General features: G+C 67.8%; 382 protein-coding genes, 7 tRNA genes and 7 pseudogenes (1 of these 396 only partly in view). 196 read left to right on the top strand and 200 right to left on the bottom strand.

The window, feature by feature from the left end; translation table 11 throughout:
• Together AC5Y5E_RS24635 and AC5Y5E_RS24630 are read right to left on the bottom strand one after the other, a co-directional pair.
• Positions 1-786, bottom strand: a 786-nt coding sequence (locus AC5Y5E_RS24635; RefSeq protein WP_499905702.1) for a serine/threonine-protein kinase, incomplete at its 3' end; no start/stop codon positions are given.
• 39 nt (positions 787-825) lie between these two features.
• Entirely contained in the window at positions 826-1,686 is an 861-nt protein-coding gene (locus AC5Y5E_RS24630) for an IclR family transcriptional regulator (RefSeq protein WP_499905701.1), read from the bottom strand.
• A 127-nt stretch (positions 1,687-1,813) separates the two neighbouring features.
• Between AC5Y5E_RS24630 and AC5Y5E_RS24625 the strand changes: the two are divergent.
• The 3 genes and pseudogenes from AC5Y5E_RS24625 to AC5Y5E_RS24615 form a co-directional block, all read left to right on the top strand.
• A pseudogene (locus AC5Y5E_RS24625) lies at positions 1,814-1,966 on the top strand (zinc-binding dehydrogenase); the annotation flags it as partial.
• Positions 1,963-2,376, top strand: coding sequence for a nuclear transport factor 2 family protein (locus AC5Y5E_RS24620; protein ID WP_499905700.1), 414 nt, complete (start codon positions 1,963-1,965; stop codon positions 2,374-2,376). The pseudogene AC5Y5E_RS24625 and the gene AC5Y5E_RS24620, both read left to right, overlap by 4 nt.
• Positions 2,377-3,195, top strand: a complete 819-nt coding sequence (locus AC5Y5E_RS24615; RefSeq protein ID WP_499905698.1) for an SDR family NAD(P)-dependent oxidoreductase — start codon at positions 2,377-2,379, stop codon at positions 3,193-3,195.
• Here the strand turns inward: AC5Y5E_RS24615 and AC5Y5E_RS24610 are convergent.
• On the bottom strand, positions 3,124-3,642 hold the full coding sequence (locus AC5Y5E_RS24610; protein ID WP_499905762.1) for a hypothetical protein: 519 nt from the start codon (positions 3,640-3,642) through the stop codon (positions 3,124-3,126). The genes AC5Y5E_RS24615 and AC5Y5E_RS24610 overlap by 72 nt on opposite strands.
• Here AC5Y5E_RS24610 and AC5Y5E_RS24605 point away from each other — a divergent pair.
• From AC5Y5E_RS24605 to AC5Y5E_RS24595, 3 genes are all read left to right on the top strand, one after another.
• Positions 3,545-4,855, top strand: coding sequence for a calcium:cation antiporter family protein (locus tag AC5Y5E_RS24605; protein ID WP_499905696.1), 1,311 nt, complete (start codon positions 3,545-3,547; stop codon positions 4,853-4,855). The genes AC5Y5E_RS24610 and AC5Y5E_RS24605 overlap by 98 nt on opposite strands.
• Positions 4,856-4,877: 22 nt before the next feature.
• Positions 4,878-5,723 carry an SDR family oxidoreductase gene (locus tag AC5Y5E_RS24600; RefSeq protein ID WP_499905694.1) on the top strand — a complete coding sequence of 282 codons (846 nt, stop codon included), beginning with the start codon at positions 4,878-4,880 and terminating at the stop codon, positions 5,721-5,723.
• 63 nt (positions 5,724-5,786) lie between these two features.
• On the top strand, positions 5,787-7,187 hold the full coding sequence (locus AC5Y5E_RS24595) for a DUF2252 domain-containing protein (RefSeq protein WP_499905692.1): 1,401 nt from the start codon (positions 5,787-5,789) through the stop codon (positions 7,185-7,187).
• A gap of 11 nt (positions 7,188-7,198) precedes the next feature.
• Here the strand turns inward: AC5Y5E_RS24595 and AC5Y5E_RS24590 are convergent, their stop codons facing one another.
• Complete coding sequence (locus AC5Y5E_RS24590; protein ID WP_499905691.1) at positions 7,199-8,479, bottom strand: cytochrome P450; 1,281 nt, start codon at positions 8,477-8,479, stop codon at positions 7,199-7,201.
• A gap of 77 nt (positions 8,480-8,556) precedes the next feature.
• Here AC5Y5E_RS24590 and AC5Y5E_RS24585 point away from each other — a divergent pair.
• Positions 8,557-8,748: pseudogene (locus tag AC5Y5E_RS24585) on the top strand (helix-turn-helix domain-containing protein); the annotation flags it as partial.
• A 405-nt stretch (positions 8,749-9,153) separates the two neighbouring features.
• Here the strand turns inward: AC5Y5E_RS24585 and AC5Y5E_RS24580 are convergent.
• The 3 genes from AC5Y5E_RS24580 to AC5Y5E_RS24570 all read right to left on the bottom strand — a co-directional run bounded on the left by AC5Y5E_RS24580 (position 9,154) and on the right by AC5Y5E_RS24570 (position 13,293).
• Positions 9,154-10,803: a flavin-containing monooxygenase gene (locus AC5Y5E_RS24580; RefSeq protein WP_499905689.1), complete on the bottom strand. Its 1,650-nt coding sequence runs from the start codon at positions 10,801-10,803 to the stop codon at positions 9,154-9,156.
• Positions 10,800-12,587: a flavin-containing monooxygenase gene (locus AC5Y5E_RS24575; protein WP_499905688.1), complete on the bottom strand. Its 1,788-nt coding sequence runs from the start codon at positions 12,585-12,587 to the stop codon at positions 10,800-10,802. Before AC5Y5E_RS24575 ends, AC5Y5E_RS24580 begins: the two co-directional genes overlap by 4 nt.
• A gap of 142 nt (positions 12,588-12,729) precedes the next feature.
• The gene (locus tag AC5Y5E_RS24570) at positions 12,730-13,293 is read right to left on the bottom strand and encodes a TetR/AcrR family transcriptional regulator (RefSeq protein WP_499905686.1); all 564 of its coding nucleotides are present in this window, start codon (positions 13,291-13,293) and stop codon (positions 12,730-12,732) included.
• A gap of 59 nt (positions 13,294-13,352) precedes the next feature.
• On the opposite strand from AC5Y5E_RS24570, the gene AC5Y5E_RS24565 reads away from it, so the two are divergent.
• Positions 13,353-13,991, top strand: a complete 639-nt coding sequence (locus AC5Y5E_RS24565) for a TetR/AcrR family transcriptional regulator (RefSeq protein ID WP_499905685.1) — start codon at positions 13,353-13,355, stop codon at positions 13,989-13,991.
• Here AC5Y5E_RS24565 and AC5Y5E_RS24560 read toward each other — a convergent pair.
• A complete protein-coding gene (locus AC5Y5E_RS24560) occupies positions 13,915-14,406 on the bottom strand; it encodes a DUF417 family protein (RefSeq protein WP_499905684.1) in 492 nt (163 codons plus the stop codon). The two genes, AC5Y5E_RS24565 and AC5Y5E_RS24560, sit on opposite strands and share 77 nt — an antisense overlap.
• 81 nt (positions 14,407-14,487) lie before the next feature.
• The gene (locus tag AC5Y5E_RS24555; protein ID WP_499905758.1) at positions 14,488-15,102 is read right to left on the bottom strand and encodes a TetR/AcrR family transcriptional regulator C-terminal domain-containing protein; all 615 of its coding nucleotides are present in this window, start codon (positions 15,100-15,102) and stop codon (positions 14,488-14,490) included.
• 139 nt (positions 15,103-15,241) lie between these two features.
• Here AC5Y5E_RS24555 and AC5Y5E_RS24550 point away from each other — a divergent pair, with 139 nt between their 5' ends.
• Positions 15,242-15,802: a pyridoxamine 5'-phosphate oxidase family protein gene (locus AC5Y5E_RS24550; RefSeq protein ID WP_499905682.1), complete on the top strand. Its 561-nt coding sequence runs from the start codon at positions 15,242-15,244 to the stop codon at positions 15,800-15,802.
• Positions 15,803-15,805: 3 nt separating this feature from the next.
• Here AC5Y5E_RS24550 and AC5Y5E_RS24545 read toward each other — a convergent pair whose 3' ends face one another.
• Positions 15,806-16,279, bottom strand: a complete 474-nt coding sequence (locus AC5Y5E_RS24545) for an SRPBCC family protein (protein ID WP_499905681.1) — start codon at positions 16,277-16,279, stop codon at positions 15,806-15,808.
• Positions 16,280-16,395: 116 nt separating this feature from the next.
• Here AC5Y5E_RS24545 and AC5Y5E_RS24540 point away from each other — a divergent pair, with 116 nt between their 5' ends.
• The 7 genes from AC5Y5E_RS24540 to AC5Y5E_RS24510 all read left to right on the top strand — a co-directional run bounded on the left by AC5Y5E_RS24540 (position 16,396) and on the right by AC5Y5E_RS24510 (position 24,062).
• Positions 16,396-17,205, top strand: a complete 810-nt coding sequence (locus AC5Y5E_RS24540; RefSeq protein WP_499905679.1) for a mycofactocin-coupled SDR family oxidoreductase — start codon at positions 16,396-16,398, stop codon at positions 17,203-17,205.
• A 41-nt stretch (positions 17,206-17,246) separates the two neighbouring features.
• Positions 17,247-18,323: a hypothetical protein gene (locus AC5Y5E_RS24535; protein ID WP_499905678.1), complete on the top strand. Its 1,077-nt coding sequence runs from the start codon at positions 17,247-17,249 to the stop codon at positions 18,321-18,323.
• 43 nt (positions 18,324-18,366) lie between these two features.
• Complete coding sequence (locus AC5Y5E_RS24530; protein WP_499905677.1) at positions 18,367-18,579, top strand: heavy-metal-associated domain-containing protein; 213 nt, start codon at positions 18,367-18,369, stop codon at positions 18,577-18,579.
• Positions 18,576-20,777 (top strand): heavy metal translocating P-type ATPase, encoded by a 2,202-nt coding sequence (locus AC5Y5E_RS24525; RefSeq protein ID WP_499905675.1) that lies wholly within the window; start codon positions 18,576-18,578, stop codon positions 20,775-20,777. Before AC5Y5E_RS24530 ends, AC5Y5E_RS24525 begins: the two co-directional genes overlap by 4 nt.
• Positions 20,778-20,857: 80 nt before the next feature.
• The gene (locus tag AC5Y5E_RS24520) at positions 20,858-22,246 is read left to right on the top strand and encodes an alpha/beta hydrolase (protein WP_499905674.1); all 1,389 of its coding nucleotides are present in this window, start codon (positions 20,858-20,860) and stop codon (positions 22,244-22,246) included.
• Positions 22,247-22,482: 236 nt separating this feature from the next.
• Positions 22,483-23,292 carry a polysaccharide deacetylase family protein gene (locus AC5Y5E_RS24515; protein ID WP_499905757.1) on the top strand — a complete coding sequence of 270 codons (810 nt, stop codon included), beginning with the start codon at positions 22,483-22,485 and terminating at the stop codon, positions 23,290-23,292.
• Between the two features lie 2 nt (positions 23,293-23,294).
• Complete coding sequence (locus AC5Y5E_RS24510; protein ID WP_499905672.1) at positions 23,295-24,062, top strand: HD domain-containing protein; 768 nt, start codon at positions 23,295-23,297, stop codon at positions 24,060-24,062.
• Here AC5Y5E_RS24510 and AC5Y5E_RS24505 read toward each other — a convergent pair.
• Positions 24,059-25,228 carry an aromatic ring-hydroxylating oxygenase subunit alpha gene (locus AC5Y5E_RS24505; RefSeq protein WP_499905671.1) on the bottom strand — a complete coding sequence of 390 codons (1,170 nt, stop codon included), beginning with the start codon at positions 25,226-25,228 and terminating at the stop codon, positions 24,059-24,061. The two genes, AC5Y5E_RS24510 and AC5Y5E_RS24505, sit on opposite strands and share 4 nt — an antisense overlap.
• Before the next feature lie 61 nt (positions 25,229-25,289).
• On the opposite strand from AC5Y5E_RS24505, the gene AC5Y5E_RS24500 reads away from it, so the two are divergent.
• A complete protein-coding gene (locus AC5Y5E_RS24500) occupies positions 25,290-26,102 on the top strand; it encodes a PaaX family transcriptional regulator C-terminal domain-containing protein (RefSeq protein ID WP_499905669.1) in 813 nt (270 codons plus the stop codon).
• Between the two features lie 5 nt (positions 26,103-26,107).
• On the opposite strand, the gene AC5Y5E_RS24495 is transcribed toward AC5Y5E_RS24500, so the two are convergent.
• The 5 genes from AC5Y5E_RS24495 to AC5Y5E_RS24475 form a co-directional block, all read right to left on the bottom strand.
• Positions 26,108-26,365, bottom strand: coding sequence for a hypothetical protein (locus AC5Y5E_RS24495; protein ID WP_499905668.1), 258 nt, complete (start codon positions 26,363-26,365; stop codon positions 26,108-26,110).
• Between the two features lie 7 nt (positions 26,366-26,372).
• The gene (locus AC5Y5E_RS24490) at positions 26,373-26,879 is read right to left on the bottom strand and encodes a flavodoxin domain-containing protein (protein WP_499905667.1); all 507 of its coding nucleotides are present in this window, start codon (positions 26,877-26,879) and stop codon (positions 26,373-26,375) included.
• Complete coding sequence (locus AC5Y5E_RS24485; RefSeq protein ID WP_499905665.1) at positions 26,879-27,481, bottom strand: hypothetical protein; 603 nt, start codon at positions 27,479-27,481, stop codon at positions 26,879-26,881. The genes AC5Y5E_RS24490 and AC5Y5E_RS24485 overlap by 1 nt, the downstream gene beginning before the upstream one ends.
• Before the next feature lie 138 nt (positions 27,482-27,619).
• Positions 27,620-28,477, bottom strand: a complete 858-nt coding sequence (locus AC5Y5E_RS24480; RefSeq protein WP_499905664.1) for a pyridoxamine 5'-phosphate oxidase family protein — start codon at positions 28,475-28,477, stop codon at positions 27,620-27,622.
• 21 nt (positions 28,478-28,498) lie between these two features.
• Positions 28,499-29,875: an FAD-binding oxidoreductase gene (locus tag AC5Y5E_RS24475; RefSeq protein WP_499905663.1), complete on the bottom strand. Its 1,377-nt coding sequence runs from the start codon at positions 29,873-29,875 to the stop codon at positions 28,499-28,501.
• Between the two features lie 157 nt (positions 29,876-30,032).
• On the opposite strand from AC5Y5E_RS24475, the gene AC5Y5E_RS24470 reads away from it, so the two are divergent.
• Entirely contained in the window at positions 30,033-32,945 is a 2,913-nt protein-coding gene (locus AC5Y5E_RS24470; RefSeq protein WP_499905661.1) for a helix-turn-helix transcriptional regulator, read from the top strand.
• Positions 32,946-32,951: 6 nt separating this feature from the next.
• Here the strand turns inward: AC5Y5E_RS24470 and AC5Y5E_RS24465 are convergent, their stop codons facing one another.
• Positions 32,952-33,221, bottom strand: coding sequence for a DUF4242 domain-containing protein (locus AC5Y5E_RS24465; protein WP_499878375.1), 270 nt, complete (start codon positions 33,219-33,221; stop codon positions 32,952-32,954).
• 76 nt (positions 33,222-33,297) lie between these two features.
• Positions 33,298-33,756 carry a MarR family winged helix-turn-helix transcriptional regulator gene (locus AC5Y5E_RS24460; protein WP_499905660.1) on the bottom strand — a complete coding sequence of 153 codons (459 nt, stop codon included), beginning with the start codon at positions 33,754-33,756 and terminating at the stop codon, positions 33,298-33,300.
• Positions 33,757-33,831: 75 nt separating this feature from the next.
• Between AC5Y5E_RS24460 and AC5Y5E_RS24455 the strand changes: the two genes are divergently transcribed.
• Together AC5Y5E_RS24455 and AC5Y5E_RS24450 are read left to right on the top strand one after the other, a co-directional pair.
• Entirely contained in the window at positions 33,832-34,773 is a 942-nt protein-coding gene (locus AC5Y5E_RS24455; RefSeq protein WP_499905658.1) for an extracellular catalytic domain type 1 short-chain-length polyhydroxyalkanoate depolymerase, read from the top strand.
• A gap of 82 nt (positions 34,774-34,855) precedes the next feature.
• Positions 34,856-35,344, top strand: coding sequence for a nitroreductase family deazaflavin-dependent oxidoreductase (locus AC5Y5E_RS24450; RefSeq protein WP_499905657.1), 489 nt, complete (start codon positions 34,856-34,858; stop codon positions 35,342-35,344).
• 3 nt (positions 35,345-35,347) lie between these two features.
• On the opposite strand, the gene AC5Y5E_RS24445 is transcribed toward AC5Y5E_RS24450, so the two are convergent.
• Positions 35,348-35,956, bottom strand: a complete 609-nt coding sequence (locus AC5Y5E_RS24445) for a TetR/AcrR family transcriptional regulator (protein ID WP_499905656.1) — start codon at positions 35,954-35,956, stop codon at positions 35,348-35,350.
• Between the two features lie 68 nt (positions 35,957-36,024).
• On the opposite strand from AC5Y5E_RS24445, the gene AC5Y5E_RS24440 reads away from it, so the two are divergent.
• From AC5Y5E_RS24440 to fadD1, 3 genes are all read left to right on the top strand, one after another.
• Positions 36,025-36,855 (top strand): alpha/beta fold hydrolase, encoded by an 831-nt coding sequence (locus AC5Y5E_RS24440; protein ID WP_499905655.1) that lies wholly within the window; start codon positions 36,025-36,027, stop codon positions 36,853-36,855.
• A 36-nt stretch (positions 36,856-36,891) separates the two neighbouring features.
• Positions 36,892-37,653 (top strand): SDR family NAD(P)-dependent oxidoreductase, encoded by a 762-nt coding sequence (locus AC5Y5E_RS24435; protein WP_499905653.1) that lies wholly within the window; start codon positions 36,892-36,894, stop codon positions 37,651-37,653.
• A gap of 287 nt (positions 37,654-37,940) precedes the next feature.
• Positions 37,941-39,584, top strand: coding sequence for a fatty-acid--CoA ligase FadD1 (gene fadD1, locus AC5Y5E_RS24430; protein WP_499905652.1), 1,644 nt, complete (start codon positions 37,941-37,943; stop codon positions 39,582-39,584).
• Here the strand turns inward: fadD1 and AC5Y5E_RS24425 are convergent.
• Genes AC5Y5E_RS24425 through AC5Y5E_RS24400 form a run of 6 tightly spaced genes read right to left on the bottom strand, consistent with a single transcriptional unit; the run spans position 39,523 to position 45,752 of the window.
• The gene (locus AC5Y5E_RS24425; RefSeq protein ID WP_499905651.1) at positions 39,523-40,176 is read right to left on the bottom strand and encodes a PadR family transcriptional regulator; all 654 of its coding nucleotides are present in this window, start codon (positions 40,174-40,176) and stop codon (positions 39,523-39,525) included. The genes fadD1 and AC5Y5E_RS24425 overlap by 62 nt on opposite strands.
• Positions 40,173-40,595, bottom strand: coding sequence for a Zn-ribbon domain-containing OB-fold protein (locus tag AC5Y5E_RS24420; RefSeq protein ID WP_499905650.1), 423 nt, complete (start codon positions 40,593-40,595; stop codon positions 40,173-40,175). Before AC5Y5E_RS24420 ends, AC5Y5E_RS24425 begins: the two co-directional genes overlap by 4 nt.
• Entirely contained in the window at positions 40,592-41,758 is a 1,167-nt protein-coding gene (locus AC5Y5E_RS24415; RefSeq protein WP_499905648.1) for a thiolase family protein, read from the bottom strand. Before AC5Y5E_RS24415 ends, AC5Y5E_RS24420 begins: the two co-directional genes overlap by 4 nt.
• Complete coding sequence (locus AC5Y5E_RS24410; protein ID WP_499905647.1) at positions 41,748-42,077, bottom strand: hypothetical protein; 330 nt, start codon at positions 42,075-42,077, stop codon at positions 41,748-41,750. Before AC5Y5E_RS24410 ends, AC5Y5E_RS24415 begins: the two co-directional genes overlap by 11 nt.
• Before the next feature lies 1 nt (position 42,078).
• The gene (locus AC5Y5E_RS24405; RefSeq protein ID WP_499905645.1) at positions 42,079-44,418 is read right to left on the bottom strand and encodes a CaiB/BaiF CoA-transferase family protein; all 2,340 of its coding nucleotides are present in this window, start codon (positions 44,416-44,418) and stop codon (positions 42,079-42,081) included.
• Positions 44,415-45,752: an amidohydrolase family protein gene (locus AC5Y5E_RS24400; protein WP_499905643.1), complete on the bottom strand. Its 1,338-nt coding sequence runs from the start codon at positions 45,750-45,752 to the stop codon at positions 44,415-44,417. Before AC5Y5E_RS24400 ends, AC5Y5E_RS24405 begins: the two co-directional genes overlap by 4 nt.
• 272 nt (positions 45,753-46,024) lie before the next feature.
• On the opposite strand from AC5Y5E_RS24400, the gene AC5Y5E_RS24395 reads away from it, so the two are divergent.
• Positions 46,025-47,104, top strand: a complete 1,080-nt coding sequence (locus tag AC5Y5E_RS24395; RefSeq protein ID WP_499905642.1) for a DUF1214 domain-containing protein — start codon at positions 46,025-46,027, stop codon at positions 47,102-47,104.
• The gene (locus AC5Y5E_RS24390) at positions 47,101-48,273 is read left to right on the top strand and encodes a sulfotransferase family protein (RefSeq protein WP_499905640.1); all 1,173 of its coding nucleotides are present in this window, start codon (positions 47,101-47,103) and stop codon (positions 48,271-48,273) included. Before AC5Y5E_RS24395 ends, AC5Y5E_RS24390 begins: the two co-directional genes overlap by 4 nt.
• Here the strand turns inward: AC5Y5E_RS24390 and AC5Y5E_RS24385 are convergent.
• Positions 48,270-49,283, bottom strand: coding sequence for a hypothetical protein (locus tag AC5Y5E_RS24385; RefSeq protein ID WP_499905638.1), 1,014 nt, complete (start codon positions 49,281-49,283; stop codon positions 48,270-48,272). The genes AC5Y5E_RS24390 and AC5Y5E_RS24385 overlap by 4 nt on opposite strands.
• 233 nt (positions 49,284-49,516) lie before the next feature.
• Between AC5Y5E_RS24385 and AC5Y5E_RS24380 the strand changes: the two genes are divergently transcribed.
• The 3 genes from AC5Y5E_RS24380 (at position 49,517) to AC5Y5E_RS24370 (ending at position 52,912) form a co-directional block, all read left to right on the top strand.
• Complete coding sequence (locus AC5Y5E_RS24380; protein WP_499905637.1) at positions 49,517-50,242, top strand: hypothetical protein; 726 nt, start codon at positions 49,517-49,519, stop codon at positions 50,240-50,242.
• Positions 50,243-50,310: 68 nt separating this feature from the next.
• Positions 50,311-51,876 carry a glycoside hydrolase family 25 domain-containing protein gene (locus tag AC5Y5E_RS24375; protein ID WP_499905635.1) on the top strand — a complete coding sequence of 522 codons (1,566 nt, stop codon included), beginning with the start codon at positions 50,311-50,313 and terminating at the stop codon, positions 51,874-51,876.
• A gap of 40 nt (positions 51,877-51,916) precedes the next feature.
• A complete protein-coding gene (locus AC5Y5E_RS24370) occupies positions 51,917-52,912 on the top strand; it encodes a peptidoglycan-binding domain-containing protein (protein WP_499905634.1) in 996 nt (331 codons plus the stop codon).
• Positions 52,913-52,940: 28 nt separating this feature from the next.
• On the opposite strand, the gene AC5Y5E_RS24365 is transcribed toward AC5Y5E_RS24370, so the two are convergent.
• Genes AC5Y5E_RS24365 through AC5Y5E_RS24355 form a run of 3 tightly spaced genes read right to left on the bottom strand, consistent with a single transcriptional unit; the run spans position 52,941 to position 56,796 of the window.
• Complete coding sequence (locus tag AC5Y5E_RS24365; RefSeq protein WP_499905633.1) at positions 52,941-53,351, bottom strand: Zn-ribbon domain-containing OB-fold protein; 411 nt, start codon at positions 53,349-53,351, stop codon at positions 52,941-52,943.
• A 2-nt stretch (positions 53,352-53,353) separates the two neighbouring features.
• The gene (locus AC5Y5E_RS24360) at positions 53,354-54,562 is read right to left on the bottom strand and encodes a thiolase family protein (protein ID WP_499905632.1); all 1,209 of its coding nucleotides are present in this window, start codon (positions 54,560-54,562) and stop codon (positions 53,354-53,356) included.
• Positions 54,563-54,570: 8 nt separating this feature from the next.
• Positions 54,571-56,796 (bottom strand): acyl-CoA dehydrogenase family protein, encoded by a 2,226-nt coding sequence (locus AC5Y5E_RS24355; RefSeq protein ID WP_499905630.1) that lies wholly within the window; start codon positions 56,794-56,796, stop codon positions 54,571-54,573.
• A 168-nt stretch (positions 56,797-56,964) separates the two neighbouring features.
• Here AC5Y5E_RS24355 and AC5Y5E_RS24350 point away from each other — a divergent pair, with 168 nt between their 5' ends.
• Positions 56,965-57,552 (top strand): TetR/AcrR family transcriptional regulator, encoded by a 588-nt coding sequence (locus AC5Y5E_RS24350; RefSeq protein WP_499905629.1) that lies wholly within the window; start codon positions 56,965-56,967, stop codon positions 57,550-57,552.
• Here the strand turns inward: AC5Y5E_RS24350 and AC5Y5E_RS24345 are convergent.
• Complete coding sequence (locus tag AC5Y5E_RS24345) at positions 57,490-59,361, bottom strand: pyruvate kinase (protein WP_499905755.1); 1,872 nt, start codon at positions 59,359-59,361, stop codon at positions 57,490-57,492. The two genes, AC5Y5E_RS24350 and AC5Y5E_RS24345, sit on opposite strands and share 63 nt — an antisense overlap.
• Positions 59,362-59,557: 196 nt before the next feature.
• On the opposite strand from AC5Y5E_RS24345, the gene AC5Y5E_RS24340 reads away from it, so the two are divergent.
• On the top strand, positions 59,558-60,637 hold the full coding sequence (locus AC5Y5E_RS24340; protein WP_499905627.1) for a DUF190 domain-containing protein: 1,080 nt from the start codon (positions 59,558-59,560) through the stop codon (positions 60,635-60,637).
• 22 nt (positions 60,638-60,659) lie between these two features.
• Here AC5Y5E_RS24340 and AC5Y5E_RS24335 read toward each other — a convergent pair whose 3' ends face one another.
• The 4 genes from AC5Y5E_RS24335 to AC5Y5E_RS24320 form a co-directional block, all read right to left on the bottom strand.
• Entirely contained in the window at positions 60,660-61,553 is an 894-nt protein-coding gene (locus AC5Y5E_RS24335; protein WP_499905626.1) for a fructose bisphosphate aldolase, read from the bottom strand.
• Positions 61,554-61,638: 85 nt separating this feature from the next.
• Complete coding sequence (locus tag AC5Y5E_RS24330) at positions 61,639-62,259, bottom strand: cysteine hydrolase family protein (RefSeq protein ID WP_499905624.1); 621 nt, start codon at positions 62,257-62,259, stop codon at positions 61,639-61,641.
• Between the two features lie 18 nt (positions 62,260-62,277).
• Entirely contained in the window at positions 62,278-62,871 is a 594-nt protein-coding gene (locus AC5Y5E_RS24325) for a cytochrome b (protein ID WP_499905623.1), read from the bottom strand.
• Positions 62,868-63,998 (bottom strand): catalase family peroxidase, encoded by a 1,131-nt coding sequence (locus AC5Y5E_RS24320; protein ID WP_499905621.1) that lies wholly within the window; start codon positions 63,996-63,998, stop codon positions 62,868-62,870. Before AC5Y5E_RS24320 ends, AC5Y5E_RS24325 begins: the two co-directional genes overlap by 4 nt.
• A gap of 389 nt (positions 63,999-64,387) precedes the next feature.
• Between AC5Y5E_RS24320 and AC5Y5E_RS24315 the strand changes: the two genes are divergently transcribed.
• Positions 64,388-64,786, top strand: a complete 399-nt coding sequence (locus AC5Y5E_RS24315; protein ID WP_499905620.1) for an STAS domain-containing protein — start codon at positions 64,388-64,390, stop codon at positions 64,784-64,786.
• Positions 64,787-64,792: 6 nt separating this feature from the next.
• Here AC5Y5E_RS24315 and AC5Y5E_RS24310 read toward each other — a convergent pair whose 3' ends face one another.
• A complete protein-coding gene (locus tag AC5Y5E_RS24310; protein WP_499905618.1) occupies positions 64,793-65,878 on the bottom strand; it encodes a phosphotransferase family protein in 1,086 nt (361 codons plus the stop codon).
• Positions 65,875-67,011 carry an Rv3169 family protein gene (locus tag AC5Y5E_RS24305; RefSeq protein WP_499905617.1) on the bottom strand — a complete coding sequence of 379 codons (1,137 nt, stop codon included), beginning with the start codon at positions 67,009-67,011 and terminating at the stop codon, positions 65,875-65,877. The genes AC5Y5E_RS24310 and AC5Y5E_RS24305 overlap by 4 nt, the downstream gene beginning before the upstream one ends.
• Positions 67,012-67,135: 124 nt before the next feature.
• Between AC5Y5E_RS24305 and AC5Y5E_RS24300 the strand changes: the two genes are divergently transcribed.
• Both AC5Y5E_RS24300 and AC5Y5E_RS24295 read left to right on the top strand, forming a co-directional pair.
• Entirely contained in the window at positions 67,136-67,756 is a 621-nt protein-coding gene (locus AC5Y5E_RS24300) for a TetR/AcrR family transcriptional regulator (protein ID WP_499905615.1), read from the top strand.
• 111 nt (positions 67,757-67,867) lie between these two features.
• Positions 67,868-69,004: a phosphotransferase family protein gene (locus tag AC5Y5E_RS24295; protein WP_499905614.1), complete on the top strand. Its 1,137-nt coding sequence runs from the start codon at positions 67,868-67,870 to the stop codon at positions 69,002-69,004.
• Between the two features lie 7 nt (positions 69,005-69,011).
• On the opposite strand, the gene AC5Y5E_RS24290 is transcribed toward AC5Y5E_RS24295, so the two are convergent.
• Together AC5Y5E_RS24290 and AC5Y5E_RS24285 are read right to left on the bottom strand one after the other, a co-directional pair.
• Positions 69,012-70,004 (bottom strand): ABC transporter ATP-binding protein, encoded by a 993-nt coding sequence (locus tag AC5Y5E_RS24290; protein WP_499905613.1) that lies wholly within the window; start codon positions 70,002-70,004, stop codon positions 69,012-69,014.
• A gap of 2 nt (positions 70,005-70,006) precedes the next feature.
• Positions 70,007-71,056 (bottom strand): ABC transporter permease, encoded by a 1,050-nt coding sequence (locus AC5Y5E_RS24285; protein WP_499905611.1) that lies wholly within the window; start codon positions 71,054-71,056, stop codon positions 70,007-70,009.
• Between the two features lie 185 nt (positions 71,057-71,241).
• Between AC5Y5E_RS24285 and AC5Y5E_RS24280 the strand changes: the two genes are divergently transcribed.
• The 3 genes from AC5Y5E_RS24280 to AC5Y5E_RS24270 all read left to right on the top strand — a co-directional run bounded on the left by AC5Y5E_RS24280 (position 71,242) and on the right by AC5Y5E_RS24270 (position 74,784).
• Positions 71,242-73,002 (top strand): N-acyl-D-amino-acid deacylase family protein, encoded by a 1,761-nt coding sequence (locus tag AC5Y5E_RS24280; protein ID WP_499905609.1) that lies wholly within the window; start codon positions 71,242-71,244, stop codon positions 73,000-73,002.
• Positions 73,003-73,012: 10 nt separating this feature from the next.
• Entirely contained in the window at positions 73,013-74,338 is a 1,326-nt protein-coding gene (locus AC5Y5E_RS24275) for an aromatic ring-hydroxylating oxygenase subunit alpha (protein WP_499905607.1), read from the top strand.
• A 65-nt stretch (positions 74,339-74,403) separates the two neighbouring features.
• Positions 74,404-74,784: a hypothetical protein gene (locus AC5Y5E_RS24270; protein WP_499905605.1), complete on the top strand. Its 381-nt coding sequence runs from the start codon at positions 74,404-74,406 to the stop codon at positions 74,782-74,784.
• A gap of 84 nt (positions 74,785-74,868) precedes the next feature.
• Here the strand turns inward: AC5Y5E_RS24270 and AC5Y5E_RS24265 are convergent, their stop codons facing one another.
• A complete protein-coding gene (locus tag AC5Y5E_RS24265) occupies positions 74,869-75,540 on the bottom strand; it encodes a response regulator transcription factor (protein ID WP_499905754.1) in 672 nt (223 codons plus the stop codon).
• Positions 75,540-76,748, bottom strand: coding sequence for a sensor histidine kinase (locus tag AC5Y5E_RS24260; protein ID WP_499905603.1), 1,209 nt, complete (start codon positions 76,746-76,748; stop codon positions 75,540-75,542). Before AC5Y5E_RS24260 ends, AC5Y5E_RS24265 begins: the two co-directional genes overlap by 1 nt.
• A gap of 133 nt (positions 76,749-76,881) precedes the next feature.
• Here AC5Y5E_RS24260 and AC5Y5E_RS24255 point away from each other — a divergent pair, with 133 nt between their 5' ends.
• Positions 76,882-77,259 (top strand): hypothetical protein, encoded by a 378-nt coding sequence (locus AC5Y5E_RS24255; protein WP_499905602.1) that lies wholly within the window; start codon positions 76,882-76,884, stop codon positions 77,257-77,259.
• The gene (locus tag AC5Y5E_RS24250) at positions 77,252-80,149 is read left to right on the top strand and encodes an MMPL/RND family transporter (protein ID WP_499905752.1); all 2,898 of its coding nucleotides are present in this window, start codon (positions 77,252-77,254) and stop codon (positions 80,147-80,149) included. Before AC5Y5E_RS24255 ends, AC5Y5E_RS24250 begins: the two co-directional genes overlap by 8 nt.
• On the opposite strand, the gene AC5Y5E_RS24245 is transcribed toward AC5Y5E_RS24250, so the two are convergent.
• From AC5Y5E_RS24245 to AC5Y5E_RS24230, 4 genes are all read right to left on the bottom strand, one after another.
• On the bottom strand, positions 80,047-80,493 hold the full coding sequence (locus AC5Y5E_RS24245) for a nitroreductase family deazaflavin-dependent oxidoreductase (RefSeq protein ID WP_499905600.1): 447 nt from the start codon (positions 80,491-80,493) through the stop codon (positions 80,047-80,049). The genes AC5Y5E_RS24250 and AC5Y5E_RS24245 overlap by 103 nt on opposite strands.
• Positions 80,494-80,585: 92 nt before the next feature.
• A complete protein-coding gene (locus tag AC5Y5E_RS24240) occupies positions 80,586-80,984 on the bottom strand; it encodes a VOC family protein (RefSeq protein WP_499905599.1) in 399 nt (132 codons plus the stop codon).
• A gap of 4 nt (positions 80,985-80,988) precedes the next feature.
• Positions 80,989-82,317 (bottom strand): sensor histidine kinase, encoded by a 1,329-nt coding sequence (locus AC5Y5E_RS24235; RefSeq protein WP_499905751.1) that lies wholly within the window; start codon positions 82,315-82,317, stop codon positions 80,989-80,991.
• A 158-nt stretch (positions 82,318-82,475) separates the two neighbouring features.
• A complete protein-coding gene (locus AC5Y5E_RS24230; RefSeq protein ID WP_499905597.1) occupies positions 82,476-84,062 on the bottom strand; it encodes a SulP family inorganic anion transporter in 1,587 nt (528 codons plus the stop codon).
• Between the two features lie 347 nt (positions 84,063-84,409).
• On the opposite strand from AC5Y5E_RS24230, the gene AC5Y5E_RS24225 reads away from it, so the two are divergent.
• Genes AC5Y5E_RS24225 through AC5Y5E_RS24215 form a run of 3 tightly spaced genes read left to right on the top strand, consistent with a single transcriptional unit; the run spans position 84,410 to position 87,504 of the window.
• Positions 84,410-85,021 (top strand): TetR/AcrR family transcriptional regulator, encoded by a 612-nt coding sequence (locus AC5Y5E_RS24225; RefSeq protein ID WP_499905595.1) that lies wholly within the window; start codon positions 84,410-84,412, stop codon positions 85,019-85,021.
• Positions 85,022-85,048: 27 nt separating this feature from the next.
• Complete coding sequence (locus tag AC5Y5E_RS24220; RefSeq protein ID WP_499905594.1) at positions 85,049-86,260, top strand: acyl-CoA dehydrogenase family protein; 1,212 nt, start codon at positions 85,049-85,051, stop codon at positions 86,258-86,260.
• A 26-nt stretch (positions 86,261-86,286) separates the two neighbouring features.
• Positions 86,287-87,504: a GNAT family N-acetyltransferase gene (locus AC5Y5E_RS24215; protein WP_499905592.1), complete on the top strand. Its 1,218-nt coding sequence runs from the start codon at positions 86,287-86,289 to the stop codon at positions 87,502-87,504.
• Positions 87,505-87,589: 85 nt separating this feature from the next.
• Here the strand turns inward: AC5Y5E_RS24215 and AC5Y5E_RS24210 are convergent, their stop codons facing one another.
• A complete protein-coding gene (locus AC5Y5E_RS24210; RefSeq protein WP_499905590.1) occupies positions 87,590-87,871 on the bottom strand; it encodes a hypothetical protein in 282 nt (93 codons plus the stop codon).
• Between the two features lie 196 nt (positions 87,872-88,067).
• Here AC5Y5E_RS24210 and AC5Y5E_RS24205 point away from each other — a divergent pair, with 196 nt between their 5' ends.
• Positions 88,068-89,264: an MFS transporter gene (locus AC5Y5E_RS24205; RefSeq protein WP_499905749.1), complete on the top strand. Its 1,197-nt coding sequence runs from the start codon at positions 88,068-88,070 to the stop codon at positions 89,262-89,264.
• A 5-nt stretch (positions 89,265-89,269) separates the two neighbouring features.
• Here the strand turns inward: AC5Y5E_RS24205 and AC5Y5E_RS24200 are convergent, their stop codons facing one another.
• From AC5Y5E_RS24200 to AC5Y5E_RS24190, 3 genes are all read right to left on the bottom strand, one after another.
• Entirely contained in the window at positions 89,270-89,896 is a 627-nt protein-coding gene (locus tag AC5Y5E_RS24200; RefSeq protein WP_499905588.1) for a hypothetical protein, read from the bottom strand.
• Positions 89,897-90,064: 168 nt separating this feature from the next.
• A complete protein-coding gene (locus tag AC5Y5E_RS24195; protein WP_499905586.1) occupies positions 90,065-91,102 on the bottom strand; it encodes an LLM class F420-dependent oxidoreductase in 1,038 nt (345 codons plus the stop codon).
• 6 nt (positions 91,103-91,108) lie between these two features.
• Entirely contained in the window at positions 91,109-91,546 is a 438-nt protein-coding gene (locus AC5Y5E_RS24190; protein ID WP_499905584.1) for a nuclear transport factor 2 family protein, read from the bottom strand.
• 119 nt (positions 91,547-91,665) lie between these two features.
• Between AC5Y5E_RS24190 and AC5Y5E_RS24185 the strand changes: the two genes are divergently transcribed.
• Entirely contained in the window at positions 91,666-92,235 is a 570-nt protein-coding gene (locus tag AC5Y5E_RS24185) for a PadR family transcriptional regulator (RefSeq protein ID WP_499905583.1), read from the top strand.
• 2 nt (positions 92,236-92,237) lie between these two features.
• Here AC5Y5E_RS24185 and AC5Y5E_RS24180 read toward each other — a convergent pair whose 3' ends face one another.
• Positions 92,238-95,240 (bottom strand): aminotransferase class I/II-fold pyridoxal phosphate-dependent enzyme, encoded by a 3,003-nt coding sequence (locus AC5Y5E_RS24180; protein WP_499905582.1) that lies wholly within the window; start codon positions 95,238-95,240, stop codon positions 92,238-92,240.
• Between the two features lie 244 nt (positions 95,241-95,484).
• Between AC5Y5E_RS24180 and AC5Y5E_RS24175 the strand changes: the two genes are divergently transcribed.
• Together AC5Y5E_RS24175 and AC5Y5E_RS24170 are read left to right on the top strand one after the other, a co-directional pair.
• On the top strand, positions 95,485-95,700 hold the full coding sequence (locus AC5Y5E_RS24175) for an acyl carrier protein (protein WP_066935553.1): 216 nt from the start codon (positions 95,485-95,487) through the stop codon (positions 95,698-95,700).
• A 54-nt stretch (positions 95,701-95,754) separates the two neighbouring features.
• The gene (locus AC5Y5E_RS24170) at positions 95,755-96,006 is read left to right on the top strand and encodes a hypothetical protein (RefSeq protein WP_499905580.1); all 252 of its coding nucleotides are present in this window, start codon (positions 95,755-95,757) and stop codon (positions 96,004-96,006) included.
• A 123-nt stretch (positions 96,007-96,129) separates the two neighbouring features.
• Here AC5Y5E_RS24170 and AC5Y5E_RS24165 read toward each other — a convergent pair whose 3' ends face one another.
• The gene (locus AC5Y5E_RS24165) at positions 96,130-96,849 is read right to left on the bottom strand and encodes an NUDIX hydrolase (RefSeq protein ID WP_499905578.1); all 720 of its coding nucleotides are present in this window, start codon (positions 96,847-96,849) and stop codon (positions 96,130-96,132) included.
• A gap of 90 nt (positions 96,850-96,939) precedes the next feature.
• Here AC5Y5E_RS24165 and AC5Y5E_RS24160 point away from each other — a divergent pair, with 90 nt between their 5' ends.
• Both AC5Y5E_RS24160 and AC5Y5E_RS24155 read left to right on the top strand, forming a co-directional pair.
• Entirely contained in the window at positions 96,940-97,515 is a 576-nt protein-coding gene (locus tag AC5Y5E_RS24160; protein WP_499905577.1) for a hemerythrin domain-containing protein, read from the top strand.
• Positions 97,516-97,517: 2 nt separating this feature from the next.
• A complete protein-coding gene (locus tag AC5Y5E_RS24155) occupies positions 97,518-98,411 on the top strand; it encodes an SCO6745 family protein (protein WP_499905748.1) in 894 nt (297 codons plus the stop codon).
• A 17-nt stretch (positions 98,412-98,428) separates the two neighbouring features.
• On the opposite strand, the gene AC5Y5E_RS24150 is transcribed toward AC5Y5E_RS24155, so the two are convergent.
• Both AC5Y5E_RS24150 and AC5Y5E_RS24145 read right to left on the bottom strand, forming a co-directional pair.
• Positions 98,429-98,947 (bottom strand): hypothetical protein, encoded by a 519-nt coding sequence (locus tag AC5Y5E_RS24150; RefSeq protein ID WP_499905575.1) that lies wholly within the window; start codon positions 98,945-98,947, stop codon positions 98,429-98,431.
• Between the two features lie 143 nt (positions 98,948-99,090).
• Positions 99,091-99,975, bottom strand: a complete 885-nt coding sequence (locus tag AC5Y5E_RS24145) for a cyclopropane mycolic acid synthase family methyltransferase (protein ID WP_499905574.1) — start codon at positions 99,973-99,975, stop codon at positions 99,091-99,093.
• A gap of 221 nt (positions 99,976-100,196) precedes the next feature.
• Between AC5Y5E_RS24145 and AC5Y5E_RS24140 the strand changes: the two genes are divergently transcribed.
• On the top strand, positions 100,197-101,555 hold the full coding sequence (locus AC5Y5E_RS24140) for a WS/DGAT/MGAT family O-acyltransferase (protein WP_499905573.1): 1,359 nt from the start codon (positions 100,197-100,199) through the stop codon (positions 101,553-101,555).
• A gap of 12 nt (positions 101,556-101,567) precedes the next feature.
• On the opposite strand, the gene AC5Y5E_RS24135 is transcribed toward AC5Y5E_RS24140, so the two are convergent.
• From AC5Y5E_RS24135 to AC5Y5E_RS24115, 5 genes are all read right to left on the bottom strand, one after another.
• Entirely contained in the window at positions 101,568-101,990 is a 423-nt protein-coding gene (locus AC5Y5E_RS24135; protein ID WP_499905571.1) for a nitroreductase family deazaflavin-dependent oxidoreductase, read from the bottom strand.
• 55 nt (positions 101,991-102,045) lie between these two features.
• Positions 102,046-103,122, bottom strand: coding sequence for a GGDEF domain-containing protein (locus AC5Y5E_RS24130; protein ID WP_499905570.1), 1,077 nt, complete (start codon positions 103,120-103,122; stop codon positions 102,046-102,048).
• A 124-nt stretch (positions 103,123-103,246) separates the two neighbouring features.
• Positions 103,247-104,455: an NAD(P)/FAD-dependent oxidoreductase gene (locus tag AC5Y5E_RS24125; protein WP_499905568.1), complete on the bottom strand. Its 1,209-nt coding sequence runs from the start codon at positions 104,453-104,455 to the stop codon at positions 103,247-103,249.
• 4 nt (positions 104,456-104,459) lie between these two features.
• Complete coding sequence (locus tag AC5Y5E_RS24120) at positions 104,460-104,648, bottom strand: ferredoxin (RefSeq protein WP_499905567.1); 189 nt, start codon at positions 104,646-104,648, stop codon at positions 104,460-104,462.
• Positions 104,645-105,610, bottom strand: a complete 966-nt coding sequence (locus tag AC5Y5E_RS24115) for a metal-dependent hydrolase (protein WP_499905565.1) — start codon at positions 105,608-105,610, stop codon at positions 104,645-104,647. Before AC5Y5E_RS24115 ends, AC5Y5E_RS24120 begins: the two co-directional genes overlap by 4 nt.
• A 263-nt stretch (positions 105,611-105,873) precedes the next feature.
• Here AC5Y5E_RS24115 and AC5Y5E_RS24110 point away from each other — a divergent pair, with 263 nt between their 5' ends.
• Complete coding sequence (locus tag AC5Y5E_RS24110; RefSeq protein WP_499905564.1) at positions 105,874-106,731, top strand: LLM class F420-dependent oxidoreductase; 858 nt, start codon at positions 105,874-105,876, stop codon at positions 106,729-106,731.
• A 7-nt stretch (positions 106,732-106,738) separates the two neighbouring features.
• On the opposite strand, the gene trhA is transcribed toward AC5Y5E_RS24110, so the two are convergent.
• Positions 106,739-107,398 (bottom strand): PAQR family membrane homeostasis protein TrhA, encoded by a 660-nt coding sequence (gene trhA / locus AC5Y5E_RS24105; protein ID WP_499905746.1) that lies wholly within the window; start codon positions 107,396-107,398, stop codon positions 106,739-106,741.
• 159 nt (positions 107,399-107,557) lie between these two features.
• Complete coding sequence (locus tag AC5Y5E_RS24100; protein WP_499905563.1) at positions 107,558-108,625, bottom strand: GGDEF domain-containing protein; 1,068 nt, start codon at positions 108,623-108,625, stop codon at positions 107,558-107,560.
• A gap of 166 nt (positions 108,626-108,791) precedes the next feature.
• Here AC5Y5E_RS24100 and AC5Y5E_RS24095 point away from each other — a divergent pair, with 166 nt between their 5' ends.
• On the top strand, positions 108,792-108,959 hold the full coding sequence (locus AC5Y5E_RS24095) for a hypothetical protein (RefSeq protein WP_499905561.1): 168 nt from the start codon (positions 108,792-108,794) through the stop codon (positions 108,957-108,959).
• Between the two features lie 276 nt (positions 108,960-109,235).
• A complete protein-coding gene (locus tag AC5Y5E_RS24090; protein ID WP_499905560.1) occupies positions 109,236-110,693 on the top strand; it encodes a phospholipase D-like domain-containing protein in 1,458 nt (485 codons plus the stop codon).
• Here the strand turns inward: AC5Y5E_RS24090 and AC5Y5E_RS24085 are convergent.
• Positions 110,674-111,312, bottom strand: coding sequence for a TetR/AcrR family transcriptional regulator (locus tag AC5Y5E_RS24085; protein WP_499905559.1), 639 nt, complete (start codon positions 111,310-111,312; stop codon positions 110,674-110,676). The genes AC5Y5E_RS24090 and AC5Y5E_RS24085 overlap by 20 nt on opposite strands.
• Positions 111,313-111,365: 53 nt before the next feature.
• On the opposite strand from AC5Y5E_RS24085, the gene AC5Y5E_RS24080 reads away from it, so the two are divergent.
• A complete protein-coding gene (locus AC5Y5E_RS24080) occupies positions 111,366-112,598 on the top strand; it encodes an aromatic ring-hydroxylating oxygenase subunit alpha (protein WP_499905557.1) in 1,233 nt (410 codons plus the stop codon).
• Between the two features lies 1 nt (position 112,599).
• Entirely contained in the window at positions 112,600-113,397 is a 798-nt protein-coding gene (locus AC5Y5E_RS24075) for a hypothetical protein (protein WP_499905556.1), read from the top strand.
• A 6-nt stretch (positions 113,398-113,403) separates the two neighbouring features.
• On the opposite strand, the gene AC5Y5E_RS24070 is transcribed toward AC5Y5E_RS24075, so the two are convergent.
• Positions 113,404-113,832, bottom strand: coding sequence for a hypothetical protein (locus AC5Y5E_RS24070; RefSeq protein ID WP_499905554.1), 429 nt, complete (start codon positions 113,830-113,832; stop codon positions 113,404-113,406).
• A 202-nt stretch (positions 113,833-114,034) separates the two neighbouring features.
• Here AC5Y5E_RS24070 and AC5Y5E_RS24065 point away from each other — a divergent pair, with 202 nt between their 5' ends.
• Positions 114,035-114,934 carry an alpha/beta fold hydrolase gene (locus AC5Y5E_RS24065; protein WP_499905744.1) on the top strand — a complete coding sequence of 300 codons (900 nt, stop codon included), beginning with the start codon at positions 114,035-114,037 and terminating at the stop codon, positions 114,932-114,934.
• On the opposite strand, the gene AC5Y5E_RS24060 is transcribed toward AC5Y5E_RS24065, so the two are convergent.
• From AC5Y5E_RS24060 to dpgD, 4 genes are all read right to left on the bottom strand, one after another.
• Positions 114,931-115,152, bottom strand: a complete 222-nt coding sequence (locus AC5Y5E_RS24060) for a hypothetical protein (RefSeq protein ID WP_499905553.1) — start codon at positions 115,150-115,152, stop codon at positions 114,931-114,933. The two genes, AC5Y5E_RS24065 and AC5Y5E_RS24060, sit on opposite strands and share 4 nt — an antisense overlap.
• A gap of 878 nt (positions 115,153-116,030) precedes the next feature.
• A complete protein-coding gene (locus AC5Y5E_RS24055) occupies positions 116,031-117,071 on the bottom strand; it encodes a WD40 repeat domain-containing protein (RefSeq protein WP_499905552.1) in 1,041 nt (346 codons plus the stop codon).
• A gap of 118 nt (positions 117,072-117,189) precedes the next feature.
• Positions 117,190-119,541: a peptidase domain-containing ABC transporter gene (locus AC5Y5E_RS24050; RefSeq protein ID WP_499905550.1), complete on the bottom strand. Its 2,352-nt coding sequence runs from the start codon at positions 119,539-119,541 to the stop codon at positions 117,190-117,192.
• Positions 119,542-120,177: 636 nt separating this feature from the next.
• Complete coding sequence (gene dpgD, locus AC5Y5E_RS24045) at positions 120,178-120,993, bottom strand: enoyl-CoA-hydratase DpgD (protein WP_499905548.1); 816 nt, start codon at positions 120,991-120,993, stop codon at positions 120,178-120,180.
• A 62-nt stretch (positions 120,994-121,055) separates the two neighbouring features.
• On the opposite strand from dpgD, the gene dpgA reads away from it, so the two are divergent.
• The 5 genes from dpgA to AC5Y5E_RS24020 are packed head-to-tail and all read left to right on the top strand — an operon-like array spanning position 121,056 to position 126,540.
• Positions 121,056-122,111, top strand: a complete 1,056-nt coding sequence (gene dpgA, locus AC5Y5E_RS24040) for a 3,5-dihydroxyphenylacetyl-CoA synthase DpgA (protein WP_499905547.1) — start codon at positions 121,056-121,058, stop codon at positions 122,109-122,111.
• 12 nt (positions 122,112-122,123) lie between these two features.
• Positions 122,124-122,762 (top strand): enoyl-CoA-hydratase DpgB, encoded by a 639-nt coding sequence (gene dpgB / locus AC5Y5E_RS24035; protein WP_499905546.1) that lies wholly within the window; start codon positions 122,124-122,126, stop codon positions 122,760-122,762.
• On the top strand, positions 122,763-123,980 hold the full coding sequence (locus AC5Y5E_RS24030; protein WP_499905544.1) for an enoyl-CoA hydratase/isomerase family protein: 1,218 nt from the start codon (positions 122,763-122,765) through the stop codon (positions 123,978-123,980).
• Complete coding sequence (locus AC5Y5E_RS24025; protein WP_499905542.1) at positions 123,977-125,275, top strand: aminotransferase-like domain-containing protein; 1,299 nt, start codon at positions 123,977-123,979, stop codon at positions 125,273-125,275. The genes AC5Y5E_RS24030 and AC5Y5E_RS24025 overlap by 4 nt, the downstream gene beginning before the upstream one ends.
• Positions 125,272-126,540 carry a glycosyltransferase gene (locus AC5Y5E_RS24020; protein ID WP_499905540.1) on the top strand — a complete coding sequence of 423 codons (1,269 nt, stop codon included), beginning with the start codon at positions 125,272-125,274 and terminating at the stop codon, positions 126,538-126,540. The genes AC5Y5E_RS24025 and AC5Y5E_RS24020 overlap by 4 nt, the downstream gene beginning before the upstream one ends.
• 4 nt (positions 126,541-126,544) lie before the next feature.
• Here AC5Y5E_RS24020 and AC5Y5E_RS24015 read toward each other — a convergent pair whose 3' ends face one another.
• From AC5Y5E_RS24015 to AC5Y5E_RS23990, 6 genes are all read right to left on the bottom strand, one after another.
• Positions 126,545-155,023, bottom strand: coding sequence for a non-ribosomal peptide synthase/polyketide synthase (locus tag AC5Y5E_RS24015; protein ID WP_499905538.1), 28,479 nt, complete (start codon positions 155,021-155,023; stop codon positions 126,545-126,547).
• Positions 155,020-163,926, bottom strand: a complete 8,907-nt coding sequence (locus AC5Y5E_RS24010) for an amino acid adenylation domain-containing protein (protein ID WP_499905536.1) — start codon at positions 163,924-163,926, stop codon at positions 155,020-155,022. Before AC5Y5E_RS24010 ends, AC5Y5E_RS24015 begins: the two co-directional genes overlap by 4 nt.
• Positions 163,927-163,966: 40 nt before the next feature.
• Positions 163,967-164,176, bottom strand: a complete 210-nt coding sequence (locus tag AC5Y5E_RS24005) for an MbtH family protein (protein WP_499905534.1) — start codon at positions 164,174-164,176, stop codon at positions 163,967-163,969.
• A 312-nt stretch (positions 164,177-164,488) separates the two neighbouring features.
• A complete protein-coding gene (locus AC5Y5E_RS24000; protein ID WP_499905532.1) occupies positions 164,489-165,334 on the bottom strand; it encodes a hypothetical protein in 846 nt (281 codons plus the stop codon).
• 660 nt (positions 165,335-165,994) lie between these two features.
• Positions 165,995-166,132 (bottom strand): hypothetical protein, encoded by a 138-nt coding sequence (locus AC5Y5E_RS23995; RefSeq protein WP_499905531.1) that lies wholly within the window; start codon positions 166,130-166,132, stop codon positions 165,995-165,997.
• Positions 166,133-166,239: 107 nt separating this feature from the next.
• The gene (locus AC5Y5E_RS23990; protein ID WP_499905529.1) at positions 166,240-166,563 is read right to left on the bottom strand and encodes a hypothetical protein; all 324 of its coding nucleotides are present in this window, start codon (positions 166,561-166,563) and stop codon (positions 166,240-166,242) included.
• 3 nt (positions 166,564-166,566) lie between these two features.
• Here AC5Y5E_RS23990 and AC5Y5E_RS23985 point away from each other — a divergent pair, with 3 nt between their 5' ends.
• The gene (locus AC5Y5E_RS23985) at positions 166,567-167,562 is read left to right on the top strand and encodes a hypothetical protein (RefSeq protein ID WP_499905528.1); all 996 of its coding nucleotides are present in this window, start codon (positions 166,567-166,569) and stop codon (positions 167,560-167,562) included.
• 365 nt (positions 167,563-167,927) lie between these two features.
• Here AC5Y5E_RS23985 and AC5Y5E_RS23980 read toward each other — a convergent pair whose 3' ends face one another.
• The 9 genes and pseudogenes from AC5Y5E_RS23980 to AC5Y5E_RS23940 form a co-directional block, all read right to left on the bottom strand.
• Positions 167,928-171,011 carry a replicative DNA helicase gene (locus AC5Y5E_RS23980; protein ID WP_499905526.1) on the bottom strand — a complete coding sequence of 1,028 codons (3,084 nt, stop codon included), beginning with the start codon at positions 171,009-171,011 and terminating at the stop codon, positions 167,928-167,930.
• A gap of 531 nt (positions 171,012-171,542) precedes the next feature.
• A complete protein-coding gene (gene rplI / locus AC5Y5E_RS23975; protein ID WP_499905525.1) occupies positions 171,543-172,001 on the bottom strand; it encodes a 50S ribosomal protein L9 in 459 nt (152 codons plus the stop codon).
• 33 nt (positions 172,002-172,034) lie between these two features.
• Complete coding sequence (gene rpsR / locus AC5Y5E_RS23970; RefSeq protein ID WP_066935440.1) at positions 172,035-172,289, bottom strand: 30S ribosomal protein S18; 255 nt, start codon at positions 172,287-172,289, stop codon at positions 172,035-172,037.
• Between the two features lie 42 nt (positions 172,290-172,331).
• Entirely contained in the window at positions 172,332-172,853 is a 522-nt protein-coding gene (locus tag AC5Y5E_RS23965; RefSeq protein WP_499905524.1) for a single-stranded DNA-binding protein, read from the bottom strand.
• Between the two features lie 98 nt (positions 172,854-172,951).
• Positions 172,952-173,242, bottom strand: coding sequence for a 30S ribosomal protein S6 (gene rpsF, locus AC5Y5E_RS23960; protein WP_044509152.1), 291 nt, complete (start codon positions 173,240-173,242; stop codon positions 172,952-172,954).
• A 127-nt stretch (positions 173,243-173,369) separates the two neighbouring features.
• Entirely contained in the window at positions 173,370-174,020 is a 651-nt protein-coding gene (locus tag AC5Y5E_RS23955) for a DJ-1/PfpI family protein (RefSeq protein WP_499905522.1), read from the bottom strand.
• Positions 173,977-175,663: pseudogene (locus AC5Y5E_RS23950) on the bottom strand (glycosyltransferase family 87 protein); the annotation flags it as partial. The pseudogene AC5Y5E_RS23950 and the gene AC5Y5E_RS23955, both read right to left, overlap by 44 nt.
• Positions 175,660-178,254 carry a transglycosylase domain-containing protein gene (locus AC5Y5E_RS23945; RefSeq protein ID WP_499905521.1) on the bottom strand — a complete coding sequence of 865 codons (2,595 nt, stop codon included), beginning with the start codon at positions 178,252-178,254 and terminating at the stop codon, positions 175,660-175,662. The pseudogene AC5Y5E_RS23950 and the gene AC5Y5E_RS23945, both read right to left, overlap by 4 nt.
• A complete protein-coding gene (locus AC5Y5E_RS23940) occupies positions 178,247-178,672 on the bottom strand; it encodes a DUF5318 family protein (protein ID WP_499905520.1) in 426 nt (141 codons plus the stop codon). The genes AC5Y5E_RS23945 and AC5Y5E_RS23940 overlap by 8 nt, the downstream gene beginning before the upstream one ends.
• Positions 178,673-178,797: 125 nt before the next feature.
• Here AC5Y5E_RS23940 and AC5Y5E_RS23935 point away from each other — a divergent pair, with 125 nt between their 5' ends.
• The 10 genes from AC5Y5E_RS23935 to AC5Y5E_RS23890 all read left to right on the top strand — a co-directional run bounded on the left by AC5Y5E_RS23935 (position 178,798) and on the right by AC5Y5E_RS23890 (position 188,275).
• Positions 178,798-179,679: a DUF1707 SHOCT-like domain-containing protein gene (locus AC5Y5E_RS23935; RefSeq protein ID WP_499905518.1), complete on the top strand. Its 882-nt coding sequence runs from the start codon at positions 178,798-178,800 to the stop codon at positions 179,677-179,679.
• Positions 179,680-179,828: 149 nt separating this feature from the next.
• Positions 179,829-180,371 (top strand): PadR family transcriptional regulator, encoded by a 543-nt coding sequence (locus tag AC5Y5E_RS23930; protein ID WP_499905517.1) that lies wholly within the window; start codon positions 179,829-179,831, stop codon positions 180,369-180,371.
• Positions 180,372-180,438: 67 nt separating this feature from the next.
• The gene (locus tag AC5Y5E_RS23925; protein ID WP_499878300.1) at positions 180,439-181,545 is read left to right on the top strand and encodes an inositol-3-phosphate synthase; all 1,107 of its coding nucleotides are present in this window, start codon (positions 180,439-180,441) and stop codon (positions 181,543-181,545) included.
• A 231-nt stretch (positions 181,546-181,776) separates the two neighbouring features.
• Positions 181,777-182,703: an Rv0045c family esterase gene (locus AC5Y5E_RS23920; protein ID WP_499905516.1), complete on the top strand. Its 927-nt coding sequence runs from the start codon at positions 181,777-181,779 to the stop codon at positions 182,701-182,703.
• A gap of 16 nt (positions 182,704-182,719) precedes the next feature.
• Positions 182,720-183,505, top strand: a complete 786-nt coding sequence (locus AC5Y5E_RS23915) for an LLM class F420-dependent oxidoreductase (protein ID WP_499905514.1) — start codon at positions 182,720-182,722, stop codon at positions 183,503-183,505.
• 133 nt (positions 183,506-183,638) lie between these two features.
• Complete coding sequence (locus AC5Y5E_RS23910) at positions 183,639-184,379, top strand: GntR family transcriptional regulator (protein ID WP_499905513.1); 741 nt, start codon at positions 183,639-183,641, stop codon at positions 184,377-184,379.
• A 50-nt stretch (positions 184,380-184,429) separates the two neighbouring features.
• On the top strand, positions 184,430-186,235 hold the full coding sequence (locus AC5Y5E_RS23905) for an ABC transporter substrate-binding protein/permease (protein WP_499905512.1): 1,806 nt from the start codon (positions 184,430-184,432) through the stop codon (positions 186,233-186,235).
• Positions 186,232-186,981 (top strand): amino acid ABC transporter ATP-binding protein, encoded by a 750-nt coding sequence (locus AC5Y5E_RS23900; protein WP_499905511.1) that lies wholly within the window; start codon positions 186,232-186,234, stop codon positions 186,979-186,981. Before AC5Y5E_RS23905 ends, AC5Y5E_RS23900 begins: the two co-directional genes overlap by 4 nt.
• 66 nt (positions 186,982-187,047) lie before the next feature.
• Entirely contained in the window at positions 187,048-187,545 is a 498-nt protein-coding gene (locus AC5Y5E_RS23895) for a MarR family winged helix-turn-helix transcriptional regulator (protein WP_068111922.1), read from the top strand.
• A gap of 58 nt (positions 187,546-187,603) precedes the next feature.
• Positions 187,604-188,275 (top strand): SDR family oxidoreductase, encoded by a 672-nt coding sequence (locus tag AC5Y5E_RS23890; protein ID WP_499905506.1) that lies wholly within the window; start codon positions 187,604-187,606, stop codon positions 188,273-188,275.
• Positions 188,276-188,284: 9 nt separating this feature from the next.
• Here the strand turns inward: AC5Y5E_RS23890 and leuS are convergent, their stop codons facing one another.
• On the bottom strand, positions 188,285-191,197 hold the full coding sequence (gene leuS / locus AC5Y5E_RS23885) for a leucine--tRNA ligase (protein WP_499905504.1): 2,913 nt from the start codon (positions 191,195-191,197) through the stop codon (positions 188,285-188,287).
• Positions 191,198-191,381: 184 nt separating this feature from the next.
• On the opposite strand from leuS, the gene AC5Y5E_RS23880 reads away from it, so the two are divergent.
• The 3 genes from AC5Y5E_RS23880 (at position 191,382) to AC5Y5E_RS23870 (ending at position 193,886) form a co-directional block, all read left to right on the top strand.
• Positions 191,382-192,455: an LpqN/LpqT family lipoprotein gene (locus AC5Y5E_RS23880; protein WP_499905503.1), complete on the top strand. Its 1,074-nt coding sequence runs from the start codon at positions 191,382-191,384 to the stop codon at positions 192,453-192,455.
• A gap of 68 nt (positions 192,456-192,523) precedes the next feature.
• Positions 192,524-192,865 carry a hypothetical protein gene (locus AC5Y5E_RS23875; RefSeq protein WP_499878291.1) on the top strand — a complete coding sequence of 114 codons (342 nt, stop codon included), beginning with the start codon at positions 192,524-192,526 and terminating at the stop codon, positions 192,863-192,865.
• Between the two features lie 25 nt (positions 192,866-192,890).
• Positions 192,891-193,886: a bile acid:sodium symporter family protein gene (locus AC5Y5E_RS23870; protein ID WP_499905742.1), complete on the top strand. Its 996-nt coding sequence runs from the start codon at positions 192,891-192,893 to the stop codon at positions 193,884-193,886.
• Positions 193,887-193,937: 51 nt separating this feature from the next.
• Here AC5Y5E_RS23870 and AC5Y5E_RS23865 read toward each other — a convergent pair whose 3' ends face one another.
• Complete coding sequence (locus AC5Y5E_RS23865; protein ID WP_066941215.1) at positions 193,938-194,540, bottom strand: YqgE/AlgH family protein; 603 nt, start codon at positions 194,538-194,540, stop codon at positions 193,938-193,940.
• 123 nt (positions 194,541-194,663) lie between these two features.
• Between AC5Y5E_RS23865 and AC5Y5E_RS23860 the strand changes: the two genes are divergently transcribed.
• Positions 194,664-195,956 (top strand): MFS transporter, encoded by a 1,293-nt coding sequence (locus AC5Y5E_RS23860; RefSeq protein ID WP_499905502.1) that lies wholly within the window; start codon positions 194,664-194,666, stop codon positions 195,954-195,956.
• Between the two features lie 27 nt (positions 195,957-195,983).
• The gene (locus AC5Y5E_RS23855) at positions 195,984-196,739 is read left to right on the top strand and encodes a TIGR03084 family metal-binding protein (RefSeq protein WP_499905740.1); all 756 of its coding nucleotides are present in this window, start codon (positions 195,984-195,986) and stop codon (positions 196,737-196,739) included.
• 56 nt (positions 196,740-196,795) lie between these two features.
• On the opposite strand, the gene AC5Y5E_RS23850 is transcribed toward AC5Y5E_RS23855, so the two are convergent.
• Positions 196,796-198,031 (bottom strand): DUF5631 domain-containing protein, encoded by a 1,236-nt coding sequence (locus AC5Y5E_RS23850; protein ID WP_499905500.1) that lies wholly within the window; start codon positions 198,029-198,031, stop codon positions 196,796-196,798.
• A gap of 82 nt (positions 198,032-198,113) precedes the next feature.
• On the opposite strand from AC5Y5E_RS23850, the gene AC5Y5E_RS23845 reads away from it, so the two are divergent.
• Complete coding sequence (locus AC5Y5E_RS23845) at positions 198,114-198,257, top strand: hypothetical protein (RefSeq protein WP_169924623.1); 144 nt, start codon at positions 198,114-198,116, stop codon at positions 198,255-198,257.
• Between the two features lie 22 nt (positions 198,258-198,279).
• Here the strand turns inward: AC5Y5E_RS23845 and AC5Y5E_RS23840 are convergent, their stop codons facing one another.
• The 6 genes from AC5Y5E_RS23840 to AC5Y5E_RS23815 form a co-directional block, all read right to left on the bottom strand.
• Positions 198,280-198,591 (bottom strand): DUF2694 family protein, encoded by a 312-nt coding sequence (locus AC5Y5E_RS23840; protein WP_499905498.1) that lies wholly within the window; start codon positions 198,589-198,591, stop codon positions 198,280-198,282.
• A complete protein-coding gene (locus tag AC5Y5E_RS23835; protein WP_499905497.1) occupies positions 198,588-198,905 on the bottom strand; it encodes an ESX-1 secretion-associated protein in 318 nt (105 codons plus the stop codon). The genes AC5Y5E_RS23840 and AC5Y5E_RS23835 overlap by 4 nt, the downstream gene beginning before the upstream one ends.
• 52 nt (positions 198,906-198,957) lie before the next feature.
• On the bottom strand, positions 198,958-200,346 hold the full coding sequence (locus tag AC5Y5E_RS23830) for a DUF4226 domain-containing protein (protein WP_499905495.1): 1,389 nt from the start codon (positions 200,344-200,346) through the stop codon (positions 198,958-198,960).
• 103 nt (positions 200,347-200,449) lie between these two features.
• Positions 200,450-200,812: a DUF4226 domain-containing protein gene (locus AC5Y5E_RS23825; RefSeq protein WP_499905493.1), complete on the bottom strand. Its 363-nt coding sequence runs from the start codon at positions 200,810-200,812 to the stop codon at positions 200,450-200,452.
• An 18-nt stretch (positions 200,813-200,830) separates the two neighbouring features.
• The gene (locus AC5Y5E_RS23820; RefSeq protein ID WP_499905491.1) at positions 200,831-201,646 is read right to left on the bottom strand and encodes a C40 family peptidase; all 816 of its coding nucleotides are present in this window, start codon (positions 201,644-201,646) and stop codon (positions 200,831-200,833) included.
• A complete protein-coding gene (locus AC5Y5E_RS23815) occupies positions 201,643-202,407 on the bottom strand; it encodes a helix-turn-helix domain-containing protein (protein ID WP_499905489.1) in 765 nt (254 codons plus the stop codon). Before AC5Y5E_RS23815 ends, AC5Y5E_RS23820 begins: the two co-directional genes overlap by 4 nt.
• A gap of 146 nt (positions 202,408-202,553) precedes the next feature.
• Here AC5Y5E_RS23815 and AC5Y5E_RS23810 point away from each other — a divergent pair, with 146 nt between their 5' ends.
• The 4 genes from AC5Y5E_RS23810 (at position 202,554) to AC5Y5E_RS23795 (ending at position 205,738) form a co-directional block, all read left to right on the top strand.
• Positions 202,554-202,970 (top strand): WhiB family transcriptional regulator, encoded by a 417-nt coding sequence (locus tag AC5Y5E_RS23810; RefSeq protein ID WP_499905487.1) that lies wholly within the window; start codon positions 202,554-202,556, stop codon positions 202,968-202,970.
• A 71-nt stretch (positions 202,971-203,041) separates the two neighbouring features.
• Entirely contained in the window at positions 203,042-204,424 is a 1,383-nt protein-coding gene (locus tag AC5Y5E_RS23805; RefSeq protein ID WP_499905486.1) for an acyl-CoA dehydrogenase family protein, read from the top strand.
• 28 nt (positions 204,425-204,452) lie between these two features.
• The gene (locus tag AC5Y5E_RS23800) at positions 204,453-205,424 is read left to right on the top strand and encodes a pirin family protein (protein WP_499905484.1); all 972 of its coding nucleotides are present in this window, start codon (positions 204,453-204,455) and stop codon (positions 205,422-205,424) included.
• Positions 205,421-205,738: a GNAT family N-acetyltransferase gene (locus tag AC5Y5E_RS23795; RefSeq protein WP_499905483.1), complete on the top strand. Its 318-nt coding sequence runs from the start codon at positions 205,421-205,423 to the stop codon at positions 205,736-205,738. The genes AC5Y5E_RS23800 and AC5Y5E_RS23795 overlap by 4 nt, the downstream gene beginning before the upstream one ends.
• Here the strand turns inward: AC5Y5E_RS23795 and AC5Y5E_RS23790 are convergent.
• Entirely contained in the window at positions 205,735-206,004 is a 270-nt protein-coding gene (locus AC5Y5E_RS23790; RefSeq protein WP_499905482.1) for a YdeI/OmpD-associated family protein, read from the bottom strand. The genes AC5Y5E_RS23795 and AC5Y5E_RS23790 overlap by 4 nt on opposite strands.
• Positions 206,005-206,042: 38 nt before the next feature.
• On the opposite strand from AC5Y5E_RS23790, the gene AC5Y5E_RS23785 reads away from it, so the two are divergent.
• Positions 206,043-206,396, top strand: a complete 354-nt coding sequence (locus tag AC5Y5E_RS23785) for a VOC family protein (protein ID WP_499905480.1) — start codon at positions 206,043-206,045, stop codon at positions 206,394-206,396.
• Between the two features lie 18 nt (positions 206,397-206,414).
• Positions 206,415-206,903 carry a glutathione peroxidase gene (locus tag AC5Y5E_RS23780; protein WP_499905478.1) on the top strand — a complete coding sequence of 163 codons (489 nt, stop codon included), beginning with the start codon at positions 206,415-206,417 and terminating at the stop codon, positions 206,901-206,903.
• A gap of 66 nt (positions 206,904-206,969) precedes the next feature.
• Here the strand turns inward: AC5Y5E_RS23780 and AC5Y5E_RS23775 are convergent.
• Positions 206,970-207,055 (bottom strand) — tRNA-Leu (locus AC5Y5E_RS23775).
• Between the two features lie 253 nt (positions 207,056-207,308).
• Between AC5Y5E_RS23775 and AC5Y5E_RS23770 the strand changes: the two genes are divergently transcribed.
• The 7 genes from AC5Y5E_RS23770 (at position 207,309) to pknB (ending at position 217,194) form a co-directional block, all read left to right on the top strand.
• Positions 207,309-209,027, top strand: coding sequence for an FHA domain-containing protein (locus tag AC5Y5E_RS23770; protein WP_499905476.1), 1,719 nt, complete (start codon positions 207,309-207,311; stop codon positions 209,025-209,027).
• Between the two features lie 126 nt (positions 209,028-209,153).
• Positions 209,154-209,621 carry an FHA domain-containing protein FhaB/FipA gene (locus AC5Y5E_RS23765; protein ID WP_067007303.1) on the top strand — a complete coding sequence of 156 codons (468 nt, stop codon included), beginning with the start codon at positions 209,154-209,156 and terminating at the stop codon, positions 209,619-209,621.
• The gene (locus tag AC5Y5E_RS23760; RefSeq protein WP_499905474.1) at positions 209,618-211,126 is read left to right on the top strand and encodes a PP2C family protein-serine/threonine phosphatase; all 1,509 of its coding nucleotides are present in this window, start codon (positions 209,618-209,620) and stop codon (positions 211,124-211,126) included. The genes AC5Y5E_RS23765 and AC5Y5E_RS23760 overlap by 4 nt, the downstream gene beginning before the upstream one ends.
• Positions 211,123-212,532, top strand: a complete 1,410-nt coding sequence (locus AC5Y5E_RS23755; RefSeq protein ID WP_499905472.1) for an FtsW/RodA/SpoVE family cell cycle protein — start codon at positions 211,123-211,125, stop codon at positions 212,530-212,532. Before AC5Y5E_RS23760 ends, AC5Y5E_RS23755 begins: the two co-directional genes overlap by 4 nt.
• On the top strand, positions 212,529-214,004 hold the full coding sequence (pbpA, locus tag AC5Y5E_RS23750) for a D,D-transpeptidase PbpA (RefSeq protein ID WP_499905471.1): 1,476 nt from the start codon (positions 212,529-212,531) through the stop codon (positions 214,002-214,004). Before AC5Y5E_RS23755 ends, pbpA begins: the two co-directional genes overlap by 4 nt.
• A complete protein-coding gene (locus tag AC5Y5E_RS23745) occupies positions 214,001-215,323 on the top strand; it encodes a serine/threonine-protein kinase (protein ID WP_499905469.1) in 1,323 nt (440 codons plus the stop codon). Before pbpA ends, AC5Y5E_RS23745 begins: the two co-directional genes overlap by 4 nt.
• Complete coding sequence (gene pknB, locus AC5Y5E_RS23740) at positions 215,320-217,194, top strand: Stk1 family PASTA domain-containing Ser/Thr kinase (protein ID WP_499905468.1); 1,875 nt, start codon at positions 215,320-215,322, stop codon at positions 217,192-217,194. Before AC5Y5E_RS23745 ends, pknB begins: the two co-directional genes overlap by 4 nt.
• Here pknB and AC5Y5E_RS23735 read toward each other — a convergent pair.
• Together AC5Y5E_RS23735 and AC5Y5E_RS23730 are read right to left on the bottom strand one after the other, a co-directional pair.
• Positions 217,172-217,870 carry an aminodeoxychorismate/anthranilate synthase component II gene (locus AC5Y5E_RS23735; RefSeq protein WP_499905467.1) on the bottom strand — a complete coding sequence of 233 codons (699 nt, stop codon included), beginning with the start codon at positions 217,868-217,870 and terminating at the stop codon, positions 217,172-217,174. The two genes, pknB and AC5Y5E_RS23735, sit on opposite strands and share 23 nt — an antisense overlap.
• A gap of 21 nt (positions 217,871-217,891) precedes the next feature.
• Complete coding sequence (locus AC5Y5E_RS23730) at positions 217,892-218,635, bottom strand: DUF881 domain-containing protein (protein ID WP_499905465.1); 744 nt, start codon at positions 218,633-218,635, stop codon at positions 217,892-217,894.
• A 121-nt stretch (positions 218,636-218,756) separates the two neighbouring features.
• Here AC5Y5E_RS23730 and crgA point away from each other — a divergent pair, with 121 nt between their 5' ends.
• Together crgA and AC5Y5E_RS23720 are read left to right on the top strand one after the other, a co-directional pair.
• A complete protein-coding gene (crgA, locus tag AC5Y5E_RS23725) occupies positions 218,757-219,038 on the top strand; it encodes a cell division protein CrgA (RefSeq protein WP_066917062.1) in 282 nt (93 codons plus the stop codon).
• Between the two features lie 155 nt (positions 219,039-219,193).
• On the top strand, positions 219,194-219,619 hold the full coding sequence (locus AC5Y5E_RS23720; RefSeq protein ID WP_499905463.1) for a PH domain-containing protein: 426 nt from the start codon (positions 219,194-219,196) through the stop codon (positions 219,617-219,619).
• 13 nt (positions 219,620-219,632) lie between these two features.
• Here the strand turns inward: AC5Y5E_RS23720 and AC5Y5E_RS23715 are convergent, their stop codons facing one another.
• Entirely contained in the window at positions 219,633-220,181 is a 549-nt protein-coding gene (locus tag AC5Y5E_RS23715; protein ID WP_066941158.1) for a peptidylprolyl isomerase, read from the bottom strand.
• An 84-nt stretch (positions 220,182-220,265) separates the two neighbouring features.
• Here AC5Y5E_RS23715 and cwsA point away from each other — a divergent pair, with 84 nt between their 5' ends.
• A complete protein-coding gene (gene cwsA / locus AC5Y5E_RS23710) occupies positions 220,266-220,697 on the top strand; it encodes a cell wall synthesis protein CwsA (RefSeq protein WP_499905462.1) in 432 nt (143 codons plus the stop codon).
• On the opposite strand, the gene AC5Y5E_RS23705 is transcribed toward cwsA, so the two are convergent.
• On the bottom strand, positions 220,698-221,912 hold the full coding sequence (locus tag AC5Y5E_RS23705) for a cytochrome P450 (protein ID WP_499905460.1): 1,215 nt from the start codon (positions 221,910-221,912) through the stop codon (positions 220,698-220,700).
• 195 nt (positions 221,913-222,107) lie between these two features.
• Between AC5Y5E_RS23705 and AC5Y5E_RS23700 the strand changes: the two genes are divergently transcribed.
• A complete protein-coding gene (locus tag AC5Y5E_RS23700) occupies positions 222,108-222,677 on the top strand; it encodes a TetR/AcrR family transcriptional regulator (protein ID WP_499905458.1) in 570 nt (189 codons plus the stop codon).
• Entirely contained in the window at positions 222,658-222,876 is a 219-nt protein-coding gene (locus tag AC5Y5E_RS23695) for a hypothetical protein (protein ID WP_499905457.1), read from the top strand. The genes AC5Y5E_RS23700 and AC5Y5E_RS23695 overlap by 20 nt, the downstream gene beginning before the upstream one ends.
• A 17-nt stretch (positions 222,877-222,893) precedes the next feature.
• On the opposite strand, the gene AC5Y5E_RS23690 is transcribed toward AC5Y5E_RS23695, so the two are convergent.
• The 11 genes from AC5Y5E_RS23690 to dnaA all read right to left on the bottom strand — a co-directional run bounded on the left by AC5Y5E_RS23690 (position 222,894) and on the right by dnaA (position 238,236).
• The gene (locus tag AC5Y5E_RS23690; protein WP_499905456.1) at positions 222,894-224,165 is read right to left on the bottom strand and encodes a PE family protein; all 1,272 of its coding nucleotides are present in this window, start codon (positions 224,163-224,165) and stop codon (positions 222,894-222,896) included.
• A gap of 250 nt (positions 224,166-224,415) precedes the next feature.
• On the bottom strand, positions 224,416-225,603 hold the full coding sequence (locus tag AC5Y5E_RS23685) for an IS481 family transposase (RefSeq protein ID WP_499905454.1): 1,188 nt from the start codon (positions 225,601-225,603) through the stop codon (positions 224,416-224,418).
• A gap of 113 nt (positions 225,604-225,716) precedes the next feature.
• A tRNA-Ala gene (locus AC5Y5E_RS23680) sits at positions 225,717-225,789 on the bottom strand.
• Between the two features lie 151 nt (positions 225,790-225,940).
• Positions 225,941-226,014, bottom strand: a tRNA-Ile gene (locus tag AC5Y5E_RS23675).
• 92 nt (positions 226,015-226,106) lie between these two features.
• Positions 226,107-226,991: a DUF3566 domain-containing protein gene (locus AC5Y5E_RS23670; protein ID WP_499905453.1), complete on the bottom strand. Its 885-nt coding sequence runs from the start codon at positions 226,989-226,991 to the stop codon at positions 226,107-226,109.
• Between the two features lie 178 nt (positions 226,992-227,169).
• The gene (gene gyrA / locus AC5Y5E_RS23665) at positions 227,170-230,949 is read right to left on the bottom strand and encodes an intein-containing DNA gyrase subunit A (RefSeq protein ID WP_499905452.1); all 3,780 of its coding nucleotides are present in this window, start codon (positions 230,947-230,949) and stop codon (positions 227,170-227,172) included.
• Between the two features lie 32 nt (positions 230,950-230,981).
• Positions 230,982-233,015: a DNA topoisomerase (ATP-hydrolyzing) subunit B gene (gyrB, locus tag AC5Y5E_RS23660; RefSeq protein ID WP_499905450.1), complete on the bottom strand. Its 2,034-nt coding sequence runs from the start codon at positions 233,013-233,015 to the stop codon at positions 230,982-230,984.
• Between the two features lie 254 nt (positions 233,016-233,269).
• Positions 233,270-233,833 (bottom strand): DUF721 family protein, encoded by a 564-nt coding sequence (locus AC5Y5E_RS23655; RefSeq protein WP_499905449.1) that lies wholly within the window; start codon positions 233,831-233,833, stop codon positions 233,270-233,272.
• On the bottom strand, positions 233,830-234,987 hold the full coding sequence (recF, locus tag AC5Y5E_RS23650) for a DNA replication/repair protein RecF (RefSeq protein ID WP_499905447.1): 1,158 nt from the start codon (positions 234,985-234,987) through the stop codon (positions 233,830-233,832). Before recF ends, AC5Y5E_RS23655 begins: the two co-directional genes overlap by 4 nt.
• Positions 234,988-236,187 carry a DNA polymerase III subunit beta gene (gene dnaN, locus AC5Y5E_RS23645; RefSeq protein WP_499905446.1) on the bottom strand — a complete coding sequence of 400 codons (1,200 nt, stop codon included), beginning with the start codon at positions 236,185-236,187 and terminating at the stop codon, positions 234,988-234,990.
• 492 nt (positions 236,188-236,679) lie between these two features.
• Positions 236,680-238,236 carry a chromosomal replication initiator protein DnaA gene (dnaA, locus tag AC5Y5E_RS23640; protein ID WP_499905444.1) on the bottom strand — a complete coding sequence of 519 codons (1,557 nt, stop codon included), beginning with the start codon at positions 238,234-238,236 and terminating at the stop codon, positions 236,680-236,682.
• 589 nt (positions 238,237-238,825) lie between these two features.
• Here dnaA and rpmH point away from each other — a divergent pair.
• The 9 genes from rpmH to AC5Y5E_RS23595 all read left to right on the top strand — a co-directional run bounded on the left by rpmH (position 238,826) and on the right by AC5Y5E_RS23595 (position 245,300).
• Complete coding sequence (gene rpmH, locus AC5Y5E_RS23635) at positions 238,826-238,969, top strand: 50S ribosomal protein L34 (protein ID WP_068111553.1); 144 nt, start codon at positions 238,826-238,828, stop codon at positions 238,967-238,969.
• A gap of 22 nt (positions 238,970-238,991) precedes the next feature.
• Positions 238,992-239,348 (top strand): ribonuclease P protein component, encoded by a 357-nt coding sequence (rnpA, locus tag AC5Y5E_RS23630; RefSeq protein WP_499905443.1) that lies wholly within the window; start codon positions 238,992-238,994, stop codon positions 239,346-239,348.
• Positions 239,345-239,701 (top strand): membrane protein insertion efficiency factor YidD, encoded by a 357-nt coding sequence (gene yidD / locus AC5Y5E_RS23625; protein WP_499905440.1) that lies wholly within the window; start codon positions 239,345-239,347, stop codon positions 239,699-239,701. The genes rnpA and yidD overlap by 4 nt, the downstream gene beginning before the upstream one ends.
• Positions 239,682-240,818, top strand: coding sequence for a membrane protein insertase YidC (gene yidC / locus AC5Y5E_RS23620; protein WP_499905438.1), 1,137 nt, complete (start codon positions 239,682-239,684; stop codon positions 240,816-240,818). The genes yidD and yidC overlap by 20 nt, the downstream gene beginning before the upstream one ends.
• An 80-nt stretch (positions 240,819-240,898) precedes the next feature.
• Positions 240,899-241,471, top strand: a complete 573-nt coding sequence (locus AC5Y5E_RS23615; protein ID WP_499905437.1) for a Jag family protein — start codon at positions 240,899-240,901, stop codon at positions 241,469-241,471.
• Positions 241,472-241,553: 82 nt separating this feature from the next.
• A complete protein-coding gene (gene rsmG / locus AC5Y5E_RS23610) occupies positions 241,554-242,276 on the top strand; it encodes a 16S rRNA (guanine(527)-N(7))-methyltransferase RsmG (RefSeq protein WP_499905738.1) in 723 nt (240 codons plus the stop codon).
• A complete protein-coding gene (locus AC5Y5E_RS23605; RefSeq protein ID WP_499905435.1) occupies positions 242,171-243,253 on the top strand; it encodes a ParA family protein in 1,083 nt (360 codons plus the stop codon). The genes rsmG and AC5Y5E_RS23605 overlap by 106 nt, the downstream gene beginning before the upstream one ends.
• Positions 243,254-243,276: 23 nt before the next feature.
• Positions 243,277-244,260 carry a ParB/RepB/Spo0J family partition protein gene (locus AC5Y5E_RS23600; protein ID WP_499905434.1) on the top strand — a complete coding sequence of 328 codons (984 nt, stop codon included), beginning with the start codon at positions 243,277-243,279 and terminating at the stop codon, positions 244,258-244,260.
• Between the two features lie 275 nt (positions 244,261-244,535).
• Complete coding sequence (locus AC5Y5E_RS23595) at positions 244,536-245,300, top strand: acetyltransferase (protein ID WP_499905432.1); 765 nt, start codon at positions 244,536-244,538, stop codon at positions 245,298-245,300.
• Here AC5Y5E_RS23595 and AC5Y5E_RS23590 read toward each other — a convergent pair.
• The 8 genes from AC5Y5E_RS23590 to AC5Y5E_RS23555 form a co-directional block, all read right to left on the bottom strand.
• Positions 245,297-246,517, bottom strand: a complete 1,221-nt coding sequence (locus AC5Y5E_RS23590) for an N-acetylmuramoyl-L-alanine amidase (RefSeq protein WP_499905431.1) — start codon at positions 246,515-246,517, stop codon at positions 245,297-245,299. The genes AC5Y5E_RS23595 and AC5Y5E_RS23590 overlap by 4 nt on opposite strands.
• A gap of 132 nt (positions 246,518-246,649) precedes the next feature.
• Positions 246,650-247,003 carry a thioredoxin gene (gene trxA / locus AC5Y5E_RS23585; protein WP_499905430.1) on the bottom strand — a complete coding sequence of 118 codons (354 nt, stop codon included), beginning with the start codon at positions 247,001-247,003 and terminating at the stop codon, positions 246,650-246,652.
• Complete coding sequence (gene trxB, locus AC5Y5E_RS23580; RefSeq protein ID WP_499905428.1) at positions 247,000-248,007, bottom strand: thioredoxin-disulfide reductase; 1,008 nt, start codon at positions 248,005-248,007, stop codon at positions 247,000-247,002. The genes trxA and trxB overlap by 4 nt, the downstream gene beginning before the upstream one ends.
• 133 nt (positions 248,008-248,140) lie before the next feature.
• Positions 248,141-248,872: an RsmA family anti-sigma factor gene (locus tag AC5Y5E_RS23575; RefSeq protein WP_499905426.1), complete on the bottom strand. Its 732-nt coding sequence runs from the start codon at positions 248,870-248,872 to the stop codon at positions 248,141-248,143.
• Positions 248,873-248,887: 15 nt separating this feature from the next.
• Entirely contained in the window at positions 248,888-249,478 is a 591-nt protein-coding gene (gene sigM / locus AC5Y5E_RS23570; protein ID WP_499905425.1) for an RNA polymerase sigma factor SigM, read from the bottom strand.
• A 64-nt stretch (positions 249,479-249,542) separates the two neighbouring features.
• Positions 249,543-253,163, bottom strand: coding sequence for a murein biosynthesis integral membrane protein MurJ (locus tag AC5Y5E_RS23565; RefSeq protein ID WP_499905423.1), 3,621 nt, complete (start codon positions 253,161-253,163; stop codon positions 249,543-249,545).
• Positions 253,160-255,547 (bottom strand): hypothetical protein, encoded by a 2,388-nt coding sequence (locus AC5Y5E_RS23560; protein ID WP_499905422.1) that lies wholly within the window; start codon positions 255,545-255,547, stop codon positions 253,160-253,162. Before AC5Y5E_RS23560 ends, AC5Y5E_RS23565 begins: the two co-directional genes overlap by 4 nt.
• Entirely contained in the window at positions 255,544-256,278 is a 735-nt protein-coding gene (locus AC5Y5E_RS23555; RefSeq protein WP_499905421.1) for an NUDIX hydrolase, read from the bottom strand. Before AC5Y5E_RS23555 ends, AC5Y5E_RS23560 begins: the two co-directional genes overlap by 4 nt.
• Before the next feature lie 120 nt (positions 256,279-256,398).
• Here AC5Y5E_RS23555 and AC5Y5E_RS23550 point away from each other — a divergent pair, with 120 nt between their 5' ends.
• From AC5Y5E_RS23550 to AC5Y5E_RS23525, 6 genes are all read left to right on the top strand, one after another.
• Positions 256,399-256,605 (top strand): DUF2191 domain-containing protein, encoded by a 207-nt coding sequence (locus tag AC5Y5E_RS23550; protein ID WP_499905419.1) that lies wholly within the window; start codon positions 256,399-256,401, stop codon positions 256,603-256,605.
• Positions 256,596-257,018, top strand: coding sequence for a PIN domain-containing protein (locus AC5Y5E_RS23545; RefSeq protein ID WP_499905418.1), 423 nt, complete (start codon positions 256,596-256,598; stop codon positions 257,016-257,018). The genes AC5Y5E_RS23550 and AC5Y5E_RS23545 overlap by 10 nt, the downstream gene beginning before the upstream one ends.
• Positions 257,019-257,218: 200 nt before the next feature.
• Entirely contained in the window at positions 257,219-258,655 is a 1,437-nt protein-coding gene (locus AC5Y5E_RS23540) for a CCA tRNA nucleotidyltransferase (protein WP_499905416.1), read from the top strand.
• Between the two features lie 24 nt (positions 258,656-258,679).
• Positions 258,680-259,189 (top strand): pullulanase, encoded by a 510-nt coding sequence (locus tag AC5Y5E_RS23535; RefSeq protein WP_499905415.1) that lies wholly within the window; start codon positions 258,680-258,682, stop codon positions 259,187-259,189.
• A gap of 75 nt (positions 259,190-259,264) precedes the next feature.
• A complete protein-coding gene (locus AC5Y5E_RS23530; RefSeq protein ID WP_499905413.1) occupies positions 259,265-259,594 on the top strand; it encodes a DUF2563 family protein in 330 nt (109 codons plus the stop codon).
• Entirely contained in the window at positions 259,561-261,411 is a 1,851-nt protein-coding gene (locus AC5Y5E_RS23525; RefSeq protein ID WP_499905412.1) for a putative alpha/beta hydrolase, read from the top strand. Before AC5Y5E_RS23530 ends, AC5Y5E_RS23525 begins: the two co-directional genes overlap by 34 nt.
• Before the next feature lie 1,563 nt (positions 261,412-262,974).
• Here AC5Y5E_RS23525 and AC5Y5E_RS23520 read toward each other — a convergent pair.
• Positions 262,975-263,460 (bottom strand): hypothetical protein, encoded by a 486-nt coding sequence (locus tag AC5Y5E_RS23520; RefSeq protein ID WP_499905761.1) that lies wholly within the window; start codon positions 263,458-263,460, stop codon positions 262,975-262,977.
• Here AC5Y5E_RS23520 and AC5Y5E_RS23515 point away from each other — a divergent pair.
• The 16 genes from AC5Y5E_RS23515 to eccA all read left to right on the top strand — a co-directional run bounded on the left by AC5Y5E_RS23515 (position 263,396) and on the right by eccA (position 283,561).
• Positions 263,396-264,139 (top strand): DUF5631 domain-containing protein, encoded by a 744-nt coding sequence (locus AC5Y5E_RS23515; protein ID WP_499905411.1) that lies wholly within the window; start codon positions 263,396-263,398, stop codon positions 264,137-264,139. The two genes, AC5Y5E_RS23520 and AC5Y5E_RS23515, sit on opposite strands and share 65 nt — an antisense overlap.
• Positions 264,140-264,249: 110 nt before the next feature.
• Positions 264,250-265,161 (top strand): hypothetical protein, encoded by a 912-nt coding sequence (locus AC5Y5E_RS23510; RefSeq protein WP_499905410.1) that lies wholly within the window; start codon positions 264,250-264,252, stop codon positions 265,159-265,161.
• 253 nt (positions 265,162-265,414) lie between these two features.
• Positions 265,415-265,750, top strand: a complete 336-nt coding sequence (locus AC5Y5E_RS23505) for a DUF2710 family protein (protein WP_499905408.1) — start codon at positions 265,415-265,417, stop codon at positions 265,748-265,750.
• Between the two features lie 7 nt (positions 265,751-265,757).
• A complete protein-coding gene (locus AC5Y5E_RS23500) occupies positions 265,758-266,582 on the top strand; it encodes a transglycosylase SLT domain-containing protein (protein ID WP_499905407.1) in 825 nt (274 codons plus the stop codon).
• Positions 266,583-266,585: 3 nt separating this feature from the next.
• A complete protein-coding gene (gene eccB / locus AC5Y5E_RS23495) occupies positions 266,586-268,070 on the top strand; it encodes a type VII secretion protein EccB (RefSeq protein ID WP_499905406.1) in 1,485 nt (494 codons plus the stop codon).
• 3 nt (positions 268,071-268,073) lie between these two features.
• The gene (eccCa, locus tag AC5Y5E_RS23490) at positions 268,074-272,282 is read left to right on the top strand and encodes a type VII secretion protein EccCa (protein WP_499905404.1); all 4,209 of its coding nucleotides are present in this window, start codon (positions 268,074-268,076) and stop codon (positions 272,280-272,282) included.
• A gap of 290 nt (positions 272,283-272,572) precedes the next feature.
• A complete protein-coding gene (locus AC5Y5E_RS23485) occupies positions 272,573-272,872 on the top strand; it encodes a PE domain-containing protein (RefSeq protein WP_499905402.1) in 300 nt (99 codons plus the stop codon).
• A gap of 9 nt (positions 272,873-272,881) precedes the next feature.
• The gene (locus AC5Y5E_RS23480) at positions 272,882-274,075 is read left to right on the top strand and encodes a PPE domain-containing protein (protein ID WP_499905400.1); all 1,194 of its coding nucleotides are present in this window, start codon (positions 272,882-272,884) and stop codon (positions 274,073-274,075) included.
• Positions 274,076-274,205: 130 nt separating this feature from the next.
• On the top strand, positions 274,206-274,532 hold the full coding sequence (locus AC5Y5E_RS23475) for a WXG100 family type VII secretion target (RefSeq protein ID WP_499905399.1): 327 nt from the start codon (positions 274,206-274,208) through the stop codon (positions 274,530-274,532).
• A gap of 32 nt (positions 274,533-274,564) precedes the next feature.
• Complete coding sequence (locus AC5Y5E_RS23470; protein WP_499905397.1) at positions 274,565-274,852, top strand: WXG100 family type VII secretion target; 288 nt, start codon at positions 274,565-274,567, stop codon at positions 274,850-274,852.
• A 115-nt stretch (positions 274,853-274,967) separates the two neighbouring features.
• Entirely contained in the window at positions 274,968-275,798 is an 831-nt protein-coding gene (locus tag AC5Y5E_RS23465) for an ESX secretion-associated protein EspG (RefSeq protein ID WP_499905395.1), read from the top strand.
• A 123-nt stretch (positions 275,799-275,921) separates the two neighbouring features.
• Entirely contained in the window at positions 275,922-276,950 is a 1,029-nt protein-coding gene (locus AC5Y5E_RS23460) for a MinD/ParA family ATP-binding protein (protein ID WP_499905394.1), read from the top strand.
• A complete protein-coding gene (gene eccD / locus AC5Y5E_RS23455; RefSeq protein ID WP_499905392.1) occupies positions 276,947-278,476 on the top strand; it encodes a type VII secretion integral membrane protein EccD in 1,530 nt (509 codons plus the stop codon). The genes AC5Y5E_RS23460 and eccD overlap by 4 nt, the downstream gene beginning before the upstream one ends.
• Positions 278,461-280,131 (top strand): type VII secretion-associated serine protease mycosin, encoded by a 1,671-nt coding sequence (mycP, locus tag AC5Y5E_RS23450; RefSeq protein ID WP_499905391.1) that lies wholly within the window; start codon positions 278,461-278,463, stop codon positions 280,129-280,131. The genes eccD and mycP overlap by 16 nt, the downstream gene beginning before the upstream one ends.
• The gene (eccE, locus tag AC5Y5E_RS23445) at positions 280,128-281,708 is read left to right on the top strand and encodes a type VII secretion protein EccE (RefSeq protein ID WP_499905390.1); all 1,581 of its coding nucleotides are present in this window, start codon (positions 280,128-280,130) and stop codon (positions 281,706-281,708) included. Before mycP ends, eccE begins: the two co-directional genes overlap by 4 nt.
• Positions 281,709-281,722: 14 nt before the next feature.
• A complete protein-coding gene (eccA, locus tag AC5Y5E_RS23440; RefSeq protein ID WP_499905388.1) occupies positions 281,723-283,561 on the top strand; it encodes a type VII secretion AAA-ATPase EccA in 1,839 nt (612 codons plus the stop codon).
• A gap of 9 nt (positions 283,562-283,570) precedes the next feature.
• Here eccA and phoU read toward each other — a convergent pair whose 3' ends face one another.
• The 4 genes from phoU to AC5Y5E_RS23420 all read right to left on the bottom strand — a co-directional run bounded on the left by phoU (position 283,571) and on the right by AC5Y5E_RS23420 (position 286,262).
• Positions 283,571-284,233 carry a phosphate signaling complex protein PhoU gene (gene phoU / locus AC5Y5E_RS23435; RefSeq protein ID WP_499905387.1) on the bottom strand — a complete coding sequence of 221 codons (663 nt, stop codon included), beginning with the start codon at positions 284,231-284,233 and terminating at the stop codon, positions 283,571-283,573.
• A gap of 129 nt (positions 284,234-284,362) precedes the next feature.
• Positions 284,363-284,713 carry a WhiB family transcriptional regulator gene (locus tag AC5Y5E_RS23430; RefSeq protein ID WP_499905386.1) on the bottom strand — a complete coding sequence of 117 codons (351 nt, stop codon included), beginning with the start codon at positions 284,711-284,713 and terminating at the stop codon, positions 284,363-284,365.
• Between the two features lie 234 nt (positions 284,714-284,947).
• The gene (locus AC5Y5E_RS23425; protein ID WP_499905384.1) at positions 284,948-285,412 is read right to left on the bottom strand and encodes a nitroreductase family deazaflavin-dependent oxidoreductase; all 465 of its coding nucleotides are present in this window, start codon (positions 285,410-285,412) and stop codon (positions 284,948-284,950) included.
• 1 nt (position 285,413) lies between these two features.
• Complete coding sequence (locus AC5Y5E_RS23420; protein WP_499905382.1) at positions 285,414-286,262, bottom strand: NAD(P)H-binding protein; 849 nt, start codon at positions 286,260-286,262, stop codon at positions 285,414-285,416.
• A gap of 110 nt (positions 286,263-286,372) precedes the next feature.
• On the opposite strand from AC5Y5E_RS23420, the gene sigI reads away from it, so the two are divergent.
• The gene (sigI, locus tag AC5Y5E_RS23415) at positions 286,373-287,248 is read left to right on the top strand and encodes an RNA polymerase sigma factor SigI (protein WP_499905381.1); all 876 of its coding nucleotides are present in this window, start codon (positions 286,373-286,375) and stop codon (positions 287,246-287,248) included.
• On the opposite strand, the gene AC5Y5E_RS23410 is transcribed toward sigI, so the two are convergent.
• Positions 287,245-288,486, bottom strand: a complete 1,242-nt coding sequence (locus AC5Y5E_RS23410; protein ID WP_499905736.1) for a MinD/ParA family ATP-binding protein — start codon at positions 288,484-288,486, stop codon at positions 287,245-287,247. The genes sigI and AC5Y5E_RS23410 overlap by 4 nt on opposite strands.
• Positions 288,487-289,066: 580 nt before the next feature.
• On the opposite strand from AC5Y5E_RS23410, the gene gltB reads away from it, so the two are divergent.
• Both gltB and AC5Y5E_RS23400 read left to right on the top strand, forming a co-directional pair.
• Positions 289,067-293,644: a glutamate synthase large subunit gene (gltB, locus tag AC5Y5E_RS23405; protein ID WP_499905735.1), complete on the top strand. Its 4,578-nt coding sequence runs from the start codon at positions 289,067-289,069 to the stop codon at positions 293,642-293,644.
• Positions 293,637-295,103, top strand: a complete 1,467-nt coding sequence (locus AC5Y5E_RS23400; RefSeq protein ID WP_499905379.1) for a glutamate synthase subunit beta — start codon at positions 293,637-293,639, stop codon at positions 295,101-295,103. Before gltB ends, AC5Y5E_RS23400 begins: the two co-directional genes overlap by 8 nt.
• A gap of 345 nt (positions 295,104-295,448) precedes the next feature.
• On the opposite strand, the gene AC5Y5E_RS23395 is transcribed toward AC5Y5E_RS23400, so the two are convergent.
• Positions 295,449-296,300 (bottom strand): LLM class F420-dependent oxidoreductase, encoded by an 852-nt coding sequence (locus AC5Y5E_RS23395; protein ID WP_499905378.1) that lies wholly within the window; start codon positions 296,298-296,300, stop codon positions 295,449-295,451.
• A gap of 51 nt (positions 296,301-296,351) precedes the next feature.
• Between AC5Y5E_RS23395 and AC5Y5E_RS23390 the strand changes: the two genes are divergently transcribed.
• Together AC5Y5E_RS23390 and AC5Y5E_RS23385 are read left to right on the top strand one after the other, a co-directional pair.
• On the top strand, positions 296,352-296,783 hold the full coding sequence (locus AC5Y5E_RS23390; RefSeq protein ID WP_499905376.1) for a hypothetical protein: 432 nt from the start codon (positions 296,352-296,354) through the stop codon (positions 296,781-296,783).
• A gap of 22 nt (positions 296,784-296,805) precedes the next feature.
• Positions 296,806-297,807 carry a PHP domain-containing protein gene (locus tag AC5Y5E_RS23385; protein ID WP_499905375.1) on the top strand — a complete coding sequence of 334 codons (1,002 nt, stop codon included), beginning with the start codon at positions 296,806-296,808 and terminating at the stop codon, positions 297,805-297,807.
• A gap of 15 nt (positions 297,808-297,822) precedes the next feature.
• Here the strand turns inward: AC5Y5E_RS23385 and AC5Y5E_RS23380 are convergent, their stop codons facing one another.
• The 3 genes from AC5Y5E_RS23380 to AC5Y5E_RS23370 all read right to left on the bottom strand — a co-directional run bounded on the left by AC5Y5E_RS23380 (position 297,823) and on the right by AC5Y5E_RS23370 (position 301,741).
• Entirely contained in the window at positions 297,823-299,745 is a 1,923-nt protein-coding gene (locus AC5Y5E_RS23380) for a PE family protein (RefSeq protein WP_499905373.1), read from the bottom strand.
• A 71-nt stretch (positions 299,746-299,816) separates the two neighbouring features.
• Positions 299,817-301,022 carry a DNA polymerase IV gene (gene dinB, locus AC5Y5E_RS23375; RefSeq protein WP_499905733.1) on the bottom strand — a complete coding sequence of 402 codons (1,206 nt, stop codon included), beginning with the start codon at positions 301,020-301,022 and terminating at the stop codon, positions 299,817-299,819.
• 77 nt (positions 301,023-301,099) lie between these two features.
• Positions 301,100-301,741: a TetR/AcrR family transcriptional regulator gene (locus AC5Y5E_RS23370; RefSeq protein WP_499905372.1), complete on the bottom strand. Its 642-nt coding sequence runs from the start codon at positions 301,739-301,741 to the stop codon at positions 301,100-301,102.
• Between the two features lie 76 nt (positions 301,742-301,817).
• On the opposite strand from AC5Y5E_RS23370, the gene AC5Y5E_RS23365 reads away from it, so the two are divergent.
• Positions 301,818-303,287 (top strand): flavin-containing monooxygenase, encoded by a 1,470-nt coding sequence (locus AC5Y5E_RS23365; protein ID WP_499905370.1) that lies wholly within the window; start codon positions 301,818-301,820, stop codon positions 303,285-303,287.
• Here the strand turns inward: AC5Y5E_RS23365 and rraA are convergent.
• From rraA to AC5Y5E_RS23315, 10 genes are all read right to left on the bottom strand, one after another.
• Positions 303,284-303,769 carry a ribonuclease E activity regulator RraA gene (gene rraA / locus AC5Y5E_RS23360; protein ID WP_499905369.1) on the bottom strand — a complete coding sequence of 162 codons (486 nt, stop codon included), beginning with the start codon at positions 303,767-303,769 and terminating at the stop codon, positions 303,284-303,286. The genes AC5Y5E_RS23365 and rraA overlap by 4 nt on opposite strands.
• A 1-nt stretch (position 303,770) precedes the next feature.
• Positions 303,771-304,211: an Rv3852 family protein gene (locus AC5Y5E_RS23355; protein WP_499905367.1), complete on the bottom strand. Its 441-nt coding sequence runs from the start codon at positions 304,209-304,211 to the stop codon at positions 303,771-303,773.
• Between the two features lie 113 nt (positions 304,212-304,324).
• The gene (locus tag AC5Y5E_RS23350; protein ID WP_499905366.1) at positions 304,325-304,837 is read right to left on the bottom strand and encodes a copper resistance CopC family protein; all 513 of its coding nucleotides are present in this window, start codon (positions 304,835-304,837) and stop codon (positions 304,325-304,327) included.
• Positions 304,834-305,466, bottom strand: coding sequence for a YcnI family copper-binding membrane protein (locus AC5Y5E_RS23345; protein WP_499905365.1), 633 nt, complete (start codon positions 305,464-305,466; stop codon positions 304,834-304,836). Before AC5Y5E_RS23345 ends, AC5Y5E_RS23350 begins: the two co-directional genes overlap by 4 nt.
• Positions 305,463-306,119 (bottom strand): DUF6474 family protein, encoded by a 657-nt coding sequence (locus AC5Y5E_RS23340; protein ID WP_068103440.1) that lies wholly within the window; start codon positions 306,117-306,119, stop codon positions 305,463-305,465. Before AC5Y5E_RS23340 ends, AC5Y5E_RS23345 begins: the two co-directional genes overlap by 4 nt.
• A 131-nt stretch (positions 306,120-306,250) precedes the next feature.
• A complete protein-coding gene (locus AC5Y5E_RS23335; RefSeq protein ID WP_499905731.1) occupies positions 306,251-306,649 on the bottom strand; it encodes a transcriptional regulator in 399 nt (132 codons plus the stop codon).
• 454 nt (positions 306,650-307,103) lie between these two features.
• The gene (locus tag AC5Y5E_RS23330; protein ID WP_499905363.1) at positions 307,104-307,796 is read right to left on the bottom strand and encodes a TMEM165/GDT1 family protein; all 693 of its coding nucleotides are present in this window, start codon (positions 307,794-307,796) and stop codon (positions 307,104-307,106) included.
• Positions 307,797-308,041: 245 nt separating this feature from the next.
• Complete coding sequence (locus AC5Y5E_RS23325; protein ID WP_067150612.1) at positions 308,042-308,575, bottom strand: peptidase; 534 nt, start codon at positions 308,573-308,575, stop codon at positions 308,042-308,044.
• 195 nt (positions 308,576-308,770) lie between these two features.
• Positions 308,771-309,394 carry a superoxide dismutase gene (locus AC5Y5E_RS23320; RefSeq protein WP_067150615.1) on the bottom strand — a complete coding sequence of 208 codons (624 nt, stop codon included), beginning with the start codon at positions 309,392-309,394 and terminating at the stop codon, positions 308,771-308,773.
• Positions 309,395-309,532: 138 nt separating this feature from the next.
• Positions 309,533-309,688 carry a hypothetical protein gene (locus AC5Y5E_RS23315; protein ID WP_499905361.1) on the bottom strand — a complete coding sequence of 52 codons (156 nt, stop codon included), beginning with the start codon at positions 309,686-309,688 and terminating at the stop codon, positions 309,533-309,535.
• 460 nt (positions 309,689-310,148) lie between these two features.
• Here AC5Y5E_RS23315 and AC5Y5E_RS23310 point away from each other — a divergent pair, with 460 nt between their 5' ends.
• The gene (locus AC5Y5E_RS23310; protein ID WP_499905360.1) at positions 310,149-311,180 is read left to right on the top strand and encodes a DUF4328 domain-containing protein; all 1,032 of its coding nucleotides are present in this window, start codon (positions 310,149-310,151) and stop codon (positions 311,178-311,180) included.
• 4 nt (positions 311,181-311,184) lie between these two features.
• On the top strand, positions 311,185-312,006 hold the full coding sequence (locus AC5Y5E_RS23305) for a glycerophosphodiester phosphodiesterase (RefSeq protein ID WP_499905358.1): 822 nt from the start codon (positions 311,185-311,187) through the stop codon (positions 312,004-312,006).
• Here the strand turns inward: AC5Y5E_RS23305 and AC5Y5E_RS23300 are convergent, their stop codons facing one another.
• Both AC5Y5E_RS23300 and AC5Y5E_RS23295 read right to left on the bottom strand, forming a co-directional pair.
• A complete protein-coding gene (locus AC5Y5E_RS23300) occupies positions 312,007-313,173 on the bottom strand; it encodes an LCP family protein (protein WP_499905357.1) in 1,167 nt (388 codons plus the stop codon).
• A gap of 22 nt (positions 313,174-313,195) precedes the next feature.
• On the bottom strand, positions 313,196-314,002 hold the full coding sequence (locus tag AC5Y5E_RS23295) for a DUF2470 domain-containing protein (protein ID WP_499905355.1): 807 nt from the start codon (positions 314,000-314,002) through the stop codon (positions 313,196-313,198).
• 96 nt (positions 314,003-314,098) lie between these two features.
• On the opposite strand from AC5Y5E_RS23295, the gene pheA reads away from it, so the two are divergent.
• Both pheA and AC5Y5E_RS23285 read left to right on the top strand, forming a co-directional pair.
• Complete coding sequence (gene pheA / locus AC5Y5E_RS23290; protein ID WP_499905354.1) at positions 314,099-315,037, top strand: prephenate dehydratase; 939 nt, start codon at positions 314,099-314,101, stop codon at positions 315,035-315,037.
• Positions 315,034-315,720, top strand: coding sequence for a histidine phosphatase family protein (locus tag AC5Y5E_RS23285; RefSeq protein WP_499905352.1), 687 nt, complete (start codon positions 315,034-315,036; stop codon positions 315,718-315,720). The genes pheA and AC5Y5E_RS23285 overlap by 4 nt, the downstream gene beginning before the upstream one ends.
• Here the strand turns inward: AC5Y5E_RS23285 and AC5Y5E_RS23280 are convergent.
• The 3 genes and pseudogenes from AC5Y5E_RS23280 to AC5Y5E_RS23270 all read right to left on the bottom strand — a co-directional run bounded on the left by AC5Y5E_RS23280 (position 315,697) and on the right by AC5Y5E_RS23270 (position 317,663).
• Complete coding sequence (locus AC5Y5E_RS23280) at positions 315,697-315,897, bottom strand: hypothetical protein (RefSeq protein ID WP_499905351.1); 201 nt, start codon at positions 315,895-315,897, stop codon at positions 315,697-315,699. The two genes, AC5Y5E_RS23285 and AC5Y5E_RS23280, sit on opposite strands and share 24 nt — an antisense overlap.
• Positions 315,897-316,291, bottom strand: a pseudogene (locus AC5Y5E_RS23275) (metallopeptidase family protein). Before AC5Y5E_RS23275 ends, AC5Y5E_RS23280 begins: the two are co-directional and overlap by 1 nt.
• A gap of 16 nt (positions 316,292-316,307) precedes the next feature.
• Positions 316,308-317,663: a septum formation family protein gene (locus tag AC5Y5E_RS23270; protein ID WP_499905349.1), complete on the bottom strand. Its 1,356-nt coding sequence runs from the start codon at positions 317,661-317,663 to the stop codon at positions 316,308-316,310.
• A gap of 112 nt (positions 317,664-317,775) precedes the next feature.
• On the opposite strand from AC5Y5E_RS23270, the gene serS reads away from it, so the two are divergent.
• Complete coding sequence (gene serS / locus AC5Y5E_RS23265; protein WP_499905348.1) at positions 317,776-319,029, top strand: serine--tRNA ligase; 1,254 nt, start codon at positions 317,776-317,778, stop codon at positions 319,027-319,029.
• On the opposite strand, the gene AC5Y5E_RS23260 is transcribed toward serS, so the two are convergent.
• Entirely contained in the window at positions 319,026-319,607 is a 582-nt protein-coding gene (locus AC5Y5E_RS23260) for a carboxymuconolactone decarboxylase family protein (protein ID WP_499905347.1), read from the bottom strand. The two genes, serS and AC5Y5E_RS23260, sit on opposite strands and share 4 nt — an antisense overlap.
• On the opposite strand from AC5Y5E_RS23260, the gene AC5Y5E_RS23255 reads away from it, so the two are divergent.
• Positions 319,606-319,971 carry a winged helix-turn-helix transcriptional regulator gene (locus AC5Y5E_RS23255; RefSeq protein ID WP_499905345.1) on the top strand — a complete coding sequence of 122 codons (366 nt, stop codon included), beginning with the start codon at positions 319,606-319,608 and terminating at the stop codon, positions 319,969-319,971. The genes AC5Y5E_RS23260 and AC5Y5E_RS23255 overlap by 2 nt on opposite strands.
• Before the next feature lies 1 nt (position 319,972).
• Here AC5Y5E_RS23255 and AC5Y5E_RS23250 read toward each other — a convergent pair whose 3' ends face one another.
• Positions 319,973-320,452: a DUF2834 domain-containing protein gene (locus AC5Y5E_RS23250; protein WP_499905344.1), complete on the bottom strand. Its 480-nt coding sequence runs from the start codon at positions 320,450-320,452 to the stop codon at positions 319,973-319,975.
• 71 nt (positions 320,453-320,523) lie between these two features.
• Here AC5Y5E_RS23250 and AC5Y5E_RS23245 point away from each other — a divergent pair, with 71 nt between their 5' ends.
• On the top strand, positions 320,524-321,141 hold the full coding sequence (locus AC5Y5E_RS23245; protein ID WP_499905343.1) for a TetR/AcrR family transcriptional regulator: 618 nt from the start codon (positions 320,524-320,526) through the stop codon (positions 321,139-321,141).
• Positions 321,142-321,208: 67 nt separating this feature from the next.
• Positions 321,209-322,771, top strand: a complete 1,563-nt coding sequence (locus AC5Y5E_RS23240; protein WP_499905341.1) for a phytoene desaturase family protein — start codon at positions 321,209-321,211, stop codon at positions 322,769-322,771.
• A gap of 6 nt (positions 322,772-322,777) precedes the next feature.
• Here the strand turns inward: AC5Y5E_RS23240 and AC5Y5E_RS23235 are convergent, their stop codons facing one another.
• The 3 genes from AC5Y5E_RS23235 to AC5Y5E_RS23225 are packed head-to-tail and all read right to left on the bottom strand — an operon-like array spanning position 322,778 to position 325,461.
• Entirely contained in the window at positions 322,778-323,110 is a 333-nt protein-coding gene (locus AC5Y5E_RS23235) for a hypothetical protein (RefSeq protein WP_499905339.1), read from the bottom strand.
• On the bottom strand, positions 323,107-324,657 hold the full coding sequence (locus AC5Y5E_RS23230) for a Rieske 2Fe-2S domain-containing protein (protein WP_499905338.1): 1,551 nt from the start codon (positions 324,655-324,657) through the stop codon (positions 323,107-323,109). Before AC5Y5E_RS23230 ends, AC5Y5E_RS23235 begins: the two co-directional genes overlap by 4 nt.
• A gap of 60 nt (positions 324,658-324,717) precedes the next feature.
• Positions 324,718-325,461 (bottom strand): phosphotransferase, encoded by a 744-nt coding sequence (locus AC5Y5E_RS23225; RefSeq protein ID WP_499905337.1) that lies wholly within the window; start codon positions 325,459-325,461, stop codon positions 324,718-324,720.
• 60 nt (positions 325,462-325,521) lie between these two features.
• Here AC5Y5E_RS23225 and AC5Y5E_RS23220 point away from each other — a divergent pair, with 60 nt between their 5' ends.
• Genes AC5Y5E_RS23220 through AC5Y5E_RS23205 form a run of 4 tightly spaced genes read left to right on the top strand, consistent with a single transcriptional unit; the run spans position 325,522 to position 328,700 of the window.
• Positions 325,522-326,292 carry a lysophospholipid acyltransferase family protein gene (locus AC5Y5E_RS23220; RefSeq protein ID WP_499905335.1) on the top strand — a complete coding sequence of 257 codons (771 nt, stop codon included), beginning with the start codon at positions 325,522-325,524 and terminating at the stop codon, positions 326,290-326,292.
• 3 nt (positions 326,293-326,295) lie between these two features.
• Positions 326,296-327,063, top strand: a complete 768-nt coding sequence (locus AC5Y5E_RS23215; protein WP_499905334.1) for a lysophospholipid acyltransferase family protein — start codon at positions 326,296-326,298, stop codon at positions 327,061-327,063.
• A 16-nt stretch (positions 327,064-327,079) separates the two neighbouring features.
• Entirely contained in the window at positions 327,080-327,865 is a 786-nt protein-coding gene (locus AC5Y5E_RS23210; protein WP_499905333.1) for a lysophospholipid acyltransferase family protein, read from the top strand.
• A gap of 19 nt (positions 327,866-327,884) precedes the next feature.
• Positions 327,885-328,700, top strand: coding sequence for an HAD family hydrolase (locus tag AC5Y5E_RS23205; RefSeq protein WP_499905332.1), 816 nt, complete (start codon positions 327,885-327,887; stop codon positions 328,698-328,700).
• On the opposite strand, the gene AC5Y5E_RS23200 is transcribed toward AC5Y5E_RS23205, so the two are convergent.
• From AC5Y5E_RS23200 to AC5Y5E_RS23190, 3 genes and pseudogenes are all read right to left on the bottom strand, one after another.
• Positions 328,701-330,272, bottom strand: coding sequence for a PE family protein (locus AC5Y5E_RS23200; RefSeq protein ID WP_499905330.1), 1,572 nt, complete (start codon positions 330,270-330,272; stop codon positions 328,701-328,703).
• Positions 330,273-330,375: 103 nt separating this feature from the next.
• Positions 330,376-332,013 carry an N-acetylmuramoyl-L-alanine amidase gene (locus AC5Y5E_RS23195; protein WP_499905329.1) on the bottom strand — a complete coding sequence of 546 codons (1,638 nt, stop codon included), beginning with the start codon at positions 332,011-332,013 and terminating at the stop codon, positions 330,376-330,378.
• Positions 332,014-332,372: 359 nt separating this feature from the next.
• A pseudogene (locus AC5Y5E_RS23190) lies at positions 332,373-333,287 on the bottom strand (PirG); the annotation flags it as partial.
• A 268-nt stretch (positions 333,288-333,555) separates the two neighbouring features.
• Here AC5Y5E_RS23190 and glf point away from each other — a divergent pair.
• From glf to AC5Y5E_RS23135, 11 genes are all read left to right on the top strand, one after another.
• Complete coding sequence (gene glf, locus AC5Y5E_RS23185; RefSeq protein WP_499905328.1) at positions 333,556-334,752, top strand: UDP-galactopyranose mutase; 1,197 nt, start codon at positions 333,556-333,558, stop codon at positions 334,750-334,752.
• Positions 334,749-336,641 (top strand): glycosyltransferase, encoded by a 1,893-nt coding sequence (locus AC5Y5E_RS23180; protein ID WP_499905326.1) that lies wholly within the window; start codon positions 334,749-334,751, stop codon positions 336,639-336,641. Before glf ends, AC5Y5E_RS23180 begins: the two co-directional genes overlap by 4 nt.
• The gene (locus AC5Y5E_RS23175; protein ID WP_499905325.1) at positions 336,634-337,170 is read left to right on the top strand and encodes a phosphatase PAP2 family protein; all 537 of its coding nucleotides are present in this window, start codon (positions 336,634-336,636) and stop codon (positions 337,168-337,170) included. The genes AC5Y5E_RS23180 and AC5Y5E_RS23175 overlap by 8 nt, the downstream gene beginning before the upstream one ends.
• Complete coding sequence (locus AC5Y5E_RS23170) at positions 337,167-338,075, top strand: decaprenyl-phosphate phosphoribosyltransferase (protein ID WP_499905324.1); 909 nt, start codon at positions 337,167-337,169, stop codon at positions 338,073-338,075. Before AC5Y5E_RS23175 ends, AC5Y5E_RS23170 begins: the two co-directional genes overlap by 4 nt.
• Positions 338,062-340,035: a terminal beta-(1->2)-arabinofuranosyltransferase gene (gene aftB / locus AC5Y5E_RS23165; protein ID WP_499905322.1), complete on the top strand. Its 1,974-nt coding sequence runs from the start codon at positions 338,062-338,064 to the stop codon at positions 340,033-340,035. Before AC5Y5E_RS23170 ends, aftB begins: the two co-directional genes overlap by 14 nt.
• A gap of 342 nt (positions 340,036-340,377) precedes the next feature.
• The gene (gene ag85A / locus AC5Y5E_RS23160; RefSeq protein WP_499905321.1) at positions 340,378-341,418 is read left to right on the top strand and encodes a diacylglycerol acyltransferase/mycolyltransferase Ag85A; all 1,041 of its coding nucleotides are present in this window, start codon (positions 340,378-340,380) and stop codon (positions 341,416-341,418) included.
• A gap of 160 nt (positions 341,419-341,578) precedes the next feature.
• On the top strand, positions 341,579-342,457 hold the full coding sequence (locus tag AC5Y5E_RS23155; RefSeq protein ID WP_499905729.1) for an esterase family protein: 879 nt from the start codon (positions 341,579-341,581) through the stop codon (positions 342,455-342,457).
• A 130-nt stretch (positions 342,458-342,587) separates the two neighbouring features.
• Entirely contained in the window at positions 342,588-343,598 is a 1,011-nt protein-coding gene (culp6, locus tag AC5Y5E_RS23150) for a carboxylesterase Culp6 (RefSeq protein ID WP_499905320.1), read from the top strand.
• A 283-nt stretch (positions 343,599-343,881) separates the two neighbouring features.
• A complete protein-coding gene (gene fadD32 / locus AC5Y5E_RS23145; protein WP_499905728.1) occupies positions 343,882-345,777 on the top strand; it encodes a long-chain-fatty-acid--AMP ligase FadD32 in 1,896 nt (631 codons plus the stop codon).
• An 11-nt stretch (positions 345,778-345,788) separates the two neighbouring features.
• On the top strand, positions 345,789-351,083 hold the full coding sequence (gene pks13, locus AC5Y5E_RS23140; protein ID WP_499905319.1) for a polyketide synthase Pks13: 5,295 nt from the start codon (positions 345,789-345,791) through the stop codon (positions 351,081-351,083).
• Positions 351,043-352,671 carry an acyl-CoA carboxylase subunit beta gene (locus tag AC5Y5E_RS23135; protein WP_499905317.1) on the top strand — a complete coding sequence of 543 codons (1,629 nt, stop codon included), beginning with the start codon at positions 351,043-351,045 and terminating at the stop codon, positions 352,669-352,671. Before pks13 ends, AC5Y5E_RS23135 begins: the two co-directional genes overlap by 41 nt.
• A 74-nt stretch (positions 352,672-352,745) precedes the next feature.
• Here the strand turns inward: AC5Y5E_RS23135 and AC5Y5E_RS23130 are convergent, their stop codons facing one another.
• Genes AC5Y5E_RS23130 through AC5Y5E_RS23120 form a run of 3 tightly spaced genes read right to left on the bottom strand, consistent with a single transcriptional unit; the run spans position 352,746 to position 355,429 of the window.
• Entirely contained in the window at positions 352,746-354,530 is a 1,785-nt protein-coding gene (locus AC5Y5E_RS23130; protein ID WP_499905316.1) for an acyl-CoA dehydrogenase family protein, read from the bottom strand.
• Between the two features lie 12 nt (positions 354,531-354,542).
• Entirely contained in the window at positions 354,543-354,965 is a 423-nt protein-coding gene (locus tag AC5Y5E_RS23125; RefSeq protein ID WP_499905315.1) for an FHA domain-containing protein, read from the bottom strand.
• Complete coding sequence (locus AC5Y5E_RS23120) at positions 354,962-355,429, bottom strand: hypothetical protein (protein ID WP_499905312.1); 468 nt, start codon at positions 355,427-355,429, stop codon at positions 354,962-354,964. Before AC5Y5E_RS23120 ends, AC5Y5E_RS23125 begins: the two co-directional genes overlap by 4 nt.
• A 212-nt stretch (positions 355,430-355,641) precedes the next feature.
• On the opposite strand from AC5Y5E_RS23120, the gene AC5Y5E_RS23115 reads away from it, so the two are divergent.
• Positions 355,642-355,851: a DUF1918 domain-containing protein gene (locus AC5Y5E_RS23115; RefSeq protein ID WP_499905311.1), complete on the top strand. Its 210-nt coding sequence runs from the start codon at positions 355,642-355,644 to the stop codon at positions 355,849-355,851.
• Here AC5Y5E_RS23115 and AC5Y5E_RS23110 read toward each other — a convergent pair.
• From AC5Y5E_RS23110 to AC5Y5E_RS23100, 3 genes are all read right to left on the bottom strand, one after another.
• Positions 355,848-356,354, bottom strand: coding sequence for a hypothetical protein (locus tag AC5Y5E_RS23110; RefSeq protein WP_499905310.1), 507 nt, complete (start codon positions 356,352-356,354; stop codon positions 355,848-355,850). The two genes, AC5Y5E_RS23115 and AC5Y5E_RS23110, sit on opposite strands and share 4 nt — an antisense overlap.
• Positions 356,355-356,532: 178 nt before the next feature.
• A complete protein-coding gene (locus AC5Y5E_RS23105) occupies positions 356,533-359,781 on the bottom strand; it encodes an arabinosyltransferase domain-containing protein (RefSeq protein ID WP_499905308.1) in 3,249 nt (1,082 codons plus the stop codon).
• Positions 359,778-363,104, bottom strand: a complete 3,327-nt coding sequence (locus tag AC5Y5E_RS23100) for an arabinosyltransferase domain-containing protein (protein WP_499905306.1) — start codon at positions 363,102-363,104, stop codon at positions 359,778-359,780. The genes AC5Y5E_RS23105 and AC5Y5E_RS23100 overlap by 4 nt, the downstream gene beginning before the upstream one ends.
• A 141-nt stretch (positions 363,105-363,245) precedes the next feature.
• Here AC5Y5E_RS23100 and AC5Y5E_RS23095 point away from each other — a divergent pair, with 141 nt between their 5' ends.
• Positions 363,246-364,385 carry a BTAD domain-containing putative transcriptional regulator gene (locus AC5Y5E_RS23095; protein ID WP_499905305.1) on the top strand — a complete coding sequence of 380 codons (1,140 nt, stop codon included), beginning with the start codon at positions 363,246-363,248 and terminating at the stop codon, positions 364,383-364,385.
• 2 nt (positions 364,386-364,387) lie between these two features.
• On the opposite strand, the gene AC5Y5E_RS23090 is transcribed toward AC5Y5E_RS23095, so the two are convergent.
• Genes AC5Y5E_RS23090 through AC5Y5E_RS23080 form a run of 3 tightly spaced genes read right to left on the bottom strand, consistent with a single transcriptional unit; the run spans position 364,388 to position 365,819 of the window.
• Complete coding sequence (locus AC5Y5E_RS23090; protein WP_499905304.1) at positions 364,388-365,011, bottom strand: maleylpyruvate isomerase family mycothiol-dependent enzyme; 624 nt, start codon at positions 365,009-365,011, stop codon at positions 364,388-364,390.
• Positions 365,008-365,490, bottom strand: a complete 483-nt coding sequence (locus AC5Y5E_RS23085) for an SRPBCC family protein (RefSeq protein ID WP_499905303.1) — start codon at positions 365,488-365,490, stop codon at positions 365,008-365,010. The genes AC5Y5E_RS23090 and AC5Y5E_RS23085 overlap by 4 nt, the downstream gene beginning before the upstream one ends.
• Positions 365,487-365,819, bottom strand: a complete 333-nt coding sequence (locus AC5Y5E_RS23080; RefSeq protein ID WP_499905301.1) for an ArsR/SmtB family transcription factor — start codon at positions 365,817-365,819, stop codon at positions 365,487-365,489. Before AC5Y5E_RS23080 ends, AC5Y5E_RS23085 begins: the two co-directional genes overlap by 4 nt.
• Positions 365,820-365,898: 79 nt before the next feature.
• On the opposite strand from AC5Y5E_RS23080, the gene AC5Y5E_RS23075 reads away from it, so the two are divergent.
• Positions 365,899-366,534: a PASTA domain-containing protein gene (locus tag AC5Y5E_RS23075; RefSeq protein WP_499905300.1), complete on the top strand. Its 636-nt coding sequence runs from the start codon at positions 365,899-365,901 to the stop codon at positions 366,532-366,534.
• A gap of 53 nt (positions 366,535-366,587) precedes the next feature.
• Here the strand turns inward: AC5Y5E_RS23075 and AC5Y5E_RS23070 are convergent, their stop codons facing one another.
• From AC5Y5E_RS23070 to AC5Y5E_RS23040, 7 genes are all read right to left on the bottom strand, one after another.
• Positions 366,588-369,854, bottom strand: coding sequence for an arabinosyltransferase domain-containing protein (locus AC5Y5E_RS23070; protein ID WP_499905298.1), 3,267 nt, complete (start codon positions 369,852-369,854; stop codon positions 366,588-366,590).
• A complete protein-coding gene (locus AC5Y5E_RS23065; protein ID WP_499905296.1) occupies positions 369,854-371,722 on the bottom strand; it encodes a galactan 5-O-arabinofuranosyltransferase in 1,869 nt (622 codons plus the stop codon). The genes AC5Y5E_RS23070 and AC5Y5E_RS23065 overlap by 1 nt, the downstream gene beginning before the upstream one ends.
• 2 nt (positions 371,723-371,724) lie before the next feature.
• Positions 371,725-372,489 carry a decaprenylphospho-beta-D-erythro-pentofuranosid-2-ulose 2-reductase gene (gene dprE2, locus AC5Y5E_RS23060; RefSeq protein ID WP_499905295.1) on the bottom strand — a complete coding sequence of 255 codons (765 nt, stop codon included), beginning with the start codon at positions 372,487-372,489 and terminating at the stop codon, positions 371,725-371,727.
• Positions 372,490-373,845, bottom strand: coding sequence for a decaprenylphosphoryl-beta-D-ribose oxidase (gene dprE1 / locus AC5Y5E_RS23055; RefSeq protein ID WP_499905294.1), 1,356 nt, complete (start codon positions 373,843-373,845; stop codon positions 372,490-372,492).
• Positions 373,846-373,876: 31 nt separating this feature from the next.
• Entirely contained in the window at positions 373,877-374,242 is a 366-nt protein-coding gene (locus AC5Y5E_RS23050; protein ID WP_499905726.1) for a GtrA family protein, read from the bottom strand.
• A gap of 104 nt (positions 374,243-374,346) precedes the next feature.
• A complete protein-coding gene (locus AC5Y5E_RS23045; protein WP_499905292.1) occupies positions 374,347-374,826 on the bottom strand; it encodes a GreA/GreB family elongation factor in 480 nt (159 codons plus the stop codon).
• Between the two features lie 179 nt (positions 374,827-375,005).
• Complete coding sequence (locus AC5Y5E_RS23040) at positions 375,006-375,545, bottom strand: 6-carboxytetrahydropterin synthase (RefSeq protein ID WP_499905291.1); 540 nt, start codon at positions 375,543-375,545, stop codon at positions 375,006-375,008.
• Between the two features lie 162 nt (positions 375,546-375,707).
• Here AC5Y5E_RS23040 and AC5Y5E_RS23035 point away from each other — a divergent pair, with 162 nt between their 5' ends.
• A complete protein-coding gene (locus AC5Y5E_RS23035; protein WP_499905290.1) occupies positions 375,708-376,433 on the top strand; it encodes an SHOCT domain-containing protein in 726 nt (241 codons plus the stop codon).
• A gap of 25 nt (positions 376,434-376,458) precedes the next feature.
• Here AC5Y5E_RS23035 and AC5Y5E_RS23030 read toward each other — a convergent pair whose 3' ends face one another.
• From AC5Y5E_RS23030 to AC5Y5E_RS23005, 6 genes are all read right to left on the bottom strand, one after another.
• A complete protein-coding gene (locus AC5Y5E_RS23030; protein WP_499905288.1) occupies positions 376,459-376,788 on the bottom strand; it encodes a hypothetical protein in 330 nt (109 codons plus the stop codon).
• Between the two features lie 157 nt (positions 376,789-376,945).
• Positions 376,946-377,776 (bottom strand): galactan export ABC transporter permease subunit Wzm/RfbD, encoded by an 831-nt coding sequence (gene wzm / locus AC5Y5E_RS23025; protein WP_499905287.1) that lies wholly within the window; start codon positions 377,774-377,776, stop codon positions 376,946-376,948.
• Between the two features lie 73 nt (positions 377,777-377,849).
• The gene (glfT1, locus tag AC5Y5E_RS23020) at positions 377,850-378,758 is read right to left on the bottom strand and encodes a galactofuranosyltransferase GlfT1 (protein ID WP_499905285.1); all 909 of its coding nucleotides are present in this window, start codon (positions 378,756-378,758) and stop codon (positions 377,850-377,852) included.
• Entirely contained in the window at positions 378,755-379,564 is an 810-nt protein-coding gene (wzt, locus tag AC5Y5E_RS23015) for a galactan export ABC transporter ATP-binding subunit Wzt/RfbE (protein ID WP_499905284.1), read from the bottom strand. Before wzt ends, glfT1 begins: the two co-directional genes overlap by 4 nt.
• A 4-nt stretch (positions 379,565-379,568) precedes the next feature.
• Positions 379,569-380,117, bottom strand: a complete 549-nt coding sequence (locus AC5Y5E_RS23010) for a bacterial proteasome activator family protein (RefSeq protein ID WP_499905282.1) — start codon at positions 380,115-380,117, stop codon at positions 379,569-379,571.
• 12 nt (positions 380,118-380,129) lie between these two features.
• Positions 380,130-382,100, bottom strand: coding sequence for a DUF6541 family protein (locus AC5Y5E_RS23005; protein ID WP_499905280.1), 1,971 nt, complete (start codon positions 382,098-382,100; stop codon positions 380,130-380,132).
• Positions 382,101-382,222: 122 nt separating this feature from the next.
• Here AC5Y5E_RS23005 and AC5Y5E_RS23000 point away from each other — a divergent pair, with 122 nt between their 5' ends.
• The gene (locus AC5Y5E_RS23000) at positions 382,223-383,419 is read left to right on the top strand and encodes a cysteine desulfurase-like protein (protein WP_499905279.1); all 1,197 of its coding nucleotides are present in this window, start codon (positions 382,223-382,225) and stop codon (positions 383,417-383,419) included.
• Between the two features lie 77 nt (positions 383,420-383,496).
• On the opposite strand, the gene AC5Y5E_RS22995 is transcribed toward AC5Y5E_RS23000, so the two are convergent.
• Entirely contained in the window at positions 383,497-384,465 is a 969-nt protein-coding gene (locus AC5Y5E_RS22995) for an NAD(P)H-quinone oxidoreductase (protein ID WP_499905278.1), read from the bottom strand.
• A gap of 37 nt (positions 384,466-384,502) precedes the next feature.
• Between AC5Y5E_RS22995 and AC5Y5E_RS22990 the strand changes: the two genes are divergently transcribed.
• A tRNA-Ser gene (locus tag AC5Y5E_RS22990) sits at positions 384,503-384,589 on the top strand.
• Positions 384,590-384,593: 4 nt separating this feature from the next.
• Here the strand turns inward: AC5Y5E_RS22990 and AC5Y5E_RS22985 are convergent.
• From AC5Y5E_RS22985 to AC5Y5E_RS22970, 4 genes are read right to left on the bottom strand one after another with little or no spacing between them, the layout of a single operon-like run.
• On the bottom strand, positions 384,594-385,700 hold the full coding sequence (locus AC5Y5E_RS22985; RefSeq protein ID WP_499905276.1) for an Rv2629 family ribosome hibernation factor: 1,107 nt from the start codon (positions 385,698-385,700) through the stop codon (positions 384,594-384,596).
• 37 nt (positions 385,701-385,737) lie between these two features.
• Positions 385,738-385,929 carry a hypothetical protein gene (locus AC5Y5E_RS22980; protein WP_499905274.1) on the bottom strand — a complete coding sequence of 64 codons (192 nt, stop codon included), beginning with the start codon at positions 385,927-385,929 and terminating at the stop codon, positions 385,738-385,740.
• Between the two features lie 30 nt (positions 385,930-385,959).
• Complete coding sequence (gene lipE / locus AC5Y5E_RS22975; RefSeq protein ID WP_499905273.1) at positions 385,960-387,195, bottom strand: lipase LipE; 1,236 nt, start codon at positions 387,193-387,195, stop codon at positions 385,960-385,962.
• Positions 387,196-387,220: 25 nt separating this feature from the next.
• A complete protein-coding gene (locus AC5Y5E_RS22970) occupies positions 387,221-388,045 on the bottom strand; it encodes a crotonase/enoyl-CoA hydratase family protein (RefSeq protein ID WP_499905271.1) in 825 nt (274 codons plus the stop codon).
• 23 nt (positions 388,046-388,068) lie between these two features.
• Here AC5Y5E_RS22970 and AC5Y5E_RS22965 point away from each other — a divergent pair, with 23 nt between their 5' ends.
• Positions 388,069-388,653, top strand: a complete 585-nt coding sequence (locus AC5Y5E_RS22965) for a TIGR03086 family metal-binding protein (protein WP_499905270.1) — start codon at positions 388,069-388,071, stop codon at positions 388,651-388,653.
• Here AC5Y5E_RS22965 and AC5Y5E_RS22960 read toward each other — a convergent pair whose 3' ends face one another.
• Together AC5Y5E_RS22960 and hisC are read right to left on the bottom strand one after the other, a co-directional pair.
• Positions 388,654-389,115: a DUF4334 domain-containing protein gene (locus tag AC5Y5E_RS22960; protein ID WP_499905268.1), complete on the bottom strand. Its 462-nt coding sequence runs from the start codon at positions 389,113-389,115 to the stop codon at positions 388,654-388,656.
• Positions 389,112-390,188, bottom strand: a complete 1,077-nt coding sequence (hisC, locus tag AC5Y5E_RS22955; protein WP_499905267.1) for a histidinol-phosphate transaminase — start codon at positions 390,186-390,188, stop codon at positions 389,112-389,114. Before hisC ends, AC5Y5E_RS22960 begins: the two co-directional genes overlap by 4 nt.
• 89 nt (positions 390,189-390,277) lie before the next feature.
• Here hisC and AC5Y5E_RS22950 point away from each other — a divergent pair.
• From AC5Y5E_RS22950 to AC5Y5E_RS22935, 4 genes and pseudogenes are all read left to right on the top strand, one after another.
• Positions 390,278-390,369: transfer RNA gene (locus AC5Y5E_RS22950), tRNA-Ser, on the top strand.
• Between the two features lie 20 nt (positions 390,370-390,389).
• A tRNA-Arg gene (locus AC5Y5E_RS22945) sits at positions 390,390-390,462 on the top strand.
• Positions 390,463-390,946: 484 nt separating this feature from the next.
• A pseudogene (locus AC5Y5E_RS22940) lies at positions 390,947-392,107 on the top strand (PE family protein); the annotation flags it as partial.
• 259 nt (positions 392,108-392,366) lie between these two features.
• On the top strand, positions 392,367-392,519 hold the full coding sequence (locus tag AC5Y5E_RS22935; protein ID WP_499905266.1) for a hypothetical protein: 153 nt from the start codon (positions 392,367-392,369) through the stop codon (positions 392,517-392,519).
• Between the two features lie 67 nt (positions 392,520-392,586).
• Here the strand turns inward: AC5Y5E_RS22935 and AC5Y5E_RS22930 are convergent, their stop codons facing one another.
• Genes AC5Y5E_RS22930 through AC5Y5E_RS22910 form a run of 5 tightly spaced genes read right to left on the bottom strand, consistent with a single transcriptional unit; the run spans position 392,587 to position 395,751 of the window.
• The gene (locus tag AC5Y5E_RS22930; protein WP_499905264.1) at positions 392,587-393,111 is read right to left on the bottom strand and encodes a GNAT family N-acetyltransferase; all 525 of its coding nucleotides are present in this window, start codon (positions 393,109-393,111) and stop codon (positions 392,587-392,589) included.
• 43 nt (positions 393,112-393,154) lie between these two features.
• Complete coding sequence (locus AC5Y5E_RS22925; RefSeq protein ID WP_499905263.1) at positions 393,155-393,775, bottom strand: Rv1289 family protein; 621 nt, start codon at positions 393,773-393,775, stop codon at positions 393,155-393,157.
• A gap of 38 nt (positions 393,776-393,813) precedes the next feature.
• Positions 393,814-394,338: a hypothetical protein gene (locus AC5Y5E_RS22920; protein WP_499905262.1), complete on the bottom strand. Its 525-nt coding sequence runs from the start codon at positions 394,336-394,338 to the stop codon at positions 393,814-393,816.
• 19 nt (positions 394,339-394,357) lie between these two features.
• Positions 394,358-395,356, bottom strand: coding sequence for a phosphotransferase family protein (locus AC5Y5E_RS22915; protein WP_499905725.1), 999 nt, complete (start codon positions 395,354-395,356; stop codon positions 394,358-394,360).
• Positions 395,357-395,403: 47 nt separating this feature from the next.
• Entirely contained in the window at positions 395,404-395,751 is a 348-nt protein-coding gene (locus AC5Y5E_RS22910) for a nuclear transport factor 2 family protein (RefSeq protein WP_499905260.1), read from the bottom strand.
• Positions 395,752-395,854: 103 nt separating this feature from the next.
• Between AC5Y5E_RS22910 and AC5Y5E_RS22905 the strand changes: the two genes are divergently transcribed.
• Positions 395,855-396,799, top strand: a complete 945-nt coding sequence (locus tag AC5Y5E_RS22905; RefSeq protein ID WP_499905259.1) for a class I SAM-dependent methyltransferase — start codon at positions 395,855-395,857, stop codon at positions 396,797-396,799.
• A gap of 12 nt (positions 396,800-396,811) precedes the next feature.
• On the opposite strand, the gene AC5Y5E_RS22900 is transcribed toward AC5Y5E_RS22905, so the two are convergent.
• Positions 396,812-397,645 carry a hypothetical protein gene (locus AC5Y5E_RS22900; RefSeq protein WP_499905258.1) on the bottom strand — a complete coding sequence of 278 codons (834 nt, stop codon included), beginning with the start codon at positions 397,643-397,645 and terminating at the stop codon, positions 396,812-396,814.
• Positions 397,646-397,744: 99 nt separating this feature from the next.
• On the opposite strand from AC5Y5E_RS22900, the gene AC5Y5E_RS22895 reads away from it, so the two are divergent.
• The 5 genes from AC5Y5E_RS22895 (at position 397,745) to AC5Y5E_RS22875 (ending at position 401,026) form a co-directional block, all read left to right on the top strand.
• Positions 397,745-398,158, top strand: coding sequence for an MmcQ/YjbR family DNA-binding protein (locus tag AC5Y5E_RS22895; protein WP_499905257.1), 414 nt, complete (start codon positions 397,745-397,747; stop codon positions 398,156-398,158).
• An 86-nt stretch (positions 398,159-398,244) separates the two neighbouring features.
• On the top strand, positions 398,245-398,490 hold the full coding sequence (locus AC5Y5E_RS22890) for a hypothetical protein (protein WP_499878123.1): 246 nt from the start codon (positions 398,245-398,247) through the stop codon (positions 398,488-398,490).
• 34 nt (positions 398,491-398,524) lie between these two features.
• Positions 398,525-398,680, top strand: a complete 156-nt coding sequence (locus AC5Y5E_RS22885) for a hypothetical protein (RefSeq protein WP_499878122.1) — start codon at positions 398,525-398,527, stop codon at positions 398,678-398,680.
• Positions 398,681-398,829: 149 nt separating this feature from the next.
• A complete protein-coding gene (tcrX, locus tag AC5Y5E_RS22880; RefSeq protein WP_499878882.1) occupies positions 398,830-399,534 on the top strand; it encodes a two-component system response regulator TcrX in 705 nt (234 codons plus the stop codon).
• Positions 399,512-401,026: a sensor histidine kinase gene (locus AC5Y5E_RS22875; RefSeq protein ID WP_499905255.1), complete on the top strand. Its 1,515-nt coding sequence runs from the start codon at positions 399,512-399,514 to the stop codon at positions 401,024-401,026. The genes tcrX and AC5Y5E_RS22875 overlap by 23 nt, the downstream gene beginning before the upstream one ends.
• On the opposite strand, the gene AC5Y5E_RS22870 is transcribed toward AC5Y5E_RS22875, so the two are convergent.
• Positions 401,023-401,496: a lipoprotein LpqH gene (locus tag AC5Y5E_RS22870; protein ID WP_499905253.1), complete on the bottom strand. Its 474-nt coding sequence runs from the start codon at positions 401,494-401,496 to the stop codon at positions 401,023-401,025. The two genes, AC5Y5E_RS22875 and AC5Y5E_RS22870, sit on opposite strands and share 4 nt — an antisense overlap.
• Positions 401,497-401,668: 172 nt before the next feature.
• Here AC5Y5E_RS22870 and AC5Y5E_RS22865 point away from each other — a divergent pair, with 172 nt between their 5' ends.
• A complete protein-coding gene (locus AC5Y5E_RS22865) occupies positions 401,669-403,543 on the top strand; it encodes an alkyl/aryl-sulfatase (RefSeq protein WP_499905251.1) in 1,875 nt (624 codons plus the stop codon).
• 3 nt (positions 403,544-403,546) lie between these two features.
• Here AC5Y5E_RS22865 and AC5Y5E_RS22860 read toward each other — a convergent pair whose 3' ends face one another.
• From AC5Y5E_RS22860 to AC5Y5E_RS22835, 6 genes are all read right to left on the bottom strand, one after another.
• Positions 403,547-404,518, bottom strand: a complete 972-nt coding sequence (locus AC5Y5E_RS22860) for an NADPH:quinone oxidoreductase family protein (protein ID WP_499905249.1) — start codon at positions 404,516-404,518, stop codon at positions 403,547-403,549.
• The gene (locus AC5Y5E_RS22855; protein WP_499905248.1) at positions 404,518-405,138 is read right to left on the bottom strand and encodes a TetR/AcrR family transcriptional regulator; all 621 of its coding nucleotides are present in this window, start codon (positions 405,136-405,138) and stop codon (positions 404,518-404,520) included. The genes AC5Y5E_RS22860 and AC5Y5E_RS22855 overlap by 1 nt, the downstream gene beginning before the upstream one ends.
• Complete coding sequence (locus AC5Y5E_RS22850; protein WP_499905247.1) at positions 405,119-406,402, bottom strand: acyl-CoA dehydrogenase family protein; 1,284 nt, start codon at positions 406,400-406,402, stop codon at positions 405,119-405,121. Before AC5Y5E_RS22850 ends, AC5Y5E_RS22855 begins: the two co-directional genes overlap by 20 nt.
• 19 nt (positions 406,403-406,421) lie before the next feature.
• Complete coding sequence (locus tag AC5Y5E_RS22845; protein ID WP_499905245.1) at positions 406,422-407,186, bottom strand: SDR family NAD(P)-dependent oxidoreductase; 765 nt, start codon at positions 407,184-407,186, stop codon at positions 406,422-406,424.
• A gap of 1 nt (position 407,187) precedes the next feature.
• Positions 407,188-408,219 (bottom strand): phosphotransferase family protein, encoded by a 1,032-nt coding sequence (locus AC5Y5E_RS22840; protein ID WP_499905244.1) that lies wholly within the window; start codon positions 408,217-408,219, stop codon positions 407,188-407,190.
• A 76-nt stretch (positions 408,220-408,295) separates the two neighbouring features.
• Positions 408,296-408,964: a class I SAM-dependent methyltransferase gene (locus AC5Y5E_RS22835; protein ID WP_499905242.1), complete on the bottom strand. Its 669-nt coding sequence runs from the start codon at positions 408,962-408,964 to the stop codon at positions 408,296-408,298.
• 77 nt (positions 408,965-409,041) lie between these two features.
• On the opposite strand from AC5Y5E_RS22835, the gene AC5Y5E_RS22830 reads away from it, so the two are divergent.
• Both AC5Y5E_RS22830 and AC5Y5E_RS22825 read left to right on the top strand, forming a co-directional pair.
• Positions 409,042-409,680, top strand: coding sequence for a histidine phosphatase family protein (locus tag AC5Y5E_RS22830; RefSeq protein WP_499905724.1), 639 nt, complete (start codon positions 409,042-409,044; stop codon positions 409,678-409,680).
• Between the two features lie 64 nt (positions 409,681-409,744).
• Positions 409,745-410,791 (top strand): phosphotransferase family protein, encoded by a 1,047-nt coding sequence (locus AC5Y5E_RS22825; protein WP_499905722.1) that lies wholly within the window; start codon positions 409,745-409,747, stop codon positions 410,789-410,791.
• 12 nt (positions 410,792-410,803) lie between these two features.
• Here the strand turns inward: AC5Y5E_RS22825 and AC5Y5E_RS22820 are convergent, their stop codons facing one another.
• The gene (locus AC5Y5E_RS22820; protein WP_499905241.1) at positions 410,804-411,157 is read right to left on the bottom strand and encodes a LapA family protein; all 354 of its coding nucleotides are present in this window, start codon (positions 411,155-411,157) and stop codon (positions 410,804-410,806) included.
• A gap of 103 nt (positions 411,158-411,260) precedes the next feature.
• Between AC5Y5E_RS22820 and AC5Y5E_RS22815 the strand changes: the two genes are divergently transcribed.
• The 5 genes from AC5Y5E_RS22815 to AC5Y5E_RS22795 are packed head-to-tail and all read left to right on the top strand — an operon-like array spanning position 411,261 to position 415,308.
• A complete protein-coding gene (locus AC5Y5E_RS22815; RefSeq protein ID WP_499905239.1) occupies positions 411,261-412,187 on the top strand; it encodes an ABC transporter substrate-binding protein in 927 nt (308 codons plus the stop codon).
• A complete protein-coding gene (locus tag AC5Y5E_RS22810) occupies positions 412,184-413,275 on the top strand; it encodes an ABC transporter ATP-binding protein (protein ID WP_499905238.1) in 1,092 nt (363 codons plus the stop codon). The genes AC5Y5E_RS22815 and AC5Y5E_RS22810 overlap by 4 nt, the downstream gene beginning before the upstream one ends.
• Positions 413,276-413,277: 2 nt before the next feature.
• Positions 413,278-413,964, top strand: a complete 687-nt coding sequence (locus AC5Y5E_RS22805) for an ABC transporter permease (RefSeq protein ID WP_499905237.1) — start codon at positions 413,278-413,280, stop codon at positions 413,962-413,964.
• Entirely contained in the window at positions 413,961-414,707 is a 747-nt protein-coding gene (locus AC5Y5E_RS22800) for an ABC transporter permease (RefSeq protein ID WP_499905236.1), read from the top strand. The genes AC5Y5E_RS22805 and AC5Y5E_RS22800 overlap by 4 nt, the downstream gene beginning before the upstream one ends.
• A 4-nt stretch (positions 414,708-414,711) precedes the next feature.
• Entirely contained in the window at positions 414,712-415,308 is a 597-nt protein-coding gene (locus tag AC5Y5E_RS22795) for a putative glycolipid-binding domain-containing protein (RefSeq protein ID WP_499905234.1), read from the top strand.
• Here AC5Y5E_RS22795 and AC5Y5E_RS22790 read toward each other — a convergent pair.
• Positions 415,271-416,209 (bottom strand): prephenate dehydrogenase, encoded by a 939-nt coding sequence (locus AC5Y5E_RS22790; RefSeq protein ID WP_499905721.1) that lies wholly within the window; start codon positions 416,207-416,209, stop codon positions 415,271-415,273. The two genes, AC5Y5E_RS22795 and AC5Y5E_RS22790, sit on opposite strands and share 38 nt — an antisense overlap.
• A 114-nt stretch (positions 416,210-416,323) precedes the next feature.
• Between AC5Y5E_RS22790 and AC5Y5E_RS22785 the strand changes: the two genes are divergently transcribed.
• From AC5Y5E_RS22785 to AC5Y5E_RS22770, 4 genes and pseudogenes are all read left to right on the top strand, one after another.
• Positions 416,324-416,845, top strand: a complete 522-nt coding sequence (locus AC5Y5E_RS22785; protein ID WP_499905233.1) for a tRNA adenosine deaminase-associated protein — start codon at positions 416,324-416,326, stop codon at positions 416,843-416,845.
• A complete protein-coding gene (locus tag AC5Y5E_RS22780) occupies positions 416,842-417,300 on the top strand; it encodes a nucleoside deaminase (protein ID WP_499905232.1) in 459 nt (152 codons plus the stop codon). The genes AC5Y5E_RS22785 and AC5Y5E_RS22780 overlap by 4 nt, the downstream gene beginning before the upstream one ends.
• A 29-nt stretch (positions 417,301-417,329) precedes the next feature.
• A tRNA-Ser gene (locus AC5Y5E_RS22775) sits at positions 417,330-417,419 on the top strand.
• Positions 417,420-417,537: 118 nt separating this feature from the next.
• A pseudogene (locus tag AC5Y5E_RS22770) lies at positions 417,538-417,993 on the top strand (arsenate-mycothiol transferase ArsC); the annotation flags it as partial.
• 29 nt (positions 417,994-418,022) lie between these two features.
• Here the strand turns inward: AC5Y5E_RS22770 and AC5Y5E_RS22765 are convergent.
• Positions 418,023-419,183, bottom strand: coding sequence for a glycoside hydrolase 5 family protein (locus tag AC5Y5E_RS22765; protein WP_499905231.1), 1,161 nt, complete (start codon positions 419,181-419,183; stop codon positions 418,023-418,025).
• A gap of 206 nt (positions 419,184-419,389) precedes the next feature.
• Entirely contained in the window at positions 419,390-419,776 is a 387-nt protein-coding gene (locus AC5Y5E_RS22760; RefSeq protein ID WP_499905229.1) for a hypothetical protein, read from the bottom strand.
• Positions 419,777-420,218: 442 nt separating this feature from the next.
• On the opposite strand from AC5Y5E_RS22760, the gene AC5Y5E_RS22755 reads away from it, so the two are divergent.
• From AC5Y5E_RS22755 to AC5Y5E_RS22720, 8 genes are all read left to right on the top strand, one after another.
• Positions 420,219-420,605, top strand: a complete 387-nt coding sequence (locus AC5Y5E_RS22755; protein ID WP_499905227.1) for a DUF2237 family protein — start codon at positions 420,219-420,221, stop codon at positions 420,603-420,605.
• Between the two features lie 96 nt (positions 420,606-420,701).
• Entirely contained in the window at positions 420,702-421,949 is a 1,248-nt protein-coding gene (locus AC5Y5E_RS22750; RefSeq protein ID WP_499905720.1) for a sulfotransferase family protein, read from the top strand.
• Positions 421,950-421,963: 14 nt separating this feature from the next.
• Complete coding sequence (locus tag AC5Y5E_RS22745; protein WP_499905226.1) at positions 421,964-423,196, top strand: MBL fold metallo-hydrolase; 1,233 nt, start codon at positions 421,964-421,966, stop codon at positions 423,194-423,196.
• Positions 423,197-423,206: 10 nt separating this feature from the next.
• The gene (locus AC5Y5E_RS22740; protein ID WP_499905225.1) at positions 423,207-423,956 is read left to right on the top strand and encodes an SDR family NAD(P)-dependent oxidoreductase; all 750 of its coding nucleotides are present in this window, start codon (positions 423,207-423,209) and stop codon (positions 423,954-423,956) included.
• Between the two features lie 16 nt (positions 423,957-423,972).
• Positions 423,973-424,452, top strand: coding sequence for a VOC family protein (locus AC5Y5E_RS22735; RefSeq protein WP_499905223.1), 480 nt, complete (start codon positions 423,973-423,975; stop codon positions 424,450-424,452).
• Between the two features lies 1 nt (position 424,453).
• On the top strand, positions 424,454-425,425 hold the full coding sequence (locus tag AC5Y5E_RS22730) for an LLM class flavin-dependent oxidoreductase (protein ID WP_499905222.1): 972 nt from the start codon (positions 424,454-424,456) through the stop codon (positions 425,423-425,425).
• A gap of 65 nt (positions 425,426-425,490) precedes the next feature.
• A complete protein-coding gene (locus AC5Y5E_RS22725; RefSeq protein ID WP_499905221.1) occupies positions 425,491-425,763 on the top strand; it encodes a hypothetical protein in 273 nt (90 codons plus the stop codon).
• 149 nt (positions 425,764-425,912) lie between these two features.
• Positions 425,913-427,367, top strand: coding sequence for a hypothetical protein (locus AC5Y5E_RS22720; RefSeq protein WP_499905219.1), 1,455 nt, complete (start codon positions 425,913-425,915; stop codon positions 427,365-427,367).
• A gap of 17 nt (positions 427,368-427,384) precedes the next feature.
• On the opposite strand, the gene AC5Y5E_RS22715 is transcribed toward AC5Y5E_RS22720, so the two are convergent.
• Genes AC5Y5E_RS22715 through AC5Y5E_RS22695 form a run of 5 tightly spaced genes read right to left on the bottom strand, consistent with a single transcriptional unit; the run spans position 427,385 to position 431,424 of the window.
• Entirely contained in the window at positions 427,385-428,494 is a 1,110-nt protein-coding gene (locus AC5Y5E_RS22715; protein WP_499905218.1) for an NAD(P)H-dependent amine dehydrogenase family protein, read from the bottom strand.
• A complete protein-coding gene (locus AC5Y5E_RS22710; RefSeq protein ID WP_499905217.1) occupies positions 428,491-429,096 on the bottom strand; it encodes a TetR/AcrR family transcriptional regulator in 606 nt (201 codons plus the stop codon). Before AC5Y5E_RS22710 ends, AC5Y5E_RS22715 begins: the two co-directional genes overlap by 4 nt.
• A complete protein-coding gene (locus AC5Y5E_RS22705; protein ID WP_499905216.1) occupies positions 429,093-429,866 on the bottom strand; it encodes an SDR family NAD(P)-dependent oxidoreductase in 774 nt (257 codons plus the stop codon). The genes AC5Y5E_RS22710 and AC5Y5E_RS22705 overlap by 4 nt, the downstream gene beginning before the upstream one ends.
• Positions 429,863-430,357: a VOC family protein gene (locus AC5Y5E_RS22700; RefSeq protein ID WP_499905214.1), complete on the bottom strand. Its 495-nt coding sequence runs from the start codon at positions 430,355-430,357 to the stop codon at positions 429,863-429,865. Before AC5Y5E_RS22700 ends, AC5Y5E_RS22705 begins: the two co-directional genes overlap by 4 nt.
• On the bottom strand, positions 430,354-431,424 hold the full coding sequence (locus AC5Y5E_RS22695; RefSeq protein ID WP_499905213.1) for an NAD(P)H-dependent amine dehydrogenase family protein: 1,071 nt from the start codon (positions 431,422-431,424) through the stop codon (positions 430,354-430,356). The genes AC5Y5E_RS22700 and AC5Y5E_RS22695 overlap by 4 nt, the downstream gene beginning before the upstream one ends.
• Before the next feature lie 94 nt (positions 431,425-431,518).
• Between AC5Y5E_RS22695 and AC5Y5E_RS22690 the strand changes: the two genes are divergently transcribed.
• The 3 genes from AC5Y5E_RS22690 to AC5Y5E_RS22680 all read left to right on the top strand — a co-directional run bounded on the left by AC5Y5E_RS22690 (position 431,519) and on the right by AC5Y5E_RS22680 (position 434,502).
• Positions 431,519-432,376, top strand: coding sequence for an SDR family NAD(P)-dependent oxidoreductase (locus tag AC5Y5E_RS22690; protein WP_499905211.1), 858 nt, complete (start codon positions 431,519-431,521; stop codon positions 432,374-432,376).
• Between the two features lie 77 nt (positions 432,377-432,453).
• Complete coding sequence (locus tag AC5Y5E_RS22685; protein WP_499905210.1) at positions 432,454-432,882, top strand: hypothetical protein; 429 nt, start codon at positions 432,454-432,456, stop codon at positions 432,880-432,882.
• A gap of 126 nt (positions 432,883-433,008) precedes the next feature.
• On the top strand, positions 433,009-434,502 hold the full coding sequence (locus tag AC5Y5E_RS22680) for a flavin-containing monooxygenase (RefSeq protein WP_499905208.1): 1,494 nt from the start codon (positions 433,009-433,011) through the stop codon (positions 434,500-434,502).
• Here AC5Y5E_RS22680 and AC5Y5E_RS22675 read toward each other — a convergent pair.
• A complete protein-coding gene (locus AC5Y5E_RS22675) occupies positions 434,406-435,497 on the bottom strand; it encodes an AraC family transcriptional regulator (RefSeq protein ID WP_499905207.1) in 1,092 nt (363 codons plus the stop codon). The genes AC5Y5E_RS22680 and AC5Y5E_RS22675 overlap by 97 nt on opposite strands.
• Positions 435,498-435,608: 111 nt before the next feature.
• On the opposite strand from AC5Y5E_RS22675, the gene AC5Y5E_RS22670 reads away from it, so the two are divergent.
• Positions 435,609-435,989: a DUF1330 domain-containing protein gene (locus AC5Y5E_RS22670; protein ID WP_499905206.1), complete on the top strand. Its 381-nt coding sequence runs from the start codon at positions 435,609-435,611 to the stop codon at positions 435,987-435,989.
• Here AC5Y5E_RS22670 and AC5Y5E_RS22665 read toward each other — a convergent pair.
• Positions 435,986-436,777 carry a 1-acyl-sn-glycerol-3-phosphate acyltransferase gene (locus tag AC5Y5E_RS22665; RefSeq protein WP_499905204.1) on the bottom strand — a complete coding sequence of 264 codons (792 nt, stop codon included), beginning with the start codon at positions 436,775-436,777 and terminating at the stop codon, positions 435,986-435,988. The two genes, AC5Y5E_RS22670 and AC5Y5E_RS22665, sit on opposite strands and share 4 nt — an antisense overlap.
• A gap of 153 nt (positions 436,778-436,930) precedes the next feature.
• On the opposite strand from AC5Y5E_RS22665, the gene AC5Y5E_RS22660 reads away from it, so the two are divergent.
• On the top strand, positions 436,931-437,788 hold the 5' portion of the coding sequence (locus tag AC5Y5E_RS22660; RefSeq protein WP_499905203.1) for an SDR family oxidoreductase. 219 nt of this gene lie beyond the right edge of the window; the window shows 858 of its 1,077 coding nt (coding positions 1-858); the start codon lies at positions 436,931-436,933; its stop codon lies beyond the right edge, outside the window.

Genomic DNA, 437,788 nt, shown 5'->3' with positions numbered 1-437,788 from the left:
GAATCGGGCCGCCGGGTCCTTGGCCATCGCGATGGCGATCACCCGGTCCAGCGCGTCGGGCAGCGACGGTACCGCGTGGGTCACCTGCGGCGGCGGGCTGAACAGGTGCGCCATCATCACCGCGGCCGCGCCGTTCGTGGCCGGGAATGGTGTCTGGCCCGTCAGCAGCCGAAACAGGGCGCAACCCAGCGAGTAGATGTCGACGCGGCCGTCGATCGGCGCGTTGGACAGCACCTCGGGTGCCGCGTAGGCGACGGTGGCCATCACCGAGCCGGTCGCGGTCAGCCCGACATCGTCGAAGGCGCGGGCAATTCCGAAGTCACCCAGCAGGACTCGCTCCTCGGGACCTGTCGGGCCGGACAGCAGGAAGTTGCCCGGCTTGATGTCACGGTGCACCACGTTGTGGGCGTGGGCGAAGTCGAGCGCCTTGGCGACCTCGCCGATGATGTGCACGGCCCGCTGCGGGGCCATCGTCCCCTCGCGCAGCGCCGCGTCGGCGTCGGTGCCGTCGACGAATTGCATCGCGATCCATAGCTGGCCGTCTTCGGTCTGCCCGCGGTTGTAGACCGACACGATCTGGGGGTGCTCGAGCGAGGCGGCCGTGTCGGCCTCACGAATGAACCGGGCCCGAAAATCGGGATCGCGCGACAGCTCGGACGAGAGCACTTTCAGCGCGGTCTGGCGGGGCAGGCTCGGGTCGGCCGCCAGGTACACCGTGCCCATCCCGCCGGCGCCCAGCACCCGCTCGATGCGGTACCCGCACACCACTGACCCGCTTGTCAGCACCCGAACACCCTACGGTCACCCCCTGTCCGTACGGCTAACTTAGACGGTTCGATCCACCGCATGCCGTTGCGATCGGGTGATCGCCGCCGTTTCGTCGGTGAGTTTCTCGCCGATGAGCCGGATCTGCCTCGCGCTGAGCGGGCACAGCGGATGCACGGCCAGCATCAGGGCCGCCTGTCCACGATGGTCGAAAACCGGTGCGGCGATGGTGACCACGGGTTGCTTGCGCCGACCGGGATTGTCGTCGGAGAGGAAGCCGATGGTGGTGAACTCGGCGAGCAGCTGATCCAGGATATGGCGCACCGGAGTCGGCATCTCGTGGTGATCCAGGCCGCCGACCGCTCGGACGGCCTGAGCCAGCGCGGGGGTTGTCCAGTCGACGTCGAACCCCCGTTCCCGGGTGTGCTCCAGAACGCGTTCGAGGCGCTCGACGCGGTCGGTGTTATCGCCGGCGCCGCGACGGATCCATGCCCGTTGTTCCTCCTCGCCGTCCCAGGCGGCGAGCGCGACGCCGAAGGGCGGGGCGTAGGGAATGCGATCGCCCGGGATGCCCGCCGGCTGCGTCGCGGGGTCGCCCTCGACGGCGGTCACCACCAGCGAATCACCGAATCGCTCGACCACCGAGCCGGTGTAGCCGACGTCGCGGGAGAGTCGCAGCACCGCGGAACGGGCGGCATGCGCGAGGGGGCGGGCGGTGTCGGTGCGCGCGGCAACCACGGCGAGCGCGGGGCCGAGGGTGAAGGTCTTCGCGACGGGGTCGCGGCTGACCCAGCCCCGGTCGCACAGCGTCTTCAGGATCGCGTGGGCCGTCGCCTGGGTGAGATCGAGCTCGCGCACGACGTCGGAGAAGCGCAGCGGCGCATCCGGCGACCGGGCCAGGAGCTCGATGACATCGAGCACTCGCGCGGTCGGCGCCGACGGCGATCCGCGAATGTCTTGACTCCTTTGGGGCGACGTTCATATGGTTACTCCGAGCATTCGAGATCTTATGTCGATTATTCGAGAAAATAAACGGGGCTGATGCGTTACCCTCGACGCCATCGCGTCGGGACGGCTCGATCCGCTGACGAGCGTCGGCAAGGTCATCGCGCTCGACGAGGTGCCCGGCGCGCTCGAGTTGGCCCGCCGCTCACACGGCCCACCACGCATCGTGGTCCATCCGAATGGAGACGTCTCGTGAGCGAAACCGACCACCGGCAACAAATCTCGGATCTGCTCGTTCGCTACGCGACCGGGATCGACCGGCGCGACTGGCCACTGTTTCGAACGGTATTCACCGAGGACTGCGAACTCGACTACGGCGAGATCGGCGCGTGGAGCGGCGTCGACGCCGTCACCGACTTCATGGACAAGACGCACGCCCTGGCGGGCCATACGCTGCACCGCTTGACCAACCAGGTCATCACGGTGAACGGCGACCAGGCCACGGCGCGCACCTACGTCGACGCCCTGATCATGTTCGCCGACAACCAATCCGGTGCCAACGGGATCGGCTATTACGACGACGACATCGTCCGCACCGCCGACGGTTGGCGCATCGCGCGGCGGCGCTTCACCGTCGTGCGCGTGAGCACAGTTGGGAGCCCTTAGGTGACGTTCGCAACCAAGTACGGGCCGTGGGCGCTGGTCGCCGGGGCTTCCGACGGCCTGGGCGCCGCGTTCGCCGCGGGGCTGGCCGAGCGCGGGGTCAATGTGGTGCTGCTGGCCCGCCGCCAATCGGCGCTGGACGCCGTCGCCGCGGAGATCGGTTCCCGCAGCGGGGTCGAAACACGCACTCTCGCTCTCGATCTCGCGCAGCCGGGCGCGGCATCGTCGATCGCCGCGGCCACCAGCGATCTGGAGATCGGCTTTCTCGTGTGCTGCGCGGGCGCCGACCCGAATTATGAGCCGTTCCTTGCCAACCCGATCGAGGCCGCCGAGGCGATGGTCCAACGCAACTGCATGGTGCCGATGCAGTTGTGCCACCACTTCGCGCCCGCGATGGTCGAGCGAGGCAGCGGCGGCATCGTCATCTTCGGGTCCGGCGCCGGGTTGGCCGGGGGGCCCAACATGGTGGCCTACGGGGCATCCAAGGCGTTCGACATGGTCTTCGCCGAGGCGTTGTGGGCCGAGTTGCACGACAAAGGCGTCGACGTCGTGGGCCTGATCCTCGGCAAAACCGACACGCCCGCGCTGCGCCGGCTCGAACACAGTCGCGGCCAGATAAGTTCGCCCGACGACACACCAGCGGGTTCCGCCGCCGTGGACGATGTGATCGCGGAGGCCTTCGAAAACCTCGCCAACGGCCCGACCTGGTTCGTCGGCGACGTCATGCGCGCCGCCGAGCAGCTGACGAGTTCACTGACCCGCAATCAGACCGTCGAACTCTTCGCACAGGCCGCGGCCGCGGCGATGGGTCCGCCGGGTTAACCGTTCCCCGGGGAACCCGGAGCTGCGGCGGCGCGTCGAAGTTAATCGAGCTATCTGTGCCGCGGTCGATCCATCGGTGGCGCAAAACGCGCCGGGCCGCGGTGCGGTCGGCCCAAAACGCCACGGCAGGGCCACGAAAGGTTTGCCAAAGTTTCGGATCAGCCGGCCCGAACTTTCCGTCCCGGCCGGAGTGGCCAGCGAAGACGGAACGCGTGCGGCCGCCGCTTCGGCTCTCGGATCGCGTTGCTGGGTCACGATTTCGCGGGTAGGTTTGGGTGCAGTTCGCCACGGCATGCGAGCCAACGCAATCACCAATGATCGGCACCCCTCTTCGAGTTGAAGGATGACGATGCCGGCCACCGACAGGTCCGCTGCCAGCGTCGCGACGACATCGCGCGCGCGGCGATTCACCTTGATCCGCTCGACGCTCATCACCGCGATCTTCATCGCCCCGGCGGTGGTCACCCGAATCGCCGGCCTGCACCTGGACCCGGTCGCCGCCCTCCTGATCTACGGGGCCGCGGTGGTCGCGGCCAGCTTTCTGCTGGCGTGGGCCGCCGAGGCCGCGCAGATCGACGTCTCCGGCGGGCTGGCGATCGCGGTGCTCGCGCTGGTGGCCGTGCTGCCCGAATACGCCGTGGACCTCTACTACGCCTATGTATCCGGCCACGATCCGGATTACACCCAGTACGCCGCCGCGAACATGACCGGGTCCAACCGGCTGCTGATGGGGCTGGGCTGGCCCGTCGTGGTGCTGGTCAGCATCGTCGTCGCGCGACGGGCGGGCGCAGGCAAATCCGCTCCCAAATCCGCCGCGGTCGAATTGGAGCCCGCCAATCGCGTCGAACTCGGCTTCCTGCTGATCGCCGGCATCGCCGCATTCGTGATGCCGGCGACCGGACAAATCCACATGGCGCTGGGGCTGGCGCTGCTGGCCTGGTTCGGCTTCTACCTTTACAAGATCGGCCACGGCGACGTGGAGGAGCCGGACCTCGTCGGCACCGCGGCCGCGCTCGGGGAGCTGCCCCATCGCGTTCGGCGCGTCGCGGTCATCGGTCTCTTCGCGACATCGGGCGCCGTGATTCTGCTGTGCGCCAAGCCGTTCGCCGACAACCTCGTCGCGGCGGGCACCGAGCTCGGCATCGACCGGTTCCTGCTCGTCCAGTGGCTCGCGCCGCTGGCATCGGAAGCCCCCGAGTTCATCATCGCGGTCATCTTCGCCTCCCGCGGCAAGGGCACGGCGGCGATCGCCACGCTGATCTCCTCCAAGGTCAACCAGTGGACGCTGCTGATCGGATCGCTGCCCGTGGCACACGTCCTCGGCGGCGGCGGATTCTCGCTGACGCTGGACTCCCGCCAGGTCGAGGAGGTGCTGCTCACGGCCACCCAGACGCTGATGGGCGTCGCGCTGATCCTGGGGCTGCGTTTCTCCCGGGTCGCCGCGTGCGCGTTGCTGACGTTGTTCTTCGTCCAGTTCCCGCTCGTCTCGACGCGGGAGCGGCTGCTGTTGTGCGGTGTCTACGTCGCGGTGGCCGTGGTGGGCCTGGTCGTCAACCGCCGCCACCTCGTCGCCACGTTCCGGGCGCCGTTCGTCGGCAGGGCGATCCGCCACACTGGCCGCCCCCATCACGACGCGGAGAGCCCGTCGCTCCCGAGGTAGCGCACCCGTATACGGTCCACGTATGAAACGAGTGTCGGTGATCACCGGCGGTGCCGGCGGCATGGGTCTGGCCACGGCCAAAGTCGTTGGCCGCGAACACACCGTGGTCCTCTGCGACGTGCGGCAGGACCGCCTGGACAGCGCGGCCGCAACCCTGCAAGGCCTCGGGATGACTCCGACGGCCGTCAACTGTGACGTCACCGACCGCGATGCCGTCGCGGACCTGCTCGACACCGCAACCGGGCTCGGGACGGTCGGTTCGGTCATCCACACCGCCGGCGTCAGTCCGAGCATGGGTCCCGCCGACTACGTCATGCGGACCAATGCGGTCGGCACCATCAACGTCGACGAGGCGTTTTACGAGATCGCCGGTGAGGGCGCGGTGGTCGTCAACGTGGCGTCCATGTCGGCCTACATGCTCCCGGCGGAAATCGTTCCAACACACAAATTTCCGCTGGCCCTTGAAGACTCCGAGGCCTTCATGGCGGCCATGCTGAAGGCGTGCGACATCGCGCCCGAGGAGGCCCGGTCGGGCCTCGCCTACGCGCTGAGCAAAACCTTCGTCAAGTGGTACAGCCAGGCGCAGGCGGAGCGATTCAACGCGCGCGGGCTGCGCATCGTCTCCGTTTCGCCGGGGTCGACCGACACCGAGATGGGCCGGCTGGAGGAGCAGGCCGGGGCCGGCGCGATGGTCGCCGACGCCGCCGTCCCGCGTTGGGGCAAGCCCGAGGAGATGGCCGAGCTACTCGCGTTCTGCGCCAGCGACAAAGCGGGTTACCTGACCGGCACCGACATCCTCAACGACGGCGGGGTGATCGCGTCGATGACGGAGCGGGCCAGGGCGGCCGCCGCGAATCAGACGAGGTAGTAGAGCTCGGCGTCGTCAGCCTGAAGGTAAGTAGGAAGCGCGCACGGTATCTATGCTGAGCGGATGCCGCAACGGGCGTTGCGTGACCGCCTGATCGAACTGGAAGCACCGGGCGAGGATGTGGCGCGCGGTCGGGCGCTGCGCAAGACCGTTCCCAGGCGCGCGCTCGCGCAGCTGACGCCCGCGAACCGGTCGGCGGCGGAAATCCTCGTGGCCCAAAACGACGGGCGGCTAAGCGAACTCGTCCCGCTGCGGTTCGCCCGCATGCTCGCCGACCCGTTCTCGTTCTACCGCGGGTCAGCGGCGGTCATGGCCGCCGACCTGGCCGCCAGCCCTACCAGCGGGATCGAAGTCATGTGCTGCGGCGACGCGCACGTGTCGAACTTCGGCATGTACGCCGCGCCGGACCGCTCAATCGTGTTCGACCTGAACGACTTCGACGAGGCCGCCGTGGCGCCCGGGGAGTGGGACGTCAAGCGCCTGGTCACCAGCGCGATCGTCGGGGGCCGCCACGCGGGGTATCCGGCCAAAGCGATCCGCGGCTGCGTCGAACAGACGCTGGTGGGCTACCAGACGAGCCTGGAGGCGATGCTCGAGGAGATGAATGTGCTGGACCGCTACTACCTGCGCGTGGAACCCGAGCACTACACCGGGAAGGTGTCCAAGGGCCTGCAGGCGGTGATTGAGAAGACGATATCTCAGGCGCGCACCCGAACGTCGGCGCGAGTCTTCCGGCGGATCACGGAGATTGGCCCCGACGGGACCCCGCGGCTGCGGGAGGCGCCTCCGGTCTTGCAGCATGTCGACGAGGAGACCGAAGCGCCGTTGCTGGACGCGGTACGGGAGTATCTGGCCGCGGTGCCGGCCGACGTGGCGCTGCTGCTGTCGCACTTTCGGATCACTGATGTCGCGCTGCGCGTCGTCGGCGTCGGCAGCGTGGGCACCCGGTGTTACCTGGTCATCCTGGTCGGCCCCAACGGAACACCGCTGATCCTGCAGATCAAAGAGGCCACGCGGTCGGTGCTCGAGGAATACGGCGGGTGGGCTCAGCCGGACAGCCTCAACGCGGCCGTCGAAGCCAAGGGGCAGGGGGTGCGCGTCATCGACGGCCAGCAGATCCTGCAGGCGATGTCGGATGTATTTCTCGGGACGACTCGCAAGGACGGGCGCGACTACTACGTCCGCCAGTTCCACGACATGAAGGGCAGCATCGACACCGAAGGCATGTCGGCGGCCACCTTCTCCGAATACGTCGTCGCCTGTGCGGTGCTGCTGGCGCGCGCGCACTCGCAGAGCGCCAACGCATCGGTCTTGCGCGGTTACGTCGGCACCAGCAGCGCGGTGCACGACGCGGTCGCCGAGTGGTCCTACGCGTACGCCGACAAGTCACTCGACGATTTTCACCGGCTGCGCGCGGCGGCCGCGGCCGGCGACATCGAGGTGGCCGACGATCCCGCCCGCTGAGAAGCCGCGGCTCACGCGGGCGTCAGGCGGACCGCCAGGCGCGTCGGTCCGCGGAGCAAACTATTGGTGGACCATTGCGGCGCCCCGACCACGGAGATTCGGCTGACTTGGGTCACCAATTCACGCAGCACCGCCTGGGCCTCCATGCGCGTCAATTGCGCTCCGATGCACAGGTGCGCACCGAACCCAAAAGTCATGTGCTGGCCAGGGTTTCGAGTCACCCGGAACGCGTCGGGTTCGTCGAACGCCCGCGGATCCCGATTGGCCGCGCCGATCGACAGCATGATCCGCGCACCCGCGGGAATCGTGGTATCCCCGACCCGGTAGTCGCGCAGGGCGGTGCGATACACGTTCTGCGCCGGTGACAGGTAGCGCAGTAACTCCTCGACCGCCATCGGTATCAGGTCGGGATCGGCGCGCAGCAGGTCATACTGCTCCGGGTTGGCGGCCAGGGTGTCGAACATGCCGCCGAGCAGGTTGGTCGTGGTCTCGTTGCCGGCCAGAAGCAACAGCATCGCGAAGTAGAACAACTCGCGGTCGGGCAGCGAGCCGGCCGCGTTCTCCGCCAACAGCCGTCCCAGGATCGTGTCCGAGCCCTTCAGGCCGCCGACGGCGAACTGCCGAGTGAAATAGCGGTGCATCGCCCACGAACCGCGCACCGAGACCGCGAGCTTGCGGGCACCGCGTGCCGTGAGGTCGATGTCGGTAACCTGTACCGACTCCTCGGACCACCGCCGAAAGTCGTCGACATCGGTGTCGGGAACGCCCAACAACTGGGCGATGAGACGCACCGGCATCGGTATCGCCAGCCGCTGCACCACGTCGCAACCCGGGTTGGCCACGACGTCGTGGACCGTCTCTGCGGCCAGCCTGTCGATGATCGGGCGCCAGCTGTCGAGCGCGGCCTTGGTGAAGGCCGGCAGTACCTGACGGCGCTGCCGGGTGTGCGCTTCGCCGTCGAGCGAGACCAGGATCGGCGTGCGTATCCGGGTCAGCATGGGTCCGTCGGCACTGGACAGTTTCGCGTCGTCGCGGGCGGCCGCCCGGACATCGTCCAGCCGGCTCAGGACAAACACCCTGCGCCTGGGGTTGTACTGCACCCGGGCGCCGGCGTGCAGGCGGCGATAGGCCTCGTGTGGCTGGGCCGCCGTCGCCGCATCCAGCGGATCGTAGGCGGTGATGTCCGCATCGAGCGGCAGGCGCCGTCGGGCGCCCGTGGCATTGGCCAGCGCGGCGCCGGCCAGCGTGCGGGCCGCCGAGCCGGTGAAGCGAACCCCGTCAGTGAGCGCCATCGATCACCTAACCTGTACAGTTACGCACTGGACCGTAACGTAAGTTTCCGTAATCGACAAGGGCCGTCGCCGTGGACATGACAATCGACGAACTTGCGCGCCGCGTCGACATGACCGCGCGGAACATTCGTGAGTGGCAGACCAACGGGCTGCTACCGCCGCCACAGCGACGCGGTCGGATCGGGATTTACGGCGACGACCACATCTCGCATATCGAGCGGATCAAATCACTTCGAGCGCAGGGTTTTCCGCTCGACATCATCCGGCGGGTCCTGGATCAGTCCGGTGAGTCGGCGCCCGAGGTACGTCGGATGGCCTCGGAATTGCTGAGCCCCGCCAACCTCACGGGATCGGTGGAGATGAAACGGGTCGACCTGGTCCGCCAATTCGGCGCCACGGCGGAGCGGTACTTCACGGACTGCGGGCTGGTCGACATCATCGACGACGAGCTGCTCGTTGTCACCGACACGGCAACGTTCGACTACGTCGAGAAGCTGATCGCGGTCGGCCTGCCGCTGGATAAGGTGGCCCGGGCCCTCACCCTCATGACCGATCATCAGATTGCGAGCATGCAACCACTCGTCGAGCTCTATCGCGATGAAGTCTGGGAGCCGTTCCTGCGCGCCGGGCTACCCGCCGACGACTGGCCCGAGATCGCCGAGAAGACCCTCCAATTACGTTCCCTGGGAATCGGTCTCGGCATGCAGGCGTTCCGCAGGGCGATAGACGACGTGGCGGGCAGGATCGCCACCGAGGAAGCCGCCAAGATGGACGTGCCGAGGAAGCCCCGAAAGCGGCGGCGCACCCCGTGAGTGGTGCGACCAATCCCGCGGCCGCAGCCGCCAGGTTCGGCGGGCGTAGTCCAATTCGGTGTAGGGCCACTGGGTCACGATGCGGCCGCTGGGTGACCGGAAGTAGCTGTCGCACTGGGTCCAGACGGTGCGTCCGAGGTCCGCGGAAAGCCGGTCGTTGTAGCGCCTTTCGGCCTCCGGACGAACATCCACGTAGCCGCCCCGCCGCGCCACCCGGCTGACGGCGCTGGCCACCAGCCGCGCAGCCGCCTCCAAGATGTAAACGATCGAGTTGCCGCCCTGGTTGGTGTTGGGGCCGTAAAGCATGAAGAAGTTCGGGAAGCCGGCGACCGCCACCCCCAGGTAGGCGCTCGGGTCGGCGCCCCAGCGCTCGTGCAGGCGCTGACCGCCGATGCCGACCACGTCGATGCCCGACAGGTAGCGCGACGTCTCGAACCCGGTCGCGAGCACGATCGTGTCGACGTCGACGACGTGGCCGGCCTTGGTCACCACCGACGCCTCGCCGACCCGCGCTATGGGGTCGGTGACCAGATCGACGTTGTCCGCCTGCAACGCCCGGTAATAGTCGTCCCCCAGCAACACCCGCTTGCAGCGGAACGGATAGTCCGGCGTCAGCGCGTGGCGCAGCCGCCCGTCGGCCACGGTGCGCTCCAAGAACGACGTCGCGACGTGCGTGCGCGCGGCGACGACCGGGTCGTCGGCGAATGTGGCCGTGTTGTCGTGCTGGAATTTCCAAATCTGCCAACGCGTCCGGCGCACGGCCAGGGGATCGCGCCGAAAGCGCTCCAATTCCGCTGGGCTGTAAGGCCGGTCGTCCTTGGGCACCATCCATGGCGGCGTGCGCTGGAACACCGTCACGCGTTCCGCGGTCTTCGCGAGCTCCGGGACCACCTGAACCCCGCTGGCGCCGGTGCCGATCACCGCGACCTTCTTGCCGGCCAGCTCGATGCCGTGATCCCACTGGGCGGTGTGCATGAGCGTGCCGCCGAACTCGCCCAGCCCCGCGATCTCGGGACGCTTCGGTAGCCCGAACAATCCGACGGCGCAGACGACGATGTCGGCGGTCAGCGTCGCGGTCTGCCCGGCGCGGTCCAATTCGCATTCCCAGCACGACGCGTCGGAATTCCAGCGGACCGAACGGACTCTGGTGCCGAGCATGAGATGGCGGCGCAGGTCGAAGTCGTCGGCCACGGACTCGAGGTAGGCCAGGATCTCGGGCTGTCGGGCGTAGGTGCGGCTCCAGGACTTGTTGGGCGCGAAGGAAAACGAGTACAGGTGGCTCTGGATGTCGCAGGCGGCGCCGGGATACGTGTTGCGGCGCCAGGTACCGCCCACCCCGTCGTCGGCCTCGATGATCACCAGGTCGTCGAGGCCGGCGCGTCGCAGCGCCACGGCCGCCCCGAGGCCGCCGAAGCCGGCGCCGATGATCGCCACCCTCGGTGGGCGCCGACGGCGCGTCGCCGCCCGCAGCCGGCCGACCGCGTAGCGCCGACGGGCCAGCCGGCTCGTCACGGCGCGGCCTTTCCGCCGCGAACCTCATACCCGTCCAGGTCGCCCTTCGCGCGCCACGCGTCGAGCATGTCCGCGTACTCCGTGGGCGCACCGATGAAAAAGCTACCCTGCCGAGTCTTGGCGTCCGCCTTGCCTTCCCGGTTGTAGTAGCCGGGAGTGCAGGTGCTGGCCCGCTCGGCGGTCGCGGTGGAGCGGGCCACCACCAGGTCGACCCAGGCGGACTCGGCCTCGCATGACGCCTCGATTTCGCTGACGCCGCGCTCCAGCGCCCGGGCGATGATCCACGCGGCATGGCTGGCCTGCACATCCAGCAGGTATGGAAAGTTCACCGTCAGCCCCGCCTGGGCGATGCTTTCGATGAAACAGTTCGGGAAGCCGTGGGCGCACAAGCCCTGGTACGTGCGCACGCCGTCGCGCCACCGGGCGGTCAGCGTCACGCCGTCGCGGCCGATCAGCTCGAACCCGGTGCGCCGGCAGTAGTCGGTGCCAACCTCGAAACCCGTTGCGAAGATGAGGCAGTCGAGTTCGTAGGTCGCCCCGTCGACGACGACGCCGGCCTCGGTGATGCGCTCGACCCCGCGACCGCGCGTGTCGACGAGCGTGACGTTGTCGCGGTTGAAGGTCTGCAGGTAGTCGTCGTGGAAACACGGCCGCTTGCAGAAGTAGCCGTACCACGGTTTGAGCGCCTCGGCGGTCGCGGGGTCGGCGACGATGTCGTCGACGCGCGCGCGAATCTCCTCCATCTTGGCGAAGTCGGCCAGTTCGATGTTGGGGGCCGCGCCGGCACCGTCCTGGCGCATGACGGGAAGTTTGCGGGTGATGCTGGTCCAGGCATCGGCGACCAGATCCTCCTCGGCCTGACCACCGGCCGTCAGGATCTGGAAGTTCCGGATGCGTTCGGACTGCCAGCCCGGTTGTAATGTGTTGGCCCACTGCGGATCTGTCGGCCGGTTGGCTCGCACGTCGACCGAGGACGGCGTGCGCTGGAAGACGTAGAGCTGCCGCGCCGCCGCGGCGAGGTGCGGCACGCACTGGATCGCCGTGGCACCGGTGCCGATGATGCCGACGCGCTTTGTGGCCAGGTTCTCCAGCTTTTCGCCGGTGTAGCCGTAGTCCCACCGGCTGGTGTGGAAGGTCGGGCCGCGAAAGCTGCCGAGGCCGGCGATCCCGGGCAGCTTGGGCTTGGCCTGGTAACCGTTGGCCATGGAGACGAACCTGGCCCGCATCTCGTCGCCGTGGTTGGTCCGGATGATCCAGCGGGAAGCATTTGGATCCCAACGGATCTCATGCACGTCGGTTTGCAGGCACGCGTCGCGATAGAGATCGTAGTGCTCGGCGATGCGCTGGCAGTGGGCGAAGATCTCCGATCCCCTGGCGTACTTGTCCGCGGGGATATAGCCGAGCTCCTCCAACAGCGGCATGTAGACATAGGATTCGACGTCGCACGCGATCCCCGGATACCGGTTCCAATACCAGGTGCCGCCCACGTCGGCCGCCCTATCGATCAGGCGCACGCTTTCGACACCGAGTTCGCGCAGCCGCGCGCCGGTCAGCAGGCCGCCGAATCCGGCGCCGATGACCGCGACGTCGACCTCGTCGGTCAATGGCTCGCGGGTGAACGTTCCGTCCACCCAGGGGTCTTCGGCGAAGCGCGCGAAGGCACCCGCCGTCTCGACGTACTGCGCGATGCCGTCCGGGCGCAGTCGCCGGGCCCGCTCGTCGGCGTACTTGCGGCGCAGCGCGTCGACGTCGAACTCCACGCCAACGGTCGCAGGTCTTGGCATCGGCTTCCTCATCGTGATCCCCGCCCGACTATATAATCAATCAGTTGATCATATCAATGGCAAAGGAACTCGGTTCTGCGCTCCAGCGCGCGATTTTCGGCCGAGCTACGCTCTGGCCGCAGTCTCGACGCTGCCGGGCGCCTCAGCGCAACAACGTGCCCCTGATCAGGCGCTTGGCCGAATCCAGGGCCGCGTGGTATTCGACCGGCGGCAGGGTCGCCGCCAGCTCGGTCAGGCCGTAGATCAGCGAGTAGATCGCTTCCACCGAGCCCGGTTTGCCGCCTCCCGCGACGATGCCCTCGATGATCTCGCGGAACGCCTGGAACCCGTCGCCTGCCTCCCCGGCGTCGACGGCGCCTTCGGCACGGATCGCCCACTCGAAGGCCGCCAGGTCGGGGTATTCGCGCATCAGCCGGCCCGATTCGTCGAGCACCGCTTCGATCCGGTCGATCACGTCGCCGGGGCCCCCGGCGGCCTCGCGCAGCCGCGGCAGCGCGACGTCGGTTCGGGCCGCGATGGCGGCCTTGATCAGCGCCGACTTATTAGGAAAGTAGTTGTACAGGCTGGCGCTGGTCACCGCTGCCGTGCGGGCGATCTCGCGGATGGTCGCGCGCGAATAGCCCACCTCCGCCACGCAGCGCATGGTGGCGACGATGATCCGCTGGCGGGTCTCCTCGCCGCTGGCGCCGATCGGGCGACCTAGCATGCGGTCGAATATAATCGGTCGATCAATTTGTGTGCCGGTTCCGCAGGAAGGTGCGCCGCATGATCGCCGCGCGGGCGCAACTGGGTCGCCCGGTGGGCGCCAGCGGCGAGCGGACCCGCGCTCGAATAATCTCGGCGACCATGCGCTGTGTGGCGGAGGTGGGGTATTCCCGCGCGAGCATTCGAGAGATCGCCAAGGCCGCGGGCATGACCAGCGGCAGCCTGTATCACTATTTTCCGAACAAGTCCGAACTGCTCACGGCCACCGTAAGGGAGATCGACGAGATCGCGCTGCCACGGCTGCGCACCGCCGCGGACCGCTCCGACGACGTGGTCGAGCGCCTCGAGGCGGTCCTGGACGAACTGGACAGGTTGCTGCGCGAGTATCCGGACCTGGCCGCGTTCGAACGCGCCATGCGCGGGCGTGCCGGTCTGAAAGGGTTGCGCGACACCATCGATCACGTCGTCCGCGACGCCCAAGCACACAGGGCGTTGCCAACCGGCACCGACCCGTGCGCGGCGGTCAACGCGATCTACGCGCTGGCCCGCGGGCTGACGGACCGGGCGACCAACCAAACCCCGGATGCCTACGCCGCCACGCTGGCATCGGCCAAGAAATTGCTCAGGGGAACGCTTTTCGCGCGGCAAGCGAGTCGCCGAGCGTCCACAGCGCGACGCCGATCAAAACGAGGTCCTTGAGCAGGAATTGGCCCGGCAGCGCGGACAACACCGGGAGGCCGGCGGCGCGGGTGGAGACCACCCCGGGCGTCGTGAACAAGAAGCTCAGCGTTCCCATGAAGAGCACGACGGCAAGGGCGCTGCCCGCCGCCGACGCGCGTGGCCACACCGGTCGCAGCGCAATGAGAAGCGCCGCAACGATTTCCATGGTCCCCAGCCCGCGTGCCACCGTGGTCACGGAGGCCACGTGGTAAATCCAGCTCATCAGCGGACTGTGCTCGATGAGTACCCGGGATTCCATCTTGACGTACTTGCCGAACCCGATCCAGGCCAGGACGACCGCCAGCCCGTAACGGCTGATCAGCTGTCCTGCACCCGTTAGCAACCCGGCTACGCGGTGCGGCGTGATGGCGGGGGACTGGGTGCGGTCGATCATCGGCAAAGGGTCCCTTCGGCGAGCGAGGTCGGCGGTTGGCAATCGTTCCCGACGAGACCACGATCGACGACGTGTTTGGGTTCAGTGACCCAATCGCTCCAGCCCGGCGACAATGAGCCGCAGGCCGTATGCGAACTCCTCCTCCAGCGGAACGGGCAGGTCGTCGGCGGCCGCGACGGTCGCGGGATAGCGGGACGGATCGAGTGCACGGAAGGCGGCGGTCAACTCGGTGTCCCGTTCGGCCTCGGTCGATCTCGATTGCTGGATCGCAAAGCCGAGGACGTAGCGGGACAGCGTTGCGTAGGCGTGGGCGGCGACCACCGGCGGGAATCCGTTGTCGAGCAGCAGCGACAGCATCAGCTCGCGCTGGGCCAATGCGTGCGGCCCCATCGGCACGTAGCCGATCAACAACGACGCGACATCACCGTGGCGTCCCAGCGCGTCAAACATGTGCTGCGCGAACGATATACAGGCCTGTTGCCAGGGCATCGCGGTCAGCGCGTCCGCGTCCAAGCCGGCCTCACCGAGCATGCGGTCGACCAGCGCGGCCACCAGTTCCGATCGGTTGGCGAAGTGACGGTACAGCGTGGCGGTGCCCGACCCCAGGCGCTGCGCCAGGGAGCGCATGGACAGCGCGTCGACCCCGAGCTCGTCGACGAGTCCGAGCGCCGCGGTCAGGATGCGGTCCGGCGGCAGGGTCGGGCGCCCGCGGGAGCGACGCGGTGGCTGCTCATGCGGCTGTCCGGCGGTCAGTTGACACCCCTCTTATTTGTAGACACACTGTAGCCATTATTCGTTTCTTGATCAAGCCACTTGATAGCTAGGACCTTTCGCCATGCTCCTTCCCCTGGCCCCGGAGCCGTACCCGGCTCCCACCGACCGCGACATGCTCCCTTCGGAGCGCCGGCAATTCGTCCGCACGCATCGAACTTGCGTGTTCGGTTACCGCCGCCGCAATGACGGCCCGGGCATGTCGATCGTCTACTACATCCCGACCGACGCCGACGAGCTCCTGGTGTCCACCATGGCCGGCCGTGGAAAGGCCCGCGTCGTCGAACGCGACGGGAAGGTCAGCCTGTGCGTCCTCGACGAACGCTGGCCGTTCAGCTATCTGCAGGTATACGCGGACGCAACCCTCGACGACGACCGTGACCTCGCGGTCGACGTCATGATGGCGGTCGCCGGAAGAATGTCGGGCCAACCGCTGCCCGACGACGCACGCGCGTCCGTCGAAGAGATGTGCGACCGGGAGAACCGGGTCGTCGTCCGGTGCCGGCCGTACTCCAGCTTCGCAACACCGCCGCGCCACCTGCACCGCAACGACGAGGTCGACCAGTTGACCCACTGGGTGTCCGGTGTGGTCGCATGGGACGCCGCGGATCCCGCGACCGATTGATCGCTACTCGCCCGCGTAGCGATCGCGCAGCTTGGCCAGCGTCGCCTCGATGCCTTCCGCGTTGGCTTTGCGGAAACCCATCAGCTCGTAGTACTTCAGCGCGTTCTTGATTGCGCCGGCTTCGCGGTAGTCGAACGTCTCGGTGACCCGCGTCCTCGTCGGTGACAGCGACTCGAATTGCCAGCGCCAGCGGTGTCCCACGGGATGGCGCCATTCGATCAGCTCGTCCGGTTTGAGGGCCGTCACCCTGCTGGTGATGCGGTATGGCACGCCATACATCTTCATCTTCGTCGAAAACTTCGACCCCACAACCATTTCCGCCGGAATACTGATGTTGTCGCCGACCGTGCCCGATCCGTCCAGTTCGTGGTGGCGCCGCGGGTCGACGGCCATCGCGTACAGCTCGGCGGCCGGCGCGTCCACTTCGACCGAACGGCTCACCTGGCGGGGACCCGCTTCGACAACGTTGACGGTCATGACGGTCTCCTTCCGGGTATCCGGCAGCGCGAGGTCGACGCTACGCTTCGCCGGATTGAACTTTTACAACACTGCTCGGATGTTCGAACAAACGACGTTCAGCGGGGAGGGGTTCGGTGACCCAGTCGATTCCGGGAAGGGTGGCGCTGATCACCGGCGCCGCGCGGGGACAAGGGCGGGCGCACGCGGTGCGGCTCAGCGCCGAAGGCGCCGACATCATCGCGGTCGATATCGCCGGGCCGTTGCCACCCAGCGTTCCCTACGATTCACCCACACCCGCCGATCTGGCCGAGACGGCACGGCTGGTGAGTGCCAACGGTCGAAAGGTCGTCACTTCGGCGGTCGACATCCGCGACCTCGACGCGCTGACGGCCGCCGTCGGCGAGCTGGGCCGCCTGGACATCATCGTCGCCAACGCGGGAATCTGCAGTCCCGCACCGTGGGACCGGATCACCGCGCAAGCGTTCCGCGACACCATCGACACCAACGTCGTCGGCACCTGGAACACCGTGATGGCCAGCGCTCGCCACATCATTGACGGCGGTCGCGGCGGCTCGATCGTCCTGATCGGATCCGCCGCCGGCATCAACATGCAGTCGTTCATGGTCCACTACACGGCGAGCAAGCACGCCGTCGTCGGGATGGCGCGCGCATTCGCCGCCGAACTCGGCCGCTACAACATCCGCGTCAACAGTCTGAACCCGGGAGCGGTCTCGACCCCGATGGGCACCGGCCGGATGCGCGACGCGCTTCGATCGGCCGCCGACAGCTACCCACACCTGCGGGGCATGCACAAACCGCTGCTGCCCGACGGCATCGCCCAGCCCGAGGACATTTCCGACGCGGTCGCGTGGCTCGTCTCGGACCAATCCCGATTGGTTACCGCCAGCCAGGTGTCGGTCGACATCGGCGTCGGCTACGTCTGACCCGTTGCCGCTATCAGCCGCGGTCAATATAGTGCCAGGTCGTGCGGGTTCTACGCTTTCTCTGGCAACGCGTGTTGGCGTTCGACCGGCTCGGCTCGCGCATCCCCCAGCTGATCCAGATATGGCTGATGGAGTTCTTCGTCGTGATGCCGTTGACGTTCTTCGTCGGCAAGGTAATCGACATCCACGGCGCGTTCGGGGTGCCCGGCACCGGCGAACGACTCGACGGCACCTTCTGGGGAGCGCTCGCCATATCGCTGTTCTTCGGGTTCTTCGTCGTCCGCTCGCTGGTCAGGCCCCGGGTGGTGCAGGGGACGTGGACACCGACGGTGCACGCCGACATCGGACCGGTGACGGTCTACGGCGGCAACCGCGCCTGGCGGGTGACCTACCCGTACCTGACCAGTCACCCGTCCTACGCGCTGCTGTTGCTGATCACCGCCCCGATCCCCGCCGTGATGGTCGCGGCGACCACCAACCAGGGCGACAGCACCTTCTATTGGCGAGTGTGCGGCATCGTCGGCCTGATCATCATCGCCTGCATGGCGCTCGCGCGGGTATTGGCCTGGTACGTCTTCAAATTCGGTCGCCGCGAGCTCGATGCACAGCTGCGCGGACTGCCGATCTCACCGCGGCGACTCGGCTGGGAAATCGCCTGGAAGCCGGTCCTCGTGCTGGTGTTGATGATGTACGCCGTCGCGTGCCTCCCGCTGGGCGGGTTGTGGTTGAAGGAAAAGCGCACGATCGCCCGCCTGCCCCTGGTCACCGTCGCCGATGCGCAACATCCCGGCGAGTATCGGCGGGTGAAGGGCACCGTGGCCTCGACGCCCGTGTATTGGGCGCCGCGCGGCCTTGGCCGCGGCGGCAACAACTACGCGGGGGCAGGTGTGCTGGTCGACCTGAGCACCGCTGGCGAGGCGCTGCTGCTCGCTGAGTCGATGGCCGTGCCCGACTTCAAGGGCATGATGGCCGACGTTCGCGATGGCGAACTCACCGCGACGGGCAAAGTGGTCGACGCCGTCACGCCCGATCAGCGCAAGTACTACGGCTTCGAAGAGGGCGCGTTTCCCCCGCCGCCTCCCACGGGCCGCGTCGTGCTGCTGCTGTCCGAGCCGTAACCGGCGGCGCCCCGATAAGCCGGCGCCCGTATAAAGGAGTGTCATGGCGACCAACGAGTACCGCATCAGTGGGATGACGTGCGGGCACTGCGAGGCCGCCGTCAAGGACGAGGTGGGCCGGATCCCCGGTGTCGACAGCGTGGACGTCGACGCGGGCACCGGCAGGCTCGTCATCCGGAGTTCCCTTCCCGTCGACGCCGGCGCGGTGCTGCGCGCGGTCGACGAGGCCGGCTATCAGGCGGTCTTCGTCGCGTGACGGCGGACGCTAACACGGTCATCAACGTCGAGCTGGAAATCGGGGGGATGACCTGCGCCTCGTGCGCGGCGCGCATCGAGAAGAGATTGAACCGGCTCGACGGCGTCACCGCGCGGGTCAACTACGCCACCGAAAAGGCCGCCGTCACGCTGCCCCTGGGGTACGACGCCCGGGAGCTGATCGCGGCGGTCGAGAAGGCCGGCTTCACCGCGGCGCTCCCGCGACCGGAACCCGCCGCCGAAACGCGGGGGCCCGCCGACGACGGCGAGCTGGCGGCGCTGCGCACCCGCCTGGTCGCCGCGGTCGTTCTGGCCGTCCCGGTGATCGCGATGGCGATGCTGCCGGCCCTGCAGTTCCGCGACTGGCGATGGGTGTCGCTGGCGCTCGCCGCCCCGGTCGTCGCGTGGGCGGGCCGCCCGATTCACGCGGGCGCGTGGGCGAGCCTCAGGCACGGCACCGCCACGATGGACACGCTCGTTTCCGTCGGGACGCTGTCGGCCTTCCTCGGCTCCCTGTACGCCCTGACGCTCGGGACGGGACACGTCTACGTTGAGGTGGCCGCGGGCGTCACCATGTTCGTCCTGGCCGGCCGCTACTTCGAGAAGCGCGCCAAGCGGCGCGCGGGCGCGGCGCTGCGCGCCCTGCTCCGGCTCGGCGCCAAGGACGTCGCGGTGCTGCGGGACGGGGCCGAGACCCGTCTGCCGGTCGACCAGCTGGCGGTGGGCGACGTGTTCGTGGTGCGCCCCGGCGAAAAGATCGCGACCGACGGGATCGTCGTCTCGGGATCCTCCGCCGTCGATGCCGCGATGCTCACCGGTGAGTCCGTCCCCGTTGAGGTCGGCGAGGGCGACGCCGTCACCGGCGCCACCGTGAACGCCGGGGGGCGTCTGGTTGTGCGCGCCACCCGCGTGGGCGACGACACCCAGCTGGCGCAGATGGCCAGGCTCGTCGAAGCGGCGCAATCGGGCAAGGCCAGGGCGCAACGGCTCGCGGACCGCGTCTCGGGCGTGTTCGTCCCGGCCGTCATGGTCCTCGCGGTGGCCACCCTCGCGGCATGGCTGGCCCGGGGCGCTTCCGTCGCCTCGGCGGTGACGGCGGCGCTCGCGGTGCTCATCATCGCCTGCCCGTGCGCGCTCGGGCTGGCGACGCCGACGGCGTTGTTGGTCGGCGCCGGCCGGGCGGCCCAGCTCGGCGTGCTCATCAAGGGACCCGAGGTGTTGGAGGCGACCCGCAAGGTCGACACCATCGTTCTCGACAAGACCGGCACCGTCACCACCGGCAGGATGACCCTCGTCGATGTGATCGCCGGGCCGCACGCGGACCGCGAAACCCTGCTGCGCTTCGCCGGGGCCGTGGAGGACGCCTCGGAGCATCCCGTCGCGCAGGCGATCGCCCACGCCGCCAAGGCGGAGCTCGGCGCCCTGCCCGCCGCCCGCGACTTCGTGGCGGTGAGTGGGCAGGGCGCGCACGGGGTCGTCGACGGCCACGCCGTCGTCGTCGGGCGCGAGGGCCTGCTGGCCGACCGGGCGCAGCATCTCGACGCAGAATTGTCGGCGGCCAAAGCCCGCGCCGAGGCCGCGGGGAAGATCGCCGTCGCCGTCGGGTGGGACGGCCGCGCGCGGGGGATCCTGGTAGTCGCCGACGCCGTCAGACCCACCAGCGCCGAGGCGATCCGGCGGTTCCAGGCCCTGGGGCTCACGCCGGTGCTGCTGACCGGTGACGACGACCGCGTCGCCAAGCGCGTCGCCGAGCAGGTCGGCATCGCTCGCGTCGTCGCCGGGGTGACACCGGCCGGCAAGGTGGCCGCCGTCTTACGTCTGCAATCCGAGGGCCGGGTGGTCGCGATGGTCGGCGACGGCGTCAACGACGCCGCCGCGCTGGCCCGCGCCGATCTGGGGCTCGCCATGGGCACGGGCACCGACGTGGCGATCGAAGCCGCGGATCTGACCCTGGTGCGCGGCGACCTGTGCGCCGCGGTGGACGCGATCCGCCTCTCCCGGCGGACCCTGCGCACGATCAAGACGAATCTGTTCTGGGCCTTCGGCTACAACGTGGCCGCGATCCCGTTGGCGGCGCTCGGGCTGCTCAATCCGATGCTGTCGGGTGCCGCGATGGCGTTCTCCAGCGCGTTCGTCGTCGGCAACAGCCTGCGACTGCGCGCCTTCGCGGGGACGATGCGTGCCGATCCTGTGGGATAGTTGATCTGACCTACCGCGTCCTCAAGCCTTGGCCGGTGGGTTATTCGCAAAGAGATTTGATTTAGCGAAGGTCACCGCCGTTGCCCCAATTCGTCCAACAGCTGTCCTTGCTGCGTGGCTGGCTGCCGGTGGCGGTGCAGGCGCTGGCGCTGCTGATCGTCGTCGGCTCGATCGGGGTGACGAGGCGCCGTTGGCGCGGCTGGGCGCTTCCGGTGGCGCTGGGCGTCGCGGGCCTGGTCACGGCGCTGTCGTACTGGTACATCACGTCGATCGGGGTGGCCGGCGACCCGGCCCCGGTGGCGCTCTGGCTGTGGATCGCGATGAGTGGGCTCGCGGTCGCGGTGCTGGCGCTGGGATGGCCGGGCGCACGCTGGTGGCGTCGGGGCCTGGCGGTGGTTTCGATCCCGCTCTGCGCGCTGTGCGCGGCCCTGGCGTTGAACGGCTGGGTCGGCTACTTCCCCACCGTGGCGGCCGCGTGGGATCAGCTGACGTCGCAGCCCCTGCCCGATCAAATCGATCGGCTGAGGGTCACCGCGATGCAGCTCGAGGGCACCAAGCCGGCCAAGGGCGTCGTGGTGCCCGTGACGATCGGCGCCGACGCGTCGCACTTCCCCCACCGCCAGGAACTGGTGTATCTGCCCCCGGCGTGGTTCAACAGCAATCCGCCGCCGCGGTTGCCGGCGGTAATGATGATCAGCTCCGCCTTCAACACCCCCGCCGACTGGCTGCGCCCCGGCGGCGCATTCACCGCCATCGACGACTTCGCCGCGCAGCATCACGGGTTCGCCCCGGTGCTGGTGTTCGTCGATCCCACCGGCACGTTCGACAACGACACCGAATGCGTCAACGGCACCCGCGGCAACGCTGCCGATCACCTGACCAAGGACGTGGTGCCCTTCGTCGTCTCGAACTTCGGGGTGAGCGCCGACCGGGCCAACTGGGGCGTCGCCGGGTGGTCGATGGGCGGTACCTGCGCGGTCGACCTGGCCGTCATGCATCCGGAGCTGTTCAGCGCGTTCGTCGACATCGCCGGCGACCGCAGCCCCAGCGTCGGCACGAAGGACCAAACCATCGGCCGATTGTTCGGCGGCAACAGCGCCGCCTGGGCCGCCTTCGACCCCACCACCGTCATGACCCGCCACGGGCACTACACCGGGCTGTCGGGGTGGTTCGACGTTCCCTCGTCGCCCGGCCCGCACGCAGTCGCCGAAGAAGCCAACTCCGCGATCGCCGCTCCCAGCGCGGATCCCGCCGCCAACCCGGAAGGCCAGGACGCGGCCGCCAACGCGCTGTGCGACGTCGCCACCGCCAACGGGATCACCTGTGCGGTGGTCACCCAGCCGGGCAGGCACGACTGGCCGTTCGCCGCCCAGGCGTTCGCCGCGTCGTTGCCTTGGCTGGCCGGGACGCTGGGGACCCCCGGCGCCGAGCCCGTCGCATTGCCGCAGCGCGGCGGCGCGCCTCATTGACGCCGGCCGCGCGGGGACCGTTACCTTTTCGAGGCTGAATTCACAGCTGACCCTCCTGTAACGAACCCGGCATATCGAAACCGGCGCTGGTACCGTTCGCTGCTGTGGCGGCGGAGTTTGGCAACACCGGGGCCCGGGGTACCGGGTCGCGGGTGCCGACATCGCACCGCAAAAGACCCACGAGGAACCGGGGCACACTCCTCATTCCGCCCTTTGGGACCGGCGCGGCACCGGAGCTGAACCGACGCCGCTTCCTCGGGGCGCTGGCCGCGGCCACCGTCGTCGGCGTCGGCGCGGCTCGCCTGGTGGTCGACCCGCAGCCCCGGACATTCGCCCAGACACCGCCGGCGAACGTGGCAACCTCCGGCCCGACGGCGCCGTCCGCCCTGTTGCCTCCCCCGCCGCTGAGCGCCCGCATCCCGCTGCCCGGCGGCGGTGCCCTGACCAAGATCCCCGGGGAAGGCGACCTGCTCGCGCTGACCGTCGACGACGGCGTCAACAGCCAAGTGGTGCGTGCCTACACTCAGTTCGCCAAGGACACCGGTATCCGGCTGACGTTCTTCGTCAACGGGGTTTACGACTCCTGGACCGAAAACGTGGACCTGCTCCGGCCGCTGGTCGAATCCGGTCAGGTCCAATTGGGCAACCACACCTGGTCACACCCGGACCTGACCACCCTGCCCAAGGACCAGATCGCCCAGCAGCTCACCCGCAACGACCAATTTTTGAAGAAGACCTACGGCATCGGCGCGAAACCGTACTGGCGGCCGCCGTACGCCAAGCGCAACGCCGCCGTCGACGCCGTCGCCGCCGACCTCGGCTACACCGTCCCCACCTTGTGGTCGGGGTCGCTGTCGGATTCCACGCTCATCCACGAGGACTACATCGTGAAGATGGCCGATCAATACTTCACCCCGCAGTCCATCGTCATCGGCCACCTGAACCACCCGCCGGTCACGCACGTGTACCCGCAGCTCGTCGACATCATCCGCGACCGGGACCTGCGCACGGTCACCCTCAACGACATCTTTCTCAAAACGCCGTAGCGGTGGAGGGCCCCGATCGGCAGCGGCTCGGCGGCCTTGCTTGGGCCCGTCGGACCGGTGGTGAGCTGTCGGCAGCCGAGCGGCGCCGGCTTTTCGTTGCGATCGCGGTGGGTCAGTGGCAGAACGCCGTGGGCCGGGTCAAGCTCGCGCTGGGCCGGCTCCCCGTCGCGGCCGAACGCGTTGACGTAGCCGCCTTCCCCGTTCCCGATTCCCGGTTCGCGCGCGAGGCCGAGGAGGCGTGCGCGGAGCTGCCGCCGGGACTGCAGGGCCACTCCTACCGGACGTGGTTGTTCGGGCGTGCGCTCGCGAGCGTCGACGGGAGCGAGTTGGACGACGAGCTCTACTACTGCGGCGCCCTCCTGCACGACTACGGCATCGTCAGCCCAACGGCGGGCCGCGATTTCACGCTCGGCAGCGTCGAGCGGCTGCTGTCGTGCGCAACCGCCGCCGGGCTCGACGAGGAGCGTGCCGAGCTACTCGCGGATGGCATCTGCGTTCACACGACGCCGGGCGTCACGGTCGCCACCGACGGCGCGATCGGCTGCTACCTGCAGTGGGGGGCGATGGTCGACGGCGCCGGATTGCGGATCTGGGACATCGCTCCCCGCAACGTCGACGCCGTGCTGCGGCGTTACCCGCGAGAGGATTTCAAACGGGAGCTGATCGGCATGGCGCGCGCGGAGGCGGCCGCGGTGCCGCGGGGGCGCTTCGGGCTGCTGGTTCGGTGTGGGTTGCCGTTGGCCGTGCGGATGGCGCCGTTCGGCTCCTAGCGGGCCATGGCGGCAAGGCGCTCGTCGAGCGTGGCGTGAAAGTGCCCGATCGCACTCTCGTGCCGGCCAAACTCCACGAATTCGTTTGCGCCCGCGTGTAATCCGCGCTGCACACCTTCGGACATCTGGTTGTCTTCGGCGAGCCCCTGCTCGATGAAGCTGCCTGCGCCGACCAGTTTCGCGGACGGGTCGGAAGAAGCGCGCTCGGCAACTTCAGGTTTCACCATCGAGTAGGTGCTCACCGTCGTGTGGCACACGTCCACCGGGTCGATCGCCACCACGGAGACCACGTCGGGGAAGGTCGCCACCATGACGTTGGGGAACAACTGGTAGACGTAGGTGACCCGCGCGTCGACGTTCCAGCTCGATTCTGGACGGTCGCGGAGCCGTTCGATATTGCGGTACGGGAATGTTAGTCGGCTGTTCGGCCCGAATATTTCGACGACATTGAGGTCGTCGTATTGCACCGGGAAGAAGGTGTCTCGATGCGTCGAGCGCAGGTGATAGCCCTCCAGGAACTGTTCGACAAGCACCTTCCAGTTCATCGCGCGCACAGTCGAATCCACATACACGAGCCGCTGCGCCGGCAGCAATTTGTCGCGCCATGGGCTCCCGTCGGTCAGCGCGGCCATCGAATCGGCCTCGCCGAGGCCCGGCGGGTCAAGCGGATCGACCACGATCAGCCCGTCCACCTCGCGGCTGGGGACCTCGACCAGGCCCCGGCCCGCCGCGTCCAGGCCGGGGAATGCCTCGGGGTGCGGGACATGCGCGAGCGAGCCGTCCAGGCGGTACGTCCAGCCGTGGTAGCGGCACACCAAAGCGTGCGAGCAGCCGGGTTCCTCGACCAGGGCGAAACCGCGGTGCCGGCATGCGTTGCGGAACACCCGCGCCCGATGATCGTGTCCGCGCACCGCGAAGAGGGGCACGCCGAAGGCGGTCCGCTCGACGTGGTCACCCGGGTTCGGGATCACCGCCGACGGCACGAAGACGCTCTGCATCGCGCGCAGCGACTGGAGCTCGTCGGCGAATCGGCTTGGGCTCAAATAGTTTTCGACCGGCTCGCGCCAGGCGTCACCCTCGTCGGTGGTACCGGCGTCGATATGGGCGAGGACGCGCCGGACGATCTCCACATCGTCGGCGAGCACCGACTTGGTCGGCAAGCTCATGCGTGTCAGTATCACACTTTGAATGTCACGCGTCAATGATTTGGTGATACCGTTGTCAGCCGTGCCCGCCCAGCCTCGATCCCGAGCCGACGACCTGATCGACAGCCGGCCGCTGAGCGCGCGCTCCGTGCTGGCGTCGACGTTGCTGGGATCCGATCGGGGGCGGCTCACGGTGGCGGAACTGGTGGCGGTGGCCTCGCTGTTCGGCATCAGCCCCGGCGCGGCCCGCACGTGCCTGTGGCGGATGGTGTCCACCGGCGAACTGACCACCGACGACGGCAGTTACGCACTCGCGGGCCGACTCTCGGAGCGCCGCGAGCGCGTGGACGAGGCCGCCCGGATCGACGACACGGCCGCCCACCGGTGGGACGGAATGTGGGAACTCGCGATCGTCTCGCTGGAGCGCAGATCGGCGACCGATCGCCTGGAGCTGCGAAAGGCCGCGACGGCCCTGCACCTGGCTGAGCTTCGCGAAGGCGTCTGGGTGCGCCCGGACAACCTTGATCCGCAACGATTTCCGACATTGACCGCCGTCCTGGACCAGCAGTGCACGCGATTTCACGGGGCCGCCAGCGACATCACGGCCGCGCACGTGCGATCGCTGTTTTCCCTCGACGAGTGGGCCGAAGACGCCCGGGCGCTCATCGACGCCATGGACGCCGCGCTCGACGCGGACAAGCGTGACGATTCGACCGAAAGCTTCACCTACGAGTTCGCGCTGTCGATCGCGGTGGTGCGCCATCTTCAGCTCGACCCGCTGCTGCCCGTCGAGCTCACCGGCGACCGTTGGCCGGGCCATGCGTTGCGCGGCGGCTACCGGCGTTTCGATCGCGCGTTCAAGCGGCGGATGAACGGTGCTTTCCGCCGGGCGTAGTCGCCCTAGAGGTTGTCGACGATATCTTTCGCCTCGCGCAACCCCGCGCCGGTCAGCTTTTGATACAGCTTGATCGCGGCGATGGCGTTGCCGGAGCGGGCCAGGGCGACGACTTCCGAGGGCACACCGTTCTCGAGCACACCTGATGTGGCGCCCACGTCGCTGCCGAACGTCGGGCAGGGGACCCCGAGCCGATCCGAGAGCAGGCGCACCTGCTGTTCGAGCAGCGCGAGGCGGCGGTAGATATGGGGATCTTCCATCACCCGATGATTATGCCCGGTGGGTGATCGTCGGTCGGTCGAGTTCTTTGACGACGGTCGTGACCCAGCGCCGCACGTGCGTCGGGCTGCGCCAGTCGCCGGCGCTTTTCTTGGCCATCGCACTGGCCGGGAAACCCTTTGCATCCGCTTCCAGCCGACCACCGAACGTCGCGTGACCGCGTGCACCCACATGGCGCATCAACTTGGTGACCTGCGGCGTGGGTGGGATGTCGTGCTGTTCGGCCGAGTCGTCCAAGGGGCCACTGCTGACGAGCCATACGGGCAGCTCACTCAACGCCGGGGCATTCTTGCGCACGAACCGTCGCGCGTCGCGGTGCCACCTGTATGCGTAAAGCGCGCCGGCGACGATCACCGCATCGAAGCCGCCGAGTCCATCGACGTCCTTGGCCGCCTTCACGACCGCCTCAAACCCCACCTCGGTCAGCGCGTCGCCGATCATCGCGGCCAGCCCCGCGGTGCCGCCCCCCTTGGATCCGTAAATCACCAGAACTCGCATCACCGGCTCCTGTCTATCGCCGGCGCCTCGGCGTCGGTCTGGATCGCGCTAAGGGTTGCGCGCATGATGTGTTTGACGAACGGTCGGATCAGCCACCAGTAGCGCATGAAACGTCGGCGTGAATCCGGATCGGTTGTGACCGTTCGGCATTGGTAGCTGAGCAGCGTGTGGCTTTCGCCGTAGGGTGCCATCGAGAAGTTCGCGGCGATCTTTCCCCATCCGGGTTCGGCGAAGTCGGCGAAATCCGCCGGCGCCACGTCATGCCATTCGATGACCGGCCGCCAGAACTTTCCCACTGCACCGAAAGCGATCTCGCGGTTCGGTTGTTCGCCAAGGGGAAGCCAGCCCGGTAGGTCGACCTCGCTCACCATCAGCTGCGGTGGCGCCGGGACGGACCTGCCCAGCAACCGCTCAGGCAACGCGCGCATCCACATCGAGGCCGCCAGCAGCGGTGTGCGGACGGTGAGCAGGTCCAGCGACCTGGCAGCCTGAAAAGTGGTCGCGGGGTCGGCCGCCACCATTGCGTGCTCGGCGATCATGGCGTCGAATCTCGGCAGCGCGGATTCGATCAGCATCCGTTCCGCGCCAATCGTTGTTGCCATGGTGTGATCGTCTATTCGACAGTCGGCCGATCCTAGGGCCACTAGTCCCGATTCCCAGGGACGCTCGGCACAACCGACGGGCTCAACCCGGGAGCCGGTCAGATCCAGCGCGCGCCGACCTTGGTCGCCGCCTCCGTATCACGGCACCCGGCATTCGGTCGCCATCTGGGGAGTGATCACGATATATGCGGCCCGCGACTGCAAGTAGTACCGCATTCGCAGCGGCCATAGCCGCATGTGGCTCAGCTCTACCGCCGCGAATTGTGGCTGCAGGTAGTAGAGCCAAGCCAGCCGGGCGATCACCGCCGGCGGCGGTGCGCCACGGACCGATCGGGCACGACCGCGGACCAGCAGCCGATTGCCGTCGTCGCGGCCCTCCCCGCCGAGCAGCAGGGCCACCTCTGGGACGGCGGCGACGTTGCGCACCGTCCAGGACGACGCCGACGTCGTCGCATAGATGCGGCCGCGATGGGTGACGAACCACAGCGGCACCGCGAACGCCGTGCCCTTCTCGGACCGGCTGGCAAGGATCATTACCCGCGAACTGCGAAGCGCCGCTTCCAGTTTCGGCGACCCGAAAGGCTGAGTGTCCTGCTCATCGCCAACCGAAAACGACGGCGGTCGGGGAGGCGAGCCGGCCGGCGGGGTCGGTACCTCGCGCAGCGCACCGTAGTCCCAGGCCACCACCCGCTTGGGCACGACGCGATAAGTGCACGGGCCCGACGCCTCGGCGATCCCTCGCACGGTCAGCGAGCGCAGCCGGAACCACTGCGGCCCGTCGTCGGCGACCACCACGACATTGCGGCCGGCCAGATCCGGACCGCCCTCCGGCACCCGCACGACGCGCGGCGAGGCCGCAGGCTCGGCGGGCTCTTCGAGCGCCACACTCACTGGCAATACGGCGATTTCGTCGTCACCGAACGTGGCCAGCGCCGCGCGTGGGGGAGAAAGCGCCAGGTCGGCGACCGCGGCCACCTCGACATCACGAGTTATCACCGGCGGCGGCCTCCGATCATGTCAGCTGGCGGGCAAGATGTTCTGGTTGATGTGGAACACGTTGCCCGGATCGTATTGCGCCTTGATCTCGCTGAGCCGCTGGTAATTCGGGCCGTAGGTGGCGCGGACGCGGTCTTGGCCCTCGTCCATCATGAAATTGACGTAGCCGCCCCCGGCCGAGTACGGGTGGATGGCTTCCCAGTACTCCTTCGTCCAGCGCTTCAACACCTCGGCGTTGGCGGGGTCGGGGTCGACGCCAGCGATGACCTGTGAGAAGTTCACATCCCGGTAGGCCCAGGGGGTGTCGGACTGGCCCACCCGGTGCACGGCGCCGTCGATCGGGTAGAGGTGCATCGTGGAGTGCATCGTCGGCAGCTCCTCGGTGAAGCGGGCATGGGCCGCGACGGCGGCGTCGGGGATCGTGCGGATGAAGTCGCCGCGCCAATACCACTGCAGCCCTTTGGGATACAGCGCATCGAAGGTGGAGTTGAGCGCGGGATAGGGCGCCGCCATGAGGCCGTCGAAGGCCGGCCGCATCTGCCGGACCGGCGCGAACGCCTCGTCGACCCCGCCGGGATCGCCGGTGTAGCACCAGATCACCGCGCACGCCTTCTGCAGGTGGAACGCCTCGGGGAACGGCGGCACCGGCGGGACGGTCATGGTCGCGAAGAAGCCGTAAAGGTCCTCGTCCTGGGCGGGCAGGAAGTCCCGGTACCAGCTGAGGATGTCGGCGGTGGCCGATGCGGGCCACGCCGTGGGACCGCACAGCACCGTGTGCACCGGGTGCAGGCGGAACGTGAACGAGCTGACCACGCCGAAGTTTCCGCCGCCACCCTTGAGCGCCCAGAACAGGTCGGGGTGCTCGGATTCCGACGCCGTAACCACCCGGCCGTCGGCCAGCACGACCTCGGCCTCCAGCAGGTTGTCGATGGTCAGGCCGTACTTGCGGGTCAGGTAGCCGTGGCCGCCGCCCAGGGTCAGCCCACCGACGCCCGTGCTCGAGATGATGCCGGCCGGGGTCGCCAGCCCGTGCGCATGGGTCGCGGCGTCCACCTGAGCCCACGTCGCCCCGCCCTGGACGCGGGCGATCCGCCGGTCGGGGTCCACGTGGACGCGGTTCATCGGAGACAGGTCGATGACGAGACCGCCCTCGACGCAACCGAATCCGGGACCGTTGTGGCCACCCCCGCGGACGGCGACCTCGACGTTCGACGCCCGCGCGAACTCGAGGGCGCCGACGATGTCGCCGGTGGTTCCGCAGCGCACGATCACCGCGGGTCGCTTGTCGATCATGGCGTTGTGCAGCGCCCGCGCCTCGTCGTATCCGGCGTCGTCGGGCAGGATCACCTGTGCCCCGAATCGGCCGCGCAGTTCGTCGGTTGCGGTTGTCACGCTCATGGCCCGCACCTCCTCTGGTTGCTTCGCAGGTTTGATGCCGCGACGCTACGAGGCGGCGAGGCCGCGCGTCATGACCACAACGAAGCATTTCCGAGGCTTATAACGATAGTTAGATCTGACTATCGACCAGCCAAATCGGCGCGGTTACCTTGATTCCATGGCTGATCCCACGGCCCAGTGGGTGCCACCGCCCCTTCCAGCGGAACTGCTGGCACGTCGTCGCGGCCCGCTCGTCGGCCGCGCCGCAGAGCTTGCCGCGTTCGAACAGGCCTGGGAACGCGTCGAGGGCGGCAATCGCCAGGCGGTCTTCATCGGCGGTGAACCCGGGGCGGGCAAGACCCGCCTGGCCGCCGAGGTGGCCGGATCGCTGGCCGACCATGGCGTCGCGGTGCTCGTCGGGAGTTCGACGGCCGACGCGGACGTGCCGTACGCGCCGTTCGCCGAGGCGCTGGATCGGCTGCTGATCGCCACTGCGCCGGGTTCGATGGCGGACATTCTGGCCGACGCGGGAGGGCAGCTGCGGCGGCTGTCAACGCAGGTGGATCGCCATTTGCAGGATATCGGCCGGACCGAAGAGGTCGGGGCGCCCCGGCAGGCGCTTTTCGACGCCTTGACCGGTTTCCTGCGGCGCCTGTCCCTCGATCGCCCGATCGCGTTGATCCTGGACGACCTGCACTGGGCGCAGCTGCCCACCCTCGTGATGCTCGAACGCGTCCTGATCGGCTGCGCCGATGTCCGGATGCTCGTGGTCGCCACGTTCCGGTCAACCGAACCGGACCGCTCCGACGAACTCACCACCCGGCTGGCCGAACTGCACCGCTTCGACGGGGTGCGGCGCCTGGACCTCGCCGGGCTGGACACCGAGGCGATCGCCGAGTTTGTGCGACGGACCCAGCAGCTGGCACCCGCGTCGGCGCGCACGGCCGCCGCCTTGCTGCGCGACAAGACCGGCGGCAATCCGTTCTTCCTGACCGAACTCGTCAGCGACCTCGAGGTCCGCGGCGGGCTGGCCACGCTGGGAGTGCAGCAGACGGTCCCGGCATCGATCGGCGACGCCATTGCCCGCCGGCTCAGCGGGCTGGGCGCCGGCGTCCGGGTCGTGATCGAACAGGCGGCGGTGCTCGGTGAGACGTTCGACCTGCCCGCGCTCATCGCCGCCAGCGAAACCGATCTCGCCGCGACGCTGGCGGCGGTCGATTCGGCGGAAGGCGTCGGGCTGATCCGGCCGGTCCGCGACTCCGACGGCGAGTTCGCGTTCGTGCACGCGCTCACCCGCGAAGCCGTCGTCGGCGGGATGGCGGCCTCGCGGCTGCGGATCATGCACGCACGGGCCGCCGAGGCCCTCGAGGGCCGGACCGACCCGTCCGTCGTTCCCCGGCTAGCCAACCACTACCTGCGGGCCCACGTGCTCGGCTACCACGAGCAGGCGCTGCGCTACGCGCACCAGGCGGCCCGGATGGCCGAACAGAGCCTGGCCTACGAAGACGCCGCGAGATGGTTCGAGCGCGCCGCGTCGCTGCCGGAGATGAGCCGCACCGACCGGGCTCGGCTGGACCTCGATGCGGCCGCCAACCACGTGCGCGCCGGCGATTTCGCGCGGTCGCGGGCGATCTACGAACGCCTCAGCGCGATGGACGATCCGCTGATCCGGCTGGGGGCGGCCGTCGGCTACGAGGAGGCGAATTGGCGTCGGGGACAGTCGGACTCGAAGGCGGCCGACCTGCTGGCGGCAGCGCTGGAATCCTGCGGGTTGAATAGCGACGACCTGCGGTATCTGCAGGCACTCGGCAGCTTTGGGCGAGCGCTGGCCTTCGCCGGGGAGGCGGCACGGGCGCGCGAGGTGGGCAACAACGCCATCGACCGCGCCCGGGCCACCGGCGATCAGGCGGTGCTGATGCACACGCTCAAGACGAGCCTGTGGCAGGGGCTCACTCCAGAGATGTGCGAAGTCCAGGCGGAGCGATCGGCCGAGGTATCGCTCATGGCGCTTCAGCGTCGTGACTACGAGGTGCTGGGGGCGGCCGCGCATTTTCGCGCCATGGTCAGCTATCTGGCCGGCAGGCCCGACGACCTGGCCGCGTCGACCGCGGACATGCGACGGGCGGGCCAGGCGTGCGGACAACCGGTCTTCGGCTTCGTCGGGGCGTGCGTCGAGCAGGCACTGGCCTACCTGCGCGGCGACTTCACCGGCGCCGAACGGTGGGCCGACATCGCCTTGCGCGCAGGCGATTTGTTCGACGCGGACGACACCCAGGGCTCCAACGGGGTTCAGATGTTTATGATCCAACGCGAGACCGCAGACCTGAAGAAATTCGCCGCGTTCATCGACGGCACCGAGATGTTCGCCGGGCGCTGGGTGCCCGGCCTGCTCGCCCTGTACACCGAGCTCAACTGCGAAGCGGGCATGACCCGCGCCCTCAATCATCTGCTCAACCGCAAACTCGGTGATCGCACCGATGAGGCGCAGTGGCCGATGGAGCTGGTGTTCATGGTCGAGGCGGCGCTGGAGCTGGGCAACCGCGAGGCGCTGCATACTCTGCGGCCGTACATATCGCGGTATGCCGGCAAGAACCTCGTCGCCGGCCAGTTCGTCGCCCTCTTCGGCAGCGCCGACCGATACCTCGCCCGGATCGCGGCGCTCGACGGCGACACCGCCGCGGCCGAGCGGTATTTCGCCGCGGCGCTCGAGATGGACCGCCGCATGGGCTCGGTGGTGCACGTCGGCGAAACGCTGGCCCGGCACGCGCTGTTCGCGGCGTCGCGCGGGCACACCGAGGAAGCTCGCCGGCTGGCCGACGAAGCGCGCGCCATCGCCACCTCGATCGGCCAGAACCGCGTCGTCGAGCTGGTGGATGCGGTGCTGACGACAGGCCCGGACGGCTTGACCGACCGGGAGGTCGAGGTGCTGCGGCTGCTCGCCGAGGGGCTGAGCAACCGGGCTATCGGCGAGCGCCTCTACATCAGCACCAACACCGCCGCCAACCATGTGCGCAACATCCTGATCAAAACGGGCGCCGCGAACCGCACCCAGGCGGCGATGTACGCCGCCGATCACGAACTGCTCGGGTGAAAGCCCTCAGATATCCGAGAGCCCACCGTCGGGCATAACACGATCGCGCACCTCGACGATGACGTCGGCGGGCAGTCCCGCCCGCGCCGCCGCGGTCCTGATGGCCTCGGGTGAGGGTGCCTCGTACAGGCAGTAGGTCTTTCGCTTGTCCGCCGACAGAAACGAGTACATCCAGCGAACGCCCTCATGGTCGTTGATCCGGTTGATGCCGTCGGCGACCTCGAAGCTCGGTTCCATTTCCTCGGCAAAGTTGCGCTCGACCATGAAGATGGGCACGACGGACTCCTGTCATTGTCTTGGGTCGAACCTACGCCCCGCGCGACGCTCTACGCCAGCAAATTCCTCGCCGGTGTCAGTCGCCCGCCGTGTCCGCCTCGCTCGACAACAACATCTCCAAGATCTCCCGCAATTCCCCCAACCGCCGGGACCCGAGAACCTCTACCCAACGCTTCTCCAAAGCGACTGCATTGGAACGCATCACACGCAGCGCCTGCCGACCCCGCGGGGTCAGCTCGATGATCCGGGCCCGGGCATCGCCGGGATCGGTCACCCGCGTTACATACCCGTGCCGCTCCAAGCTGGCTATCCCCTGGGCCACAGCCTGGCGACTCACCTTGAGCCGGTCGGCAAGATCGGATGCGTGCAGGCCGCCGGCCGCCAGCGGCACCAGCGCAACGGCTTGAGCCGGACGGATCCCGTCAAGGCCGGCCGCGGCGAAGGCCGCCCTCAAGCGGGGCGCCCCCGAGGCTGCCACCAAATTCACCAGCGCCGGGACGGTGGGCGTCCACTCGGCATCGGCAATACGTCGCATGCAGATGAGTGTGCCACTCCGGGCGAGTTTGACAAGTGGCTTGTCAAATGTCGAAGTCGATGCCACGATGGCCTCATGCGATCGCTACGCGCTCGGGTGTTCGATGTCTGCCTCGTCTCGGCCTTGGCCCTGGTGCTCGGCGGCTGTGTCGGCGGTGGGCACGCGCTGGGATCGCCCGGCTCCCAATCGATTCCGATCGGTCAGTCCACCCAATCCATCGACTCCGGCGGGGCCAGCAGGGCCTTTCACCTGTATCGGCCTCAGGGATTGCCCGACGCGGCTCCATTGGTGGTGATGCTGCACGGTGGCTTCGGCAACGGCGCGCAGGCGGAGCGGTCCTACAACTGGGACGCCGAGGCAGACAACGGGCATTTTTTGGTCGCCTACCCCGACGGCCTCAACCGCGCCTGGAACGCCGGGACGTGCTGCGGCGAACCCCAGCGCGCCAACACCGACGACGTCGGATTCATCACCGCGATGGTGGGAGCCATCGAGCAGGAGATCCCGATCGACCGCGCCCGCGTCTATGCCACCGGCATGTCGAACGGGGCCATGATGGCGTTTCGACTGGGTTGCCAGAGCGACACCTTCGCCGCGATCGCACCGGTGGCCGGAACCCTGCTGACCGACTGCTCCCAAGCGCGACCGACGTCGGTGCTGCAGATTCACGGCACCGCCGACGAGCGAGTGCCCTACAACGGCGGACCCGGAAAAGCGTTCGCCATCAACGGGAATCCCCGCGTCGACGGCCCGTCGATCGAGTCGGTCAACGCCACCTGGCGGTCCATCGACGGGTGCGGGCCGCCGACCTCGACCACCGCCGGCAGCGTGACCACGCAAATCGCCGGATGCCCGGACGGGCGCACCGTCGAGTTGATCTCGGTGGCCGGCGCCGGCCACCAATGGCCCGGCGGCCAACCCAGCCCGCTCGCCGAACTCGCGGGAATTCCCGAACCGTCGACGGCGCTCAACGCCACCGACACCATCTGGCAGTTCTTCACCCAGAGCCACCGCTGAGGCGGCCCTGCGGGGCCTTGGTCCCCCAGGCCATGGTCTTTCGGCCGCCGCGAGTGAATCGGCGGCTCGATACGCTCCACACATGCGGATTCCGCGTTTGCTGCAGACAACTTTCAGGTTTGTCCTGACGCTGGGCTGCATCGCGACGGCCTGGCTGCTGGCGAGTTATGCCCTCGCGAAAGTCGTGCAACACAACAAAAGGCTGCGCCCGACGCTGCTCAAGCGCTACAACAAGGTGATCTCGCCCATCGCGGGCAAACGCCATTCCCCGTATGCGCTTCTCGGACACGTCGGACGCCGTTCCGGGCGCACCTATTCGACGCCCGTAGGCGCCTTTCCCTACGAGGACGGGTTCGTCATCGGGCTGTCCTACGGCGCCGACGTGGATTGGTGCCGAAACGTTCTCGCGTCCGGTCGTGCAACCCTGACGTGGCGTGGACAAACGTTCGCCCTCGAGCGTCCCACAATCATTCCCAAGAGCACGGCCGTGCTGCAGGCGATCCCGTCGTATTTTCGCCTGCCGGCGCGGGAGCTGAAGCAGTTCCTGTTCCTCCATCGAGCGAGCGCTTGACCATCAGCGCTCGCTCATCATCGTGTCGATCAACCGATGCAGCACCTCCCCTATCTCGCGTCGGGCGCGTTTCGGATCCTCGGCCGTGGCGATGGCCATGGCCGCCTCGTCGAGCGCGCCGATCAGCACGTGGGCCAGCGCTCGCACCGGCTGCTCGGCCAGCTGACCCGCCTTCATTGCCTCGGTGAGCAACTGTTCGGTCATGCCGAGGCTGTAGCGCTGGGCGACGTCGCGGAAGGCGGCCCAGCCCAGCACGCTGGGCGCGTCCAGGAGGATGAGCTGCCGCACCTCCGGGTCACCCGACACATCGAGCCAGGCGTCGACGGCGGACCGGATCGCGTCGGCGGGCGTCGTCGCTCCCGACTGCGCCACGATGGCGCCCATCCGGGCCATCACATCCTGCTCTACGGCCTCGACCACCTCCGCGAAAAGCGTTGCCTTGTCAGCGAATTGGTGATACATCGCGCCGCGGGTGACGCCCGCGGCCGTGGCGATCTCCGGCGTCCCCACCTCCGCGTACCCGCGCAGGCCCCACAGCTTGCGCGCGGCCGAGATCAGCGCGTCGCGGGTCGCCGCGGAGCGCTCCTCCTGAGTCCGTCTCTTGATTTCCATACAACCTGTTGGTAACTTACGAACAGACAGCCTGTTTGTAACTGTATCTTTCGACGTAGGAGCTAGCCATGTCGACGATCGACATTAGTGCCGGAACCATTCACTACGAAGCAACCGGACCCGAGGACGGCAGGCCCGTCGTGTTCGTGCACGGGTACATGATGGGCGCGCAGCTGTGGCGCCAGGTCGGCCTGCGCCTCGCCGATCGCGGGCTGCGCTGCATCGCCCCGACCTGGCCGCTGGGCGCGCATCCCCAGCCGCTGCGGCCGGGCGCCGACCGGACCATCTACGGCGTGGCCGGCATCGTCGCCGAGGTGCTTGCCGCCCTCGATCTCGAGGACGTGGTGCTGGTCGGCAACGACACCGGCGGCGTTCTCACCCAACTCGTCGCGGTACATCATCCCGAGCGGCTCGGTGCGCTGGTGCTCACGAGTTGCGATGCGTTCGAACACTTTCCGCCGCCGATCCTCAAGCCGGTGATCATGGCGGCCAAGTCCAAGGCGACGTTCAAGACGGTGGCCCAGGCGATGCGCTTGCCGGTCGCGCGCAAGCGCGCGTTCGACGGCCTGGCGCATCGCAACATCGACGACCTGACGGAGGCGTGGGTACGCCCGGGGCTGTCCGACCCAGCGATCGCCGAAGACCTGCGCCAGTTCACGCTCTCGATGCGCACGGAGGTCACCACCGGCGTGGCCGCGCGGCTGCACGAGTTCGACAAGCCCGCGCTCATCGCCTGGTCGGCCGACGACGTGTTCTTCGAACTCGGCGACGGCGAACGGCTCGCCGCCACCATCCCGAACGCCCGCCTGGAGGTGATCGAGGGGGCGCGGACATTCTCGATGGTGGACCAGCCGCAAAGGCTCGCCGATCTGCTGTCCTCGATTGCCGTGCGCACCTAACGCGGGCCGGCGCGTGCTGGGCGCTACGCTCGCCGCATGCAAAACGTGCTGCAAGGCCGGCGGATCCTGGTCACCGGCGGAGCGACCGGTATTGGCGCGGCCGCCATCGGGGTCCTTACGGACGCCGGCGCCGATGTCGTCGCCACGTATCACCAAACCCCGCCGCCGGATGACCTGAAGGCCACCTGGCTGCAGTGCGATGTGCGCGACGCCGACGCCGTCTCGGCGATGACGCAGCAGGCCGCCGAGCACCTCGGTGGGCTCGACGTCCTGGTGAACGCCGCGGGACTGTGGCAGGCCGGAATCCCGGGTTACATCGGCCCCGACGAGATCTCGTTCCTGTTGGACACCAACGTCAAGGCCACCATCCTGACCAACCAGGCGGCTTACTCGGTGATGAAAGAGCAAAATCCCAAGGGCGGCAGGATCATCAACTTCGGGTCGTCCGAAGCCGTGATGGGCAGCGCCATCTCGGCGGTCTACGCCGCGACGAAGGGCGCGGTGCAGGCCTGGACACGATCGGCCGCGAAAGCCTGGGGCGCCGACAAAGTCACCGTCAACTCCTTGGCACCGGCGGTGCAGACACCGGGGTCCGACCGGTTCCGGGATTTCCTCGGCCCGGACGCGAGCGCCCTCATCGACCAGCAGATGCAGCTGATGATCCCGATCGGCGGCGCGCTCGGCGAACCCGCGCGAGACGTCGGGCCGATGCTGGTCTTCCTGGCCGGACCCGGGTCGGGCTTCATCACCGGTCAACTCCTGGCCGTCGACGGCGGCCTGATGATGGTGGGCGGATAGGCACTCCGTATCGGGATTCTGAGATTTCACGACGGAATTCGCGCGCCCGATTCCGGAGCAGGACCAGCGATCTGTGGAGCTCAAACAGCACGGGACAATGGTGGCCGTCAGATGCGAACAGACTGGATACACACACCGTCTTCGTCAGGGAATCCTTGGCGAAATGGGCATGAAAACTTCCACAACACACGGTGGTGCCCGTGTGCGGTCCGTCGGAACCGCGAGCCGAAGCGCCCGCTACGATAAGACGGACCGTCTCGTCTCGTAACCGAAGGTGGACCGATCCGATGGCCGACGACACGATTCAGGGGCTGCTGCGTAAGCGCCTGACCGACCCCGCCGTCGCGGTCAAATACGGCCATCTGCAATGGACTTGGATTCAATACCTGGCCGAGGCGGCGGCGCGCGCCGCGGCCCTGATCGCCGCCGCCGATCCCCGACGACCGATGCATGTCGGCGCCCTGCTGGGAAACACGCCCGAGATGCTGGCACAGATGGCGGCGGCCGGCCTCGGCGGTTACGTGCTGTGCGGATTGAACACGACGCGACGCGGCGAGGCGCTGGCGGCCGATATCCGCCGGGCCGACTGCCAGTTCGTGGTCACCGATCCCGAGCATCGGCCGCTGCTCGACGGCCTCGACGTCGGCGCAACGCAGATCCTGGACACCTCGACGCCGCAGTGGGCCGAATTCCTGTCGGGCGCCGGCGAACTGGTCCCGCACCGCGAGGTCACCGCGACGGACCCGTTCATGATGATCTTCACGTCGGGAACCAGCGGCAATCCCAAGGCGGTCCAGGTATCCCACCTGATGGCCGTGGTCGCCGGGCTCAGCCTGATGGGGCGATTCGAGCTGACGGAGCGGGACACCTGCTACGTGTCCATGCCGCTGTTCCACTCGAACGCGGTCGTCGCCGGATGGGCACCCGCCGTGGCCTCCGGCGCCGCGATCGTGCCGGCGAAATTCTCGGCGAGCCACTTCCTCGACGACATCCGCCACTACGGCGCCACGTACATGAACTACGTCGGCAAACCACTCGCCTACATTCTCGCCACCACCGAACGCGACGACGACGCCGACAACCCGCTGCGGGTTGCGTTCGGAAACGAGGCCAACGACAAGGACATCGAGGAGTTCGGCCGCCGGTTCGGCGTTCAGGTCGAGGACGGGTTCGGTTCGACGGAGAACGCGGTCATCGTGATCCGCGAACCCGGGACGCCGAAGGGGTCGATCGGCCGCGGGGTCGACGGGGTCGCGGTCTACAACAGCGAGACCGTCACCGAATGCGCCGTCGCACGCTTCGATGCCCACGGGGCGCTGGCCAACGCCGACGAGGCGGTCGGCGAGTTGGTCAACACCGCGGGATCGGGTTTTTTCACCGGCTACTACAACGATCCCGAAGCCAACGCCGAACGCATGCGCCACGGCATGTACTGGTCCGGGGACCTCGCCTATCGCGACGCCGAGGGCTGGATCTACCTGGCCGGCCGCACCGCCGACTGGATGCGTGTCGACGGCGAGAACCTGGCCGCGGCGCCCATCGAGCGGATCCTGTTGCGCCACAGCGCCATCAACCGGGCCGCGGTGTACGCCGTGCCGGACGAGCGGGTGGGCGATCAGGTGATGGCCGCGATTGTCCTCAACGACGGCGCCCGGCTCGATCCCGATTCGTTCGAAGACTTCCTCCGCGCGCAATCCGACCTGTCGCCGAAGGCGTGGCCGCGCTACGTCCGGATCGCCGCCGACCTGCCCAGCACCGCCACCCACAAGGTGCTCAAGCGCCAGCTGATCATCGAAGGGGCGGCCGCCGGCCAGGGCGAAATCCTTTGGGAGCGCGAAGCGCGCGGCACCGCCTACCGGCCCACCGCGGCTAGCTCGGGTCCCTGGGTGCCCGACGGCGGATCTGCCCCTTCGCCCGTCGCACCCGTTTGACGGGGTCTCGGCTTGTGCCGCCGGCGATTTCGTCGCGCAGCTGCGCGATGTTTGAGATCTCCGCGTACAAACCGCGGATCGCGTAGTCGAGCACGGCGAACGAGAAGCGCTGGCCCGGGTCGTCGGTGATGCCGAGGTCGCGGGATCGCTGCCGCGACCACAGCGCCTCGTCCAGCCGGGCGCGGGTCGCCTCGAGGTGGCGGTCCAGCGTGTCGACGACGTGTTCGGGGTCGTCACCGCGCGCAAGCCAGGTCTTGAGGATGACGGGGTGCTTGATGACCACCCGGTCCTGAGCCGGAAAGTGCTGGACCCACCGGCGCAGCGCATCGAGCCCGGAGTCGGTCGTCTCGTACAAGGTGATCGACCGCTTGCCGGATTGGGCGCCGATCTCGCCGACCATCCCTCGCTGAAGCAACCGGTTCAGCTCGCGCCGCACGTGGCTCACCGACGGCGACCAATAGAAATGGCCGACCGACAGTTCGGCGCGCATCTTGATCTCGCCGGCGGTGAGTTGTTCGTCGTTGGCGGCCAGCACGCCCAGCACCAGGTAGGCCGTCACCGGAAGGCCGTTGCTGGTGCGGGCGGGACTCATTGCAGCCCAGTGAAATAGGGCAGGGTCACGTCGGCGCCGACGGAATGGAATTGCACGCGCACGCGCATCCCGATGGCGAGATCTTCCGGGGCCACCCCGACGACGTTGGTCAGTATCTGGTAGCCCTCGTCCAGGGTCACGATCGCCGGCGCGTACGGCGGTTCGAACTCCGCCGTCACCGGGCGATGCACCACGGTCCAGCTGTAGACCTCGCCGGCCCCGCCGCTGCGCTCCCAGACCAATTCGGCCGAAAGGCATTGGCGGCAATGCTCGGTCGGGGGAAAGTTCGACAGGCCACACGCCTCGCAGCGTTGGTAGCGCAGCTCCCCCGCCCCGCAGCCCTGCCAGAAGGGGACGCTGAGTTCGCTGCTGGCGTGCGGCACCGGCCCGGTCTGGGGCCGCAAGGGTCCGTGTGTCATAGCGGCTCGTCTCCCAGGATCAGCACCGTGGTGAATAGGGCCCCGGCTCCGCCGTTGCTGCAGAACGCGACATGCGCGTCGGGCACTTGGAGGTCACCGGCCTGGCCGCGCAGCTGCTGGACGGCCCGGACGGCGCGCTGCATCATCTGCGGATTGGAGCCGGCATGGCTGAAGGACATGGTTCCCCCGTCGGTGGTGACCGGATGGCTGCCGTCGATCGCGATGTGGCCGTCGGCGACGAACGGGCCGCCCTCGCCGTCGCCGCAGAATCCGAAAGCCTCTAGCTGGCGGATGATTTCGAAGGAGAACGGGTCGTAGAGTTCGAGCACGTCCACGTCGTCTCGGCGCAGCCCGGCATGGGCGAACGCGCGCTCGGCGGCGCGCCTGCCGACCACGCCGTTCACGTGATCGCCGCGCCGCCCGCCGAGGTCCCACGCGGGGGGATGCTGATAAGACGGGCCGTGAAAGTCCGCGCCGCTGCCCAGCACGTAAATCGGTTGGCCGGCGATATCCACGTGGTCGACGTTGGCCACGACCAGGGCGCAGCCGCCCTCGGACGTGGTGGCGCAATCGAGGAGGTGAAAGGGGTCGGCGATGGGCCGCGACGCGGTGATGTCTTCCGGCGCGAACGGACCCCGTTGGTAATAAACGGCTTCGGGGTTTCGCGATCCGTTGTTGCGAATCGTCGCCGCGACCATCGACAGTTGTTCGCGCGTCGTGCCGTAGACGTGCATGTGGCGCCGGGCGATCAGCGCGAACTCGGCGGTGGTGAACATCCCCCAGGGGGCGACGAATTCGTTCTCCGGCCTGGTCCACGGGGCCGTGGCCTGGTGGTCGCGGTATTCACCTGCTTGAGCGGCGACCAGGACCACGACGTCTGCCATGCCGTGCTCGATCGCGGTGGCCGCCTCGGTGATCATGCCGACGCCGAAGGCCAGGCCCTGCCAGGCCGGTCCGAGGCGCAGGTCGTAGATCAACGTCGTGGACAGGGGACCCGCGCTCATCCCGTCGACGTCATCGAGGCTCAGGCCGGCGTCGGCGAGTGCCCCGTGAATAGCCTTGAGCGCCAGGCTTCGTGAGGTTTCACCGTCCAGCCGGCGGCCCTGCCGGGTGTTGTGCACTCCGACAATCGCCGCGGTTCTCTTCGCCCGGCTAGTTCTCATCCGCCACAACTCCCAGGTAGATGCCCACCACGTCGTACTGTCTCCCGTCACGCTCGATGGTGCCGATCGTCGTGGCGCGCGCATCGCCGACGGGCGCACCCGCGTCGACGACGTCGATCCGCACGTCGATCGGCCTGGCCGTCTGTGGGTCGGTGATCTCGACGGTCATCGCCACCGCGCGTTCGCCCTCGTCCCATTCGACACCCATGATGCGGTGGCGTGCAGTCAGTTCCATCACCACGGAGTCCTGCCGGACCAGGAACCTGACCGGTGCGCACAGCTCGCCGTCGCGCGGCGGGACGCACAGGGTGACCGCCACGTCACAGTCCCGCCGGCCGCTCGCTGGTGGCGCCCCAGGCGCGCAATTCCGCCAGATCCTGTTCGGATCGCCCCAGGATTCCGGTCAGCACTTCCTCGGTGTGCTGGCCGTACAACGGCGGCACCCGGCGAATCCAGCGGCGCGGTTTCCCGACGAACGCGAAGGGCATCCCGGTGCACAAGAACGTGCCGGCCACCGGGTGGTCGACCGTTTCCCAAAAGCCACGAGCCCGCAGCTGCGGGTCGCTCAGCAGGTCCGCGGGTGCGGTGACGCGCGCCGCCGCCACCGCGGCGGCACGCAGCGCATCGACGACTTCGGCCACCGAGAGCCGCGCGGACCAGCCGGAGATCAGTTTGTCGATTTCGTCGGCCCGCTCGCGCCACGCGGCGTCCGTGGCGCCGAGGTCGGGTCGGTCGATGAGCGCCGCCAGCGAAGCACGTGCGGCGTCTCCCGTCGCGGCCAGCGCGACCCATTCGTCGTCACCGCGGCACGGGTACACCCCCTGGGGAGTGGCTCCCGGGCCCCTGTTCCCCTGTCGGCGCAGCTCAATTCCGTTGCGCGAGTATTCGACCAACATCTCGGCGGCCACGTTCAGCGCGGACTCGACCATCGTGGACTCGACATGCATTCCGGTCCCGGCCCGGTCGCGGACCACCAGCGCCGCGATCGCGGCGAACGCGGCGTGTAGCCCCGCCATCGGGTCGCACACCCCGCGTGGAATCACCGGCGGGCCGTCGGCGTGTCCGGTCACCCAGGCCATGCCGGTCGCCTGCTCCATGGTCTGGGCGAAGCCCACGCGGTCGCGCCACGGTCCGTCGAGGCCGAACGCCGGCATCCGGACCATGATGGCGCGCGGATTGGCCGCGCGCACGGCGTCCCAGTCCAGGCCGAAGTTTTCCATCACGCGCGGTGAGAAGTTCTCGATGACGAGGTCGCTCGCCGCGATGAGTTCCAGCGCGATGGAGCGCCCGGCGTCGACGCTGAGTTCGGCGCTGATGCCGCGCTTGTTGTTGTTGCTGCACAGGAACACCGGGCCCCACTCCCACCATTGGTCCCAGTCGGGAGGGCGTCCGGCGGAGAACCTCATGCCGTCGGGCCGGCGCACGCCCTCGAGCTTGATCACGTCGGCGCCAAGAGCGCCCAGGAATTGAGTGGCGACGGGTCCCGCCCAAAACGCGGTGAAGTCGGTTACCCGGATGCCGGACAACGGAAGTGCGTCCGCGTCGGTGGCTTGCGGCCTCGGGGGTCGCGGTGGCCAGTGGACGCAGCCGTTGTCCGCGCCCAGGAGCGGCGGCGTTCCGGGCGGGCGGGTAGCCAGCGCGTCGCCGCGATACGGCACCCGCGGCTGCAGCCCGCCGGGCCCGGATTCGACGAAGACGCCGCGTTCCACGAAGTGGTCGACCTTCGCCAGCGTGGCGGGGGTACCGATGGGGGCCACCGGGATGCGGAAGGCCACCGCGACGTCGATGATCTCTTGCGTGGTGCGGGTTTCCGTCCATTGCGTGACCATGCCGAGGAATTCGTCGCGGCGCTCGACCCGCCCGACGAACGACGCCAGCTCGGCGTCGTCGATCAGATCGGCGCGATCGATCATCACCAGAAAGTCTTGGAACTGCTGCGCGGTGATGGTGCAGAAGCCGACCAGGCCGTCGGCCGTGGGAACGATCGACGGCAGTTCCAGACTGCGTTGCTGTTGAAGGGAATCCGCACCCAGAACGCTGGCCGACATGGCGGACAGGCCGCCCATCGCGATCACCATCGCCTCGTAGGTCGAGACGTCGATGACCTCCCCGCTCCCGCCCCGGGCGGCGCGCCGGGCCGTCGCGGCCGCGACGGGCGCGGCGAACGAACCGGCCAGCCACTCGCCGAGCCGTCCGCCCGCCTGGACCGGTTCGTGGCCCGGCCAGCCGCGGCCGGCGATCGATCCGCACAGCGCCTGCAGGATGAACTCGTTGGCCACCACCTGGTTTTCGACGTAGGGGCCGGTGGTGCCGAACGGCGTCACCGCCACCACCACCGCCGACGGGCCGGTGTGCGCGGTGATGTCGTCGAGCCTCCAGCCGTCGGTCAGGTCGGTGAGCACGATGTCGGCGCCGGCCAGTAGCGCCGGGACCTCAGCCCGGTCGTTGACCGACTTTTTGCCGGCGGCCAGGTAGCCGAACAGCGCCCCGGGCGGCCCGCCGGCCGACCAGCCCCGCATCGAATCGCCCTGCGGTGATTCGAGTTTCACGACGTCGGCGCCGGCGTCGACGAACATCTTGCCGCAGTAGGACACCGCGATGCCGTTGGACAGCTCCAGCACCCGCCAGTCGGCGAACGGCGCCAGGGCGGCCGCGCTCAATTGCCCAGCGTGGTGGCGCGCCCGCCGATACCGGTGACCTCCGCCGTCACCTGAGACTGCTGCGCGAACTGCGTCATCCGGGTCCACGCGTCGCGATCACGCTGGCCGGCCCGGCGACCGACGTGCGTGACGACGTCGACGTCGGTGGCCTGGGAGCGCAGATAGCCCGCACGGGCGTGCTCCTTGGGGACGTACCGGAACGGGTCGAACGAGTACGCGGCCAGGGCATTTTCGTGCGTGATCTTGTTGATGACCGAGTCGTCCAGGTGGCCCATGGTCTCGATGACGTCCTCGGGCGCGAACGGCCAGTTGCTGTCGGAATGCGGAAAGTCGGACTCCCAGCACAACATGTCCTCGTTGAACCAGTCCATGTTGCGCACGCCGACCTTGTCGCTGATGAAGCAGGTGTAGAAGTGGCGCTTGAACACATCGGTGGGCCCGGCGTAGCCGGGCGGGAACTTCGCCAGCGTCCAGCCCGAGTGCCGGTTGTAGACGTGCTCGGCGCGCCAGAGGAAGTACGGTATCCAGCCGACGTCACCCTCGGTGAGGGAGAACTTCAGCTGCGGGAAGTCGGCCCAGAATTCGGCCCAGATCAGCTCGGTGAAGGTGAACATGCTCATCATCGACGAGGCCGTCATCTGCACGCTGGGCGGGGCGTCCGTCGACACCTGCGGAGACCGGGACGCCGAGCCGACATGGGTGCATAGCACCGTCTTGTTTTCGCAGACCGCCTCGAACAACGGATACCAGTATTTGGTGTGAATGCTGGGCATTTCCAGCGCTTCCGGGTTCTCCGAGAAGGTCACCGCGTGGCAGCCCTTGCCGGCCAGCCGCTTGACCTCCTTGGCCGCCTCGGCGACGTCGAACAGCGGCAGGATGCCGCACGGGATGAACCGTCCCGGGTAGGCCGCGCACCACTCGTCGACGTGCCAGTCGTTGTACGCCTTGATCATCACCAGGTTGACGTCGCGGTCGGGGCCCTGGTTGAGCACCTGACCCGAGAAGCCGGTGAAGTTCGGGAAGTTCAACCCCGCCAGCTGACCGCCGGCGTTCATGTCGCGGACGCGCTCGTCGACGTTGAAGCAGCCCGGCCGCATCTCCTCGTAACGCGAGGCGTCGATGTTGTACATCTCGCGGGGTTTTCCGGCGACGGCGTTCAGGCCCATGTTCCGTCCGCGGACCTCGCCGTAATACCACTGCTGGACGCCGTCGGGTTCCAGCACCACCCGCGGCGCGAGCTCCTTGTACTTCGCGGGCACATGCGCGTCGAACATGTCGGCGGGCTCGGCGATGTGGTCGTCCACGCTGATCAGGATCAGGTCATCCTTGTTCATGCCGCACTCCTCCGCCGATATAGTGACTAGTAGACAATGGTGTGAGTCACAGTGTCAACGGCGCCCCCTCGCGGGCCCATGGGCAAATATGTGTTGATATAACGGCAAATGAAGCGCCAGCAAGTGCAGAGGCGGAGCAGCAGACGAACGGTAGCGGGCGACTATTAGTCGATACTTGGATGGCCACGCCCGAGGCGCCGAGCGGCCGCGCCGCGTCCCGTTGTTCGGGAGAATTGGCCCCCGAGACCGATCCATCGTCTATGCATGTGCCTATGACCGAAACCCAGGCGCCGAACGCGCGCGCCGCGTGGCAGTTCTTCCAGCAGATGCTGAGCGATGTCACCAATATCGTGACCGAGGACGCCGAATCCGAACGCGAACTCCTCGAAGGGCTGCGCGTCATCGCCCGCGTTTCGTCGCTGTGCTCGCAACTGTCCGTCGAGGCCGACCCCGACCGGCCGGCCTTCTTCGATATGTGTTCTCCGACAAGGATGGTCGGTGGGCCCAACCCCGACGGCAACTACTACCTGGCGATGATCCGCGGTGACCGCCGCTACCGGATCACCGGCACCCGGGGCACCAGCGCCTACCTCGGGTTTCAGATCCTGGCCGGCACCGGCCTGACCCCACGCCGGATGGCCAACTACGTCAGCGACACGAGCCTCACGCTGCACGGCGACGAGTTCGCACTGGTGCTGTCTTCGGAAGAGCCCGCCGGCCTCGCCGGCGCGCAGTGGGTGAAGATTCCCGACGACGCGTCGTCGGTGGTGGTCCGGGAGTACATCGGCGATCCCGCCTCCGAGACGTTGGCCACGATCCGAATCGACGCCTTGGACCCCGACCCGGTGACGCCGTTGACCGACGCCGAGCTCGCCGACCAGTTCACCGCGATGGCGTGGTCGCTGATGAAACTCGTTACGCTGCACCGCACCATCAAGCCCGAGCTGCTCAACACGCCCAACACGTTGTTGACCGCCGAGGCCGCCGATCTCGGTGCCGCCGACACCACCCCGGACAACCTGTACATGCTGGGAACGTTCCGGCTGGAACCCGGTCAGGCGCTGGTGCTCGACATCGAGCCACCCGACACCCGCTACTGGAACGTGACGCTGGAAAGCCTCTGGCACGAGTGCCTGGAGCCGCGCCGCCGGCACAGCTCAGTGACCAGTCGCGCGGTGCGGCCCGACGCCGACGGGCGGGTGCGCATCGCGATCTCGGCGCAGGACTTCGGTCTCGGCCACTGGCTGGACACCGGCGGCCGGCACCGCGGCTTCGTGGTGGTGCGCTGGCTGGACAACCCCAGCCCGCCCGCCGTCTCGGTGTCGATCCAGGACGGAAAGGTGCGGGCATGACGCTGCAGGAGCGGTTCGCCCCGGAGCGGCTGATCGCGACGGCCTGCGAGGAGGCGGGAAGCGACGATTTCGGCGACGACGGGTGGCAGGACGGGCTGCAGCGGCTGACCGACGGGCTGGTCAACGAGGCTCGCCTCTCGGCGATCGGCGTGGAGATCGCCTACCTCGACGTCATGCGCGCCCTGAAGAACCGGCTCGGCGTAATCGACTGGCGCAAGCAGCATCCCGAGATCGCTCGCAAGCCGATCACGACGCCGATCTTCATCGTCGGCCAGCCACGCACCGGCACCACGATCCTCTACGACCTGCTAGCCCAGGACCCGGACCTGCGGGCGCCGCTGACCTGGGAGGTGGATTCGCCCTGTCCGGTCCCGCAGCCCGAGACCTACCACGACGATCCGCGGATCGCGCAGACGCAGGCCAGCATCGAGATGTCCGAGCAGATCATCCCCGGCTTCTTGGCCTTTCACCCGATGGGGGCGCTGGTCGGGCAGGAGTGCGTGCGCATCACGGCGAGCGAGTTCACCAGCATGATCTTCTCGGTGCAGTATCGCCTACCGAGCTACTACCGCTGGCTGCTGTACGAGGCCGACCATGCCGGCGCCTACCGCTTCCACCGAATCTTCCTGCAGCACCTGCAGTCCGGCGTCCCCGGCCAGTGGCTCCTGAAGTCGCCGGCGCACCTGTGGCACCTCGACACCCTGCTCGCCGAATACCCCGACGCGCTGATCGTCCAGACCCACCGCGATCCGCTCAACGTCATCTCGTCGATCGCCGCCCTGACCCACCACCTGCGGCGGATGGGCAGCGACGAGTCGAACATCGCCGAGTGCGCGGCCCAGTCCTACGAAGAGGTGGTCGTCGGCCTCGGCCGCGGGATGGCCCTGCGCGACAGCGGCGCGGTGCCGCCCGGCCGCGCGGTCGACGTGCTGTTCACCGATTTCATGAATGACCCCTGGACCACGATCAAGGACATCTACCAGAAGCTGGGCCGCGAGCTGAAACCCGAGGCCGCCCAGCGGATGCGTGACTTCCTGGCCGCGCATCCCGGGGACGGCGGCGGCAGCCGCTACACGTGGTCGGACACCGGCCTGGACGCCGACGAGGTCCGGGACCGGGTGAGCGCGTATCAGGACCGCTACGGAGTACCGACCGAACAGCTGCGCTAACCCTTTTTCGCCGAACCCGTTTCCGCCGTGAGGATCTCGTTGGCACGCTGGTCGACGTACCGAGTAACGGCGTGCTGACCCGCCCCAAAGACAACCGCCAGGAACAGATTCCCGATCAACGTGTTCGACGATCCGACGTGCAGCACGTCGGCGTCCAAGATCAAGAGTCCGACGACAGCGACCAGTGGGCCGAGGACCATCTTCAGTAAGCCCTGCTGGAGCGGCAGATTGAACGGACTGTGGTCCGAGGGGACCTTGGACATGGCGGGTATCCCGGTGAACAACGCGCCAACGGACCCGAAGAGCATAACCAGGAAGAGGTAGTGCCAGGGCGAACCCGTGAAGGTGCCGGCGGGCAGGGTGAGAAAGTGATCGTCGCTGAACAGCCCCTGCGCCAACAGGGTCAGCGCAGAAACGAAGAGGCAGACCCCGGATGCAAGGAGCAATCGGTTCCTGAGATACCGCGCCTCTTGGTTGCTGCGGTCCGAGTTCTCGTGCGAGGCGCGCAAAACACCGACGATGGACGGGCGCAGATCCGCGGCGTTGGTATGGGACGAATCCGCCAGCAGCGCTTGCAGACGCTTCTGCCTCTTGTCGTCACTGTCCAGGTGCAGGCTTGCGCATGCCAGGGCGTCGGTACCGCGGGCAGTCAGTTCCGCGTCGGGCAGCAGATCGACCGTGCGCTCCTCGACCTCACGCAGGCGGGCCCACGCACGTTCGATCTCGGTGCCCCACCACCACTTTCGGATACCGACTCTGGCTTGCGACGCGTCACCGGCGTCGGACAGAAGGCTGTTGATGAGGAACGCGCGTTGCTCCTGCTCCGGACGATTCTTCAGCTCGAGGCGGGCCAGGTCATCCAAGAGCATGATCCGATGACGTTGGACCGCTTGCCGCCAGGGCGAGGTCCATCTCCACGACTTCGGCAGCCCCGACTCAAACCCGTTCCACGCGTCGCCACGGAAGTCGGGAGTTGGCGCCGTCGAGCCGGCATCCGGCGGTGTGGACATGGATTCCTCCCACGGGTGGATAGGTCAGCCAAAGCATCGCCTTGACTGTCACTCCGCGGGCCCAGCCGGCATAGCGTAATCGACTACCTGCTGTGCAGCGCGCAACGGCAACACCGCGGACGCACCGGGGCGTGAACTCATCGCCGTACGCGATGAGGTAGTCAACTACGCATGCGCCGGACGGAGGGGAGGTGGCACATTCCCATCCAGATCAACGTCGACAGGAGCGGGACATGCTCATCGCGATTCTGAACAAGTCAAAGTTGGTGTCCGACAAGGACACCGCCACCATGACCCAGGCCATCGCCAACCAAGTCCGAATGGATGTTGCCCCGCTGTGGGATCGAGCCGCTGCGGCGGTGATCTTCTACACCAACGACAAGGACGTGCCTCCGGCGGCACACGGCATCACGCTCGTCGACACCATCGACGACCAGCCCCCGGGCGTGCTCGGCTACCACACCGAGGACCAGGGCGGGAAGCTCTGGGGCGTGGTCGCGGCCAAGCCGGAACTGGACAACGGCGGGCAGGCGACGACGGGGGACTGGAGCGTCTCCAGCGTCATGTCGCACGAAGTGCTCGAGATGTTCATCGACCCCAACTGCAACCTGTGGGCCAACGACGGGCACGGGAAGGCCTACAGCTTCGAGGTGTGCGACCCGGTGGAGGCCCCGACCTACGACGTCGACGGCGTCTCGGTGTCGAACTTCGTGACACCGGCATGGTTCGACCCGCTGTCCAATCACGCCACCGCGCGATACGACAAGCTGGGGAAGTTGCGCGCCCCGTTCAGCATCCTCAAGGGCGGCTACGTCGTCTACGAGTCCGCCGGGGCCGAGCACCAAAAGTACGGCGACGAGTTTCCGGACTGGCGCAAGGAAATGAAGTCGGGCAAGTTTGCCCGCACCCGGCGGCGGCGCGCGCAGGCCGACTCGCTGTTGGCCCAGCCAACCGCGTGAATCCCGACGTCACATCGCTTCCACGTACCACACCGCAACCACACATTTACTCCACGGAGGGCTGACGAATGCCGGTGCAACGCAAGACCATTTCCTTCGGACAGCAGATCGCCATCGACCGCGCGGGTAACCCGTACGACTACGGCGGGAACTGGGACCCCTTTGACCGCAACAAGGGCACCGACTGCTCGGGGTGCGTCGTCGACGAACTCGACGGTGGCATCAACGGCACCGCAATGGAGTGGTCTCGCCACGGCCTCTGCACGGAGAACTGGCGCGCGCCGTCCCACGGCGGCCAAGCCAATCCACTTGACGGCCCATTTCACACCATCCAGGTAGGAAACCCCAGCCTGTTCCCCGCCGACGCGGCAATCAAAATCGCCTTGCACCACGGACCCGGCGGTGGGATGAACTCCCACATGTGGTGCCAGATCGGCGATCTACGCGTGGAAACCAACGGCGACAACGGAACCGTGCTGCGCGACCAGGCGATGGCGGTGGACAACCCCTACGCCAACGACTGGTGGTTCGTCCCCGGCCCGATCGTCGAGGACGGCACGCCGATTCCTCACCAGCCCAGCGGAACCGCTGCCGCGCCGCGTGACGAGCCACGGGACACCTTGTTCGCCGACGTGTCCGAGCATCAGGTGCCGGTGACCGACGCCTACACCAATGCGACGTACAACCAGGACGGCGTCGACTGGCCCTATCGCTGGCTGTCCATCAGGGCCAACGACGGAACACACCGTGACAACAACTTCGCCCAAAACTACGGCTGGTGCAAGAAGGCCGCCGACAGCGGCAAGCTCAAAGGCTTCATCGTCTACGCCTACTGGCGCCCCGACTGGCAGGCAACCCTGGCGACCTTCCAGGATCAGGTCAACTCCAACGGCGGACCGCACCCCAAGATGGTCGCCATGATTGACGTCGAGTGCGGAGACGGAAACCCCGGCTGCGACCAAAGCGCCGCGGTCAACGGCATGTACTACGGGCTGGCCAAGTGGCTCGGCGACGCGCGCCGCGTTATCGGGTACTGCAACCTCAACGACATGCGCCAGATGTGGCAGACCAGGCCGGAGCACGTGCCGATGATCATCGCCGGGTACGGCTCCAATCCCAATGACCCGGCCGTATTCAAGGTCGCGCACCAGTACACCGACGGTCAGGGGTACGGAGACGGACTCCCCGAAGGGGTACCGCCCTTCGGTAACTGCGACATGAACAGTGCCGACGGCCTCTCGCCGTCCCAGTTGGCCTCGGTCCTCGGGGTCGGCGACGCCATGCCGGTGACCCCGTCGCCGTTGGTGATACCTACCGTGCCGCCCGACTACCAACGGCTCATCTACGAGCAGCTGGCTGGGCCCGTGGGCTCGGACGGCTACGGACACGGCTGGCCCCAACTGGGCACGTTGACGGTCGTCGACTACTTGGCCAAGTACAAGCCGGCCTTGGACGCCCTGCTCGCCAAACCGCCTGCGCCCGTCAAGGCGGCGGCGCCCCGCATAGTGATTCCTCCGAACGGAAAGGCGACGGCGTCGAAGGCAGCCGCGCCCGCGGCGAAGGCACGGGCGCGTAAGAACTCTGCAACCGCCACCAAGGTGGCGCCGCGGAAGACCACTCCGAAGGAGCGGTAAGAGATTTCGACTGCCCGGTTTCCCAAGGAGGTACACCAAAATGCCACTTCCCTACCAGCCCGGGTCGCACGGCCCGGAAATCGAATACTGGCAGGCCTGGTTCATGCGCGAGTACCGCGCCTACGCGCCACCGGAAGACGGCTACTACGGGAAAGACGAAGTCGCCGCGGTCAAGGAAATGCAGCGCCGCCTAGGCCTGCCACAGACGGGGGAATTCGACGCGACGACGGCAAGCCGCGTCGGATACGTGCCGCCGGCGCCGGGGCTGCGGCCCGTCATGTTCACTGTCGAGGGGCATAGCTCGAACATGTTCGCCGGGCCGGTAGCCGACACCGGTAGGCAACTGGAAGCCGAAGGGCTCTGCCACCACCAGCCGATCGGCTACAACAACGGCCCGATTCCGTTCGACAACGCCAGCGGTGTCAACGAGCTGGCCCGGCTCATCGGCTCGGAGGTGATGGACAACCTGGTCCCATTCCCCAAGGGCACGCCCTGGTCGCTGGGTGGGTTCTCCCAAGGGGGCATCATCATCTGCGACTTCTACTTCGACTACCTGGCCCCCGGAAAGCCGCTGGCCTGGCGGACCCCCGATCTCAAAGGTGTTCTGGCTTACGGTAATCCAGGCCGGCAGACCGATAGCATCGCGGACTGGGCGCGGCCCTGGATTACCAAGCCCGGCAGCCATGGACTCGACCCGCTCCGGCGGTTCGGGCTGCCCGGCTGCCCGGACAAGCCCGACTTCTGGGTCGACGTGTACCGCGAGGGCGACATCTTCGCCGAGAACACCGACGACAAGTCGAGTGAGGTGAAGTCCGCGGTATACCAGGCGGTGGCCCGCTCCGACTTCTTCTCCAACCCGTTCTCGATCGCCGCGCAGATCGCCACTCTGTTCGGAGAACCGGTTCCAGGGGTCTTGGCAATCATGATGGCCATCATCAGCGGCGTCGCGTTCCTCGGCGACAGCCCCAATCCCCATTACTCCCCGTACGACATCACCGGGGGGCTCGCGTGGATGCGCGATCGGCTGCGCAGCTGATCCGGAGCGTCGCCGCCACCACGACGCGCTACTCGGCCGGCTCGTAACGCAGCATCGTGACCTCGTGCTCGGGATAATCGCAGAATACCGGGCGCACCCGCATCCCGACCCTCAAGTCCGCCGGGTCGACGTTGACCATCTCGGTGGAAAACCTTGGCCCCTCGTCCCATTCGACGATGGCCAGCAGCTGCGGCACCGCGTCGGCGAAATGCGGGCCGACCGGCCGGCGAGCCACGGTGAACGAGTACAGCGTCCCCATTCCGGATATCTCGCGCCACTCCAGGTCGTCCGCCAGGGTGTGCGGGGCACGCACCCGCGGATAGAACACATAGCTCTGCGAGGACGGCGAGTACTGGATGACGACGCGGTGCTGCGCCAGCGCATCCCAAAACGGCGCGGTGGTAGGGGTTTTGACGGGCATCGGCCGCTCGAAGTTCATCGTCAGTCTCCCTGCAGGACGAGCGTCGTCTGCTCGGACAGGATTCCGCCGTTGCCGGACACGAACGCGCGGTTGCAGTCGGCGACCTGAGCCGCGCCGGCGCGACCCATGATCTGGCGGGCTGCGTCGCACACGTGGTGCATTCCGCCCGCCAAACCCGCCTGGCCGAAGCCCAATTGGCCGCCCGCGGTGTTGAGCGGGAAGTCGCCGCGAAAAGTCAGGTCGTGGCTGGCGACGAACTCCATCCCCTTGCCCTTCTCGCAGAAGCCCGCGTCCTCCAGCGAAAGCAGGACGGTGATGGTGTAGCAGTCGTAGATCGACACCATGTCCATCTGCTCGCGGCCCAGGTCGGCCATCGCGAAGGCGGTGTCGGCGGCCTCCGCGATCGGGGTGTGCAGCAGGTCCTTGGCGTAGGTGGGTGTCTTGAACGGCACATGTTCGCCGAATCCCTTGACCCACACCGGTCGATGACGCGCGCGCCGGGCAAGGTCGGCGTTCGCCACGACGACGGCGGCGCCCCCGACGCAGGGCATCACGATCTCCAGCATGTGCAGCGGGTCGGCGATCACCGGGCTGGCCAGGACGTCCTCCACGGTGAGCGGCTTGTCCTTCCAGATCGCGCCGTCGGTGTGGTTGGCGTTGACCCGCTGGTCGACGACGATCTTGGCCATCGCCCGCTCGTCGTAGCCGTAGACCGCCCCGTAGCGCGTGGCAACCTGGCCGTACGGGCCGTTCTGGCCGAGGTTGCCGTACGGGATCTCGAATTCCGCCTGTGGAGAGCCGTATTGGTTGCTCGACGAGCCGAAGAACATCGCGTCCACCAGGCGCCGCGGCTTCTTCTTGGACGTCGGCGTGATGTATCGGGCGGGCAGCGCGCACAGGACCGCGTCACAGATGCCGAGTTCGATCACCGCGGCGGCGCGCCACACCATGGCCGCGGCGCTGGCGCCCCCCAGGTCCACCAGCTCGGCGAATCGCGCTCCTATCCCGAGGTATTCGGCGATGGTCGAGGGCACAAAGATCTCGGATTCGGCCAGGTGCGACGCCACGATTCCATTGACGACCTCCCCCGGCAGCCCGGCGTCCTCGAGCGCGGCCGCGGACAGTTCGGCCCATTGCTCGAGGACGAACGGCGCCGGCGAGGCCTTGGCCATGCGCTCGGGTGGAAGTTCGACGTAGCCGACGATCGCGGCTTCTCCACGTAATCCCATGTGGTGTCCTATTTTCGGGGCAGGCCGAGGATCATCTGGGCGATGATGTTCAGCTGGATCTCTCTGGTGCCGCCGCCGAGCAGTTCGGCGGGCAGGTGAAGGTAGGGTTCCACGACCGCGGCGTCGGCGTCGGCGACCATCGCCACCTGTCCGGTCAATCGCAGCGTGGCCTCGAAGGTGCGGCGCAGCAGCACGTTCATCGCCACCTTGGCGATGCTCGACGCCGGACCGGACGCCTGCCCGTCGAGCAGCCGGATGGTTTCCCGCACGCCGAGCGCCCGGATGGCGTTGGTATAGGCGTCCAACTCGCCGAGGCCACGCAGCGCGTCGTCGCGATCCGGTCCGGGTTGTCCGGCGAGGCGGCGGAGCGCGACGGCCCGGTCGAACTTGACGTATCCACTGATGGCCGAGCGCTCTTCGGCCATCGTGGCGATCGCCAGGCTCCAGCCGTCGGCGGGACCGCCCAGCAGCATCTCGTCGGGAACGAACACGTCATTGAGGAACACCTCGTTGAAGTGCGCCTGCCCGGTCGCCGTCTTGATGGGCTGGATTTCGACTCCGGGCGATCGCATGTCGACGATGAAGTAACCGATGCCGCGATGCTTGCTGGCTTCGGGATCGGTGCGCGCCAGCAACGCGCCCAGGTCGGCATACTGCGCCAGCGAGGTCCAGATCTTGTGGCCGTTGATCCGCCAGCCGCCGTCGACCTTGGTCGCCCGGGTGGCCAGCGACGCGAGGTCGGAGCCCGCACCCGGCTCGCTGAACAGCTGGCACCAATGGATCTCGCCGCGCTGGGTCGCCGGGATCAGCTTCTCCTGCAGGCCTTTTGACGCGGCGGTCAGCACCGAGGGCAGGATCCACTCGGCGATGTTCAGCGATGGCCGCACCAAACCGGGCCGCTTGGCGAATTCCTCGTCGATGATGAGCTGCTTGAGCGGACCCGCACCGACACCCCATGGCGCGGGCCAGTGCGGCGCCATCAGTCCGGCGTCCGCGAGCAACGTGCGCTGCGGCCCAGAGGCCTGGTCCGGGTAGTCGCCGTGCGGTGCGGGCGTGTCGTTGCGCAACTGCATTGCCGCGTCGAGGGTTTCGGCGACCCAGGAACGAAATTCGGATTCCGCGTCACCCAGATTGACCGACATGTCGCGCGTCTGGGTGCAGGTGAGCTCCCCCAGCCGTCGCGCCCAGCGATTCGCCGGACCGATCGATCCCGCCAGGCTGATGGCCCGCCGCCAGTACAGGTGCACGTCGTGTTCCCAGGTGAAGCCGATGGCGCCGAGCATCGTCAGCGCGTCGAGCACCAGGTCCGGGATCGGCGAGACGGCGATAGTCGCCGCCCCGCCCGCGGCGAGGCGGTGCTGGTCGAGCGGCTCATCCACGGCGCGGACCGCGTCCCAGGCCGCGGCGGTCGCCAACTCCGTGTTGACGAGCAGCATTGCCGCGCTGTGCTGCAGCGCCTGAAAGGTGCCGATCACCTTGCCGAACTGCTCGCGGATGCGCAGATGCGCGGTGACCGCGTCGACACACCACTGCGCGATACCGGCCATCACGCTGGCCACCAGTCCGACGGCGACGCACTCCGCGCGATCGGCATCGATCCCGCTCAGCAGGTCGGACTCGGCGGCGTCGTACTCGCTCAGCCGCAGGATCCCGACATCGGCGACCAGGTCGGTGCCGTGCATCGATTCGACCGTCGCCGTGGGCTTTTCGGTGTCCACCAGCACCCAGACGTCCTCGCCGTCCCCGGTCCGAGCGCAGACCAGGACCACCCGCGCCGAACACACGCCCGCGGTGACGCCCGACGCGCCGCTGATCGACCAGCGCTCGCCGTCGGCGCGCGCCCGGAAGTCGCCGCCGGCGGGCAGGACGACCGCGGCGGGCAGGCCGGACGCGAGGTCGCGCAGCAGCGATTCCGCGGTCGGGTCCGATTCGGCCAGCAGCGCAACGGCTCCCGCGGTCACCGTGGGCAGCAGCGGGCCGGGCAGCAACGCCTTGCCGGACGATTCCAGCACACACGCCGCGTCGATCAGCCGTCCACCCTGGCCGCCGAGTCGCTCGGGCAGGTGCACCGCGTGAAAGCCGTTGGCAACCAGCGCGTCCCACCATCCCGGAAGGCGCCCCGCGGCCAGGTCGTCGAAGGCCTCGCGGGTCGCGGCGATCGGGGCGTGCCGGCTGGCGAACTGGGCGACGGCGTCGCTGAGGTCCTGCTGCTCCGGGGTCAGTCCCAGCGTCATGACCGCGACCCCGCGCGGCTGAGACGACACGCCATCGAAGACCGCTGCCTTTCCCTTACAAGACGAACCGTCTCGTCTTGTGGCAGACTACGGGGCGGGTCAGGATATGTAAAGCCGGCCCAAACCGGCGGACGACCGAAGAGACCTGGGGAGATGAGGATCACTGAGATGCCAACCGATCTCACCCAGGCGAGCTACCCGAGGCGCCGCAGCGAGAAATCGCGCACGGCCATCGTCACCGCGACCCGGGAGCTGCTTCTCGAGCGCGGATTCGACGGCTTGACCATCGAGGCGGTCGCCGCCCGGGCGGGCGTAGGAAAACAGACCATCTACCGCTGGTGGCCCACGCGTCCGGCGCTGGTCGCTGACGTCATGCTCGAGGACGCGGACAAGATTCTGGCGTCGGTGGACCACACCGATGACCTGTCCGCCGACCTGGTGCGCTGGGTGGGCAGGCTCGTCGCGAGCCTGACGACGGCGCGCGGGTCGGCCATGTTGCGCATCCTGACCGTCGCCGGCATGGAGCACGAGGACACCGCCGTCAAACTGCGCGCCGGGTTCAGTGTGCCGTTGCACGAGAGCGTGCGGGCCCGGCTGGTCGCCGACGGCATCGACGCGGCGGCCGCCGAGTCGGCGGCGGACGCGATCGTCGGTGGCGTGGTGTACCCGATACTGTCTGGGGCGCAACAATACTCACGACGCCGAGCTGAGCGCACCACCCGGATCATCGTCGAGGCGCTCGGAACTCGCAGCTGACCAGGAGTGCAGGGGGCGCAACAACGCGTTCTTCTTGTAGTAGTGCTCGGCCATTCTGCGCATGATGTTGTCGAGCACCGTGACCGCCTCGGGCAGGTAGGGGCCCTTGTTCAGCATCACGCATTCGGCCCGCTCGCTCATCGCCGCATCGCTGATCTCGGCGCGCGACGGCAGGCCCGTCTTGGCGAGCTGTTCGAGCACCTGCGTCGCCCAGATCACCGGCAGGTGCGCGGCCTCGCACAACCACAGGATTTCCTCTTGCAGCTCGGCCATCCGCTCGTACCCGCACTCGACCGCCAGGTCGCCCCGCGCGATCATCACCCCGACCCGCGACCGGCGCATCGCGGTGAGCAACAGCTGCGGCAGGTGCTCGAAGGCGCGCCGAGTTTCGACCTTGAGCACGATGCCCAGGTGATCGCCACCGAGGCGATCGAGCTCGTCCAGCAGGCGCTCGACATCCGCCGGGCTGCGAACGAAGGACATGTCCACCAGGTCCGCCAGCTCGACCACGGCGGCGAGGTCGGCGACATCGCGGTCGGTGATCGCCGAGATCGGCAGGTCGGTGTCGGGCATGTTGATGCCCTTCGCGGCCTTCAGGCGAGCCTCGCCCTCTTCCGGATGGTCGATGCGCACGGTGATCGTGTCGCGGTCGACGGACACCACCCGCCCGCCGATCCTGCCGTCGTCGAAGTGGATCGCGTCCCCGGGGCGGGCGTGCTCGAACGCCTCGGGCAACGTGCAGCCGATGCGCGGTTGATCGGCGTCCACCCGGGCCGGTGAACAGTCGCGGGTCAGCTGTAGCAGGTCTCCCGCGCGCAACACCAAGCTCTGTTCCTTCGCCGGGAGCGGACCCACTTCGGCGGGCTTTCCCCCGCCTCCGGCGCGCAGAACCGTGCCGGTGGCCAGGTAGGTGGTCTGCTGCGCGGTCATCACGAAACCGCCCGCGGCGTCGACGGCCTCGAGCGCGAGCCGGCGTCTGGATCCGCGGGCGTCCCGCAGAACCAGCACGTCGCCGCCGCCGCGGTTGGTCAGCCACCGTCGCGGCACCGTGATCACCGCCATGCCTGGTTGCGGCGGGTCGGCCGGTTCCTCGGTCGACGTCAGCCACGCACGCGCGGGGGCGACGACCTCACCGAGGGCGTTTCTTTGCGGACGCAGTTTCGTGACACGAGGTCCCGGCTCCAGCGGACCGGTACGCAGCTTTGGGCCCGCCAGATCCATTGCCACCAGGCAGGATTCGCCCGCGCGGGCGGCCGCGTCCCGGACGTGGTGCACCATCGCGCGCCACGCCGCCGCGTCGTCGTGCGCGCAGTTGATCCTTGCGATGTTCATGCCGCGCCGCACCAGCCCGCGCACCAGGTCGGCGTCGGTCGCGGCCGCCGTCGGCAACGTGACCATGATGCGGGTCGCGCGGTGCGGCGGACGCGGGCCGAGCAGCTCCACCGTGTGCTGCCGCAAAATCTCGGGGCCCCGCCCGATGGGCACCACCGTTGCGGGCGGCGGCTCCCACCTTCCCTCCACGATGGCCGAGATGGCCGAGCGCACCGCCGAAAGCGTGGCCTGAACGTGCGATTCGCTGCGGCCCAGCGATGAAAGCCCGAACTCCGCAAGCTCCGTCTGCAGCTCCCGCAAATCGGCCTGGCGAATCGCCCAGTAATGGACCAGATTTCGCGCGCTCGACCGATGCTCGGGCGCGACGCCGCTCAGCCATTCCGCCCACGAGCGCTCGGCCTCGGACAAGCTGGTCAACAACCCGTCGACCCGGTCGAGCAAACCCACCAACCGCCGCACATCATCATCCGCGGCCATGCGCTCACTGGGCACGACGACTCCTTCGTGGTTTTGCGGCCACATGGTGTTAACGTCCGCGTAACGGCGATGTCGCGAATCATCAAGTCACACACCAATTTATCGGCCGTCACCACGCCGCAGCAGAGGAATTGGTCCCCAAACCGGGCGACGCCGGATCCGCTGGGTAAAATCCCGCAAGGCGACGGGAGCGAGCGTGGACGAGGACTGTCTCAAGCTCAGTGCCTATCTGGCGGAGCGCCGACGGACGGGCGAGGGCTTCGTTTCCGACGTCCTGCTCGATCTCTACCAGCAGCACCGCGTCGCCAATAGCGTCGTGCTGCGCGGCATCGGCGGATTCGGGACGGGCCGCCACCTCAGAACCGACGAGTCGCTGACGTTGTCCGAGGACCCGCCGGTGGTGATCATCGCCGTGGACACCCGCAAAACCATCGAGGCGCTGATCGACCCGGTGCTGGCGATCAAACAGCGTGGCCTGGTCACTCTGGAGCGCGCGCGGCTGCTACGCGACGACGTCGAGCTCCCGGAGCTTCCCGACGATTTGCGCGAGGCCGTGAAGCTGACGATCTACCTCGGCCGCAAGGAACGCGTCCACGCGATGCCGGCCTATGTCGCGACCTGCGACTTGCTGCATCGGCGCCGCATCGCCGGCGCATCGGTATTCCTGGGCGTCGACGGCCTCATCCACGGACAGCGGCAACGCGCGCGCTTTTTCGGTCGCAACGCCGACGTCCCGATGATGATCGTCGCGGTCGGGTCCGGCGATCGCATCGCGCGCGTGCTGCCGGAGCTCGGCGAGCTGCTCCGCCGGCCCATGCTGACGGTCGAACGGGTCCGCGTGTGCAAGCGCGACGGCGAATTACTGGAACGCCCCCACGCCCTGCCGGGGGTTGACGAGCACGGCCTGCCCCTGTGGCAGAAGCTCATGGTCTATACCTCCGAATCGGCGCTGCATGACGGTGTGCCGATTCATCGCGCCATCGTCCAGCGGCTTCGTCAGCGCGAATCGCCGGACGGCGCGACCGTGGTGCGGGGCATCTGGGGTTACCACGGCGACCATCGCCCGCACGGCGACAAGCTGCTTTCGCTGCGGCGTCGCGTCCCGGCGGTCACCATCGTCATCGACACCCCGGCCAACATCGCGGAATGCTTCGACGTCGTCGACGAACTCACTCAGCACGAGGGGCTGGTGACCAGCGAAATGGTGCCCGCGCTGGTGTCGGACGACGGCGACGCCGGCCAGGGCGGGCCGCCCATGGCCAACCACCGCTACTGAGGGCGCGTTACGGAACCGGCGCTCAGCCGGCGACGGACGCGTCGTAGATCGACTGGATCGACTTGTCCAGCGTCGCGTTGAACTGCTCGTCGGACTGGTCGGCCGAAAGCCCCTCGGTCAGCGCACGGCTGAAGCTGGCGATCAGTCCGGCGTTCTTCGCCAGCAGCTCGTTGGCCTCCTCGCGGGAGTAGCCTCCGGACAGCGCCACCACCCGCATCACCTTCGGGTGTTCGATCAGGGGACGGTAGAAGTTGACCTCGGTCGGCAGGCTCAGCTTGATCATCACCCGCTGCCCGTCGGGCACGGTTTCGAGCTCTTTGGTGATTTCGTCACGCAGGATGCCCTCGGCCTCGGCCTTGTCCGGTATCGAGATGGTGACCTCGGGCTCGAGGATGGGCACCAGCCCGTGCGACAGCACCTGGTGGCCGACCTCGAACTGCTGGGCGACGATCGCGGCGATGCCCGCCGCGTTGGCCCCGCCGATCACCGACCGTTCCTTGGTGCCGAAGACGCCCTTGCTCACGGCCCGCTCCAGCAGCTCGTCGAGTCCCGGCATCGGCTTCATCAGCTGCACGTCGTCGGACGCCTCGGCCAGGCCCTTGTCGATCTTCAGGATCGGCACCACGCCCTTGGTCTCCCAGAGGTACGTGGTCGACGGCACACCCTCGATGTCGCGGTCCATGGTCTGTTCGAACAGGATCGCCGCCAGCACCCGGTCGCCGTTGAACGCCGGGGAGGTGATGATCCGCGAACGCATCTGGTGGATGAGGTCGAACATCTCCTCCTCGGAGGAATACGCGTCCTCTTGAATTCCGTATAAACGCAGCGCCTTGGGCGTCGAGCCGCCGCTCTGGTCGAGCGCTGCAATGAACCCCCTGCCCGACGTCATCCGGTCGGCTTGCTGCTGGTTCGGCATGGAACTTCCCCACTCCCTCGTGGCACTGTCGGGTGCCGATCATATTCGTCCGATCGGGGCGCGAGCAGGCAGGTCGTCACCGCCGTTACTTCAGTGCGTCGACGACTTCGTCCGCGGTGAGGAGGGCGCTGGCGTAGTTCGGGATATTGACCTCGAGCGCGGCGTGCATCTCGGTGTCCGAATAGCTCGCGGTCGCGTCCTTGACCACCGTGACCTCGTAGCCGAGTTCGGCGCCGTACCGGACGGTGGCCTCGAGGCAGGTGTGCGCGATCAGTCCCATCATGATGAGCCGACGGATGCCGTGCCTCTTCAGCAGCAGGTCGAGGTCGGTGTTGGCGAAACCACTCGAACACCAATGCTCTTGGGCCACAATGTCGCCCGGCCGCGGCTCGAACCCGGGGTGCAGCTCACCGCCCCAGCTTCCGTATTCGAAGGTCTTGCGCGACCACGCGGCCCGCTGGATCGGCGCGATGTACTTCCATGTCTCGTAGTCGCCCGGCCGGTACCGGTGGTGCAGCGCATAGAAGACGCGGATGTCGGCGGCCCGTGCGGCATCGAGGACTTGTCGCATGTGCGGAACGCACTGGTTGGCCTCCGCGACACCCTTCAGGCGATCCCACACCTTGCCGCCCTCGGAGATGAAGTCGTTGTACGGGTCGATGACCACCAGGCCGGTCAGGTCCTTCTCGTACGCCACGTCGGTCATATTCGCACGGCACGGCCGTCACGCCATGGTGTCGTCCTGCTGTGGGACTCGGCGTTTGGTGGGCCACAGCGCCATGCGATCGAGGAGCCCGTCGCGCAACACCAGCGTGTGAAACAACACCGCGCAGACGTGGGCTGTGAACGTCAGGAAGAGCAGGAGGGCGAAGACGTTGTGGGCCTGCCGAAGCACGGCGTAGAGATCGAGGTTGTGCGGCGCGATCCCGGGCAGGCGCAGCGGCCCGGCCAGGGTGATCGGGAACCGCGCCGCCGACAACATGGCCCACCCGATCAGCGGCTGGACGAGCAGCAGCGCGTAGAGCAGGTACTCCGACCCCGACGCGATGCGGCGTTCGACGGGCCCCATGGTGGCCAGGAACGGGGGCAGCCGGTGGGTGACCCGATTGGCCAGCCGCACCACGGCGAAGACCAGGATCAACACGCCCAGCGGGCGATGGATCGCCAGCAGCAGCGGGTAGTAGCTCAGCGAAGCGATCATGGTCACCCCGATCAGCAGCTGGACGATGACCATCGGCGCCATCAGCCAGTGCAGGATCCGGGAGGGAAGGGCGAAACGGGCTGGCGCGCTGGTGGTTTCGCTTGCGGTGCCCGTCATGACAGCACCTTGGCCACGTTGACCTCGCTGGGCGACTTGGGCTCCTCGGCGCGGCGCGTGAAGGAGCGGGCGTAGACGGCCGACCTGGCCGGGGGCAGCGGGTCGTCGGATGCGGTGATGCCGTCGGGCAGCACCAGGGGGTCGAAGTTGATATCGCGCGCGTTGCCCGCTTCCTCTGTCTGCACCGCGGCGATGGTGATGGTGCCGGCGTCGATGGTCCGCCGCGACTGCGGCCATGGCTTGGTGGCGTCGTGAGTCGGATCGCCGGGCTCGCCGACCGTGAGGATCAGCCGCCACCTGAGCGGCCGCTGCGCCACCGCGCGGATGAGGTCGTCGAACAGGTAGTCCTTGCCGTGCGGCGGCGGCGCGCCACCGCCCCCGCCGGCGTCCTGCGGCACCACCGACCAACGCACCGGAACGGTGGCGCCGGCGCCGTTGGTGAACCAGAAAGCGTTCAGCCCGTAAAACGTGCTGTCCGCGAAGCCCGCGCTGGGCGGCGACTGCTTGATGATTTTCATCGCGGCGACGGTTTCGGGATGGCGATCGAGGAATGCGGCCATCTTCTGCGGGTCGGGCTTGCCGGTGTCGGGCAGCGGCTTGGACGCGAGCAGCCGGTCGTAAAACCCCTGCGGGGTGCTGTCGGTGAAGACGGGAACGTTGACCATCGCCGTGCGCCACTGCTGGCCGCCGGCCTCGAACAGCAGCCCGAGGCCGCGGACGGTGTCGGGCTTGTCGGTCTGATCCGGCAGGCCACCGCCGAGGGAAAACCGGCCGACGACGGGAACCGTGCCGGGCCGGAAGACCGCGGCCCGGCAGATGGCCGCGCCCGCCCCGTTGCTCGCGAAAGACCCGGTGGCGCTGAGTCCTTTGGCATGGTTTCGCCGAAACCCGTCGTGGCGGCCGTAGATGTGTTCGAAACGATCGGCGAACCGGGGCGGAGTGAGCGTGTCCGGCCGCAGCCAGCCGCCGGCATAGGCAAAACCGCCCACGTCGACCGCAGCGAAACCGGCGACGGCGCCCATGCCGAGCAACGCGGTCCGCCGATTCAGCGCGAGGCGGCGCGGCTGTTCGGGCTTGGTGACGTCTCCGTCGTCGTCCGGGGCGCCATCCTGACCACCGGCCTCCATACCCACCGTCCTTTCCCGCATTTCCGGGCCAAGCCGCGCAGCCTGGGAACGACACTCGGTGAACGCAATTCATCCACCTGGGGCTGCCGTGCGCAACACTGGCGGTTCCCATCGCGCACATTGCGACCACGTCGGGTCGCCGGATTTCGTTCACTGCTCGCCTACTGACAACGAATGTTGCCAAGACATCGCCGGACACCAGAGCGGCGACGTCGTTTGCCCGTGGCTTAAGATCTAATGATCACGTGCGGCTGCGCCTCCGCCTAGCGGCGCAGGATCGATGAGGTTTCTCCTCGGCAAAGCGTGCTACGCGGGTTGAGTCAACAGCCCCGGCTTGGCAATAGCTGTTGATTTCTCGGGCCCGCACGGGCGAATGTGAGTGATAAACCATGACCGAACAATCCGGCGATTCGGCCGATCCGATCGCCTTCGAGGTGGGAAAACGCCAGGTAGACCAGACGGTCGTGCTGACCGTCTCGGGCGAAGTCGACATGCTCAGCGCGCCGCAACTCGCCGAGGCGATACACACCGAGCTGGCCACCGGACCCGCCGGGCTCGTCGTTGACCTGTCGAAAGTGGATTTTTTAGCCTCGGCGGGGATGACCGTCCTGGTGTCCGCGCAGGCCGACGTCGCGCCGCCCACTCGATTCGCGGTCGTCGCGAATGGGCCGGCCACCAGCCGGCCGATCAAGCTGATGGGGCTGGACAACGTGTTGTCGCTGTACAGCACGCTCGACAGCGCGCTGTGCCGCGTCGCCGACAGTTCAAGCCAGTCGGGGCAAGCCTGACCCGCGCTATGTAGCGGGCGCCAGGACCCGCTGGATGCGCTCGTCGCGCGGCAGGACGGGACCGTCGTCGAGAGATTCGTCGATGCCCAGCTCGGTGAGGCCGGCCTTGGTCAAAAGCGAGGTGCCGTAGGCGGCGAGCGCGAGTTTTTGGTCGTCGCTGTGGCCATCCTCGATCAGCATCGCGCCGATCAGGCAGATGACGGCCATCTTGTAGGCGTTGAACGCGCGGTACCAGGCGCGGTTGCGGACCGTGATTCCGCTGGCCGACTCGTAATGCGCGAGCAGCGCGTCGATGGGCAGCGCGGCGGGGTGGGTATTGAGGCCGACGGGCTGCATCCACAACATCTCGAGCCAGCCGATGTCGGTCAGCGGATCGCCGACGGTCGTCATCTCCCAGTCGAACACCGCGCTGACCTCGCCGCCGGAGAACGCGAAGTTGCCCGGTTTGGCGTCGCCGTGCACCAACGCGACCTTCGGGCATGGCTCGGGCTGGTCGGCACGCAGCGCCTGCTGGAGCCGCTCCAGGGCGGGCAGGCGGTCGCGCTTGACCCGGTTCATCTCCGCCGCCCAGTGGTCGAGTTCGCGGTCGAGATGATCGCCACCGTCGTCGAGTGCGTCGAGCCCGGTCTGCGCTAGGTCGACGGTGTGGATCGCCGCGAGTTGTTCGACCAGGCTCTGACACATCCGCACCACGGTCGAGTCCGCGACACCGGCCGGCGCCTCCATTTCATACACCTGCCCGGCCGCCCGTTCCATCACGAAGAAGGGTCGTCCGAGCACGTCGCCGGTTTCTTCGAGCCACAGCGCGCGCGGAACACGGACCGCGGAGTCCGCCAAGGCCCGCAGGATCGCGAACTGGCGCGCGAGGTCGTAGGGCTCGAGCAGCGCAGGTGGTTTAGGCCGCAGACGCAGCACCGCGTCTTGACGGGCGTCCCGGTCGCCGCGGCGGGTGACGACGCTCAGCATCATCATCTCGGCCGAATGCCCGAAGTCCACCCGGTCCGGCCCGTCGATTCGGACGTCGTCGGCGTCGGGGACCCGCGCGCGCAGCCAGGCCGTCAACCGCTGTTCCAGTTTGGCGTCCAGCGTCATTGGCGGACTCGATCGTCTTCCGCGGGCAGCCGGTCGACGGGGGTCTTGTCCTGGGTGAACGCCGACATGTCCATCGCGGTCCAGTTCGGATAGCGGCGGTAGCCCTGCCCGCCAAGCAGCAATTCGAAGACGCCCCAACCGATGTCGCCGTCCATCTCGAACCGCATCAGCTGGTCCAGCGCCATCGATTTGCTCTCGGTCTCGGCGAGTTGCTCGGGATCGGCGCTGTCCCAGAGGAAATGGATGAAGTACGCGCCGGCGCCCAGATCCTCGTACTGGCAGTGCGCCATCGGTAGCCCGTAGTAGGCGTTGACTTCCTGATGGGCGGCGTCGGCGAAGACGCGGTAGGCCTTGCCGTCCTCGTCGGTGAAGACCAGTGTGGCGCGGGCGGGCCGCTTGCTGTTGCCGTCGAACTGCACGTCGTGCTCGATCTTGACGAATCGCTTCGACAGCGTCCCGTCGGCGTGCGTGATCCCGCCATCAACGTAATTAACTGAGCCATCGGAAGATTCGATGACCCAGGCTTCGATGGCGCGGTCGTCGAATCCGGCATCGAGCCACAGCCAGAAGTCGATCTTGTCCGAGACGCGCACGCCGAACGTGCGGTCGCGGCCGCCGTGGAAGCCGTCCACGCTGATGCGCTCGCCGTCGATCGTGACCCAGCCGCTCCATCGCCCGGGTTCCTTCATGTGATAAATGTCGGCCAGCATCTGGCCGGCCGGGTCGCGCACCTGCATCGGCAGCAGCTCCCACATCGGGGCGGTGGGCTCGTAGTAGAGCTCCCACTCGACGCCGGACATGTTGGGTTCGACGTCGAGTCTCCACTTCTTCAGCGGCTCGACGCAGGTCCAGCTCATCGGGCCGGCGCGCAGGTCGTCGCGGTCGGCGCCGGTCACGGGCCGGCCCGACAGGAGATCCCAGTGCCGGCCGTCGGCGAGGCTGACCTTGACGTATCCCAGCGCGGTTCCGGTGTTCGGGTTGTTGCCGTAGCCGCTGGCCAACAGCATGGTGCCGTCCGGTGACGCGGCGAAGAAGTAACACCGGTCCGACCACGTCGGATCGGAGTCGTGCACCCGGTCGAAGGTTGTCGGGAGCTGGTGGGTGAACGACTCGTCGGCGGCGGAGTAGCCCATCATTTCCCTCTCTGGACCGTTAATGGCCTGGGCTGCAACGTGGTTCGGCACCGCCCGGCCCTACTGCGGTTGCGCCCGGCATCAGATACCGAAGCAGCACAACGAATCCCGTACGATCGGCGCCATGGAACCGAGCCGGTGGTGGGGCGCCGACCGCGCGATCCTCGACGACGAGGAGGCCCGCAGGCGGATCCTCGACGCCGCGGGGCGTTGCATCGTCCGCCGCGGGAACTCTCAGTTCCGGATGGCCGAGGTGGCCGACGAGGCCGGGGTGTCGCGGTCGACGGTGTACCGGTACTTCCCCGGCCGCGACGACGTGTTGCTCGGCCTGATGCTGATGCGGGTCGACAATGCGCTCGGTGATCTGGTGCGCTCGCTGCCCGCGCCGGACGATCCGGTCCGGTCGGTGCCGGAGATGGTGCTGGCGCGCGTCGAGTCGGTGGCCGGCAATCCGCTGAACGAGGCGATGTTCGCCGCGGAGAGCACCGCGGTGGCCGCGGCCCTCGAGAAGGGCTCGGAACCATTCGTGGAGCTGCTGCTGCGGCACTACGAACCCCTGCTGAACCGGTGGAAGCGGGCGGGACTCCTCCACGACGACCTGGACTTTCGCTCGATCGTCCAGTGGTTGCACACCACCACGCTGTTTCTGCTGGGCCCGTCGTGGCGGTATCGGCCGGCCGCCGACAAACGCCAATTCGTCGAGCAGTTCGTGGTGCGGGCCCTGGTGCCACAGATCAGACAATAATCGGGTATTGTCTGATGTCCAGACGTTCGGTTATTTTTGTCTGACGGGACCCCGCGCCGGTTGAGTGACCCCTCCCGCCGGTACGGGGATCCCGAACCAGGACGGATACACATGAAAAACCTCGCGGAACAAGCTTTTTCCCTCGTCGGGTTGGCCGCTCACCTGGGCCAGGGGGTCCGCCGGGTGACCGCCGACGCGGTGGTGGGCGCCCGTCTTGGGTTGCCCCGCACGGTCGCTGACATCGACGCCGGAGTCCTGTCCAAACTGATGGGAACCACGGTCAAGTCGGTCCGTGTGCTCGACCGCGACGCGGGGACCTCGTCGCGGGCCCGGCTAGTGCTGACCGGCAAGAACGTCCCCGAGTCGGTGTTCGTCAAGGTCGCCGCCGAAACCACCGCCACCCGGCTGATGGGCGAACTCGGCCGCCTCGGACACACCGAGGTGCGCTTCTACAGCGAACTGGCCCCGCAGCTGCACGGCGTGCCGCAGGCCTACGGCGCGGCCTTCGACAGCTGGACGGGCCGATACCTGCTGGTTCTGGAGGACCTGCCCGCCGAGTCGTGCGAATTTCCCGATACCCTGCACCCGCTCTCCCCCGACCAGGCCGGCCTCATCGTCGAATTGCTGGCCGATCTGCACGCCACCTTTTGGGACCGCCTCCCGCGCGACCGCCGCGACCCGCTGGGCTGGCTATATACCCCGTCGGGCGACGTCACGTCCATGTTGACCGGTTCGCTGATGCACGCGTCGATCAAGCGGCTCACGGGGCGCACCGAAATCCCCGTCGAGAACGGGACCTTCATCGCCGACAACTACCGAGCCGTCGCCGCCCTGATCGACACGCCCCCGCACACCGTCATGCACGGCGACGCGCACCCCGGCAACATGTACTTCGACGGCGGCAAAGCCGGGCTCTTGGACTGGCAGGCCGTGCGGCGCGGCCATCCTTCGCGCGAGCTGGCATACACGCTGATCACCAGCCTGACCCCGGACGACCGCCGGGCGACCCAGCGGGACCTGCTCGACGACTACCGACGCGCCCTGGCGGCGGCCGGCGGACCGAACCTCGACCGCGACGAGCTGTGGCGGCGCTACCGGCAGGGCGCGCTCTACGCCTATGTGGCCCCGCTGATCACCGCGGGAATGGGCGGGATGCAGGTCGAGGGCATCGCCATGGAAGGCCTGCGGCGCGGTGTGGCGGCGCTCGACGACCTGGAAACCATTGCGGCACTGAAGAGTTGTTTGTAGCACCAACTCACTCGGCGGCAACCTTGCGGTGCTTGATCACGTCGCTGATGCCCCCCTCGCCGAGCCGCTGACGGAACGCCGGCGCCGTGTAGCCAACGACGGTCGCGTCGGTGCGGGCACGCGCGGTCGCCGCGCGCGGCATGTGAAACAGCACGCCGATTTCGCCGAAGTAGTCTCCGGGTCCGGAGACCTTCACCAATTCCTCACCGCCGTCAGCCAATTCGCGCACGAGCTCGAATTCACCGTCGGTCACGAAGTAGATCAGCTCGCCCATCGTCGACTGCTCGAACAGCACCTCGCCGGCCTTGACCTCTATCGTTTCCGGTGGCTTGTTCGTCTCGGGGAAATCGGGCGTCAGCTCGACGACGCGATCGGCCATCGGCAGGATCCGGGAGTCGTGGGTGGCGACCACGACAATACGATCCCCGTCCGCGAGTTCGCGGATCAGCCGCAACACCTCTTCCACCTGAATGAAGTCGAGGTGCGCGGTCGGTTCGTCGGCGAGGATCAGCGGTGGATCCAGCGCGATCGCGCGGGCGACGGCCACGCGTTGCTGCTGCCCGCCGCTCAGGTCGCCCGGACGGTGTTTCATTCGCTCTTGAAGGTTGACCCGCGTCAGGAGTTCCTCGGCGCGCTCACGCGCGGCCCGGCGCGACATCCCGGCCTCGCGCATCGGAACCATTACGTTCTCTAGGGCCGTGAGGCTGGGCACCAGGTTGAACGCCTGGAAGATAATGCCCACTTTGTCGCGCCGATAGTCCGCCAGCGCAGTGCGGTCGAGGGTGATGATATCGACGTCGTCGAACTTGATTGCGCCCGATTTTGGCCGCAGTATGCCGCCGAGGCAGGACAGCAGCGTCGTCTTCCCGCACCCGCTGGGCCCGAGGAGGATCACCAACGACCCCGCCGTCACATCGAGGTTCAAGCCGTTGATCGGCCGCAGAGCGTATCCGCCGCTGTAGTACTCGACGACGAGGTCCTGAATGCTGAGATCGCCCATCGCTAAGGACCTCCGAACGCGAGCGCCGGATCGATGGCCACCACGCGCCTCAGCCCGGCCAGGCTGGCCAACAGGCCGACCACGATCGCGACCGCGGGCAGCAGCAGGTACGCGCCGACGGGGATCGCGACGATCATCGGAAACAGTGGTGCCATCACCTGCGCAAGCCCGACGCCCACCGCAGCCGCGAGCAACGCAACAACCAGCGCCTGCAAGGTCAGCCCCGCCATGATGGATCGCGTCCGCGTGCCGATCGCCTTGAACACCGCAAAGTCGCGGACCCGCTCGAGCGCGGAGAGGTAGACCACCGATCCGACGACCAGCGCCGCCACGATCCACAGCAAGACGGCGACGATCGAGATCGAAGTCACCGCCACATGCAACGGGCGTACCAGGTCCTTCACGGCACCCGTCCGGTCATACATCTGGTAGCCGTCCGGGAGGTGTCGGGGTGTGCCGACGACCCCGATCGACGTGACCATCGGCTGCCCGTTGTACGCCACTTGCTGCAGGCCCTGCGTGGTGAGGAAGATGTTCGGGATCTTCGCCAGCGCAGTGGAATTCGGCACAATGCCGACGATCCGCAATACGTGTGCGCCAACCTCCAGGGTGTCGCCGACGTGCAGACCCAGCACGCTCGACGCGGCGACCTCGTCCGGCATCGACGGCGCCCGACCCTCCGAGACTCGCGGCATGCCGGGGCCATGCTCGGGGGCGCCGAACGCCGTGACGTTTCGCGTTGTCCCGCCCTCCTTCATGATCGTCCCCACGCAGCCCAGCGGGGCTGCGGCCGCGACGCCGGGCAAAGCTCCAATGCGGGCCTGGTCGACGTCGGGGAATGGTGTCGACCCCAGGAACGGTCCGGCCGCGCCGTTTTTCACCACGAACGCGTCGACGCCCAGGGAATCGACGGTGCCGCGGGCCTCGACCTGGAAGCCGTTCATCAGTCCGGTCATGACCAATGTCATTCCAAAGATCAGCGCGGTGCTGACGACGGTGATGATCAGGCGCCGTTTTTTCCATTGCATGTCGCGCAGGGCCGCGAAGAGCACTTCCAGAACCTACCAACGTACCGATCTTCCGGGGCAGGGTTGATGCCTCGCGGGTGCGCCCTGATCAGCGACAGAGTCATTGACTGGCTCCTCCGCGACGAATACTGTGAGGAGTTACGCTACTTGGCGTAGCGAAATACTGCCTGCCTCGCGTCGACAGCGTCTGGCGACAAGGAGTGAACCTCATGTTCGACCTGAAGATCACCGGTGGCACTGTCGTCGACGGCACCGGAACCGAGCGCTATCGCGCTGACATCGGCATCAAGGACGGCGTGATCGTCGACGTGGTCCGGCGCGGCGCCGACGGCCCCGAGATGGCCGGTGCGGCCGCCGAAACCATCGACGCGACAGGGCATGTGGTGGCCCCGGGGTTCGTCGATATCCACACGCACTACGACGGCCAGGTGAGCTGGGACAGCCTGCTGGAGCCCTCCAGCGGTCATGGCGTCACGACGATCGTGACCGGCAACTGCGGCGTCGGCTTCGCCCCGGTACGGCCCGGCACCGAGGACTGGCTGATCGCGTTGATGGAGGGTGTCGAGGACATCCCCGGCACCGCGCTCACCGAGGGCATCACCTGGGGCTGGGAGACCTATCCCGAATATCTCGACGCGGTCGGCAAGCAGAAGTTCGCGATCGACGTGGGCAGCCAGGTTGCCCACGGTGCTATCCGCGCCTACGCGATGGGCGAGCGGGGCGCCCGCAACGAGCCGGCCACGCCCGACGACATCGCGGCGATGGCGCGGCTGGTCACCGAGGCGATCGAGGCCGGCGCGCTGGGGTTTTCGACGTCGCGCACGATGGGCCACCGCGCGATGGACGGTGAGCCGGTGCCTGGCACCTTCGCCGCGGAGGAGGAACTGTTCGGTCTCGGGCGCGCCATGGCCGCCGGCGGCCGCGCGGTGTTCGAGTTGGCCCCGCAGGGGGCGGCGGGCGAGGACATCATCGGCCCGAAGAAGGAATTGGACTGGATGCGCCGGCTCAGCCACGAGATCGACCGCCCGGTGTCGTTCGCGCTCATCCAGGTGGACGCCGACCCGAAGCTCTGGCGCGAAATGCTCGACCTCTCCGCGGATGCGCACGCGGCGGGCGCGCGGCTGTACCCGCAGATCGCGGCGCGCCCGTTCGGGATGATGATCGGGTTCCAGGGGCATCACGGCTTCAGCCATCGGCCGACGTATCGCAGGCTCGCGGCCGAATGCGGCCGCGCCGAGCTCGCCCAGCGCCTCGCCGATCCCGCGGTGAAGGCGGCGATCCTGTCCGAGGACGATCTGCCGGTCGACCCGACACAGCTGTTCGACGGGATGTTCGCCCTGGTGCAGCACTCCCTGCACCGCCTCTACGCGCTTGGCAATCCGCCCGACTACGAGCCGACGCCGGACCGCACCGTTGCCGCCATCGCCAAGGCACGCGGCGAGGACCCCTTGGCCACCCTCTACGACCTGATGCTCGAGTCGAATGCGACCAACATGCTGATGCTGCCGCTCTTCAACTACGCCGACGGCAACTGCGACGCGATCCGGGAAATGATGCTGCACCCCGCGGGCGTGCTGGGACTCTCGGACGGCGGCGCCCACTGCGGAATGATCTGTGACGCTTCCTATCCCACCTTCCTGCTGACGCACTGGGCGCGGGATCGTCACCGGGGCGAGAAGTTGCCGCTCGAGTACGTGATCCGCAAGCAGTCCCGCGACACCGCCTACCTGTTCGGCCTCACCGACCGCGGCACCATCGAAGCCGGCAAGAAGGCCGACATCAACGTGATCGACATGGACGCCCTGCGCCTGCATCCCGCGGCGATGGCCTTCGACCTGCCGGCCGGCGGCCACCGGATCCTGCAGGGCGCGAGCGGCTACGCCGCCACGATCGTCAGCGGGACGGTGACCCGCCGCAACGACGTCGACACCGGGGCGCGTCCCGGCCGCCTGGTGCGCGGAGCGCGTTAGGGCTCCGCCCGTGAACGCGCCCGCCGGCAACCCGACGCGCACCCGCGACGAGGACGCGATCGGCACCCCGCCCGTCGGCCCCACCCTGGTGCCGGCCGGGCGTTATTACTCTGCGGCGTTCGCCCAACTCGAGGTCGAACGGATGTGGCCGAAGGTGTGGCAGCTGGCCTGCATGGTCGACCACGTCGCCGAGCCCGGCGACTACTTCGAATACCGCTGCGGCCCGTACGGGGTGCTGATCGTGCGCGGCGACGACGGCGTCCTGCGTGCCTTCCAGAACGCGTGCCGCCATCGCGGAAATTCGCTGTGCGCCGGCTCGGGTTCCGGGCTGCGCGAGCTCAAGTGCGGCTACCACGGCTGGACCTGGGACCTCGCCGGCGCGCTCAAGCGGGTGCCCAACCGCAAGGGCTTCGGCTCACTGCGGATGTCGGACTTCCCTCTGATAACCGCGTTAGTCGACACCTGGGAGGGCCTGGTCTTCGTCAACCTCGACGTCGGCGCGATGCCGTTGCTTGAGTACCTGGAGGCGGTGCCCGACGACATCGCGTGGTGCCACCTGAGCGACTTCCGCTGCTACGCGACGCTGACCATCGACGTCGACGCCAATTGGAAGACGATCGCCGACGGCTACAGCGAGACCTACCACATCCAGACGCTGCATCCCGAGCTGCTGCGCTGCGTCGACGACATCCATGCGCCCCAACAGATCTGGGGCCACACCGGCAAGTCCGACCAGCCCTACGGAGTCCAGAGCCCGCGCTTCGAGGGCGCGTTGAGCGACGAAGAGGTGTGGGACGCCTACGTCTACACGCAGGGCGCGCTGATGGGTGCGGCCGAGGGCACCCCGTTTCCCGCCGACGAACGCCGGCCGGGGCAGACCGTCCAGGACCTGATCGCGGAGGCCACGCGGGCCTTCGCGGCCAGCCGTGGGGTGGACCTCTCGTGGGCCGACACCGACCGGGTCACCCGGCTGCACCAGTACAACGTGTTTCCCAACATGACGCTGCTGGCCAACGCCGACCACCTGACCGTCATGTGCTCGCGGCCCGGCGCCGATCCGGATCGCGGCGAAATGGTCATCTTCCTGATGACGCGAATGGCGTCGGGCGCGCCGCGCAGCAAGCCGGCGGACGTGCGAACCACCGCCGGGGAGGCCGAACCGGGCCTGGTGCTCACCCAGGACATCCAGCTGCTCGCGGGCCAACAGCGCGGCCTGCACCAGCCGGGCTTCACTCACTTGGCGCTCTCCAGCGAAGAACGGCGCGTCATCAACATGCATCGCAACCTTGAGCGCTACCTGGACCTGCCCGAATCCGAGCGGATGACCGGCGGTTAAAAGGTGCCGACGGGATTGGCTTAGACCTCCCGAAACCGGGTATTTGCGGGTTAGACTCCCGGCTTGTGACGGTTCCGTCCGATGCCTGGGGCTACGAACGGCGGCAACTCATGCATCAGGTACAGATGCGATGTCAGGCACTGGGCCGCAGGCGGGCGCGACGGCTGTGTCACCGCTTCGAGCGCGTCGGGGTTCACACCGCCCCCGAACGCCTGCGCCAGATGGTCGCCGGTGTGCCCGTCGCGGACGACGAAGTGACGGATGTCAATTTTGCGCTGATCGCGATGCAGCTCAATCGTGAGGCCCGCGGCGCGCGGGTCAAGCGCCTCAAGCGGCAGGGGACCCGTTCGCTGCTTTTCGTGGGCCTAGTCTTGGTCGTACTCAACTTCCTTTTCTGCATCGCCTACGTCTTGCTGAATCTGGCCCAGCAGGCCACCCCTATGTGAGTTCGGGCGACTAGGCCGCCGTGGCTGCGCCACCCTGCGGCTGGCCGCACGTTCGCGAACTCGGTCACCGCGTCCCTTGACGTTTCAGCGCGGCGCGACGATCCCGTTGTCGTAGGCGTAGACGATCGCCGCGGCGCGGTCCCGCAGGTCCAGCTTCCCGAAGATCCGGCCGATGTGGCTCTTGACCGTGACACCGGAGATGCAGAGTTCGTCGGCGATTTCGCTGTTGGACATGCCTTTTCCGATCAGCGTCAGCACGTCCAACTCGCGGGTGGTGAGCTGGGCGACCTCGTTGCCCCGTTTTTCGCAGGTGCCGGGGGCGGCCCTGCGGTAAGTGGTGAGTACGCGCGCGGTGACCGCGGGATCCAGGTAGCTGTCTCCCCTGGCCACCGTCCGCACGGCGCGGATCAATTCCTCGGCCGACGAGTCCTTGAGCACGAACCCGGCGGCGCCGGCGCGCAGCGCCCCGGACAGCAGGTCGTCCTCGTTGAATGTGGTCAACGCGAGCACCGGCGGGCCCCCGGCCAGCCGTCGCGTCGCCTCGATGCCGTCCACCCGTCGCATCCGCAGGTCCATTACGACGACGTCGGGTCGGTGCTCGGCCACGGCGGCGCGCACCTCGTCCCCGTCGGCGCATTCGGCGACCACGTTGAATCCGTCCTTGCGGCGCAGGATCCGGCGCAACCCGGAACGCACCAAGTCCTGGTCGTCCACCAGCAGCACGGCGATCTCGGCCGATTCGGCGATATCGGGGATCACAACTTGCACCACGGCGGCCGCCAGCCGGTATCGCCCCCGCCCAGGGGGATCTCGGCGCGCACCGCCCACCCGTCGCGGGTCGGGCCGACGTCGATCGCCCCGCCCAGCAGCTCGACGCGCTGGCGCATGCCGCTCACACCGCGCCCTTCCGCGCAGGGGGCCGCGGCCACCGCGGCCGGCAGGCGATTGTCGACGACAAGGCTTGTCGAAGCCTCCGAAACACTCAGGACCACAGTCGATTTTGATTCCGGCGCGTGTTTGGCGATGTTGGCCAGCGATTCCTGGGCGATGCGGTACAGCGCGTGGCCCACCGCGGCCGACGCGCGATCGGTGGCCCCTTCGACGCGCAGCGTCACGGCCAGTCCGGCCCGCTGGAAGTCTTCGACGAGCACCGCGACGTCGTCGATGCCGGGTTCGGGCGCAACCTTCATCGGTGAATCGTCGAGAAGCCCGACGGTCCGGCGGATGTCGGCCATCGCCTGCCGGCCCAGCCGCTCGGCCTGCTCGAGGGCCTCGACGGCGTCGTCGACGTCGCGATCCTGCTGCAGCCCCCGCCGCGCGCCGGTCACGTGCAACAAGGTGACGCTGAGCGAATGGGCGATGACGTCGTGCACTTCGCGCGCGATGCGCCGTCGCTCGTCGGCCGCGGCGTGCTCGGCCAACAGCTTCTGCGCCTCGATCTGTTCGGCCAACAGCAGCCGTTGCGTGCGCATGATGTAGCCGAGCAGCCATCCCACCGCGACAAAGCCCACGTACAGCGCCACGTCATCGAGGCGGTGCAGCGAGGAGGCGGCGAGGAGCAGCGCCGTCGCCGACGCGGCTGCCAGAATGCCGGCGGCAACCGAGGCCAATGTCGCGACGCACAAGACCGCCAGGACCGCTCCCGCCGGCGCGAAATCGCCATGAACGGGTGTCGAGGTGGCGAACAGCATCACGGCGGCGGCCGTCGACCAAGTCAGCCACAGCAGCGCGGGGCTGAGCTTCATGTTGAACACCAAGAACGGAACCTCTGGCGAGAGAGCCAATGCGAACGCGGCGAGCGCGACAGGCAAATCGGCGGCCGGGCGCTGCAGGATCGCGACCACCCCGCCGATCACAAGGGAGACATCGACGGCGATCATCGACGTCCATGTGATGCCGACGGGCATCTGCGCACGGCGTCGGCGCAACAGTTCCCGCAAGTGATCGGCTGCGGCGCGCAACATTGTCCAATCGTAGAAGAGCCCGGCTCCTCGTCACATCATGCCGAGGTCGGCATCCGTCTCCACCCGTGGTAGGAGGCAAAGACCGAACCTCGGCACGACGCGCGGCGGCTGGCAGCGCTCATAGCGTCGAGGCATGACATGGACACTGCTGCACGACCGGATGGCCTTCATGGCCAACGTGATCAAGGCCGCCGAGACCGATCCCGACGCGGCACTCGCGCTGGCCGATCGTTCGTCCGAGGTGTCTCGGCTCTTCGGTGGCCAGGAGGGGCTACTGCTGTCGCTGCGACAGCGCTGGATGACGATGCTCGTCGCCAAGCTGGATCAGGCGGCGCACGACGGCGTGGCAGCCGAGCGGGTGAGGGCCGACCTCGCGGCCGCCGAGCCCGGGCTGCACGCCCTGCTGGAGATCGCGTCCCGCCGGTCGCTGCGGCTGCGCTCCCTGTCCGGGGGCGAGCGGCGGGTCATGGAGTTGTTGGGCGGACCGGGCGATGCGCAGACCGTTGCTTGACGGAACGGGAATTCTCTCGCGTCTGACCGGCCGATACGCAATCCTTGTCGTCGGCCTATGGGTCCTGGCGGCGACCGCCGCCAATCTGGCCGTCCCACAGCTGGAACGGGTCGTGGACACCCATGCCCGCACGTTCATGCCCGCCGACGCCCCGAGCTCCGTCGCCGCGTCCCGCGCCGCGCAGCTATTCGGCCAAAAGCCGAGCAACAACTTCGTTTACGTTGTGCTGGAACGCGATCAGCGCCTGACGCCGCGCGACCGCCAATTCTATGACGCGCTGACCGCGGCCCTCTCCTCCGATCGTGGCCACGTGAATGCGGTGACCGACCTGTGGTCTCAGCCCGCCACGGCCGCCGGCGCCGAGAGCTCCGACGGGCGCACGGTCAGCCTGATGGTGCGGCTCGCCGGAATGCTCGGCACCTCGGCGGCCCGCGACTCGGTGAATTCCGTGCGCGGCGAGGTAGCCCGACTGTCCGCGCCGCCCGGCCTGCGTGTGCTCGTCACCGGTCCCGGCGCCACCATCGTCGACGAATTCTCCGCGATCGATCGGCAGATGCTCACGATCACCGCCGCCACGGTCGGCGTCATCCTGCTGCTGCTGCTGTTGGTGTACCGGTCGCCGATCGCGGCGGCGATCCCGCTGGCCTCGGTCGGCATCGCGCTGGCCCTGGGTCGTGCAGTTGCCGCGACGTTTGGCCAAGCGAATGTCGTTGAGGTATCGCTATTCTCGGCGGCGCTCATGGCGGCGATGACGCTGGGCGCCGGAACCGACTACGCGATATTCCTCATCGGCCGCTACCACGAGGGGCGCCGCCGCGGCGTCGCCCCGGCGCAGGCGCTGCTCGAGGCCTACCGCGCCGTCGCGCCGGTGGTGATCGGATCGGCGCTGACGGTGTCTGTTGCGCTGGGATGCCTTGGCTTCGCCAGGGTGGGGATGTTTCGCAGCGCTGGAATACCGTGCGCCATCGGGGTTCTGGTCACCATGGCCGCGGCGCTTACGCTGACGCCGGCGCTCATGGGACTGGCGCTGCGCCGGGGGTTTCTCGAACCGCGACCCTCGACGACGTCGCGCCGCTGGCGGCGCGTGGGTGCCGCGGTGGCGCGCTGGCCGGGTCCCGTCCTGGTCACCGCGGGCGGCTTGACCCTGCTGGCGGCGCTGCCGTTGGCCGGCGTGCGGGTCGGCTGGAACGAACCGGCCGCCACCCCATCCGCCGCCGAATCCAGCCGCGGCTACGCGGCCAGCGATCGGCACTTCCCGTCGAATTCGCTGCTGCCCGACGTCGTCACCATCCAGGCCGACCACGACCTGCGCACCCCGGCGGGGCTGATAGCCGTCGAGCGGATCTCGCGCCAGATCATGGCGATTCCCGGTGTGCGCATGGTGCAGTCCGCGAGCCGCCCCGACGGCAGGGTGCCGGATCAGGCCACGTTGACGTATCAGACCGGAGTGCTCGGCCGCCAGCTCGGGGACACGATCGATTCACTGACCCAGCGACTGAACCGGGTCTCCGAACTCGACAACGCTCTCTCGCAGACCCAAACCGCGGTGGACCGGCTCGGCGGTGGGTTGCGCGGCGGCAGTGCGGGATTGGCAGACATGTCCGCGGCCGCCGACGACATGCGCGGCGGCATGGACGGCGTGCAACGGACCGTCACGTCGGTGTCGGGCTACCTTGACCCGCTGCGGGATTTCGTCGCGCGCACCCCGGGCTGCGAAGCCAACCCGGTCTGCTCGACGGTGGACCGAATTATCCGGCCCGTCGACAGCCTGGTGCAGACCTCGACGCGGCTCGGCGATGGCGCTGCCAAGCTGACCAGGGGGTCAAGCGCCGCCGCGGCGGCCATGTCGGACCTACCGCAAACCGTTGTTTCGATGAAAGACGCACTGGGACAGGCGCGTTCGGCCACCCGCGAGTTGCTGGGCCTGAGCCAGACCATCGGGCCGCAGTTGCACCAGTTGACCGACTACCTGGCCGAGATCGCCACCCAATTCCAGGGCAGCGCCGCATCCGGTTTCTACCTGCCGCAACGTGCGCTGAGCGACCCGCGGTATGTCGAGGTGCTGCACCAGCTGATTTCCGCCGACGGTCGCGCGACCTACCTGCTGGTCTACGGCGACGGCAACGAATGGGGCGCCGCGGGCGCCACGCGGGCGGAGCAGGTGCGCACCGCGGTCAAGGAGGCCACCAAGGAGGGAACGCTGACCCCAACGGGAGTCGACCTGGCGGGTGTCGGCCCCGTGACCGCCGACCTGCAGCGTTTCGTCGCCCGCGACAGCGCACTGCTGATCGGTGCGGCCCTGGTGCTCATCTTCCTGATCGTCACGGCGATGCTGCGCAGTCCGGTGGCCGGGCTGGTCGTCGTCGGCACCGTCGTCGCCTCCTACGCATCGGCGTTGGGCATCAGCGCACTGATCTGGCAGCGGCTGCTTCATCACGAGCTGCACTGGGCCGTCGCACCGATCGCCTTCATCGCGCTGATCGCCGTCGGCGCGGACTACAACCTGCTACTGGCACTTCGCATCAAGCACGAGGCGACGGCAGGAATCAGAACGGGCATCGTTCGCGCGTTCGGCGGCACCGGCGGGGTGGTGACCACGGCAGGGATTGTCTTCGGGCTCACCATGCTCGCGTTGCTGGGCAGCAGCGTGCTCAGCATCGCCCAGATCGGCACGACCATCGCGGTCGGGCTGATGATGGACACCCTGGTGGTGCGGGCGCTCGTCGTGCCGTCCATCGTCGCGCTGCTGGGCAGGTGGTTCTTCTGGCCGGCCTCGGTGCCCAGGCGTCAGGATGCCGGTAAGGCGTCGAGCCGGAACACCGCGCATCGGCCGGCAAGTGCCTCGAACTCGTCGGCGGTTCCCCGTGCCACCAGCCCCGAGCGTTTATAGAATCCGACGCCACGCGGCACCTTGTCGGGAAAAGCGCGCAGCACCGGCCGGGCTTGCTCCGCGGACAGCTCCGCGAAGGCCACACGCTCGGGCCTGCGGCCCCGCATGATGGTCCCGGTGCTCGCGGCGCGGGCGTTGAGCACCCAATCGGCGTCTGGATATCCGACGACATAGCGGCTGTCGTGCACGGTGAAAGGTGTGACCGGCGTGCTCCGCGGTTGCCCCGATTTGCGGCCGGGCACGGTAAGCACCCGCACCGGCCCGGCGACGATGCCGAGTTTCTGCATCCGCATCATGACTTTGTTCATCGCCTTGAGCCAGGCTGGTGGTTTGGGATCAGGCATGGCTCCCCCGGTCAATCGGCGGCGAATCCTTGTGGCCTAAGTGATATCAACCTGCCTGATCTATGTCAATATGCCTGATGCCGGGGCCTGGCTCAGTCGCGGTCGTGGTGGCAGACGGCCTCAAGTCTGAGGCCGAACGGGTCGTGCCAAAAGGTGGCGTAATAATGGCCGGCGTACTGCGGGAAATGCCGCGGGGGATGAACGACCGTGCCGCCCAGCCGAACGACGTGGTCGTGCACGGCGTGCACCAATGATCGGCGCGGCACCATGAACGCCAGGTGCTGCAGACCGGTCCGCTCCGCGGAGTACTCACCCGGTTGGCCCGACGGGTAGAAGAACAGGTAGGTGCCGGGCTTGTTGTCGGCGGGTCTATAGGCGAATTCGTCGTCGGCTGCAAGGAAGGGCTCGAATTCGACCAGGGGCATCAGCGCGTCGTAGTAGCGCTTCGCGGCCGGCAGATCCGGAACGTTGATGCCGAGGTGCCCTAGCATCACATCACGCCGGCCCGCGCCCGTCACCGGCCAGTCGGAGCAGCAGGCGGGTGCCCCCCAACGGGCTGGAGTGCAGCGACGCGCTCCCGCCGTGCAATTCGGCTTGCTGGGCGACGAGGGCCAGCCCCAGCCCCGAGCCGGAGCGGGAAGCGGTGGACCCGCGGGAGAAGCGTTCGAAGACCGCGGTGCGTTCGGACTCGGGCACCCCGGTGCCGTTGTCGTCGATGGCGATTTCCACGCCCTGGCCGGAACTGGTTACGTAGAGACGGATTTCGGTGGCGGCGCCGTGCTTGACGGCATTGGCGATGGCGTTGTCGATTACCAGCCGAAGCCCGGTGGGCAGCCCCACCATCAACACCGTGGGCGACGGCACCAGCGACACCTGCACACCCGGATAAATGCGAAGGGCGTCGTGCGCGGCGCGATCCAGCAGCTCGGTGATGTCGAACGGCACAAAATCGTCGACGGTGGTCAGCTCGCCCTGCGCCAGGCGTTCCAGCGCCGTCAGCGTCGCTTCGATTCGGCTCTGGGTGCGTATGACGTCACCGATCACCTCTTGGCGTTGTTCCCGCGGTATTTCCAAGGTGGACAACACTTCCAGGTTGGTGCGCATGGCGGTCAGCGGGGTGCGCAGCTCGTGCGACGCGACGGCGGCGAAGTCGCGGGCCGACTCGAGCGCCGCCTTGGTGCGCTGCTGCTCGTTTCCGATGCGGGCCAGCATTCCTTCGACCGCTTCGGCGATTTCGACGGCCTCACGCACGCCGCGAACCTGCACCTCGTCCGGGCTGGATTGAGCGTTGATGGCACGGGCCTGCTGCGCCAACAGCAGGAACGGATTGACCATGATCAACGAAATCACCCAGCCGACGAGGATCGTGCCACCGATGACGATGCCGCAGATCAGCAAAACCCGTAGGTGCAGCTCGTTGATCCGGTGCTGGGCCTCGGCCAGCGGGGCGGCGAGCGCGATCGAGGCGGGACCCGCGCTGAAGGTACGCACGCGGTATTGCACGCCACCGATGGTGGTGTTGGCGTATCCGTTCGGAAGTTGCGGCAGAACGATATTGCCCGGGACAGACACCGTCACACCGGCGATGCGCGCGGTGCGCACCAGGTTGCCGTCCGGTGTGGGCCGGTCGGGTGTGGCGAGCTGACCGCTATTGATCAAGGTGTTGATGTCGCCCAAACTGCTCACCGAATCCAGCCGGCGGTCGAGTTGGCTGTACTGGTCGTTGGTGACGCCGATCCACACCCAGGCGCCCAACAGGACGACGAGCGTGATCACCGACAGCGCGGCGACGATGACGATGGTGCGCAGTGACAGCACCTTCATCGGCAACCGCAGACCGTGAGGCGCGGACGTATCGGTCGCCATCACTCATACCGTCCGCGGCAGCGGCCGAAGTTCTCGTGACATCTTGCCTTCCGTCTTCGCCCGGCTTGGCCAACGAGCTCAGGATATAGGCGCGATGTTTGAGGTTGGCGCGGCGGTCAGCTCACCTCGGAGGTTGCCGTCTTGGTGTGGACCAAGGTCAGCTGGGCGCCGCCGCGTTCGACGTTGGCGGCCGCACCGTCGGTCGGGCCGGTTCTGTCCGGCTCGCTCATGCCGTGGATCTGCACCGCGCCGCCGGTGTGTCGGTGGTGTCGCAGCCAGTCGCGAATCGCCTGGTGCGCGGCGTGATCGAGGTAGTTGGCGACGACGTGGACGGTCACCGTCGCGCCTTGAGGCACCGACGCCAGCACCCGGGTCAGCCTGGGCAGAGCGAGAAAGGTACACGCGCCCCCGACCTCGACATTCCATTCATCACCCACGCGCGCGGCCTCGACCCTGACCCGGATCACCCGCCAGCCGGTCAGCGCGACGGCCACCGCGAGGCCGATCATGACGCCGTGCAGGAGATTGAGGAAGACCACCGCGACCGCGGTGACGACATAGACGGCGAGATCTCCGGTGCGCTGCGCGGTCTTGATATGGGCCGGCTTGAGAAGTTGAATTCCGACGACAATGAGCAGGCCCGCGAGCGCGGCGGTCGGAATCTGTTCCACCAGCTCCGCGAAGGGGAGCGTGAACAGCAGGATCCACACGCCGTGCATGATCGACGAGGCCCGGGATTTCGCGCCCGCGTTGACATTAGCCGCGCTGCGCACGATGACACCGCTGATGGGCAGGCCACCGATCGCACCCGACACGATGTTGGCGGCGCCCTGTCCGATCAGCTCGCGATCGAAGTCGGTCCGCGTTCCGTTGTGCATTCTGTCGATGGACACCGCGGTCAGCAGGCTCTGAACGCTGGTGACAAGCGCGACCGTCAGGACGCCCACCGCGACTGCGCCCCACCCGCCGTCGGGGAGTTCCGGCAGCCGCAGGGCGTCCAACACGGATCCCTCGAGTTCGATCCGGGGCACCTCGAACGGGAAGACCAGCGAAATCACCGTCACGGCAACGATCGCGACGAGCGCGCCGGGTATGCGGGCGACCTTGGCGGGAGCCCACCGCCATCCGATCAGAATCAGCACCACCAGCACGCCCAGGACCACGCCCGGTTTGTGCGCGCCGATTACTTGGGCCGGAAGACCGATAACGTTCTGCCAGGCGGTGCTCTTGGACTTTCCGCCCAACAAAACGTGGACCTGTTGAAGGGCGATGGTTATTCCGATTCCGGCCAGCATGGCGTGCACGACGACAGGTGAGATCGCCAGGGCCGACCGCGCGACGCGGCTCATGCCCAGCAGGACCTGCAGGACGCCGGCGGCGACGGTGATCAAACATGTGACCGCCCAACCGAATTCGGACACCAGGTCGGCCACGATGACGGTGAGCCCGGCGGCGGGACCGCTCACCTGCAGCGGAGATCCCCCGATGCATCCGGCGACGATCCCCCCGACGATCGCGGCGATCAGGCCCGCGAGCACTGGAGCGTTCGATGCGATGGCGATCCCGAGAGACAACGGGAGCGCGACCAGGAAAACCACCAGCGACGCCGGCAGGTCGCTGCGAATCATGGAGCGCAGCCGCTCGTTTCGTGACGCCGGCCCGGGATCGGCGGTGTTCTTCCGGAATACTCCGAATTGCTGCATCGCTCGCTTTCTCATTACGTATTGCCATGTTGTTACGCATCTGTGGCACGGATGTGTCCGTAACCCCTTGGCGTTCCGGCATTTACACGGCGCTGGGCTTTGTCGCTCGGCTGATATTTCCCGGCCCCTGTCGGGAAAGGTAATTAAGACGGACGGTCGCGGGCAACCCGACGGGCCGGGTGCATATCGAACCCAAATCTTTGCCACGCATTTGCACCGCTGAAAGTGGCGGCGCCCATTGGCCCTCCGCCCGGCGTTCGGCGGCCGTACCAGCGCCTCACCGAACGGCGTGTGAACTGCGTAACACCGACTTGGTTTCTCCTGCGGTGAGTGAGTACTCTCTCACCGTGCAACCTTCCGGACGTGACCGGCTGTTGGGCGAAGCGCTGAGGCTGTTTGCCGACAAGGGCTACGCCGCGACGTCGGTCGCCGACATCCAGCGGGCGTCCGGACTGGCGCCGGGGTCGGGCGCGCTCTACAAGCACTTCGGCTCCAAGCGCGAGCTGCTGGAGGCCGCCGTAGCGCACCGGATCGACAGCATTGTGGCCGCCCGGGAGCAGTACGACGCCGGAGAGCCTGCCAGTGTGGAACAGGCGGTGCGCACCGCGGGCCAGCTGATCTGGAGCAACCTCAAACAGAGCGAGGACCTGCTCAAGGTCATGCTGCGCGAGCCCGACGCGCTCGGCGATCTCGACGAGAAGACCTGGCAGGTCATCACCGACAACGCCTATCAGCGGTTCACCGACGAACTGGCCGCGTTGAATCGCGCCGGGCGCAACGAGATACCCGATCCCGCGGCGACCGCGGCCGTGGCGATCGGGGCGTTGTCCTACGCCGCGACGCTGCAGGCGCTGACCGGACGCTTGCCGGGCAATATCGGCGAAGACCGCTACATCGAGGCGTGGGTGGACCAGACGCTCAGCGTCCTCAAGCAATATCGCAGGCCCAAGAACGACTGACCACCAACCTATTTCAGGAGCAAACCCGTGACATTCTCACTGCAATTGAGCGACGACGTGATCGAGGTGCGCGATTGGGTGCACAAGTTTGCGGCCGAAGTGATCCGCCCCGCCGCGTCGGAATGGGACGAGCGGGAGGAAACCCCGTGGCCCGTGATCCAGGAGGCCGCGAAGGTCGGGTTGTACTCCCCGGACTTCTTCGCGCAGCAGGCTGCCGAGCCGACGGGCCTGGGCTTTCTCACCACGTTCGAGGAGATGTTTTGGGGTGACGCCGGCATCGCGCTGTCCATCCTGGGTACCGGCCTGGCCGCGGCGGCGTTGGCGGGCAACGGAACTCCCGAACAGCTGGGCCGCTGGCTTCCCGAGATGTTCGGTACGCCCGAGGAGCCCAAACTCGGCGCGTTCTGTTCCTCGGAGCCCGACGCGGGATCCGACGTCGGCGCCATCCGCACCCGCGCACGCTACGACGAGGCGGCCGGCGAATGGGTCCTCAACGGCACCAAGACATGGGCGACCAACGGGGGCATCGCCAACGTGCACATCGTGGTGGCCTCGGTCTATCCCGAGCTCGGCACCCGCGGCCAGGCCACCTTCGTCATCCCGCCGGACACCCACGGCCTGACGCAGGGCCAGAAGTTCAAGAAGCACGGGATCCGTGCGTCGCACACCGCCGAGGTGGTGCTCGACAACGTCCGGCTGCCCGAGGACACGATTCTCGGCGGACGGGAGAAGTTCGAGGAGCGCATCGCCCGGGTCAAGGCCGGGGCCTCGTCGCGCGGGCAGGCCGCGATGAAGACCTTCGAGCGCACCCGGCCCACGGTCGGCGCGATGGCCGTCGGGGTGGCCCGCGCCGCGTATGAATACGCCCTCGAATACGCCTGCCAGCGCGAGCAATTCGGGCACAAGATCGGCGAGTTCCAAGCGATCGCGTTCAAGTTGGCGGACATGAAGAGCCGCATCGACGCGGCGCGGATGCTGGTGTGGCGTGCCGGCTGGATGGCACGCAACAACCAGAGCTTCGACTCGGCGGAGGGCTCCATGGCCAAGCTGGTCGCCAGCGAGACCGCGGTCTACGTCACCGACGAGGCCATCCAGATCCTGGGTGGCAACGGCTACACCCGCGACTACCCCGTCGAGCGGATGCACCGCGACGCCAAGATCTTCACCATCTTCGAGGGTACGAGCGAGATTCAGCGCCTGGTCATTTCGCGGGCGCTGACCGGGCTGCAGATTCGATAGCCCGGCGGCTGGGACATGATGTCGGGATGACCACCGACATCCGTGTCCTCGACGGCGAGGACGATCTCGTCGCCGCGATCAACGTGTTTCGCGCCGCCATGGTCGGGTTTCCCCCGCTGGCAAATCTGGCCCCCGGCCAGATCACCGAGCTGCTCGATCCGGGGCGCACGATCGGCGCTTTCGTCGGAGGGCAACTCGTCGGCACCGCCGACGCGGTGACGAGCGGGCTGACGCTTCCCGGCGGGGCGATCGTGGGCCATGCCGCCGTGACCCACATCGGGGTGCTGCCGTCGTTCACCCGACAGGGCATCGCGACGGACCTGATGCGCCATCAGTTGCGCGACATCGCCGAGCGGGGTGAGGCGGTCGCGACGCTGCGCGCCTCGGAGGCGACCATCTACGAGCGGTACGGCTACGGTGTGGCGAGTTCAACGCAGACCGTGGAGGTGCAGACCGCGCGGGCGGCCCTGCGTCCGGACGTCGGGGCGGGCGGTCCGGTGCGACTGCTGGAGCTGGACGAAGCGTGGGACGTCCTGCCCCGGATCTACGCCGAGAACCGTCCTTCCCGCCCGGGAACCATCGACCGTCCGCAAGTGTGGTGGCGGGGCGTGCGGATGCGTGCCGAGTCATCACCGGGACCGGCGTATGTCGCGGTGCACGGTGCGCCGGGGTCGGAGTCCGGGTTCGCTCGCTACCGCCCGATCGACACCGAGAATTGGTTCGTCAGCGACCAACGCACCATCGCGGTCGAGGACTTCTTCGCGCCCACCATCCAGGCCTACGTCGGGCTGCTGCGATTCCTGCTCGGGCTCGATCTCATTGACCGCGTGGTGTTCTGGATGCTGCCCGTCGACGATCCGCTGCCCTGGCTGCTCGTCGATCGGCGGGCCGCGCGGGTGAGCGCGGTGCACGACGAAACGTGGTTGCGCGTCGTCGACGCGCGAAAGGCGTTGGCGGCGCGGGGATACGTCGGGGACGGGGCGGTGACCATCGCGATCGACGACCCGCTCCTGCCGGACAATACGGCCAGGTTCACCGTCAGCGCGGACGGCGCGGAACCGACGGACCGGCCCGCCGAGCTGCACACCGGCGTCGAAGCGCTGGGTGCGGCGCTACTCGGCGGCGCGACCTGGCACGGCCTGGCCGTCGCCGGGCTGGCCCGCGCCGACGATCCGGCGTCGCTCGCCCTCGCCGATCGGCTGTTCGCGGTACCGGACGCACCGTACGCAGGGTTTTACTTCTAGCGATGATCGTCCTTACGCGCTTTTCGTCGAAATCGACGGCAGCGCACTAAATTACGCCCCGAAGGCTAGTTGCGCCGCCGTGACGTCAGCCGTGTGGCGCCTCGGAGATCTTCGTGTCCGGCTTGCCGAGGGTCTGGCAGTAGGTCAGCGCGGAGAGCCGGGTCGCGGTGATCTCGGCATTGGTCGGATCAGTCCCGTTCTTGTCCTTGAGCATCTTGCTGACTTCGTCGCTCTGCTTCTTTTCGTCCTGCCCGGTGAAGTCCTTGCACTTCGTGTCGCCACCCGTGTTGACGATCTGCGAGGCCGAACACGCGCCGGACAGCAGCGCGGCCAACGCGATCGCGGCCGCTGCGGTTTGCTTGATCATTTGCCCTCCTTGATCCGCGTTGTGCTGTCTGTTCACCAAACCGACCGGTTTCAAACCTCGCTGCGATTTGCGCCGAGGGGCCATGTGTTTGCTCGTGCCGAAGCGGGAATACCTGCTCAGGCCGCTGCGTCTTATTGGCGTCCGCGCACAGACCCCGGGGAGGGCAACAGTCATGTCGAACGCGTCGACCGGCATCATGCGCGGGACGCAGCCGACGCCGACCAAGGTGGAAGCCGGCGGGAATCGGGCGGTGTTCGCCAGCGTACTGGCGCTGTTGTTCTCGACGGGATGGGTCGCCAACCACTTCGTCGCGTTGATGCCGTCGATCAGCGACCGTCAACACCTCGGCACCGCCCGCCTGGACGCCATATTCGGGATCTACGCGCTGGGACTGTTGCCCGGACTGCTTTTCGGCGGGCGCGCCTCGGATGCGCTCGGGCGCCAATCGGTGGCGTTGGCGGGCTGTACGACCGCTCTGGTGGGCACGTTGGCGATGCTGGTCTCGCAGCAGCCCGACGTCTTGCTGGCGGGACGGTTCGTCGTCGGCCTCGGTGTCGGCCTCTTGATGAGCTCCTGCACCGCATGGGCCTCCGATCTGAGGGGTCCCGCCGGTGCGGCCGCGGCTGGTGCGGTGCTGCTCGCCGGGTTCGCGGTCGGCCCATTCGCTGCGGGCTTGATCGCGCGGGCCGGCCAACTAGGCATCCGGGTGTCGTTCGGTCTCGCCGCCGCCCTAGTCGTGGCGGCGATGATTCTTTCGGTCTTGGCGGTGCGGAGCGGTGACGAAACGGCGCAGGCGACCTCGCAACGCTGGGAGCCGCCGGTGGGGGCGCGGCGGGGAACCGCGTGGGCACTGAGTTGGGCCATGCCGCTCGCGCCATGGGTGTTCGCCTCGGCGACTTTAGGATTCATCACCATTCCCAGCCGCGTGCACACCGGGCTCGCGGCTCCGATGGCCGCGGGAACCGCCACGCTGATAGTCAACGGCGTCAGCGGGCTCATCCAGATTCTGGCCCGCGCGCTTCGCTGGGGACCACACGCCGGCACCGCCGGCGCGGTGCTGGCCGCGCTCGGCTACGCGGCGACCGCGGTGGCCCCGCCCACCATGTCGGTGGCGCTGGGCCTGCCGCTGTTCCTGATCCTGGGATGCGCGTCCGGCCTGTGCTTGCGCGAGGGCTTGATCGATCTGGAAGCCGCGGCGCCCCAGCGACTGCGCGGCGCGTTGGTCGGCGTCTTCTACGTGCTGACGTACGTCGGCTTCGGCCTGCCACTGGTACTGACCACCGCCGGATCCGCGGTCTCGACGACGATCCTGGCCGTCATGTCGGCGTTGGCGTTGGCGACGGCGGTGAGTCGCGCGGTGCGGCTGCGACAGGATCGCCACCGCCAGGGTTGATTCAGTTACGCCGCAACGACTTTGGGTCGCGCGTCGACAACGCTCAACCCGGCTAACCGCCGCCACGAACGAATTGCGTTGCGGGTGACCTCCACGATGCGGGCGGCTCCACCGTCCGCGTTCGCCAGTCTGTGCGCCTTGAGCGCATTGCCGGCCACGGCATCCAGCGTGTCCCAGTCGTCGGTCTCAACGAACGCTATGGACTGACAGGCGGCCCGCACCGCATACCTCTCGGCGGTCACGGGCGTGGTAGTTACCGCGCGCGCGGCCCGGGCGGCGCCGTCCCATTCGGCGATCGGCGGCATCGCGCCCGGGGCGAGCCGGCGATGCAGTTCGGCGATGTCGGTGATGGCGCTGGCCGCCGCGTCGCCGGCGTATCGAATCACGCCCCACGGGGGGCTGACCAACAGCTTGGCCACCCACGGGTGCGCGACCGTGTCGGCGACGTCGGCGGTGCCGACCGTCAGCCACCCCAACTCGAGCACCAGCAGGCTGTCGTCCGGCGACAGATAGCCGTCGGGCCCGGCAAGCAGGTCGTTGCACGACTGGACAAAGGTGGCCAGCGGGCGGGCCGAAGTCGCCGGGAAGTCGGTGATCCGCTCGTCGCCGTTGATGTATGAAATCGCGTTCATTGCACACCCTTTGCCCGACCCGGGCTGATGCGATCCTCTGGAAAGTCGCAGCGGATGGGTGATTCGGTCGAGATCCATTTGCTCGCTCCCTGCGCTTCGCCGACGCGATAGGACACATGCTATGGCAAGCGAGGCCCTGGCAGGTCGCGACGCGACGAGCGTAGGAGGCTAGAGCAGTCCGCGCAGCGTCTCGATCAGCTGGATCCGCTCTCGCGGTGTGCCCGCCATCGGCGCGACGTTCAGCGTGGTTACGCCCGCCTCACGGAACGCCGCCACGCGTTCCTTGACGAACTCGCGCGAACCGATCAAGTTGACGTCTCGCACGAGCTCGTCGGGAACCACCTTCGCCGCGGCGTCCTTGTCGCCGGCCAGGTAGAGCTCTTGGATGCGGTCCGCTTGGGGGCCGTAACCGTACTTGGTGGCGAGGGTGTGATAGAAGTTCTTGCCCTTGGCGCCCATCCCCCCGATGTAGAGCGCCAGGTGCGGTTTGACGAATTCGCGCAGTGGCTCGACGTTTTCGCCGATGGCGAGGACCGGTCCGGCGTACACGTCAAGTGGCCCGAGAGCGGGGTCGCGCTTGGCAGCGCCGGCGGCCAGCGCCTCTCCCCACACGTCGCGCGCCCGCTCCGGCAGATAAAAGATCGGTTGCCAGCCCTCGGCAATTTCGGCGGCCAGCTCGACATTCTTGGGTCCCAGCGCAGCGACCAGGATCGGGATGCGCTCTCGGACAGGCTTGTTGATGAGTTTCAGCGGCTTCCCCAACCCACTGCCCTGGCCCGCGGGCAGCGGGATCGTGTAGTACTTGCCGCTGTGTCGTAGGGTCTCGCGCCGCCACACCTGGCGACAGATCTCGATGACTTCGCGGGTGCGCGCAATCGGGGCGTCGTAGGTCACACCGTGGAAACCCTCGATGACCTGAGGGCCGGAGGCGCCCAAGCCCAGCGTGAACCGGCCGTCCGAGACGTAGTCGAGGCCTGCGGCGGTCATCGCGGTCAGCGTGGGCGTGCGCGTGTAGAGCTGCAGGATCCCCGACGCGAGCTGGACCCGTTCCGTGCTGGCCGCCAGGTAGCCCAGCGCGCTGACCGCGTCGAACGAATACGCTTCGGGGACAAAGACAATGTCCAATCCTGCGCGCTCCAGGTCGGCCACTTCCGCGGCGACGTCCTTGAACCCTCCGGCGTAGTTGATCCCCAATCCGATCCGCACGATCCGCTACCCCTGCGCCGTCGCGAACTGGTTGGCCAGTTCGACGGCCTCTTGCTGGATCCGATCGAACTGCGCGGCCATCGCCTCGGAAAGCGCCTTCGCTCCCGACAGCGGCCGCACCATCACCATGAACTCGTCGATCAGCCCGTCGTCGTTGAAGTGGAGGAAGTCGCAGCCGGTGACCTTCACGCCGGGCGCCCCCGCTATCCCGGTCTCGAACACCAGCGCGTGGTCGCGCCCGTTGCCGTCGGCGATTTCACGGACATAGTGGAAGTCCTCGAAGATCCGCAGCACACCGCGCAGAATCGCCGCGGTGATGGGCTTGCCGACATAGGGCTTGAACGCCACCGGGCTGGTGAACACCACGGTGTCGGCCAGCATCGCCTGGATGGCCGCCTCGTCGCGCTCCTCGACCGCCTTACGAAAGGGATGCTTTGAACTCATGCGACACCTCGGATAGTCAATTTGTTGAATAGGCCTGCTCGACGCTAAGGCCTGTCGGGCCGTCTGTCGATGTGCGGTTAATCACTTTGTTGATTATTCGCATTGTTACACTGTCAGGCGTGTCCCTGCGCGATGCGGTGTTGGCCGAACTCCTCGAGGGCGAGGCCTCCGGGTACGACCTGGCCAAGGGCTTCGATGCCTCGGTGGCCAACTTCTGGATGGCCACCCCGCAGCAGCTGTATCGAGAACTCGACCGGCTCGCCGAGCAGGGTCTGATCCAGGCACGCGTCGTGCAGCAGGATCGGCGGCCCAACAAGCGCATGTTCTCCCTGACCGAGGCGGGCCACGAAGCAATCCGGCAGTTCACCGCGCGGGCGCCCAAGCCTTCCGCGATCCGCGACGAGCTCGCGGTCAAGGTCATGGCCGTCGACGCCGGCGACGCGCAGGCAGTCCGCGACTTCATGGTGCAACGTGTGCAATGGGCGAAGACCAAATTGCAGCGCTACGAACGGATGCGGGCCCGCATGCTCGACGGCCGCAGCGAGGCCGAATACCTGGCCCAGGCGGAACGGGTAGGCCCCTACCTGACGTTGCTGCGTGGAATCTCGTTCGAACAGGAGAACATTCGCTGGGGCGAACGCGCCGTGACGATCATCGAACGGCGCCTACCCGCCGCATCCGACCGATGAGGCTAGCCGTTCTCGGCCTGCACGGCGTCGCCGGGCTGCTGCGCACCGACGAGTTCGTCCACACCGACCTCGGGGACATCGCTCCCGGCCGGCGGCGGGTCCGCGGTTAGCGCGTCGCCGGGCTGCTGCGCACCGACCAGCCCCGCGTGCCCTACCTCGGGAACGTTCCCGTCGCCGTTGGGCCCCCCGTGGTTGGCCGACTTCTTTTTCGGCGTTTTCGCCGGCGCCGGCACGGCCTTCCGACGGGAAGGGCGGTGACCGTTGGGCGCCAGGCCGACCGACTCGCTGACCATTTCGACGGCCTTCTCGGTGTAGACGCGGTAGCCGAAGTTCGGTAGGTAGCCATGGATTTCAGGGGTGTCGAGGTCGCGCATGAACTGCAGGATCTCCCGGCTGAAGACCTGGCCGGGCACCAGGACCGGAAACCCTGGCGGGTAGGGCGTCACGTAGGTCGCCGACACGATGGCGACTCCCGCGTCCAAGCGTTCGTCGATCTGCTCGCCGGTGAGGTATTCGCAGTTGGTGTCGTCGTAGGACAGATAGAACGCGCGGCGGACATCCCCTTCCGGTGTCGGCTCGCTGCCGCTGTGGTCCAGGAACGCCGGGTGGAATCCGCTGAAATCGGGCAGCGGCAAAGACATTTCGGTGAGCCGATAGACCGCCTTCGCGAAGTGCTCGCGCTCACCGAGGCTCATCTCGGAGATGTCCTGGTCCAACTCGCGGGCGATGTTGACCAGAACTTCCACCAGGAACGCCACCGAGCTGCGCGTGGTGCCGATATTGGTCATGAACAGCACGCTGTTCCGCGAAGTCTTGTTGATCTGGATCCCGTAGCGGTCCATCAGCTGCTGACGCTTGAACGTGTCGCCGTCGTATCCGGTCGGGCCGATGAACAACGTGATCCGCGACGGATCGAGCACGAACTCGTCCTGATCCCAGGCCGCCATCATGTTGCGCAAGCCGGAGCGCAGGGGCTGAGCGATGGCCGACGGCCGGAAGTCCTCGGGGATCAAATCGGAGGTCCGCAAGCACCGCATGTACTTGCTGAGCAGGGGATGGTTGTCGATCGCGTCGCGCAGCTGCATCGCGTTCTCGATCTGCCGCTGCACCAGTTCCACACCCTCCAGCGCCACCTGCCGGCGGCCGAGATCCAGCGACGCGAGGATCTGGTAGTTGGGCGACGTGGAGGTGTGCGCCATGTAGGCCTCGTGGAACGGCACCGCCACCTTCTGGTCGTAATCCTGATCGAAGACGTGGATCATCGATCCCTGTCGCAGCGCGGTCAGCGTCTTGTGCGTCGATTGGGTCGCATAGACCCGCACCCGGGCCCGCGCCGGGTCGGGAATGAGGCGGCGCTCCAAAAGGTCGTCGTCGCTGGGCGCGTCGGTCGCCAGGTACTCCTCGAAGCGGCGCTTGTAGTCCGGGTCGGCCAGCCGCTCCCGCAGCGCCCGCGCCGCCGCCATGGCGGTGCGCGTCCGATACACGGGATGGAACCGGGCGAACGCGAACCATGCCTCGTCCCAGAGGAATACGAGGTCCGGCTTGATGGCCAGGCACTCCTCCATGACCCGCTCGACGTCGTAGACGATCCCGTCGAAGGTGCAGTTCGTCAGCGACATCATCTTGACTCGGTCGAGCTTGCCGGCGCGCTTCAGGGCCAGCAGTTTCGACTTGATCTCGCGCAGCGGGACCGCGCCGTACATCGAGTAGTCGTTGAGCGGATAAGCCTCGAGGTAAACGACATTCGCGCCGGCAAGCATCATCCCGTAGTGATGGGACTGGTGGCAGTTGCGGTCCAGCAGCACGATGTCGCCCGGCGCCACCAACGCCTGCGTGACGATCTTGTTCGCCGTCGACGTCCCGTTGGTGACGAAGTAGGTGTGGCGCGACCCGTACGCCTGGGCCGCGAGCTGCTGGGATTCGCGCAGCGGGCCGGTCGGCTCGAGCAGCGAGTCCAGACCGCCACACGTCGCCGAGGTCTCGGCCATGAACACGTCCAGGCCGTAAAAGCCCACCATGTCCCTGATCCAGTGCGAGTTGACGATCGACTTGCCCTGCGAAATCGGCAGGGCGTGAAAGACACCCGTGGGCCGGTGGCTGTACTGCTTGAGCGCGCTGAAGAACGGGGTGCGGTAGCGCGCCGCCACCCCCTGCAGGATCGACAGGTGCAGCTCGAGCATGCCTTCCCGAGCGTGAAACACCCGGCGGAAGTACTGGCCCAGCCGGCCCGCAATGTCCTCCACCTCGATCTCGGTCATGAGGTACAGGTCGAGCTCGGGCCGCAACTTCGCCAGGGACACCGCGAGGATCTGCGCGCGTTCCTCGGGCGACTGGTGGTCCGCCAGCTCGTGCGACACCCCGGTGTCGACGAACTCCGCCAGGGCCGACAGGTCCCGGGTCGATTGGTGTGAGAAGCGCCGCCGGATCACCACCGCCTGCAGGTTGACGTTCAGCCGGGCCGCGATGAGCGCCTCGTCTCCGCTCGACACGACCACCAGTTCGTAGACGAATTCGTCGTCGGGACGCCGCCATTTGCGGACCTCGTTGCGCAGCGCCCGTTCCTGGTCCTCTGTCATCTTCTCGACGACGAGCACCTCGAAATAGGGACGGTCCCGCTGGCTCGCCGGTTGATGTTCGACGAGCTGGCGCGGATCGGACGGGAACATGTCGAGGTCGTCGGATCCGGCGTTCTCCACATCGCCCGTGCGGTACGACTCCGTGGTCAGCGCGCGGTTGATCTGCACCAGCGCCTGCGCGAACTTGTCATAGCTGCCCGCCGCGAAAAGCCTTTGCACTCGCGCGAATTGCGGTGACCCGGGGTAAGCCCAGTAGGGCTCGAGAGTGCTTAGCCGCGTGAGCAATTCCTGGCAGGTGTTGATGCACTTCGTCTTGAGCGCGCCCTCGGTAGTCGGGCGGGTGAGGCGGTCGGCGGCCTCCTCCAATCGGCACCACGAGTCGCTGCGAACCTGCCAAAGACTGTTGTAAGCGCGCAAGTGTTCCGTCATGGTCGCCCTTTCTTTGGTCGCGGCGACTCCTCCGTCCCGGAGCGTCGGTCAAGGTTTGCAGACCGAGCCCGCCCGCCGGTTGCCAGCGGGCAAACAGTGCGCGTCCGTCGAGTGACAGCACCCGGAGACAATGGTTACGCACTCTTGGACCGCGAACCTCTAACCAGCCGACCATCGGTTTAGGCGCGCGGCCCACGGGTAGGCCTCAGACGTCAATTCTGACGACGACCTGAGGAGGCGCGCAATGGCGACGGGGGAAACCGGCTTCGACGACGTGACGTACGACCTTGTTTCGGTGCAGTACCACTCACTGAAGGCCGGACACGACTACGGACAGTACGTCCGCGATGCCAAGAACGCGGGGCTCGACGACGTCGCGTCGTTCTTCGAGGACGTCATGGCGGAGGATTCCAAGCGCGCGCAGCGCTGCCATGACTTCCTGGTGCAGCTCACCAAATGAGCTGGCCTTCAATAATGTTGCGTCGCACTACAATTGAGCGTTACCGTCGCGTGTATGACTGAGGCTACCGGTAACGACCGAATCGACGATGTTGCACCTGGCGACGTGATCGCCGTCGACCGCGGTGCCGGCGAACAGCCGTACAAGGTGGTGTTCAAGGACTTCACCGACGGGCGCTTCGCCGTGACGCTCGAGGGCGCCGGCGAAACGTTCCAGCTCGACCTGGCGCCCGGCACGCCGGTCAAGAGGTCTCTCGCGGCGAAGTGGGAGTCGGCGCAGAGCCCCACACCGCATTCGCCCAGCTAACCGGAATGGTTCAGATCCGGCTGCGCGGATGCGCGCGCTCTCGCAAATGACAGGTGCCGCTATATCTTTCCCGGTTTGCGCGGTAAGGCTCCTGCGAGGCCCACGGACGGGCGAACGTCGCCTCTACTTCCAGGCGAACACCGGCTGCTCGAGCTCGTCGACCGGGTCGTGGCGGCCCTCCAGACCCAGCCACCGCAGCTGGAGCAGCACCGCTCCGGTGGGCGCGTGAATCAGGTCGTTCCCCAACGGAATTTGCACGACCGGTCGCGGGCTCTCGGGAATGCTGATGAACCGGGGCGAATCGTCACGCTGCAGTTGGTGCAGGCCCACCCGGTACACCGCCAGCACCTCGTCAGGCGCGGGCCGCGGGTCCAGCCGCCCGCCTCCCCAGATCACCACCGGGGTGATCACGTATCCCGACCGGGTCGGGTAGTCGTCGAGTAAACCCAACACCGCCGAATCGCGCAATTCTATGCCGACCTCCTCGCGCAATTCCCGCAACGCCGCGTCGACGGCCGTTTCACCCGGGTCGACCCGGCCACCGGGCAACGCCCACTGCGCGGCATGAGCCCTGAGGCGAGATGCCCTGCGGCACAGCAGGAAAGCGGCACCTCCGGACACGTCGACCATGCGTCCGTCTAGGTCGGTCTCCAGAGCCGGGCCCGCGGCGATCCAGTCGTCCAGCGGCGCCGGATCTACCCTGTCCTCCCCGGCCTCCGAATTGACCAAGACCACCGCGACGGCCGCGTGCCGCTTCGTCGGGTCGGTGACCGTGCGCCGGTCATGGGCGACCAAGTGTGAGCGGATCCGCTCGCGCAGGGCTTTGTCATAGGAGATCGTCACTTCTCGAGCCTAAGCAGCGGCCGGTTGATCTATGGCTCGGCATGGAACACGATGACTCGCAGGGCTTGGCGGGTGAAGGCGAGGAGTCAGATGGCTGATATCACCGAGTTGATCGTCGCCGATCATGAGTGGTTCCGTCAGCAGTTCGCCAGGCTGGACGCGTTGCGGCTGCAGGCACCGGTCAACAGCGCGGCGCTCGAGCGGGTGTGGCGCCCGCTCGCCGACAAGCTCGACGTGCACGCCTATATCGAGGAGAAGATCTTCTACCCACAGCTGCTGAAGCGCGGCACCCATGACCCCGAAGGCGAGACGCTCGACGCCATCGGCGATCACAACGACATTCGCGACGGGGTGCGCGACGCCGACGCGGCTCAAATCGGGACGGAACAGTGGTGGGCGGCGGTCGGCCGCACTCGGTCGGCCAACGACGACCACATGGGCGAAGAGGAACGCGATGGATTGCCGGACTTCCGCCGCAACGCCCCGATCGGCCTGCGCGACGCGCTCGGGCGGCAGTACAGCGACTTCATGGCCGAGCATCCGACCACCGAGGGATTGCGGATCGTCGACCGCGACCCCGAAATCTACGTCGAGACGGTCGAGGACGAGTCGCCACCCAAACGCACCGACTTTTCGCTCCGCATAGGCAGCTTGAAAGGCAAATGAAAGTGCACAGAGAACCCGAGCTGGCGCGGCGCTTCTTCGATCGATTCGAGCCGGTGCATGCGGTGACCTACTTCGCGCCCGAGGCGCGGGCGGCGCTGGACGGGCTGGGTTACCGAGGCTTCTGGATGGGTTACTTCGCCGCCCGATCGGCGCCGCTGGGCATGGTGCCGCGGGAGGTGGTGACCGCGATCTTCTACAACTTCGCCCCGGAGCGCGTCGCGAAGGCGCTCCCGGCGGCGTGGGACATCGCCGGTCCCGAGGCCGCGCTACGCGCCCGCCAGGAATCGGCGGTCGCGGCCCTGCGCCGCTACGGCGTCGAAGCGGAGGAAAACGTCGCCGTGGCAGGCGAGTTGGCGGGCAGAGCGGCGCGCGGGGCCCCGCTCGATGGGCGACCGCTGTTCGCCGGGAACCTGGCGCTGCCGTGGCCGGACGAACCGCTGGCCGCACTGTGGCACGCCGCGACGCTGCTCCGTGAGCAGCGGGGCGACGGGCATGTGGCGGCGCTGGCGGCCGCCGGTGTCTCCGGCCGGGAGTGCAACGTGCTGCACGCAGCGGCCGGTCGAGTCGAGCGTGACTACATCGCCCGCACCCGTGATTACGACGAGGCGGCATGGCGCCACCATGAGCAACGGCTCGTCGAACGTGGATTGCTCAACGACGACGGCACGGTGACCGCGGCCGGTCGGGAATTGAAGGACCACATCGAATCGAGGACCGACGCGCTGGCCCTGTCTGCGCTCGATGCCCTCAGCGACGAAGAGGTGGAAACGTTGTTTCGGGCGCTCACGCGCATCACCCGCGCGGTGATCGCCGGCGGGGACATCCCCGCCAAGACCCCGATGTCCCTGCGTCGCGACGAATTAGACGATGGCGGCGCGCATTTAGGCAATCGATAGCGAGAAGGCCCGCGGGCTTAGGTGCTGCCGTCCGGGCCGCTGATCGGTTGGGCCGCAATGTGATCCATCGGCGGTCCGTCACCGTTGGACGTGCCGTGGTCGGAGACGGCGGTCGCCAGCACGGTGCCGGCTTCGATCGTCCCGACGATCTCCACTTGGTCGTTGATGGCGAAATGTGAAGCGCCGCTGACGAGTTGGCCGCCGTCGCGGGAAATGACGGTGGTGTTCGGGGTGACGCGGTAGGTCTGGGTGTAGCCGTTGGGACTGCGGGCGGTCACCGTGTCCGCAGACGTGGCGATGACGGTCCCCTCCTGCCGTACCGGGTGTGAGGCCGGCGGCGGCCCCAACGTCGCCTCAACCGTCGGCTTGTCGGGCTCGACGTAGGCGACCAGCGCCGCCAAGCTCGCCACGCACAGCACCGAAGCGCACACCATCTCACACGCCACCGCGACGCCGGACAGCCCGCGAAGCGCGCGGCGCCCCGTGCCTGACGTACTTTGCTCCGGAACCTCGGTCACGCTGCGCTTGCCGTCCACGGTGGGTCCTTCCTGCGGTTTTATGCCAAGCAACCTCGGCCCCTACCGCATCAGGTCGTTGCTCGTGGTGTTACCCGCAGGGGTGCGCCGATAAACCGCGCCGCCAAGGCGCGGCCGGATCCGAAAACCGGCCAGGGCCGGGGTCAGCCCTTGACGAGGGTGAATTGCGCGACGTCGGTGTAGCCGTCGCGGAACAGGTCGGCGCAGCCGGTGAGGTACTTCATGTACCGGTCGTAGACCTCTTCCGACTGAACCGCGATGGCCTCGTCGCGGCGCGACTCGAGCGTGGTCGCCCAGGTGTCGAGGGTGCGAGCGTAATGCAGGCGCAGCTGCTGAACGCGCTCGACGGCGAAGCCGGCCCGCTCGGCGTGCTCCACGACGCCCTTGGCTTGTGGCAGGTCCCCGCCCGGGAAGATCTCGTCCATGATGAATTTCATGAACCGGATCTTGGTCATGGTGATGGGCAGTCCGCGCTCGGCGAACTCCTCGTCGCTGGGCTTGATGATGGTGTGCAGCAGCATCACGCCGTCGGAGGGCAGCGCCTCGTAGGCCATCTTGAAGAAGTCGCTGTAGCGGTCGCGCCCGAAGTGCTCGAAGGCGCCGATCGACACGATGCGGTCCACCTTCTCGTCGAACTGCTCCCAGCCCCGCAGCAGCACGCGCTTGCTCCGCGCGGAGGGGTGCTGGTCGAGACGCCGCTGCACGTGCGCCTGCTGATTGCGGCTGAGCGTCAGCCCCACGACGTTGACGTCGTAGCGCTCGAGCCCGCGAACGATCGTGGTGCCCCACCCGCAGCCGATATCGAGCAGCGTCATGCCCGGCTGCAATCCGAGCTTGCCGAGCGAGAGGTCGACCTTGGCGATCTGCGCCTCTTCGAGGGTCATGTCGTCGCGCTCGAAATATGCGCAGCTGTAAGTGCGCGTGGGGTCCAGGAAAAGCTCGAAGAACTCGTCGGACAGGTCGTAGTGCGCCTGCACGTCCTCGAAGTGCGGCTCCAAGCCGGCAGCTTCGGTCTGGTCTTCAGGCATGGCACTTCCCCCGGACATGGATTTATTGGGCCCGGCGGCGTGTGATCTCAGCCGCTCGAGTTTCCGGCGTAGCAGTCTATCCGCCCGGATGGCCACTCCACGAATTGATGGCCCTACCTGCAGGAATCGGGACGCGGAGTTTTCCAGGTGTGGGCGATGCCCGCTCGGGCTAATTGGAGGTGAGGAGTTGTGCCGAATGGGACCGAATGGGGAGGCCAACCATGGAACCGATATCGCCGACGGATGCGCTGTTCCTGATCGGCGAGTCGCGCGAACATCCGATGCACGTGGGATCGTTGCAGCTCTTCGTCCCGCCCGAGGACGCCGGGCCACACTTCGTCCGCGAGTCCTATCAGGCGATGCTCGAGTGCACGGACGTCCAACCGACGTTCCGTAAGCACCCGGCCTTCTTCGGCGGCATCACCAATGTCGCGTGGTCGTTCGACCGGGACGTCGAGCTCGATTACCACCTCCGCCGGTCGGCCCTACCGGAGCCGGGACGGGTCCGTGACCTGCTGGAGTTGGCGTCCCGGCTGCACGGCAGCCTGCTCGACCGGCACCGTCCACTATGGGAAGCGCACCTCATCGAGGGTCTGGAGGACGGGCGCTACGCGGTCTACACCAAGTACCACCACTCCCTCATGGACGGCATTTCGGCGCTGCGGCTGGTGCAACGCGCCTTCAGCCCCGACCCGGATGACGACGAGGTGCGTGTGCCATGGACTCTGGGCCCACGCCGGCGCAGGGAGCCGAGGAAGCAGCCGTCGCTGCTCGAGCGCGTCGGCCGAACCGCGGGGTCGGCGTTCGCGCTGGCGCCGTCCACGGTGCGGCTCGCACGCGCGGCGCTGCTCGAACAGCAACTGACCCTCCCGTTCCGTGCGCCACGCAGCATGTTCAACGTCCGGATCGGCGGTGCCCGGCGGGTGGCCGCCCAGTCCTGGTCGCTGGACCGCGTCAAGGCGGTGAAGTCCGCCGCCGGGGTGACCGTCAACGACGTGGTGCTGGCCATGTCCTCGGGGGCGCTGCGCGCCTATCTGCTCGAGCAGAACGCCCTGCCGGGTGACCCGTTGACCGCGATGGTGCCGGTCAACCTGCGCAAGGAGGGTGACGAGCGCGGCGGCAACATGGTCGGGACGTTCCTGTGCAATCTGGCGACCGACCTCGACGACCCGGCGAAGCGGCTGGAGATCATCAGCTCGTCGATCCGCGACACCAAAGAGGTGTTCCGGCAACTGCCACCCGTGCAACAGCTCGCCCTCTCGGCATTCAATATCGGGGGGCTGTTTTTCGGGCTGATTCCCGGGTACCTCTCTACCGCCTCGCCCCCGTTCAACGTCGTGATCTCGAACGTATCGGCCGGCCCGTCGAAACCGGTGTACTGGCGTGGCGCCCGGTTGGACGGGAACTACCCGCTGTCGATCCCGCTCGACGGGCAGGCGGTCAACATCACCGTGACCAACAACGCCGAGAATCTCGACTTCGGCCTCGTCGGCTGCCGCCGCAGCGTCCCGCACCTGCAGCGGCTGCTCGGCCACTTGGAGACGTCGCTGAAGGACCTGGAGCGCGCCTTCGGCGCGTGACCCTTGCCGAGGCTATTCCAGAACGAATACCGGGATCTGCCTTGCCGTCTTCGCCTGGTAGTCAGCGTAAGGGGGAAAGGCCTCCACCGCCAACCGCCACCACTGCTCCCGCTCAGGCCCTTCCAACTCGCGCGCGGTCAGGGCGGCGACCTTCTCGCCGTCCTGCACCGTCACCGCCGGATTGGCCTTGACGTTGAAGTACCACGATGGGTGGGTGGGTGCGCCGCCTTGCGACGCCACCATCGCGTAGCGGCCGTCCTTTTCGACGCGCATCAACGGCACGTACCGCTGCTTGCCGGACTTGGCCCCCGTGACCGTAATCAGGACGACGGGGCGGTCGAGGATCTCGACCCCGTCGGTCGTGCCCTGCTGCAGGATTCGCTCGGTCTGCTCGCGCACCCAGTCCCTGGGGCTCAGCGCAATCCGGTCGGTCATGGCCCTCTCAACACGGCGGCACCGCGTATCCATTCCCAGCACAGCGCGTCGTCGGCTACCTACTGATCGGAGGCACCGGCGCCGGGTAGTGGCGCACGCGGTTTCCGCCGGCGCGCTTCGCTTCGTACATGGCGGCATCAGACGTGCCGATGAGATCGACGATGAGCTGGGTATCGGCTACGGCCGTCGAGGCGTCGAGCGCGACGCCCGAGGTGCCGATGCTGGCGGTGATCGGGAAGGGTAGCTCGGCTATCGCCCGGCGAAGTCGTTCGGCCATCCACACGGGGTTCGGTGTGATGTCGGTGTCGACGATGACGAATTCCTCGCCGCCGACGCGGCCGATCACGGCCGAGGGGCTGCAGTTCTCTTGCAGCGCCGCGCCGACCGCGACCAAGGCCTGATCGCCCACGGCGTGCCCCCGGGTGTCGTTGAGCTTCTTGAAGTTGTCCAGGTCGATCACCGCGATCACCAGGAACTCTCCCGCGGATCGCCCGCAACTCGCCATCAGTTCATACACCGCGTCGTAGAAAGAACGCCGATTGTGCAAGCCCGTCAGCGAATCACGGTCGGAACTCCGAAGGTCGGTTCGCAGCGTATGGACCAGCGACCGGATTCCGAATGGCACGCCTATGTTGAGGGCCATCACGCTAATCAGCCCCGCACTTATCAGCGCGACGTCACCGGTGGCCAAGATGAATCGCAATGCCAGGCTCACCGCGGACGCGGTCGCCACGACAAAGTTGACGATCACGTAATAGCCGTCATGGAAGTAAGCGATGAAACCGCCGAGCATCGCAAACGTGGTGCAGCCCATCAACCCCGTGTAGGAGTTCGACAAACCCAAACAGGTCACGGCGATGACCGCCATCGCGCCGACGGAGAAAAGGATCGACTCCCGTCGGGTGGGCCAGTGCACCAGCCACAGTGTCGCGCCGGCGAATCCCAATGCCGATATGACGACGGACGCGGCCCGCGACGTCGCGTTGACGGGTCCGGTCGGGCTCCACAGCATGAGCAGCGGCAGCGCGGCCTGTGACGCGGTGAAAGCGAATGTCGCCCGCTGCCACATGCCCTGAAGGCCACGGCCCTTCAAATAGGCGGTGACCCATTCATACTGATCGGCTTGCTTCACTGCGGCGATGCCATTGTTTACGCCGCCATCAGTTCGGACGATTGTTTGCCACGTGAAGCATTAAAGACCAACCGCGACGAAGTGCAAATTCCGCTAAACCGCGGAGTCCATTACCTCATCGGGGCTAATCCGGCCGCGCGGGCGGAAACCCGGCGCGTTTGGCGATCGCGTCGCGGTACGCATAGACCCGGTCGGGGATCGTTCCCACTACCGCGACGGTCTGGCCGTTGCGCCCATACGCGGCGACGAACTCCCATCCGTCGGGATAGCCCTCGACGATTTCGATGGCATCGTAATCCGTTGGGACACCGAGCATCTGGACCTTCACGTCATATTGATCGGACCAGAAATACGGCACCTCGTCATAGGCTTCCGCCCCGTCGGACCCCGCCAGCAGCGTGCGAGCCGCCGCCGCACCCTGCCGTCCGGCGTCGTCCCAATGTTCGGTGCGCAGATGCTGTCCGTAGAGCGGGTGCCACCAGCGCGCAACATCGCCGGCGGCCACCACCGTGGCGTCGGCGCCTTCGGCGGCGCCCGTCGCGTCGCACAGCACCCCGTCGTCCAGGTGCAGTCCCGAGCCGGCCAGCCAGTCGGTGGTAGGAGTGACGCCCAGCCCGACGATCACGAGATCGGCCGGGATCTGTGAACCATCGCTGAGGCGAACCGCCTCCACGTGTCCGTTACCGGTGAACCCGTCGACGCCCACCCCGACCCGCAACTCCACGCCATGCTGGCGGTGCAGTTCGGCCCAGCGCGGGGCGAGTTCCTTGCCCAACGCGGCCAGCAGCGGGCTGGTGGCCTTCTCGATGAGAGCCACATCCAGTCCCGCCGAGCGGCAACTCGCGGCCACTTCGGCGCCGATGAACCCGCCTCCGACCACGACGACCCGCGGTCGCGAGCCGAGCCTTTCCCGGATCGCCAGGCAATCGTCGACCGTGCGGAGCATCAGTACCCCATCGGGCACCGGGCCACCCGGCCATTCGCGCGGTGTCGCACCGCTGGCGATCACCAGTCCATCGAATTGCAGTGCCAGATCGCGGTTTTCGTCGCGCAGGTGGACGGTGCGCGACGCCCGGTCCACCTTGGTCGCCGACGCGCCCCGCAGCACGCGCGCATCCAATTCGAATTGGGGGGCCAGGTCGACACCGGCGCGATGCACCGTGCCGGTGAGCAGTTTCTTCGAGAGCGGCGGCCGGTGATACGGGGCGTGCCGCTCGGCGCCCACGATGGTCAGGGCACCGTCGTAGCCATCCTGTCGCAGGGTCTCGGCCGCGCGGGTCCCCGCCACGCCGGCACCGACGACGACAACCTCCGTTAGCTGAGGGCTCGACATGGGCTCACTCCTTCACCGTGATCGCCTGCGTCGGGCAAGACACCTCGGCGCCGATCAGTTGCTGGCGCAACTCCTCCGACGGCTCCGCCTGGAGCACGTGGAGTCCGTCTTCTTGCACGTCGAACACCTCGTGGCAGATGCTCATGCACACGCCGTTGCCATCGCAGGTGTCGAGATCCACCGAAACCTTCATCGGACGTCAACCTTTCGTGCTCCGTTGCGGGAAGTCTCGATCCCTTGCGACTGGTCGGGTGACTTTTCTTTGGACCCCGCTCGCTCGCGGGCGGCTTTCGCCACCGGCGAGTAGTTCAGGTAGTCGACCGCCATCTGCGTGGACGCCTCGTCGTTGGGGTGATGGCTCGGACGCATGTACCGCACCGGGGTCGTCACCAGAAGCTTCCAGGGACCGACCACCCGGTACTCGCGGGCGGCCCAGAGCCAGTCCCGCCACCTCCACTTTTGGTCGATGGTCGGGTCCTGGGCCATCAGGTAGCGGGCACCCGCGATCCACCAGCCGACGAACAGCGGCGTCGTGAAGAACATCGAGAACGCCCTGATCCAGTAGTTACCGCTGACGTGCTGGAAGACGTCGAACACCAGCGCGCGGTGCTCGACCTCCTCGGCGCCGTGCCAGCGCAGCAGGTCGAGCATCATCGGGTCCGCCCCCGCGTAATCCAGGCCGCGGTTCGTCAGGACCCACTGGCCCAACATCGCGGTGTAGTGTTCCAGGGCCGCCACGTCGGCCAGCCGTCGATACAGCCACCACCGCTTCATCGCCGGCGGAAACCACTTGGGGGCGTCACCCAGCGTTATCGACAACAGTCGCCCGAGCCGGTCGGTGTACGGCTTGGTGTCGATGCCCTGCTCGGCCAGGTGGTCCAACACGATCTGGTGCGCCCAGGCGTGCCAGGACTCCTGCTGAATGAACGGTTTGATCGCCGCCTCCAGCTCCGGGTCGTCGACCAGCGACGACGCTTCGAGGACGGCCTTGATGAAGTGCCGCTCGCCCTCGGGCAGCAGCAGGTGCAGGACGTTGATCATGTGCGTCGAAAACGGATCGTCGGGCACCCAGTGCAGCGGCGTTTCCGACCAGTCGAAACGAACCATCCGGCGGTACTTCGGATGTCCCTCATGGTGAAGTTGGACCTCTGGCATCGGTTTGCTCCTCCCGCCGACGGGTCGTGCGTCGTCGGCTTCCCCTTCGTATTTCGAGAGAGCGGTCGATCCAAGGGCGGAACGCAGGTCGCCGCTTAGCGACCGTTCAACTGGCCGGGTACCCACCCGCTCCCGGCATCATGCGTACCGGCGGTACCGGGTTCCCTGGCAGTTCGCTGTGAACGAGTGTTTACCGAGCCAGAGCCGACCGAGGCGTGATCCCGATCGGGAAGCAACCGCGCCGCGGCACGGTTGAACGGGCCATGCGCATCGGAGTCGTGTTCCCGCAGACCGAGCTCGGTGGAGACCCCGCGGCCGTGCGCGCGTACGGGCAGCGCGTCGAGGAACTGGGCTTCACGCACATCCTCGCCTACGACCATGTCGTCGGCGCCGATCCGGCGGTGCACCCGGGCTGGCAGGGCTACTACGACATCGGCGACACGTTTCACGAGCCGTTCGTGATGTTCGGCTACCTGGCCGCGGTGACCTCGCTCGAACTGGTCACCGGTGTCATCATCTTGCCGCAGCGCCAGTCGGTGTTGGTGGCCAAGCAGGCCGCCGAGGTCGACCTGCTCACCAACGGGAGGTTCCGGCTCGGTATCGGGTTGGGCTGGAACGACGTTGAGTACGAGGCGCTCGGCGAGACGTTCACCAATCGCGGCCGGCGTTCCGAGGAACAGGTCGAGCTGATGCGCAAGCTGTGGACCGAACGGTCGGTGACGTTCAACGGCAAGTACCACACCGTGACCGGGGCGGGCCTGGCCCCGCTGCCGACTCAGCGCCCCATCCCGGTCTGGTTCGGTGCGGCGTCCGACCGCGCCTACGAACGCGCCGGACGGCTGAGCGACGGCTGGTTCCCGATGATGGAGCCGGGACCCGGCCTCGATTACGCGCGTGATCAGGTGCGGCGCGCGGCGACGGCTGCCGGCCGCGACGCCGACGCCCTCGGGATGGAGGGCCGGGTCAGCTGGACCGGCGACCCCGAGAAGATTGCCAACGACATCGCCGCCTGGAGGGCCGCCGGGGCCACACACGTGTCGGTGAACACCATGAAGGCCGGCCTCGCCACGGTCGACGATCACCTCGCCGCGTTGGAGAGGGTCGCCGCCGATCTGACGTAGCCGCGTTCTAGAAGACCACGAACCAGATGGCGATGTACTGGCAGATCGCCGCGAGCGCGGTGCAGGCGTGAAAGACCTCGTGATAGCCGAACGTCGTCGGCCATGGGTCGGGCCGGCGCAGTCCGTAGAACAGCGCGCCCACGCTGTACAGCGCGCCGCCCACGACCAGCAATACGGTCGCGGCGATGCCGGCGTTGCGCAGGATCAACCCCGTGTAGGCCACCGCCACCCAGCCCAACAGCAGGTACAGCGCCACGCCGAGCCATCGCGGGGCCGTCGGCCAAAACAGGGTCAGCGCGATTCCCGCGATCGCACCACCCCAGACGATCGCGAGCACCAGGTAGCCGGTTCCCCGGGGCATGGCGAGCCTGGCGAAGGGGGTGTAGGTGCCGGCGATCAGCACGAAGATCATCGAGTGATCGAGCCGCCTCATCCAGTTTCTGATGACCGCCGACTCCCAGTGCACACGGTGATAAACGGCGCTGACGGCGAACATCGCCACGATCGCCAGGACGTAGGTCAGCGTCGAGTGACCCGCCCGCTTGGATGCCTCGGCCCACGAGACCGCCACCAACGGCGCGCCCGCAATGACGGCCGCGACGGCGCAGTATTGGTGGATCCAACCGCGCAACCGCGGCTTGGTCAGGACACCGTCGGCAATGGGCATCGGTCCGAAAGGCTTGGGCTCCAAGGCGACATCCGTCCGAATGGTCAACGTCGCTCCCCTCGCCAGCGGGCCTGGTTCGATGATTTCGCCGTAACCTGGGCACCCGCTACGTGCTATCTGTGAGTAACGTGTGCGAGGGCGGCGATCGACGGCCGATGGCTAAGCCATCACGCCCTGGTGGACCTGGTCTCCGCCACGGCGCTTGGCGGCATACATCGCGTCATCGGCGATCCGGATGAGCTCCTCGACGGTTCGTGCGATGTCACCGGTCAGCAGCCGTAGCTCGGCGCTGGCGATGCCGACGCTCGCGGTGACCTTCGGGAAAAGCCCGGCGAGCGCGTTGCAGAACCGCGTGGCCAGTGGGGTGACCTCCGCGGCGACGGTGGTCAGCGCGACCAAAAACTCCTCCCCGCCGGCGCGACAGATGACCGCGTCCGTGGGAGCGTTCTCGCGCAGCAGACCGGCCACGGCCCGCAGGGCTCGGTCGCCCGCCAGATGACCGTGGGTGTCGTTGATTCGTTTGAAGTGGTCCAGATCGACCATCACGACCGCCAGGTGGGTGTGCGCCGACGGTGGATTCGCCAACCGGTGACCGACCGCATCGGTGAATGCCCGCCGGTTCAGCAGTCCGGTGAGCGCATCCTCTTCCGAGCGCTGAACGTACGTCCCCATGGCGCGCGACATGCCCCAAATGCCTAGGGGCACCGACAAGTTGAGAAAGGTATTTATCCAGAGGGCGGAGGCCGCCGTGGCAATGTTGGCCTCATGAGCCAACCGCAGCACCGCCGTGACCGTAACGCCGAGCGCCACCAAGCTGTTGAAGAGTAGGAGCTTGGGGCCGTGGAAGAACGCGATGTAACCGCCGGTAACGGCCATGGCCGTGCACGCCAGCGCGGCAAGCGCCCCGGTGGGCTGCACGAGGCTCCACCCGCCGACAAATAGGGCGCCCAGGGCCACTCCGGCCTGCGACTGCCGACGCGTGGGCCAATGGACCAGCCACATCACCGTCACACCCAGGGTGAAGGCCACGGCAACTCCACCGGTGATCACCTCGACGAGGGTGGGGTTGTCTTGGCTCGGCAACACGGTCAGCGGCACGAATGCGGACGATCCGGCGACAACGACCAAAATCATCCGCGCCGGCCGCATCATCCCCCGTTGACGCAGGAACGCGGTGGTCCACTCGTAATGATCGGGCTGGCTCCACCACGCTTTGAGCCGTGACATCGGTGAGCGAACCTCCGGCCAAGCGTCGGGTCCCGTACTGCTCGGCAGCGGTGGGACAAGTAGCAGCTCATGCTATCGGTCGCCGCCGCCGACGGCCCGTCGGTTTGGGATCCCACCGGTGCGGCGATCCTCACAGGATCAGCCATCGAAGCGAAGGAGATCCCGCGTGGATCAGCAAGTCAACATCGACCCGCCGCCCGCGCCCGAAGACGCGAGGAAAGCGACCGAGGAGCAGCGGGAGCTCCAGGAGAAACTGGAGCATCAAGGCGATGACCCGGACGGGCCGGGTCTGCATCAGTCCCGGCACGATCTCCCCGACGAGAGCACGCGGTAGTCCCGTGCAGTTGATCAAACGGGACCGATTCGTGGTCACGCAGAAACGAGATACGTTCCGCGCCCTTCGATCGCCATGCCCCCGGCCAACCGCAAGACTTCGCTGACGAGCCTGTCGTCTTGGTTTCGGTGCGCGATGACAACGGTGTCGATTCCCGCGTAGTCGCCCTCGACGACACAGCGGAGGTGGGAACGCGCCGCGACGCGTGGGTCCACCGGACGCAGGCGGGCAACGGTCGCCGGGCGACCGGGCACTCATGTGGTAGACAGGCCGCGTATGCGGGATGACTCCTTGCCCATCGCCAGCCAGACGTGCTGGCGCGTGGAGCACGCCGACCAGCTGGCGTACATCGTCGACGCGGCCGACTACTTTCGGCAGGTGAAGGCGGCGATGCTGCGCGCCAACCATCGAATCATGTTGATCGGCTGGGACTTCGACGCCAGGACGGCCTTCGAACGAGGAGGAAAGAAGCTCGCCGGCCCCAACCAGCTGGGCGCCTTTCTGTACTGGCTGCTCTGGCGACGACCGGCCCTTGAGATTCAGGTGTTGAAATCCAACCTGCGCCTGCTGCCGGTTTTCGACGGCCTGTGGTACGGCGTCACACCGGTGTCAGTCGTGAATCGGCTCAGCAGCAACCGATTGCGGCTGGCCATCGACGGGGCCCGGCCGACCGGCGCCGTCCATCACCAGAAGATCGTGATCATCGATGACGTCCTGGCGTTCTGCGGCGGCATCGACCTCACCCTGGATCGCTGGGACACCCCGGAACACAAGCACAACAACCGGTTTCGCCGCGCTCTCGGCCGAAGGTACGGTCCTCGACACGAGGTCGCGGCCGCGGTGGACGGCGCCGCTGCGCTCGCCCTCGCCGAGGTCGCCCGGGAAAGATGGCGGAACGCAACCGAGGAGTCGCTGGCCCCTGTCGAGTCTGCGCGTGCCGTCTGGCCCGGCGGCTTGCGGCCGACTTTGCGCGATGTCGAGGTCGGGATCGCCCGCACGTTGCCCACATTCGGTGAGCGCGACGAGGTTCGCGAGGTGGAAGCGCTCAACCTCGTGGCGATTGCGGCGGCGCGTCACACCATTTATCTCGAGAACCAGTACCTGGCGGCCCGACAGGTGATCGAGGCGCTGGCCGCTCGGCTCAAGGAGCACGACGGTCCGGAAGTCGTCATCGTCCTTCCACGCCGGGGCCTGAACCGCCTCGAACGCGAAACGATGGACAGTGCACGTTATCGGCTCCTCCAAGAGCTATGGGCGGCAGACGAACACCGGCGTCTGGGCGTCTATTGGGCGGTAACCGACGGCGGCTCGCAGATCTACATTCATTCGAAGGTTTTGGTCGTCGACGATTGGCTGTTGCGCGTCGGCTCGTCGAACTTCAATAACCGGTCGATGGGCTTCGACAGCGAGTGCGACCTCGTCGTCGAAGCGGACCCGAATGCCGAAGCACACGAACACATCCGGCGAGCAATCGAAGGGGTGCGACAACAACTCGTGTGTGAGCATCTGGGCGTTTCCGTCGACGAGTTCGAGCGAACGATCCGGGAGGGTGGGTCTTTCGTGGGGGCCGTCGACACGCTGCGTGGGCAAGGCAAGACATTGCGGCGGTTTACCGGGCGGACGGTGGCCGGCGAGGACAGTGCGCTGGCCGAGAGCGACCTGATGGATCCGGACCACGTTCCGCGTTCCCTGACCGGCAGTGTGCGGCGGTTGATTACGAAGCTGTCCCGCTGACCGTCGGCCCTTCAGGGACGAGCACATCGATCAGGCGCTCGACTCGTTCGGCGACCGCCGCGCGCGGCACCCGGATCGCCGACACGTCGTCGAAGTGACATAGCCCGAGGAGTAGCAGAAAGACGGCTTTGGTGGTGGCCTTTGGGTTCGGATCGGTGCCGGAGAGCGCCCCGACGAATCGGTCGGCGTACTCGTGATGCCACTGGCCGATCAGGGACGCCAACCGGGCGTCGCGGCGGCTGGCGAGGTGCAGCTCGGCGATGAGTCGGCGGTTCTGGCGCATCCCGGACTGCAGATAAGCCATGGCGATCGCGTGCAGTGGGCGTTCGCCGCGACCGTTCCGCAGTGCGACGGCGGTGATCTGCTCAAGGGCACGCACCGCCGCGGCGTACAGCAATTCCTCCCGGTTGGGGAAGTGGTTGTAGATCGCGGTCGGTGACACCCCGGCCCTCTCGGCGATCAGCGGCAGGGTGCTGCCTTCGAATCCCCGTTCAACGCATACCGCCGCGGCCGCCTCGAGCAGTCGCCGGGTGGTGATCTGCCCGTCGGAGTTGGGTGGGCGTCCCCGGGATCGGCGCGCCGTGGCGGGCCGCTGTTTCCTTGCAAAATGAGTGCCCATTCATAAAACTATCTCACAGGACGGATCGGCGGCAGGCCGGAGACGAGGTGACCATGGGCATCGGCTCTGACGCGATGGACGCGGTATTGGAGTGTTCGCGGGCGGAAGCGGCGCGGCGCGCATACCCGTCGGAATTCCCGGTGCTTCCGCCCGTACCCGGCGCGCGATATTCGGATCCCGGCTTCGCCCGGCTCGAAGCCGCAGCGGTCTTTTCCCGCTCGTGGTTGTTCGTAGCGCACGCCGACCAACTGCGGAACGCGGGCGACTACCTGCTGCTCGACCAGCTCGACAGCCCGGTGATGCTCGTTCGCGGCGGGGACGGCGTCGTCCGCGCCTTCTACAACACCTGCCGCCATCGCGGCGCCGCGCTCGTCGAAGAGCCGCAGGGGAATGTGGGCCGCCGGCTCACCTGTCCCTTCCACGCCTGGACGTACTCGCTGGACGGAAAGCTGGCCGGGCACCCGGAGGCGCTGAACTTCTCCGACCTCGACCGTGACTGTCACGCCCTGGCAGAGGTGCGGTGTGCCTCCTGGGGTCCGCTGATATTCATCAACCTTGACGCGGACGCACGGCCGTTGTCCGACTTCCTCGCCCCCGTCGGTGACGACCTCAGCGACTTCGCCGGACTGGACGGACGCCTGCATCTGGTGGATCGCACCGTTCGCCACGTCCCGGTCAACTGGAAGCTTCCGGTCGACGCGAATCTCGAGAGCTACCACGTCAATTACGTGCACCGGACGACCGCGGCCCGAACGCTGCAACAATCGGGGACCGGCATCCAGTTGCTACCGAACGGCCACTCCCGCATGCTCGTCCCCTACCGCGACGGCATCGACGGCGAGGCGCTGTCCCCGTTCCCGAGCGTGTTCCCCAGCCTCGGTGATCTGCCATTCCGCGGAACGTTCTCCTATCACGTGTTCCCGAACCTGAGCATCGTGTTCGCCGGGACCGGGTTCGTCTTCCTGATCACCAACTGGCCCACCGGTCCGTCGACGTCGGCGTACAACGTCCACTGGTGTTCGTCGCTGGGCGTGGACGAGGACGCGAACCGGGACACGAACGCGATGGTGATCGCCGCATTGTCTCGGGTGCTGTTCGAGGATCTCGACGTCCTGCCCGGCCAGCAGCGTTCGCTCGATGCCGGCACCCTCGAATCACTGCGGCTCGGCTATCAGGAACGGCGCATCTACTACCTGCACGAAGCGATCGACCGAACGATCGGCGTCGATTCCGTTCCCGAATCCCTCCGCGTCCCGCAGGTGCTCGCGCCGTTCGTGCAGGACTGACGTGCATCCGTTCGTCGCGCTGATGCGCAGGTACTGCATCGACTACACGAATTCGCACGATCAATCGGTCTACGAACAGATCATGGAACCCGACTACGTCGTCCACATCAACGGCTTGTCGCTCGTCCGTTCGACCACCTACGCCGACGCCGTTCGCAAGATCTTCGACGCCGCACCAGGTTTGGGCATCGTGGTGCACGAGTTCGTGCTCAATGGTGATCGGCTGTGCATGCACTTCAGTGAGCACGCGGCCATGCCGACCAGGGGAGCGCGCGCGCTCGCCTGCTGGCGCGGCATCGGCCTGTACAAGTGGAACGGCCACCGCCTGACGGAGAACTACGTCGAGCAGGATTATTTCGCAATGCAGGCACAGATGACGAGCGGCCACCCGCACCCGTTGATGCCGCCACACCTCGATCCGTGGACGACGACCGAGCCGGTACCCGCAAATCCCGCTGCCGAGCGCACCGTGCGCGCGTGGCTTGAGGGGGCCGATCTTGCCGCTGCGCCCGCACACGACATCGACGACGCGCGCACCGGGGCGACGTACCAGGCGGTGCTCGATGCCCGCGAGGTGGTGGTCAACGATCTCTTCTCCGCGGGCGCCGATGTTCCCTTTCACATCACGATCCGGGGTCCGTACCGAGGTGGCCTGGGCGCCGCCGCCGAAGCGCACATCGGAAAGACCGCCACGCTGCACGTCGCCGGCATCGCCCGGGTCGGCGACGGCGCCGTCGCGTCCGTTCGGGCGGTGACGGCGCGTTCGCAGACCATGGCCGAGCTCACGCGCGGACGGTAGCCCTGCTCAGTAGCGCCGCAGCTTTTGGGCGCGACCGGTGAGGACGGTGATCCGGTAGTGGTCGCGCTGGCCGGGCAGCGTTGGCACAGCGGGAATCTCATGGGTGGTGGTGACCAGCATGGTGTGCACCGGGATGGCCGCTTCCCCCATGGGGATAACCACCGTGGGGAAGAGGATCGTTGCGGTGACCGAACCGGAATCGCCGAATTCGTGAGTCGTCACGCTCAGGCACCAACCCAGGTCGGCCACGAACGTACTGCGGATCTGTTCGCGCTCGAAGTTGAACGTGCGCTGGCCGTGTTCGTAGCTGAGGACGTAGGGCGGCCGGCCGGGGATGGGCGGCGGGTTGAGGCAGTAGTCGATGGAGACGCCGTCACCGACGAGGTCACAGCAGTAGTCGGGGAACGTCCGGTGGGTGGCAGTCGCTGCGATCATAGAAATTGGCTTTCTGGGTTCACAATTCGCTGGTCGGTCGCGGTTTCATCAACAGCGTGGCGGTTCTGACCCCGCTGGGCACGAGTAGTGGGCTACTCGATTTATGCGGTCGCGGGGCTTCGGCCCTCACCAGCTCGCGACAAACTGCCGCTAAAGTAGGGCGTCCACGGAGCTGCCTTCAGATGAACACGGAGGTTGACGCCTGTTTTCCCGCTCGCGCCAGGCGGCGGCGGAACCACCGCCTTGGTTCACCGCCGCGCTGAACCAACGGCCGGACCATTGCGACGTCGAAGTCGACGGTTGCCGCATTCACCTGCGCGCCTGGGGCGCCACGGACCAACCCACGGTGGTGCTCGTCCACGGCGGCGCGGCACACTCTGGTTGGTGGGACCACATAGCGCCGTTCTTGTCCCGCACCCATCGCGTGATCGCGCCGGATCTGTCCGGACACGGCGACAGCGGCACGCGCAGCAGCTACGACCTGCAAACCTGGGCAAACGAAGTGATGCAAGCATCGACGGCCGCCGGCGCCTCGGGACGACCGACCATCGTCGGCCACAGCATGGGCGGCTGGATCGCGGCCACGGCGGCGATGGGTTGCGGCGATCAGATCAATAGCATGATTGTGATCGACTCGCCGCTCTGGGAGCGTTCGCCGGAGGAGGCGCGGTTACGCAACCGCACCCACAGGTTGTATCGGACCAAAAACGAAATCCTGGAACGTTTTACGGCGGTGCCCTCGCAGCAAGTGATCCTCCCCTACGTCCGGCAGCACATTGCGGCCGAGTCGGTGCGTAAGACCGGCGGAGGGTGGACTTGGAAGTTCGACCGGGCCATCTTCGGCGATCAGGTCCTCGAGTCGACGGCCTCGGACGAGGAGTCGCTGGAGACCATGATGGCCGAGATGCGTTGCCGCTTGGGCTATGTGCGTTGCGAGGCCGGATTGGTGCCGCCCGCCATGGGCGAACGAATCCGCTCCATGCTCCAGCTGCGTGGGCCGTTCGTCGAATTGGCCGAGGCCGGCCATCACCCGATGCTCGATCAGCCGCTCCCCCTGGTCGCGACGCTGCGCACCCTGCTCGAATTCTGGTCGATCACCTAGCCGGGGCGGGCGCCGCGTCGCGCCACGATCACCCGGTTGGCGGGATCGTGGCCGATTATCCCGAACATCAGTCCGACCTCGCTCAAAGTGTCTGCGCCCCAATCCGTAAGTTCGTGGCCGTCTCGGTGAAGCCGCACTTCAAGGACACCAGAGCCGGTGCGTTCCAGCGCCACGAAGTCGAGCCAGTACCTGTATTGATCAAAGTCGAAATTTTGCAACTTTGTCTTCTAATCGTTTGGTAGGAGTGGATTTCACATTGGGTTGACCGATTTGTTCGTGTACCCGCCGCCCGACGAGCTGGTCCCCGCGGCGATCGCCCATTTTGAGCAAGACCCGGACGCCGAGATCATAATCAGGTTCACGGACTGGGGAGCCTGGCCGGTGTTTAGGTCTTGGCCGAGCTCGGTGATGACCGTGCTCTGCTTCGCCGACGGATTCAAAGCCTTCGCTGGATCCGCCCCATCCCCTAACTACTGGTGTTGACGGGCAGGCATTCCGCGCTGTGGCACGGCTAGGTAGTCTCGCTGCGTTTCATGGTCGTGACTCTCGTCTGGAAAGCGGCAATCGCCGCAGCAAGCCGCTGAGTCCGCGATCGGCGTCTGCACGCATCATCTCGACGGCCGCTACGCCGCTTAGACGCCGCAGGCGCCGCTTAGACGCCGCAGGCGCCGCGCCCGCCTGAGATGCGCGCGGCAAAACAGGCCCATGCCTGGAGGTGCCGTGACGCCCAGCTCGTTCGACCACCCAACGATCGGTGATCCGTTAGCCGCCCGCGGATGCGGCCAATCAGGCGCGTAGTCCGCGAAGGTCACTTCTTGGACCTGCCGGTAACCGCGCTCGAACCCGCAGACCACACAGTGCGGCATGATCGCCACCGCGCTACCTCCTACCCATCGGCCCAGAGTGTATTCGGCGGCGATGGGAGCGCCGTGAGTTCTTCGAATAAGTTCACTGCGACACAACTGGAGAGAACACCGTGTCGCGCACCATCGATTTCGTCGGCCCGTTGACTGGATGCTGTCGGTAGGCACGTCGGCCCGGTGTAGGCGATGAGGGCATCGACCGCCCGGCGTGTCGACGCAGTTCACCGAGTCAGCTACTCCCATTCCAGTTTGTGTATACGCAGCGTTCGATCGTTCGAGCAGGTGGCCAGGATCTGCGCGTCGCCGCTTAGTGCCACCGAATCTACCGACGCGCCATGAGCGTCAAACTGCGTTAAGCATTCCCCGGATTCGATGTTCCACAGCCGGGCCGTCGCGTCTTCGCTGCCGGTCAGTGCGATTCGAGCATCTGCGCTCACCGCGACCGAGGTAACTCTTCGATCGTGGCCAACGAGCGTGCGCAGTAACGTTCCGGACTGCACGTCCCAAACGGTCGTCTTTCCGTCGATACCTCCCAGGAGCGCAAGGTCGCCGCGACCGGACAGGGCGGTCGCCTGCCAACGGTCAGTACGGACCCCGAAGGCGTGCATTCGTTGGCCGGTTGCGGTTTCCCACACCCGGATTGTCTCGTCGGCCATTGTGAGTGCGTCATGTCCCCCGTCGCTGAGTCGCACGATCCAGACGATTCCACCCAAGCCGCTGACGGCGTGCAGGCGACGCCCGGTGTCCACATCCCACGCCGTGGCTGAGCCCCTGCTGCCACACAACGCCATCGCGCCATCGCGGCTGATGGCGACTGAGTAGACCGGCCCGCTATGGTCGCGCAGTACTCGCAATCGCCGGCCACTCGCCAGATCCCAGATGCGTACCCGTCCATCATTAGAACCTGTTGCGGCAGTGCGTCCGTCGGCGCTCAGGGCGACGCAGCGAACCGCCCGCCAGTGCGGGCGCAACACTTGGATCAGCTCACCGGAAGCACAATCCCATAGGCGCGCAGTGTGGCGCCGGCCGCCGGCGATGAGCACACTTCCGTCTTCGGAGAAGGCCCAATTGACGGTATCGGCACTGAACTCGGGAATCGTCAGCACGCATCGGCCGGTCGCAATGTTCAATACCTGCGCCGGATCGCTGCCGGCGATCAAGAACCGGCCACTCGGGTCGATCCCCATGCCCAACGACCACCGGTGCGCCAGCACGTTCAAGTCCACGACGGAGGGCACACGCCGCGCGCCTTGATATCCGTTGGTGCGCCACATTGCATTCAGCTTAGGTGCCTGTCGCATGGATCAAACCCCACTACACCGAGGCATCGACGGGCAAGAAAGCGTGCGGGTAACACCCTGGCTGGGTGCCATGCAGTCGCTTGCTGCCCGCCTACACGGCGAGCTGCTGGCCGCACAGATAGTAGTACAGCCCCTGGCGCGCCACGAGCTCGTCGTGCGTGCCACGCTCCACCAGGTGGCCCTTCTCCAGTACCAGGATGATATCGGCGTCGCGTACGGTGCTGAGCCGGTGCGCGATCACAAACGACGTGCGATCCTTGAGGAGTTGGTCGAGGTTTTCCTTTACGGCGCGCTCAGACTCGGTGTCGAGCGCACTGGTAGCTTCATCGAAAACCAGGACGGGGGGCCGGTGGTAGACGGCCCTGGCGATGGCAATGCGTTGCCGCTGACCGCCAGACAACAACAGCCCAGATTCGCCGATCCGCGTGTCGTATCCCAACGGCAGGCGCTCGATGAACTCTGTCGCGTCGGCAACCCCCGCCGCCCACCTGACCTGCTGCGGCTCGGGTTGCTCGGCACCAAAGGAGATGTTCTCCGCGATCGTCGCATCAAACATGTAGTTTTCCTGGAGCACGAAGCCGATGCGGCGCCGTAGTTGGCGCAAGTCGAGGTTGGCCAGCTCGATGCCGTCGTAGAGGATCGTGCCGCCCGTCGGCTCGAGCAGCCCGCAGAAGCATTTGACAAGCGTGGTCTTGCCCGAGCCGCTCCGGCCGACGATGGCGACGCGGGTGCCAGGCCGCACTTCGAAATCGATCCCGTCCAGAATCGGCGCCGCGGCCGGACCAGGGTACTGAAAGGACAGGCGCCGAAAGTGAACGTGGCCCGACAGGGACTTCACAGGCATCAAGGCCGAGCGATCCATTCCCTGCTCGGGCTCCTGCTCGAGGAGGTCGTTGAGCCGATTCAGGAGGACGACAGCCTGCTGCATCTCACCCCATGACAAGGCGACCGTCACAATCGGCTCGTTGGTGAGCAGCACCAGGGCGTTAAACGAGACCAGTGCTCCCACCGTCATCTGGTTGTGCAAGACCTGCAGCGCGCCCAGCCATAAAAACAGTGCCAGCAACACAAAGGACAACGCCTGGACCGCACCAACGAACAGCATCATCGTGCGGGTCCCCCGGTACATACGGTCCGAGAGCTGATCGAACTGACGCAACAACAGCTGGCGCAGCGACCGCTCGGCGCTCATCGCCTTGACCGTCTCGATGCCTCGGATGGCGTCGATTTGTCGCGACTGGTATCTGCCCCACGATTCTTCGAGCGCAGTGTAAGTGGGCCGCAGACGGGTCTGATTGAACCGCATCAGGGCCGCGTAAAGCGGTGCTGCGGTGGCCACGTACACGAGCATCAGGCGCCAGCTAAAAGCGCCCATCATGGCGATGGCAACCACCACCTGAGCGGCGCCGGTCAGAGCCTGCACTCCCCAGGTGACTAGGAGCTGGCGCACTTCTTGCATGCCGTTGAGCCGCCGCGCGATGTCGCCGATGCGCCGCACGTGGAAGTAGCGCATCGGCAATGCCAGCAAGGTGTCGGCGAGGGTGTCGAGGCTGGCCCGATCGATGCGCACCGCAACGCGGGCCAGCAGCAACCTCTGAACAATTGTGACCAGTACGGACAGCGCCAGCGCGCCGCACATCACTAACACCAGCGTGGTGAGCAGCCCGAGATCGTGCGAGCGGATCACCCCGTCGAACACGAATTTGCTCAACACCGGAATCAGCAGCGAGCCACCGGCGGCGAGAAAGGCCAGCACGACCGACGCAAGCAACACCCGTCGGTGCGGCTTGAAGAACCCCACTAGCCAGCCGACATTCAACTTTTCCTCGGGGACGTGCTGCAAGGCGCCAGTCGGGGCGAAGAATGCCGCGTAACCAGACCACTTCGCCTCGAGATCGGATCGGGTCAGACGTTGGCATCCCTGCGCTGGATCGGCCACCCGGACGTGCCCGGCCTCGACGTCATACACAACGAGCCAGTGATTTGAGTCGACGTGCAAAATCGCCGGTAGCGGCATGTCGTCCAACCGATTCACCGATACCTTCGCGGTGCACACCGCAAGCCCCAGCGACTGCGCCCCCTGGCCAATACCGGCCAGGCTCGTGCCGTCAACGGCGGTGTGGATGGCGTCGCGCACGCGCGCCATGGATATCTTGCGACCGTAGTAACGGCAAATCATCGCGACTGACGCGGCACCAGAGCCAGCCTCATCGACCTGCAGCACCATCGGAAAGCGGCGGATACGCGTGCGGGGTCGGGTAAACCCGTCGAACCCCTCGGATTCGGCCCCGGCCTCGGCTCGTGGTGAGTACCCACAGTAGGCAGCCTGCGTCTGCTGCTCGCCAACGGCCTCCTCAGGCGCGACCTTCCCCGTCAGCACTTCTGCAGAGAAGTCGAGCTCGGCCCGGGCCCCGGGTGTGGATCCGTGATCAGAGACGCTCATGCCAGTTCACGTGCCGGTTGCCTCGGCGCAGCGCATCGTCGATGCGGATTCGCTGCGCCCCGTTGACCGCGCACGGACCGCGCGGCGCGAGTGCGCAAAACGCCCCGCCCTCGCCGCCTCTTGGTGCTGGTCATGTCATCTCCTGTGCCAGATTCCGGAGATCTACCAGGCTAGCTGGCGTCGGCGGCACGGCAAGTTGGTTTCTGTCAGAAACAAATGCCGCACCAGCAGCGAAACCCCTTGACGACAGCCGCAATCAGCACCAAAGCCGTTCGCGGCACCCTCCGAGCCATTCCCTGGGCCGGGCCCAAAGCTTTTGGAAGACAACGCGTTACGACACAGCCGAAGTCGCGGCGTCCAGACAGGTGCCGCTCGGCCGCGACATGCGGGCCGATTTCCGGGCCCCGCGAGCGCCGCTGAAGCGCATTCGCCGATGTCAAAGCACCCTTTTAGCCGACCTTCGAAAGCCCGCGCCCGGCGCCGGGCGCGGCTATCATGTAACCCGCTGCCGTCGCCGTAGGACGTAGGGTCCGAGATCATGACTGAGGGGGCCTAGTGCTCGCGTCTGAGGTGCGACGCAATCGACGTCTTTGCCGCCAACCACTACCAACCGCGGTTGTCGTCGTTGAACAACATTCACGCGCCGGTCCACGATGGTGGTCGGCCCTCAGCGAAGGCCCGGGGACCCTCCTTGGCGTCGTTGCTGCGCTTTCGCAGTTCCTCACACGGATACACCTCATCGAAGGCGTCCGGCAGCGGCAGGTCCAGCGAGCGCCACATGGCTTGCTTCGCCGCGCGTACGGCCAGCGGCGCGCCTCGCAACAGATCGTCGACCCATGCCCGCGTTGCGGCGTCGAGGCGCTCGGGCGCGGCCACCTCGTTGATCAAGCCGTAGCGCAGCGCATCGTGGGCGGTCATGCGGCGCCCGGTGAGCAGGTAGCCGGCTGCCACCCGGGGTGGCAGCTGACGGCCCAGCCGGAATACCCCGCCCGCTCCGGCCACCAGCCCCAACCGCACTTCGGGCAACCCGAACTCCGCGTCGCTACCGGCAACGATCAAATCGCACGCCAACGCCAGCTCGAAGCCGCCACCCAACGCATACCCACGCACCCTGGCAACCAACGGCTTGGTGATATCGAACCGGTCGGTGAGCCGCGGAGCGCCCGGCTTGCCTGGGCTCCCGAACGACGACAATCCCGCCGCTCCGCGCGCGTCGCGATCGGCGAGTTCTTTGAGGTCCTGTCCGACGCTAAAAGCGCGATCACCCGCGCCGGTCAATACGCCAACCCAAATGTCAGGATCGGACTCGAAGTCCTCCCAGACCCGGGCGAGCTCTTCATGCATGCGCACATTCATCGCGTTGAGCACCTCGGGGCGTCGCAGGGTGATCGTGGCCACCCGATCGCGCTTGTCATACCCGACAAATTCCAAGTCATCCAGGGCCGCCGCCATGCCGCCAGGGTAGGCGCAGCCGTGCCGGCCCGACCGTCAGCGCGCCGCGGCGGGAAACCCTGATGCGGGCGCGGCTGTGCTCAGTCGGGACCAGCGTCCCGCCATTCTGCTTCACCCAAGACGACTTCATCGATCAGCTCGACATCGAGGACGACAAGATCCGCTCGCTGATCAAGAACAGCTCGATCCTATCCCGGCACTTGGTCTTGCCTCCGCGCGACGCCGACGGCCGCCTCAAACCCGAAACCCAAGGCCAACTTCTTGACAAACACCGCGAGTGGGGCATCAAGATGGCCGCTGAGGCCATGGACAAATGCCTGGCGAACATTGGCCGCACCCCTACCGACGTCGACTACCTGTGCTGCGTCACCACCACCGGTTACCTGACTCCCAGCATGTCCGCGCGGCTCATGAAGCACCGCGACATGCGGCCCGACTGCGCACGACTCGACGTAGTCGGCATGGGCTGCAACGGCGGACTCAATGGGTTGGCGGCGGTCTCGGCCTGGGCACAGACACACCCCGGCAAGCTTGCTATGCTCATTTGCGTCGAAACATGCTCGGCCGCATACGTTTTCGACGGCACGATGCGTACCGCTGTCGTCAACTCGTTGTTCGGCGACGGAGCCGCCGCGCTGGCGATCAGCTCCGATCCGCATCTGGCCGAGTCGCCACACCCGCAGGTGCTCAAGACCAGCAGCCACATCATCTTGGAAGCGCTGGACGCAATGCGCTACGACTGGGACGACGACCAGGGCCTGTTCAGTTTCTATCTGGACCCGCAAGTTCCGTACGTGATCGGCGCCAACGCCGAGACCGCACTGAATCGCCTGTTGTCCGGTACCGGGCTGGAGATCACCGACATCGACCACTGGGTGGTGCATTCCGGAGGCAAGAAGGTGCTCGATGCGCTACGCATCAACCTGGGGTTGAGCCGCCACGACGTCCGTCACGCCGCGAGCGTGCTTCGCGACTACGGAAACCTCTCCAGCGGGTCGTTTCTGTTCACCCTCGAGCGGCTCAACCGCGAGAACGTCGTACAGCCAGGAGAGTACGGAGTGATCACAACGATGGGCCCCGGCTCGACCATCGAGATGGCACTGATCCAGTGGGGATGAGGGAACGCAACGATGGACCCGTCCCGCGAGCACACCGAGTTCTTCACGCTGCGTGCAGGCGATCTTGCGAGCCGCACACGGGACTTGAGCGACTTCATCCGATCTCAGGCCGGTGGTTTGGCGGTCATCGACCTGCGCGAAGCCGGGCCGCAGCACCTGTCACCCGGAGATGGCATCGCTGATGTCAACGGCTGGGAGCGGACACTGCGCCTCATCGAGCGCTCGCCTGCAACCACGGCGGCCCTGTTCGGGCAGCAAGTCGGCGGGTATGCGCTAGAGGTTGGGCTCGCCTGCGACTTCCGCATTACACGCCCAGGCTCTCAAGTGATTTGGCACAACGACGGCGCAGTCTGGCCAAGCACCGCGCTGTTCCGCCTGGTTCAGCTGGTCGGGACGGCACAGACAATCCGGCTGAGCTTGCTCGGTCGGCCGATGGATGCCAGTGCTGCGCTCGTCAGCGGCCTGGTCGACATCATCACCGACGAGCCCGATGCTGAGCTGGAAGCACTGCGCGCGGCGGTAGCCAGACTGGATGACCTGCGGGTCGTTCGCCAGTTGATCGCGGAGGCTGCGCACACCAGCTACGACGAGGCCTTGGGAGTCCACCTCGCGGCGTGTGAGCGCTATCTACGGCGGCGCGGGGTCGGTTAGATGACCGACCGACTTCCCGCGGTCGACATCGCCGCGCCGCACGCCGCGACCCGGCGCGGCTGCCCCTGGCACCGGCCCTCGACGGAGGCGGAACTACGCCTCACCGCAGCCTGGTTTGACGAGCATGTCGAAGAGGTCTACCGGGCGCTGACGGCCGTGTCCGGCGGGGGGCGCAGGCTCGGCGACCTGGTGCGCGCGGCCGGTGACCGACTACCCGACCTGCTACCGGATCAGGTGACCCGCCTCCACGATGACGAGCTGGCGCCAAGGGCAAAGCTCCGAGTGGAGCGCGACCAGGGCCGGTTCCTGCAAGCCCTGCTCCGCAACCCCACCACCGCTATCCCTGCACTCACCGATATGAGGGCGCCACTGCCCGAGGCCGCTACCCACGCCGCGCAGTTCCGGGCCACCGGCGAGCTCGTGCTGGAGACCGTCACGCTGCGGCGCACGGCCGACGTTGCCGAGCTGACGTTGGCCAACACCATGACCCTAAACGCGGAGACCAACCAGCTTGTGCACGATCTGGAGACGGCCGTCGACGTCGTGACACTCGACCCCGCCACTTCGGTCGGCGTCGTCCGAGGCGCCCCGATGAAGCACGCGTCCTACGCCGGCAAGCGAGTGTTCTGCGCCGGGATCAACCTCAAACACCTTGCTGCCGGCAAGATCTCTTACCTTGACTTTCTGATAGGCAGGGAGGCGGGCCTGCTGTCGAAGCTGGCGCGAGGAGTGCACGATCCGGAGACCGGCCGCGACGTCGCCCGGCTGTGGATCTGCGTCATCGATTCCTTTGCCATCGGCGGCGGCATGCAACTCACCCTGGTGGCCGATCACGTGATCGCCGTCGACGACGCCTGGCTGAGCCTGCCCGCCGCGAGCGAGGGCATCGTTCCTGGCGTCGCCAACCTGCGCCTGCCCGGACGGGTCGGCGTCCGGCTCGCCCGTGACCTGATCGTGCGCGGGCGTCGCCTAAGCGGCGCCGAGGCCATGCAGGCCGGCCTGGTTGACGAGGTGGTCCGTGCAGCGGATGTCGATGCCGCGGTGGCGTCAGTGGCCGCCGGGTTCTCGCAGCCAGGGGTGGCGCCCAACAAGTTGATGCTCGCCCACGGCATCGAGGCCGAAGATGAATTTGCCAGGTACCTAGCCGATTTCGCCGTCATCCAAGCCGATCGCATCCACGCCACCGATGTGCGTAGCAAACTTCCGGGCGCTCGATGACATCGGCTGCAAAAATCGGCGAGTCGACCGAGGCCCAGGTTTTCGGCGCGATCGGATTTCTCAACGAGGTGATGGCTCGCTACCCCCAAGCCATCTCCTTTGGCCCCGGGGCCCCACTGCTGGACGGTATTTCGCGCGAGCGCCTCATCGCGGCTGTCGACGCCGTCGTCGGCGGCGCGAGCGGCGCGGCACCGGCGTGGGACGCTTTGTTCCAGTACGGACCGAGCCAAGGCATCATCAACGATGCCCTCGCCCGGGCCCTGACCGCCACCGGCGAACTGACTGTCAGTGAATCCGATATCACCATCACCGTCGGGGCCCAGGAGGGATACATCCTTGTCCTTCGCGCACTCGAACTCCATCGGTCGGGAACCCTAGGCATTGTCGCTCCTGCCTTCGCCGGGATCCGCGGTGCCGCAACATTTTTAGGCGCTCGAGTGCTGGACGTTATCGAGGGTCCTGAGGGCGTCACCGCGGCCGACCTCGAAACGGCATGTGCCCGAGCCGAAGCCCTTGGCGAGCCGCTGCGAGCCTTGTACGTCGCCCCGGACTTCGCCAACCCGTCGGGCACCGTGATGCCGCAGGCCGCCCGCCGCGAACTGCTGCGCACCGCCCGGACGCGACAGGTGCTGTTGATCGAAGACACCACCTACGGCTTCACCGATCCCGAGGTCCCGCCGTGCCTGAAAGCCCTCGACGAGCACCGGGTGGTGATCCAGGTCGGCACCTTTTCCAAGGTATGCCTACCCGGTGTGCGAGTGGGCTATGTGGTCGCCGATCAGCCGTGGCACGGGAGCACCCTGGCGAGCTGGCTGGCCACCCTGAAGAACACCACCACGGTCAACACCCCTCCGCTCAGCCAGGCCATGGTCGCGGGCTTGGTGTTGTCAGATCCGGATGCCCTTGCCGACCGTGAGCGGGCGCTGGCACGGGCCTACCGCGAAAAGCGGAACCTGCTCTTGACCGCATTGGACGACGAGTTCCCCGACGCCGCTGACCTAGCTCTAAGTTGGAACCGGCCCACCGGGGGGTTTTTCGTGGTGATGCACAGCCGCCAAGAAATGAGTCATGCCGCCCTCCAGCGCAGCGCTGCGCGCTACGGCGTGTTATGGACTCCGATGCGTGACTTCTACGCCGGCCATCACGGGGACTGTCAATTGAGGCTGTCGTGTAGCCACGTGCGGACCGATCAAATCAGGGAGGGGGTTAGCCGTCTAGGCGCCTTCCTGCGCGATGGCGTGACCCGGATCGACGCCTCGGACGGCGCAGAGCTGAAAGAGCCCGATTTGCAATGAAATTCGCCCTTGCATGCTACGGGAGCCGGGGAGACGTCGAGCCCTGTGCCGCTGTCTGCCTTGAGCTGCTGCGCCGCGGGCACGAGGTGCGCGCGGCCGTCTCGCCTGATCTGGTTGGTTTCGCCGAGGCGGCTGGCCTGTCGGCGGTCGGTTACGGACTGGATGCGCAGGCGCCGCTGGAAGCACAGCGCGAGTTCGTGACGTCTCTGTTCGCCACGCCCTGGAAAACCCAGCGGCTGCGCGCGTTGTGGCGCGAACACGGAGAAGTTCTCGCGAAGTGCTGGGACGAGATGAATACCACGCTGACCGCACTGGCGGCCGGGGCCGACCTGGTATTCAGCGGGATGCTTTTTCAACAGCTCGCTGCCAACATCGCGGAGTACTACGACATTCCATTGGCCACGCTGCATTACTTTCCGATGCGCGCCAACGGGCGACTCCTACCGTCCCTACCGCCGACGCTGACCCGCGCCGCAATGAAGGCCGACGAGTGGCTCGGTTGGCGCATGACGACGAAGGCCGAAGACGCGCAGCGCCGCGAGCTTGGCCTGCCCAAGGCAACCGGCCCCGCGCCGCGTCGGATCTCCGAGCGCGGATCGCTGGAAATCCAGGCCTACGACGAGGTTTGCTTTCCCGGGCTGGCCGACGAATGGGCAAAATGGGGCGGCCAACGACCCTTCGTCGGCACGCTGACGATGGAATTGCCGACGGGCGCCGATGAGGATGTCGCCTCGTGGATCGCCGCCGGAACACCACCGATTTACTTCGGGTTCGGCAGTGTGTCGGTGGAATCTCCCGCCGACACGCTCGGCATGATCGGCGCGGCCTGCGCGCAGTTGGGCGAGCGGGCGTTGGTTTGCTCCGGCTGGAGTGACTTCAGTAACCTTCCCCACTTCGACCACGTCAAGGTGGTTGACACGGTGAATTTCGCGGCGACGTTTCCGGCCTGCCGCGCAGTCGTGCATCACGGCGGTGCGGGCACCACGGCCGCGGGTCTTCGCGCTGGAGTCCCCACGTTGATCCTCTGGAAGGACCTCAGTCAGCCGATCTGGGGAGCGCAGGTCAAACGCTTGAAAGTGGGTACAGCCCGACGTTTTTGGGCCACCACACGAGGATCACTGGTCGCGGACCTGCGCACGATCCTCGCCCCGCAGTACCTCAGCCGGGCCCGCGAAGTCGCCAGCCGGATGACCGCCTCCGCCGAAAGCGTCACGAGGGCCGCTGACCTTGTCGAGAATTTCGCTCGCGTGGGGCATGTCGGCTGATGTGCTAGAGCAGTCCGAGCAGTTGTAAATCAGTGACGTATTTGATGATGATCGGCGCCGAGATGTGGGGAATGTCCGGATTGCCCTTGTCGGAGCCAATTTCCGCTGATCGCACCGCGGCACGAAACCGATCGGTGGGCGCGATCGATCCGCGGACTGGCGCTGCTGGCTGTGCGTAGTGGGAATCCGCGGTGCGCAACGGCAATTGCCACAGCAGCGAGTGCTGTTGCTGTCGATCCGGCAAGGCACTCAGCGCGGCCTCAAAGCGCCGCAACCACTCCCCAAAGTCATCGATGCGCCGGATCGGGTAGCCGGCCTCGATCAGCCAGTCGACGTACTCGTCGTACCCAATCCCGTCGTCGTGCGGGTTCATCACGTGATAAGTGTGGAACCCGTCGAATACTCGCGCACCGAGCGCGGCGATCGCTTCGGCGACGAATTCGACTGGCAGCCCGTCGAAGTGAGCGCGCTGGCGGTTGCCGTCCGCGTCGCGTTGGTAGAACGAGCCGGGCGCGATCCCAGTGGCCACCAGGGACAACATCAGCCGGGTGAAGTTGTCCGCTACGTTGAGCTGGCCCGCGTAACTGGTGTCGGCCATGATCATGTCGCAGCGAAACACCGCGACCGGAAGGGTGCAAATTTCGTGGGCCTCGCGCAGCAGCACCTCGCTGGCCCATTTGCTGTTGACATAGCCGTTGTCGCTGCTGCGGGTGGGGCTGATGACCCGGATGTCGGCGTCCTCGGTAAACGCCGACGGCTCGATCTGTTCGCTGACACTGCCAGTCGACACATAGGCGTAAGGCTTGAGTTTGGTGGTGAGCGCGATGCGGATGAGCTCGGCGGTACCCACGACGTTGGGCCCGAACAGCCGGCTATAGGGCAGCACGTGGTTGACCACGGCCGCGGGGTCGACGATCAGATCGACGGTGTCGGCCAGGCGCTGCCAGGTTTGCTGGTCCAGGCCCAGGTTGGTTAAGCTTTTGTCGCCGGCGATGACCTCGAGGCGGTCGGCCGCCAATTCCTGGAAGTGACGCAGTAGATCTGCGTCGCTGTTAAAGGTGTCGTCTAGCCGGCGCCGTGCCGCTTTGTCGGACTCGGCTCGTACCAGGCAGATCAGCTTGCCACCGACCACGCCGACCCGCTCGAGCCATTCCAGGGCCAGGTAACGTCCGAGGAAACCGGTCGCCCCGGTCAGCAAGACCGTCCGCACGTCGCTGGGACCCGGCAGGCTCGCCGCGCCGATCAGCGTCGTAGCGTCGATGAACTTGTCCAGTTTCAGGTCGGCGGCGCGCAGGTCGGTGGGGTTGCTGCCGTGCACGGACGTGAAGCGCTGATCATCGGCGGGGCTTACCGCCATCCAGTCGGTGTCTCCGCGCAACCGCCGACTCAGGCTGCGTACGGACGGTGCGTCGAACAAAGTGCGCACCGAAAGGTGCGCGTCGAGGCTGACATTGATCGTGGTGATCACCCGCATCGCGGTAAGCGAGTTGCCGCCGAGGTCGAAGAAGGAGTCGTCGACGCCGACGTGGTCGAGTCCTAGTACTTGGGCGTAGATGTCGGCCAGGATCTCCTCGACCGGGGTGGTCGGGGCGCGGTAGCGGTCGGTGTGGGCGTAGTCGGGGGCGGGGAGGGCGCGGGTGTCGAGTTTGCCGTTGACGGTCAAGGGAATCTGATCCACCCGGATGACCGCGGCGGGGATCATGTAGTCGGGCAGCCGTTGGGCCAGCGCCGTCCGGGCTTGGGCGGGGTCGGCGGTTCCGGTCACATAGCCGACCAGCCGTTTGTCGCCGGGGCGGTCCGCGCGGGCGATCACCACCGCCCGATCGATGCCGGGGTGCTCGCTTAGCGCGGCGGCCACTTCGCCGAGCTCGATGCGGAACCCGCGGATTTTGACCTGCTCATCGGCGCGATCCACGTAGTCCAGCTGCCCATCGGTGCGCCACCGGACGAGGTCCCCGGTGCGATACATCCGTTGTCCGATCCCGCCGAATGGGCATGCCACAAACCGGGATGCGGTCAGCCCACTGCGGCGCCAATACCCGGCGGCCACCCCGGCGCCGGCCACATACAGCTCCCCCACCACCCCGACCGGCACCGGGCGTAACCAGCCGTCCAGCACGAAAAACGCCGCCCCCGCTACCGGCGAGCCGATCGGCGGTGTGCCCGACCCCGCGCCCAATGGCGCCGTCGCGCACGCCCACATCGTCGTCTCCGTCGGCCCATAGGTATTGATCACCGCCCGCCCCGGCGCCCACCGCTCCACCACCTCGGCAGGGCAACGCTCCGCCCCCAACACCAATGACGCCACCGACCCCAACCCCGCCGGATCCAACATCCCTGCCGCCGACGGGGTTTGACTCAACACACTGACCCGCTCGCCGACCAGCAGGGTGTGGAAGTCCTCCGGTGAGCGGGTCACCGACTCGCTCACCACCACCAGCCGCCCCCCATGCAGCAACGCACCCCAGATCTCCCACACCGAGGCATCGAACGCCAACGAATGACACTGCGTCCACACCCCACCTGCCAACCCGATATCCAGCGAGCCCAACAGCTGGGTCACGTTACGGTGGGTGGTCGCCACCGCCTTAGGCACACCCGTGGTACCCGAGGTGTAAATCAGATGAGCAACATCATCCGGGGCCGGACCGGGCAAACCGGTGCACGGATAGCCGCCGACCCCTGGATCGGTGACGTCGAGCACCGCAACGTCGAACCCGGCCAGCCGCCCGGCCAGGCCGGTGGTGGTGAGCACCACAATCGGCGCGGCATCGGCGAGCACCAACCCAATACGCGCCGGTGGATGCTCAGGATCGATTGGCACATAGGCCGCCCCGGTCTTGAGCACCGCCACAATCGCGGTGATGGCCTCGACGGAGCGGGGCAACAGCAGCGCCACCACCTTTGCCCGGCCCGCCCCATGACCAACCAGCACGTGCGCCAACCGGTTCGAAGCCTCATCAAGCTCGCGATAAGTCAGCCGCTGCCCCGCGCAGCTGAGGGCCACCGCGCCAGGGGTGCGAGCCACTTGCTCGGTAAACAACTCCGGAATCGACTCCCCGGCAACGGTTTTACTCAACGCTGCCCGGTTACCGATAACGCCGAGATACCGATGTTGCTGCTCGTCGAGCAGATCAATCGACGACAGCCGCCGCTGGGGGTCGGCGATCATCGCCGCCAGGAGCCGCTGGAGCCACTCGACCAGGGCGGCGATGCTGCCCGGGTCGAAGACCTCGGTGGCGTATTCGATCCGCAGGCCCAATTGCTGGCCGGGCAGCACCTGCAGTGTCAGCGGGTAATGGTTGAACTCACGACCGCTGATCGCGGTGATGGTCAATTCCCCGGCGTCCTGCGGGGAACCCAGGGGATAGTTTTCGTAGGCGAACAGGGTGTCAAACAGACTGTCGTACCCGGTGATTCGGTGAATGTCGGTCAGTGGCAGATGCTGATGATCGACGGTGTCGTTATGGACAGTCTGCAACTGCGCCACCAGATCCGCGGTAGTCGTCGCCGGACTCAGGGTCGCGCGCACCGGCACCGTGTTGATCAACAAGCCCACCATCGACTCCACGCCGGCCACCTCGGCCGGCCGACCCGACACCGTGATTCCAAAAGCGACGTCGTGCTGACCGGTCAACAAACCCAGCAACTGCGCCCACGCCCCCTGCAACACAATGTTGACGGTGCTGTGTTGTGCACGGGCCAGCCCGTGCAGCGCCTCGGTGGCGTCGGATGGCAGCCGCGCCGAGTGCACCGCACGCGCGGCGAACCCCAACCGCCCCGGCGGACCCACCAAAGTCGGCGCCCCAAACCCCGCAAAAACAGTGCGCCAGGCGCTACGGGCGGCCTCAACATCCTGACCGGCCAGCCAGACCAGGAAGCGGCGATACGGCACCGGCACCGAAAGTGCTTGGCCGCCATACGCGGCCACGATCTCCCTCAGCAAGGTCTGCAGCGACCAACCATCCAAAACTATGTGGTGATTGGTCAACACCAGCCGATAGTGCTCAACGTCGGTGCGGATCAACGCCACCCGCAACGGACACTCGTGTGCGAGATCAGCAATGCCGGCACGCTCTTCCACACATATCCACGCAATACGTTCCTCCGGGTCCGCCCCGTTTCCCGTCAGATCGATAAACCGCCACGGCAGCACCGGATCGACCATGATCACCTGCACCGGCTGATCCAGTCCCTCATAGACAAATCGGGCACCAACGTTGGGATGACGAGTCAGCACGGACTGCACCGCATCACGCAAGCGATACTGATCAATCCGACCGGTCAGCGCGATATCGAGTTGCATCGCATACGCATCGGCCAAGCCCTGCGGATCGCTGGTGTGGAAGAGCAGGCCCTCCTGCAGCGGGGTCAGCGGCAACACATCAGCGACCTGGTAGGCGTCTTCGAGGGCCTCGATCTGGGCCTGGCTCAGCCGGGTCAGCGCGAAATCGGACGGGCTGAATCCGCCCCCGCCGCGGGTAACGTGCGTGCTGATGCCGGCCAGGGCCTCAAACCACAGCCCATTCACCCGACTGATCTGTGCCTCGTCGAATGAGGATGACGCCCACGTCCAGTCCGCGCGCAATTGTGGGCCGGCGGTAGTGTCCACGGTGAGCGCGTTGAGCTCCACGGTATGCATCAGCGGCATGGCTATCGCGGCGTGGGCGGGATCGCTGAACAGTGCGCCTGAGTCCACGAACCGCCACTCATGGGCCGACCCGCCGGCATCGCGGACGGTACGACCCAGATAGTTGAACCCGATCGGCGGCTCGGGCCCGCTCAAATCGACGTCGGTGTTGAGGTAGCGCAGCACCCCGTAGGTCCACCCGTCAGGGACGGTGCGAAGCTGCTCTTTGGCGTCCTTGACGACCGTCCCTAGGGGGGCCCCGGAGTCGCGATTTACCCGCAGGGCCACTGGGTATTTGGTGGTGAACCAACCCACCGTGTGGGACAGGTCAAGACCGGGGCCCAGTTCCTCGTGGCGGCCGTGGCCCTCCACATCGATGCCGATCGGCCCATCAGTGCCGAGGAATTCGGCCCACGCCATGGCGAACGCGATCAGCAAAATGTCGTGCACCCCGGCATGAAACTCCGCCGGCACCCGACCCAATAACAGCCGGGTGGTCTCGACGTCCAGCGACACCGACAATTGCCCCGCGCTGGCATAGCTATCCACCTCGGGGCCAACCGCCGGCAGCGCGGCCGGCGTCGCGATGATCTGCTGCCACGCCTGGGTGTGGTCCACCACTTCGCGGCGGCGGGCGTGTTCGGCCAGCACAGCAGCCCATCGCCGAAAGGACGTGCCCTGCGCCGCCAATGCTGGCAGCCGCCCGGCGCGGTGCTGCTCCCACGCGGTGTTGAGATCATTCAGCAAGATTTGCCAGGAAACCACATCGACGGCCAAGTGGTGAATCATCAACACCAGTCGACGCGTCGAGGTCACCCACAACGCGCTAAGCATCACCCCGCCCGCGGGATCCAACCGCGACCGCGCCTCCACCAATGCCTCATCGGACAACACATCGACGCTATCCACTTGGTCGCGGGCGTCCACCGCCGCGGGCGGGCGGGTCTCCATCAGCCACTGCCCCGTCGGGCCGCCGGCACTGACGCGCAGCCGCAACATGGCATGCCGATTCAGCAATGCCTGCACCAGTACCACGACGTCGGCGTCGCTGGCCTCGGCCGGAGCCTGCAGCAGCATGGTTTGATTGAACTCGTCGACCGGGCCGTCCACGCTTGCCAGCCAGCGCATGATGGGTGTCGAAACCAGCTGCCCCACACCGTTATCGGCCCGGGCCTCCCCGACGACCGCCACGGTCGCCAGCCGGGCCACCGCTGCGACGGTTTGCTCGACGAAGATGTCGCGCGGTCGACACAACACCCCGGCGGCGCGCGCCCGCGCCACCACCTGGATCGACAAGATACTGTCCCCGCCGAGGTCGAAGAAGGAGTCGTCGACGCCGACGTGGTCGAGTCCTAGTACTTGGGCGTAGATGTCGGCCAGGATCTCCTCGACCGGGGTGGTCGGGGCGCGGTAGCGGTCGGTGTGGGCGTAGTCGGGGGCGGGGAGGGCGCGGGTGTCGAGTTTGCCGTTGACGGTCAAGGGAATCTGATCCACCCGGATGACCGCGGCGGGGATCATGTAGTCGGGCAGCCGTTGGGCCAGCGCCGTCCGGGCTTGGGCGGGGTCGGCGGTTCCGGTCACATAGCCGACCAGCCGTTTGTCGCCGGGGCGGTCCGCGCGGGCGATCACCACCGCCCGATCGATGCCGGGGTGCTCGCTTAGCGCGGCGGCCACTTCGCCGAGCTCGATGCGGAACCCGCGGATTTTGACCTGCTCATCGGCGCGATCCACGTAGTCCAGCTGCCCATCGGTGCGCCACCGGACGAGGTCCCCGGTGCGATACATCCGTTGTCCGATCCCGCCGAATGGGCATGCCACAAACCGGGATGCGGTCAGCCCACTGCGGCGCCAATACCCGGCGGCCACCCCGGCGCCGGCCACATACAGCTCCCCCACCACCCCGACCGGCACCGGGCGTAACCAGCCGTCCAGCACGAAAAACGCCGCCCCCGCTACCGGCGAGCCGATCGGCGGTGTGCCCGACCCCGCGCCCAATGGCGCCGTCGCGCACGCCCACATCGTCGTCTCCGTCGGCCCATAGGTATTGATCACCGCCCGCCCCGGCGCCCACCGCTCCACCACCTCGGCAGGGCAACGCTCCGCCCCCAACACCAATGACGCCACCGACCCCAACCCCGCCGGATCCAACATCCCTGCCGCCGACGGGGTTTGACTCAACACACTGACCCGCTCGCCGACCAGCAGGGTGTGGAAGTCCTCCGGTGAGCGGGTCACCGACTCGCTCACCACCACCAGCCGCCCCCCATGCAGCAACGCACCCCAGATCTCCCACACCGAGGCATCGAACGCCAACGAATGACACTGCGTCCACACCCCACCTGCCAACCCGATATCCAGCGAGCCCAACAGCTGGGTCACGTTACGGTGGGTGGTCGCCACCGCCTTAGGCACACCCGTGGTACCCGAGGTGTAAATCAGATGAGCAACATCATCCGGGGCCGGACCGGGCAAACCGGTGCACGGATAGCCGCCGACCCCTGGATCGGTGACGTCGAGCACCGCAACGTCGAACCCGGCCAGCCGCCCGGCCAGGCCGGTGGTGGTGAGCACCACAATCGGCGCGGCATCGGCGAGCACCAACCCAATACGCGCCGGTGGATGCTCAGGATCGATTGGCACATAGGCCGCCCCGGTCTTGAGCACCGCCACAATCGCGGTGATGGCCTCGACGGAGCGGGGCAACAGCAGCGCCACCACCTTTGCCCGGCCCGCCCCATGACCAACCAGCACGTGCGCCAACCGGTTCGAAGCCTCATCAAGCTCGCGATAAGTCAGCCGCTGCCCCGCGCAGCTGAGGGCCACCGCGCCAGGGGTGCGAGCCACTTGCTCGGTAAACAACTCCGGAATCGACTCCCCGGCAACGGTTTTACTCAACGCTGCCCGGTTACCGATAACGCCGAGATACCGATGTTGCTGCTCGTCGAGCAGATCAATCGACGACAGCCGCCGCTGGGGGTCGGCGATCATCGCCGCCAGGAGCCGCTGGAGCCACTCGACCAGGGCGGCGATGCTGCCCGGGTCGAAGACCTCGGTGGCGTATTCGATCCGCAGGCCCAATTGCTGGCCGGGCAGCACCTGCAGTGTCAGCGGGTAATGGTTGAACTCACGACCGCTGATCGCGGTGATGGTCAATTCCCCGGCGTCCTGCGGGGAACCCAGGGGATAGTTTTCGTAGGCGAACAGGGTGTCAAACAGACTGTCGTACCCGGTGATTCGGTGAATGTCGGTCAGTGGCAGATGCTGATGATCGACGGTGTCGTTATGGACAGTCTGCAACTGCGCCACCAGATCCGCGGTAGTCGTCGCCGGACTCAGGGTCGCGCGCACCGGCACCGTGTTGATCAACAAGCCCACCATCGACTCCACGCCGGCCACCTCGGCCGGCCGACCCGACACCGTGATTCCAAAAGCGACGTCGTGCTGACCGGTCAACAAACCCAGCAACTGCGCCCACGCCCCCTGCAACACAATGTTGACGGTGCTGTGTTGTGCACGGGCCAGCCCGTGCAGCGCCTCGGTGGCGTCGGATGGCAGCCGCGCCGAGTGCACCGCACGCGCGGCGAACCCCAACCGCCCCGGCGGACCCACCAAAGTCGGCGCCCCAAACCCCGCAAAAACAGTGCGCCAGGCGCTACGGGCGGCCTCAACATCCTGACCGGCCAGCCAGACCAGGAAGCGGCGATACGGCACCGGCACCGAAAGTGCTTGGCCGCCATACGCGGCCACGATCTCCCTCAGCAAGGTCTGCAGCGACCAACCATCCAAAACTATGTGGTGATTGGTCAACACCAGCCGATAACGTTCGGCTGCAGTACAAATCAATACCGCGCGCAGCGGACACTGTTGGGCCAGATCGGCGATCGCGGCACGCTCGGCGGCGCAAATCTGCTCAATCTGCTGCTCGGCGTCCGTCTCGTTACCGGTCAGATCGGCGAACCGCCAAGGCACCTCCGGATCAGCTGGTATCACCTGCACCGGCTCGTCGAGCTCACGGTGGACGAATCGGGCCGCGACATTCGGGTGACGAATCACCACGGTGCGCACCGCCTGATGCAGGCGGTGCGGATCTACCCGACCGGTCAAGGCGATATCCAGTTGCACCACATACGGATCCGTAGAGCCGTGCGAGTCGCTGGTGTGGACGAGCAAACCTCGCTGTAACGGGGTCAGCGGCAACACATCAGCTACCTGGTAGGCGTCTTCGAGGGCCTCGATCTGGGCCTGGCTCAGCCGGGTCAGCCGGATAGCCTCATCGAGCTGGCCCTCGGCTCCTGTGGAAACCCGCGCTATCTGAGCTACTCGCTGCACCGTGCGCTCGATGAAAATGTCGCGCGGCCGGCATAGCACTCCTGCGGCGCGCGCTCGCGCCGCCACCTGGATCGACAAGATGCTGTCGCCGCCGAGATCGAAGAATGATTCGTCGATGCCGACGCGCTCGAGTCCGAGTACCTGCGCGTAGATGTCAGTCAGGATTTCCTCGACCTGGGTGGTGGGGGCGCGGTAGCGGTCGGTGTCGGCATAGTCCGGAGCCGGCAGTGCCCGGGTGTCCAGTTTGCCGTTGGGGGTCAAGGGGATCTGCTCCACCGCGATCACGGCGGCGGGGATCATGTAGTCGGGCAGCCGGTCTGCCAGCGCGGTGCGGGCTTGGGTGGGGTCGGCCCTTCCGGTGATGTAGGCGACCAGGCGCTTGTCACCGGGGCGGTCTTCGCGGGCGATGACCACCGCCTGCTCGACCCCGTCGTGCGCGGTCAGCGCGGCGCGGATTTCTCCGAGTTCTATCCGATAGCCGCGAAGTTTGATTTGGTCGTCGGCGCGCCCGACATAGTCCAGCTGCCCATCGGTGCGCCACCGCACCAGATCTCCGGTGCGATACATGCGTGCCCCGGCGCCACTAAACGGGCATGCCACAAAGCGAGACGCGGTCAATGCGCTGCGGCGCCAGTATCCGGTGGCCACCCCCGCGCCGGCGACATATAACTCGCCGACAATGCCGACCGGCACTCGCCGCAGCCACCCGTCCAGCACGAAAAGTCCCGCGCCTGATATCGGCGACCCAATCGGGGCCCCGGACCCCGCGGTAAGAGGCGCGCTCATCGACGCGTACACCGTGGCCTCGGTCGGTCCATAGGCATTGACCATCACGCGCCCCGGCGACCACCGATCGGCCAGGTCGTGCGGACAAGCCTCGCCGGCCACCACCAGCGTCACGCCGGCAAGCCGGTCGGGGTCGAGAACGGCCAAAGCAGACGGCGTGAAGTCGGCATGCGAAATGCGCTGGCGGGCAATCAGGTTCGTTAACTCTTCGCTGGGTAAGTATTCGTCTGCGTCGGGAATCACCGCGGCCGCCCCGGTCAGCAACGCGCACCACAGGTTGCCCACCGACACGTCGAAGACCAGCGGAGCGAACTGCAGCAGCCGGCTCTCCGGCGTAACGGCAAGCCGTTCAGCGCAACTGGCCGCCAGACCAGCGATGCCGGCGTGGGTGACGGTCACGGCTTTGGGGATACCGGTGCTGCCCGATGTGTACATCAGATACGCAGTGTCATTTGTGTCCGGCGCCGGTAGTGCGGTGCTGGGCTGGGCTTTGAGGGCGGCGTCGTCAATGTCGAGGACCAACAGGTCGGACCCGCCTAACCGCGGCCGCAGCCCGGTGGTGGTGATCACTGCGATCGGCGCGGCGTCGGTGAGGGCGAACTTGATGCGCGCTTGGGGGTGTTGGGGTTCCAGGGGCAGGTAGGCCGCCCCTGTTTTCAGCACCGCCAGGAGCGCCGCGATCGCCTCCACCGATGGGGACAACAGCAGCGCCACTATCTGCCCCGGGCCCGCCCCATGACCAATCAGCCAGTGCGCCAGGCGGTTAGCCGTCTCGTCGAGCTCGAGGTAGGTCTGCGAGCGTCGCCCACATACCAGTGCCACCGCGTCCGGGTTACGGGCCACCTGGGTGGCGAACAACTCCGGAATCGAGCGCGCGGCTCTGGTAGAGGTTAGTGCGGCGAGGTTGCCAACAGCATTGAGGTGGGCATGCTCGGCGTCCTCGAGCACATCAACGCAAGAAAGCCGCTGCCCCGGGTCTGCGCACATCGCTGCCAGCACTCGCTGTAACCGCTCGACCAACAACTCGATACTGGCGGCGGTGAACACCTCGGTGGCGTACTCGACTCGGAGGGTTAATTGCGGGCCGGGTATCACTAGAAGGGTTAACGGGTAGTGGTTGAACTCGCGGCCAGTGATTGCGGTGATGGATAGCCCCGCGACATCAACTGTGGCTGAGGTGTCCAGCGGATAGTTCTCGTAGACGAATAACGTGTCGAACAAGGCCTCGTTTCCGGTGAGGCGGTGGATAGTGCCCAGCGGCAGGTGCTGGTGTTCCAGCGTGTTGTTGTAGACGCTTTGCAATTGCGCCAACAGGTCTGCGGTGGTGGTGGTCGCGGTCAACACTGCGCGTACTGGCACGGTGTTGATGAACAGGCCCACCATGGACTCCGCGCCGACCAATTCGGCTGGCCGCCCCGAGACCGTGGTGCCGAACGCGACATCCTGCCGGGCGGTCAACACGCTCAAAAGCTGCGCCCACGCCGCCTGCAGCACGACGTTGAGGGTGGTGTGCTGCGCGCGCGCCAGGTCGGTGAGCGCCGCGGTGCTGGCCGCGGACAGCTGGAACGATTGTGCGCTGCGCTCGGCGAACCCCAATCGCTGCGGAGGACCCACCAGGGTGGGCTCCTTATAGCTGGCGAACAGGGTTCGCCACACGCGGTGGGCGGCCTCAACATCCTGGTCGGCCAGCCATGCCGGATAGCGGCGATACGGCACCGGGGCCGGCAGCGGCTGAGCACTATAGCCGGCAAAAATTTCTCGCAAAAGGATCGGCAGTGACCAGCCATCCAGCACGATGTGGTGATTGGTTAAAACCAGCCGGTATCTTTCGGCGTCCGTGCGGATCAGCGCGACCCGCAACGGGCACTGCTGAGCCAGATCACCGATGCCGGCGCGCTCGTCGGCGCAGATTTGTTCGATTTGATCCTCAGCTTGCGTCCCGTCGTTGGCCAGGTCGATAAACCGCCACGGCACAACGGGATCGGCCAGGATCACCTGCACGGGCTGGTCGAGCTGTTCGTAGACGAATCGGGCCGCCACGTTGGGGTGGCGAGTAACGACGGTTTGCACGGCCTGATGCAGACGATGCCGGTCGATCCCACCGGCCAACGCGATATCCAGTTGCACCACATAGGGATCGGTCAAGCCGTGTGGATCGCTGGAATGAATCAGCAAGCCCTGCTGCAACGGGGTCAGCGGCAACACGTCAGCGATCTGGTAGACCTGTTCGAGGGCCTCGATCTGGGGCTGGGTCAGCCGCGTGAACGTGAAGTCCGACGGGGTGAACCCCCCTCCGCCGCGGGACACGTGCGTGCAGATGTCGGCCAGGGTCTCAAACCACAGCCGGCTGACCCGGCTGACCTGGGCGGCATCCATTTTGGACGACGCCCAACTCCACTCAGCGCGCAACTGCGGACCGGAGCCGGTGTCCACAGTAAGAGCGTTGAGCTCCACGGTATGCATCAGCGGCATGGCCACGGCCGCTTGGGCGGGATCGCTGAAAGGCGCGCCCGGCTGCACGATCCGCCAGTGCTCAGTGGGGGCCGTAGTGTCAGCCGCGCCGGCCAGCCGGCCCAGGTAGTTGAAACCGATCGGCGGGTCGGGCCCGCTGAGATCGACGTCGGTGTTCAGATAGCGCAGTACGCCATAGGTCCACCCCTGCGGCGACGCCCGAAGTTGCTCTTTGGCGTCCTTGATGACCGCCCCCAGGGTTGCCCGAAAGTCATGGTCCATCACCAAAGCCACGGGGTATTTCGTGGTGAACCACCCCACCGTGTGGGACAGATCGATGTTGGGACCCAATTCTTCATGGCGGCCGTGACCCTCCACGTCGATGCCGATCGCCGCCGTACCACAGTTCAAGAACTCCGACCACGCCAACCCGAACGCGATCAGCAGAATGTCTTGCACGCCCGCATGAAACGCTGCCGGTACCTCACCGAGCAGCATGCGGGTGGTCTCGACGTCCAACTGCACCGACAGCTGGCCCGCGGTCGCAAACGTATCCACCGCCGGATCGACTGCCGGCAGCAAGGCGCGCGTCGCCATGATCTGCTGCCACCGGTTGGCCTGGTCCACAACGTGCGGGCGGCGGGCATGCTCGGCCAGGACCGATGCCCACCGGCGAAACGAGGTGCCCCGCCTGGGCAGCGCGAGCACCTGCCCGGCGCGATGCTGACCCCACGCGGCATTCAGATCATCCAGCACCACCTGCCACGAGACGGCATCGACCGCCAGATGGTGAATCATGAGCACCAACTGGCGGGTAGCGGTCGCCCACAGCGCGCTGAGCATCACCCCGGTCCTCGGATCCAACCGGGACCGCGCGGTAACCAAGGCCTCGTCGGAGAACACCTCGACGGCTTGCAAGCAGCTGCGGGCATCCACCAATCCCGGCGGCTGGACGTCCAACATCCATCGCCCCGTCGTGCCGCCCGCACTGATGCGAAGCCCCAACATGGCGTGCCGATCCACCAACGCCTGTAACAACACCACCACGTCGGCGTCGCTGACCCCGGCCGGAGCCTGTAGCAGCATGGTTTGATTGAACTGATCGACCGGTCCCTGCACGCCTTGTAGCCAGCACATGATCGGCGTGGAAACCAGCTGCCCCACACCGTCATCGGTCTCGTCGTCGAGTTCGGCGATCACCCGGGCCACCCGGGCCACCCGGGCCACGGTGCGTTCGGCGAAAATATCGCGCGGCCGACACAGCACCCCGGCGTCGCGAGCGCGCGCCACCACCTGAATCGACAAGATGCTGTCGCCACCGAGGTCGAAGAACGACTCGTCCGCACCCACCTGGTCAAGGCCGAGCACATGGGCGTAGACGCCGGCCAAGATCTCCTCGACCGGGGTTGACGGGGCGCGATAACGCCCGGTGTTGCCATAGTCGGGGGCAGGCAAGGCGGCCTTGTCAAGCTTGCCGTTGACGGTCAGCGGTAACCGGTCTAACGCGATCAGTGCTGCTGGGACCATATAGTCGGGGAGCCGCTCGGACAGCGCGGTCCGTAGCTGCGAAACCTCAACTCCGCCAGTGACATAGCCGACCAGACGCCTGTCGCCGGGGCGGTCCTCGCGCGCAATGACGACCGCCTGCTCGACTCCGGGGTGTTCGGCCAGCGCGGTGGCCACCTCACCCGGCTCGATGCGGAACCCTCGGATCTTGACTTGCTCATCGGCGCGGCTGAGATAATCCAGCTGGCCATCGGTGCGCCAGCACACCAAATCCCCCGTGCGATACATCCGTGTCCCGGTCCCACCGAACGGACATGCCACGAACCGGGGCGCGGTCAACCGAGCCTGGCGCCAATACCCCGCGGCCACCCCGGCACCGGCCACATACAGCTCGCCCACGACGCCGACGGGCACTGGACGCAGCCACCCATCCAGCACAAACAAAGCCGCCCCCGACACCGGCGAACCGATCGGGGCGCCGGACCCCTGGCTCAGCGGCGCGCTCATCGACGCATATACCGTGGTCTCGGTCGGACCGTACGCATTGATCACCGTGTTGCCCACGGCATAGCGGTCTGCAACCTCGTTACCGCAGGCCTCACCGGCCACCACCAACGTGACGCCTGCCAACCGATCAGGCGGAAGGGCGACCAACGCCGATGGTGTGAAATCGGCGTGCGAAACCTGCTGCCGGGAAATCAGTTCCACCAGTTCCTCACCAGGAAGCGCTTGATCGGCCTCCGGAATCACCGCAGCGGCCCCGGTGAGCAACGCGCACCACAGGTTGCCCACCGACACGTCAAAGATCAGCGGAGCGAACTGCAGAATCCGACTCTGCGACGTAATCCCAAGCCGCTCAACGCAAGTAGCAACCAAATCGCCGATGCCGGCGTGGGTGACCGCCACTGCCTTGGGGACACCGGTGCTGCCCGAGGTGTACATGACATACGCGATGTCGTCGGGGCACGGCGCGGTCGGGGCGGTACTGGGCGGGGCGTCGACAGCTCGGTCGGTGACATCGAAGATCAACAAGCCCGACCCGTCCAGCCGCGACCGGAAGTCGGCGGTGGTGATCGCGGCGATCGGCGCGGCGTCGGCCAGCATGAACTCGATCCTGGCCGCTGGATGCCCGGGATCGATGGGCAGGTAAGCCGCCCCGGTTTTCAGCACGGCCACGATGGCGATAGCGGCCTCGGCGCAATGGCGCATCAGCAGCACCACGACATCGCCGGGCCCGACCCCGTGCCCGGCGAGTAGGTGCGCCAACCGGCTGGCGGCTTCCTCAAGTTCGCGGTAGGTCAGAACCTGTCCGGCGTAGCTGACCGCGATCGCGTGCGGGGTGCGGGCCACCTGCGCAGTGAACAACGCCGGGATCGAAACCGGTACAGCGGCATTGGTCAGCACGGCGCGGCGGGTCGCGACGTCAAGCCAGCTGTGTTCGTGCGCGGCGAGTAGATCCATCGATGACAACGCTCGAGTGGGGTCGGCGCACATCGCTGCAAGCACCCGCTGCAGCCGGTCGATGAGGGTAGCGACGCGGTGTTGATCGAAGACCTCGGTGGCGTATTCCACTCGCAGGCCCAGCCGGGCTCCGGGCGTCACTTGCACGGTCAGTGGGTAGTGGTTGAACTCGCGGCCCCTGATCGCGGTGATCGCCGCCTCCCCGGCGTGCGGTGAGGAATCGAGTGGATAGTTCTCATATACGAGCAGGGTGTCAAACAGGGCGTCGTGGGCGGTGATTCGGTGGATGTCGCTGAGCGGTAGATGCTGGTGTTCGACGGTGTCGTTGTGGGCGTTTTGCAGCTGGGCCAGTAGGTCTGCGGTGGTGGTGACGGCGGTCAAGATCGCCCGCACCGGCACGGTGTTGATGAACAGGCCCACCATGGACTCCGCGCCGGCCAACTCCGCCGGTCGTCCAGAAACGGTGATCCCGAACGCGACATCTTGCTGATTGGTCAGCGCGGCCAGCAGCTGCGCCCACGCCGCCTGCAGCACGATGTTGAGGGTGGTGTGCTGGCCGCGGGCCAGCTCGGCAAGCGCTTGGGTGGTGTGGGCCGGCAGCTGCACGCGGTGCACGTCGCGCGCGGCGAAGCCGAGCCGATTAGGCGGAGCCACCAGAGTTGGCGAGTCAAACTCAGCGAACAGTGTGCGCCAGGCGCTGCGGGCGGCCTCGACGTCCTGGCGAGCCAGCCAGGACGTAAAGCGGCGATAGGGCACCGGTGGCGGAAGTGCTTGGCCACCATAGGCGGCCAAGATCTCGCGCAGCAGGATCGGCAGCGACCAGCCGTCAAGGACGAGGTGGTGGTTGGTCAACACCAGCCGATAGCGCTCGGGCGCAGTACAAATCAGCAACGCCCGCAGCGGGCACTGGTGGGTGAGGTCAGCGACCGCCGCGCGCTCGGCAGCACAGATCTCCTCGACGCTCTCGTCGGGGTGCGCGCCGCCGTCGGTCAGGTCGACAAATCGCCACGGCACAATGGGATCGGCCACGATCACCTGGACCGGCTCGTCGAGCTGCTCGTAGACGAACCGGGCCGCCAGGTGGGGGTGGCGAGTAAGTGTGGTTTGTACCGCTTCGTGCAGACTGTGGCGATCAATGCGGCCGGCAAAGTCGATTTCGATCTGCACCACATAGGGTTCAGCGGAGCCGTGTGGGTCACCGGTATGGATGAGCAAGCCTCGCTGTAGCGGGGTCAGCGGCAAGACATCGCTGATCTGGTAGGCGCGCTCGAGCGCCTCGATCTGGGGCTGGCTTAGCCGGGTGAAGGCGAAATCTGACGGAGTGTGTCCGCCGCCGCCGGCCGTGACGTGCGCGCAGATACCGGTCAGGGCCTCGAACCACAGTTGGCTGAGTCGGTCGATCTGGGCGGCATCGAGTTTGGATGGCGCCCAACTCCAATCGGCGCGAAGGTGCGGGCCGGCGTCGGTGTCGACGGTGACGGCGTTGAGTTCCACGGTGTGCGGCAGTGGCATGGCCACCGCCGCGCAGGTGGGGTCGCTATACAGCGCACCCGAATCCACGATCTGCCATCCCTCAGCAGATGCGCCAGGACTACGCGCGCCGCCCAGCCGGCCCAGATAGTTGAACCCGACCGGCGGGTCAGGCCCGCTCAAGTCGACGTCGCTGTTCAGGTAACGCAGCACACCGTAGGTCACGCCGTCGGGAACGGCGCGAAGCTGCTCTTTGGCGGCTTTGACGTACGCGCCCAGTGACGCCTCGCCGGTGACAACCTGTGACCAGCTCAGACCGCTGACCGTCAGCGCCACCGGGTATTTGGTGGTGAACCAGCCCACCGTGTGAGACAGGTCGAGGTTGGGTGCGAGTTCCTCGTGGCGGCCATGGCCTTCCACGTCGATACCGACCGCCCCGTCGTGTAGGGGCAGGAATTCCGCCCATGCCAAGCCGTACGCGATGAGCAGGATGTCTTGCACCCCAGCATGAAACGCCGCAGGAACCCGCCCCAGGAGCATGCGTGTGGTATCGGCATCCAATGACACCGAGAGATGGCCCGCGGTCAAAAACGTGTCCAGCGCGGGATCGACCGCGGGCAACGCCGCAGGGGTCGCCGTGACCTGCTGCCACAGGCGCGTCCGGTCCGTCACCTCCGGGCGGCGGGCGTACTCGGCCAACACCGATGCCCACCGTCGAAAGGAGGTCCCCTGGATCGGCAGCGCCACCGGCTGATCAGTGCGGTGCTGCTTCCAGGCGGTGTTGAGACCATCCAGCAGGATCGGCCATGACGCCGCGTCGATGGCTAAGTGGTGAATTACCAACGCCAGCTGACGCGTCGCGGTTATCCATAACGCGCTGAGCATCACCCCGGCGGTCGGGTCCAACCGGCACCGCGCTCTCACCAACGCCTCGTCGGTCAACACATCGACGGTGTGCACGCACCGACGGGCATCGGCCGCTCCGACCCCGGGCACCCGTAACGACCAGCCCTGGGCGCCGATTTCGTCGACCTGCAGCCGTAACATGGCGTGGCGATCCAACAACGCCTGAACCAACACCACCACATCGGCCTCGCTGACTGCCGGCGGGGCCTGCAGCAGCATGGTTTGGTTGAATTGCTCGAGCGAACCCCCAATGCTCGTCAGCCAACGCATGATCGGGACCGCGGCCACCTGCCCCACGTCGTCATCAACGGGACCGCCGCCTCCGGCGGTTACTCGGGCGATGCGGGCCACTCGGGCGACGGATTGCTCGACGAAGATGTCGCGCGGCCGGCACAGCACCCCGGCCGCACGCGCGCGGGCAACCACCTGGATCGACAAAATACTGTCTCCACCCAGGTCGAAGAATGACTCCTCGACGCCGACCCGATCGAGGCCGAGGACACGGGCGTAGATGTCGGCCAGAATCTCCTCGACGGGGGTAGCCGGGGCGCGATAGCGATCGGGGTCGCCGTAGTCGGGGGCTGGTAGGGCGCTGGTGTCGAGTTTGCCGTTGACCGTCAACGGCAGTTGGTGCACATTCACCAGTGCCGCTGGGACCATGTATGCCGGGAGTCGCTCGATCAGTGCGGCGCGTAACTGCGAAACCTCAACCATGCCGGTGACATAGCCGACCAGGCGCTTGTCCCCGGAGCGGTCTTCGCGGGCGATGACCGCCGCCTGATCCACCCCGGGGTGTGCGGTCAGTGCTGCGCTCACCTCCCCGAGTTCGATGCGGAACCCGCGGATCTTGACCTGCTCGTCGGCGCGGCCGACGTAGTCCAATTGGCCGTCGGCGCGCCAGCGCACCAGATCGCCGGTGCGATACATCCGCATCCCGGGTCCGCCGTAGGGGCAGGCCACAAACCGCGACGCCGTCAAACCCGACCGGCGCCAATATCCACACCCGACCCCGGCGCCGGCCACATACAACTCCCCCACCGCTCCCACGGGCGTCGGATGTAACCACCCATCCAGCACGAACAACGCGGCCCCGCTCACCGGAGCTCCAATCGGCGCCACTCCCGATCCCGGCTCCAGCGGCGCACTAGTGGTGACACACATCGTCGTTTCGGTCGGGCCGTAGGCGTTGATCATCACCCGCCCAGGGGCCCACCGATCCACCAGCTCGGCCGGACAACGCTCGCCGGCAACCACCAGCGCCACCGAACCCAACCCGTCACCGGACAGCATTCCCAGCGCCGACGGGGTCTGGGTCAGCACTTCTACCTGCTGCTCAATCAACAACTCGCGCAGCCGATCCGGCGACGTGGTCACCTCCTCGGGTACGACCACTAACACGCCGCCCTTCAACAACGCTGCCCATATCTCGCCCACCGACGCGTCGAACGCATACGAATGACACTGGCTCCACACCCTCGCCTGACTCGGGCCGAATTCGCGACCCAACGCAGCGAACACCGACTCCCCGACAAAAAGTTGCGTGACGTTGCGGTGCGTCACTGCCACCCCTTTGGGACTGCCGGTGGTGCCCGAGGTGTAAATCAGGTGGGCGATATCATCGGGGGCCGGCGGCGATGGTGCGGTGACTGGTTGGGCGCCAACATCGGGGCCGGCTAGGTCTGCGATGTTGATGACCCTGATGTGCTGGCCGTCGAGCCGCTCGGCGAGAGTATCGCTGGTGATCGCGACGATCGGCGTGGCGTCGGCGAGCATGAAACCCACCCGTGCCGCCGGCAGCGTCGGGTCGATCGGCAGATAGGCGGCGCCCGTCTTGAGCACCGCCAAGATCGCAACGATCGCCTCGGCCGAGCGGGAAAACAGCACCGCCACGCACTGTCCGGGGCCCGCGCCATACCCAGTTAACAAGTGCGCCAACTGGTTTGCCGTTTCATCGAGTTCCCGGTATGTCATGGACCGGCCCTCGTAAATCACCGCCACCGCCTCGGGGGCGCTGGCGACTTGAGCGGTAAACAGCTCCGGAATAGACCCCTCGGCTGTCGGTTGGCTCACCGCCGCGCGGTGGCCGAAGCCTTGCAGTTGAGCGTGTTCTGCGGCATCCAGCAGATCCACTGACGACAACCGCCGCCTAGGGTCGGCGGTCATCGCCATCACCACCCGCTCCAACCGCGCGATCAGCGCCTGGATGCTGTCCGCGTCGAAAAGGTCGGTACGAAATTCGACGGTGCCGTAGATGCCGCCGGGCTCGCCGGTTTCGGTCCAGCCTTCGACCAGAGAGAAAACCATGTTCATGCGGGCGGTGTGGGTGTTCGCGAGCATTGGAGTTACCCGTAGATCACCCATGGCCAATCCGGCAGCGGGGTCGGTGTTCTGCCACGCCAGCATCACCTGGATCAGCGGGTGATGGGTCAGGCTGCGGGTTGGATTGAGGCGCTCGACCAGCACCTCGAAAGGCAAGTCTTGGTGTTCGTAGGCGGCCAGGCTTCGCTGACGCACTTGGGACAGTAGTGCGGCGACGGTGGGATCCCCGGACAGATCAACCCGCAGCACCAAGGTGTTGACGAAAAAGCCCACCATCTCATCGAGCGCCGGGTCGGCGCGCCCGGCGATCGGGAACCCTACCGCCACATCGCGGCTATCACTGATCTTGGACAGCAACACCGCCAGGGCGGCCTGGATCACCATGAAGCTGGTCGCGTTGTGCTCGCGGGCCACCCGCGCCACCCGCTGCTGCAGCTGTGCCGGCCAGTCCACGAACACAGTGGCGCCGCGATAATCGGCGACCGGCGGGTAGGGCCGATCGGTGGGAAGTTCGAGTCGTTCAGGCAGCCCGTCGAGGGCATCCTCCCAAAACTCGAGCTGCGCGGCGATGAGGCTGTCGCTGTCGTCGAAATCGCCCAGCTGCCCGCGCTGCCACAACGCGTAATCGACGTACTGCGCCGCCAAGGCGGCCCAGCCTGGGGTCTGTCCCGCCCGCCGGCTGACGTAAGCCAGACCTAGATCACGCGCGAGCGGGGTGATCGACCACCCGTCAGCGGCGATGTGGTGGACCGTGACCACCAGCGCGTGATCGTCGTCAGCGATGCGGAAAAGTGTTGCCCGAAAAGGTATCTCGGCAGCCAGGTCGAAGCTGTGGCCCGCCGCGGCGTCGATGGCCTCGTCGAGCCGGTTTGCCGACCAGCGGGTGGCGTTGACAACGTCCCAACCGAAATCAGCCCGTTCGGCGGGCAGCACTAGCTGTTGAGGTATCCCGTCGAAGGCCGGGAATAGTGTCCGCAGGCTCTCGTGGCGGCTCACCACATCGGTCAGCGCGGCACCCAAAGCGTCGACATCGAGGCGGCCACCGAGCCGCAGGGCCACCGTCATGTTGTAGACGGGTGAAGGTCCCTGCAGCTGGTCGAGGAACCACAACCGCTGCTGGGCATACGACAACGGGATCCGTTCCGGGCGCGGCATCACCTGCAACGGCGGGCGGGCAACTCCGCCACGATGGCGGTACAGGTAGTCGGCAAAATCCCCGACGCGGGATGCCTCAAACAGATATCGCACCGGCACTTGCCTGCCCAAAGCGAGCTGCAACCGTGCGCTCAGCCGGGTGGCCGTCAACGAATCCCCACCTAGGGCGAAGAAATCGTCGTCGAGCCCGGCTCGGTCGACGCCGAGCACTTCGGCGAACACTCCGGCGACGATTTTTTCGGTTTGGGTCTGCGGCGGCCGGAAGGGTGTAGCCGCAAACACGGGCGCCGGCAAGGCCTTACGATCGATCTTGCCCGAGGGGGTCATCGGAAACTCGTCGAGGACCACGATCTGGGCCGGCACCATGTAGTCGGGCAGCCGCTCGCTCAATCGCTGACGGACGGCGCTGATCTTGGAGTTGGTGTGGGGGTCGTTGGCGTGGGTGCTGCGCTGCTGAGGCAGGTAGAGGTCGGTCAGCGCGCCGTGGGAATCGGTGGGGGTCAAGAAGATCGCGTCGAGGGTGCCCGGCTGGGCTCCCCAGGTGACCACGACCTGGTAGCCGTTTGATTCCCCGAGGCGGCGCAGTTCTTCAGGGACGACGCCGTCGGGAGTCGCACAGCCTTCGTCTAGGGGTATCCCGGCGGCGAGGGCCCGATCGACGGCGACATCGGAAATCACTCTGGCGCAAGGAATGTCCGTGATGCGCATGGCGGTGGGACATTGCGAAACCAACCGGGCGTGGAGCCCGCCCAGGCCCGCGCAGTCGACCCATGCACAGGTGGGTGTGGAGGCCAGGGAACGTACCGCGGCCGGGGTTTTGTGGACGGTGACGTCGTAGCGGTACCGGGTCAACTCGTTGTCGGCCGACCCGCGTTTGACTTGGATATCGAGCCCGGCCGGCGACGGGTGGTTCTGCGCCCAAGTGGTGAAGAACTCTGGGGCTAAAAGTAATTCGGTTTCGCCGAGCATGGCGCGCTGGGCTCGTTGGCGGATCTCGGCGGTGTCGGTGGTTGCGCGAGCGAGCGCTATTGCGGTGTGGAACGCGCCCTGCAGGGCGTGGTTTCGCACGTCGCCGATAAACAGTGCCCCGCCGGGGGCCAGCAGATCCATCGCGTTTTCGATAACCTCGGCCAGATAGCCCGCGTTGGGGAAGTACTGGACGACCGAGTTGAGAACGATGGTGTCGAAGTATTCGTGCGGCAACTCCCCGGTGACGTGGGCGGGCTGGGTCAGCAGCTGAACCCTGTCACGCCAAGGGATTTGCAGCCGCTCCAGCGAGCGGGCCAGGTTGTCGATTGCCACCGCCGACACGTCGGTGCCGACGTAGTGCTCGCACTGTGGGGCGACCTGAGACAGCACCAGCCCCGAGCCCGCGCCGATCTCCAGCACTCGCCGCGGACGCAGGGCCATGATCCGATCCACCGTGGCAGCGCGCCACTCCGCCATCTCCTCAAGCGGAATCGGATCACCGGTGAAGCTGCTGTTCCAGCCCCGAAAATCCATCCCGAACGCGGGCACCGAAACCTCGGCGCCGTAGAGCTCGTCGTACATCCGCTGCCACTCTTCGACGATTTCGGCGTCGTGCTCATCAGTGGCCGTATGCTCGATGGTGATGTAGGCGACGAGGTGGGCGCCGGTCGCGCTGCGGTGCACGGAGGCGGCGGCCTGACGCACCTGGGGGCAGGCCAGCAGGACGTTTTCGATCTCGCCCAGCTCAATTCGCTGCCCGCGCAGCTTGATCTGAGTGTCGGCGCGTCCCAGATAGTCCAGGGTGCCAGCGGAGGTCCAGCGCACCAGGTCGCCGGTGCGGTACATGCGCGACCCGGCGTCACCAAACAGGCCCCCGAACGGGTTTGCCACGAACCGTTCGGCGGTCAACGCCGCCTGGCCTACGTAGCCGCGGGCCAGCGCGGGTCCGTCCAGATACAGCTCGCCCACCACCCCGATCGGGGCGGGGTTCAGCCGCGCGTCGAGCACCAGTGCGCGCATCCCCGGGAGCGGGGTGCCGATGCGGACCGGCTGCCCCGCCGACAGTGGCGCGGTGGTGGCCCAGATTGTGGTCTCGGTAGGACCGTAGCCGTTGAACATCCGTCGGCCCGGTGCCCACGCAGCCACCAACTCGCCCGCGCAGGCCTCCCCGCCGGCGATCAGGGTGGATAACGCGTCCAGCCGGGTCCCCTCCAGCGACGACAACACCGTCGGGGTCATCACCGCCGCGTTGACGCGCTGGTTCTGCAGCAATGCGGTCAAAGCTGCGCCGGCGTACACCGCCGGCGGTGCCACCACCAACGCCCCGCGTGATCCCACCGCAACCAACAACTCGCCGATCGCCGCGTCAAATGTCGGCGCGAGCCCCATCAGCATTCGGGTATCCGCGCCCAGCCCGAACACCTCGCGGTGCGCCGCTGCGATCCCATGAAGACCGGCGTGGGTGACTTCCACCCCTTTGGGGGCACCGGTGGACCCCGAGGTGAACATCACGTATGCGGTGTTGTCCGGTTTGAGCGCCGCGAGCCGGTCGCTGTCGCTGATCGCCTCCGCGAAGTGTTCCGACAGGTCGAGACCGTCCGAAACACCTACGCGCAGCAGCGGGCGCACCCCAGCCCCGGGCACGGTGTCGGCATCGCGAGTCAGCACGCACACCGCCGCCACGGCGTCGAGCACGGTGGCAATCCGCTCGGGCGGGTGAGTCGGATCCACCGGGACATACGCGCCGCCGGCTTTGAGCACCGCCCACCACGCGACCAGCAACTCCGCGCACCGGCCCATCGCCACGCCTACTGCGCGCTCCGGACCCACGCCCATCGCGATCAGCTTGCGCGCCAACTGCGTTGACCACCCATCGAGCTCGCGATACGACAACGCCCGCGCGCCGTCGACCACCGCCACGGCGTCCGGGGCGGTCGCCACCGCCGCGGCCAATAGATCCGGTGCCACCCCCACGGGTGCCGCGACCCCGGCACCCGACCAGCCCGACAACAAGAGATCGCGCTCATCGGGATCCAGCAACGGCACCTCTCCGACCACCACCGACGCGTCGACCACCACCGCCTCGATCACCCGCCCGAACCAGGTGACCAACCGCTCGATGCTGGCGCGCTCAAAGAGATCGGTGGCATACGACACTATTCCGGCGACCATCGGCGAGGCCGGGTCCTCGGAGGGCACCTCCACCAAATCGAAATCGAGATCCCACTTTGCGGGGCGGGCAAACGCCGCGAACGGCTCGACGCTGACCCCGTCGATGTCCACCTCGGTGCGCGCATGGTTCTGGAAAACCATGGCCACCTGGAACAGCGGATGATGCGCCGTGGAGCGCGCCGGGTTAAGTTGCTCGACGACCCGCTCGAAGGGAACATCCTGGTTGCTGTAGGCATCCAACGCCTTCTGGCGCACCCTCTCCAGCACTTCGCTGAAACGCTGCGCGGCACGGAGATTCACCCGCAGCACCCACGTGTTGACGAAGAACCCGACCAGATCGTCGAGCGCCGGGTCCAATCGGCCCGCGATCGGCGTGCCCATCACCACGTCCTCGCCGACCCCGACCCGATGCAGCAACACCGCCACCACCGCCTGCAACACCATCGAGGCCGTCGCGTTGTGCGCCGCCGCAAGCCGCTTGACGTCCGCCCACACCGGAGGGTCGATGCGCAGCTCCACCTGGTCACCGCGGTAACTGGGCACCGGCGGCCGGACCCGGTCCGTCGGCAGCGACACCAGCTCCGGCAGGTCCGCCAACTCTTGCAGCCAGTACCGCAACTGCCCAGCGATCACGCTGTCCGGATCTGACTCAGTGCCCAGCGAGTCCCGCTGCCACAGTGTGTAATCCACGTACTGCACCGGCAATGGTGCCCACTGCGGGGAGCGGCCCCGCCGTCGTGCCCGATACGCATCGGCCAGGTCCCTGAACATCGGGCCCATTGACCAGCCGTCAAAAGCGATGTGGTGCACGACAATCCCCAGCACATGCTGCTCGGGACCCACCGAATAAAGCCGCGCGCGGATGGGAATCTCCGACGACAAATCGAACCGGTATTCCGCCATCGCAGCCAACTCGGCGGTCGCATGCGGCTGCGACAACGACGCAACCGGCGCGCCCCCGCGCCGCCACATCCCGGCCCTGGCGGGCAACACTTCCTGGTACGGCACGCCGTCAACGTCGGGAAATATGGTGCGCAGCGATTCGTGGCGAGCGATGACGTCGTCGAGAGCCGCGCCCAGCGCCTCCGCGTCCAGCTCGCCACTGATCCGAAAAGCGGTGGGCATGTTGTATGTCGCGACCCCGCCTTCGAACCGGTCGAGGAACCACAACCGGCTCTGCGCAAACGACAGCGGCACCAGCGCGGGCCGCTCGCCGGCCACCAACGGTTTGCGCCGGCGCGCGCCCCCACCGATTCGCGCGGCCAACTCGGCAATCGAGGGTGCGTCGAACAGGGTGCGCACCGAAAGCCCGGCCTCCAGGCCGGTATTCAGTGCGGCGATCACCCGCATCGCCGACAACGAATCCCCGCCCAGGTCGAAGAACGACTCATCGACACCGACCCGGTCCAACCCCAGTACGCGGGCGTAGGCGTCGGCCATGATCTCCTCGACCGGGGTGGTCGGGGCGCGGTAGCGATCGGTGTCGGCGTAGTCGGGGGCCGGTAGTCCTCGGATGTCGAGTTTGCCGTTGACAGTCAGGGGGATCTGCTCCACCGCGATCACGGCTGCGGGGATCATGTAGTCGGGCAGCCGCTCTGCCAGCGCTGCACGCACTTCGGCGGGGCCGGCGGTCCCCGTGATATAGCCGACCAGACGCTTTGCACCGGGGCGGTCCTCACGGACAACAACCACCGCCTGCTCGACCCCGGGTAGCGCGTTGAGTGCTGCGCGGACTTCTCCGAGTTCGATGCGGAAACCGCGGATCTTGATCTGTTCATCGCCGCGCCCGACGTAGTCCAGTTGACCATCGGTCCGCCAACGGACGAGGTCGCCGGTGCGATACATGCGCGCCCCGGGCGCCCCGAACGGGCACGCCACAAATCGCGCCGCGGTCAGTCCCGCCCGCCGCCAGTAGCCACACGCCACCCCGGCGCCGGCGACATACAACTCGCCGATCACGCCGGGGGCCACCGGACGCAGCCAGCCGTCCAGCACCAACAGGGCCGTCCCTGACACGGGCGAGCCGATCGGGGCGCCCGACCCCGCGGTCAGGGGGGCGCTCATCGACGCATACACGGTGGTCTCGGTCGGGCCGTAAGCGTTGATGAGCGTGCCCGCCACGCCATACCGATCCACCAGATCAGGGGGACAGGCCTCACCGGCTACGACCAGCGTCACCCCGCGGAGCCGATCAGGTGGCAGGGCGGCCAATGCCGTCGGCGTGAAATCTGCGTGCGAAATACCCTGGTGCGCGATCAGATCCAGCAATTCATCACCCGGAAGCGTCTGGTCGCCGTCAGGGAACACCGCAGTGGCCCCGGTCAACAGGGCCGACCACAGACTTGCCACCGAAACGTCGAAGACCAATGGCGCGAACTGCAGGATCCGACTCGTGGGTGTAATCGCAAGCCGCTCGACGCACGTGGCCACCAAGCCGGCGATGCCGGCATGGGTTACAGCCACGCCCTTGGGGACACCGGTGCTGCCCGATGTGTAAATCAGGTAGGCGACGTCCTCTGCCCGAGGGGCGGGAAGCGGGGTGGTGGGCGCGCGCTTGACGGCGGGGTCTGCACGGTCAGCGACGTCGATGACGGGTACATCGAACCGGGCCAGCCGCCCGGCCAGAGCAGCGGTGGTGACCACGGCGGTCGGCGCCGCGTCGGCCAGCACCACGCCGATGCGCGCCTGCGGATACTTGGGGTCCAGGGGCACGTAAGCGGCCCCGATTCTCAGCACGGCGAGGACCGCCACGATCGCTTCGGCCGAACGGGAAAACAGCAGCGCTACACGGGATCCCGGGCCCGCCCCACAGCTTCCCAACACGTGGGCCAACCGGGTTGCCGCCTCGTCGAGGTCACGGTAGGTCCACTGCTGACCGGCGCAGCTGACTGCCAGGGCGTCGGGCGTGCGGGCCACCTGCGCGGCGAACAGCACCGGAATCGACGGGTCTGCCGTCGTGCGCGGATCGGTCAGCGCGGCGCGATTACCGACCGCGTCGAGGTGGGCATGTTGCTGGGCATCAAGCACATCGATGGAGGACAACGCCCGGATCGGATCAGCGCACATTGCCAGCACCAGCCGCTTCAAGCGGTCGACGAGCGCGGTGATGCTCGCCAGGTCGAACACCTCGGTGGCGTATTCGATACGCAGGCCCAGTTGCGGGCCAGGCAGCACTTGCAGGGTCAGCGGGTAGTGGTTGAACTCACGACCAGTGACAGCCGTGACGACCACGTCCCCGGCCTCCAGCGATGAGTCGACAGGATAGTTCTCGTAGACGAACAAGCTGTCAAACAAGGCGTCGTGTCCGGTGAGGCGGTGGATGTCGACGAGCGGCAGATGGTGATGATCGACGGTGTCGTTGTGGGCGATTTGCAGCTGCGCAAGCAGCTGTGCGGTGGACGTGGTCCCGGTGATGACCGCCCGCACCGGCACGGTGTTAATGAACAGGCCCACCATGGATTCCGCGCCGGCCAGATCGGCAGGACGCACGGAGACCGTGGTGCCAAAGGCGACGTCATGCTGACCCGTCAGCGCAGCCAGCACCTGCACCCACGCGGCCTGCAACACGATGTTGAGGGTGTGTTGCGTCCGCGCCAACTCGATCAGCGCCTCGGTGATGTGGACCGACAACGCACAGGAGTGCACGGCGCGCGCGGCGAACCCCAACCGCTCGGGCGGGCCGACCAGGGTGGGTGCCTCAAAGCCGGCGAAAAGTGCGCGCCAGGCGTCGCGGGCGGCACCGGCGTCCTTTCCGGCCAGCCAAGCCAGGAAACCGCGATAAGGGGTGGCCGCCGGAAGGGGCTGGCCGGCGTAGCCGGCGATGATTTCGCGCAGCACGATCTCCAGCGACCAGCCGTCCAGCACGATGTGATGGTTGGTCAACACCAGCCGGTGCTCCGTGACGGCGGTGCGGATCAGCACCGCACGCAGCAGGCACTGGTGGGCCAGATCGACGACGGCCGCACGCTCGGTTGTGCAGATCTCCTCGATGCGCTCCTCGGGCTGCACATCGTCGGTCAGATCGATAACCTGCCAGGGCACAACGGGATCGGCCACAATCACCTGAACCGGCTCGTCGAGGTCTTCGTAGACGAAACGGGCCGCGACGTTGGGGTGGCGGGTAACCACGGATTGCACCGCCCGATGCAGACGGCGGTCGTCCAGCGGACCGGTCAGGACGACATCGAGTTGCATCGCGTACGCATCGGCCAAGCCCTGCGGGTCACCGGCATGGAAGAGCAAACCCAATTGCAGCGGGGTCAGTGGCAGCAGATCGCGGATCCGATAGGCGCGTTCGAGACTTTCGATCTGTCGTTGGGTCAGGCTCATGGCAGCCCGCTTGGACGCAACGGCGTGAGCGCGAAGTCCGACGGGGTGAACCCGCCGCCACCGGTGCCAACATGCGTGCAGATCCCGACCAGCGCCTCAAACCACAGCTTGCTCACTCGGTCAATTTGGGCGGCATCGAGTTTGGAGGACGCCCAGGTCCAGTCCGCGCGCAGTTGCGGGCCCGCGGCCGTGTCGAAGGCGAAGGCGTTGAGCTCCACGGTGTGTGTCAACGGCATCGCCACGGCCGCCGCCGCGCCGAGCACCGACGGGTCGTCGTGGCAAAGCCGCCAAATGTCGCGAACCCCTTCAGCTGAGACACCCAGGCGACCCAGGTAGTTGAATCCGATCGGCGGGTCGGGTCCGCCCAGGTCCGCCTCGCTGTTCAGGTAGCGCAGCACGCCATAGGTCCAGCCCTCGGGCAAGGAGCGTAGCTGTTCCTTCGCGTGCTTGACCGCACTGCCGAGCACCGCGTTGCCCGCTTTGACCTGCGCCCACGAAACACGATCGAAGACAAGGGCCACTGGGTATTTGGTGGCGAACCACCCCACGGTGTGGGACAGGTCGAGGTCGGGGGCCAGTTCCTCATGACGGCCGTGTCCCTCCACGTCGATGCTGATGGGCTCGGCAGTGTTCAGGAATTCCGCCCACGCCAAGCCAAACGCGATCAGCAGAATGTCTTGCACCCCAGCATGAAACGCCGCTGGTACCTCACCGAGCAGCAGCAGCGTGGTCTCGACATCCAGTTCCGCCGACAGCTGGCCTGCGGAGGCATAGGTATCCAGCACAGCATCGACAGCAGGCAACGCCGCACGCACCGCTGCGATCTGCTGCCAGGCCTGCACCTGATCGACTACCGTGGTCGCGCGCGCCCGCTCGGCCAGCACCACCGCCCACCGACGAAATGACGCCCCCCGCATCGGCAAAACCGGCACTCGGCCGGCGCGGTGCTGCCCCCAAGCGGCGTTGAGGTCATCCAGCAAAATACGCCAAGATACCGCGTCAACGGCCATATGATGAATCATCAACACCAGCTGACCGGTGGAAATCACCCACAGCCCGCTGAGCATCACCCCGGCCTTCGGATCCAGTCGGCGCCGCGCCCCCAACAGCTCCTCATCGCACAACACATCGACGGCGTGCACACAGCGCCGGGCGTCCACCGAACCTGTCGGCATCGTCTCCAACACCCACTGGCCCGCTGGGCCCCCGGTGCTGACGCGCAACCGCAACATGGCATGCCGATCCACCAACGCCTGGACCATCGCCACAGCATCGGCCTCGGTGCTGTCCGGCGGCGCCTGCACGGCCACCGTCTGGTTGAACTGCTCCACCGGGCCATCCACGGTTGCCAGCCAGCACGCCGCTGGTGTCGAAACCAGTTGCCCCACATCTTCATCGGGGTGGTCATCGGCCCCGGCGACCACTCGCGCTACCCGGGCTAGACGCGCCACGGTCTGCTCGACGAAGACATCGCGCGGCCGACACAGCACCCCGGCGCCGCGAGCGCGCGCCACCACCTGGATGGACAAAATACTGTCGCCGCCCAGTTCGAAGAACGACTCGTCCACACCCACTCGATCCAGCCCCAGGACTTGGGCGTAGATGTCAGCCAAAATCTCCTCGACCGGGCTGGCCGGGGCGCGGTAGCGATCGCCGTGGATATAGTCGGGGGCCGGCAGCGCAGCCTTGTCGAGCTTGCCGTTGACAGTCAACGGTATTCGATCAACGAGCTGCACCGCCGCGGGCAGCATATAATCGGGCAGCCGCTCGGCGAGCGCCGTACGCAAACGCGAAACCTCCACCGCGCCAGTCACATAGCCGACCAGACGCTTGTCGCCGGGGCGGTCCTCACGGACGACCACCACCGCCTGATCTACCCCGGGCAATGCGGCCAACGCGGATTGCACCTCGCCCAACTCGATCCGAAACCCGCGGATCTTGACTTGCTCATCCGCGCGCCCGACGTAGTCCAACTGCCCATCGACGCGCCACCGCACCAGATCGCCGGTGCGATACATACGTATTCCGGCCCTGCCGAATGGACACGCCACAAACCGCGACGCGGTCAAACCGGCCCGGCGCCAATAGCCCACTCCCACCCCGGCACCGGCCACATACAACTCGCCCACCACGCCGGCCGGTACTGGTCGTAACCATCCATCCAGCACAAAAAACGCCGCTCCCGCTACCGGCGAGCCGATCGGCGGCACTCCGCGGCCCGCCACCAGTGGCGCCGTGGCGCACGCCCACATCGTGGTCTCCGTCGGCCCGTAGGTATTGATCATGACCCGCCCCGGCGCCCACTGGTCCACCAGCTCTGCAGTGCAGCGCTCAGCCCCCATCACCAGCGTCACTGGCCCTAACCCTTGCGGGTCCAACATCTTTACGGCAGAGGGGGTTTGACTCAACAGGTCGACTCGCTCGCGGGCCAGCAAGGCCTGAAAGTCTTCCGGCGAGCCGGCGACCGGTTCGGGCACGACGACCAGGCACCCACCGTGGAGTAGTGCTCCCCAGATCTCCCAGATCGAGGCGTCAAACGCCAAGGAATGGCATTGCGTCCACACCTCGCCCGGCCGCGTTAGGCCCGCGTCCAGGGAGTCAAACAGCTGTGTCACATTACGGTGGGTGGCAGCCACCGCCTTAGGCAGCCCGGTGCTACCAGAGGTGTAAATCAGATGGGCAATATCGTCGGGGCCTGGTGAGACCAGCGTGGTCCCAGCCGTTGTCTCGAGTGAGGAGTCGTCGAGCTCAATGACTCGTAGGTCGAATCCGGCGAGCCGGCTCGCCAACCCAAGTGTCGTCACCGCGACCACGGGTGCGCCGTCGTCGAGCATGAAGTCGATCCGGGCCGCTGGCAGTGCCGGATCGATCGGCAGATATGCCGCCCCCGTCTTGAGCACCGCCACAATTGCTGTGATCGCCTCCGCGGAGCGGGGCAACAGCAGCGCCACCACCGCTCCCGGGCCCGCCCCATGGCCAACCAGCAGGTGCGCCAAGCGGTTCGCCGCCTCGTCGAGCTCGTGGTAAGTCAGCCGCCGTCCGGCGAAGCTGACCGCCGCCGCGCCGGGTGTGCGGGCCACCCGGGCGGCAAACAACTCCGGAATCGACGCTGAGGCAACGGAATTGTTGCATGCTGCCCGGTTGCCGGCCGCATCGAGGAAGGCATGCTCGCCCGCGTCGAGTAGATCCGTCGCCGATAGGCGCCGGTGCGGGTCGGCGCACATCGTCGCCAGCACCCGCTGCAACCGCTCCACCAAAGACTCGATACTCGCGTCGGTGAACACCTCGGTGGCATACTCCACCCGCAGGCCCAGCTGCTTGCCGGGCAGCACCTGCAGCGTTAGCGGGTAATGGTTGAACTCGCGGCCACGGACCGCGGTGATCGCCACGTCGCCCGTCTTCAGCGAGGTATCCATCGGATAGTTTTCGTGGACGAACAAGGTGTCAAACAGGTTGTCGTGTCCTGCGATTCGGTGGATCTCGCTGAGGGGATGGTGCTGGTGATCGGCGGTGTCGTTGTGGGCGGTTTGTAGCTGGGCGAGCAGCTGCGCGTGGGTGGTGTTCGCCGTCAGGATCGCGCGTACCGGAACCGTGTTAATGAACAGGCCCACCATCGATTCGGCGCCCGACAGCTCCGCGGGCCGGCCCGACACCGTGATTCCGAACGCGACGTCACGCTGACCGGTCAGCGTACTGAGCAGCTGCGCCCACCCGCCCTGCAACACGATATTGACCGTGGTCTGCTGGGCGCGAGCCAGCCGGCTGAGGGCGTCGGTGCTTGCCGCAGACAGTTGCACACAGTGGACGGCGCGGTCGGCGGACCCGAAGCGCTGCGATGGGCAGACCAAGGTGGGCGCTGCAAACCCGGCGAACAGATCACGCCACGCGTTGCGGGCCGCCTCGGCGTCCTGGCCGGACACCCAGTCTAGGAAACGGCGGTACGGCAACGGCGCCGGAAGCGGTTCGCCGCCATAGCCAGCAAGCAGTTCGCGCAACACGATTTGCAGCGACCAGCCATCAAGCACGATGTGATGGTTGGTCAGCACCAGCCGATGGTCCTCGGCGCCGATGCGAATCAGCACCGCCCGCAACGGGCACTGATCAGCCAAACCAGCGAGGGCCGCACGTTCAGCGGCGCAGATCGCCTCGATCCGCTCCCCGCAGTCTGCGCCGCAACTGCTTAGGTCGATAAACCACCACGGTACAACGGGATCCGCCAGCATGACCTGCACCGGCTCATCGAACTCCGTGTAGACGAATCGGGCCGCCACGTTCGGGTGGCGGGTCAGCACGGATTGCACCGCGGCATGTAGACGCTGCGGATCGAGCCGACCCGACAATGTGATATCGAGTTGCACCACATACGGCTCGGTGGCGCCGTGCGGGTCGCTGCTGTAGACCAACAAGCCTCGCTGCAACGGAGTCAACGGCAGCACGTCGCTGATCCAGTAGCGGCCTTCGAGGTCTTCGATCTGGGGCTGGCTCAGGCGGGTCAACGTGAAATCTGACGGGGTGAACCCGCCGCCGCCGGCGACCACGTCGGCGCAGATCCCGGCCAGCGCCTCGAACCACAGTCGGCTGAGCCGGTTGATCTGGGCGGCATCGAGTTTGGAGGACGCCCAGGTCCAGTCCGCGCGCAGTTGCGGGCCGATGTCGGTGTCGACGATGAGTGCGTTGAGCTCGACGGTGTGCATTAACGGCATGGGCACCGCTGCGGCGGCGCCGAGGACCGCGGGACCGTCATGGCGGATCCGCCAACCATCGGCCATCCCGTTGGCCGCGGCTCCTAGCCGCCCGAGGTAGTTGAACCCGATCGGGGGGTCGGGCCCGCCTAGATCCACGTCGGAATTCAGGTATCGCAGCAATCCGTAGGTCACACCGTCCGGAATGGCGCGAAGCTGCTCCTTGGCGTCCTTGACCAGCCGCCCTAACCCCGCCCGGGAATCGGGATCCACCGCCAAGGCCACCGGATATTTGGTGGTAAACCACCCCACCGTGTCGGACAGCTGGATATCGGGGGCCAGTTCCTCGTGGCGGCCATGGCCCTCCACGTCGATGCCGATCGGCCCAGTAGTGCCCAGGAATCCCGCCCACGCCAACCCGAACGCGATCAGCAGGATGTCTTGGACCCCAGCATGAAACGCCGCCGGCACCCGACTCAGCAGCAGCTGGGTCGTCTCCACATCCAACGACACCGACAGCTGCTCGGCGGTCGCATAGCTATCCATCGCAGGATCGATCGCAGGCAACGCCGCCGGGGTCGCGATTATTTGCCGCCACTTGTGGGCCTGGTCCATCACTTCCGGGCGGCGCGCATGCTCAGCCAGTACCGCGGCCCACCGTCGAAACGAGGTGCCCCGCACCGGCAACTCGGACAGCTGCCCGGCACACTGCTGCCGCCACGCGGTGTTGAGATCAGCCTGCAATATCCCCCAGGAGACCGCATCAATTGCCAGGTGGTGAACGATGAGCACAAGTTGGCCCGTGGTGGTCACCCACAAGGCGCTGAGCATCACCCCGGCGCACGGATCCAACCGGCGCCGCGCCCCGACCAACGCCGCTTCGGACAACACATCGACAACGTGTACGCACTGCCGGGCATCCACCGTCGCGGGCGGGCGGGTCTCCAGCAGCCAGCCCCCGGCGCCGTCGTCGTTGGCGCGGATCCGCAACGTGGGATGCCGGTCCACCAACGCCTGCATCAGCGCTACCACGTCAGCGTCGCTGGTCCCCGTCGGAGCCTCCAGCAGCATCGTCTGATTGAATTCATCGATGGGACCTTGCACGCCTTGCAGCCAGCGCATGATTGGGGTCGAAACCAGCTGCCCCACACCGTGATCGACCTGGCCGTCGTCACCGTCGGCCACCCGCGCTATGCGGGCCAGCCGGGCTACCGTGCGTGCGACGAAAACATCGCGCGCCCGACACAGGACCCCAGCCGCCCGCGCCCGCGCAACCACCCGGATTGCCAAAATGCTGTCCCCACCCAGATCGAAAAACGACTCCTCGACACCCACCCGATCCAGCTCCAACACCTGGGCGAAGATGCCGGCCAAAATCTCCTCAACCGCGCTAGACGGGGCGCGATAGCGATCACCGTCGCTGTAGTCGGGGACGGGCAGTGCGGCCTTGTCCAGCTTGCCGTTGATCGTCAACGGAATCCGATCAACGACCATCACCGCTGCCGGGACCATATAGTCGGGCAGCCGCTCGGCCAGTGCCGCGCGTGCCGCGGCGGGGTCGGACGTCCCGACTACATAGCCGACCAGCCGCTTCTCCCCTGGACGGTCCTCACGGACAATAACCACCGCCTGATCGACCCCCGCCGCCTCGGCCAACGCGGCACGCACTTCCCCGAGTTCGATGCGAAACCCGCGGATCTTCACCTGCTCATCGAGACGACCTAGATAATCCAGCTGCCCATCGGTGCGCCACCGGACCAGATCGCCAGTGCGGTACATCCGCGCGCCGGGCGACCCGAACGGACACGCCACAAACCGCGACGCCGTCAACCCACTACGACGCCAATACCCAGCGGCCACCCCGGCGCCGGCCACATACAACTCCCCCAACACTCCCACCGGTACCGGACGCAACCACCCATCCAGCACGAATAGCCCCGCCCCTGATACCGGCGACCCGATCGGGGCTCCCGACCCCGCGCGGAGCCGCGCGCTCATCGACGCATACACCGTCGCTTCGGTGGGGCCGTAGGCGTTGATCATTACCCGCCCCGGTGCCCAGCGATCGACTAGTTCTGGTGGACAGGCTTCGCCGGCCACCACCAACGTCACGCCGTCCAGCCGATCGGGTGTGAGAGCGGCCACCGCCGATGGCGTGAAATCGGCATGCGAAATAGGCTGCCTAGCAATCAGCTCCACAAATTCGTCGCCCAGCAGCGACTCGTTGCTATCCGGAATCACCGCCTCGGCCCCGGTCAGCAACGCACACCACAGACTTGCCACTGACACGTCGAACACCAGCGGAGTAAATTGCAGGATCCGACTGTCGGACGTAATCACAAGCCGCTCAACGCAAGTGGCTACCAATTCGGCGACGCTAGCATGAGTGACGGCCACCCCTTTAGGGACTCCGGTGCTGCCCGACGTGTACATGAGATGGGCAATGTCATCGGGGCCCGGCGCCGCCGGTGCGGTGTTGGGCAGGGTCTTCAAGCTGGGATCGTCGACGTCAACGACCAACAAGTCGGTCCCGGCTAGCCGCGATCGCAAGCCCGCAGAGGTGATCGCGGCGATCGGCGCCGCGTCATCAAGGATGAGTTCGATGCGCGCCTGGGGGTATTGCGGATCGAGGGGCAGGTAGGCTGCACCGGCTTTCAGCACTGCCACGATCGCGGTGATCGCTTCCACGGAACGGGAAAACAGCAGCGCCACAAACGAACCAGGGCCGGCCCCATGACCAATCAGCAAGTGCGCGAGCCGGTTCGCCGCGTCATCGAGCTCGCGGTAGGTCAGGCTTCGCCCGCCGCAGCTGATCGCGACGGCGTCGGGGGTACGGGCCACCTGGGCGGCAAACAACACCGGAATGGACAACCCAGCGCCGGGATCGGTTAACGCGGCGCGGTTACCGACGGCATCGAGCCAGCCGTGCTCAGACTCGTCGAGCAGATCAATAGACGACAACGCCCGGTCCGAATCCGCGCACATCACATCCAGCAACCGTGCCAACCGCTCCACCAAATCGGCGACGTTCAAATGCCCGAACGGCCGAGCGGCACCCGCTGTGCTGAGAAACAGCTGGTCGCGTGTCCGCGCAAAGAACAGGCCAAAGTACTTGACAGGGCCAAAGCTTCGCCGCATTACCGAGGCCGAGGCGTCGCCGAAGGCCACGGTCGCGGTGGGTGGCAGGATATCGACGGTTATCCGGTTCGTCGTCTGCTCGTCGCTCACGACGTTTACCGGAAATCTCTGATGCTGCAGCACTTCCTGGCGTCTCGAGTCAACTTGTCTACAGAGGTCGACAACCGTGTCGGCGCCCGTCATCGATATCGCGAGCGGTAGGGACGCGGCCATCCTCCCGGCAAACGTCCTTGATTCCGCACACACTCTTCTGCTGACCGGCAACTCGAGGACTAATTCGGGGCCACCGGTCGACCAGCTGCATATCAGAACCGCACAAGCTGCGGTGATTACCGATTCCTGGCGGACGTTCAAATCCTTCGACAACCGTATGATTCGGCTGAGCGTCAAAGGGTTGAAGGGCACCGCCCGGCTGGCCGAGTTCACGCCAGCTTCGGCCCCTACTTCGGTTTGTACGACGCGCGACGCACTTTCCGAGCGCAGATTTCCTGACCAGTACTGCCGATCATCGAGGAAATCTTCGGATGCTTCGTATTCACGTTCGCATGCTAGGAGGGCGCGCAGCGATCCAAAGGGCGACACAGTGACAGGCTCGCCGGAAACCACCGAAGTGTAGATGGCCGCAATCCGGTTAGCGATAAGTGCGAGACCGACCTCATCGACCACGACGCAGTGGCACGATATGAACACGTAGAACTCGTCTCGCCGCGTCTGCAACAGCACGAATCTGAACAGCGGACCAGACAACGGCATGGGACTATGCAGCTGCGAGGTGGCGACGTTATGGGCTTCCTCGACCGGATCCGGGAAGGATCTCAGATCAAGGAACGGGATCTCGAAATCCGGGTAGTCGGCAGGCCGCTGGTATACCTTCCCGTGGGCCTCGAATACGGCCACCCGGATGGATTCGGCTTCTCGCACGCATTCGCGAATGGCGAATTCCAACGCACGACGTTCTACGGTGCCATCGATGACGACGAACTGGCTGAGTTGCGACTCGGTATCGATATCACCGATTTCGTGAGTAAGCCAGAGGTCAAGCTGCCCGCGCGTCAAAGGCAGCGGCGGGTCATCCGGCTCCATCCGACTCTCCACCCAACAGCCGGCTCAACTGACGAAGGCCCTACGCGAGCCGCTCGCGCAGAGTCTTCGGGCGTATGTCGGGCCAATTCTGCTCGACGTAGTCCAGGCACGCCTGCCGGGTGTCTTCGCCGAAGACCACCTGCCAGCCGCCTGGAACCTCGGCGAAGGCCGGCCACAGGCTGTGTTGTTCCTCGTGGTTAACCAGGACGAGAAAGCTGCCGTTGTCGTCATCGAACGGGTTGATGCTCACGGTTCTCCAGATTGTTGTTAGCGCTATGAGCGCAACGGCACCGCGTAGCTCGGAGGGTTGCGCCTCTGCGTTCGCCCCACTGTAACCGCGGTCTCTTTGGTTTGCTGCCGGACTGACCAAGATGGCGCCGCCACTGGCGAGTGATCCCTTACCGGCGCAGGTATGCGGCCCAGACGGTCAGGGTCGGCGGAACGACAAGTGCTGGCAGCCGGCCACACCCCCTTTAGGGGCGTAGCACAGCTCGGCTTAAAGGTGTTCGCGTCGCCGGGGTCGATCCTTGAGCGCGTGGAAGCGCTCAACAACGAGCACCAGTCAGTACTGGTAAAGCAGGATCTTGTGCGCGTCACCGCCGGGCGAGACAAAAAGCCGGTGCCCGACGGTGTCGACAAACAGCCATTTGGGGTCGCTGGGAGACGATCCGGGAATATCGCCGAGCGACGCGAATTTCGTCGGGGTGTTCGTTGCGTCGGAGAGCATGTAGATATCGTTCGAGTTGAAGTATGCGACGAACAATCGGCCATCCTCAGTAGACGCAAACTCGGTCGTCCATCCCGGGCCGCTGAACTCACCCTTTTGCTTGCCAGTGCGACCGTCGAGGACTGAAATTCTCGTGGGCGAGATGACCGGGAACTGACCGACAGTGATGTAGGCAGTGTCCGTCTGTGGCTCGAAGCCCAGGTCCTGTATTTCGCCTGGCCCGCCGACTGGCGTGCGCCATTTTTCCCTCAACATCTGGTCGGCACGCCCGATACTGGATGGATTCGTATACAGAACATCGCCACTCGCCGAGTCCACCGCAATCCTTTGAACCAACATATTCTGGCCCTTGACGTGTGATGCGACGACATTCTCGCGGACAATGCGGCCGTCGGGATCGAACTGAACGAGGCACTCGCCCTTGTCAGAGACTCCACCGCCATACACAACGCCCGTCGCCTGGCTGATGGCAAGCACCTGCGGGGAGCAGGACGGTTTCTCGCTGGTCGAAATGAGAGTGTCCGAGTCCGTGCTGAACACCTTGAGCGCCCCCGGCACGAGCGCGTAGCCACGCCTGAGCTTGTCATTGACCACGATGTGCTCAGGAAGGTCGCCAATCGATGTATCCAAACGCTCAATGGGCCCGGCTGGCGCCGACAGCGAGACGACGTACGCCCCCATTCGTGGCGGTCCCCCCTCGAGGCCAGTCGCATACAACTTGTTTGCCGTGGAGCTAAACGTCAGCTCCATGGGATGAAAAGGCAGCACTATGGCAGTGGTTAGCGGCGGGGGGCCAGTTGAGGACATCGTCGCGGACCCGGACGGTCTCGGGGGTTGTGGCGGCGTCTTGCAAGAGGAGCACGCCAGAAGAATTGCGGTCAGGGCGAGCAAGGCTGGCCAGCACGACTGCCGGTTCCGCATGGCTGCAATTATCGCACCGGCGACCTATTGCTGTGCCCGTCACGGGCGCGGATGCTGCCCCACACCCGATGCCGAGCAGGCCGGGGACCAGAACGGTATCTCACGGTGCGGTCGCTGTCACTGCCCATGGTGAAGTCGCTTTAGCGGGAACGCACGGCGAGTAGAACTTCCGGTCTTTTATGGCAGCGTCCCTGCGGTCCAACGATCAGAATCACGGGGGGTGCGCCCAATCCATGCCTCAGCGCTTCACCGGCGGGCGTTATGAGGGGCATAAGTATCACCCGGGCGCGGGTTAACTCCAGGCTTGGCCATGGGTCCGCGATCTCCCAGTGGGAGGCGCGATCGGCGAGTTGGTGGTGCGAGCACTCGGCATCGGCAACCAGTATCAACGATCTAAAGGCGATCACGACATAATGGCGGTCATTCTGCAAGATTGATCGGTATCGTCAGCGGCGTGGTCAGCTTGCTCGCGGATTTGGCTCCCTCGGCGACGGTGGCGCCCCTCGTTGTTGTCGTACTCTTTGTGCTGGTCGTCATCGCGGCGATCGTGGTGGTCACGATTTTGGTGCGCCGATCGCGGCGGCGCAGGCCGCCGACTCCGCCCTCCTGGCCGCCGCCCGGCCCACCAGCACCACCCGGTGCCCCACCACCTCCGCCCGGCCCTCCTACCCGCTGAGAAGCAGCCCGGTGAGCAGCGACGAGGCATTCGCGCCGAGGCTGAGCACTGCCAGCACGGCGAGGTCGCGGCGGATAGCCACCGCCAGCAGTACCGCCTCGGCCGCGGTGACCACGGTCTCGGCTACTAGCAGGCGGGCCAGGGTCGGATCCGGCGCGAGTGCCCACCACAGCACGGGATGGCTGCACATGTTTACCGCCACTCCCAGCAGGAGCGCCCGCCACCACCGCAACCCCACAAGGGCGACGAGACCACCCACGTACCACGGTATTTCGACCGCGAGGGTCAGACCGAATGCGGCCAACTGGGACATCCGATGACTCTACGGGTGATCTGGCTATTCGTTCTGGCCGCCGCGGTCGCACTGATCGTCGCGGTCCGCGCCCCTCTGGCCACCACGGTCCTCGGATTAATGGCCTTCGGAGTCTTGCACAACATCTTGGAACTGCGTTACGTCTGCGGACGTTTCGCTAACATCCTGTCGGGCCGGCTTCTGCTTTGGCTGCTGGGGCTGATCACAGCGATCGTGTTATGCCGGCTGGCCGGCATGGTCGTCGGCGAGCCCGCCCGGCTGGCCGAGATCATCATCGGGTACGCGGTCATCGGGGCCGCCTGCGTGGCCGTACTGCGCGGGCCGACGCTAGTGCTTTCGTTAGCGGTGCTGGCCGCCGCCGCGACCGCCTCGCTCAGCTGGCCGGGCTACCACTTCGTGGTGCTCGCTCATCTACACAACGTCGTGCCGCTGTTTTTCCTGTGGGAATGGTCTGCTCGGCTGCCCACCCCGGCCACACGACGCTGGTTTAGGTCGGCACAAGTTGGCTGGATCCTCGCCGTCCCAGCGCTGCTGCTCAGCGGAGTCTTCGACGCCCACCTCGGCGGGTTGAGCTCATCGTTGGCCGGGTTCGCCGGCAACCCGCGCCCGATCGTGGCCGCCAGCGCTCCGCCTGCAGCCGTGATCACGGAAGTCGGAGTGAGACTGCTCGTCGTGTTCGCCTTCCTGCAGACGATGCACTACTTCGTCTGGGTGTTCTTCCTTCCCCGCTACGCACCCGACGCGGCACGGGCATTCGAGATACGGGCGCCGTGGCTGACAGGCCGGCGGGCCTGGGCGCTCGGCGCCGGCTTAGGCGCCGTCTTGGCCGTTTTGTTCGCGATTGACTACGCGGCCGGCAAGGCGCTGTACTCGGCCTTCGCCAGTTACCACGCCTACCTGGAATTCCCCGTCCTGCTCGCCGTCCTGCTCGGCCTACGGACTTCAACAATGACGCGGCCCAACGATGTGCCCACCTATCACCCGATCGGCGCGCAATAGAGCGGACCCTCACGGCGGACCCAACTCGTGCCGCGACACCACCTGGCAGGTCGACGCAGATGGCCAGACCGACCAGCTGGGTTGCTCGCCTCGCGTGACGTGCGCGATCCCTAAAGCCACTGCGGGCCAGCGCATCTGGTGCCTGCCACCACGCGCTGCCCTCTTCGATACCGCCGGCAGCGCGCACCCATCGGGAGACGTCGAGATCCCCCTACACCGAGATGACATTGAACGTGAGACGATGACACCGAATGCGAGAACCGACGTAGAGAGCCTCACCCACGCCGGGCAACCCACGAATCAATTTGCGGCACGAGGCCTTCGGCCTCAGCTAGCCCCCATACTGAAGAGACCCCTCGGAGGCTTCACCTCGCCATGTTGGCGAAGCGCGACAAGTGCAGCTGGTGCGCGACCGTCACCGTCTTGGTCGGGCCGTTGCGGTGTTTGGCGAGAATGAAATCCGCCTCTCCGCCACGCGGATCGTCACGCTCGAACGCGTCCGGTCGGTGCAGCAGGATGACGACGTCGGCATCTTGTTCGAGGCTATTATGGACCGAAATCCCTTGTGCTACAAAGTTATTCGTGCCGGGAACCGTGCCGTCGTATACATCGACTTCACCGAGGCTACTGATCTCCACGACCTTGTCCCAAAACACATCGCTGGTGGCCAGAGCGTGAAGCTCGGGGTCTTCGAGCATCGCGGCCACGCTGTGCAGTCGCGACCGACCCGGCGCGAATCTTCTTGTCGCATTGGCAAAGTTCGAATTCATCGCGGTTGAAAGTTCGTGATGCGTCATGCTCTTGACGGTCAATGCTTTTGCGATTTTATCGCACACTTCTTGGGGGATAGTGTCCGCGCCTGGGCGCCCGATGCGGGCACCCAGCTTAGCGAGAACTTCGCGCGCAGCCTCACCTCGCATGCCGTGGACACCGATATTCCTAAGGAACCTGCCCTGATTCTCCGCCCTGTCGATATACAGGGACCAACAATCGCGGTAACCAAGCTTGCGCACACGTGCTATCCGGGAAAACACGCCGAATCGGAGTAGCAACTGCATGACGTCATCGACCAGACGCCGACTCGTCGAGGCGTAGTAGATCTGTGCGGCATCAGTCGAGTTGTTCCAGCAAACGGAGCCGTCGGTTGCCCACAGGTGCCGCAGGAACAGTGCCACCTGGTCGTTGGGTGCACGAAATACGGCCTCCGGCACGAACTTCTCGTGACTGCGCTTGCCGAACAGACCCAGTCCATCGAGCCATGCAGCAATCGGGTTACGCCGGCCGCGCGCCAATCGCTCCGGCGATGGCAACCGCAGCGTAGTCACGCGCGCCGCCGCATAGTCATCGCGGATCGCCTTCACCCCAAAGTGTGCGGCGGAAATCGTCACTGCGGCGAGGTTCGCCTCGTCGATCGATGCGTAGCGGATCGGCTGCTTCTTTACGCACGACCCGTCGCCGATCATGTGCGCAAGCAGGATTACTGCTGAATCATCCATCCGCTGCGTGTCGACGGGCTCGGGAACGCGGCGGGGTGCGGCGATGCGATCGCCAACCTTGAGCTGCTCCAACGGAGTCCAGCCGTCGAGCTTCATGAACGGGTGGTTACCGGTGGCCTCGACCTCGCGGCCCGACGCCAGGCGAAGCCGGAACACCTCCTTGCGCCCACTCGGAAATACGTTCGTCATCGGTCGCGCGACCATGTGCAGCTGCTCGTCCAGCGACCACACCAGCGGGCGCTCGCCCGTCCGCATCAGCTCACCAAACGTGACCTCGGCGCCCGTGTCAGCGCGCAGAATCCGCGTCGATGCGGTCAGACAGCCCGACTCGCGGAGGTCGGACAGCATCGGCTTCTTGTCGGTGCGTTGCTCGGGACCGCGGTTCAGCTGGCTGATCGCCACCACCGGAACCTCGAGCTCTTTCGCCAAAAGCTTGAGGTGCCTTGAGAATTCGGAGACTTCCACCTGGCGCGACTCGTGCTTCTTGCCCGACGTCATCAACTGCATGTAGTCGATCACGACCAGCCGGAGGTCCGCCTTCTGCCGCAGCCGGCGCGCCTTCGCGCGGATCTCCATCATGGTCAGATTTGGCGAGTCGTCGATATACAGTGGCGCCTCACTGATTTCGCTCATCCGGCGCGCCAGCCGCGTCCAGTCGTCGTCGCTCATACGGCCCGAACGCATATCGGCCAGCTTGATTTTGGCCTCGGCCGACAACAGCCGCATCACGATCTCGGACTTGCTCATCTCCAGCGAGAAGATGACGCTGGCCAGCCGGTGCTTGATCGAACACGACCGCATGAAGTCCAGGCCCAGGGTCGAATTGTGGGTCGGCACCATTCCTGGGCCCGCCAGATACAGACTCGCGGCGTTGTCCACCTGGACGCAACGCACCGGCGCGCTGTCGACCCGGCGAACCGAGTCGATCTGCAATACGGGAGCTAACAAGGCAGTCGTGGTTGAAAGGGAGCCGTAGCGCGGCGTCGCCCCGGCCGCGGCAATCGTGTCCCAGCCGGACCGCAGCTGCGCCGACGTCCGGATACCACGAGTTGTGGGCCATTGGTGCGCGGCGTCGGCGACGATCGCTGTCCCGTCGGAGAACTCCACCTCGTAGCAGGGCCGGCCCAGCATCACTTCGGTGGCGGCTACCACCCGCGTCGGGCGCCCGTCGGCGTCGAGCAACTCATCGCCTACCGCGACGTCACCCATCGTGGTCCAGCCGGCCGGCGTTGGGAGCGGCGTATCCAGTGCCAGCGCCTTACCCACGCCGGGTCGCGCCGCCACGATGATCATCTGCCCGGGATGCAGGCCGTTGGTCACCTCGTCGAGCTCGGTGAAACCGGTCAGCACGCCGCGCGACACACCACCGCTCGACGCGATGGCGTCGATCTCGTCCATGGTCGGCTGCAGCAGGTCCTCGAGCGGAACGAAGTCCTCGGACATCCGGCGGTCGGCCACGTCGTAGATTTCGGCCTGGGCGCGGTCGACGATCTCGGCCACGTCGGCGCCCTCGGCTCCCGCGTAGCCGTACTGCACGACCCGCGTCCCGGCCTCCACCAACCGGCGCAGCAGCGCCTTCTCGGCGACGATGCCGGCGTAGTAGCCCGCGTTGGCCGCCGTCGGCACCGTCGAGATCAGCGTGTGCAGATACGGCGCGCCGCCGATGCGGCGCAGCATGCCGCGGCGGTCCAGTTCGGCGGCCACCGTCACCGCGTCGGCCGGCTCCCCGCGCCCGTAGAGGTCCAGGATCGCGTCGTAAACGTTCTGATGCGCGGGGCGGTAGAAGTCGCCGGGCCGCAGCCGCTCCAGCACGTCGGCGATGGCGTCCTTGCTGAGCAGCATGCCGCCCAGCACCGACTGCTCCGCGGCCAGATCCTGCGGTGGCTGACGACCGAACTCTTCGTTGGGCGGCGGCGAGCCCATGCCTGGCGCGAGGTCATCGACGACCGCCACGGACTCTCACCTCCCCTAGCACGAGTACCCGAACATATATTCGAACCGACGTTCAGAGCTTAAGTCAAGGCGGCGACACCAACGACCACATGAACCCATATCGCATCGCGCCGGGACGACCGTAAACGTTGCTGGCCAGTACTTAAAGGGGCCGTTGTTCATAACGCTGTGCATCGTGTGTGGATATCCTTCGACACCTGTGTTGAGCGGGGTGTGGAGAACCTGTGGATTAATTCGAGACACTGCGACATCACTGCTGATAAGGGTCGTACAACTCGTCCCGTTTGGTGTGGACAAGAATCTCTACGGCGTGTCGTCGCAGGTTACTGCGTCGGGCGTGTTGGCTTTCGGCCATATTTTCGCCGAGTTACCAGGTGGTTAAGAGGTGCCCTCGGCGGCACCCCTGAAAGAGTTCGCCAGCCGAGCAAACTCGGCGGCCTTAGAAAGCCGCGCCGAAGCGCGCGCAGGCGCCAAACGCCCGAAGGCGGCCGATCCACGGCCGCCTTCCGGAAGGGAGCAAACGCTACTTAGTTAGCTATCCGCCACGACGTCGAGCGCGACGTCGGCGTCGATCTCGGGGTGCAGGTGCACCGAGACCGCATACGTGCCGACGGCCTTGATGTGCGCCTTGGGCAGCCGCACGACCCGCTTGTCGAGGTTGGGTCCGCCCGCCTTCTTGATGGCCGTGACGATGGCACCGGCGGTCACCGAACCGAACAGCTTGCCCGTGTCGCCCGCGGCCTTCACCGGCAACGTGACGGGGCCCAGCGCATCGATCGCCGACTTGATTTCGTTGGCATGCTCGAGGTCGCGCACGGTCTTGGTCTCGCGGGCCCGGCGAATCTCGTCGGCCTGCTTCTGCGCGCCGCGCGAGGCCAGGATCGCCAAGCCGCGCGGGAGCAGGAAGTTGCGACCGTACCCGTCCTTGACCTCGACCGCGTCGCCGACGGTCCCGAGGTGGTCGACGTCAGCCGTCAGAATCAGCTTCATTGTTCGTCAGTACTTTCGGTTGGCTCTCGGCGGCTACCGCGTCGAGGAGGTGAAGGGCAGCAGGGCCACCTCGCGCGCGTTCTTCACCGCGATGGCGATGTCGCGCTGGTGCTGAACGCAGTTCCCGGTTACCCGGCGCGCGCGGATCTTGCCGCGCTCGCTGATGTAGGTGCGCAACAGCGTGGTGTCCTTGTAGTCGATCGCTTGACCCTTTTTGGCGCAGAAGACGCATTTGCGCGCCTTGATCGGCTTTTCCGGAGCCGGGCGCCGCTTGGTGGACTTGGCCATGTCTGTCTTTCTTTCCTTTTGTTGCTGGTCTGAAGTTCTGATTTAGAAGGGTGGCTCGTCGTCGCCGCCGCCGAAGGACCCCGAGGCCGGGGCGCTGCCCCACGGGTCGTCCCCCGACCCGCCACTCGGCTGGGCCGCCGGGGCCGCCGCCGGGCGGGAGCCGCCGCCCCCGCCGAAGCCACCGCCCCCGCCGCCGCTACGGCTGGCCTTGTTGACCTTGGCGGTGGCGTACCGAAGCGAGGGGCCGATCTCGTCGACCTCGACCTCGACGACGGTGCGCTTCTCGCCCTCACGGGTCTCGAACGAACGCTGCTTGAGCCGGCCGGTGACGATCACCCTGGCGCCACGAGTGAGGCTTTCCGCGACGTTCTCGGCCGCCTCCCGCCAGATGTTGCACCGCAGGAACAGCGCCTCGCCGTCCTTCCATTCCCCGCTCTGCCGGTCGTAGATCCGCGGCGTCGACGCCACGGTGAAGTTCGCGACGGCGGCACCCGAGGGAGTGAACCGCAGTTCGGGGTCGGCGGTCAGGTTGCCGACAACGGTGATAGTGGTGTCACCAGCCACAGGTTCCTCCTCGTTCCACCCTGCTCGTCGCCTTTGGACGGGGGATAGACATCAGTGTGTTCCCGCTGAGCGTACGCAGCTCCGACGACACTCGGCAGTCAGTGCTTGTCGGTGCGCATCACCTTGGTGCGCAGCACCGACTCGTTGAGGCTGAGCTGGCGGTCGAGCTCGGACACCGTCGCCGGCTCGGCCTTCAGGTCGACGACGACGTAGATGCCCTCGGCGTGCTTGGCGATCTCGTAGGCCAAGCGGCGCTTGCCCCAGATGTCGACCTTGTCGACGGTCCCGCCATCCTTGCGGACGACGTTGAGGAACGTCTCCAAGGACGGGGCAACGGTGCGTTCGTCGAGCGTGGGGTCAAGAATGACCATGATTTCGTATGGACGCATGGAAACCTCACCACCTCCTCTGGTCTGTACGGCCACGGTCGGTCCGCGGCAGGAGGGTCGCCTGCGTCGGCAACCGCCCCAGGGTACCGGACGCGGGGCCCGCCCGAAAAATCGTCCGGCGGGTGGCTCACTTGCGGCGTTGGGAGTATTCCTTGGCCCTGGCCCGCGTCGCGTCGTCGGCCTTGGCGAGCGACCCGGAATCGAACGGCGGCTGCGGGTCATATTCGATCAACAACTGAGCGGCCTGCGCGGCCTCTCGGTCGACGAGCAGCTCGACCAACCGCAGGGCCATGTCGATGCCGCTGGACACCCCGGCGGCGGTGATGATTCGCTGCGGCAGGTGCTCGACAACTCGTTCGGGCACATAGCGCGCGCCCAGCTCGTTCAACAAACCCGCAGCGCTGAAATGGGTCGTCGCGGTGAGCCCGTCGAGTAAGCCGGCGGCGGCCAGCAACAGCGACCCGGTGCACACCGACGTGGTGAACGTGGTGTTGGGGTGCACCGATCGCAGCCAAGCCCGGATGGCCTCTCCTCCCTCGTCGTGGATCAGCGTGCGGGTCCCGATGCCGCCGGGCACCACCACCACGTCGGGGGCGCCGACTTCGTCGAAGGCCGCATCGCAGGCGACGCCGAGCATGCCGTTTTCGGTGCGCACCTCGCCGCGGCGGTGCCCCACGAACACCACATCGACGGACGGAATGCGCTGCAGCACTTCGTAGGGACCCACGGCGTCCAGCGCGGTGAACCGCGGGAACAACGGGATCGCGACCAGCGTCACGGCGCCACTCCCGCCGCCTCGGCTTCAGCTTCGGGCGCCGCCACCGCCGGGCGCCGCAACCCCGGCGGACGCAGCCGGTCGGGCAACCACCCGGGCGGGGCGTCGGAGGCGCGATCGAAGGTCCCACCCGATGGATCGTCGACGCGACCGCCCCAGCGCACCAGGTCCTCCTCGGGCCGGTAGATCTGCCGCAGGACAAGCGCACAGAGCGCCACGACCGCGATGTCGCGCAGCAATACCGTCGTGGTGAAGAACTGCTCGGGCAGCCCGCGGTTCGGGTTGCCGTACAGGTAGTACATCCGCGGCACCCATACCAGCGCGTCAATCGTCATCCATGCCAGCAGGATTCGGCGATGCGGCAGCGCCAGGACCGCCAACGGCACCAGCCACAGCGAGAACTGGGGGCTCCACACCTTGTTGGTCAGCAGGAAGACCGCCACCACCAGAAAGATCAGCTGCGCCAGCCGTGGGCGTCTCGGGGCGGTGAGCGCGACATACGCGATCGCGGCACAACACAGCGCGAACGACACCGCGACGACCGCGTTCAAAACGGTCGGCGGCTGCCAGAATCCGAGCCGTGGATCGAATCCGCGCCAGCCGGTGAACGATTTCACCACGTTGTACAGCGAGTCCATGTCGTCGCCGCGTCGTGTGTTGAGCCGGAAGAACTCGGACCAGCCGCGCGGAAAGAGTACCAGCACAGGCAGATTCACCAGCACCCAGATCGCCACGGCCGTCCCCGCCGTGCGTGCCAGGGCCCCGAGGCGACCGGTCCGGACACCCAGCACCAGCATCGGGCCCAGAAACAGCAGCGGATAGAGCTTGGCCGCGGCGCCCAGCCCGATGAGCACACCGGCCAACACCGGTTTGCGGCGCGCCCACGCCAACAGGCCACCCATCGCGAAAGCCGTTGCCAGAGCATCGAAGTTGGTGAATATCTGAAAGATCACCAACGGCGACGCAGCCACCAGGGCGGCGTCCCAGATGCGGCGACCGGACAGGCCCGCGGTCGCCCATACGGTCGCCAGCCACGCCAACGCCAGGCCGAACGCCGCGATGTCGAAGAACATCACCACCTCTGCCACCACCGGCAGGGGGGCGACCTTGCTCAGCGCGGTGTAGGTCTTGGCCACCGCCATCGACACGTACTGGTAGACGCCGGTCAGCACCGGATATTCCATGTAGCGCACCGCGGGCCGGCCGTCATAGCGCGTCTGCGGCGCGCCGCTGCCGTCGGTCTCGATCCAACTCGACTTGTACGGAAACTTGCCCTGGCTCAACAACTCCGCGCCGTAGAGCGGCACCGTGTCCGAGTAGCACAACTCGTAATAGGCGCGTTGGTTCTCCCAATTTGCGACCCGCTGATCGCCGGTCCCGGAGCCGGTGCTCTGCAGGCACGCCGCCTTGGTCGACCAGCCGAGCGCCAGGAACACCAGCGCGATCAGGAACATGACCCGCACTGGCGTCATCACCCGCGTGCGGCCGATCAGCGCGTGCCGACCCACCGGCCCCCCGACGACATCGGCCAGCGCCGCACCCAAAACGTCGGTGCGGCTGGGGCAATCGCGGTTGTCTGCGCTGCGGAGGTCGGCGGCCAGGGGCCGCGGTGAGATGGTTTTGTCCTGCTGCCGCGCGCCGGTCACGGCGACGGCGGGGGCGCTTGCGGGCCGCCCGGCGGGACGCCGGGGGGCTGGGGCCCGCCCGGTTGCGTGCCTCCGGGCGGCGGCGGCGCGTTGGTGATCGTCGTCGGCGGACCGACCGGGATGGTGATCCCGGGCGCCACCTCGATGGTCGGTTGGATGACGGTCACCGCGGGCGGCGCCGGCGGCGGCGGCGCGGCGGGAACGCCTGCGTAGCCACCGATCTCGCTCGGCTTGGGGAAGGTCTCGTTAGGAGTACCCTTCAGGGCGCCGTCCATGGTCGCTTTCCAAATGTCCGACGGCAGCCCGGAACCGTAGACCTCTGCGCCCGAGGCCGTCACCAGCGGCACGTTGTCCTGCACGGTGCCCACCCATACCGCGGTCGACAGCGACGGCGTGTAGCCGACCATCCAGGCGTCCTTGTTCGCCTGCGTGTCGCCCAGCTGCACCGTCCCGGTTTTGGCGGCCGACGGCCGTCCACCGGACAAGTTGTGGCCGCGCGAGTAACCGGCGATCGGGGCCATCGCGGCCGTGACGTTGTCGGCGACGCCCTTCTCGATGCGGTTCTCGCCGTTGTTGTCCGAATTGCCGGCGTCGAACAGCACCTGGCCCTCGGCGTTGACGACCTTTTGCACCAGGTGCGGCCGGTGGTAGACGCCGGACGCGGCCAGCGTGGCGTACGCCGAGGCCATGTCGATGGGCCGGGTTTGGTACTGGCCCAGCACGATTCCGTTGTTGGGCGGTCCACCCTTGCCGTCCTCCGACAGCGTATGCGCGACACCGGGGAAGCTGGTCGCGACGCCCGCCTGGTGTGCGGCGTCGGCGACGGCCTGCGGTCCGCCCTTGAGCTTGAGCATCAGCCGGTAATAGGCGGTATTGAGCGAAAGCTTCAGCGCCTCGGCGATATTGCAGGTCCCACAGCTCTCGCCGTCGACGTTGGTGATCTTGATCCCGTCGACGGTGAGCGGGGAACTATCGACCTGGTAGCCCAGGCCGATGCCTTGTTGCAGCGCCGCAACGAGAGCGAACACCTTGAACGACGATCCGGTCTGCAGCCCGGCCTGAGCAAAGTCGAAACCGTTGGCGTCCGAACCGCCGTAGTACGCGCGTATCGCGCCCGTGTGCGGGTCGACCGACACGGCCGCGGACCGCATGTCGGGGTCCTGCCCGTCAAGGTATTTCGACACCGCCTTCTCCGCGGCCTGCTGGGCCTTCGGGTCGATGGTCGTGGTGACCTGCAGCCCTTGGGTGTTCAGGGTCTGCTCGTCGATGTTGAAGAGCTCCATCAGCTCCTTGGTCACCTGGCGCTCGATCAGCCCGTTGGGACCGGTGGTCTGGTTCTGCGCCCGCGCTTGGTCGGGCGGCAGTGTCGCCGGAAATACCTGTGCCGCACGGTCACTCGGTGACAGCGCCTTGGTCTCCACCATGCCGTCGAGCACCCAGTTCCATCGCTCCGCGGCACCCTTCGGGTCGACGGCCGGGTCCAGCGAGGACGGCCGCCGGATCAGCGCCGCCAACAGCGCCCCCTCGGAGACGGTGAGCTGGTCGACCGGCTTGTCGAAGTAGGCCTTGGCCGCGGCCGAAATGCCGTAGGCGCCCCGGCCGAAGTAGATGATGTTCAGATAGGCCTGCAAGACATCGTCTTTGGACCACTCCCCCGACATCTTGGTGGCGATGACCAATTCCTTGGCCTTGCGCATCAGCCCGCTGAACCCGTGCTGCGCCGAACCGACGAGCGCGTTCTTCACGTACTGCTGGGTGATCGTCGAGCCGCCCTGCAGATCGCCGCCGAACAAGTCGTTGTTGACCGCGCGCGCGAACCCGGTGAACGAAATGCCCGGGTTGGAATAGAAGTTCCGGTCTTCGGCCGCGATCACCGCCTGGCGCACATGCACCGGCACCTGGTTGATGTTGACGTCGACCCGGTTCCCTTCGGGCGGAATGATTTTGGCGATCTGGGAGCCGTCGCTCGCCAGGATGGTCGAGACCTGGTTGGTGCGGATATTGCCGGGCTTGGGCACGTCGACGATGAAGTACGCCATGGCGAAGGTGACGATCGGCAGCAGCACCATCGCCGCCACGGAGATGTAGGCCGCGCGTCGCACCCACAACCAGTTGATCTGCTGGGTCCAGCTCCAGTCCACCCCCGGCCTGGGGGCTCTGTCACCGGGTCGGCCGGGCCCACCGGGCCGCCCGGGCGGCGGCGGGGGTGGGGGCCCTTCGGGTGGGCGGCGCCCGGACATCGGCTCGTCGCGGCGCGGAGGCTTCGCGGTCGCCCGTCCGTCCATTGCGGCCTTGACCTCTTCGAGCGGGTCGCTTTGCAGGGGCGCGGACGCGGGGCGATCCAGCGCTGCCTTCACCTCTTGGATCGGGTCGGCCCGCCGGGGGGCGCGGTCGTCGACGACGGGCGGCAGGATCGTGGTCAACCGGTCATCGGGCGGAACCGGGCGGCGGCGGCCGGCCCCCGGGGGCGGGTCGCGCCGGTCCGGGTCAGGGTTTTCCGGCCGGTCGGTGCTCGCGTGCTTGCCCACGCGCTCAGTCGCTGATTCGTTCAGGTCACTGGGCGACTGGTCGTGGCGCCCTTCGTTACTCAATGGCCGTGCGGGCGCCGTTGCGCGCCGTCCGGGTGCCGCCGGTGCCTTTGGGGGGCCGGGCCGCGCCCATCACGTACGACTTCACCAGGTGGTTCCAGCTGCAGGTTCGGCAGACCTCCACCACGTGTACGGAAAACTCCGGGAAGCGGGTCGCCAGCAGCACCAGCTCTTCGGCGGTGCGCGCCGAACCCGACACCGCGCCGAGGTGGTCGCCGAACACCCACGACACCAGGGTCAGCTGCTCTTTTCGGCAGATTGGGCACATCACCTGGCTGTGTTTCCCGTGAAATTTCGCGGCGCGCAGCAGATACGGGTTGGCATCACACACCTCGGATACACCCGTGCGGCCCGAATAAACCTCGGCGAGCAGGGATCGCCGCCGAAGCGCGTAGTCCACCACTTGTCGCTGCAGTCGCACGCTGACCAGAGTACGTGGCCCCCCGCACCGCCGATACGCAACCGAGGCCGTTGCGGGCCCGAGCCGCGGCGATCGTGCGTCGGCGTCCTGTGCCGAATCCGAACGCGACTTCTACGATCGTCGGCGTGGCGAAATTGCTCGGGATAACACCGCTCCGCGGCGCGGCGACATCGACGACCCGCGCCAAGGACAGCGACCGGCAGGACGCCTGCCAGATTCTCGACAACGCCCTGAACGACGGCGAGATATCCAATCAAGAGCACCGGGAACGCGTCAGCGCGGCGACCAACGCGATCACCCTCGGCGATCTGCGGGCCTTGGTGGAGGACCTGCAGGCCGGCAGCGCCGGTTTGCAGCCGCCGAGCCGCGCGTCGTGGAAGCTGCCGTCGTTCGGCGGGTGGGGCGGGCTGGCCGCCGCCTTCGTCGTGGCGGTGCTGCTCGGGGTGGGCATCGGCTGGGGCCTCTACGGCAACACCCGCTCGCCGCTGGATTTCACGACGGATCCCGGAGCCAAGCCCGACGGCGTCGGCCCGGTGGTGCTGACCCCGCCCACTGAGCTGTTATCGGTCGGCGGGCTCACCGGCCTGATGGAGCAAACCCGCAAACGGTTCGGCGACGCCATGGGATTCCGGCTGGTGATCTACCCGACCTACGCGGTGCTCGACCGTCCCGACCCCGCCGACGACCGCCGCATGCTGGCCTACGACTACCGCGGCGGGTGGGGAGACCCGACCAGCTCGGCCAAGACCGCCACCGACGGTCCCGTCGCGGTCGACCTCTCCAAGTTCGACATCGTGGCCACCGTCGGCCTCGTGCGCGGTGCCCCCGACAGCCTCCGCATGAAGAGGGCCGACGTCAAAACCACGTACTTGGTGATCGAGCCGGCGACGGACCCCACCACCCCGGGCTCGCTCTCGCTGTCGGTGTATGTGTCGAGCGACTATGGCGGCGGGTACATCGTCTTCGCAGGTGACGGCACCATCAAACGGGTCAATCTGCCGTCGTAGCCGTCACCTGGCCGCTGTGACAAATAGCGCACCAACGACAGGTAGTGTTGTGGCGAATATATCGAGACGATACGATGACGCGAGGCGTCGGACCGTTAAGTCTGCCAAAGCAACCAGCCATACCTAAGCCATCTCGAGGGGGTGTATCGATGCTTGAGCTCGCCATCCTGGGCCTCCTGATCGAATCGCCCATGCATGGGTATGAACTACGCAAACGATTGACGGGCCTGCTCGGCGCGTTCCGGGCGTTTTCGTACGGATCGCTCTACCCGGCCCTGCGGCGCATGCAGGTCGAAGGGCTGATAGCCGAGGACGCCGCGCCTGCCGGCACCCCGGTTCGGCGGGCGCGTCGGGTCTACCAACTGACCGACGCGGGCCGGCAACGCTTCGGTGAGCTGGTAGCGGACACCGGTCCGCACAACTACACCGACGACGGCTTCGGGGTCCACCTGGCGTTCTTCAACCGGACGCCGGCGGAGGCGCGGATGCGCATCCTGGAAGGCCGTCGCCGTCAGGTGGAGGAGCGCCGCGAAGGTCTTCGCGAAGCGGTGGCGCGGGCGAGCAACTCGTTCGACCGCTACACCCGCCAACTGCACCAGCTCGGGCTCGAGTCCAGCGAGCGCGAGGTCAAGTGGCTCAACGAGCTCATCGCGGCGGAGCGGGCGATGCCAGGCCTCACCGAACAGACGTGAAACCCCTGCACGAAACCGGCAACGAGAACACCTAAGACAGAAGCAATTGAAGTTAGGAGAACGCCCTATGAGTGACCACAAGCCGTTCGGGGCGCCCGAGGCGTCGACAGAGGTACGAGTCGCCATCGTCGGCGTCGGAAACTGTGCCTCGTCGCTGGTTCAGGGCGTGCAGTATTACCTCGACGCCGACGAGACCCACACGGTGCCCGGCCTGATGCATGTGAAGTTCGGCCAGTACCACGTCCGCGACGTGAAGTTCGTGGCCGCGTTCGACGTGGACGCCAAGAAGGTCGGGTTCGACCTGTCGGAGGCGATCTTCGCGTCGGAGAACAACACCATCAAGATCGCCGACGTGCCGCCCACCAACGTGACGGTGCAACGCGGTCCGACCCTCGACGGCATCGGCAAGTACTACGCCGACACCATCGAGCTGTCCGACGCCGAGCCGGTCGACGTGGTCAAGGTGCTCAAGGAGAACAACGTCGACGTGCTGGTGTCCTACCTGCCGGTGGGCTCCGAGGAGGCCGACAAGTTCTACGCGCAGTGCGCGATCGACGCGGGCGTGGCGTTCGTCAACGCGTTGCCGGTGTTCATCGCCTCGGACCCGGTGTGGGCCAAGAAGTTTGCGGACGCGGGCGTCCCGATCGTCGGCGACGACATCAAGAGTCAGGTCGGCGCCACCATCACCCACCGCGTGATGGCCAAGCTGTTCGAGGACCGCGGCGTGCAGCTGGACCGCACCATGCAGCTCAACGTCGGTGGCAACATGGACTTCCTCAACATGCTGGAGCGCGAGCGGCTGGAGTCCAAGAAGATCTCCAAGACGCAGGCGGTCACCTCGAACCTGCAGCGCGAGTTCAAGACCAAGGACGTGCACATCGGACCGTCCGACCACGTGGGCTGGCTCGACGACCGCAAGTGGGCATACGTGCGGCTGGAGGGCCGCGCGTTCGGCGACGTGCCGCTGAACCTCGAGTACAAGCTCGAGGTGTGGGACTCGCCGAACTCGGCCGGGGTCATCATCGACGCGGTGCGGGCGGCCAAGATCGCCAAGGACCGCGGCATCGGCGGCCCGGTGGTGCCGGCGTCGGCCTACCTGATGAAGAGCCCGCCGCAACAGCTGCCCGACGACGTCGCGCGGGCGCAGCTCGAAGAGTTCATCATCGAGGGGTAACTCTCCTTGCACCGGTGTGCGGTGGGGTCGCGTTGGCGGCCTCACCGCACACCGGTTTTCGGCGGCGTTCACGTGTGGGCCGACGGCGGCGTGTGTGCAGTGAGGGCTCTCGGTGTGAGCTGAGGGCGGAAAGTCCGAGAAATCCGCGCCGTGACGGCACGCGCAAAGCCCTGAATGCACGCGCAAGACCCTGGACGCACGCCGGGCGGCCCAAAGTAGTGTCTTTAGATCGTGACCGAGATATCTGAGGACCGACTGGCGGAACTGTCGGAGTTCTCGCTGCTTTCCGAAAACGCTGAGCAGGCCGGCGTTCCCGGTCCACTGCCCGACGTGGAGCGGGTCGAGTCGGGCGCCGCGGAACGAAAGATCAGCGCGCTGCGCTGGGGCGCCCCCTCATTGGACCGTCCTCCGCGCATTGTCTTCCTGCACGGCGGCGGGCAAAACGCGCACACCTGGGACACCGTGATCGTCGGCCTCGGCGAGCCGGCGCTCGCGGTCGATCTGCCCGGGCACGGGCATTCGGCGTGGCGCGAGGACGGCGACTACTCCCCACAGTTGAACGCCGACGCCCTGGTGCCGGCGCTGCGCGAGCACGCGGCGAGCGCCGACCTCGTCGTCGGCATGTCGCTGGGCGGCCTGACCGCGGTCCGGCTGGCCGCGGTGGCGCCCGAACTCGTGAACGAACTCGTCCTGATCGACGTCACCCCGTCGGCGTTGCAACGCCACTCCGAGCTGACCAAGGAGCAGCAAGGCACGGTGGCGCTGATGCACGGTGAACGGGAGTTCCCCAGCTTCCAGGCCATGCTGGACCTGACCGTCGCGGCCGCACCGCACCGAGAGGTCAAGGCGCTGCGCCGCGGCGTGTTCCACAATTCCCGCCGCCTCGACAACGGCAACTGGTCCTGGCGCTACGACGCCATCCGCGTGTTCCCCGACTTCACCGGCCTGTGGGACGACGTCGACAGGCTGTCGGCACCCGTCACGCTCATCCGCGGCGGCTCGTCGGGCTTCGTCACCGACGAGGACGCGGCCGAATTGAGCAGGCGCGCAAGCAATTTCCGTGCGGCACACGTCGTCGACAATTCGGGCCATTCCGTGCAGAGCGACCAACCTCGCGCGCTGATCGAGGTCCTGCGCGGGGTGCTCGACGCGAGCTGAGCCTACGGTGGGTGCTATGACTTCCGACCGTCCCGTTCGTATCGGCGTGCAATTGCAGCCGCAGCACGCCCCGCAGTACGGCCAGCTTCGCGAGGCGGTTCGCCGCTGCGAAGACATCGGCGTCGACATCGCCTTCAACTGGGACCACTTCTTCCCCCTCTACGGCAATCCCGACGGACCGCATTTCGAATGCTGGACGATGCTCGGGGCCTGGGCCGAACAGACGTCGCGCATCCAAATCGGTGCGCTGGTGACGTGCAACTCCTATCGCAATCCCGAATTGCTGGCCGACATGGCCCGCACCGTCGACCACATATCCGCGGGGCGACTCGTCCTGGGGATCGGTTCCGGCTGGAAGCAAAAGGATTACGACGAGTACGGCTACGAATTCGGCACCGCCGGCAGCCGCCTCGACGACCTGGCGGCCGCGCTGCCGCGGATCAAGGAGCGGCTGGCCAAGCTGAACCCGGCGCCGACCCGCGATATCCCCGTGCTCATCGGGGGCGGGGGTGAACGCAAGACCCTGCGGCTGGTGGCCGAGTACGCCGACGTCTGGCACAGCTTCAGCTCCGCCGACGAGCTGCCGGCCAAATCCGCCGTGCTGGAGCGGCACTGCGCCGACGTCGGCCGGGATCCGGCCGCGATCGAACGCTCGGCCGCAGTGAATAACGGCGGCCGGCTGATCGACAACGCCGAGGCCCTGGTGAACCTCGGGGTCACGATGCTGACCGTCGGGTGCGACGGTCCGGATTACGATCTGAGCGCTGCCGAGGCGCTGTGCAAGTGGCGCGACGGACGTTAAGGTCCGCTGACTGAAAATTCGTTCCCCGTTTCGCCCCCGATTCATCCCCCAAAGAGGTGAACGCCGCGCCAAGACATGAGAAACTCTCTGCGCTAGGTGGACCGAACCGGTTGGAAAGGCACTCAAGAAACGGATGCCAAAAAAATACGGGGTCAAAGAAAAGGACCAGGTTGTTTCACACATTCTCAACCTGGTTCTGACGGGGAAACTGCGCAGCGGCGACCGCGTCGATCGCAACGAGATTGCGGTCGGGCTAGGGGTCAGCCGAGTGCCGATTCAAGAGGCCCTCGTACAACTGGAACACGACGGCATCGTGTCCACCCGCTATCACCGGGGCGCCTTCGTCGAGCGGTTTGACGAAGCCACCGTGCTCGAACACCACGAACTCGACGGCCTGCTCAACGGCATTGCCTCGGCGCGCGCGGCAACCAACCCCACGCCCCGGATCCTGGGACAACTCGACGCGCTGATGCGCTCGCTGCGCGCCGCGAAGGAATCCCGCGCCTTTTCGGACCTCACCGGGGAATACCGGCGCACGATCAACGACGAATACGCGGGGCCGCGGCTGCACGCCACGATCCGCGCTTCGCAAGACCTCATCCCCCGCGTCTTCTGGATGACCTACCAGTGCAGCCGCGACGACATGTTGCCGTTCTACGAAGACGAGACCTCCGCAATACATCGGCGCGACCCGGAGGGCGCGCGGGCCGCGTGCGTCGGCCGGTCCAACCTGATGGCCCAGACCATGCTCACCGAGCTGTTCCGCCGCAGGGTGTTCTCCGCGCCGGATGACATCGGCCAAGTCGTTGCGGGCCCGCTTCGGGTACTGGCCGGCGCGGAGGCCGCCGAGGACGAGCCGTCGATCGCGCTGTAGATCTCTTTTCGGCGCGCCATGTTGCCCAGTGTGCCGATACGGTAGCGGTGATGAGTTTGCGCCTGGACCGGCGTCCCATGTGCCGAAAGCTCTTCGCACTGACCATGACAATGCTGATGGTCTGCGGCCTGACCCTGGCCGCGCCCGCCGCCGCCGACTGGAATCAGTGCGCGCCGGCCGGCCTGGACAGCGCTCGCGTCCTGCCGAAGGATCTGACCGAGCACCCGTCCACGGACGACGACGACCGGGCGACCACGGCCACCGTCCAGCCGCTCGGCTCGGTGGACACCGGCGCGTTGGGGCTGGGGGCACCGGGCGTCCTGACGGTCGGCACGCTGTCGGACGCCCCGCCCAACATCTGCATCAATCCCACCGGCGATTTCAGCGGCTTCGACAACCAGCTGTTGCGCGCCATCGCCACCAAGCTGGGCCTCCAAGTCCGCTTTGTCAGCACGGACTTCTCCGCGCTGCTCGCCCAGGTGGCGTCCCGGCGCTTCGACGTCGGCTCGGCATCGGTTAAGGCCACCGACGCGCGCCGTCGCACGGTTTCGTTTACCAACGGCTACGACTTCGGCTTCTACTCGCTCGTCGTCCCGCCCGGCTCGCCGATCCACGCGTTCGGCGACCTCGCGGCCGGCCAGCGCATCGGCGTGGTCCAGGGCACCGTCGAGGAGTCGTACGTCGTCGAGCACTTGCACCTACAGCCCGTGAAGTTTCCCGGCTTCGCCACCCTGTACGCCAATCTCAAGACCCGCCAGCTCGACGCCTGGGTGGCGCCGGGGACGCTGGCATCGACCATAATTCGGCCGAGCGACCCGGCGGTGGTCGTGGCGAACACCTTCAGCCGGGGCAGTTTCGTGGCCTTTGCGGTTGCCAAGGACAACCAGCCGTTGATCGATGCGCTGAATTCGGGGCTGGACGCCGTCATCGCCGACGGCACCTGGGCCAACCTGTACTGCCAGTGGGTGCCGCGGACGATGCCGCCCGGCTGGAAACCCGGGTCCAAAGCGGTCCCCGCCCCGCATCTGCCGGACTTCGCCGCGATCGCCGCGCGCCACCATCGCGAGCCGGTGGGCCCGGCCGCGCCGATGTCGACGTTGGACCAGTTGCGTGAGTCGTTCCTCGACTGGGATCTGTACCGGCAGGCGATCCCGGTGCTGCTCACCGTCGGTCTGCCCAACACGATGATCCTGACCAACAGCGCGCTGATTATCGGTCTGGCGCTGGGAATGCTACTGGCAATCGCCGGAATCTCGCATTCGCGCTGGCTGCGCTGGCCGGCGCGGATCTACACCGACATTTTCCGCGGTCTTCCCGAAGTGGTGATCATCCTGATCATCGGGATGGGCATCGGGCCGTTGGTCGGCGGGCTGACACATAAGAATCCCTACCCGTTGGGGATCGCCGCTTTGGGATTGATGGCCGCGGCCTACATCGGCGAGATTCTGCGCGCGGGCATTCAAAGCGTCGACCCCGGCCAACTGGAGGCCTCCCGCGCGCTCGGGTTCAGCTATGCGGCCGCGATGCGTCTGGTGGTTGTGCCGCAGGGCATCCGGCGGGTGCTGCCGGCGCTCGTCAACCAGGCCATCGGGTTGTTGAAGGCCTCCGCGTTGGTGTACTTCCTCGGCCTGGTCGCTCAACAGCGTGAGTTGTTTCAGGTGGGCCGAGACCTCAACGCGCAGACCGGCAGCCTGTCGCCGTTGGTGGCGGCCGGTCTCTTCTACCTGATATTGACCATCCCGTTAACGCATTTGGTGAACTACATCGACGGCCGGCTCCGCCGTGGCCGCGCCGCCGGTAAGCCCGAAGGCCACGACCACGTGCTCGCAACGCCGTTGAGCCAGGAGATCACGTGACGGCCCACACCGCGGGACGCCCGCCAGTATCGTTGGCGGCCAAAGACATTCACCAATCCCTCGGCGGTAACCTGGTGCTGCGCGGCGTCGATCTCGAGGCCCCCGCGGGCACGACGGTCGCCGTCATCGGACCGTCCGGTTCCGGCAAGTCGACGCTGTTGCGCACCCTGAATCGCCTGAACGAGCCCGACAGCGGCGACATCCTGCTGGACGGCCGGTCGGTGTTGCGCGACGATCCCAACGAGCTGCGCCAGCGCATCGGTATGGTCTTCCAGCACTTCAATCTGTTCCCGCACCTGTCCGTTTTGAAAAACGTTGCGCTGGCGCCCCGCAAGCTGCGGCGGCTCTCCGCGGACGCCGCTCGGGACCTCGCGCTCACCCAGCTGGACCGAGTTGGCCTGAAGCACAAGGCCGATGCCCGCCCCGGCATGCTGTCCGGTGGCCAACAACAACGGGTCGCTATCGCCCGCGCGCTGGCCATGGCCCCGCAGGTGATGTTCTTCGACGAGGCGACCTCGGCCCTTGATCCCGAAATGGTCAAGGGGATTCTGCAACTCATCGCCGATCTCGGCGCCGACGGCATGACGATGATCGTCGTCACCCACGAAATGGGCTTCGCCCGGTCGGCATCCGACACCGTTGTTTTCATGGATCGCGGCAAGGTCCTGGAATGCGGGCCGCCGGAGCAGATATTCGCGGCCGCCAAGACGGAGCGCCTACAGAGGTTCTTGTCCCAAGTGCTTTGAAATGTCGATAACCGGTCCGGAATAGCTCCCTTGTACGCCACGCATATCGGGTTAGACTGCCGACTTATGGCGGACAGCGAATCCACCGCACCCGAGGTGACGGAGCTTGCGGAAGGTTTGCACCGCGCGCTGTCCAAATTGTTTTCGATTCTGCGCCGCGGCGACCCAAGCGGGGTCGTGGCCGGCGACCTGACGCTGGCGCAGCTTTCCATCCTGATCACGCTGCTCGATCAGGGCCCCATCAGGATGACCGACCTGGCCGCGCACGAACGGGTACGCACCCCGACCACGACGGTGGCGATCCGCCGGCTGGAGAAGATCGGGCTGGTGAAACGCTCGCGCGACCCCTCCGACCTGCGGGCGGTGCTCGTCGATATCACGCCGCGGGGACGCGCCGTGCATGGCGAATCGCTGGCCAACCGGCACGCCGCCCTCGCGGCGATGCTCAGTCAGCTGCCCGAATCCGACCTCAACACCCTGGCAAGGGCGCTGGCGCCACTGGAACGCCTCGGCTGCGGCGAATCGCCTCCCGCCGGGGAGCCGCCGGCGCGCAAACAGGCCTGAAAGTGGCTGCCCCCCAAGGGGATTAGTAAGCGCTAGCATAGTTCCATAGACTGTGGTCATGCCCAGCGCACTCATCACCGGCGCGAGCGGCGGTATCGGTTCCGCGATCGCCGCGGCTCTGTCGTCCACCCACACCCTGCTGCTGGCGGGCAGGTCCTCCGATCGGCTCGACGCCGTAGCGGAGCGGCTCGGAGCCACCACCTTTCCGCTCGATCTGACCGACCCCGACGAGATCGAGGCCAGCTGCGAAATCGTCGACGAGCTCGACGTGTTGGTGCACAACGCGGGGGTGTCCATCCCCGGCCACGTCGCCGAGTCCAACGTCGACGAGTGGCGCGCCACCTTCGCCGTGAACGTCTTCGGGGTGGTCGACCTGACGCTGGCCCTGCTGCCCGCGCTGCGGCGGGCCCGGGGACAGGTGGTGTTCATCAACTCCGGTGCGGGGCGCAATGTTTCGCCGGGCATGGCCTCGTACTCGGCCAGCAAGTTCGCGTTGCGGGCCTTCGCCGACTCGCTGCGCGCCGACGAGCCGGATCTGCGCGTGACCACGATCTATCCCGGCCGCACCGACAGCGACATGCAGCGGGAACTCGTCGCATTCGAAGGCGACCAGTACGACCCGGCGAACTTCCTGCGGCCCGAAACGGTCGCGGCGACGGTCGCCAATGCCGTGGCCACGCCGCCCGACGGTCACGTCCACGAAGTGGTGCTGCGGCCGCGCAAACACTGACCGGCGCAGCTAGACGACCAGATTGACCAGCCGACCGGGAACCACGATCACCTTTCGCGGGGCGGCGCCGGCCAAGAACGCCTGCACCTTCTCGTCGCTCATGGCAGCGGCTTTCAGCGTGTCGTCATCGGCGTCGGCGGCCACCACCACCCGTCCGCGCACCTTGCCGTTCACCTGCACCGGGTACTCGACGGTGTCCTCGACGAGGTAGGTGGGGTCGGCCCCGGGGAAGGGCCCGTGCGCCAACGAGGCGGTGTGACCGAGCCGCGACCAGAGTTCCTCGGCCATGTGCGGCGCCAGCGGCGCCAGCATCAACACCAGCGGCTCGACCGCGGCACGCGGCACCAAGTCACGGTGCTCTTTGGTGAGGTGGTTGGTGTACTCGATCAGCTTGGCCGCCGCGGTGTTATTGCGAAGGTCCGCATAGTCTTCGGACACGCCGGCGATGGTGCGGTGCAGCGACCGCAGGGTGTCGGTGTCCAGGCCGGTGTCGTCGGCCACCCGGGCCTCGCCGGTGTGCTCGTCGACCACCAAGCGCCACACCCGCTGCAGGAAGCGGTGCGCGCCGACGACGTCCTTGGTGGCCCACGGCCGGGACGCCTCCAAGGGACCCATCGACATCTCGTACACCCGCAACGTGTCCGCGCCGTATTCGTCGCAGATCTCGTCCGGCGATATCGAATTCTTCAGGCTCTTACCGATCTTCCCGAATTCCTGGGCGACCTCGACCTCGCCGTCGGGTCCCGGATAGAAGAATCCGCCGCCGCGTTCGACGACCTGCTCCGCCGGCACATACGTCCCGCGGGAGTCGGTGTACGCGAAGGCCTGGATATAGCCCTGGTTGATCAGGCGGCGGTACGGCTCGCGCGAGCTGACGTGGCCCAGATCGTATAGCACCTTGTGCCAGAACCGCGCATACAGCAGGTGCAACACCGCGTGTTCGGCCCCCCCGACGTACAGGTCGACCCCGCCGGGATCGTCCGGGCCGTGCTGGGCCGGGCGCGGGCCCATCCAGTAAACCTCGTTCTCCTTGGCGCAGAAGCGTTCCGAGTTGTGCGGGTCGGTGTAGCGCAGCTCGTACCAGGAGCTGCCGGCCCACTGCGGCATCACGTTGGTGTCGCGGGTGTAGGGCCTCAGGCCGTCGCCCAGGTCGAGCTCGACGTGCACCCAGTCGGTCGCCTTGCCCAAGGGCGGCGACGGCTCACTGTCGGCGTCGTCCGGGTCGAACAACACCGGCGAGTAGTCCGGCACGTCGGGCAGCTCGACCGGCAGCGCTGCCTCGTCGAGCGCGTGCGGTCGTCCGTCGCTGTCGTAGACGATGGGGAACGGCTCACCCCAGTACCGCTGCCGGGCGAAAAGCCAGTCGCGCAACTTGAATTCGATGCGCGCCCGGCCGCGGCCGTCGGCCTCCAGGCGAGCCGTGATCGCCTCCTTGGCCGCGGCCACGTCCATGCCGTCGAGGTAGCCGGAGTTGACCAGCACACCGTCGCCCGAGTGCGCGGCCTGCGAAATATCGCCGCCGGCAATGACTTCCACGATCGGCAGGCCCAACTCGTGGGCGAAGTCCCAGTCGCGCTGGTCATGCCCGGGCACCGCCATGATCGCCCCGGTGCCGTAGCCGGCCAGCACGTAGTCGGCGATGAAGATCGGCACGGGCTTTCCGTTGACCGGATTAGTCGCATAGCTGCCGAGGAAGACGCCGGTCTTCTCCCTGCTCTCCTGGCGTTCGAGGTCGGACTTGGCGGCGATCGCGCGTCGATAGGCGGCGACCGCCTCGGCCGGTGCGGCGGCACCATACGTCCACCGGGGGTCGGTGCCGTCGGGCCACGCGGCGGCGACCAGTCCGTCGACCAGCTCGTGCTCGGGTGCCAGCACCAGGTACGTCGCACCGAACAACGTGTCGGGCCGGGTGGTGAACACCTCGATATCGACCGCCGAGCCGCTTCGCTCCCCGCTGGAGATGGTGGCGGAGAACAGCGCCTGGGCTCCGGTCGAGCGGCCAATCCAGTTGCGCTGCATTGCTTTTACCTGATCCGGCCAATCCAGCACATCGAGATCGTCGAGCAACCGGTCGGCGTAGGCGGTGATGCGCATCATCCACTGCCGCAGCCGTTTGCGGAATACCGGGAAGTTGCCGCGGTCGCTGCGCCCATCGGAGGTGACCTCTTCGTTGGCCAGCACCGTGCCCAGTCCCGGGCACCAGTTCACCATCGAGTCGGCCCGGTAAACCAGCCGGTGGCCGTCGATCACGTCGGCCCGCTCCCCCGCCGTCAGCGCGGCCCAGTCCCGCCCGTCGTCGAGACGCCTTGCGCCGGAATCGAACTCGGCAATCAACTCGGCGATCGGCCGCGCCTTGTTGGCGGCAGTGTCGAACCACGCGTTGTAGATCTGCAGGAAGATCCACTGCGTCCACTTGTAGAACTCGGTGTCGGTGGTCGAGAAGCTGCGCCGGCTGTCGTGGCCCAGGCCCAGCCGGCCCAGCTGGCGCCGGAAATTGACGACGTTGGCCTCGGTCCTGGTGCGCGGGTGGGTTCCGGTTTGCACCGCGTACTGCTCGGCGGGCAGCCCGAACGCGTCAAAGCCCAACGCGTGCAGGACGTTATGGCCGGTCATCCGGAAATACCGGGCGTAGACGTCGGTGGCGATGTAGCCCAGCGGGTGCCCGACGTGCAGTCCGTCGCCGGACGGGTACGGGAACATGTCCTGCACGAACAACTTGTCGGCGGGCAGCGGGCGTCCGTCGGTCGGAGCCAGATCACCGACGGGGTTGGCCACGTTGAACGTGCCGAGCTTCGCCCAGTTCTCCTGCCAGGCGCTCTCGACGCGGCCCGCCAGCGCCGCGGTGTAGCGAAACGGCGGCGCATCGGAGTCCGGCGCGCCCGCGGGGCTGCCTCCGGGCGCGGTGGTCGGGGATTCGGTCACCTGAACAGGGTATAAGGGAGCCGCGGCCGGCCCGGCGGGCCACAGGTTGGTCTCGGTTGCGTTGCGCGCCGATCAGAGCTTCATCCCAGGTCGATTTCGACGCTATCCAGCGCGTTTGACCTCTGGTTACAGTCAGCCTCTACGACGGGTGCTGGGACCCGGGCCATGGGAAGGATCGACGCAGATGATTCACATCGCCCGTACATTGCGGGTATTCGCAGGAGGTCTGGCCGCCGGCGCGATCGGCGTCACGGCGTTCGCGGGCGCGACCGCCGCGGCCGATCCCGCACTGCCCGCGCTGCCCGCGCCGCCGCCCGCCCCCGCCGTCGTGACGCCGGCGCCGCAGAACATCGCGGCCGCCCCCGCACAGATCCCCGGCAACCGGTTGCTGGCCGCTCCCCCGGCGGCAAATCCGGTGGCCCCGACCCCGGCCGTCGCGCCGGTGTCGCCCGCACCCGCGGCGGTCGCGCCGGGCGCGCCGCTCCCCCCGGCCCAGACCCCCGGCATCTCGGGCACGCTGCGTGACTTCCTGCAGTCCAAGGGCGTCAAGCTCGAGGCGCAAAAACCCCAGGGCTTCAAGGCGCTCGACATCACGCTACCGCTGCCCACCCGCTGGACCCAGGTGCCCGATCCCAACGTGCCTGACGCGTTCGCGGTGATCGCCGACCGGCAGGGGACCAGCATCTACACCTCGAACGCGCAGGTGGTGGTGTACAAGCTGGTCGGTAACTTCGATCCTAAAGAGGCCATCACCCACGGCTTCGTCGACAGTCAGCAACTGCCCCTGTGGCAGACCACGAACGCCTCCATGGTCGACTTCGGCGGCTTCCCATCGTCGATCATCGAGGGCACCTACCGCGACGGCGACATGCTGCTCAACACGTCACGCCGCCACGTCATCGCGACGTCCGGACATGACAAATACCTCGTGTCGCTGTCGGTGACCACCGACCGTGCGGTGGCCGTCGCGGACGCGCCGGCGACCGACGCGATCATCAACGGCTTCCGGGTGACCGTGCCCGCAACCACCGCCCCCGTACCCGGGCCGGGGACCGCTGCAGCCCCGATCGGCATTCCCTCGCAAGCAGCCGGTGCGGCCCCGGCCGGGCTTCCCCCCCAGCCGGCCGGAGCGGCGCCGGTCGGGCTTCCCTCGCAGCCCGTCCCGCCCAGCCAGCTGGCCGCCCCCCGGCCCAACTTGTTGACCATGGTGCCGGGTTTGCCCCCGCTGCCGAACTTCTCTTTCCTGCAAGGGCGTTAACCAGCCACGAAGCGAACGCTGCCGGAGCCCGGCGCGCGAGTCGGAGCCCGGACTCGTATTGTGAGGCCATGTTGATCGCGGGCGTGGTGTGCTTGTGTGCGGCGGTGGCCTCCGCCGGGTTCGGGACCTGGTCGCTTTCGAACAACCAGACCGCCAACGGCACTCAGCTGGCGTTGCGCGCCATGGCCCCGCCCCAGTTGGCGGCGGCTGTGATGTTCGCCGCAGGCGGCGTGGTGGCGCTGGCCGCCTCCCCCGACACGGCTTTGGTGGTGTTGATCATCTGCGTCGCCGGCGCCCTGGGGACGCTGGCCACCGGGTCGTGGCAGAGCGCGCGCTTCGCGCTTCGCAGTGAAGCCGCGGCGCCCGACTGCGCCGGCAGCTGCGCCGTCTGCACGCAGTCCTGCCACTGACGCCCTTACCGCTCGAGCCGTCATGCTGAAACGGCTGTCTGCGCTGCCGATCGATTTCTTCCTGCTGGCCCTGGCGGCGACCGTTGCGTTGGCCGCCCTCCTCCCCGCGCACGGCGAGGCCGCCGACGCCGTGTCCGCCGCGGCGAAAGCGGCGATCGCGCTGCTGTTCTTCCTCTACGGCACCCGGTTGTCCCCCGAGCAGGCCTGGCACGGTGTCCGGCAGTGGCGGCTGCACCTGCTGGTGCTTGCCACGACGTTCGTCATCTTCCCGATGCTGGGATTGGCCGCCCGAGCCTTGGTGCCCTCGGTGCTGACCATCGACCTGTACAACGGCCTGCTGTTTCTATGCCTCGTCCCGTCGACGGTTCAATCGTCCATCGCGTTCACCTCGATCGCACGGGGCCACGTCTCGGCCGCCATCGTCAGCGCGTCGCTGTCCAACATCCTCGGCGTGGTGCTGACGCCCCTGCTGGTGGTGCTGTTGATGACGACCACCGGCGCGCCTCGGGTCGACGCCACCGCGATCCGCGACATCATGGTCCAGCTGCTGCTGCCGTTCGCGGCCGGGCAGCTGGCGCGCCCATGGGTCGGCGGGCTCATCGCCCGGTACGCGACGGTGCTGAAGGTGGTGGATCGCGGATCCATCCTGCTGGTGGTCTACACCGCCTTCTCGATGGGCGTCGTCAAGGGGATCTGGGTCAGCGTGAACGTGTGGCGACTGATCTCGGTCACCGTCGTCGCCGCCGTACTGCTGGCGGTGGTGCTCGGCGTCACCACCGTCATCGGCCGGCTGGCAAGGCTCGACCGCGGTGACGCGATTGTCCTGCTGTTCTGCGGGTCGAAAAAGAGCCTGGCGTCGGGGCTTCCGATGGCGCTGGTGCTTTTCCCAGCCGCCACAGTGGGTTTGACCATGTTGCCGTTGATGATCTTTCACCAGATCCAGCTGGTGGTCTGTGCGGTGATCGCGAGCAGGCTCGGGCGGGAGGCCGAAGTGGCCGCCAAGGCGGGGGAGGGGTACTAGTGGCGATCGCAAGCGCGGCGTAGCCGGGCGCAGCGGGTCGCCACCATCAACCTAGTTTCGGCTGACGTCGATCGGGTGAGTGGCAAGCAGCGACAGCGGCAGCGGCTGCCGGCGCAGCACCTGCCCCCACAGATCGGCCCTGGGCCCGGCAAGAACGTCAGATGGCAACGCGGACAAGACAATCCAGTCGTCGCGCTCTATCTCGCCCTCGAGTTGACCGATGGTCCAGCCGGAGTATCCGGCGAAGATCCGTACGCCCTCGAGCAGCGGGGCGATCAGGTCCGGCTCGGCGTCCAGATCGACCATCACTATGCGGCCGTCCACATGCCGCAGGCCCGGCACGCCCTGCGGGTCGGCGCCGATCCGAAGCGCCGCCAGACAAAGGGCCGCGTCACGCTTGACCGGCCCGCCGATGAACATGGTCTTGGGTTTGGCCGACAGCTTCGCCCATTGCGGCAGCACGTTGTACACCGCGGTCTCGCTGGACCGGTTGAGCACGACACCCAGTGTGCCGCCGTCGTTGTGCTCGACGATATAGATCACGCTGCGCCGAAACGTCGGCTCGAGAAGATCGGTGTTGGCCAGCAGCAAAGTGCCGGCACGCACCCGCTGCGCGGCGGGTGCTATGTAGTCCTCCGGATCTTCTGGCGGCATCAGACCATCATCGCACCTTCGTAACGTCGGCCGGTGCAATCGAGCGCGGCCGATACATATTTGTACTGTTGGCGATGGCGCCCAACCCCACCCGTGGAAGTCGGTTCTGTGATTCAATCCCGGATGCAGTCACCCGCATTCGTCGACCTATGGCGGTCGGTGCGCGGTTTGCCGAACTTCTGGCGGCTGCTCCAGGTGCGCGTGGCGAGCCAGTTCGGCGATGGCCTGTTCCAGGCCGGCCTGGCCGGGGCGCTGCTGTTCAACCCGGATCGCGCCGCCGACCCGATGGCCATCGCGCGCGCGTTCACGGTGCTGTTCTTGCCCTACTCCCTGCTGGGGCCGTTCGCCGGCGCGCTGATGGACCGCTGGGATCGGCGGCTGGTGCTGGTCGGTGCCACCGTGGGCCGCCTGATCCTCATCGCCTGCATCGGCACCATCCTGGCGCTGCGAGCCGGCGACATACCGCTGCTGATCGGCGCGCTGGTCGCCAACGGCCTGGCCCGGTTCGTCGCGTCCGGGCTGTCGGCGTCCCTGCCCCACGTGGTACCGCGGGAGCAGGTGGTCACCATGAACTCGGTGGCCACCGCGTCCGGTGCCTTCGCGGCGTTCCTCGGCGCCAACTTCATGCTGGTGCCCCGCTTTTTCGTCGGCGCCGGCGACGAGGGCGCCTCGGCGATCATCTTCATCACCGCGATTCCGGTTTCGATTGCGTTGCTTTTGACGCTGCGGTTCGGCTCCCGGGTGCTGGGCCCGGACGACACCAAACGCGCGATCCACGGGTCGGCCGTCTACGCGGTGATCACCGGCTGGCTGCACGGCGCGCGGACGGTCCTGCAGCGCCCGACGGTCGCGGCTACCCTGTCCGGCCTGGCCGCGCATCGCATGGTGGTCGGCATCAATTCGCTGGTGATGCTGGTGCTCGTCCACCATTTGCCCGGTCCTCGCCCGGCGACCGGGGGCCTGGGCATCGCGTTGCTGTTCTTCGCCGCGGCCGGCCTGGGGGCGTTCCTGGCCAACGTGTTGACGCCGTCGGTGGTGCGCCGCTGGGGGCGCTACGCCACGGCCAACGGCGCGCTGGTGGCGGCCGCGGTGATCCAGATCCCGGGCGCCGGGCTGCGGCTTCCGGTGATGGTGGTGTGTGGATTTTTCCTCGGCCTGGCCGGTCAGGTGGTCAAGCTCTGCGCCGACTCCGCGATGCAGATGGACGTCGACGACGCGCTTCGTGGACACGTGTTCGCAGTGCAGGACGCGTTGTTCTGGGTGTCGTTCATCGTGTCGATCACGGTCTCCGCGACGCTGATTCCCGACGACGGGCACGCGCCGGGGTTCGTGCTGTTCGGCTCGGTGCTGTACCTGATCGGGCTCGCCATGCACGCCGTCATCGGCCGTCGCGGCCTGCCGGCGGACAGTCGTTAAGGTACATACGTGACCGCTGCCGAGCCGATGGTGGCCGACCTGCGTGCCGAAAGCGACGACCTCGACGCGTTGGTGGCGCCGCTTGCGGCGGACCGCTGGGCCGCTCCGACGCCCGCGCCGGGCTGGACGATCGCCCACCAGATCGGGCACCTGTTGTGGACCGACCGGGTCGCACTGACCGCGGCCACCGACGAGGCGGGCTTCGCCGCCGTGCTCGAGGCCGCCTCGGCCGATCCCACCGGGTTCGTCGACGCGGGTGCCGAGGAACTTGCCGCCCTGGCCCCGGCCGAGCTGCTCACCGACTGGCGGGCGACCCGCACGCGGCTGCACGACACCCTGCTGACGGTGCCCGACGGTCGCAAGCTGCCGTGGTTCGGGCCACCGATGAACGCGGCGTCGATGGCCACCGCCCGGTTGATGGAGACGTGGGCGCACGGACTCGACGTCGCCGACGCGCTCGGCGTCAAGCGGACCGCCACGGATCGGCTGCGCTCGATCGCGCACATCGGGGTGCGCACCCGCGATTACGCGTTTGCCGTCAACAACCTGACGCCGCCGACGGAACCGTTCCTCGTCGAGCTGCGCGGCCCCGGCGGCGACACCTGGTCCTGGGGTCCGCCGGACGCCGCCCAGCGCGTCACCGGCTCCGCCGAGGACTTCTGCTTCCTGGTGACCCAGCGTCGCCCGTTGGGGGCGCTCGACATCGCGGCGCACGGTCCCGACGCGCAGCGGTGGCTGGGGATCGCGCAGGCCTTCGCCGGCCCGCCCGGCCCCGGTCGATGAGCGCGTAAGCGCGAAGAGAGCCGGGGCCATTTGACCGAGCCCCGGTCGCTGAGCCGTTACGGCGCGCTGAGTTTTTGAAACCAGGCGAGGTGATAGTTCGCCGCCACCGGGTCTCCGGTCGCGGCGGCTTCGGTGGCGGCCAGCAACAAGCAATTGAGGAAGAGCGCGGGATCGACGTCCGGGTACTGAATCAGGAGCTGATAGCGCGCGGTGTCGAGATGCACTCGCAGCAAGTCGATTTCTTCCTCCACGACCCCGGTTCCGGCGGCGGCGGCCCTGGCCAAGGTGTGCACCATCCGCGGCAATCCGTCGCGCCAATGTGTGGCCTGGCTCAGCTCCCATCCGAGATCGTCGACCGCGGGCAGCTCGCGGGGCTGCGCCGACGCCTTCGTCTCGGCGAAGTCGTCCAGCCGGCCCAAGGAGTCGCCCGGCGCGTAGGTGACGGCCCGCTCGGTCTCGCCCAGGAGGGCGGAAACCTTGCCGGTACGTCGCTCCGGTTCCAGCAACCGCACGCCCTGCGGGATCGCGATGCCCGGCGGTATCCAGCCGTGGGCGAAGTCGGTGACCAACACGGTGGTGCCGTCGTGACGATCAGCGACCGCCCACTTCAGGCGCGGCTCCTGATGGACCACGAACGCGAGGAGCCGCCGCAGCCGCTCGTCGTCGGATTCGCGTGCGGCCGCGGTGGCCGGGGCCGCTGGAGCTTCCGGGGGCTGCGTGGCTTCGGGCGGCCGCGCGGGAGGCGCGTCGCCGTCGTCGTCGCCGGAGGCCCGGTGCCGACCCTCGGCGGTTTCGGGTGTCTCCTCTTCGGCGGCCACCTCGGTGCCCGCTTCGGGGGCGTCCGCGTCCGTGACGGCGGGGATGATCTGCGTCTTCTCCAGATCGGCGCCGTTGAGGCTTTCGGCGTCCCGCGGGCGTTCGTGTTCGACGGGCGCCTCGGCCCGCACCGCGTGCAGCTGACGAATCGTCGACTCGACGCGTCGCGCGGCGCGCGCCCGCGCCTCGTCGATGACCCTGGCTTCCTCCGTCTGGCGGGCGAAATCGGGCATTCCCGCCAGCTTTATCGTCCGCAACTCGTCGTTGGCGCTTCGGGTGATCCGCTGCAGGTCATCCTTCAGATGCTTTGCCAGAGAGGCGGTTTCGTCGCTCGCCGGGGACAGCTCGGCAGGCCAAAGCCCACCTGTCACCCAGGGGGTGCAATCCACAGGAGAGCTGAAGGCGGGAATCGTCAGCGATTCCCGGGTAGCTCTCCGGAGGCGCTGGCGCGCCGTCATCCGACCGAAGATCGCCACTGGCCAAGCCTACCGGGATCCATGGGTGCGTCCATTCAGCAAGTGAATTGTGCAGCTGCGATGGCCTGGGTAGCGTGGGGACATGGCTGATTCTGCGCTGCAGCAGCAACTAGACGAGGTGCGCGCCCTGCTGGCGCGCGCCCGAGAGTTGTTCGGCCCCAACCCCATAGAGCCGCCGACGGACATCGCACCCGATCCCGACAGCGCGAAGAGGTGGCTGCTTTAGGGCGTCGCGCGGTTTGAGGGGCCTAGCGCGCGCCTTCACGTCGGCGCAGCTTGTGCGCCAACAGCTTCTCGATGGCCGCATCGAGATCGTGCGGGGTGGGGACCTCCATCGACGGGGTATGGCCTGCCGCAAGGATTTCGTTGCGGACTTCGAGTAACGCCTTGAGGCAGGACACGTCAGCCGTCAACAGGATGCCCTGGGCAAGCGTCTCGGCGTCGGTTTCCATCGCCTCTTCGCTCAGCGCGACGCTGTGCATATACCCGCCGCGGCAGGAGCGGACCAGGATGTGTCCGCTCGGGTGGACCGTGTCGAAGGCTGGATTGGCGTCCGTCATCGACCGCCGTCGATGAGGCCGCCGAAATCTCGTGCCGCGTCTTGCTCGTGCTGTTCCCACGCGGTCGCCGAGATGACCAATTTTTCGGCCATATCGGCGTGGTCGTCGGCTTGCTGTTCGTAGCACTGACGTCGGAGCTCGAGCAGATCGCGCCCGGCGTCGCGAAGTTCACCGAAGATGGGCCCCAGCGAGTCCAGGCTCTCCTGGATAGCCGCGTGCGACGACGGAACGGTGCGCAAGTAGTCGGAGGTCTCCTGGTGATGCGCGGCGGCTTCGCGTAAGTGCGCGGGCACCACACGGATTGGCTCGGACATCTGCTGTCTCCTCTTCCTGCGCCGCCGGGTAAGCCCGGCGAGATCACTATTCTCATGCGGTCGACGTGCCCGCCGGCCCGGTCGGTGTGGGTGTGTGCGGCTCAGCCGGCGGGGCAGCGGGCGCGGTCGCCGCCGGTGGATGCTCCCAGCCTAGAAAGCTCGGCCCGTTCACGGAGGCGATGCGCTGAATCTGCCCGTCGAGAAGGGCCTTCTCGTGACCCAGCGCGAGCGCGTGGCGATCGGTGAGGATGCCGATATCGCCGGGTGCCGCTTGCAGCGGGTCTACGGGGTCGGTGACCGTCGTTCCGGGCGGCGGGATGGTAATTCCCTGCTGGTGGAAGGCATCCGCGATGGCCGCCCCGCCGACGGCGGCTTTGATCGCCGCGGCCAACTGGGGGCTGGCGGCCGTCACCGTGTCGCCGTCGGGCAGCGTCACCGTCGTCGGGCCCGCCGCGGGCGGATCGGGCTGGTCGGCCGAGGCGTCCTCTTCGTGGGCCGCGTCCTCGTCCCCGTCGCGACCCTCGGCTGCCGAATCGTGCGACCCGACCAAGCGCTCGTCGCCCGCGCCACGCACCACGGGGTCGGTTCGCCCGGCCTCGTCCAGGCCCGGCAGCGGTAGGCCACCCAGGCCGCCGAGGCCCGGCAGCGCTCCCGCGCCGAGACTCGGAATGGGCGGCAGCACCGGGGCCGGCGGTGCCGGCGGAGCCGCGCTGCCCCCAGACGGGGTCGGCACCGGGGAATCGCCTGGGGGTGGGCCGGGGGCGTCCGCCAACACCGGGTCCAGCAAGGGATCCCACCCGGCCTCCACGTCGTCGACCGGCTCTTGGGTTGTGCCGTCGGCGGGTGCGGCGACCGGGACGGCGGCCGCGGGCGGCCGATCCTCGGCGCCGTTCTTGGAGGCGTCGTAGAGCGATGTCCACGCGGCCATCAACGCCGATTTCGACGTGTCGTCGAGACTCGCGTTCAGGACGACCGCCCTGATGTCCTTGAGCTTGCCGATGAGGAATCGCTGAAAATCCCGCGCCCCCGCCGGAGTATCGAGATCCGACCGGGTAAGGACCGCGGCTTCGGTCTCTCGCTGCAGCTTCGACAAGGCTTCTCGACCCTCGACGGACTTCAGGTGTGCGTTCAAGATCGCGGTGATCACCTGCATGTCGAGCTGGGAGCTCGTCGAATTCTGGTGCGCCAGCGCGGCTTCGGCGCCGGCCATGGCTTCGGCGGCCTCGCCCTGTTCGCGGTCGGATTCGGGCGTGGGGCCGAAGATATCCGAATGTTGTTGGCGGATCTTGCGCACGATCGCCTCGAGTTGTTCGGGCCGCGTGGTGGGGGTGATCACCGCCGTCACCTCGTTCGGCGCCAAGCCCGCCTGCCACGCGTTCGGGTCGCCCGTGCGGTCCCGGACGGATTGGAGCGTGTTGATCAGGTCGTCATACGTCGACATCGGTGTCGCGGCCCCTCCATGCCGGGCGACAGTACCCAGGCATGTTCCCGTCGACAATTCACCCCGGCGCGCCTGTGCACGAACGGCTAGACGCGCGATTGGGCTAGCCCGCAGGGACGACGTACTGGGCGCGCAAGCCATCCAGCACAGCCCTTTTCGTCCGGCCGAGTTCGCGAGCATCGGCAATAACCGTCGCGATCTCGCGCTGCTTGTCCGCCAGGAAGCGACGGAATTCGCGCGCGCCCATCGGGGTATCGACGGCAAGGTGCGAGCGGCCGGTGGCGGCGCGGTCGATCTCCTCGGCGATGGCGTCGAGTCGCCTGAGGCTTTCGCGGGTCGCGGCATGGGCGCTGGCAAGGACTTCCGTCAGCACGCGGTCGGCGTCGGCGGCGGTGCCGTGCTGGCCGGCGAGCGCCGACTGCCGCGCCTGGATGACGCTCATCGAAGGTCCGGATGGTTCCGACATCGATTCAACCTTTTCGTGTCATAGCGGGCGACGAATCGCGATGTTGCTGCCCAGTGGGCCGATGCGCACCGATGCGCCCGAGTAGGGCGCTTCGACGACCAGATTGTTGCCGATGGCCATCTGCACGTGTCCGGCGTGGGGGAAGACGAGATCGCCGGGGCGGACCTGCGAGCGGGGGACCGGGAATCCGTCGTCGATCTGCTGATAGGTGGTGCGGCCCAGGTGAACGCCGGCCTGGGCGTAGGACCACTGCACCAACCCGGAACAGTCGAACTGGTTGGGCCCCGTCGCGCCCCAGACATACGGGCGCCCCAGCCGCGACAACGCGGCACGCACCGCGAGCGCCGCGCGGCCGCTCGTCGCCCCGGGCCCGCGATGGTGCGTCAACCGGTAACGCAACGCGCGCAGCGACGCGGAGTGCCGTCGCGCGTTCATGCGGGCCGACAGGACATGGGCCCGCTGCGCGCGCAGCCGCGCGACGCTGCGGCGCATCGCCTCGCGCTGGGCCATCGGCGTCGTCGGGGTGACTGCGGCATCGGCGCGGGCCTCGTCGACGACGGATCTGGTCAGCGCGCCGGCTCGGGCCCGATCCCGGTGTGCGGCGGCGATGACGGCGGCGACCGCGGTGTCCGCTCGAGCCGCCGACAGCAGCCGTTGCCGGCCGCGCTCCGCAGCCAGTTGGTAACCGCCTTGTGCCACAGCGTGATTCAGGGCGGCGGCGCGCGTCAACGTTTCACGGTAATGCTCGGTGCGGGCATCCAGCGGCGGCCGGCGCGAGTCGCCGGCCAACAGTCCGTGCGCGCGGCTCAACACCTCGATTTCGTTTCCGTTCACGGTGTCTCCTCGCGGCCCGTCGCCTCGACCGCCTCGACGAAGGCGCGAACGCGGGGGAGGGCCCCGGGTGGGATGACTCCCCGGTTGCGGATGTCCCACATTTCGTCGGTGCCGACACCGACCAGGGCCGCGATGACGGCCTCCGGCAGCGAGGACTGCAGACACGCCCGATCGAACCGGGCGCTCAGGCTGGCAGGCATCCGCTTCAGCAGGGCGGTGCGCGTCGCCTCGAGTGCCTTCAGGTGCTCCATGAGCCGCCCCGTCGAATCGGCGCCGGCGTTGACGGCCACGCGCCATGAGCTGGCCGCCAGCATCTCCGCCTTCACGCATTGAGCGATCACAGACAGAATATACGTCTCATATTCGTTTGATGTCGTCGCCGGCAGCCGATCGATGACGGATTTGAGGGCGTCGAGTTGAGCTTCGGCGTAGCCTTCCAGCACTTCCGTGTCGCTGTGGCGGTCGACGACCACCGCGCCGGCGGGCGTCGCGGACCTCGCTTCGACCGGCTGCACGGCCATCAGCCGGGCCAACTCGGCGTCCGGATCGGCGGCTACCAGCAGGCGCGAGTAGGTGCCCGGCGGCAGGCCCAGCCCATTTTCTACCTTCTGAACTGTGCTTTTGTGCGGCTTGCGGGCGCCGCGTTCGAGAAAACTGAGGCCCATGATGCTGACGCCGGTCGCGGCGGCGAGTTCTGCCAGCGACCAGTCGCGTGACTCGCGCAACGCGCGGATCGCGGCACCGGCCGATTCACGGCTCACCGCAGGCTCCGGCCATAGGCCGGATATTACACATGGCACCCGACGGTTCAGCGTATATACGTTTTTGTCACGTTTCTCTTGCGCAGGCCGCCCGAACGTGTATACGCTTTTGCCTACGTTTCATTACTGACCCAAGGAGACCGGCCATGGGACACCCCTGCGCAGCCAACCCGGAATTGTGGTTCGGCTACCCCGACGACGACGGTGGTGACGGCGCGGCAAAGGCGCGCGCCTACGAGCGCTCCGCGACCGAGGCGAGGATCCAGTGCCTGCGCCGCTGCCCGCTGGCCCAGCAACGCCGCTGCGCCCAGCACGCCATCGCGCACCGCGAGGAGTACGGCGTCTGGGCCGGCGTCAAGCTGCCCGGCGGCCAGTACCGCAAGCGCGAACAGCTCGCCCGGGCGCACGATGTCCTGCGCCGGATCGCCGCCGGCGAAATCAACTCGCGGCAGCTGCCCGAGAACGCGGCCCTGCTCGCGCGTCACGAGCACGATGCGATGCCCGCCGCGGCGGTGGTGTTGCACCTGCCGATCGCGCAAGTGGGACCCCGTTCGGCCGCGTGACAGTTTGCTGACGCCGCCGACGGGGTAGTCGGGCTTGGCACGACCGAGTCTGCCGACCCGAAGGCGGATCCATGACATTCGACCTGACACCGACCGCCGCACAACACGATCTGGCCCGGCGCACCCACGAGTTCGCCGAGGAAGTCATCCGCCCGGTGGCGCTCCACTACGACCAGCGCCAGGAGTTTCCGTGGCCGGTGCTGGAGGAGGCGGCCCAGCGCGGTTTCTACAGCCCGCTGTTCTACCGCGACCTGATCGGTGACCCGACGGGCATCTCACTGCCAATGTTCATGGAGGAGCTCTTTTGGGGCTGCGCCGGAATCGGTTTGGCGATCGTCATGCCGGCGCTGGCGCTGTCGGCGATCGGCCAGGCCGCGTCTCCCGAGCAGATGCTGGAGTGGGCGCCCGAGTGCTTCGGCACGCCGGGCGACATCAAGCTCGCCGCCTTGGCGATTTCCGAACCCGAGGGCGGCAGCGACGTGCGCAACCTGCGCACCCGGGCGCGCCGCGACGGTGACGACTGGATCATCGACGGCCACAAGATGTGGATCGGCAACGGCGGCATCGCGAACGTGCACGTGGTGAACGCCGTCGTCGACGAGGAACTCGGGCATCGCGGGCAGGCGCTGTTCGTCGTTCCGGGCGGGACGCCGGGGCTGAAGTTGGTGCGAAAACTCGACAAGCTGGGCTGCCGGGCGTCCCACACCGCCGAGCTGCTGTTCGAAGGCGTGCGCGTGCCGGGAGCCAATTTGCTTGGGGGAGAAGAGAAGCTGGAACACAAGCTCGCCAAGGCCCGCGCGGTGGTGGCCGGCGGAAAACAGTCCGGCTCGGCGACGCTGGGCACCTTCGAGCAGACCCGCCCGATGGTGGCCGCGCAGGCGATCGGGATCGCCCGCGCCGCATTGGAGTACGCGACCGCATACGCCACCGAGCGCGAAGCTTTCGGCGGCCCGATCATAGACAACCAGGGCATCGCCTTTCCGCTGGCGGAACTGGCCACCCAGATCGACGCCGCCCGGCTGCTGACCTGGCGCGCCTCCTGGATGGCGGTCAACGGGGTGCCCTTCGAGCGCGGCGAGGGCTCGATGTCGAAACTCGCCGCCAGCGAGGTCGCCGTCAAGGCCACCGAACGCGCGATCCAGACGATGGGCGGCTGGGGCTACATCACCGACCACCCGGTGGAAAAGTGGTATCGGGATGCCAAGCTGTACACCATCTTCGAGGGCACCAGCGAGATTCAGCGGATGGTCATCTCCAACGCGCTGGGCGCCGCCGTGGGCAGCCCGCCGCTGCATGTGGTGATCGAACCGACCGGGGGACCGCTGAACCGGATCTTCGGCCGCGGCACCCCGCTGCGATCACGCGCAGCCGAGACCGCGCTGTCCATGCAGGATCGCGTCCCCGAACCCGTCATGCGGCTGGCCATGAAGGTGCTGCGGCCGCCGGGCCGGTGAGGCCCCCAATGGGCGTAGCGTCGGGCCGGTGAGCAACCTCGAGACCGCACCCGCCGAAGTCGCCTGCGGCGCCTCACGGGTGCTCGGCGCCGAGCTGCTGTCTCCGCGCGAGGTTCCGCTGGGCGGGCCGAGAGGGATCCCGGTGCACCGCACGCTGCCGCAACGACAACGCTCGCTGATCGGGGCGTGGTGTTTCATCGACCACTACGGCCCGGTGCGCGCACGCATGGACGTCCCGCCGCACCCGCACACCGGATTGCAAACCGTCAGTTGGTTATTCAGCGGGAAAGTGCAGCACCGCGACAGCGCCGGCGTGCATGCCGTGGTCCGGCCCGGCGAGCTGAATCTGATGACGGCGGGCGCGGGCATTTGCCATTCCGAGGTGTCGATCGATTCGAACGCCGCATTGCACGGGGTGCAGCTGTGGGTGGCGCTCCCGGGATCGGACCGCGACACCGGCCGCGATTTCGCGCACTATGCGCCCGCGCCCGTGGCGCTGCCCGGCGCGACGGCACGCGTCTTTCTCGGGGAGCTGGCCGGTGGCCGGTCGCCCGTGCACACGTTCAGCCCACTCGTCGGCGCACAGATCGATCTGCGGCCCGGCGCGGAACTGGACATCGACGTCGACCCGGCGTTCGAACTCGGCGTGCTGTGCGATCTCGGGCCCGTCGCGATGGGCGAGACCACCCTGGCCGTCGCCGACCTCGGGTACCAAGGCGCGGGCAATTCGTCGTTGCGGCTACGCAATCCGGGCGACCGGCCGGCGCGGGTGATGCTGCTGGGCGGGACGCCGTTCACCGAAGAGATCGTGATGTGGTGGAACTTCGTCGGGCGCAGTCACGACGACATCGTGGGCTACCGCCGGCTCTGGCAGGACGCCGACGACCGGTTCGGCGCCGTCACCGGCTACCGCGGTTCGGTCGCCCGACTGCCGGCCCCGCCGCTGCCGAGCGCTCGGTTGCGGCCCAGACCGATACCGCAAGGAAAGGAGAACACATGACCGCCGACAAGACCGGCGCACCAACCACCGTCACCGCCGAGGAGGGTCGGTACACCATTGCCGTCGACGGCGAGACCGTCGGCCTGGCCGACTTCGCCGACCGCGGCGATCAGCGCGTCTTTCACCACACCGAGATCGACCCCGCATACGGCGGGCGCGGCCTGGCGACCATCCTCGTCGAGGAAGCGCTGCGGGGCGCGCGGGCCGACGGCAAGCGCATAGTCCCGGTGTGTTCCATGGTCGTCACGGTGCTCAAGAAGCATCCCGAATACGACGACATCACCGATCCCGTCACGCCCGACGTGCGGGGTTAGGCGCGGCCGGTCCGCTCCCGGTGCTTGCAGCCGGGCCAGCAGCACGGCCGGCGCATCCCGTCCTCCAGTTCCTCCTGGGTTCTGCGAATGCGGCGCTTGCGGGTCGCCTCCTGTTTGGCGTCCTCGACCCAGCAGATGAACTCGTTGCGCGCCAACGGGGTGATGTCCTTCCAGGCCGCCAGCGCGGTGGCGTTGGCGCTCAGCGCCGCACGCAGGTCTGCCGGCAGCGTGTGCACCACGCCGCCCGGTACTCGCTTGCTGCTCACGGGGCTAGGGTAAGGCGACCCGGCAACAGGAGGCACCCATGAGCGATCACGAAGTGCGGATGATCGTCTTGTCGACCGACGACCTTGACGAATCGATTCGGTTCTACAGCGAGACCCTGGGGATGCCGGTCAAGTTCCGCGACGGAGCCCACTTCGCCGCCCTGGACGGCGGGGCCGTCACCCTGGCGCTGGCAACCGCCGTCGACCATCCCATCCCCGGGCAGGTGGTCGTCGGCATCAAGACCGCCGACGTCGACGCCGCGGCGAAGGCCGTCGAGGCCAGCGGCGGCGGCATCGTGAGGGGCCCGTATGACGACGCCCACGAGCGGCGCGCCGTGGTCTACGACAACAAGGGCAACGGCCTGGTCTTCTACAGCCCGCTGGCCCGCTGAGGTGTTAGCGTCGTCGGCGTGACCCTCAACGACATCGCCCTGACGACGCTCGACGGCAAGCCCACCACCCTGGCCGAATTGTCCGGCGGCGCAACGCTAATCGTGAACGTAGCCTCCAAGTGTGGGCTGACTCCGCAGTACACCGCGTTGGAGAAGCTGGCCCGGGACTACCGCGGCCGTGGCCTGACCGTGGTCGGCGTCCCGTGCAACCAATTCATGGGCCAGGAGCCGGGCAGCGCCGAAGAGATCCAGGAGTTCTGCTCGACGACGTACGGGGTGACCTTCCCCCTGCTCGCCAAGACCGACGTCAACGGCGAGGACCGCCATCCGCTGTACGCCGAGCTGACCAAGGCCGTCGATTCCGACGGCTCGGCGGGCGACATTCAGTGGAACTTCGAGAAGTTTCTCCTCGCCCCCGATGGCGAGGTCGTCAATCGGTTCCGTCCCCGCACGGAACCCGACGCGCCCGAGGTGCTCGACGCCATCGAGGCCGTGCTGTCGCGCTAGTCGGCGCCGACCAAAACGCAAAGGTCACGCCCTCTTTCGAGTTCGTGACCTTTCTCTAACCACTCTTGGTGGGCGAAGGGGGACTTGAACCCCCACGTCCCGAAGGACACTGGCACCTGAAGCCAGCGCGTCTGCCATTCCGCCACTCGCCCGGGAAATCAACCGATGGACCATATCACTTTAATAGCCGTGCGCCCCAATCGCCGCCGCGGTCCCGGGCCGTCGTTCCCATCTGCCGACCGCCCCGCCACACGGCTCTGAGCTGGACGTATTCGATTCTCAGAATTCCCACGGTGCCGCGGCCTGCCGGTGTCCCGATACCATGCGGGGGTGATACAACACGCGGGCGGCCCGTTTGCCTCGCGCCCGCGACACACCACGACAGCAGCGGGCGAGCGCTGAAACATGAGTAGCCAACGGGGGCTCGTGCAACGCATCGAGCGCAAGCTCGAGGCGACCGTGGACAACGCGTTCGCCCGCGTGTTCGGCGGATCGATCGTCCCGCAAGAGGTTGAAGCGCTACTGCGCCGGGAAGCCGAGGGCGGTGTCCGCGCGCTTCAGGGCGATCGTCTTTTGGCCCCCAACGAATACATCATTACCCTCGGTATGCACGACTTTGCGAAGGTCGGCGCCGACCGGAATCCCACGTCGAGCGCTTTCGCGAGGTACTTGGCCGACTATATCTATGAACAGGGGTGGCAAACGTATGGTGATGTGGTCGTCCGGTTCGAGCAGTCGTCGAGCCTGCATACCGGTCAGTACCGCACCCGCGGTGCTGTCAATCCTGATGTCGAGCCCCGCCCGACCGTCAACCATCCGCCCCGGCCACAATCAATTCACGCGTTCGGCGCAGAACGAGGAGTAGCAGCAATGACTGACAATTCGAGCTACCGCGGTGGTCAGGGGCAGGGGCGGCCCGGCGACGAGTACTACGACGACCGCTATGGGCGCCCGCAGGACGAGCAGCGCGGCCCGGAGCCGCAGGGCGGACCCGACCCGCGTGGTGGCTATCCACCCGAGCAGGGTGGCTACCCGCCGCAGGGCGGCTACCCGCCGCCCCGCCCGCCGGAGCAGGGCGGCTACCCCCCACCGGGCGGCTACCAAGACCAGCGCGGCGGCTACCCCGAGCAAGCCGGCTATCCGGAGCAGGGCGGCTACCCGCCACCAGGTGGCTACCCCGAGCAGGGCGGCTACCAAGAACAGCGCGGTGGCTACCACCCCGAGCAGGGCGGCTACCCGCCACCAGGTGGCTACCCCGAGCAGGGCGGCTACCAAGGACAGGCCGGCTACCCCGACCAAGGGCAGGGCGGCGGCTACCCGCCGTCGTACGAGCAGCGTCCGCCCGCCCCCGGCGGCGGCTACGGCGGGCAAGGCTACGACCAGGGCTACCGCCAGGGTGGCGGCTACGGCCCACCCGGCGGCGGCCAGCCCGGCGGTGGCCAGCAGGGCTACGGCGGTGGGTACGGCGAATACGGTCGCGGCCCGGCTCGTCCGGAGGAGGGCGGCTATGCGCCGCCGGCCCCGCAGGGCGCGCCCGAGCAACAGCGGCCGGCCTATCCCGACCAGGGCGGCGGATACGAGCAGGGCTACCAGCAGGGTGGGGGATACGGCGGTCAGCAGGAGTACGGCGCGGGCGACTACACCCAATACGCCGAGAGCGTCCCGGGCGGTGGCTATGCCCCGCAGGGCGGCGGATACCCCGAGACGCAACACCGCGACTACGAGTACGGCCAGGCCCCGGAGTACGGCCAGCCGGCCGACTACGGCGCGGCGGACTACGGGCAGCCGGCGGGCGCGGGCTACGGCGGTTACGGCCAGGGCGGCTATGGGGCCGCCGGCACGGCCGTGACCCTGCAGCTCGACGACGGCAGCGGCCGGACCTACCAGCTGCGCGAGGGCTCCAACATCATCGGCCGCGGCCAGGACGCCCAGTTCCGGTTGCCGGACACCGGGGTGTCGCGGCGCCACCTGGAGATCCGCTGGGACGGGCAGGTCGCGCTCCTGTCCGACCTCAACTCGACGAACGGCACCACCGTCAACAACGCGCCGGTACAGGAGTGGCAGCTGGCCGACGGCGACGTCATCCGTCTGGGCCACTCGGAGATCATCGTTCGCATCCACTAGACGCACCGGGCTCAAAGCTGCGTGCTTCGCCCCCCGGCGACGGCCGCCCAAGTATCGTGACGTTGCTGATGTGCTCGGTGTCACGGGCGCGACGGGGGTGCGGCGCCAGGACGGAAAGGACGCCAGATGCAGGGACTAGTACTGCAGCTGACGCGCGCCGGATTTTTAATGTTGTTATGGGTATTCATCTGGTCCGTGTTGCGGATCCTGCGGACCGACATCTACGCGCCCACGGGGGCTGTCATGGTGCGTCGCGGTTTGGCGTTGCGCGGCACCCTGTTGCCCGCACGCCAGCGCCGCACCGCCGCACGCTATCTGGTGGTAACCGAGGGGGCCTTGATGGGGGCTCGTATCACTCTGAGCGGGCAGCCGGTGTTGATCGGCCGCGCTGACGACTCCACCCTGGTGCTCACCGACGACTACGCCTCGACGCGGCATGCCCGGCTGTCTCAGCGCGGCTCCGAATGGTACGTAGAGGATCTAGGATCGACCAACGGCACTTACCTTGACAGGGCGAAGGTGACGACTGCGGTAAGGGTTCCCATCGGAACGCCGATTCGGATCGGCAAAACGGCGATTGAGTTGCGCCCGTGAGCCTGGTCCTGCGATATGCCGCCCGCAGCGACCGCGGCCTGGTACGCGCCAACAATGAAGATTCTGTCTACGCCGGCGCCCGGCTGCTGGCCCTGGCCGACGGGATGGGCGGTCACGCGGCCGGTGAGGTGGCCTCGCAGCTGGTGATCGCCGCGCTGGCCCACCTCGACGACGACGAGCCCGGCGGCGACCTGCTGGCCAAGCTCGACTCCGCGGTGCGATCGGGCAATGCGGCGATCGCCGCGCAGGTCGAGATGGAACCCGACCTCGAGGGGATGGGCACCACACTTACCGCAATTCTGTTTGACGGCAACCGGATTGGGCTGGTGCACATCGGCGACTCGCGTGGCTACTTGCTGCGCGACGGAGAGCTGGTCCAGATCACCAAGGACGACACGTTCGTGCAAACCCTGGTCGACGAGGGGCGCATCACCCGGGAAGAGGCCCACAGCCACCCCCAGCGATCGCTGATCATGCGGGCGCTGACGGGCCACGAGGTCGAGCCCACGCTGACCATGCGCGAGGCGCGCGCCGGCGATCGCTACCTGCTGTGCTCCGACGGACTGTCCGACCCGGTCAGCGACGAGACCATCCACGAGGCGCTGCAGATCCCCGACGTTGCCGAAAGTGCTTACCGCCTGATCGAATTGGCGCTGCGAGGCGGCGGACCGGACAACGTCACCGTGGTGGTCGCCGACGTCGTCGACTACGACTACGGGCAAACCCAACCGATTCTGGCCGGCGCGGTATCCGGTGACGACGACCAGCTGACCACCCTGCCCAACACCTCCGCCGGGCGCGCGTCGGCCATCAGGCCGCGCGACGAGGTCGCCAAACGCGTTCCGGCACAGGAGGAACCGGCGCGGCGCCAGCGATGGTCACGACGACGGATGGCCATCGTCGTCACGCTTATGGTGCTGCTGATCCTTGCGGGCCTGGGCATCGGCCGGGCCATCATCCGCAGCAACTATTACGTCGCCGAATACAACGGCATGGTGTCGATCCTGCGGGGCATCCAAGGATCGCTGCTGGGCATGTCCCTGCACGAGCCCTATTTGATCGGCTGTCTCAACGCCCGCAACGAGTTGTCGTTGATCAGTTTCGGTCAGAGCGGCGGTCATTTGGACTGCCGCCTCATGCAACTGCAGGATTTGCGCCCGCCGGAACGCGCGCAGGTTCAGGCCGGGTTGCCGGCCGGAACCCTGGACAACGCCATCGGACAGTTGCGTGAGTTGTCTGCCGGCTCCCTGCTACCACCCTGCCCGCCACCCCGCGCCACCTCGCCGCCGGGACCGCAGGCCCCGACGACCACGGGCACCACCACAGAGCCGAATCCCACTGCGCCCCCTACCACTTCGAGCGGCACCCCGCCCACCGGCACCACCTCGACCAGCGTCCCCGCTAACACCGCGCCCGCGACCACGTCGCCCACCACTTCCCAGACGGTGACCGCGCTCCCGCCGCCTCCACCTAAGCCGGGCATCGACTGCCGGGCGGTGGCATGACCACACAACAACTCCAGCCGGTCGCGGTCACCCCTCCGCTGCCCACTCGGCGCAACGCCGAACTGCTGTTGTTGTGCTTCGCCGGGCTGATCACAGTTGCCGCGCTGCTCATCGTCCAGGCAAACCAGGATCGCGACCTGCACTGGAACCTGGTGACTTACGGGCTCATCTTCCTGGTCATGTTCGGCAGCGCGCACTTGGCCATCCGTCGCTTCGCCCCCTACACCGACCCGCTGCTGCTCCCAATTGTGGCGCTGCTCAACGGGCTTGGCCTGGTGATGATTCACCGGCTAGACCTCGTCAACAACGAGTTGAGCGGGCGCCGACACCCCAGCGCCACCCAACAGCTGCTATGGACCGTGGTCGGGGTGGCAGCCTTCGCTTTGGTGATCACGTTCTTGAAGGACCATCGGCAGCTCGCCCGCTACGGCTACATCTGCGGAGCGGCGGGCCTGATCTTCTTGGCGATTCCCGCGGTGCTACCGTCGTCCCTATCCGAACAGAACGGCGCCAAGATCTGGATTCGCTTGCCCGGCTTCTCAATTCAGCCAGCCGAGTTTTCCAAAATCCTGCTGCTGATCTTCTTCTCGGCGGTGCTGATCGCCAAGCGGGGTCTGTTCACCAGCGTCGGCAAGCATTTCATGGGCCTGACCCTTCCCCGGCCACGCGACCTCGCGCCGCTGTTGGCGGCCTGGGTGATCTCGATCGGGGTGATGGTTTTCGAAAAAGACCTCGGCACTTCGCTATTGCTCTACGCGTCGTTTCTGGTGGTGGTCTATCTCGCGACCCAGCGCCTCAGTTGGGTCGTCATCGGACTGGTGCTCTTCGGCGCGGCGAGCGTTGTCGCGTACTTCCTGTTCGCGCACGTCCGCGTCCGGGTCCAGATGTGGTGGGACCCGTTCTCCGATCCCGACGGCAGCGGTTATCAGCTCGTGCAGGCGATGTTCAGCTTTGCCACCGGGGGCATCTTCGGCACCGGGCTGGGTAACGGCCAACCCGACACGGTGCCGGCGGCGTCGACGGACTTCATCATGGCCGCTTTCGGCGAGGAGCTCGGACTGGTGGGCCTGGCGGCCCTGCTGATGCTGTACACGATCGTCATCGTCCGCGGCCTGCGCACCGCGATCGCGACGCGCGAAAGCTTCGGCAAGCTGCTGGCCGCGGGTTTGGCGTCGACGCTGGCCATCCAGCTGTTCATCGTCGTCGGCGGCGTGACGCGGCTGATTCCGCTGACCGGGCTGACCACACCGTGGATGTCCTACGGCGGGTCCTCACTGTTGGCGAACTACATCCTGCTGGCGATCCTGGCACGCATCTCGCACAGCGCCAGACGACCCCTGCGTACCCGCGCCCGCAACACGTCGCCGATCGCGGCGGCCGGCACCGAGGTGATTGAGCGGGTATGAACGCCTCTCTCCGCCGGATCTCGGTGACCGTGATGGCGTTGGTCGTGCTGCTGCTGCTCAACGCCACGATGACGCAGGTCTTCGCCGCCGACGGGCTGCGTGCCGACCCGCGCAACCAGCGAGTGCTGCTCGACGAGTATTCGCGGCAACGCGGCCAGATCATCGCGGGCAGCCAGCTGCTGGCGTACTCCGTGGCCACCGACAGCCGCTTCCGTTTCCTGCGGGTGTATCCCGACCCCGCGGTGTACGCGCCCGTCACCGGCTTCTACTCGCTGCGCTACTCCAGCACGGGCCTGGAACGAACCGAGGATCCGGTGCTGAACGGGTCCGACGAGCGGCTGTTCGGGCGCCGGTTGGCCGACTTCTTCACCGGTCGCGACCCGCGGGGCGGCAGCGTCGACACCACCATCGTTCCGCGGGTCCAACAAGCGGGTTGGGATGCCATGCAGCAGGGCTGCGGCGGGCCGTGCAAGGGCGCCGTCGTCGCGCTGGAGCCGTCCACCGGCAAAATTCTGGCCATGGTGTCGTCGCCGTCCTATGACCCCAACCAGCTGGCGTCGCACGATTCCCGGGTGCAATCGCAGGCGTGGCAGCGGCTTCGTGACGACCCCGACAATCCGATGACCAATCGCGCCATCGCTGAGACCTACCCGCCCGGTTCGACGTTCAAGGTCGTCACCACCGCGGCGGCGCTGCAGGCCGGCGCGACGGAAACCGAGCAGCTGACTGCGGCGTCGTCCATTCCGCTGCCCGGCAGCACCGCCACCTTGGAGAACTACGGCGGCACCCCGTGCGGCAACGAGCCGACCGTGTCGCTCAGCCAGGCGTTCGCGCTGTCCTGCAACACCGCGTTCGTCCAGCTGGGCATCCTCACCGGGGCCGATGCGCTGCGCAGCATGGCGCACTCCTTCGGGCTGGACGCCACGCCCAGCGTCATCCCGCTTCAGGTCGCCGAATCCACCATCGGCATCATTCCCGACGCCGCCGCGCTCGGAATGTCCAGCATCGGCCAGAAGGACGTCGCGCTCACCCCCCTCGAGAACGCACAGGTCGCCGCGACCATCGCGAACGGCGGGGTGACGATGCAGCCCTACCTGATCGATAGCCTCAAGGGACCGGACCTTTCCAACATCAGCACCACCGCGCCGTATCAACAGCGCCGCGCGGTGTCGCCGCAGGTCGCCGCTAAGCTAACAGAGCTGATGGTCGGCGCCGAGAAGGTCGCACAGCAGAAAGGGGCGATTCCCGGCGTGCAGATTGCATCCAAGACGGGTACCGCTGAGCATGGCACCGACCCGCGTAACACTCCGCCGCACGCGTGGTACATCGCGTTCGCGCCCGCGAAGACGCCGAAGGTTGCCGTGGCGGTGCTGGTGGAGAACGGCGGCGACCGCCTGTCCGCGACCGGGGGCGCGCTCGCCGCACCGATCGGCCGGGCGGTGATCGAGGCCGCGCTACAGGGAGGACCATGAGCCCGCGAGTTGGTGTGACGCTGTCTGGCCGGTACCGCCTGCAGCGCCTCATCGCCACCGGTGGCATGGGCCAGGTGTGGGAGGCGGTCGACAGCCGGCTGGGCCGGCGCGTCGCGGTCAAGGTACTCAAGCAGGAGTTCTCCCAGGACCCCGAGTTCATCGAACGGTTCCGCGCCGAGGCGCGCACCACGGCGATGCTGAATCACCCCGGAATCGCCCAGGTCCACGACTATGGCGAGAGCCAGCTGGACGGAGAGGGCCGCACCGCCTACCTGGTGATGGAGCTGGTCAACGGGGAGCCGCTGAACTCGGTTCTCAAACGCACCGGACGGCTGTCGTTACGGCACGCGCTCGACATGCTCGAGCAGACCGGCCGCGCCCTTCAGGTCGCGCACGCCGCCGGCCTGGTGCACCGCGACGTCAAGCCGGGCAACATCTTGATCACCCCTACCGGCCAGGTGAAGATCACAGACTTCGGTATCGCCAAGGCGGTCGACGCGGCCCCCGTGACCCAGACCGGGATGGTGATGGGCACCGCCCAATACATCGCGCCCGAGCAGGCGCTGGGCCACGACGCGACCCCCGCCAGCGACGTCTACTCGCTGGGAGTCGTTGGCTACGAGGTGGTTTCGGGCAAGCGCCCGTTCACCGGCGACGGCGCGCTGACGGTGGCGATGAAGCACATCAAGGAGCCTCCGCCGCCGCTGCCCGCCGAGCTGCCGCCCAACGTGCGGGAACTCATCGAGATCACCCTCGTCAAGAACCCCCAGATGCGCTATCGCAGCGGGGGACCGTTCGCCGACGCCGTCGCCGCCGTCCGGGCCGGTCGCCGTCCGCCGCGGCCGAGCCAGTCACCGCCCCCCGGCCGCGCCTCGCCGGCCGCCATTCCGTCCAGCCCGCACACCCGCTCCGCCGCCGTCGGACCCAGCCGCGCCGCGGCGCCCCGTCGCTCCGGGCCGTCGACCGGGCGTTCACGGCCCCCGGCGCGGCGCACGTTCTCGTCGGGTCAGCGCGCGCTGCTGTGGGCCGCCGGCGTGCTGGGGGCGCTGGCCATCTTGATCGCGGTGATCATCGTCATCAACTCCCGCACCGAAAACCAGCAGCCGGCGCCCCCGACGGTCACCGACACCGGAACGCCACCGGCGACGGCGCCCCCGGCGAGCAAGACGCCCAGCGGATCCGCGCCGCGTCTACGCCTGGATTGGACGGATCCCCGGACCATAGGTAATTCTGGACTTCAGAGCAGGCCGCATGGACATGACTGGGTTCCCCCCTCTGGACCCAGCACATTGCCGGCCCTTGATGAGACACCACAATGACCACCCCGCAGCACCTGTCCGACCGTTATGAGCTCGGCGAGATCCTCGGTTTCGGGGGCATGTCTGAAGTTCATCTGGCCCGCGACGTCCGTTTGCACCGCGACGTCGCGGTGAAGGTGCTGCGCGCCGATCTGGCCCGTGATCCCAGTTTCTACCTGCGCTTCCGGCGTGAGGCGCAAAACGCCGCGGCGCTGAACCACCCGTCCATCGTCGCGGTGTACGACACCGGTGAGGCGGAAACACCCACCGGCCCGCTGCCCTACATCGTGATGGAGTACGTCGACGGCGTCACCCTGCGCGACATCGTGCACACCGACGGCCCGCTGCCGCCCCGGCGCGCCATCGAGATCATCGCCGACGCCTGCCAGGCGCTGAACTTCAGCCACCAGAACGGCATCATCCACCGCGACGTCAAGCCGGCGAACATCATGATCAGCAGCACCAACGCGGTGAAGGTGATGGACTTCGGCATCGCGCGTGCCATCGCCGACAGCGGCAACAGCGTCACCCAGACCGCGGCCGTGATCGGGACTGCCCAATATCTGTCACCCGAACAGGCCCGCGGGGAGTCCGTCGACGCCCGCTCGGATGTCTATTCGCTGGGCTGCGTCCTCTACGAAATCCTCACCGGCGAAGCGCCTTTCACGGGTGACTCACCCGTCGCGGTCGCCTACCAGCATGTCCGCGAGGATCCGGTGCCGCCGTCGAAGCGGCACGAGGGCATCTCCGCCGACCTCGACGCCGTCGTGCTCAAGGCGCTGGCCAAGAACCCGGAGAACCGTTACCAGACCGCGGCCGAGATGCGCGCCGACCTGGTACGGGTGCACAACGGTGAGCCACCCGAGGCGCCCAAGGTGCTCACCGACGCCGAGCGCAGTTCGTTCCTGTCCTCGACGGGCCCCGGTCACGGGCCGCGCACCGACCCGCTGCCGCGCCAGGCCCTCGACGACACCGACCGCGATCGCGGCGGTTCCATCGGCCGCTGGGTCGTCGCGGTCGCCGTGCTGGCGGTGCTGACCATCGTCGTGGTCATCGCCTTCAACACGTTCGGTGGCAGCACCCGTGATGTCCAGGTGCCCGACATGCGCGGGCAGGTGTCCGCCGATGCCATTGCCGCACTGCAAAACCGGGGCTTCAAGACGCGCACCCTGCAGAAGCCCGACTCGACGGTTCCGCCCGACCACGTCATCGGCACCGACCCCGCCGCCAACGCGTCGGTGAGCGCCGGCGACGAGATCACCATCAACGTGTCCACCGGCCCCGAGCAGCGCGAGGTCCCCGACGTCTCCTCGCTGAGCTACGGCGACGCGGTCAGCAAGCTGAAGTCCGCCGGATTCAGCAAGTTCAAGCAGGCGAACTCCCCGTCGACCCCCGAGCTGCTGGGCAAGGTCATCGGGACCAACCCGCCGGCCAACCAGACATCGGCGATCACCAACGTGATCACCGTCATCGTCGGCTCCGGACCGGAGAACAAGCAGGTCCCCGACGTCGCCGGCCAGACGGTTGACGTCGCGCAGAAGAACCTGACGGTCTATGGCTTCACGAAAGTCACCCAGGCGCAGGTGGACAGCCCCCGGCCCGCCGGTGAGGTGATCGGCACGAATCCGCCCAAGGGCCAGATGGTTCCGGTGGACTCGATCATCGAGATTCAGGTGTCCAAGGGCAACCAGTTCGTGATGCCCGACCTGACCGGCATGTTCTGGACGGACGCCGAACCGCGGTTGCGCGCGCTGGGCTGGACAGGGGGGCTGGACAAGGGGCCCGACGTCGACGCCGGCGGGTCCCAGTCGCACCGGGTCGTCTACCAGAACCCGCCGGCCGGGGCCGGGTGCAATCGGGACGGGATCATCACGCTGAAGTTCGGCCAGTAGCCGCCGGCGGGTTGTTCTCCGCGTCCGGGAAATAGGGCCGGACCGCGGCCCGGACCTCGTTTTCCAGGCGGCGCACCAGCATGTCGTCGTGCGTCCAGCCGCAGTAGCCAAGCCAGTTCGCCAGCATGCGGTGCCCGCCCTCGGTGAGGATCGACTCCGGATGGAACTGGACACCGTGGATCGGCAACTCGGTGTGGCGCACGCCCATGATCACGCCGCTGCGGGTGCGGGCCGTCACCTCCAGCACCGCGGGCAGCGATTCGGGCAGGATCGTCAGCGAGTGGTACCGGGTCGCCGTGAACGGATCCGGAAGCCCCCGCAGCACACCAACATTGGTGTGAAATACGCTGCTCGTCTTGCCGTGCAACAACTCCGGCGCGCGGTCCACGGTGGCACCGAACGCGACGCCGATCGCCTGATGTCCGAGGCAGACCCCCAGCAGCGGGGTGCGCTGCTGGGCGCACGCGCGAACCAGGCCGATCGACGCGCCCGCGCGTTCCGGGGTGCCCGGTCCCGGGCTGAGCAGCACGCCGTCGAACTGCGCCGCGACGGCCGTCTGGTCGGAGAGGCGGGCGTCGTCGTTGCGCCAGACGTCGGCCTCGACGCCAAGCTGGCCGAGGTACTGCACCAGGTTGAACACGAAGCTGTCGTAGTTGTCGACGACCAGGATCCGCATCGTGTCAGGGTACCGTCCGGTTCAGTAGCCCACCGGGCCCGCCGGCTGCGCGAAGTGCGTCCGGACCGGTTCGGAATGGCCGGCAATCCGCACGTCGGGCTTGACCTCTTCGCGATAGCCGAGGCCGAACCGGACCACGTACTGCTTGTAGAGGATGACCAGGGGAGCGGCGGCCAGGGCGGCCTGCATGGCCGACGCGTCGCCGATCGCGGTGATCGTGTAGGGCGGGCTGTAGGTGCGGCCGTTGAGTAGCAGCGTGTTACCCACGCAGCGCGGCACCGAGGTCGCAATGATCCGCTGGTCTTGCATCTGGATCGCCTCCGCGCCGGCGCTCCATAACGCGTTCAGGACGGCCTGGATGTCCTGCTGGTGCACGACCAGATCGTCGGGTGATGCATCGCGGGGGAAGCGGCCGTTGGCGTCGCGCTGTGCGTCCTGGAGGGTCACGACCAGACCCGGCCCGTGCACCGGGTCCAGCCCCGCCTCGCCGGCCAGCTCCGCGGAGCGTCGCAGCATCGCCTTGAGCGCGGTGTCCGTCGACCGGCCGTGAGCGGAGTCGATCTTGTTGGCCAGCTCGTCGCGCTGGGCCCGGAGCCGATCGACCGACGACTGCGCCTCGCGCACCAGGTCGACCAGGCGCGGTGCATCGCTGCGGCGGATCTCGGCGCCGCCGGACACCCCGTGCGTGGCGGCGAGCAGCAACCCGGCCAGCACGCACACCAGCGGGACCCCAAAGCGCCATGGTGAGCGGCGCGTGTCAATCATCGAGTCTCCATTTCCTGGTCCCCGTGCCAGGTGAGTTAGTCTCGTAGCCGAGCTATGCGTGCAGCTGCCATCGTTATCGTCGCATCCCGTCCCGTTGTTCAGGTAATGCCGAGGTATTCAAATGCCCAAGTCGAAGGTCCGTAAGAAGAACGACTTCACCGTCAGCGCGGTCAGCCGCACACCGGTGAAAGTGAAGGTCGGACCGTCCAGCGTGTGGTTCGTTTGTCTGTTTGTCGGCCTCATGTTGATCGGGCTGGTCTGGCTGATGGTGTTCCAATTGGCCGCCGTCGGAAGCCAGGCGCCGGCCGCTCTGAATTGGATGGCGCAACTCGGCCCGTGGAACTACGCTATCGCGTTCGCTTTCATGATCACCGGGTTGTTGCTCACGATGCGCTGGCACTGACCAACCCCGCCGAGGTAATGAATTCATCTTGGGGTGTTTCTGTAACTGGCTCAGCAACGTCGAGAGCAACCAATCACACGCGTGTGATTTATCCCCACTGTTGATAGCGCTTGTGGATAAGCGCGTTGGCAGTGGTGGGAGGGGTTAGGCGGCCCATGCAGCAAACAGAATGGGCGCCGCCCGCGGCCGGAATCGCAGGTTGCGGGGCCGTCGGGGTTTTGATGGCTACCGCTTGTGTGACCCTAGTCACAGACCCGCCCGGCCGCATTCTGACCGGGATTGCCGCGGCGGGGTTGATCTTGTTTGCGGGCATGACGTGGCATGCGCGCCCGAAGCTGGCAATTACCCCGGCCGGCCTGGCGCTGCGCGGCTGGTTCCGGACGCAGGTATTGCGGCACTCCGACATCAAGATCATCCGGATCACCGAGTTCCGCCGTCACGCGCGCACCGTGCGGCTGCTCGAGGTCGAAACGGTCAACGGCGGACTGGTGATCTTGAACCGCTGGGACCTCGGGACCGACCCGTTGAAGGTGCTCGACGCGCTGACGGACGCCGGCTACGCGGGTGGTAGTCGGCGCTGAGCGGGCGCTGCCCTTAGGAGATCGTTATCGACTCGATGACGACGGCCTCGGTCGGGCGGTCGTTGCCGTCGGTGGCGGTCGTCGCGATCGCGTCGACCACCTTTTGCGAATCGGGGTCGGTCACTTCGCCGAAGATCGTGTGGCGCCGGTTCAAGTGCGGCGTCTGGGCGACGGTGATGAAGAATTGCGATCCGTTGGTGCCCGGGCCCGCGTTCGCCATCGCCAACAGGTATGGCTTGTCGAACTGCAGCTCGGGGTGGAACTCGTCGGCGAACTTGTAGCCCGGACCGCCGCGTCCGGTACCGGTCGGGTCGCCGCCCTGGATCATGAAGCCCCTGATCACCCTGTGAAAGACCGCGCCGTCGTAAAACGGGCCCGACGGGCCACCCGAGGCGTTCTGGGTGGAGTACTCCTTGGTGCCCTGCGCCAGGCCGACGAAGTTGGCGACGGTCTTGGGCGCGTGGTTTCCGAACAGGGCAACCTTGATGTCTCCGCGGTTGGTGTGCAGCGTTGCGGTGGCGGTCTGAATGGGGCTGTTAGTCACGGGGCTAGAGTCTGCCATTACGCGCGGCCTCGCACGCACCCGGTACCGAGCCCGGGTGCGCACATATAGGGCCGGGCGCACCAGCGGACAGAAGGGCGGCAGATGAGCGCGAAGACGGAAACCCGGCTGACCCCGCGGGAGCGATTGGCCCGCGGGCTGACCTACTCGGCGGTGGGACCGGTCGATGTCACCCGGGGTGTCGTCGGGCTGAGTGTCCACGGCGCGCAGTCGACCGCTTCGGGTCTTCGTCGCCGTTACCGCGAGGGTCGGCTCGCGCGCGAAATCGCCGCGGCCCAAGAGACACTCGTGCAGGAGTTGGCCGCCGCGCAGGAGGTGGTCTCCGGGTTACCCCAGGCGCTGCAGGAGGCGCGCCGAGCCCGGCGCCGCAGGCCGCGGCCTTGGGTGATCGCCGGGGCCGCCGTCGTAGTCGTGGCCGGCGGCGCGGTCGCGTTCAGCGTCGTGCGGCGCTCGATGCGTGCCGCCGAGGAGCCGTCGCCCCTGCCGCCGAGCGTCGACGTGCAGCCGCGTCCGTAATCAGCTGACGGCCAACCGCAGGCTTTTGCGGCGCCGGACCAGGATGCTGGGCAGCCAGTCGCCGACGTCGATCGCGTCGATCCAGTCGGTGCGCTCCAACAGTTTGCGCAAGACGATCTGGGCTTCGAGGCGGGCCAGTGCGGCGCCCACGCAAAAGTGCACGCCCTTGCCGAATGCCAGGTGGCCCTTGGCGCCGGCGCGATCGAGGCGGAATTCGTTCGGCGCGTCGAAGTGCGCCGGGTCGCGGTTGGCCGCTCCCCACATCAGCAGCAAATGGGAATCGGCCGGTACCTCGACCCCGGCCAGCGTGGTGTCGCGCCACACGTGCCGGTAATGGCCGCGGAACGGCGACTCGAGGCGCAACGTCTCCTCGATGAAAGCGCTTAGCAGTTCCGGCTTTTCGCGGAGCCGCCGCTGGATCGCGGGACGATCGGCGAGAATCCACGCGGCGCTGCCCAGCAGCGACGCCGTCGATTCTCCGGCGGCGCTGAAGAGCGTCATCATGATGCCCATTGCCGGTAATTGGTCGAGTTCGCCTGACGCGCAGCGCGCCGCCAGGTCGGCGATCAGGCCGAATTCACCGCTGTCGCTGGCCTTTTCGAAATGTTCCGTGACATACCCGGACAGTTCCAGCGCAGCCGCGAACGCCCCTTCGAGTTGTTCGGAGGTGACGATCCCGTCGAGCAGCGTGGTGGTGGCGTAGCCGAGTCGAATGAGTTTGTCGACGTCGTCCTCCGGCAAGCCCAGCAGCCGGGCGACCACCATCATCGGCAGCCGGTTCGCGATGGCGCTCATCCATTCGATCTGGCCGTTGTCGAGGCTCTGCTCCCACAATCGGTCGGCGGTGGCGGCGGCGAACTCCTCGATGATGCGCACCCGCTTGGCCGACAAATGCGGCAACAGGATCTTGCGATGCGCCGCGTGCACCGGATCATCGGCGGTGGCCAGCGCGTGGGCGGCGCCTCCTGCCGGCCCCATGTCGAACGGGGTAACGGTGCCGTCCTCCTGGAAAACCAGGGTGGCGGTGAGGTTTGACGAGAAGTCGTCCACGCGCTCGACCGCCTCCTGCACCGCGTCCCAGCCGCATACGGCGTAGAAGACGGACTCGCCGATGCGCTGCACCGGAGCTTCGCCACGCATGCGCTCATACAGCGAATACGGATCTTGCAGGGCCTCGGCGCCGAGGAGCTCGATCGGTTTGTCCAGGACGGGCACACGTTAAGGCTCGACGCGCCGACCTGCGCAGTCAACGGGCCAGGACGATGTTGAGGGGCGCCTGCGCCCGGCGCCGGCCGGGGCTGACCGCGCCCACCCTCCGCCAGCAGCGCATTAGTCTGAGAAATCTGCATGGAAAATTCTCACTATGAGAGAAGTATTTCTGCGGGCCGCGATGTGTTGGAGCATGGGTGGATGGCGCGCGACGACTGGTTGGTGGGACGCGATCGCCGCGGTGCGGCCACCGAACGGATTTTCGCCGCGGCCGCCGATCTCATCTCGCGCAAGGGATACGAGGGCTTCACGATCGAAGCCTTGGCGGCCAAAGTGCATTGCTCGCCAGCGACGATCTACCGGCACGCCGGGGGCAAGACGGCCATCCGCGATGCCGTCGTCGCCATCCAAGCCGCCCGCATCGTCGACGCCACGCGGGAAGCCGTCAAGGATCTTCGGGGCCCCGACCGCGTCGTGACCGCCACGATCATCGCGCTACAACGGCTGCGGTCGGATCCGCTGGCCCAGCTCATGCAGTCGATCCATGCGAACCCCGTCAGCGAATGGGTCGTCAACTCACCCACCGTCACCGGCCTCGCAGCCGAAATGCTGGGGCCCGACAACGACGACCCGCTGGCCGCGTTGGGGCTGATTCGCGTCTTCCTGGCGCTGTGGTGCTGGCCCGTCAAAGACCCGGCCGCCGAACGCGCCCTGGTGCAACGCTTCCTCGGCTCCGGAGAGGATGTAGGGCGTGACTTGGACCAGGTATGAGGGCAGGGCGCTCGCGGACGCGACCCTCAGTGGCGATGCGCTGGAGGCGGCGCTCGAAGACCATGTCCGCGTGGCGAATCCGCATCTGACCGACGTGCGCTTGGAATCCTTGCTTGCCACCGAGGACTACGACATGCGGGCAACGCCGCCGAGGCGCTGGTACCGAGTCATCTACTTGGCCGAAGGTGCGGACCTCTAGGCAGGGCTCTTGCCGCCCTATAAATGCGCCCCGGTCGCTCCGTCGGTTCCCGCCGCTCCCAAGATGATCCCGCCGCTGCCGCCGGCACCGCCGGGACCGCCGGGGAATGTACCCGCCGCGCCGCCTTCGCCGCCGTCCCCGCCGTTGCCGAACAGCCCCACCGCGTTGCCGCCCGCACCCCCAGCGCCAGGAGTGCCGAATATCGCCTGCCCGCCGGTGCCACCGTGACCGCCGTTGCCGGCAAGGAGCCCACCGCTGCCCCCTGCACCGCCGGGGCCACCGCTTCCCGCCGCGCTAAAGAGGCCGCCGCCCGTTCCTCCGGCACCGCCGTTTCCGATCACCCCGGCGTTGCCGCCGTCGCCTCCGGCAAGACCCAGGGAGCCATCACCACCGTCGCCGCCATCGCCCCACAGCATTCCACCGGCTCCGCCTGACCCGCCCACGTTGCCAACCCGGCCGAATCCGGCGTCGCCGCCGTCGCCACCCGCCCCGAAGAGCAGGCCACCGTGGCCGCCGCTACCGCCGCTACCAGCGACCCCACCGGGGTTAACGCCATCGTTGGATATACCGCCGGCCCCTCCGCTGCCACCGGCGCCGAACAATCCGATCGCGTTACCGCCAACGCCGCCGTTGCCGGCATTGCCGTTGATAAATTCGTTTACCCCACCGATCCCACCCGCGCCGCCATTGCCGTAAAGCAGGCCACCGGTGCCGCCCGCGCCCCCGGTGCCGCCGGTGCCGCCCGCCACGTTGACCGTCCCGCCGGCGCCACCCACACCGCCGTTGCCGAAGAGGCCCGCGGCCCCGCCGGTGCCGCCGTTTTGGCCCCCGGCGCCAGACCCACCGTTGCCGCCATTGCCCCACAGGATGCCGCCGGCGCCGCCGTTCTGTCCCGTCCCGGGCGCCCCGTTGGTGCCATTGCCGATCAGCGGTCGCTGCAGCAGCAATTCGGTGGGGGTGTTGATCACGTCGAGCAGGTCCTGCGCGGTGGTCTGTAATGGCGACACGTTGGCCGCCTCGCTGCCGGCATACGCGGCCGCGCTCACGCCCAATGCCTGCACCAACTGCTCATGCAACGCCGCCGCCCGGGCACCGACGGCCTGATAGGCCTGCCCGTACTCGCCAAACAGCGACGCAATCGCGGCCGACACCTCATCGGCACCGGCCGACAGTACCTCTGCGGTCGAGGTAGATGCGGCCGCATTGGCCGCGCTGACTGTGGTGCCGATTTTTGCAAAATCCGTTGCGGCTGAAGCAATCTCGTCAGGAATTGCGATGACAAACGACATTCCGCACCTCCGATCAGCGCTATGCTCCGGTAGGCGGCCGCGTCAGCTAGATCGTCGAGCCCCCCGGCATACGCAAAGCGTATCCACGCACCTACGAGTCGACTGGAAATTCCGGACAATCGCCGTAGCGTAAGACAGACGCACCGGCGGCCGGGTGATCGCGGCAAGACGCCTGATCTGTGGAGTGTTCAGAGTCGGTTGATGGTTGACGTTTCTGTTTCAGTTGATCCTTGACACTCTGGGTTAGTGGTTAGGCCTGTTCGCGGGTGCGGAAGGCCCGCTTGTTTCTTACCTCGCCGCGGCTGGTTCGCGCGGCGGTCTTGACCAGATCGTCGCCGATGAAAAAGCGCAGCAGCTCACCGTCGACGTGAACGTCGCAGCGTGATCCGGCATGGTGGGCGCCGACGCAGACCTGTTGCCAGGCCACGCTGACCACCCCGTTGGTCGTCACACGGCGGCTGACCCAGTTATCACCGGTGCGATCCTCGCGCGGGGCCATCGCCGCCGAAGCGGGTCTAAGCGGCGCGCTCACGGTGAATCGTTCGGCGGGCGTTGCCATGTCCAGCGATTGGTGCGGACGGGTGTTGTTGTAGTAGTCGACCCATTCATCCAATGCCCGCTGGGCAGTCGCGAGGCTGGTGAAAGGCTTACCAGCGCTGAGGAATTCAGCGCGCAGGCTGCGGTGAAACCGCTCGATCTTGCCGGTTGTGGTCGGGCTTCTGGGTTGGGTCAGCAGATGCTCGATACCGTGCTCGCGACAAATCGCATCAAAGAGCACCTCGACCGGTGGGTGAGAAAATCGGCCGGTGAACACTTTGCCGTTGTCGGTGAGCAGCTGCTCCGGGCTTCCATAGGCCGCCAACGCCCCCCGCAGCCCGTCGCAGACCGCGCGCGTGCGTTCGCGCGCCATCAACTTCGCCGACACACAGAACCGGGAATGGTCATCAATCCCGGTTAACGCCTTCGCGCTCGTTCCATCGGCCAGCGGAAACCCGCCCACGACATCCATCTGCCACAACTCCATCGGCGCGCCGCGCTCCCAGCGTTTCCACTTGCGCGCGCGCCGATCCCGCACACTCGGGTCGATCATGCCCGCCCGCAGCAAGGCCCGATAGGCCGCCGACTCCGAGGGCACCGGCACTACTCCGCGCTTATCCAGCTCGAATACCAGCCGCCGCGGCCCCCAATACGGTCGCGACCGGCGCAGCTCCAACAGCTCGGCCTCCACCGCCGCCGGCATCTGATGCGGACACGACACCGGCCGATGCGACCGATCCGCCAACCCCTCGAGGCCCTCGGCCTCATAGCGGGCCAACCACGAGTGCAGCGTTTGACGCGACACTCCCACCTTTTCGGCGACCAGCGAAATCGACAACCCGTCACTGATCACCGCCAACACGGCCTGATACCTCTGCTCGGCCACGCTCAACTCCCTCATCGAAGGAGTGTCAAGGATCAGCCGAAGTAACTGTCAAGCATCAGCCGAAACACTGTCAGGCATCACCCGAAGGCAATATGTCAAGCATCAGCCGAGGTCATACACCTGATCTGTGGAGCCTAGGGGAATCGAACCCCTGACACCCGCCTTGCAAAGGCGGTGCTCTACCAACTGAGCTAAGGCCCCTCATCGTGGCTGGGTGGTTGATCGGCAGGATCAGCCACCGCCACGTGCCAGACCTCGACCCCGCGTCGTGACCGCACCACCGCCGCCGCTACAGCGGCCAGTGCCAGTGGCAATGCAAGCCTTACGCAACGTCTGGACGGGCACATGGTTGTGGGCCTGGGAGGACTCGAACCTCCGACCTCTTCGTTATCAGCGAAGCGCTCTAACCGCCTGAGCTACAGGCCCGCACTCGCGTACGGCCGAGCGACGAGATTACCGCAATCGTCGCCGGACCCCCAAAACCGCGTGATCGGCACTAGTCCGATGGTGTCGGCCCACTAGTCGCGGTCCGCCAGTGTGACTTCGATGCCGCCGATCAGATCAGTGGCCAGGTTGTAGACGAACGCGGCGATGGTGGCCATCGCGGTCAGCAGGACGATGTTGACCAAGCCGATCAGCACCGCGCCGCCGAAGATCGTGCCGCTGGATACCAATTCGCCGCTGCTGCCGCTGGTGTTGTTCAACAGGTCGCCGACGTTGCTGTTCAGCTTGGCCCACACGCCCATGCCGCCGAGCACGAGGTACAGGAACGCCACCGCGATCATCCACACGAAGAACAGCGCGACCGAGAGCAGCAGGGACACCTTCAGCGTGCTCCAGGGATCGATCCGCCGGATCTGCATGCTGGCACGAACGGGACCGCGGGTTCGCCGCGACACCTGGACCCGGTTTTCGCGGCCTTCGTTGGCGTCCGCATTCGTGGACCTGGCCGAAACGGCGGGGCTCGGCGTCTCGGCGCTGCGCGCCGGGGCGGGCTTGCGCTGCGGCGATCGTGGAAGGGGCCCGGACAGATCGGGCAACTCGCTGGCGTAGGCCTCGGCGGGCGGCCCGTCGCCGCGTGGCGGCGCGGGGTCGAATTCGTATGGCTTCCCACGCGGGGCCGCGCCGGCCCCGGGCGCGGACCCGCCGGAAATGAAGCGGTTGAGCCGGGCATCGGCGCTGGTGGGAGCCGCGGCCGGCCGCGGCTCGGCGTGCGATTCGGGCTCGCGATGCGTCGGGGCGGATGGCCGGGCGGCGCGCGGCCGTGGTGGCGACTCACCGGCGTCAGGCGCCCGGCCGGTCTGCGCCGGCGCCGCGCGGTGCACACCGGCACGCTCGGCCGCGCCGTCCCCATTCAGGCCGTCGCCCTGTTTGGGGGCGCCCGGCTCGTTCGGTGAGGTCACCCCGACTCCTTAGATCTTCTGCGGTGGCAGTCGCATTATGTCTGGTCGCGCCGAGTCTATTGCCCGGCTCGACCCCGGCCCGTTGAGAGGACCTCCGCTGGGTCCGCATCGCCCGTCGGGCCGAGTCTAGTTGGCCGGGCGCTCAGGCGGACCCCCGCTTGCCCGCATCGTTACCTGCCTAGCTCTGCGCGTCCTCGCCCTCGTCGGCGTCCCCGACGACCTCGTCGGCGGCTTCCTCGGCGTTGCGCGCGATGGCCAACAGCGTGTTGTCCTCGCCCAGGTTCATCAGCCGGACGCCCTTGGTCTGCCGTCCCGCCTTGCGGACCTGGCGTGCCGCCGTGCGGATCACGCCCCCTCCGGAGGTGATCGCGTAGAGCTCGCTGTCCTCGTCGACGATCAGCGCGCCGACCAACCTGCCGCGCCGACGGTCGTACATCACCGTGAGGACGCCCTTGCCGCCGCGGCCCTGCACCGGGTACTCCTCGATCGCGGTGCGTTTGGCGTAACCGCCGGACGTGGCGACGAGGAGGTAGGTGCCTTCGCGGACCACGTTCAGCGACAACAGGTAATCGTCGGCGTTGAACCGCATGCCCTGCACGCCCGAGGTGGCGCGGCCCATCGGGCGCAGGGCCTCGTCGGTCGCCGAGAACCGGATGGACTGCCCGTTGGCCGACACCAGCAGCAGGTCGTCCTCGGACGAACACAGCACCGCGCCGACCAGCTCGTCGCCGTCACGCAGGTTGACGGCCACGATTCCGCCCGAACGGTTGGAGTCGAAGTCGGTCAGCTTCGTCTTCTTCACCAGGCCGTTGCGCGTGGCCAGCACCAGGTACGGCGCGTCCTCGTAGCTGCGGATCTGGATGACCTGCGCGATGCGCTCCTCCGGCTGGAAGGCCAGCAGGTTGGCCACGTGCTGACCGCGCGCCGTGCGGGAGGCTTCGGGGAGTTCGTAGGCCTTGGCCCGATACACCCGGCCCTGCGTGGTGAAGAACAGGATCCAGTCGTGGGTCGAGGACACGAAGAAGTGCGCGACGATGTCGTCCTGCTTCAGCCCGGCGCCCTGCACGCCCTTGCCGCCGCGCTTTTGGCTGCGGTAGAGGTCGGTCTTGGTGCGCTTGGCGTATCCCGTCTCAGTGATGGTGACGACAACGTCTTCGCGGGCGATCAGGTCCTCGTCGTTGACGTCACCGTCGGCCGCGATGATCCGGGTGCGACGGTCGTCGCCGTGCTTGTCGACGATCTCGGCGAGCTCGTCGTGCACGATCCCGCGCTGCCGCTCCGGCTTGGCCAGGATGTCTTCCAGGTCGGCGATCTCGGCCTCGATCTTGGCCAGGTCGTCGACGATGCGCTGGCGCTCCAGGGCTGCCAGGCGTCGCAGCTGCATGTCGAGGATGGCCTGGGCCTGGATGTCGTCGATGTCGAGCAGCTCGATCAAGCCGGCCCGGGCGATGTCGACGGTCTCCGACGCCCGGATCAAGGCGATCACCTCGTCGAGCGCGTCGAGCGCCTTGACCAAGCCGCGCAGGATGTGGGCGCGTTCGTTGGCCTTGCGCAGCCGGTAGGTGGTGCGCCGGACGATGACGTCGAGTTGGTGCGCAACGTAATAACGGATCATCTGGTCGAGGCGCAGCGTGCGCGGCACCCCGTCGACGATGGACAACATGTTGGCGCCGAAGCTGGTCTGCAGTTGGGTGTGCTTGTAGAGGTTGTTCAGCACCACCTTGGCCACCGCGTCGCGCTTGATCTCGACCACGATGCGCAGGCCGACGCGGTCGCTGGATTGGTCCTCAATGTTGGCGATGCCGGTGAGCCGGCCGTCGCGGACCTGCTCTGCGATCGACGTGATGAAGTTGTCGTGGTTGACCTGATACGGCAACTCGGTGATGACGATCGACGTGCGGCCGCGCGAATCTTCTTCTATCTCAATGACTCCGCGCATCCGGATCGATCCGCGACCGGTGGTGTACGCGTCGTGGATGCCCTGGGAGCCGACGATCAGACCGTGGGTGGGGAAGTCGGGACCCTTGACCCGCTCCCGGACTGCGGCCAGGGTCGCTTCCTCGTCCGCCTCGTGGTTGTCCAGGCACCAGTAGACGGCTTCGGCGAGCTCCCGCAGGTTGTGCGGCGGGATGTTGGTCGCCATGCCGACCGCGATGCCACCCGACCCGTTGGCCAGCAGGTTGGGGAACCGGCTCGGCAGCACGGTCGGTTCCTGCACCCGGCCGTCGTAGTTGGGGATGAAATCGACTGTCTCCTCGTCGATTTCGCGCAGCATCTCCATCGCGAGCGGGGTCAGCCGCGCTTCGGTGTTGTGGCTGATGAAACCATTCGTGAGGAAGGCGTGGTCATCGGTGTCAACGCGCAGGCTGTACACCGGCTGGATGCCCGCCTCGGTCACGGAGGCGACTTTGGCGAAGTAGAACCGGCCGTCAGTGAGCTCGGTTGCGATGGCACGGACGTCGGGGTCGGCGATGCGGGACAGGATCTGGTCCCCGTCGCGACGCCACCGCGATAGCCGGTCGATGTTGTGGCGGTTCAACCAATCTTTGTCGACCCAGCGGCTACCGCAGTGCTTGCGAATAAATGTGGCCAACCCTGGGACGTGGTCTGCGTCCATGCCAGCGCAAGCTGGCATGGCTTTCAGGATGGTCGTCAGCTTGGTTTGCTTGGCACCACCGAAACCCACTTGCGCTGCAAACATTTCGGCCTGAGCGCGATTGGTGATTACGACCTTGTGCTCGCCAACCGCAAACCGGTAGCGCTTGGAGACGATGCCGAATTCCAGCAGCATCTGCTGCACATCGCCCGCCAATCGCTCGCTGCGGCTGGAGTACGAGATCTGAATCGTGTTGCGCGGCAGCTCAGAACAGGAGCCGTCGCCCTCGAAGAGCGCTTGCAGAAACGCCCGCTTAACCGCCGCCGGGGATTGCCACAACCAGTCAGGGATCGCTTTCGCGGCCGACCGCTGCCCACCCAGGCCCCCGAGCCGTGTCTTCTTCAGCTCCGTCAGATTCTGTATGTCGAGCTCGTGCAGTACCGAGCCGGACGCGATCGCCCGCGACGATACGTAGCGCCGGCCTCCGACAACCGCGTCATAGGCGCCGACGACCATGTTGAAGTAGTCCCGGTCGCAGTTGTTGAATCCGGCGCGTCTCTCGGAGACGAAACCCTCGCTGATGAACGCGCCCAACAAAAGCGCTTCCATCACGTCATGCCACTCCGCCGGCCCCAACTCCACCGGCGGCGTCCGCTGCAGAACGACGTGGTCGGCGGGCCGGATCTCTTCTATTAGCTTCCAGAGCAGCGTGGGCACACCCGCGACATCAACCAGGCACAGCAATGGGTGGTTTGAAGTCCCGGTGACTTCATAGCCCTCGGCCGTGCGCACGGTGTAGGTCTGATGGTCGCCGGAGTGGAACAGCCGGTCGGCCAGCACAGGGTTGCCGTGGCGATCAAGGACCTTTAGCTCGACCGCGTTGTCCGAATCCGGCCAGGCGCCTGGAACGACATCGCCGATTCGCACCGATCGCCCAAATGGCAAGCGCACCAACGAATTGCCGGTAAGACAATAGCGCATCGCGGCCGGCGGATCGTTGCCCGGCGAACCGAAGTTGCCCTGTCCGTCGACCAACGGATACCGCAGCGACCACGGCTGCGCCATCCGCACCAGGGTGTCGTAGATCGACGAGTCGCCGTGCGGGTGATAGTTGCCCATCGTCTCGGCAACGGAGCGTGCGGATTTCGCGTGTCCGCGGTCCGGCCGAAACCCGGAATCGAACATCGCGTACAGCACTCGGCGGTGCACCGGCTTGAGGCCGTCGCGCACTTCCGGTAGTGCGCGGCCCACGATAACGCTCATCGCGTAGTCGATATAGCTGCGCTGCATCTCCTGCTGAATGTCGACGGGTTCGATCCGGTCGCCGGCTTCGCCACCGGGTGGCAGCGTGGTGTCAGTCATGTGATCCTCGGGTTAGATCGTGCGAAATCGAATCAGACATCAAGGAAGCGAACGTCTTTGGCGTTGCGGGTGATGAAACTCCGGCGCGCGTCGACGTCCTCGCCCATCAGGATGGAGAACAATTCGTCGGCGGCCGCGGCGTCATCGAGGGTGATCTGGCGCAGTACCCGCACGTTTGGGTCCATCGTGGTTTCCCACAACTCCTTGGCGTCCATCTCACCCAGACCCTTGTAGCGCTGAATGCCGTCTTCCTTGTTGATCTTCTTGCCGGCCTTCAGCCCGGCCTCGAGCAGGCCGTCGCGCTCGCGGTCGGAGTAAGCGAATTCGGGATCGCTGCGCTGCCACTTCAACTTGTACAGCGGCGGCTGTGCCAAAAACACGTGGCCGTTCTCGATCAGCGGCCGCATGAATCGGAACAACAACGTCAACAGCAGCGTCGAAATGTGTTGGCCGTCAACGTCGGCGTCGGCCATCAACACGATCTTGTGATAACGCAGCTTGGTGATGTCGAACTCGTCGTGGATGCCGGTGCCAAGCGCGGTGATGATCGCCTGAACCTCGGTGTTTTTCAGCACCCGGTCGATGCGCGCCTTCTCGACGTTGATGATCTTGCCGCGCAGCGGAAGGATGGCCTGGAACATCGAGTCCCTGCCGCTCTTGGCCGAGCCGCCGGCCGAATCTCCCTCCACCACATACAGTTCGGACTTGCGCGGGTCGGTGGAGCGGCAGTCGGCGAGCTTGCCGGGCAGCCCGCCGAGATCGGTGGCGCTCTTGCGACGCACCAGTTCCCGCGCTTTACGGGCCGCGATGCGGGCCTGCGCCGACGACACCGCTTTGTTGACAACGGTTTTCGCTTCAGAGGGATTCGCCTCGAACCAGTGCGTCAGCTGTTCGTTGCACACCTTCTGCACGAACGACTTGACCTCGGTGTTGCCCAACTTGGTCTTGGTCTGGCCCTCGAACTGCGGTTCGGCGACCTTGACGGAAATGACCGCCGCCAGGCCTTCCCGGATGTCGTCGCCGGTGAGGTTGGCGTCCTTTTCCTTCAGCAGCTTCTTGTCTTTGGCGTATTTGTTCACCACCGACGTCAACGCGCTTCGGAAGCCCTCCTCGTGGGTGCCGCCCTCGTGGGTGTTGATCGTGTTGGCGAACGTGTGCACCGACTCCGAGTAGCCGCCGTTCCACTGCATGGCGATTTCGACCTCGTGGCCGGCGCCCTTGCCGTCGAAGTCAATGACGCTCTGCTGGATCGGGCTTTTCGTGCGGTTGATGTGTTTGACGAAGTCGACCAGGCCGCCGGGGTAGTGGAAGGTGCGGTGCTTGACCTTGTGCGGCGCGGTCGATTCGGCCGCCTTCTCTTGCGCCGACTTGGGCGCGTCGGCCGTATCGCTGACCACCTCGTCGACGACCTCGTCCTGCTCCACCCGCTCGTCGGTGAGGTTGATCGTCAGACCCTTGTTCAGGAACGCCATCTCCTGCAGGCGGCGCGCGACGGTCTCGAAGTCGTACTCGAGGGTTTCGAAGATGTCCGGGTCCGCCCAGAACCTGATGGTGGTTCCCGTTTTCTTGGTGGCCTCGCCCTGTTTGAGGGTGCCGGGCACCGCGCGGTCGTAGTACTGGAACCACTCGTGCCCGTCGCGTTTGATGTTGACTTCCAGCCGGGTGGACAGCGCGTTGACCACCGACACACCGACACCGTGCAGCCCACCGCTGACGGTATAGCCGCTGTTCTCGCCGCCGAACTTGCCGCCGGCGTGCAGCTGGGTCATCACCACGTCGACGGTGGGGGCGCCGGTGGCGTGCATCGCCACCGGAATGCCGCGCCCGTCGTCGGTGACCTCCACGCTGCCGTCATCCAGGAGCCGCACATCGACCTTGGTGGCGTAACCGGCCATCGCCTCGTCCACCGAGTTGTCGACCACCTCCCAGATGAGGTGGTGCAGACCCCGCTCACCGGTGGACCCGATGTACATGCCGGGGCGTTTGCGGACGGCCTCGAGCCCTTCGAGCACGGTGATCGCTGACGCGCCGTATTCGTCTTGTGCCTTCTTCTTCTGGGCAGCCACGGTCGGAATGCTCTCCTTGGGGTTTCATGCGGGCGGTCCGGTCACCGCAGCAGACGCATGCCACCACTCTACCGTGATCGGGCCCTGGCACCCATTCTCTGGGCGCGTTTCTACCCAGCTAACTGCGCCGTGCGCACGTTTTCTTTATTCGCGCCGCGTCCCGACGTCCCTGATAGGGGTCTCTTTCGTTCTGGCCGATCTGAGGCGCCTGTGGATAGACGCGCGACTGGGGGCCGATTTCGTCTCGCAACGCCTCAGCCGTACGTGTCCCGCGGCCCCCGCCCGGCGATGTGGCGGGGCCCCTTACGCCACGAGGGCGCCGTGGGTCCGCTGATTTTCAGCGACGTCACCACACCGTTGCCAACCGCCGCGGCGATCTTGGCCAAAAGTTGCGCCTGGATCATCCGCAGCTGGGTGGCCCACGCCGTCGATTCCGCCGTCACGCTGAGCACACCCTCGTTGAGCGCGGTCGGGGTGGCATGGTCGGCGATCTGCTGTCCCACCACCGACGACCAGTGTCCCAGCACCGTGCCTTCGGCGACGTGCGCCGACCAGCCGCGTTTTTTCGCAAGGTCGCGCGCCAGCCGACCCAGCGGCTGCGGATCGCGAACGTCCGGACCCGGACCCGACCAGCTGCGTCGCTGTCCCGCCACCCGGCGCGGCGCCGACGGCATCGCCCTCCCGCGCCCGGCGTCCTTTCCCTGCGCCCGGGCCGCCGCCCGAGCCTCCTCGAGGGTGCGGCGCACCAGGTCGATCCCGGTCAGCCCGCCCAGTCTGTCGACCTCGTTCTTGTCGTCCGCGTCGGTCCCGTCGGTCATGTCCGCACCGCCGAGACCCGGCCCGCGTCGTCGTCGCGCAGATCGATATGCACCCGCCTAGCATCCCAGTCCGACGGAATGTCTTCCAGCACCGCCGCGGTGACCAAAACCTGCTCGGCTGACTCGGCCACCGCCGCCAAGGCCCGGCGACGGGTGGCATCGAGTTCGGCGAACACGTCATCGAGCAACAGCACCGGCTCGCCGCCGTCCGCGCGTAGCAACTCGTACGCCGCCAACCGCAGCGCGACGGCGAACGACCACGATTCACCGTGACTGGCAAAGCCTTTGGCGGGTTGGTCGCCGAGCCTCAGCTCCAAGTCGTCGCGGTGCGGGCCGACCAGGCACATTCCGCGCTCCAATTCCGCGTCACGCCGCGCGGACAAGGCCGCCAGCAACGCAGCCTCCAGGAATTCGCGGTCGGTGCCCTCGAAGTCCTCCGGGCCGCGGGCGTCGAGGCTCGGCCTATAGGCAACCGACGCGGGGCGCGATCCCGGTGCCAGCAACTGGTAGGCCTTTTCCACCTCCGGTGCCAGCTCGTTGACCAAATCGATACGGGCGGACATTAATTGGGCGCCATGCTCGGCGAGCCGACTGTCCCACACGTCCAGGGTGTCCAAGGCGCTGCGGTCGCCCCGATACCGGGCACCGGAAAGCGATTTCAACAGTGCGGTGCGTTGCCGCAAGACCTTGTCGTAATCGGCGCGTACGCCGGCAACCGCCGGCCGGCGGACCGTGGCCAAATCGTCAAGGTAGCGCCGCCGATCCGCCGGGTCGCCGCGCACCAACGCCAGGTCTTCGGGCGCGAAAAGCACCGCGTGCAACACGCCGACGACCTCGCGCGTGCTACGAACCGGCGAGCGATTCAGCCGCGCCTTGTTGGCTCGGCCCGCGGCGATCTCCAGATCGATCGCGCATTCCCGGCCGTCGTTCACGACGATCGTCGAAACCACCGCGCGGTCCGCGCCCGCCCGGATCAACGGCGCATCGGTTCCGACCCGGTGTGAACCCAATGTTGTCGAATACCAGAGGGCCTCAACCAAATTCGTCTTCCCAAAGCCGTTGGGACCGACGAACACCGTCCGGCCCGGCTGCAATTCGAGGTCGGCGTGAGCCCAGGACCGGAAATCGCGCAGTCCCAAATGCCGGACGTACACCTACCCGGGCAACCGGACTGGCATCAGCAGGTACACGTAATCCGTCGGCAATGCCGGGAAGGGGCCGGCGCCGCTGGGGGAGCTGTCGCCGTCGGATGCGGGGCGCAGCAGCGCGGGCTTGCCGGGCGTCGTGAAACCGAACGACACCTGTTCCGAATGGACTGATGCGAGCCCGTCGGTCAAATACGTCGGGTTGAACGCGATCGTCAACGGTTCGCCGACGAAATCGACCTGGAGATCCTCTTCGGCGCGACCCACGTCGTCGGCGCCGGCCGAAAGCCGGAGCGTCCCGTCGGAGAATTCCATCCGCACCTGGGCACCGCGGTCGGCCACCAACGCCACCAGCTTGATGGCCTCGGTCAACTGGGCCACGTCGATGGTGGCAACCGCGGTGTGCTCGGCCGGCAGCAGCTGACGAAACTTCGGGAACTCCGCATCGAGGAGCCGGGTGGTGCTTTGCTTGCCGTTGCCGCTGATCCCTAGCAACCCGTCTTTTCCGACTCCGGCGCCCGCGCCCAACGACAGCTGAACCTCGGACCCATCGGCGCCGCCCTTGGCCGCCTCGGACAACGTCTTCGCCGGTACCAGCACCGCGGCCTCGATGTCGGGTGACAAAGCCGTCCACGTCAACTCGCGAACCGCAAGACGGAACCGGTCCGTCGCGGCCAAAACCACCTTGTCCCCGGAAATCTCGACGCGAATCCCGGTCAACATGGGCAGCGTGTCATCCCGGCCGGCGGCGATGGCGACCTGGCCGATCGCCTCCGCGAACAGGTCCGCCGGCAGGGTGCCGGTACCTTCTGGCAACGTGGGCAGCGTGGGGTAGTCCTCAACCGGCATCGTCGGGAGTGAAAACCGTGCGCTTCCGCACGTCAACGCGACCCGATTGCCGTCCACATAAAAGTCGACGGGCTTGTTCGGCAACGCCCGGGTGATGTCGGACAACAACCTCCCGGATACCAAAACGCTTCCAGGAGAGGCGATTTCGGCCGCAACCTGGGCTTCGGCGGACACCTCGTAGTCGAACCCGGAGATCGTCAGGCCGTCGTCCGAGCCAGAGAGCAGGACGCCGGACAGCACCGGCACCGCCGGCCGGGTCGGCAGGTTCTTCGCCACCCACGACACCGCGTCGGCGAATGACTCTCGCACCAGACGGAACTTCAAGTCCGTGAGCCCAGCTGTTGTCGTCGCCGCGTCCATAGCGTCCCTTTACCTGCCGAGTGTCCAAAAACCTGCAAAAACCACAGTGGCTAGCCGCCCGTCCGCTAGCAGTCGAACCACAACCGTAGATCTTCTGCCGCCATCTTGAAAGCTAACCGCAGACGCCGACAAGCCGCGTGAACGCGGGCCTCGGCGCGGCGCGGTCGACAGGTGTCCCCAACGGCGTTCTTCAAAGAAGAAACAACGGAAAGATCTAAGTAACAGTATTAAGGCCTGTGGATTCTGGGGACAGCGTGGCTTTGGTGCAGCTAGGGGAGCAACGGGGTTGTGGATGACACGGTTGACAACGTAGCCGCGCTTGTTGGGCGGATGGGGATGGAACACGGATGTGTACGGAAATCCCATTGCTGCACCGATCTTTGACGGGCTTGTGCACAGCGCTGCCCACAACACCCTGGAGTGACAGCTGTGACAGGGGAGCGAGAAGTTTTTTGAAAAAAACTTTGGCCGGGCGGTCTCGAGGCGCCGGGATCAGCGCTTGGACCGCTGCCGGATGCGGGTGGTGAGCTCCTTGACGTGATCGAAGACCTCACGTCGCTCGGCCATTTCGGACAAGATCTTTCGCTGCGCATACATGACCGTGGTGTGATCACGACCGAATGCCTGACCGATCTTGGGCAGCGACAGGTCGGTCAACTCACGGCACAGGTACATCGCTATTTGTCGTGACTGTGCCAGCGCCCGAGTCTTGCCAGGGCCGCGGAGCTCCTCGACGGTGGTGTCGAAGTACTCGGCGGTGGCGGCCATGATGGTGGCCGCGCTGATTTGCATGGTGCTCGCGTCGGCGATGAGGTCACGAAGCACGATCTCAGCCAGCGCCTTGTCGATCGGAGTCTTGTTCAACGAGGCGAATGCCGTCACCCGGATGAGAGCCCCTTCGAGCTCGCGGATGTTGCGTTCGATGCTGCTCGCGATCAGCTCGAGCACGTCGTCGGGCACCGCCAGCCGCTCCATCTGTGCCTTCTTGCGCAGAATGGCGATGCGGGTCTCCAGCTCGGGGGGCTGCACGTCGGTGATCAGTCCCCACTCGAACCGGGTGCGCAGGCGATCTTCCAGCGTGGCGAGTTGCTTGGGTGGCCGGTCGGACGAGATGACGATCTGCTTGTTGGCGTTGTGCAGCGTGTTGAAGGTGTGGAAGAACTCTTCCTGGATACCTTCTTTGCCCTCGATGAACTGGATGTCGTCGACCAGTAGCACGTCGACGTCGCGGTAGCTGCGTTTGAACGCGACCTTGCGGTCGTCGCGCAGCGAGTTGATGAAGTCGTTGGTGAATTCTTCGGTCGAGACGTACTTCACGCGCATGCCGGGAAACAACCGTTGGGCGTAATTACCGGCGGCGTGCAACAGGTGGGTTTTGCCCAGGCCGGACTCGCCCCAGATGAAGAGCGGGTTGTAAGCGCGGGCTGGGGCTTCGGCGATGGCGAGGGCCGCGGCGTGTGCGAAGCGGTTGGACGCGCCGATGACAAAAGTGTCGAAGGTGTAGCGCCGGTTCAGGCTGGTGCCGCCGGCGACGGCCGGGTCGGCCGCGTGCGGGCGTTCGGTGAAGTAGTTGGGCCAGCTCTGTTCGGCGCCGGCCGGAACGTCACCGTTCTCGTCCGTCTCGTCGGTGTCGATCGCGGTGTCCAGGTCGGCATCGTCGGCCTGGTCGAGGGCGGAGGTTTCCGAGACGGGTGGAAAGGCGTCGCCGTTGGTGAACGCGCTCGCGTCGGTGTCCTCGAGGGGTGGGGCGATGCGGACGCCGAGTTGGATCTGCTGTCCGAGCCGGCGGCTGAGCGCGTCGGTGATCGGGGCGCGGAGGTGGCGTTCGATCTCGTTTTGCACGAAGCTGCTCGGCACCGACAGCAGAGCAAATCCCTCGACGATCGTCAGCGGCCGGACGAGATTCAGCCACGCCCTTTGCTGGGGGGTTAGTGGGGTGGCGAGTGCCGTGCGGTTGGCGGCCAGGCCGTCCGAGGGGGATTCGCCGTTAAGCTCGGAGACGACCGCATTCCAAACTGTTGTGAATCCTGAACCGGGGTCATCGGTCAACGACGTAATCTCCCTGGCTCTCGCAGATCCCGGGTCGAGGGGCAACCACGCTTAACGACGAAGCAGCTGTCCACATAGTTATCCACAGGTGTGGACAGGATAATCGTAGACGAGCCGCAGCCTACCGGCGACGGCCCGCGATCTCCGTGCTGATGGCAACCCCGGCCGGTCGCCTAGACAGCTACTCGATCCGCCATCCTCGCTTTGTCGTCGAGCGCCGTTCCACTCTGAAACGGCATTGCCCGAAGTTAACAGTTTTCCGTTCGGCTGCCAACAGTTGTGTTGCATTCCAATCGGCTTCCCTAGGGTGTCTTGGGCCTGCTTGTCGCCCAAACTTCTATGGTGCCGCAGCGAGGGCGCCGAGAACTTCGGTTTTCGCGGATGTGTTAGTTGGGTGCGTTGCGGCAGACCAAGTTTGACCCAGCGAAGGCACGTCAGTACCCTCAAACAGTCGCCCGAAAGTCGGCGATACGGCTGCGACCCAGATGAAGACCGGGGACCGCGCCGGCCAGCAGCAAGACCCACCTCCGATCGACCCGCGGACGAATGGCGCGAGCGGCCGGAAGTTTCGAATTACGAGGAGAACGCCGTGGCCAAGGGCAAGCGGACCTTCCAGCCGAATAACCGGCGCCGAGCCCGCGTGCACGGCTTCCGGTTGCGGATGCGCACCCGCGCCGGGCGGGCGATCGTCTCCGGCCGGCGGCGCAAGGGCCGCCGCGCGTTAACTGCCTGATCGCAACGCCAGGTTTTTGGCGGTGCTTTCCGCACGCAACCGCATGAGGCGGTCAACGGAGTTTGACGCCGCGGTGAAGTACGGGATGCGCTCGGCGCAGCCCGACGTCGTCGTGCACGTCCGGCGGGCTCCCGAGAACGGCACCGGCCCCCGCGTGGGCTTGATCATCGGCAAACCGGTCGGATCGGCCGTCGAGCGTCATCGGGTTGCGCGTCGGCTGCGGCACGCCGCCCGGACCATGGTGGGCGACCTTCACCAATCCGATCACGTGGTGATCCGCGCGCTGCCGAGCAGCCGGCTGGCGTCGTCGGCGCGGCTGGAGCAGCAACTGCGCCGCTGCCTGCGCCGTGCGTTCGAGTCGGCGGGAACCGACCGATGACGGCTCTGGCGAGGGCGCGTGCCGTGATCGGGGGAGCGGGGCGGGCCAGCGCGCGCGGGTTGATTTTCTTGATCCAGCTGTACCGGCACATGGTGTCGCCGCTCCGTCCGGCGACGTGCCGCTTCGTACCGACCTGTAGCCAGTACGCCGTCGACGCCCTCACCGAATACGGGTTGATTCGGGGGAGCTGGTTGTCCGTGACCCGGCTGGCCCGATGCGGACCGTGGCATCGGGGAGGATGGGATCCGGTACCGGATCGACACGAATGCCGGGCGAGCTTCGAAGGCGCCGGCCCCAGACAAGCGGGGCGCCCCGCGCCGCAGCAACGGGAGAGTGAGTCTTTTGTCGTTTGATTGGTTCAGCCTCGACGTCTTCTACTACCCGGTGTCGTGGATCATGTGGGCTTGGTACAAGTTGTTCGCGGCCGCGCTGGGACCGTCGAACTTCTTCGCCTGGGCACTGTCGGTGATGTTCCTTGTCTTCACCCTGCGGGCGATCCTGTACAAGCCGTTCGTGCGCCAGATCCGCACCACCCGGCAGATGCAGGAGCTGCAGCCGCAGATCAAAGCGCTGCAAAAGAAGTACGGCAAGGACCGCCAGCGCATGGCGCTCGAGATGCAGAAGTTGCAACGCGAGCACGGCTTCAATCCGATCCTGGGCTGTCTGCCGATGCTCGCTCAGATCCCGGTGTTCCTCGGGCTGTATCACGTGCTGCGGTCCTTCAACCGGACGACCGGCGGCTTCGGCCAACCGCACATGTCGGTAGCCCAAAACCGCGCGACCGGCAACTACGTCTTCACCCCGGCCGACGTCGGGCACTTCCTCGACGCGAACCTGTTCGGCGCCCCGATCGGCGCTTTCATGACCCAACACGCCGGGTTGGATGCCTTCACTCACTTCAGCCGACCCGCGGTGATCGCCGTCGGTGCGCCCGTGATGATCCTGGCCGGCGTCGCGACCTACTTCAACAGCCGGGCGTCGGTGGCCCGGCAGAGCGCGGAGGCGGCGGCCAATCCGCAGACCGCGATGATGAACAAGCTTGCGCTGTATGTGTTTCCGCTCGGCGTCGTGGTCGGCGGCCCGTTCCTTCCGCTGGCGATCATCCTGTACTGGTTCTCCAACAACATCTGGACGTTCGGCCAGCAGCACTACGTGTTCGGGATGATCGAGAAAGAGGAAGAGGCCAAGCGGCAGGAGGCCGTTCAGCGGCGAGCCGCGAACGCGCCCGCACCGGGGGCCAAGCCGAAGCGCAATCCGAAGACGACGTCGGCGAGCGGCAATGGTTCGTCGTCGGGGGTCGATGACGGGAGCGACGGTTTGGACTCGGATTCCGATCAATCGGATAACGGCGCCGCCGGGGCTAAAGCGGCAACGGCGCAACCGGACAAACCGAACGCGGCGGGCCGCACCGACGGTCCGACCAACCGCACCCCGCGGCCCGGGGCGCGGCCCAAGAAACGGAAGCGCTGACGAGGCGCCACAGCTTTTAGGGGGTCCCCGGGCGAGTGACCCGACTGCAGAGGGACCCGTGATGAGGGAGAGGGAACGACATGACAGACGCCGACACCACCGAGCGCGATGTGGACACGGAACTCGACGCGCAGGAGACGTCCGCCGACGAGGCGGCGGAGGATCGCGGATCCGACCACGGCGACGACCAGGAGGAGCGGTTGGTCGCCGAGGGCGAGATCGCCGGTGACTATCTCGAAGAGCTGTTGGACCTGTTGGACTTCGACGGTGACATCGACCTGGACGTCGAGGGCGACCGCGCAGTCGTGAGCATCGACGGCAGCGACGACCTGACCAAGTTGGTCGGCCGCGGCGGCGAGGTTCTCGACGCCCTGCAGGAACTCACCCGGCTGGCGGTGCACCAGAAGACCGGTGTGCGTAGCCGGCTGATGCTTGACGTCGCGAGCTGGCGGCGGCGGCGCCGCGAGGAGTTGGCCGCGCTGGGCGACAAGGTGGCGCGGCGCGTGCTGAACACCGGCGAACGCGAGGAGCTTTCCCCGATGACGCCGTTCGAGCGCAAGATCGTCCACGACGCCGTGGCCGCGGTGCCTGGGGTGCACAGCGAGAGCGAGGGCCAGGAGCCATCGCGCCGGGTCGTTGTCCTGCTCGACTGACGAGTCACAGCCGTGTAATTCACGGATGCTCCCGGCGGGCCGCAGAGGATCGAGGATGTTTCACGTGAAACAAGACCGCGAGATGTTTCACGTGAAACATGCCCGCGATGCCGCGGGCGCCGAGGCCGCCGGGTCGATGAGCGACGCCGCCGCGGCCGCCGTCTTCGGGAACCGGATGGATCTGGCGCAGCGCTACGCCGAGCTGCTCGCCGGCCCGGCCGTGGAGCGCGGCCTCCTGGGGCCACGGGAGGTTGGGCGGCTCTGGGACCGCCACCTATTAAATAGCGCGGCGATCGGGGAGCTTCTCGGTCCGGGTGAACGGGTCATCGATATCGGCAGCGGGGCCGGCCTGCCGGGGATACCGCTGGCGATCGCACGAGCGGATCTCGAGGTCGTCCTGCTCGAGCCGATGCTGCGCCGCAGTGAGTTTCTCACCGAGGCTGTTGCCGAACTAGGGTTGGCGGTCGAGGTGGTGCGTGGCCGTGCGGAGGACCCTTGGGTGCGCGAACGATTTGGCTCTCGGGACGCCGCGGTGTCGCGTGCGGTTGCGGCGCTGGACAAGTTGGCGAAGTGGAGCATGCCGTTGCTACGGCAGGACGGGCGGATGATCGCGATCAAAGGGGAGCGTGCTCCCGAGGAAGTGGAAGCGCACCGGCGTGTGATGGCCGGATCGGGTGCCGTTGATGTCAGGGTGGTGACATGTGGCGTGAACTACTTGTGTCCGCCCGCAACCGTGGTCTTAGCGCGACGAGGAAGGCCTTCGCGCCAGAAGCCGGCACGGTCGGCAGACAGGGGGGCACGGTGAGTTCTCCACCCGATTGGTCCGGCGGACCCCCGCCGTCACCGCCCGTCGCGCAGGCGCAGCCCGAGGCGCCCGCGCCACCGGGGGCCGCCGCACCCGTCGATGTTTCACGTGAAACATCGACCGAATACGACACCCCCATCGGCGCCGCGGCCGAGCGTGCCATGCGGGTGCTCCACACGACCTACCCGCCGCTGCGCCGCCCGACCCATCGACGGGTATTCACCGTCGCCAATCAAAAGGGCGGCGTCGGCAAGACGACCACCGCCGTCAACCTTGCCGCCGCCTTGGCCGTGCAAGGCCTCAAGACCCTCGTCATCGATCTCGACCCCCAGGGCAACGCGAGCACCGCGCTGGGCATCCACGACCGGCAGGCGGGCACCCCGTCCTCGTACGAGGTGCTCATCGGCGAGGTCTCATTGCGCGACGCGTTACGGCCGAGCCCGCACAGCCCGCGGCTGTTCTGTGTGCCGGCGACGATCGACCTGGCCGGCGCCGAGATCGAATTGGTGAGCATGGTCGCGCGCGAGAACCGGCTCCGCACCGCGCTGGCCGAACTCGACCAGTTCGACTTCGACTACGTCTTCATCGACTGCCCGCCCTCGCTCGGCCTGCTGACGATCAATGCGCTCGTGGCGGCACCCGAGGTGATGATCCCGATCCAGTGCGAGTACTACGCCCTGGAGGGCGTGTCACAGCTGATGCGCAACATCGAGATGGTCAAGGCCCACCTCAATCCCCGGCTCGAAGTGACCACCGTGATCCTCACGATGTACGACGGGCGGACCAAGCTGGCCGACCAGGTGGCCGACGAGGTCCGCCGGTTCTTCGGAGACAAGGTGTTGCGCACCGTGATTCCGCGCAGCGTCAAGGTTTCCGAGGCGCCCGGCTACAGCATGACGATCATCGACTACGACCCCGGTTCGCGCGGGGCGATGAGCTACCTCGACGCGAGCCGCGAACTCGCCGAGCGCGACTGACCACCATCCGTGAAGGGACGACCATGACGCAGCCGTTACGCAAGAAGGGCGGCCTCGGCCGGGGCCTGGCTTCGCTGATCCCCACCGGCCCGGCGGAGGGCGACTCGGGGCCGGCGACGCTGGGTCCCCGGATGGGGGATGCGGCGGCGGATGTGCTGATCGGCGGGCCGGCGCATGAGGCCGCCTCGGTGGGCGCGGTCTATCGCGAGATCGCGCCGGGCGATATCGAGCGCAACCCGCGTCAGCCGCGGCAGGTGTTCGACGAGGAGGCACTGTCGGAGCTGGTCCACTCCATCCGCGAGTTCGGACTCCTGCAGCCCATCGTGGTCCGCGCGGTGACCGGGGCGCCGGGTGGCGCGCGGTACCAGATCGTGATGGGGGAGCGGCGCTGGCGTGCCGCGCAGGAGGCGGGGCTGGCCACCATCCCCGCGATCGTCCGCGAGACCGGCGACGACAACCTCCTGCGCGACGCCCTGCTGGAGAACATCCACCGGGTACAGCTGAACCCCTTGGAAGAGGCGGCTGCATACCAGCAGCTGCTCGACGAGTTCGACGTCACCCACGACGAACTGGCCTCGCGCATCGGCCGGTCGCGGCCGCTGATCACCAACATGATCCGATTGCTGAAGCTGCCGATCGCGGTGCAGCGGCGGGTCGCCGCGGGGGTCTTGTCCGCGGGCCACGCCCGCGCGCTGCTGGCCCTCGAGGCCGGCCCGGAGGCGCAGGAGGAGCTCGCCAGTCGGATCGTCGCCGAGGGTCTGTCGGTGCGGGCAACCGAGGAAGCGGTCACCCTGGCCAACCGCGGCGACGGCGCCGCCCCGGCACCGCAGCGCCGCAAGCCGATTCAGATGCCCGGCCTGCAGGACGTTGCTGAGCGGCTGTCCAACACCTTCGACACCCGGGTGACGGTCAGCCTCGGCAAACGCAAGGGGCGGATCGTCGTCGAGTTCGGCTCGGTCGAGGACCTCCAGCGGATTGTGGACGTGATGACCCCTCCCAAGGCATGACCGTCCACACGGTGTAATTACGTCACTGTGACACTGGGCCGCTCTCGAGCCCGAAATCGCCGGCCTCGCGTGCCCCAATTCTGCGGAGTTGCTATGTGCCTCAAGGTGTTTCGTCCGTTACCGGGCCGGCGGCCCGATGCCGGGGCCGTCCTTCGGGGCCGGCGCAAGTGGCGGGGCAAACACTGGTCCGACGAGGTCAAACTCTCCTATCCTGGAGAGGTTGCCGGTGGCCCACAACTGCGTGGCTGCAAGACCGCACGGAAGCCAGGAGGCTAGTGTCCGCTCGAATCACGCCGCTTCGGCTCGAGGCCTTCGAGCAGCTTCCCAAGCATGCGCGCCGCTGCGTGTTCTGGGAGGTCGACCCCGCGACCCTCGGTAACCAGGACCACCTCGCCGACCCCGAATTCGAAAAGGAAGCGTGGTTGTCGATGGTGATGCTGGAGTGGGGTTCGTGCGGGCAGGTCGCCACCGCGATTCCCGACGACGAGCGCAGCCACGCCGAGCCGCCGTGCCTGGGATACGTTCTCTACGCCCCGCCCCGCGCGGTGCCGCGGGCGCAACGGTTTCCCACCGCGCCGGTGTCCGCCGACGCGGTGCTGCTGACATCGATGAACATCGAGCCCGGGCAAGCCGCCGACGATTTGCCGCATGGGCTCATCGCCCGGGTCGTCGACGAGATGGTTCGACGCGGGGTCCGCGCGTTGGAAGCGTTCGGTCGCATGCCGGCTGCGTCCGAGCTGCAGGATCCGCGGATGGTGGACCCCGATGTCCGGCCGGTGCTGGAGGCGCTCGGCGACTGCTCGGTGGAGCACTGCATCATCGACGCGGAGTTCTTGAAGGACGTGGGGTTCGTCGTGGTGGCGCCGCACAGGTATTTCCCGCGGCTGCGGCTGGAGCTGGACAAGGGACTCGGCTGGAAGGCCGAAGTCGAGGCGGCACTGGAGCGCCTGCTGGCCAACGCCCAACTGGAAGAACCCGTGGGCGCGGGTTCCGGTTCTTCTGCTGCGGGAAATACGTTGCAGATCAACGAGAGCGGTTAGGAACCGCCCAGCCGCGATGCCCGCTCCACCGACAATTCGTGGGCCAGCAGTTCGGCGAAGGTGAAGGTGCCGGTGGGGCGGTCGTTCTTGCCGAGCAGATACAGCCGCTTCACCGCGGCGAGAATGCCTTCGGCGATGGCGTCGCGGGTCTGCGCGGAGATCAACATTTCGCGGTCGCGCGGGTTGGTGATGTAGCCGACGTCGACCTGAACGGTGGGCATCCGGGTGAGCCGCAGCAGATCCCACGTCCTGCCGTGTGTGCGGCAATCCCGTAAACCGGTGCGGGCCACCACTTCTCGCTGAATGAAGTCGGCGAGATTGCGTCCGATCGTGGAGACCGAACCGTGCGAATTGCCGAAGTGAAAGGAGGCGACGCCGTTGGCCGACGCGCTGGTCTGTGATTCGCAGCGCAGGCTGATCATGAGGTCGGCACCGACGTTGTTGGCGGTAGCGGCGCGCTCGGCGTCCGACGGGCTGCGGTTGGTCGGCCGCGACAGAAAGGTCTCCATGCCGATCGCGGTCATCCGGCCCTCGAGCCGACTGGCCAAGTCCCACAGCACATCTGCCTCACTGACAGGCCCGGCCGGTCCCTGCATAAGGGCGCCGTGGTCCGTGCCGCCACGGCCCGGATCGATGATGATGCGTTTGCCCGACAGCTTGGGTCCGGAGCGGCGGACCAGTTCTTCCTCACGGATGGCGTGCGGGGAGCCGCCGCTGACCCGTGAGCTGAGAAAGTACAAGGAGCGCAAGGTTTCCGGGCCGCAGATGCCGTCGGCGGCGAGTCCGTATTCGCGCTGATAGGACATCAAAGCGTTGTGGGTCTGCAGGCCGAAGTGCCCGTCGACCAGGCCGGTGTAGAAACCGAGGTCCTGGAGCCGCGCCTGCAGGGTCGCGACGTCGTCCCCGTAAAGCGGTGCACCGAATTGGTGGTACAGCGTGCGCGCGCCCAGCCGGTACGAGGCCTCCTTCAGCGCGCGGTAGGTGGCTTCGCCGACGATGCCGTCCACCAGGAGTCCGCGATTCTGCTGGAAGGCGCGTACCGCCTGATCAAGCTGGGCATCGAAGACCTCCACGGCGACATGCCGGCCGGTGGTCAGGTCTTCCTCGGGATTGTCCAGCAGCCCTAGCGCAGCCAGCGCCGCCCGGATTTCGGTCACGGCAGCGCTGCGGTCACCACAGCGCAGCGCGTCGCCGTATTCACGGCGCGGACTCGACATACCAAAGGCCCTCCGGGACAAATTGACAGGCTGAATTCGGGCAACGGCTAAGCGCTATTGTCGCAGATGCTTCTCAATTTTCGGAAAACCCCAGGCTAAGCGCCGGGCGTGGTGCGACGAACTGGTTGGCCGTCAGGCGAGGTTGGGAACCGCGTCGGAAAGCTCGCGCAGCAACGCCGCCTTGCCCTTGGCGCCGACGATCCGCTTCACCGGTTGGCCGTCCTTGAACAGGATCATGGTGGGGATCGAAACCACCTGAAAGTCCCTGGCCGTCTCCGGGTTGGCGTCCACGTCGAGCTTGGCGACGGTGAGCTGGTCGCCGCGCTCGCTCGCGATCTCCTCGAGAACCGGAGCGACCATCTTGCACGGTCCGCACCACGTGGCCCAAAAGTCAACCAGCACAGGCTTATTGCTCGACAATACCTCCGAGGAGAAGGATGCGTCGGAGACTTCTATTGTGGCGCCGGCCTTTTCGGCATCGGTCATCGTGGTGCTCCAATCAATGTGTCGGTACCCTCAGCGTTTCCGGTTGCAGACTCGTCTTCATGTTCGGCCAGCCAACGCTCGGCGTCGATGGCGGCGGCGCAGCCGCTGCCCGCGGCGGTGATCGCTTGTCGGTAGGTGCGATCCACCAGGTCGCCGGCCGCGAACACCCCCTCCAGCGAGGTGCTGGTGGTGCGCCCTTGCACAAGGACGTAGCCGTCAGGATCGACGTCGACGAGATCGCGCACCAGCCCCGAGCGCGGCTCGTGGCCGATCGCCACGAAAACGCCGGTGACCGCGAGGGTGGATTCTTCGCCAGTTACGGTGTCGCGCAACCGCAATCCGGTCACCGTGGTGTCGCCCTCGACTGCGGACACGGCGGCGTTGGTGATGAACTTGATCTTGTCGTTGTTGCGGGCCCGGTCGAGCATGATCTTGGACGCCCGGAACTCCTCACGCCGGTGCACCAGCGTGACGCTGCTGGCGAAGCGGGTCAGGAAGATGGCTTCTTCCATCGCCGAGTCGCCGCCGCCGATCACGGCGATGTCTTGGTCGCGGAAGAAGAAGCCGTCACAGGTGGCGCAGGAACTCACCCCGCGTCCCAGCAACTCCTGCTCGCCGGGCACCTGCAGGTAGCGAGCGGCCGCGCCCATGGCCAAGATGACGGCGCGGGCCCGGTGGGTTTCCCCGTCGGCGGTGACGACCGACTTGACGGGCCCGTCCAGCGATACCGATTCGATGTCTTCCATCCGCAGGTCCGCGCCGAACCGCAGCGCCTGCTCACGCATCTCGTCCATCAACTCTGGGCCGGTGATTCCGTTGCGGAAGCCCGGGTAGTTCTCCACCTCGGTGGTCGTCATCAACGCGCCACCGAACGCGGTGCCCTCGAAAACCAGGGGGGCCAGCTGCGCGCGGGCGGTGTAGAGCGCGGCGGTGTACCCGGCGGGACCCGAGCCGATGACGATGACGTCGTGGACGGTGTCGTGCGCTGAGATGTCGGCAGTCATTCGAGCCTTTCAGGTGCGGAAGCTACGTCTACGAACGCCAGCGTAGGCGCGGGTGTTCCCGGGTGTTCGACACCACATTAAGTGTGACGGCGACGACCCGCTTCGCCCGGCTACGCCGCGCTTGCGATCGCCGCTAAGGGCGGGGGACCTGCGTGTTGGCCAGCAACCCGGTATCGGCGGCGCTGCAATTCAGCGCGACGGCGAAGACGGCCAGGTTGTCGGGTGTGTCGCCGGGCAATACGAGCAGCACGCCGGGGCGGGCGTTGATGTCGACCGGTCGCGCGCCAAGCACTTGCGTGGACGCCGGGTAGCCGAGGCCGCTGAGGCAGGACGCGCGCCGGGCGGGGTCGCCGAGCGGGCCGTAGTCCGGGCCGCGGTGCAGCAGGCCGAGGATTTCGGCCTGTGACAGTGGGATCGTCATCGGCGGCGTCGACACCGTGATGTGTTGGGCGGTGGCCGGGGTGCTCGGGGCGGGCTCCGGCGCACGCATCAGCGCTACCGTGCCGACCCCGACCGCCGCCAGCACCGCGCCCACGCCGGCCACGCCGGCGACCACCCTGACCGGCCCCAGGTGCGGCCGCGCCCAATGTGCGGCGGCGGTTTGATCGGCCGAGCGCAACGCCGCCGAGATCCGGGCGGTGACCTCGGGGGGCACGTCCGGCGCCGACGCGGGATCGGCACCCAACGCCGCGACGTCGCGGCGCACCTGGTTGAGGGCCCGCAGGATGTTCTCCGCTTCCGGGTCGTCGCGGACCCATTTGCGCAGGCGGGCCGCGGAATCGTCGTCGAGCAGACCGGCCTGCAGGTCGGCCAGGAGGTCGACCGTCAGGGGCGGCTCGGCGGCTTCGTCGTCGGTTTCACCCATCCGCCCCAGTGTCCGTCATGCGCAGCCCGCCTGACCGGCGGGGCGCTCGGGCGTGGCGCGGACGTCGAGGTAGCCGAGCAGCTCGGCAAGGCGGACCCGGGCGCGGGAACACCGGCTCTTGACGGTGCCCTCGGCGACGCCCAGCAGCGCGGCGGTGTCGGCGACCGAGTAGCCCGCCATGTCGACGGCCACCACCGCGGCCCGCTGCTCGACGGGAAGGCGCATCAGGGCCCGCTGCACCACGATGGCCGTCTCCACCTGTGCGGTGCGATCGGCGACGGGATAGACGTCCTCGAGTGGGGCTGTCGGGTGGGCCTTGGTGCGGCGCAGCCGGTCCAGGCACGCGTTGACCACGATGCGGTGCAGCCAGCTGCCGACCGCGGCGTCGTGGCGGAACGATCCCGCGCCGCGGTGCGCCGAGAGCATCGCGTCCTGCAGCGCGTCCTCGGCGTCCTCGCGGGTGCGGGTGGTCAGCCGGGCCAGCCGGTGCAGCTGGCGTTGGTGACGGTGGAACAACTCGTCGAAGGCGTAGCGGTCGCCGGCGACATGGGCTGCCAGCAGTTCGGCGTCACTGCGTTCGCCCTGGCTGTTCCCCCCGAGACCCACGGCCGGACACTAACCAATCGGTGGTCGCGCGGCACTTCACCAACGCGGGGGGCTGTGAGCGTGCTCAGGATGCGGCCTGAACGGTCACTTCCGAGAAGCTGGCCTGGCTCTTGCCGTTAGTGGTTCCCAGCGTGGAGATCCACACCAGCACGTTCGACGTCGCCGAGCCGCCCCGGACGGGGATTACGTTGTGCCCGGGCTTGAGCGTGAACGCCGGAGCCAGCACGGTGGTGTCCTCGAGGCGGGACGGCGCCGCCGTCGACGCCGAGCGAATCTCCACCTTGGTGCCGCTGCTTGGCGTGTCGATGGTGACCTGACCGATCACGGTGGGGTTGGGCAGCTGCAACATCAGGCCTTCGCCCTGCTTGAACGAGGGGAACGGGACGGCGTCGGTGTAGACCTCGGTGGACCAGGCGGTCGAGGGGTCGCCGTCGATCGCCTGCCCGGCCTGGCCGGCATTGTCGGCGTCCCCGTCGGGGGAGTAGACCGTCGCCTTGGTGGGTTTGACGACGCTGCCGGCGGCCGCGGAGCTGGGAGCCGACGACGTCGACGACGAGGGGCCGTTGAGCCCGAGCTCGTCCCTGTTGAGCCCGCCGCCGACGTTGCCGAAGATCTTGCTGACCACCGACGCCAACACCAGCAGGGCCACCACGATGACGGCGACGGCGGCGCCGACACCGATCAGCACGTTGCGGCGCCTGCGCGCGAAGGTCGCGTACTCGCGACCGGTGGACAACCGGGTGGTGGGAGGCAGCGCCGGCGAATCATCGATGGGGCCCAGCACCTCAGTGCGATCGGCCACCGCCGTCGCCTGCTGTAGCAAGTTCAAAAGTGTTGAGGCGCTGCGTATTCCGCCGTCTTCCTGAACCGCCCGCACCGCCACCGCGGAAACCTGGAAGGGGATGTCTCGGTCGACGGCCATGGGTTCCACGGGGTTACCCGAGGAGTCACGCTCGGCCGGCGCCAGCCCGCTGCGCACCCCGGATTCCGGCAGCGGCCACCGGTTGACCAGCAGCGCATAGAGGGCGGCCCCGATTCCGCGGATGTCCTGTTGCGGGTTGCCGTCGGGCATGGTCGCGGGGTAGGCCAGCACGACGTCGCCCTCGATGCTGACCCGCACCCGGCTGGGGTGGTCGATCGACAGGGCGACCCCGGCGCGGTGCGCGGCGTCGGCGGCGGCGGCCAGCGACTGCATCGCGCGCACGGCGCCGATGGGCGACGGCGCGGTGTCGGCCACCTCCTGCAACGAACCGCCGCGGATCCACTCCGAGACCACCAAGCCGCCGGAGCCGGTGTGGACGACGTCGAGCACGCGGGCGATGCCGGGCTTGTCGATCCGGCTGAGCCGCAGGGTTCGGGACAGGATGTCTTGCAGCACCTCATGGGGCAGCGCGCCGTCGGGATCGACGAAGGTCAGCGCCACCTGCCGGTCGAGCTTGGTGTCCAGCGCCTGCCAGAACTGCAGCGGGGGTGCGCCGCCGTGGAAGACCAGCAGCCGATACCGGCCCGCGGCGATGCGGGCGCCCGGGACGAGGTGGACGTCGTCCGATAAATCCCCGGCCCGTTCGCGGGGCGCGTCGAAGGCGGCGGGCCCGCCCGCGTCGTCGGCCGACAGGTCGCCGTTCAGCCGGTCGGACGGGCGCGGCGCCGGCCGCTCGGGCGCCGGACCGGGCGGAATGTCGGGCTGGAAGTCCTCGGCGCCTGACCCCAAGCCGGATCCAGCGCTCGATGCGCGTTCCACTGGGCGGTCGGTCACCTCCGGTCCTTTCGTTCGGGCGCTGGCTACCCGCTCCGGAGGCCTGCGCCGGATCGGCTCCTGGACCGCACTTACCCCCGGCGGGGACGAATTCCTCTGCTCAGGGTACGTGACGTGCCCCGGCCGAGACGATGCCTGTGGCCCAGCCGGTTTGCGCGAAGCTACCGGGATGCCCGGGCCGCGGCGCGAAAAGCGGCGCCTGAGCGCGTCGGCCGCCGCCTGCGCTTCGGGCACCCGCGCTCTGACCATGACCGCGGTCATGATCGGCAACATGATGACCGCCAGCACCAACAACCGCAGCAGCGAACCCGCGCCGCCGTGCGCCGTCAGCCTGGCGAGCCCGAGCAGCCGGTCGGCCACGTGGGCGACGAGGCCGGCCAGCATGGACGCGACGAGCGTCACCAGGATGGTCCGCAGCGCGCCGACGCCGATCAGGTGGCCGCCCCTGGGCAGCAGCGCCCGTCGTAGCAGGTAGTAGCCGACGACGGCGCCGGCCAGGAATCCGACGCCGTTGGCCAGGCCGAGGAATCCGGCCACCAACTTGGGGTCGTGGGTTAGGTGGGGCGCCAGCACCGAGCCGGCGATCTTGACGGCGGTGATGACGAGGATGAGGACGATCGGCGTCCAGGGTTGCTGGCGCGCGTAGAAGACGCGCAGCTGCAGCAGCACCAGGCCGTAGGGGATCAGCGTGAACGCCGACAACGCGATCGCGGCGCCCAGATAGCCGGCGTCGACCTCGCCGAAATGCCCGTAGGCGAACAGCGCGCTGCCGATCGCCGGGCCGCCGACGGTCATGAACGCCACGATCGGGATCAGCGTGACCAGCGTCAGCCGGGTCGCCAGCGACAGGTCGGCGAGCACGGCCCCGGTGTCGTCGGCGGCGGCGTTGCGGCTCAGCCGCGGCATCACCACGGTCAGCACGGTCACGCCGATCATGCCGTAGGGCAGCTGCAGCACCAGCCAGGTGTAGTTGTAGATCGCGGGACCCGACGCGGCGGCGGTGCTGGCGATCTGGTTGCCGACCACCAGGCCGAGCTGGCTGATCACCACGTAGAGCACCATGGCGCCGGCCATCGCCCCGAACCGCTTGAGGCGCTCGTCGATGCCCCACAGCGGGCGCAGGCTCACCCGCTGGCGTTTCAGCGCCACCAGCAGCACGCCGGTCTGCGCGAACACCCCGAGTGTGGTGCCGATGCCGAGCACCAGCAGCTTGGCGTTGCCCATCCGGACGGGGTCGACGGAGAGCTCGCCGGGCACCGCCAGGTACACCCCGAGGGTCGCCAGCGCGACGACGTTGTTGACGACCGGAGCCCACGCCGTCGGCCCAAACACGTTGCGGGTGTTGAGGATCGCCATGAACACCGACGTCAGCCCGTAGGCGAGCACCTGTGGCAGCAGCAGGTAGGCGAAGGCGGTGGTCAGGGGCTCGTTGACCTGCGGGGCGCGGCCCAGCATCAGCCGCACCAACAGGGGCGCGGCCACGACCGACAGCGCCGTGGCCACCACCAGCAGCCCCGTCGTCAGCGTGACCAGGCGCCGCACGAACGCCGCCCCGCCGTCGGCGTCGCCTTGCTCGGCGCGGGCCAGCACCGGCACGAATATCGCGGTGAACGTCGCCTCCAGCACGAGCGCCGCGACAAGGTTCGGCAGCTGATTGGCGACCGAGAAGGCACTGGACAGCGCCGCACCCAGGATGGCGGCCAACACGACGATGCGCGCGAAGCCGGTGAGGCGGCTGATCAGCGTCGCGAACGCCATCGCCCACGACCGCGAAACCACCGCGGCGTCGGACAGCTCGGGTCGGCGCCGAGCCAGTTCCGGCACCGGCGGCAGGGGACCGGTCGGCGGCCCCGGGCGGGCGTGGCGTGGCGGCGCCGGCAGGCGCTGTGGTGGCGGCTGCGGGTGCGTTCGCCGGGAGGCGGGGTTCATACTCGCGGTTTGTGCTCGGCCCGATCGTCGATCTCGTCGTGCAGGTCGGCGGATGTCGGGTGCGGGGGATCGGGGCGGTCCAGGTCGGCGGGGTCGGGCTGGCCGCGGAACCGGTGCCACAACCGGCGACCGGCCAGCAGCACCAGCACCGCCGCCGCGCTGAGCGTGATCGCGAACAGGACCTTGCCGTAGGCGTTGGAATGCACTGATAGCCGCACCGGCTCGCCGAGCCGCATGCCGTCGGGGGTCCGCAGCGTCACGTCGACCGCGACGCGCTGGGTGAAGTTCACCTCGATCGGCACCCGCAGCGGCAGATAGCCCGGCGGCAATTCGATCTCACCGACGTCGGTGACCCTCATCCCGGGCGGCGCGTCGACCTGTAGCCGCACCCGGATGGGAACGGCGAGGCCGTTGTGCAGCGCCAGCGGCAGGGGGCTGTGCTCGGTGGCCAGGGTGTAGGAGCCGCCCGGGTTGACGATCGTGACCGCGCCGAACAAGTCGTTGATCGTCTTGCCGACCACCACCAGGCGCAGCTGGGCCAGCCCGTTGCGGGTGTCCGGGGGTTCGGATTGGCTCAGCGCGCGCAGCATGTCCTCGCGCAGCGGCGCGGTGTACTGGACGCCGGTCAGGCCGGTGCGCTCGTCGGTGCTCAGCGCGGAGGTCAGGCCCCACAGCCGGCCGACCTGGGCGGCGATGTTGGCGGTGACGTCGTCACCGAACCGGCCGCGCGCGGGACCGTCCTTCGCCACCTGCTCCGGCGGCTCGGTGCGGGCGGCGGCCTCGGCGACGACGCCGGGCAGCGGCCGCGGCACCGCCAGACCGGACCGGATGCTGGTGGCCAGCGCGGTCAGGATGACCTGCGCGTCGTCGGCCTGCAGGTTCCACGTCGCCGGCGGCACCAACAGCTGGGTGCGCGGGGCGGCGTCGCGCTGCAACGCGCGCCAGAAGATCGAGCCCAGCGCGTCCTGGCGTCGGGCGGTGTTCGAGTCGTGCGAGAGCCGGACCGTCAGCGACGGGTCCAGGTAGGGGGGGACGATCGGGTTGTTGCCCGCGCCGGCCAGTGCGGCCCCGACGGCCGGGTCGAACGGCGCGACCACCACCTGGGGAGACAGCCGCCTGGGCGCGGTGTCGACGCCCGCGGCGTTGTCGTTGGTCGAGTCCTGGGCGGACAGGTCGCCGGCGGCGATCGCGACGGTGCCGTCGTCGGCGCTGAGCAGGTTGACGGTCCGGCCGGTCAACGGGCCGTCGGGCAGCAGCGTGGCCCCGCGGGTGGACTGTACGTCCAGGATGCGGTCGACGATGCCGCCGACGCTGTTGGTGGCGGCGGCGCTGAGCCCGGGGTCGTTGACGCGTTGCAGGGCGTCGAGGTCGGCCTGGGCGTAGGGCAGCGGCGCCACGCAGGTTCGGTGGGAAAGGGCGCGCAGGCGGTTCAGCCATTCGGTCGCGGCGGCCTGGCCGGTGCCGGGATGCGTCGGGGTGCCCGGCATTTGGGCGGGCCCGTCGGGCGAGTTGGACACCACGTAGCCGGCGGTCATCGCGTTGACGGTGACCAGCAGGTCCGGGTCCACGGCCAGGCACAGCGCGTGGCCGACGGCGCCGTCCGGGTCGACGTCGTGGCTGGTGGCCACCTCGGCGGCGGACAGCAGAACGTCGAGGCGCCCGCCGGTGGCCAGTGAGGTGGCCAGGTCGTCGTCGACCAACCGGACCGGAATGGTGCCGCCGGGTGCGCCGGGGGACAGCCGCGGCCGGTCGGCCAGCGGCCAGAGCATGGTGATCCACACCGGCTTGGAGGTGTCGGGCGCGACGGCGGAGTTCAGGTCGTCGGCGTGATCCGGCGGCACGCCGACCACGGGCAGCAGGAACCGGGCGTTGTCGAGGCGGGCCGGGGCGCCGTAGTCGGGGGTCCCGTTGACGTTGACCAGGACGGGGTAGATGCCGGGCTTGTCCATCCCCAGGGACGGCTTGGCCACCGAGCGCAGCGGGGCCGACAGGGTGAAGCTCGCCTGCTGGCCGCGCTGCAGTTCGGGGGCCACCGTGAAGAAGTCCGCGGCCGGCTGGTACTGGTCGGTGCTGCCGTCCAGGGAGGTCCGCAACGCCGCGGAGTCGTTGACCCCGGGCGCGTGCTCGAGCCGGACCATGACGTCGCGGACCGGGCGGTCACCGATGTTGCTCACCGTTCCGGCGACGGTGACGACGGCCGGGCTGGTGGTGGTGACCACGTCGGGGGTCACCTGGTCGATGCGGACCCGCACGAACGGCGTCTCCCCCGGCTCGCCCGCGGAAGCGCGCGGCGCGGGGCCGGCGAGCACCGCAAAACCGGCCACGATGCCAACCACTACGGCGAGGCGCACGAAGCCGGCCCAACAGAGTCGGGGAGCCGTCACGGCCCCGGCCCGTGACCGTTCTTCCGGCCCGCCACGGGCTTGTCGGAATGCCGGGTCCGTGAATGCGTCTGTGGGCGCCGACGTGGCGAGCTCGGCGGCAGCGGCGGAAGCGCGGCCGGGCCGTGGTTCTGCAGCTTGTCGATCAGCTCGTCGGCGACCTGGGCCAGGCGGCGCTCGTCGGCGTAGGCCAACCGGGACGGCAGCTCGCCGATCGGCACCCACGCCACCTCGGCGACTTCGAGGTCCTCGTCGGACAGCTCGCCGCCGGAGAAGCGCATCAAATAGTGGTGCACGGTCTTGTGCACCCGGCGGCCGTCGGTGACGAACCAGTAGTCGATGCGTCCCAGCGCGGCGAGCACGCTGCCGCGGATACCCGTTTCCTCGGCGACCTCACGAATCGCGGTTTGCTCCGCGGTCTCGCCCATCTCTATATGTCCCTTGGGCAGCGACCACAGCATCCGTCCGCGCCGATCGACGCGTCCGATCAGCGCCGCGACCTGCTCGTCGCGCGGCCCGTCGATGCCGTCGATGACCAGGCCGCCGGCGGAGGTTTCGTGCACCGTCCGCAGCCGATCGGGGACGCGGCCGGATGGCCGGGACCGCCGGGGTTTGGGGGGCGACGAGTCGCCGTTCGTCTGGGGATCCTTCGGGGTCTCGGCCGCGGCAGCCGCGCCACGACGCCGGCGCCGCCCCCGGCGTCGACGCGGTCTGGCTTGTTCGGCGTCCGACACCCAAGCGATAGTAGCTGGCGAGGGTCCTTCTTCCCGAGATACTCGCCGCTGGTTGCCGTGCGGCGGCGCGGGGGAGATATACTCTTTCAGTAATATGTATATATCGCGTGTTGGAGATGTATGCCCAAGAGACTGATCGATTTGGACGATGACCTTCTTGCCGCGGCACAGCGTGAATTGCAGACGAACGGAATTTCGGACACAGTGCGGATGGCGCTGCAGCAGGCGGCGGCCACGTCGGCCCGGGCACGCCAGGTGGAATGGCTGGAGCAGGGGGGCTTGGAGGGGATGGCCGACGCGGGCGAGCGTGGCGAAGTGTGGCGCTGATCGCGCGATATCTCATCGACACCAGTGCTGCCGCGAGGATGCGCCACCCCGACGTGTCGCGACGTCTTCGGCCGCTGATCGAAAGCGGTGTGGTCGCGACTACGGCATCGCTGGATGCCGAGGCGCTTTACAGTGCCCGCGGGCCGGCCGAATATGAGCAGTTGTGGGCCGACCGCCGAGCTGCCTACGAGTACCTGCCGACCAACGACGAGCACTGGCAGGCCGCATTGGGTGCGCAGCGCGCGTTGGCAAGAACCGGGCAACACCGGTCCGTCGGTATGGCCGACCTCCTCACTGCTGCGATCGCCGCCGCTCACCGGCTGACCGTCGTTCACTACGACGCGGACTTCGACACCGCCGCAAGGGTTTTGACGTTCAAGCACAGGTGGGTGCTGATGAGGGGGAGTGCCTAGCAGTTCTATTCGCCGGACGGGCACCAGGCTCGGCGGTTGCCCGAACGCCCACCCCCGTCTTATGCCGGGGGTGTCCGCCGGAGATGCCAACGGTTTTGCGTGGAAGTTACGGACAAACCTGTGTGGAGCGCAGGGTAAGGGATGCCGGTCACATCCGGGTCCGCGCAGTTAGCGCGCGTGACCCACTAGGCTGATCGAACGTGCCTGACGCCGACGCCGACCTGTTGACTGCCGCCGCGGTCGCGCTGAATAGGCATGCCTCCTTGCTGGGTGAGTTGGGCGCGCTCTTCGACGCCGCGGGCCACGAGCTGTACCTGGTCGGCGGTTCGGTGCGGGACGCGTTGCTGGGCAGGCTCAGTCCCGACTTGGATTTCACCACCGACGCCCGCCCCGAGCAGGTCCAGGAATTGGTGGGGCGCTGGGCCGACGCGGTATGGGAGACCGGGATTCGGTTCGGCACCGTCGGTGTCGGCAAGGGCGACCATCGCCTGGAGATCACCACGTTCCGCGCCGACGCCTACGACAAGGTGACGCGTCATCCCGAGGTGCGTTTCGGCGATCGCCTCGAGGACGATCTGGTGCGTCGCGATTTCACCGCCAACGCGATGGCGGTGCGGGTGACGCCGACTGGGCCGGGTGAATTCCTCGATCCGCTGGGCGGTTTGGCGGCGCTGCGCGAGCGAGTGCTGGACACCCCGGCCGCACCCTGGGTGTCGTTTAACGACGACCCGTTGCGGATGCTGCGCGCGGCGCGGTTCGTCTCGCAGCTCGGGTTAACCGTCGCGCCGCGGGTGCGGGAGGCGATCGACGAGATGGCACCGCAGCTGGCGCGGATCAGCGCCGAGCGGGTGGCCGCCGAGCTGGACAAGATGCTGCTCGGCGACGACCCGGTGGCCGGCATCGACCTGCTGGTGGAAACCGGGATGGGTGAGGTGGTGCTGCCCGAGGTGGGCGGCATGCGGATGGCTATCGACGAACATCACCAGCACAAGGACGTCTACCAGCACTCGCTGACGGTGCTGCGGCAGGCGATCGCGCTGGAGGACGAGGGACCGGATCTGGTGCTGCGCTGGGCCGCGCTGCTGCATGACATCGGCAAGCCGGCGACCCGGCGGCACGAGGAGAACGGCGGCGTGAGTTTTCACCACCACGAGGTGGTGGGCGCCAAGATGGCCCGAAAGCGGTTGCGGGCGTTGAAGTACTCCAAGCAGATGGTCGACGACGTCTCGCAGCTGGTGTTTCTGCATCTGCGGTTCCACGGCTACGGCGAGGGCAAGTGGACCGATTCCGCGGTGCGCCGCTACGTCACCGACGCGGGGCCGCTGCTGCCGCGCCTGCACAAGCTGGTTCGCGCCGACTGCACGACCCGCAACAAGCGCCGGGCCGCCCGCCTGCAAACCAGCTACGACCGGCTGGAGGAGCGGATCGCCGAGCTTGCGGCCCAGGAGGATTTGGCGCGGGTGCGCCCCGACCTGGACGGCAACGCGATCATGGAGCTGCTCGGGATCCCGGCCGGCCCGCAAGTCGGCGAGGCGTGGCGGTATCTGAAGGAGTTGCGGCTCGAGCGTGGGCCGCTGACGACCGAGGAGGCAACCGCCGAGCTGTTGTCATGGTGGCAATCGCGCGGGAACGCCTAGCGCTGCCCCAGCGTCCGAGAAGGCATGGACTACTGCCTGGGCAATGACGATGGCGCAGCTGCCATTTGGAACGGCCAACCCAACCTCGACCTGGACGGCGACGGTCGGCTCGATGCGGTCGGGTTGGATCTCGACGGCGACGGAATGCAGGACGACGCGCTGGCGGATTTCGACGGTGACGGGATGGCCGACCACGCCGTCCTCGACCTTGACAATGACGGCGCCCCGGAGGCGTATTTCACCGACGACGGGTCGGGGACGTGGGGGGTCGCGGTCGACCGGGGTGGGCAGTTGCGGTGGTTCGGGCTGGACGGCGTGGAGCACACCGGCGGTCCGCTGGTCGACTTCGACGGGCGCGGCCAGGCCGACGACCGATTGCTGGACACCGACGGCAACGGGCTGGCCGACCGGGTGCTGTGCGCCGACGAGGGCGGTGTGACCGGGTACGTCGACTCCGACGGCGACGGCTTGTGGAACGTCAGGCTGACCGATGCCGACGGCGACGGGCTGGCGGACGGGGCGAGCACCTTATGACTGAATTGACCGGCAACCGGGCGGTTATTAGCTTTGCCAGCAGTTCGGGCGGAGCATGGGCGGGGAGGGGTAGCGATGTTCGTCGACACTGACTTGCTGCACTCGGGGGCCAACGAGTCGCACCGCGCCGGAGGGCATGCGCAAGCGGGGGCCGACTCGCTGTCGCGGGGCCCGATGGCCGCCGGGATGTTCGGCGGCTTTGCCGCCGCCGAGACGTTTCACGAGGCGGTGACCGCCGCGCACGGGCGCCACGTCAAGGACTTGCAGGCCCACCACGAGACGCTGACCGGGCTCGGCCACAAGGCGCACTACGCCGCTGACGAGTTCACCAACATGGATGACCGCAACGCCGCCAAAGAGCGGGCGGTGCGATGGACTTCCGACACATCAGCAGCCCGCATCTGATTGCCGAGGCCGGGGGCGACCCCTGGGCGATTGACGACAGCCTGCAGGTCGGGCGCCCGGCGCAGATTGCCGAACTGGCGCAGGCGTTTCACGACGCCGGCCGGTGCACCGCCGAATCCAGCGCCGCTTTCGATGCAGCGCGGCGTCGCTTCGATGCGTCCTGGAATCGGGTTGCTGGCGAACAGCCGATCGATGATTCGACCGAAGTGCGGCGCACGGTGCAGTCGCTCGGTGCCCACTCTTTGGAGCTGGCCAAGATCGGAGCGGACCTGGAAGACGTCGCGGCCGCGCTGGCCGAGGCGCAATGCGCTGGTGCCGCGGCAATTTCGACGTTGGACGCTCAACTGCGGCGGGTGGACGATCTGCTGGGCCACGCGCTTTCGTTGGAGAATGACAGCGGCCTCGGCGCGGACGATCGAATCGCGTTGGATGCGCTCATCGGCGCCCTGGAGCAGCAGGCCATCGATGACACCGCAGCGGCGTTGGGCCAGGTTCGGTCTCGGCGCGACGGCTACTCGGAGTTGCTGCAGCGGTCGCTGACCACGTTGCGGACGGACGGCTACGACCCGGCGGTGCTTCGGTCGGTGGATGGGTCGAACGGTGCAGAGCTGCTTCGGATTCCGTCCTTTGGAGTTAGTGCAGAGGAGATCAACCGGTGGTGGAAAACGCTCGACGGTGAACAGCGGAGCCGATTGATCGCCGAGCATCCTCCGGAGCTGGGAAATCTCAACGGTGTACCCGTCGCCGTGCGGAGTCGCGTCAATCACGCGGTGATGAACGACGACCTACGTCGCGTGGAAGAGATGGCCGCATTGCGCGGCGTGGGTGTCGACGACGTGCTGGCCAACCCCGTTCAATACGGGCTGTCGGCCGTCGCGATCAACCGCTACGCCAATGCTTTTCGCACCCGGCATGGACTGGAGGCGTCAGAGGATGCCGCCGGCGTCTTCCTGTTGAAGTACCAGCCCGACGCTTTCGGCGGTGAGGGAGCTGCGGCGATTGCTATTGGCAATCCCGACACAGCGGCCAACACGGCAGTCTTGGTGAAGGGGGCGGCCACTTCGGTGCGCGAGGGAACGCTGGCGGAGGCCGAGGGTAAGCGTCTGTATCAAGAGTCCGCCCGCGCCGATCGCGTCAACCGGACAGCGGTGGTGACGTGGATCGGCTACAACGCACCGAACAACTGGATCGATCCCGCTCTTCGGGAAGTCGAGATGGCCCGCAGCGGCGCGCAGGTGTTGGCCGCCGACGTCAACGCCTTGGCGGTCACCCACGAAGGTTCACCGACTCATCTGACGGTGGTCGGCCATTCCTACGGATCGACCCTTGTCGCGGACGCGGCGGCGGCCCATGGGATGCGCACGAACGACGTGGTGTTGGTCGGGTCCCCGGGCACCGACCTGGCGCGTTCGGCGGTTGACTTCCATCTGCCGGACGGCGGGCGCGTCTACGTCGGCGCGGCGTCCGGCGATGCGGTCACCTGGTCGCCGGCCCGGGTGGCCGGCCCGGGCCTCATCGGCGTGAGCTTCGGAGGGCTGGGCAACGATCCCTCCGTCGACGGCTACGGCTCGACCCGGTTCAAAGCCGAAGTGCCCGGCTCCCCGATGAACCCGTTCTATGACCATCTCCACTACTTCGACGACGGGTCGGAGTCGCTCTTCAGCATGTCGGAGGTGGTTTCAGGGCACGGCGATGCGCTTCAGTGCGACGGCATGACGGCCCGCCACCGCGGCGAATACGGCCTGGGCCGTCTGGTCGATCCGGAGATGGTGCGTCCCGCGACGACTGGGCATCGCCATCGTGGAGCGGCGGGCTAAATCGAGATCCAGGGCGGCGCTGAGGACGCCAGCTTGAAGTGACATCGAAGCGCATCCGACTAGCCTTGACGAAGTGATGAATCCTCAGCCACCGCCGATGGCGGAGTGGGCGCCACCGCCGGTTCCCGGCAGGCCGGCCTCCAATGGCCGCATCGCTGTCGGCCTGGCCCTAGTTGGTCTCATCGCAGTCGCCGCGCTCGTCGTGGGCATCATCGCGCTAGCGCGGCCGACGTCGAGCAGCGGCGGAAAGGCTCCGACGGCTGCGGCGCCGTCGCCGACCTTCACGCCCGATCAAGTTGCGGACGCTAAAAAGAATTTGTGCGCGGTATACCAAGTCGCTGCCCGGTCAGTAAATGCAGATACCAATGGGACGGATATTGCTGTCGCACGAGTCTCGCTGGCTAATGCCGCAGGCATGCTCGACACCGCAGCGAATAATCCGGCGTTGGGACAGGGAGAACGAGATGCTGCGCGGTCACTTGCGTCCGCGTACCACACCTACGTTGCTGTCGCTAGCGTATTCGGTAAAGGGTCGCCGATGATGCAAAACGCGTTGGATGAAGCGAACCGCGCAGATGCGGCTATGGCGCGGATTTGTCCGTAGAAGCAAACTGCGCGCAGGTGTTATCAATGCTGGTTTGCCGGAAGCGTGGCAGCCGGGCTTAAAGGAGGGATGCTCGTGGCGGGGGATATGCCCGCGGGCAAATATTCGCTGCCGCTAATTGGCGCCTGGTGGCCTCAACCGTCAGGGACGCTTAGAGCAGCGGCTGCACACTGGAGGGCACAGCAGCAGGTACAAGAGCAGTATGCGCAGGACCTGCATCGTCAGTGGGCACAACTGGCGGCCCACAACAAGGGGCACACCGTTGACGACCTCGTCTCCCGCTTTCAGCAAGGCGAAAATCACCATCTTGATTTGGCTGAGAAATACCAAGTAAAAGGCGATTCTTTTGAACGGGGAGCGGACGCTATAGATAGTCTGCGCGAGGGGCTTAGGGGAATAGCGGATGATTATAACCAACGGATTTCCAACGTCGAGAATTCAAAAGAACCAGCACCGATAAAGGTCGCGGAAATCGAGAAGCTAATCGCGGAAGCGAACGGATTTGCTGCACACAAGTCCGCTGCGGCGGTTGCGGCACTCATGGATGCAACGCAGAGGATCCTTACCGCCGAGGGACTAGCGATGTCCCCTCAGGAGTTCGCTGCAAGTCATGGAGTCAATACAGGCGGTGGGGAGAAGCCACCTGTGGTTGGTCGCGGCGGCATCGACACTGGCAACCACAGCGGCGGTGGAGGTCTTCAAACCGTTCATGAGGGCGGATTTAATACGCAACCCAACGTCGGTGGGCCGGCCGGCTCAGGTGTGGGCGGAGGCGGCACTGGCGAGCCCGGCGGCGTCGGCGGTAGCGCGCCTATTGCCGCTCCAGCCAGCGGTGTCCCGGGTGCACCCGCTGTCACTTCGCCCCTAACAGGCGGCGGCGGACTCTCTCCAGCCGCCAGCTTGCCTGGGCTCTCGCCGAATCAGCTCGGGCAATCGTTCGCCCAAGGAATGATGACCGGTCAGCCCGCAGCGGCCGGCGCCCAGAACTTGTCACAAGGGCTGATGAATGCAACGGGGTCGTCGGCGACGGCACCACCGCAGGCGCCGGTCGCGCCACCGATAGCTCCAACCATTGCGGCCGGTGCCGTCGACTCCGCTGCAGTCGACCACGGCTCGGGCGCATCGGCCGCCGCCGGCGCGGCAGCCCCGGTGTCCTCGACGGGCGGCGCGGTACCGGTCGCCACGCCGATGCCGATGTCCACCCCGATGAGCCCGGTTGCCGGCGCGCCGTCGGTCCCGGCGGGTCCACTTCCCGCGTACGGGTCTGATTTGCGTCCTCCGGTCGTTACGCCTCCGGCCGTGTCGGCGCCGACTACCCCGGTGTCTGGCGCACCGGTTGCGCCATCGCCATCGACTTCGCCCTCGGCGGGCAGCCCGTTGATGTCCGCGGTCCAGCGGGGTGCTGCCGCGCAGGCCGGCACGGGTGCGGCGACTCCGGCGGGCACGGCGGCGCTCTCCACGGCGACTGGCGCCGTAGCTGGCGATGCGTCGAGTCGAGCCGCCGAGCAGCAGAGGCTGCAACGGCTTGTGGATTCGGTGGCCCGCCAGGCGCCGGGCCTCTCATGGGCCGCCGGCTTGCGTGACGACGGCACAACGCTTTTGGTCTGCAGCATGGGGTGCGGGTGGATCCCGCCAAATGTGAAGATCCCGGTCGGAGTGAACCGGCTGCTTGAGCCGGCACTGCGCCGATCTGACGCCAACGTGGTCGATCTGCTCGGCACCGTCACTGCTGTGGCAGTGCACAAGGCCCACGGATTCATCGCCAAGCCGGGACCCGATGACCCACCCCTCACCGGTGATCGCCTTGCACGCACAGGGCCCGAAGTGGAGGAGCTCGGCCCAACGCTGGTTGAGGCGGTCCGGCGTCGCGACGGATTGCCCCGAATTGCCCAGACCTTGGCACAGGCGGCGACACGAGGAACGGGTGTCACCGAGAACGAGGTTGACGCTTTGCAGCACGAGCAGCAAGCCGCGTACAACAAAGCGCTGGAGGACCCGGACGACCTATCGCGGGCAGCCGCCTGGATGCTCCTGGCAGCAGTACAGGCGCTTATCGAAGGACACCAATGGCTGGCGCATTACCACCTAGCTTGGTTCCAAGCGGTCTCGGCAAAGCTGCGGTGACTACAAATCACGCAGCAGGCGATCTAGCATTCGATCCAGGACATTAGTTTCGAACGGCTGCTGCAGACGGACATCGCTGCGCAACGATGCATGAGGGTTGAGGGGCAATCATGGGGGTCGGCGGAGGGCCGATAAGTGTGGATGTGCCGACCCTACCGACGGCCCCACACCCTCCGCCGACGGTCGCGCCGAATCCCGTTCCTGCCGGCGGCACACAGGCCGATGCGGCGGCGGCCGCCCTCGCGCTAGCGGGGAATGGCGGCGTGCCCGGCGACCAGGCAGCGAGCCTTGCCGGCGAGGCCGATCGTCGCGCCCATGCGCTCGACGCCGCCCAGAAGTTCCCGGCCAATGAGGCCCAATCCTCACAGCAGTTCCAGCAGCTCGCACAGATGATCCCGCAGATGGCCTCTGGAATCGCGGGTTCGCTCACGGGCGCGCTCGGCGGCGTCATGGGGCCGCTCACGCAGCTTCCGCAACAAGCAATGCAGGCCGCCCAGAGCGCGATTCAGCCGCTAATGGGAGCGGCGAAGGGCGGTGAGGCCGCGGCCGCTCTGACTGACATGTCGGCGGAAGAGCCCGGTTTCGGCGGCGCCGGCGGCGGTGACGCCGGTCTTGGTGGCGGCGGTGGTGGCGGCGTCGGCGGTGGCACCACCCCGACCGGATTCATGGGCCCGCCACCCGTGCCGTCGTCGTCGCCTCCCACCACCCCCGCGGCAGCGTCGGTCAAACCGGTGTCGGTGCCGCAGACCGGTGGGATGACGCCGCAGAACGGTCCGATGGGCATGACCGGCATGCCGATGATGCCGGGCGCCATGGGAGCGGGCGGGGACGGAAACAAGGACAAGCCCGCAGAAAAGCGCGTGACCGTCCCGGGCGTTCCCAACGGCCAGCCGGTCAAGGGTCGCTTGACGGTCCCGCCGAGTGTTCCCGTCACAAAGTCCGCTGACGGCAAACCGCCCGTCGTCGCCAAGCCCAACCGGCGGATCGTGATCGTGCCGACGGACGAAGAGCCCCAGGATTAAGCCCAGAAGCAGGCACTGAAAACCGCAATCCGCGGTGCTGATCGGAGAAATGTCGGCTTTGAATTGCATTTCCAATTGCATCGACGCGATGACCGCCAATACCGCCCAAAAGATGAGTAGTCGCTACCCCCTAGCGGCAGTAATGTCATGACCGTGCGGCCATTACCGTCCGCGGTGGCAGCGACAGAAGGCAAGGGGGCGCGTGTGGATCGGGGCGGCCAAACCGGCACGTGGGCCAGAAGTTATGGGAGTTGTGGCTGAGGTGTCCGATACGGATGCGGCGCGCCCTGACGCGGCGGCGGATAAGGCATTGGTCGACCAGGTCTTGGCGGATCTAAAGGCGAATTTCGAGAAATGGGAGGCCGTGCTGGCCGCCCAGGAGTCGGTGACTTTTACCGCTGACGTTGGTGATGTCTACGCGGTGTGCAATTCCGACGGGCGGCTCACCGGGCTGTCGTTGGCCCCGCACGTGGTGACGTCATACTCGTGCCGGGAGTTGATGGACCGACTGAATATGGTTTTCGAGGCATTGCGCGAAGAAGCGCAGGCCGATTTCGATCGGAATTACGGTGGGGGAACCGTTGAATGATCCTGCGATGACGCGCGCGGTGGCCGCCTTGTCCCGGGGCCACCGCCTCTTCGCCGGCCGCGATCCCGGCCACCACGTCGGTGACACGCCCGCCCCGCTGCATGCCTATGCCGACGGGATACGGCAGGCGACGACTCGATCGGCTATCGCGGCGGGAAGGCTGCGACGGCTCGCCGAGTCCGACGGCTCGCTGGCCGCGATCCTGGCGACGGCTCATGCCGACCGCTTCCACGCGAAGACAGCGACGGAACTCAACCTGCACGCGGCTTTGGCCGATGCCGTGCCGGCGGCCGATACGCCGCTTGGTCGGCGCGAGGCGGTGGCTCGGATGGCCGGTCGGTTGCGCACGCAGCACGGGCACATCGTGCGGGCGCGTGCGCGCGCGCGGATGTTGGCACTGCGAATGCGGCGCCTGCGATACGGCCACGGCCACGGCCACGTCAACGGTGGCAACGGCCGCGCCGCGGTGCTGACAGCGATCCGTAAAGCCCTGGATATCAAGGGGATTCATGACCCAATGGCCCGCGCCCGCTGGGCGCGCGGCATGGAACTGGTGGCCCGCCGCGAATCCAACTACGACGCCTACGCCGAAAACAACTGGGACTCCAACGCCGCGAGGGGCACGCCGAGCAAGGGCGCGTGGCAGTTCATCGCCCCGACCTTCGCCGCCTATCACCAGCCCGGCACGTCGGCGAGCATCCACGACCTGGTAGCGCAGGCCTGCGCCTTCATCAACTACGCACAACGCCATTACGGCGTCGCCGTCGACGCGTCGGATCTGGCGGATCGGATCCAGCAGGCCGATCCGCGCCGCGGACCGAGGGGCTACTGAACAATGCCGTTGAGTTTGTCGAACCGCGACCAGAATTCGGGGCACCTGTTTTACAACCGGCGGCTGCGGGCGGCGACGACGCGCTTCTCCGTGCGGATGAAGCACGACGACCGCAAGCAGACCGCGGCCCTGGTGCTGTCGGTCGTGTTGGTGGCGATCGCCTCGGGCTGGATGGTGCTGCTCAACGTGATCAAACCCAGTGGTGTGGTGGGTGATTCGGCGATCATCGGTGACCGCGAATCCGGGGCCATCTACGCGCGCATCGAAGGCCGGTTGTACCCGGCACTCAACTTGACCTCGGCGCGGCTGGCGACGGGCACTGCCGGGCAGCCGACGTGGGTGAAACCCGCCGAGATCGCCAAGTATCCGACCGCGCCGCTGGTCGGCATCCCGGGCGCGCCGGCCGCCATGCATGTGAACCGGGGCGCGGTTTCGGCGTGGGCGGTGTGCGATACGGCGGGCAGGCCGCGCACCGCGGACAAACCCGTGGTGACCTCCATTGCCGGCCAGCTCGTCGGCGGCCGCGCCGCCCCAATGGCGAAGGACGCGGGGTTGCTGGCGACGTTTCAGGGCGCCACTTATGTGATCTGGGGCGGGAAACGCTCACAGATCGATCCCTCCGAAAGGGCGGTGACACTGAGCCTGGGCCTTGATCCGGGAGTCACTGTGCCGGTGGAGATCTCGCGCGCGCTCTTCGACGGAATGCCGGCCACGGAACCGCTTCGCGTCCCGAAGGTTCCCGAGGCCGGAACCCCGTCGAAGTGGCTGCCCGGATCACAGGTGGGGGCGGTGCTGCAGGCCCAAACCGCTGGCGGCGGCAGCCAGTTCTACGTGTTGCTCGCCGATGGGGTGCAAAAAGTCGGGGGCTTCGTGGCCGATCTGCTGCGCAGCACGAACTCCTACGGGTCGGCGTCGCCGCGGACGGTCACGCCGGACGTGCTGGTCAACATTCCCGAGGTGACTTCGCTGACGGTGGACTACTACCCGACCGGGCATCTGAATTTCATCGACTCCGCGGCAAATCCGACGACGTGCGTCGGGTGGGAGAAGGCTTCGACGGATCCGCAGGCCCGGGTCGCCATCTACAACGGGCGCGGGCTTCCGGTGCCCTCGTCGATGGACGACCGGATCGTGCGCCTGGTCCGCGACGATCGCGAACCGGCATCCGTCGTTGCCAATCAGGTGCTGGTGTTGCCGGGTGCGGCCAACTTCGTGACATCGACGAGCGGCGTGATCACCAGCGACTCAAGGGAATCGCTGTTCTGGGTGGCCGACAACGGCGTGCGGTTCGGCATCGCCTCCGACGATTCGACCCTGCGCGCGCTGGGGCTGGATCCATCGATGGCGGTTCAGGCGCCGTGGCCATTGTTGCGGACTTTTGCCGCGGGTCCGGCATTGTCGCAACAGGCGGCGTTGGTGGCGCGCGACACGGTGCCCGCGACGGGACAGGCGACGGTGGTGACGACATCGGCAAGGGCGGGAGGCTAGAAGGTGTCAAAGAGAGCGTTTCCCATCAACCGGATCAAGATCCAGCCGCCGAAACCCGTTCGGGTGGCGCCGAATGCGCCGATCGCCCTGCCCGAACGCGAACCACGCAACATCTGGGTGATGATCGGCGTTCCGGCCCTGATCGTCGCGCTGATCGGCACTGTCGTCATGCTCTACGTATCCGGGGTGCGTAGCCTCTCGACCGGGTTCTTCCCGTTGATGGGCATCGGCGCATTCAGCATGCTGGCGTTTTCAGGCCGGTTCGGACGCGCGCGCAAAATCACCTGGGGGGAGCTGGAAAAGGGCCGCCGGCGCTACCTGCGCGACCTCGACGGCAACCGCGACGAGATCCAGACCGCGGTGTGCGCGCAGCGCCGTTGGCAGCAGTCGGTGCATTCCGATCCCCGCGGGCTGGGCGCCATCATCGGCGGTCCGCGGATGTGGGAGCGCGGCCGCGGCGACGTCGACTTCCTGGAGGTGCGACTGGGCACCGGCGTGCAGCACGCCCCTGATTCGGTGTTGTCCGTGACGTGGCCCGACATCGCCTCCGACGAGGAGCTGGAGCCCGTCACCGGCCAGGCGCTCCGCGATTTCATCCTGGAACAACGCAAGATTCGCGACATCGCCAAGGTGGTGAACCTGCGATCGGCCCCGGGTTTCAGCTTCGTCGGTGAGGATCTGAACCGCGTCCGGTCGCTGATGCGCTCGGTGCTGTGCTCGCTCGCGGTGTTCCACAACCCGCGCGACGTCAAGCTGATGGTGGTCACCCGCAACCCCGAGCTGTGGTCGTGGATGGTGTGGCTACCGCACAACCTGCACGACGAGCTGTTCGATGCGTGCGGGTGGCGGCGCCTGATCTTCGCCACGCCCGAGGAGCTCGAGGCGGCGCTGGGCGCCGAGCTGCACATGAAGGGCAGGCGCGGCCAGTGGACGCCGTTGACCGCGGCGAGCCCGACCACCCTCGGCTCGACGCTCGAGACCGCCCAACCCGACGCCGGTGCCGACCTCGGCCCGCACTGGGTGATCGTGGACGACAACACCGGCAGCCCGGAGGCATGGGAGAGCGTGGTCGGCCAAGTCGGCAAGGCCGGAATCACGGTGCTGCGCATAGCCTCTCGGCCCGGAATCGGGGTTGGGTTCGACAGGGACCAGCTCTACGAGATGAGCGAGCGGCACACCGTCGTCGACGGTGTCACCAACGGCGCGGAAAGGGCCCGCCGCAACGGGGACGGCGGCGCGGACGACGACGCGCGCCCGGCGCCGCTCCTGCGCACCGGCGGCAAGTTCTTCGCCCACGCGGACCAGCTGTCGATCCCCAGGGCCTATCGGTATGCGCGCTCGATGGCGCGGTGGTCACCGACCAGCAGCGCCGAGATCGCCGATTCGACCAGTGGCGCCGCCGAACTTCTGCGGGCGCTGGGAATCAGCGACCCCCGTGAACTGGATGTCGACCGGCTGTGGGCAGAGCGGCGCGGCCGCGGCGACGAGCGGTGGTGCGAGATCCCGGTTGGAGCCAAGCCAAACGGCGAGCTGCAGAACGTGATCATCCGCGCAAAGGACTTCGGCGGGTTCGGGTTCCACTCGGTGGTGATCGGGACCAGTGGCTCGGGCAAGTCGGAGTTCTTCCTGTCATTGGTGTACGGCATCGCGCTCACTCACTCACCCGAGACGTTCAACGTCATTTTCGTCGACATGAAGTTCGAATCGGCGGCGCAGGACATCCTGGGCATCCCCCATGTGGTGGCCGCGCTGTCGAACCTCGGCAAGGACGAACGGCATCTGGCCGAGCGGATGCGCCGCGTCATCGACGGTGAAATCAAGCAGCGGTACGAGCTTTTCACATCGGTGGGGGCGCGGGACGCCAACGACTACGAGGAGATCCGCCTGGCCGGGCGCGACCTGCCGCCGGTGCCGGTGCTGCTGGTCATCGTCGACGAATACCTCGAGCTGTTCGCCAACCACGACAAGTGGATCAACCTGATCATCCACATCGGTCAGGAAGGCCGCGGCGCCAACGTCTTCTTCATGCTGGGCGGCCAGCGTCTGGACCTGTCATCGCTGCAGAAAGTCAAGTCCAACATCGCATTTCGCATCGCGCTGCGCGCGGAATCCGGCGACGACAGCCGCGAGGTGATCGGCACCGACGCTGCCTACCACCTGCCCTCGAAGGAAAACGGCTTCGCGCTGCTCAAAGTGGGTCCTCGCGACCTGGAGCCGTTCCGCTGCTTTTACCTGTCCGCGCCGTTCGTCCTGCCCAAGAAGAGCCAGGTAGTCCGGACCGTGGACATGACACTGACGCAGCCCCGGCTCTACAACTGGCAATATCAGCCGTTGGACTCCGCGGACGCCGCGGCGTTGGAGGCGGCGTCGGCCACCGACGAGGAACCCGACGAGTTCCTTTTGCACGAGGACGGTTTCAAGAAGAAGAAGATCGTGGACGTGCTGCGGGAGTCGCTGCACACGGTGCCGCACCGGGCGCCGCGCCGGCCGTGGCTCGAACCGCTGGAGCACCCCGAACCCGTTGACGCCCTGGTGTCGGGGTGGCGCGGAAAGCCGTGGCACGACGACTACGGCCGCAACCCGGGCCTGGTGTTCCCGGTGGGCATCATGGACATCCCGGAAGAATCCAAGCAGGTCGTGTATTCCGTTGATGCGTTGCGCAGCAACATCATCGTGGTGGGCGCCAAACAGCGCGGCAAAACGACCACGATGATGACGCTGATGTGCTCGGCGGCGTTGATGTACACGCCGTCGCGGGTGACGTTCTTCTGCGTCGGGGGGGCGACCATGGCCCAGGTCGGCTCCCTGCCGCATATCGCGGACATCGTGTCGCCCAAGGACACCGAGGGCATCGAGCGCATCTTGAGCAGCATGGACGCGCTGATCGACGCTCGCGAGGACGCATTCCGGCGCGCCAACATCGACCTCGACGGGTTCCGCGAGAGGCGGTTCGGGCCCGGCAGTGACGGGCTGGGCGGGACCGACCCGAACGACCCGTTCGGCGATGTGTTCGTGGTGGTCGACGACTACGACGACCTCTACACCAAAGACATGCTTTTGGGGGATCGCATCATCTCGCTGAGCAGCCGCGGTCCCGAATATGGGGTGCACGTGATGTGCAGCGCGGGCGGCTGGATTCACGGGCAGCGGCAGAAGCTGCTGCAGAATGCCACCGCGCGCATCCAATTGCGGCTGGCCGAGCCGGGCGAGAGTCAGATGGGGCACTCGGCGATCGAGTCGCGCGAGGCGGCCCGTCGAACGGTGAACCGCCCCGGTTTTGGTCTGACGGACTCGCTACACGAATTGTTGGTCGGCCTTCCCAAGGTGGTCGACGCGGCGACCCGCACGCTCGTGGACACCCCGGACGTCGGCGCGCGCATCGCCGAGGTCGCCGGAGTCACCAAACACGCTGTCCTGCAACGGTTGCCGGAACGGGTGGAGCTGAGCGCGATTCTGGCGGCGCACGCCGGCGCCGAGGACCTGTCGATCGCGTTCGCGATCGGCGAGCGCCACCAGCTGGGCCCCGTGCCCCTGCGGCTGTCGGAGAGCCCAGGCATGATGATTCTCGGCCGGCAAGGCTGCGGAAAGAGTATGTCGCTGGTGGCCATCGGCGAGGCGGTCATGAGCCGGTTCAGTCCCGAAGAGGCCCAACTGACGCTGATCGACCCCAAGGCCGCCCCGCACGGCCTACGGGACCTGCATGCCCCGGGCTACGTGCGCGCCTACGCCTACGACCAGGACGAGATCGACCGGGTCATCACCGAACTTGCCCAGCAAGTCCTGCTGCCGCGGTTGCCACCCAAGGGCCTCAGCCAGGAGGAGCTGCGCGCGCTCAAGCCGTGGGAGGGGACCCGGCACTTCGTGCTCATCGACGACGTCCAGGACCTGCGGACGGCCCAGACGCAGAGCTACCCCGCGACGGGACCGGTCGGCGCGGCGCTGTGGATGCTGATGGAGCGCGCCCGGCAGATCGGCCTGCACGTGTTCACAACGCGCAACAGCACCAACTGGGCGACGCTGCAGATGGACCCGTGGATTAGGTATCAAACGTCGGCGAAAGTGGCGCAGCTTTACATGGACAACGATCCGCAAAACAAAATCAATCGGATCCTTCGCGCACAAGTGTTGCCGCCAGGGCGCGGCTTGCTGGTGACCGACGAGTCCGATGTCGAAGGAATTTTAGTCGGGTTGCCGTCCGTATTCGCCGGATAATAGCGACCGCTAATTCGGCGCAAATAAATTGCGAACCCTCCGCAAGGTGAAAACGCCAATTTCGGCCCGAGGCACCGAGAGTGACGCACGTTACAGAAGTGACCCCCGCGATCTCTGGGTTGCAAGTGACACTAATTAGACGCAAGTACAACGGCTCTGAACGCGGCAGTGAAGCGAATTTGATGATGGGAGATTAGCGGTTAGGAATTGTGAATACGCGATCTCCTCGCAGGCACTAGACTGATCAGCATTCGCAGTGAGTCGCCTGCGAGAACGTTCGGAGGGAAATTATGTCGTTCTTCGTACAGCCCGAGGCTGTCTTGGGCTCAGCCGGGGCGGAATCGGCAATCAGCGCGGAAGTCGAAGGGGCGGCCGCGTCCGCCGCGCCCGCACTGCTCGGCACGCTGCCCATGGGCAACGACCCCGACTCGGCCCTTTTCAGCACGGCTCTGAACGCGTGCGGTGGCGCCTACCTGGGTGTGGTCCAGGAGCACGCGGTGCAGCGGGGATTGTTCGCGGGAACGCAGAGCGTCGCGTCGTGCGTCTACACCGCGACGGAGGCGGCGCGAAGCCTGGCGCTCGGGCTGTAAGCGGCGCTCATGCCTGATCCTGGGTGGGCGGCGCGTCCACCCGAAGCAAACGACCTCCTGCTCAAGCTCGGGACCGGCGTGGCCACGATGTTGGCCAACGGAGCGGCCTGGACCGCCTTGGGCGCCAGTCACCACGCTTCGGCCAGCGCGTCGATGATCAACACCGTCGTCACCTCGGCGGGTTGGCTGGGCATGGGGTCGGTGGGTTCGGCCGCGAGCGCCACCGCGCTCAACGCGTCGCTGCATGGGCTGGCCGGCTGGGTGGACATGAAGCCGGCGGTGGTCTCGGCGGCGATCGCGGCCTATCAGACGGCCAACGCCGCGATGCGCCCGGAGCCGGAGTGCACGGCGAACCGCGTCGAATGTGCCGCCGACTACCACATCAACCCGATCGTGTTCGGGGCGCTGACGCCGCGCATCGGCTCGCTGGAGTTCGAGTACTACGGGGTGATGTGGCCGAACAACTCCGCGACCGGCGCCACCTACGGCGCCGCGCTCGCGGCGCTGGCCGAAAGTTTGGCTATACCACCGCCGTTGGCCACCATGGGTGCCTCGCCGGTGGCCCCCGCAGAGGCGGCCTCGGCGGTCGGTCAGGCGGCGGCCGATGCCGCAGCCGGCGACGGCATGCGCTCGGCCTTCCAGGGTGTGCAGTCCGGCACCACCGGCGCCGGCCAGGCCGCGTCGGGCGGCCAGGACATGGGCAGCCAAATCGGCACATTCATGCAGCCCCTGCAGTCGATGATGGGTGCGGTCCCGCAGGCGCTGCAGGCGCCGTCGCAGCTGATGCAGGCGCCGATGAGCGCGATGCAGCCGCTGCAGTCGATGATGGGCATGTTCGCCAATCCCGGCGCACTTGGTGCCGGTGCGGCTACCCCCGCCTCGGCGGTCAGCGCGATTTCCGCGGCGCCCGGGGCGGCGGGCGGCCTCGGCGGCGGAGGGGCCTCGCTCGGCGGCACCGGCATGCCCGCGACCACCTTCACCCGGCCGGTCAGCGCGTTCGAGCCGGGCAGCAGTGGCCGCCCGGTGGGGTTGCGGCCCAGCGGTGCCCTGGGTGCCGAATCGGTGCGTTCCCCGACGACGACAACGCCGGGCGGCACTGGCGTCGGCGGCATGCCGGTGGGCCATGCGGCCGGCGGACACGGTGGGTCGCACAAGAAGTCCGAGCAGCCCGCCACGGTCCGCGTCGTCGACGAAAGAGTTTGAAACGGCCTGCTCAGAGGGTGAATCGACACATCTGAACAGCCGCCATACACTTCGACGCATCCCCCCGGGGAGGCACAGGGGAAACAACAAAACAAAAGGGAACCGCTAGCCGGAGAAGGAGAAGGCAACCGTGTCAATTCGTGTGGACGGAGACGTGCTGCGCAGCACGAGCGATGCGATCCAATCGCATATGGAGCATGCAATCGCGATCGCGCAGGGCTACCTCGCCAACCAGGAAAACGTGATGAACCCCGCGACATGGTCGGGTGACGCCGTTGTCGCCTCGCATGTCACGGCTTCTGAAGTGTCGAACGACCTGAACAAGATCCTGACGGGTGGCACGCGCCTGGCCGAGGGCCTCAAGCAGGCGGCGGCGCTGATGGAAGGTCATGAGGCCGACTCGCAAGCCGCCTTCCGCGCCCTGTTCGGCGGCACCGCGAACAACATCACTCAATAGAGACCCCGTATCGCTTCAGAGAGGAATTCACCATGACAAATCCCATCGCTTACAACCCCGGGCCCGTGGCTGATTTCGCCGCGGATGTGGGTTCTCGTGCCGGTCAGCTCGACGCCATTCACGCCGACGTTGCGAACAAGACCAACGCCCTTCAGGAATTCTTCGCGGGCGTCGGCGCAATGGGCTTCTTCGATGCGCAATACCAAATGCTGTCGGGACTGCAGGGCCTCGTCGACACGGTGCGCCAGCACGGTCAGACGACCGGTCACGTGCTCGAGGCCGCAATCCAGACCGACCGCCAAATCGGCCACCTGTTCTGAAATCGCCTGCCCCGGAGGCGCTTCGGCGCCTCGGGGCCGTGACCAAGGTTGGGCGCCGGGTCCGCACGTGCCCCACCTTCGGTATGTGCGGCGAGTGGGCTGAGGTGAATTTGGCGTGCTAACAACGACAATCGACGGCCTGTGGGCGTTGCAGGCGGTGACCGGGGTGGAGCAGCTGTGCCCCGAACTGGGCCTCCGGCCGCTGTTGCCGCGGCTGGAGACCCCGGAGATGGCCCTGCGCCACCCGATCGTCGCCGAACTCAAAGCCTGCGGAGCCCTCGACGAGTCCGGCAACGCCGACCCAATGATCCGGGAATGGATGACCGTCCTGTTGCGGCGCGACCTCGGGCTACTGCTCCTGATCAACGTGCCGGGGCGCGAGCCCACCCGCGCGGCCATCTGCCGGTTCGCCAGTTGGTGGGTGGTGCTGGAACGCCACGGTGACCTGGTACGGCTCTACCCGGCCGGCACCGCGAGCGAATCGGCCACGGCCACCGAGCTCGTGGTGGGCCAAGTCGAACGGCTCTGCGGGGTCGCCGAAGCCGCGCCGCTGCGGCCGGTGACGCTCGATACCGCGGAGCTGCTCGCGTCGGTGCGCGACGCCGCCAGCCTGAAATCGTTTCTGCTCAAGCAACATTTGGATGTCGACCAGCTGCACATCCTCACCATGGCCGCCGATCCCGAACGCTCGGCGCACGCGGCGATCGTCGCGGTGCAGGCTGGCGTCGGACCCGAACAAACGGCCCGTTTTGTGATCGCGGACTCGTCGGTCGCGATCATGGACACCATGGCCGGACGGCTGTGCGTTGAAGGCGTGATGTCGGGCGGACGCCGCTACCAGGTTCTCTCGCCGGGGTCGCGCAGCGACATCGGTGCGGCCGTGCAGCGCCTCATTCAAAGCCTGCCTGCCGGCGAGGAGTGGTACTCCTACCGGCGCGTCGTCTGACAACGCCGCAAAAGAGGCGTTACAACCAATCCTCGGAATGGCAAACCCGAGCGTCCTGCTAATGCACTTCGCGGGTTTGATCGCGTAAACGGCCTATCCCAAATCGTGTTAGAGTCGACTGTCGTGACGACCTCTTGGAATGACCCCAATATGTACGACGAAGAGAGGCTTGGGCGGGGGGAACCGCCAGCGGCGCGCTACCGGGATTCGGTATCGGACACAATGCGTATTACCGATTTAGCCGCACCCCGAAAAATCCCGCCGGGCTCCGGTTGGCGTAAATTCATTTACAACATTTCATTCCGCAATATAAACCTCGGGGAATCACCCAGGGAACGGCATTATCGTGAATTAAAAGAACGCATCCGGCGGCACATCCGGCGGCAGTTCGTCATCACCCTGGTCTCGGGCAAGGGCGGGGTCGGGGTGTCGACCATGGCCGCCTGCATCGGTGGTGTCTTTCGCGAGTGCCGCCCGACGAACGTGATCGCGATCGACGCCGTCCCCGGTTTTGGGACCCTCGCGGACCGCATCGACGAGTCGCCGCCCGGCGACTACACCGCGATCATCAACGACACTGACGTCCAGGGCTACGCCGACATCCGGGAACACCTGGGCCAAAACGTGGTCGGGCTCGACGTGCTGGCCGGCAATCGGACGTCCGACCAGCCCCGCCCGCTGGTGCCGGCGATGTTCGCCGGCGTCCTCGCGCGGCTCCGGCGAACCCACAACGTCATGGTGGTGGACACCGCCCCGGACCTCGAACACCCCGTCATGAAGACCGTCTTGGACAACACCGACACCCTGGTGTTCGTCTCCGGCATCACCGCGGACCGCTCCCGGCCGGTACTGCGAGCCATCGACTTCCTCAGCGCGCAGGGCTATCACGAGCTGGTCTCGCACAGCACGGTGATCATCAACCACACCGACAGCGCGGTCGACAAGGACGCCTTGGCGTACCTGACCGAGCGGTTCACCAAGGTGGGCGCGACCGTGGAAGTGATGCCGTTCGATCCCCACCTGGCAAAGGGCGGGATCATCGACACGGTCCACGAGTTGAAGAAGAAGTCGCGGCTACGGCTCTTCGAAATCACCGCGGCGCTCGCCGATAAGTACGTGCCCGACGCCGGCGCCGAGAGGGCCCAGCAGTGACCTCGCCCCACAAGGTCGCCTTCCCGGCGCGGTGTGCGGTCAACATCTCCTACGACCGGCACCTGTGCTCACAGGTGTTCCCCGCGGGAACGCCGATGGAGGGCTTCTTCGAGGGCATGGTCGAACTGCTCAGCGACGACCTGAAACGAAAGGGCTTCGACGGGGTCGCGCTGCCTCCGGGCAGCTACGAGCTGCACAAGGTGAACGGCGTGCGCCTCGACATCAACAAGAGCCTCGACGAGCTCGGCGTCCAAGACGGCGACACGCTGGTGCTGGTGCCGCGGGTCGACGGCGAATCCTTTGAACCGCAATACGAATCGTTGTCGACGGCGCTGGCGGCCATGGGCAAGTGGCTGGGCCGCGACGGCGGGGACCGGATGTTCGCACCCGTGACCGCGTTGACGGCCGCCCATACGGCGATCGCGATCGCCGCGATGGCGGTCGGCGTGGTGGCCGGGTTGACCTTGCGGGAGCGCACCTTTACCGACGGCCTGGGGCCGGCGGCCGTTGCGGGCGGGGTCGGTGTGCTCCTGGCTATCGCGTCGATCGTCGTGTTCACCGGATGGCCGCAGCGGCGCGACATGTTCAGCGGATTTGCTTGGCTGACGGTGCTTTTGGTCGCCGTGGCCGGCGCATGGGCGCCGCCCGGGAGGCTCGGCGCCCCGCACGCGCTGATCGGGCTCGTGGTGGTGATCCTGGGCGCCATCGCGATCAGCGCAGCGACGCGGAAGCGGTGGCAGACCGCGGCGGCGACCGCGGTGGTGACGGTGTGCGGGATCGCCGCAGCGGTCGCCGCCGCCCGGATGTTCTCGCCGGTGTCGGTGCAGGTGCTGTCGATCTGCGTCTTGTTCGGATTGCTCGTGCTGGTGCGGATGGCGCCGACAATCGCGCTGTGGGTGGCGAGGGTGCGCCCGCCGCACTTCGGATCCATCACGGGGCGTGACCTTTTCGCGCGCCGCGAGGGCATGCCCGTGGACACGGTGTCGCCGGTCAGCGCGAAGGAAACCGAGGACGAGGACGACGAACTCACCGACATCACCGCCCGGGGCGCCGCGATCGCCGCGTCGGCGCGGTTGGTCAACGCCATCCAGGTGGGCCTGTGCGTCGGGGTGTCTGCGGTGCTGCCGGTCGCGGTGTGGGGGGTGCTGGCGCCGGGTCGTCGCTGGGCGTGGTTGGCGCTGCTGGTCGCCGGTCTCGTGGTGGGCATCTTCATCACCCAGGGTCGCGGATTCGCCGCCAAGTACCAGGCGGTCGCGCTGGTGTGTGGCGCGTGCGCGGCGGTGTTCGCCGGTGTCGTCAAGTACGCGCTGACCGGGCCCAGAAGCCTGCAAGCCGCCCTGGTGTGGCCGGTAGCGCTGGTCGTGGCCTTCGCCGCATTGGGTTTGGCCGCAGCGCTTTTAGTGCCCGCGACGCGGTTTAGGCCGTTGATCCGGCTGACCGTGGAGTGGCTCGAGGTGCTGGCCATGATCGTGTTGCTGCCGGCCGCCGCGGCCTTGGGAGGGCTGTTCACTTGGCTTCGCCACTGAAACCGGTGTGCGCTCGGGCGGCCGCGATCACCGCAGCCCTGATCCTGGTCGCAACCACGGGCAATATTCCCGCTGCCCAAGCCATCTCACCACCCAAGGTGGACCCGGCCATGGTTCCCCCGGACGGGCCGCCGCGACCCGACCAACCGATGCGGCGCGGCAACAGCTGCTCGGTGCCGATCACCGTGAAGACGCCCGACGTCTCGCAGCTGGCGCCCGGCTTCGACCTACTCAACATCAGCCGTGCTTGGCAATACAGCACGGGTAACGGGGTCGCCGTCGCGGTCATCGACACGGGGATCACGCCCAGCCCCCGGTTGCCGGTCGTTCCCGGCGGGGACTACATCATGGGCGAGGACGGCCTGTCGGATTGCGACGCGCACGGCACCGTTGTCGGCGCCATCATTGGGGCGGCGCCGCAGGGCCTGGTGCCGATGCCACGCCCGATCCCGCCCGCGCCGGCCTTCCCGCCGCCGGCCGCGCCCCCGCCGGCGGCCGGGGCGCCCGCGCCTCCCGTCGAAGTCCCGCCTCCGGCGCCACCGCCACCGCCGCCACCGCCGGTGACCATCACCCTCGTTCCGCCACCACCACCGCCGCCCCCACCGCCACCGCCGGAGGCCGGCGCGATGGCGCCCTCCAACGGACCGCCCGACCCGCAAACCGAGGACGAACCCGCGGTGCCGCCACCCCCGCCGGGAGCCCCCGACGGGGTGGTCGGGGTGGCCCCGCACGCGACCATCATCTCGATACGCCAGTCGTCGCGAGCCTTCGAGCCGGTGAATCCTGCTCCGGCGGACCCGAACTCGGACGAGAAGGTCAAAGCCGGCACGCTGAACACCCTGGCGCGCGCGGTCGTGCACGCGGCGAACATGGGCGCGAAGGTGATCAACATCTCGGTGACGTCGTGCCTGCCGGCCGCGTCCTCGACCGACCAACGGGCGCTCGGCGCCGCGCTCTGGTACGCGGCGACCGTCAAGGACGCGGTGATCGTCGCCGCGGCCGGCAACGACGGGGAAGGCGGCTGCGACAACAACCCAATGTTCGACCCGTTGGACCCGGCGGATCCGCGTGACTGGCACCAGGTCAAGGTGATCTCGTCGCCGTCGTGGTTCTCGGACTACGTCCTGTCGGTGGGCGGTGTCGATGCCGGCGGGGCCCCGATCGACAAGAGTATGTCGGGTCCGTGGGTCGGTGTCGCCGGGCCCGCGACGCACATCATGGGCCTGTCGCCCCAGGGCGGCGGACCGGTCAACGCGTACCCGCCGTCGCGGCCGGGCGAGAAGAACATGCCGTTCTGGGGTACCAGCTTCTCGGCGGCATACGTCAGCGGCATCGCCGCGCTGGTGCGCGCGAAATACCCTGACCTGAGCTCACATCAGGTGATCAACCGGATCGTGCAGTCGGCCCACAACCCGCCGGCCGGCGTCGACAACAAGGTGGGCTACGGCCTGGTGGATCCGGTCGCCGCGCTGACGTTCAACATCCCTCCCGGCGACAAGCTGCCCCCGGGCGCGCAAACCCGTGTCATCACGCCGCCCGCGCCTCCGCCGCCGCCGGATCATCGCGCGCGCAACATCGCGATCGGCTTCCTCGGCCTCGTGGGCGCCGGTGTGTTGGTCGTGGCCGTTGGCGCGCGACTGCGGAGGGCGCGATGAGGTCGCGGCTTACCGGGTTCAGCCCGGGCAGTAACCGGCGGGTCGTCGGGATACTGGTGGTGTTCCTCCTCGCGCTGGCGGGCTGGGTGGTCGGCGGCTATTTCGGCGCCGCGGTGGCCGCGGGGGTGGGCGCCGCGGTGGTGTTTGTGCGGTGGCGGGGCCAGCCGTCGTGGTCGTGGGCAGTCCTGTGGCTGCGGGGTCGGCGGCCGATTACATGGGATGAGCCGATCACGGTGGCCAGCAACCGATCCGGCGGCGGTGTACGCGTCGAAGACGGTGTGGCGGTGGCGGCGGTGCAGCTGCTCGGCCGGGCGCACCGGGCTACCACGGTGACCGGCTCGGTCAGCGTCGAGACCGAGAACGTCATCGATGTCGTCGACCTGGTGCCTCTGCTGCAGCACCCGCTGGGTCTGCAGCTCGACTCGATCAGCGTCGTGTCGATCGGGTCGCGGTGCGGCAACGTCGGCGACTATCCGCGGGTGTACGACGCGGAGATCGGCACCCCGCCGTATGCCGGGCGCCGTGAGACGTGGTTGATCCTGCGGCTGCCGGTGATCGACAATGCCAATGCGCTGCGGTGGCGCACAACCCTTGGCGCGACGGCGATTTCGGCAGCGCAACGGATCGCCGGACTGCTGCGCTGCCACGGGTTGCGGGCGAAGGTGGCCACCGCCACGGACCTGATCGAACTCGATCGGCGGCTTGGCTGGGACGCGGTGTCCGGCACCATGCAGAAGTGGAAGGCCGTGCGGGGTGAGGCCGGATGGATGACGACGTATGCGTATCCCGCCGAGGCGATCAACTCCCACGTTCTTGCACAGGCCTGGACGCTGCGCGTCGACGAGGTCATCCAAAACGTGACGGTGTATCGGGACGGGAACTGCACCGCAACGGTCACCGTGCGCACACCCACGCAGGCGCCGAGCCCGCCGAGCGTCATCCTGCGCCGGCTCAACGGTGAGCAGGCGGCCGCCGCGGCGGCCAACATGTGCGGCCCGCGCCCCTTCCTGCGCGGACTGAGACGAAGTCCGTTGCCGCAGAGCTTGATCCTGGAAATCGGCCCGTCGGGAGTGTTGGTCGGCAAGTTGAGCAACGGCGACCGACTGATGATCCCGGTCACCGACGCCGGGGAGCTGTCAAGGGTGTTCATCGCCGCCGACGACGCGATCGCCAAACGGATCGTGATCCGCACCGCCGGAGCCGGCGAACGGGTCTGCGTGCACACCCGCGACCTGAAGCGCTGGGCCAGCGTGCGGATGCCTGTGGTCAGCATCGTCGCCACCTCGCGGCCGACGCCGCGCACCACCGTCAGTGTCGTCGAACTCGGCCGTCCGGACGCCAGGGACGTCGCGATCTCGCCCGCGCCCCGGCCGGCGACCGTGATCACCGTCGCGCCGGCCGGCACGGCGCTGCCCGACGGCCACGGGCAGGCGTTCGAGGTCGCCATCCAACAGGTGAGCGGCGCGACGGTGCGGGTCACCGCGGCGGGGGAGACCTGGCTGGTCGACATGGACCTCTTCCGCGCGGAGAACCGCTACGTCAACCTCGAGTCGGTCGCGATGTCGTTCGCAACCTGAGGACGGTGCAGGCAATGGGGGACTTGCTCACGGCGCGTAGGCATTTCGACCGCGCAATGGCGACCATGGACCGGCAGGGGCGCGCCGCTGCATTGCCGGAATTCGTCGCCGCCACCGAAGCCGACCCGTCGATGGCCGACGCCTGGCTCGGCCGGGTCGCCTGCGGGGACAACGACTTGGCATCGCTCAAGCGGCTCAACCATCACCGCGAATGGCTGCACCGCGAGACCACCCGGATCGGCCGCACACTCGCGGCCGAGATGCAGTTGGGCCCCTACATCGGCATCACGGTCACCGACGCGTCCCAGGTGGGCCTGGCGCTGTCCTCGGCGCTGACGATCGCCGGCGAATATGCCGAGGCGGATCGGCTTTTGGCTAACCGCGAGCTGCTCGACTCGTGGGGCAACTTCCAGTGGCACCAGCTGGCCCGGGCGTTCCTGATGTACGCGACGCAACGCTGGTCGGACGTGTTGTTGACGGCCGCGGAGGAGCTGCCCCCACAGGCGATCATCATGTCGGCGGTGACGGCGTCGATCTGCGCGCTGGCAGCCCACGCCGCCGCTCATCTCGGACAGGGCCGGGTCGCGCTGGACTGGCTGGATCGCGTCGACGTGATCGGCCAGAACACGTCGTCGAGCCGGTTCGGCGCCGAGGTGCTGACGGCCTCGATCGGCCCGGCCGACATTCCGCTGCTGGTAGCGGATTTGGCGTACGTGCGGGGCATGGTGCACCGCCAGCTGCACGAGGAGGATCGCGCCCAGATCTGGCTGTCCAAGGCGACCATCAACGGGGTGCTGACCGATGCGGCGAAGGCCGCGCTGGCCGACCCGAACCTACAGCTGGTGGTGACCGACGAGCAGACCATCGCCAGCCGCACCGACAAGTGGGACGCCGCGACGGCGAAAAGCCGCGAGCAGCTCGACGATGCTGACGCTGCCGAGCGGCGCGCCGAGCTGTTGGCCGAGGGCCGCCGGCTGTTGGCCAAACAGGTGGGCCTCGCGGCGGTCAAGCAGGCGGTGTCGGCGCTGGAAGACCAACTCGAGGTGCGGATGATGCGGCTCGAGCATGGGCTACCGGTGGAGGGGCAGACCAACCACATGCTGCTCGTGGGGCCACCCGGGACCGGCAAGACGACCACCGCCGAGGCGCTGGGCAAGATCTACGCCGGGATGGGCATCGTGCGCCACCCCGAAATCCGGGAGGTCCGAAGGTCCGACTTCTGCGGCCACTACATCGGGGAATCCGGACCCAAGACCAACGAGCTGATCGAAAAGTCGCTGGGCCGAATCATTTTCATGGACGAGTTCTACTCGCTGATCGAGCGCCACCAGGATGGCACGCCGGACATGATCGGCATGGAAGCCGTCAACCAGCTACTGGTCGCACTGGAAACCCATCGATTCGACTTCTGCTTCATCGGCGCGGGCTACGAGGATCAGGTGGACCAATTCCTCACCGTCAACCCGGGTTTGGCGGGCCGGTTCAACCGCAAGCTGCGGTTCGAGTCGTATTCGCCGGCCGAGATCGTCGAGATCGGGCAACGCTACGCCTCGCCCCGGGCCAGCCTGCTCGACGACGGCGCGCGGGAGGCGTTTCTGGACGCGGCGACGACGATCCGCAACTACACCACTCCCGGCGGTCAGCACGGGATCGACGCCATGCAGAACGGCCGGTTCGCCCGCAACGTCATCGAGCGCGCCGAGGGATTCCGCGATACCCGCGTCGTCGCCCAGAAGCGGTCGGGCCAGCCGGTGACCGTCGAGGATCTGCAGATCATCACGGCCGCCGATATCGAGGCGGCGGTGCGCAGCGTGTGTTCGGACAACCGCGACATGGCCGCCATCGTTTGGTAGCGAAGCCCGCTAGCCCAGGGAATCCGCGCTGCCCGGCAACCTGCCGGTGGCCTGAAAGATGACCCGCCTGGCGATTTCGACGGCATGGTCGGCGAAGCGTTCGTAGAACCTGCCCAGCAGGGTCGCATCGACCGCGGCGGCCACGCCGTGTTGCCATTCGCGATCCATGAGCTCGGTGAACAGCTCGCGATGCAGGTCGTCCATCGCGTCGTCTTCGACGTTGACGAGCCGAGCCTTTTCGGGGTCACCGGTGCGCAAGACCTCTTCGGCGGCGCCGGCCAATTCGACCGCCACACGCCCCATCTCCGCGAAATAGCCGTTGGCCTGTTCGGGCAGGACGTGCTCGGGATGGCGGCGGCGAACGATTTTTGCGACGTGTGCGGCCAAGCCGCCCATGCGCTCGACATCGGCGCAGATCCTGATCGCGGTAACCACGACTCGGAGGTCGCCGGCCACCGGCGCTTGCAGGGCAAGCAGCACGAACGCGGCATCTTCGGCGTCGCCGCTCAGCTTCGCGAGCCGGCCCTTCTCCGCGATGACTTCTTCGGCCAGCGCAAGGTCGGCCTGCAGCAGGGCTTCGGTAGCGTCGTGCATCGCCGCGCCGGCCATCGCGCACATGTCAGCGAGCTGCTCATTGAGGGCGGCTAGCTGCTCGTGGTAGGCCGTGCGCATTGCCCCAGGTTACGTCCGGCCAGGTTACGCCGTTATTCGGGTTAGCCTCGCCCAGGAATCGGACGGCAACCTCGGACAGGGATGCAGCGAGACACGTTGCGACCGGCCCTGATTGGCACAGCGCGCAGGTCAGCCCGCGCCGCGATTTCGTCGTTCGCTCAGAAACTTTGACCAGGACGGCATCTCGGGATGCCGCTGGAGGAGGGCCCGTCGTTGGCGCTCGGTCATGCCGCCCCAGACACCGAATTCCACCCGGCTGTCCAACGCTTCCGCTAAGCACTCCTGCATGACCGGGCAGCGGCGGCAAACGGCCGCGGCCTCGCGCTGCGCGGCACCCCGGACAAAGAGTGTGTCGGGGTCGATGGTCCGGCAGAGGGCTTGAGACACCCAATCGGTCGGTTCCGCCGCCCCCGCGCTGCGCAGCGCCCCTCGGGAAACCCCACCTTGCCGCCTTCGACCGGCTTCTTGTGAACCTGACATCGGCCTTCTCCCCGGCTCAGCATCCCTCACCGCAACAGAACACGCTGCCCTGATTCCCGGGAGGTCACCGCTGAAAACCCGGCAATGCAGCGATTCGTCTGTTGCTAATTTAGCCGTTCCCTGCGGTTGGTGTGCGGTTAGTGGGCCAGAAAAGCGAAGTCGTGTCTAGGGCGACGACCTGCCGCAGAGGGTGATCGAGACGATGGCCTCTCGCTGAAGCACGGCGCGACAAAATCAGCGAGATTTTTCGCGCTGTTTGACGTTCGGCTCGAACCGGAACACGGCGACGCGGCCCGCAAGTGCCTCGAACTCGTCGGCGGTTCCGTCGCGCACCATCCCGGAGCGCTTCGCGAACGCCACGCCGACCGGCACCTCGGTGGCGAACGCCCGCAGCACCGGACGCGCCTCGTCGGCGTCGAGTTCCACGATCCTGACCTCGCGGGATCGTCGGCCCCGGCTCAGCGTGCCGCTCCCGGCGGCGCGGGCATTGGCCGCCCAGTCGGCGCCGGGGTAGCCGGCCACCACGTAGAGCCCGCCGCGAAATTCGAAGGGCGTCATCGGTGTGCGGCGGGGCTGACCCGACTTGCGGCCGGGCACCGTCAGCACCATGGCGGGTCCGGTGGGGATGCCGAGCCGCTGAACCGCCATCATCACCTTGTTCATCGGCTTGAGGTAGCGCGGCGGGCGTGGGTCGGACACGTCAGGCTCCGTTCGATTGGGCGAACAGGTCGCGGTGCTCGGAAACCCACTGCGCGATCGGGGTCGCCGGCCGGCCGAGGATCTTCTCCACGTCGTGGGTGACCAGCGCGGGTTTGTCGAGCGTCTCGGCGAGCATGGCGATGTAGGCGTCGGCGAAGTCGGCGCCGAATCCGATGTCGATGAACCGCTGGCGCACCAGTTCCGTCGGCGCCTCGACGTAGCGCAGCGGGCGACCCAGGACGTCGCCGATGACCTCGGCCAGCTCGGCGTTGGCGAACGCCTGCGGACCGGTCAGCGGGATCCGTTGGCCGACAAGCTCATCGGTGAGCAGCGCCCGCGCCGCGACCGCCGAGATGTCGCGCTCGACGATCGGCGCCGTGGACGCCGCCGCGTATGGTCCGGCCACCACGTCACCGGCGCGGATCTGCGCCCCCCACATGCCGGCGAAGTTGGTCGCGAAAACCGACGGCCGAAGGCTCACCCAATCCAGGCCGGATTCGACGGCGAGCTGTTCGACCTCCTTGTTGCGATCCCCGCGGAAACGCGACGGTTGCCGCGAAAAGTCGTCGTCGGCATTGATCGCCGACAGCGCAACCAGCTTCGTGACGCCGGCGCGCCCGCACTCCGCGACCACCCGGGACAGGTCCGCGCCCAGCGCGCGGGAATTGAGGAACACCGCCGAGGCGCCCGGCAGCGCGTCCGAAGCCGAGCGGACCGCCTCGACGCCAGACGGAAGCCCGGCGGTGTCGGGTGCGCGGGTGACGGCGCGGACGTGGGCGCCGGCGGCGAGAAGTTCGGTAACGAGCGGGCGCCCGACGTTGCCCGTCGCTCCGGTTACGACGATCGTCATGGGGGTGTTCCTTCCGTGAGTTTTCAGTGCTGCACCAAGGACGGCGCCGGAGGTGGGAAAGTTACAGTCGAAACGCGTAACTTTTTGCGGGATCAAATCGTCGAAGGTTCATGAGCCAGTCGCAGTCACCCGGCGACCAGGTCACCGAGGCCTGGCGCAGCAATCGCCCGTATCTGGTCAATCTCGCCTATCAGATGCTCGGCGACGTTGGCGACGCCGAAGACGTTGCACAGGAAGCGTTTTTGCGTCTCTCGCGTGCCGACCTGAACGAGATTGACGACGTCCGCGGCTGGCTGACCGTGGTGGCGAGCCGGATCTGCCTCGACCAGGTGCGCTCGGCGCGCGCCCGCTACGAGCGGCCGGGCGAGGTCGAGGAGCAACCGGCATCGCCGCGCCTGGACCCGGCCGACCGGGTCACCCTCGACGACGAGGTTCGCACCGCGCTGCTGGAGGTGTTACGCAGGCTCAGTCCGGGTGAACGGGTGGCCTTCGTGCTGCACGACGTGTTCAGCGTCCCGTTCGAGACGATCGCCGAGACCGTCGGCCGTCCCGTCGGCACCTGCCGCCAGCTGGCGCGGCGCGCACGCGGCAAATTCACTGTGGCGCAACCGAAATTGAGCGAGGTGGCCCCGGCCGAGCACCAGGTCGTCACCGAGAAGTTCATAACCGCGTGCGCCAATGGCGACATCGCCGCGTTGACTGCGGTGCTGGATCCGGCGGTCTGGGGGGTGGGCACCGTCCTGGCCGAGCCGGCGCCGCCGCCGCAGATCAACCATGGGCCGGACGCCGTGGCCACCAACCTGCTGCGCTACCTCGGGCCGGAGGTGACCCTGGTCACCGGGCCCGCGGGTGGACCCGCGGTGTTGGCCTTCGTCGAGCGGCGCCTATTCGCGTCGATCGTGCTGACGATTCGCGGTCCCCTGGTGACGAAGATCGAGGCCATCGCCGACCCGTTGGCGCGCCTGGGTGGAGGTCAACGGCCTTAGCGCGCCGCCGGGTCCGGCCGCGCGGCGAAATAGCCCGCGATCGTCGCCGTCACCTGAAGAAGCCTGCGCCGCGTCGCCGGGGACATCTCGCGGGTCACGTCGATGACGCCGCCCGGACGCAGGTGCGGATCGTAGGGCACCTCGACCACCGGCTGCCCGTGATCGACGAACTCGCTCGCCAACAACGCCCGGGTGCGTTTGTCGGCGTGGCCGTCGGAATCGTTGAGCACCACGATGGTGCGGTGCAGCAGGCTCGTCATCCGTTGTTCTGACAGCCATTCCATGGTCCGGGCGGCGGCGTTGGCCCCGTCGGCCCACGGCGAGGTCACCACGATCAGCGCATCCAGATCGCGCAGCACCTCCTGGGTCACCGGTGAATCCATCGTGGAGCCGCAGTCGATGATCGAGATCGTGAAATGGTGGTCCAGCCGGCGCGCGGCCTCCCGGTAGATCGCGGGATCGAGCACCCGCCGCGGTCCCGACGCCGGCTCGCCGCCGAGCACGTGCAGGCCGGCGGAGTTACGGCCAAGGCGCCCAACCACATCGGCGTAGGACCGCAGGTTCTTGTCGGAGGTCAATTCCCAGAAAGAGGCGTTCGATCGCGGGTCGATTCGGTAGCCCAGCCGGCCGAACGCGGTGTCGGCGTCGATCGCCACCACGTGGTCCTGGCGGCGCAGCTCGGCAAAAAGCGATCCGACGCTGGCGGCCACCGACGTCTTGCCCACCCCGCCCTTGCCCAGCACGCCGACCTTGTAGTTGCCGTGCAGGGCGGTTCGGATGGCCGCCTCGAACTGCGCCTCCTGCCGCTGCGCGGGCGACGGGCCCAGCTTGACGAGGCCAAAGGTGGCCAGCCGCAGGGCGCGTCGCCACCCGCGCTCGGGCAGCTCCGCCCCGGGTGCGGCCGCGGGCGCGACGGGTGCGGGTGCGGGCTGTTGCGGCGTCGGGAGCGGGGGAGGGACGGGGCGGGGCGGCGGTTGGGGCGGGCCCGCCGGGCGCTGCGGGGGCGCGGGTGGGCGCGGGGGGGTGGGTGCGGCAGGCGGCGCGGGACGGGGTGGCTGCTGGGGCGGCGCCGGCGGACGGGGTGCCGCGGGGGCCGGGCCGGGCGCGGGCGCATCCGCCGGAGCAGCCGGTGCCGCGGTACGGGGATCCCTGGGCGGGGGACCGGGCGGGCGCGGCGCCGGCGCACCGGCCTGCTCGGGCCGCAGCCGGTCCCGCAGGAATTCGTCGCGCTCGTTCATGGGCTCCTCGGGTGCCGGACCGGTACCCGTCCAGTATCGGCCACGCGCCATCGGCGAACCGTCGCCCCGCGCGTGCAAACTTTGGCCGGGTGGGCCGCCCCCCGCCGGGACTGCTTCCGGCGTTCGCTGAGCACGCGGGTGAGCAAGCCCTGCGGCGACGGCGCCACGCGTGGGCGCGATCACAGCAAACTGGGATGAATTGGTGATCCGGCCCACCGGTCGGCTAGGATCGGCGCCGGGGTCGGGGTGGTACAAGCCCAAAACTCCCATGTCGGCGACGCCGTCGACCGCCCGTCGCTGCGAATTTACGCCGCTGCCCGTTGGCGGTTAGACTTAACGAAGTTGGCATGTCAGGCGGGTATTGTCATATCGTTTTACGACTTGTCGAAACCAGCTCCAGGCCACCGTTCAACGCTGCACGGACGAACCCCCAACGACGGATCATGCCCGCCTGGGGCACAGCCTATCGGCAAGACCGAAGGGGCCTACGGGTCCGAGGCCCGCAACCCTGCTGGGTTGGGGCCCCGCCGGAGCCGCTCGTAACGGCAGCGAAGAACGTTTGGTGAAGGGTCAGGTGCATATGACGCCCAAGCGCGTCGGGTTATACAACCCCGCGTTCGAGCACGATGCGTGCGGGGTTGCCATGGTCGTCGATATGCACGGCCGCCGTAGCCGCGACATCGTCGACAAGGCCATCACCGCGTTGCTCAACCTCGAGCACCGGGGCGCCCAGGGCGCCGAGCCGCGCAGCGGTGACGGCGCCGGCATCCTGATTCAGGTCCCGGACGCGTTCCTGCGCGAAGTCGTGGATTTCGAGTTGCCCGCGCCGGGCAGCTACGCCACCGGCATCGCGTTCCTGCCGCAGTCGTCCAAGGACGCCGCGGCCGCCTGCGCCGCGGTGGAGAAGATCGCCGAATCCGAGGGCCTGCAGGTGCTGGGCTGGCGGAACGTCCCCACCGACGACTCGTCGCTGGGCGCGCTGTCCCGCGACGCGATGCCGACCTTCCGGCAGGTGTTCATGACCGGCGCCTCCGGGATGGCGCTGGAGCGCCGCTGTTACGTAGTCCGCAAGCGCGCCGAGCACGAACTCGGCACCAAGGGCCCGGGACAGGACGGCCCGGGGCGCGAAACCGTCTACTTCCCAAGCCTTTCCGGCCGTACTTTCGTCTACAAGGGCATGCTGACCACGCCGCAGCTCAAGGCGTTCTACCTTGACCTGCAAGACGATCGGTTGACCAGCGCCCTGGGCATCGTGCACTCCCGTTTTTCCACCAACACCTTCCCGTCCTGGCCGCTGGCGCATCCGTTCCGCCGCATCGCGCACAACGGCGAGATCAACACCGTCACCGGCAACGAGAACTGGATGCGGGCTCGCGAGGCGCTGATCAAGACCGACCTCTTCGGCGACGACGTGGAGAAGTTGTTCCCGATCTGCACTCCGGGCGCGTCCGACACCGCGCGCTTCGACGAAGCCCTGGAACTGCTGCACCTGGGCGGGCGCAGCCTGGCCCACGCGGTGTTGATGATGATCCCCGAGGCATGGGAACGCAACGAGTCGATGGACCCGGCGCGGCGTGCCTTCTACCAGTACCACGCCTCCCTGATGGAGCCGTGGGACGGTCCCGCGTCGATCACCTTCACCGACGGCACCATCATCGGCGCCGTGCTGGATCGAAATGGCTTGCGCCCCTCCCGAATCTGGGTGACCGACGACGGCCTGGTGGTGATGGCCTCCGAGGCCGGCGTGCTCGACCTGGACCCGGCCAAGGTGGTCCGCCGGATGCGGCTGCAGCCCGGCCGGATGTTCCTGGTGGACACCACCCAAGGACGCATCGTCGCCGACGAGGAGATCAAGGCGGAGCTTGCCGCCGAGCACCCCTACCAGGAATGGCTCGACAAGGGCCTGGTGCCGCTCGACGACCTGCCGCAGGGCGAGTATGTCCGGATGCCCCACGAGCGACTCGTCAAGCGCCAGTTGACGTTTGGCTACACCTATGAGGAACTCAACCTGTTGGTGACGCCGATGGTGCGCTCCGGGGCCGAGCCGATCGGCTCGATGGGCACCGACACCCCGGTCGCGGTGCTGTCCCAGCGCCCGCGGATGCTCTACGACTACTTCCAGCAGCTGTTCGCCCAGGTGACCAACCCGCCGCTGGACGCCATCCGCGAGGAGGTGGTGACCAGCCTGCAGGGCACCACCGGCGGCGAGCGCGACCTGCTCAACCCGGACGAGTACTCCTGCCACCAGATCGTCCTGCAGCAGCCGATCCTGCGTAATCATGAGCTGGCCAAGCTGATCAACCTCAACCCGGACGACAAGGTCAACGGGCGCCCGCATGGCATGCGGTCCAAGGTGATTCCCTGCCTGTACCCCGTCGCCGAGGGTGGCGCCGGGCTGACCGCCGCGCTCGAGGAGGTGCGCGCGCAGGCGTCGGCCGCGATCGCCGACGGTGCCCGGGTCATCATCCTGTCCGACCGCGGGTCCGACGAGCAGCTGGCGCCCATCCCGTCGTTGCTGGCGGTGTCGGCGGTGCACCACCACCTGGTGCGCGACCGGACGCGCACGCACGTCGGCCTGGTCGTCGAGACCGGTGACGCCCGCGAGGTGCACCACATGGCCGCGCTGGTCGGCTTCGGCGCGGCGGCGATCAACCCGTACCTGGCGTTCGAGTCGATCGAGGACATGCTCGACCGCGGGGTCATCGACGGGATCGACCGCAACAAGGCGCTGAGCAACTACGTCAAGGCCGCCGGCAAGGGCGTGCTGAAAGTCATGTCCAAGATGGGCATTTCGACGCTGGCCTCCTACACCGGCGCGCAGTTGTTCCAGGCCGTCGGCATTTCCGAGGACGTGCTCGACGAGTACTTCACCGGGCTGAGCTGCCCCACCAGCGGGATCACCCTGGAGGACATCGCCGCCGACGTCGCCGCCCGCCACAAGCTGGCCTACCTCGACCGGCCCGACGAGCGCGCCCACCGCGAGCTCGAGGTCGGCGGCGAATACCAGTGGCGCCGCGAGGGCGAGTACCACCTCTTCAACCCGGAGACCGTGTTCAAGCTGCAGCACGCCACCCGCACCGGGCAGTACAAGATCTTCAAGGAGTACACCCGCCTGGTCGACGACCAGAGCGAGCGGCTGGCGTCGCTGCGCGGACTGCTGAAGTTCCGCGGCGATGTGCGGCCGCCCGTTCCGCTGGAAGAGGTCGAGCCCGCCAGCGAGATCGTCAAGCGCTTCTCCACCGGGGCGATGAGCTACGGCTCGATCTCGGCCGAGGCGCACGAGACGCTGGCCATTGCGATGAACCGCCTCGGCGGCCGGTCCAACAGCGGCGAGGGCGGCGAGGACGTCAAGCGATTCGACCGCGACCCCAACGGGGACTGGCGCCGCAGCGCGATCAAGCAGGTCGCCTCTGCCCGCTTCGGGGTGACCTCGCACTACCTGACCAACTGCACCGACATCCAGATCAAGATGGCTCAGGGCGCGAAACCTGGTGAGGGCGGCCAGCTTCCGGGCCACAAGGTGTATCCGTGGGTGGCCGAGGTTCGGCACTCCACGCCCGGCGTCGGGCTGATCTCGCCGCCGCCGCACCACGACATCTACTCCATCGAGGACCTGGCGCAGCTGATCCACGACCTGAAGAACGCCAACCCGGCCGCGCGCGTGCACGTCAAGCTGGTCTCCGAAAACGGAGTGGGCACCGTTGCCGCCGGTGTGTCCAAGGCGCACGCCGACGTGGTGCTGATCTCGGGGCACGACGGCGGCACCGGCGCGACGCCGCTGACATCGCAGAAGCACGCGGGCGCCCCGTGGGAGCTGGGGTTGGCCGAGACCCAGCAGACCCTGTTGCTCAACGGGTTACGTGACCGGATCGTGGTCCAGGTGGACGGGCAGCTCAAGACCGGCCGCGACGTGATCATCGGGGCGCTGCTCGGCGCCGAGGAGTTCGGCTTCGCCACCGCCCCACTCGTGGTGGCCGGCTGCATCATGATGCGGGTGTGCCACCTCGACACCTGCCCGGTCGGCGTCGCCACCCAGAACCCGGTGCTGCGCGAGCGGTTCACCGGCAAGCCCGAATTCGTCGAGAACTTCTTCATGTTCATCGCCGAAGAAGTGCGGGAGTACATGGCGCAGTTGGGCTTCCGCACCTTCAACGAGGCCGTGGGTCAGGTGGGGTCGCTGGACACCACGCTGGCGCGAGCGCACTGGAAGGCGCACAAGCTGGACCTGGCCCCGGTGCTGCACGAGCCCGAGTCGGCGTTCATGAACCAGGACCTGTACTGCAGCTCCCGGCAGGACCACGGCCTGGACAAGGCGCTCGATCAGCAGTTGATCGTGATGAGCCGCGAGGCGCTGGACTCCGGCAAACCGGTCCGCTTCTCCACCACCATCAGCAACGTCAACCGCACGGTGGGCACCATGCTGGGCCACGAGCTGACGAAAGCCTATGGCGGCCAAGGCCTGCCGGACGGAACCATCGACATCACCTTCGACGGGTCCGCCGGCAACAGCTTCGGCGCCTTCGTGCCGAAGGGGATTACGCTGCGCGTCTACGGCGACGCCAACGACTACGTGGGCAAGGGCCTGTCGGGCGGCCGGATCGTGGTGCGGCCGTCGGACAACGCGCCGGCCGACTACGTCGCCGAGGACAACATCATCGGCGGCAACGTGATCCTGTTCGGCGCCACCAGCGGGGAGGCCTACTTGCGCGGTGTCGTCGGCGAACGGTTCGCCGTGCGCAACTCCGGCGCCCACGCGGTGGTCGAGGGCGTCGGCGACCACGGTTGCGAATACATGACCGGAGGCAAGGTCGTCATCCTAGGCCGCACCGGCCGCAACTTCGCGGCGGGCATGTCCGGCGGGATGGCCTATGTGTACGACCCGGAGGGCGAATTGCCGAACAACCTCAACGCCGAAATGGTCGAGCTCGAGGCGCTCGACGAGGACGACCTGGAGTACCTGCGGGGCACCATCCAGGCGCACGTCGACGCCACGGATTCCGCTGTCGGCCAGCGCATCCTCGCCGACTGGCCCGGCCAGCACCGGCACTTCGTCAAGGTGATGCCGCGCGACTACAAGCGCGTGCTGCAGGCGATCGCCGAGGCGGAGCGCGACGGCGTCGACATCGACAAGGCGATCATGGCGGCCGCGCATGGCTGATCCCACCGGCTTCCTGAAATACACGCATCGGGAATTGCCGAAACGCCGGCCTGTCCCGCTGCGACTGCGCGACTGGAACGAGGTCTACGAAGACTTCGACGACGAGACGCTGCGCCACCAGGCGACCCGCTGCATGGACTGCGGTATTCCGTTCTGCCACAACGGCTGTCCGCTGGGCAACCTGATCCCGGAATGGAACGACCTGGTGCGCCGGGGACGTTGGCGCGACGCGATCGAGCGGCTGCACGCCACCAACAACTTCCCGGACTTCACCGGGCGGCTGTGCCCGGCCCCGTGCGAGCCGGCGTGCGTGCTGGGCATCAACCAGGACCCGGTGACGATCAAGCAGATCGAGCTGGAGATCATCGATCACGCCTTCGACGAAGGCTTCGTGGTGCCGCTGCCCCCGGACAAGCTGACCGGAAAGACCGTCGCCGTGGTGGGTTCCGGCCCCGCCGGCCTGGCCGCCGCCCAGCAACTGACCCGCGCCGGCCACAGCGTGACCGTGTTCGAGCGCGACGACCGAATCGGCGGGCTCCTGCGCTACGGCATCCCGGAATTCAAGATGGAAAAGCGCGTCCTGGACCGGCGGCTGGACCAGATGCGCGCCGAGGGCACCGAGTTCCGGGCCGGCGTCAACGTCGGCGTCGACCTCACCGTCGAACAGCTGCGCGGCGATTTCGACGCGGTGGTGCTGGCCGGCGGTGCCACCGCCGCGCGCGACCTGCCCATCCCCGGCCGCGAGCTGGACGGCATCCACCAGGCGATGGAGTTCCTGCCGTGGGGCAACCGCGTGCAGGAGGGCGACGACGTCCTGGGTGCCGATGGCGAACCGCCGATCACCGCCAAGGGCAAGAAGGTCATCATCATCGGCGGCGGCGACACCGGGGCCGACTGCCTGGGCACCGTGCACCGGCAGGGTGCGATCGCGGTGCACCAGTTCGAGATCATGCCGCGTCCGCCGGACGCGCGCGCCGAGTCGACCCCGTGGCCGACCTACCCGCTGATGTACCGGGTGTCGTCGGCGCACGAGGAGGGCGGCGAGCGGGTGTTCTCGGTCAACACCGAGGAATTCGTCGGCAAGGACGGCCACGTGACCGGGCTCAAGGCTCACGAGGTGACCATGCAGGACGGCAAGTTCGTCAAAGTCGAAGGCTCCGACTTCGAGCTCGAGGCCGATCTGGTGTTGCTGGCGATGGGATTCGTCGGCCCCGAGAAGGAGGGCCTGCTCACCGACCTCGGGGTGAAGCTCACCGAGCGCGGCAACGTCGCCCGCGGGGCCGACTTCGACACCTCGATTCCCGGCGTATTCGTTGCCGGTGACATGGGTCGCGGCCAGTCATTGATCGTTTGGGCGATTGCTGAGGGCAGGGCCGCGGCGGCGGGTGTCGACCGGTTCTTGATGGGTTCGACGGCGCTTCCGGCGCCGATCAAGCCCACCGCGGCGCCGCTCACGTAGTCACATCAGCCACACCAGAAACAGAAGAATTCAATTCGGCGTTTCTGCCCACGTTTGCCAGACGATTGTTGTCTAATGGTTCTCTGTGGGCCTCATCACGTAGCAGTCACGGGGCGTGTCCCGCAGGAACGGACCGATCGCAGGAGTGGTCACTGTGCATGTCAACCCGATGCCCCGCTCGAAGATGGGGCGAATCGCCTGGTCATGGTTGCGTCACCCGGTGAAGAGCCGGGAGTATCCCGCTAAGCTCGAACGCTTGGTCACGGCCGAAGAGCTGATGCTCTTCGGGGTGTAAGCACCTCGTTCACGCGCCGGCGGCGCCCAAGTTAGTTTGCTCGCCGGGCCTCACTTAGCCAGCAGTCCCGAATCCCGAATCGCTTCCGCCAATGGCTCCAGCACGGCGGGGTCGTGCGGCGGGGGAAGGTAGACGATGCCGAGGTCCAGCCCCTCGGCGCCCAGCGCCGCCGCGTCCTCGATGACCTTTCCGTAGTTGAGGTCCGGCTCGAGGCGCAGGTGCGCCGACAGAGTGATCTCCTTCGGGTCACGCCCGATGTCCGCGCAGCGCGCGGCCAGGACGTCGCGCTTCTGCGCGAACAGTTCGGGTGGGCCGCCGGCGAAGTTCCAGTGCTGGGCGTAGCGCGCGGTGATCGGCAGGGTGCGCTTCTCGCCGCTGCCGCCGATGCAGATCGGCGGGTGCGGGCGCTGCACGCCCTTGGGCTCGTTGCGGGCGCCCTTGAGTTGGTAGTACTTGCCGGCGAAGTCGGTGGTCTCCTCGCTCAGCAGGCTGATCAGCACCTGGCAGGCTTCCTCGAACCGGTCGAAGCGTTCCCGGACGGAGCCCAACTCGATGCCGTAAGCGCCCGACTCCTCCTCGTTCCAGCCGGCGCCGATCCCGAGCTCGAGGCGCCCGTTGGAGATGACGTCGAGCGCGGCGGCCATGTTCGCCAGCACTGCGGGGTGGCGGTAGTGGATGCCGGTGACGAGGGTGCCCAGCCGCAGTCGCTTGGTCGCCTGCGCCAGCGCGGTCAGGGTGGTCCACCCCTCGAGGCAGGGTCCGCTGCTGTCGGAGAAGATCGGATAGAAGTGGTCGAACGTCCAGCCGGACTCGAAGACCTCGATGTCGTCGGCGGCCTGCCAGACGGCGAGCATGTCGGCCCAGGTGGTGTTTTGGGGTGAGGTTTTGAACGCGAATCGCATGAAACCGACGTTAGTCGATCTTTATGAAGCGCAACTAAACTCATGCGGACGATGACCACCGCACTCGGTATCGACACCAGGATCACCCTGCTGGCCGCCGGGCTGATCTTCCTGCTGGCGCTGGTTCTCGGCGTCTGGAAGTACCGCCAGATCATGACCGCCGAGGATCATCGCGCCCATCCGTACGTCGACATCGCGCACCGCGCGGCGTTGCTCTATTCCTTCGCGACCCTGCTGCTGGCGGTCTTCGTCGCACTCAGCGCCTGGCCGGCGTGGGTCAACCTGACCGCGGCGGCGGTCGTCGTCTTCTTTTTCGTCGCCGCCATCCTCGGCTACGTCGCGCACGGCGCGCGGCGCGACACCGTCAACCAGTTCGAAAACCCCAGCCGCGGCCTGGAAGTGACGATGGTGCTGCTGATCGCCGGCGAGATCGGCGGGTTCGCCGTGCTGCTCGCGGGGTTCGTCGCCGGCCAATTCCGGTGACTGGGCGGGGCACACTGGAGCCATGGACCCGGTAGCCGCCCTGCGGCAGATCGCCTATTACAAGGACCGGAGCCGCCACGACCCGAGGCGGGTGATGGCCTACCGCAACGCCGCCGACATCATCGAGGGTCTCGACGACGCCGCGCGCGAGCGGCACGGCCAGGCCAACAGCTGGCAGACGCTGCCGGGCATCGGTCCGAAGACCGCGAAGGTGATCGACCAGGCCTGGTCCGGCCGCGAACCCGACCTCCTCGTCGAATTGCGTTCCGGCGTTGAGGATCTCGGCGGTGGCGACATCCGCGCCGCGCTGCGCGGCGACCTGCACCTGCATTCGAATTGGTCGGACGGGTCGGCGCCGATAGACGAGATGATGGCCACCGCGTCGGCGCTGGGTCACGAATACTGCGCGCTGACCGACCACTCGCCGCGGCTGACCATCGCCAACGGGTTGTCGCCGGAGCGGTTGCGCAAGCAGCTCGACGTCATCGACGAGCTGCGCGACCAGTTCGCGCCGATGCGCATTCTCACCGGGATCGAGGTCGACATCCTGGAGGACGGCGGCCTCGACCAGGAACCCGAGTTGCTCGAGCGCCTCGACGTCGTCGTGGCCAGCGTGCACTCGAAGCTGTCGATGGACGCGGCGGCGATGACGCGGCGGATGCTGCGCGCGGTCTCCAATCCGCACGCCGACGTGCTGGGCCACTGCACCGGCCGGCTGGTCTCGGGCGGACGCGGCATCCGGCCCGAATCGAAGTTCGACGCCGAGGCGGTGTTCACCGCCTGCCGCGACCACGGGACGGCCGTGGAGATCAACTCCCGCCCCGAGCGCCGCGACCCGCCGACCCGGCTGCTCAAGCAGGCGCTGGAGATCGGCTGCGTGTTCAGCATCGACACCGACGCGCACGCACCGGGCCAGCTGGACTTCCTCGGCTACGGGGCGCAGCGCGCGCTGGATGCCGGCGTGCCCGTCGACCGGATCGTCAATACCTGGCCGGCCGACAAGCTGCTGGAGTGGACGGCGTAAGCCGGGTAGCGGTTGTCAGGTGGACTGCCCGTCGCCGCCGGCGTTGCCACCGATGATCAGGGCCTCGGCGCCGGAGCCGGCGACACCGGTGGCGCCCCCGTCACCCCCGAATTGGCCGACACCACCGCCGGCGCCTCCGGTGCCGCCCAAGGCACCCGCCGTTCCGGCGACACCGGGGACGGCGTTGGCCGGGTAGGCCCAGGCGCCGCCGCCACCACCCCCGCCGGGGCCGGTGCCGCCGGCTCCGATGCCACCTCCGAAGGCGAGCGGGGACGCGGTGGTGATCGCGTTACCGCCGGCGCCTCCCGCACCGCCCGCACCGCCGGCGTAGGCGGCCCCGCCGCCGCCCCCGCCGCCTCCGCCTAGGGCCATGTCCCCGGTCGACAGACCGAGCGCGCCGCCGCCGGCGCCGCCCCCACCTCCGGTGCCGCCTGCCCCGCCGTTGGGGGCACCGGCGCCGCCGCCTCCGCCGTCGCCTCCGAGCCCGAGGGCGACAGGCTGGCTGAGTTGGGTCGAGGCGGCGCCGCCGGTGCCGCCGCCCCCGCCGGCGCCGCCCGTGCCGCTGCCCCCGCCGATGCCGCCGACACCGACCAGGCCGCCCTTGCCGCCCGCGCCGCCGCCGCCCCCGCCGCCGCCGTAGGTGGAATGGTTGGTGCCGGTCCCGGTCACGGCGTTGCCGCCGAAGCCACCGGTGCCGCCGGCACCGCCGCCTCCGCCGGTGCCGTTGAGTGCGCTGCCGCTGGAGTTGCCGCCGGCCCCGCCGGCGCCGCCGTGGCCACCCTGGCCGCCTTGACCGGCCACGCTGCCGAAGACGTTTCCGCTGACGCCGCCACCCGTGCCGCCGGTGCCGCCGCCCCCGCCGGTGCCGCCCGAGCCACCGCTGCCGGCCCGCCCGAAGAGCCCGCCCCCGGTTCCGCCGGCCCCACCGGCGCCGGCCGCACCGCCGTCGCCTCCGACACCTCCGGTTCCGCCAGTCGAGGTGGCGCTTCCGCCGCCGCCGCCCGTGCCGCCGTGGCCGCCGTCGCCGCCGTGACCGCCCGCGCCGGCGGCACCGCCCAGCAGGGCCTGATTCGCGCCGCCGGCCCCGCCATGGCCGCCGGCCCCGCCGTGCCCGCCCGGCCCACCGGTACCGCCGGCCACCGCGTTATCGAGACCGGCAGCGCCAACGCCGCCGAGGCCGCCCGCTCCACCCGCACCGCCGGCGCCGAACAGGGAAAGCAGTTGCCGGTTGGCCCCGCCGGCGCCCCCATCCCCGCCGTGGCCGCCGGTCCCTCCGAACAGGCTGGAGCCGCCGGTCCCGCCGGCCCCGCCGGCACCGCCCGCGCCGCCGCCGATCCATCCGTTGGCCCCGCCGGCCCCGCCGCTTCCGCCGGCGCCACCGATCAGGGGCTTGCCGGTTCCGCCGGCTCCGCCGTCACCGCCGTGGCCCCACAATCCCGCCGACCCGCCGGCCCCGCCGGCCTGCCCGGCCCCGCCCGACCCGCCGTTGCCGCCGTTGCCGATCAGCCATCCGCCGTCGCCGCCGGGAGCTCCGGTTCCGGGCGCCCCGTTGGCCCCGTTGCCGATCAGCGGGCGGCCCGTGAGCAGCTTGACCGGCCCGGGCGGCAACCCCAGGCTCTGAATCTCGCCGGTCAAAGACGTCAGCGGGTCGGCATTGGCCGCCTCGGCGGCCGCGTACTGCCCACCGCCCGACGTGAGCGACTGCACGAATTGGTCATGGAAAAGCGCCGCCTGCGCGCTGAGCGAGTGAAACTCCCGGGCGTAGCTGCCGAACAGCTGAGAAATCGCGGCCGAGACCTCGTCCTGCGCCGCGGCCGCCACCGATGTAGTCGAGGCCGCCGCGGTCGCATTGGCCGACGTGATCGCGGATCCGATCGCGTCCAAGTCCGCCGACGCGGCGCTGAGAATCTCCGGGTCTACCTGCACGAAAGAGGACATCTACGGCTCCTAATCCCTTGTGGGGCCGTAGGTTAAAGCCGGCGACTTGCGAGATTCTTGCGGTGATGGCCTCAGTCGGGGAGATGTGGCATCTCGAAGCCCGGGTCGCGGCCGACCAACACCGCCGGCGTGAGCGCGGACCTGCCATAGCGGCGGCGCACCCGGTCGATCGCATCGTCGATCTCGAGCCCGCCGGGGTCCTCGCCGAACGGCAGCATCAGCTGCTGCGCTCCGCTGCGGTCGATGCCCGATACCGCGAACCCGACCAACGTCAGCCCCCGCTGCGCGATCAGGGGCGCGGCGGAGGCGACCAGCTGCCGCGCGGCGGTCAGGATCGGCTGCGTCGACGAGGTGGCCCACGGCAACGTGTGCGAGCGGGTCGCCCGGCTGAAGTCGTCGAAGCGCAGTCGCAGCACCACCATGCGCCCGGTGCGCCCGGCGGTGCGCATCCGGGCGGTGATCCGGTCGATCAGGTTCACCACCACCGCGTCGACCTCGGCGGCCGACATGCGGTTGCCCGCGCGGCCCAGCGCCCGCTGCGCGCCCACGGAGCGCCGGCGCACCCCGGTGGTCACCCGGCGGCGGTCAATGTTGCGCGACAGCGCATAAAGCTGGCGGCCCATCGCGGGCCCGAGCAGCGAGGCCAGCGTCGATTCGCTGAGCTCGGCGACGTCGGCGACGGTCACGAGGCCGTGCGCGTGCAGCTTCTCGGCGGTCACCGCGCCCACGCCCCACAACCGGCGCACCGGCAACGGGCGCAAGAACGCCAGCTCCTGATCGGGCGGCACCAGCAGCAGCCCGTCGGGCTTGGCTTCCTGGCTGGCCACCTTGGCGAGAAACTTCGTCCGGGCGATCCCGACGGTGATGGGCAGGCCGACGCGGCTACGCACGTCGGCGCGCAGCCGGTGCGCGATCTGGGTCGGTGTGCCGGCGACGCGGCGCAGGCCGCCGACATCCAGGAACGCCTCGTCGACGGACAGCGCCTCGACCACCGGTGTGCAGTCGTGGAACACCTCGAACACGGCTTCGCTGGCGCGGCTGTAGGCGTTCATGCGCGGCGGCACCACGATGGCGTGCGGGCATAGCCGGCGCGCCTGCGCCCCGCCCATCGCGGTGCGCACCCCGTAGGCCTTGGCCTCGTAGCTCGCCGCCAGCACCACCCCGCCCCCGACGATCACCGGGCGGCCGCGCAACGTCGGGTCGTCGCGCTGTTCGACGGACGCGTAGAACGAATCCAGGTCCGCGTGCAGGATGGATGCGTCACACCGCACGAACAGATGTTCGCACGCGGGTACGACGACATCCGATGGTGGCGACCCGCTTCGCCCGGCTACGCCGCGCTTGCGATCGCCACTTAGCCGGATTCGCCGTAGATGCTGGTGACCCAGATGTGGGTGAGCGTGTCGACGACGTGGTCCGCGTCGACGGCCGGCGTCTCGGCGGATAGTGCGGCCATCATCGTGCGTTCGTTCATCTGGTTCAGCGCAGTCGCGAGGTCGGCGGCCGGAATGGTATTCGGGGCGGCGCCGCGCTCGCGCTCGGCGACGATCATGGCCGCGGTCTGGTCGATCCACTTCTGCATGAATCCCGACCACATCGTCCGGAGCTCCGAGCTGGTGGCCAGCAGCTCGGTAGCGGCGCGCGCCAGCGGGCGGCGCGATTCGAACGCGGTGAAGAACGCCTTGATGCCGTTGCGCCATATCCGTCGCGGGTCCGCCGGCAGCCGCTGCACGGCGCCGTCGAACTCGGAGTCGGCCCGCGCGATCACCGGCTCCAGCAGCGACAGCAGCACGTCCTCCTTGGACTTGAAATAGAAATAGAACGTCGGGCGGGAGAGGCCGGCGCCCTTGGCCAGGTCGTCGACCGAGATGGCGGCGAACCCGCGCTCTTCCAGCAGCCGCTCGGCGGTGGCCAGGATCGCCTGCTCGCGGTCGTCGCCGGAGGGGCGCAGGGCGCGGCGGCCGCGCAGGGCGCGAGTAGGTCCGACGGTAGTCACGGCGGCTACTTTACATGGAGTTGAAAGTTTCGACACACTGTTGACCGGCTCAACAGTGTGTTGATAGCATGGGCCCATGACTGAGCACCTCGACGTCGTCATCGTGGGCGCCGGCATCTCCGGCGTGAGCGCGGCCTGGCACCTGCAGGATCGCTGCCCGACCAAGAGCTACGCCATCCTGGAGAAGCGCGCGGCCATGGGGGGCACCTGGGACTTGTTCCGCTACCCGGGCATTCGTTCCGACTCCGACATGTACACGCTGGGCTTCCGGTTCCGCCCGTGGACCGAGCGCCAGGCCATCGCCGACGGCGGGCCCATCCTCGACTACGTCAAGGGCACGGCGGCCATGTACGGCATCGACAAGCACATCCGGCTCAACCACAGGGTGGTCGGCGCCGACTGGTCCAACGTGGAGAACCGCTGGACCCTGCAGATCGAAAACAACGGCACGCCAAGCACAATCACGTGCACCTTCCTCTTCTTGTGCAGCGGCTACTACAACTACGAACAGGGTTTCGCACCGACGTTCGCCGGCTCGGCGGACTTCAAGGGCCCGATCATCCACCCGCAGCACTGGCCCGAGGACCTCGATTACACGGACAAGAACGTCGTCGTGATCGGCAGCGGTGCCACCGCGGTCACCCTGATTCCGGCGATGGCGGAGTCGGGTGCCAAGCACGTCACGATGCTGCAGCGCTCGCCGACATATATCGTCTCGCAGCCGAAGCGGGACAAGTTTGCCGAGCGGCTCAACCGATGGCTGCCGGAGAAGCAGGCGTACACCGCGATTCGCTGGCGGAACGTGCTGCGGCAGGCGGCGCTGTACGGCGCCTGTCAGAAGTGGCCGCGGCGGATGCGAAAGATCCTGCTCGGCTTCGTGCAGCGCCAGCTCCCCGAGGGCTACGACGTGCAGAAGCACTTCGGCCCGAAGTACAACCCGTGGGACCAGCGGCTGTGCCTTGTCCCCAGCGGCGACCTCTTCCGCGTCATCCGGAAGGGCAAGGCCGACGTGGTCACCGACACCATCGACCGGTTCACCCCGACCGGCATCCGGCTCGCCTCGGGTCAGGAGCTGCCCGCCGACATCATCATCACCGCAACGGGTTTGAACCTGCAGCTGTTCGGTGGCGCGACCGTGACCGTCGACGGGCAACCGGTCGACCTGACCAAGACGATGGCCTACAAGGGCATGATGCTCTCGGGGCTGCCGAACATGGTCTACACCGTCGGTTACACCAACGCGTCGTGGACGCTGAAGGCCGACCTGGTGTCCGAGTTCGCCTGCCGCCTGCTGAACTACATGGACGACAACGGCTTCGACACCGTGGTGGTCGAGCACCCGGGCTCCGACGTCGAGGAGCGCCCGTTCATGGAGTTCACCCCCGGCTACGTGCTGCGCTCGCTCGACGAGCTGCCCAAGCAGGGCTCACGCACGCCATGGCGGCTGAACCAGAACTACGTGCGCGACATCCGGCTGATCCGGCGCGGCAAGATCGCTGACGAAGGCCTGCGATTCGCCAAAAACCCCGCGGCCGTGTCTGTTTAGCCTGCTGCCGCGGTGACGACGATGCCGTCGTCGTCGCTGTAGGCGATCTCGCCGGGCGCGAAAGTCACTCCGCCGAGACTGATTTCGACGCCGCGTTCCCCGGCGCCGGTCTTGGTGCTCTTGCGCGGATTGGTGCCCAGCGCCTTGATGCCGATGTCGATGCCGCGCAGCGCGGCGGCGTCGCGCACCGCGCCGTTGATGACCAGCCCGGCCCAGCCGTTGGAGCGGGCCAACTCGGCGATGACGTCGCCGACGAGCGCGGTGTGCAGCGAGCCGGAGCCGTCGATCACGAGTACACCGCCGTCACCCGGCTCCGAGAGCGCCGACTTCAGTAGCGCGTTGTCCTGGAAGCAGCGCACGGTGCTGATCGGCCCGGCGAACTCCGAGCGGCCGCCGAACTGGCGGAATTGCAGGTCGCAGCTGCGTACGTCGGGGCCGATGTCGTCGACGAGGTCGGCGGTCGGCCGGAAGGACACCGTCACCTCAGCGGCGCCGCAGCTGCCGGATCAGCAGGATCGCCAGCAGGCTGAGCGCCACGGCCACGATCAGCGGCACCGGGGATTGGCCGGAGGCGGCCGGCGCGACCTGGGGCGCGACCGGGTTGTTGGCGCCCTCCACGGTCGACTTCGCTTGCGCCGCGGCGTCTTTGGCGGCCTCAGCGAGTTGGCCGTTGGTCTCGATGCGCTGCTGTATGCCGAGGGGTCGCGCGGGCGGTTTCGGGGGCGCGGGCGGGGGACTCTTGGCCGGGGCTTTCTTGGCGGGTGCTTTCTTGGCAGCCGCCTTTTTCGCCGGTGCCTTCTTCGCAGGTGCCTTTTTAGCGGGCGCTTTCGCCGCCTTCTTGACCGCCTTGGCGGGAGGTTTCTTCTCCGGTGGGGTCGACGCGCCGTCGGGTTCGCTGTTGGGTTGGTCCTGCGGGTCTGCCATGCGGCCGCTCCTTTGCAGCTGTCTCAAGTTCTCTGTCGGGCGCCGGGTTGCTTGCGTCCCATCATGCCAGGAGGCGCGGCGGGCCCTCGGCGACCAGGTGACGCTCTGGGCCCTCAACGTCTATGTCGCGCCGCCCACCAGGCGCCCGCCGCGACCAGGGCCACGGCCGCCGCCGCAAAAGGCCACACCGGGACGCTCCCGCCACCGTCGGGGCCCGCGGCGGGAGGTCCGGGCGTTCCGGTGCCCGGGACCGTAAGCCGAAACGACCAGGATCCGGACACCACGTGGCCATCGGCGGACGTCACGCGGTAATGCACCGTGTACGTGCCGGCGGGCCCGAGCGGCCGCACGCCGACGCCGACGACGGCGCCCTGCACGCTGGGTTCCCCGCTGGCCCACTGGTTGCCGTCGGGCCCGACGACCGTCATGGCCGCGAACGTGGTCTGCAACCGCTCGTTGAACGTCGCGGTCACCCGGCCGGGACCGGTCGTGAGAACCGCATTGTCGGCGGGGTCGGCGGAGACCCGCGCCGCGTGCGCGGACGCCGGTTGTGCGGTGAGCATCGCGGTCGACACCATGGCGGCCAGCAGCAGCCCCACCCATGCGGCGAGCGCGCGGGGCGTCATGCCCGTCGGCGGTAAAGGGCGACACCGACGCCGAGGGCGGCCAGCGCCAGCGCCGCCCCGCCTAGCAGGCGCGCGGTGTTGTCCGATGACTTCGGCTGCGCGGCCGCCGCGGGCGGGTGGTGGTCGTGCGGTGCCGCCGCCGTCGCGGTGAGCGTCAGCGCCGGCGCCGGGTGTTCCGGCTCACCGCCGCCGGGCAGCGGCGGCTGGTCCCACTTGACGACCGTGCCGTCGGAATACGTCTGGGTGGCCGGGAAGCCGACGGTGTCGGTGTCGGGCAGCTGGACCGAGATGCGGAACAGCGCGAATTGGTCCGGGGGGATCCCGGCGCCGGGGGCGGCCGTCCAGGTCACCGAGCGGACGGTGCCGGCCGCCGCGTCGCGGTCGAGCTTGGCCGTCCATCCGGGGACGGTTTCGGTGCTCGCCGCCGCCACGTTGGGCAGGCCGACGGTCAGCGCGGTGGTCGCCGCGCCCGTGTTGGATTCGTTGGGCACCTGGAAGGTGACGATTGCCATGGCGCCGCGGACGGGGTTGTCGCTGCTGGCGTGTACGTGCGCCCACGCCGCGGGGGCGCCCAGCGCCGAGCCGAGGTAGAGCGCCGCGACCGCGATCAGGAGGCGTGCGGCGGTCACGTCAGTCCGAGGCGCGCCATCAGGTCCGCCTCGATGCCGTCGAGCTGCGAGGAGATCGCGGCGTGGGCCGCGCGCCGCCGCGCGGCCGGCATGTTCTCCGCGGCGGTGACGGCCGCCGAAAGGTCGCTCAGCCGTTCGGTGATGGCGCCGACGAACTGCTTGGTCTCGGCGTCCTTGGGCTTCTTTTCCTGCACCACCCGCAACGACTTCTCCGAGCCGGCGATGCGGGCCGACAGCTGGGCGCCCTGCCCGGAGAACTGGCCGATCTGCGCCAGCGGGACGCCGAGCTGGTCCGCGCGCCGTTGGTCGATCACCGCGCGCGCGGCCATCGCGCCGCGGTAGATCAGCGGTGTCAGGATCGGGGCGAGCAGCCGAGAGACGGTCAGCACCCGGCGGATCCGAGTCGGCGACAGCAACTTGCCCTCCCGTGCGGTCTTGAGCTCGGCCTCGGCGACCTTCAGCGCCGTGCGGTCGCTGTCCCGTTGCGATTTGATCTGCGCCTTGAGGGCCTTTTCGGCGGCGCGCCGGTCGGCCTTGAGTCGGCGAGCGTCGTTCTTGGCGGCCAGCTTGGCCTCGAGCTTGGCGCGGGCCTTGATCGCGCGGGCCTCGGCGCGACGCGTCGCGCGGCTCTTTCGCTTGCGGAACAGGCCCATTCCCGGCCGCCTCCCGGTATCTCGTGGACTATCGCTCGCGTGTGCGCGATCCGAGAGCCAACCCTAATCGGCATACGCCGACGGCGGCCGTTCAGGTCGGGGCGTACAGCGGGTCTCGGCCCGCGCGTCCGCTAGGCGTCCAGGTGTTCGGCGCGGCGGAGCTCCTTGACCCGCTCCACGACGTCCTGCTGGGCCTGCGCGGACAACCCGACCGCGGCCAACGCGATGCGGCGCACGCCGTCATCGCGCATCGTCGCCAGCCAGGACAACTCCTTGTCGAGCTTCTCGTAGTACTCGTCGTCGGTGAAGTAGGCCGGCTTGATCCGGAAGAAGTTGGCCAGGGCGGCCATGGTCGCCGACGACGGATTGGTGCGGTTGCCCGAACGTAGCTGGGACAGGTAGGGAGCCGACATCGTGATGCCCTCCGCCTTGAGTGCCGCGATCACCTCCGCCGAGGTGTGCGGCCCGCGCCCTGGTGGGTACACCGTGTCGAACAAGCGATTCAGGCGGGCGGCGAACGTCGTGCTCATCGATATGACCTCCACTTGGCTGTAGAAGTGAACTATTGCCGAGGTGTATTTGCTGATCATGGTAGCGACGGTTTGGGTCCGCATCCAGGTGCAAACCCGGGGTGGTTGGGTACCGGCATAGCTGACGGTTGCCGAATACCCACTTTACGAGCGTCTAACTAATTCGCTGGGGTGTCCACCAGATAAGCGAAACTCACAGGTTATCCGCAGCGTTCGGGTCATGGCCGGGCGTGGCGGGCCGCCGGCCGGGCGGATCCCCGCGCGCTCCGGCCGAGGATGCTGGGCGATTGCACGGCAACCAACCCGCAACGCGCGCCCGTCGGCGACATCATTTGCTGTCAGTTCGGCGACCCGCCGGCGAAACGGGCCAAGGGTGCACCTGATTGCCCCGGAAGATGCCCCTGGGACGTCTCCGGGGTCGCGGCAGCTGAGGGAACGGGGCGCCGACGGCACTCTAGCCGATGTCCCGTGACCTCCCAGCGGGTGCAACCGCTTTCCGGCGCCGACGCACAGTTTGCGCCGCGGCCACCGCGGAGGCGGCCAGCGCTACGGCGACGGTCGCCGCGATGGCCGCCGAGCGCAGTCCCAACGCGGTGTCGAACAGCATCCACAGTCCGAACATCAGGAACAGCAGGCCGGCCATGGCGTGCAGCAGCCGCTGGGGAAGCCGCCGATGCAGCAGCGTGCCAACCCCGATCGCGAGTCCGTCGGCGAGGACCATCCCCAAGGTGGAGCCGACCCAGACGCCGGTCCAGTCGTGATCGCTGGCCAACGACACGGTCGCGAGCGACGTCTTGTCGCTCATCTCGGCGAGCACGAAGGACGACGCGACGGTCAGCAAGGCAAAGCGGGATTCCCCCTCCGTCGAGACCGTCTCGTCGGCGGCGCCCTCGCGCCAGGCCCACACGGCGAAGATCAGGAACGCGATCGCAGACGCGAACGCCATCGGGCGGGACGGGAGCGTGGTGCCGAGGAAATGGCCGATCCCGACCGTCACCCCGTGCACCAGACAGGCGGCGATCGCCACGCCGCTCAGCACCACCCACCATCGGTAGCGCAGCGCAAAGGTCATGGTGATCAGCTGGGACCTGTCGCCGAGTTCGGCGAGGAACACCACCCCGAGGGTCAGCAACGTGGCTGCGAGCATGGGGGCGACCTTTCGACACGTCGTCGGTAATGTCTGGGACCCTTCGGTCCCTCCGAACATCGGTCGAAGGTCTCGCCCACCGGACCCGTGGGACCGGTTCGCCGGCCGGGCTATGCGCCAGTATGTCGACTCGACGATTGGGGGCTACTCCCCTTCGCTAACGGTTCACAGGCTAGCGGGCGGGTCGGGCCAGCGCCAGGACGGCGAGCGATTTCGGGCGGCCGTATTCTGCGATTTGAATTCCCTTACGCGGCAAGCAGCATCGCCAGGATCGCGGTGTCCGGATGGCTGATCGGGTCGACGCCCACCCGGCTCACCATCGACGTGATGGTTCCGTCGGCCTCGGCCTCCACCCACGCCGCCCGGTGCTCCAATCCGAGGTAGGGCAATCCCGGTAGCAACACGCACCCGGACGCGGCCCCGTTGCATTCCGGCAAGGAGGGCGTGGTTTCCGACGGCGGATGCAGCATCAGCAACGCCGGCGGTTGATGGTCGGCGAAATACCCTGGCTGGATGGCAGATTCGCCGAAGACGGTGCCTTCGGCCAGCACCAGGCCCACGGTGCCCGGCTCGGGCTCGTCGGGCAACTCCTCGCGAGCACCGAACACCGTTGTGGTGGAAAGCAATCCGGGCAGCGACGCGACCCTGACCGCGACCATCAGCAGTTGGGCCCACTCCTTCGTCGAATCGGGCCAACGCCCGGAAATGACGAACCCTTTCAGGGCACCACGGGCATGGAAGGGTGCTACCCCTATCGGCCTATCCGACCCGGTTTCCATCTCGACCTCCGCGCGACGCCTCGTTTCGAATAACCACGCTGGTAGCTCGAATAATTAAGGATGCCTGCGGCTTCGGCGCCTTGCAACCCGACACGGTTACTGGCGTACATGTTTTCAAAGTGCCCACATTCGGCACGGATAAACGACGGGGGCGCCACGCGATCCGCGCGACGCCCCCGCCGTTTCGAAATGAAGTCAGCCGGCTATCAGCCCTTGGGTTTTAGAGGTTGCGGCCGCGTAGCGGTCCTGCACATCCGCCCAGTTCACCACGTTCCAGAACGCCTTGGCGAAGTCGACCTTGACGTTCTTGTACTGAAGGTAGAAAGCGTGCTCCCACATGTCGAGCAGCAGCAGCGGCACGATCCCCAGCGGGAAATTCGACTGGTGGTCGTACACCTGGAAGATCAGCAGCTTGTTGCCCAGCGTGTCCCAGCCGAGCGCCGCCCACCCCGACCCCTGCACGGTGGTGGCGGCGGCGTGGAACTGTGCCCGGAAGTTGTCGAACGATCCGAACGCGTCGTCGATGGCCGCGGCGAGCTCACCGGTCGGCTTGTCACCGCCGTTCGGGGAGAGGTTCTTCCACCAGATGGTGTGGTTGACGTGACCACCCAGGTTGAACGCCAAGTTCTTCTCGTTCAACAGGATCGCGGCATGGTCTCCCTTGGCCCGCGCTTCCTCGAGTTTTTCCAGGGCGTCGTTGGCGCCTTTGACGTAGGTGGCGTGGTGTTTGTCGTGATGAAGTTCGTTAATTTGACCGGAGATGTGCGGTTCCAGCGCACCGTAATCCCAATCCAAGTCCGGCAAGTTGTATACAGCCACTGCATTCCTTTCTTCGGTTATCGTCTTGGCGCTCCTGCGCGGGGCTGCCACGCGGCGGCCAGCCGTAATCAACCCTGCTCCATGACCGCGCGCGCCGCAAGAACGGCTGCTAGGGGGAGATACCCGGTCTGGGTTGATTCAAGACAAGGCGATGACGACGAGAACCGCGAGCAGCGCCAGCGCGAGCAGCGCGGCGCGCAAGGCGGCGACGCTATAGCTGTGGTTACAGGCAGCCGAGCCGGGATTCGAGTTCGACGGGGCCGGCGAACCCGGACCGAACGAATGCGTGGCCATCAAGCGCCTTTCAGCTGCACGTCCACCCCGCTCAAGTGAGGTGAGTCACAACGATTTTTCGTGACGGTGATCATAACCCCTCACACCGGGCTTGGAAAACGCACTGCGCAATCGCGTGCCGGACCAGGGTCTGGAGATGCCCGCGGGCGAGCTGAACAAGCGCGGGGCGGGCGAGCGCTACCGAGCCCGAGGGGCTCGGCTGCGGGTGCTTAGCGGGGCAATGCATTTCGCTCTGATAACCGGCGGGGCTGTTTATGGCACAGTCGTACCAGCCTTGGGTTATCCACAGACGGAACCCGCGGCACTCGGTAAAGGCCGTGTCGATGCCGTGCATACCCAAAGCCCAATTGTGGATAAACCTGTGGAAACTGTGGATAGCCCTAGGCAACTGTTGGTGTTGCCGCAACCGCTTCCAGGCCGCTTCGGGGGCCCGCGTCATCGCCGGCGCTACGCTGGTCCGGTGATCCAGGTGTGCTCCCAGTGCGGCACGCGCTGGAACGTGCGCGACCGGCGACGCGACTGGTGCCCCCGCTGCCGCGGGGCGCTGATGGCGCCCCTGCCGGACACACCGGCGCCCGACCCACGATGGAGCGCACCGGGCGGCCCCCCGCCGGCCAGGCCACCCGCCGCCCCGGCGTGGCAGCGCACCGGGCCCCGGCTGCCACCCGGATTCCGCTGGATCGCGGTCCGCCCGGGCGCCGCGCCGCCTCAGCGGCGAGGGCGTCGGCTCCTGGGGCCCACGCCGCGCTACGCCGTGATACCGCGTTGGGGTTTGGCGGACCGCGTCGACCAGGTGCCCGTTGCGGCCGAAAAGCCTTCGCCGACAGGGCCATCCGCACCGCTGGTGCGCACCACGCTGTTCTTGAGCGTGCTGATCCTGGGCGCGGCCGCGCTGGTATACGCCGCGCGGTATGCGTTGTTGGTGTACAACCGGAACACCCTGCTGAACTCGATCCTGGCCGTCGTCGCTGAGTGGCTCGGGGTGCTGGCCAGCGTGGGAGCGATCGCGGCGGTGATCGCCTCCGGGGTAACGCTGGTCCGGTGGCTGATCGCGCGCCGGGCCGCCGCGTTCGCGCATCACGGCCTGCCGGAGCCGCGGTCGGTCCGGGCGCTGTGGGCGGGCAGCGTGGTGCCGTTGGCGAATTTGCTGTGGGCGCCCGTCTACCTCATCGAGCTGGCAACGGTGGAGGAGCACTACGCCCGGGTGCGGAGACCCATCGTCCAGTGGTGGATCGCGTGGGTCCTCAGTTACCTGGTTTCGGCCTTCGCCATCTTCACCAGCTTCGCCACCGACGCCCAGGGCATCGCGAACAACACCGTGCTGATGGTTTTCGCCTATCTGTTCGCGGCGGTGACCGTCGCGGCGATCGCCCGGGTCTTCGAAGGCTTCGAGCGCAAACCGGTACAACGTCCCGCGCACCGCTGGGTCGTCGTCGAATCGCAACGCTCGATCGCTCCGGTTGAGTTGGAGGGGCAGGAACCGGCAGCATAGGGATATGACGTGGGCCGACGAGGTGCTCGCCGGGCATCCTTTTGTCGTTGCCCACCGCGGAGCCTCGGCCGCGCGCCCTGAACACACGTTGGCCGCCTACGATCTCGCGCTCAAGCAGGGCGCCGACGGTGTCGAATGCGACGTTCGCCTGACCCGCGACGGCCACCTCGTCTGCGTGCACGATCGCCGTCTGGACCGGACCTCGACGGGAGCCGGCTTGGTCAGCACGATGACGCTCGCCGAACTGCGCGAGCTCGAATACGGTGCTTGGCACGACAGCTGGCGCGCGGATGGCACGCACGGTGACACCAGCCTGCTGACGTTCGACGACCTCGTTTCGCTCGTGCTGGACTGGCACCGGCCGGTCAAGATCTTCGTCGAGACCAAGCACCCTGTCCGGTACGGCTCCCTGGTGGAAAACAAGCTGCTGGCGCTGCTGCATCGCTACGGGATCGCTTCGCCCGCATCCGCCGACCGGTCCCGCGCGGTGGTCATGTCGTTTTCGGCGGCGGCGGTCTGGCGGATCCGGCGGGCCGCGCCGTTGCTGCCGACGGTGTTGCTCGGCAAGAACGCTCGGTATCTGGCTAGCAGCGCGGCCACCGCCGTCGGCGCCACCGCCGTCGGGCCGTCGTTGGCGACGCTGAAGGACTATCCGCAACTGGTGGACCGCGCCGTCGCGCAGGGCAGGGCGGTGTACTGCTGGAACGTCGACGAGTACGAGGACATCGACTTTTGCCGGGACGTCGGCGTGGCCTGGCTGGCCACCCACCACCCGGGGCGCACCAAGGCCTATCTGCAGCGGGCCCGCGCCGGCGACGGCGCCTAACTACTGCCGTCCCTGCAGGGCGGCGGCGGGCACCGGCGCGTCGGAGGCCAGCGCCTCGAACAGCTGGCCGGCGGCGTCGTGGTTCCACACCACCACCGCGCCGGCGTCGCCGGTGGTGAACTCCCCGATCGGGACGGTCAGCGCGGTCGTCGGCCCGTGCAGCGCCCAGCCGAGCCGAGCCAAATCCCACACGTGGTCGCCCTCGTCGACGGTCATCGCGCCGGCGGCCGCGCGCGGCACCGAGTACCAGCGACGGGGGTCGAGCCACACGGCCGGGCTGGCCACGCGGTGCAGCAGCGCCGAGAGGAACTGGCGCTGGTTGGCCATCCGGTCCAGATCCGCGCGCGGGGTGTCCCGCGACCGGACGTAGCCCAGCGCGTCGCGGCCGGCCAGTTCCTGGCAGCCGGCCGGCAGGTCGATGCCGGCCAACGGATCGTTGATCGGTGTGGTTGGGCACACCGTGATGCCGCCCAGCGCGTCGACCAGGCCCGCGAATCCGCCGAATCCGATCTCGGCATAGTGATCGAGGCGCAGGCCGGTCGCCCGCTCCAAGGTCTGGGTCAGCAGGGGCGCCCCGCCGATTGCGAACGCCGCGTTGATCTTGTCCTTGCCATGACCGGGGATCGGCACATACGAGTCGCGCGGGATCGACACCATCGTCGGCGGTGCGCTGGACCCGAACTCGGGCACGTGCAGCAGCAGGATGGTGTCCGTTCGGCTGCTGCCGACGTCGCCGCCGGTCGCCAGTTCTTGCTGCTGCTCCGCGGTGAGGCCTTGGCGGCTGTCGGAGCCGACGATCAGCCAGTTGGTCCCGCGGCCGGCTCCGGGCCGGTCCGGATAGTCGGTCAGCGCGTGCTCGCGCCGCAGCGTGGTGTCGAACCACATGCCGCCGCCGACGATGGCCGCGCCGGCGAGCAGCGCGCCGATTAACACGGTGAGCGCCAGAGCCCGGACCCAGCGGCGCCCGCCGCGTTTGCGGCGCGTCCTTGGTCCGACCGGCCGCGGCGGGGGAGCGGACGGGGGTGCCGGGGCGGGCGGCGGCGTGGGCCGGCGCAGCGGTGTGGTCGGCGGGTCGGCAGCCGGCGCCGGGCCGCTCGCCCGGCGTATCGCCTGCGGCGGCTCGGGCCGGCGCGGCACCGGGCGATGGGGCGGTCGGTCGCCGTTCACCCGGTTAACGTACGTGCAGGGCCTACCGGCGGGCCCGCAGCCCATTGACGAACGGGCAACCCATCAGCACGCGGATGGCCTGCCTCAGCCCCGTCATGTCGTCGACCGGCTTGTGGAACGGCAGCCGGACGTCGTGGTCGCCGTCGTTTCCCTCGATGCGGAACCGCACGCCGTATCGGTCGAGCCCGAGCGGGCGAACGTGCCCGCGGCGCAGGGTCGGCGGCAGCTTGGACACCAGCCGCGCGACCACGTCGTTGTGGACGGTGTCGAGGTGCCACAGCAGGCTCGACTCGATCTCGCAGAAGGGGTCGGGGCGGGCGGCGAGCAGATCCGCCACACTGACCGGCTCGGCGCCGGTGGCGTCGGTGACCACCACGGAGTCGATCTCGAGCCGCAGCAGCCGGTACCGAAGCTCTCCCGCGCACGGCGGCGACAGCGGCGTCTCGACCTGCAGCAGCGCCGGGTTCGGGTCCTCGGCGGCGATCAAGTCAAGCGTGTCGGTGACCGCCTCGGCCGGGACGGCCTGCAGGCGGCCGCGCACCCACACCAGCGAACGGACTGGTTCGCGCACCGGAAGCGGCGCGTAGTCCGTCAGCTCCAGCAGCGCCTGGGATCCGGCGACCGCGCAGCACCCGTCGTGCTCGACGGGGAGCGCGACCGCGAAGGATCCGTCGGCCAGCAGGTGGTGCACCGGGGTGGCGATCGGATCCGTGCGCGGGCTTCCGGTCGCCCCCGCTGTTTCCAGCGCCAACAGGGCGCTCCCGGCGCGCGCACAGGCGCTGCGGATGCGTTCTGCGGTCGTCGGGGTGGGGCAGCTCGGCGATGCCATCGTTCTCCTCAGCGGCGAATTAGGTAAGCCTAAGTTAACTTACGACCCATCACGTCGCAAGGCCCGATTGACGTGGAGCGCCGTTAGGGTTGGGGAGTGGTCCGCATCGCATACCTCGGTCCCGAAGGGACCTTCACGGAGGCGGCGCTGCGGCAAATCGTGGCCGCCGGCCTGGTTCCCGCGCAGGGACCGGGCCCCGTGCGCACGATGCCCATCGAGAGCACGCCCGCCGCGCTCGATGCGGTCCGCGAGGGCGACGCCGACTACGCGTGCGTACCGATCGAGAACTCGATCGACGGCGCGGTGATTCCGACGCTGGACAGCCTCGGCATCGGCTCGCCCCTGCAGATGTTCGCCGAGGTCACGCTTGACGTGGCCTTCAGCGTCGTGGTCAAGGCCGGCCTCGGCGCGGGCGACGTCCGCACGCTGGCGGCGTTCCCGGTGGCCCTGGCGCAGGTGCGGAAATGGCTGGCCGCCCATCTGCCCGGGGTGGAGCTGCGGCCGGCGTACTCCAACGCCGACGCGGCGCGGCAGGTGGCCGAGGGATACGCGGACGCCGCGGTGACCTCGCCGCTGGCCGCCGAACATTGGGGGCTGGGGGCGCTGGCCGACGGCGTCGTCGACGAGCCGAACGCCCGCACCCGCTTCGTGCTGATCGGGCTGCCGGGGCCGCCGCCGGCTCGCACCGGGGCGGATCGGACCGCGGTGGTGTTGCGCCTCGACAACGTGCCGGGCGCGCTGGTGTCCGCGCTGGCCGAGTTCGGCATCCGCGGCATCGATCTGACCCGGATCGAAGCCCGGCCGACGAGAACGGAACTCGGAACCTATCTGTTCTTCGCCGATTGCGTCGGCCACATCGACGACGGCGCCGTCGCCGAGGCACTCAAGGCGCTGCACCGTCGTTGTGCGGATGTGAGATACCTGGGCTCGTGGCCGACGGGCTCGGCCGCCGGGGCGCCGCCGCCGGAGGCCGACGAGGCGGCGCGCTGGCTGGCGCGGCTGCGCGAAGGCAAGCTCGGCGGGTCGGATCGATGAGCGGTCGGTTGGTGCTGTTGCGGCACGGGCAGTCCTACGGAAACGTCGAGCGCAGGCTGGACACCCGCCCGCCCGGGGCGGAACTGACGCCGTTGGGTCGGGACCAGGCCCGCGCGTTCGCCCGCGGCTCGGGGCGCCCGGCGATGCTGGCGCACTCGGTGGCCACCCGGGCGTGGCAGACGGCCGAGGTGATCGGCGCGGAACTGGAAATGGGCGCCCTGGAATTCAAAGGCATTCACGAGGTGCAGGTCGGGAAGCTGGAAGACCGCAGCGACGACGATGCGGTCGCGGAATTCAACGCGATCTACGAGCGGTGGCATCGCGGCGACCTCGACGTGCCGCTGCCGGGCGGGGAGACCGGCAACGACGTCCTGGACCGCTACGTGCCGGTGCTCACCGAGCTGCGAATGCGCTACCTCGACGACGACGACTGGGACGGCGACATCGTCGTCGTCAGCCACGGCGCGGCGATCCGGCTGGCCTCCGCGGTCCTGGCCGGGGTGGACGGCAATTTCGCGCTGGACAACCACCTCGAGAACGCCGATTCGGTGGTGTTGGCCCCGATCACCGACGGGCGGTGGAGCTGCGTGCGCTGGGGGTCCGTGACGCCGCCGTTCTACCCGCAGGCCGACGCGAGCCCGGTCGCCGATGCGGTGAGCTCAGGCACCGATCCGATGGGCTGACGACTCTTCGGTGCAGTCACAGCCGACGGCGTCGCAGTCGACGACGAACGTGTGCACCAGCAGCTCGGGGCTGTCGCAGTCCGGCTCGGTGCACTCCCACCGGCGCAACGAATGGCGAATGATGGTGCCGTGGCAGTGATCTAGGCCCGCCCGGCATTCGCGACACTCAGCGCTCATCAGCCGTTCATAGCATCCGGTCCGGACAAATTGGTGTTGCCGCGCCCATGGATCGTCAGGCCCAACCCAGTTCTTCGAGCCGGTGGTCGTCAATGCCGAAGTGATGGGCGATTTCGTGGATCACCGTGATCGCCACCTCCTCGACAACGTCGTCGTCGGAGTCGCAGACGTCTAGCAGCGCCTCGCGGTAGATCGTGATGGCGTCGGGCAGCGCGCCGGCGTAGTCGGAGTCGCGCTCGGTCAGCGCCACCCCTTCGTACAGCCCGAGCAGCTCGGCGTCCTCCGGGTGGCGGTCTTCGACGAGCACGACGACGTTGTCCATCGCGGCGGCCAGTTGGGGCGGGATCAGGTCGAGCGCATCCGAGACCAGCTCGTCGAACCGGCGCGGATCCATCCGCACGGGCACGCGGCTATCCCGCCGGGGCCGGGGCCGGTTCAGCCGGCGGTGCCGGGGGCGCCTCCGGCGCCGGGGCCGGGGCTGGCGGCGGCGCCCCGCCGTCGGCTGGGGGCGGAACGTCTTGCGGCGCTTGGGTGGCCGGTGCCTGGGTTGCCGGCGCCTGCGGTTGCGTCACGACCGGCTGCTGGCCGGGCAGGTGCTGATTGTTCGGCGGGATGGCGTCCGGCGCGGTGCTGGCCTGGGTGGGCTGGCTCGGCGCCTGAACCGGTATCGGCGGCATCGTCAGCCGCTCCTCGGGAATGTCGGGCGGGGCGATCGGCGCCTGACCGTTGATCAGCAGCTGGCCCTTGGCGCTGTTCACCAGCGTGGCCCAGCCGCCGTTGCCCAGCGTGGCGCCGATGCTGCAGGCGACCTCGCGGCTACCGGCCGACCAACTCGGCAGCGACACCGTCGGATAGATCAGCGTCAGCGTGGTGGTGCGCAGCTTGGTCGGCGCGAGGTAGGCGTCGGTCATCTTGGTGCAGGAGTCCTTGATGAACCCGTCCTGGTCGGGCTCGGACGGCAGCGGACCGGGAAACTTCTCGGCCAGGTTCACCGTGCCGGTGACCTCCATCGCGTGCGGGGTCGCGCAGTCGACCGGCACGTCCGTGGGCTGGTTGATCGCCGGGTCGATGCCCAGGCAGGTGCCGGTCGGCCAGACTTTGGACTGGTCGACGTCGGCCACCTTGCCCTTGAACGCCTGCTGCTGATTGTTGCCGCCCGGCAGCTGCAGCCCGCACAGCATGCGGCGGTCGCCGGACTGGCGCCAGGCCCGGTCGCCGGCCCACAGCAGGCTGATCATGAACTTGCTGTTGGGATCGAACTTGGCGCCCAGGTAGTTGTGCACCGCCGGCTCGCACTGTTCCTGGGTCATCTGCTGGATCCGGGCCGGCGACGGCGGAGCGGCGCTGGGCCCGTACTCCGAGCCGGGGAACGTCCGCATGTCGACGGACTCGGCGACCTCGAACTTGTGGTTCTCGGTGCAGTTGACGATGCTCGCGGACTCGGGGGTGGCATCCGGCCACATCAGGCAATCGCCGCCCTTGGCGCGGCTGAACGCGGCGTCGCTCTTGGTCACGGTGTTGGGCACCGGGTCGATGTAGCCGGCCAGCCGCCCGGGCCCGCCGCCGACCGGAATCGCGGTGACCAGTCCGGCGATCAGCAGGCCGCCGAGCGCGGTGAGCAACAGCGCCCGCCTGGTCGCCGTCGCCTGCAGCCCGCGCGGCCATGGGAAGCCGCCGGGTGGTTGTTTCGCCGCGTCGTCGCGGGAGCCGGCGGGGGTGCTGGCTTCCGAAATTTCCTTTTCCGGCGCTTGCGACATCGGCTCCATTCTGACAGGGCCACATGAGTGACGTGACAAAAGTTGCAGATGTGGTATGTGGGGCGCTAGTTGGCGGGGTGGCCTGGCATCTCGCCAGGGCCGCGAAAGTAGTGTCGGGGCCGTGATCGACCTGAAGCTGCTCCGGGAAGACCCCGACGCCGTGCGCCGTTCGCAAGTCAGCCGAGGCGAAGACCCGGCGCTCGTGGACGTCTTGCTGGCCGCCGACGCCGAGCGCCGCTCGGCGATTTCGGCGGCCGACGGCTTGCGCGCCGAACAGAAAGCCGCCAGCAAGAGCGTGGGCGCCGCGTCGGCCGAGGAACGCCCCGCCAAGCTGGCGCGGGCCAAGGAGCTCGCCGAGCAGGTGAAGGCCGCCGAAGCCGCTCAGGTGAACGCCGAGGCCGCGTTCACCGCGGCACACATGGCGATCTCGAACATCATCGTCGACGGGGTGCCCGCCGGCGGCGAGGACGACTACCGCGTCCTGGACGTGGTCGGCGAGCCGGCGGCGATCGAAAACCCCAGGGACCATTTGGAACTCGGCGAATCGCTCGGCCTCATCGACATGCAACGCGGCGCCAAGGTGGCCGGCTCGCGGTTCTACTTCCTTACCGGCCGGGGCGCCCTGCTGCAGCTGGGCCTACTGCAGCTGGCGCTGCGGCTGGCCGTCGAGAACGGCTTCATCCCGATGATCCCGCCGGTGCTGGTGCGCCCGGAGGTGATGGCGGGCACCGGATTTCTGGGCGCCCACGCCGACGAGGTGTACCGGGTCGAGGCCGACGACCTGTACCTGGTGGGGACGTCCGAGGTGCCGCTGGCGGGCTACCACTCCGACGAGATCCTGGACCTGTCCGGCGGGCCGCGGCGCTACGCGGGCTGGTCCTCGTGCTTCCGGCGGGAGGCCGGCAGCTACGGCAAGGACACCCGCGGCATCATCCGGGTGCACCAGTTCGACAAGGTGGAGGGGTTCGTCTACTGCGCGCCCGCCGACGCCGAGGCCGAACACCAACGGCTGCTGGGCTGGCAGCGCGAGATGCTGGCCCTGATCGAGGTGCCGTACCGGGTGATCGACGTGGCCGCGGGTGACCTCGGCTCGTCGGCCGCGCGCAAATTCGACTGCGAGGCATGGGTTCCCACCCAGGGGACCTACCGCGAGCTGACGTCGACGTCGAACTGCACCACGTTCCAAGCGCGCCGGCTGGCGACGCGCTATCGGGACGACGCGGGCAAGCCGCAGATCGCGGCCACGCTCAACGGCACGCTCGGCACCACCCGGTGGCTGGTTGCGATCCTGGAGAACCATCAGCAGCCCGACGGCAGCGTGCGGGTGCCGGCCGCGCTGGTGCCGTTCGTGGGCACCGAGGTGCTCGAGCCCTAGAGCAGCACGCCGGCGAAGGTGGGGCTGCCCGCCTCCAGCGGGACGCGGGCGGCCCGCGCGGTGAAGCTGATCGCGTGATACCAGCCGCACAGCATGGTGAGGTCGAGAAGTTCGCGTTCGTCGAACTCGCCGCGCAGCGCCGCCCACAGGGCGTCGTCGATGTCCCGGTGGTCGCATAGCGCGTCGACCGCGCGAATCAACAGCCGATCGCGCTCGGCGGCCCAGCACGGGTCGTCGGGACCGCCATGGGTCAGGGAACGGACCTGGTCCCGATCAAACCCCGCCCGCTCGGCGAAAAAGGCGATGTGCACGCCCCATTCGTACTCGCACCCGCAGCGCGCGCAGGTGCGGTCGATGACGACCTCGCGGTCGCGCAGGGATAGTGACAGCGCGCGGCTGAGCTCGTAGCTGCCCCACAGCGTCATGGCCTCGGTCATGGGCAGGTTTCGCACCACGGTGCGAAACAACGCGATCGGCGGCACCCCCGGCGGCATCATCTTGTTCAGCTGGGCGGCCACCGCCGGCTCGTGGGGCGGGTCGAGCGCCCCGATCCGGGGCGTTACTATTTCCGTAACCATGAGGGAAGAAACTACGTTACGGAAATCGAAACGTCAATCAGGGGTCCGCCCGGGCGCGCCGGTGCGCGGGTCGACGACGGGACGGCCGCTGATGGCCGCCCTGGACCTACTCGGCCGGCGCTGGTCGCTGCGGATCCTGTGGGAGCTTCGGGACGGCCCGCTCGGGGCCCGCTCGCTGCGTGACCGCTGCGACGGCATGTCGCCGAGCGTTCTTTATGACCGCCTCGGTGAGCTGACCGACGCGGGCCTCGTCGTGCAGCGAGACGACCAGAGCTACGAACTGAGCGAGCAGGGTCGCTCCCTCGGCAAGGCGCTCAGCCCGCTCGAGCGGTGGGCTCAGCGATGGGCCGAGACCACGCGCTGAGTCAGGCGTTCACCGGCTGGCGGGCGCGCTCGTGGCGGCGCATCCGCTCCATGGTGGCGAAGTACCAGGCCAGCGGGAAGGAAAAGCTGGTGAAGAAGCTGGCCAGGAAGAACAGCCACGGGCGCCGGACGCCGCGCCGGTAGCCGTCGACGATCGTAAACACCGGCAGCAGAATGACATTCGAGATGATGTAGTCCTGGCTGCCCGAACCGGCGGCCGGGTTGCCGAACTGCTGCGCGAGGAAGTGCGGGTAGCTGGCCGGCCCGGAGACGATGCTGCCCTCGCCGTGCGCGGCGAGCACGAAGTGAATGTTGAAGTACCAGCCCAGCGCGATCGAGGCGATGCCCGCGGCGTAGTACACGAGTTCCAGCGGCGAGAACCACGGTCCGTCCGCGGGTTTGGCGTAGATCTTCGGGTTCGACGCGATAATCCAGCCGATGACGGCGATCCCGAGGATTGCGTGAATGTAGAGCCAGATCATGGGCGAAGTGTCACCCTCATCCCGAAGTTTTGTCAATATTGACACACAAATACTGGGGTACCTTACTGAGCATGGTCAGGCCCGCGCAGACGGCGCGCAGCGAACGCACCCGGGAGGCGCTGATACAGGCCGCCCTGGTGCGGTTCCTCGCCCAGGGTGTCGAGGAGACGTCGGCCGAGCAGATCGCGGCGGACGCCGGGGTGTCGCTGCGGACGTTCTATCGCCACTTCCGGTCCAAGCACGACCTGCTGTTTGCCGACTACACCGGGCTGAACTGGTTTCGCGCCGCGCTGGACGCCCGTCCCGCCGACGAACCGATCATCGATTCGGTGCAAGCGGCCGTCTTCTCGTTCCCGTATGACGTTGAGGCCGTGGCGAAGATCGCCGCCTTGCGGGGCGGCGAGATCGATCCCGGCCGCATCGTGCGCCACATCCAGGAAGTGCAGGCCGACTTCGCCAATGCCATCCAGGACCAGCTGCACCGGCGTAGCTGCGCCGCGGCCGCGACGCCGGATGCCCGGCTGCGCGCCGCGGTGACGGCGCGCTGCATCGCGGCGGCGGTTTTCGGTGCGATGGAATTCTGGATGATCGGCGAGGATCGGTCGCTGGGCGAGCTGGCCCGGGTATCCCACGTCGCGCTGGAGTCGCTGCGGGCCGGCATCACCGACGCCTGGGCCGCCGGGGCCTGACCCTGGTTTCGTCACAATTGACAAAACTTCACCGCCGTGCCAGCCTCCTTTTTTGGAGGGCAGGGACATGACTGAATATGACGCGATCGTCATCGGCGCGGGACACAACGGGTTGGCCGCGGCGGTGCTGCTGCAAAAGGCCGGGCTGCGAACGGTGTGCCTGGACGCCAAGCTGTATGCCGGTGGGATGGCTTCCACCGTCGAGCTTTTCGACGGGTACCAATTCGAGATCGCCGGCTCGGTGCAGTTCCCGACGGCGTCGGTGGTGGTCGAGGAACTGGGCCTGGACACCCTCGAGACGCTGGACCTGGAGGTGATGTCGGTCGCGGTGCGGGGCGTCGGTGACGACCCGCTGATCCAGTACAGCGACCCGATCAAGTTGTTCACCCACCTCAACGAGGTGCACGGCGCGGACGCCGTCAACGGGATGGCGGGCCTGATGGCCTGGAGCCAGGCGCCCACCCGGGCGCTGGGCCGCTTCGAGGCGGGGACGGAGCCCAAGACCTTCGACGAGATGTACGCCTGCGCCACCAACGAATTCGAGCGCTCGGCCATCGACGACATGCTGTTCGGCTCGGTCACCGACGTGCTGGATCGCTACCTGCCGGACCGCGAGAAGCACGGCGCGCTGCGCGGCTCGATGACCGTGCTGGCCGTCAACACCCTCTACCGCGGGCCGTCCACCCCGGGCAGCGCGGCGGCGCTGGCCTTCGGGCTCGGAGTTCCCGACGGCGACACCATGCAGATGAAGAAGCTGCGCGGCGGCATCGGCGCGCTCACCGCGCACCTGGCCGAGCTGTTGGAAAGCCAGGGCGGCGAGGTGCGGCTGCGCACCAAGGTGACCGAAATCCTGGTCGCCGACGGGCGGGTGACCGGGGTGCGCACCGAGGCGGGCGACACCCTGACGGCGCCGGTCGTCGTCTCGAACCTTGCGCCGGACATGACGCTGAACGACCTGATCGACCCCGCGGCGCTGCCGGCCGACATCCGCGAGCGGTACGCGGGGATCGACCACCGCGGCAGCTACCTGCAGATGCATTTCGCGCTGGACGAGGCCCCCGAGTTCGCCCCGCCCTACGAGGCGCTCAACGAGCCGGCGATGCAGGCCTCGATCGGCCTGTTCTGCACCCCGGAGGAAGTCCAGCAGCAGTGGGAGGACGCGCGGCGCGGCATCGTGCCGGCCGACCCGACGGTGGTGTTGCAGATCCCCTCGCAGAACGATCCCGACCTGGCGCCCGAGGGCAAGCACGCCGCGTCGGCGTTCGCGCTGTGGTTCCCGATCGAGGGCGGTGCGGACTACGGCCAGACGAAGGTCGAGATGGGCCAGCGCGTCATCGACAAGATCACCCGGCTGGCGCCGAACTTCGAGCGCAGCATCATCCGGCACACCACGTTCACGCCCAGGCACATGGGCGTGATGTTCGGCGCCCCGGGCGGCGACTACTGCCACGGGCTCTTGAGCTCCGATCAGATCGGGCCGAACCGGCCGGGCCCGAGAGGCTTTCGCGGCCAACCGATCCCGATTCAGGGGCTGTACCTTGGCGGCGCGGGCTGCCACGGTGGCCCGGGCATCACGTTCATCCCCGGCTACAACGCCGCCCGAGCGGCACTGGACGACCTGGGCCGCTAAGGGCCGCTAACCGCGCTCGCCCAGCAGTTCGTCCAGCAGCGCGACGAACTCGTCCGGGCGCGCCGGCGTGAATGCCGGGCTCGGCCAGGCGCCGGGGACGTCCAGGGTGATCAACGTGGACTTGAACGGCCGTTGCACGTCCAGGGGCAGCCAGCGGCGTAGGTCGGAGCTGCCCCAGATGCGGAAGCGCTGCATGAACATGCCCAACGCCTCGGCCGTATACCCGTCGACGGCGTCCAGCGCGATCACCTTCGACGTGCCGGAAGGAAAGTGGTAGCGGCGCAACGTGATCGCCGTGCGGTCCAGTTGGACCAGCCCGTCGTCGTAGCTGGAGTTCATTTCTTCGCACTCCGCAGCTGGTGGCCGCGCGCGGTCAGACAACGGCCGTCGTCCAGGCGCCACTGCCACCCGTGCAGGTTGCAGGTCAGCGTGTCTTCCTCTATCACACCGAATTTGGACAGGTCGGCCTTGAGGTGGGGGCATCGGCGCTGAATCTCCCAGCCGTCCATCGTGATCGACGCGGAGTCGTCGTGGGTCTCGGCGAACCAGCCGTCGGCGTAGGCGATCCGTTCGTCGGTCAGGCACTTGAAGAACGTGTACAGGTACTCGTTGTAGCCGCCCACCCGCCACGCGGTGAAACGGGTGGACAAGAAGATGGTATTGACCCAGTCGGGTTCGTGATCGCGCAGCACCGTGCGCACCAACTCGGGCGCGATGGAAAAACCGTAGCGGATCTTTTCGGCGGGAATCCGTTCGCGCACAGTTCTTTTCGGGAAGTCCAGGATCACCGTTTCGGGGCCGGTGACGAGCTCGACGGGATAGCCGATGCCGTCGCAGATCTCGTCGCTCTGCAGCATGATCGGCTCGAAGAGCGCGCGCAGCTGTTCCAGCAGCGGCTCGCCGGCGGCGGGGGCCCAGCTTGCGCGCTCGGCGGCCAACACCGAGGCCATCCGGTCGGCGTAGTCGGCGATGTAGGCCGATTTGCCGGTGGTGAAGATGGCCTCGACCTCGTCGTCGGGCAGCGGATGGCGAAGCCAGTTCAGCGTCGTGCCGGTGAAGTCCGCGGTCGACCCGGGCATCATCAGCAGGCCGCCGTCGTGTCCATGCGTGCGCATCTGTTCCAGGAAGACCATCTGGTCGGGGAAGATGTTGGCCGGATCGCCGTGGTCGTCGTTGAGGTGGCGCAACTCGGGGTCCAAAAAGCACGGCGGCCCGGCCGACGGTACGACCCAGGTCGCCCCGACCTGGGCGATGTACTGCCGGGCGCGGTCCATTCCGCGCTGCCGCTTCTGGATGCCGAACGACTCCTTGGCGCGGGCCGGCATGTCGTAGACCATCGGGTACCAGATCGCCCCGGAGTACTGCAGCAGGTGCACGTCGACCTGGCCGAAGTCGGCCGCCAGCACGTCCAGGTCCACCGGCCGGGCGTCGTTCATGTTGAAAACCGTTGTGTCGCCGTCGGAGACGACCAGCGCTGAGTCCCCGATCGGGCCGTCGGCCGGGGCGCGCAGGGCGATGATCATGATGTCGAGGTCGCCCTTGGGTCCGCTGATCCGGTGGGTGGTCGAGTCGGTGGTCTCGAAAAACCGATGAAAGCCCAGCTTTTGCAATTCGTTTCGCAGGTCGGGGACCGGGAAGTCGGGCAGCAGCACCACCGCGTCCTTGTTGACGTGCTCGCGCAGATTCTTGGCGTCGAAGTGGTCCTTGTGCAGGTGCGAGACGTACAGGTAGTCGCAGGCGCCCAGCTGGTCCCAATCCAGCGCGCTGTTGTCCGGGAAGGGGAACCAGGACGCGAAGTAGGCGGGATTGACCCAGGGGTCACAAAGGATGTTCCCCGCGCGGGTCTCAATTAGGAATCCGGCGTGGCCTACGCTCGTGACCTGCACTGATACCTTTCAGGGACGTTGGGGGCCGGCCGACGTTGGACGGCTTTTCAGCCCCCGAGCTTAGCGCGAGGCCGCGTCTTCGGCGTCCCACAGCCACCGGTAGTAGTCGATGCGCTCCGGGTCGGGGTCGACGCCGTAGGCGCCGAAGAATTCCGCGTCCCACCCCCGGCCCGGATAGTTCCAGCCCAATGACAGCGTCGCCACCGCGAGGTCGGCCCACCGATCCGCGACACCGAGTTCGCCGAAGTCGACGTGCCCGCAGCAGCGGCCGTCGTCGTCGATCAGCGTGTTGGGTGAGCACGCGTCGCCGTGGCAGACCACCGCCCGATCGATCGGCGGCGGCGGGCCCAGGCGCGCCCGCGCCGACGGCGACAGCATTGCCAGCCGGCCGGCCACCGACCCGTCGAAAGGGCAGGACGCGACCGGCATTCGGTCGTGCAGCTGTCGCAGCCCCGCGCCGATCGCGCGCACGGCGACGTCCGGTGCCGCCAGCCATCGGGGGTGCACCGCGGACACGCCGGGCAGCGCGCCGGTGCGGAGCCACGCCAACCCCCCGTCGAGGCCGAAGCCCAGCACGCGCGGCACGGTTACGTACCGGGCGGCCCAGCCCAGCCGCTCCGCCTCGTCGGCGAAGTCGGCGATGGCCGCGTCAGCGACCTTGATGAACTCCGTGCCGGTAGGCCCAGGACCCACCCGGAAGGTGACGCCGCCCAGCTCATTGACCCAGATAGCCCGGACGGGCCTGCCGTCGGCGAACCTGGTGACGAGCGGCGGGACGGCGGGCGGCGAAGCGGGGACCGACAACGGTTGCCTCTCTTTGGCGGTTGAGGCGCCTCACAGTCGGGAGCACTAGGCTGAAGCGCTGTGGAACCGGTATACGGGACAATCATCCAGCTTGCCCGCTTGGTCTGGCGCATCCAGGGTCTCAAGATCTCAGTGTCGGGTGTGGAGAACTTGCCGAAGACCGGCGGCGCCGTCATCGCGATCAACCACACCGGTTACCTGGACTTCACCTTCGCGGGTTTGCCCGCGTACAAGCAGGGCCTCGGGCGCAAGGTGCGGTTTATGGCCAAGCAGGAGGTGTTCGACAACAAGATCACCGGGCCGATCATGCGCAGCCTGCGGCACATCTCGGTGGACCGGCAGGACGGGGCCGCGTCCTACGAGGCCGCCGTCCGGAACCTCAAAGACGGTGAGCTGGTGGGCGTCTATCCCGAAGCCACGATTAGTCGCAGCTTCGAGATCAAGGAGTTCAAGTCGGGTGCGGCCCGGATGGCGATCGACGCGGGCGTCCCGATCGTTCCGCACATCGTCTGGGGCGCGCAGCGGATCTGGACCAAGGGGCACCCCAAGAAGTTGTGGCGCCCGAAGGTGCCGATCGTGGTGCTCGCCGGCGAACCGATCGAGCCGACGCTGGCCGTCGAGGAGCTCAAGGGGCTGTTGCATTCGCGGATGCAACATTTGCTGGAGCGGGCCCAAGAACAATATGGACCCCATCCGGCCGGGGAGTTCTGGGTGCCGCGCCGGCTGGGCGGCGGCGCCCCATCGTTAGCTGAGGCTGCCCAAATGGATGCCGAGGAGGCCGCCGCGCGGGCCGCCCGTCGCGCCCGGACCACTGGGGCGCCGGAGCAGTAAACGATGGCGGAGCCGACCTTTCGCACGCTCGAGATCCTGGCCCAGCTCGTCGTCCTGGCCACCGGCACGCGAATCACCTACGGCGGCGAGGAGAACATCCCCGACCGCGGCGGGGCCGTCATCGCGATCAACCACACCAGCTACGTCGACTTTCTGCCTGCCGCATTAGCCGTGCATCGGCGCCGCCGTCGGCTTAGATTCATGATCAAAGCCGAGATGCAGCAGGTGAAGGTGGTCAATTTCCTGATCAAGCACACCCGCACCATTCCCGTGGATCGTGGTGCCGGGGCGGACGCCTACGCGGTGGCCGTGCGGCACCTGCGCGAGGGGGAGCTGGTCGGCGTCTATCCGGAGGCAACGATCAGCCGCAGTTTCGAGCTCAAGGAGTTCAAGACGGGCGCGGCGCGGATGGCCATCGAAGCGAACGTCCCGATCGTCCCGGTGATCGTCTGGGGTGCGCATCGGATCTGGACCAAGGACCATCCCCGCAACGTCGGCCGCAAGAAGCTGCCGGTCAGCGTGCAGGTGGGGGCGCCGGTGCGGGCCGCCGAGGACGTCGACTCCACCAATGCCGCGCTGCGTGAATCGATGACGGCGCTGCTGCATCGGGCGCAGCAGCACTATCCGCACCCCGCGGGCGCGTACTGGGTGCCGCGCCGGCTCGGCGGCGGCGCGCCGACCTTGGCCGAGGCGGCGCAGATAGAGGCCGACGAGGCGGCGGCAAGGTCGGCCCGGAGGGCTGCCCACCGTACCCCGCATCAGTCGCGTTAGGGGGAAGGAGAGGAACATGGCAGAGCCGTTTTTCCGCTTGGCGGAGGTGGTTGTTCCCGCGTTCGCTGCGATGAACGGAACCAAGCTCAATTACGAAGGCCTGGAAAACATTCCGGCGCGCGGCGGCGCCCTGATCGCGCTCAACCACACCAGTTACCTGGACTGGATGCCGGCGTCCATCGCCGCCAAAGAACGCAAGCGACGGCTGCGCTTCATGATCAAGGCCGAGATGGCGGAGGTGAAGGCGGTCAATTTCGTGATCAAGCACTGCCAGCTCATTCCGGTGGACCGCCGAAACGGGGAGGAAGCGTACGCGGTGGCCGTGCAGAAGCTGCGCGAGGGTGAACTCGTCGGGCTCCATCCCGAGGCCACCATCAGCCGCAGCTACGAACTCCGGGAATTCAAATCGGGAGCGGCCCGCATGGCGCTGGAGGCCGGGGTGCCGATCATCCCCATGATCGTCTGGGGCGCGCACCGGATTTGGCCCAAGGATCATCCAAAGAAGGTGTTCCGCAACAAGGTCCCGATCACTGTGGCCGCCGGGCGGCCGCTGGCGCCGCAGGGCAACGCCGAGCAGCTCATCGCCGCGGTGCGCCAGACGATGAACGCGATGCTGTACCGGGTGCAGGAGCAGTATCCGCATCCCGAGGGCGAGTTTTGGGTCCCGCGCCGGCTGGGCGGTTCCGCGCCAAACCAGGACGATTCCAGGGCGATCCGGCTGGCCGAATTGCAGGAGCGGATCCAACGATCCGGCACCGACGGCGTGACGCGGCCGGGCCAGAGCCAAAGCGGAATCCACTGAGAGAAGGCGGATTCGCTCAATGACCTTGCCGGCGCTGATCGCTTGCGACGTCGACGGCACCTTGTTCGACGAAAACGAGACCATCTCCCCGCGCACCCGTGACGCGGTGCGTGCTGCGGTCGCCGCCGGGGCGCAGTTCGTCGTGGCGACCGGTCGGCCGCCACGCTGGATACGGCCCGTGGTGCAGGCGCTCGGCTTCGCGCCGATCGCGGTGTGCGCCAACGGCGCCGTTCTGTACGACCCCGCGAACGACCGCGTGCTGTCGTCGCGAACGTTGGCCGTCGACACGCTGGCGGAGTTGGCCGAGCTGGCGACGCGCGTCATCCCGGGCGCGGGACTGGCCGTCGAGCGGATCGGCGAACGCGCGCACGACACGGCGACGCCCCAGTTCATCAGCTCGCCGGGCTACGAGCACGCGTGGCTGAACCCGGACAACACCGAGGTGTCGGTTGCCGACCTGCTCAGCGCCCCGGCCATCAAGCTGCTGATCCGCAAGGCGGGTGCCCGCAGTTCGGACATGGCCGCCGAACTCGCCAAACATGTTGGCATTGAAGGCGATATCACCTACTCCACCAACAATGGGCTGGTCGAAATCGTGCCGTTGGGGATCAGCAAGGCCAGCGGCGTGGAGGAGGTCGCCAAGCCGCAGGGGATCACCAGCGAGGAGGTGGTGGCCTTCGGCGACATGCCCAACGACATCCCGATGCTGCTGTGGGCGGGCCACGGTGTGGCGATGGGCAACGCGCATCCCGACGTGCTGGCCGCCGCAGACGAGGTCACCGCGCCCAACAGCGACGACGGGGTGGGACGAGTGCTGGAACGCTGGTGGCTTTAGTCAGCCCGTCGGAGTGATGGCTGCCGCGAGCTGTTGGGGCAGGTAGTTGACCATCAGCGGGACGAATCCCATGAACGGCGTGCCGAAGATGGTCACCGGAAACGGGCCAGCAGAGATGGGGCTGGTAAGGGATACCGTGCCCGTAAGGGTATGTGGAGGAACAAGAATGCCGTCGAAGGGTAGATGGAGAACGATCTGCGCGGTGAAGCTGACGGGAGGAATAGGTGGCAAAGGTGGCGGTGGTTGCGGCAGTTGGTAATACACCGGCACCGGGATCGTCATATCCACAATGGTTTCGCCATTGAGGAAGCCGTTCGCCACGACGGCCGGCGAGTCGACGAGCGCGCCGAACGCTCCAACGGGGTCGCCGGCCAACAGGGCCTGCTGCACCGCCGTCGCGCTGGCTGCCAGCCCGTTAAGGGCCGCGAGCGGCGCGCCAATCGCCGAATAGGTGAGCACCAACGGCAACCCGAAGTAGACGCTAAGCGACCCGGTCGTGGGGTCGGCCAGGGGTAACGTGGCGGTTGCCGAAATGCTGGGAATCGTAAGCACATTGAGCACGTTGGTGAAGTTCTGCGCCATCTGCCGGGGGATGGACGGCGGCATCAGGTTGGTGAGGTACTGCGCCTCTTGGCCGGGGATGTTCGCGACGGCGAACAGATTCCCCAGCGGACCGAGCAGGGTGGGATTCGTCGTGGCAGTCACAGTGGGAAGGACCGGGGGAAAGATGCTTCCTCCACTTTGGCTGATCACCGGGGTGCCGGAATCGAACCCCGTGACAAGGAGATTCGAGAACGCCTGCGCGACGTCCTGCACCGCGCCGAAGTAATCGCCGGCCAGGACGGCTTGCAAGGCCACCCGTAGCTCCGCGCCGAAAGCGGGCAGGCCGGCGATGATGCCGGTCGTCGCGGCGTAAAGGTTGGTAACGAACTCCCGGGCGAAGCCGATCTGTGTGGCGACGAAATTCTGCAGGGCCGTAACCGGGTTGAACGCCAGCAGTTGCTGGAAGGCGGCCTGGATGGTCGCCGGCAAATTCGCCAACACGGCCGGGAAGTTCTGGATGGTGTAGTTGAGCGCCGTGGCGATCTGCTGCCAGTACCCAATCTGGTTTGCGATGACCTGGCGCAGGAACGGGAACGGGTCGGCCGTCCAGGTAGTCAGGAGGGATTGCATGTTCGCCGACGTCATGGCGATCAGCTGCCCGTAGGCGCCGCCCGGGACGAGGGCGGCGGCCGCGCCGCCCAACGCCTGGGCCGGGGCGTTCACGGCGTTCGCCAGGCCCTGCTCGACGTTGGCGATCTCGGTGCTCAGATATGCCGCGGCGCCACCGTTCAACAGGCCCACAAACTCGTCCTGAAACGCCGCCGCCTCGGAGCTGAGGGACTGGAAGTCCCGGCCGAACCTGCCGAACACCTCGGAGATCGCGACCGACACCTCGTCGGCCGCGGCGGCCGCGACCCCGGTCGTGGGGGCCGCCGCCGCAGCGGTGGCCTCAGTGAAGGAGGAACGGATACCCGCCAGGTTGTCGGCCGCTGCCGTCATCAGTTCCGGTTCTGCGATCACGAACGACACGGCCGTCTCCCCTCGACTCGGTCCCAACCGGGTGATTGCCAGGCAAAGCCGAGCCTACTGTGACGGAGCCCACGTCCGGTCCGAAATGGCCGTCAAACTGTCTTCAGGTGGCGGTCGGATGGGTCGGTAGCGAGAAGTGTTCGGACGGCACGTCGGGACCGCTCGGGGATTGGGTCGACAGTGGCGTCGTGATGCCGTCGACGACCTCGGTGATGTTCCCCGTGAGCCGCTCGTAGTTCAGGACTCCGTGCTGGAAGTTCTGCGTAATGCGCAGTGGCTCTTGTATTTCCGCGCTGGTCGGCAACCCGAGTGGACCCCGTTCGTAGCTCAGCGAGGCCCAGGCGTCGTAGATGGCACCCGTCACCGGCTCCGCGCCGATCTCGGGTGACCAGTACATCGCGCCCTTGGCGAAGGTGGCGAAGCGGGCGTCGCCTTCCGCGCTGTCTTCCGGCGAGGTCGGTGCGCCCAGGACGCTGTTCATGCCGCCCATCGCGAGCCAGTGCTCGTAGATGGCGCCGCCCTTCAGCGCGTTGATCAATTCCTCCGGGGGATCGTTGAAATGCGAGGCAATGTCCCGGATTTCGTCCATCAGCGCGTAGGCGGCGTTGCCCGGACAGTCGGTGTTCCCGACGTCCCGGTGGGTGAAGATGGAGGGCAGGTTCGCGACGGCGCCGGCCGGAAAGGTGGTGTAGTGGCTGCCGGCCGACTCCAGCGCGACCGTGCCCTTGGGGTCGACGCCGTCCATGCCGAGCCGCCAGCCGAGCAGCCTGCCCACGGTCCGCAGCTGGATCGGCGTCGGGGGCACGTCATCGAAGTTGCCGATCATCGCCACGCCCCAGGTGTTGCGGTTGAAGCCGCCGGTGTGAAAAGCCTCGACGGCCTTGGTCAGGCCCCCGGCGCTGCCCTCGAACACCTGGCCGTACTTGTCGACCAGTGCGTTGTACGCGATGTCGCACCAGCCCAGGGTCTTGCTGTGGTAGGTGTAGATCGCCTTGACGATCCCGGCCGATTCCAGCGGCGAGTAGTCGTTGCTGCCCGCGGTGTGGTGGATGACGGCCGCGCGAATCCCGTTGTCGTACTGCGGACTACCGCATCGCAGCGACTCGTCGGCGCCCCACTCCGCTCGGCTGATGATGGCGGGCGGCTGGCCCGGCATCATGACTCCCGACGGCGGCGTCCACTGGGTCCTGGCCGGCGCTTGCGGCGGGGAGATGAGGATCGCCGAGATGTTCTCCGCGTAGGGCTGTTCTCGGGACGCCGGCGTGTACCCCAGGCCGTCGGTGTTGGTCGGGGGAGGCGCCGCCTGGGTCGTCGGCGCATCGAGGGGGCGGGTGACCGCGATCTGGACAGTCGTCGTGCTGCCGACGAAGACCGGGTCCGTGCTGCGCGGCCCCTCGCTCGGGCCGCCGCCCGCGGGCCCGGCGTCGGGGGCCGCCGTTTCGTACTCCGTCTGATACCAGGGGCCCCAGGAGCCGTCGGGGCGCTTCGCGCGGACCCGGGTGGACGTCCCGGCGAGGTCCCCGGTGAGCGCGACCAACGAAAACGGTGTGGCCTGGGTGAGTTCGCGAACCGTGACCCCGCCCCCGAGCCCGATCAGCGGCTGCTCGGCCAGTTGGGTCTCGGGAGGCCGCGGTGGGGCCGAGGCCCGGCGGTCGCGCGCCGTGTCGCCCACCCAGGAGACGATGACGACTGTCGCCGCGATGGCGGTGAGCAACATCGTCGGCGCGCGACTGCGGGACACCAGCTGATGTTACGTGTGTTTCTGATGTTATTTATGAGGCGACACGACGTACGGCCCTAAATGTCCACGAAAACCTGTTCGACGGCACCGCAGAGGGCGGACTCTGCGGTGCCGTCAGGGGACAGGTCCCTTCGGTTCTAGTGGGGCAAAACCGGCGCGGCGGCACCGGTCAGGGCGCCGGTGGCACCCGTCGCGGCCGGTAGCGCACCCGCGGCGGCCGGCAGCGCGCCGGCGGCAGCGCCCGGCAAGGCCCCCGCGGCACCCGGCAGGGCACCCGCGGCACCCGGCAGGGCACCCGCGGCACCCGGCAGGGCACCCGCGGCACCCGCGGCGGCGCCCGGCAGGGCACCCGCGGCACCCGGCAGCGCGGCCGCGGCGCCCGGCAGGGCCTTGGCCGCACCCGGCAGCGCACCCGCGGCGGCCGGCAACGCGGCACCCGGCGCGGCGCCCGCGGCGCTCTGCTGGATGCCCTGCGTGATGGCCGGCATCGCCAGGCCCTTGAGCAGGTCGATGGCCTGGTTGAGGCCCAGCTGGTTGGCCGCCTGCATCAGGTCGTTCATCAGACCGCCGCCGCCACCGGAGGTGCCCCCCGTGGCGCCGGACGCGATCGGCGAACCGCCGCCGAGCGTCGACGGGTCACCGAGGATCGGGTAGGTGCCGCCGGCGCCCGGGTCCAATCCCGCCGTCGAGTCGATCGGCACCTCGCTGGGTGAGAGCCCGGTAGCCCCCGCGCCAGGTGTGAGTCCGGCCGGGCTGGTCAGACCCGGGTTGGCAAGCGCGGGGTTGAGCCCCGCGGCCGGCGTCGTCGGCACCGCGCCCGGCGTGGTGACCCCGGGCGTGCCCGGCGTCGTGGGCGGCAGGCCCGGGTTCGCCAACGCCGGGCTCGTCAGGCCGGGGCTGGTCAGACCCGGACTGGTCAGACCCGGACTGGTCAGCCCCGGGCTCGTCAGGCCTGGGCTGGTGAGCCCCGGACTCGTCAGGCCTGGGCTGGTAAGGCCCGGACTGGTCAGACCAGGTGTGGTCGCACCGGTTCCGCTGAGGGCGGGCACCGGCGGCAGGTTGATCCCGAACTGCGACAGGCCCTGCGACAGCGCGCCCATCAGCTCGCCGGGCAGGTCGGACATCACCGCGGCCTGCTTGAACTCGTGGTGCTCGGCCGGCTTGCTGCCGGCGGTCGATTCGTAGACCAGGAAGTATGCGCAAGGACTCGCCACTGCCACAGCGGCGACCGCGCTCATGGCTGTCGAAAGCTTGCGTCGGCGTCGATTCGGCACGGAAGTCTCCTCGTATCTGGACAACTATTCGAACTGCTTGTTGTGTCGGCGTGCCCCGTCCGTCCTGTCCGGCATGAAGCACACAGACTTGATGGTACGAGTGAGATTGCTGTGACTAGAGTGCCGATATTGAATCGTGAGGTAATTGGGACTCCGACCGTGACCGCCGATTCCGCCCGTGCCAAAGCGGGCGTCACCTGGACCAACCCCGACGCCTTGGCCTCGCCAAATGGGTTAGGGCCGCGCGGTCGGATACCCTAAGCAACCGATGACAGCTCGTTTCGACCTCCTCGTCGTCGGCTCCGGATTCTTCGGCCTGACCATTGCCGAGCGCGCGGCTACCCAACTCGGGAAGCGCGTGCTCGTCCTCGACCGGCGCTCGCATTTGGGCGGCAACGCGTACTCCGAGGCCGAGCCCCAGACCGGCATCGAGGTGCACAAGTACGGCGCGCACCTGTTCCACACCTCCAATAAAAGGGTGTGGGACTACGTGCGGCAGTTCACCGACTTCACCGGCTACCAGCACCGGGTGTTCGCGCTGCACAACGGGCAGGCCTACCCGTTGCCGATGGGGCTGGGCCTGGTTTGCCAATTCTTCGGCAAGTACTACAGCCCCGACGAGGCGCGCCTCCTCATCAAGGAGCAGGCCGCCGAGATTGAGTCCGCCGACGCGCAGAACTTCGAGGAGAAGGCGATCTCGCTGATCGGGCGCCCGCTGTACGAGGCGTTTATGAAGAACTACACGGCCAAGCAGTGGCAGACCGACCCCAAGGAGCTGCCGGCGTCCACCATCACGCGGTTGCCCGTGCGCTACACGTTCGACAATCGCTACTTCAACGACACATACGAGGGGCTGCCGGTCGACGGCTACACCGCGTGGCTGAAAAACATGGCCGCCGACGAGCGCATCGAGGTGCGGCTGGATACCGACTGGTTCGACGTGCGCGACGAACTCCGTGCTGCCAGTCCGGATGCCCCAGTCGTATACACCGGCCCGCTGGACCGCTACTTCGACTACTCGGAGGGCCGATTAGGCTGGCGCACTTTGGATTTCGAGGTCGAGGTGCGCGACACCGGCGACTTCCAGGGCACGCCGGTGATGAATTACAGCGATCTAGATGTGCCCTACACCCGCATCCACGAGTTCCGCCACTTCCATCCGGAGCGCGACTACCCCACCGACAAGACGGTGATCATGCGGGAGTTCTCGCGGTTCGCCGAAGACGATGACGAGCCCTACTACCCGATCAACACCGAGGCCGACCGCGCCCTGCTGGCCGCCTACCGCGCCCGGGCGAAGGCCGAAACGGCCGCGGCGAAGGTGCTCTTCGGCGGGCGGCTGGGCACCTATCAATATCTCGATATGCACATGGCGATTGCCAGCGCATTGAGCATGTACGACAACACCCTCGCGCCGCACCTGAGCGAGGGCAAGGATCTAGTGGAGGAAGGCGCGGGGGGATGACCGCTATAAGCCTGCTTTCCAGAATCATCCTGCCGCGTCCGGGTGAACCCCTCGACGTGCGCAAGCTGTATCTGGAGGAATCGACCACCAACGCGCGACGCGCCCATGCGACAACGCGCACCTCGTTGCAGATCGGCGCCGAGTCCGAGGTGTCGTTCGCGACGTACTTCAACGCGTTCCCGGCGAGCTACTGGCGGCGCTGGTCGATCTGTAAGTCGGTGGTGTTGCGGGTCGAGCTGACCGGAACCGGACGCGTCGACATGTACCGGACCAAGGCCACCGGGGTGCGGATCTCGGTGGAGGGCCGCCAATTCGTCGGCACCGAGGATCGGCCCGCCGTCGTCGAGATCGAGGTTCCCCTCAAGCCGTTCGAGGACGGCGGGTGGATCTGGTTTGACATCACCACCGACACCGCGGTCAGCCTGCTCAGCGGCGGCTGGTACGCGACCGAGCCCGCTCCGGGCACGGCCAACGTCGCCGTCGGCATCCCCACGTTCAACCGTCCCGCGGACTGCGTCAACGCGCTGGCCGACCTCACCGCGGATCCATTGGTGGACAAGGTAATCGGCGCGGTGATCGTGCCCGACCAGGGCGTCCGCAAGGTGCGCGACCACCCGGACTTCCCGGCCGCGGCCGCCGGTCTGGGCGACCGGCTGTCCATCCACGACCAGCCGAACCTCGGCGGTTCCGGCGGATACAGCCGGGTGATGTATGAGGCGCTGAAAAACACGGATTGCCAACAGATCCTGTTCATGGACGACGACATTCGCATCGAGCCGGACACGATCCTGCGGGTGCTGGCGCTCAACCGCTTCGCCAAGACGCCGATGCTGATCGGCGGTCAGATGCTCAACCTGCAGGAGCCGTCGCACCTGCACATCATGGGCGAGGTCGTCAACCAGTCGAACTTCATGTGGACCGCCGCGCCGCACGCCGAGTACGACCACGACTTCGCCGAGTTCCCGTTGAACGACAACAACGACCGAAGCGCGCTGCTGCACCGGCGCATCGACGTCGACTTCAACGGCTGGTGGACGTGCATGATCCCGCGCCAGGTCGCCGAGGAGCTCGGCCAGCCGGTGCCGTTGTTCATCAAATGGGACGACGCCGAATACGGTCTGCGCGCCGGCGAGCACGGCTATCCGACGGTCACCCTGCCCGGGGCCGCGATCTGGCACATGGCCTGGAGCGACAAGGACGACGCCATCGACTGGCAGGCCTATTTCCACCTGCGCAACCGGTTGGTGGTCGCGGCGCTGCACTGGGACGGCGACATCACCGGACTGGTCCGCAGCCACCTCAAGGCGACGCTGAAACACCTTGCGTGCCTTGAATATTCGACCGTCGCGATCCAGAACAGGGCGATCGACGACTTCCTGGCCGGTCCCGAGCACATCTTCTCGATCCTGGAATCGGCGCTGCCGGAAGTGCATCGCATCCGCAAGCAGTACCCGGACGCGGTCGTGCTGCCGGCCGCGAGCGAACTGCCGTCGCCGCAGCACAAGACCAAGGCGATGAAGCCGCCGGTGAATCCCGTTTCCATCAGCTACCGACTGGCACGCGGGATATTGCACAACATGACCGCGGCCGACCCGGAAGCCCACACGCGTCCGGAGTACAACGTGCCGACCCAGGACGCGCGCTGGTTCCGGCTGTGCACGGTCGACGGCGTGACCGTCACGACCGCCGACGGGTGCGGCGTGGTCTACCGGCAGCGCGACCGGCGAAAGATGATGTCGCTGTTGGCCAAATCGCTGCGCCGACAGCGCCGGCTGCTGGGCCGGTTCGACGAGATGCGCCGGGTGTACCGGGAGGCGCTGCCCGCGCTGTCCAGCAAGCAGAAGTGGGAGACGGCGTTGTTGCCAGCCGGCGAACCCCAGCATGATTGAAACGGCCGCCCCGCGCGGTGAGGTGGCCGCGCTGGTCGCCGTCCAGTCGGCGCTGGCCGATCAGCCCGGTGCGTTGGGCGCGGCCCGGGGGCTGTCCCATTTCGGCGAACACAGCATCGGCTGGCTGGCGGTGGCGCTGCTCGGCGCGGTGCTGATGCCGAGCCGTCGCCGCGAGTGGCTGGTGGCCGGGGCCGGCGCGTTCGTCGCGCACGCCGCGGCCGTGCTGGTCAAGCGCCTGGTGCGGCGCAAGCGGCCCCACCACCCGGCCGTCGCGGTGAACGTCGGCACGCCGAGCCAACTGAGCTTTCCCTCCGCGCATGCCACCTCGACCACCGCCGCCGCGATCCTGATGGGTCGCGCCACCGGGCTGCCATTGCCCGTGTTGCTCGTCCCTCCGATGGCGCTGTCGCGGATACTGCTGGGCGTGCACTATCCCAGTGACGTAGCCTTCGGCATCGCCCTCGGTGCCGCCGTCGCCGGAGTCGCGGACCGCAGCGACGAGTGGTGCCGAAAGAGGTGCACCGAATGAGCGAAGACGTGGTGGTCGGACCTCCGGCGAACCTGATCGTCGGCGTCGTCAAGGCGATCCGCCCGAGGCAATGGGTGAAGAACGTGCTCGTCCTGGCCGCGCCGCTGAGCGCGGCGGGCCGCGGACACCGATATGACTACGGCCAGCTGGGAATTCAGGTGGCGGTGGCCTTCGCGGTGTTCAGCCTGGCCGCGTCGGCGGTGTACCTGATCAACGACGTGCGCGACGTCGAGGCCGACCGCGAACACCCGACCAAACGGTTCCGCCCGATCGCGGCCGGCGTGGTGCCCGAGTGGCTGGCCTACGCCCTGGCCGTGGTGCTCGGGGTGGCGTCGCTCGGCGTGGCGTGGTGGCTGACGCCGAACCTGGCGGTGGTGATGGCGGTCTACATCGCCATGCAGCTGGGCTATTGCTTCGGCCTCAAGCACCAGGCCGTGATGGACATCTGCATCGTGTCGTCGGCGTACCTGCTGCGGGCCATCGCCGGCGGCGCGGCCACCGATACCCGGCTGTCGCAGTGGTTCCTGCTCATGGCGGCATTCGCGTCGCTGTTCATGGTGGCCGGCAAGCGCTACGCCGAACTGCAATTGGCCGAGCGCACCGGCGCGGCGATCCGCAAGGCGCTGGAGAGCTACACCAGCACCTACCTGCGATTCGTCTGGACGATGTCGGCCACCGCGGTGGTGCTGTGCTACGGGCTGTGGGCGTTCGAGCGCGAGCACGGCGAGGCGGGCTGGTTCGTGGTGTCGATGGTCCCGTTCACCATCGCGATCCTGCGCTACGCCGTCGACGTCGACGGCGGGCTGGCCGGGGAGCCCGAGGACATTGCGTTGCGTGACCGGGTGCTGCAGCTGTTGGCGCTGGCGTGGATCGCAACGGTTGGGGCCGCCGTTGCCTTCGGCTAGCCCCCAATTGAAGGCGCTGGGGGTGGCGGTGATGCGCCGGCCGGTGATCCGGCGGGCCGGCCGGCCGCTGTTCCCCTACGTCACTCCGGTGCGGGTCAGCCTCTGGATCAGCGTGGCGGTGGTGGCCGTCCTGTTCGGGTGGGGCGCGTGGCAGCGGCGCTGGATCGCCGACGACGGGCTCATCGTGCTGCGCACGGTGCGCAACTTGCTGGCCGGCAACGGCCCCGTTTTCAACCAGGGCGAGCGGGTCGAGGCGAACACCTCCACGGCGTGGACCTACCTGATGTATCTGGGCAGCTGGGTCGGCGGGCCGGTGCGCATGGAGTACGTGGCGTTGGCGCTGGCCCTGACGCTTTCGGTGCTGGGCGTGGCGCTGTTGATGCTGGGCACCGGCCGGTTGTACGCGCCCAGCCTGCGGGGCCGCCGGGCGATCCTGCTGCCCGCCGGGGCGCTCGTCTACATCGCGCTGCCGCCGGCGCGTGACTTCGCCACGTCGGGTCTGGAGAGCGGCCTGACGCTGGCCTACCTCGGGCTGCTGTGGTGGATGATGGTGTGCTGGGCGCAGCCGGTGCGCGGGCGTCCGGGTGGCCCGGCCTTCATCGGAGCGCTGGCCTTCGTCGCCGGGTTCAGCGTCCTCGTCCGGCCGGAGCTGGCGTTGATGGGCGGGCTCGCGCTGATCATGATGCTCGTCGCCGCCCGCGACTGGCGGCGCCGGGTGCTGATCGTGGTGGCGGGCGGATTCCTGCCGGTCGCCTACGAAATCTTCCGGATGGGCTACTACGGCCTGCTGGTGCCCGGGACGGCGCTGGCCAAGGACGCGGCCGGCGACAAGTGGTCGCAGGGCATGATCTACCTCTCGAACTTCAACGCGCCCTACGCGGTGTGGGTGCCGGTGCTGCTGCTGGTGCCGCTGGGCGTGCTGTTGATGGTCGCCCGGCGACGCCCGTCGTTCCTGCGCCCCGCGCTGTCGCCGGATTACGGTCGCCTGGCCCGGGCGGTGCAGAGCCCGCCGGCGGTCGTCGCATTCGTCCTCGTCAGCGGTCTGCTGCAGGCGCTCTATTGGATCCGGCAGGGCGGCGATTTCATGCACGCGAGGGTGTTGCTGGCGCCGCTATTTTGTTTGCTGGCGCCGGTGGCGGTCGTGCCGCTCGCCCTTCCCGACGGCCAGGACTATTCGCGGGAGACGGGCTCCTGGGCGGCCGCTGCCGCCGCCGCGCTGTGGCTGGGCGTGGCGGGCTGGTCGCTGTGGGCAGCAAACTCACCCGGGATGGGCGACGACGCCACGCACGTCACCTACTCGGGGATCGTCGACGAGCGCCGCTTCTACGCCCAGGCAACCGGGCACGCGCACCCGCTGACGGCCGCCGATTACCTGGACTACCCGAGGATGGCGGCCGTGCTGACCGCGCTGGACAACACCCCGGAGGGGGCGTTGTTGCTGCCGTCCGGCAACTACATCCAGTGGGACCTGGTGCCCATGCTGCAGCCCGCCCCCGGGGACACCAAGGCGCCGCAAAAGCCGCAGCACGCGGTGTTTTTCACCAACCTGGGCATGCTCGGGATGAATGTCGGCCTCGACGTCAGGGTGATCGACCAGATCGGTCTGGCAAACCCGCTGGCCCAGCACACCGAGCGGCTCAAGCATGGCCGGATCGGGCACGACAAGAACCTCTTCCCGGACTGGGTGATCGCCGACGGCCCCTGGGTCAAGGTGTATCCGGGCATTCCGGGTTATCTGGACGTGAATTGGGTTGCCCAGGCCGTCGCTGCCCTGAAATGCCCCGAGACCCAGGCGGTGCTCAGCTCGGTGCGAGCCCCAATGACCTTGCACCGCTTCGTCTCCAACGTCGTGCACTCCTTCGAGTTCACCAAGTACCGAATCGATCGTGTTCCGCTCTACGAACTCGCGCGGTGCGGGCTGCCGGTGCCGGAGGCAATCCCGCCGCCTCCGCGCGAGTAGAGCCGCCCGGGCTTAAATTTTTTTCCGCGGGTGTCGAATTCGGTTCCGCAGGCGCGTCCCCGGACATTGCCAGCAATCTCACATCTGTGCTCTCACCAGTGCGCACCCGGGGCCAAGCACATGCGGAAACGCGATTCTCCGCGCCGGCGTTCGGCCCGAAAATCGTTGGGTGGGAGCGCCAAATCGTGGTTTGCCCGAGCCGCTCGATGAGAGGGGACGCCCGAAGGTGTGGTTGACTACACGAGCACTGCTGCGCGCGACGTATGCAGTCGGACCCAATTCGGGGATGCGTCCAATCGGAGAAATGCGCCGAAAGGCCGAAAGAAGGATGAGGAAGCAAGGATGACGCTTGTCGACAGGTTTCGCGGCGCCGTGGCTGGTATGCCACGACGGCTCGTGGTGGGGGCCGTTGGCGCGGCCCTGCTCTCGGGTCTGATTGGCGCCGTGGGGGGCTCGGCGACCGCCGGGGCGTTCTCGCGCCCGGGTCTGCCGGTGGAGTACCTGCAGGTTCCCTCGGCCGCAATGGGCCGCGACATCAAGATTCAGTTCCAGAGCGGCGGCGCCAACGCGCCCGCGCTCTACCTGCTCGACGGCATGCGCGCGCAGGACGACTACAACGGCTGGGACATCAACACCCCCGCGTTCGAGTGGTACAACCAGTCGGGCATCGCCGTGGTCATGCCGGTCGGCGGGCAGTCCAGCTTCTACTCCGACTGGTACAAGCCCGCCTGCGGTAAGGCCGGCTGCACCACCTACAAGTGGGAGACCTTCCTGACCAGCGAGCTGCCCGGTTACCTGCAGGCCAACAAGCAGGTCAAGCCGACCGGCAGCGCCGCCGTCGGTCTGTCGATGGCCGGTTCGTCGGCGCTGATCCTGGCCGCCTACCACCCGAACCAGTTCGTCTACGCCGGCTCGCTGTCGGCGCTGCTCGACCCCTCGCAGGGCATGGGGCCGTCGCTGATCGGTCTGGCCATGGGCGACGCCGGCGGCTACAAGAAGGACGACATGTGGGGGCCGTCGAGCGACCCGGCCTGGCAGCGCAACGACCCGTCGCTGCAGGTGGGCAAGCTCGTCGCCAACAACACCCGCATCTGGATCTACTGCGGTAACGGCAAGCCGTCCGACCTCGGTGGCGACAACCTGCCCGCCAAGTTTCTCGAGGGCTTCGTGCGGACCAGCAACCTGAAGTTCCAGGACGCCTACAACCAGGCCGGTGGCCACAACGCGGTGTTCAACTTCGACGCCAACGGCACGCACGACTGGCCGTACTGGGGCGCGCAGCTGCAGGCGATGAAGCCTGACCTGCAGTCCACGTTGGGCGCCACGCCCGGCGCCGGCCCGGCCACCGCCGCGGCCGCCGGCAACCAGGGCACCGGCACCTAAACCGAGCAGCAACGCGACTAGCGGCGGGCACCTTTCGGGGTACCCGCCGCTAGTTGTTCGCGGGCTGTGTGATCTGTTTCACTACCCGCGGGACGGGACGCTCGCGTCGCTGGCTAATGTGCAGACAGCGACTAGACGATGGAGGGTGGACATGAGGGTCGTGCGGGGTCTGTCAACGTTGCTGTTCGGCGTGGTTCTGGCCTTGGGGCTGACGGGTCCCGTCGGGACGGCCCGCGCGGCGGGCTACGAAAGCCTGATGGTTCCCTCGGCGGCGATGGGCCGCGACATTCCGGTGGCCTTCATGGCGGGCGGTCCGCACATGGTGGTGCTGCTGGATGCGTTCGACGCCGCGCCCGACGTCAGCAACTGGGTCACCGCGGGCAACGCGATGAACACGCTTGCCGGCAAGGGCATTTCGGTCGCGGCGCCCGCGGGCGGCGCCTACAGCATGTACACCAACTGGGAGAACGACGGCAGCAAGCAGTGGGACACCTTCCTGTCCAGCGAGCTGCCCAACTGGCTGGCCGCCAACAAGGGCCTGGCGCCGGGCGGCCACGCCGCCGTCGGCGCCTCCCAGGGCGGCTACGGCGCGATGGCGCTGGCCGCCTTCCACCCCGACCGCTACGGCTTCGCCGGCTCGCTGTCCGGCTTCCTGTACCCGTCGAACACCACGACGAACGGTTCGATCCTGGCCGGCCTGCAGCAATTCGGCGGCGTCGACGGCAACGGCATGTGGGGAGCCCCGCAGCTGGGCCGGTGGAAGTGGCACGACCCCTGGGTGCACGCCGCCCTGCTGGCGCAGAACAACACCCGCGTGTGGGTGTTCAGCCCGACCACCGACGCGGCCAGCGATCCCGCCGCCATGATCGGTCAGGCCGGCGAGGCGATGGGCAACAGCCGGATGTTCTACCAGCAGTACCGCAGCGTCGGCGGGCACAACGGCCACTTCGACTTCCCGGGCGGCGGCGACAACGGCTGGGGCTCGTGGTCGGGTCAGCTGGGGGCCATGTCGGGCGACATCGTGGGCGCGATCCGCTAGGACGCCCCAGCTTCGAGGCCCGGGGCTCCGCCCCGAAACGCCGGTACCGTATAGGGAAGTGCAGCAGGGGGCGGGACGTCCGCTTGCCTGGAACCGAGCTGCGATCGACCGACTCTGCTAGCAGGAGAACATGACGACGAGCGCGCGCCGCAAGCGCCACCGGACCCTCGCCTGGATCGCCGCCCTGGCCGTGGCGGGCGTCGTGCTGCTGGTCGTCGTGGCCGTCATCATGCTGCTGCGCAATCCCGAATCCCCGCCGAGCGCGGTGCCCCCCGGCGTGCTGCCGCCGACCTCCACCACGATCCACCCGCACAAGCCGCGCCCGGCGTCCCAGGACGCCTCGTGCCCCGACGTGCAACTGATCAACGTGCCGGGCACCTGGGAGTCCGCCCCGCAGGACGACCCGCTCACCCCGGGCCAGTTCCCGAATGCGTTGCTGCACAAGGTGACCACCGAGATCTCCCAGCAGTTCCCGTCCTCGCGGGTGCAGACCTTCACCACCCCCTACACGGCGCAGTTCCACAATCCGCTGGCCGGCGACACGCAGATGTCCTACAACGAGAGCCGGGCGGAGGGCACCCGCGCGACCGTGCAGGCGTTGACCGACATGAACAACAAGTGTCCGCTGACCAGTTACGTGCTGATGGGGTTCTCCCAGGGCGCGGTGATCATCGGCGACATCGCCAGCGACATCGGCAACGGCCGCGGACCCGTCGACGACGACCTGGTGCTCGGTGTGACGTTGATCGCCGACGGCCGCCGCCAGGACGGCGTGGGCAACGACATCGGGCCCAACCCACCGGGCGAGGGCGCCGAGATCACGCTGCACGAGGTGCCGGTGCTGTCCGGGCTGGGCCTGACCATGACGGGCGCGCGGCCGGGCGGCTTCGGCGCGCTGAACAGCAAGACCAACGAGATCTGCGCGCCGGGCGATCTCATCTGCGCCGCGCCGAATGAAGCGTTCAGTGTCGCGAAGCTGCCCGACACCCTGAACACGCTGGCCGGCGGCGCCGGGCAGCCGGTCCACGCGCTGTATGCCACGACCCAGTTCTGGAATCTCGACGGGGCGCCGGCGACCGATTGGACGCTGAATTGGGCCCACGGGCTGATCGAGAACGCGCCGCGTCCCAAACATGGGTGAGGCCGGCGGCGGACATGCCGCGACGTAGGCGAATCCGTGACGCGATCGGCGGTACCTTGTGATTTGGTCTGCCGCGAGGCGGCCCTTAACATTAAGAGGAATTTAAGAGCAACCAGGGCTTCGTTGCGGCTCCGATCGGGGGCCGAGCTGGCTGGGACACGCAGGGATCGGCGCTGCCAGGCGTGCATAGGCGGCTCGTGTATAGAGGACCCGTCGGCGAAGCCGACGGCGAGGCTTGGGTCGGCGAAGCCGACCAGACATGGTTGTGACAGGAGAGGGCGGCATGGCGTACCACAACCCGTTCATCGTGAATGGAAAGATCAGGTTTCCGGAGAACACGAACCTGGTTCGTCACGTTGAGAAGTGGGCGAAGGTTCGCGGCGACAGGCTCGCCTATCGCTTCGTCGACTTCTCCACCGAGCGTGACGGTGAATACCGCGACATCTCCTGGTCGGAGTTCAGCGCCCGCAACCGCGCCGTGGGGGCTCGCCTGCAACAGGTCACCCAGCCCGGTGACCGCATCGCCATCCTGTGCCCACAGAACCTCAACTATCTGATCGCCTTCTTCGGGGCGCTCTACGCCGGCAGGATCGCCGTACCCCTGTTCGACCCGAGCGAACCGGGTCACGTCGGCCGCCTGCACGCGGTGCTCGACGACTGCACCCCCTCGACGATCCTGACCACCACCGAGGCCGCCGAGGGGGTCCGCAAGTTCATCCGCGCCCGGTCGGCCAAGGAACGCCCCCGCGTCGTCGCCGTCGACGCGGTGCCCACCGAGGTGGCCTCCACCTGGCTCGAGCCCGAGGCGACCGAGGACACCATCGCCTACCTGCAGTACACCTCCGGCTCCACCCGCACCCCGACCGGCGTGCAGATCACCCACCTGAACCTGCCGACCAACGTGCTGCAGGTGCTCAACGGCCTGGAGGGCAAGGACGGCGACCGCGGCCTGTCCTGGCTGCCGTTCTTCCACGACATGGGCCTGATCACCGCTCTGCTGTCGCCGGTGCTCGGGCACAACTTCACCTTCATGACCCCGGCCGCGTTCGTACGCCGGCCCGGCCGGTGGATCCGGGAGATGGCGCGCAAGCCCGAGGACGGCGAAGGCGAGGTCTTCACCGTCGCCCCGAACTTCGCCTTCGAGCACGCCGCCGTGCGCGGCGTGCCCAAGGACGGCGAGCCGCCGCTGGACCTGAGCAACGTCAAGGCGATCCTCAACGGCAGCGAGCCGGTGTCCCCGGCGTCGATGCGCAAGTTCTACGAGGCGTTCGCGCCCTACGGCCTGCGCAAGACCGCGATCAAGCCGTCCTACGGCCTGGCCGAGGCGACGTTGTTCGTCTCCACGACGCCGATGGACGAGGCGCCCCGGGTCATCTACGTCGACCGCGACGAGATGAACAACCAGCGCTTCGTCGAGGTGCCCCCCGACTCACCCAAGGCGGTCGCGCAGGTGTCCGCGGGCATCATCGGCGTCGACGAGTGGGCGGTCATCGTCGACCCCGACACCGCCACCGAGCTGCCCGACGGCCAGGTCGGCGAGATCTGGTTGCACGGCAACAACCTCGGCACCGGCTACTGGGGCAAGGAAGCCGAGACCAACCAGACCTTCCGCAACATCCTCAAGTCGCGGATCAGCCAGTCGCACGCCGAGGGCGCCGCGGACGACGGGATGTGGGTGCGCACCGGCGACTACGGGACCTATCACGACGGCCACCTCTATATCGTCGGCCGCATCAAGGACCTGGTCATCATCGACGGCCGCAACCACTACCCGCAGGACCTCGAGTACTCGGCGCAGGAAGCCAGCCGGGCGCTGCGGACCGGCTACGTGGCCGCCTTCTCGGTGCCGGCCAATCAGCTGCCCCAGGAGGTGTTCGACAACCCGCACGCCGGTCTCAAGTACGACGCCGAGGATGGCTCCGAGCAGCTGGTGATCGTCGCAGAGCGCGCCGCCGGAACGCACAAGCTGGACTACCAGCCCATCGCCGACGACATCCGGGCGGCCATCGCCGTGCGGCACGGCGTCACGGTCCGTGACCTGCTGCTGGTGCAGGCCGGAACGATTCCGCGTACCTCCAGCGGCAAGATCGGGCGCCGGGCCTGCCGCGCCGCCTACCTCGACGGAAGCCTGCGCAGCGGCGTCGGTTCCCCGACCGCCTTCGCGGGCGAAAACGACTGAACCCAGGAACCATGACTGAATTAGACGAATCCCAGGAGAATCTGCCCGCCAAGAAGACCGACCTTACGGTCCCCGAGATGCGCCAATGGCTGCGCAACTACGTGGCCAAGGCCACCGGGCAGTCGCCGGACTCGATCGACGAGTCGGTGCCGATGGTCGAGCTGGGCCTGTCGTCGCGCGACGCGGTGGCGATGGCCGCCGACATCGAGGACATGACCGGCGTCACCCTGTCGGTCGCGGTGGCGTTCCAGCATCCGACCATCGAATCGCTGGCGACCCGGATCATCGAGGGCGAACCCGAGGCGGACCTGTCGGGCGACGACGTCGTCGACTGGTCGCGCAAGGGCCCGGCCGAGCGCGTCGACATCGCGGTCGTGGGCCTGGCCACCCGGCTGCCCGGCGACATGAACAGCCCCGAGGAAACGTGGCAGGCGCTGATCGAGGGCCGCGACGCCATCACCGACCTGCCCGAGGGCCGCTGGGAGGAATTCCTGGAGGAGCCGCGGCTGGCCGAGCGGATCGCGAAGGCCCGCACCCGCGGCGGCTACCTGAAGGACATCAAGGGCTTCGACTCCGAGTTCTTCGCGATCGCCAAGACCGAGGCCGACAACATCGACCCGCAGCAGCGGATGGCGCTGGAGCTGACCTGGGAGGCGCTCGAGCACGCCCGCATCCCGGCGTCGAGCCTGCGCGGCGAGGCGGTCGGCGTGTACGTAGGCGTCTCCAACCATGACTACGGCTTCTTGGCCATCTCCGACCCGACCGTCGCGCACCCCTATGCGATCACCGGTAACTCGCCGTCGATCATTGCGAACCGGGTGTCCTACTTCTATGACTTCCGCGGGCCTTCGGTCGCGGTCGACACCGCGTGCTCGAGCTCGCTGGTGGCGATCCACCAGGCCGTGCAGGCGCTGCGCAACGGCGAGGCCGACGTCGCGGTGGCCGGCGGCGTCAACGCGCTGATCACGCCCGCGGTGACGCTCGGTTTCGACGAGATCGGCGCGGTGCTGGCCCCCGACGGCCGGATCAAGTCGTTCTCCTCCGACGCCGACGGCTACACCCGCTCGGAGGGCGCCGGCATGCTGGTGCTCAAGCGGGTCGATGACGCCCGCCGCGACGGCGACCAGATCCTGGCCGTGATCGCGGGCACCGCGGTCAACCACGACGGGCGGTCCAACGGCCTGATCGCGCCCAACCAGGACGCGCAGGCCGACGTGCTGCGCCGGGCCTACAAGGACGCCGGCATCGATCCGCGCACCGTCGACTACATCGAGGCGCACGGCACCGGCACCGTCCTGGGTGACCCGATCGAGGCCGAGGCGCTGGGCCGCGTGATCGGCAGGGGCCGCCCGGCCGACCGTCCTGCGTTGCTGGGCGCGGTGAAAACCAATGTGGGGCACATGGAGTCGGCCGCCGGTGCGGCCAGCATGGCCAAGGTGGTGCTGGCGCTGCAGCACGACAAGCTGCCGCCGTCCCTCAACTTCGCCGGGCCCAGCCCGTACATCGACTTCGACGCGATGCGTCTGAAAGTGATTGACACGGCGACCGATTGGCCGCGATACGGCGGCTACGCGCTGGCCGGGGTGTCGAGCTTCGGCTTCGGCGGGGCCAACGCGCACGTGGTGGTGCGCGAGGTCCTGCCCCGCGACGTGATCGAAAAGGAGCCGGAGCCCCAGGCCGAGGCCAAGGCGGCCACCGAAGCGGCCGAAGCGCCCACGTTCGAGGCGCACTCGCTGCGGTTCGACGACTTCGGCAACATCATCCCCGACGCCTCCGCGGCGGTCGAGGAGGAAGAGCCCGACCTTCCGGAGGTCACCGAAGAGGCGTTGAGCCTCAAGGAGGCCGCGCTGGAAGAGCTTGCGACGCAGGAGCTTCCGCCGCCGGTTATCCCGCTCGTCGTCTCGGCGTTCCTGACGTCGCGCAAGAAGGCCGCGGCCGCCGAGCTCGCGGACTGGATGGAAAGCCCCGAGGGCCAGGCGGCGTCGCTGGAATCGATCGGGCGGTCGCTGTCGCGCCGCAACCACGGCCGCTCACGCGCGGTGGTGCTGGCGCACGACCACGAGGAGGCCATCAAGGGCCTGCGCGCGATCGCCGAGGGCAAGCAGCGGCCGAACGTGTTCAGCGTCGACGGGCCGGTGAGCAACGGCCCGGTGTGGGTGCTGGCCGGTTTCGGTGCGCAGCACCGCAAGATGGGCAAGAGCCTGTATCTGCGCAACGACGTCTTCGCGCGGTGGATCGAGAAGGTCGACGCGCTGGTCCAGGACGAACTGGGCTACTCGGTGCTCGAGCTGATCCTGGACGACTCGCAGGACTACGGCATCGAGACCACCCAGGTCACCATCTTCGCGATCCAGATCGCGCTGGGCGAGCTGCTCAAGCATCACGGCGCCAAGCCGGCCGCGGTGGTCGGCCAGTCGCTGGGCGAGGCCGCGTCGGCGTACTTCGCCGGCGGCCTGTCGCTGCGCGACGCCACCCGGGCCATCTGCTCCCGCTCCCATCTGATGGGCGAGGGCGAGGCGATGCTGTTCGGCGAGTACATCCGGCTGATGGCGCTGGTTGAGTACTCCGCCGAGGAGATCAAGACGGTGTTCTCCGACTTCCCCGACCTGGAAGTGTGCGTCTACGCCGCGCCCACCCAGACCGTCATCGGCGGCCCGCCCGAGCAGGTGGACGCGATCATCGCCCGCGCCGAATCCGAGGGCAAGTTCGCCCGCAAGTTCCAGACCAAGGGCGCCAGCCACACCTCGCAGATGGACCCGCTGCTCGGCGAGCTCGCCGCGGAACTGCAGGGCATCAAGCCGATGAGCCCGACGTGCGGGATCTACTCGACCGTGCACGAGGGCAGCTACATCAAGCCCGGCGCGGAGCCGATCCACGACGTCGACTACTGGAAGAAGGGGCTGCGCCACAGCGTCTACTTCACCCACGGCATCCGCAACGCCGTCGACAGCGGGCACACCACCTTCGTCGAGCTGGCGCCCAACCCGGTGGCGCTGATGCAGGTGGGCCTGACGACGGCGGACGCCGGCCTGCACGACGCCCAGCTGATCCCGACGCTGGCGCGCAAGCAGGACGAGGTCGAGTCGATCGTCTCGACCCTGGCGCAGCTGTACGTCTATGGGCATGACCTGGACCCGCGGACGCTGTTCACCCGCGCGGCGGGGCCCCAGGACTACGCGAACATCCCGCCGACCCGGTTCAAGCGCAAGGAGCACTGGCTGGACGTGCACGTCGCCACCAGCAGCGGTTCGGTGCTCATGCCGGGCAACCACGTCGCGCTGCCGGACGGCCGGCACGTCTGGGAGTACACGCCCCGGGGCCTGACGGACCTGGCGGCGCTGGTGAAAGCCGCTGCGGCCGAGGTCCTTCCGGACGCGCAGCTGACCGCTGCGGAGGAGCGCGCCAAGCCGGGGGAGGGCTCCCGGCTGGTGACCACGCTGACCCGGCATCCCGGTGGCGCGTCGGTTCAGGTGCACGCCCGCATCGACGAGTCGTTCACGCTGGTGTACGACGCGCTGGTGACCCGGGGCGGCGCCGAGTCGGTGCTGCCGGTCGCGGTGGGCGCCGGCACCGCGATCGCGGCTCCGAGCAACGGGGCCGTCGCGGAGGCTCCCTCCGAGGGCCCGGAGGAGGAGGCGCTCGGCGACAGCCTCACCAACCGCTATATGCCGGCCGGATTCAGCAAGTGGTCACCGGACTCCGGCGAGACCATCGCCGACCGGCTGGGCGCGATCGTCGGCGCCGCAATGGGTTACGAGCCCGAGGACCTGCCGTGGGAGGTGCCGCTGATCGAGCTGGGCCTCGACTCGCTGATGGCGGTGCGGATCAAGAACCGGGTCGAATACGACTTCGATCTGCCGCCGATTCAGTTGACGGCCGTGCGCGACGCCAACCTCTACGCCGTCGAGAAGCTGATCGAGTACGCGGTCGAGCACCGCGACGAGGTCGAGCAGCTGGCCGAGCACCAGAAGACGCAGACGGCGGAGGAAATCGCCAGGGAGCAGGCCGAATTGCTCAGCGGCGCCACGCCCGCCTCGGTGGCGGCGCCGGCCCCCGACCCGCAAGCGCCGCCTGCGTCGGACGTACCGATCCCCCCGCCGCCGACCGACCCGTCGGGCCCCGCCGCTAACGGCGCCAATGGCGCGCAGCCGAACCTGGCCGGCGCGGCCGAGGCGCTCAACTCCGAGGCGGTCGCCAAGGCGCTGAACTCCGACGTGCCGCCGCGCGACGCGGCCGAGCGGGTCGCCTTCGCCACGTGGGCGATCGTGACGGGCAAGTCCCCGGGCGGCATCTTCAACCCGCTGCCCAAGCTGGACGCCGACGCCGCTGCCAAGATGGCGCAACGGCTTTCGGAGCGCGCCGAGGGGCCGATCACCGCCGGGGACGTGCTGGCGTCGGAGAACATCGAGGCGCTCGCCGAGAAGGTGCGCGAGCACCTGGAGGCCGGGGTCGTCGACGGCTTCCTGCGCACGTTGCGGGCGCGCCCCGAGGGCAGCACCAAGACACCGGTGTTCGTGTTCCACCCGGCCGGTGGTTCGACGGTGGTGTACGAGCCGCTGCTCAACCGCCTGCCGGCGGACACCCCGATGTACGGCCTGGAGCGCGTCGAGGGCACGATCGAAGAGCGTGCGGCGCAATACGTTCCGAAGCTGATCGAGATGCAGGGCGACGGGCCCTATATCCTGGCGGGCTGGTCGCTCGGCGGGGTGCTGGCCTACGCGTGCGCGATCGGGCTCAAGCGGCTGGGCAAGGACGTCGAGTGGGTCGGGTTGATCGACGCGGTGCGCGCGGGCGAGGAGGTTCCGCAGACCAAGGAGGAGGTCCGCAAGCGCTGGGACCGCTACGCCCGGTTCGCCGAGAAGACGTTCAACGTGACCGTCCCGGAGATCCCCTACGAGCACCTCGAGCAGCTCGACGACGAGGGCCAGATCCGGTTCGTGCTGGAGGCGGTCAGCCAGAGCGGGGTGCAGATCCCGGCCGGGATCATCGAGCACCAGCGCACGTCGTACCTGGACAACCGGGCGATCGACACCGCCCAGATCCAGCCGTACGACGGGCACGTCACGCTCTACATGGCCGATCGCTACCATGACGACGCGATCATGTTCGAGCCGCGCTACGCCGTCCGCAAGCCGGACGGCGGCTGGGGCGAGTACGTGTCCGACCTCGAGATCGTGCCGATCGGTGGCGAGCACATCCAGGCCATCGACGAGCCGATCATCGCCAAGGTCGGCGCGCACATGACCCAGGCGCTGAACAAGATCGATGCCGAACGGCAGCAGGACAAGTCCGAACAGGTTAGGTAGGCAAGTAGTGACGGAGACCGTGCCAGCTCCAGCGCCCGTTCAGCACACCACTGCGGAGAAGTTGGCCGAGCTGCACGCTCGCCTCGAGCTGGCCAAGGAGCCCGGCGGCGAGAAGGCCGCCGCCAAGCGCGACAAGAAGGGCATCCCGAGCGCCCGCGCCCGGGTGCATGCGCTGGTCGATCCCGGCACGTTCTTCGAAGTCGGGGCGCTGGCTAAGACCCCGAACGACCCGAACGCGCTCTACGGCGACGGGTGCGTCACCGGCCACGCCATGATCGACGGCCGCCCGGTCGGGGTGTTCTCCCACGACCAGACGGTGTTCCAGGGCACCGTCGGCGAGATGTTCGGCCGCAAGGTGGCCCGGCTGATGGAATGGTGCGCGATGGTCGGGTGCCCGATCATCGGCATCCAGGACTCCGGCGGCGCCCGCATCCAGGACGCGGTCACCTCGCTGGCGTGGTACGCCGAGCTCGGCCGGCGCCACGAAGCGCTGTCCGGCCTGGTGCCCCAGATCTCCCTCATCTTCGGCAAATGCGCTGGGGGAGCGGTGTATTCGCCGATCCAGGACGACCTGCTCGTCTCGGTGCGTGACCAGGGCTACTTCTTCGTGACGGGACCCGACGTGATCCGGGAGGTCACCGGCGAGGACGTCACCCTCGACGAGCTCGGCGGCTCCGATGCGCAGGCCCGCTACGGCAACATCCACCAGGTCGTCGACTCCGAGGCCGAGGCGTTCCAGTACGTGCGCGACTTCCTGTCGTTCCTGCCGTCGAACTGCTTCGACAAGCCGCCGATCGTCAACCCCGGGCTGGAACCGGAGCTCACGCCGACCGATCTGGAGCTGGACGCGATCGTGCCGGACTCCGACAATGCCGCCTACGACATGAACGAGATCCTGCTGCGCATCTTCGACGACGGCGACTTCCTCGAGGTCGCCGCGCAACACGGGCCGGCGATCATCACCGGCTACGCCCGCGTCGACGGCCGCCCGGTCGGCGTGGTCGCCAACCAGCCCATGTACCTGGCCGGGTCGATCGACAACGAGGCCTCCGACAAGGCGGCGCGGTTCATCCGGTTCTGCGACGCGTTCGACATCCCGCTGGTGTTCGTCGTGGACACGCCCGGATTCCTGCCCGGTGCCGAGGAGGAGAAGCGCGGCATCATCAAGCGCGGCGGCCGGTTCCTCTACTCGGTCGTCGAGGCCGACGTGCCGAAGGTGACGATCACGATCCGCAAGTCCTACGGCGGCGCGTACGCCGTGATGGGCTCGCGGCAGCTGACCGCCGACTTCAACTTCGCCTGGCCGACCGCGCGCATCGCGGTGATCGGCGCCGAGGGCGCCGCCCAGCTGCTGATGAAGCGGTTCCCCGACCCGACCACGCCCGAGGCGCAGCAGATCAAGAAGGACTTCATCGAGGGCTACAACCTCAACATGGCGATCCCGTGGACCGCCGCCGAGCGGGGCTTCATCGACGCGGTCATCGACCCGCACCAGACCCGGCTGCTGCTGCGCAAGTCGATGCACCTGCTGCGCGACAAGCAGCTGTGGTTCCGCGTGGCGCGCAAGCACGGGCTGATCCCGGTCTAGTTTTTACCGCGAGCAGACGCAGAATCGCGCTCTTCATCGCGAAATCGTGCGATTCTGCGTCTGCTCGCGAGTGACTAGAGCGCCAGCGCGCCGTCGACCAACTCCTCGAAACGCTCCAGCGCCTCGTCGGATTCGTCCTCGATCCCGCGCAGCGGACCGCGGTCGGCGAGGTAGCGCCGCGCATACAGCCGGGCGACCAGCGCCTTGCGGTCACTGCGGCGGGTGTCGCGCTCCCAGGCGGCCTGCTCGGTGAGCAGTGCGCCCGCGTAGACGTCACCCATGAACTGCGCCAGCGGGAACAGCCGCGCCTCGGCGACCTCCCTGTCGAGCTTGCTCCAGGCCGTGATGGCGGCGTCGAGGTCTTCGATGCGCCCGGCCACCAAGCGCGTGGTCTCGTCGTCGCCGGAAACCGACACCGCGTCGCGCAGCCGCGCCAGCAGCGACTCGTGCGCGCGGGACTGCTCGATGCCGCGCCGCACGTCGAGGCACAGGATGTTGTCCGGGCCCTCCCAGATCGTGTTGACCTGCGCGTCGCGCAGCAGCCGGGCCACCGGCCACGTCTCGATATAGCCGTTGCCGCCGTGGATTTCGATCGCGTCGGAGGCCGCGGTGATGCCCAGCCGGCACACCTTGAGCTTGGTGACGGGCACGGCGATGCGCTGGCGGATGCCGCGGGGCTGCCGGTGGTTGGTGGCGCCGGTGCCGTCGAAGACGAGCGCGAGCGCCGCCTCGACGTCGACGATCATCTCGGCGAGCTTGCGCCGCATCAGCGGCTTGTCGATGAGCGCCCCGCCGAACGCGCGCCGCTGCCGCGCGTAACACAGCGATTCCACCAGGGCGCGACGGGCGTTCGCGAGCCCGAACAACGCGATGCCGAGGCGCGCGGCGTTGGTCAGTTCCATCATCCGGCCCAGCCCCTTGCCGTCGGACGGCCCCGCGTCCGAGCTCGGTTCGTCGGACAGCAGGAATGCCTCGGCGTCGACGAACTCGACCTCGCCGGAGGCCACCGAGCGGGTGCCGAGCTTGTCCTTGAGCCGCCGCACCCGCACCCCGTTGCGCGAACCGTCGCGGCGGTTGCGCAGCACCAGGAAATTGGCGACGCCACGCGAGGAGTCCGGCGCGCCTTCCGGTTTGGCCAGCACGACGAACGCCTCGCCCGCGCAGTTCGACGCGAACCACTTGAACCCGTTGAGAATCCACGAGTCACCGGCGCGCGTCGCGGTCGTCTCCAGCGCGCCCAGGTCGGAGCCGCCGGTGCGTTCGGTCAGCAACTGCGCGGTCTCCCCGGCCCACTCACCGGAGGCGAACTTGGCCAGCACGTGCTCGCGCACGTCGGCCGGCGCGTAGGCGGCCACCAGCGACTGGACCATGCCGCCGCCGGTGCCCAGCGCGCAGCCCATCCCGATGTCGGCCTGGTTGAGCAGGTAGTTGGACGCGAACAGGGGCAGGCCCGAACTCACCTTGGCGGCCCGCGCGTCGCCGCGCAGCGCCTGCTGGGCGTCCAGCACCGCGCGCTTGGACTGCGTGAACGACGCGGGCATGACGACCCGACTGACGTCGTGGCCCCACCGGTCGTAGCGCTCCAGCCGCGGCGGGTTGCGGTCGGTCTCCTCGGCCCACCGCGCCACCGGCCCGCCCATCAGTTCGCCCATGCCCGCCAAGTGGGGCTCCACCACGGCCAATTCGTCGGGCCGCAGGTAGTAAGCCATGGTGAACTGCAGGGTGGGATCGGTGCGGTACCAATTCAGGCCCACGGCGCCGCGGTAGTTCTCGGTCCGGTAGCGCAGCGACTTTTCCTCGGTGGAGAAGGGCAGCCGGTCCACGCCCTCTGACCCGTATTGCGGGTCGTGTTCGCTCATGACGCGACGGTATTACCCCGGCGCCGGTCCCGCCACGAAAATCAGGCGGAAATTGCCGAGCCGGATCTCGTCGCCGTTGGTCAGCACCGCCGTGTCGACGGGCTTGCGGTTCAGGTAGGTCTTGTTCAGGCTGCCCAAGTCGACGACGTGGAATTTGCCGTGCTCCCTTCGGAATTCGGCGTGCCGGCGGCTGACGGTGATGTCGTCGAGGAAGATGTCGCTGGCGGGATGCCGGCCGGCGGACAGCACCGGCCGATCCAGCTGGTACTGCGATCCGGCGTTGGGGCCCCGCTTCACGATGAGCATGCCCACGCCGGTCTGCAGCGTTTGCATCTCCTCCACCACGGCGTCGGCGACCGCGTCGAACTCGTCGGTGCGCAGCGGCGAGGCGAGATGGCCGGTGGTTTCGTCTGGCGCTGGCGCTGGCTCGGTCACGCGGCGCGCCGAAGGTCCGGGCTGGTCTGCGCCGCTTGTGTTTCCGGCTTCTCGGGGGCCGGCCCCCAGCCGGCGTAGGTCAGATACAGGCCGACCAGTCCGAAGACCACGCAGGCCGCCACCCACCAGCCTTGCGCGCCGATCATGCCGTTGGCCATCGACACGAATGCCTGGGGAAATGCAAACAGGATCAGCCCGCGCAGCGTGATCAGCCACCCCAGCAGGGAGACGGTGATCGCCGCGGCCCCGCGCCAATAAGGGTGGGCCGCGACGACGAAGAGGCCGAACAGCAGGATGAACGCGCCGGTCACCCAGGTCCACAACGAATTCGCCTCGAACTGTGAAAGCAGCGTTTGCATGTCGGAGGCCCGGGCCACGGCCGTGGCGTCGGCGATTACCAGGAATGGGCCGAGCGCGCGCGCGAACAGGCGCGTCCGAGCCTGCGACTGTGCTGAAGCGTCCATGAGCGTGCCTCCATTCCGGATTCCTGTATCCGACCATCCGGCCGACCGCCGAGATAGGGACGGAAGTCCCGTCCGCCCGGGGCGTTCGTCCCCCTTCCCTCCCGGCGGGCGGCGGCGCATGATCGGACGAGTGGTGATCGCAAGCGCGGCGTAGCCGGGCGCAGCGGATCGCCGCCATCGGACCGGGCGGTCAACGATCAAGGGGGTCGATGATGAAAGCCGATGTAGGTGACTGGCTAGTGATCAAGGGCACGACGACCGAGTTGGCGGATCAACGCGGGGAAATCACGGAGGTGCGCGGCGCCGACGGCGCCCCGCCGTACGTGGTGCGATGGGCGTCCAACGGCCACGTGGCCACGGTCTTCCCGGGCTCGGACGCGCTCGTCGTCAGCGCGGCCGACCAGAAGGCCGAAAAGGCTTAGACCGGCGCCAGGAATTCGGACGTGTAGGCCTCGGCCGGGTTTTGGGAGTTCGGGTTCGCGCGCTCGACGATCACCCAGACGCCCGTCGTGCCCTGTCGAATGCCGTCGGCGACCGTCACCGTCGCATTGCCCGCCGCGTCGGTGTCCATTCCGGTAAATGCGGTGCCCGGGTCACCGGGACCACAGGTGGCCGACGACGGACGGGGCTCCTGGATCAGGCCGACGTCGAAATGGGTGCCGGGCTCGTTGGGAATTGTCACGTGCACCTGCGCGACGGCCCGCGACCCCGAGGTGGTGACGACGGCGGAGCCGTCACCCAAGAGCGCCCGGGGCACCATCGGCGTCGTCGTCACCAGGCTGAAATCGCAACGGCGCTCGCCGGCGTCCAGCGCGACCCGGGTGCCGCTCTCGGCGGCCGCGTTGGCGATTTCGAATGTCGCCGCCGGGAAGATCGCCACGGTTATTGCCGCGGTACAAGTCCCTAATCGTGTCAGAGTGTGCATCGGGCCGCCTTTTTAACGTCAGTGTTAGTTACCTCACAGGGGGAGTAGTTATTGACCGGCGGAACGCGAAATTAAACATTTGCTCGGGAATTACTCGAACGTAAATTTCGCGACGTTATTCGACTGATGACAAATTAACGACCGTAAACCGTTCTTAATTAACTGTATTCGCGTTTAATTACGGCTTGATTCGGATCGATCCCGGGGACCACAACCCGCTGCGGGTCGCCGTGCCCAGCTCCAGTTGCGCGGGATGCGCGTCGGCGATGGTTTCGAACTTGCGCAGCGAACCCCAGTCGCGACCCCAGTCCCGGGACAGATAGGTGGACATCACGTGCGCCCGCAGCAGCAGGTCCGTGATGCCCAGCAGGCCGCCGTTCACGCCGTCCTCCCAGGTGTCGGTGTCCTGCTTCTTGGCGTTGTAGTCGGGCGTGATGCGGAATTTCGGGATCTCGGTGACGCCGTTGGCGTGCAGCATCGGGTGCTGGCACGGGAACGCCAGCCCGACGGCCCAGTCCATCAGCACCGGCTGTGACGAGCCGACGTACTCCTGCAGGGAACGCAGCTCGGGCACCCGTGGCGGGGTCACCGCAATCCAGTCGTCCGGCGTCAGGGAGAGGTCCTCGGCGACCACGCGGACCGCCACCGCGTCCGCGGCCATCTTGTCCCGGGCGAAGCGCAGGTTGCGCCAGGCCTTGGGCTGTTCGCCGTTCAGGTCGTAGGGCACCAGCCGCCCGGACGGCACGATCTCACCGCCGGGGCCGGGCCGGCCGTATTCGAGCACCACGGTCTGTCCGCTGGTGTGCCCGTGCAGCACGCTGTTGCCGGCGATGGTGCCCGCGGCGGTCACCACCAGCAGGGGATGGCCGTCGTCGGCTTTGGGCAGCTGATACCACGCCGAGGTGAGCCTGCTCTGCTGCTGGGCGCCGGTGGTGTAGCTGCCGGCCAGCGGAACCTGGTCGGGGTTGAGGCCGTAGGGCAGCGGAACCAGGGAACCGTTGATGCCCGGCGCCTTCAGCTTGGTGGGCGCGCGCCAGTCGTACGCGTACCAGTCGTAGTCGGTGCCGGGCTGCGGCACGGACGTCTCCTGAACGGCCTCGGCGACGGTGTGGTCGGGTACCCCGTTGGGGGAGAACCCCGCCGGGTTGACGCCACCGAGCGGGCCGAGCGGGCCGTAATCACCCGGCAGCGGGGCCATGAAGCCGGCGTTGCTGTCCGGCTCGACGAGCACGTCGTCGGCCAGCGCGCAGCCGCCGGCGAACTCGCGCAGGTTGTCCCAGCCGTTGGAGTAGGTGGGGTACTGACGCACGGTTCCGGCGACCATCGAGGCGATGAACACCAGCACCATGAAACCGGCCGCGATCGGCACCGGCGCCGCCGTCACCGCCCGCGCCAGCCGGCCCTCGCCGTGCTCGCGCGAAGCGAAATGCAGCCAGAACGCCCAGACCGCCGCGATCGCGAACAGGACGAAAAACACTGTGCTGATGCTGATTCCGGCGAACCTCGGCATGACGTTGTTGAACGGGACGCCGTAACTGGACACGTACCACCAGCCGTTGGTGGTGGCGAAACAGAGCGCCAGCAGAAACAACACCGCGGCCGCGAACGTCATCCGGTTGCGCGACCAGCGCAGCACCTTCGGCGAAACCAGCACCGTGGTCAGCGCGGCCATCGCCGCGCCCACCGCGGCGAACAGCCCGAAGTGGTGCACCCACTTGGTGGGCGTGAACATCAGGAAGAACATGGTGGCGAAGATGACGCCCATCAGCCGCCACGCCGGGCCGCGGGCCACACCCGGGACTCGCTTGCGGCGCAACATGATGAACAGGGCGGTAAACAGGCACAGCGCGCTGATCAGGAAGCCGAATCGGCGCGACAGCGAGCCGTCGACGGTCGGCAGGATCAGGTAGTAGTAGCGCAGGTTCTCGGTGTACCAGGCCTGGCTGGGGCCGATCGCGGTGCGAATCCTGGTGGCCTCCAACACCGTTGACAGCGTCTGGTCGGCGAACACCACGGTGAGGATTACCGTTCCCGCCGCCAGCATCGGGGCCACCAGGGGCCAGGTGCCGACCAGGCGATGCCTGCGCACCAGGATCCGCAGGATCGGTCGGCCACCGGCGACCAGCGCGGCCACCGCGATCAGGCCGGTCGGCTGGACGCCGAGCGTGAACGCCGCGGTGATCACCGCCAGCGCGGCGGGCGTCAGCCGGGAGGCGCACATCGAGCGCTCGATCAGCACGTAGGTGATCAGCGAACCCAGCGCGATGATCGGCTCGGGGCGCAGGCCGTTGTTGAACGGCATCCACCCGGCCAGCAGGACCATGCCGGCCGCCCAGTTGGCGGCGGTGCTGGATGTCACCGCCGGTCCCAGCCGCGGCAACACCTCACGCGACAACAGCAGCCAGCAGACCAGCCCGGCGACCAGGTCGGGCAGCCGCATCCACAGGCTGCCGTCGCTCACGTGGGTCATCAGCGCCAGCAGGTTGTAGTACCAGCCGAAGGGGTCCTCCGGACTGCCGAACCAGCGGAAGTAGTTGGACATGTAACCGGCGTGGTCGGCGACGCGGGCCATGCCGAGGATGTAGCCGTCGTCGGAGGAATTGGCGCCGATCAGATGCCACAGCAGGAAGCCGAATATCACCGTGGCGTCCACGAGCGTGAACTTGCGCCAGCGCGTCGGGATCAACCGGTGCATGCGCCGGCCGTCGAGCTGGTCGAGGCGCCACAATGCGATCAGCGCGACGATGGTGGACAGGATCGCCAGCACCATCGCGGCCAGCTTCAAAGTCGTTGGCGTGGTGGAGAACCGGGTGTCGATCTTCGCCGAGAACCGCAGGCCGGGCGGGGCCGGTCCGGTCAGGTCGGTGAACACCCCCACGATCTGGGGGCGCAGGTTGGGATCGGGGAAGCCGCCGCGCACGGGCTTGCCCGCCGGATCGGTCAGCCCGACGAAGGTGGCGAAGGTGCCGGCGCGCGTGGACGTGATCTCGATTTGTTGGCATTGCGGCGACGCCGCCTGGTCCCGGGGCACGCTGGCGATGACCACGTTACGGTCGGTGACGTCGACCCGCTTGCTGCCGACGACCACGAACAACGCGTTGAGGGCGGCGTCCTTGCCCTTCTTGGGCGCCGTGCTCAGCACCACCCCGCCCTCGGGCGGCAGGTCGCGCACCACCGAGCACGGCACGGTCACCGCCACGTCGACCGGCGTCAGCGAGATCAGCGGCGCCGTAACGTTATTCAGTTGGCCGTTCTGCGGCCAGTTCAGCATCGCGGTGGTCTGCACGACGGGCAGCAGCGGTGTGGCGATCGACAGGACGAAACCGATCAGGCCGGCGATCGTCGCGACCCAGCGCGTCACCCGCACGTCCCGAAGCGCGTCCGACGGCGCGGCGGGCGCTTCGCGTGCGTTGTCGGTGACGCTCATGGCAGCGCCCTGATCGGTCCCTGCCGGCTCCAGCCGCGAACGGTCGTCACGCCCTGTTCGACGACGGCGACCGGCGCCTGGTCGGCCGGCACCAACGCGTAATACTTCTCGACCGAGCCCCAGTCGCGATACCAGTCACCGCTCAGGTAGGTGGAGATCGTCGAGGTGCGCAGCATCGCCTGAGTGATCAGGAACGGGCCGCCGGTCTCGCTGGCCTCCCACCCGTTGGACGACGACGCCGTCTGTTTGTGATCGGGCAGGATGCGGTACCGCGGAAGTTCGGCAACGCCAAGGTGTTCGGAGAACGGCCGCTGGCAGGGGAAGTTGGCGGCGGTCGCGATGTCCATCAGCACCGGGTCCTGCGACCCGATCAGCTGCTGCAAGGTCTGCAGCACCGGGACGCGCGGCGGCGTGAACGCGAACCACTGCTCGGAACTCAGATTCGGGTCGTAGGCGACGATGCGTGCCACGTTAGCCTCCGGCGGTGCCCAGGCCAGCGGGAACCGCAGGTTGCGCCACGCCGGGTCGGGACCGATGTCGATCGGCTGCACCTCGGCGAGCGGCTGGGTGCTGCCGTCGGGGCGGGCGACGCCCCATTGCAGTTTGAGCGATTGGCCGTAGGTGAAGGTGCCGTCCTCCTTGTAGGACCAGATGGCGCCGGCGGCGGAGACCACCAGCAGCGGCCGGTCGCCGGTTCGCGGCGGCAACTGGTACCAGGACGACGTGGCGGTGGCGGCCAGGGAGTTTTCGCCGTAGCTGCCCATCACCGGGGTGCGGGCCGGGTCCAGGCCGAACGGCAGCGCCGCGTGCGACCCGTTCACTCCGGCCGGGCCCTTCCCGCCGGCCGTGCCCGCGGAGTCGCTCATCGCGGCGTTGGGCTTGTTTGGTGACGCGTCGGAATTCACCACCCCGGGTTTGGTGACGACGGGGTTCGACCTCAGGTCGTCGCCCACGCCCTCGGGTTTGAAGCCGACGGGGTTGACTCCGCCCAGCGGCCCGTCGGGCCCGAACGTCTGCCCCGGAACCGGTTGCAGCAGACCGGCATTGGGGTCGGGCTCGGCCAGCACGTCATCGGCCATCGCGCAGCTGGTTGGCGACAGCCCGGACGTGATGGCGGCCAGGTTGGCCTTGCCGGTGGTGTAGAGCGGGTAGCGGACCGCCGCCCCCTTGGCCAGCGAGCCGACCTCGCCGAGCACCATGATCGTCGCCACCACCAGCAGCGGCGTGGAGGCCAGCACGCGGTTGCGCCGGCTGTCCTTGACCTCGGTGTGCCCGGCGTAGTCCATCCGGAAGTGCTGCCAGGCGGCCAGCAGCCCGGTCAGGATCGACAACGTCAGGAACATCGACGTCACCGGATGGCTCGCGATCACCGGCTGGATGTCCCACCAGGGCACCCCGTAGTTGCCGACGTAGAACCAGCCGTTGACGCCGGAGGTCGCCACCGCCAGGACGAACAGCAGGGCCGTCACGTACAGCGTCAGGTTGCGGCGGTTGTGCAGCCCGATCCGGGCGAAGGCGAACGCGGTGATCGCGCCCAGGGCGCCGGCCAGGCCGGCGAACGCGCCGAACTGCACGGCCCACTTCGTGGGCGTGAACGTCAGCAGCAGCAGGCCGGCCGCGGTGGTGCCGATCAGCCGCCACGCCGGGCCGCTGGCCAGCCCGGGCACCCGGCCGCGCCGCAGCAGCACCACCAGCATGCCGAACATGCACAGCAGCAGCACCAGCACCGCGAATCGCCGCGCCATCGACCCGTCGGGGTTGGACTCCACGGTGAGGAAGTAGTAGCGCAGCCAGTCTTGGTACCAGGCGATCGTCGGGCCGACCTTGTACTTGATGCGCGCCGACTCGGCGACCGTGGCCAGCGTCTGGCTGCGGAACACCACCACGGCGATCAGCGCCAGCGACGCGGCCAACACCGCCAGCGGGGCCAGCAGCCCGTCGGTCGCACGGCGGCGGCGGATCGTCTGGGCGATGGCCCGCGCCCCGATCAGCAGCGCGGCGACGGCGATCAGCCCCTGCGGGGCCAGCGTCGCGGTCAGCATCGCGACGATGACCGCGACCGCGGCGGGAGCCAGCCGGCCCAGCGCGATCGCGCGTTCCACCAGCATCCAGGTCACGATCACGCCCAGCGCGATGATCGGCTCGGGCCGCAGGCCGTTGTTGAACGGCAGCCAGGCGGCCAGGAAGACCACGCCGGCGGTCAACACCGCCACCCGGTTGCCCGCCAGGCCGCCGCGTCCGGGCCCCAGCCGCCGCAGCACCCAGTGGCCGATGATCAGCCAGCAGGCGATCCCGGCCAGCGTCGCCGGCAGCCGCATCCAGACACCGGCGGTGCTGACCGACGCCAGTTTCGCCAGCACCGCGAGGTACCAGTCGAACGGCGCGTCCGTCGTCCCGAAGTAGCGGTAGTAGTCGACGACGTACCCGGCCTTCGGGGCGACCCGGGCGATGGTCAGGTTGTAGCCGTCGTCCGACGACGTCGCGCCGATGACGTGCCAGACCAGCAGGGTGCCGATCACGCCGACGTCGGCGAGCCACGTCGCGGCGCCGACGCGCCACCAGGTCGCCCAATGGGCCCGCGGGCGGTACCGGGACAGCCACGCGATCGGCGATCGCCAGTTGACTCCGATGTCCCCGCCGCGGCTGCGGCGATCCAGCGCCGCCATCGCGGCGATCGCGACCAGGACCGCCAGCGTTCCCACGGCCATCGCGAGCATCTTCAGCGCGGTGGGCGCCGTGATGAACCGGGTGTCGATGTCGACCCGGGCCGACAGCCCCGGCTGCGGCGGCACCTTCAAATCGGTGAAGATGCCGCCCACCTGAGGCTTCTTCTCCGACGGCAGAACCCCCGAGGCGCCCGGGAGGCCGACGAAATCGGCACCCGCCGCGCCCGCGTCGGCCCAGATATGCAGGACGCTGCAGGCGCCGGCAGCGACGGCCGGGCGCTTTGCCACCGCGGCCACGGTGTCGCGGAACGCGACGACGACGACGTCTTTGTCGGCGCGCACGAAAAGCCCGTTCTTGCCCGTGTCCACGCCGCCGACCGGCAGCGTCGAGACGACCAACCCGCCGTTGGGCGGCAGCGTGGCGATCGCCGAACACGGGATCGAGATGTCCAGCGCCCGCGGCGCCCCCGACACCAACGGGGCGGTGATCTGGGTGACGTGCCCGTCGGCCACGCCCTGGGGCCACAGCACCGTCGCGGTCGTCTGCTTCACCGGAAGCAGCGGAACGATCAGGCACAGCAGCAGACCGGCGAGCCCCGCGACGACGGCGATCAACCGCGGGACGCGCAGCGATCGCTCATTCCGGTCGGGGGGCACGAGGCTCGATCGTAAGGGACGCGGCTTTGTCCCTTTTGGACGCGGGGCCGCCGCCACGGCCCGGTAATTTGCCGCGCCCGGTCCACGAAATAAACTCTCGTTTCAAGAGCGGCCCCGATCACCCAGGAGGCTGGCGGCGCGATGACGAACACAGGTCTCGGCTTCGGCGTCTTGGGACCGTTGCTGATGACCAGCCACGGGGTACGGGTGCCGGTCGGCGCGCCCAAGCAACGGGCCGTGCTGGCGATGCTGCTGATCAACCGCAACCGGCCGGTGTCCGTCGACTCGTTGATCAACGCGGTATGGGACGAGGACCCGGTGCCGGCCGCGCGCACCAGCATCCAGGCCCACGTGTCGAACCTGCGCCGGCTGCTCCGCGACGCCGGGGCCGACCCGTCCCAGGTGCTCGCGAGCGCCCCGCCGGGATACCAGCTCAGCGTCGCCGACGCCGACTGCGATCTGGGGCGCTTCAGCGCCGCGAAGCTGGCGGGGAACCAGGCCGCCGCGGCGGGACGGTTCGAGGACGCCAGCCGGCAATTCTCGCTGGCGCTGGGTGAATGGCGCGGGCCGGTGCTCGACGACCTGCGCGGCTTCGCCTTCGTCGACGCCTTCGCCACCGCACTGATGGAGGAAAATGTCGCCACCCACACCGCCCGCGCCGAGGCCGAGATCGCGTGCGGGCGCGCCGGTGAGGTCATCGGCGAGCTGGAGGCGCTCACCGCCGAACATCCCTATCGCGAACCGCTGTGGGCGCAGCTGATCACCGCCTACTACGTCACCGAGCGCCAGTCCGATGCGCTCGGCGCGTACCGCCGGCTGAAGACGGCCCTGGCCGAGGGGCTCGGCATCGACCCCGGCCGCACCGTGAGCGCCTTGCACGAGCGGATCCTGCGCCAGGAACCGTTGGGCTTGAGGCGGGCCGACCTGACCACTCACAAGCGCGGCGCCTACCGGCAGGAGCCCACGACCGCCAGCATCCAGCTCGCGGAGTCCGCCGTTGCCCGGCTAGTCGACCAGACCGGGCGGATTCACCCGCTGACGGGAGCGACCACCAGGATCGGGCGCTTCACCGACAACGACATCGTTCTCGACGACACCGACGTCAGCCGCCACCACGCCGTCATCACAGACATCGGAACGGGTTTCATGATGACCGACCTGCGGTCCACCAACGGGGTGGAGGTGCAGGGCCAGCGCATCCGCGGCAGCGCCTCCCTAGCCGATGGCAACCGCATCCGCATCGGCGGCCACGAATTCACGTTCGAAATCGGCCCGGGCTGAGGCTATTTCGTCAGCCGCTTGGCCAACGTGTCCCGGCCGGGACCGCCGAGCTCGGCGAGCGCCGCCGGGCGGCCGGCCATCGCCATGAGCAGCGCCTCGCCGGGGCCGCTGACCTCGGGTCCCGTGCCGTGGGTCCAGTCGACGTCGGTGGCGCGCAGGCGCAGCCCCCGGATCCGGCGTCCCGCCCCCAGGCGGGGGTTGCCGGGCACCAGGCCGAGGACCCGCTGCAGCCGGTCGGCGGGGATGGTGCGCGGCCGGCCCAGCGAGCGGCGGATGTCCTGGTGGTGGATGGTGCCGTCGACGAGCGCGATCATTCCGCCGAAACCCGCTGTCAGACCGCGTGGTTCGAGGTGGTTCCGGAGGAATTCGAGGAGCTCTTCGGGGCGCAGCTGGGAGAACTCGTCGACGCCCACCTGGTTGGCCCGCACGACCCAGCCCTTCGCGAACCGCTTCAGCAGCCCCGCGGCGCCCAGCTCTTCGTAGCTGATCACATGCGCGACAACGTCTTTGACGGTCCATTTCGCGCACAGGCTGGGGATCTGCCAGTCCTGCGGCGTGAGGGTGGCCAGGAAGTCGGCGAGGTCGGCGCGCTCCGCGTGCGCCATGGTCATCAGGGTCGCCGTCATCGATGCGCCTCGACGCTGAGAAGGCGCTCGTAGCGATCCAGATACAGCGGCCAGCCGGCGTCGCCGTCGACGCCATCGGCGACCGACTCCCAGCCCGGACCGTGCCGGTCGAGGCGGCGGTGTTCGATCTCGACGCGCGTGCGGTCGCCGGACTCGGCGGTGAACCGGACCTCGACCTCGCTGGTCTTGGCCGGATCGGACTCCAGCTGCCAGGTCGGGCCGATGTCCCAGCTGAACACCACCCGGTGCGGCGGCTCGTAGGCCAGGATGCGCGCCCACCGGCAGACGCTGCCGTCGACGCCGCGGTCGTAGATGTGCCCACCGACGACGGGCTCGAACACGGTCTCGGCGATGGGGACGGCGAGCAGGTTGTGTTCGCGGGGCTTGAAGTCGCCGAACCGCTCGGTGAAGACGGCGAACGCGCGCTCGATCGGCGCGTTGACGACGACGTGGTGCGCGACGTTCGGTGGTCGGGTCATGACAGTTCCCCCTTGCTCTCGTCGATTGCTTCCGCGTAGGCGGCCAGCGCCTGGGTCCAAAACCGGTCGAGCTCGGCGCGCAGCGCCTCGAGGCCGGTCGGGTCGAGTTGGTAGACGCGGCGCGTTCCGGCGGCGCGGTCGCGAACCAGACCCGCCGACTTGAGGACCTTGAGGTGCTGGGAAACGGCCGGCCGGCTGACGGGCAGGTCGCGGGCCAACTCGCCGACCGCCGCCGGGCCGTTCGCAAGGCGTTCCACGATGGAGCGTCGTGTGCCGTCGGCCAGCGCCAGCCAGGCGTCGCCGTCGCGGGTGGCTCGGTAAGTGACCACGAACCGTAAGTCTAGGCTTACCAATGGGGTGCCGGCAAGAGTTCTTCGCCGTGCGGCCTTGTCAGGCTATCCTGACAAGATGAGCATTGCCGACGCATGGGATCAGGCCCAACAGGCGTGGCGCCGGCTGGGCGCGCGCAGCGGGCTTCCCAGCGGCGATGGGCTGGAGGCGCTGTCCGACATCGGCATGGTGCGTCGGATGCTGGACCAGGCGGAGTTGGCTGCGGTGCGGACTGCTCGGCGGCACGGCAAGTCGTGGGCCGAAATCGCCACCGAATTGGGTGTCACGCGCCAATCCGCGTGGGAACGCTGGCGGGACCTCGACGACTTCCCGGGCGGTGGTGAATCGACAGCTGTTGGTGGCGCGGCCGCCGAGGCGGTGGAGGCGCGCGTCCGGGAGGCGCCCTGGAGCGCGAAGGTGACGGTGCCCAATGTCGTTGGCCTCGAGTGGATCGCGGCCCGCGACTTGCTCAACGACAAGGGGCTGGTCGCCATGAACGCCCAACCGGACTTGCCATCCGAGCCCGGGGGCGCGGGCTGGATCGTCACTGATCAGGTCCCCGAGTCTGGCGCGCGGGTCAAGTCGGGTTCCGCGGTCCGGTTATGGCTCAACGGTCAGGGGGGCGCGGGCGTCCGCGAACCGCGTCGCCCGCGGCCGACGCCCATCTCGGCCCGCGGGATGCGGCCCGAACCGCGCGACCAGGCAGTCGGATAAACCGCCTGGAGCTCGACGCAAGTATTTCGCGGGACCCGCGTGCCCGCCTACCGTTAGGTGCGGCGCAGCGGCGCCGGGTTCCACAGGCCGCTGCGCGTGGCGATGCCGAGCTGCAACCGGGCGGGCTGGGCGTCGGGGTAGTAGGGCGTCAACCGTTGCAGCGACCCCCAGTCGCGCGACCAGTCGTCCTTCAGGTACGTCGCCATCGTGGTCGCCTTCACCAGCAACTCGGTGACGCCCAACGGGCCGCCGCCGTTGTTGTCCATCACCGGTGAGTTGGCCTCGGCGCCGAAACGGTCCGGCAGGATGCGCCACTTCGGCGTCTCGTCGACGCCGTTCTGGTGGCCGAACGGGCGCTGACACGGAAACGCCAGGCCGACAAGCCAATCCAGGAACACCGGGTCTTTGGACCCGACGACGTCCTGCAGCGTGCGCAGCTGCGGGATCCGCGGGGGCGTCAGCGCGATCCAGTGCTGCGGCGCCAGGTCTTCGTCGTCGGCGACCAGGCGGATCTGGGTGGCGGCGCTCGGGATGGCCGACAGCGGCAGCCGCAGGTTGCGCCAGGCCGGGGAGGCGCCGACGTCCGACAACTGGAACGACCCGCCGGGGTGCCCGCCGGCGGCTTCGTCGTCGGTGGCCCACTGCACCTGGACCTCGCGGGGGTCGAAGCGGCCCGCCGCGCTGACCACTAGCAGCGGCCGCGCCTTGTCGCGGGCGGGCAGCCGATACCAGCCCGAGCGCAGGTGGGCCGGAACCTGGATGCCCGCGCGCCAGCTGCCGAGCACCGGTGTGCGGGCCGGGTCGATGTTATAGGGCAGCTGGGCGACCGACCCGTTGATTCCCGGTGCCGGGTTGGTGCCGCCCTCGGTGCCGGGCTCGGCGCCGGTGGTCAGCCTGTCCTCGTTGATGAAGCTGCGATCGCCGGGACGTTCCATCACCGGGTCGGCGCGCACGTCGGCCGGAATGCCGTTGGGGGTGAAGGCCTCCGACAGGCCCGCTCCCAGGGCGTCTCCTACCGACGCGGCCACCGGGGTCAGCATGCCGGCGTTGGGGTCCTGCTCCACCAGCACGTCTTCGGCCAGCCCGCAGGACTTTCCGGCCAGCGCCTCGAGGTTGGAGCGGCCGACCGACCAGGCCGGGTACTGGTCGATCATCGCGAGCGTCAGCGAAACCACCTCGAACACCACCAGGATCCACGTCGCAATTGCCAACGGGGACTGGACAATTCCGGCGACGCGTGCGCCGTAGCGGGTCTTGGGTGGCCCGTTGTCGGGGTTGACGAAGTGGAACCACGCCGCCAGCAGCAGCACCAACAGCGCCAGCACGAGCAGCGCCGTGGCGGCGGCGTAATGCCACGCGGGGAACGAATTCGACCACGGCACACCGAAGTTCGACACGTACCACCAGCCGTTGACGCTGGCGAACGACAACGCCAACAGGAACACCACCACGGCGGCGTATACGGTGCGGTTGCGCCGGGATCGCATGGCCATGGAGGTCACGGCGACCGCCGCCAGCGCGCCCAGCGGCCCGGCCAGCCCGGCGAACACCCCGAAGTGGTGGGTCCATTTGGTGGGGGTGAACATCATCGCGACGAACGAGATGATGGTGATCCCGACGATCCGGCGGCTCGGCCCGGCCGCCGTGCCGGGAATTCGGCCCTTGCGCAACGACATTGCGACGGTTATCGCCAGCGCCAAAACCAGGGCCAGCACGGCGAATCGGCGGGCGACCGACCCGTCGGGGCTGGCCATGAACAGCCGCTCGTAGCGGAGGTGTTCGTCGAACCAGCTCAAGCTGGGTCCGAGCGCGCGCTTGAGCGCGGTCGCCTGCATTTCGCCGGCCAGGGTCTGGTCACGGAAGATCAGGATCACGGTGACGGTGGCCGCGGCCAACAGGGGCGCCACCAGCGGCAGCACCCCGAACTGTCTGGATCGTCGGTGGATGATGGTGCGCAGCGGCCCGATCGCGACCAGCAGCGCGCCGATCGAGGCGATACCCGTCGGACCGGAGAACAAGGTCAGCGCGCCGATGATGCACGCGATCGCCACCGGCAGCAGCCGGTTGGTGGCCACCGCCCGTTCCACCGAGCACCAGGTGAGCAGGATGCCCAGGGCGATGATCGGTTCGGGGCGAAGCCCGTTGTCCAGCGGCAACCAGGTCGCCAGGAACAGCCCCGCGGCCGTCCACGCCGCCGCCCGGTTGGTCTTCACGGCGTGACCCAGGCGGGGCATGACCTCGCGGCTGATCGCCCACCAGCACGTCAGCGCCATCGCCAGGGTGGGCAACCGCATCCAGATGCTGGTGGTGCTGACATGGGCCCACACCGCCAGCAGGTCGTAGTACCACCCGAACGGGGCCTCGGGCGTGCCCAGCCAGCGGTAGTAGTTGGCCATGTAGCCGGCGTGTTCGGACACCCGGGCCATGGTCAGGATGTAGCCGTCGTCGGAGGTGTTGGCGCCGACGAAATGCCACCAGGCCAGCACCGCGATGACGAGGGCGTCCAGGCCGCCGATCGACCACCAGCGGGCGGGCAGGAAGCGTCGGTGCCGGGTGCCGTCGGCGGTGTCGAGGACGTGCAGCGCCACCAGGGCGGCGGCGGTCAGCACCACCCCGAGGATCATCGCCGCCATCTTCAGCTGGGTGGGGCTGCTGCTGTAGCGGGTGTCGACGGTGGCTGAGAAGCTCAGGCCGGGCGGCGCCGGCCCGGCAAGGTCGGTGAACACGCCGACGATCTGCGGCCGGAAGTCGTAGCCGCTTTTCTCACCGCGCAGCGGCGCGCCGGGATGCTCGGCGTTGGGCCCCTGGGTCAGTCCGACGAACTCGGCGGTGACGCGGTCGGCGTGCGCGGTGAAGGTCAGCCGCTGGCAGGCCGGGCTGAGCACCTGGCTCAGCGGGGCGGTGACCACCGCGACGTTGCGCACCACCAGCACCAGATAGTCGTTGGCGCGCTGGATCAGCAGTCCGCGGTCGACGGCCTTGGGGGCCTGTTTGGGCACTGTCGACAGCAGCACCGTCTTGCCGGCGTTCTGCGGGCCGGCCAGCCCGGCGGCCGCCTGACACGGCACGGCGACGTTCAAATCCGTTGCCACATAACTGATCAGCGGCGCATCGACGCTGCCGAATGTGCCGTTCTGCGGCCAGTTCAGTTGGGCGGTGGTCTGGTTGACCGGCAGCACCGGGGTGGCGATCGCCAGCAGGGCGCCCAGCAGACCGGCGACGGTAGCAACAAGCCGGGCGATCCGGTAGTTACCTCCCGCGTCCTCCACGGGGGTAGATGGTAGTTGTGCGGCCAAGTCAGCCGGGGTTTCGGTGGCCATCAGCTCGGCTTGCGGACGGCCAGCACGAAGGGGCCGACGGTGTCGACGGCGAAACGGGGATCGGCGAATAGCGCCGCCGGCAGGTCCACGGTGTACCGGCGGACGTTGGGCTGGTTCGGGTAGACGTCCTGCGCCAACCGCAACGTGTAGGTGCTGTTCGCGCCGCGGCGCATCAGAAACACGGTCGGCGGGGGCCACGGCGAGGTGTCGAGCGCGTGGATGAACTCGTCGGGGGTCTTGAGCTTGGACCACTTCTCGATCTGCGCGGCCCGCAGGTCGAACTGTGCCAGCGGGTTGGCGTAATGCGACGTCAGCCCCTGGAATCCCCAGTAGGGGTAGTAGGACAGGAAGCTGTAGTCGGCCGTCATCACCACGATCTGGTCGCGGGGCTTGCCGGTCACCTTCAGGATGGCGGCGTCGATCTCGGCGTAGAACTTCTCGGAGCTCGGCGGGCGGCGATCGCCGCGCTGGCCGTGGCCGTCGGTGTCCGTGTAGGCGATGGTCAGGTCGGGCCGCAGCACGTCGGGGATGTCCTGGCTGAACGCGATCGCGGCGGCCAGGCCGATGGCGCCGGCCACCGGAGCTATCGCGCGGCTCCGTGGGGCAAGGTGTTTGACGGCTTCCACGAACCCGAATGCGCCGGCGGCGACCAGCAGCACGGTCAGCGTGGGCTGCAGCCGGAACGACAACAGCGTGGTGCGCGCCAGCGTGGTCAGCATCGACAGCAGCGACCACAGGTAGACGCCCAGCACGCCGATGGCCAGGGCGCCCGCCCGCACCGACGACCGCGCGCGCACCACCAGCCAGAGGGCGCCCAGCATGCAGACCGCGCCCAGCAGCGAGAACTGCAGCATCGGGAAGGTCAGCACGGCGCCGTCGGCCGGCAGGTAGTGGAAGGCGCTGCCGCCGTTGCTGACCGGGCTGCTCGCCGCGCGCAGCAGGAACGGCAGCCAGGTGGTGCTGGCGATGGCCGCCGCGATGGCCGCGATCACGGCGAGCCGGCGCAGCGGGTCGAGCGCGGCCCCGAAGCCGCCGCGCCGCCAGCGCGCGCCGGCCAGCAGCACCGCCATCAGCAGGACGGTGAACGCGCTGAAGCCGAACAGCAGCGTGTACCAGGTGGCCGCCCAGCCGAGGAACAGCCCGGCGCCGACGACCGCCGCCCAGCCCTGGCCGCCGCGCTCGCCCGCGCGCAAACCCGACCACGTCAGCACCAGCACAGGCGGCAACAGCACCGTGATCATCGCGGAGTAGGGCTCCGGCGAGCTGTAGGCCAGCGTCACCGCCGCGGTCGCGGTCGTGACGATCAGCGCGTACTCGAAGCGGATCATCCGCCACCACAGCACCAGCGCGACGGCCACCGCGATGGTGATCGAGGTGATCGCCCACGGCTTGTACATCTCCCAGGCCGGCGTGCCCGTCAGCGCCGCGACGCGGCCGCCGATCCAGAACCAGCCCGGCGGATAGAACGTCGGCAGCCCGAGGTAGGTCATGTCGTGCAGGGCCGGGCTGTCCGCGAGCCGGGTCACGTATTCGGTGCGGAACTGCTGGTCCACCGAGATGCCGAACAGATACAGCTTGGTCGCCCCCAGCGGCATGCCGAGCGTCACGACCGTGAAGGCCGAGACGAAGACCAGCCCGCCCAGCTGGACAAGCATCCGACGACGTCCGCGCCGCCATGCCCAGCCGACGGCGACCAGCCCGGCCAGGCAGCCGACCTGCCCGACGGTGGTCAGTGCATGCAGCTGGTTCGACGACGGGAAGGCCGGCCATTGCACGCCGGCGATCGCGATCAGGGACGGCACCGCCACGGCGACGGCGACCGCCACCGCGGCGGCCGTCTGGCCGAGACTGGCCAGCGCGTTGCGCATGGTTAGATTGGCAGCTTGCGGAAGATGCTCCGCGGGATGTGCCGCAACACCATCATCACGTACCTGAATGCCGCTGGCGCCCAAACCAATTCCTTACCTTTAGCGGACGCGGTCACCGCCAGGTTGGCGACGTACTCCTTGTCGACGGTGAGCGGCGCCTCCTTGACGTGCGCGCTCATCCGGGTACGCACCTGGCCCGGGCGGATCACCAGCACGCGAACCCCATACTCACGCAACGCCTCGCCCAGGCCCAGGTAGAAGCCGTCCAGACCCGCCTTGGTCGAGCCGTAGACGAAGTTGGACCGCCGCACCCGCTCTCCGGCGGCCGAGCTCATCGCGATGATCTGGCCGAAGCCCTGCGCGCGCATCTTCTCGCCCAGCAGCACGCCGACGGAAACGGCCGCGGTGTAGTTGATTTCGGCGGCCAAGACGGCCTTGTGCTGGTTCTGCCACAGCTCCTCGGCGTCGCCGAGGATGCCGAACGCCACGATGGCCACGTCGACGTCGCCGCCATTGAACGCCTGGTCGATCATCTTCGGGTGGCTGTCGGGATCGGTGGCCTCGAAGTCGATCAGCTCCACCGACCGCGCCCCCGCGGCCTTCATCTGGGCCACCGCGTCGTCACGGCCCGGGTCATTGGGCATGGCCGCCAAGATGATTCGCGCGTGCGCGTTCTGCAGGTAGCGTTCGCAGATGGCCAGCCCGATCTCGGAGGTGCCACCGAGCAGCAGGATGGTCTGCGGATTTCCCACGGCGTCGAGCACCATTTACAACAACTCCAAGCGTCGGGCCATGTCGGAGGCGAACACCCCCGTCGGGTCTACCTTGCGGCGCACCGCGATCCACTCGTCGATGCGCGGATACATGGCATGGAAGGTTTCGGCGGTGGTGCGCGAATCCTTGGCCGTATAGACCCGCCCACCGAATTCCAGGACCCGGCGGTCGAGTTCGTTGAGGAACTCGTTGAGTCCCGGTTTGATGGGGAAGTCGACGCACACGTTCCAGCCCGGGATGGGGAAGCTCAGCGGCGCCTTGTTGCCGGGGCCGAACAGCTTGAACACATTGAGAAACGAGTAGTGCCCGGACCTTTGGATGTCGCGGATGATGTTCTTGAACTCCTCGACGGCGGTGGTGGGCACAACGAATTGGTACTGGCCGAAACCGGCTGGGCCGTAGGCGCGGTTCCATTCGCCGAACATGTCAAGCGGGTGGTAGAACTGCGTCAGGTTCTGAATCTTGCCGCGGTAGGTGCCGGACTTGCGGTACCACAACTCGCCGATCGGCCCGAAGGTGTACTTGTTGGCCAACCCGTTCGGGAACACGTCGGGAAACGTAAGAAGTTGCGGCGCATCGAATTTCAGCGGATCGCGGCGGAGCTTCGGCGGCAACTGGTCGAGCTTGGCCAGCGAGCCGCGCGAAATCGCCGCGCGGCCGAGTTTCGGTGGCGCGCTGATCGCGTCGAACCAAGCGCTGGAATAGGTGTAGTTGGATTCGCTGCCGTCGCTGTGAAACGCGATCGTCTCGTCCAGGCTGCCGGTGACGTCGCCGTCGGCGATGAAATAGGCGGTCTCCGTCGGCGTCATCTCGACGTTGACCCGAAGGATGATTCCGGTAAGGCCGTTCCCCCCGACCGTGGCCCAGAACAGTTCGGAATCCGTACCGGTCGGAGTGAGGTGGCGCACCTGGCCGTCGGCGGTCAGCAGGTCCAGGCTGCGTACGTGGTTGCCGAAGCTGCCCGCGCTGTGATGGTTCTTGCCGTGGATGTCGCAGGCGATCGCGCCGCCGATGGTCACCTGCCGGGTGCCCGGCAGCACCGGTACCCACAATCCGAACGGCAGCGCGGCCCGCATCAGCTGGTCGAGGTTGACCCCGGCATCGAGATCGACCAGCGCGCTGTCGGCGTCGATCGAGTGAATGCGGTTCAGCGCGGTCATGTCGACAACCAGTCCGCCGCCGTTTTGGGCGTTGTCGCCGTAGGAACGGCCCAGCCCGCGGGCGATCACGCCGCGGTCACCCCCGTTGGCCACGGCTTTGGCGATCTCTTCGGGGTCCGGAGTGGAGAGCACCGTCGCCACAGAGGGAGCCGTGCGGCCCCAGCCGGTGAGCCGTTTGGTCGTCAACATCGTCAAAGAGGGTACCGCTTGGCCAGGTCGGTCAGCGGATGCGGAAGATAACGGCTCGCTGCACGATGAAGTTGATCACCGTCGCCGTGCCCTGCGCGATCACGAACGCGACGGGTATGGCCCAGCTCCGGTAGTGCAGAAGCGCGAGGCTGAGGTGGTTGAGCCCGACCTGCACCGAGAAGGTGACGGCGTAGAGCACCATGACCGCGACGAAGCGCGCGGTGCTCGGCGCCGCCTGAAACGTCCAGCGCCGGTTGATCAGGTAGGCGGTGATGGTGCCGACGATGAAACTGGTTGCTTTCGACAGGTCGACCTGCAGCCCCACCGCCTGGTAGAGCACCAGGTAGAGGCCGAAGTCGACGATCCCGGCCAGACCGCCGGTTACGACGAAACGCATCACCTGTGTCGTCAGACCCAGGTGTGGGCGCGCGGGAAGGGCGCCAGGTTCTGGGGGGATCATTGCGGCGAGTCTATCGGGGCCGGCACCGCCGGCATCGAGAGTTAGCGGGGCAGCTTCACCGCGATGAGCTCGACCTGGTTTTCGCCTTGTGGCGTCGTGTAGGTAACCGTTTCGCCGGCCTTGCGCCCCGCCAGGGCCTGTCCCAACGGGCTGCGCGCGGTCAGCGTCTCGGCCTCGCGGCCGATCGGGGTCTCCTCGACGATGGAAATCACGTGCATGGTGACGACTTCCCCGTCGGGGAACCGCAGCGTGACCTCGGTGCCCCCGGGCAGCGTCTCGGAGTCGTCCGAGTGCGACGGTCCGCTCCGCAGGCGCCGGTCCAGTTCGTTGATCCGGTCGCCGAGGACGACGAGCTCGTCGGCGCGTTGTATCGCCTCTGCCGCGTCTCCGTGGTCGCCGACCATGCCGCGGTCGTTTTTGACCTCGACCTCGAGGCGATCACGCCGCTGCTTCAGGCGGTCCAGCTCCGCGGCGAGGTTTTCCCGCGCCTCATCCGCCGCCGACTTGGCTTTTTTGCTCACGTCAGTCGACCCGATCCTGTCTGCCGTCACTTGCTGACCTGTAGCGCTACAGTGTTGCACCACCACCTGGGCAGCCGCCACCTTACGCGCAAGGAAACTTGGTTCTTGTACACATACCCAGTAGTGCGGCGAATCTATCTCCGTTTGCTGGTGAACTTTGTCGGCGCGCGGTCTGCGCGCTAGGCCCAGCCCCCTGCCGTCACCGGGCCGGCGGTAAGGGTGACCACGTTGTTGCGGCTCTCGCGCGCCTCAACTGCGGACACCCACACCCGGCCGCCGGTCGCGAGCGCGACGATCCGCTCCGCGGTCTCGAACACCCAGGCCGCCGAACCCTCCATGCCGGTGTTGTCCATGATGCGCAGATCGACGACCCCCCGCTCGGCCAGCAGTTCGAACAGGTCGCGCTGTGGGTCGTCCTGTGCGATCAGGGTGGTGTGGTCGAACTGGTATCGCAGCGCCGTGCGGACTTCGGCGACGGCGCTGCCGTCGACCACCAGGCCGGTGCCGGGTTCGGTCTCGGCGCAAGCGAACTCGACCTGGAAGCTCCGCTCGTAGCCGTGCAGGAAAAAACGCTTGCCCCGGTTGGCCCACGAGCGATGGCAGCACGGCAGCTCGTCGAAGAGCTTGCGCATGTGGAACCGCGCGGCCCTGCCGATCGGGGTGTCGGCGCGATGAATGGTGGCGACGTACACGTCGTCGTCGATGGCAATGTGACTCATGAGTGCAGCGTCGGGTCGCCGCCTTGACGGATCCTTGAAAGATCCTTGGCGCGTCAGCAGGCGTTGTCGATTCCGGCCGCCGCGTGACTTCTGCGTGAGACCATTCGCTGATCGGGGCGTACCACAGGAGTCGAGATGAAGGCGTTATCCGAGGAAGAACTGTTGATCAACCAGCAGGCCGCAAGCGTCGCCGCCTCGGTCGTCCCCGAGGCTGTGGTGGCAGCGACACGGTGCGAGCAGGTGACGGACGCCATGACGGCCGAGGCGGTCGGTGTCGGCGCGGTCACCCGCTGGGGGATGCGCGTGAGCCGGAAGATGAGTCGGGCGATGCCCACCATGACGAACGTCGGCGGGATGGCGAAGTACATGGAGATGGCCGGCCTGCCGGACAGCTTCATCCTCGCCATCGCAGGGACCCACGTGTATGCGCTCGAGGACAGACGCGACGGGGGGCAGCTCGTCGCGGGCAAGATCCTCAAAACCTGGGACCGCGGCTTTCGCGCCAGCTTCGGTACTCCGCAGATGCAACGCAGCATGGGGGTGCCCGACGATCGTCAAATGCTGATCCTCTTTCTGCCGATCGAAGGTGGCGGGAACCGGTACCTGTCGGCTGCGGCGCGCAACAATCCGGGCGCGGGGTTCCCGCACAAGTTCATGGTCGCGCGGGACGCTCCCAGCCAGCGCGTGATCGACGAGTTGCGCCCGACCACCCCGACGGTGATCACCGGGGGAAAGATCACTGGCGGCATGGCCGGCGGCGCGCCGTTCGCGCCGGCGCAACCGTCGGCCGCCCAGCGCCTGCAGGAGCTGGAGACGCTGCGCGCCTCGGGTGCGATCTCCGACGCTGAATATGCGGCCAAGCGGGAGCAGATCATCGCCGAGATATGAAGCGCCGGCGCTTGGCGATGATGGATTAAGGACCCGGGTCGCCCTCGATGAGCATGGGAGCGACTTGCCGGTTGGCTCCGCCGTTGCTCACCCACGGTTGGGAATTCGGGCTCATGATGCCGAACATGAAGTGGTGGCAAGCGTTCATGTCCCAGTCCGGCGTCCCGCCGCTGGGCTGCGGCAGCGGCATGTCAGGGCACCAGATGTAGCTGCACGCGTGGTAGTTGCATATCGATTTCGGATAGGTGAAGGCGTGGGCCGTCCCCGTGGCGAGCCCGAGGGCGGCGAGCGCGGTGCCACCCGACAGCAGCGCGCCGGCGGCCGCCCGCCTGATGCGGTGAACCTTGGTGTTCATGTCCCGATGCCCTTCCTTCCGCTTGGCCAGACGCGACGTTTCGTGCCGTCATTAAATGCCGGCGCGCTCGCCTACCGATCGCAAGAATGGATAGTTAACTCGCGCCCACGAGGCGCGGCAGCGAATCGCGGAAATTCGCGGGCCGGCATTTTGCCCGTTAGACCCAGTACGGCACCCGGGCGCGATACTGCCGCATTCCGAAGGCCGCCAGCAGCCACCCGACGACCGTCAGCACCAGGACCACCACCCAGTGCCGCAGTTCCTGGTGGGCGCCCAGCAGCGGGGCGCGAACGATGTCGAGGTAGTGCAGCAGCGGGTTGAGCTCGACGATGCTCGCCCAGCGTCCGGCGCCCTGCGCCCGCATCGTGTCGTCGTTCCAGATGATCGGCGTCATGAAGAACAGCAACTGCACGACTGAGTTGAGCAGCGGGCCGATGTCGCGGTACCGGGTCGCCAGGATGCCGAAACACAGTGACACCCAAATCGAATTGAGCACGATCAGCGCAAGCGCCGGGATGACCGAGAGGTCGGCCCACGACCACGGCTTGGGAAAGATGATCGCGACGACGACGTAGATCACGATGTTGTGCGCGAACAAGAGCATCTGCCGCCACACCAGCCGGTAGACGTGCACCGAGAGCGGCGTGGGCAGTTGCTTGATCAGCCCCTCGTTGGCGACGAATACGTCCGCGCCCTCCAGGATCGAGGCGTTGATCAGGTTCCAAATGATCAGCCCGAGCGTGACGTAGGGCAGGTGCACCGCCAGGTCCAGGTGGAACAACTTCGAATACAGGCCGCCCATCGCTACGGCCGTCGTTCCGGTCGCGATGGTGATCCAGAACGGTCCCAGCACCGAGCGGCGGTAGCGCTGCTTGATGTCCTGCCAGCCCAGGTGCAGCCACAGCTCGTGCCGACGGAAGCCGGCGACCAGGTCGTTACGGGCCCGGGTGAAGGTCCGCGACTGCGCGGCGGCGTCGACAAACGTCATGTGCGCCACTCTCCCCCGCAAGCGGGAGGTGCCCCCACCTCATCGCTCCGCTCTGCATCGTCGCCGGCGCGCGTCACGCGGTTCCTCCCGGCTTGCCGAAGCGCTCCCGACGCCCCAAGCGGCGCAATCGAATCCAATCAGACAGGCCCTTGGGGTCGCGGCGGGTCACCAGGAAGAACCAGCCGAATCGGACCCACTCCTGGAACAGGAGCTTGCGCAGGCCCGGCTGCGCCATCAGGTAGCCGCGGTTGCGGTAGGTGAAGAACCGCTTGATGGCGTCGTCGGGATACTGCGTATGCATCCGGCCGCCCAGGATCGGCTTGAACTCGTCGGATCCGCACGGATGCAGGTAGACCGCGTCGAGGCAGGTTCCGAACGGCAGGCCGGAGCGAACCAGCCGGCGGTGCATTTCCACCTCGTCGCCACGAACGAACAGCCGCAGGTCCGGCACGCCGATCGACTCCAGCGTCGACGCCTTGAACAGCGCGCCGTTGAACAACGACGCGATCCCGCGCAGCAGATCCTGCCCCTCCTCGGTACGCAATTCGCTTGCGCGCCTGCGCCATACCAGCCCGCGACGCAACGGAAAGGCCAGCCGCTGCGGGTCGTCCATGTTGCACACCATCGGCGACACCTCGGCCAGGCCGTATTTCTCGGCGCAGGCCAGCAGCGTCGCCAGCACGTGCGAGTCCTGGGGGCGCCCGTCGTCGTCGGCGAGCCACACCCAGTCGGCGCCCTGCGCCAGCGCGTGCAGCATGCCCAGCGCGAAACCGCCCGCGCCGCCGAGGTTTCGGCGCGAGCTCAAGTAGGTCGTCGAAATGGGTTGGCCGGCAACCAAATCACGGACCCGGCCGTCACCGTCGTTGTCGACCACGATCAGGTGATCGGGCAAGCGGGTTTGCGTGCTGAGCACATCCAGCGACTTGGCGAGCTCGTCGGGACGCCGGTGGGTGACCACGACGGCGAAGATTGTTTCGCTCATGGCTGCCCGGCGGTCTCGGCCAGCACCTCGCGCACGTGCCGCGCCGCGTCCTCGCCCTCGTACGCGCGCACCACGTCCTCGATGCCGCCCGACATGCGGATGACGCCGTGGTCGATCCACATCGCGGTCTTGCACAGCCGGGCCAGGAACTCGTTGGAATGGCTTGCGAACACCAAGATTCCGGAGCGCTCCACCAGGCGCTGCAGCCGGGTCTGCGCCTTCTTCAGGAAGTCGGCGTCCACCGCCCCGATGCCCTCGTCGAGCAGCAGGATCTCGGGGTCGATGCTGGTGACCACGCCCATCGCCAGCCGAACCCGCATCCCGGTCGAGTAGGTGCGCAGCGGCATCGACAGGTAGTCGCCCAGCTCGGTGAACTCGGCGATCTCGTCGACCTTGGCCAACATCTGCTTTCGGGTCTGCCCGAGAAACAGGCCGCGGATGATGATGTTCTCGTAGCCCGAGATCTCCGGGTCCATGCCGACCCCGAGGTCGAAGACCGGCGCGACCCGGCCGGTGACCTTCGCCCACCCGCGGGTCGGCTCGTAGATGCCCGAAAGTAGGCGCAGCAGCGTCGATTTCCCGGCCCCGTTGTGGCCCACGAGCCCCACCCGGTCGCCCAACTCGAGCTTCATGGTGATGTCGCGCAACGCCTCGACGACCACCACGTTGGAACTGTTACGGCCGATCGTGCCGCCCGCCTTGCCCAGGAACGCCTTCTTCAACGACCGCGACTTGGCGTCGAAGATGGGAAATTCCACCCACGCGTCGCGCGTCTCGATATGAGGACCTGGACCCGGCAGCGTCATGCGATTACAGGTATTGCCCGGTGCCCGAACCCGGGCCGTGACCCGACCTGATGCCCGGGGGAAGCGCGCCCTGGCGCATCTGCTCCAGTTGGGCGCGCGCGGCCATCTGTTGAGCGAACAGCGCGGTCTGGATGCCGTGGAACAGCCCTTCCAGCCACCCGACCAGCTGCGCCTGGGCGATGCGCAACTCGGCGTCCGACGGCGCGGAGTCCTCGTTGAACGGCAGGGTGAGCCGATCGAGCTCCTCCCGCAGTTCCGGCGCCAGGCCGTCTTCGAGCTCGCGGATGCTCGTCGCGTGGATGTCGCGCAGCCGGTTGCGGCTGGCCTCGTCCAGCGGCGCGGCGCGCACCTCCTCGAGCAGTTGCTTGATCATCGTGCCGATCCGCATCACCTTGGCGGGCTGTTCGACCAGGTCGGTCAGGGAGCGCTCGTCCGAGTCGTCATCGGTGTCGCGGAGCGCCATGATCCGCGGGTCGACGCCGCCGATCACCTCGATGCCGTCGGCGTCCGGGCCGTCGTTGCCGTCGCTGCCGGTAGTCAATCCATTCACCATCCTCTTGTGCGTCTAAGGGTGCGGCGCCGCGGCGTCGTCGCGCCACTCGTAGATTCGAGCCCCGCCATTGTCGTAGATCATCGTCCACGACTTCGACCTATCCAGAGACACTAGCCCTTCGGGCGTGGTGAACCCTCTGACGTTGGGCGAGCTGGTCAGGATGTACCTGATGTTGAGCGCTTTGATCGCCTCGACGACCTTCGGGTCGGAATCGCCCTTACGCGCGGAGATCCAGAAGATGTAGCGGTAGTAGCCCGGACCGGTCTGCTGCGGGAAGTCGTAGTGGGTCCACAACGGGTGCAGGTCGGCCACCGCGTACATCCACGCGGTGCCGTCGACGTTGGAGTTGCCGATCAGGGTGTCGCGGGCCCCCGGCTGCTTGGCCAGGTAGGCCATCGCCATCAGGTCGCGCTGGTCGATGATCACCGAGTCGTACTTGTCGCCGAACAGCACCAGGTGTCTATACAGGTATTGCCGGCCGGCGACCAGGACCGCCGCCACCAGCAGGACCACCGTGGCCGCGGTCCAGACCGGGTTGGGCAACCGCTTGTACTGGTCGGTGAGCCGCTTGGCCAGGGCGACAGCCCCCACGACGATCGCGAAGAGCGCGATCCCCGCCATAGGCGTCACCAGCATCGTCACCACCGCCGACAGCCGGCGCGGATCGTTGTAGAAGAACTGGCTGAACTCCTCGATGGCGCGGCCGAGGGGATTGCGAAACGGTGCGCCGGAGTAGATGGTCGCCACGGTCAGCACCACCCAGACGGCGGGCGGCCACCAGATCCGCTTGTACAGCAGGATGCCCATGCCGATGGCCGCCAGCACGACGAGGCTGTACTGGGTCGGGAAGTCGTTGAGGTGGCGGGTGTGCAGCAGCAGCGCGTCGATGACCCCCTGCTTCACGCTCTTGAAGCTGGGGAACGCGTGCCCGGCGATGATGTCGGCCTGCCGCAGCACGCCGATGAATTGCGGCGCCAGGATCGCGGCGGTGGGCACGGCCACGCCGGCCAGGGTCAGCATGTCGGTGAGGCGCCCGCGCACTGGGTGCCACAGCGCGTCCAGGAGCCACCAGGCCAGCAGGAAAAGGATGACGATGAACCCTCCGGTCAGGTGCACCGACAGGACGCCGACCAGCGCCAGCACGGCCGCCGGGATGCGGTCGCGGTGCCGCAGCGTCGAGGCGATCAGCACGAACGTCGGGATCGCGACGCCGTAGGCGGCCAGGTTGGGCATCGCCGCGACGCCGAACTCGACATAGGGCACCGACGTGAACGACGCCGACAGCGCGGCGGCGGTGGCGGACACGCTCGCCGCGCGCCATTGGCTGCTGACGGGGCGCAGCAGGAACCAGGTGAGGGTGGCCGCGCTGGACGGAAACAGCCAGACCGACGCGGCCAACGAGTTCAGGGTGTAGCCGGTGGTGGGCGCCGCGCCGGTGAGCTGGCAGTAGACGGCCGTCAGGGCGTGGAACACCGACGGGTAGTACAGCGGTTGGTGGGTCTCGACGTTGCGGAGCTCGCCCATGTGGGTCGACGACGCCTGGCCGGTGTCGAGCATGAACCGCACCTCGTTGGCGTGCCAGACCGCGTCCCAGGTGCTCGGGATGGACTGCCAGTGCGTGAGGCCGCGATAGCCCGCCCACATGATCAGCGCCGCGCCCAGCAGCACACCCGCGGCCACCGTCACCGCGGGCCAGCGACTGACCCCGCGCGATTCCGCCTCGGTGTCGCGGTAACGGGCGAGCGCGAGCTGCAAGCCCGTCGCCACCACGCACACCACCGCCAGAGCGGCGAGCGCGGTCCAGCCGTTCCACGGGATCCCGAGCGCACCGAGGGGGATAATCGCCAGCGCCACAACGCCGTACGTCAGCGCAGGGCCAACCGCGATGGCCACCGGCCACGTCAGCTGGGTGATGCGCGCGACGATCACACCCGGTGCGATCAGCAAGAACAGTGCGATCAGCGTTCCGGTCCAAAGGCCCACTGGACTAGTATGGCTGCCCGGGTGACTCGGCTCGCCAAGCCACCATCCGGCTTGGATTGCCGAAGGGGCACCCGCTACCGTCACAATTTTCGCGAAATTGCGGAAGCCTTAAGGTGGCTGTCATGGCTTACGACGTCGCCCGGGTGCGCGGACTGCATCCGTCGCTGGGTGACGGTTGGGTGCACTTCGACGCGCCGGTCGGCATGCTCATCCCGGATTCGGTGGCGACGACGGTGTCGACGGCGTTTCGCCGGTCCGGCACTACCACCGTCGGGGCGCACCCGTCGGCGCGGCGCAGCGCCGCCGTGCTGGAGGCCGCGCGCGCGGCCGTCGCCGACCTGTTCAACGCCGACCCGGCGGGCGTCGTGCTGGGCGCCGATCGCGCGATCCTGTTGTCCTCGCTGGCCGAGGCGTCGTCGTCACGGGCCGGGCTGGGCTACGAGGTGATCGTCAGCCGGCTCGACGACGAGGCCAACATCGCCCCGTGGCTGCGCGCGGCGCACCGCTACGGCGCCAAGGTGAAATGGGCCGAGATCGACATCGAGACCGGCGAGCTGCCGACGTGGCAGTGGGAGAGCCTGATCGGGAAATCGACGCGGCTGGTGGCCGTCGCGTCGGCGTCGGCGACGCTGGGCACCGTCACCGATCTGCGGGCGATGACCAAGCTGGTGCATGAGGTGGGCGGGCTGGTGGTGGTCGACCACTCCGCGGCCGCGCCGTACCGATTGCTCGACGTCAAGGAGACTGACGCGGACATCGTGGCGGTGAACGCGCTGGCGTGGGGCGGTCCCCCGATCGGCGCGATGGTGTTTCGCGAACCCGCGCTGATCAACTCGTTCAGCGCGGTGTCCTCCGATCCACAGGCCGCCGGCCCGGCGCGCCTCGAGGTCGGTGCTCATCAGTTCGGCCTGCTGGGCGGGTTGGTCGCCAGCATCGAGTACCTCGCGTCGCTCGACGAGTCGGCCCGTGGCAGCCGGCGCGAACGCCTGTCGGTGTCGACGCAGTCGGCCACCGCGTATCTGAACCGGGTCTTCGACTACCTGATGGTGTCATTGCGGTCGCTGCCGCTGGTGATGGTGATCGGCCGCCCCGAGGCGCGGATACCGGTGGTCAGCTTCGCCCTGCAGGACGTGCCCGCTGAACGCGTGGTCCAGCGCCTGGCGGACAACGGCATTCTCGCCATCACGAACGAGAGCTCCCGCGCGCTGGACGTGCTGGGTGTCAACGACGTGGGCGGCGCCGTCACCGTCGGTTTGGCGCATTACTCGACGACGGCCGAGGTCGACCAGTTGGTGCGCGCGCTCGCATCGCTGGGCTGACTCTCTCGTCGCGAGCCTAACCACACTGCGAAAATTCAGACCCGAAATCGCAGCCAGGTTAGGTTCGCGAGCCACGGCTAGACGGTCAGCACGATCTTTCCGGTCACCTTGCCGGCCACCAAGTCTTGATGCGCCTCACCGGCCCGCTGGATGGGCATGCGCGCGCCGATGATCGGCCGCACCCGGCCCTCGGCGATCATCGGCCACACCGACCCCGTCACCGCCTGCACGATCTCGGTCTTGCTGTTCGGTCCGGTCACCGGGCGGGCCCGCAGCGTGGTGCCGATCACCCGCGCCCGCTTCATCAACAGCTTGGCGATGTTGAGCTCGCCCTTGATCCCGCCCTGCATGCCGATGATGACCAGCTGCCCGTCGGTGGCCAGGGCGTCGATGTTGCGGTCCAGGTACGCGGCGCCCATGATGTCGAAAATCACGTCGGCACCGCCGTTTTCCTGCAGGCGCGCCACGAAGTCCTCGTCGCGGTAGTTGACGGTGATCTCGGCGCCCAGCTCGCGGCAGAACTCCAGCTTCTCCGCCGACCCGGCGGTGACGGCCACCCGGGCGCCCAGCGCACGGGCGACCTGGATCGCGTGGCTGCCGATGCCGCTGGCCCCGCCGTGCATCAGCAGCAGCTGCCCCTTGCCCAGGTGCGCGACCATCACCAGGTTGGACCACACCGTGCACGCCACCTCCGGCAGGCCGGCGGCGTCCACCAGGTCCACCCCGTCGGGGATGGGCATCACCTGGCCGGCGGGCACCGCGACGTATTCGGCGTAGCCGCCGCCGGCCAGCAGCGCGCAAACCTCTTGTCCGACAGACCAATCCGTGACGCCCTCGCCCGCATCGGCGACGACTCCGGACACCTCCATGCCGATGATTTCGCTGGCGCCCGGCGGCGGCGGGTACTTACCGGCGGCCTGCAGCACGTCGGCGCGGTTGACGCCGGCCGCGGCGACCTTGATCAGCACCTCGCCCGGGCCGGCGGCGACGTCGGGCACGTCTTGCCAGGACAGTTGGTCGGGAGATTCGGCGACGATCGCGCGCATGACGGCCACGCTACTGGGCACCGTTACCCTTATCAGCGGTGGCGTGGCAGAGCGGCCTAATGCACTCGCCTTGAAAGCGAGAGACGGCTAAAACCGTCCGGGGGTTCAAATCCCTCCGCCACCGCCCGTCAGTGCAGGGTCGGTGCGTAGCGCAGCACGGCGCCGACGCCGTCGGCCGGGGAGATCCTTTCGTCGGTGCGCACCAGTGCCGCCCCGACCGACACCGCGAACATCGGCAGCGCCTCGTCGGCGCGCAGGGTTTTGTCGGGAGCGGCGCCCTGCTCGGACAGCACGTTCTCGTTGGGTGCGACCGTCGTCAGGCCCTCGTCGGCGACGACGGTGGCGTCCCCGACTTCCCCGACGATCAATGTCTCGACCGCGCCCTGGCGCAGCGCGGAGCAGACGGGGCCCAATCCCTCGGCGGCCAGCCCGGATTCGCGGCCGATCTCGGCGCCGAAGCGCTGCGCGGCGGCATCGATCGCACGCAGCTGACGGTCGACGAGTTCCTCCTCGATCGCCTGCTCGATCTCGCCGAAGTCGTGACCGCTGTGCCGCGCGCCGACCTCGAGCGCGACCACCCGGTCGCGCAACCGTTCCGGCAGCGTCGCGAGAAGGTCCGAGCGCGACCGCACCTCGCCGACGACGAAGATCACCTCGATACCCTTGTCGTCGACGAGTTCGCCGACGCGGTCGGCGACCGCGCGCATGTTCTTGCGGGCGGCCTCCTCGGTGCGCAGCTGCGGGTCGCCGTAACCCGCGGTTTCTGCACCGGCGGCCTTGTGTACCGGGTGGCCACCGCCGTCGACGGTCTCCGAATGCAGCGCGCCCCCGATCTGGGTGGTGATGTCGGCGCCGCTGTGGTCGACGACGACGAGCACGTAGTCCGGATGATCGAAGCTCTGCTCGAGAATCGGGACGAGGTAAGGCAATTCGGATACCCGCACGATCGTCGTCACCGCGGGCCGCGCCAAATGCTCGTTGATCACCACGCCGTCGGCGCTGGCGACCACCGCGCGCCCGCTGCGACCGATCGGCGGACGCAGGTCCATGACGGCGGCTTCGATGTCCTCGATGAGGGGTTGGCCGGCGCCCTTCCGCTCGAGGTCCTCGCGCACCGCCCGCCACTTGAGTTCGAGTTGGGCCTCGGCGTCGTGGGTGTCGTGCGAGTCCTCGAAGTAGACCGAGGCAAACGGCCCCGGTGCGTTCAGCAGCTTGCGGAAGCGTCCAGAATCCATGCGTAGTTGGTTGCCCCGGCCGCCCAGGAGGCAAACCCTAGTAGCTCCGATCGCCCTCGCTGTCGTCGAAGAAGCGCCATTCGCCGTCGTGCTCGACCTCCATGCGCCAGCCGAGTTCGTTGCCCTCGACTTGGTTGTCGGCGAACCACGCGTGCGCCTTGTCGGCGCTTTCGATGTCCTCGGTGGCGACGACGTCGCCCTTCGGGTTGAGCACTCGATATGTAGCCATGCGTGGCAGTGTTCCCACCGCCGCGCGCCCTCAACCGGTGCGAATCTCGGCGGCGATGGTGTCCATCAGGGCGGTGTAACGGCGGGCTTCCGGGTCGCGGCCGGGCTTGCCGCTGCTGATCACCCCGGCGGCCATGTCGCGCTCCGGGTCGGCCCAGACGGCGATGTTGGTGAGGCCGAGGTGACCGAACGCGGCCGTCGCGCCCCGGCCGAACGGCCCGAACCGCTTGGTTCCCAGGATGAATCCGGTGCCCCACCGGGCCGGCATCAGGCCGATCGCGAAATCGGGTCGTAGGCGCCGGCATTCGGCGGCCGCGCCACGCAGCGTTTCCGGGCTCATCACCCGCACGCCGTCGAGTTCGCCTCCGCGGCGCCAGATTTCGGCGAACCGGGACAGCTCGTCGGCGGTCGAAATGGTGTTGGACGACGGGACGATCGTGGTGAGGAACAGCGGGGTGTTCGTGTACGGGATGATCTCGTGCACGGTTCCGCCGATCGCCTTGCGGAAGATCTGCGCCACCACCGGCGGCAGGGTGCGGCCGGTGGGGTGACTGGGCGCGACCAGCGGAACGTCTTGATTGGCGACGCCGAAGTTGGTCCACCGGAAGCCCAGCGGGTCGAGGATCTCGGCGGCGAGGATCTCGCGGATCTCCTTGCCGGTGGCCGCGTAGATGATCTCGCGCATCAGCGGGCCCCACGTCAGCGCGTGATACATGTGCACCAGCCCGGGGCGGTAGAGGGGCCTCAGTTCGCCGAGCTTCTGTTGCGCGTACTCGTGGTCGTCGGCGCGTTTGACGTCCGGCCGCGGCCCGGTGGGGAAGGGCAGGCCGGCGCTGTGGGTCATCACGTGCCGAATCGTGATGCGGTCCTTACCGTGGCTGGTGAAGGCCGGCAGGTATTCGCAGACCCGGTCGTCCAGCGAGAAGACGCCGCGCTCGGCGAGCATGTGCACGACGGTCGCGGTGATGCCCTTGGCCGCCGAGTACACGCAGTACGGCGTGTCGGTGGTGACGGGAATCTTCTCGGCGTCGGGCGGATCGGTGGGCGCGTTGCCCCAGCCGTGGCCGATCGCGCGGTTGAGCACGACGCGCCCGTGCTGGCGGATGCACACCTGGATCGCCGGGTGCATGCCGCCCGCATACCAGTGCCGCGCGGCCCGCCAGATCCGTTCGACGGCCGCGCTGTCGATCTCGGAGTGGTCCTCCGCGCCGACGGCCGTCACGGAGTCCAGGTCGGCCGGGAGGCGGATCTTTCCGTCGGGTGTCACTTCAGCGAGAGTAGCCAAGCGCGCGCTACTCCCCGGTGAACTGCGGCGGACGCTTGGCGAACGTCGCGGAAATGCCCTCGGTCAGGTCCTTCGACGGCAGGAACGCCGCGTTCCACGTCGCGACGTAGCGCAGGTTCTCCGACACGGCTGACGTGCGTTGCTGGTCCAGGACGTCCTTGACGCCGTAGACGGCCAGCGGGGGATTGGCGGCGATCTCGGCGGCCGTCGCGTGCGCGGCCGCCAGCGTCGCGTCGGCGTCGGCGAACACGTCGTTGACCAACCCGATCTTCTCGGCGCGGGTCGCGTCGATGTCCCGGCCCGTCAGCGCCAGTTCGCGCAGATGGCCGTCGTTCAGGATCAGCGGCAGCCGGGCCAGGCTGCCCATGTCCGCGACGATCGCCAGCTTGACCTCCCGGACCGAGAACTTGGCGTCGGCGCTGGCGTAGCGGATGTCGACCGCGGAGATCAGGTCGACGCCGCCGCCGATGCACCAGCCCTGGACCGAGGCGATGGTCGGGGTGCGGCAGTCGGCGACCGCGTTGATCGCCTTCTGCATCCGCAGGATCTCCGCGTGAAATTCGGTGCGGGGGCGGGCCTGCGCTCCCTCGGCCATCAGCGGGGCGAACATGCCGCCCATCGCGGGCACGTCCAGGCCGTAGCTGAAGTTCTTGCCCGATCCGGTGATGACGATGGCCCGCACGTCGCGATCGGCGTCGAGCCCCGCGAACACCTCCGGCATCTCCGACCAGAACGCCGGGCCCATGGCGTTGCCCTTGCCCGGCCCGATCAGCGTCACCTGGGCGACGTGGTCTTTGGTTTCGATGGTGACGGATTCGTATGTTTCGCCCATAGCGAGACCGTAGCGTGGCAAATATGGCTCCTGACTTGCGACCCGGACCTCATTCCCCACCCACCGACGAGCTGCACAGCGCCGAGGACACGCTGGGCGTGCTGCAGCGCGTCCTGCACCCCATCGCGACCGACGACCTGACCCGGCGCACGCCGTGCCGGGAGTTCGACGTAACGGGGCTGACCGAGCACCTGCTGACCTCGATCAAGGGGCTCGGGGGCATGGTGGGCGCGGACATTCCCGAGCGCGACGAGGGCGATTCGGTGGAGCGGCAGGTCGTCGCCGCGGCGCGCCCCGCCCTGGACGCGTGGCATCGCCACGGCCTCGACGGCACCGTGCCGTTCGGGAAGGGCGAGATGCCGGCCAGGGGCGCGTGCGGCATCCTGTCGCTCGAATTCCTGGTCCACGCATGGGATTACGCCAGGGCGGTGGGGCACGACGTCGACGCCCCGGAGCCGTTGGCCGAATACGTGCTGGGGCTCGCGCACCAGATCATCCGCCCGGAGCAACGCACCCGCGCCGGGTTCGACGAGCCGGTCGACGTGCCCGCCGACGCCGGGGCCCTCGAGCAGCTGATCGCGTTTACGGGCCGCAACCCGGCGCGGTAGCTACACCCGCTCGAGGTAGAAGTAGTAGTACCGGCCGCCGTCCAGCACGCGTTTGCCGTTCATGATGCCCATCACGGCGTCGTCGTCGATCTTTTTGAAGTGGTCGTGCACGGGCTGGCCGTCGTAGACCATGGTCGCGGTGACTTCGCCGCGGAACTCCTCCAGCCACAGGCTGGCCTCGCCCTTGCCCATCTCCTTGTTGGAGAACTTGTTCCCGTCGGCGTCCAGGCACACCAACGGTTGCACGTCGGCGGCCGACTTGAAGGTCTTGCCGAACCAGCCCGCCTTCTCCAGCTGGCCGTTCATCTTGTGGCCGGTGACGAACTCGCCGCCCTTCCACTCGCCCAGCATCTCGTCGATGGTCGCCGGGGGCAGGGTCGCCCAGAATTCGTCGAGCTCGGCATCGGCGATGTCGCCGGTGCGTTCCTTGAACTCGGTGAACTTCTTGCGGGCCAGGCTCATTGGCTCTCCTTGATCCAGTCGCGGGCAAACCGTAGCAGCGCGTCGTTTTCCTCCGGCGCCCCGATGCTGACCCGCACGCCGTCCGGTGCGAACGGGCGGACCACGATGCGTGCCTCGGCGGCCCGAGCCACGAAGTCCTGGGTGCGCGTGCCGAGGGGCAGCCAGACGAAGTTGGCCTGCGACGGTGGCAGGGCGAACCCGGCGTCGCGGAGGCCGGCGCTGACGCGGGCGCGCTCGGCGACCACGGCGTCGGTGCGGGCGAGTAGCTCGTCGGCGGCGTCCAGCGAGGCGATGGCGGCGGCCTGCGAAATGCTCGTCACCGCGAACGGCACATAGACCTGGTCCAGCGCGGTGATCAGGTCGGGGTGCCCGATGGCGTAGCCGACGCGCAGACCCGCCAGCCCGTAGGCCTTCGAAAAGGTCCGCAGCACAACGACATTACTGCGGGTGCGGGCCAGCTGCAGGCTGTCGGGCAGCATGCCTTCGCGGATGTACTCGACGTAGGCCTCGTCGATGGCGATCAGGATGTGCGGCGGGACGGCCTCGACAAAACGGGCCAGCGCGTCCGGGTCGACGACCGTCGACGTCGGGTTGTTGGGGTTGCACACGAAGATCAGCCGGGTGCGCTCGGTCACCGCGGCGAGCATCGCGTACAGATCGAAGGTGTGGTCGGTCAGGGGCACCTTGACGGCGACCGCGCCGGCCACCTGAGTCATGGGCGGGTAAAGCTCGAAGCTGTGCCACCCCATCACCACCTCGTCGCCCGCGGCGGCGGTGATCTGGATGGCCTGCTGGCACAGACTCACCGAACCGCAGCTCACCGCGACCTGCTCGGGCGCGAAATCCGTGGAGCTCGCCGAGCTGAGGTGCTTGGCCAGTGCCGCCTTGAGCGCAAGGTTGGCGCTGTCGGGATAGCGGTGAATGCGGTCGGTGGCCCGTTCGATCGCCGCGCGGACGCTCGGTAGCGGGCCGTGCACCGTCTCGTTGCTGGCCAGTTTGATCGAACCCGGCACCGTCTTGCCGGGAACGTAGACGGGAAGTGCCGCCAGCTCGGGGCGCAGGCGGGCGGTCACTTCGACAGCATATGTCGGCGCTGTGTACGCTATGCCTCCGGCGGTTCGGGGACGGCTGAAGGGGTTCGGGTACCCTCAGGAAGTCCGATGGAGGCGTGCCAGAGCGGCCGAATGGGGCTCACTGCTAATGAGTTGTCCCCCTCAAAGGGGACCGGAGGTTCAAATCCTCTCGCCTCCGCCACGCGTGACAACTGAAGACAGGCGCCCGTAGCTCAACGGATAGAGCATCTGACTACGGATCAGAAGGTTAGGGGTTCGAATCCCTTCGGGCGCGCAATACGGAATGTTGGTTCACCTTCGATTTGGGAGAATCAGCCTTTGCGCGCTCTCGACTTCTCCGATGGCCTCACCGTCACGCGCATGTCACAAGATCCATCGAACTCGTGTGGGCGGAGTTATCCACCAGGCGTGGCGACTTGTCGCAACGCTGCACTGGCGGAACGCAATGCCTCGTCTCGCAGGTGGGCGTAGATAGCGCAGTGACCAAGGCCTCGGCATGGTCAGTCCGCTCGGCGGTCACAGCCAGGCGGACCCCGCGAAGATGCAGTGCCGGGCATCGTGCAATCGACCCCCACGTCGGGCGCACTGGGAAATGGAGTACCGTCGCGGCACTCTTGGACCAAGGCAACCAGCGGAAAGGGACACGTGCTCGGCGGGATCGGCCCGCCGATCCGTTGGTAGGGGTTTGAATCGGATTATGAGTGGGTACGTGGCTACCGCTATTTCTACGGGGTGATCTGAAGGAACGGGGCGGGGGCATGTCATATGTGAGCGCGGCGCTGGCGATGATGGACGCGGCTGCAACGGATCTGGCGAGTATCGGTTCGGCGATCAGAGCAGCCGATGCGGCTGCGGCGGCCCAGACGACGGGTGCGTTGGCGCCAGCCGCCGATGAGGTGTCGGAGGGCATCGCGGCCTTGTTCAGCTCGCACGCCCAGGCCTTTCAGGCGCTAAGCGCTCGGGCGGCCACGTTCCATCAGCAGTTTGTGCAGCTCATCGATAGCGCCTCGACGCAGTATGCCAGCGCCGAGGCTGCCAACGCGTCACCGATGCAGCAGGCGCTCAACGCGGTGAATGCGCCTGCCCAGACGACGTTTGGGCGCCCGCTGATCGGCAACGGCGCCAATGGGGCCCCGGGCACCGGGCAGGACGGCGGGGCCGGCGGGATCTTGTTCGGCAACGGCGGCAACGGTGGGTCCGGCGCGGCCGGTCAGGCCGGTGGTGCCGGCGGGAGCGCCGGGCTGATCGGCAATGGCGGCATCGGCGGGGCCGGCGGCATCGGCGGGGCCGGCGGGGCCGGTGGTGCCGGCGGCCTGCTGCTCGGCAGCGGCGGCAATGGCGGCGCCGGTAGCGGTGCGGCCGGTGGTATCGGCGGTAGCGCGTTCGTGTTCGGCAGTGGCGGTAGCGGCGGGACCGGCACGTCCGGCGGCGCCGCCGGCCATGCCGGGGTGCTCGCCGGCAACGGTGGCAATGCAAGTGTGGCTGGGCAGGCCGGTGCGAACGGCGGGCTACTGTTCGGCAACGGAGGCAGCGCGGTCGACGGTGCCGGTGGCAACGCAATCGCGTTGGGCAACGGCGGGAACGGCCTAACCGCCGGCCACGCTGGGCTGCTCGCCGGCAACGGTGGCAATGCGTTTGGGGATGGGCAGGCCGGCGCGAACGGCGGGCTGTTGTTCGGCAACGGAGGCGACGGCGGTGCCAGCCTTGTCCCCGGCGGGACCGGCGGTAGGGGTGGCGACGCCGGGCTGATCGGTAACGGGGGCAACGGCGGCGCCGGCGGCTTGGGCGGTGTCGGCGGTGACGGCGGCAACGCCGTCCTTATCGGCAACGGCGGTAACGGCGGGAGCGCGGTCGGGGGTACCGGCGGTAAAGGCGGTGCTGGTGGGCTGCTGTCCGGCACCCAAGGCAAGCCTGGGTCGTAGTGTACCCAGCGGGCCCTAGCTCGCACCGAAATCAACGCCAAGGCGCTACCCGCATGGATTCGTTGACCTGATATGCGCTGTCGGGTCGTCGCCCAGGTTGGGCCGCGGTCGACGTGTGCCGCGTTGGCGGGGGAACCTCGACGGTCCCGGCGGCATCTCGGTGTAGCCGAACCGTTCAGACGAAGTTGGTTGTGGCCGCGAGTATTCGGCGATAATGTCCGGCTCATGATCACGAGCAGTTTTGTGCAAACAATCGGTGGCAGTGCGGGTGGCCGCGTTGGTGGTGGCGCGGGTGGACGCGTCGGCGGTGGCGCCGGCGGTCGCCTCGGCGGTGGCGCGGGTGGCCGTGTGGCCGGTGGCGGCGCGGGTGGCCGCCTCGGTGGCGGCGCCGGCGGTCGCTAAACCCTAAATCTTTCCGATCCGGGGCGGGCGTGTGCGGCCCATCCCGGATTCGAGTTTGCGGTAGGGCGGCTCGGTCAGACGATCGGGCTGGGTGGCGCTTCGTGGTCGGTCGAGCCGACCAGGTCCAGTTGCATCCATGCGACGTCGTGCCAGCGGCCGTGCTTCCATTCCACGCGCCGGTACAGCCCGGCCTCCTCGAACCCGAAGGATCGATGGAAGCCGTTGCTGGCCTCGTTGGGTTGGGTGATGCCGGCGAAGGCCTGCCGATAGCCGCGCTCGGCGAGCCGGTGCAGTAGCCGCGTGTAGAGCGCGCGGCCGCCGCCGGTGCGGTGATGGTCTGGGTGCACGTAGAGCCCGGTCTCGGTCGACCATCGGTGGGTCGGCATGCGATTGAGCGCGTGCCCGTACGCGAAGCCGATGACCCGATCGTCGCGTTCGAGGACGAGCCATTCGTGGGCCGCGGTGATCCGCGCGGCCATCTCGGCTACGGCCGGGACTTCGAGTTCCCAGCTGATCGCCGTCTCCAGCACGTACGGGCGGTAAATCGCAACGCACGCGCCCGCGTCCTGAGCGGACGCCGGACGCACGATTGATTGCATGCCAGCAGTCTTCCATCGTCAAAGCCGCAGGGCGGCTTCGGCTTTAAACCGGCGACCAGTCGTCCCAGGACTCGGCGAAGTCGAGAGTCGTCCGCGGGATCTGGGCGGTGGCGATGATCTCGCGGAAGTGGTCCTGCCACCCCCACCACATGCCGATGTGAAAGACGTACTGGTACCAGCTGAGCTGGTAGCCGTCGGGGATGGCCTCGCCCTTGTTCTCGGGTGAGAACACCGCGACCGCCAACAGGCCGATCGCCGTCGACGCGGGCAGCTGGATCTTCCCGGTTCGCCAGATCTGCACTCCCGCCGGGCGCGGCCCGTGCGGGGTCAGCTCGAAACCCTCGGGCAGTTCGTCGTCGTGGCCGTGGCTCCAGCGGTGCACGCCGTACAGGACGTCGGCGATGTCGGGGCGGCCGTCGGGCATGTCCGACTTCACCGCGATAGGGAAGCGGCTCTGTTCGAAGTCGATGCCCGGCGCCGCCATCACCTGAAAGATGTCCAGCGCGTCCCGGATCGTGCGTTTGAATCGGGTCGCGACGCCCTGCTGCGGGTAGCGCTTCTTCGAGGTCCCGTCGACGGCGTTGCAGGCGTGCAGCATCGCTGTGTCCCACTCGCGGTGTTCCCAGTGGTCGAGCGAGCGCCTGACGGAATCCCCGACGTCCACGCTTGGAGGCTAACCGCCGAGCCCGCGAGGTGTCCTGGTTATGGGCGCGGTTGGAACGGCAGCCGGCGCGGCGGGATGGTCACGGTCTGGGTGACCGTGCTGGTTTCGGTGCTCGGGGACACGGTGACCGTGCTCGGCGGGACCGTCGTCGTCGGGGTGTCGGTGCTCGGGGCGCCCGTGTCGGTGCTCGGGGTTCCCGTGTCCGTGCTCGGCGGCGGGGCGGTCTCGGTGACGGTCTGGGTCGGTGCGCCGCCTCCGCCCCCGTGGTGACGGGGGGGCTCCGTGGTGGTGGTCACCGCTGGAGCGCTCGTGGTCGCCGGAGCGGGTGTGGTCGTGGCGGTGGGGGCCGGCGACGGCGATCCGGCGACCAGCTTGACCACCGCGTACGCCGCGAGGCCGAGCAAGATCGCACCGGTCGCACCGGCCGCGACCAGCGCCGCCGGGCGGCGAAACCAGGGGGTCGGGGGCTCGGGCGGCTGGGACGCCGGCTCGTCGTAGTAACCGCCGTAGGCGGCCTGGGTCGGCTCGGAGTAGAAGTCGGGGTTCTCGGGGTAGGGCGGCACGAAGGGAGATGTTAGTGCGTCAGGATTCGCCGCCGATAAGCGTCAGCGCCCGCTCGAAAAGGTGCACCGTGGCGGCGTGGAGTTGGTCGCCGACCTCCTTTTCGGCCTTGCCCGCGCAGGCGCGCGCCAGCGTGCCCTCGATGACGATGCCGAGCTTGAAGCACGCCAGCACCGTGTACCAGGTGATGTTCGACAGGTCGCGGGTGGTGTTGGCGGCGTATCGCTGGAACAGGTCGTCGGTGCTGGCCAGCCCGTCCTGACCGCCCAGGGCGTGGCTGAACACGCTGGACCCGTCGGGCTGGCGCCAGGTCGCCAGCAACCAGCCCAGGTCGAGCAGCGGGTCACCGATCGTGCACATCTCCCAGTCCACGATGGCGACCACCTCGGGGCCGGTACGGGAAAACATGACGTTGGCGGCGTGGTAGTCGCCGTGCATGATGCCGGGGCTCCAGCTCGTCGGTCGGCGGCGCTCCAGCCAGGTGGACACTTCCGCGATCCCCGGGATGTCGGGCCCGGGGTAGCCGTCGTACTCGCGGTAGGAGTCCAGTTCGGAAAGCCAGCGCGGCACCTGACGTTCGAGGAAGCCGTCCGGCTTGCCGAAGTCGGCGAGGCCGACGGCGACGTGGTCGACGGCGCCGAGCCTCGCCAGGGCGTCGGCCATCGACAGGCCCATGCCGAACCGCACGCTCGCGTCACCGGCGTGCAAGGGCGGCAGTCCCTCGCCGGCGTTGAACCCGTCGACCGGCTCCATCAAGTAGAAGACGGCGTCGCCGAGCACGCTGGTGTCGTCGCAGGTGGCGATCAGGTGCGGGTGCGGCACGTCGGAGCCGGCCAGCGCCGCAAGGACTTTCGTCTCGCGCAGGATCACGCTGTTGCTGCGCGGGCGCAGGTGCCGCGGTCCACGCCGCAGCACGTAGGGGCGACCGGCCCGGGTGAATCGCAGCATGACGTTCTGGGTTCCGCCGGTGACGTTGGTGACGTCCTCGAGCGGACCCTCGCCGAGCCCCTGCTCGGACATCCATGCCGCCACGGCATCGAGGGCCCCGACGTTGGTGGGCTCCACGTTCAGCCCCTGGGCCGCGGGGTGTAGCGAACGGTCTGGGCCCAGATCATGCCGTCGCGGAACACGAAGGTATCGACGCCGTCGTCGACCCGGTTGAGGCGCGAATCGGCCGTCCACTCGAGGAACAGCACGTCGCCCTCGAAGACCTGGTTCTTGAGGTCCCACGCCGCGTCGGGCAGATCATCGAGCAGCTTCGCGAAGGCCCGGCGGACGCCGTGCCTGCCGCGGGCCGCGCCGGCCGGGGTGATGAGCACGGCATCCTCGGAGTAGTCGACGACGATCTCGTCCAGGTTGCCTGCGCCGAGCGCCTGCCCGTGGTGGGCAAATATCTCCTGCGGCGTACGGGTCATGGGATGAAGCGTAGGTCACCCGCGGCTCGCGCCCGTCGCCGCCGGAGCCCTGGAACAATAGTGTGGACAACTAACGGACTTCGGGCTTGGGAGGGAAACCGCGATGCCGCGCACCGAGAATGATTCCTGGGACATCACGCAAAGCGTGGGAGCCACCGCGCTGGGCGTCGCCGCGGCGCGGGCCGCCGAGACCGCGAGCGAGAACCCGCTCATCAACGACCCGTTCGCGCGGGTGTTCGTCGACGCGGCGGGCGAGGGAATGTGGAGCATCTACGCCGACCCCAAGCTGCTGGCCAAGGCGGTCGAGCTGGAACCGGAGGTGCGGAGCCGAATCCAGCTGATGATCGACTTCATGGCCACGCGCACAGCGTTTTTCGACGAATTCTTCCTGGGCGCGGCCGACGCCGGCGTTCGCCAGGTGGTGATCCTGGCCGCCGGCCTGGACGCCCGCACCTGGCGGCTGCCGTGGCCCGACGGCACCGTGGTGTACGAGCTGGACCAGCCCAAGGTGCTGGAATTCAAATCCACGACGCTGCGCGAACACGGCGCCCAGCCGAACGCGGAGCTGGTCAACGTGGCGATCGACCTGCGCCAGGATTGGCCAAAGGCGTTGCAGGATGCGGGGTTCGACGCGTCACGGCCGGCGGTCTGGTCGGCCGAGGGCCTGGTCCGTTATCTGCCGGCGCAGGCGCAGGACCTGCTGTTCGAGCGCATCCATGCGCTCAGCGCGCCGGGCAGTTGGCTCGCTTCCAACGTGCCCGGCGCCGGCTTCACCGACCCCGACCTCGTTCGCCGTCAGCGCGAGGACATGCAGCGCCTGCGCGCCGCGGCCGCGCGGCTGGTCGACACGGAGGTCACCGACTTCGACGACCTCTGGTACGCCGAGGAGCGCACGCCCGTCGACGGGTGGCTGCGCGAGCACGGCTGGGACGTGTCGGCGGCGACCTTCGCGGAGCTGATGGCCCGCTACGACCGCAGCATTCCGCAGGGCACCGAAAACGCGATGCCGCCAACCCTGTACGTGTCGGCGCGGCGGCGAGCGGATTGAGCGCAGCGAACCCTATTGGGTCGCTGCCTGTTTCGATGCTTCGATGTCTTGCTTGATCGCCGCGATCGCGTCGACCGGTGTCAGGTCCTGGCCCTGGCTGTTCTGGCCGAGCTGCGGCCAGCCCGCGCCGCCGGGCCCCCGCAGTTGGTCCCAGATGTCGCGGACCTTGCTCAGCAGCTCGGCTTGTTCGTCGTCGGTGAGCGCCATCAACCATCCTCCGTTCGTACCGATGCCGCACGCGGCGGCAAATTCTTCCGCTGTCAGCCCGTCTGCGGAGTTCATGTCGCAAATGCCAAAGGGGGGACACCCCTGCGGCAGGTTGGGGCTGAAGCCCGTGCCGTCGGTGTACTGGTGCGCGACTTGACCCGGCAGGTTCGGGTTGGAGCCATAGCCGGCGCCGATGACCCGCAGGCCCGCGGGCCGCGTCCGCCACATGTTGGAGAAGTCATAAGCGTTGGCGTATCCGATGATCCGCGCGGGTGAGCCGGCGTAGTCGGCCAGGTTCCAGTACAGGCTGTTGATCCAGCTCGAGCCGTCGCCGGGCGGGTTGCCGCCCGCTTCGACGTCGAGCATGAGCGCGACCCGTGGGTGCATTCCGCCGGCGGCATCGATCATCGAGCGCACGGTGTCGGCGTTGTCCAGCCAGTTGGGCCGCACGTAGGTGTACACGATCCCGAACGTCAGGCGTCCGCTGTCCAACGCCCCGCGCAGCCATGCGTAGTTGGCCGCGAAGTTGTGATCTCGATAGGTGCCGTCGCAGACGCGGATGGAAAGCACCCGGTACGGATAGGAATCGTCCACGGGCACTTGGAATTCCGAGACGTCCGCGAACAGGGTGTCGGTCACGGCGCCGCGCCTCGGGAGCTCCGCCGAGAGCAACCCATTTCAATCCCCCTTCACCGCAACCCCGCTCGCCATGCTACCCATCGCGGTAACCTCGCGGTTATGGCTGATCGGCCGGCCCGGGTGAGCGACGTGCATCGGATCGCCGCGTCGATGCCACACGTCAAGCGCATGGAAGGCCCTAAGGGCAACCCCATCTATCAGGTGGGCGGAAAGTCGTTCGTGTTCTTCCGCACTCCGCAGCCCGACGCGACGGACCCGGACACCGGCGAACGCTACGGCGACGTGATCATGCTCTGGGTGGAGTCGGAAAGCGACAAGCTCGCGCTCGTCCAGGATCCCGCGTCGCCGTTCTTCACGACCAGCCATTTCGACGGGCATCCCTCGGTCCTCGTGCGGGCCGGCCGACTGGCGGAGATCACGACGACGGAACTGGCCGAGCTGATCCAGGACGCGTGGCTTTCACGTGCGTCGAGGAAGCGGGCGGAGGCCTGGCTCGCGGCGCATTCGCAGTAACTGGCCCCGAAAGCGGCACTGGGGGCCACGTTTAGACATGGGTGCAACGGGTAACGCTAGGCGCACGAGAAATTTTCTCGAACAAAATGGAGGTCACCATGGGTGGTCGCGGAGTGATCGGCGCGGTTGTCCTGATCTGGCTGCTCATCGGGGTTTTCGCGGCGTTTCAGCGCGACTACTTCAAGGGCGGCGCAACGAATTGTGTCACTGCGGGAAACATCGCACTGACGGTAATCGCCGGTCCCCTGAATTACGCGGGCGTGAATCCGAAAGTCAAGGATTGCCATGTCCCGCAGCCAAGTTCAATGCCCAGTGGTCTAGCAGTGGTCTAGAAGTGGCCAAGACCCCTCACAAAAGGAAGTTGTCATGATCATCCTCGGCATAGTGCTACTCATTCTCGGATTTGTGTTCAGCCTCCCGCTGCTATGGGAGATCGGCATCGTCGTGCTCGTCATCGGCGCAGTGTTGTGGATCCTCGGGTCCGTCGGCCGGCCGGTCGCGGGCAGGCGGTATTGGTACTAACCATCCACCGGGATGCCGGATCGCGTGACTGCTCGCCAGTCACGCGATCTTTTCACAGGCCACACAAAGGAACGGCATAGCGTCGGCTCAGTCGGGCGCGGATACTGGAAGCTGTGACGCAGTCCCGAGCCTCGGTCGAGCGGGTTGTCATGTGCCGTGCGGACGGCAACCCGATCAATGTGCTCGTCGTCGACGACGAAGCGGTGTTGGCCGAAATGGTGTCCATGGCCCTGCGATACGAGGGCTGGACGATCTCCACCGCGGGCGACGGATCGTCGGCCATCGCGGCGGCCCGGGCCCAGCGGCCCGACGTGGTCGTCCTCGACGTGATGCTCCCCGACATGAGCGGCCTGGACGTGCTGCACAAACTGCGCGAGGACAATCCGCAGCTGCCGGTACTGCTGCTGACGGCCAAGGACGCGGTGGAAGACCGCATCGCCGGCCTGACCGCGGGCGGCGACGACTATGTGACCAAACCCTTCAGCATCGAAGAGGTGGTACTGCGGCTGCGGGCGCTTCTTCGTCGCACCGGGGTGACCACCGTCGACAGCGGGGCGCAACTGGTGGTCGGCGACTTGGTGCTGGACGAGGACAGCCACGAGGTGAGCCGCGCGGGCGAACCAATCTCGTTGACCTCCACCGAGTTCGAGCTGTTGCGGTTCATGATGCGCAACTCCAAGCGGGTGCTGAGCAAGGCCCAGATCCTGGACCGGGTGTGGAGTTACGACTTCGGTGGGCGATCGAACATCGTCGAGCTCTACATTTCCTACCTGCGCAAGAAGATCGACAACGGTCGTGAACCCATGATCCACACGCTGCGCGGCGCGGGCTATGTCCTCAAGCCGGCCCGCTAGGACGCGGCGGGTCTGGTCACTTCGGCTCCGGCTGCTGGTCGGCCAGATCGTCATGCTCGCCGTGGTTTGCATCGGCATCACCGCGGCGACCGAACTGGCGCTACTGCACCACCTCGTCGCACAACTCGACGGGCAGCTCGCCGGAACTTCCTACCGCTCGGCGCTGATGTACCCCGAACCGAAACGCCCGGGCTGGCGCCACGAGTCGCACTTCTATCCGCGACCGGGCCCCGGCCCGCGGTTCCTGGATGCCCCGGGCCAGCCGGCCGGCATGGTCGCCGCGGTGATCACCGACGGCAAGATCGTCGACGCGGGATACCTGACGAGCGACGGCGCCCGGGCCGCATTGACCCCGGCCGCGCAGACGCAACTGGAGCACATCGCCGGCAGCCGCAGGGCGGTGACGCTCGACCTCGACGGACTCGGTCGATACCGCGTGGTGGCCGCCCCGAGCCGCAGCGGCGGGGACGTCATCGTCACCGGCCTGTCGATGTCGAACATCGACGCCACCATGATCCGGATGCTGGTCATCCTCGGGATCGTCACGGTGATCGCGCTGGTCGCCGCGACCACCGCCGGCGTCGTCATCATCCGGCGGGCGCTGGCCCCGCTGCGCCGCGTCGCGCAAACCGCGAGCGAGGTGGTCGAGCTCCCGTTGGACCGCGGCGAGGTCGAGTTGCCGGTGCGGGTGGCCGAGTCCGACGCGAACCCCGCCACCGAGGTGGGCCAGCTCGGCTCGGCGCTGAACCGGATGCTCGATCACATCGCGGCCGCGCTGTCGGCGCGGCAGGCCAGCGAGACCCGGGTGCGCCAGTTCGTCGCCGACGCCAGCCACGAACTGCGCACGCCGCTGGCCGCGATCCGGGGGTACACCGAGCTCACCCAGCGCATGGGAGACGACCGCGAGGCCGTCGCGCACGCCATGAGCCGGGTGGCTTCCGAGACCGAGCGGATCACCCGCCTCGTCGAGGACCTGCTGTTGCTCGCGCGCCTGGACTCCGGGCGGCCGCTGGAGCGGCAACCGGTGGACCTGTCGCGCCTGGCGGTCGACGCCGTCAGCGACGCGCACGTCGCCGGGCCGGAGCACCAGTGGGAGCTGGACCTGCCCGAGGAGCCGGTGGTCGTCACCGGTGACGCGGCGCGCCTGCAGCAGGTGCTGACGAACCTGCTGGCCAACGCGCGCGTGCACACCGCGCCCGGCACCGTCGTGACGACGCGGTTGAGCAGCGAGCCGGCGCAGACCGTGCTGCAGGTCATCGACAACGGCCCCGGCATCCCGGCGGGGCTGCAGTCCGAGGTGTTCGAGCGGTTCGCCCGCGGCGATTCCTCGCGCTCGCGCAAAGGCGGCAGCACGGGGCTGGGCTTGGCGATCGTCTCCGCTGTCGTCAAGGCGCACAACGGGACCATCACGGTCGACAGCGCACCCGGTCACACCGAGTTCACGGTGCGGTTGCCACTCAACGGGTGGCAACCGCCCGCATCACTGAGTTAGGAGCAAGTCACGTCGATTTCGAACGGCTTGTTCACCGGTTGCATCGGGTTGGCCATGTCTACCCCGGTGGCGGTGCCGGTGACCTTGTAGGTGTTGCCGTTCTTGGTCGCCGAGGCGTTGCCCTGGCCGGAGCCCTGCGCGTACGCGAGCGTCACGCCGTTGACGTTGCCGAGTCCGACGGACTTCACCGTGTTGTCACCGGCGAGCACGACGGAGATGCCGGTCGCCGCACCACCGACCGCGATGGTCGTGTTGCCGCCGACCGTCGTGCACACGACGGAGCCGGTCACGTTCTGGTTCTTGCCGTCGATGGTCACCGTCGGCGCAGCCGCGCCGCTTCCCGGGGTGGCAACCGCAACCGACGTGCCGTTCGCACTACCGCTCGTGCTCGACTTGTTGCTCGAACACCCGGAAATGCCCGCGGCCAAAATCGCCGCACCGGCCACCGCGACAGTCAGTCCACGCTTCACCTGTTCTCCTTTGCCCGATCGTTGCGGCTCTCCACATTAAGAACCGTCAAGGCAGTATGCGGGTTTGCCGATCCGCAGAAAAGAGGTTGGCCGAAATTGTTTCGCTCCGGTTAACCCGCCAGCTCCGCCCGCGTCCTTCCTCCGGAGGGCGCATTGATGGCACTGTGTTGCCGTGGACCACAAGCCCCCGGCCGCCGTCATCGAGTCGGCCCATCGCAAACACGCCCTGCCATTCGCGGACACGAGGGACTTCGAGAGCGCCGATCGCGGCTTCATCGCGGCCCTGTCCCCGTGCGTCATCAAGGCGGCCGACGGCCGCGTGGTGTGGGACAACGACGCCTACTCCTTCCTCGGGGGTGACGCGCCGACGTCCGTGCACCCGAGCCTGTGGCGCCAGTCGACCCTGGCCGCCAAGCAGGGCCTCTACGAGGTGGTGCCGGGCATCTACCAGGTCCGCGGCCTGGACATCTCGAACATCACCTTCGTCGAGGGCGACACCGGCGTCATCGTCATCGACCCGCTGATCTCCACCGAGGTCGCGGCGGCGGCGCTGGCGCTGTATCGCACCCACCGCGGCGGGGATCGCCCCGTCATCGCGGTGATCTACACCCACAGCCACGTCGATCACTTCGGCGGCGTGCTGGGTGTCACCACGCAGGCAGCCGTGGACAGCGGCGCGGTGGCGGTGCTGGCGCCGGAGGGCTTCACCGCGCACGCCGTTCAGGAGAACGTCTATGCGGGCCCGGCGATGACCCGCCGCGCGACCTATATGTACGGCTCCATGCTGGAGCGCGGACCGCGGGGCCACGTGGGTTGCGGGCTGGGTCAGGCCGCGTCCACCGGCGAGATCGGCATCATCGTGCCGACCCTCGACATCCGCGAGACCGGCGAGAAGCACACCATCGACGGCGTGGAGATCGAGTTCCAGATGGCGCCCGGCACCGAGGCGCCGGCCGAAATGCACTTCTATTTCCCGCGGCTCCGCGCGCTGTGCATGGCCGAGAACGCCACCCACAACCTGCACAACCTGTTAACCCTGCGCGGCGCGCTGGTGCGTGACCCGCACGCCTGGTCGGGCTACCTCACCGAGGCCATCGACACCTTCGCCGATCGCGCGGACGTCGTGTTCGCCTCCCACCACTGGCCCACCTGGGGCCGGGAGGCCATCGTCGAATTCCTTTCGCTGCAACGCGATCTGTACGCCTACCTGCACGACCAGACGCTGCGGCTGCTCAACCAGGGGCACACCGGCGTCGAGATCGCCGAGGCGTTTCGGATGCCGCCCGCTCTGGAGCGGGCGTGGCACACCCACGGGTATTACGGCTCGGTGAGCCACAACGTCAAGGCGGTCTACCAGCGCTACATGGGTTGGTTCGACGGCAATCCCGGGCGGCTGTGGCCCCATCCGCCGGAGGCGATCGCCCCCCGCTATGTCGACGCGATGGGCGGCATCGACCGGGTTGTCGAGCTCGCCCAGGCCGCTTTCGACGCCGGTGACTTCCGTTGGGCGGCAACGCTGCTCGATCACGCCATCTTCACCGACAGCGGGCACGCGGCCGCCCGCGCGCTGTACTCCGACACGCTGGAACAGCTGGCCTACGGCGCCGAGAACGCCACGTGGCGCAACTTCTTCCTGAGCGGGGCCGCCGAACTGCGCGACGGCAACTTCGGCACCGCGGCGCAAGTCGCCTCTCCGACCATGCTTTCCCAGCTGACGCCGGAGCAGATCTTCGACAGCCTCGCCATCGCCGTCAACGGCCCGCGCAGCTGGGACCTCGACATCGCCCTGGACATCAGCTTCGCCGACGCGGCCACCAACTACCGGCTCACCCTGCGCAACGGCGTGCTCGTGTATCGCCGAGTCGCGGCCGACCCGGCGACGGCGACCGTTACGGTCAAGGCGGACAGCAAGTTACGGTTACTGGCCGCGGCGACGGGCGATTTCTCCTCGCCCGGGCTGGACGTCTCGGGGGACCAGTCGGCGCTGCAGGCCTTCCTCGGTGCGCTTGACCGGCCCGACCCGGCCTTCAACATCGTCACGCCGTAGCCCTCAGCAGACGTCGATGACGACCTTGCCCAGCACCTTTCGCTCGGCAACATGCCGCAAAGCGGCCGCGGTTTCGGACAGGGCGAACCGTGCCCCGATGTAGGGCCGGATGGTGCCGGCGGCGAACATCTCCGCCAGCTCCCGCATGTCGCGCGCCGCGTCGTCGGGCCGGTCGCCCATGAAGGTGCGGATCTCCATGCCGCGCACGGTTATCCCCTTGAGCAGGACCAGGTTCAGCGGGATGGCCGGGATGGTGCCCGAGGCGTAGCCGAGGGTGATGAAGGTGCCGCCCCGGGCCAGGCCCCGCAGCGCGGGCTCCGCATACGGCCCGCCGACGGGGTCGAGGACCGCCCGGGCGGCGTCGCCGGTGAGCTCGCGGATGCGCGACTTGAGGTCTTCGCGGTCGTAGTCGACGGTGGCCTCGGCGCCGCGCCGCCGGCACAGCTCGAGCTTTTCCGGGCTGGACGCCGCGGCAAGCACCCGCGCCCCCATGGCCACCGCCAGGTCGACGGCCGCCAGCCCCACGCCACCGGCGGCGCCCAGCACGACCACCCAATCACCCTGCGCCACTCCGGCAATCGAGCGCAGCGCGTGATACGCGGTGCGGTAGGTGACACCGAACGCCGCGGCCGACGCGAAGTCGGCGCCGTCGGGGATGAGCGCGGCCGATCCCGAGTCGAGCAGCGCCTGCTCGGCAAACGCACCGGTCGGGGTGGTCGCGCAGACCCGCTGCCCCGGGCGAAACGCGCTGCCGACGCCGACCGCCATCACCTCTCCGGCGAGCTCGCTGCCCGGAACGAACGGCACCGGGATCTTGACCTGATATTTGCCGGCGATCAACAGCACGTCCGGGAAGTTGACCGCCGCGGCGTGCACCCGAACCACCAGCTGGCCGGGCCCGGGAACGGGGTCGGGGACGTCGTCGATGACCAAATCCTCCGGCGTGCCGTAGGAACGGCACACGGCGGCGCGCATCACTCGACCCCCAAGCCGCGCAGGCAAAACCGGACGACGTGTGCGATGTCGTCGCGACCCGGCCGGTCGGCCGACCCCACGTATCGCCGCATCGTCGCCGCCGTGCAACAGAACACCGCCTCGACGTCGCGGTCGACGTCGGCGCTGCCCAGCTCCGTGACCGGGTCGACCAGCAGGTCCCGCAGGGGGCCCATCATCTCCTGGTCGACGGCGCGCCAGTTGGCGGGTGACATCTGACCGGCCGCCGCGCGGCTCTTGCGGATCAGCTGCGGGTCGGCGACCTGTGCCAGCGTGCCCTCGATCCAGCGCGCGATCTGGTCCTGCGGCTTGGAATCCTTGCCCATCTGGTGCTGCAGGTAGGACACGACAATCGCCACGCCACGTTCCATGACCGCCAGGATGAGGTCGTCCTTGCCGGCGAAATACCGGTAGAACGCTTTGTTCGACGAGCCGGCCTCGGCGACGATGTCGCTGACCCGCGGCTCCTCGGGCGCCACGCGTTCCATCACCCGCACCGCCGCGGCCAGGATGCGCTCGACCTCCTCGGTCGCCTCGCGCTGCCGGTCGTCCAGGGCGCGCTCGACCGCCGCGGTGACCCGGCTACTGGTCAACGAGCTCACCGTATTTGGCGCGGGCCGCCTCGCGCCGGACATCCAGCATCTCGCTCGGCCAGTCGCCCTCTTCGGCCTCGTAGCCCTTGAGCAGCATCCGCGCCAGGTTCACCTTGTGCGCCTCGGTGGGACCGTCGGCCAGCCCGAGCGCGATGCCGCCGAGCAGCACGTTGACCAGCGGCAGCTGGTCGGTGAGACCCAGGGCGCCGTGGACCTGAATCGCCCGCAGCGCAATCGATTTGAGTACCTGCGACGCCAGGATCTTGCAGGCGGCGATCTCGGCGCGGGCGGCGCGCTCGTCGCCGGTGTCGATCAGCCACGCGGCGTGCAGGACGGTCAGCCGGAACGGGATCAACTCCGTATAGGAATCGGCGACGAACTCCTGCACCAGCTGCTTGTCCGCCAGCGAGCTGCCCTGGGTGAAGCGGCTTTTCGCGCGCCGCGACATCATCTCGACGGCGCGCTGCGCCATCCCGATCGAGCGCATCGCGTGGTGCAGCCGCCCGCCGGCCAGGCGGGTCTGCAGGATCAGGAAGCCCTGCCCGGGCTCGCCGAGCAACGCGTCGGACGGCACGCGCACCCCGTCGTACCGGACCAGGGAATGCCCGGGCTCGTGCGGGTCGGCGCCGACGAGGTGGTGGTTGGCCTCCACGTTCAGGCCCGGGGTGCCGGCCGGGATCAGGAACGTCGAGGCGCCCTGGTGGACGGGCACGTCGGGGTCGGTGATCGCGACGACGATGAAGAACGAGGCGACGGACGCATTGGAGGAGAAGTACTTTCGCCCAGTGATGATCCAGTCGTCGCCGTCGCGGACCGCTCGGGTGGTGAAGACCCGCGGGTCCGCGCCGCCCTGCGGCTCGGTCATCGAGAAGCAGGAAAAGATCTCCCCGGACAGCAGCCCGGCCAGATAGCGGTCCTTTTGGTCCTGCGTTCCGAAGCGGGCGATGATCTCCGCGTTGCCGGTATCCGGCGCCTGCGTCCCGAACACGATCGGCGCCCACGGGCTGCGGCCGAGGATCTCGTTGATCAGCGTGAGCTTGACCGCCCCGAACCCCTGCCCGCCGAGTTCGGGCCCCAAATGCGGTGCCCACAAACCGTTGTCGCGAACCTGCTGCTTGAGCGGATCGACGATGCGGCGGCGCTCGTCATTGAGCGTCAGGAATTCGCAGCCGGGGAACAGCACCTCGAGGGGTTCCACCTCCTCGTGCACGAACTCGCGGATCCAGTCCAGTTTTTTTTCGAACTCCGGTTCGGTGGAAAAGTCCCAAGACATTCGAATGCTCCTAATCGCTTTAAGGGATTCCGCCGTCGGCCCGCAGGATCGAACCGGTGGTGAAACTGGAGGCGTCGGACGCCAGAAATAGTGCGGCGCCGACGATTTCGCGCGGGTCGCCGGCGCGCTGCAACGCCAGATGCCTGAACGGCTTGCCGTCGGCCGCCTCGAGGTTCCACGCCTTGCTCACGTCGGTCAGGAACGGCCCCGCCATCAGGGTGTTGACCCGCACGTCCGGCCCGAACGCCTTGGCCAACGCTTCGGTCATGGCGTTCAGGCCCGCCTTGGCCGAGGCGTAGGGAACGATGTCCGGGGCAGGGCGCAACGATCCCGCCGTGCTCACGTTGATGATCGACCCGCGCCCCGCCGCGACCATCCGCTCGCCCACCAATGCCGATAACCGGAAGGGCCCCTTGAGGTTCAGGTTGAGCACCGCGTCGAAGAGCTTCTCGGTGACGTCGGTCAGTTTGTCGTACAGCGGCGACATGCCCGCGTTGTTGATCAGCACGTCGACCTTGCCGAACCGCTCGTAGGTGGCCTCGACCAGGCCGTCGAGCTGGTCCCAGCGCCCCACATGCACCTGATAGGGCATGGCGGAGCGGCCGGTCTCGGCCTCGATCTCCTTGGCGGTGGACACGCAGTTGTCCATGTTGCGGCTGGCGATCACCACGTCGGCCCCGCAGTTGGCGACGGCGAACGCCATCTCGCGTCCCAGTCCGCGGCTGCCGCCGGTGATCAGCACGACGCGATCGGTGAGGTCGAAAAGCTGTTCCGCGTAGCCCATTTCAGCGCGCCCCGGCGAGCTCGGCCGCGGTGGCGATGAGCCGCGGGATCATCGCCCCGAATGTATCCTGAATGGTCGGGTCGACCTTTCCGGTCTTGACCCCCGCCGCGTAGGTCTTCTCCAGCACGATGCCGAGCTTCCAGTTGGCCAGCACCAGGTAATAGTCGATGTTCTCGGTGGACAGCCCGCTGATCTTCTCGTAGTGCTCGAGCAATTCGCTGCGCCTCGGCATGCCGCGCATGTCCAGGTAAAAGCCGTCGGTGCTGGGCTCCTCGCCGTCGTAGCCCAGCAGCGCCCACGCGAGATCCAGCAGCGGATCGCCGACCGTCGTCATCTCCCAGTCCACGATCGCGGCCAGCCGCGCCGGCGCCCCGTGCGCGAACATCACATTGGCGAACTGGTAGTCGCCGTGCATGATGCCCGGCTTGTAGTGGGAGGGCCGGTTGTCGCGCAGCCAGTCGGCGGCCTCGTGCAGTCCGGGCAGCTCGCGCACCTTGTAGGCGTCGAGGAACTTCAGCCAGCGATCGACCTGTCGTTCGTGGAATCCGTCCGGGCGACCGAAGCCCTCGAGTCCTTGCGCGCGCCAGTCCACCCGGCCCAGCTTGGCGGCGCCCTCGACCAACTGGAACGCCAACCCACGGCGGGCCTCCAGGTCGGTGTCGAACGGCGCCTGCCACCCGCCGTCCACCGGGCTCCACCCGTCGATCGCCTGCATCAGGTAGAACGGCATGCCCAGCACGGTGCCGGTGTCGTCCGCGGCGATCAGCGCCGCGTGTGGCACGTCGGTGCCCGACAGCGCGCGAACCAACCGGATCTCGCGGAGCAAGCCGTCGATGCGGGCCGCGTCGGCGCGGGCGCCCGGCATCCGCAGCACCATGCGCTCACCGCCGCGCTCGATCAGGTACAGGGTGTTCTGGGAGCCGCCTTTGAGCTGCTCCAGCACCGGTTGCTCGCCGGCGCCCGGCGCGCGGCTCGCATCCAGCCAACGGGCAAGGACGCTCGGGTCCAGTTGGGTCTCGCTGACACTGGCCATAGGCTGCACACCCCAATCTCCGTGCGGAGAATAGCATTCTCCGCAGGTGTCCGGAAGCCTTGGAGTGCCGTCATTGTCACGGCTTGTGGGCGCTCAGCAGGAAGCCCGGCGCCATGAAGTGGCCCTCGCCGTCGTGTTCGACGTCGGGCAACGGGTCACCGGCAGCCGCGAGGGCGCCGGCGTTGCCGTAGAGCTTGGCGGGGCGGATGTCGTCGATGTGCCACAGCTTCGCGACCGCGTCGCGCAGCTCGATCTCGGTGAAGCCGCGCGGGCCGGGCCGGTCTGCGCCCTGCGGGCCCAGGGCCCCCGCGGCGAACGCCAGGATGTACAGCGCGGCTCCCGGCGCCGCGGCCCGAAAGATCGACTGCAGATAGTCCTGGCGGCGCTCCGGCGGCAGCGCATGGAACAGGCCGCTGTCCAGGATCGTGGCGAACCGACCGTCGTAGCCCCCGAAGCTGGTGACGTCGGCCTGCGCGAAAGTCGCTGTCGTCAGGCCTTGTTCGGCGGCTGCGGCGGCCGCGGCCTCGACCGCGGTAGCGCTGGCGTCCAGGCCCACGACGGTGTGGCCGCGCGCGGCGAGGGCGAGCGACAGGGCGGCGTGCCCGCAGCCGGAGTCCAGGACCTCGCTGCGGATCTTGCCTTCGTCGATCAGCGCCGCGAGCTCGGGCTGCGGACGGCCGATGCTCCACGGCGGCGGAGTTTCTTGCCGGTATGCAGCGTCCCAATCCATCTGCGGTTGTGTCATCTCTCCTCCTCGAGGCCGGCGTCGCGGGGCGCGATGAGAAACTGGGCGCTGCCCACCATCCGACGACGGGAACAAACATGCAAGTGCTGCTGGTCCGGCACGCGTTACCGCTGCGCAGCGAACACGGCGAGGGCTCCGACCCGGACCTGTCCGAGCAGGGGTGGGCGCAGGTCGAGCGCCTGCCCGACGCGCTCGCGCGGTTTCCCATCGCGCGGGTGGTGAGCAGCCCGCAGCGGCGCGCCGTCCAGACCGCCGAACCCGTGGCGGCCACCCGCCGGCTGCCTGTCGAGATCGACGACCGATTCGCCGAATACGACCGCGACCTTCCGGTCTACATCCCCGTCGAGCAGATCAAGGCGGAACGGCCGGAGGAATGGGCCCGCCTGGCCGAGGGGCATCTGCCCAGCGCGGTCGACGAGGACGCGTTTCGCGCGCGCGTCCGCGCGGGGGTCGACGACCTCGTCGCCGCCGCCGACCCGGAGGACACGGTCGCGGTGTTCAGCCATGGCGGGGTGATCAACGTCCTGCTGCACGAGATCCTGGGCACCAGGCGGTTGTTGTCCTTCCCCGTCGACTACGCGTCGGTGACCCGGCTGCTGTTCTCGCGGACCGGTCAGGCGACGGTGGCCGGAATCAACACGGTCGAACACGTGTGGGACCTGCTTCCTAGAAATCAGCGGCCGCTCGGCGACAATGCAGGCCATGGAACGGCCTGAGGTGGAGTCGGGCAATCCGGCGGTGGTGAAGGTGACCGACATCAGCGGTGGTAAACAAGTTCGAGTGACTTCAGTTGACCGACTCGACGGGCTCGACCTGGCCTCGCTGGACCGGTACCTGCGTTCGCTCGGGATAGGCCGCGACGGCGAGCTGCGGGGCGAGTTCATCTCCGGCGGCCGCTCGAATCTGACGTTCCGGGTGTACGACGACGCGACCAGCTGGCTGGTGCGGCGCCCGCCGCTGCACGGCCTGACACCCTCGGCCCACGACATGGCCCGCGAATACAAGGTCGTCGCCGCGCTGCAGGAGACGCCCGTTCCGGTGGCGCGCACGATCGCGCTGTGCGAGGACGACTCGGTGCTGGGCGCGCCGTTTCAGATCGTCGAATTCGTTGCCGGTCAGGTGGTGCGGCGGCGCGCGCAGCTCGAAGCGTTCAGTCACACCGTCATCGACGCCTGCGTCGACTCGCTGATCCGGGTGCTCGTCGATCTCCACAGCGTCGACCCGAACGCCGTGGGACTGGCCGACTTTGGCAAGCCCAGCGGTTACCTGGAGCGCCAGGTGCGGCGCTGGGGTTCGCAGTGGGAGCTGGTGCGGCTGCCCGACGACCACCGCGACGCCGACGTCGAACGCCTGCATTCGGGCCTAAGCCAATCCATCCCGCAGCAGAGCCGGACCTCGATCGTGCACGGCGACTACCGGATCGACAACACCATCCTCGACGCCGACGACCCGACGAAGGTCCGCGCGGTCGTGGACTGGGAGCTCTCGACCCTCGGGGACCCGCTGTCCGACGCCGCCCTGATGTGCGTCTACCGCGACCCGGCGCTGGACCTGATCGTCAACGCGCAGGCCGCGTGGACGTCGCCGCTGTTGCCGACGGCCGACGAGCTGGCCGACCGCTACTCGCTGGTGGCCGGGCTGCCGCTGGCGCATTGGGAGTTCTACATGGCGCTGGCCTATTTCAAGCTGGCCATCATCGCGGCCGGCATCGACTTCCGACGGCGCATGTCGGACCTGGCCAGCGGGAAAGAATCCGAGCACACGCCGGAGGTGGTCGCGCCGCTGATCTCCCGCGGCCTCGCGGAGCTCGCCAAGCTGCCCGGCTGATCCCTCGCGCCCTCAGGGTGTCGAGTGTGCCGCCGCGTGATGCTTCTTCGCGGCGCGGCGCAGCTGAATGATCCGCGCGGTGCCGGCCGCCACCGTGATCAGGCCGCCCACCACCGCCGACAGCAGGATGGCCACACCCAGCGGCAGGCTCCAGCGCCAGCCCAAGAACGCAAACGCCGCCGAATCCGTGTTCTGAGCGATGAAGATCAGCAACAGGATCAGGATCAGGAACCCGGCGATCAGGGAAGTCCACAGGGCGCCGGCGCGGGTGAACCCGATGGCCGGTTCCTTGGCCATCGCGCCGTGTTGTGGATCCGGCGGCGGCGGGGGAGGCGGGGGAGGCGTGGCAGGGATTTGGCCGCTCATACTGTCATCTTTGTCCCATCCTGCGCAGATTGAAACAAATCCACCCAAAACCACCCGTGCGACCCCTCGGCGCCGCAGCGCTTCTGCCGTTAGTGTCAGCGGTATGAGGACGCGGGCGGCGGCGCTGCTGGCCGCGATATGCCTGGTCGCGGCGTGCAGCAACTCCGATCCGCTGGGAGCGCAGACGCGCAGCCCGAGATCCATCGTGGTCGGCTCCGGTGACTTTCCCGAATCGGAGATCGTCGCTGAGATCTACGCGGAAGCGTTGCAGGCCAACGGCTTCGAGATCGGCCGGCGTATGGGCATCGGCAGCAGGGAGACGTACGTGCCTGCGCTGAAGGATCATTCCATCGACCTGGTGCCCGAATACATCGGCAACCTGCTGTTGTACTTCGCTCCCGACTCCACCGCGACCATGCTCGACGACGTCGAGCTGGAGCTGTACAAGAAGCTGCCCGGTGACCTGTCCATCCTGACGCCGTCGCCGGCTTCGGACACCGACACGGTCACCGTCACAAGCGGCACGGCCCGCGACTGGAACCTCAAGACGATCGGCGACCTGGCGGCGCACTCGCCGGACGTCCGGTTCGGGGCGCCCTCGGCGTTCGAGACGCGCCCGTCCGGGTTGCCGGGTCTGCGCCAGAAGTACGGACTCAACATCGCCCCGGGCAACTTCGTCGCGATCAACGACGGCGGCGGCGCGGTCACCGTGCGCGCATTGGTGGGGGGCAAGGTGACGGCCGCGAACATCTTCAGCACCTCGCCGGCGATCCTGCAGAATCATCTGGTGGCGCTCGAGGACCCGCAGCACAACTTCCTGGCCGGCAACATTGTGCCGCTGGTGAATTCGCAGAAGAAATCGGACCGTCTCAAGGACGTGCTGGACGCGGTCTCGGCTAAGCTGACCACCGCCGGCCTGGCCGGCTTAAACGCCGCGGTATCGGGCAATTCCGGCATCGATCCCAACCAGGCGGCGCGAAACTGGGTGCGCGACAACGGCTTCAATCGCCCGATCGGCCAACCGCGTTGATCGTATTCGACAATGTCACCAAGGTGTTCGCCGACGGGACGACCGCGGTCGACCAGCTCAGCCTGGTGGTACCCAACGGCGAATTGACGGTATTCGTCGGGTCTTCGGGTAGCGGCAAGACCACGGCGTTACGGATGATCAACCGGATGATCGAACCGACCTCCGGCAGGATAACCGTCAACGGGGCGGACGTCTCGACCGTCAACCCGGTGCGGCTGCGCCTGGGGATCGGCTACGTCATCCAGCACGCCGGCCTGATGCCGCATCAGCGCGTAATCGACAACGTGGCAACGGTTCCGGTGCTCAAGGGCCGATCCCGCCGGGACGCCCGCAAGGTCGCCTACGGGGTGCTCGAGCGCGTCGGGTTGGACGCCAAGATCGCCACCCGCTACCCTGCCCAGCTCTCCGGCGGGGAACAACAGCGCGTCGGCGTGGCGCGCGCGCTCGCCGCGGACCCGCCGATCCTGTTGATGGACGAGCCGTTCTCCGCCGTCGACCCGGTGGTGCGCCACGAGCTGCAGAACGAAATACTGCGTCTGCAAAGCGAATTGCACAAGACCACCGTGTTCGTCACGCACGACATCGACGAGGCGCTGCGCCTCGGCGAACGGATAGCGGTGTTCTCCGACGGCGTGCTGCAGCAGTACGACGAACCCGCGCAACTGCTGTCGCGCCCGGCCAACGAATTCGTCGCCCGGTTCATCGGTCTCGGCCGTGGCTACCGCTGGTTGCAGCTGATGGGCGCGGACGGGTTGCCGTTGCACGACATCGAGCGGATCGCCGAGGCCAGCCTCCCCGAGGCCGGGCCGCCCGCCGGCTGGGCTGTGGTGGTCGACGCGGCGGGCGCCCCGGTGGGCTGGATCGACGCCGAAGGCCTGCGCAAGCACCGCGCGGGCGCGTCGCTGCCCGACAGCATGGGCGGCGTCGGGTCAGTGTTCCGCCCCGACGGCAACCTCAGCCACGCGCTCGACGCCGCGCTGTCGTCGCCGTCGGGCCTGGGGGTGGCCGTCGACGACGGGGGCAAGCTCATCGGCGGCGTGCTGGCCGCCGACGTGCTGGCCGTGGTGGAAGCCCGGCGAAGGGCCTAGGCATGCACTACCTACTCACCCACCTGGACGACGCCTGGGCCCTGACCGTGGTCCATCTGCGGCTGTCGTTGGTGCCGGTCGTGATCGGGTTGGCGATCGCGGTGCCGCTGGGCGTGCTGGTGCAGCGCGCGCCGATTGCCCGGCGGCTGACGACGGCGACGGCCAGCGTGGTGTTCACCATCCCGTCGCTGGCGCTGTTCGTGGTGTTGCCGACGATCATCGGAACCCGGATCCTCGACGAGGCCAACGTCATGGTGGCGCTGACGGCCTACACCGCCGCGCTGTTGGTGCGGGCGGTGCTCGAGGCGCTGGACGCGGTGCCCGCCCAGATCAGCGACGCCGCCACCGCCATCGGCTACCCGGGGCTCAAGCGGATGCTGAGAGTCGAACTGCCGCTGTCCATTCCGGTGCTCGTCGCCGGGCTGCGCGTGGTAGTGGTGACGAACATCGCGATGGTCTCGGTCGGTTCGGTGATCGGCATCGGCGGCCTGGGCACCTGGTTCACCGAGGGGTACCAGACCGACAAGAGCGATCAGATCGTCGCCGGCATCGTCGCACTGTTCGTGCTGGCGATCGCCATCGACGCGCTCATCGTCGTGGCGGGCCGTCTGGCCACGCCGTGGGAACGGGCCGGGCGCACCCCGCGCCGCCGGTCGGTGGTGGCCCCGGTGGTGGGCGGAGCGCGATGAGCTTTGTGCAGCAGGCCCTCTCCTACCTCCTGACCGCGGACAACTGGGCCGGTCCCGTCGGGCTGGCGGCGCGGATCCTGGAGCATCTGGAATACACCGCGATCGCGGTGGGCGCGTCGGCGCTGATCGCCGTCCCGATCGGGCTGATCATCGGGCACACCGGCCGCGGCACGCTTCTGGTCGTCGGCGCCGTCAACGGACTGCGCGCCCTGCCCACGCTGGGTGTGCTGCTGCTGGGCGTGCTGCTGTTCGGCCTGGGTTTGGGGCCGCCGCTGGTCGCACTGATGTTGCTGGGCGTCCCGTCGCTGCTGGCCGGCACCTATGCGGGTATCGCCAACGTCGAGCCCACGGTCGTCGATGCCGCCCGCGCGATGGGCATGACGGAGGCGCAGGTGCTGCTTCGCGCGGAGATCCCCAACGCACTGCCGCTGATCCTGGGCGGGCTGCGCAGCGCGACCCTGCAGGTGGTCGCCACCGCAACCGTCGCCGCCTACGCGAGCCTCGGCGGTCTGGGCCGATACCTGATCGACGGGATCAAGGAACGGCAGTTCCAGCTCGCGCTGGTCGGCGCGTTGATGGTGGCCGCGTTGGCGCTGATCCTCGACGGCCTGTTGGCGCTCGCGGTGTGGGCGTCGGCGCCCGGTACCGGCCGGTTACGTGGGCCCGTGCGTCGGCGCGACCGCGTGACGCCCACCGCACTTCCGGACAAACCTGCCGCCGTCGGTGGACAAGTTTTACGGTAGAAGCGTGAACGCAGCCCCCTCTGACCCCCGGCGCGTGTGGCAGGCGATGTTGACCTGGCGCGCGCAGGACATCTCGCGCATGGAATCGGTACGAATCCAGCTGTCCAACAAGCGGATCAGGGCCAACGGGCGCATCGTGGCCGCCGCCACCCCGACCAACCCGGCGTTCGGCGCCTATTACGACCTGCAGACCGACGAGACCGGCGCCACCAAGCGGCTCGGCCTGACCGTGACGCTGGCCGAACGCGAGCGCGTGCTATCCATCGCCCGCGACGAGGAAAACATGTGGCTGATCACCGACCACCAGGGCGAGCGGCGCGCCGGATACAACGGCGCACTCGACGTCGACGTGGTGTTCAGCCCGTTCTTCAACGCGCTGCCGATCCGGCGCCTCGCGCTGCACGAACGCGCGGACATGGTGACGCTGCCGATGGTCTACGTGAACGTGCCGGACATGTCCGTCACCGCGGCGACCGTGAGCTACACCAGCGAGGGCCGTCTCGACGGAATCAAGTTGCGCTCGCCGGTCGCCGACACCACCGTGAGCGTCGACGCGGACGGCTTCATCGTGGACTATCCAAGCTTGGCAGAGCGGATCTGATCACCCCGCCCGCGCGGCCCGCGGCGGCCAGTTCCTCGCGCCACTTCTCCTCGCCGATGACGATGGTAAAGATGTCGGACCGCGGGAAGCTGTCGTACCGGGTGCGCGCGGCATGGCCCGCGTCGATGAGATCGGCCAGCGAGTTGTGGCTGGCCAGCGACTCGCGGGCGCGGCGCAGCAATTCGATGACCTGATCGACGGCCGGGAGCAGCTGCTCGGAGTTGCCTTCGCACATCGCCCGGACCAGGTCGGGGGCGGTGCCGGCGACCCGGGTGCCGTCCCGGAACGAGCCGGCCGCCAGCGCGAACGCCAGCGGGACCTCACCCGCGGTCACCGCCAGCGCCTCGGCCAGCAGGTGGGGCAGGTGCGAGATGGCGGCCGCCGCGGCGTCGTGCTCGTCCGACTTGGCCGGGACCACCAGCGCGCCGCAGTCCAGCGCCAGCGTCATCACCATGGACCACACGACCGGATCGACGTGGTCGTCCACGCTGATCACCCATGGGGCCCTGGTGAACAGCCCGGCGTAGCCGGCGGCCCAGCCCGAGTCGGCGGTGCCCGTCATAGGGTGACCGCCGACGAAGCGTTCCAGCAGGCCGGCCGCGGCGACCTCATTGACGACCGCGCTCTTGACGCTGGTGACGTCGGTCAGCGGGCAGTGCGGGGCGAGCTCGCCGACATGCGCGAGCATGCCGGCCAGCGCCGGCATCGGCACGGCCAGGACGATCAGCGCGCCGGCGTCGGCGGCCCGGGTCAGGGTCTTGGTGAGGTCGGTGCTGGCGTCGAAGCCGTCGGCGGTGGCCGCCTGCGCGCCCTCGACCGATCGGTTGTAGCCGAACACGTCGCGACCGGCCGCGGTGGCGGCCCGCATGATGGAGCCGCCGATCAGGCCCAGCCCGATCACGCAGACGGGAGTCTTGGATACAGGGTGGGCCACCGTCTTAGGTTTGCATACTTTTGCCGGTCGGCGGTGTTCCATCTGGTCAGGTGGCCTGGTCAGCGACTAGCGTAGGCGCCCATGGGAGCACAGCGGGCGCCAGCGCAAGGCCCGTCCGCGGACACACCGGACGGCTTCGGCGTCGCGGTCGTGCGAGAAGAGGGCAAGTGGCGCTGTTACCCCATGGGCGCCAAGTCGCTGACGAGCCTGCAGACCGCCGAGACGGAGCTGCGTGAGCTGCGCAGCTCGGGCGCGGTGTTCGGGCTGCTCGACGTCGACGACGAGTTCTTCGTCATCGTGCGCCCCGGCCCGTCGGGGACCCGGTTGCTGCTCTCGGACGCCACCGCCGCGCTGGACTACGACATCGCCGCCGAGGTGCTGGACAACCTCGACGCCGACATCGATCCCGAGGACCTCGAGGACGCGGACCCGTTCGAGGAGGGCGACCTGGGGTTGCTGTCCGACGTCGGGCTGCCCGAGGCGGTGCTGGGCGTCATCCTCGACGAGACCGACCTGTACGCCGACGAGCAACTGGGCCGCATCGCCCGCGAGATGGGCTTCGCCGACCAGCTGTCGGCGGTGATCGACCGCCTCGGTCGGTGAAGGCTGACGAAGACCTGATTCGTGCCGCGCTGTCGGTCGCCGCGACGGCGGGCCCGCGCGACGTGCCGATCGGTGCGGTGGTCGTCGGCGCCGACGGGACGGAGCTCGCCCGGGCGGTGAATGCCCGTGAGGCCCTTGGGGATCCGACCGCGCACGCGGAAATCCTGGCGATGCGGGCGGCCGCCGGCGTGCTCGGCGACGGGTGGCGGCTGGAGGGGGCCACGCTGGCGGTGACGGTCGAGCCGTGCACCATGTGCGCGGGCGCGCTCGTGCTGGCCCGCGTCGCGCGGCTGGTCTTCGGGGCGTGGGAGCCGAAGACGGGAGCCGTCGGGTCGCTGTGGGACGTGGTCCGCGACCGTCGGCTCAACCATCGCCCGGAGGTGCGTGGTGGCGTGCTCGCGCGGGAGTGCGCCGCGCCGCTAGAGGCCTTCTTTGCCCGCCAGCGATTGGGGTGAGTGGCCGGGGGTTCGGTAAGCTGCCTGGCGGTGGCGTGTCCGAGCGGCCTAAGGAGCACGCCTCGAAAGCGTGTGACGGCTAAAACCGTCCGAGGGTTCAAATCCCTCCGCCACCGCCAAGGAAAGAATAATATCCGCAGGTAAGGCGCCTGCTTAGCGCCCCAGCGCTGCTGAATGGGCGATGGTTGGGCACAAAATGGGTAAATCTCGAAGCAAGAAATTCCATAACTTTGCTGTGCGCTTTTCACAGATCGCGCCGTCCCGGAGCCCGCGCGGATGAGAGCCAAACCTAGCGTTTTGTTCGTCTGCGTACACAACACCGGCCGCTCTCAAATGGCCGCCGCGCTGCTCACGCACCTCGCCGGTGATCGCATCGAAGTGCGCTCCGCCGGAACCCAACCCGCCTCGGTGATCAGCCCCGCCGCCGTCGCAGCGATGGCTGAAATCGGCATTGACATCACCGCGGCAGCCCCCAAACTCCTCACCCCCGGCGACGTGCGGGCCGGCGACATCGTGATCACCATGGGTTGCGGCGACATCAGCCCCCACATCCCCGCAGCCACCTACCGCGACTGGAAACTGGCGGACCCGGCAGGCCAGCCCCCGGACATCGTTCGCGCCATCCGGGACGACATCGTCAAGCACGTCCACGCGCTGATTGCCGAACTTCTTCCCACGACTAACACGCCATAATCAGCGCTTTGCGCAGCTCGGAGCGCGTTTTACGTAGGCGCCCCACCGCCCAGGCTGCGGGCAGTCTGAAATTCGCTGTCCCGGTACGGCCGGCCGTCGGGTTGCAGCAGGTCGTGGAACCACACCTTCGGCGGCGCCGCGTACGGGTGATCCCACGAGTCCCACGGGAAGTAGGTCTGGGTCTTGCCGGCGACCAGCCCCCAGTTGAAGGCGCCGACGTTCCGGCGCTTCGCGATGGGCAGGATCGACTCGATCGTGCTGCCCTGCGGCCGGGCCATGTACTCGGTGCAGATGATCGGGCGGCCCATCGGCGCGAGCTCGGCGACCCGCGCATCGAAGCCCGCGGGCTCGGCGTAGGAGTGGAAGGTGATCACGTCGGCGTTGTTCAGCTGGATGTCGCTGATGGCGCTGGCGCCGCCGCGCTCGCCCTGGTCGGCGCCGCGCCAAACCCCGCTCGTGAGCGGTTGGCTGGGATCGACCGAACGGGCCCAGCGGAACACCTGGGGGAGCAGCTCCGCGACCCGGTCCAGCTTGTCTTTTCGTTCGACTTTGGCATACACCCGCGCGGGATTGTCCGGTTCGTTCCACAGGTCCCAACCCAAAATCCGGTTGTCGCTACGGAATTGGGTCAAAACGCTCGTCACGTAGTCGTGCAGGACCTGGGTGTAGGCGGGGTCGCCGAGGCGTTCCGCGCCGGGGCTCTGCACCCACCCCGAGTTGTGGACGCCGGGCCGCGGCGCACGCTGCGGACCCAGTTTGGGGAACGGATCCCAGCAGGAGTCGAAGAACACGAACAGCGGCCTGATGCCGTGACTCGCGGCGACGCTGACGAACTGCGCGAGGCGGGTGTGAAAGCCCCGGGCGTCCTGGGCCCACAGCTGGTCGTGCAGGAAAACCCGCACGCTGTTGAAGCCGTACGCCCGGGCCCAGCTCAGCTCGGTGTTGATGCGCCGAAGGTCGTACGTGCCGGGCTGGAACATCTCCAGCTGATTGATGGCGTTCGAAGTGATGTAGTTCGCGCCGACCAGCCATCCCTGCGCTTGATACCAGCGGTTGGCCCGGTCGGGCGACCACCGGGTTATCTCCCCGGAGGAGCGCGGCGCCGGGTCCGCGGACGCGCGAGGCGCATGCGCCAGGGCCGTGCCCGCCGCCAGCAGCAATGGGAGCTTCAAGGCCGTACGACGGTGCACAAAATGACGATAAATTTCCGGGGGCCCGGTACGCGGTATTTGGCCAGCGCGTCGCGGCAGCTTCTCGGCGCTGCGGAAATTGTTATCTTGTTGTGACCTACCGGCATTCGCGCGTTCGGTCGGGGGTCACCGTGGCCCGGCGGCCCCGGCCTAGCCGAATCCCTTGGCGTGCAACATCATTACGCGGGACGTGAAAACGAGCTTGCTCAAATGTCAAGGGACGGGGGCGCCCACCCGTCCACGACAAGCGGTAACGAGACCGACGAATCGCCGCAACTGACCTCGATCGTCCAGCGGCCGTCGACGGGCAGCCGTGCCTCGATTTCGAAGAAGGCGAACCCCGGGAATTCCCCGACGGCGGCTTCGGGCGCGTCGAACCACTTGTATTGCGTCGCGTCGAGTGTCGGGGGCTTGATCTCGACGTCGACTCGCCGGTCAGAATCCCCGCTTTCGGCCAGCGTCAGCACCACGAGGACAAACCGGGCATACCGGTCAGGCCCGACCGTGAATTTGGAAAGCACGCCGCCTTGCACGTTGAGCTTGTTGTCGATGGTCGCGGCCGCTTCCGCCAGGAAAGCCCCGGTAAGTTTCACAGGCAGAACCTACCCCGCAGCGCGGCCGATCGGATGCCGAACGACTAACGCAACTTGCGGCCGTCATTGTCCTTGACGCTGCCGGTGAACATCATGATCGCGTCGACAAAGGCCCACACACAATTGCGCCCAGGAACAATTGCAGAAGCCGGGCCGTGGTGGCGGACTTGTCCGATAGCGGTACCCCCGTTAGGGGATCGCGCCCGAATGGCGCTTGAGGGTCGACGCCGTACCCCGGATAGCCCGGATAGCCCGAACGGGGCGGATAAGCCGGGTAGCCCGGCGGTGGCCCGTAGCCCGGCTGCTGCCGCCAACCCCAAGCCGGGTCGCCGAAGGGGTCCCCGGGCGCTCCGTCCACAGGTTCCGTCGGCCCGGAAAAAAGCCCGGCGCGGATGGCGAAAGTGACTACAAATTTTGCGTCCGGGGGCGCGATACTTAACCGGTGCCTGATCGCAACGTGCTCGGCGGCCCGCTGGAACCGTGCGGCACCGACCCGCTTACAGGTTTCTACCGCGACGGCTGTTGCTCGACCGGCTCAGAAGACATCGGTCGGCACACGGTCTGCGCGGTGATGACCGCTGAATTCCTGGAACATCAGCGCTCCATCGGTAACGACTTGCTGACGCCGGTTCCCGAGCACCGCTTCCCCGGCCTGCTGCCCGGCGATCGCTGGTGCGTCACCGCGCTGAACTGGCTTCGCGCCCATAACGACGGGTGCGCCGCGCCCGTGGTGCTGGCGTCCACCCACGAGCGCACGCTCGAGGTGGTGCCCCTGGAGGCGCTGCAGGAACACAAGGTCGACGTTCCCGACGACCTGGCCAACCTGTAGAGCTCCCTGACGCGCGCGCACGCCGCACGGTAACTTCGACGCAGTCGATGTCGAGGAGGCGGTCGCGTGGGTTCGGCGGACCTCGGCATCACCGACATGGGCGGCCTCGACTTCGACGACCTGACGTCGCCCCGGCTGACCGACGTCCAGCGCCAGATTCTGGAATTCACCGAGGCCAAGCGCGTCGAATTCGATGTCGACCGGATGCTGGCCGAAGCCGTCGAGCAGGCGGGTGCCGACGACCTGGCCGACACCGACGGGTTCGGCGACCGGCTGACCGCGCACGTGGCCGCGATCGAGGCCGACGAGGGCCTGACCCAGCTCACTCGCAACACGCTGCGGCAACGGGTGGTCCGCCTGGTGCGCAACCGGCTGTCGCTGACCGACCTCATCAAGCGCTACCCCGAAATCGAATCGATCCCGATCGAGCAGCCCTTCATCGTGGTCGGGATGCCGCGATCCGGAACCACGCATCTGGTCAACCTCATTGCCGCCGACCCGCGCCGGCGCGCGCTGCCCTACTGGGAGAGCCAGGAACCGATACCCGCGCTCGGCCAAGGCCCCGATATTTCCGGGGTCGACCCCCGCTACGCGCGGGCCAAGGACGAGCACGACGCGCTCATGGCCAGCGCCCCAGTGGTCGCCGCCATGCATGACCGCTTCCCCGAGGCGATCGAGGAGGAGGTCGAACTCCTCGACCTCGACTTGGCCGCCTACGTTCTGGAATGGCATGCGCGCGTGCCGGATTGGCGCGACTACTACCTCGGGCTCGACCAGACCCGGCACTACGCCTACCTGAAGAAGGTCCTGCAGGCGCTGACGTTCCTGCGCGGTCCGCGGACCTGGGTGCTCAAGAGCCCGCAGCACTGCGAGCAGCTTGGCCCGCTGATGGCGACCTTCCCCGACGCGACGGTGGCATTCACCCATCGCGATCCCGTCGCCGTGGTCCAGTCGGCCATCACAATGATGGCCTACTCCGACCGGCTGCGCCGGACCAGCATCGACCCCGAATGGCTGCTGGACTACTGGAGCGACCGCGTGCAGCGGCTGCTCGGCGCGTGCGTGCGCGACCGCGACCTGGTTCCAGCCGAACGCAGCATCGACATCAGCTTCCACCACCTCAACGGCAACGAAATGCCGCTGCTGGAGCAGCTTTACCAGCGCGGGGGAGTCGAACTGACGCCCAGGGTGCGCGGTCGGCTGCAGAACTATCTGGACGGCAATCCGCGCGGCAAGCACGGCCGCGTCCGCTACGCGTTGCAGCGGCACTTCGGCATCTCGCCCGACGAACTCCGCGGGCGCTTCGGGTTCTATTTCGAAAAGTTCGACGTCCACCCCGAATGAAGGAGAGATCAGCGATGGAACCGGTCTATCGCAGCAGGCCGGGCGCGGATGCCCTGCGCCCGGCCGCCGCGGCGGAGGCCACGCCGATAGCCCCGGGACTTTGGTGCTCGCCGGGCCTGTCGAACGCCTACCTGCTGACCACCGCCGAGGGTCGGGTCGTCGTCAATACCGGCATGGGCTTCGAGGGGCCGGTGCACCGCGCCAACTTCGACGCCGTCGACCCCTCGCCGGTGCGCTACATCATCTTCACGCAGGGCCACGTCGACCACGTCGGCGGCCTGGACAGCGTGCGCGACCCCGACACAACGGTTGTCGCGCAAGCGAACTGGACCGCGTGGCGCGACGACAACGAGCGGCTGATCCCGTACCGCGCCGCCCGCAGCGCCTTCGCTTTCCAGCACACGCTGGCGTCGGGCATCCAAGACATCCAGCGCCGGCTCGGCACCAAGTGGCTGGCCGCCCAGAGCGTGCCCGCCGTCGACCTCGACTTCGAGGACACCCTGACCCTGGAGCTCGGCGGGCGACGCCTGGAGTTGATCGCGGTGCCCGGCGGTGAGACCACCGATTCGCTGGTGGTGTGGCTGCCGGACGAGCACATCTGCCTGTGCGGAAACACCTTTGGCCCGATATTCGGCCACATCCCCAACCTCGTCACCATGCGCGGCGACCGATACCGCGACGCCCTGACCGCCATCGCGTCGGTCGAGCGGGTCCGCGACCTCGAGCCCGAACTCCTGGTGACCGGTCACTTCGAGCCGATCGCCGGGCGACAGATCATCAGTGCCGAATTGACCCGCCTGCGTGACGCGATCCAACACATCCACGACCAGACGGTCGCCGGGATGAACGCGGGCAAGGACGTCCACACCCTGATGCGCGAGATCACCCTGCCCCCGGAATGCGAAGTCGGCCAAGGCTACGGAAAGGTCGACTGGGATGTGCGCGCCGTGTGGGAGAACTACTCGGGCTGGTTCCATCACCGCTCGACCACCGAGCTCTATCCGGTCGGTTTCGACGCCGTCGCCGCCGACGTCGTGGAGCTGGCCGGCGCCGACGCGCTGGTGGACAGGGCGCGCGCGCACCTCGAGGCGGGCCGGCCGCTGCACGCCATCCACCTCGCCGAGCTGGTTCCCCACGAGCACGTCGGGGCCCGCGACGTGTTGAACCGGGCGCATGAGACGCTGCTGGCCAACAGCACCAACTTCTGGGAAAGTGCCTGGCTCAGGAACCAACTAGAAACCAACTAGCGAGGAACGCATGACGGCGCGAGTCAGCTTCGACTTCACCGGGACCGAGGTCTTGGTCACGGGCGGCACCAGCGGAATCGGCTATGCCACCGCAACGCTGTTCCGCGACGCGGGAGCCGACGTCACCATCACCGGAACCAAACCCGCGGCGGCGGACTACGACAAGGACCTGTCGGGCATGGCCTATCGGCAGTTGCGCATCACCGACCCCGAATCGGTGGACGCGCTGGCACAGGCGTTCGCACGCCTCGACGTCCTGGTGAACAACGCGGGCGCGAATTTCCCCGGGGGCCTTGACGAATCGAAGCCAGACGGGTTCGACGCGTCGGTCGCGGTCAATCTGATCGGCCCGTACCGGCTGACGGTTGCCTTGTACCGGGCGCTGAAGTCGTCGACCGCCGCCGGGGGCGCCAGCGTGGTGAACGTGGCGTCGATGTCCGCGCTGCGCGCCGTCCCGCTGGTCCCCGGCTACGGCGCCGCGAAAGCCGGAGTCGTCTGCATCACCCGAAATCTCGCGGTCAAGTGGGCGGGCAAGGGAATCAGGGTGAACGCGGTGGCGCCAGGCACGATCGACACCCCGATGACCGCGCCCATGCACGGTGCAGCCGAGCTGGTCGAATCCGAGCTAGCCCACATCCCGTTGCACCGCTTCGGGTCCGTCGGGGAGATCGCCCCGACGGTGGCCTTCTTGTGCACCGAGCAAAGCAGCTACACCAGCGGCGCGCTCTTCGTCGTCGACGGCGCGTCGGACTGCGTTTGAAAGCAAGGGGCTGACAATGACATTCGCTTTGCACCCGCAGGACTTCTACCACACCGGCGTCGTCGTGCCCGACCTCGACGCGGCGATGGCCAGGCTGAGCGCGCTGGCCGGCTACCGGTGGATCAACCCGATGAGCTACACGCTGCCCTTCCGCACCGCCGCCGGCGTCCGCGAACTGACCTCGACGATCGTCTACTCCCTGCAAAGCCCCCATGTCGAACTCGTGCAGGAGGTCCCCGGCAGCCCGTGGACCGCGGCGCCGGGCAACGCCGTCCATCACCTCGGCTACTTCAGCGATAACTTGGCCGAGAGCGCCCGGGCTCTGGAGGCCAACGGCTTCACCCTCGAGATGACCGCCGATACGCCCGGGTCCGAGCTTGCGCTGTTCGCCTACTTCACCGACGCTTCCGGCACCCGCATCGAGATCGTCGACCGCGCGCTTTTCCCCGACTTCCCGGCATTCCTGCAGTCGATGGCGGGACCAGCGGAGGCATGACGTGCTGCTGACCGTGCTGCGCTTCAATTTCGCCTCGCCGCAAGGCGATCCGCGCACCCAGGGCGGCCTGCTTTCCGCCGCGCTCGAGATGGTGCAGTGGGGCGAGTCCCACGGCATCACCTCGATCAGCGTCGACGAGCATCACGCGACGGGGCACGGTTGGAGCTGCAACCCGATCATGGCCGCGTCGATGTTCCTCGCCCGAACCACCACGCTGATCGCCAGCGTCGACTGCGCGCTGGGACCGCTGTGGAATCCCGTCCGGCTCGCCGAGGACATCGCGCTCGTCGACAACATGAGCCGCGGCCGGCTGCTCACCACGGTGGGCCTGGGCTATCGCACGGTCGAATACGAGGCGCTCGGAGTCGATTTCGGACGCCGCGGCGAGCTGATGGACGGCCTGGTCGAGCGGATGCTGTCCGTGTGGTCCGGCGACGGCGCGGACGCGGAAGTCTGCACCGGCACCTGGACCAGGCCGCATCCGCCGTTGTTCGTCGGCGGCGGTTCGCGCGCGACGGCGCGGCGCGCGGCCCGCTTTCGGCTCCCGCTCAGCCTCGCCGACCACCTGCCCGACATCGCCGCCTACTATCGCGACCTGTGCGCGGACGTCGGCATCAAGCCGCTCGTCGTGATGCCCGGGGCGATCAACCGCGGGATGATCTTCCTGCACGAGGACCCGGACCGTGCCTGGGCGGAGCTCGGCGACCACATCCTTTGGGAGGCGGTCACTTACGGCGGATGGTCGGCCGATCAGCGTTCGCTAATGCACCTGCCCGGGGTCCGGACCCTGGACGAGGTGCGCGCGTCGGGACGGTACCGGTTCCTCACGCCCGATCAGCTGATCGCCGAGGTGCGCGAGGCCGAGGACTTCGGGCCGTTGGTCATGCACCCGCTGGTGGGGGGGATGCCCGTCGACGAAGCATGGAAGTCGGTCCAGTTGCTCACCGACAAGGTCCTGCCCGCGCTCACCTGATTGCCGGCCCGAATAAGGGGTATCGCCCCCTGCGTCGGAACTCGGATCAGAAGGTGGGGAAGCCCGTGAAATCTGCAGCCAGCAGGGGAATCGCGCTGTTCGGCGGCGTCGTGATGGTCGTCTTCGGGGTCGCCCTGGGCGGCACCGTCACCGCGTTGGCGATAAACGCGCCGGCGGCGCCGCCGACTTCGTCCAGCCCTTCGCCGCCGCCCCCGCCGCCATCCGCTCCCCAATACGGCGGCGGTGGCAGCGGCAGCGTGCCGCCCGGCGGGGGAGGTGCGGGTGGCGGAGCGGGCGGTGCCGGCGGTGGCGCCGGCGGCGGTGGCGGTGGCGGATAGGTCTCCGCTCTCCTGAAACCAGCCCGCGCACGGAGGCGTCTCCGGCCCCGGTGGGATCGACACCTGCGCCGATTCAGCTCGTCGTGAATCGCGCGGCACCGGCGTGCCGTCGTGTGGTTCGATCAGCACAGGACAAGGTCAGGAGAAAAGTGACTCGACGAATCGGCCGGATCCTTGTGATCCCGTTCATCTGGGCGCTGGCGATGCTGCTCGCGCCGCCGGCGTCGGCCGACGGCTACACCGAGCAGGTGGTGGACAGGTTCAACGCGCAGACGCACGTGGTGGCCGACCCGGCGGCCCGACCGCCCCTGCAGGACCCGGACAGGCTGAACGACCAGATCCTGACAACCAGGTGGGTGTGGAGCTCGGCGCCCCGGCTGTGGGTGGCCGCGGTGGCCCCCGCCCAGAGCGGCGTGACGACGGCGGATGCCATTCACAACATCATCGTGGGCCGCGATCCCGGGTTCAGCGGCGTCATCCTGGTGATCGACGCCAAGGGCTATCACGTGCGGGCCTACAACGTGCCGAGGGAGATCGCGGACAGCGTGAACTCGTTCCTGGACCAGTCGGCCCGGGCGCACCGCAACGACCCCGACGGCGCTACCCGTGACTTCGTCGGCAAGCTGGCCGGGGCGAGCGTCGCGTCGGGCGGGCCGGCGGTGACCTCGCCCGTCGGGACCGCCAAGCACACCAGCTGGACCTGGCTGTGGCTGTTGCTGACCTTCGTCGGCGTCGGGCTGGCGATCTGGTTCGCCATGAGCCGAAACCGCAAGCGCCGCAAGGACGCCGAGGCGCGAGAGTGGATCAAGGGGCAGTTGATCGCGGCCGAATCCGAAGTCGCCGACCTCGATAGCGCGGTGGTCACCAACGCCGACACCGACGTCAGCGCCGAGGCGCTGAAGGCCAACTCCAGCCTGTCCGACGCCCGCAAGGCGTACCAGGCGGGCGACTACACCGCCGCGCGGGCGCACCTGCGGGCCGTGCAGTCCACCGTCGACAAGGCCAATCGCAAGCTGAACCCGGCGGCGATTCCGAATGTGGGCGCCGTGACCTCGGTGCCACCCGGGGACCGCAAGCAGGCCACGGTGCAGGCGAGGAACCCGGACACCGGGCAGGTCGTGACGATCAACAACAACAACTACAGCACCACCCCGCAGCCCGGCTACGGGAACTACTATCCCGGCGGCTACTACAACGGGATGTTCTTCTACCCCGGCTACTACCCGTATGCGTTCTGGGGCCCGGGCTGGGGCTGGGCCATCGCCGACGTTCTGCTGATCGACGCCATGCTGGACGACCATTGGGGCGGCAACTACGACCGCGGGTTTGAGGCCGGGCGGGATTCCGCCTTGGCCAATTCGGGTTATGACGGCTACCAGAACGGCGGCTACGACAGCCAGCAGGGGGATGTCGGCTTCGACGGCAACTACCAGTACTCCGGTGGCGGCGACACCGGCTTCGGCGGCGACTCGTACTCTGGCGGCGGCGACGTCGGATTCGGCGGGTTCGATTCGGGCGGCTGGGACTCCGGCGGTGGGTTCGACTCCGGCGGATCGGATTTCGGCGGTGGGTTCGACTCCGGCGGGGGCAACGACAGCTTCTGAGGAACCCGGAGGGGTTTTCAGAAGGCGGAGATCCCGTCGCGGTGTGGGTGCAGCGCTCCCACCGGGGATGTGAGCGGAATGTGCAGCGCGTCAACGATTCCGGGCTCGGCGGCGCAGACCCAGGGGATGGCGTTGACCGCGCGCATCCCGGTGGCCAGCAGGCCGTGATCGTTGTGGCTGTCGCCGGGTCGATGCCCCACCTCGAACTCCGCGTCAAAGCTCGGTTCGCCGTCGATGATGACGCGCCAGATCCCGTCGGTTCCGCCGGTTCGGCCCTTCGGCCAGTCCGGGGCCAGGTCGTCGGCGATGCGGTCGACGTGCTCGATGGTGATGACGTCCACGCCGTCGACGACGCCGATGCAACGGGCCCGGGTGGCGCCGACCGTGCCCGCCTCGACAAGCCCGAACGCGGTGGGGATTTCGCGCGGCGTGGGCAGGAACTCGCACGTCTCACGGACGTCGTCGAGTTCCACCCCGAGCGCATCGGCGACCATGGTGACGGCGGCGCCCCAGCCCCAGCGCAGCACGCCGGGCATCATCAACCCGCCCTGGTAATCGAGGGGCTGGCCGAAGCCGAACAGCTCCCGCATGTCGTATTCGGCCGGGTATTCGGAGTAGTTGGTGATTTCGATGCCGCGCACCGAATACACCTTGTGCGACATCGACATCAGCGCGATGGGGAACAGGTCGGCGCCGAACCCCGGCTCGATGCCGCTGGAGAACAACGAACTGCCACCGGATTCGGCCGCGCCGCGGATCGCGTCGGTCACCTTGGCGGGCAGCGAGCCGCGCGGGTACACCAATCCCGGTATCGCGGTCGTCACCACGTTCTTTCCGGCGGCCAGGATTCGGCACAGGTCACCGATCGCCTCCTTCATCCGGGGTGGCGCCGGCGCCGCGTAGACGACGCAGTCCGCGTCGCCGCCCAGGATCACCGACTCGTCCTGAGTGGCGGCCACGCCGACCGGGTCGATGCCCGCGAGCTCGCCGGCGTCCTTGCCGTTCTTGCTGACCGAGTGCACCCATACCCCGACGAGCTCGAGGTTGGCGCGGTCGGTGATGGTTCGGATCGCGTACCTTCCCACCCCGCCGGTGGCCCAGACCGCGACCTTGTACGTGTCGTTCACGATTTCAGCCTCCTTCTCCAGTGCGGACTCTTGATGGCCTCGACGGCGTCGGTGACGTAGCGGTCCAGCGGGCGCGGCCTCTTGGTCGACTGACGCACCCAGCGTTGGAACGCGAAATCGCCTGCAGCGAAGCCGAGTTGGACCAGCAGGGCGGGCCGGATGTCGGTGTCGGGATTGGCACCCATCCGTTCGGCGATCAGCTTCGTCGCCCGCTCCTTGTCGGCGGGTGTGTGCAGCGTGACCTTGTCGAGCAGACCCGGCGCCACCAGCAACGCCTCGCGCCACTCCTCGCAGTCGGCCGGGTCGAACGACCGAGTCCGGAAGACGATCGCGTTGACCAACGCGACGTCGGGGGATTCGGTGGCGGGCCGCTCCTCGAGCAGGCTGACGATCGCGGCGCCACCGTGGCGCAGCGGTGCCAGTAGCAGTTCCTCCTTGGTCGGGACGTGCCGGAAGAAGGTGCGCGGCGAAACGCCTGCGGCCGAGGCGATTTCCTCCGTCGTCACGGCGTCGTAGCCGCGCTCGATGAACAGCCGGAACGCGGCGCGCCTGATGTCGGCCCGGATCTGGGCGCGCTGCCGTTCCCGCAACGACTGACTCAACGGAAGCAGCCGATCCCGCCGTCGACTTGGATGGTCTGGCCGGTGATGAACGTGGCGTCGGTGCCGAGCAGGAACGCCACCAGCGCGCCCACGTCGGTGCGGACGTCGCCGATGCGCTTCATCGGGACGCGTCCCACCGCCTTCGCATAGTCGTTGGGCGCGAACTGCTTCCACGCCTTGACGCCGTCGGACTCGGCAAATGGGCAGATGACGTTGACCCGAATGTTGTCCCGCCCCCACTCCAGCGCGGCGACCTTCGACAGCCCGCGGATGCCCTCCTTGGCGGCCGCGTAACCGCCCCACTTGGGTTCGCCGCCGGTGCCCGTGCCCGAGCCGAGGTTGACGATCGACCCGCCGCCCGCCTCTACCATCAGCGGGTACACGGCCTGCATCAGCAGGAGGGTGGCCCGGGGCCCGACGTCGTACCCGAGCGCCAGGTCCTCGGTGGTGATGTCGACGAATCGCTTGGGCTCGTTGGTGGCGATGGCATTGTTCACCAGGCCATGCACGGTGCCGAACGCCTCGACCGCGGCCGCCACCGTTCGCTGCGCGGTTGCCGGGTCGCGCAAGTCGGCGACGAGGTGTTCGACACGCCCCAGCTCACTGAGCTCGGTGGCCGTCGCGTTCAGGCCCTCGTCCTGGATGTCGACCAGCAGCACCGACGCGCCGCGTTCCAGCAGGGCGGCGGCGATGCCCTTGCCGACGCCCTGCGCGGCGCCGGTGACGATCGCGACGTGGCCGCGCATCGAGTCGGGGTGCGAATAGCTCATCGCGCCGGCCCCAACTGGAGCGGAACGCCGCGATGCATCTCGTAGGTGCTGCGCGCGCCGTCGGGCAGCTCGATGAACTCGACCGGTGTCCCGTCCGGGTCCTTGACGAAAAACATTCGCACCCCGCCTATTTCGAACGGCTCCTGGTCGGGCGCGTAGCCGGCGGCGGCGATCCGGCGGTGGGCGTCGTCGAGATCGGGCACCCGCAGCGACACGTTGTGGATGCCGGTGATGCCGCGCCGCTGCTGCTCGGCGTCGGGTTTGGCCCCGAGTGAGAGCAGCTCGACCATCAGCCCGCCCAGCAGGCCGCCCACCACCCGGCCCTCCTGCTTCCGCTTGGCGTGCAGGGCCGCATCGAAGGGCTCGCCCGAGATCAGGGTTTCGAAGACGACGTCCATGCCGAGCGTGTCGCGGTAGAACGCCAGCGAGCGGTCCATGTCGGTCACGCCGATGACGAGGTGACAGAACGACACGTCGGTGAGCGAGGTCACGGCTTTTCCGCGAGATTGGGAGCGGGGCGCCCCGCGAACAGCGGCAGATCCAGGTAGGTTTTGATGCCCGGCCCCGCGGCGCAGACGTCGGGAATGGCGTTGACGCAGTGGTTGGCCGTGGCCACCACGCCCGGATTCTTCACCAGCCCTTCGGCGATCGTCTCGGGTTGCAGTCCCTTGAAGGTGAGGCTCACGCTCGGGTCGCCGGTGATCTCGACCTCGAAGCGCTCGCCGCGCCCACCGAAATCCCAGGCCGGGTCCAGGTTTTCCTCGCCCATCAGCCAGTTGACCGCGGCGGTGATGACCGGCTCGCCGTCGACCAGGGCCTGCCAGCGGAACCGTCGTGCGGCCACCGTCCCCGGTGTGAGGGGAAACGGCGCGTAGTCGATGTCGGCGGTCGCCACCGCGACGTCCTGGATCGTCCTGATGTTCGGCTCGATGCGAAATCCCATGTGCTCGGCCACCATTCGCACCGACTGCTTGAAACCCGCCTCGAGCAGGCTGGCCATGGGCCCCTGCATGGCCTCCTCAGGGGTGCCACCGAATCCCATGATGTGGCGCACGACGTCCGGCGCGTTGTAGGTGCGGATGTCGGAGAACTCCTCGGCGCGCACGTGGGTGACCGCCGAGGACAGCGAGGACAACATCAGCGGGAATCGCTCGGTGATGCCGCCGGGGTGGATTCCCGAACCGTGCAGGGTCACACCGCTTTCGAGCGCGGCGTCGGCGACGGCTTGGTGGCGTGGGTTGCCCGGGTCGGGGTAGACCCAGCCGACCGGGGTCACCACGTTCTTGCCGGACCGCAGAATCGCGATGACCTCGTCGTCGTTGGGGATCAGGGGGCTGTAGACGACGCAATCCGCGTCGAGGGCCAGCACGTCGTCGACCTTGGTGGTCGCCGTGACCCCCAGGGGCGAGGACCCGATGATGTCGCCGACGTCGACGCCGTCCTTGGCGGCGCTGTGCACCCAGCACCCGACGAGTTCGAGCTGCGGATGGTTCACCACGCACGCGATGGCGGCCTTGCCGACGCCCCCGGTCGCCCATTGGATGACACGAATGCTCACCTGTGACCTCCCAAGTGCTTTACACGCCAACGGCTGAAATGGCACAGTATGACCCGCTGACAGTCACTGTCAATGAAGCATGGGAAGGCGGCCGATGGGCGTACTCGACGGCAAGATCGCCATCGTCACCGGGACCAGCCGCGGCGTGGGCGTCGGCATCGCCCACGAACTGCTGCGCGCCGGCGCCACGGTCATCGGCTGCTCCCGCTCACCGCTGGACAACATCCCGGACATCGACGACGACTGGGCGGGCCGCGCTTCCCAAAAGGTCTGCGATCAAGGCGATTACCGCTCGATCGACTCGTTCGTCGCCGATGTCGTCGCCACCCACGGACGCATCGACATCCTGGTGAACAACGCCGGCGGCACGGTGCCCGCGCCGCACGCCGAAAGCATTCCCCCCCTCGTCTCGCGCATCCAGGGCGCGCCGGGCAGCGACGACGAGTACGAGCGCACGGCGCTGTTTCACGCGTTCGCGGTGCAGATGAACCTCATCAGCCCGCTGTGGTTCGCGGTCCGCGCCTACCGGCAGATGCGCACCCAGGACGGTGTGGGCTGCATCATCAACATCTCCAGCGGCGCGGGACACCCGGCCGGATCTCCGACGCTGGTCTCGTATGGGGCGGCCAAGAGCGGGCTGAACCAGCTCACCCGGTCGCTGGCCGAGGAGTGGGGGCCGAAGGTTCGGGTCAACTGCGTCGCCCTGGGCCCGACGATGACCGAGAACTTCCGGTCGTTCGTGCTGCCGAAGGACGATCCGACCGGCGAAAAGTACTTCGCCGCGGTGCCGTTGCGCCGCGCCGGGGAGCCCGCGGAGGTGGGCCGCGTCTGCGTGTTCCTGGCCGGCGGCGACGTGGACTTCGTCAACGGCACCACCATCGAGTGCGACGGCGGCATGCTGCCGGGCGTGCTCTACGACGCGGGCCTGAAGACCATCACCGACCTGCTGTAGAAATCGCCTACCTCGACCGGCGTCGTTCTGCTACGTTGCGGACACGCCAACGGCTCGGTGAGCCCCTGGGAGGGATCGTGCATCGAACAGTCGCCGCCGCAATGGGCGCCGCGCTCGGATTCGCCGTGGTTGGGTGTGTCGGGCCGCCTCGGGCCGCCGCGGACAATCCGGTCTGCAGCCAAACGTGGTGTTCCTTCCTGTCCCCGTCGCGCAACATCGGCTGCGAGATGGACTATCAACGTGGCCACGACATTCCCGACGAAGCGTATTGCCAGTCGACGGCACCGCCGCAGTCCGTGCATCTGTCCACCGACGGGACGTTCAAGAGCTGCACGGGAGAGACCTGTCTCGGCAATGCGGGGGAGGGCACGCCCACCCTGCCCTACGGCCAAACCGCCTGGCTCGGCCCGTTCAGCTGCCGGTCGGAAGCCAGCGGCATCACCTGCAAGGTGACGTCCGGTCGTGGCTTTTCCATCTCCAACGCGGGGATCATGCCCGTCGGCTAACCCGTTCCGGGGATGTCCGGAAGTGTCAAAAGGTTGTCCTCGACTGTCAAGACCCGGGAGCGGGTGCCGCCGCACAGTGGATGCAGCGGTCAGCCACCGCCCGGACACCACAGTCAAGGAAGCACCATGAACTCCAGCAGCATCGAACACGTCGACGTGTTGATCATCGGCGCCGGCATCTCGGGCATCGGCGCCGCCTACTACCTGCGGACCATGCAGCCGGGCAAAACGTTCACGATTCTGGAGGCCCGCGACGAGATCGGCGGGACGTGGGACCTGTTCCGGTACCCGGGAATTCGCTCCGACTCCGACCTGCACACGTTCAGCTACGAGTTCAAGGCGTGGGAGAACGAAAAGGCGATCGCGAGCGCCGACGCGATCATGGCCTATCTTCGCGAGACGGTCGCCGAGAACGGAATCCGTGAGTCGATCCGCTTCGGTCACAGGGTGATCAGCGCCGCGTGGTCCACCGACGACGCGCGCTGGCTGGTCGAGATCGAGCGCGCGGGCGCACGCATCACGATGAGCTGTGGCTGGTTCTTTTGCGCCAGCGGTTACTACCGCTACGACGAGGGGTTCACCCCGGAATTCCCGGGGCGGGAGCGGTTCACGGGACAGATCGTGCACCCGCAGCACTGGCCCGAGGACATGGACTACCGCGGCAAGCGGGTGGTGATCATCGGCAGCGGCGCGACCGCGGTCACCCTGGTGCCCGCCATGGCCGAGACCGCCGGGCACGTGACCATGCTGCAGCGCTCGCCGACCTACATCGTGCCGGTGCCGTCGGAGGACCGCGTCGCCAACACCCTGCCCAAGCTGGTCGGCCGCGACCGGGCCTACGCGATCACCCGGCGCAAGAACGTTGCCAAGCAACGGCTCGTCTGGCGGTTCTGCCAGCAATACCCGAGTGCCGCACGCCGGCTGATCCGCCACCTCAACGCCAGGCAACTGCCGGCGGGCTACCCGGTCGACGAGCACTTCCGGCCTGCCTACAACCCGTGGGACCAGCGGCTGTGCGCGGTACCCGACGCCGACATGTTCAAGGCCATCCGCGAGGGCCGCGCCTCGGTGGTCACCGACCAGATCGAGACCTTCACCGAGCGGGGGATTCGGCTGCGGTCCGGGCGTGAACTGGAAGCCGACATCATCGTCACCGCCACCGGGCTGAACCTGCTGGCCTTCGGCGGGATCAGCTTCTCGGTGGACGGTGTGCCCGTCGACGTGCCGCACAAGGTGGCGTTCAAGGGCTTCCTGCTCAGCGACGTCCCCAACTTCGCCTACGTGTTCGGCTACACCAACTCGTCGTGGACGCTCAAGGTCGGGCTGATATGCGAGCACTTCTGCCGGCTGCTCGCCCACATGGACGCGCGCGGCCACACCGTCTGCTACCCGCGGCTTCCCGGGTCCATGCCGACCAAGCCGCTGTTGGAAGTCACCGCCGGCTACGTCAAGCGATCCGTCGACCACTTCCCCCGCCAGGGCGCCGAGGGCCCGTGGCGAACCTCCATGGATTACCTCGGCGACTACAAGACGCTGCGCGAGGGTCCGGTCGACGACGCCAACCTGTGCTTCGCCAACCCGGTGGCGGTCGGCGCGCCGGAGCCGGCGCTCGCCGGATAACCGCAGTCCACCTTGCGGTAAGCGGCCGGCCCCATCCCGAACCAGCGCTTGCACGAGCGGGTCAGCACGCTCTGCTCGGCGTAGCCCAGCTCGCGCGCCAGGTGTGTGAGGCTGATGCCGGTGCCGCGTAGGTAGCGATCGGCCGCGTCCCTGCGGACCTGGTCCACCAGCGCCGCGAACGTGGTGTCCTCCTCGGCGAGCCTGCGCTGCAGCGTTTTTGGGTGCATATTGAACTGGCCGGCGACCAGCTCGAGCGTGGCCGTCCCGGTCGGCAGCAGTTGACGAACGATGATGCGCACCGATTCCACAATCCCGGCGTCTCGCGGAGTGATGTCGTTGAGGTAATCGACAACGGCCCGATGCGCGATGTCATCGCGGTGCAGGGGCCGGTGCAGGTCGGCGGTGCGAACCGTGAAACCCGCTGCCCGAGCGGCGAACTCGGGCGTGCAGCCGAAATACCGCAGGTAGTCGGCCTTGGGCGCGAGCGGATCGTGCGGCACATGGACCTTCAGTGGGGCGTAATCGTCACCCATGAGGAGGCGGAACACCCTCAGCGAGACGCCCAGCGACAGCTCCGTGGTCTGCGGGTGCGGCGGCGGGTTGTCCAACAGGAATTCGAGCGTCAGGAACGACCGCTGGGGATCGGCGAGCGGCGCGACGCGAATGGCGATCACGGGGCTGTAGGCCGCCATATACGTGCCGAAGATTTCCAGGGCGTCCGCCACTGTGGCGGCGGTGCGGGCCGCCACGCCGACCGGCCCCAGAATTTCGATGCCCTGCCGCTGCGCCAGCCGTCGCCCGAAGTCCGGCGTGTTCGTCGCCTGGGCGGCCGACTCGATCGCCTGTATCGCGGCGCGGTAGGAGATGAACGAGTCGTAATTGCCCGCGTCCTGGTCGCGGACACCCGCCGCGCGCAGCAGGCTCGCGGGGTCGCCGCCTAATTCGGCGACGAGGCCCCGATAGTTCGAGAGCGCGGTCCCGCGTACGACAGACATGTGTCTTGAATTGTCAAAATGCTGTCGCGAGATGTCAAGACGCGGGTCCGTTGGTGAGGAATGGTTCAGGGAGTGCCAGCATCACAGCCGAATCGATCCAAGGAGATTCACATGAGCAGCTCGCTGGAGCCGACCCCCGAGCAGTTCGCGGCGCTCGCGGCCAGGCCCGCCGACGCGCCCGTGCTGATGGTCAACCTGTTGAAGTTCAAGACCGCGGGCGGCCTGGAGTCGTACCTGCAATACGGGCGGGAAGTGGCGCCGCACCTCGAACGCGTCGGCGCCACCGTCCGTTACGCCGGCACGGCACCCGCGGTCGTCATCGGTGACGGCGAACGACCTTGGTGGGACGCGATTCTCATCGTCGAATACCCGACGCCGCAGGCGTTCATAGACATGGTCACGACGCCCGAGTACGCCAAGGTGCACGAGCATCGCGCGGCAGGGTTGGCGCGCGGGGACCTCATCGCCACCTCCGCGTGGTCGGTCGCCTAACCCAGGACGGGGATGCGGCGCTCGCGCCCCAGTCGATCGAGCGCGGCCTGCATGACCGAGCGCACGTAGGCGTCGACCTCGTCGACGTCGGGCTCCTCGCCGAACCGCTCGGCGATGTCGATGGGCTCCAGCAACTGATAGACGATCTTGGCGGGCAACGGCATGTTGGCCGGGAAGAACAACGACATGCCGAAGGGGAAGCCGATCGTGACCGGGAGGATCTCAATCCGAAAGCGCTTGAGCCCCAACCTCTTCGCCAGCCAGTTGCCGCGCGTGAGGAAAAGCTGGGTCTCCTGCCCGCCGATCGACACCGCCGGCACGATCGGCACGCCGGCTTCCAGGGCTGTCCGCACGTATCCCGTGCGGCCGTCGAAGTCGATGAGGTTCTGCCTCAGCGTCGGACGGAACGCGTCGTAGTCGCCGCCCGGGAACGCCAGCACGACGGCGCCCGAACGTAATGCTTCGCCGGCGTTTTCCCGGCTGGCATGGATAACGCCGAGGCGTCCCAGCGCCGCGCGGAACGGCGTGAAGAACACGCCATAGTGGGCGACTGTGTACAGCGGGCGGTCGTAGCCGAACCTGCCGTAGATGGCCGGAGCCAGCACGTTCCAATCGGGCGTGAGCACGCCGCCGGAATGGTTGGACACCAGCAGGGCGCCGCCGGCCGGCGGGAATGTTTCCAAGCCGCGCACTTCCGGGCGGAACCAGCGTTTGATGACCGGATTCACCGCGTTGATCAGCAGCTCGGTGAAGGTGGGGTCCCACTTCGCGGTCTCGGGATGTGTCATGTCGTCACCCGCCGACTATTGCGCCGTATTCCAGTCCAGTCATCCTCCCGCGGCCGGCGATGACTGCGCAGTGCCGCAATCCCCGCATGGTGGGGACTAAAGACCCGTTTGAACGCCGCCCGTCATCGCTAACGTGGCAGGCGAGGTGCAGCGATGACGGTATTGATGACGGGGTTTCCCGGGTTTCTCGGCAGCGCGCTGCTGCCGAACATCCTCAAACGCGTTGACAGTTCGGCGATCTGTCTGGTGCAGCCCAAGTTCGCCACGCTCGCGGAGCGACGGGTGGGCGAGCTCAGCGCCGCCGACCCGTTCCTGGAGGGCCGGATCCAGGTGGTCGAGGGCGACATCACCCGACCGGGGCTGGGCCTCGCCGCGGGCGCCCTCACCGGGGTCACCGAGGCGTGGCACCTGGCCGCCGCGTACGACCTGACCGTGCCCCGCGACGTGGCGGTCCGGGTCAACGTCGACGGCACCCGAAACGTCCTGGAGGCCCTTGAGCGGTGCCCCATGCTGACACGCCTGCACTACTTCAGCACGTGCTACGTCAGCGGTCGCTATGCCGGGCCGTTCGGCGAGGACGACCTCGAGGTCGGTGCGCCGTTCAACAACTTCTACGAGGAGACGAAGAATCTCGCCGAGGCGGATGTCCGCTGGCACATGTCCGCGGGCATGCCGGCGACGATCTACCGCCCCGCGATCGTCGTCGGCGACAGCCGCACCGGTGAGACGCAGAAGTTCGACGGACCGTACTTCATCATGCAGTGGCTGTTGCGACAGGGTCGGCGCGCGATTGTGCCAATGGTGGGCGACCCGACCGCAACTCGCGTGAACGTGGTCCCTCGCGACTTCGTCATCGACGCGGCGGGATATCTGAGCGGACTCCCGGCTTCCGAGGGCCGGACCTACCAGCTGGCGGATCCGCGCCCGCTCACCGTCGACGAGATGACGAAGACCCTGGCCGAGGCAACCGGCAAGGAGCTCGTCAAGGTCCCGTTGCCGCGCAGCCTGGCC

The sequence above is a fragment of the Mycobacterium sp. NGS54 genome, from assembly GCF_059812465.1.
The sequence above is the reverse complement of the archived record's forward strand: the minus strand, read 5'-3'. Positions and strand labels throughout refer to the sequence as shown.

Coding starts and splice junctions, on each gene's coding strand:
- AC5Y5E_RS24605 (WP_499905696.1), top strand. CDS start 3,545: ATGCCGGCCACCGACAGGTCCGCTGCCAGCGTCGCGACGACATCGCGC.
- AC5Y5E_RS24610 (WP_499905762.1), bottom strand. CDS start 3,642: ATGAAGATCGCGGTGATGAGCGTCGAGCGGATCAAGGTGAATCGCCGC.
- AC5Y5E_RS24600 (WP_499905694.1), top strand. CDS start 4,878: ATGAAACGAGTGTCGGTGATCACCGGCGGTGCCGGCGGCATGGGTCTG.
- AC5Y5E_RS24595 (WP_499905692.1), top strand. CDS start 5,787: ATGCCGCAACGGGCGTTGCGTGACCGCCTGATCGAACTGGAAGCACCG.
- AC5Y5E_RS24590 (WP_499905691.1), bottom strand. CDS start 8,479: ATGGCGCTCACTGACGGGGTTCGCTTCACCGGCTCGGCGGCCCGCACG.
- AC5Y5E_RS24575 (WP_499905688.1), bottom strand. CDS start 12,587: ATGCCAAGACCTGCGACCGTTGGCGTGGAGTTCGACGTCGACGCGCTG.
- AC5Y5E_RS24570 (WP_499905686.1), bottom strand. CDS start 13,293: ATGCTAGGTCGCCCGATCGGCGCCAGCGGCGAGGAGACCCGCCAGCGG.
- AC5Y5E_RS24565 (WP_499905685.1), top strand. CDS start 13,353: ATGATCGCCGCGCGGGCGCAACTGGGTCGCCCGGTGGGCGCCAGCGGC.
- AC5Y5E_RS24560 (WP_499905684.1), bottom strand. CDS start 14,406: ATGATCGACCGCACCCAGTCCCCCGCCATCACGCCGCACCGCGTAGCC.
- AC5Y5E_RS24550 (WP_499905682.1), top strand. CDS start 15,242: ATGCTCCTTCCCCTGGCCCCGGAGCCGTACCCGGCTCCCACCGACCGC.
- AC5Y5E_RS24545 (WP_499905681.1), bottom strand. CDS start 16,279: ATGACCGTCAACGTTGTCGAAGCGGGTCCCCGCCAGGTGAGCCGTTCG.
- AC5Y5E_RS24530 (WP_499905677.1), top strand. CDS start 18,367: ATGGCGACCAACGAGTACCGCATCAGTGGGATGACGTGCGGGCACTGC.
- AC5Y5E_RS24505 (WP_499905671.1), bottom strand. CDS start 25,228: ATGAGCTTGCCGACCAAGTCGGTGCTCGCCGACGATGTGGAGATCGTC.
- AC5Y5E_RS24490 (WP_499905667.1), bottom strand. CDS start 26,879: ATGCGAGTTCTGGTGATTTACGGATCCAAGGGGGGCGGCACCGCGGGG.
- AC5Y5E_RS24485 (WP_499905665.1), bottom strand. CDS start 27,481: ATGGCAACAACGATTGGCGCGGAACGGATGCTGATCGAATCCGCGCTG.
- AC5Y5E_RS24475 (WP_499905663.1), bottom strand. CDS start 29,875: ATGAGCGTGACAACCGCAACCGACGAACTGCGCGGCCGATTCGGGGCA.
- AC5Y5E_RS24470 (WP_499905661.1), top strand. CDS start 30,033: ATGGCTGATCCCACGGCCCAGTGGGTGCCACCGCCCCTTCCAGCGGAA.
- AC5Y5E_RS24460 (WP_499905660.1), bottom strand. CDS start 33,756: ATGCGACGTATTGCCGATGCCGAGTGGACGCCCACCGTCCCGGCGCTG.
- AC5Y5E_RS24455 (WP_499905658.1), top strand. CDS start 33,832: ATGCGATCGCTACGCGCTCGGGTGTTCGATGTCTGCCTCGTCTCGGCC.
- AC5Y5E_RS24450 (WP_499905657.1), top strand. CDS start 34,856: ATGCGGATTCCGCGTTTGCTGCAGACAACTTTCAGGTTTGTCCTGACG.
- AC5Y5E_RS24445 (WP_499905656.1), bottom strand. CDS start 35,956: ATGGAAATCAAGAGACGGACTCAGGAGGAGCGCTCCGCGGCGACCCGC.
- AC5Y5E_RS24440 (WP_499905655.1), top strand. CDS start 36,025: ATGTCGACGATCGACATTAGTGCCGGAACCATTCACTACGAAGCAACC.
- AC5Y5E_RS24435 (WP_499905653.1), top strand. CDS start 36,892: ATGCAAAACGTGCTGCAAGGCCGGCGGATCCTGGTCACCGGCGGAGCG.
- fadD1 (WP_499905652.1), top strand. CDS start 37,941: ATGGCCGACGACACGATTCAGGGGCTGCTGCGTAAGCGCCTGACCGAC.
- AC5Y5E_RS24425 (WP_499905651.1), bottom strand. CDS start 40,176: ATGAGTCCCGCCCGCACCAGCAACGGCCTTCCGGTGACGGCCTACCTG.
- AC5Y5E_RS24420 (WP_499905650.1), bottom strand. CDS start 40,595: ATGACACACGGACCCTTGCGGCCCCAGACCGGGCCGGTGCCGCACGCC.
- AC5Y5E_RS24415 (WP_499905648.1), bottom strand. CDS start 41,758: ATGAGAACTAGCCGGGCGAAGAGAACCGCGGCGATTGTCGGAGTGCAC.
- AC5Y5E_RS24400 (WP_499905643.1), bottom strand. CDS start 45,752: ATGAACAAGGATGACCTGATCCTGATCAGCGTGGACGACCACATCGCC.
- AC5Y5E_RS24395 (WP_499905642.1), top strand. CDS start 46,025: ATGACCGAAACCCAGGCGCCGAACGCGCGCGCCGCGTGGCAGTTCTTC.
- AC5Y5E_RS24390 (WP_499905640.1), top strand. CDS start 47,101: ATGACGCTGCAGGAGCGGTTCGCCCCGGAGCGGCTGATCGCGACGGCC.
- AC5Y5E_RS24385 (WP_499905638.1), bottom strand. CDS start 49,283: ATGTCCACACCGCCGGATGCCGGCTCGACGGCGCCAACTCCCGACTTC.
- AC5Y5E_RS24380 (WP_499905637.1), top strand. CDS start 49,517: ATGCTCATCGCGATTCTGAACAAGTCAAAGTTGGTGTCCGACAAGGAC.
- AC5Y5E_RS24375 (WP_499905635.1), top strand. CDS start 50,311: ATGCCGGTGCAACGCAAGACCATTTCCTTCGGACAGCAGATCGCCATC.
- AC5Y5E_RS24370 (WP_499905634.1), top strand. CDS start 51,917: ATGCCACTTCCCTACCAGCCCGGGTCGCACGGCCCGGAAATCGAATAC.
- AC5Y5E_RS24365 (WP_499905633.1), bottom strand. CDS start 53,351: ATGAACTTCGAGCGGCCGATGCCCGTCAAAACCCCTACCACCGCGCCG.
- AC5Y5E_RS24360 (WP_499905632.1), bottom strand. CDS start 54,562: ATGGGATTACGTGGAGAAGCCGCGATCGTCGGCTACGTCGAACTTCCA.
- AC5Y5E_RS24355 (WP_499905630.1), bottom strand. CDS start 56,796: ATGACGCTGGGACTGACCCCGGAGCAGCAGGACCTCAGCGACGCCGTC.
- AC5Y5E_RS24350 (WP_499905629.1), top strand. CDS start 56,965: ATGCCAACCGATCTCACCCAGGCGAGCTACCCGAGGCGCCGCAGCGAG.
- AC5Y5E_RS24345 (WP_499905755.1), bottom strand. CDS start 59,361: ATGGCCGCGGATGATGATGTGCGGCGGTTGGTGGGTTTGCTCGACCGG.
- AC5Y5E_RS24335 (WP_499905626.1), bottom strand. CDS start 61,553: ATGCCGAACCAGCAGCAAGCCGACCGGATGACGTCGGGCAGGGGGTTC.
- AC5Y5E_RS24330 (WP_499905624.1), bottom strand. CDS start 62,259: ATGACCGACGTGGCGTACGAGAAGGACCTGACCGGCCTGGTGGTCATC.
- AC5Y5E_RS24325 (WP_499905623.1), bottom strand. CDS start 62,871: ATGACGGGCACCGCAAGCGAAACCACCAGCGCGCCAGCCCGTTTCGCC.
- AC5Y5E_RS24320 (WP_499905621.1), bottom strand. CDS start 63,998: ATGGAGGCCGGTGGTCAGGATGGCGCCCCGGACGACGACGGAGACGTC.
- AC5Y5E_RS24315 (WP_499905620.1), top strand. CDS start 64,388: ATGACCGAACAATCCGGCGATTCGGCCGATCCGATCGCCTTCGAGGTG.
- AC5Y5E_RS24310 (WP_499905618.1), bottom strand. CDS start 65,878: ATGACGCTGGACGCCAAACTGGAACAGCGGTTGACGGCCTGGCTGCGC.
- AC5Y5E_RS24305 (WP_499905617.1), bottom strand. CDS start 67,011: ATGGGCTACTCCGCCGCCGACGAGTCGTTCACCCACCAGCTCCCGACA.
- AC5Y5E_RS24300 (WP_499905615.1), top strand. CDS start 67,136: ATGGAACCGAGCCGGTGGTGGGGCGCCGACCGCGCGATCCTCGACGAC.
- AC5Y5E_RS24295 (WP_499905614.1), top strand. CDS start 67,868: ATGAAAAACCTCGCGGAACAAGCTTTTTCCCTCGTCGGGTTGGCCGCT.
- AC5Y5E_RS24290 (WP_499905613.1), bottom strand. CDS start 70,004: ATGGGCGATCTCAGCATTCAGGACCTCGTCGTCGAGTACTACAGCGGC.
- AC5Y5E_RS24280 (WP_499905609.1), top strand. CDS start 71,242: ATGTTCGACCTGAAGATCACCGGTGGCACTGTCGTCGACGGCACCGGA.
- AC5Y5E_RS24260 (WP_499905603.1), bottom strand. CDS start 76,748: ATGTTGCGCGCCGCAGCCGATCACTTGCGGGAACTGTTGCGCCGACGC.
- AC5Y5E_RS24255 (WP_499905602.1), top strand. CDS start 76,882: ATGACATGGACACTGCTGCACGACCGGATGGCCTTCATGGCCAACGTG.
- AC5Y5E_RS24245 (WP_499905600.1), bottom strand. CDS start 80,493: ATGCCTGATCCCAAACCACCAGCCTGGCTCAAGGCGATGAACAAAGTC.
- AC5Y5E_RS24240 (WP_499905599.1), bottom strand. CDS start 80,984: ATGCTAGGGCACCTCGGCATCAACGTTCCGGATCTGCCGGCCGCGAAG.
- AC5Y5E_RS24235 (WP_499905751.1), bottom strand. CDS start 82,317: ATGAAGGTGCTGTCACTGCGCACCATCGTCATCGTCGCCGCGCTGTCG.
- AC5Y5E_RS24230 (WP_499905597.1), bottom strand. CDS start 84,062: ATGCAGCAATTCGGAGTATTCCGGAAGAACACCGCCGATCCCGGGCCG.
- AC5Y5E_RS24215 (WP_499905592.1), top strand. CDS start 86,287: ATGACCACCGACATCCGTGTCCTCGACGGCGAGGACGATCTCGTCGCC.
- AC5Y5E_RS24210 (WP_499905590.1), bottom strand. CDS start 87,871: ATGATCAAGCAAACCGCAGCGGCCGCGATCGCGTTGGCCGCGCTGCTG.
- AC5Y5E_RS24205 (WP_499905749.1), top strand. CDS start 88,068: ATGCGCGGGACGCAGCCGACGCCGACCAAGGTGGAAGCCGGCGGGAAT.
- AC5Y5E_RS24200 (WP_499905588.1), bottom strand. CDS start 89,896: ATGAACGCGATTTCATACATCAACGGCGACGAGCGGATCACCGACTTC.
- AC5Y5E_RS24190 (WP_499905584.1), bottom strand. CDS start 91,546: ATGAGTTCAAAGCATCCCTTTCGTAAGGCGGTCGAGGAGCGCGACGAG.
- AC5Y5E_RS24180 (WP_499905582.1), bottom strand. CDS start 95,240: ATGACGGAACACTTGCGCGCTTACAACAGTCTTTGGCAGGTTCGCAGC.
- AC5Y5E_RS24175 (WP_066935553.1), top strand. CDS start 95,485: ATGGCGACGGGGGAAACCGGCTTCGACGACGTGACGTACGACCTTGTT.
- AC5Y5E_RS24170 (WP_499905580.1), top strand. CDS start 95,755: ATGACTGAGGCTACCGGTAACGACCGAATCGACGATGTTGCACCTGGC.
- AC5Y5E_RS24160 (WP_499905577.1), top strand. CDS start 96,940: ATGGCTGATATCACCGAGTTGATCGTCGCCGATCATGAGTGGTTCCGT.
- AC5Y5E_RS24145 (WP_499905574.1), bottom strand. CDS start 99,975: ATGCCTGAAGACCAGACCGAAGCTGCCGGCTTGGAGCCGCACTTCGAG.
- AC5Y5E_RS24140 (WP_499905573.1), top strand. CDS start 100,197: ATGGAACCGATATCGCCGACGGATGCGCTGTTCCTGATCGGCGAGTCG.
- AC5Y5E_RS24135 (WP_499905571.1), bottom strand. CDS start 101,990: ATGACCGACCGGATTGCGCTGAGCCCCAGGGACTGGGTGCGCGAGCAG.
- AC5Y5E_RS24125 (WP_499905568.1), bottom strand. CDS start 104,455: ATGTCGAGCCCTCAGCTAACGGAGGTTGTCGTCGTCGGTGCCGGCGTG.
- AC5Y5E_RS24120 (WP_499905567.1), bottom strand. CDS start 104,648: ATGAAGGTTTCGGTGGATCTCGACACCTGCGATGGCAACGGCGTGTGC.
- AC5Y5E_RS24115 (WP_499905565.1), bottom strand. CDS start 105,610: ATGCCAGAGGTCCAACTTCACCATGAGGGACATCCGAAGTACCGCCGG.
- AC5Y5E_RS24110 (WP_499905564.1), top strand. CDS start 105,874: ATGCGCATCGGAGTCGTGTTCCCGCAGACCGAGCTCGGTGGAGACCCC.
- trhA (WP_499905746.1), bottom strand. CDS start 107,398: ATGCCCATTGCCGACGGTGTCCTGACCAAGCCGCGGTTGCGCGGTTGG.
- AC5Y5E_RS24100 (WP_499905563.1), bottom strand. CDS start 108,625: ATGTCACGGCTCAAAGCGTGGTGGAGCCAGCCCGATCATTACGAGTGG.
- AC5Y5E_RS24090 (WP_499905560.1), top strand. CDS start 109,236: ATGCGGGATGACTCCTTGCCCATCGCCAGCCAGACGTGCTGGCGCGTG.
- AC5Y5E_RS24085 (WP_499905559.1), bottom strand. CDS start 111,312: ATGGGCACTCATTTTGCAAGGAAACAGCGGCCCGCCACGGCGCGCCGA.
- AC5Y5E_RS24080 (WP_499905557.1), top strand. CDS start 111,366: ATGGGCATCGGCTCTGACGCGATGGACGCGGTATTGGAGTGTTCGCGG.
- AC5Y5E_RS24070 (WP_499905554.1), bottom strand. CDS start 113,832: ATGATCGCAGCGACTGCCACCCACCGGACGTTCCCCGACTACTGCTGT.
- AC5Y5E_RS24055 (WP_499905552.1), bottom strand. CDS start 117,071: ATGTGGCGCACCAACGGATATCAAGGCGCGCGGCGTGTGCCCTCCGTC.
- AC5Y5E_RS24050 (WP_499905550.1), bottom strand. CDS start 119,541: ATGAGCGTCTCTGATCACGGATCCACACCCGGGGCCCGGGCCGAGCTC.
- dpgD (WP_499905548.1), bottom strand. CDS start 120,993: ATGGCGGCGGCCCTGGATGACTTGGAATTTGTCGGGTATGACAAGCGC.
- dpgA (WP_499905547.1), top strand. CDS start 121,056: ATGCGGGCGCGGCTGTGCTCAGTCGGGACCAGCGTCCCGCCATTCTGC.
- dpgB (WP_499905546.1), top strand. CDS start 122,124: ATGGACCCGTCCCGCGAGCACACCGAGTTCTTCACGCTGCGTGCAGGC.
- AC5Y5E_RS24030 (WP_499905544.1), top strand. CDS start 122,763: ATGACCGACCGACTTCCCGCGGTCGACATCGCCGCGCCGCACGCCGCG.
- AC5Y5E_RS24025 (WP_499905542.1), top strand. CDS start 123,977: ATGACATCGGCTGCAAAAATCGGCGAGTCGACCGAGGCCCAGGTTTTC.
- AC5Y5E_RS24020 (WP_499905540.1), top strand. CDS start 125,272: ATGAAATTCGCCCTTGCATGCTACGGGAGCCGGGGAGACGTCGAGCCC.
- AC5Y5E_RS24015 (WP_499905538.1), bottom strand. CDS start 155,023: ATGAGCCTGACCCAACGACAGATCGAAAGTCTCGAACGCGCCTATCGG.
- AC5Y5E_RS24010 (WP_499905536.1), bottom strand. CDS start 163,926: ATGGAGCCGGATGACCCGCCGCTGCCTTTGACGCGCGGGCAGCTTGAC.
- AC5Y5E_RS24000 (WP_499905532.1), bottom strand. CDS start 165,334: ATGGGGGCGTACGTCGTCTCGCTGTCGGCGCCAGCCGGGCCCATTGAG.
- AC5Y5E_RS23990 (WP_499905529.1), bottom strand. CDS start 166,563: ATGTCCCAGTTGGCCGCATTCGGTCTGACCCTCGCGGTCGAAATACCG.
- AC5Y5E_RS23985 (WP_499905528.1), top strand. CDS start 166,567: ATGACTCTACGGGTGATCTGGCTATTCGTTCTGGCCGCCGCGGTCGCA.
- rplI (WP_499905525.1), bottom strand. CDS start 172,001: ATGAAGCTGATTCTGACGGCTGACGTCGACCACCTCGGGACCGTCGGC.
- rpsR (WP_066935440.1), bottom strand. CDS start 172,289: ATGGCCAAGTCCACCAAGCGGCGCCCGGCTCCGGAAAAGCCGATCAAG.
- rpsF (WP_044509152.1), bottom strand. CDS start 173,242: ATGCGTCCATACGAAATCATGGTCATTCTTGACCCCACGCTCGACGAA.
- AC5Y5E_RS23930 (WP_499905517.1), top strand. CDS start 179,829: ATGCTTGAGCTCGCCATCCTGGGCCTCCTGATCGAATCGCCCATGCAT.
- AC5Y5E_RS23925 (WP_499878300.1), top strand. CDS start 180,439: ATGAGTGACCACAAGCCGTTCGGGGCGCCCGAGGCGTCGACAGAGGTA.
- AC5Y5E_RS23915 (WP_499905514.1), top strand. CDS start 182,720: ATGACTTCCGACCGTCCCGTTCGTATCGGCGTGCAATTGCAGCCGCAG.
- AC5Y5E_RS23910 (WP_499905513.1), top strand. CDS start 183,639: ATGCCAAAAAAATACGGGGTCAAAGAAAAGGACCAGGTTGTTTCACAC.
- AC5Y5E_RS23905 (WP_499905512.1), top strand. CDS start 184,430: ATGAGTTTGCGCCTGGACCGGCGTCCCATGTGCCGAAAGCTCTTCGCA.
- AC5Y5E_RS23895 (WP_068111922.1), top strand. CDS start 187,048: ATGGCGGACAGCGAATCCACCGCACCCGAGGTGACGGAGCTTGCGGAA.
- AC5Y5E_RS23890 (WP_499905506.1), top strand. CDS start 187,604: ATGCCCAGCGCACTCATCACCGGCGCGAGCGGCGGTATCGGTTCCGCG.
- AC5Y5E_RS23880 (WP_499905503.1), top strand. CDS start 191,382: ATGATTCACATCGCCCGTACATTGCGGGTATTCGCAGGAGGTCTGGCC.
- AC5Y5E_RS23875 (WP_499878291.1), top strand. CDS start 192,524: ATGTTGATCGCGGGCGTGGTGTGCTTGTGTGCGGCGGTGGCCTCCGCC.
- AC5Y5E_RS23865 (WP_066941215.1), bottom strand. CDS start 194,540: ATGCCGCCAGAAGATCCGGAGGACTACATAGCACCCGCCGCGCAGCGG.
- AC5Y5E_RS23860 (WP_499905502.1), top strand. CDS start 194,664: ATGCAGTCACCCGCATTCGTCGACCTATGGCGGTCGGTGCGCGGTTTG.
- AC5Y5E_RS23855 (WP_499905740.1), top strand. CDS start 195,984: ATGGTGGCCGACCTGCGTGCCGAAAGCGACGACCTCGACGCGTTGGTG.
- AC5Y5E_RS23845 (WP_169924623.1), top strand. CDS start 198,114: ATGGCTGATTCTGCGCTGCAGCAGCAACTAGACGAGGTGCGCGCCCTG.
- AC5Y5E_RS23840 (WP_499905498.1), bottom strand. CDS start 198,591: ATGACGGACGCCAATCCAGCCTTCGACACGGTCCACCCGAGCGGACAC.
- AC5Y5E_RS23835 (WP_499905497.1), bottom strand. CDS start 198,905: ATGTCCGAGCCAATCCGTGTGGTGCCCGCGCACTTACGCGAAGCCGCC.
- AC5Y5E_RS23830 (WP_499905495.1), bottom strand. CDS start 200,346: ATGTCGACGTATGACGACCTGATCAACACGCTCCAATCCGTCCGGGAC.
- AC5Y5E_RS23825 (WP_499905493.1), bottom strand. CDS start 200,812: ATGTCGGAACCATCCGGACCTTCGATGAGCGTCATCCAGGCGCGGCAG.
- AC5Y5E_RS23810 (WP_499905487.1), top strand. CDS start 202,554: ATGGGACACCCCTGCGCAGCCAACCCGGAATTGTGGTTCGGCTACCCC.
- AC5Y5E_RS23805 (WP_499905486.1), top strand. CDS start 203,042: ATGACATTCGACCTGACACCGACCGCCGCACAACACGATCTGGCCCGG.
- AC5Y5E_RS23795 (WP_499905483.1), top strand. CDS start 205,421: ATGACCGCCGACAAGACCGGCGCACCAACCACCGTCACCGCCGAGGAG.
- AC5Y5E_RS23785 (WP_499905480.1), top strand. CDS start 206,043: ATGAGCGATCACGAAGTGCGGATGATCGTCTTGTCGACCGACGACCTT.
- AC5Y5E_RS23770 (WP_499905476.1), top strand. CDS start 207,309: ATGAGTAGCCAACGGGGGCTCGTGCAACGCATCGAGCGCAAGCTCGAG.
- AC5Y5E_RS23765 (WP_067007303.1), top strand. CDS start 209,154: ATGCAGGGACTAGTACTGCAGCTGACGCGCGCCGGATTTTTAATGTTG.
- AC5Y5E_RS23755 (WP_499905472.1), top strand. CDS start 211,123: ATGACCACACAACAACTCCAGCCGGTCGCGGTCACCCCTCCGCTGCCC.
- pbpA (WP_499905471.1), top strand. CDS start 212,529: ATGAACGCCTCTCTCCGCCGGATCTCGGTGACCGTGATGGCGTTGGTC.
- AC5Y5E_RS23745 (WP_499905469.1), top strand. CDS start 214,001: ATGAGCCCGCGAGTTGGTGTGACGCTGTCTGGCCGGTACCGCCTGCAG.
- pknB (WP_499905468.1), top strand. CDS start 215,320: ATGACCACCCCGCAGCACCTGTCCGACCGTTATGAGCTCGGCGAGATC.
- AC5Y5E_RS23735 (WP_499905467.1), bottom strand. CDS start 217,870: ATGCGGATCCTGGTCGTCGACAACTACGACAGCTTCGTGTTCAACCTG.
- AC5Y5E_RS23730 (WP_499905465.1), bottom strand. CDS start 218,635: ATGATTGACACGCGCCGCTCACCATGGCGCTTTGGGGTCCCGCTGGTG.
- crgA (WP_066917062.1), top strand. CDS start 218,757: ATGCCCAAGTCGAAGGTCCGTAAGAAGAACGACTTCACCGTCAGCGCG.
- AC5Y5E_RS23720 (WP_499905463.1), top strand. CDS start 219,194: ATGCAGCAAACAGAATGGGCGCCGCCCGCGGCCGGAATCGCAGGTTGC.
- AC5Y5E_RS23715 (WP_066941158.1), bottom strand. CDS start 220,181: ATGGCAGACTCTAGCCCCGTGACTAACAGCCCCATTCAGACCGCCACC.
- cwsA (WP_499905462.1), top strand. CDS start 220,266: ATGAGCGCGAAGACGGAAACCCGGCTGACCCCGCGGGAGCGATTGGCC.
- AC5Y5E_RS23700 (WP_499905458.1), top strand. CDS start 222,108: ATGGCGCGCGACGACTGGTTGGTGGGACGCGATCGCCGCGGTGCGGCC.
- AC5Y5E_RS23690 (WP_499905456.1), bottom strand. CDS start 224,165: ATGTCGTTTGTCATCGCAATTCCTGACGAGATTGCTTCAGCCGCAACG.
- AC5Y5E_RS23685 (WP_499905454.1), bottom strand. CDS start 225,603: ATGAGGGAGTTGAGCGTGGCCGAGCAGAGGTATCAGGCCGTGTTGGCG.
- gyrA (WP_499905452.1), bottom strand. CDS start 230,949: ATGACTGACACCACGCTGCCACCCGGTGGCGAAGCCGGCGACCGGATC.
- AC5Y5E_RS23655 (WP_499905449.1), bottom strand. CDS start 233,833: ATGACCGACGGGACCGACGCGGACGACAAGAACGAGGTCGACAGACTG.
- dnaN (WP_499905446.1), bottom strand. CDS start 236,187: ATGGACGCGGCGACGACAACAGCTGGGCTCACGGACTTGAAGTTCCGT.
- yidD (WP_499905440.1), top strand. CDS start 239,345: ATGACGGCTCTGGCGAGGGCGCGTGCCGTGATCGGGGGAGCGGGGCGG.
- AC5Y5E_RS23615 (WP_499905437.1), top strand. CDS start 240,899: ATGACAGACGCCGACACCACCGAGCGCGATGTGGACACGGAACTCGAC.
- rsmG (WP_499905738.1), top strand. CDS start 241,554: ATGTTTCACGTGAAACATGCCCGCGATGCCGCGGGCGCCGAGGCCGCC.
- AC5Y5E_RS23605 (WP_499905435.1), top strand. CDS start 242,171: ATGTGGCGTGAACTACTTGTGTCCGCCCGCAACCGTGGTCTTAGCGCG.
- AC5Y5E_RS23600 (WP_499905434.1), top strand. CDS start 243,277: ATGACGCAGCCGTTACGCAAGAAGGGCGGCCTCGGCCGGGGCCTGGCT.
- AC5Y5E_RS23590 (WP_499905431.1), bottom strand. CDS start 246,517: ATGTCGAGTCCGCGCCGTGAATACGGCGACGCGCTGCGCTGTGGTGAC.
- trxA (WP_499905430.1), bottom strand. CDS start 247,003: ATGACCGATGCCGAAAAGGCCGGCGCCACAATAGAAGTCTCCGACGCA.
- trxB (WP_499905428.1), bottom strand. CDS start 248,007: ATGACTGCCGACATCTCAGCGCACGACACCGTCCACGACGTCATCGTC.
- AC5Y5E_RS23575 (WP_499905426.1), bottom strand. CDS start 248,872: ATGGGTGAAACCGACGACGAAGCCGCCGAGCCGCCCCTGACGGTCGAC.
- AC5Y5E_RS23565 (WP_499905423.1), bottom strand. CDS start 253,163: ATGAACCCCGCCTCCCGGCGAACGCACCCGCAGCCGCCACCACAGCGC.
- AC5Y5E_RS23550 (WP_499905419.1), top strand. CDS start 256,399: ATGCCCAAGAGACTGATCGATTTGGACGATGACCTTCTTGCCGCGGCA.
- AC5Y5E_RS23535 (WP_499905415.1), top strand. CDS start 258,680: ATGGACTACTGCCTGGGCAATGACGATGGCGCAGCTGCCATTTGGAAC.
- AC5Y5E_RS23530 (WP_499905413.1), top strand. CDS start 259,265: ATGTTCGTCGACACTGACTTGCTGCACTCGGGGGCCAACGAGTCGCAC.
- AC5Y5E_RS23525 (WP_499905412.1), top strand. CDS start 259,561: ATGGACTTCCGACACATCAGCAGCCCGCATCTGATTGCCGAGGCCGGG.
- AC5Y5E_RS23515 (WP_499905411.1), top strand. CDS start 263,396: ATGTCCGCGGTCCAGCGGGGTGCTGCCGCGCAGGCCGGCACGGGTGCG.
- AC5Y5E_RS23510 (WP_499905410.1), top strand. CDS start 264,250: ATGGGGGTCGGCGGAGGGCCGATAAGTGTGGATGTGCCGACCCTACCG.
- AC5Y5E_RS23500 (WP_499905407.1), top strand. CDS start 265,758: ATGACGCGCGCGGTGGCCGCCTTGTCCCGGGGCCACCGCCTCTTCGCC.
- eccB (WP_499905406.1), top strand. CDS start 266,586: ATGCCGTTGAGTTTGTCGAACCGCGACCAGAATTCGGGGCACCTGTTT.
- AC5Y5E_RS23485 (WP_499905402.1), top strand. CDS start 272,573: ATGTCGTTCTTCGTACAGCCCGAGGCTGTCTTGGGCTCAGCCGGGGCG.
- AC5Y5E_RS23480 (WP_499905400.1), top strand. CDS start 272,882: ATGCCTGATCCTGGGTGGGCGGCGCGTCCACCCGAAGCAAACGACCTC.
- AC5Y5E_RS23470 (WP_499905397.1), top strand. CDS start 274,565: ATGACAAATCCCATCGCTTACAACCCCGGGCCCGTGGCTGATTTCGCC.
- eccE (WP_499905390.1), top strand. CDS start 280,128: ATGAGGTCGCGGCTTACCGGGTTCAGCCCGGGCAGTAACCGGCGGGTC.
- eccA (WP_499905388.1), top strand. CDS start 281,723: ATGGGGGACTTGCTCACGGCGCGTAGGCATTTCGACCGCGCAATGGCG.
- phoU (WP_499905387.1), bottom strand. CDS start 284,233: ATGCGCACGGCCTACCACGAGCAGCTAGCCGCCCTCAATGAGCAGCTC.
- AC5Y5E_RS23430 (WP_499905386.1), bottom strand. CDS start 284,713: ATGTCAGGTTCACAAGAAGCCGGTCGAAGGCGGCAAGGTGGGGTTTCC.
- AC5Y5E_RS23420 (WP_499905382.1), bottom strand. CDS start 286,262: ATGACGATCGTCGTAACCGGAGCGACGGGCAACGTCGGGCGCCCGCTC.
- sigI (WP_499905381.1), top strand. CDS start 286,373: ATGAGCCAGTCGCAGTCACCCGGCGACCAGGTCACCGAGGCCTGGCGC.
- AC5Y5E_RS23410 (WP_499905736.1), bottom strand. CDS start 288,486: ATGAACGAGCGCGACGAATTCCTGCGGGACCGGCTGCGGCCCGAGCAG.
- gltB (WP_499905735.1), top strand. CDS start 289,067: ATGACGCCCAAGCGCGTCGGGTTATACAACCCCGCGTTCGAGCACGAT.
- AC5Y5E_RS23400 (WP_499905379.1), top strand. CDS start 293,637: ATGGCTGATCCCACCGGCTTCCTGAAATACACGCATCGGGAATTGCCG.
- AC5Y5E_RS23395 (WP_499905378.1), bottom strand. CDS start 296,300: ATGCGATTCGCGTTCAAAACCTCACCCCAAAACACCACCTGGGCCGAC.
- AC5Y5E_RS23390 (WP_499905376.1), top strand. CDS start 296,352: ATGACCACCGCACTCGGTATCGACACCAGGATCACCCTGCTGGCCGCC.
- AC5Y5E_RS23385 (WP_499905375.1), top strand. CDS start 296,806: ATGGACCCGGTAGCCGCCCTGCGGCAGATCGCCTATTACAAGGACCGG.
- AC5Y5E_RS23380 (WP_499905373.1), bottom strand. CDS start 299,745: ATGTCCTCTTTCGTGCAGGTAGACCCGGAGATTCTCAGCGCCGCGTCG.
- AC5Y5E_RS23365 (WP_499905370.1), top strand. CDS start 301,818: ATGACTGAGCACCTCGACGTCGTCATCGTGGGCGCCGGCATCTCCGGC.
- AC5Y5E_RS23355 (WP_499905367.1), bottom strand. CDS start 304,211: ATGGCAGACCCGCAGGACCAACCCAACAGCGAACCCGACGGCGCGTCG.
- AC5Y5E_RS23350 (WP_499905366.1), bottom strand. CDS start 304,837: ATGACGCCCCGCGCGCTCGCCGCATGGGTGGGGCTGCTGCTGGCCGCC.
- AC5Y5E_RS23340 (WP_068103440.1), bottom strand. CDS start 306,119: ATGGGCCTGTTCCGCAAGCGAAAGAGCCGCGCGACGCGTCGCGCCGAG.
- AC5Y5E_RS23335 (WP_499905731.1), bottom strand. CDS start 306,649: ATGAGCACGACGTTCGCCGCCCGCCTGAATCGCTTGTTCGACACGGTG.
- AC5Y5E_RS23330 (WP_499905363.1), bottom strand. CDS start 307,796: ATGCTCGCAGCCACGTTGCTGACCCTCGGGGTGGTGTTCCTCGCCGAA.
- AC5Y5E_RS23325 (WP_067150612.1), bottom strand. CDS start 308,575: ATGGAAACCGGGTCGGATAGGCCGATAGGGGTAGCACCCTTCCATGCC.
- AC5Y5E_RS23315 (WP_499905361.1), bottom strand. CDS start 309,688: ATGGCCACGCATTCGTTCGGTCCGGGTTCGCCGGCCCCGTCGAACTCG.
- AC5Y5E_RS23305 (WP_499905358.1), top strand. CDS start 311,185: ATGACGTGGGCCGACGAGGTGCTCGCCGGGCATCCTTTTGTCGTTGCC.
- AC5Y5E_RS23295 (WP_499905355.1), bottom strand. CDS start 314,002: ATGGCATCGCCGAGCTGCCCCACCCCGACGACCGCAGAACGCATCCGC.
- AC5Y5E_RS23285 (WP_499905352.1), top strand. CDS start 315,034: ATGAGCGGTCGGTTGGTGCTGTTGCGGCACGGGCAGTCCTACGGAAAC.
- AC5Y5E_RS23280 (WP_499905351.1), bottom strand. CDS start 315,897: ATGAGCGCTGAGTGTCGCGAATGCCGGGCGGGCCTAGATCACTGCCAC.
- AC5Y5E_RS23270 (WP_499905349.1), bottom strand. CDS start 317,663: ATGGAGCCGATGTCGCAAGCGCCGGAAAAGGAAATTTCGGAAGCCAGC.
- AC5Y5E_RS23255 (WP_499905345.1), top strand. CDS start 319,606: ATGAGGGAAGAAACTACGTTACGGAAATCGAAACGTCAATCAGGGGTC.
- AC5Y5E_RS23260 (WP_499905347.1), bottom strand. CDS start 319,607: ATGGTTACGGAAATAGTAACGCCCCGGATCGGGGCGCTCGACCCGCCC.
- AC5Y5E_RS23250 (WP_499905344.1), bottom strand. CDS start 320,452: ATGATCTGGCTCTACATTCACGCAATCCTCGGGATCGCCGTCATCGGC.
- AC5Y5E_RS23245 (WP_499905343.1), top strand. CDS start 320,524: ATGGTCAGGCCCGCGCAGACGGCGCGCAGCGAACGCACCCGGGAGGCG.
- AC5Y5E_RS23240 (WP_499905341.1), top strand. CDS start 321,209: ATGACTGAATATGACGCGATCGTCATCGGCGCGGGACACAACGGGTTG.
- AC5Y5E_RS23235 (WP_499905339.1), bottom strand. CDS start 323,110: ATGAACTCCAGCTACGACGACGGGCTGGTCCAACTGGACCGCACGGCG.
- AC5Y5E_RS23215 (WP_499905334.1), top strand. CDS start 326,296: ATGGCGGAGCCGACCTTTCGCACGCTCGAGATCCTGGCCCAGCTCGTC.
- AC5Y5E_RS23210 (WP_499905333.1), top strand. CDS start 327,080: ATGGCAGAGCCGTTTTTCCGCTTGGCGGAGGTGGTTGTTCCCGCGTTC.
- AC5Y5E_RS23205 (WP_499905332.1), top strand. CDS start 327,885: ATGACCTTGCCGGCGCTGATCGCTTGCGACGTCGACGGCACCTTGTTC.
- glf (WP_499905328.1), top strand. CDS start 333,556: ATGACAGCTCGTTTCGACCTCCTCGTCGTCGGCTCCGGATTCTTCGGC.
- AC5Y5E_RS23180 (WP_499905326.1), top strand. CDS start 334,749: ATGACCGCTATAAGCCTGCTTTCCAGAATCATCCTGCCGCGTCCGGGT.
- AC5Y5E_RS23175 (WP_499905325.1), top strand. CDS start 336,634: ATGATTGAAACGGCCGCCCCGCGCGGTGAGGTGGCCGCGCTGGTCGCC.
- AC5Y5E_RS23170 (WP_499905324.1), top strand. CDS start 337,167: ATGAGCGAAGACGTGGTGGTCGGACCTCCGGCGAACCTGATCGTCGGC.
- ag85A (WP_499905321.1), top strand. CDS start 340,378: ATGACGCTTGTCGACAGGTTTCGCGGCGCCGTGGCTGGTATGCCACGA.
- culp6 (WP_499905320.1), top strand. CDS start 342,588: ATGACGACGAGCGCGCGCCGCAAGCGCCACCGGACCCTCGCCTGGATC.
- fadD32 (WP_499905728.1), top strand. CDS start 343,882: ATGGCGTACCACAACCCGTTCATCGTGAATGGAAAGATCAGGTTTCCG.
- pks13 (WP_499905319.1), top strand. CDS start 345,789: ATGACTGAATTAGACGAATCCCAGGAGAATCTGCCCGCCAAGAAGACC.
- AC5Y5E_RS23135 (WP_499905317.1), top strand. CDS start 351,043: ATGCCGAACGGCAGCAGGACAAGTCCGAACAGGTTAGGTAGGCAAGTA.
- AC5Y5E_RS23130 (WP_499905316.1), bottom strand. CDS start 354,530: ATGAGCGAACACGACCCGCAATACGGGTCAGAGGGCGTGGACCGGCTG.
- AC5Y5E_RS23120 (WP_499905312.1), bottom strand. CDS start 355,429: ATGGACGCTTCAGCACAGTCGCAGGCTCGGACGCGCCTGTTCGCGCGC.
- AC5Y5E_RS23115 (WP_499905311.1), top strand. CDS start 355,642: ATGAAAGCCGATGTAGGTGACTGGCTAGTGATCAAGGGCACGACGACC.
- AC5Y5E_RS23110 (WP_499905310.1), bottom strand. CDS start 356,354: ATGCACACTCTGACACGATTAGGGACTTGTACCGCGGCAATAACCGTG.
- AC5Y5E_RS23105 (WP_499905308.1), bottom strand. CDS start 359,781: ATGAGCGTCACCGACAACGCACGCGAAGCGCCCGCCGCGCCGTCGGAC.
- AC5Y5E_RS23095 (WP_499905305.1), top strand. CDS start 363,246: ATGACGAACACAGGTCTCGGCTTCGGCGTCTTGGGACCGTTGCTGATG.
- AC5Y5E_RS23090 (WP_499905304.1), bottom strand. CDS start 365,011: ATGACGGCGACCCTGATGACCATGGCGCACGCGGAGCGCGCCGACCTC.
- AC5Y5E_RS23085 (WP_499905303.1), bottom strand. CDS start 365,490: ATGACCCGACCACCGAACGTCGCGCACCACGTCGTCGTCAACGCGCCG.
- AC5Y5E_RS23075 (WP_499905300.1), top strand. CDS start 365,899: ATGAGCATTGCCGACGCATGGGATCAGGCCCAACAGGCGTGGCGCCGG.
- AC5Y5E_RS23070 (WP_499905298.1), bottom strand. CDS start 369,854: ATGGCCACCGAAACCCCGGCTGACTTGGCCGCACAACTACCATCTACC.
- AC5Y5E_RS23065 (WP_499905296.1), bottom strand. CDS start 371,722: ATGCGCAACGCGCTGGCCAGTCTCGGCCAGACGGCCGCCGCGGTGGCG.
- dprE2 (WP_499905295.1), bottom strand. CDS start 372,489: ATGGTGCTCGACGCCGTGGGAAATCCGCAGACCATCCTGCTGCTCGGT.
- dprE1 (WP_499905294.1), bottom strand. CDS start 373,845: ATGTTGACGACCAAACGGCTCACCGGCTGGGGCCGCACGGCTCCCTCT.
- AC5Y5E_RS23050 (WP_499905726.1), bottom strand. CDS start 374,242: ATGCGTTTCGTCGTAACCGGCGGTCTGGCCGGGATCGTCGACTTCGGC.
- AC5Y5E_RS23040 (WP_499905291.1), bottom strand. CDS start 375,545: ATGAGTCACATTGCCATCGACGACGACGTGTACGTCGCCACCATTCAT.
- AC5Y5E_RS23030 (WP_499905288.1), bottom strand. CDS start 376,788: ATGAACACCAAGGTTCACCGCATCAGGCGGGCGGCCGCCGGCGCGCTG.
- wzm (WP_499905287.1), bottom strand. CDS start 377,776: ATGACGTTTGTCGACGCCGCCGCGCAGTCGCGGACCTTCACCCGGGCC.
- glfT1 (WP_499905285.1), bottom strand. CDS start 378,758: ATGAGCGAAACAATCTTCGCCGTCGTGGTCACCCACCGGCGTCCCGAC.
- wzt (WP_499905284.1), bottom strand. CDS start 379,564: ATGACGCTGCCGGGTCCAGGTCCTCATATCGAGACGCGCGACGCGTGG.
- AC5Y5E_RS23010 (WP_499905282.1), bottom strand. CDS start 380,117: ATGGTGAATGGATTGACTACCGGCAGCGACGGCAACGACGGCCCGGAC.
- AC5Y5E_RS23000 (WP_499905279.1), top strand. CDS start 382,223: ATGGCTTACGACGTCGCCCGGGTGCGCGGACTGCATCCGTCGCTGGGT.
- AC5Y5E_RS22995 (WP_499905278.1), bottom strand. CDS start 384,465: ATGCGCGCGATCGTCGCCGAATCTCCCGACCAACTGTCCTGGCAAGAC.
- AC5Y5E_RS22985 (WP_499905276.1), bottom strand. CDS start 385,700: ATGGATTCTGGACGCTTCCGCAAGCTGCTGAACGCACCGGGGCCGTTT.
- AC5Y5E_RS22980 (WP_499905274.1), bottom strand. CDS start 385,929: ATGGCTACATATCGAGTGCTCAACCCGAAGGGCGACGTCGTCGCCACC.
- AC5Y5E_RS22970 (WP_499905271.1), bottom strand. CDS start 388,045: ATGGGCGAAACATACGAATCCGTCACCATCGAAACCAAAGACCACGTC.
- AC5Y5E_RS22965 (WP_499905270.1), top strand. CDS start 388,069: ATGGCTCCTGACTTGCGACCCGGACCTCATTCCCCACCCACCGACGAG.
- AC5Y5E_RS22960 (WP_499905268.1), bottom strand. CDS start 389,115: ATGAGCCTGGCCCGCAAGAAGTTCACCGAGTTCAAGGAACGCACCGGC.
- AC5Y5E_RS22930 (WP_499905264.1), bottom strand. CDS start 393,111: ATGCAATCAATCGTGCGTCCGGCGTCCGCTCAGGACGCGGGCGCGTGC.
- AC5Y5E_RS22915 (WP_499905725.1), bottom strand. CDS start 395,356: ATGTCCGAGCAGGGGCTCGGCGAGGGTCCGCTCGAGGACGTCACCAAC.
- AC5Y5E_RS22910 (WP_499905260.1), bottom strand. CDS start 395,751: ATGACCCGTACGCCGCAGGAGATATTTGCCCACCACGGGCAGGCGCTC.
- AC5Y5E_RS22905 (WP_499905259.1), top strand. CDS start 395,855: ATGCCGCGCACCGAGAATGATTCCTGGGACATCACGCAAAGCGTGGGA.
- AC5Y5E_RS22895 (WP_499905257.1), top strand. CDS start 397,745: ATGGCTGATCGGCCGGCCCGGGTGAGCGACGTGCATCGGATCGCCGCG.
- AC5Y5E_RS22890 (WP_499878123.1), top strand. CDS start 398,245: ATGGAGGTCACCATGGGTGGTCGCGGAGTGATCGGCGCGGTTGTCCTG.
- AC5Y5E_RS22885 (WP_499878122.1), top strand. CDS start 398,525: ATGATCATCCTCGGCATAGTGCTACTCATTCTCGGATTTGTGTTCAGC.
- tcrX (WP_499878882.1), top strand. CDS start 398,830: ATGTGCCGTGCGGACGGCAACCCGATCAATGTGCTCGTCGTCGACGAC.
- AC5Y5E_RS22875 (WP_499905255.1), top strand. CDS start 399,512: ATGTCCTCAAGCCGGCCCGCTAGGACGCGGCGGGTCTGGTCACTTCGG.
- AC5Y5E_RS22860 (WP_499905249.1), bottom strand. CDS start 404,518: ATGCGCGCCGCCGTGTGCCGTTCCTACGGCACGCCGGAGGATTTGGTC.
- AC5Y5E_RS22850 (WP_499905247.1), bottom strand. CDS start 406,402: ATGTCTTGGGACTTTTCCACCGAACCGGAGTTCGAAAAAAAACTGGAC.
- AC5Y5E_RS22845 (WP_499905245.1), bottom strand. CDS start 407,186: ATGGGCTACGCGGAACAGCTTTTCGACCTCACCGATCGCGTCGTGCTG.
- AC5Y5E_RS22840 (WP_499905244.1), bottom strand. CDS start 408,219: ATGGCCAGTGTCAGCGAGACCCAACTGGACCCGAGCGTCCTTGCCCGT.
- AC5Y5E_RS22835 (WP_499905242.1), bottom strand. CDS start 408,964: ATGACACAACCGCAGATGGATTGGGACGCTGCATACCGGCAAGAAACT.
- AC5Y5E_RS22830 (WP_499905724.1), top strand. CDS start 409,042: ATGCAAGTGCTGCTGGTCCGGCACGCGTTACCGCTGCGCAGCGAACAC.
- AC5Y5E_RS22820 (WP_499905241.1), bottom strand. CDS start 411,157: ATGAGCGGCCAAATCCCTGCCACGCCTCCCCCGCCTCCCCCGCCGCCG.
- AC5Y5E_RS22815 (WP_499905239.1), top strand. CDS start 411,261: ATGAGGACGCGGGCGGCGGCGCTGCTGGCCGCGATATGCCTGGTCGCG.
- AC5Y5E_RS22805 (WP_499905237.1), top strand. CDS start 413,278: ATGCACTACCTACTCACCCACCTGGACGACGCCTGGGCCCTGACCGTG.
- AC5Y5E_RS22800 (WP_499905236.1), top strand. CDS start 413,961: ATGAGCTTTGTGCAGCAGGCCCTCTCCTACCTCCTGACCGCGGACAAC.
- AC5Y5E_RS22785 (WP_499905233.1), top strand. CDS start 416,324: ATGGGAGCACAGCGGGCGCCAGCGCAAGGCCCGTCCGCGGACACACCG.
- AC5Y5E_RS22750 (WP_499905720.1), top strand. CDS start 420,702: ATGGGCGGCCTCGACTTCGACGACCTGACGTCGCCCCGGCTGACCGAC.
- AC5Y5E_RS22745 (WP_499905226.1), top strand. CDS start 421,964: ATGGAACCGGTCTATCGCAGCAGGCCGGGCGCGGATGCCCTGCGCCCG.
- AC5Y5E_RS22740 (WP_499905225.1), top strand. CDS start 423,207: ATGACGGCGCGAGTCAGCTTCGACTTCACCGGGACCGAGGTCTTGGTC.
- AC5Y5E_RS22735 (WP_499905223.1), top strand. CDS start 423,973: ATGACATTCGCTTTGCACCCGCAGGACTTCTACCACACCGGCGTCGTC.
- AC5Y5E_RS22705 (WP_499905216.1), bottom strand. CDS start 429,866: ATGAGCTATTCGCACCCCGACTCGATGCGCGGCCACGTCGCGATCGTC.
- AC5Y5E_RS22690 (WP_499905211.1), top strand. CDS start 431,519: ATGGGCGTACTCGACGGCAAGATCGCCATCGTCACCGGGACCAGCCGC.
- AC5Y5E_RS22680 (WP_499905208.1), top strand. CDS start 433,009: ATGAACTCCAGCAGCATCGAACACGTCGACGTGTTGATCATCGGCGCC.
- AC5Y5E_RS22675 (WP_499905207.1), bottom strand. CDS start 435,497: ATGTCTGTCGTACGCGGGACCGCGCTCTCGAACTATCGGGGCCTCGTC.
- AC5Y5E_RS22670 (WP_499905206.1), top strand. CDS start 435,609: ATGAGCAGCTCGCTGGAGCCGACCCCCGAGCAGTTCGCGGCGCTCGCG.
- AC5Y5E_RS22665 (WP_499905204.1), bottom strand. CDS start 436,777: ATGACACATCCCGAGACCGCGAAGTGGGACCCCACCTTCACCGAGCTG.